Source organism: Paenibacillus sp. MER 99-2, from assembly GCF_023714095.1.
Classification (GTDB): Bacteria; Bacillota; Bacilli; order Paenibacillales; family Paenibacillaceae; genus Paenibacillus.
In genome coordinates this window covers 1,268,774-1,730,146 of sequence record NZ_JAMAUZ010000001.1, presented here as the reverse complement: position 1 = coordinate 1,730,146, position 461,373 = coordinate 1,268,774, and the positions used below count along the sequence as shown (strand labels likewise).

Annotated in this window: 404 protein-coding genes, 3 pseudogenes, 2 riboswitches and 1 other annotated feature (2 of these 410 only partly in view); of the genes and pseudogenes, 87 read left to right on the top strand and 320 right to left on the bottom strand. The window is 43.0% G+C overall.

What is annotated here, in order from left to right:
- The 4 genes from M3636_RS07805 to M3636_RS07790 form a co-directional block, all read right to left on the bottom strand.
- Positions 1–586: the 5' portion of an ATP-binding protein gene (locus M3636_RS07805; protein WP_251381952.1), read on the bottom strand. It extends 809 nt beyond the left edge of the window; only the first 586 of its 1,395 coding nucleotides appear in the window; it begins with the start codon at positions 584–586; its stop codon lies off the left edge, out of view.
- A gap of 221 nt (positions 587–807) precedes the next feature.
- Positions 808–2,865: a beta-galactosidase gene (locus tag M3636_RS07800; protein ID WP_251381950.1), complete on the bottom strand. Its 2,058-nt coding sequence runs from the start codon at positions 2,863–2,865 to the stop codon at positions 808–810.
- 141 nt (positions 2,866–3,006) lie between these two features.
- The gene (locus tag M3636_RS07795) at positions 3,007–4,527 is read right to left on the bottom strand and encodes a response regulator (protein WP_251381948.1); all 1,521 of its coding nucleotides are present in this window, start codon (positions 4,525–4,527) and stop codon (positions 3,007–3,009) included.
- 19 nt (positions 4,528–4,546) lie between these two features.
- Positions 4,547–6,316 (bottom strand): sensor histidine kinase, encoded by a 1,770-nt coding sequence (locus M3636_RS07790; protein ID WP_353056270.1) that lies wholly within the window; start codon positions 6,314–6,316, stop codon positions 4,547–4,549.
- A 200-nt stretch (positions 6,317–6,516) separates the two neighbouring features.
- Here M3636_RS07790 and M3636_RS07785 point away from each other — a divergent pair, with 200 nt between their 5' ends.
- From M3636_RS07785 to M3636_RS07775, 3 genes are all read left to right on the top strand, one after another.
- Positions 6,517–7,827: an ABC transporter substrate-binding protein gene (locus M3636_RS07785; RefSeq protein WP_251381946.1), complete on the top strand. Its 1,311-nt coding sequence runs from the start codon at positions 6,517–6,519 to the stop codon at positions 7,825–7,827.
- Positions 7,828–7,919: 92 nt separating this feature from the next.
- Positions 7,920–8,792: a carbohydrate ABC transporter permease gene (locus tag M3636_RS07780; protein ID WP_128102098.1), complete on the top strand. Its 873-nt coding sequence runs from the start codon at positions 7,920–7,922 to the stop codon at positions 8,790–8,792.
- Position 8,793: 1 nt separating this feature from the next.
- Positions 8,794–9,624 (top strand): carbohydrate ABC transporter permease, encoded by an 831-nt coding sequence (locus M3636_RS07775; protein WP_128102097.1) that lies wholly within the window; start codon positions 8,794–8,796, stop codon positions 9,622–9,624.
- An 86-nt stretch (positions 9,625–9,710) separates the two neighbouring features.
- Here M3636_RS07775 and M3636_RS07770 read toward each other — a convergent pair whose 3' ends face one another.
- The 4 genes from M3636_RS07770 to M3636_RS07755 form a co-directional block, all read right to left on the bottom strand.
- The gene (locus M3636_RS07770) at positions 9,711–10,346 is read right to left on the bottom strand and encodes a hypothetical protein (RefSeq protein ID WP_251381944.1); all 636 of its coding nucleotides are present in this window, start codon (positions 10,344–10,346) and stop codon (positions 9,711–9,713) included.
- Between the two features lie 124 nt (positions 10,347–10,470).
- Positions 10,471–11,106 carry a hypothetical protein gene (locus M3636_RS07765; protein WP_251381942.1) on the bottom strand — a complete coding sequence of 212 codons (636 nt, stop codon included), beginning with the start codon at positions 11,104–11,106 and terminating at the stop codon, positions 10,471–10,473.
- Between the two features lie 160 nt (positions 11,107–11,266).
- Complete coding sequence (locus M3636_RS07760; RefSeq protein WP_128102094.1) at positions 11,267–11,995, bottom strand: amino acid ABC transporter ATP-binding protein; 729 nt, start codon at positions 11,993–11,995, stop codon at positions 11,267–11,269.
- Positions 11,988–13,439, bottom strand: a complete 1,452-nt coding sequence (locus tag M3636_RS07755; RefSeq protein WP_251381940.1) for an amino acid ABC transporter substrate-binding protein/permease — start codon at positions 13,437–13,439, stop codon at positions 11,988–11,990. The genes M3636_RS07760 and M3636_RS07755 overlap by 8 nt, the downstream gene beginning before the upstream one ends.
- Before the next feature lie 344 nt (positions 13,440–13,783).
- On the opposite strand from M3636_RS07755, the gene M3636_RS29490 reads away from it, so the two are divergent.
- Positions 13,784–13,918 carry a hypothetical protein gene (locus tag M3636_RS29490; protein ID WP_260866194.1) on the top strand — a complete coding sequence of 45 codons (135 nt, stop codon included), beginning with the start codon at positions 13,784–13,786 and terminating at the stop codon, positions 13,916–13,918.
- Here the strand turns inward: M3636_RS29490 and M3636_RS07750 are convergent.
- The 10 genes from M3636_RS07750 to M3636_RS07705 form a co-directional block, all read right to left on the bottom strand.
- Positions 13,915–14,496 carry a hypothetical protein gene (locus M3636_RS07750; protein WP_251381938.1) on the bottom strand — a complete coding sequence of 194 codons (582 nt, stop codon included), beginning with the start codon at positions 14,494–14,496 and terminating at the stop codon, positions 13,915–13,917. The genes M3636_RS29490 and M3636_RS07750 overlap by 4 nt on opposite strands.
- 306 nt (positions 14,497–14,802) lie before the next feature.
- Positions 14,803–15,345 carry a TlpA family protein disulfide reductase gene (locus M3636_RS07745; protein WP_251381937.1) on the bottom strand — a complete coding sequence of 181 codons (543 nt, stop codon included), beginning with the start codon at positions 15,343–15,345 and terminating at the stop codon, positions 14,803–14,805.
- Between the two features lie 12 nt (positions 15,346–15,357).
- The gene (gene ccmA, locus M3636_RS07740; RefSeq protein ID WP_128102090.1) at positions 15,358–16,074 is read right to left on the bottom strand and encodes a heme ABC exporter ATP-binding protein CcmA; all 717 of its coding nucleotides are present in this window, start codon (positions 16,072–16,074) and stop codon (positions 15,358–15,360) included.
- Positions 16,067–16,888, bottom strand: coding sequence for an ABC transporter permease (locus M3636_RS07735; RefSeq protein ID WP_251381934.1), 822 nt, complete (start codon positions 16,886–16,888; stop codon positions 16,067–16,069). Before M3636_RS07735 ends, ccmA begins: the two co-directional genes overlap by 8 nt.
- A gap of 28 nt (positions 16,889–16,916) precedes the next feature.
- On the bottom strand, positions 16,917–17,489 hold the full coding sequence (locus tag M3636_RS07730) for a nitrous oxide reductase accessory protein NosL (RefSeq protein ID WP_128102088.1): 573 nt from the start codon (positions 17,487–17,489) through the stop codon (positions 16,917–16,919).
- Positions 17,486–18,907 carry a NosD domain-containing protein gene (locus M3636_RS07725; RefSeq protein ID WP_251381932.1) on the bottom strand — a complete coding sequence of 474 codons (1,422 nt, stop codon included), beginning with the start codon at positions 18,905–18,907 and terminating at the stop codon, positions 17,486–17,488. Before M3636_RS07725 ends, M3636_RS07730 begins: the two co-directional genes overlap by 4 nt.
- Before the next feature lie 298 nt (positions 18,908–19,205).
- A complete protein-coding gene (locus tag M3636_RS07720) occupies positions 19,206–19,862 on the bottom strand; it encodes a response regulator (protein ID WP_128102087.1) in 657 nt (218 codons plus the stop codon).
- Positions 19,859–20,704, bottom strand: coding sequence for a sensor histidine kinase (locus tag M3636_RS07715; RefSeq protein ID WP_251381930.1), 846 nt, complete (start codon positions 20,702–20,704; stop codon positions 19,859–19,861). Before M3636_RS07715 ends, M3636_RS07720 begins: the two co-directional genes overlap by 4 nt.
- Before the next feature lie 163 nt (positions 20,705–20,867).
- Complete coding sequence (locus tag M3636_RS07710) at positions 20,868–22,100, bottom strand: exo-alpha-sialidase (RefSeq protein ID WP_251381928.1); 1,233 nt, start codon at positions 22,098–22,100, stop codon at positions 20,868–20,870.
- Positions 22,101–22,120: 20 nt separating this feature from the next.
- Positions 22,121–22,489 (bottom strand): hypothetical protein, encoded by a 369-nt coding sequence (locus M3636_RS07705; protein WP_128102083.1) that lies wholly within the window; start codon positions 22,487–22,489, stop codon positions 22,121–22,123.
- A 159-nt stretch (positions 22,490–22,648) separates the two neighbouring features.
- Between M3636_RS07705 and M3636_RS07700 the strand changes: the two genes are divergently transcribed.
- Positions 22,649–23,428: a DUF817 domain-containing protein gene (locus M3636_RS07700; protein ID WP_251381926.1), complete on the top strand. Its 780-nt coding sequence runs from the start codon at positions 22,649–22,651 to the stop codon at positions 23,426–23,428.
- 224 nt (positions 23,429–23,652) lie between these two features.
- On the opposite strand, the gene M3636_RS07695 is transcribed toward M3636_RS07700, so the two are convergent.
- The 12 genes from M3636_RS07695 to M3636_RS07640 form a co-directional block, all read right to left on the bottom strand.
- Positions 23,653–24,132, bottom strand: a complete 480-nt coding sequence (locus tag M3636_RS07695) for a GNAT family N-acetyltransferase (protein ID WP_251381924.1) — start codon at positions 24,130–24,132, stop codon at positions 23,653–23,655.
- 264 nt (positions 24,133–24,396) lie between these two features.
- Positions 24,397–25,584 carry an aminotransferase-like domain-containing protein gene (locus tag M3636_RS07690; protein ID WP_251381922.1) on the bottom strand — a complete coding sequence of 396 codons (1,188 nt, stop codon included), beginning with the start codon at positions 25,582–25,584 and terminating at the stop codon, positions 24,397–24,399.
- Between the two features lie 184 nt (positions 25,585–25,768).
- Positions 25,769–26,104 (bottom strand): antibiotic biosynthesis monooxygenase, encoded by a 336-nt coding sequence (locus M3636_RS07685; protein ID WP_128104462.1) that lies wholly within the window; start codon positions 26,102–26,104, stop codon positions 25,769–25,771.
- Between the two features lie 156 nt (positions 26,105–26,260).
- Positions 26,261–26,701 (bottom strand): aminoglycoside 6'-N-acetyltransferase, encoded by a 441-nt coding sequence (gene aac(6'), locus M3636_RS07680; RefSeq protein WP_251381920.1) that lies wholly within the window; start codon positions 26,699–26,701, stop codon positions 26,261–26,263.
- A 36-nt stretch (positions 26,702–26,737) separates the two neighbouring features.
- Complete coding sequence (locus tag M3636_RS07675) at positions 26,738–27,061, bottom strand: hypothetical protein (RefSeq protein WP_128102078.1); 324 nt, start codon at positions 27,059–27,061, stop codon at positions 26,738–26,740.
- A 15-nt stretch (positions 27,062–27,076) separates the two neighbouring features.
- Positions 27,077–27,610, bottom strand: a complete 534-nt coding sequence (locus tag M3636_RS07670; protein ID WP_128102077.1) for a DNA topology modulation protein — start codon at positions 27,608–27,610, stop codon at positions 27,077–27,079.
- A gap of 65 nt (positions 27,611–27,675) precedes the next feature.
- On the bottom strand, positions 27,676–28,224 hold the full coding sequence (locus M3636_RS07665) for a GNAT family N-acetyltransferase (RefSeq protein WP_251381918.1): 549 nt from the start codon (positions 28,222–28,224) through the stop codon (positions 27,676–27,678).
- Positions 28,221–28,688 carry a VOC family protein gene (locus M3636_RS07660; RefSeq protein ID WP_251381916.1) on the bottom strand — a complete coding sequence of 156 codons (468 nt, stop codon included), beginning with the start codon at positions 28,686–28,688 and terminating at the stop codon, positions 28,221–28,223. Before M3636_RS07660 ends, M3636_RS07665 begins: the two co-directional genes overlap by 4 nt.
- Positions 28,689–28,708: 20 nt before the next feature.
- Positions 28,709–29,626, bottom strand: a complete 918-nt coding sequence (locus tag M3636_RS07655; protein ID WP_251381914.1) for a phosphotransferase enzyme family protein — start codon at positions 29,624–29,626, stop codon at positions 28,709–28,711.
- Positions 29,627–29,765: 139 nt separating this feature from the next.
- Entirely contained in the window at positions 29,766–30,662 is an 897-nt protein-coding gene (locus tag M3636_RS07650; protein WP_251381912.1) for a PhzF family phenazine biosynthesis isomerase, read from the bottom strand.
- Positions 30,663–30,919: 257 nt separating this feature from the next.
- Entirely contained in the window at positions 30,920–32,395 is a 1,476-nt protein-coding gene (locus tag M3636_RS07645) for a DUF4179 domain-containing protein (protein WP_251381910.1), read from the bottom strand.
- Complete coding sequence (locus M3636_RS07640; RefSeq protein ID WP_128102072.1) at positions 32,382–32,909, bottom strand: RNA polymerase sigma factor; 528 nt, start codon at positions 32,907–32,909, stop codon at positions 32,382–32,384. The genes M3636_RS07645 and M3636_RS07640 overlap by 14 nt, the downstream gene beginning before the upstream one ends.
- A gap of 165 nt (positions 32,910–33,074) precedes the next feature.
- Between M3636_RS07640 and M3636_RS07635 the strand changes: the two genes are divergently transcribed.
- Complete coding sequence (locus M3636_RS07635; protein WP_251381908.1) at positions 33,075–33,635, top strand: cysteine hydrolase family protein; 561 nt, start codon at positions 33,075–33,077, stop codon at positions 33,633–33,635.
- 166 nt (positions 33,636–33,801) lie between these two features.
- On the opposite strand, the gene bshB2 is transcribed toward M3636_RS07635, so the two are convergent.
- From bshB2 to M3636_RS07560, 15 genes are all read right to left on the bottom strand, one after another.
- Entirely contained in the window at positions 33,802–34,476 is a 675-nt protein-coding gene (gene bshB2, locus M3636_RS07630; protein WP_128102070.1) for a bacillithiol biosynthesis deacetylase BshB2, read from the bottom strand.
- A 19-nt stretch (positions 34,477–34,495) separates the two neighbouring features.
- Positions 34,496–34,840 (bottom strand): YojF family protein, encoded by a 345-nt coding sequence (locus M3636_RS07625; RefSeq protein WP_056691728.1) that lies wholly within the window; start codon positions 34,838–34,840, stop codon positions 34,496–34,498.
- A gap of 110 nt (positions 34,841–34,950) precedes the next feature.
- Positions 34,951–35,202, bottom strand: coding sequence for a type II toxin-antitoxin system HicB family antitoxin (locus M3636_RS07620; protein ID WP_251381906.1), 252 nt, complete (start codon positions 35,200–35,202; stop codon positions 34,951–34,953).
- Positions 35,199–36,131 (bottom strand): hypothetical protein, encoded by a 933-nt coding sequence (locus M3636_RS07615; protein ID WP_251381905.1) that lies wholly within the window; start codon positions 36,129–36,131, stop codon positions 35,199–35,201. Before M3636_RS07615 ends, M3636_RS07620 begins: the two co-directional genes overlap by 4 nt.
- Before the next feature lie 79 nt (positions 36,132–36,210).
- Positions 36,211–36,849, bottom strand: a complete 639-nt coding sequence (locus M3636_RS07610; protein ID WP_251381904.1) for an NAD(P)-dependent oxidoreductase — start codon at positions 36,847–36,849, stop codon at positions 36,211–36,213.
- A 99-nt stretch (positions 36,850–36,948) separates the two neighbouring features.
- Positions 36,949–37,257, bottom strand: coding sequence for a hypothetical protein (locus M3636_RS07605; protein ID WP_251381903.1), 309 nt, complete (start codon positions 37,255–37,257; stop codon positions 36,949–36,951).
- Positions 37,258–37,423: 166 nt separating this feature from the next.
- Complete coding sequence (locus M3636_RS07600; RefSeq protein ID WP_251381902.1) at positions 37,424–38,209, bottom strand: copper amine oxidase N-terminal domain-containing protein; 786 nt, start codon at positions 38,207–38,209, stop codon at positions 37,424–37,426.
- A gap of 190 nt (positions 38,210–38,399) precedes the next feature.
- Positions 38,400–38,816, bottom strand: coding sequence for a hypothetical protein (locus M3636_RS07595; protein WP_251381901.1), 417 nt, complete (start codon positions 38,814–38,816; stop codon positions 38,400–38,402).
- Between the two features lie 33 nt (positions 38,817–38,849).
- Positions 38,850–40,253: an outer membrane protein assembly factor BamB family protein gene (locus tag M3636_RS07590; RefSeq protein ID WP_251381899.1), complete on the bottom strand. Its 1,404-nt coding sequence runs from the start codon at positions 40,251–40,253 to the stop codon at positions 38,850–38,852.
- Positions 40,254–40,402: 149 nt separating this feature from the next.
- Positions 40,403–40,870: a hypothetical protein gene (locus M3636_RS07585; RefSeq protein ID WP_251381898.1), complete on the bottom strand. Its 468-nt coding sequence runs from the start codon at positions 40,868–40,870 to the stop codon at positions 40,403–40,405.
- Between the two features lie 45 nt (positions 40,871–40,915).
- The gene (locus M3636_RS07580; RefSeq protein ID WP_251381896.1) at positions 40,916–41,251 is read right to left on the bottom strand and encodes an HIT family protein; all 336 of its coding nucleotides are present in this window, start codon (positions 41,249–41,251) and stop codon (positions 40,916–40,918) included.
- 60 nt (positions 41,252–41,311) lie between these two features.
- Positions 41,312–41,923 (bottom strand): DUF1361 domain-containing protein, encoded by a 612-nt coding sequence (locus tag M3636_RS07575; RefSeq protein WP_251382502.1) that lies wholly within the window; start codon positions 41,921–41,923, stop codon positions 41,312–41,314.
- A gap of 604 nt (positions 41,924–42,527) precedes the next feature.
- The gene (locus tag M3636_RS07570; protein ID WP_128102059.1) at positions 42,528–42,857 is read right to left on the bottom strand and encodes a hypothetical protein; all 330 of its coding nucleotides are present in this window, start codon (positions 42,855–42,857) and stop codon (positions 42,528–42,530) included.
- A 205-nt stretch (positions 42,858–43,062) separates the two neighbouring features.
- Positions 43,063–44,061 carry a Gfo/Idh/MocA family protein gene (locus M3636_RS07565; protein WP_251381894.1) on the bottom strand — a complete coding sequence of 333 codons (999 nt, stop codon included), beginning with the start codon at positions 44,059–44,061 and terminating at the stop codon, positions 43,063–43,065.
- 1 nt (position 44,062) lies between these two features.
- Entirely contained in the window at positions 44,063–45,082 is a 1,020-nt protein-coding gene (locus tag M3636_RS07560; protein ID WP_251381892.1) for a Gfo/Idh/MocA family oxidoreductase, read from the bottom strand.
- A 179-nt stretch (positions 45,083–45,261) separates the two neighbouring features.
- On the opposite strand from M3636_RS07560, the gene M3636_RS07555 reads away from it, so the two are divergent.
- Positions 45,262–46,128, top strand: a complete 867-nt coding sequence (locus M3636_RS07555) for a MurR/RpiR family transcriptional regulator (protein ID WP_128102056.1) — start codon at positions 45,262–45,264, stop codon at positions 46,126–46,128.
- Positions 46,129–46,233: 105 nt separating this feature from the next.
- Here M3636_RS07555 and M3636_RS07550 read toward each other — a convergent pair whose 3' ends face one another.
- Both M3636_RS07550 and M3636_RS07545 read right to left on the bottom strand, forming a co-directional pair.
- Positions 46,234–46,833, bottom strand: coding sequence for a hypothetical protein (locus M3636_RS07550; protein ID WP_251381890.1), 600 nt, complete (start codon positions 46,831–46,833; stop codon positions 46,234–46,236).
- Positions 46,834–47,098: 265 nt separating this feature from the next.
- The gene (locus M3636_RS07545) at positions 47,099–48,040 is read right to left on the bottom strand and encodes a helix-turn-helix transcriptional regulator (RefSeq protein ID WP_251381888.1); all 942 of its coding nucleotides are present in this window, start codon (positions 48,038–48,040) and stop codon (positions 47,099–47,101) included.
- A 124-nt stretch (positions 48,041–48,164) separates the two neighbouring features.
- Between M3636_RS07545 and M3636_RS07540 the strand changes: the two genes are divergently transcribed.
- Positions 48,165–48,620 carry a VOC family protein gene (locus tag M3636_RS07540; protein WP_251381886.1) on the top strand — a complete coding sequence of 152 codons (456 nt, stop codon included), beginning with the start codon at positions 48,165–48,167 and terminating at the stop codon, positions 48,618–48,620.
- Positions 48,621–49,459: 839 nt separating this feature from the next.
- On the opposite strand, the gene M3636_RS07535 is transcribed toward M3636_RS07540, so the two are convergent.
- The 8 genes from M3636_RS07535 to M3636_RS07500 form a co-directional block, all read right to left on the bottom strand.
- Entirely contained in the window at positions 49,460–50,248 is a 789-nt protein-coding gene (locus M3636_RS07535) for a phosphotransferase enzyme family protein (RefSeq protein WP_251381884.1), read from the bottom strand.
- A gap of 316 nt (positions 50,249–50,564) precedes the next feature.
- Positions 50,565–51,935 carry a sensor histidine kinase gene (locus M3636_RS07530; RefSeq protein ID WP_251381882.1) on the bottom strand — a complete coding sequence of 457 codons (1,371 nt, stop codon included), beginning with the start codon at positions 51,933–51,935 and terminating at the stop codon, positions 50,565–50,567.
- A complete protein-coding gene (locus M3636_RS07525; protein WP_128102050.1) occupies positions 51,932–52,606 on the bottom strand; it encodes a response regulator transcription factor in 675 nt (224 codons plus the stop codon). The genes M3636_RS07530 and M3636_RS07525 overlap by 4 nt, the downstream gene beginning before the upstream one ends.
- A gap of 238 nt (positions 52,607–52,844) precedes the next feature.
- The gene (locus M3636_RS07520; RefSeq protein WP_251381880.1) at positions 52,845–53,705 is read right to left on the bottom strand and encodes an amidohydrolase family protein; all 861 of its coding nucleotides are present in this window, start codon (positions 53,703–53,705) and stop codon (positions 52,845–52,847) included.
- A complete protein-coding gene (locus M3636_RS07515) occupies positions 53,702–56,827 on the bottom strand; it encodes a GNAT family N-acetyltransferase (RefSeq protein WP_251381878.1) in 3,126 nt (1,041 codons plus the stop codon). Before M3636_RS07515 ends, M3636_RS07520 begins: the two co-directional genes overlap by 4 nt.
- Before the next feature lie 159 nt (positions 56,828–56,986).
- Positions 56,987–58,141 (bottom strand): NAD(P)/FAD-dependent oxidoreductase, encoded by a 1,155-nt coding sequence (locus M3636_RS07510; RefSeq protein WP_251381876.1) that lies wholly within the window; start codon positions 58,139–58,141, stop codon positions 56,987–56,989.
- Positions 58,142–58,299: 158 nt separating this feature from the next.
- Positions 58,300–59,031: a methyltransferase domain-containing protein gene (locus M3636_RS07505; RefSeq protein ID WP_251381874.1), complete on the bottom strand. Its 732-nt coding sequence runs from the start codon at positions 59,029–59,031 to the stop codon at positions 58,300–58,302.
- Positions 59,018–60,178, bottom strand: coding sequence for a type III polyketide synthase (locus M3636_RS07500; protein ID WP_251381872.1), 1,161 nt, complete (start codon positions 60,176–60,178; stop codon positions 59,018–59,020). Before M3636_RS07500 ends, M3636_RS07505 begins: the two co-directional genes overlap by 14 nt.
- Positions 60,179–60,464: 286 nt before the next feature.
- Here M3636_RS07500 and M3636_RS07495 point away from each other — a divergent pair, with 286 nt between their 5' ends.
- Positions 60,465–61,739 (top strand): stalk domain-containing protein, encoded by a 1,275-nt coding sequence (locus tag M3636_RS07495; RefSeq protein WP_251381870.1) that lies wholly within the window; start codon positions 60,465–60,467, stop codon positions 61,737–61,739.
- Between the two features lie 131 nt (positions 61,740–61,870).
- On the opposite strand, the gene M3636_RS07490 is transcribed toward M3636_RS07495, so the two are convergent.
- From M3636_RS07490 to M3636_RS07430, 14 genes and pseudogenes are all read right to left on the bottom strand, one after another.
- The gene (locus M3636_RS07490) at positions 61,871–62,242 is read right to left on the bottom strand and encodes a DUF7674 family protein (RefSeq protein ID WP_251381868.1); all 372 of its coding nucleotides are present in this window, start codon (positions 62,240–62,242) and stop codon (positions 61,871–61,873) included.
- 254 nt (positions 62,243–62,496) lie between these two features.
- Complete coding sequence (locus M3636_RS07485; RefSeq protein ID WP_251381866.1) at positions 62,497–63,012, bottom strand: hypothetical protein; 516 nt, start codon at positions 63,010–63,012, stop codon at positions 62,497–62,499.
- A 790-nt stretch (positions 63,013–63,802) separates the two neighbouring features.
- Positions 63,803–64,483 (bottom strand): Imm3 family immunity protein, encoded by a 681-nt coding sequence (locus M3636_RS07480; RefSeq protein ID WP_251381865.1) that lies wholly within the window; start codon positions 64,481–64,483, stop codon positions 63,803–63,805.
- Positions 64,480–64,635, bottom strand: a pseudogene (locus tag M3636_RS29720) (deaminase domain-containing protein); the annotation flags it as partial. The pseudogene M3636_RS29720 and the gene M3636_RS07480, both read right to left, overlap by 4 nt.
- A gap of 65 nt (positions 64,636–64,700) precedes the next feature.
- Positions 64,701–64,946 carry a hypothetical protein gene (locus M3636_RS07475; RefSeq protein ID WP_251381863.1) on the bottom strand — a complete coding sequence of 82 codons (246 nt, stop codon included), beginning with the start codon at positions 64,944–64,946 and terminating at the stop codon, positions 64,701–64,703.
- Positions 64,943–65,179, bottom strand: a complete 237-nt coding sequence (locus M3636_RS07470) for a hypothetical protein (RefSeq protein ID WP_251381862.1) — start codon at positions 65,177–65,179, stop codon at positions 64,943–64,945. Before M3636_RS07470 ends, M3636_RS07475 begins: the two co-directional genes overlap by 4 nt.
- A gap of 559 nt (positions 65,180–65,738) precedes the next feature.
- A complete protein-coding gene (locus tag M3636_RS07465) occupies positions 65,739–66,059 on the bottom strand; it encodes an Imm3 family immunity protein (protein ID WP_251381860.1) in 321 nt (106 codons plus the stop codon).
- Entirely contained in the window at positions 66,041–66,418 is a 378-nt protein-coding gene (locus M3636_RS07460) for an Imm3 family immunity protein (protein WP_251381858.1), read from the bottom strand. The genes M3636_RS07465 and M3636_RS07460 overlap by 19 nt, the downstream gene beginning before the upstream one ends.
- Before the next feature lie 82 nt (positions 66,419–66,500).
- Entirely contained in the window at positions 66,501–66,983 is a 483-nt protein-coding gene (locus M3636_RS07455) for a hypothetical protein (RefSeq protein ID WP_251381856.1), read from the bottom strand.
- Between the two features lie 15 nt (positions 66,984–66,998).
- Entirely contained in the window at positions 66,999–70,277 is a 3,279-nt protein-coding gene (locus tag M3636_RS07450) for a phage late control D family protein (RefSeq protein WP_251381854.1), read from the bottom strand.
- A gap of 22 nt (positions 70,278–70,299) precedes the next feature.
- Complete coding sequence (locus tag M3636_RS07445) at positions 70,300–71,001, bottom strand: PAAR-like protein (RefSeq protein ID WP_251381853.1); 702 nt, start codon at positions 70,999–71,001, stop codon at positions 70,300–70,302.
- Positions 70,973–71,515, bottom strand: a complete 543-nt coding sequence (locus M3636_RS07440) for a hypothetical protein (RefSeq protein WP_251381851.1) — start codon at positions 71,513–71,515, stop codon at positions 70,973–70,975. The genes M3636_RS07445 and M3636_RS07440 overlap by 29 nt, the downstream gene beginning before the upstream one ends.
- Positions 71,516–71,526: 11 nt before the next feature.
- The gene (locus tag M3636_RS07435) at positions 71,527–72,666 is read right to left on the bottom strand and encodes a pentapeptide repeat-containing protein (RefSeq protein WP_251381849.1); all 1,140 of its coding nucleotides are present in this window, start codon (positions 72,664–72,666) and stop codon (positions 71,527–71,529) included.
- Between the two features lie 19 nt (positions 72,667–72,685).
- Complete coding sequence (locus M3636_RS07430; RefSeq protein WP_251381848.1) at positions 72,686–74,263, bottom strand: contractile injection system protein, VgrG/Pvc8 family; 1,578 nt, start codon at positions 74,261–74,263, stop codon at positions 72,686–72,688.
- Between the two features lie 342 nt (positions 74,264–74,605).
- On the opposite strand from M3636_RS07430, the gene M3636_RS07425 reads away from it, so the two are divergent.
- A complete protein-coding gene (locus M3636_RS07425; protein ID WP_251381846.1) occupies positions 74,606–74,953 on the top strand; it encodes an MmcQ/YjbR family DNA-binding protein in 348 nt (115 codons plus the stop codon).
- An 82-nt stretch (positions 74,954–75,035) separates the two neighbouring features.
- Here the strand turns inward: M3636_RS07425 and M3636_RS07420 are convergent, their stop codons facing one another.
- The 8 genes from M3636_RS07420 to M3636_RS07385 form a co-directional block, all read right to left on the bottom strand.
- Positions 75,036–75,254: a hypothetical protein gene (locus tag M3636_RS07420; protein WP_145407682.1), complete on the bottom strand. Its 219-nt coding sequence runs from the start codon at positions 75,252–75,254 to the stop codon at positions 75,036–75,038.
- 51 nt (positions 75,255–75,305) lie between these two features.
- Positions 75,306–76,481 (bottom strand): Ger(x)C family spore germination protein, encoded by a 1,176-nt coding sequence (locus tag M3636_RS07415; protein ID WP_251381845.1) that lies wholly within the window; start codon positions 76,479–76,481, stop codon positions 75,306–75,308.
- On the bottom strand, positions 76,478–77,611 hold the full coding sequence (locus M3636_RS07410) for a GerAB/ArcD/ProY family transporter (protein WP_251381843.1): 1,134 nt from the start codon (positions 77,609–77,611) through the stop codon (positions 76,478–76,480). Before M3636_RS07410 ends, M3636_RS07415 begins: the two co-directional genes overlap by 4 nt.
- Positions 77,612–77,649: 38 nt before the next feature.
- Positions 77,650–79,053 (bottom strand): spore germination protein, encoded by a 1,404-nt coding sequence (locus tag M3636_RS07405; protein ID WP_251381841.1) that lies wholly within the window; start codon positions 79,051–79,053, stop codon positions 77,650–77,652.
- A gap of 230 nt (positions 79,054–79,283) precedes the next feature.
- Complete coding sequence (locus M3636_RS07400) at positions 79,284–80,177, bottom strand: alpha/beta fold hydrolase (protein WP_251381839.1); 894 nt, start codon at positions 80,175–80,177, stop codon at positions 79,284–79,286.
- Positions 80,178–80,283: 106 nt separating this feature from the next.
- Positions 80,284–80,895, bottom strand: a complete 612-nt coding sequence (locus M3636_RS07395; RefSeq protein WP_251381838.1) for a DUF2239 family protein — start codon at positions 80,893–80,895, stop codon at positions 80,284–80,286.
- Positions 80,896–81,361: 466 nt separating this feature from the next.
- Complete coding sequence (locus tag M3636_RS07390; protein WP_128102016.1) at positions 81,362–81,991, bottom strand: sugar O-acetyltransferase; 630 nt, start codon at positions 81,989–81,991, stop codon at positions 81,362–81,364.
- A gap of 69 nt (positions 81,992–82,060) precedes the next feature.
- Positions 82,061–83,437, bottom strand: coding sequence for an MATE family efflux transporter (locus tag M3636_RS07385; RefSeq protein WP_251381836.1), 1,377 nt, complete (start codon positions 83,435–83,437; stop codon positions 82,061–82,063).
- Positions 83,438–83,560: 123 nt separating this feature from the next.
- On the opposite strand from M3636_RS07385, the gene M3636_RS07380 reads away from it, so the two are divergent.
- Positions 83,561–84,451, top strand: a complete 891-nt coding sequence (locus tag M3636_RS07380; RefSeq protein ID WP_251381834.1) for an AraC family transcriptional regulator — start codon at positions 83,561–83,563, stop codon at positions 84,449–84,451.
- Positions 84,452–84,543: 92 nt separating this feature from the next.
- Here M3636_RS07380 and M3636_RS07375 read toward each other — a convergent pair whose 3' ends face one another.
- From M3636_RS07375 to M3636_RS07365, 3 genes are all read right to left on the bottom strand, one after another.
- Positions 84,544–85,344 carry an HAD family hydrolase gene (locus M3636_RS07375; protein ID WP_128102014.1) on the bottom strand — a complete coding sequence of 267 codons (801 nt, stop codon included), beginning with the start codon at positions 85,342–85,344 and terminating at the stop codon, positions 84,544–84,546.
- 338 nt (positions 85,345–85,682) lie between these two features.
- Positions 85,683–86,048 carry a DUF4180 domain-containing protein gene (locus tag M3636_RS07370; protein ID WP_251381832.1) on the bottom strand — a complete coding sequence of 122 codons (366 nt, stop codon included), beginning with the start codon at positions 86,046–86,048 and terminating at the stop codon, positions 85,683–85,685.
- Between the two features lie 63 nt (positions 86,049–86,111).
- A complete protein-coding gene (locus M3636_RS07365) occupies positions 86,112–86,684 on the bottom strand; it encodes a TetR/AcrR family transcriptional regulator (protein WP_145407668.1) in 573 nt (190 codons plus the stop codon).
- 228 nt (positions 86,685–86,912) lie between these two features.
- Between M3636_RS07365 and lpdA (M3636_RS07360) the strand changes: the two genes are divergently transcribed.
- Positions 86,913–88,298 carry a dihydrolipoyl dehydrogenase gene (lpdA, locus tag M3636_RS07360; protein WP_251381830.1) on the top strand — a complete coding sequence of 462 codons (1,386 nt, stop codon included), beginning with the start codon at positions 86,913–86,915 and terminating at the stop codon, positions 88,296–88,298.
- Between the two features lie 321 nt (positions 88,299–88,619).
- Here lpdA (M3636_RS07360) and M3636_RS07355 read toward each other — a convergent pair whose 3' ends face one another.
- A complete protein-coding gene (locus M3636_RS07355) occupies positions 88,620–89,762 on the bottom strand; it encodes an MFS transporter (RefSeq protein ID WP_251381828.1) in 1,143 nt (380 codons plus the stop codon).
- A 125-nt stretch (positions 89,763–89,887) separates the two neighbouring features.
- Here M3636_RS07355 and M3636_RS07350 point away from each other — a divergent pair, with 125 nt between their 5' ends.
- On the top strand, positions 89,888–90,784 hold the full coding sequence (locus M3636_RS07350) for a LysR family transcriptional regulator (protein ID WP_251381826.1): 897 nt from the start codon (positions 89,888–89,890) through the stop codon (positions 90,782–90,784).
- Between the two features lie 122 nt (positions 90,785–90,906).
- On the opposite strand, the gene M3636_RS07345 is transcribed toward M3636_RS07350, so the two are convergent.
- From M3636_RS07345 to M3636_RS07325, 5 genes are all read right to left on the bottom strand, one after another.
- On the bottom strand, positions 90,907–91,404 hold the full coding sequence (locus M3636_RS07345; protein WP_251381824.1) for an SMI1/KNR4 family protein: 498 nt from the start codon (positions 91,402–91,404) through the stop codon (positions 90,907–90,909).
- A 17-nt stretch (positions 91,405–91,421) separates the two neighbouring features.
- Positions 91,422–92,012, bottom strand: coding sequence for an SMI1/KNR4 family protein (locus M3636_RS07340; RefSeq protein WP_251381822.1), 591 nt, complete (start codon positions 92,010–92,012; stop codon positions 91,422–91,424).
- Between the two features lie 330 nt (positions 92,013–92,342).
- Complete coding sequence (locus M3636_RS07335; RefSeq protein WP_251381820.1) at positions 92,343–93,134, bottom strand: SDR family NAD(P)-dependent oxidoreductase; 792 nt, start codon at positions 93,132–93,134, stop codon at positions 92,343–92,345.
- Positions 93,135–93,185: 51 nt separating this feature from the next.
- The gene (locus M3636_RS07330) at positions 93,186–94,241 is read right to left on the bottom strand and encodes an AraC family transcriptional regulator (protein WP_251381818.1); all 1,056 of its coding nucleotides are present in this window, start codon (positions 94,239–94,241) and stop codon (positions 93,186–93,188) included.
- Positions 94,242–94,638: 397 nt separating this feature from the next.
- Positions 94,639–96,027 (bottom strand): serine hydrolase, encoded by a 1,389-nt coding sequence (locus M3636_RS07325; protein WP_251381816.1) that lies wholly within the window; start codon positions 96,025–96,027, stop codon positions 94,639–94,641.
- Between the two features lie 159 nt (positions 96,028–96,186).
- Between M3636_RS07325 and M3636_RS07320 the strand changes: the two genes are divergently transcribed.
- Complete coding sequence (locus M3636_RS07320) at positions 96,187–96,717, top strand: hypothetical protein (protein WP_251381814.1); 531 nt, start codon at positions 96,187–96,189, stop codon at positions 96,715–96,717.
- Between the two features lie 721 nt (positions 96,718–97,438).
- On the opposite strand, the gene M3636_RS07315 is transcribed toward M3636_RS07320, so the two are convergent.
- Positions 97,439–99,178, bottom strand: a complete 1,740-nt coding sequence (locus tag M3636_RS07315; RefSeq protein WP_251381812.1) for an ABC-F family ATP-binding cassette domain-containing protein — start codon at positions 99,176–99,178, stop codon at positions 97,439–97,441.
- A gap of 377 nt (positions 99,179–99,555) precedes the next feature.
- Positions 99,556–99,978, bottom strand: a complete 423-nt coding sequence (locus tag M3636_RS07310) for a MerR family transcriptional regulator (RefSeq protein WP_128102003.1) — start codon at positions 99,976–99,978, stop codon at positions 99,556–99,558.
- 170 nt (positions 99,979–100,148) lie between these two features.
- Between M3636_RS07310 and M3636_RS07305 the strand changes: the two genes are divergently transcribed.
- Positions 100,149–101,270, top strand: coding sequence for an NADH-dependent flavin oxidoreductase (locus M3636_RS07305; RefSeq protein WP_128102002.1), 1,122 nt, complete (start codon positions 100,149–100,151; stop codon positions 101,268–101,270).
- Positions 101,271–101,525: 255 nt separating this feature from the next.
- Here the strand turns inward: M3636_RS07305 and M3636_RS07300 are convergent, their stop codons facing one another.
- On the bottom strand, positions 101,526–102,098 hold the full coding sequence (locus tag M3636_RS07300; RefSeq protein ID WP_128102001.1) for a TetR/AcrR family transcriptional regulator: 573 nt from the start codon (positions 102,096–102,098) through the stop codon (positions 101,526–101,528).
- Positions 102,099–102,237: 139 nt separating this feature from the next.
- Here M3636_RS07300 and M3636_RS07295 point away from each other — a divergent pair, with 139 nt between their 5' ends.
- A complete protein-coding gene (locus M3636_RS07295) occupies positions 102,238–103,002 on the top strand; it encodes an SDR family NAD(P)-dependent oxidoreductase (protein WP_251381811.1) in 765 nt (254 codons plus the stop codon).
- A gap of 243 nt (positions 103,003–103,245) precedes the next feature.
- Here M3636_RS07295 and M3636_RS07290 read toward each other — a convergent pair whose 3' ends face one another.
- Complete coding sequence (locus M3636_RS07290; protein WP_251381810.1) at positions 103,246–104,088, bottom strand: AraC family transcriptional regulator; 843 nt, start codon at positions 104,086–104,088, stop codon at positions 103,246–103,248.
- 116 nt (positions 104,089–104,204) lie between these two features.
- Between M3636_RS07290 and M3636_RS07285 the strand changes: the two genes are divergently transcribed.
- Positions 104,205–106,190 carry a beta-galactosidase gene (locus M3636_RS07285; RefSeq protein ID WP_251381809.1) on the top strand — a complete coding sequence of 662 codons (1,986 nt, stop codon included), beginning with the start codon at positions 104,205–104,207 and terminating at the stop codon, positions 106,188–106,190.
- Positions 106,191–106,283: 93 nt separating this feature from the next.
- Here M3636_RS07285 and M3636_RS07280 read toward each other — a convergent pair whose 3' ends face one another.
- The 14 genes from M3636_RS07280 to M3636_RS07215 all read right to left on the bottom strand — a co-directional run bounded on the left by M3636_RS07280 (position 106,284) and on the right by M3636_RS07215 (position 128,686).
- Positions 106,284–108,932 (bottom strand): alpha-L-rhamnosidase, encoded by a 2,649-nt coding sequence (locus M3636_RS07280; protein ID WP_251381808.1) that lies wholly within the window; start codon positions 108,930–108,932, stop codon positions 106,284–106,286.
- Between the two features lie 19 nt (positions 108,933–108,951).
- Positions 108,952–112,119, bottom strand: coding sequence for a glycosyl hydrolase (locus M3636_RS07275; RefSeq protein ID WP_251381807.1), 3,168 nt, complete (start codon positions 112,117–112,119; stop codon positions 108,952–108,954).
- A gap of 31 nt (positions 112,120–112,150) precedes the next feature.
- A complete protein-coding gene (locus M3636_RS07270) occupies positions 112,151–113,035 on the bottom strand; it encodes a carbohydrate ABC transporter permease (protein WP_251381806.1) in 885 nt (294 codons plus the stop codon).
- A gap of 57 nt (positions 113,036–113,092) precedes the next feature.
- The gene (locus M3636_RS07265; protein WP_128101995.1) at positions 113,093–114,004 is read right to left on the bottom strand and encodes an ABC transporter permease; all 912 of its coding nucleotides are present in this window, start codon (positions 114,002–114,004) and stop codon (positions 113,093–113,095) included.
- A gap of 61 nt (positions 114,005–114,065) precedes the next feature.
- Positions 114,066–115,742 carry a type 2 periplasmic-binding domain-containing protein gene (locus M3636_RS07260; protein WP_164848699.1) on the bottom strand — a complete coding sequence of 559 codons (1,677 nt, stop codon included), beginning with the start codon at positions 115,740–115,742 and terminating at the stop codon, positions 114,066–114,068.
- Between the two features lie 120 nt (positions 115,743–115,862).
- Positions 115,863–117,494, bottom strand: coding sequence for a response regulator transcription factor (locus M3636_RS07255; RefSeq protein ID WP_251381804.1), 1,632 nt, complete (start codon positions 117,492–117,494; stop codon positions 115,863–115,865).
- Positions 117,469–119,226, bottom strand: a complete 1,758-nt coding sequence (locus M3636_RS07250; protein ID WP_251381802.1) for a sensor histidine kinase — start codon at positions 119,224–119,226, stop codon at positions 117,469–117,471. Before M3636_RS07250 ends, M3636_RS07255 begins: the two co-directional genes overlap by 26 nt.
- A 155-nt stretch (positions 119,227–119,381) precedes the next feature.
- The gene (gene glf, locus M3636_RS07245; protein WP_251381800.1) at positions 119,382–120,497 is read right to left on the bottom strand and encodes a UDP-galactopyranose mutase; all 1,116 of its coding nucleotides are present in this window, start codon (positions 120,495–120,497) and stop codon (positions 119,382–119,384) included.
- Positions 120,498–120,608: 111 nt separating this feature from the next.
- On the bottom strand, positions 120,609–121,625 hold the full coding sequence (locus M3636_RS07240; protein ID WP_128101990.1) for a glycosyltransferase family 2 protein: 1,017 nt from the start codon (positions 121,623–121,625) through the stop codon (positions 120,609–120,611).
- A gap of 27 nt (positions 121,626–121,652) precedes the next feature.
- Positions 121,653–122,252 carry a hypothetical protein gene (locus M3636_RS07235; protein WP_128101989.1) on the bottom strand — a complete coding sequence of 200 codons (600 nt, stop codon included), beginning with the start codon at positions 122,250–122,252 and terminating at the stop codon, positions 121,653–121,655.
- Positions 122,218–124,638: a glycoside hydrolase family 2 protein gene (locus M3636_RS07230; RefSeq protein ID WP_251381799.1), complete on the bottom strand. Its 2,421-nt coding sequence runs from the start codon at positions 124,636–124,638 to the stop codon at positions 122,218–122,220. The genes M3636_RS07235 and M3636_RS07230 overlap by 35 nt, the downstream gene beginning before the upstream one ends.
- A 16-nt stretch (positions 124,639–124,654) precedes the next feature.
- Entirely contained in the window at positions 124,655–125,077 is a 423-nt protein-coding gene (locus M3636_RS07225; RefSeq protein WP_251381797.1) for a hypothetical protein, read from the bottom strand.
- A gap of 5 nt (positions 125,078–125,082) precedes the next feature.
- Complete coding sequence (locus tag M3636_RS07220) at positions 125,083–128,022, bottom strand: glycoside hydrolase family 3 protein (protein WP_128101986.1); 2,940 nt, start codon at positions 128,020–128,022, stop codon at positions 125,083–125,085.
- Between the two features lie 34 nt (positions 128,023–128,056).
- Positions 128,057–128,686 carry a hypothetical protein gene (locus M3636_RS07215; RefSeq protein ID WP_251381796.1) on the bottom strand — a complete coding sequence of 210 codons (630 nt, stop codon included), beginning with the start codon at positions 128,684–128,686 and terminating at the stop codon, positions 128,057–128,059.
- Positions 128,687–128,930: 244 nt separating this feature from the next.
- Between M3636_RS07215 and M3636_RS07210 the strand changes: the two genes are divergently transcribed.
- On the top strand, positions 128,931–129,647 hold the full coding sequence (locus M3636_RS07210) for a LytR/AlgR family response regulator transcription factor (protein WP_128101984.1): 717 nt from the start codon (positions 128,931–128,933) through the stop codon (positions 129,645–129,647).
- Positions 129,640–130,968 carry an ATP-binding protein gene (locus tag M3636_RS07205; protein WP_251381794.1) on the top strand — a complete coding sequence of 443 codons (1,329 nt, stop codon included), beginning with the start codon at positions 129,640–129,642 and terminating at the stop codon, positions 130,966–130,968. Before M3636_RS07210 ends, M3636_RS07205 begins: the two co-directional genes overlap by 8 nt.
- Here the strand turns inward: M3636_RS07205 and M3636_RS29945 are convergent.
- From M3636_RS29945 to M3636_RS07155, 10 genes are all read right to left on the bottom strand, one after another.
- Positions 130,912–131,136, bottom strand: a complete 225-nt coding sequence (locus M3636_RS29945) for an SDR family NAD(P)-dependent oxidoreductase (protein ID WP_483311505.1) — start codon at positions 131,134–131,136, stop codon at positions 130,912–130,914. The genes M3636_RS07205 and M3636_RS29945 overlap by 57 nt on opposite strands.
- A gap of 117 nt (positions 131,137–131,253) precedes the next feature.
- Positions 131,254–132,276, bottom strand: a complete 1,023-nt coding sequence (locus M3636_RS07195; RefSeq protein WP_251381792.1) for an NADH:flavin oxidoreductase/NADH oxidase — start codon at positions 132,274–132,276, stop codon at positions 131,254–131,256.
- Between the two features lie 157 nt (positions 132,277–132,433).
- On the bottom strand, positions 132,434–132,799 hold the full coding sequence (locus tag M3636_RS07190) for a nuclear transport factor 2 family protein (RefSeq protein WP_251381791.1): 366 nt from the start codon (positions 132,797–132,799) through the stop codon (positions 132,434–132,436).
- Positions 132,800–132,874: 75 nt separating this feature from the next.
- Positions 132,875–133,210 carry a rhodanese-like domain-containing protein gene (locus M3636_RS07185; protein WP_128101980.1) on the bottom strand — a complete coding sequence of 112 codons (336 nt, stop codon included), beginning with the start codon at positions 133,208–133,210 and terminating at the stop codon, positions 132,875–132,877.
- A gap of 170 nt (positions 133,211–133,380) precedes the next feature.
- Positions 133,381–134,025 (bottom strand): SDR family oxidoreductase, encoded by a 645-nt coding sequence (locus tag M3636_RS07180; protein WP_128101979.1) that lies wholly within the window; start codon positions 134,023–134,025, stop codon positions 133,381–133,383.
- Positions 134,026–134,077: 52 nt separating this feature from the next.
- Positions 134,078–134,818 carry an SDR family oxidoreductase gene (locus tag M3636_RS07175; protein WP_251381789.1) on the bottom strand — a complete coding sequence of 247 codons (741 nt, stop codon included), beginning with the start codon at positions 134,816–134,818 and terminating at the stop codon, positions 134,078–134,080.
- 237 nt (positions 134,819–135,055) lie between these two features.
- Positions 135,056–135,475: a MarR family winged helix-turn-helix transcriptional regulator gene (locus M3636_RS07170; RefSeq protein WP_128101977.1), complete on the bottom strand. Its 420-nt coding sequence runs from the start codon at positions 135,473–135,475 to the stop codon at positions 135,056–135,058.
- A gap of 510 nt (positions 135,476–135,985) precedes the next feature.
- Positions 135,986–136,411, bottom strand: a complete 426-nt coding sequence (locus M3636_RS07165; RefSeq protein ID WP_251381786.1) for a MaoC family dehydratase — start codon at positions 136,409–136,411, stop codon at positions 135,986–135,988.
- 414 nt (positions 136,412–136,825) lie between these two features.
- Positions 136,826–140,044: an InlB B-repeat-containing protein gene (locus M3636_RS07160; RefSeq protein ID WP_251381785.1), complete on the bottom strand. Its 3,219-nt coding sequence runs from the start codon at positions 140,042–140,044 to the stop codon at positions 136,826–136,828.
- A gap of 159 nt (positions 140,045–140,203) precedes the next feature.
- Entirely contained in the window at positions 140,204–144,595 is a 4,392-nt protein-coding gene (locus M3636_RS07155; protein ID WP_251381783.1) for a helix-turn-helix transcriptional regulator, read from the bottom strand.
- 445 nt (positions 144,596–145,040) lie between these two features.
- Here M3636_RS07155 and M3636_RS07150 point away from each other — a divergent pair, with 445 nt between their 5' ends.
- A complete protein-coding gene (locus M3636_RS07150) occupies positions 145,041–145,292 on the top strand; it encodes a (4Fe-4S)-binding protein (protein ID WP_285858551.1) in 252 nt (83 codons plus the stop codon).
- Positions 145,285–145,566, top strand: a complete 282-nt coding sequence (locus M3636_RS07145) for a GNAT family N-acetyltransferase (RefSeq protein ID WP_251381782.1) — start codon at positions 145,285–145,287, stop codon at positions 145,564–145,566. The genes M3636_RS07150 and M3636_RS07145 overlap by 8 nt, the downstream gene beginning before the upstream one ends.
- Positions 145,567–145,793: 227 nt before the next feature.
- Here the strand turns inward: M3636_RS07145 and M3636_RS07140 are convergent, their stop codons facing one another.
- The gene (locus M3636_RS07140) at positions 145,794–152,174 is read right to left on the bottom strand and encodes a rhamnogalacturonan lyase family protein (RefSeq protein ID WP_285858550.1); all 6,381 of its coding nucleotides are present in this window, start codon (positions 152,172–152,174) and stop codon (positions 145,794–145,796) included.
- Positions 152,175–152,365: 191 nt separating this feature from the next.
- Here M3636_RS07140 and M3636_RS07135 point away from each other — a divergent pair, with 191 nt between their 5' ends.
- On the top strand, positions 152,366–153,238 hold the full coding sequence (locus M3636_RS07135) for a helix-turn-helix transcriptional regulator (RefSeq protein WP_251381780.1): 873 nt from the start codon (positions 152,366–152,368) through the stop codon (positions 153,236–153,238).
- 56 nt (positions 153,239–153,294) lie between these two features.
- Here the strand turns inward: M3636_RS07135 and M3636_RS07130 are convergent, their stop codons facing one another.
- Positions 153,295–153,582: a thioredoxin family protein gene (locus tag M3636_RS07130; protein WP_285858549.1), complete on the bottom strand. Its 288-nt coding sequence runs from the start codon at positions 153,580–153,582 to the stop codon at positions 153,295–153,297.
- A gap of 167 nt (positions 153,583–153,749) precedes the next feature.
- Positions 153,750–154,643: a LysR family transcriptional regulator gene (locus M3636_RS07125; protein WP_128101965.1), complete on the bottom strand. Its 894-nt coding sequence runs from the start codon at positions 154,641–154,643 to the stop codon at positions 153,750–153,752.
- A gap of 149 nt (positions 154,644–154,792) precedes the next feature.
- Here M3636_RS07125 and M3636_RS07120 point away from each other — a divergent pair, with 149 nt between their 5' ends.
- The gene (locus tag M3636_RS07120; RefSeq protein WP_145407636.1) at positions 154,793–155,575 is read left to right on the top strand and encodes an SDR family NAD(P)-dependent oxidoreductase; all 783 of its coding nucleotides are present in this window, start codon (positions 154,793–154,795) and stop codon (positions 155,573–155,575) included.
- Positions 155,576–155,708: 133 nt separating this feature from the next.
- Here M3636_RS07120 and M3636_RS07115 read toward each other — a convergent pair whose 3' ends face one another.
- Entirely contained in the window at positions 155,709–155,837 is a 129-nt protein-coding gene (locus M3636_RS07115) for a DUF6254 family protein (protein WP_222124443.1), read from the bottom strand.
- An 84-nt stretch (positions 155,838–155,921) separates the two neighbouring features.
- On the bottom strand, positions 155,922–156,659 hold the full coding sequence (locus tag M3636_RS07110) for an SDR family NAD(P)-dependent oxidoreductase (protein ID WP_251381779.1): 738 nt from the start codon (positions 156,657–156,659) through the stop codon (positions 155,922–155,924).
- Between the two features lie 182 nt (positions 156,660–156,841).
- Here M3636_RS07110 and M3636_RS07105 point away from each other — a divergent pair, with 182 nt between their 5' ends.
- On the top strand, positions 156,842–157,459 hold the full coding sequence (locus M3636_RS07105) for a TetR/AcrR family transcriptional regulator (RefSeq protein ID WP_128101962.1): 618 nt from the start codon (positions 156,842–156,844) through the stop codon (positions 157,457–157,459).
- Between the two features lie 7 nt (positions 157,460–157,466).
- Here the strand turns inward: M3636_RS07105 and M3636_RS07100 are convergent, their stop codons facing one another.
- A complete protein-coding gene (locus M3636_RS07100; protein ID WP_251381777.1) occupies positions 157,467–158,612 on the bottom strand; it encodes a DUF2264 domain-containing protein in 1,146 nt (381 codons plus the stop codon).
- 116 nt (positions 158,613–158,728) lie between these two features.
- Here M3636_RS07100 and M3636_RS07095 point away from each other — a divergent pair, with 116 nt between their 5' ends.
- Complete coding sequence (locus tag M3636_RS07095; RefSeq protein ID WP_145407633.1) at positions 158,729–159,520, top strand: helix-turn-helix domain-containing protein; 792 nt, start codon at positions 158,729–158,731, stop codon at positions 159,518–159,520.
- A 130-nt stretch (positions 159,521–159,650) separates the two neighbouring features.
- Here M3636_RS07095 and M3636_RS07090 read toward each other — a convergent pair whose 3' ends face one another.
- Positions 159,651–160,622: an aldo/keto reductase family protein gene (locus M3636_RS07090; protein WP_251381775.1), complete on the bottom strand. Its 972-nt coding sequence runs from the start codon at positions 160,620–160,622 to the stop codon at positions 159,651–159,653.
- Positions 160,623–160,756: 134 nt separating this feature from the next.
- On the opposite strand from M3636_RS07090, the gene M3636_RS07085 reads away from it, so the two are divergent.
- Together M3636_RS07085 and M3636_RS07080 are read left to right on the top strand one after the other, a co-directional pair.
- A complete protein-coding gene (locus M3636_RS07085; protein ID WP_145407631.1) occupies positions 160,757–161,134 on the top strand; it encodes a MerR family transcriptional regulator in 378 nt (125 codons plus the stop codon).
- A 107-nt stretch (positions 161,135–161,241) separates the two neighbouring features.
- Positions 161,242–161,868, top strand: coding sequence for a dimethylsulfonioproprionate lyase family protein (locus M3636_RS07080; protein ID WP_251381773.1), 627 nt, complete (start codon positions 161,242–161,244; stop codon positions 161,866–161,868).
- Positions 161,869–161,946: 78 nt separating this feature from the next.
- On the opposite strand, the gene M3636_RS07075 is transcribed toward M3636_RS07080, so the two are convergent.
- The 3 genes from M3636_RS07075 to M3636_RS07065 form a co-directional block, all read right to left on the bottom strand.
- Positions 161,947–162,942: an ROK family protein gene (locus tag M3636_RS07075; protein ID WP_251381772.1), complete on the bottom strand. Its 996-nt coding sequence runs from the start codon at positions 162,940–162,942 to the stop codon at positions 161,947–161,949.
- 259 nt (positions 162,943–163,201) lie between these two features.
- On the bottom strand, positions 163,202–164,884 hold the full coding sequence (locus M3636_RS07070) for a CotH kinase family protein (protein ID WP_251381770.1): 1,683 nt from the start codon (positions 164,882–164,884) through the stop codon (positions 163,202–163,204).
- A 110-nt stretch (positions 164,885–164,994) separates the two neighbouring features.
- Positions 164,995–166,146 carry a Gfo/Idh/MocA family protein gene (locus M3636_RS07065; protein WP_251382499.1) on the bottom strand — a complete coding sequence of 384 codons (1,152 nt, stop codon included), beginning with the start codon at positions 166,144–166,146 and terminating at the stop codon, positions 164,995–164,997.
- Between the two features lie 166 nt (positions 166,147–166,312).
- On the opposite strand from M3636_RS07065, the gene M3636_RS07060 reads away from it, so the two are divergent.
- A complete protein-coding gene (locus tag M3636_RS07060) occupies positions 166,313–167,203 on the top strand; it encodes an AraC family transcriptional regulator (RefSeq protein WP_145407626.1) in 891 nt (296 codons plus the stop codon).
- Between the two features lie 48 nt (positions 167,204–167,251).
- Here the strand turns inward: M3636_RS07060 and M3636_RS07055 are convergent, their stop codons facing one another.
- The 5 genes and pseudogenes from M3636_RS07055 to M3636_RS07035 form a co-directional block, all read right to left on the bottom strand.
- Positions 167,252–168,016, bottom strand: a complete 765-nt coding sequence (locus M3636_RS07055) for an ABC transporter permease (protein ID WP_251381768.1) — start codon at positions 168,014–168,016, stop codon at positions 167,252–167,254.
- Positions 168,013–168,762 carry an ABC transporter permease gene (locus tag M3636_RS07050; protein WP_251381766.1) on the bottom strand — a complete coding sequence of 250 codons (750 nt, stop codon included), beginning with the start codon at positions 168,760–168,762 and terminating at the stop codon, positions 168,013–168,015. The genes M3636_RS07055 and M3636_RS07050 overlap by 4 nt, the downstream gene beginning before the upstream one ends.
- Entirely contained in the window at positions 168,759–169,475 is a 717-nt protein-coding gene (locus M3636_RS07045; RefSeq protein ID WP_251381764.1) for an ABC transporter ATP-binding protein, read from the bottom strand. Before M3636_RS07045 ends, M3636_RS07050 begins: the two co-directional genes overlap by 4 nt.
- A gap of 206 nt (positions 169,476–169,681) precedes the next feature.
- Entirely contained in the window at positions 169,682–170,125 is a 444-nt protein-coding gene (locus M3636_RS07040; RefSeq protein ID WP_145407622.1) for an Hsp20/alpha crystallin family protein, read from the bottom strand.
- Between the two features lie 149 nt (positions 170,126–170,274).
- Positions 170,275–170,838 (bottom strand): annotated as a pseudogene (locus M3636_RS07035) (cytochrome P450); the annotation flags it as partial.
- 342 nt (positions 170,839–171,180) lie between these two features.
- On the opposite strand from M3636_RS07035, the gene M3636_RS07030 reads away from it, so the two are divergent.
- From M3636_RS07030 to M3636_RS07020, 3 genes are all read left to right on the top strand, one after another.
- Entirely contained in the window at positions 171,181–172,785 is a 1,605-nt protein-coding gene (locus M3636_RS07030) for a type 2 periplasmic-binding domain-containing protein (RefSeq protein ID WP_128101951.1), read from the top strand.
- 92 nt (positions 172,786–172,877) lie between these two features.
- The gene (locus tag M3636_RS07025; RefSeq protein WP_145407619.1) at positions 172,878–173,768 is read left to right on the top strand and encodes an ABC transporter permease; all 891 of its coding nucleotides are present in this window, start codon (positions 172,878–172,880) and stop codon (positions 173,766–173,768) included.
- 15 nt (positions 173,769–173,783) lie between these two features.
- Positions 173,784–174,674: a carbohydrate ABC transporter permease gene (locus tag M3636_RS07020; protein ID WP_128101950.1), complete on the top strand. Its 891-nt coding sequence runs from the start codon at positions 173,784–173,786 to the stop codon at positions 174,672–174,674.
- 96 nt (positions 174,675–174,770) lie between these two features.
- Here the strand turns inward: M3636_RS07020 and M3636_RS07015 are convergent, their stop codons facing one another.
- From M3636_RS07015 to M3636_RS29715, 10 genes are all read right to left on the bottom strand, one after another.
- Positions 174,771–176,522, bottom strand: coding sequence for a cache domain-containing sensor histidine kinase (locus M3636_RS07015; protein WP_251381763.1), 1,752 nt, complete (start codon positions 176,520–176,522; stop codon positions 174,771–174,773).
- 22 nt (positions 176,523–176,544) lie between these two features.
- Positions 176,545–178,167, bottom strand: coding sequence for a response regulator transcription factor (locus tag M3636_RS07010; protein ID WP_251381761.1), 1,623 nt, complete (start codon positions 178,165–178,167; stop codon positions 176,545–176,547).
- 189 nt (positions 178,168–178,356) lie between these two features.
- The gene (gene helD, locus M3636_RS07005) at positions 178,357–180,774 is read right to left on the bottom strand and encodes an RNA polymerase recycling motor HelD (RefSeq protein ID WP_251382498.1); all 2,418 of its coding nucleotides are present in this window, start codon (positions 180,772–180,774) and stop codon (positions 178,357–178,359) included.
- 274 nt (positions 180,775–181,048) lie between these two features.
- Complete coding sequence (locus tag M3636_RS07000) at positions 181,049–182,065, bottom strand: sensor histidine kinase (protein WP_251381759.1); 1,017 nt, start codon at positions 182,063–182,065, stop codon at positions 181,049–181,051.
- Entirely contained in the window at positions 182,062–182,742 is a 681-nt protein-coding gene (locus M3636_RS06995; RefSeq protein WP_251381756.1) for a response regulator transcription factor, read from the bottom strand. The genes M3636_RS07000 and M3636_RS06995 overlap by 4 nt, the downstream gene beginning before the upstream one ends.
- Positions 182,743–182,834: 92 nt before the next feature.
- Positions 182,835–183,227 (bottom strand): GNAT family N-acetyltransferase, encoded by a 393-nt coding sequence (locus M3636_RS06990; RefSeq protein WP_251381755.1) that lies wholly within the window; start codon positions 183,225–183,227, stop codon positions 182,835–182,837.
- Between the two features lie 41 nt (positions 183,228–183,268).
- Positions 183,269–183,568 carry an immunity 53 family protein gene (locus tag M3636_RS06985; RefSeq protein ID WP_251381753.1) on the bottom strand — a complete coding sequence of 100 codons (300 nt, stop codon included), beginning with the start codon at positions 183,566–183,568 and terminating at the stop codon, positions 183,269–183,271.
- A 281-nt stretch (positions 183,569–183,849) separates the two neighbouring features.
- Positions 183,850–185,115 (bottom strand): right-handed parallel beta-helix repeat-containing protein, encoded by a 1,266-nt coding sequence (locus tag M3636_RS06980; protein ID WP_222124442.1) that lies wholly within the window; start codon positions 185,113–185,115, stop codon positions 183,850–183,852.
- 460 nt (positions 185,116–185,575) lie between these two features.
- A complete protein-coding gene (locus M3636_RS06975; RefSeq protein WP_251381751.1) occupies positions 185,576–186,112 on the bottom strand; it encodes a hypothetical protein in 537 nt (178 codons plus the stop codon).
- A 68-nt stretch (positions 186,113–186,180) separates the two neighbouring features.
- Positions 186,181–187,602 (bottom strand): Gfo/Idh/MocA family oxidoreductase, encoded by a 1,422-nt coding sequence (locus M3636_RS29715; protein WP_353056286.1) that lies wholly within the window; start codon positions 187,600–187,602, stop codon positions 186,181–186,183.
- A gap of 280 nt (positions 187,603–187,882) precedes the next feature.
- On the opposite strand from M3636_RS29715, the gene M3636_RS06965 reads away from it, so the two are divergent.
- Positions 187,883–188,401 (top strand): hypothetical protein, encoded by a 519-nt coding sequence (locus tag M3636_RS06965; RefSeq protein ID WP_251381749.1) that lies wholly within the window; start codon positions 187,883–187,885, stop codon positions 188,399–188,401.
- A gap of 105 nt (positions 188,402–188,506) precedes the next feature.
- On the opposite strand, the gene M3636_RS06960 is transcribed toward M3636_RS06965, so the two are convergent.
- From M3636_RS06960 to M3636_RS06945, 4 genes are all read right to left on the bottom strand, one after another.
- Entirely contained in the window at positions 188,507–189,028 is a 522-nt protein-coding gene (locus M3636_RS06960) for a hypothetical protein (protein ID WP_145407611.1), read from the bottom strand.
- A 137-nt stretch (positions 189,029–189,165) separates the two neighbouring features.
- Positions 189,166–190,050, bottom strand: coding sequence for an AraC family transcriptional regulator (locus M3636_RS06955; protein ID WP_145407610.1), 885 nt, complete (start codon positions 190,048–190,050; stop codon positions 189,166–189,168).
- Between the two features lie 76 nt (positions 190,051–190,126).
- Positions 190,127–191,059: a poly(ethylene terephthalate) hydrolase family protein gene (locus M3636_RS06950; protein ID WP_251381747.1), complete on the bottom strand. Its 933-nt coding sequence runs from the start codon at positions 191,057–191,059 to the stop codon at positions 190,127–190,129.
- A 41-nt stretch (positions 191,060–191,100) separates the two neighbouring features.
- Complete coding sequence (locus M3636_RS06945; RefSeq protein WP_251381745.1) at positions 191,101–191,739, bottom strand: hypothetical protein; 639 nt, start codon at positions 191,737–191,739, stop codon at positions 191,101–191,103.
- 327 nt (positions 191,740–192,066) lie between these two features.
- On the opposite strand from M3636_RS06945, the gene M3636_RS06940 reads away from it, so the two are divergent.
- Together M3636_RS06940 and M3636_RS06935 are read left to right on the top strand one after the other, a co-directional pair.
- Complete coding sequence (locus tag M3636_RS06940; RefSeq protein WP_145407606.1) at positions 192,067–192,513, top strand: hypothetical protein; 447 nt, start codon at positions 192,067–192,069, stop codon at positions 192,511–192,513.
- A 36-nt stretch (positions 192,514–192,549) separates the two neighbouring features.
- The gene (locus tag M3636_RS06935) at positions 192,550–193,002 is read left to right on the top strand and encodes a hypothetical protein (RefSeq protein ID WP_251381743.1); all 453 of its coding nucleotides are present in this window, start codon (positions 192,550–192,552) and stop codon (positions 193,000–193,002) included.
- Between the two features lie 223 nt (positions 193,003–193,225).
- Here M3636_RS06935 and M3636_RS06930 read toward each other — a convergent pair whose 3' ends face one another.
- Entirely contained in the window at positions 193,226–193,648 is a 423-nt protein-coding gene (locus M3636_RS06930; RefSeq protein ID WP_251381741.1) for a VOC family protein, read from the bottom strand.
- Between the two features lie 308 nt (positions 193,649–193,956).
- On the opposite strand from M3636_RS06930, the gene M3636_RS06925 reads away from it, so the two are divergent.
- Positions 193,957–195,108, top strand: coding sequence for an MBL fold metallo-hydrolase (locus tag M3636_RS06925; protein WP_251381739.1), 1,152 nt, complete (start codon positions 193,957–193,959; stop codon positions 195,106–195,108).
- Between the two features lie 94 nt (positions 195,109–195,202).
- On the opposite strand, the gene M3636_RS06920 is transcribed toward M3636_RS06925, so the two are convergent.
- The 4 genes from M3636_RS06920 to M3636_RS06905 form a co-directional block, all read right to left on the bottom strand.
- A complete protein-coding gene (locus M3636_RS06920; RefSeq protein ID WP_251381737.1) occupies positions 195,203–196,372 on the bottom strand; it encodes an FAD-dependent oxidoreductase in 1,170 nt (389 codons plus the stop codon).
- Positions 196,373–196,769: 397 nt separating this feature from the next.
- Positions 196,770–197,972, bottom strand: a complete 1,203-nt coding sequence (locus M3636_RS06915; RefSeq protein ID WP_251381735.1) for a DUF418 domain-containing protein — start codon at positions 197,970–197,972, stop codon at positions 196,770–196,772.
- Between the two features lie 184 nt (positions 197,973–198,156).
- A complete protein-coding gene (gene murB / locus M3636_RS06910) occupies positions 198,157–199,047 on the bottom strand; it encodes a UDP-N-acetylmuramate dehydrogenase (protein ID WP_251381734.1) in 891 nt (296 codons plus the stop codon).
- Positions 199,048–199,448: 401 nt separating this feature from the next.
- On the bottom strand, positions 199,449–200,306 hold the full coding sequence (locus M3636_RS06905) for an aldo/keto reductase (protein WP_251381732.1): 858 nt from the start codon (positions 200,304–200,306) through the stop codon (positions 199,449–199,451).
- Positions 200,307–200,568: 262 nt separating this feature from the next.
- On the opposite strand from M3636_RS06905, the gene M3636_RS06900 reads away from it, so the two are divergent.
- Complete coding sequence (locus tag M3636_RS06900) at positions 200,569–201,465, top strand: LysR family transcriptional regulator (RefSeq protein WP_251381730.1); 897 nt, start codon at positions 200,569–200,571, stop codon at positions 201,463–201,465.
- Between the two features lie 62 nt (positions 201,466–201,527).
- On the opposite strand, the gene M3636_RS06895 is transcribed toward M3636_RS06900, so the two are convergent.
- On the bottom strand, positions 201,528–202,706 hold the full coding sequence (locus M3636_RS06895; protein WP_251381728.1) for an MFS transporter: 1,179 nt from the start codon (positions 202,704–202,706) through the stop codon (positions 201,528–201,530).
- Positions 202,707–203,223: 517 nt separating this feature from the next.
- Positions 203,224–204,108 (bottom strand): SDR family oxidoreductase, encoded by an 885-nt coding sequence (locus M3636_RS06890; protein WP_251381726.1) that lies wholly within the window; start codon positions 204,106–204,108, stop codon positions 203,224–203,226.
- A 145-nt stretch (positions 204,109–204,253) separates the two neighbouring features.
- On the opposite strand from M3636_RS06890, the gene M3636_RS06885 reads away from it, so the two are divergent.
- The gene (locus tag M3636_RS06885) at positions 204,254–204,601 is read left to right on the top strand and encodes a winged helix-turn-helix transcriptional regulator (protein WP_251381725.1); all 348 of its coding nucleotides are present in this window, start codon (positions 204,254–204,256) and stop codon (positions 204,599–204,601) included.
- A gap of 172 nt (positions 204,602–204,773) precedes the next feature.
- On the opposite strand, the gene M3636_RS06880 is transcribed toward M3636_RS06885, so the two are convergent.
- Complete coding sequence (locus M3636_RS06880; protein ID WP_251381723.1) at positions 204,774–205,550, bottom strand: IclR family transcriptional regulator; 777 nt, start codon at positions 205,548–205,550, stop codon at positions 204,774–204,776.
- Positions 205,551–205,752: 202 nt separating this feature from the next.
- Here M3636_RS06880 and M3636_RS06875 point away from each other — a divergent pair, with 202 nt between their 5' ends.
- From M3636_RS06875 to M3636_RS06865, 3 genes are read left to right on the top strand one after another with little or no spacing between them, the layout of a single operon-like run.
- Positions 205,753–206,988: an MFS transporter gene (locus M3636_RS06875; RefSeq protein ID WP_251381721.1), complete on the top strand. Its 1,236-nt coding sequence runs from the start codon at positions 205,753–205,755 to the stop codon at positions 206,986–206,988.
- A 29-nt stretch (positions 206,989–207,017) separates the two neighbouring features.
- Positions 207,018–208,724, top strand: a complete 1,707-nt coding sequence (locus tag M3636_RS06870) for a CocE/NonD family hydrolase (protein WP_251381719.1) — start codon at positions 207,018–207,020, stop codon at positions 208,722–208,724.
- Between the two features lie 32 nt (positions 208,725–208,756).
- Entirely contained in the window at positions 208,757–209,668 is a 912-nt protein-coding gene (locus tag M3636_RS06865) for an ROK family protein (protein WP_251381717.1), read from the top strand.
- A gap of 65 nt (positions 209,669–209,733) precedes the next feature.
- Here the strand turns inward: M3636_RS06865 and M3636_RS06860 are convergent, their stop codons facing one another.
- The 7 genes from M3636_RS06860 to M3636_RS06830 form a co-directional block, all read right to left on the bottom strand.
- Complete coding sequence (locus M3636_RS06860; RefSeq protein ID WP_251381716.1) at positions 209,734–210,375, bottom strand: YdcF family protein; 642 nt, start codon at positions 210,373–210,375, stop codon at positions 209,734–209,736.
- A 57-nt stretch (positions 210,376–210,432) separates the two neighbouring features.
- Positions 210,433–210,810 carry a hypothetical protein gene (locus tag M3636_RS06855; RefSeq protein WP_251381715.1) on the bottom strand — a complete coding sequence of 126 codons (378 nt, stop codon included), beginning with the start codon at positions 210,808–210,810 and terminating at the stop codon, positions 210,433–210,435.
- Positions 210,811–210,970: 160 nt separating this feature from the next.
- Complete coding sequence (locus M3636_RS06850; RefSeq protein ID WP_251381714.1) at positions 210,971–212,164, bottom strand: chromate transporter; 1,194 nt, start codon at positions 212,162–212,164, stop codon at positions 210,971–210,973.
- Positions 212,165–212,990: 826 nt separating this feature from the next.
- Positions 212,991–213,242: a hypothetical protein gene (locus M3636_RS06845; RefSeq protein ID WP_128101927.1), complete on the bottom strand. Its 252-nt coding sequence runs from the start codon at positions 213,240–213,242 to the stop codon at positions 212,991–212,993.
- 104 nt (positions 213,243–213,346) lie between these two features.
- On the bottom strand, positions 213,347–213,631 hold the full coding sequence (locus M3636_RS06840; RefSeq protein ID WP_128101926.1) for a DUF4258 domain-containing protein: 285 nt from the start codon (positions 213,629–213,631) through the stop codon (positions 213,347–213,349).
- A 976-nt stretch (positions 213,632–214,607) separates the two neighbouring features.
- A complete protein-coding gene (gene rarD / locus M3636_RS06835; protein ID WP_251381713.1) occupies positions 214,608–215,486 on the bottom strand; it encodes an EamA family transporter RarD in 879 nt (292 codons plus the stop codon).
- A 141-nt stretch (positions 215,487–215,627) separates the two neighbouring features.
- Positions 215,628–216,470, bottom strand: coding sequence for a LysR substrate-binding domain-containing protein (locus M3636_RS06830; protein ID WP_251381712.1), 843 nt, complete (start codon positions 216,468–216,470; stop codon positions 215,628–215,630).
- A 167-nt stretch (positions 216,471–216,637) separates the two neighbouring features.
- Between M3636_RS06830 and M3636_RS06825 the strand changes: the two genes are divergently transcribed.
- Positions 216,638–217,585, top strand: a complete 948-nt coding sequence (locus M3636_RS06825) for a DMT family transporter (RefSeq protein ID WP_251381711.1) — start codon at positions 216,638–216,640, stop codon at positions 217,583–217,585.
- 199 nt (positions 217,586–217,784) lie between these two features.
- Here M3636_RS06825 and M3636_RS06820 read toward each other — a convergent pair whose 3' ends face one another.
- From M3636_RS06820 to M3636_RS06800, 5 genes are all read right to left on the bottom strand, one after another.
- The gene (locus tag M3636_RS06820; protein ID WP_128101923.1) at positions 217,785–218,996 is read right to left on the bottom strand and encodes a multidrug effflux MFS transporter; all 1,212 of its coding nucleotides are present in this window, start codon (positions 218,994–218,996) and stop codon (positions 217,785–217,787) included.
- Between the two features lie 189 nt (positions 218,997–219,185).
- Positions 219,186–220,181 carry an alpha/beta fold hydrolase gene (locus tag M3636_RS06815; RefSeq protein ID WP_483311504.1) on the bottom strand — a complete coding sequence of 332 codons (996 nt, stop codon included), beginning with the start codon at positions 220,179–220,181 and terminating at the stop codon, positions 219,186–219,188.
- An 80-nt stretch (positions 220,182–220,261) separates the two neighbouring features.
- Complete coding sequence (locus tag M3636_RS06810; RefSeq protein ID WP_128101921.1) at positions 220,262–221,245, bottom strand: alpha/beta hydrolase; 984 nt, start codon at positions 221,243–221,245, stop codon at positions 220,262–220,264.
- 213 nt (positions 221,246–221,458) lie between these two features.
- Positions 221,459–222,757, bottom strand: coding sequence for an NCS2 family permease (locus tag M3636_RS06805; protein WP_128101920.1), 1,299 nt, complete (start codon positions 222,755–222,757; stop codon positions 221,459–221,461).
- A 294-nt stretch (positions 222,758–223,051) separates the two neighbouring features.
- A complete protein-coding gene (locus M3636_RS06800; protein WP_128101919.1) occupies positions 223,052–223,612 on the bottom strand; it encodes a TetR/AcrR family transcriptional regulator in 561 nt (186 codons plus the stop codon).
- Positions 223,613–223,747: 135 nt separating this feature from the next.
- On the opposite strand from M3636_RS06800, the gene M3636_RS06795 reads away from it, so the two are divergent.
- The 3 genes from M3636_RS06795 (at position 223,748) to M3636_RS06785 (ending at position 227,371) form a co-directional block, all read left to right on the top strand.
- A complete protein-coding gene (locus M3636_RS06795) occupies positions 223,748–224,377 on the top strand; it encodes a GNAT family N-acetyltransferase (RefSeq protein WP_186323370.1) in 630 nt (209 codons plus the stop codon).
- A gap of 135 nt (positions 224,378–224,512) precedes the next feature.
- Positions 224,513–225,460 (top strand): ABC transporter substrate-binding protein, encoded by a 948-nt coding sequence (locus tag M3636_RS06790; protein WP_251381708.1) that lies wholly within the window; start codon positions 224,513–224,515, stop codon positions 225,458–225,460.
- 201 nt (positions 225,461–225,661) lie between these two features.
- Positions 225,662–227,371 (top strand): AraC family transcriptional regulator, encoded by a 1,710-nt coding sequence (locus M3636_RS06785; protein WP_251381706.1) that lies wholly within the window; start codon positions 225,662–225,664, stop codon positions 227,369–227,371.
- Between the two features lie 60 nt (positions 227,372–227,431).
- Here M3636_RS06785 and trpS read toward each other — a convergent pair whose 3' ends face one another.
- Positions 227,432–228,418, bottom strand: a complete 987-nt coding sequence (trpS, locus tag M3636_RS06780) for a tryptophan--tRNA ligase (protein ID WP_251381704.1) — start codon at positions 228,416–228,418, stop codon at positions 227,432–227,434.
- Positions 228,419–228,487: 69 nt separating this feature from the next.
- Positions 228,488–228,740 (bottom strand) — a binding site (T-box leader).
- A gap of 154 nt (positions 228,741–228,894) precedes the next feature.
- Here trpS and M3636_RS06775 point away from each other — a divergent pair.
- Together M3636_RS06775 and M3636_RS06770 are read left to right on the top strand one after the other, a co-directional pair.
- On the top strand, positions 228,895–230,025 hold the full coding sequence (locus tag M3636_RS06775) for a GerAB/ArcD/ProY family transporter (RefSeq protein WP_251381702.1): 1,131 nt from the start codon (positions 228,895–228,897) through the stop codon (positions 230,023–230,025).
- A 101-nt stretch (positions 230,026–230,126) separates the two neighbouring features.
- A complete protein-coding gene (locus M3636_RS06770; protein ID WP_251381700.1) occupies positions 230,127–231,344 on the top strand; it encodes an NAD(P)/FAD-dependent oxidoreductase in 1,218 nt (405 codons plus the stop codon).
- Positions 231,345–231,413: 69 nt separating this feature from the next.
- On the opposite strand, the gene M3636_RS06765 is transcribed toward M3636_RS06770, so the two are convergent.
- Complete coding sequence (locus tag M3636_RS06765) at positions 231,414–232,178, bottom strand: alpha/beta hydrolase (protein ID WP_251381698.1); 765 nt, start codon at positions 232,176–232,178, stop codon at positions 231,414–231,416.
- Positions 232,179–232,308: 130 nt separating this feature from the next.
- Here M3636_RS06765 and M3636_RS06760 point away from each other — a divergent pair, with 130 nt between their 5' ends.
- The gene (locus M3636_RS06760; protein ID WP_251381696.1) at positions 232,309–232,926 is read left to right on the top strand and encodes a TetR/AcrR family transcriptional regulator; all 618 of its coding nucleotides are present in this window, start codon (positions 232,309–232,311) and stop codon (positions 232,924–232,926) included.
- Between the two features lie 290 nt (positions 232,927–233,216).
- On the opposite strand, the gene M3636_RS06755 is transcribed toward M3636_RS06760, so the two are convergent.
- The 9 genes from M3636_RS06755 to M3636_RS06715 form a co-directional block, all read right to left on the bottom strand.
- Positions 233,217–233,405, bottom strand: a complete 189-nt coding sequence (locus M3636_RS06755) for a hypothetical protein (RefSeq protein WP_251381694.1) — start codon at positions 233,403–233,405, stop codon at positions 233,217–233,219.
- A 236-nt stretch (positions 233,406–233,641) separates the two neighbouring features.
- Positions 233,642–234,592: a helix-turn-helix transcriptional regulator gene (locus M3636_RS06750; RefSeq protein ID WP_251381693.1), complete on the bottom strand. Its 951-nt coding sequence runs from the start codon at positions 234,590–234,592 to the stop codon at positions 233,642–233,644.
- 345 nt (positions 234,593–234,937) lie between these two features.
- On the bottom strand, positions 234,938–236,206 hold the full coding sequence (locus M3636_RS06745; protein WP_128101908.1) for a cytosine deaminase: 1,269 nt from the start codon (positions 236,204–236,206) through the stop codon (positions 234,938–234,940).
- Positions 236,175–237,452 (bottom strand): cytosine permease, encoded by a 1,278-nt coding sequence (gene codB, locus M3636_RS06740; RefSeq protein ID WP_145407570.1) that lies wholly within the window; start codon positions 237,450–237,452, stop codon positions 236,175–236,177. The genes M3636_RS06745 and codB overlap by 32 nt, the downstream gene beginning before the upstream one ends.
- A gap of 322 nt (positions 237,453–237,774) precedes the next feature.
- Positions 237,775–238,146: a hypothetical protein gene (locus tag M3636_RS06735; protein ID WP_251381692.1), complete on the bottom strand. Its 372-nt coding sequence runs from the start codon at positions 238,144–238,146 to the stop codon at positions 237,775–237,777.
- Entirely contained in the window at positions 238,143–239,021 is an 879-nt protein-coding gene (locus tag M3636_RS06730; RefSeq protein ID WP_251381691.1) for a phosphotransferase family protein, read from the bottom strand. The genes M3636_RS06735 and M3636_RS06730 overlap by 4 nt, the downstream gene beginning before the upstream one ends.
- Before the next feature lie 37 nt (positions 239,022–239,058).
- Entirely contained in the window at positions 239,059–239,709 is a 651-nt protein-coding gene (locus tag M3636_RS06725) for a hypothetical protein (protein WP_251381690.1), read from the bottom strand.
- Positions 239,710–240,044: 335 nt separating this feature from the next.
- The gene (locus M3636_RS06720; protein WP_251381689.1) at positions 240,045–241,091 is read right to left on the bottom strand and encodes a ketopantoate reductase family protein; all 1,047 of its coding nucleotides are present in this window, start codon (positions 241,089–241,091) and stop codon (positions 240,045–240,047) included.
- Positions 241,092–241,105: 14 nt separating this feature from the next.
- A complete protein-coding gene (locus tag M3636_RS06715) occupies positions 241,106–241,852 on the bottom strand; it encodes an acetoacetate decarboxylase (protein ID WP_251381688.1) in 747 nt (248 codons plus the stop codon).
- Between the two features lie 129 nt (positions 241,853–241,981).
- Between M3636_RS06715 and M3636_RS06710 the strand changes: the two genes are divergently transcribed.
- Positions 241,982–242,866: a LysR family transcriptional regulator gene (locus tag M3636_RS06710; protein WP_251381687.1), complete on the top strand. Its 885-nt coding sequence runs from the start codon at positions 241,982–241,984 to the stop codon at positions 242,864–242,866.
- 104 nt (positions 242,867–242,970) lie between these two features.
- Here M3636_RS06710 and M3636_RS06705 read toward each other — a convergent pair whose 3' ends face one another.
- Positions 242,971–244,368, bottom strand: a complete 1,398-nt coding sequence (locus M3636_RS06705; RefSeq protein ID WP_251381686.1) for a family 4 glycosyl hydrolase — start codon at positions 244,366–244,368, stop codon at positions 242,971–242,973.
- Positions 244,369–244,544: 176 nt separating this feature from the next.
- Between M3636_RS06705 and M3636_RS06700 the strand changes: the two genes are divergently transcribed.
- The gene (locus tag M3636_RS06700) at positions 244,545–245,396 is read left to right on the top strand and encodes an AraC family transcriptional regulator (RefSeq protein WP_251381684.1); all 852 of its coding nucleotides are present in this window, start codon (positions 244,545–244,547) and stop codon (positions 245,394–245,396) included.
- Positions 245,397–245,521: 125 nt separating this feature from the next.
- On the opposite strand, the gene M3636_RS06695 is transcribed toward M3636_RS06700, so the two are convergent.
- Both M3636_RS06695 and M3636_RS06690 read right to left on the bottom strand, forming a co-directional pair.
- Positions 245,522–246,550 (bottom strand): phosphotransferase enzyme family protein, encoded by a 1,029-nt coding sequence (locus M3636_RS06695; RefSeq protein WP_251381682.1) that lies wholly within the window; start codon positions 246,548–246,550, stop codon positions 245,522–245,524.
- Between the two features lie 270 nt (positions 246,551–246,820).
- Entirely contained in the window at positions 246,821–247,741 is a 921-nt protein-coding gene (locus M3636_RS06690) for an ArsR/SmtB family transcription factor (protein ID WP_128101899.1), read from the bottom strand.
- Positions 247,742–247,945: 204 nt separating this feature from the next.
- Between M3636_RS06690 and arfA the strand changes: the two genes are divergently transcribed.
- Positions 247,946–249,439, top strand: a complete 1,494-nt coding sequence (arfA, locus tag M3636_RS06685; protein ID WP_164848836.1) for an arabinosylfuranosidase ArfA — start codon at positions 247,946–247,948, stop codon at positions 249,437–249,439.
- 174 nt (positions 249,440–249,613) lie between these two features.
- On the opposite strand, the gene M3636_RS06680 is transcribed toward arfA, so the two are convergent.
- The 4 genes from M3636_RS06680 to M3636_RS06665 form a co-directional block, all read right to left on the bottom strand.
- Positions 249,614–250,069 carry an NUDIX domain-containing protein gene (locus M3636_RS06680; protein WP_251381680.1) on the bottom strand — a complete coding sequence of 152 codons (456 nt, stop codon included), beginning with the start codon at positions 250,067–250,069 and terminating at the stop codon, positions 249,614–249,616.
- 392 nt (positions 250,070–250,461) lie between these two features.
- Positions 250,462–251,385, bottom strand: coding sequence for a copper amine oxidase N-terminal domain-containing protein (locus M3636_RS06675; RefSeq protein ID WP_251381678.1), 924 nt, complete (start codon positions 251,383–251,385; stop codon positions 250,462–250,464).
- A gap of 299 nt (positions 251,386–251,684) precedes the next feature.
- On the bottom strand, positions 251,685–252,200 hold the full coding sequence (locus M3636_RS06670) for a ClbS/DfsB family four-helix bundle protein (RefSeq protein ID WP_251381676.1): 516 nt from the start codon (positions 252,198–252,200) through the stop codon (positions 251,685–251,687).
- 99 nt (positions 252,201–252,299) lie between these two features.
- Positions 252,300–253,115, bottom strand: a complete 816-nt coding sequence (locus M3636_RS06665; RefSeq protein WP_251381674.1) for a MerR family transcriptional regulator — start codon at positions 253,113–253,115, stop codon at positions 252,300–252,302.
- 129 nt (positions 253,116–253,244) lie between these two features.
- Here M3636_RS06665 and M3636_RS06660 point away from each other — a divergent pair, with 129 nt between their 5' ends.
- Positions 253,245–253,694 carry a GNAT family N-acetyltransferase gene (locus tag M3636_RS06660; RefSeq protein WP_128101893.1) on the top strand — a complete coding sequence of 150 codons (450 nt, stop codon included), beginning with the start codon at positions 253,245–253,247 and terminating at the stop codon, positions 253,692–253,694.
- Positions 253,695–253,791: 97 nt separating this feature from the next.
- Here the strand turns inward: M3636_RS06660 and M3636_RS06655 are convergent, their stop codons facing one another.
- The 13 genes from M3636_RS06655 to M3636_RS06595 form a co-directional block, all read right to left on the bottom strand.
- On the bottom strand, positions 253,792–254,790 hold the full coding sequence (locus tag M3636_RS06655) for a hypothetical protein (protein ID WP_251381672.1): 999 nt from the start codon (positions 254,788–254,790) through the stop codon (positions 253,792–253,794).
- A complete protein-coding gene (locus M3636_RS06650) occupies positions 254,787–255,281 on the bottom strand; it encodes an RNA polymerase sigma factor (protein WP_128101891.1) in 495 nt (164 codons plus the stop codon). The genes M3636_RS06655 and M3636_RS06650 overlap by 4 nt, the downstream gene beginning before the upstream one ends.
- 276 nt (positions 255,282–255,557) lie before the next feature.
- Positions 255,558–256,757, bottom strand: coding sequence for an MFS transporter (locus M3636_RS06645; protein WP_251381670.1), 1,200 nt, complete (start codon positions 256,755–256,757; stop codon positions 255,558–255,560).
- 79 nt (positions 256,758–256,836) lie between these two features.
- The gene (locus M3636_RS06640) at positions 256,837–258,060 is read right to left on the bottom strand and encodes a M24 family metallopeptidase (protein WP_251381668.1); all 1,224 of its coding nucleotides are present in this window, start codon (positions 258,058–258,060) and stop codon (positions 256,837–256,839) included.
- A 5-nt stretch (positions 258,061–258,065) separates the two neighbouring features.
- Positions 258,066–258,899: an ABC transporter permease gene (locus tag M3636_RS06635; RefSeq protein WP_251381666.1), complete on the bottom strand. Its 834-nt coding sequence runs from the start codon at positions 258,897–258,899 to the stop codon at positions 258,066–258,068.
- Positions 258,892–259,809, bottom strand: coding sequence for an ABC transporter permease (locus M3636_RS06630; protein ID WP_251381664.1), 918 nt, complete (start codon positions 259,807–259,809; stop codon positions 258,892–258,894). The genes M3636_RS06635 and M3636_RS06630 overlap by 8 nt, the downstream gene beginning before the upstream one ends.
- Positions 259,806–260,930, bottom strand: coding sequence for an ABC transporter ATP-binding protein (locus tag M3636_RS06625; protein WP_251381662.1), 1,125 nt, complete (start codon positions 260,928–260,930; stop codon positions 259,806–259,808). Before M3636_RS06625 ends, M3636_RS06630 begins: the two co-directional genes overlap by 4 nt.
- Positions 260,931–260,975: 45 nt before the next feature.
- Entirely contained in the window at positions 260,976–262,112 is a 1,137-nt protein-coding gene (locus M3636_RS06620) for an ABC transporter substrate-binding protein (protein WP_251381660.1), read from the bottom strand.
- Positions 262,113–262,219: 107 nt separating this feature from the next.
- On the bottom strand, positions 262,220–264,193 hold the full coding sequence (locus M3636_RS06615; protein WP_251381658.1) for a hydantoinase B/oxoprolinase family protein: 1,974 nt from the start codon (positions 264,191–264,193) through the stop codon (positions 262,220–262,222).
- Positions 264,190–266,244, bottom strand: coding sequence for a hydantoinase/oxoprolinase family protein (locus tag M3636_RS06610; RefSeq protein ID WP_251381656.1), 2,055 nt, complete (start codon positions 266,242–266,244; stop codon positions 264,190–264,192). The genes M3636_RS06615 and M3636_RS06610 overlap by 4 nt, the downstream gene beginning before the upstream one ends.
- 15 nt (positions 266,245–266,259) lie before the next feature.
- Positions 266,260–267,009: an FCD domain-containing protein gene (locus tag M3636_RS06605; RefSeq protein ID WP_251381654.1), complete on the bottom strand. Its 750-nt coding sequence runs from the start codon at positions 267,007–267,009 to the stop codon at positions 266,260–266,262.
- A 325-nt stretch (positions 267,010–267,334) separates the two neighbouring features.
- Positions 267,335–269,596, bottom strand: coding sequence for a glycoside hydrolase family 3 N-terminal domain-containing protein (locus M3636_RS06600; RefSeq protein ID WP_251381652.1), 2,262 nt, complete (start codon positions 269,594–269,596; stop codon positions 267,335–267,337).
- Between the two features lie 102 nt (positions 269,597–269,698).
- On the bottom strand, positions 269,699–270,589 hold the full coding sequence (locus M3636_RS06595; protein ID WP_145407734.1) for a LysR family transcriptional regulator: 891 nt from the start codon (positions 270,587–270,589) through the stop codon (positions 269,699–269,701).
- A 141-nt stretch (positions 270,590–270,730) separates the two neighbouring features.
- Between M3636_RS06595 and M3636_RS06590 the strand changes: the two genes are divergently transcribed.
- Both M3636_RS06590 and M3636_RS06585 read left to right on the top strand, forming a co-directional pair.
- A complete protein-coding gene (locus tag M3636_RS06590; RefSeq protein WP_251381650.1) occupies positions 270,731–272,206 on the top strand; it encodes a carboxylesterase/lipase family protein in 1,476 nt (491 codons plus the stop codon).
- The gene (locus M3636_RS06585) at positions 272,193–272,960 is read left to right on the top strand and encodes a sulfite exporter TauE/SafE family protein (protein ID WP_251381648.1); all 768 of its coding nucleotides are present in this window, start codon (positions 272,193–272,195) and stop codon (positions 272,958–272,960) included. The genes M3636_RS06590 and M3636_RS06585 overlap by 14 nt, the downstream gene beginning before the upstream one ends.
- A gap of 308 nt (positions 272,961–273,268) precedes the next feature.
- Here the strand turns inward: M3636_RS06585 and M3636_RS06580 are convergent, their stop codons facing one another.
- The 8 genes and pseudogenes from M3636_RS06580 to M3636_RS06545 all read right to left on the bottom strand — a co-directional run bounded on the left by M3636_RS06580 (position 273,269) and on the right by M3636_RS06545 (position 287,035).
- Positions 273,269–274,189 carry a carbohydrate ABC transporter permease gene (locus M3636_RS06580; protein ID WP_128101879.1) on the bottom strand — a complete coding sequence of 307 codons (921 nt, stop codon included), beginning with the start codon at positions 274,187–274,189 and terminating at the stop codon, positions 273,269–273,271.
- 15 nt (positions 274,190–274,204) lie between these two features.
- A complete protein-coding gene (locus tag M3636_RS06575) occupies positions 274,205–275,146 on the bottom strand; it encodes an ABC transporter permease (RefSeq protein WP_128104450.1) in 942 nt (313 codons plus the stop codon).
- Between the two features lie 137 nt (positions 275,147–275,283).
- Positions 275,284–276,959: pseudogene (locus tag M3636_RS06570) on the bottom strand (ABC transporter substrate-binding protein).
- A 40-nt stretch (positions 276,960–276,999) separates the two neighbouring features.
- Positions 277,000–278,661: an ABC transporter substrate-binding protein gene (locus M3636_RS06565; protein WP_251381647.1), complete on the bottom strand. Its 1,662-nt coding sequence runs from the start codon at positions 278,659–278,661 to the stop codon at positions 277,000–277,002.
- 120 nt (positions 278,662–278,781) lie between these two features.
- Positions 278,782–280,497, bottom strand: a complete 1,716-nt coding sequence (locus M3636_RS06560) for a sensor histidine kinase (protein WP_251381645.1) — start codon at positions 280,495–280,497, stop codon at positions 278,782–278,784.
- Positions 280,498–280,517: 20 nt separating this feature from the next.
- Positions 280,518–282,083, bottom strand: a complete 1,566-nt coding sequence (locus M3636_RS06555) for a response regulator (RefSeq protein ID WP_251381643.1) — start codon at positions 282,081–282,083, stop codon at positions 280,518–280,520.
- Between the two features lie 491 nt (positions 282,084–282,574).
- Positions 282,575–284,902: a glycosyl hydrolase family 95 catalytic domain-containing protein gene (locus tag M3636_RS06550; protein ID WP_251381641.1), complete on the bottom strand. Its 2,328-nt coding sequence runs from the start codon at positions 284,900–284,902 to the stop codon at positions 282,575–282,577.
- A 138-nt stretch (positions 284,903–285,040) separates the two neighbouring features.
- The gene (locus M3636_RS06545; RefSeq protein ID WP_251381639.1) at positions 285,041–287,035 is read right to left on the bottom strand and encodes a hypothetical protein; all 1,995 of its coding nucleotides are present in this window, start codon (positions 287,033–287,035) and stop codon (positions 285,041–285,043) included.
- A 157-nt stretch (positions 287,036–287,192) separates the two neighbouring features.
- On the opposite strand from M3636_RS06545, the gene M3636_RS06540 reads away from it, so the two are divergent.
- Positions 287,193–288,050 carry an AraC family transcriptional regulator gene (locus M3636_RS06540; protein WP_128101874.1) on the top strand — a complete coding sequence of 286 codons (858 nt, stop codon included), beginning with the start codon at positions 287,193–287,195 and terminating at the stop codon, positions 288,048–288,050.
- Positions 288,051–288,177: 127 nt separating this feature from the next.
- Here the strand turns inward: M3636_RS06540 and M3636_RS06535 are convergent, their stop codons facing one another.
- On the bottom strand, positions 288,178–289,761 hold the full coding sequence (locus M3636_RS06535) for a histidine-type phosphatase (protein ID WP_128101873.1): 1,584 nt from the start codon (positions 289,759–289,761) through the stop codon (positions 288,178–288,180).
- Between the two features lie 321 nt (positions 289,762–290,082).
- Between M3636_RS06535 and M3636_RS06530 the strand changes: the two genes are divergently transcribed.
- Positions 290,083–290,628, top strand: coding sequence for a TetR/AcrR family transcriptional regulator (locus tag M3636_RS06530; RefSeq protein WP_145407540.1), 546 nt, complete (start codon positions 290,083–290,085; stop codon positions 290,626–290,628).
- 139 nt (positions 290,629–290,767) lie between these two features.
- Here the strand turns inward: M3636_RS06530 and M3636_RS29710 are convergent, their stop codons facing one another.
- The 10 genes from M3636_RS29710 to M3636_RS06480 form a co-directional block, all read right to left on the bottom strand.
- A complete protein-coding gene (locus M3636_RS29710; protein ID WP_251381637.1) occupies positions 290,768–292,756 on the bottom strand; it encodes a glycoside hydrolase family 2 protein in 1,989 nt (662 codons plus the stop codon).
- A gap of 151 nt (positions 292,757–292,907) precedes the next feature.
- Positions 292,908–293,306 (bottom strand): cupin domain-containing protein, encoded by a 399-nt coding sequence (locus tag M3636_RS06520; protein ID WP_251381636.1) that lies wholly within the window; start codon positions 293,304–293,306, stop codon positions 292,908–292,910.
- A 22-nt stretch (positions 293,307–293,328) separates the two neighbouring features.
- Positions 293,329–294,084 (bottom strand): carboxymuconolactone decarboxylase family protein, encoded by a 756-nt coding sequence (locus M3636_RS06515; RefSeq protein ID WP_251381634.1) that lies wholly within the window; start codon positions 294,082–294,084, stop codon positions 293,329–293,331.
- Positions 294,085–294,535: 451 nt separating this feature from the next.
- On the bottom strand, positions 294,536–295,240 hold the full coding sequence (locus tag M3636_RS06510) for an SDR family oxidoreductase (protein ID WP_251381633.1): 705 nt from the start codon (positions 295,238–295,240) through the stop codon (positions 294,536–294,538).
- 197 nt (positions 295,241–295,437) lie between these two features.
- A complete protein-coding gene (locus tag M3636_RS06505) occupies positions 295,438–296,016 on the bottom strand; it encodes a TetR/AcrR family transcriptional regulator (RefSeq protein ID WP_145407535.1) in 579 nt (192 codons plus the stop codon).
- A 192-nt stretch (positions 296,017–296,208) separates the two neighbouring features.
- Positions 296,209–297,819: a DUF4179 domain-containing protein gene (locus M3636_RS06500; RefSeq protein WP_251381631.1), complete on the bottom strand. Its 1,611-nt coding sequence runs from the start codon at positions 297,817–297,819 to the stop codon at positions 296,209–296,211.
- Positions 297,803–298,321 carry an RNA polymerase sigma factor gene (locus M3636_RS06495; protein WP_251381629.1) on the bottom strand — a complete coding sequence of 173 codons (519 nt, stop codon included), beginning with the start codon at positions 298,319–298,321 and terminating at the stop codon, positions 297,803–297,805. Before M3636_RS06495 ends, M3636_RS06500 begins: the two co-directional genes overlap by 17 nt.
- 109 nt (positions 298,322–298,430) lie before the next feature.
- Positions 298,431–298,829 (bottom strand): GNAT family N-acetyltransferase, encoded by a 399-nt coding sequence (locus M3636_RS06490; RefSeq protein ID WP_251381627.1) that lies wholly within the window; start codon positions 298,827–298,829, stop codon positions 298,431–298,433.
- Positions 298,830–299,100: 271 nt separating this feature from the next.
- The gene (locus M3636_RS06485; protein WP_251381625.1) at positions 299,101–300,039 is read right to left on the bottom strand and encodes a glycoside hydrolase family 43 protein; all 939 of its coding nucleotides are present in this window, start codon (positions 300,037–300,039) and stop codon (positions 299,101–299,103) included.
- 206 nt (positions 300,040–300,245) lie between these two features.
- Positions 300,246–301,424: an adenosylhomocysteinase gene (locus tag M3636_RS06480; RefSeq protein WP_251381623.1), complete on the bottom strand. Its 1,179-nt coding sequence runs from the start codon at positions 301,422–301,424 to the stop codon at positions 300,246–300,248.
- 141 nt (positions 301,425–301,565) lie between these two features.
- Here M3636_RS06480 and M3636_RS06475 point away from each other — a divergent pair, with 141 nt between their 5' ends.
- Entirely contained in the window at positions 301,566–302,237 is a 672-nt protein-coding gene (locus tag M3636_RS06475) for a Crp/Fnr family transcriptional regulator (RefSeq protein WP_251381620.1), read from the top strand.
- Between the two features lie 12 nt (positions 302,238–302,249).
- On the opposite strand, the gene M3636_RS06470 is transcribed toward M3636_RS06475, so the two are convergent.
- From M3636_RS06470 to M3636_RS06390, 17 genes are all read right to left on the bottom strand, one after another.
- A complete protein-coding gene (locus M3636_RS06470; RefSeq protein WP_251381618.1) occupies positions 302,250–302,687 on the bottom strand; it encodes a DUF3237 family protein in 438 nt (145 codons plus the stop codon).
- A 101-nt stretch (positions 302,688–302,788) separates the two neighbouring features.
- Positions 302,789–303,547 carry an SDR family NAD(P)-dependent oxidoreductase gene (locus M3636_RS06465; protein WP_128101860.1) on the bottom strand — a complete coding sequence of 253 codons (759 nt, stop codon included), beginning with the start codon at positions 303,545–303,547 and terminating at the stop codon, positions 302,789–302,791.
- 74 nt (positions 303,548–303,621) lie between these two features.
- Positions 303,622–304,572, bottom strand: coding sequence for a transketolase family protein (locus M3636_RS06460; protein ID WP_251381616.1), 951 nt, complete (start codon positions 304,570–304,572; stop codon positions 303,622–303,624).
- Positions 304,569–305,402 carry a transketolase gene (locus M3636_RS06455; protein ID WP_251381615.1) on the bottom strand — a complete coding sequence of 278 codons (834 nt, stop codon included), beginning with the start codon at positions 305,400–305,402 and terminating at the stop codon, positions 304,569–304,571. Before M3636_RS06455 ends, M3636_RS06460 begins: the two co-directional genes overlap by 4 nt.
- Before the next feature lie 129 nt (positions 305,403–305,531).
- Positions 305,532–306,878, bottom strand: coding sequence for an MFS transporter (locus M3636_RS06450; RefSeq protein WP_251381613.1), 1,347 nt, complete (start codon positions 306,876–306,878; stop codon positions 305,532–305,534).
- Between the two features lie 297 nt (positions 306,879–307,175).
- Entirely contained in the window at positions 307,176–307,886 is a 711-nt protein-coding gene (locus tag M3636_RS06445; RefSeq protein WP_128101859.1) for a FadR/GntR family transcriptional regulator, read from the bottom strand.
- 259 nt (positions 307,887–308,145) lie between these two features.
- Entirely contained in the window at positions 308,146–308,694 is a 549-nt protein-coding gene (locus M3636_RS06440) for a carboxymuconolactone decarboxylase family protein (protein ID WP_128101858.1), read from the bottom strand.
- Positions 308,695–308,766: 72 nt separating this feature from the next.
- On the bottom strand, positions 308,767–309,549 hold the full coding sequence (locus tag M3636_RS06435) for an ABC transporter ATP-binding protein (RefSeq protein ID WP_251381611.1): 783 nt from the start codon (positions 309,547–309,549) through the stop codon (positions 308,767–308,769).
- A complete protein-coding gene (locus M3636_RS06430; RefSeq protein ID WP_251381610.1) occupies positions 309,546–310,367 on the bottom strand; it encodes an ABC transporter ATP-binding protein in 822 nt (273 codons plus the stop codon). Before M3636_RS06430 ends, M3636_RS06435 begins: the two co-directional genes overlap by 4 nt.
- Entirely contained in the window at positions 310,367–311,374 is a 1,008-nt protein-coding gene (locus M3636_RS06425; protein ID WP_251381608.1) for a hypothetical protein, read from the bottom strand. Before M3636_RS06425 ends, M3636_RS06430 begins: the two co-directional genes overlap by 1 nt.
- An 84-nt stretch (positions 311,375–311,458) precedes the next feature.
- Positions 311,459–312,298, bottom strand: coding sequence for an ABC transporter permease (locus M3636_RS06420; RefSeq protein WP_247897415.1), 840 nt, complete (start codon positions 312,296–312,298; stop codon positions 311,459–311,461).
- Positions 312,299–312,316: 18 nt separating this feature from the next.
- On the bottom strand, positions 312,317–313,234 hold the full coding sequence (locus M3636_RS06415; RefSeq protein WP_056690418.1) for an ABC transporter permease: 918 nt from the start codon (positions 313,232–313,234) through the stop codon (positions 312,317–312,319).
- A gap of 52 nt (positions 313,235–313,286) precedes the next feature.
- On the bottom strand, positions 313,287–314,837 hold the full coding sequence (locus M3636_RS06410) for an ABC transporter substrate-binding protein (RefSeq protein WP_251381606.1): 1,551 nt from the start codon (positions 314,835–314,837) through the stop codon (positions 313,287–313,289).
- Positions 314,838–314,861: 24 nt separating this feature from the next.
- A complete protein-coding gene (locus tag M3636_RS06405; RefSeq protein ID WP_251381604.1) occupies positions 314,862–315,887 on the bottom strand; it encodes a M14 family metallopeptidase in 1,026 nt (341 codons plus the stop codon).
- Between the two features lie 335 nt (positions 315,888–316,222).
- Positions 316,223–316,906 (bottom strand): metal-dependent hydrolase, encoded by a 684-nt coding sequence (locus M3636_RS06400; protein WP_128101850.1) that lies wholly within the window; start codon positions 316,904–316,906, stop codon positions 316,223–316,225.
- A gap of 196 nt (positions 316,907–317,102) precedes the next feature.
- Positions 317,103–317,738 (bottom strand): FMN-dependent NADH-azoreductase, encoded by a 636-nt coding sequence (locus M3636_RS06395; RefSeq protein ID WP_128101849.1) that lies wholly within the window; start codon positions 317,736–317,738, stop codon positions 317,103–317,105.
- A 59-nt stretch (positions 317,739–317,797) separates the two neighbouring features.
- Complete coding sequence (locus tag M3636_RS06390; RefSeq protein ID WP_128101848.1) at positions 317,798–318,181, bottom strand: tautomerase family protein; 384 nt, start codon at positions 318,179–318,181, stop codon at positions 317,798–317,800.
- Between the two features lie 130 nt (positions 318,182–318,311).
- Between M3636_RS06390 and M3636_RS06385 the strand changes: the two genes are divergently transcribed.
- On the top strand, positions 318,312–320,849 hold the full coding sequence (locus M3636_RS06385) for a tetratricopeptide repeat protein (protein WP_251381602.1): 2,538 nt from the start codon (positions 318,312–318,314) through the stop codon (positions 320,847–320,849).
- A 235-nt stretch (positions 320,850–321,084) separates the two neighbouring features.
- Here M3636_RS06385 and M3636_RS06380 read toward each other — a convergent pair whose 3' ends face one another.
- From M3636_RS06380 to M3636_RS06360, 5 genes are all read right to left on the bottom strand, one after another.
- Complete coding sequence (locus M3636_RS06380; protein WP_251381600.1) at positions 321,085–322,050, bottom strand: sensor domain-containing diguanylate cyclase; 966 nt, start codon at positions 322,048–322,050, stop codon at positions 321,085–321,087.
- Entirely contained in the window at positions 322,043–322,678 is a 636-nt protein-coding gene (locus M3636_RS06375) for a chemotaxis protein CheC (RefSeq protein WP_128101845.1), read from the bottom strand. The genes M3636_RS06380 and M3636_RS06375 overlap by 8 nt, the downstream gene beginning before the upstream one ends.
- Positions 322,668–323,042 carry a response regulator transcription factor gene (locus M3636_RS06370; protein ID WP_128101844.1) on the bottom strand — a complete coding sequence of 125 codons (375 nt, stop codon included), beginning with the start codon at positions 323,040–323,042 and terminating at the stop codon, positions 322,668–322,670. Before M3636_RS06370 ends, M3636_RS06375 begins: the two co-directional genes overlap by 11 nt.
- A 385-nt stretch (positions 323,043–323,427) precedes the next feature.
- Positions 323,428–324,195, bottom strand: coding sequence for an alpha/beta hydrolase (locus tag M3636_RS06365; RefSeq protein WP_251381598.1), 768 nt, complete (start codon positions 324,193–324,195; stop codon positions 323,428–323,430).
- Between the two features lie 66 nt (positions 324,196–324,261).
- Positions 324,262–325,545, bottom strand: a complete 1,284-nt coding sequence (locus M3636_RS06360; protein WP_251381596.1) for an SGNH/GDSL hydrolase family protein — start codon at positions 325,543–325,545, stop codon at positions 324,262–324,264.
- Between the two features lie 233 nt (positions 325,546–325,778).
- Between M3636_RS06360 and M3636_RS06355 the strand changes: the two genes are divergently transcribed.
- Positions 325,779–326,921, top strand: a complete 1,143-nt coding sequence (locus M3636_RS06355) for a family 8 glycosyl hydrolase (RefSeq protein ID WP_145407517.1) — start codon at positions 325,779–325,781, stop codon at positions 326,919–326,921.
- A 115-nt stretch (positions 326,922–327,036) separates the two neighbouring features.
- On the opposite strand, the gene M3636_RS06350 is transcribed toward M3636_RS06355, so the two are convergent.
- From M3636_RS06350 to M3636_RS06305, 10 genes are all read right to left on the bottom strand, one after another.
- A complete protein-coding gene (locus tag M3636_RS06350) occupies positions 327,037–327,438 on the bottom strand; it encodes a hypothetical protein (RefSeq protein ID WP_251381594.1) in 402 nt (133 codons plus the stop codon).
- A 34-nt stretch (positions 327,439–327,472) separates the two neighbouring features.
- Positions 327,473–328,417, bottom strand: coding sequence for a carbohydrate ABC transporter permease (locus tag M3636_RS06345; protein WP_251381592.1), 945 nt, complete (start codon positions 328,415–328,417; stop codon positions 327,473–327,475).
- Between the two features lie 17 nt (positions 328,418–328,434).
- Positions 328,435–329,280 (bottom strand): carbohydrate ABC transporter permease, encoded by an 846-nt coding sequence (locus tag M3636_RS06340; RefSeq protein ID WP_145407515.1) that lies wholly within the window; start codon positions 329,278–329,280, stop codon positions 328,435–328,437.
- 53 nt (positions 329,281–329,333) lie between these two features.
- Complete coding sequence (locus tag M3636_RS06335) at positions 329,334–331,904, bottom strand: DUF5696 domain-containing protein (RefSeq protein WP_251381591.1); 2,571 nt, start codon at positions 331,902–331,904, stop codon at positions 329,334–329,336.
- Between the two features lie 16 nt (positions 331,905–331,920).
- The gene (locus tag M3636_RS06330; RefSeq protein ID WP_128101837.1) at positions 331,921–332,556 is read right to left on the bottom strand and encodes a YIP1 family protein; all 636 of its coding nucleotides are present in this window, start codon (positions 332,554–332,556) and stop codon (positions 331,921–331,923) included.
- On the bottom strand, positions 332,540–334,003 hold the full coding sequence (locus M3636_RS06325; protein ID WP_251381590.1) for a hypothetical protein: 1,464 nt from the start codon (positions 334,001–334,003) through the stop codon (positions 332,540–332,542). Before M3636_RS06325 ends, M3636_RS06330 begins: the two co-directional genes overlap by 17 nt.
- A gap of 15 nt (positions 334,004–334,018) precedes the next feature.
- Positions 334,019–334,894, bottom strand: coding sequence for a carbohydrate ABC transporter permease (locus M3636_RS06320; protein ID WP_145407513.1), 876 nt, complete (start codon positions 334,892–334,894; stop codon positions 334,019–334,021).
- A gap of 2 nt (positions 334,895–334,896) precedes the next feature.
- Positions 334,897–335,814: a carbohydrate ABC transporter permease gene (locus M3636_RS06315; protein ID WP_440131349.1), complete on the bottom strand. Its 918-nt coding sequence runs from the start codon at positions 335,812–335,814 to the stop codon at positions 334,897–334,899.
- A 58-nt stretch (positions 335,815–335,872) separates the two neighbouring features.
- Positions 335,873–338,770 (bottom strand): extracellular solute-binding protein, encoded by a 2,898-nt coding sequence (locus M3636_RS06310; protein ID WP_145407512.1) that lies wholly within the window; start codon positions 338,768–338,770, stop codon positions 335,873–335,875.
- A 109-nt stretch (positions 338,771–338,879) separates the two neighbouring features.
- A complete protein-coding gene (locus M3636_RS06305; protein ID WP_128101834.1) occupies positions 338,880–340,241 on the bottom strand; it encodes an extracellular solute-binding protein in 1,362 nt (453 codons plus the stop codon).
- Positions 340,242–340,514: 273 nt separating this feature from the next.
- On the opposite strand from M3636_RS06305, the gene M3636_RS06300 reads away from it, so the two are divergent.
- Positions 340,515–341,279, top strand: a complete 765-nt coding sequence (locus M3636_RS06300) for a helix-turn-helix domain-containing protein (protein ID WP_251381589.1) — start codon at positions 340,515–340,517, stop codon at positions 341,277–341,279.
- 160 nt (positions 341,280–341,439) lie between these two features.
- Here M3636_RS06300 and M3636_RS06295 read toward each other — a convergent pair whose 3' ends face one another.
- The 5 genes from M3636_RS06295 to M3636_RS06275 form a co-directional block, all read right to left on the bottom strand.
- Positions 341,440–343,074 (bottom strand): helix-turn-helix domain-containing protein, encoded by a 1,635-nt coding sequence (locus tag M3636_RS06295; protein ID WP_251381588.1) that lies wholly within the window; start codon positions 343,072–343,074, stop codon positions 341,440–341,442.
- The gene (locus M3636_RS06290) at positions 343,059–344,825 is read right to left on the bottom strand and encodes a sensor histidine kinase (RefSeq protein ID WP_353056268.1); all 1,767 of its coding nucleotides are present in this window, start codon (positions 344,823–344,825) and stop codon (positions 343,059–343,061) included. The genes M3636_RS06295 and M3636_RS06290 overlap by 16 nt, the downstream gene beginning before the upstream one ends.
- Before the next feature lie 24 nt (positions 344,826–344,849).
- On the bottom strand, positions 344,850–346,514 hold the full coding sequence (locus M3636_RS06285) for an extracellular solute-binding protein (RefSeq protein WP_251381586.1): 1,665 nt from the start codon (positions 346,512–346,514) through the stop codon (positions 344,850–344,852).
- A 149-nt stretch (positions 346,515–346,663) separates the two neighbouring features.
- On the bottom strand, positions 346,664–348,196 hold the full coding sequence (locus tag M3636_RS06280) for a glycoside hydrolase family 43 protein (protein ID WP_251381585.1): 1,533 nt from the start codon (positions 348,194–348,196) through the stop codon (positions 346,664–346,666).
- A 61-nt stretch (positions 348,197–348,257) separates the two neighbouring features.
- Positions 348,258–349,775: a glycoside hydrolase family 43 protein gene (locus M3636_RS06275; RefSeq protein WP_251381583.1), complete on the bottom strand. Its 1,518-nt coding sequence runs from the start codon at positions 349,773–349,775 to the stop codon at positions 348,258–348,260.
- A 203-nt stretch (positions 349,776–349,978) separates the two neighbouring features.
- Here M3636_RS06275 and M3636_RS06270 point away from each other — a divergent pair, with 203 nt between their 5' ends.
- The gene (locus M3636_RS06270; protein ID WP_251381581.1) at positions 349,979–350,866 is read left to right on the top strand and encodes a helix-turn-helix domain-containing protein; all 888 of its coding nucleotides are present in this window, start codon (positions 349,979–349,981) and stop codon (positions 350,864–350,866) included.
- A 235-nt stretch (positions 350,867–351,101) separates the two neighbouring features.
- Here M3636_RS06270 and M3636_RS06265 read toward each other — a convergent pair whose 3' ends face one another.
- The 4 genes from M3636_RS06265 to M3636_RS06250 form a co-directional block, all read right to left on the bottom strand.
- Positions 351,102–352,793, bottom strand: a complete 1,692-nt coding sequence (locus tag M3636_RS06265; protein ID WP_251381579.1) for an ABC transporter substrate-binding protein — start codon at positions 352,791–352,793, stop codon at positions 351,102–351,104.
- A 270-nt stretch (positions 352,794–353,063) separates the two neighbouring features.
- Complete coding sequence (locus M3636_RS06260; RefSeq protein ID WP_145407506.1) at positions 353,064–353,336, bottom strand: barstar family protein; 273 nt, start codon at positions 353,334–353,336, stop codon at positions 353,064–353,066.
- A gap of 11 nt (positions 353,337–353,347) precedes the next feature.
- Entirely contained in the window at positions 353,348–353,782 is a 435-nt protein-coding gene (locus M3636_RS06255; protein ID WP_128104445.1) for a ribonuclease domain-containing protein, read from the bottom strand.
- Positions 353,783–353,992: 210 nt separating this feature from the next.
- On the bottom strand, positions 353,993–354,907 hold the full coding sequence (locus tag M3636_RS06250; protein ID WP_251381577.1) for a DsbA family protein: 915 nt from the start codon (positions 354,905–354,907) through the stop codon (positions 353,993–353,995).
- A gap of 145 nt (positions 354,908–355,052) precedes the next feature.
- Here M3636_RS06250 and M3636_RS06245 point away from each other — a divergent pair, with 145 nt between their 5' ends.
- The 5 genes from M3636_RS06245 to M3636_RS06225 all read left to right on the top strand — a co-directional run bounded on the left by M3636_RS06245 (position 355,053) and on the right by M3636_RS06225 (position 359,436).
- Positions 355,053–355,409: a winged helix-turn-helix transcriptional regulator gene (locus M3636_RS06245; protein ID WP_128101826.1), complete on the top strand. Its 357-nt coding sequence runs from the start codon at positions 355,053–355,055 to the stop codon at positions 355,407–355,409.
- Positions 355,410–355,526: 117 nt separating this feature from the next.
- Positions 355,527–356,201: a class I SAM-dependent methyltransferase gene (locus M3636_RS06240; protein ID WP_251381576.1), complete on the top strand. Its 675-nt coding sequence runs from the start codon at positions 355,527–355,529 to the stop codon at positions 356,199–356,201.
- A gap of 87 nt (positions 356,202–356,288) precedes the next feature.
- A complete protein-coding gene (locus tag M3636_RS06235; protein WP_128101824.1) occupies positions 356,289–357,170 on the top strand; it encodes an AraC family transcriptional regulator in 882 nt (293 codons plus the stop codon).
- A 109-nt stretch (positions 357,171–357,279) separates the two neighbouring features.
- Positions 357,280–358,557, top strand: a complete 1,278-nt coding sequence (locus tag M3636_RS06230) for a glycoside hydrolase family 27 protein (protein ID WP_128104444.1) — start codon at positions 357,280–357,282, stop codon at positions 358,555–358,557.
- Between the two features lie 381 nt (positions 358,558–358,938).
- A complete protein-coding gene (locus tag M3636_RS06225) occupies positions 358,939–359,436 on the top strand; it encodes a DUF5412 family protein (RefSeq protein WP_251381574.1) in 498 nt (165 codons plus the stop codon).
- Positions 359,437–359,458: 22 nt separating this feature from the next.
- Here the strand turns inward: M3636_RS06225 and M3636_RS06220 are convergent, their stop codons facing one another.
- From M3636_RS06220 to M3636_RS06205, 4 genes are all read right to left on the bottom strand, one after another.
- Positions 359,459–360,850: an MFS transporter gene (locus M3636_RS06220; RefSeq protein WP_251381573.1), complete on the bottom strand. Its 1,392-nt coding sequence runs from the start codon at positions 360,848–360,850 to the stop codon at positions 359,459–359,461.
- A 119-nt stretch (positions 360,851–360,969) separates the two neighbouring features.
- Complete coding sequence (locus M3636_RS06215; RefSeq protein ID WP_251381572.1) at positions 360,970–361,560, bottom strand: TetR/AcrR family transcriptional regulator; 591 nt, start codon at positions 361,558–361,560, stop codon at positions 360,970–360,972.
- A gap of 212 nt (positions 361,561–361,772) precedes the next feature.
- Positions 361,773–364,355 carry a glycosyl hydrolase gene (locus M3636_RS06210; protein WP_251381571.1) on the bottom strand — a complete coding sequence of 861 codons (2,583 nt, stop codon included), beginning with the start codon at positions 364,353–364,355 and terminating at the stop codon, positions 361,773–361,775.
- 244 nt (positions 364,356–364,599) lie between these two features.
- Positions 364,600–365,520, bottom strand: coding sequence for an ArsR/SmtB family transcription factor (locus tag M3636_RS06205; RefSeq protein ID WP_251381570.1), 921 nt, complete (start codon positions 365,518–365,520; stop codon positions 364,600–364,602).
- Between the two features lie 227 nt (positions 365,521–365,747).
- Between M3636_RS06205 and M3636_RS06200 the strand changes: the two genes are divergently transcribed.
- The gene (locus M3636_RS06200) at positions 365,748–367,241 is read left to right on the top strand and encodes a glycoside hydrolase family 43 protein (protein WP_128101819.1); all 1,494 of its coding nucleotides are present in this window, start codon (positions 365,748–365,750) and stop codon (positions 367,239–367,241) included.
- A gap of 93 nt (positions 367,242–367,334) precedes the next feature.
- On the opposite strand, the gene M3636_RS06195 is transcribed toward M3636_RS06200, so the two are convergent.
- The gene (locus M3636_RS06195; protein ID WP_128104443.1) at positions 367,335–367,709 is read right to left on the bottom strand and encodes a hypothetical protein; all 375 of its coding nucleotides are present in this window, start codon (positions 367,707–367,709) and stop codon (positions 367,335–367,337) included.
- Positions 367,710–367,877: 168 nt separating this feature from the next.
- On the bottom strand, positions 367,878–369,821 hold the full coding sequence (locus M3636_RS06190; protein ID WP_251381569.1) for a glycoside hydrolase family 127 protein: 1,944 nt from the start codon (positions 369,819–369,821) through the stop codon (positions 367,878–367,880).
- Between the two features lie 140 nt (positions 369,822–369,961).
- On the opposite strand from M3636_RS06190, the gene M3636_RS06185 reads away from it, so the two are divergent.
- A complete protein-coding gene (locus M3636_RS06185) occupies positions 369,962–370,807 on the top strand; it encodes a helix-turn-helix transcriptional regulator (protein ID WP_128101817.1) in 846 nt (281 codons plus the stop codon).
- Positions 370,808–370,942: 135 nt separating this feature from the next.
- On the opposite strand, the gene M3636_RS06180 is transcribed toward M3636_RS06185, so the two are convergent.
- The 9 genes from M3636_RS06180 to M3636_RS06140 all read right to left on the bottom strand — a co-directional run bounded on the left by M3636_RS06180 (position 370,943) and on the right by M3636_RS06140 (position 380,822).
- Positions 370,943–371,797, bottom strand: coding sequence for a cupredoxin domain-containing protein (locus tag M3636_RS06180; protein ID WP_251381568.1), 855 nt, complete (start codon positions 371,795–371,797; stop codon positions 370,943–370,945).
- A gap of 230 nt (positions 371,798–372,027) precedes the next feature.
- Positions 372,028–374,127, bottom strand: a complete 2,100-nt coding sequence (locus M3636_RS06175) for a serine hydrolase domain-containing protein (protein ID WP_251381567.1) — start codon at positions 374,125–374,127, stop codon at positions 372,028–372,030.
- Positions 374,128–374,457: 330 nt separating this feature from the next.
- Entirely contained in the window at positions 374,458–375,390 is a 933-nt protein-coding gene (gene rbsB, locus M3636_RS06170; RefSeq protein WP_128101815.1) for a ribose ABC transporter substrate-binding protein RbsB, read from the bottom strand.
- A gap of 14 nt (positions 375,391–375,404) precedes the next feature.
- Positions 375,405–376,373: a ribose ABC transporter permease RbsC gene (gene rbsC / locus M3636_RS06165; RefSeq protein WP_128101814.1), complete on the bottom strand. Its 969-nt coding sequence runs from the start codon at positions 376,371–376,373 to the stop codon at positions 375,405–375,407.
- Position 376,374: 1 nt separating this feature from the next.
- Positions 376,375–377,856 (bottom strand): sugar ABC transporter ATP-binding protein, encoded by a 1,482-nt coding sequence (locus tag M3636_RS06160; protein WP_128101813.1) that lies wholly within the window; start codon positions 377,854–377,856, stop codon positions 376,375–376,377.
- Positions 377,857–377,871: 15 nt separating this feature from the next.
- A complete protein-coding gene (rbsD, locus tag M3636_RS06155) occupies positions 377,872–378,273 on the bottom strand; it encodes a D-ribose pyranase (protein WP_128101812.1) in 402 nt (133 codons plus the stop codon).
- Entirely contained in the window at positions 378,273–379,151 is an 879-nt protein-coding gene (gene rbsK / locus M3636_RS06150) for a ribokinase (protein WP_128101811.1), read from the bottom strand. The genes rbsD and rbsK overlap by 1 nt, the downstream gene beginning before the upstream one ends.
- Complete coding sequence (locus M3636_RS06145) at positions 379,144–380,133, bottom strand: LacI family DNA-binding transcriptional regulator (RefSeq protein WP_251381566.1); 990 nt, start codon at positions 380,131–380,133, stop codon at positions 379,144–379,146. The genes rbsK and M3636_RS06145 overlap by 8 nt, the downstream gene beginning before the upstream one ends.
- A 248-nt stretch (positions 380,134–380,381) precedes the next feature.
- Positions 380,382–380,822, bottom strand: a complete 441-nt coding sequence (locus M3636_RS06140; protein ID WP_251381565.1) for a nuclear transport factor 2 family protein — start codon at positions 380,820–380,822, stop codon at positions 380,382–380,384.
- Positions 380,823–381,103: 281 nt separating this feature from the next.
- Between M3636_RS06140 and M3636_RS06135 the strand changes: the two genes are divergently transcribed.
- A complete protein-coding gene (locus M3636_RS06135) occupies positions 381,104–381,673 on the top strand; it encodes a TetR/AcrR family transcriptional regulator (RefSeq protein ID WP_251381564.1) in 570 nt (189 codons plus the stop codon).
- Between the two features lie 72 nt (positions 381,674–381,745).
- On the top strand, positions 381,746–382,270 hold the full coding sequence (locus M3636_RS06130; RefSeq protein WP_483311511.1) for a GNAT family N-acetyltransferase: 525 nt from the start codon (positions 381,746–381,748) through the stop codon (positions 382,268–382,270).
- A gap of 107 nt (positions 382,271–382,377) precedes the next feature.
- On the opposite strand, the gene M3636_RS06125 is transcribed toward M3636_RS06130, so the two are convergent.
- Entirely contained in the window at positions 382,378–385,557 is a 3,180-nt protein-coding gene (locus tag M3636_RS06125) for a discoidin domain-containing protein (protein ID WP_251381562.1), read from the bottom strand.
- A gap of 99 nt (positions 385,558–385,656) precedes the next feature.
- Here M3636_RS06125 and M3636_RS06120 point away from each other — a divergent pair, with 99 nt between their 5' ends.
- Positions 385,657–386,514 (top strand): helix-turn-helix domain-containing protein, encoded by an 858-nt coding sequence (locus M3636_RS06120; RefSeq protein ID WP_251381561.1) that lies wholly within the window; start codon positions 385,657–385,659, stop codon positions 386,512–386,514.
- On the opposite strand, the gene paiA is transcribed toward M3636_RS06120, so the two are convergent.
- Positions 386,468–387,016 (bottom strand): spermidine/spermine N(1)-acetyltransferase, encoded by a 549-nt coding sequence (paiA, locus tag M3636_RS06115; RefSeq protein ID WP_251381560.1) that lies wholly within the window; start codon positions 387,014–387,016, stop codon positions 386,468–386,470. The two genes, M3636_RS06120 and paiA, sit on opposite strands and share 47 nt — an antisense overlap.
- A 201-nt stretch (positions 387,017–387,217) precedes the next feature.
- Here paiA and M3636_RS06110 point away from each other — a divergent pair, with 201 nt between their 5' ends.
- Complete coding sequence (locus M3636_RS06110; RefSeq protein WP_251381559.1) at positions 387,218–387,850, top strand: class I SAM-dependent methyltransferase; 633 nt, start codon at positions 387,218–387,220, stop codon at positions 387,848–387,850.
- Between the two features lie 136 nt (positions 387,851–387,986).
- On the opposite strand, the gene ppsA is transcribed toward M3636_RS06110, so the two are convergent.
- The gene (gene ppsA, locus M3636_RS06105) at positions 387,987–390,584 is read right to left on the bottom strand and encodes a phosphoenolpyruvate synthase (protein ID WP_251381558.1); all 2,598 of its coding nucleotides are present in this window, start codon (positions 390,582–390,584) and stop codon (positions 387,987–387,989) included.
- A gap of 340 nt (positions 390,585–390,924) precedes the next feature.
- Complete coding sequence (locus M3636_RS06100) at positions 390,925–391,338, bottom strand: ASCH domain-containing protein (RefSeq protein ID WP_128104441.1); 414 nt, start codon at positions 391,336–391,338, stop codon at positions 390,925–390,927.
- Positions 391,339–391,624: 286 nt separating this feature from the next.
- Between M3636_RS06100 and M3636_RS06095 the strand changes: the two genes are divergently transcribed.
- A complete protein-coding gene (locus M3636_RS06095; RefSeq protein WP_251381556.1) occupies positions 391,625–392,602 on the top strand; it encodes a DMT family transporter in 978 nt (325 codons plus the stop codon).
- A 63-nt stretch (positions 392,603–392,665) separates the two neighbouring features.
- Here M3636_RS06095 and M3636_RS06090 read toward each other — a convergent pair whose 3' ends face one another.
- The 3 genes from M3636_RS06090 to M3636_RS06080 form a co-directional block, all read right to left on the bottom strand.
- Positions 392,666–393,802, bottom strand: coding sequence for a serine hydrolase domain-containing protein (locus M3636_RS06090; protein ID WP_251381555.1), 1,137 nt, complete (start codon positions 393,800–393,802; stop codon positions 392,666–392,668).
- 195 nt (positions 393,803–393,997) lie between these two features.
- Positions 393,998–395,236 carry an MFS transporter gene (locus M3636_RS06085; RefSeq protein ID WP_128101803.1) on the bottom strand — a complete coding sequence of 413 codons (1,239 nt, stop codon included), beginning with the start codon at positions 395,234–395,236 and terminating at the stop codon, positions 393,998–394,000.
- 20 nt (positions 395,237–395,256) lie between these two features.
- The gene (locus tag M3636_RS06080) at positions 395,257–396,924 is read right to left on the bottom strand and encodes a glycoside hydrolase family 43 protein (RefSeq protein ID WP_251381554.1); all 1,668 of its coding nucleotides are present in this window, start codon (positions 396,922–396,924) and stop codon (positions 395,257–395,259) included.
- A gap of 315 nt (positions 396,925–397,239) precedes the next feature.
- On the opposite strand from M3636_RS06080, the gene M3636_RS06075 reads away from it, so the two are divergent.
- A complete protein-coding gene (locus M3636_RS06075; protein ID WP_128101801.1) occupies positions 397,240–398,130 on the top strand; it encodes an AraC family transcriptional regulator in 891 nt (296 codons plus the stop codon).
- A 118-nt stretch (positions 398,131–398,248) separates the two neighbouring features.
- On the opposite strand, the gene M3636_RS06070 is transcribed toward M3636_RS06075, so the two are convergent.
- From M3636_RS06070 to M3636_RS06055, 4 genes are all read right to left on the bottom strand, one after another.
- Positions 398,249–398,836, bottom strand: a complete 588-nt coding sequence (locus M3636_RS06070) for a nitroreductase family protein (protein ID WP_251381553.1) — start codon at positions 398,834–398,836, stop codon at positions 398,249–398,251.
- Positions 398,837–398,861: 25 nt separating this feature from the next.
- Entirely contained in the window at positions 398,862–400,895 is a 2,034-nt protein-coding gene (locus M3636_RS06065) for an ABC transporter substrate-binding protein (protein WP_251381552.1), read from the bottom strand.
- Between the two features lie 118 nt (positions 400,896–401,013).
- On the bottom strand, positions 401,014–401,202 hold the full coding sequence (locus M3636_RS06060; protein WP_128101799.1) for a hypothetical protein: 189 nt from the start codon (positions 401,200–401,202) through the stop codon (positions 401,014–401,016).
- Between the two features lie 137 nt (positions 401,203–401,339).
- Positions 401,340–402,764, bottom strand: a complete 1,425-nt coding sequence (locus M3636_RS06055) for a glycoside hydrolase family 1 protein (protein ID WP_251381551.1) — start codon at positions 402,762–402,764, stop codon at positions 401,340–401,342.
- A 224-nt stretch (positions 402,765–402,988) separates the two neighbouring features.
- Between M3636_RS06055 and M3636_RS06050 the strand changes: the two genes are divergently transcribed.
- Entirely contained in the window at positions 402,989–403,720 is a 732-nt protein-coding gene (locus M3636_RS06050; protein WP_145410918.1) for a MurR/RpiR family transcriptional regulator, read from the top strand.
- Positions 403,721–403,759: 39 nt separating this feature from the next.
- Here M3636_RS06050 and M3636_RS06045 read toward each other — a convergent pair whose 3' ends face one another.
- From M3636_RS06045 to M3636_RS06035, 3 genes are read right to left on the bottom strand one after another with little or no spacing between them, the layout of a single operon-like run.
- Complete coding sequence (locus M3636_RS06045; RefSeq protein ID WP_251381550.1) at positions 403,760–404,428, bottom strand: hypothetical protein; 669 nt, start codon at positions 404,426–404,428, stop codon at positions 403,760–403,762.
- A 33-nt stretch (positions 404,429–404,461) separates the two neighbouring features.
- The gene (locus M3636_RS06040; RefSeq protein ID WP_251381549.1) at positions 404,462–404,884 is read right to left on the bottom strand and encodes a hypothetical protein; all 423 of its coding nucleotides are present in this window, start codon (positions 404,882–404,884) and stop codon (positions 404,462–404,464) included.
- A 1-nt stretch (position 404,885) separates the two neighbouring features.
- Positions 404,886–405,500 carry a YwqG family protein gene (locus M3636_RS06035; protein WP_145410916.1) on the bottom strand — a complete coding sequence of 205 codons (615 nt, stop codon included), beginning with the start codon at positions 405,498–405,500 and terminating at the stop codon, positions 404,886–404,888.
- 265 nt (positions 405,501–405,765) lie between these two features.
- Here M3636_RS06035 and M3636_RS06030 point away from each other — a divergent pair, with 265 nt between their 5' ends.
- The gene (locus M3636_RS06030; RefSeq protein WP_251381548.1) at positions 405,766–406,437 is read left to right on the top strand and encodes a cyclase family protein; all 672 of its coding nucleotides are present in this window, start codon (positions 405,766–405,768) and stop codon (positions 406,435–406,437) included.
- 57 nt (positions 406,438–406,494) lie between these two features.
- Here M3636_RS06030 and M3636_RS06025 read toward each other — a convergent pair whose 3' ends face one another.
- Both M3636_RS06025 and M3636_RS06020 read right to left on the bottom strand, forming a co-directional pair.
- Positions 406,495–407,367: a YitT family protein gene (locus tag M3636_RS06025; protein ID WP_056690207.1), complete on the bottom strand. Its 873-nt coding sequence runs from the start codon at positions 407,365–407,367 to the stop codon at positions 406,495–406,497.
- 142 nt (positions 407,368–407,509) lie between these two features.
- A complete protein-coding gene (locus tag M3636_RS06020; protein WP_128101792.1) occupies positions 407,510–407,866 on the bottom strand; it encodes a MerR family transcriptional regulator in 357 nt (118 codons plus the stop codon).
- Between the two features lie 113 nt (positions 407,867–407,979).
- Between M3636_RS06020 and M3636_RS06015 the strand changes: the two genes are divergently transcribed.
- Entirely contained in the window at positions 407,980–408,762 is a 783-nt protein-coding gene (locus M3636_RS06015; protein WP_251381547.1) for an SDR family NAD(P)-dependent oxidoreductase, read from the top strand.
- Between the two features lie 124 nt (positions 408,763–408,886).
- On the opposite strand, the gene nspC is transcribed toward M3636_RS06015, so the two are convergent.
- The 3 genes from nspC to M3636_RS06000 all read right to left on the bottom strand — a co-directional run bounded on the left by nspC (position 408,887) and on the right by M3636_RS06000 (position 412,297).
- Positions 408,887–410,014, bottom strand: coding sequence for a carboxynorspermidine decarboxylase (nspC, locus tag M3636_RS06010; protein WP_251381546.1), 1,128 nt, complete (start codon positions 410,012–410,014; stop codon positions 408,887–408,889).
- Between the two features lies 1 nt (position 410,015).
- The gene (locus M3636_RS06005; protein ID WP_145410912.1) at positions 410,016–411,254 is read right to left on the bottom strand and encodes a saccharopine dehydrogenase family protein; all 1,239 of its coding nucleotides are present in this window, start codon (positions 411,252–411,254) and stop codon (positions 410,016–410,018) included.
- A 584-nt stretch (positions 411,255–411,838) separates the two neighbouring features.
- On the bottom strand, positions 411,839–412,297 hold the full coding sequence (locus tag M3636_RS06000) for a nucleoside deaminase (RefSeq protein ID WP_251381545.1): 459 nt from the start codon (positions 412,295–412,297) through the stop codon (positions 411,839–411,841).
- A gap of 646 nt (positions 412,298–412,943) precedes the next feature.
- Here M3636_RS06000 and M3636_RS05995 point away from each other — a divergent pair.
- Together M3636_RS05995 and M3636_RS05990 are read left to right on the top strand one after the other, a co-directional pair.
- Positions 412,944–413,564, top strand: coding sequence for a TetR/AcrR family transcriptional regulator (locus tag M3636_RS05995; RefSeq protein WP_145410910.1), 621 nt, complete (start codon positions 412,944–412,946; stop codon positions 413,562–413,564).
- Between the two features lie 48 nt (positions 413,565–413,612).
- Positions 413,613–415,946, top strand: a complete 2,334-nt coding sequence (locus M3636_RS05990) for an MMPL family transporter (protein ID WP_251381544.1) — start codon at positions 413,613–413,615, stop codon at positions 415,944–415,946.
- A gap of 106 nt (positions 415,947–416,052) precedes the next feature.
- Here the strand turns inward: M3636_RS05990 and M3636_RS05985 are convergent, their stop codons facing one another.
- Together M3636_RS05985 and M3636_RS05980 are read right to left on the bottom strand one after the other, a co-directional pair.
- Positions 416,053–416,802 carry a gamma-glutamyl-gamma-aminobutyrate hydrolase family protein gene (locus M3636_RS05985; protein ID WP_251381543.1) on the bottom strand — a complete coding sequence of 250 codons (750 nt, stop codon included), beginning with the start codon at positions 416,800–416,802 and terminating at the stop codon, positions 416,053–416,055.
- A gap of 259 nt (positions 416,803–417,061) precedes the next feature.
- Positions 417,062–418,261, bottom strand: coding sequence for an MFS transporter (locus M3636_RS05980; protein ID WP_251381542.1), 1,200 nt, complete (start codon positions 418,259–418,261; stop codon positions 417,062–417,064).
- Between the two features lie 246 nt (positions 418,262–418,507).
- Here M3636_RS05980 and M3636_RS05975 point away from each other — a divergent pair, with 246 nt between their 5' ends.
- Positions 418,508–419,365, top strand: coding sequence for an AraC family transcriptional regulator (locus M3636_RS05975; RefSeq protein WP_251381541.1), 858 nt, complete (start codon positions 418,508–418,510; stop codon positions 419,363–419,365).
- A gap of 202 nt (positions 419,366–419,567) precedes the next feature.
- Here the strand turns inward: M3636_RS05975 and M3636_RS05970 are convergent, their stop codons facing one another.
- The 5 genes from M3636_RS05970 to M3636_RS05950 all read right to left on the bottom strand — a co-directional run bounded on the left by M3636_RS05970 (position 419,568) and on the right by M3636_RS05950 (position 423,614).
- Positions 419,568–420,425, bottom strand: coding sequence for a Cof-type HAD-IIB family hydrolase (locus M3636_RS05970; protein ID WP_251381540.1), 858 nt, complete (start codon positions 420,423–420,425; stop codon positions 419,568–419,570).
- A gap of 116 nt (positions 420,426–420,541) precedes the next feature.
- The gene (locus tag M3636_RS05965) at positions 420,542–420,856 is read right to left on the bottom strand and encodes a DMT family transporter (protein WP_251381539.1); all 315 of its coding nucleotides are present in this window, start codon (positions 420,854–420,856) and stop codon (positions 420,542–420,544) included.
- Positions 420,853–421,194 (bottom strand): DMT family transporter, encoded by a 342-nt coding sequence (locus M3636_RS05960; protein WP_251381538.1) that lies wholly within the window; start codon positions 421,192–421,194, stop codon positions 420,853–420,855. Before M3636_RS05960 ends, M3636_RS05965 begins: the two co-directional genes overlap by 4 nt.
- A 99-nt stretch (positions 421,195–421,293) precedes the next feature.
- Positions 421,294–421,394: riboswitch (guanidine-I (ykkC/yxkD leader) on the bottom strand.
- A 622-nt stretch (positions 421,395–422,016) separates the two neighbouring features.
- Positions 422,017–422,913 carry an aldo/keto reductase gene (locus M3636_RS05955; RefSeq protein WP_251381537.1) on the bottom strand — a complete coding sequence of 299 codons (897 nt, stop codon included), beginning with the start codon at positions 422,911–422,913 and terminating at the stop codon, positions 422,017–422,019.
- Positions 422,914–423,125: 212 nt separating this feature from the next.
- Positions 423,126–423,614 carry a GNAT family N-acetyltransferase gene (locus tag M3636_RS05950; protein ID WP_128101781.1) on the bottom strand — a complete coding sequence of 163 codons (489 nt, stop codon included), beginning with the start codon at positions 423,612–423,614 and terminating at the stop codon, positions 423,126–423,128.
- 183 nt (positions 423,615–423,797) lie between these two features.
- On the opposite strand from M3636_RS05950, the gene xerS reads away from it, so the two are divergent.
- Positions 423,798–424,892 carry a tyrosine recombinase XerS gene (xerS, locus tag M3636_RS05945; protein ID WP_260866115.1) on the top strand — a complete coding sequence of 365 codons (1,095 nt, stop codon included), beginning with the start codon at positions 423,798–423,800 and terminating at the stop codon, positions 424,890–424,892.
- Between the two features lie 134 nt (positions 424,893–425,026).
- Here xerS and mobB read toward each other — a convergent pair whose 3' ends face one another.
- Complete coding sequence (gene mobB, locus M3636_RS05940; protein ID WP_251381536.1) at positions 425,027–425,554, bottom strand: molybdopterin-guanine dinucleotide biosynthesis protein B; 528 nt, start codon at positions 425,552–425,554, stop codon at positions 425,027–425,029.
- Between the two features lie 3 nt (positions 425,555–425,557).
- On the bottom strand, positions 425,558–426,826 hold the full coding sequence (locus tag M3636_RS05935) for a molybdopterin molybdotransferase MoeA (RefSeq protein WP_251382495.1): 1,269 nt from the start codon (positions 426,824–426,826) through the stop codon (positions 425,558–425,560).
- 163 nt (positions 426,827–426,989) lie between these two features.
- On the opposite strand from M3636_RS05935, the gene M3636_RS05930 reads away from it, so the two are divergent.
- Complete coding sequence (locus M3636_RS05930; protein ID WP_483311503.1) at positions 426,990–427,295, top strand: HNH endonuclease; 306 nt, start codon at positions 426,990–426,992, stop codon at positions 427,293–427,295.
- Between the two features lie 118 nt (positions 427,296–427,413).
- Here M3636_RS05930 and M3636_RS05925 read toward each other — a convergent pair whose 3' ends face one another.
- From M3636_RS05925 to lpdD, 5 genes are all read right to left on the bottom strand, one after another.
- Complete coding sequence (locus M3636_RS05925; protein WP_251381535.1) at positions 427,414–428,148, bottom strand: DUF4247 domain-containing protein; 735 nt, start codon at positions 428,146–428,148, stop codon at positions 427,414–427,416.
- An 11-nt stretch (positions 428,149–428,159) separates the two neighbouring features.
- Entirely contained in the window at positions 428,160–428,666 is a 507-nt protein-coding gene (locus tag M3636_RS05920) for a DUF4178 domain-containing protein (protein WP_128101776.1), read from the bottom strand.
- A 49-nt stretch (positions 428,667–428,715) separates the two neighbouring features.
- Complete coding sequence (locus tag M3636_RS05915) at positions 428,716–429,117, bottom strand: DUF350 domain-containing protein (RefSeq protein WP_056690140.1); 402 nt, start codon at positions 429,115–429,117, stop codon at positions 428,716–428,718.
- Positions 429,118–429,212: 95 nt separating this feature from the next.
- On the bottom strand, positions 429,213–429,884 hold the full coding sequence (locus tag M3636_RS05910) for a PspA/IM30 family protein (RefSeq protein ID WP_128101775.1): 672 nt from the start codon (positions 429,882–429,884) through the stop codon (positions 429,213–429,215).
- A gap of 118 nt (positions 429,885–430,002) precedes the next feature.
- Positions 430,003–430,347, bottom strand: a complete 345-nt coding sequence (lpdD, locus tag M3636_RS05905) for a prenylated flavin chaperone LpdD (RefSeq protein ID WP_128101774.1) — start codon at positions 430,345–430,347, stop codon at positions 430,003–430,005.
- 155 nt (positions 430,348–430,502) lie between these two features.
- Here lpdD and M3636_RS05900 point away from each other — a divergent pair, with 155 nt between their 5' ends.
- Positions 430,503–431,282 carry a polysaccharide deacetylase family protein gene (locus tag M3636_RS05900; protein WP_128101773.1) on the top strand — a complete coding sequence of 260 codons (780 nt, stop codon included), beginning with the start codon at positions 430,503–430,505 and terminating at the stop codon, positions 431,280–431,282.
- 181 nt (positions 431,283–431,463) lie between these two features.
- Here the strand turns inward: M3636_RS05900 and M3636_RS05895 are convergent, their stop codons facing one another.
- The 3 genes from M3636_RS05895 to M3636_RS05885 all read right to left on the bottom strand — a co-directional run bounded on the left by M3636_RS05895 (position 431,464) and on the right by M3636_RS05885 (position 434,897).
- A complete protein-coding gene (locus M3636_RS05895; RefSeq protein WP_483311502.1) occupies positions 431,464–432,138 on the bottom strand; it encodes a 3D domain-containing protein in 675 nt (224 codons plus the stop codon).
- Positions 432,139–432,140: 2 nt separating this feature from the next.
- Positions 432,141–432,335, bottom strand: a riboswitch (cyclic di-AMP (ydaO/yuaA leader).
- Between the two features lie 395 nt (positions 432,336–432,730).
- Entirely contained in the window at positions 432,731–433,453 is a 723-nt protein-coding gene (locus M3636_RS05890; protein WP_251381534.1) for an amino acid ABC transporter ATP-binding protein, read from the bottom strand.
- The gene (locus M3636_RS05885) at positions 433,440–434,897 is read right to left on the bottom strand and encodes an ABC transporter substrate-binding protein/permease (RefSeq protein WP_251381533.1); all 1,458 of its coding nucleotides are present in this window, start codon (positions 434,895–434,897) and stop codon (positions 433,440–433,442) included. Before M3636_RS05885 ends, M3636_RS05890 begins: the two co-directional genes overlap by 14 nt.
- 253 nt (positions 434,898–435,150) lie before the next feature.
- Between M3636_RS05885 and M3636_RS05880 the strand changes: the two genes are divergently transcribed.
- Both M3636_RS05880 and M3636_RS05875 read left to right on the top strand, forming a co-directional pair.
- Positions 435,151–436,347, top strand: a complete 1,197-nt coding sequence (locus M3636_RS05880) for a M20 family metallopeptidase (RefSeq protein ID WP_251381532.1) — start codon at positions 435,151–435,153, stop codon at positions 436,345–436,347.
- A gap of 445 nt (positions 436,348–436,792) precedes the next feature.
- Complete coding sequence (locus tag M3636_RS05875) at positions 436,793–438,541, top strand: alpha-glycosidase (RefSeq protein WP_145410256.1); 1,749 nt, start codon at positions 436,793–436,795, stop codon at positions 438,539–438,541.
- Positions 438,542–438,675: 134 nt separating this feature from the next.
- On the opposite strand, the gene glgA is transcribed toward M3636_RS05875, so the two are convergent.
- Positions 438,676–440,118, bottom strand: a complete 1,443-nt coding sequence (glgA, locus tag M3636_RS05870; protein ID WP_145410258.1) for a glycogen synthase GlgA — start codon at positions 440,116–440,118, stop codon at positions 438,676–438,678.
- Positions 440,115–442,121: a 1,4-alpha-glucan branching protein GlgB gene (glgB, locus tag M3636_RS05865; protein ID WP_251381531.1), complete on the bottom strand. Its 2,007-nt coding sequence runs from the start codon at positions 442,119–442,121 to the stop codon at positions 440,115–440,117. Before glgB ends, glgA begins: the two co-directional genes overlap by 4 nt.
- A gap of 195 nt (positions 442,122–442,316) precedes the next feature.
- On the opposite strand from glgB, the gene M3636_RS05860 reads away from it, so the two are divergent.
- A complete protein-coding gene (locus M3636_RS05860; protein ID WP_128101766.1) occupies positions 442,317–443,543 on the top strand; it encodes a glucose-1-phosphate adenylyltransferase in 1,227 nt (408 codons plus the stop codon).
- 50 nt (positions 443,544–443,593) lie between these two features.
- Here the strand turns inward: M3636_RS05860 and M3636_RS05855 are convergent, their stop codons facing one another.
- The 5 genes from M3636_RS05855 to M3636_RS05835 all read right to left on the bottom strand — a co-directional run bounded on the left by M3636_RS05855 (position 443,594) and on the right by M3636_RS05835 (position 449,078).
- Positions 443,594–445,051 carry a sensor histidine kinase gene (locus tag M3636_RS05855; RefSeq protein ID WP_145410264.1) on the bottom strand — a complete coding sequence of 486 codons (1,458 nt, stop codon included), beginning with the start codon at positions 445,049–445,051 and terminating at the stop codon, positions 443,594–443,596.
- Positions 445,048–445,746 carry a response regulator transcription factor gene (locus M3636_RS05850; protein ID WP_056690105.1) on the bottom strand — a complete coding sequence of 233 codons (699 nt, stop codon included), beginning with the start codon at positions 445,744–445,746 and terminating at the stop codon, positions 445,048–445,050. The genes M3636_RS05855 and M3636_RS05850 overlap by 4 nt, the downstream gene beginning before the upstream one ends.
- Positions 445,739–447,055 carry a hypothetical protein gene (locus M3636_RS05845; protein ID WP_128101764.1) on the bottom strand — a complete coding sequence of 439 codons (1,317 nt, stop codon included), beginning with the start codon at positions 447,053–447,055 and terminating at the stop codon, positions 445,739–445,741. The genes M3636_RS05850 and M3636_RS05845 overlap by 8 nt, the downstream gene beginning before the upstream one ends.
- 22 nt (positions 447,056–447,077) lie before the next feature.
- Positions 447,078–447,803, bottom strand: a complete 726-nt coding sequence (locus tag M3636_RS05840; RefSeq protein WP_251381530.1) for a phosphonate ABC transporter ATP-binding protein — start codon at positions 447,801–447,803, stop codon at positions 447,078–447,080.
- An 84-nt stretch (positions 447,804–447,887) separates the two neighbouring features.
- Positions 447,888–449,078: an MFS transporter gene (locus M3636_RS05835; RefSeq protein WP_128101762.1), complete on the bottom strand. Its 1,191-nt coding sequence runs from the start codon at positions 449,076–449,078 to the stop codon at positions 447,888–447,890.
- A 209-nt stretch (positions 449,079–449,287) separates the two neighbouring features.
- On the opposite strand from M3636_RS05835, the gene M3636_RS05830 reads away from it, so the two are divergent.
- Together M3636_RS05830 and M3636_RS05825 are read left to right on the top strand one after the other, a co-directional pair.
- Complete coding sequence (locus tag M3636_RS05830; protein WP_251381529.1) at positions 449,288–450,208, top strand: ArsR/SmtB family transcription factor; 921 nt, start codon at positions 449,288–449,290, stop codon at positions 450,206–450,208.
- A gap of 42 nt (positions 450,209–450,250) precedes the next feature.
- On the top strand, positions 450,251–451,009 hold the full coding sequence (locus tag M3636_RS05825) for an HAD family hydrolase (RefSeq protein WP_251381528.1): 759 nt from the start codon (positions 450,251–450,253) through the stop codon (positions 451,007–451,009).
- Positions 451,010–451,115: 106 nt separating this feature from the next.
- Here M3636_RS05825 and M3636_RS05820 read toward each other — a convergent pair whose 3' ends face one another.
- From M3636_RS05820 to M3636_RS05785, 8 genes are all read right to left on the bottom strand, one after another.
- Positions 451,116–453,461 (bottom strand): type IA DNA topoisomerase, encoded by a 2,346-nt coding sequence (locus M3636_RS05820; protein WP_128101760.1) that lies wholly within the window; start codon positions 453,459–453,461, stop codon positions 451,116–451,118.
- Positions 453,462–453,587: 126 nt separating this feature from the next.
- Entirely contained in the window at positions 453,588–454,079 is a 492-nt protein-coding gene (gene fur / locus M3636_RS05815; RefSeq protein WP_285858534.1) for a ferric iron uptake transcriptional regulator, read from the bottom strand.
- A 206-nt stretch (positions 454,080–454,285) separates the two neighbouring features.
- A complete protein-coding gene (locus M3636_RS05810; RefSeq protein ID WP_145047159.1) occupies positions 454,286–455,773 on the bottom strand; it encodes a glutamate synthase subunit beta in 1,488 nt (495 codons plus the stop codon).
- A gap of 629 nt (positions 455,774–456,402) precedes the next feature.
- The gene (locus M3636_RS05805; protein WP_285858533.1) at positions 456,403–456,891 is read right to left on the bottom strand and encodes a dihydrofolate reductase; all 489 of its coding nucleotides are present in this window, start codon (positions 456,889–456,891) and stop codon (positions 456,403–456,405) included.
- A 52-nt stretch (positions 456,892–456,943) separates the two neighbouring features.
- Complete coding sequence (thyA, locus tag M3636_RS05800) at positions 456,944–457,738, bottom strand: thymidylate synthase (RefSeq protein ID WP_145410280.1); 795 nt, start codon at positions 457,736–457,738, stop codon at positions 456,944–456,946.
- A gap of 274 nt (positions 457,739–458,012) precedes the next feature.
- Positions 458,013–459,428, bottom strand: a complete 1,416-nt coding sequence (lpdA, locus tag M3636_RS05795) for a dihydrolipoyl dehydrogenase (protein ID WP_036613658.1) — start codon at positions 459,426–459,428, stop codon at positions 458,013–458,015.
- Positions 459,429–459,431: 3 nt separating this feature from the next.
- The gene (locus tag M3636_RS05790) at positions 459,432–460,754 is read right to left on the bottom strand and encodes a dihydrolipoamide acetyltransferase family protein (RefSeq protein ID WP_128101756.1); all 1,323 of its coding nucleotides are present in this window, start codon (positions 460,752–460,754) and stop codon (positions 459,432–459,434) included.
- 176 nt (positions 460,755–460,930) lie between these two features.
- On the bottom strand, positions 460,931–461,373 hold the end of the coding sequence (locus M3636_RS05785) for an alpha-ketoacid dehydrogenase subunit beta (RefSeq protein ID WP_251381527.1). It continues 535 nt past the right edge of the window; 443 of the gene's 978 nt are visible here — the last part of the coding sequence; its start codon lies beyond the right edge, outside the window; its stop codon occupies positions 460,931–460,933.

Sequence of the window (461,373 nt, the reverse complement as noted above, 5' to 3'; positions counted from 1 at the left end):
CGTCCGAAGCACGATAGTGATACAGAGGGGATTTTATAAACTCCATATCTGTCATCATGTATTCATGCTCTCTCATTAATTTAAGCTGTAATGAGGAAGAGATCATCTCCGTATTATAGGCGCAAACCGACAACATTCCATTATCCCGAACAACACAGGTGGTTTGCCGTTCATAAGTGACTAGATTTTCTAGAATCTGCTTTTCCGGGTGATCTCCCCATGTCATCACATTCGCCCAAGTGCGTATAGGCTTGTTTTGTTCCTGAATGAAGCCCATGATATCTTCAAAATGTGCAAGAATATGTTGGAACTCAAAGTTACCATGTTCTCCATAGTATTCTGTATTGTTAGCATAATGAAGATATTGAAGCTGATCATGAGATATACTGTCTTTAAGCTTTTGCAAAATCTTATCGTATGTGACAGCTTCCTCAATAAGTAATATATGATGACCTTGATCGATCCCCGTTACGATATAAGATACAGCATTATCAACATAACTATTGAAATCCTCGAAAAAATAAATAATATGTCCTCCGTTCGTGACCTCAGTCAACGAATTCAAAGGAATGGCTTGTTTGCTCATATAAGGACTCCTTAACGCTTGTCTGTACTATATACTACTATAGAGGATAAAACGACACGCGTCACTCCATTATATGTAATCTAAGTGAAATCATTTTATCTAAACCCGTTAGCCCGCTTGACTTGATGAACAATTTTCCTACCTATAAGCCAACGTGTGAAAACAAAAAAAGATAGTGCAATGAACAACTAATGCTCATCGTACTATCTTCTGCTCACGTTCTATTTCTTCAGTACCCATACCCCATAAGGTTCCATTGTAACTGTCCCCTGAAGCTGGCTGCCTTGAAGCAACTCTTCTGTAGGTACATGAAGTTTAATCTCGGCTGCTTCACTACTGTAGTTCAGTAAGAATACGAGTTCTTCATGATCATCAGCACGAATAGCGACCTCAACCGTTTCAGGCACCTCGCACCAGTCCTTAAGTGGAGATGTAATCTGAAGCTGGCTTAACAACTCAGCTGCTACGGACAGATCAAAGGCTGCTCCCCAATAATAAACCTTGCCTTCACCAACACGATTAACCGTTAATGCCGGTTTACCTTTATAATAACTGGATGCATATGTGCCGAGCACTTCAACCGTATCTGCATGTACCCGCAGAATATCATTGAAGCTTGGAGCATTAAACAGGTTCGTATGTTGGCTCAGTTGCACGCTTACTGGACTAGCTGTGCCATTAACCATTGTAAAATCCTCAACCTGAATGCCACTGAGTTCTGCAACTGGACCTGGCAGCGGCTGCATACGGCAGTGACCAGACTCATTTTTGTACCCTGTCCGGCAGCCGAATACAACTGACCCACCATTCTCTACATATTTCTGAAGCATCTCGGCTGTATCTTCTCGTAAAATGGCAGGATGAGGATAAATTAATACTTGGTATTTCGCAAGATCCTGCAGTTGTTTCGTTTCACCCCCAGGACGAATGGTCACTACGTCTGTTGGGATATGTGCATATTGAAGCGCTTTAAACCAGCTTAGCTCACTTGGTCTGTTTAGTGAGCCGTGCCATTGATCCAGCTCGCCATCCCATTCGTTATCGTAATCACGCAACATGGCTACTTGCGCAACATAACGTTTGCCAACAATACGTTCTCCCACCTTCTGCAATTCCTTACCCACAGTCGCCGCTTCTGCAACCCGACGATTCGGCTGATTATGATAGTCATTAATTCCATGCCAGTAGATTTCGGTACCCACGGTAGCTGTTCTCCAGCGGAAGTACAGTATCATATCAGCACCATGAGCAATGCTCTGATACGTCCACAAACGCATTTGCCCCGGATGTGGGGATGGCATCTGCATTCGATTCACCCAACCGCCAGGTCCCGACTGCTGCTCCAACACAGCAAAATTCGGCGATATATCTCTGACATTGCTCAAGGACAAGCTCCATTTCCGATCAAGCAACGGCTGTTCTCCCGAATCCGGATAAATAGTGCTAAATTGCGGATAGGAATCATAAGACATGAAGTCCAGAATCTCATCTGACATGCTGTGGTTATCAAGATGTCCGAATATGCCATTAGTAGTAACCCATTGATTAGGTGCTTCTGCTCTTAGAATGTCACCTTGGAGCTTCGCGAATGAAATCGTGTTATCCGAAATAAAGCGTTTCTCGTCCAATGCCTGATGTGGATTAGGTGAATCGGATACCGTTGGACGAGTGAGGTGCACTTGCTCCCATTGATCATACGTCTGATTCCAAAAGACAGTGCCCCACGCTTGATTCAGGCTATCCAACGTACCATATTTTTGTTGCAACCAGCGCCGAAATGCAAGGTGATCCGCTTCGGCATAAAATACGTTTGTCTCACAATTCAGTTCATTATCGATCTGCCATCCGATAATCGCAGGATGATCCTTGTAATGTTGAGCCATCTCTCTTGTAATGCGCGCGCAGAGCTCCATATATATTGGACTACTATAATTGTAGTGTCTACGCTGGCCGTGATGGTATGTAATGCCTTCCATTGAGACGTTCAACACTTCAGGATACTTATGTGTAAGCCATGCTGGTGGCGTGGCTGTTGGTGTTCCCATAATCACCTTCATGTCCCATGTAATCGCTTGCTCAAGGAAGCGGTCGAAGAATTCGAAATTGAATTGCCCTTCCTGTGGTTCAAAAATGGACCATGCAAACTCTCCGATGCGGATCAGATCAAAGTCCATTTCCTTCATTCTTTTTAAATCATCTGCCCATAATGATTCGTCCCAATGCTCAGGATAGTAACAAGCTCCCATATAAAAACGTTTTAGATCCAATGCATTTCGCATAATTCCAGTCTCCCTTAACCAGGTTGCTTTATTTGTTATCAAACTATATTCATTACCACACCTTATTTAATATTAAGGTATTCTATCCAGATTTCAAGGCATTTGCTCACGAAATACTCCTGTGTATTCATTAACCTATAGTTATTCGGGTTGCGTGGTTAGCAAGCGTTCCTTGTAATCCGTAGGGCTGACGCCTGTATATTCCTTAAATACTTTCGAGAAATAATGCTGATCACTGAACGATAACAGCTCCGATAATTCCTTGAATTTCATGTCGGGTTGGCTGGCCATCAATCTGCAAGCTTCTTGAATTCGAAGTTCGGTATAATACTGAACGAAAGTACGTTGTGTGACCTGTTTGATTACCCTGCTGATATATGAGGGACTGACGTGAAATTTCATTGAAAGATCGCTGATCGATAACGAGACATAACGATTTGTTTTGACATATTCATCAATCTGCTCAAATAGCAGCTCCCCACTCTTCCGACCTTGCGATTGCAGCATGTCGAAGCATTGGGCTGTCCATTCAAGTAGCTCATGTCCAAAGTCCGCATAAGTCTTCAACTCATATAATTGTTTGGCTCTAAGCTCCAATGCTAATCGCATGCCTGAACCTCGTTCCTCATAGAGATGTGCGAAGGTATCGACCACAAGTCCTACAAAACGCTCAACCTCCGTCCAATGTGCATTCTCTTCAGTCCATCGATTCATCAGCTCGGTCAGCTTGAGCGCAAATGCTTCCTTCCGACAACCTTGTATCATGTGCACAAAAGTAGATTCCAACGAAGAATCCAGACCATTTGTTTCTGATCTTGCTATCGAGACAGGATTTCCCGTATCCAGCACCAGTCCATGCTTTAATCGCTGCTGGGTCGTTAGAACTGAAGTGATCCGGTAATAGAGCTCAGATAACTGATCCGAATCAGCGGACATCAACTGACCTCCAATCATTCCATTCATCCCCGCTTCGAGCAGATGCCGCCGCAATGATTCGAGACATTCGTGCATGGAAGAATACCAATCCAACGCTCCTCTGTTTGCCATAATAATATATTGATGTGGGGTCTGCGTTAGCAATACGCGACATGGCTGAGCATGGAAAAACTCTGCTAGACTTTGCTTCAACGTCTCCAAACTCCAGCGATCCTTCCCCTGACTGAAAGGCTGCTTCCGTAGAATAATCATCATATGTGAGTATAGCGGGAATTCCTCACCAAACGTAAGTTCAGCATAACATTCAGGGTCAACGATCTCCTGCAATTCTTGCAAGCTTCTGGATATAACTCGATCAAGCTGCTCCACAATCCTTCCCATCACTTCCTCCAAAGCCTCTCGCTCCACAGGTTTCAATAAATAGTCAAACACCTGCAGGTTCAATGCTTTGCGTGTATATTCAAAATCACTATAACCGCTGATCAGCACTACCTTGAGATAGGGGTTCGTAAGCTTGGCTTGTTCAATTAACGTTAAGCCATCCATCTTAGGCATTCTGATATCCGTTAACAACAGATGAATTGGTTCCTGCCGAATGATTGCCAGTGCCTCCTCTCCGTTAGTTGCCGTAGCCGTTACTCGAAGCGGCAAATTCAATGTATCCAAATGTGATCTGATATTACGCAATATCGGTTTACTATCCTCGACAATCATGACATTATACATGGTTATCTGCCCTCCCCATTTAATAAAAATCCTCGGTTAACGAGCCGATGATTTGAATCGTTGCTCCTTTTGCTCCATGGCCTTGATTATTGAATATATTAAAAAATAGCCGGTTGCTATACATCAGTTTGAGCCGATTAACGCTGTTGACAATCCCCATATTGCCCAGTGCCGTCTCTTGATTGTTCATCATGTTTGCCCCTGAGCGGGAATGCTGAATATTCGCTAGAATCTCTTGAATCTTCTCAGCAGAAAAGCCCTCTCCATTGTCTCTAATCTCAAGCGCCCATAATCCGTTATATTGCTTCACGGTAATCTGGATATGCCACGGCGGAGATGTATTGCAAAATGCATGTTCAATGCAATTCTCTACAAAAGGCTGAATCACCAGGCGTGGTAAACGAACTTCCTTCGCTAATGGATCTGCATGGATATCCCATTCCAGATCGTCTTCATATTTTTGCTGCACAAGTGATAGATAATGTCTCGTATGCTCAAGCTCTTCAGATAAAGTCACATGCGCGTAAGGAGAAGAAACGATATAACGTAGGCTCTCCGAGAGATGCTTGCACATATCCGACACCACTTTGGTTTTGCCCTCTTGAGCAGCAATGCTGATCAAATAAAGAACATTATGGATAAAGTGAGGCGCTATCTGAGCCTGTAGTGCTGAATTTCTTGCTTTTACCTCTTCATGCAACGCCGTTTTCTCCCGATCGATAGATTGTTGCAGTCGTTCCATTAGATCCTGGAATGCTTCGTTCAGCAATAAGAGATCATTGTTTTTCGGCCGATCATCGACCTTCAGGTTGAGATTACTGTAATTAATACGCCAAATCTGACTGCGAAGTTTACGGATCGGAAGCAACAGATTACGAGTAGATAAGTAAATATAGACGAAAGAAATGAGCATGAGTGCTGTAATCAACAAAATGGAAATCGTCTGAACCTTCTGGATCGAGCCTAACACCGACTTGCTAGGCGTAACGATATACGTAACCCATCCGGTACTAGAAGATGTGGAGTAGGTAACGTAATTGTTATGTTCATCGACTTCCAGACCTTCCTCCAATGGAGGTATCGTCCATTGCTTCGCTTTTATGCCAAGATCAGTACCTGTCATCTGCTCTCCCTGTTGGTTCAAAATATAAACTTCGCCGGCTGTAATTCCTTCGGTCAGGTTCTGAATTACCATTTGATCCATCTGGATGGATAGATAACCGTACACTTTACCATTCTGATCATTCACCGTCCGAACAAAAGATATGATATCTCCTTGCCGGAGCAGAATAAAACCGTTTCCTGCCCATTCTCGCCCAACCTTACTATCTCCCAACAATGTGTGAATAGAAACGGGTGGTTGACCTGCTCCTAAATACGAAGTAAGAAGTATACCTTGCTTGTCATAAATGGACATATCCTTAATATTCATGCTTGGTCCAATCGCTTGGAAAATAATGTCCTTCAGCTTGCGAATTTGTTTTAACCGCTCGTAATCACTATGTGCAGAAGAACTCTTGTCCATCGTGGTAAAGATGTCTTTGCTCGACAAAAGCCGCTGGGAGAGCTGGTTCTGTTGATCCAAGTATAGATCTACTTGTTCTCTCACTTTTGTTGTAGTCACTAGTGTATCCTGCACTGTTTTTTGTTTGAGCGGACGAATAACGACGACATTGACGTACACGAGAAAACAACATAAAACAAACAAAAGTAATGCCAAAAAGGTCAAAAAAACCTTGGTTTGTAAACTGAATTGCGTGGATCTATGTATGAGTTTCGTCATTTTCATAGGGAGTCTCCTTTCGCATCAAGATGTCTATTCTATTAGTCATCCATAACTGTATCATGGGATTATATGAAATGATAGCGATTTCAAGTTCAGGATATTACACATCAACCTTCAAGCACAGACATGTACCTTGGATGAGGAAAAATTTATAATCGGGAATGTAAACGGATTCAATCACATGTTATAGAGGGGGATTCACATTGAAGATACTTAAACAAAAAAAGGTTGCTACGGTGGTGCTCGCTAGTCTACTAACCATCTCATTAACAGCTTGTGGTGCAGGTGATTCCAGCACTGGCAGTTCGACAGGCGGGGACAATAAATCCAAGGTCACATTGGAATTAGCCATTTCTAAGAGTTCTCAGGATTCAGCTTTTATTCAGCAAGATATCCTCGATGAGTTCGAGAAGCAGACTAATGTAAAGGTCAATCTGCAGTTAATTCCTGCCGAGCAGACAACTACTGTACTTCAGACGAAGCTTGCGGTAGACGAAACGCCTGATATCATCCAGTACAATCTTGCCAGTGCAGTTACGGATCTCAACCTTGAACGTAACTTTGAGATTCTGGATGACGAACCTTGGGCGAGTCGTATTGTGAATAAGGACGTACTTTCGGCTGGTGGTCACATTTACAGTTTCCATGTCAGCCAAGATACGGGGATGCAAGGCGTCGTTTATAACAAACAGATTTTTGAAGAACTCGGTTTAACGATCCCAACCAACTATGAGCAGTTTTTGGCGGTCTGCGAGAAGATCAAAGCTAGCGGCATAACGCCAGTATTCATGCCTTACAAAGATGCATGGGCAGCGAACATCTGGCCTGCTGCCGCGTTTGCGGATTTTGTAGCGAAGAATGAACCGACATTTTTTGATGACCTGAATAGTAACAAGAAGAAGTGGTCTGACGTTCCAGAATTCAAGACATTCTTGGAACAGCAGTACGAAGTGTACACCAAAGGGTACACCAACACCGATGTGCTCAGTGACAGCTATGATATGGCCGTGGGTAAATTCCTGAACAAAGAAGTGGCCATGATGTTTATGGGTGATTGGTTGATTGAAGGTGTTGCCGAGCAGGATCCAAGTATGGAGCTGGGTGTATTCCCTATTCCGTCGACTGAGGAGGCAAGTCTGGGGGCAAGTCCACTCGGTGGACAGTTGTTTATTCCGAAGAAATCCAAGCATCTGGAAGAGGCCAAACAGTTCCTCGACTTTATCGCTTCTAAGGATGTAGCCCAACGGATTGTAGATTCCAAAGGCTATGTATCGAACTTCAATGATGTGACAACGCCGGAGCTGCCGGCATACAAACAAGATATCGTAGACAACTATATTACGCCGAAGAAAACAGTCCTGACGACAGATGCATTCATGTTAGTGGATCGCAGCGAACTGTACCGTTTGTTACAGGATCAATTCGCAGGTGGTTTAACGCCGGAAGAAGTATTGAAATCCTGGGATGAGAAATTCAGCCAATTGATGCAGGATAAAGGTGTAGCTGGATTCTAAGGAAAACATCATTGTTGAAATACAGGGCAGTATGACTTGGTCGAATGAAATCGATTATAAGTTATACTGCCTGCTATAACGGAGCGTGAGATATGAAAAGAACCAAAAACCTATATTCGTACTACATGATATTTCCCGCACTGATCATCTACTCTGTCTTTTTCGTGGTGCCTGCCATTGCGGGATTCTATTATTCCTTCACGGACTGGCGACTGGATCGACTGGAGCTAACCTTCATCGGGTGGGATAACTTCAAGAAAATTTTCTCGGACAAAACGCTTATATTAGCTCTGCAAAATACGGCGATATTTGCCCTCGTTACAGTAGTCGGCAAAAACGTTATCGGATTACTGCTCGCTGTGGGACTTAATATGCGATTGCGAACCAAAAACCTGCTGCGCGCCATCTTCTACTCCCCTTCCATACTTAGCATACTTGTAATCAGCATACTGTTTACACCTATGCTTCGCACCGAAGGTACAATTAATCAGATGCTGGAAGCTGTCGGGCTACACTCATTAAGCCAAGCCTGGCTAACCAACCCCTCCATTGTGATCTGGACGATTGCCATCGTCTCAATCTGGCAGAGCGCCGGATTCCAGATGGCCATCTATCTGGCTGGTCTACAGTCTATTTCGCAGGAATATTACGAGGCTGCCAAGATCGATGGTGCAAGCTCATGGAGAAGTTTTTTCAAAATTACACTGCCACTTCTGCTACCAGCGATTAACATTAACCTGATGCTAACGTTGATTGGTGGACTGAAAGTGTTCTCCGAGGTATACGTCATGACAGGCGGCGGACCAGGTAATGCATCACAGGTTGTAGGTACGATCATTCTACGTTCCTTCGGTGAAGGTAACTGGGGTCTGGGTACCGCAGTGAACACGCTACTGTTCGTAGTTGTCACCATTATCGCTATACCGCTATTGATTTTCATGCGGCGTAAGGAGGTTACGGAATAAGATGGGCTATACACGCAAACTTGCTATCCGCAATTATATCGTGGAAGGGTTCCTCATTCTGGCCTCCCTGATCGTATTGTTGCCGCTTGTCATCCTGATTCTTGGATCATTCAAAACCAGTGCAGAGGTGCTCAGCTTCTCTCTACGGTTGCCTGACACATGGCAGTTCTCGAACTATGTTCGGGTTTTCCAAGAAGGTGGTCTATCCCGGGCATTTCTCAACAGCATCTGGATTACAGGTATATCGTCTATCATCAACATCGTTGCCTCTTCAGCAGCAGCGTTCATTCTAGCTCGTCGGGAAACGAAATTATCAGGCACGATCTATATGTATTTCTTCATGGGGCTGATTGCTCCAATGTCGATCATCACAACGATTCGCGTGGTGCAGGGCTTAGGCTTCTATGGCAGTATCACAAGCGTTATTCTGATCTATGCTGCGCTCAATACAGCCTTTAGTGTCTTCTTGTACAGTGGCTTCATCAAAACGATTCCAAGAGCGCTGGACGAGGTAGCATTTCTGGAAGGCGCAAGTGTGTTCGGTGTGTTCTTCCGCATTGTCACGCCGTTGATCTTACCTGTTAATGCAACGGTTGCCATTATGGTATTTATGTCGGTGTGGAATGATATCACCATTCCTGTATACTTCCTGACAGACAGTTCAACGTGGACGATGCCGCTATCCATTTATAACTTTTACGGCAAGTACAGCCGGGATTGGAATTTAATTTTTGCCAACCTTGTGCTTACTTCACTACCTGTATTTATATTGTATCTATTTGGTCAGAAGTATATTGTCAGCGGATTGACGGCTGGTGCAGTCAAAGGTTGAGTTGAACGTCATCAAGCATCAAGACCATTTGTTCCTTCTATCATGAAAACGCCATTGTGAGACCATGAATCATTTCATGGTCTCTATTAGTCTATATTCTCAATACCCCATTCACCATCTTGGTTCTTCGTAAAAAAGTAAGTGATTCCTGTGTTGTCGATACGTCCATCTTGGTTTTTCTGGGCAAATCGCACACCTACCCGAATCTGTTCGCGCTGATTGATGTTTATTTTCTCAATTATATCTAAATCGTAAAACATAAATTCTTGCCCTTCTTCGCTCTCGCTTGTGTAGTAGAAATGATACTTATTGGTTGCTGCGGAGTCCTTATTCAGGTTCTCCTTAAACTTCTCTGGATTATTCTCCACTACGGCTTCGATATTCCCCTTAAATTTGGATATGATCTCATCGTCGAAGAAGCTTTGTTTATACTGGTCAAAATCGATGTATACACCTTGCTTAAAGTCATCCGCGGTAATCTCTTTAATTTGCTTGTGCGCTGGATCAATCAATTGCTCCGAATCAGAGATGGCATCAGTGGATGCCGAGATTGAATTCGTCTGCTCCTCCTGAGTAGATGGTGCCTGATTAGTATTGGGACTCGATTCATCGGTTGCTTCACGGATTGTCGTACGATCAGGGTCATCTGTATGCCCACATGCTGACAGAAGTACGACTCCACTTACACAGATAGATAAAATACCACGAGAAAGTTTCTTCATGAAATGCGGTTCTCCTTGTACGTTAGGGATTCATAACTACAAGTATAAACGCAATGAACCACAGTATAGTTACACTTAACCACGCCAAACGACCATAGTCATTCATCCGGTACAAGTTTAATCATTACGACCTGGCATATTGTAAGATTGCCTCCGCGGCGCGAACACGTATGTTAATATCCTCACTGTCTAAAGCTTGTCTTAACACATGCAGAGCCGCTTCAATCGTTGCTTTATCCACCTTGTAAGACGGGGAATTCGACGCCTGCACTCCTTCCGGTGCTTCATTTATGTCTGCAAGATGACGGTCCAACTGTGCTTGTGATACCGGATGTTCAAATTGAGCCAACATAGCAGCCTGATGAATGAAGGCTTGTACTTTGTCGTTTAAATCCTCCAAGGGAATACGTCCTAGCCAGGTAACACCTCTTCGATGGCATATGAGGTCTTCTTCTGTCCCTAAAGAATCATCGTAATAATAATCGCCCAGATCTCCTACATACACCCACTCATCATCCTTCATAACGATGTAGTCTCCATCTTGCATGGTATGTACAAATGTATGAAAATCCTTGATTACATGTGCAAGCTCCGTCTCTTCCAACCTGTAATGTTCCCTCAATTGCTCTTTCCATTCTTCTGGTGACATTTCTCCCAAATCTCCTGTGCCAGGCCATGTCAACCCAATAAAGTTATCCTCTAGAAATGAAGTTACATAGCTCATTCCGCGTATGGTTGATTGGATATAAAATAAGTTCATCTGATTCTGAGCCTCCCATTCTTCATTATGTTATCTTCATATTAAAAAACCTTCAAGAGCAATGTCTTGAAGGTTTAGCATTATCATATTAGTGCGTGTTCAAAAAGATGCGGCTCGCGCATCTTACATAATCAAAAGCGGACTTTTTGAACAACCTCTATTAGAGTACTTTTTCCAAGAAGCTGATGGTACGTTCATTCTTAGGATTCCCAAATACTTCTTCAGGGCTTCCTTCTTCTACGATGTATCCACCATCCATGAAGATCACCCGATCGGCCACCTCACGTGCGAATCCCATCTCATGTGTGACAATCATCATCGTCATACCTTCACGAGCGAGATCCTTCATTACACCAAGCACCTCACCAACCATCTCAGGGTCAAGCGCAGAGGTTGGTTCATCGAACAACATCACGTCTGGCGTCATCGCAAGTGCACGAGCGATGGCCACCCGTTGCTTCTGACCTCCTGAGAGCTGGCTTGGAAAGCTGTTTGCTTTATCCGATAACCCTACACGGTCTAATAACTTCAGAGCAGTCTCGCGTGCCTGCGCTTCATTTAACAAACCAAGTTCTCTTGGTGCAAACGTAATATTTTTCAGTACATTAAAGTGAGGGAACAAGTTAAAGTGCTGAAACACCATGCCGATATTTTCACGCGCTTTATTAATGTTTGTTTTGGAATCATTCAGATCCTGATCATCCACAATCACTCGACCCTCAGTTATTTCTTCAAGTTGGTTAATGCAACGCAAAAACGTACTTTTGCCTGATCCAGAGGGTCCAATGACGCAGACAACTTCACCCTCATTGACGGACATATCAATTCCTTTCAGAACATGATTCGTTCCGAAGCTTTTCTTCAATCCTTCAACTTTAATTTTACCCACGGCGAACCCTCACCTCCAGATAGTCAGCAACTTTGGTCAATGTGATAATAACAATCAGATACATAACCGCAACCGTTAACCAAATGTCGAAAGAGGTAAACGTTCTGGCGATTACAATCTTACCTGATTGAGTCAGCTCTACAAGACCGATAACAGACAAGATCGACGTATCTTTCAATGTGATTACCATCTGATTGATAAATGAAGGAATCATCACTCGAATCGCTTGTGGAATAACAATCTTCATCATAGCCTTACGATAAGGTAAGCCTAATGAACGAGCTGCTTCCAGCTGTCCCGGATCAATGGATTGAATCCCGCCCCGAATAATTTCGGTTACGTAAGCTCCGGCATTCAAACTTAGTGTTAAAATCGCTGCCAAGAACAGTGGCATGGTGAAGCCCATTGCTTGTGGAATACCGAAATAAATAAAGAACGCAAGTACAATCAATGGAATACCACGGAACACATCAACAAAAACTGTTGCAATTCCACGAAGGATCTTATTCTGTCCTACCTTCATAAATCCAAAGATCAGACCAATAATAAAGGCAAAGAACAACGATACTACCGTGTACAATAATGTATTTCCTAACCCTTTAAACAGAGCTGGAAGTGAATTCTGAATGTTCTCCCACCGACTACTTTGTGCAGCAGTTGGGGCATTTTCACCAACATATTTTTCCAAAATTCGATCATACTCACCACTTGCCTTAATGTTTACGAGTCCTGCATCAAACTTCTGAAGCAACTCTTGATTCTTCCCCTTACTTACCGCAAATCCGTAAGAGTCTCCGTCTTCTTTCTCAGTTACAATTTTCAAACCATTGTTTTGTTTGACGCCATAAGCTAGAACGGGTTGATCTTCAAAACACGCAATAGAATTGCCTGTTATAACGTCAAGATACATTTGTGCGGAATCTTCAAAAGGCACAATGGTAAAGCCATACTCGGAGGCAATGGATTCAGCAAATGTGTACCCAGCCGTTCCTGTTTTGACAGCAACCTTTTGTCCTCGGAGATCTTCATAGCTCTTCACTGTATCGTTGTTGGCACTAATCCCCATAACAACACCGGATGGATAATAAGCTTCCGAGAAATCGAATACCTTCTTTCTCTCATCCGTGATGCTCATCCCTGCAATTACGCCATCGACTTGATTCGCCTCAAGCGCTTGAACGGCAGCGTTGAAACCGAGGGCTTTAATTTCATACTTGAAATTCTGATCTTTGGCAATGGCGTCCATTAGATCCATGTCAATACCTACAAAATTACCATTCGCATCCTCAAACTCAAATGGAGCAAATGTAATGTCCGTACCGATGACATACGTTTTGCCTGAATTCGCTTCTGTTGCAGATGCTCCCCCTGCCCATCCAGATAACCCCGTCACCAGGAGCAAAACCAGGGTAATTACAAAAAATGAGACCTTCGTTGTTTTCATATGTCCTCCTCTTCTCGGTCTCCTCCGAATCATCATGATTATTCTTTGGAGTTGGTGTCAGTGTTACACTTTTTTTGTCAGACGTATTGCCCATTATACATATTATTTTATATTGAGAAAATAAAATTTTAAGTATTTATTGTTTTCAAAAGCTTGTCGTATGTTAACAACTACACTCCTACACCTTCGCTGACCAAATGGTTCAAGTAAAGTTAATCTGACCTATATGAAGGGTTCGTATACGGGCAACAAAATACATTATGAAGTCAGTTAAGTTAACCTTTTACATTATTCCCTCGCGTGGTAAAATTTTGTTAAATTCGATCCTATAAAGGGGCTTAACCATGCGAAAATTTTTCACAAAATTGTATTCGGAGTATTTAGTCATTCCACGAGCAATTCGTTTATTAATCCTCTGGGGATGGATTATTTTGTTTATCGTAACAGGCGTACGATTGGAATGGTTCAGCGTAGGTTAAAGATTCATTTCGCTTTTGATCTCCACAATTTTATTGAAATGAAGCTTCACTTCATTTAGAATGATGGATTTAAGCTGCTCCATACTTCTCTCATCCCCCCATTGTAACTGACGATCTGCACTTGTCTTGTAAAATGAGAGTGTTTCATCCAATGCATGCAGTTCTTTAGCAATCGACGCAAGTACCGTTTTGGTTTCCTGAGGGATTAATTTCGGTTTGTCCTTCCAATAGTGATAACTGATTCCATACATTAGTCCATATAGATCACTACGGTAGGCGAGCTGATACACCTCCTTCTGTTTCTCTGATGTCATGACAGAGTAATCGTACTCGTACATATACCGAGGTTTAGATGTAGATATGTAATCATCACTGAACTCAATAAGAGTCGTTAGATACTGGGTCGCATCTTTCCCCTGTACCTTCGCTTGATCAAGCAACTTCTGAACTTTGGCTGGCTGCACCTCATTCGTCACCTGACTAAGTTCTTCAAGTGTAAGTGCCAGTGGCTTGAAAGAATGGCCTTCTTTGAGAAAAGTGATGTAACCACTATTATTCTTGGATTGGTATAACTCCATTAGGACATCTTCGTTTTTTTGGGCTACGTTTAATCGATGCTCGTAATAAAAGAACACTACTATTAGTATGGCGACAAACACCCAATACCTTTTAATCATTGCTTTGTTCATACTTCATCTGCCGTTTCTATTCGTATTCATATACCTTAATAATGGATAATAATTGGCATATCTGAGAATTGTAGCATATGAACAACGCAGCTAATACAGGTGATTATTACCATCCTTTTCTCCATATTAAACAATATGACCAAAAAAGAACCTCGTTTCCAAGGCTCTTTCTGAGTATTCCTGATTTATTTAAGTTTATTTTGCATCCTCCAGCCACTGCACAAGTGGTGTATCATTCGTGAGCTCACCGTGTAAAATGTGGCTAAACATTCCTTCACGATTTATAACCATCGTTGCTGGTAGACCAGTGATACGATACATACTTGATATTTTGCCAGTCACATCAACGATTACAGGAAAATTGAATTGCTGTTCATTCATAAATTCTTGAATAGTCCCCTTCGACTCGCCAACATTCACGAATAGTGTCTCCACATCTTCTTGATGCTTCTCTGCGGTCTCGTGCAGCAAAGGCATTTCCCTTACACAGGGTGTGCACCATGACGCCCAGAAGTTAATCATAACTACTTTGCCTCGATAATCGGACAGTGAAACCTGTTCACCCACTGAATTAGGTGCTGTGAAGTCCGGGGCGGTGGCACCTACCTCAATTGAACCTGATCGTTGTGTCTGCGACGGTGAGAGTCCCTGAAAGACAGCCCATGCCCCTGCCAACACTGCAACGGTTCCAATCAAGATGGTGATGGTGCGCCTGATATGACGTTTATGATTTTGCAACAGGGATCACCTTCACTTTATTCCTAGACTTTGATGAAATGCAGCATGAAGTGAACCAAACTCTGCTCGAAACTGATGTGTTGTACCACTTCCTACGTTGCGCCCATCGTTCATAAACACAATATGATCAGCAAGGTCATCTGCAATGTCTAGCTGATGGGTGGAGAATACAACCATATGACCCTGCTGTTTAATTCCTTTGATCAGCTGTGCAAATTCATGCATCCAGAATGGATCTAACCCATTCGTTGGTTCATCCATAATGAGCAGTGGTGGCTTGGCTAACAATGCCTGAGCGAATAATACACGTTGCCTCATTCCCTTAGAGAAGGTTGAGACACGTTTATTTTTTTTGTCCTCCAAACCTACCATCTTCAGCACTTCCTGAACTCTCTCCTTGGGTACTCTTCGCAATGCAGCCCAGAACAACAGCATCTCTTCTGCCGTCAAACTCTGATTAAACTGATAATCATCTGGCATGTACCCGATCTGTTCCGAATAGCGTTTGCGGTCACTCCATTGCCGGATCTGGTTCACAACGATATCTCCTGAAGTAGGTCGAAGGATACCTGCTAACATACGCAGAACGGTACTCTTGCCAGCGCCATTGCCTCCACATAAGGCGAGCACGTTACCTGAAGAGATGTGAAAGGAGATTCCCTCTACAATCGATTGTTTTTTCATCGTTTTACATAATTCGTTGATGCTAGCCTCTACTTTTTTATCCATGGGAACGTCCCCTTTCCCAGATCCCGTACACAACAAGTACAGAACATGTAATCCACAGCAGACAGATCATTAAGAAAATCCAACTGCCACTTGGTTGCTGTACCCATGTCACCCATTGGTAATATTCCGGTCCGAGCACCGAGCCTCCACCAAGCTTAATGACTACAAATAAACGTACCAGTTCGGCGGGATTGATAAAGGTGAGTACAACAAGTAACGGTTTGACCCATAGATAAGGCACAATGCCTAGGATCGCGAGTAAAAGTGTAGGCCACCCAATCACAGCAAAGAACCAAACGGATACGGAAATGGTTAACGCTTGCCACCGATTTTTGGATATGGAGCCGATGAACAGCGCAACCGTTAGAAATAATAGGACCAGACCGCAAGAGAATGCCAGAAATAATAGGTATGTTGTCACGTTTAACGAGCTACTAATTACCCCACCGATGATTCCCATCAAGCCATAGCCAAATGCAACAATCGTAATTAGCACCACCGTCAAGCCGAGATATTTCCCAACAATAAAGGACATCGTGCCGATTGGATAGGTAGACAACAGCTGCCAGCTTCCCTCTTCCTTTTCTGAAGTCAGTGAGAAGGAACCGAGAAACAGTGTCATTAGTGGCAAAAGATAGAGAATGAGATTTAACATCGAGCCTGTTGTGCCTGAGTATCCTTGAACAAAGTTCTGCGAATCAATGAGCAGTAAGCTTAAGCTAAATGTACAAAAAAGAATTAGGAACGAATACGCCCAGGGATTGCGAAATCCCATCTTCACTTCTCGCTTGGCTACCAGTAACATGTCTACCATATTGGATCACCCTGATCACTCATCATCACTAGTGACCCGATTCTTCCTTCTTCTCGCCTTCCCCATGCATTCCTTTCTCGTCCATTCCTTCTTCACCATGTCCGTGGTCATGCCCATGCTCCCCCATCATATCCATCATCTCCGTGTTTTGCTTCCAGTCATGGGATGCGAGCTCCTCAGCAGTCATGATCGTTCCAATTCCTTGCTCGGCAACAAACGCTTCAGCGGATGCTTTGTCCTTGAAATTAAGAATGCCATACGCCATCGGTGTGCGCAGAGAAGCATCATAGACATAGGTCGCTTTACTGTATTCAATCCATTCCTTGTCATTATAATCACGAACATAATCCATTCCGATGTTCTCAGTCCCATTTTCTTCTTTCCATTGGTTCATGCAGCCGATGTCGTCAAACTTATAGTTCTTGCCATCCTTTGTCGTAAGCTGTGTTGCATAGGCATCATCCTTCACCTGCATCTTGCAAATGGCGCAGATATCCACGTCTTCGTTAATCGGTAATGCCGCATATGTTTTTGCTCCGCAAGCTGCTAATAACAGCATCCCCATCATAAGCATTAGTGCCATTGTCCATCGTTTCTTCATTTACGTAATCCCCCCGAATATATCATTATACTAGCCGCAAAACTTAATAAAATGACTCCGATTACCCATACCGGTACAATATCCTTGGATTTGTCCGGTTGCAGTTGCGGTTCCATGGCCGTAGCCATCAGAGGTGATTGATCTGTTGACCAATTCTCTTTACCTTCTGTAAACAACTCACTCAAAAAGACCATTCCCGGCGATTGAAAGAAAAGCTGATAGGCTGAATTTCTGCTGATTAATTGCTCATAGAATGGATTAATTCCATAAGCCATTTCACTAATCCCATCACCGTTGAGATCAAGTCCCCGGAACGAGTCCCAGTAATTAGATGACATCTCGTTGTCACTGCTATCTACTGCCGAAGCATCTATCACATTCGAGATGAACTGGTTCTGATTGAGCCGATTACCTTCTGCAAGTACAAGCTGAAACCCGATAAAATTCCGTAGAACCTCATTACCACGAATATCGTTATCTGTGGACTCCGCAATGTTCATTCCAACTCGATTGCCTTCAACGATATTGTCAACTATAGAAGATTGATGAACGTCGTATAAAAGAATCCCTTGTGAATGTACATTTTCACTCTGCTTGCGAAATGAATTGCCCGTTACCGTAGTGTTTTTCACACCCATAATCATGGCACCGGTGATGTTATCCTCACCTGTATTGTCCAAGACATAAGAACCGTCCACATACATGCAGTGGATACCATATCTCGTATGTAGCAACGTATTGCCTTGTACAATAGCTTCGCGGCTATTCTCCATATAGATCCCATCGAGCATACCTTTAATTTCATTGCCTTCAATCTGGTTACGATGAGAGTTGTATAGATCAATCCCATTGCCCTTCTGGCTACTTGAAGTCGTCTCCGAACCCGTCCAGGTGATGACGTTATTTCCGAAGAAACCCTCATTAGCGTTACGAGCTAGAATGCCAAAGCCCTGTGTCTGAATATGTATATCCTTGATCTCTGCATGATTGGCTTCAACTTGAATGGCTGCAGTAGGGGTACCATGCTGATGTAAAACGGTAAATCCCTGCAACTTCACGCCGTCCGCACGAATGTTAATCGTGGATCCAGCAGAATCCGTAGACGTAGACTGAATTGAGCTTGAGTCTGTACTCACAACCATCACAGAAGCATCTCCCAGAATGGAAATGCTCTTGTCTATATTCACTGGTCCTAGGTACATACCTGGCTTAAGTGTAATCTCCTCTCCAGGATTCATCGCGTTAATGATCGGCTGCAGCGGTATGAAGCGCTGTTCTTTGGAAGCGGCAGACGCATTCCCTGAGAAGAATGGAAGCTGAGCTAACATGCCTATAAGGAGAAATAGACTGAGGACGCTCCAAGGGTTGATACTTGGGTTTATCTTGTTGTTGGAGTTGTTCGACAGGTGGATATGCATACGAGCATTACCCATGAATTTCCCAGTAGCTTGCTGAATTCTCTGAGATATCATGGATAGTGATGTGGCGTTCATTCCATTTGAAATGTAGTCGAGATTTACATTTGCTCTTCAAAGCCTCTCCTCCATCCTTGCTAGCCTTAAAACAATACTGCTCATAGTGTACATAAAAACCTAATGTTTCCATATAGCTCAACATGGCTATAACACCTGATTGTTTGTGGCTAAATTGTGAGATACATTACATTGGATTAGAATCCCCTCCAATTCCCAATCCTCTTGAGAGCAAGAAAAAAGCTTATTCCGAATAATAAGTATCCGTAATAAGCCCTTGCTCTAACGCATAACGAGTGAGTTGTACCCGGTTCTGCACCTGGAGCTTCTGTAGAATATTCTTCAAATGATTTTTAACCGTATATTCTGAAATGGTATATTTCAGCGCAATTTCTTTGTTTGTCCAGCCAGAAGCTACTCCATATAAAATGTCCTTTTCTCTGGTAGTCAAAGGGACATCCGGTTCTTTTTTCTCCGTTAAGGATACGTCCTTTAAGATCTGATATGCTACCTCACGGCTCAAGGTCGCCTCTTCCGTAACAATGGAATGGAGATATTCTAACCACATGGAAGGTTCAAGGTTCTTCAACAAATAACCTTGTGCCCCACATTTCAATGCTTCCAGCAAATGAAATACGTCATCGGACACGGTAATCATCACGATTTTCACATAAGGGAACATCAGCTTAATCCGCTTCGTCGCTTCCAATCCGTTCATAATCGGCATCTGAATGTCCATCAGAATGAGATCAGGAAGCCATTGCTCTGTAAATTCAATAGCCTGCTGACCATCAGTCACAACCCCTATCACTTCAAGAGACGAATCCATAGATAAAATATCACATATCGCTTCTCTTGCATGGGCATGATCGTCAACAACAAGCACCCGAATATGACTCATACATGTTCACCATCTTGGCTAAATTCTAGAATAGTGCTTTCCTGTTCTCGAACCAATCTCAAGTTCCAATTCATCGCTTTCAGCCTCTCTTTCATGATATGTAGTCCATATCGGTCTTTCAACGTAAACGGATCGACGGTAAATCCTCTGCCGTTATCTTTAATCGTTATTTTGCGATATCCGTTCTTGTCCTCACCTTTAATCCATCCTTGGGATGCCTTGGCATGTTTCTGAATATTTACAACGGCTTCACGCAGACATGCGAGAAGCTCAATCTTCTCTTTTGCGGTAAATACATCATCCTCAATGTGCCACTCCAACTCAATTGGAATTGGTGTGTCGCCGATGATTCGGCCAATTTGGTTATGTAGAGCAATTGAGTCCAGCGTTGGTTGTGCTGTATGACTCTGAGCGTCATATCTGAGATTAGCTATCGACTGGCGAACGTATCGATTGACCTCGTGAACGGTTTTCCGAATCGCATAGACTTCGTCCAATTGCTTCTCTTGTTTACGCTGTGATTCCAGTCGTTCTACTTGAACAGAAAGTAAAAAGAGTGATTGTGCAATTCCATCGTGCAGCTCCTTCGCTAATTTCTCCCGAGATTCCAGTACGGCCTTAGCTGCTCGTTCCTTCTCCAGTTCCTTTTGGATACGTTCCATGTTACGAAATAGCTTCGTGACTAGCGTAATACTTACGACATACACGATCACAGGCGTAAGCCAATTGCCCAGATCCATAGATATATAGGGTAGAAGAAATTGGTGACGCACATACTCCCATATGCCGACAGTTAAGGTTGGGATGAGCAAGATCATCCACTTGATCTGTTTATACGACATGCTTTCCCTCCTGGGGTTCCTTATCGATGAAGCCAATCATTGGATTACATAGCTATACTTCTAACAGCATACGTTGTAGAACTGCAAAAGGCATGACCCCTTAGAGCCATACCATAGGTGATTTAACTTTTAATTGTAAACATTGTTTGAACGATCACGGCGTTTACGTTCCAAAATAGACATCTAATTTACCTGTAGGAAGAGTTGTTGCCATCCATACCGCAGCAAGATTGTCGGGAGCAGTCGTTTGCGCCGTGATATAATCTCCGATCAGAACTGTCGGTACCGGCGAGATTCCGTTTGGATTGAAGGAAGTGGTGGTAAGTCGGCGATTGGTAAAGGTAGCTCCTCCATTAAACGACTCTGCGACATAAACATCGAGCAGGAATCCATCAATCTGGTTGGAATAATAAATAACTCTTATCGTACCCGTGTATGGTGAAACTGCGATGGAAGGGAAAAAGTTCTGTGTGCCGACGGGTGCACTTGTAATACTTACTGGATCTGACCAAAGTAAGCCGTCGGGAGACTCGGAGAGAAAAACATCAGTATATCCGTTACGTGCATCATTCCATACAGCATAGACCGTTCCGCTAAACGGCCCATTAGAAATATCTGCAGCGAGATTCAAATTGGTCTGTACTCGAAATTGATAATTAGGTACAGGTAAAGGAGAAGGTGAAGGAACAACCGAAGCGATAAATGTAGATTGTCTTTCAATAGAAGGCTGGTAGTTGATCCCTCCGTCGTACGAGATTCGCAGAAGCGCTGAAGGACTAGCAGGCCCAGTAATGATATACCCTGCATAGACCTCTCCATTGAATCCAACTGCCAATGCTGCACGGTCATGTGTACCTCTTGGGCTGGACTGACGATCAGGTGCTTCCCAATTCAACCCTTGTGTAAGAGATCTCTGAGAAAAGATGGCAGAGAAGGTCGTGGCTAATGGTGTATAGCCCACGTAAGCATTCCCCCTGTAAGGACTACCAGGAGAGCGATCAACCGCAATTAATGGCTCATCATTATGAATAACCGTACCATAGCCTGCCTGAACAATAACGGGCGGTTGCCAGGTTAATCCATCATCGAAAGAGGTATAACTCACGATTGTCCCGTCATTGAATCCGTTAAACACGTGCACGGTTACAATAAATGTACTTGGAAACGTATAGTCAATGGTAGGTGCCTCTGCGCCAGCATACCCGGGAGGATTGGGCAGAATCGAGGTTGACCAAGTCGTTCCACCATCAATAGAACGATAAAATCCTGTCAATGTCGGACCCGTACTGGTATCCACGGCCACAACACACAGAATATTAGGATTAAGCGTGTTAACAGCAATCGAAGGTTCAAATTGATTCCCTGCTAGTGCTCCAGTAATATTAACTACAACCATCAATTTCACCTCACTTCAGATTATGGGATATTGGTGAATCGGTCGATCAGTGACATCTCAGATTGCAGAACACGTTGTATGATCTGCCCTGTCGAATCGACACCATAAACATTGATCATGGTGCTCGTTGCACTGAAATAATCACTTTGCACCTCAAAAAAAGAAGCATTGATGAGAGGATACACATACGTCCTACCTGCTTGGGCTGTAAGCTCGAAGAGTTCATGACCTATCGGTATTCGAACCGTTTGTGTTGAATCCCATCGGAAAACCTCAAGCTCAACGTTTACTGGCGCGTTAAGTGAGTCATTAAGACAGGTTACAATGATCTGTGTAGACTGTGTTGCTCCTGAAACAGGATTATAGATAAGACCTGTGCTATACGGCAATTCTAGTCACTCCTTTCTCTTGCATAAGCGATATCTAGACGAATAATATAAACTATAGTATGTTGTCCTACTATTAATGGAAACGGCGTTCAACTAAAGATCAAAAAAAGCCACGGATCTCACTGAGATCAGCAGCCCTTATGAAGGAGTAAAGGTAAGATGAAATCTATCGTACAGTTATTACATTTTGGCTATCATCAGGCTATGAGTTGTATTTTCCCTGTTGTTATTTTTGGGACACTAGCACTTACGAGCGTCGTTCAAGTTCCTTTTTTTCATCGTTATGATGCCATTCTATTAATACTACTTATCGTGCAATACCTAATGTATCGAAGTGGTCTGGAAACCCTTGATGAAATCAAGGTCATCTGTGTATTTCACTTGATCGGCTTGACACTTGAGATATATAAAGTATGGATGGGCTCATGGTCGTATCCTGAACCTGGATATACTAAATTATTGGGCGTTCCGCTTTACAGTGGATTTATGTATGCAAGTGTAGCTAGCTTTATGTGCCAAGTATGGCGTAGACTTCGAATGGACATGACCGGTTGGCCAGGTGGCATATCCTCCGTATTGCTCGGAGCAGCAATCTATCTTAACTTTTTCACACATCACTTTATTCCCGACTTCCGCTGGTGGCTCACAGCACTTGTATTTGTTGTGTTCTGGAAGACATGGATTATCTACCGTGTACGTTCTACAATCTATCGAATGCCACTGTCACTCGCTTTTATCATTGTTGGCTTCTTCATCTGGACTGCTGAGAACATCGCTACATTCTTTAATGGTTGGAAATATCCTGACCAGCATGAAACGTGGCAGCTCGTGAGCTTCAGCAAGATCAGCTCCTGGTTCTTGCTTGTTATTATTAGTGTCATCATCGTTGCTCAGCTTAAATATGTGAAAGCCAATCGAACGAGGAACATTCATAGTTAAAATTAGGTATAGGTTATTAGGATCATTGTAAACAGACATAGCAAATGTATACACAAAACTCCCCATGCTATAGCAAGATTATGCCGAGTGGGGAGTTTTATTTAACTAAACTAAATTCAAAAGGCATTGTTTATCGTAATTTTGGTGCTGGGTATAGTACATCAATACTTTTGAAATTAAGCTACGTGTTGTCGACCTTTGTTCGCTTAATCTTAAATACCGTTTCAGAGGGTCGCTGGTTGATTAACTAAGTCTTTCTGATAGGCCAATACTTGATCCCAGTCTCCGTGAAAAATAGGAATCCGATAATATCCCATTCGCTCATATAATGCGGCAGCTTCGGGTTGCAGCGGACCTGTCTGTAGCTTCAAATTGCGATACTCAAATTGTATGGCAAGACGCTCAGCCTCAGCTAATATCGCTTGTGCAACGCCCTTACGTCTATAGTCAGAACGGGTATACATGCGCTTCACTTCCACGGAATGTTCATCAAGGGGTCTAATCGCACCACAACCAACAGGATAACCATCCAAACGAGCTACAATAAATGCTGATCGCGGAACTTCCACGTCTGAGAGTTGGAATCCTGCCGTACCGTCACCTCCGTATAACAATCCGAGCTCCTCGCTCAGCTCCTTCATTAATTGTACTGAATCCTCACTTCTTACATCTTCGGCGGCAGCGAGCACGATTGTCGACGACATGTCTAAACCCCCTTTATCTCATTGGCTTTGATGGTTTAATTTGTGATTAATCTAAATTATCATGAACAACTCTGATCGTCAATTACCTCATCTATAGAATCTTTTGATAAGCCATTTTTGCTCTAGGTTCCCCTAATCATTCAAAAAAAACGTAGCTGACTAGCTAACGAGAACAATAAATCGTTATACAAAAAACCGCCAGTTTGGCGGTTTTACTGCTCTTCCATGATATTAGTGTGCGTTATATCCATATCGATGCTGTCTTTACTTATAGGAGTCTAATACTTGACCCAAAATTTGAATCCCTTTTACAATTTGCTCATCCGAAGGTGTAGAGAAATTAAGCCTAATGGCATTGCACGGTTCGCTCTCGTTCACGAGGAACGCCGTACCAGGAACGACTGCAACACCCTGAGCAGCAGCAGTTTTGGCATATTCGAGCATCGGAACTTGATGCGGTAGATCACACCACAGGAACAGGCCACCTTCTGGTTGAGTAAAGGTAATTCTCTCACCCATATGCTGCTTCAACTGTTCGATCATCAATGCTGACTTTCTGTGATAGATTGTTCGAATGCTATCAATATGACTGTCGTAGTCATACTCTGCCATGAACTTGTACGCCAAAATCTGTGGAAGCATGGCCGTATGTACATCCTCACCTTGCTTAGCCACAACCATCTTCTGAACAACCTCATACGGTGCAAGAACGTAACCCACACGTAGACCCGCAGATAGAATTTTGGAGAAGGAACCTACATATATGACAAGACCTTCATCATCCATTGATTTAATGGTTGGTACATCTTGTCCCTTGAATCGAAGTTCACCATATGGATTATCTTCAAGAATCATGACACCATATTTTTTGGCCAATTCATAGATTGCCTTACGCTTCTCTTCACTTGTTGTAATGCCCGTCGGATTCTGGAAGCTTGGGATCACGTAAATCAGCTTCACGTTTTGCTCCGTTTGCAGAGCATGTTCAAGCTTCTCAATATCCATCCCATCCGTTTCCATAGGCACACCAACTAGCTTGGCTCCCGCAGCACGAAAAGTGTTCAATGATCCGATAAAGCTTGGACTCTCACAGATAATAGTGTCACCTTCGTTACAGAATACTTTACAAGCAAGTTCGATTCCCTGCTGAGCGCCAGAGACGATAAACAGTTCATCTGATTCTTTGCCTGTATCGAACCCTTTTTTCAAATGTGTCGTCAGTGCTTCTCGTAGCGGGGCATATCCTTCTGTAATTCCGTATTGAAGAGCCGTCACTGGATCATGCTCCAGTATGGCTTGTGTAAACGTACGAATCGCCTCAATAGGGAACGTTTCTGGTGCAGGGTTACCTGCTGAGAACGGAATAACGTTCTGTCCTGAAGTTGCTTTTAAAATTTCACGAATGATAGATGGCTGCAATGCAGCAATCCTGTTGGAAAATGCGTAATCCATCGTAATAATGCCTCCCTGTTTGTCAGTACATTCTATTGGTGTGGTGTTTATGCTTAACCTCTATTGTCTCGCATTCCTTGCACTTCTTACATTCGTTGATTGTATCACAAGTGAATTCATCCGTTCATCTATAAAAAAAAGAAACACGACTAACCAGCTAATGGTCAATCGTGTGCTTAGAGTATTATGAATTACTGAAAGAACCGCTGCCTGACTTAACTGTCTGTACCTCATACATATTTACGGTAGTACTGATCAGATATTCCGGCTTTTCTTGTGTTTTCTTTTCACGGTGACCCTTGATATGTACGTCGCTTTTCTCCCAATTTTTCCACGCTTCTTCTGATTCCCAGCGAATGATGACCAGAACTTCTTCTTGTTCTTTGTTTCGCTTGTTAACCATTACACTGAAATCAATAAGACCTGGCATTTCCACAACCGGGGAAGGACCGCTCCATCGTTCTACGACCTGATCGCTGTATCCCTTTTGTATAATCATACTTCGAGTTTGAATTAACATAATTACCTCCTACATCGTTTCATATTATTGAAATAACAAGGAGTAGCCATATTACCTAGCTCATCTAGCTTGGCTGTCCTCAACATCTAGTTTAATTCAATTGAAAATGATTATCAATGATAACAGATCAGGTGCTCAACTCGAATTTCAGGTTATTCATTTCAAGTCCTTAATAAAAGAAACGATACGATTCGCTTCTGTGAATCCAATCTTCGCATGAAATGCTTGGCTTGCATGGTTCGTAAGCTCCGTGTCTGAAGCCATCTGTGTACAGCCTATATACTTCGCCCACTTCTCTCCTGCTTCAACTAATCTTCTTGAGATGCCTTGATTCCTGTAGTCCTGCTCAACATAGATACCTTCAACATAACCAACAGGCGATGAATTAGAACCTTCAACGTAATCGGTTCTTATTGATAAGTGAATAAATCCAACGTAATTCTGTTGAGACTTTGCAAGATATAACATGTCTTTCTCTGATTGTAATAGTTCTTCAAAGTCTGCTCTTAGGTGTTCCCACGAATTCTCTGGCCATAACTTTAAGGCTAGCCGGGTCACTTCATTTACGTTAGCTTCATCCGCCTGAACAATCTCCATCAGCACACCTTCTTTTCTTGAAATTGTTACTCTTCATTAACCAATATACAAAATAACTGCTTCATCATTAAAGACCTCTGTCATCTTCTGAATAAGAAAATCCACCCTACCTATTAAAAATGTCGCGTCTTTCTCCTCCAAACTTTTATTCGCCCATTCTCTTAATAGACTTAATTCTCTAACTAATTCCGGGAAATGCTCCTTCGTCAGATCTATTCCTGGGTCAGCGAAATAAGATACCATCTCTAATTGTAGACTTTGTATTCCAGGTATCCAGCATCTTTTGAAGAAACTTTCTGTTGAAACGGGGACACAAAAGCCTTGATCTGTAGGGGCTATAATTATTGCTGCAATGGTCAAAAAATATCAACGTCCTCACATTGTTATCTGTATTCCTCTATCATTCTCTACTCTGCCTATAAATTCATCTACTTGTTTTCTAGTATTTAAAATAATGACTTGTTTATCTCCCTGCATATGTTCGAGCTTCTTCAGAACGTTCATTCCACTTCTTTTCTTATAATTCCAGACCCATTTCACGAATTCCCAATCCAACTTTTCATTACATCCTTCATTCATATCGGGTCTACTCTTGTTATGGTACATCAAGCGCCGCTTGATAATTCGATAACAGCATAAGAGCCTTGGCATATCCAAAAAGATAATGACATCGGCTCTCTCCATCCTAGTATTCATTGTCCTTGAATAGTTACCGTCCATGATCCATTGATCTTGGTTTGTAAACTCTTCAATCACCTGATCCCACTCATCATTAGGTTTAGGAACCCAGTTTGGATTCCAGAAGAAAGCATCTAAATGAATAACAGGCAGATTAAGAATGTTACCCAACTTTTTGGAAAGCGTTGATTTGCCAGATCCACCTGATCCAATCACCAATATTCGATTCATTTTGTTCTCCTTCGCAGCAAATTGATTGTTAAGCGACGGGTTTCTTCAGAAAAGTAGAAGCAATGTTACTTATTCCAATCACTCGATAGCATACTATAAGTCACAATGTTCTCATAATGATCGTACAGCCACTGAGCTTCTCTTGAAATGCCTTCCTCTACGAAACCAATACGTTCTGGAATAGATCGACTTCTTAGATTGGTTTCTGCACATTGAATGATTACGCGATTCAACTTAAACTCAGTAAAAAAATAACCCAACAATGCCTTGATCGATGTTGATATAATTCCACGACCTTCGACTGACTCCGATAAAAGATACCCAATGCTTGTTTCTTTGTTCTTCCAATCAATGTAGTGTAGCCCGATCATTCCAACCAACTTATGGTTGTACCATATTCCTGCATCAAATCCGTTTCTCTTTTCAACATTTTGTGCCCACATCGCTATAACAGAATCTAAGTCGGATGGAGACTTTCGTTTATCGACCCACAATAGCCATTTTCGAAGATGTGCTCTATTTTCATCAATTAATGAGTACAATTCATCTCGATCTTTAGGTTGAATTATATTAATTAAGATTGATTCATTAACTTGAAAAGGAAACATGGTCATTGTTCTTCCTCCCGGATCATAGCTTCCCATTGTTCAAATGATAGTTTATCTGTTATAGATTTGAACTTTTCAGGAACAGGCACAAAACACATCAACTCAAGACTATTCCCATCAGGATCGTTAAAGTATACGGAGGCATTCCCTTGATTTGCACGTACAAAAGGTTCAACTGAACTTCTTCGTCCAAAAGGAACGGGTTCAACACCAATCGTTTTGAGCCAAGTTATACTATGTTTCAGTTCCTCATAACTTACTCTGAATGCAATATGTCTGATCGAAGGATGATATGGAAGCCGATGTTCTTCCCCTTCCCACAGACCTAACCAGCTCTTCTCTTTCTCAATCCAGAAAAAGGCCGTATCTTCATCTTCCCAGGCAAGCTCCAGTCCTAGTTTTGAATAAAAATGGATCGATCTATTTTTATCACTTATCGGTAAATGAGCTTCATACAGTCCTAGAATCATTCAATTCAACTCCTTCAACGTCATAACTCTAAATCGCACCCATCAAATGTTTGATTCGACTGAATCCGCGCAACTGCGTCAGTAATTGCATTATTCTGAGACTCACTCAGTTTTCCTTCATCCCCATCCCAATCCTTCAGCCACCAGAAGAAAGAACTGATATTCCGATATTCCATGAATAAAGGAATCCTCTTAATCCATTGATCATCTAGATTATTCTGCTCCAGATAACCTTCTAGAAACGCAGTTAAGAAATGCTTGGAGAATTCGTTCTTGGAACGCCACTTTGAATGATCTGAACCCCACCATACAGCGTGTGTAGCTGCTACACCAATATCCATCGCGTACCAACCGTACAATGAATCATCAAAATCAAATACATTGATTTCTCCATGTTCAATTAGAAAATTATAAGGATGAAAGTCATAATGGATTAGCCCATATGCTTCAGGGTTTGTAGGTAACGACATCAATTCCTGCTCAATTGCTCTAAGCTTATTTACAAGCACAGCGTAGTTGCCTTTATGTAAATGCGGGTTATCAATGTCTAGCGTGCTCCACTTCACTCTCGTATGTTGTGAATCCATAGGCTCGTATAATGAGCTAGTTAACTTGTGCATATGTCCCATTGTCGCACCCCATCGTTTAAATAAGGGTGAGTCCCATGCTTGTGGATCTGAATCAAAAAACTTCCCCGAAACTCCTTCAAACACAGTAGCAATATAACATTTCTCATGATCTCTACATACGGTTGTCAAGCTTCCTTCTACTGTTAATAGAGGTAAAGAAACACGAATACCGTTCATAGCCAAGAAACGAACCCAGTGAACCTCAGCCTGAATGCTCATCTCGTATTCAATGGATTTTTCGGATAATCGTAGATAGTACATCTGATTATTGTTAATGTATTTATAGACTTCGTTCGTTGAATTACTCACAAACTCCAATGAAGTAGGGTTAATTCCAAAAGCTATTGCCGCTTGAGATAGTATGTCTTGATTGACCAAATGTATGTCACGCCCTTCTGAATAGGAGTCGCTTTCCAATCCGCTGCATTGCATTTTAGAGAATCATCAATTAACCATCAAATTCAACATGAAGCTCACGAACATAGACCCCTGTTCCCGAGATATACACGTCTATACCTTCCTGCCTACGACTTACATTAACCAACACTTGTCCATCTTTATGCACTTCTGTACCCTGTTCCACGATGAACTCTATGTTAGACGCTTCTTGATCAAGGTATGTCAAATAATAAGCTCCCATCACGCCAGATGCGGTTCCTGTTATCGCATCTTCGATCGTACCTGAATACGGTGAAGAAAAGTGCCTTGCATGCATCATTGCCTCTTTCTTAACTGTTTCTAATCCAAAAGGATGCACAGAAGACCTTGGTTTCTCCATCAAGATTTCTGGGAAAATCTCATTATTAGATTGCATTCTGTTAAAGCTCTCTAAGTTTCTAATAGGCACTAGTAACGTCCATGTTCCAGTACTTCCATACACGATGGGCATAGAGGGATCGATTTCTTCTTCCAATAAGCCTAGGCTCTCTGCTAGTTTCTTAACTGACCCTTGAAATGGAATAAATTGAGGATGATCCTGCTTCATCGTTACCATCAGTTCATTATTAATGTAATCAAACGTTATAGGTAGGATTCCAACATTCGTTTCAATCGTTAGAGCATTCTGGGATGCTTTAATATGTCCTCGTGTCTTTAAACAATACATCGAAGCCATCGTTGCATGTCCACATAAGTTAATCTCATGTCCTGGTGTAAAATATCTTAGTCTATAATCCGCCTGGCTTGATCTTACAACAAATACCGTTTCGTTGAATCCAACGGAACGTGCAATGGACTGCATTGCCCTTTCAGACAAATGATCCGCTTCCAAAACAACTCCCGCAGGGTTTCCCATATTAGGCTCTGAAGAGAAGGCATCGTAATGTAGAACTTGTATTATAGGCATGTCTATTCCCACTTTCCAAGTTTCTTAGATATAGGTATTACTGATCTGATAGAATCACTACATACATGATAACCCAGATAACACCAATTATGAACAATTTTATATGTGGTCTTATAACGAAGCTTAGAGACGATAATTACAACACTAGCGCTATAATAACAACAAAAAGCTACCATAATAGTAGCTTTACTGCTGCCTGTATGTTGCTCTTTTGTTTGTCTTTTAATGTAACTTATATTTCGGCTCCCTCCCTCTCTCTATTGATTAAGCAGCACTGACCAATCTGGGTCTTGATAGCGCTTGTCAACGACTTCTCTGATCAAAGTAAGCTGGTCGGGTATATGACTTAATCCTTTAATTTCGAATTTGTAGGGTTGCTTCATCCCACGATCTCCCATACTAATCAATCCTTCACGCCAATTGTCAGGCAAAGTATGAATAAGAAACGATACCCCACCGCGATCTACTTCGTACCGATTACCTAAGGCATCAACTGCCTTCCATACATTGTAGTCAAATTCATTTTCTAACTCTGCATAGAAAGAGATGACCATTTCATTCTGGCCTTGTTCCATATCAGACTCCTGAAGTGCTGTCCCGATCAACTCAAAGTGATCATTCAATACTTGATACCCTTTTGGCTCAACCAATTCAGCGGGTTTAAACGTAATCTGGCTTCCATCTAACTCTGCAACGGAATAGGCATCTAAGACAAATCGGTAAGGTTCTTCTTCAGGCAAGTACTTAAATGTGTAACTCCAGTGCATTTTTCCATTACCAATGACCTTGTGATCAGAAGTCATCAAACTATCCATAAAACCCTGTTTTCTCGGATTCACAGCATGAATCTCTTCCTTATCCATCGTCTCAAAATGGAAGCTCAGCATCTGTTTCTCCCATAAATCTCCCGGTGATCTAGCCATGGCTTCATCACTAAGCTCTGTCTCCAGTTCGAGACGAACGCCCTGTACCATCCTTGTCAGTCGCTTCAACGTCACCGTCATCCCGTGAGGTGTTGTATAGCTTCCGGACAACTCTTCGATGGTCGTCTTGCTATTAGCCTCTTTCATATCCATATCAAAACTAAAACTCCAATCGCCTTCAATGGGTGTTTCATTCCGCTGACCTAGTTTCTGAATATTTCCTTCAATGGTAATCCGGTCTGTCTGTAGAGGCTCACGGAAGAAGGCGACTAGGTAATAAAAATCATTCGTATATCCCATGTCGTACATGGTGTCTACCTTATTTCCTTCACTATCCTTAATCGTAATTTCGTTCTCATAGCCAATGACCAATTTGTCACGATTATGTTTCCCTTTGGGATCAAATAGCTGTAGAGCAATCGTCACCCGCGTCGGATCGGCCACAGCTTCATTGATTACGAGCGTATAACCTTTATCTTTTACTTTAATATGAGGATTGTGAACTAACCCTAACTCTTGTGCTCGCAATAGTCCGATATCCGGATTATCTTTAGCGAACAAAGATCGCAGCATTTCAGAAAATATGGGCACAGTGGAAACCGAAATCGCACCGAGGAGAAAAAAGAAGACTATTGCTGCAGCCATCCATCTCCACCGATTAATAGGTAATCTCTTCTTCCTCTTCTGATTAGGTAGAGAAGATAGCGTATTTTCGACAGCATTCTGAACTGGATCAGGAATAGCCACGTCTTCTGCTTTGGACTTCAACAATGACTTAAGTTCGCGATCAAGTGCATCAGGATGATTCATATTTGCCCTCTCCTTCCCCTACTAAAAGTTCAGATAGTTGCTGCCTGGCTCTAAATAAGCGTGATTTAACCGTGCCTTCAGAAACATGGAGTAGTTTTGCTATTTCCTTGATCGATATGTCCTCAATGTAAAATAACATCACGATAGTCTGGAGTTGTTCATCCAGCTGATCTATCACTTCAAACAATTCGATCTGGCCATAATCCCCCGTATACGATGTCTGTCTCGTATCGTATGGCACCGGGCTTACTCGTTGCTTTTTCTTAATAATCCGATTACATTCATTAATCAGAATACGAATGATCCACGTTTTGAAATAGGTAGGCTCCTTCAGTGTATGTACATTAGAATATGCCTTAGTAATCGTCTCCTGCATGGCATCTGCACAATCTTCGTTGTTCTTCACAATGGTTCTGGCTATGGCAAATAAGCTTTGCTGTACAGCTCGTATTACATATACAAAAGCTTCTTGATCTCCTTGCCTTGCAAGTGTTACTTTCTCAGTTAAATCCACACATGGCTCCCCTTTCTCTTAGGTTCATCTATTCATTAGATCACCCAAGACCTCATTAGGTTCACAAGAACCGATATTTATCATTGAATTCATTTGCGGAAAGCAGAATCAGAGATTAGAATAAAAATTGATGTAATCCCAAAATTAGGATCGGAGGAACTGTCATTGGAGAAACCAAATACAGCACTAATTATAGTCGATGTCCAAAAGGCTTTTGATGATCCCAAGTGGGGTGAAAGGAACAATCCATCAGCGGAAGCAAATATCAGTAGAATACTTGGGACATGGAGAGACAAAGGGTGGCACATCATACATATCCAGCATACGTCCGACAAGCTTCATTCTCTATTCCATCCTACAAATGAAGGATTCAGTATTAAAGAGGTCGTTAAACCGAGTGAAGGGGAAATCGTTTTAACGAAGAAGGTAAATAGTAGTTTTATCGGCACACCTCTAGAAGAACATCTAAGACAAAATCATATCACACATGTAGTAATAACGGGGTTAACCACTCCTCATTGCGTATCCACAACGACTCGAATGAGCAGTAACTTAGGATTTAATACAACTCTTATTTCAGATGCAGTAGCCGCATTTGGTTTATATGACCAACACGGCACCTATCATACTGCGGAGACGGTACATGAGATCTCACTTGCAACACTACATGACGAATTCGCCACCATTCTAACGACAGATGAGTTATTAGACAGCTTAGATCAATAGAACGAACATCATCGGAATTAATGCGTTTCGTTCAAAGTAAGGATTGTACTAATCTTCGTTATAAAACATAAAAGTCGCCTCGAAGGCGACTTTTACGATCACTTAGATCTGTTATGTGGGACAGATCTAATAATAAAATATAATTTTATCGCATGATCCACGGCGTTTATTCAAATCGATATGTCCAGAACACTTCGGTTCCGAAGCGTTTCTGAATTTCCTTATCATTCAGTTCGCTTTTGCCAACAAGCTCAGCCGCTTGGAACTGTGAACGGTGTGCGCGGATCGATGCCATTTTCTTCGCCAGTAACGCCTTTACATCCATGAGGACGTCTGGTTTTCCAATAGCCTGCTCATAGTTTTTGGAAAATGCGATACAATGTACAACCGGACGGTTCTGTGCTGGCATTCGGCTAATTGTGCGGATAACAGCAGCACCTGTCGCATCATGATCAGGATGCACACTATGACCTGGATAGAACGTAATGACGAGCGACGGATTCAACTCATCAATGAGCTCCATAAGCCGGGCATCCAACAGATCCGGGTCTTCAAATTCAATCATTTTATCATGAAAACCTAGCATTCTTAAGTCTTGGATACCAATCGCATGGGCGGATTCAATCAATTCCTGCTTACGAATGGCTGGCAACGTTACTCGATTGGCAAATGGCGGTATTCCCATATTTCGTCCCATTTCCCCAAGGGTTAGGCAAGCATATGTGACGTGAGCACCGTCTTCTATGTATTTAGCCAACGTTCCCGAAACTCCAAATGCCTCATCATCTGGATGAGGGAATACAACCAAAATGCGCTGATGTTTGTATTGTTCATTATTCATGCTTGCTCCTCCACTTCCATCAGAACATTTCTCTGCTGAGTTGTAATGCTACAACCAATTTTCCTTGAGTATCATGTCCAGCCAAAATTAAGCGATCCTTGTCCTGCTCATCGACATGTGTAAGTCCTTCAGCATAGATCCATCCCTGAGTTGTCTTTAAGCCAACTCGGTATGGACTCGTCGCGGAGATAGATCCCTGCGTATATCGAATGACCGCATTGGAAATAAATGCCGACGCCGGATGTCTTGTGCTGTCCAAGTGCTGAGCATACGCACCTGTCGTTAATTCAAGGTGTACGTATACATCTTGATCAGCAAGTTCGCTGATTCTATTTTGAATATCTTGAGGCTGTATCGGCTCCATATTGGCCTCCTTATTTAATATAAATGATAGTACAAATCCCATTTTAACATATGTTGCGCGAGAATATACATAAAATGACGTAGAACCCTGATGTGACTCTGTCTGACGCATCAATCTGTATGATTCGCTTCAATCAGATAAACCCTATTATTAGCGTCAGTTAACTCGGGCATCTCGCTAGCTAGTGCTGGGAGTTCCGCGATAGGCTCACCTTTGATATATAACTCAAGCGCTTCTTTTGCCATATACAAAGCTTCATCTAGTGTATAACCACACGTCACACATCCAGATAATTCAGGAAAGGTAACATTGATCCCATCAGCCGCAAAATTGAATATCGCATAGGCTCTGTATGTTTTCATTCAGAATAAACCAGCCTCTCTACCTCGACTGCATCATCTGTGCCGTCAACCCACATGTAGTACCGTGTTCGATCTTTATAGATCCTCACCTTAGCAGATAGCAAGTCAGATGGTATTGAATAAAATCTGGGTTCAACCTGTCTCCAATATTCCCCATTACTCAAAGCATAAATATTGCCTATTTTGTATCCATCAAAGTACTGCATCTCGGTTTCGATATAATCACTCACATGATTCCGTAGATAATTTAGATATTTAGGTACAGTTTGACTAATGCTCCGATCGCTTAATTGGTCATATGGCACGTTAACGTCAATGAATCCTTCTGCTGCTTCTGCCACAGTAGTGGGATGGAAACGGACGACAATCCCTTTATTGTAATAATAAAATTCTGACACATAGTACGACGGAATTTCATAAATTCGCTTCTCGATAATCTGAATACCTTTATCATATTTCAACTGAAGACTCTGAGATATGATCGACAGCAGATTAGCTTTTTTGAACTCCGTATCGACAACATCGCTTAGTGTAATACGCTTCCCTGTTGTAAGATCAAAGTTATACGTCGAAGATATGTAGGTTCCTACGTTATCATCCGTGTAATTTATCCCATCCGTATACACGATAGACAATAACTTTTGGTTATTGTACAAGGTTTTGACACTGGTTTTAGACCAGGCTACACGATTGTGTTGTTGCAGTGCTCGGTGATCATCAACGACCTTTACCGTATGTTCCTTTAAAATTTTATTAATGGACTGGGTCACGGCTGGGTTGCCACCGCTAATCTGAACATAAGGCTGGCCTTTGTACATATGTACCGCTGTTTTAATTGTTGTAGAAGCCTTAGCCGCTTCTGTTAGAGCAGGTGGAGTAAATCCATAGATCATACAGATGCATAATAGCAATACACTTATCCTTCTCACTTCACACCTCAACTTCGTTCTATATTCCCTTGAAGAATTCACACTGCCATTTAGAATCATGCGGTTCAATGGGGTGCAGTTACTCGGTTACAAATACCTCTTTATCATCATAAGTAGAATCATTCGCTAGCTTCAACATAAAGTCAGCCAAATTGGCTCGTGACATTTTCAACTTACGAGACTTGTCAGGATGAATGCGCTCCTCATGTACATACTTTCCGGAATATGGATCTACAGTTAGAATGGGAGGCTGTACCAGAACCCAGTTTAGACTGCTTTGCTTGATTAACGCATCCTTCTCTCGATGGTCATGAAGCAAGTTTTTCATCACATTAGGGACAATTAGCTTATACAACAAACCTAACTTACCAGCATCTGATCGCACAACGGCGAAGGAGATATGAATGAACTTGCCTACACCGTTCTGCTCAGATGCTTTGACCATATGATGCATGGCTTGAATGAGTAAGGGTTCGCGTTTAAACATCCCTTTAGAACCTATCGCTGAATAAACCACATCATAATGTTGGGCTTTGGTGACCCTATCAACGTCTTCCATATTCGTGATCTCTCCGGTATGGACATGAAGATTGGGATGAGTCATGTTAAGCTTAGAGGGATTGCGGACAAACGCGGTAACCTGATGCCCATTCTTCAGTGCTCCTGCTACGATATCGCGGCCGGTTTTGCCAGTGGCTCCAAAAACAATAATGTTCATAACCTTACTCCTGTCGCTGCAAAATAACTACCTTCTATCCTCTTCAATCTCATTGTAGTTTCGCTTCAAGCTGAACTTGTGTGCAGTTCAAGCACTGTCCTATCCTTCAACAATATCAGCGCGCAGATCCGTTGCGATCTCAATCATCTTCGGAACGACTGCTTCATTGGAGATTGCCACATACAGATCTCCCGAGAATAAACGAAATGGAATTTCGTTACCCCCATGTGACCACATGAAAAAATCTCCGTCAATCGACATGATACTCTCAGGCCCTTTTACATGTAAAACGCTGGAGTACGCAAAGTCATCTTTGTCCGCAAAATACTGCATGCATTCTTCCAGAGTGATCGCTTGTTCCGCGTTATTCTCCTGCATGGTTCTTGTAATACGATATCGTTGATTCATCCATAGACCTCCAATATATAGCTTTCTTATCAGGGGAGTTACCCCCTATCCTTTTCTCACAACACAACATTTTCTCATTCTCTGAATCTAATGTCAAAAAAAACGACTGCATAAGCCAGAGTTCTGACCCATGCAGCCGTGTTCGCTAAGCGAGCTTATCATTTTATTAGAAATACGTGTATTTAAAATCAATTCGGCTGATCTTCCAGCGATGATCTACATACTCCAACTCCATCGTCCGAGTGACCCAGGTGTGGAGCGCAAAGTATGAGAGCTGAGTCATCACAGCTTGGGAATGGTAGATATTCGGATAGGTGACCGCACTTTGATGTTTGGAATCAAATTGAATTCGAAATGGCAAACCTTTATTCCATAGGATCTTACCTAGCAATTTATCCGTGAAATAAGGTTTAAGATGCTCTTTGGCATATTTCACATCTGTAATCACAGCAGCCTCATTAGCTGCCTTGGACAGGCTATCAACCTGTTTATCAGTCACATCCGGAATCCGTTTAATTTCCGTGTATATTAACATCGTTTGATCTTCCCACAGCACTTGCGCCACCTTGAAGGTCGAATTCCAACGGATACTCGCTCCGAACACATCACTCAGAAATTTCAACGGAACATAAGTGACCCCGTTATATATCTGTGCTGGCACCTCAAGCGTAAGCTTCTGATCATTGAGACTCACTTCGTTAGAATATATCTTCATACGGATCGTAGTACCCCGACCAAGAATCGTAACCACCTTCGCTTCTTGTTCCCATCCTACCTGATAACCAAAATGAGTAGAAACCACCTTGATTGGAATTAGCGTTCTACCACTAATAATCTTGCCATTATCTACGATGATAGGCGATTCTTTCAGCTCAGATGCTGAAACGGCTGCCGAGAGTGCAATGGTATGAATGAATAAGAAGATGATAAATACTGAAACCAATTTGTTCATGATGTCCGCTCTCCCAAGGATGTATTATGTAGGTCTAAAATTATATATAGTCGCTGTTTTAAATACAATTTCTAAATATTGGTACAATCTTCGTTAAAAGTTTATCTACAATGAAAAAAGCCGCAGCACTGAATACTCCAGGGCTACGACTTAGTTCTTTACATCACATTTAGACGAGCAAGAACGTAGATTAAGTTTTAGTAATATACGTATGATACAAGACACTAAAGGTCAGTGTAGATACAAATGGTGATATGGCTAATACAAAGCTAGTTTCATAAAATGCACTATGCACAAGGTAAAATAACATACTTACGATCCCGGCAATTATTACATTGTACACGATGACATTCGAAGTGTGTCTTTTCTTTGGTAATCGTTCTCTGAACCAAACTAGGACTGTGGTGAGCAATACGAATACGATAAACACAGGTATGCTGATATAAGCCAGATAAAATAGGATGCTCGCTCGGTCACTCATATCCACGCTGGCTTGAGGGTCAGTGAACATGACTCCACCATATATGCCAACGGCGATTAGCGTGACGATTATATTAGAGATTAGAAAACGTGAACAAGACTGTATTCCATCACTGGTTCGATTCAATACATATACCCACCTTTATTGGGCTCGGAGAGTTTATTTCAGAGCTGCCGGTAATTTCACGCCTAGAATCTTGCCTTCCGTCTGAACGATGAGCATCCCATCCGTTTTTAACGTTGTATGATGCAGATCTCCCCCAGTCGCTACCCGGAAAAGAGGCTTCGCTGACAGCATATCCATGCCAAGCAAGGTACCGTTGCGCTGTGCCCGATACATACCTTTACCATAGACATCAATCTGAGAAATAGGTGCATCTCCTAACCATTTGACCTCCTGACCATTAGCCAGTTTAATGCCGGTCAGTTCTCCTGTCGTATAGTTCTTATAGATCAGCCGTTCTTGAACGATGCCAATCAACTCTAGGTTCTCCCCATGATGTCGCTGTAGTGTTCGCAGGGGAGCACTTCCTTTTTTGTAGACGTTTAGCGAATACTCTGCTATTTTATCCCCTTGTTCAATGTACAGTTTATCTTGGTTCGCTAATATACTGCCCCGACCATTGGCATACGGTGGTTCTCCAGCCATTTTCCATGAATACTCCTGACTGCCTTTCAACACACCCGTCTGCAGATTGTACACATTAACCTTCCAGGTTCGATCAGGGATTGAATCGTATTCTTCGAGCATTGACGAGTAATAGTCGATTGAATACACAAGACCACTTTTAATTTGCAGAGCTTCCCCTTGACCAAATTCACTCCATAGCTTCTTGCCTGTTTTCTTGTCATACGCATTGAGCTGTATGGAAGATAGTGCACCTTGTACATTGAAAGTTCGCAGTACAACCCCATCAGACTCCTCTAGATACGCAGTGCCGTTCCCTTCACCCAACGGTTCATTCGCCTTCCAGCGCAGCTTGCCTGACTTCATATCAAATGCAAAAGTTGTACTTCCATTAATCACATAGAATGTATCTGTCTTAGGAATTAAAGCTTCGGTACGCAGCATTGCATCTATACTCGTGGATGTGCCAGACTGCCATTTCACCTTACCTGTCTTTGCAGTCAGTGCATAAGGCTTATGATCAGCACTTAATCCATAGAGAGTCCCGTCCTTATAAGTGATGAATGGTGTTAGCTTTTGGCCATACGTCCATAACTGTTTTCCCGTTTTGGCATCGAGTGCAACCAACTTCGATCCCACAAATGTAAATACCTTACCCTCTTCGGCAATAGCACTGCATTCTAAATAAGCTTCGTTCATCTTAAGGTAATTATCTACATTGGCACTCCATGATGCTTTAACCTCAGGTACGGAGTAGCTATTATAAGAATGCCAGTTACGCACCGAAATATAAGAAGCCTCTGCATGGGCTTGAGTTGGTAGTACGCTGAGTACAGCATAAGCGGCAAACATAGCAGCCGTTACACCAGCAATGACTGGCTTAATTACTCGCATTTGCCGAGTTGAATTCATGTGCTGAGTCTGTTTATTGGACATGATAGAGATAACCTCCTAGTCTGAATACTTCCATATATGACCACATAAACATAACGCGATGATCAGGGATAAAGTTGCAAATTTTGTAATTAACAAATAAAACACTAAAAAAAGCCACCGTTAGGTGACTTTTTGAATCCATAAGTTATTTAGACGTTTTGCTTTGGATCATCCGTAGCTCTGCGCTTATAAAAAATGCCTTGCAATACCAATTGAACGACAAGAAAAATCATGGCACCAATAATTGAAAGGGTGCTGAAAAATAGAATTGAATCCACTCTACGAAAGAAAATGGAGATCATTATTCCACTAACCACACCAAGCAATAGATAAGCGGTTACGAACGTTAATAACCCTTTTACACCTTTAGAATCGAATTTATTAAATATCATTGTATCAATAAATGGAGACAAGATTACGCCTAATATGATAAATACAAAGAATATCGGAACGACTTGGATCGCTAATATTCCACCGAAGGAGTAATAACCTACGTCAGATACTCGATCAGATTCGGGTGTATAGGCTCTCCAGGATCCATACAAACTCAAGATCAGCGTTGAGACGAAAACCGCTATGATCTTCATCCCAATATATCGGTAATCCTTAGCATACATCTATCCCACACCTCCACAATACTGGATCATCCTCTTTTATCTGTATTAATCTCTTATTATTTCTCCGTACACAACATGCCAATGTAAATGTTTGGAATCCTGATACTTTCCTATATTCGTGACAATTTTACTCGCCCCGTATTCGGAGATTAATCTTGCAGAAATCTGTGAAACAACTTCCATCATCTCAATTAACAACATATGATCCTGCTCTTTCATAAGACTAATTAATGAATCAATATGTTTCTTGGGAATGACAACAATATGAACTTCATAGAACGGACGAGTGTGATAATACGCTAAGACATTTTCGGTTTCCATTACGGTCTTTACTTTTGTTTTACCGTTCAATACCTCGTCACAGTAAAAATCGTTCGTCATCTACTCACGCTCCTAATTCAAGTTTATCAGTTACTGCAATACTGTTTGCCAAATAATATCCTAGTGATTAATGATTCTCTCTTCTTGCTTACTCGATCTCGCAGTCAACAAACCTATAATCACGTATCCAAAAACTTGGATTGTAAACAAAATAGCAACAAATTCTACTAACAAACCTCGTCCTGAGCTTATATCCATCATGAGATCTCTTAGAATCTGCTTAGGTTGTGATAATAGATCCCAGCTATTCCACCGATTGAATCGCCCGATATATACGCCTAAACTACTCAGCAGAATAATAACACCAACAACCAGCATGCTGCTCAATCTGCTCATCATTCGATTTAACATTCGGTGAACTTGATGTATTGAACATATGGAGAGGAATAGACCTATGATAGCTACTCCAAAAGTTACCGTCAGACTATACCAAAAGTCCATTCGGAACCAAAATCTTGCCTCCCCTTGTGCATCCAAATATCGAAATGAATGTAGAATTTCCGTAAACAGATACGCAGAATTCGGAAGGAAGAAAAGCCAAACAACACTCAGCAGCCCTATCCCTACAAGGCTAGGCTTAGTTATCTTTTTACTGGATATATATCTGATGATTGTCGATAAAATGAAAGGAACCCATGCTAAGAAAACATCCCAGCTCAGGAAGTTGAACATGTTCTTGTCTGATTGGACACGTAAATACTGAGCCAGCCCAAGGCAAGATAAGGTTGCCAGCACCAACACACTAATTAATTTTATATCTTCAATAGGTGTCTTATTAATATTCATAAATACTCCTTAACCAAGGTTGCTTGAAACTTACGTTTCATTCAAATGATTTCTAATGTTCATTTCACTTATTTTCCATCCTTCGTTTGCTTTCGTTACCGTATGGATGCTTGTATGATCCCCTCTTCAACTAATCCGCGTTGGCTCCAGCCACCACGATATCCGTCTTCATCCGCGCCATGTCTTACAAGATGTATCTTCAAGATAATCCAGCCCTTTCTGCATATCATTCGTAAGTCTATTTCACCTTAGAAGATCTAGTTCCGCGCCATTACCTTGGTATAGATATATGTATTCCCCATATTCACTACTCTCGTAAAAATAGTTATCAATCAGGTGTAGCACTTGTCTCTTGAGCAACTCCGCTTCTTTCAACAATGAAGCACTTCGCGCTCCTGTACCTTCAGTGCGATCCGGGCCGGGCGATACCGAGGTGTCTGACCAATCTATTCTCTCAAGATCGGACGCTTGTTCAACAAACTTCTCATAGCTATTTTTGTATTTTGTTAATGCATATGTCGTCCGGGTGTTCATAGTGCTGCTTTAATTCAGCCAAAATATGATTCCATTCCGCCTCCCACGCCTCCAAATATGCATTCGCAACATAATTGATCTCGGTAGTCGCAGAAGCCGTTTCAAAATCCTCACCGAAGGCCTGATCGATAGGATTGTCATCTGTCTTCACTTGGAGCGCTTTTACAATTTGAGGAGGAGCGTTTTCTTCCTCGCTGTTTACAATAGCATTTGTCGCAGCGCAACCAGAAGCTACCAAGGTAAACAAAATCACGCCTATGAAACTGACGATCTTGGCATTGCTCATAAGATATTCTCACCTTTCCAATATTATACAACCTCTAATATAACCCAGAGATGAAGGTTTGCGAAGGGAAATATGGATCAGATATCATTTTCCATCATTGCTTGCTCTTTTATCTATTATCTATCTAAAAAAGAAAATGACCGCTCCCGGTAACATACCAGGATACGGTCAAGTTGTCTGAATCTATTGTCTGCTCTGTTGCTCTTTAATTATGGAGTAATCGATCCGGACCAAAAACAAGATTGGCTGATTGTTTGGCCTGTTCAACAACCTGCATTACCTTTTCACTATGCTCAAGCATGTGGGCAGCCTTATTCCAATCCAGCTCACTAATCATCCGATCAAACTCTACGAATTCATCATACATACGATGAGCATGATCTTTTTGATCCACACGGATCGGCTCTTGCTTATTAAGGACATAACTGTAGCTGTCAATGATATTCGCAGAACTTGCCATGTGAATATATCCTTTGTTTCCTTGAATGTTTACGGAATTGGGAGCTGTGCTATCTTTAGAACCTATGCAGACACACTTGAAATCACCGTAATCTAGAAACAAAATGCCTGATGTATCAATGTTTCGCTCCATGTTAGGCCAGTACTCTACTCGCTCAGGACTACCGAACATACCTACAACGAGATGAATGTTATATAAGTTGATATCCATTAATGCCCCGCCAGACATCTCTGGATTAAACGCTGGCAAAACCTCGCCTGCTTGGAAAGCAGCATAACGTGATGAGTATTGTGAGTAATTACATTCGACAATTTTGATATCTCCCAATTGAGAGATGTGATCCTTCATGGACAGGTAGTTTTTTAAATATTGATTGGTTATCGCTTCCACCAGAATTAACTGTTTCTGCTCAGCTAACTCCTTAAGTTCCAGGAACTCGGACAGATTGGAGGTAAATGGTTTCTCGCAAATGACATGTTTGCCGTGTGACAATGCTTCTTTGGCATAATCGTAATGAAGGTGATTGGGCAATCCGATATAAACCGTATCGACATCAGGATCGCTTAACATCTCACTATAATTGGAATACACCTGCTCAATGCCATATTGTTGTTGCAGCAAACGTAATTTTTCCTCATGACTTGGTCTAGAGCTTATTGCTTGCAAAGATATCGTAGGAATGTCCTTAATAAAACTCAATAGATCCTGAACAATCATACCTGCTCCAACGATTCCTAGTTTCATCTTAGCTACACCCTTTCATGCCATTCTCTAAGATTTCCATGGCTAATATGGTTTCTTCGTCACGGATTACTTTGTCTCGGCCATTTACGATGGCTTGATATATATCGTCATACACGCGTGCATAATCGCCTTTTTCAGAAATCACTTTTTCTTCATGGTATGTTCCATCATCATCCACATACGTGAGCACGCCGTAGTGCTGAGGCAGATCAATCCCAAAATCATCATGCCCTTTAGGCAGGTAAAATAATTTCAAATGCTCCTCTTGGCGATCCTCTGTTTGCTTCACAAAAACACCCTTCTTACCGTATACCACAAAACTTGGCCTTGGCTTCAGACGGAAAAAGCTTGATTTTACGGATACTTTGAGTGAATTGTAATAAAAGTCCAGATCAAAATAATCATTCATTCTGCCAGCGCCTAATAACTGCCGGACATCATAATGGATTCGGTCGGGCTTACCGAAATAAGAAAGGACCTGGTCAATGGTATGCACACCATGTCCATATAGATAACTGTTGTATTTGGAGAACTGGGAGACTGCGTTAGGTATTTCAGGTCGATAATAATCGTAATGCATTTCAACTTCCAGAAGATCCCCAAGCTTGCCGGATTCAATCACTTTCTTGGTTGTAAGGAAGTCTGAGTCATATCGTCTATTTTGATAACATTGAATGATCAGATTCTTTTCTTTTGCATATTCGAAAATAGACACAGCTTCTTCTTTTGTTAACATAAAAGGCTTCTCAACGAGTACATTTTTGCCATGATCCAGTGCCATTTTGGCATAACTGTAATGTGACTCTGTGTGAGTGCAGATGACAATTAATTGAATGTCTTGGTCGTTCATTAGAGATGAAATATCATCCGTATACTCAACACCTGGTACTCTTTCCCACTCCACTTTCTCCAAGCTGCGTGCATAGATTGTTTTGACGTTCAGCTCATCCCGGTTCAGTGAGAACGGAAGATGATATCGATTGGTGCTTTTTCCATTGCCGATATATCCGATGTTTAACATAAAGTTTCCTCCTCAGTGTCTTTTCATTTATTATAGAATAAGACGGTCTTGCGTAAAGGCTTTGACGCGATAACGGTACTTTCGATCATTATGTACAAGCTACACGGGTAGTTTTCTGAACAAAATGTTTATTTTCTATTCTTGATTCACGTTAATTTACAGAAGCTGGAGTGATCCTGTTGAACATCCTAATGCAGTTGTCCGAAATGCAGAACTTTACACCAAATGAAAAGAGCATCGCATCCTACATATTGAAACACAAAGAGCATGTTCTCCAACTAAGCATTCAAGAGCTTGCCAAAGCAACATATACATCTCACTCGGCCATTCATCGTCTAACGCAGAAGTTAGGTCTTACTGGATTCAAAGAGTTTACTATTACGCTTGCCCGTGAATTTCAGCAGAGTACACAGCCCATCTCCAACGTGAATCCTAACTATCCATTTAGCTCAGGTGAATCTTCACTCCAGGTGGCACAAGAGATTGCAGAACTGATGAAGGAAACGATTGAAAAGAACGTTGCATATATGGACGACGAGCTCCTATCACAGACAGCACATCTGCTGAATAATGCCAATCGGATCTTCATCTATGCGCAGGGGGATTCACAAATTCGAGCAAAAAGTTTTCAAAATAAATGTTTTAAAATTAATAAGTATGTGGTCATTGCGACTGAGTTATCTGAATGGATATATCACACCATTAATTTAACTTCTCAGGATTGTGCTATTTTCCTAACGTACCATGGGATCTCACCGAATTATGTTCAAGTGGCGCAGCACTTCAACCGTGAGAATATCCCATTCATCACCATTACAGCAAGTAACCAGAGTGAGTTAGCCAAACTCAGTACGTATTGCATTCGAGTACCTAATGATGAGGAAAAGCTCGCTAAGATTGGGACGTTCTCGTCACAGATTGCTTTTGAATACGTGTTGAACGTGCTCTACTCTTGCATCTACAAAATTGATTACTTGAAGAATATGCATACAACAACGGAGTCACTTAAGAAGTTCCAAATGAACAATGTAATTAAGGATATTTGATTCCCGAAATTTCGATGATCTGACTCGAATATGTGAGCACATATTGTATTAAATAGAAAAAGAGGCATCCCGTTGATCGAGATAGCCTCTTTTACATATGCTCCATTACATGCCTGCCGCGGATTTGATCCGTTGTCTTTGCGTAACAATTAGTTCATTTAACCGCTCTGTTCCAAAGGCTCCTGCCGAGAATGCATTCGCTTTTGGATAATACACCATACGCATAGAAGTACCATCTTGCAGATACACACGCAGGAAGATACCATAGTCATGTTTTGCTTTTTTATATACTTCGTCAAAGCCTACATATGGTAAAGGTAATAACTCGTTTACAAATTCTGATGTTGCTTCTTCGGTGAAATCACCGATTATACTACCGTCATTTCCACTTTCCAAGCTGATCTTCTCTACCTTTGAAGCGATGTCCATCAGATCGCCCATCGTCCCAGCCTTAGGATTGTCATTAACCTGGTACATTCTACCCTTAGCTACTACACGAAATTCTGCCCGATAACCCTTTAATTCATATACAGATGTGCCGACTGGAAGGAATGCAGCGTCTCCATTTTGCACAACATGATCTGAACAAGCTTGTTCACTCATTGTAAATTTAACTTCACCAACCTTGTCCCCCATGAGCTCAGGCTCAATTGGAGTTGCATCGGACCTACTATCATTCAGCGAGTACATAACATCATTAATCATTAGGAAATCCACCAAAGTAATGTTTCCTGTTACACACGGCGATGAAGTGCTTGAACTGTCTGAAGCGCCTAATGACGACATTTCCCCATCATTCTTGATGCTACAGCTTGTTAACATTATGGATATAAGAAATACAAAAACTAATTTCGCCCCATATTTATACGACCTCATTCTCTCACCTCAATCTATATGACGGAGGTTCCATTGCCAAAGTTACAAGAAATGAGAAAAATGTTATCTAGAAACATGTCATCTATCCGCTTATTTATTCGAGTTCCAGGTAGTGGCTCACAAGATTCTCCATATGTTGTACCATGATCTGTTTGAGCGAGATCGGCTTCACTGCCATGATCGAGGTGCCAAACCTCATAAAGTAATTTGTAATAAAGCTCTCTTCCCCGGGGTTATAATATCCTCTAATGAAGGTCTTCTCCCCGCGCTCTATGTTCATTGAAGGATAATTTTCTTTATAAAACAGATCTATGGCCTGCTCTGCGATCTCAACTTCGTACTCGATGCTATTCGCAGACTTATATGCGTCTAATGAACGATGAAGTAAATCATCAATAGAGTAGCGTGTATCACACATCTCTTCTTGGAATGAAGTGATTCGATCACAGCGAAAAACCTTCGTTTGATTGGATTGTATGTCGATGCCACTAGCGTACCATTGCCCAAATTTTGCTGATATTTTGAAAAATTGAACATGGTAGCTCGTTTCCTGCTGACCTTTCACATATTGAATGGTACAAGTGCTCTCATGAAGAATACTCTTCAGAATTCGATCCAAATAGTGACTTATATGGTGATGCTGGCTCACTTCGAATTGCAGGACTTTTTTCATTAAGTGGATCTGATGTAGTTGCTTCTGAGACAGACAGGCTTCGAACTTCTCGTTCAATTTCTTAACACTTAGATGAAATGGTGTGGATTGATACGAATCAAGCGTGAGCATCGCAAAATAAAGTGCATATACTTCATCCATTGTGAATAGGATCGGTGCTAACAATTGATGCTGCAGTATTCCATATCGCCCATACCTGCCATGCTCGGCATAGATCGGCACACCTAATTGCTCCAAGGAATCAATATCCCGTAGGGCTGTGCTCTTGGAAATATGATATTTCTCCATCAGATCGCTCAAATTGAAAAACTCACGATCGTTTAAGAATCTAAGCATGTCATTTAATCGTTCTGATTTTTTCATCGCTATCTCCCTATAAAGGTTTCATGTTTTGACACCTTTAACTAGCATAATGAGTTCAAGGAGATATTTCAAATTGATAAGATCGATATCTACCTGATTATACGGAAATAAGGAGATGTATACGATGAGTGCAACATTAGAGGTAGCCATTTTTCTATCTATGAACGGGAAAGCACAGGAGGCCATTCACTTTTACAAAACACATTTTGGCGCAGAGGAACGGTTCCGGGTAACGTATCAGCAGATGGCGGAACGCGATAATTCTATACAACTTACGGATGAAAATAAAAATTATATCTCTCATTCCGTCTTACAGCTTGGCAGCACCAAAATTATGATCGCGGAAGATCCCATGAATATCAATGAGCCATTCCACGTTGGAAATAACACTTCATTATGTATTCAAAGTGCAGATAGAGAAGAAATCGAACGTTTCTACCATAGCCTTGTATCCGATCAGCGCGTGCAAATCATTTCCCCGTTATCCAGTAATGTATTTAGCAAGGCATATGGCGTTGTGGAAGATCCCTTCGGCATTCAGATTCAACTGATGTATGATGCTCGATTGAAAGCCTTGTAAACCAGTAAGGTTGGCCGATGCCCTTTAGTGAGCGTAAAATTCGAAGTCCCATCACGATCCTAGATGATGCGCCGTTTCTAACGAACTCACTCTAATCTGTTCTAAGGGTCATCGTTAGTTTTGTAGCTAATGTAAGTGCTGTTACTCGTTGCTCATTCGTTATATTTCAGATTAATGGACATTAATCTATTCGTTTTAAGACAAATTGTAAAATTATTCAATCAGAAATTCATTTATTAACCCTCTATCTTCCATATCTTGTGTTATACTGGTAGACTCGTAGAGTTGGCTAAGTATCCATTGAATAAAAGACACAAGATAACAAAGAAAGGTAGTACTCGTTCGGCCTGAAGAGATCCGAATGGGCTATTAGGTATCGTTGATGAAGAAAAAATTAACTAATCTTATCCTTTGCATTATTGCGGTTACTACAACTAAAGTGTTGTATCACTTGTTCCGAGGTACACTTGACAACGTAAACTGGATTGAATTTTTAGTTTATATTTTGATCATAGTGGCTGTCTTCGCAGTAATGAGTATATTAGATCTAATAGATCGCAGAAGAAATCTCTAGATTAGACGAACCTCAATTAGACTACAGAAACCATAATAGCTAAAATGCTAGCAGCTGATTCATAGCGAATAAGAGAAAAATCGCCCATGCGGCGATTTTTTTCTTATTACACAACCTACTATAGACATGCAACTAACTAGTCTTACACTCCTCTATAATCACTGGTTCAACCCTTTCAAACAAAAACGAGGCACCCCTTAAGTACTCTCTAATATAAGCTTGAGCGTAGGGTTGCTCACCAATTAAGTTCACGATTTCAGATTCATTAGGCCGAAATTAGATTCATGATGAAGAAGCACTCTACAGCTTGTAAATCGCTCTTTTTCAACGGTCTCACATGCTCATAACCTTCAATAAATGAAATTCGCTGGGGTACATGAAGTCCTAGTAAAGTGCTTGCAACATCATAAAGATAATGCCCATATCCACATCTGCCAAAATCAATCGGCTGAGGCTGATCATTGTGAATGATAATATTCCCGATATGCAAATCACCGTGAATCATACCATAATTATCACTGGTTTGAGGCATTCGAACGAGGGTAGAGACGACCTTCTCCGCCGCATCTTGGTATCTCTTCCACGCCTCACTTGTAAGAAAACGAGGATAGTATGGCTCTAACGTGTCGAACTCCTCTTCAAACCGATCCGCACCCCAGCTCGGGCGGGTAAATTCAGCTGATGGCTTAAATTGAGCGATTGCTTGATGAAGTTTCCCCGTCATTACACCCATCTGATAAGCCATGTTCTCCGTAATGTCCTTATTTAGATGCTCACCTTCTACCCACCGCATGAATGTAACATAAGGATGCTGATACCCTTCCTCCGTTTGGATCTGTTCAATAAACGATGTATCAGAGCTTTTAACCCCTTCAGGGACATGTATATCCTGCGTTTGATTGAGGGCTTGAAGCAGCTCAAGTTCCGAAGCTAATTCTTCTCTACTCCAACGATCAGGATGTATACGAAGTAGAATCTTCTCTTGCGCTGAAGTCACAATCTGATACGTGATCGCATCAGACCATTGGATAAATCGAATTTCCTCCCAGTCCATCCCATACCTCTGTATTGCAGTTAAGGCAACATTTCTTGCTCGAACGAGGACAGAGTTTCTTGATTCTCCTATGTCATAACTGAAAAAACTCTTCAATCTATTCCCCCCCCACCCAATAGATTAGATAATTTGATTTATGTATTGGATTATACGGATCATACGATTCCAGATATATATAACAGTTCATTCCAAGCTGTTCTTTACCTACAAGTGCTACAACTCCCACACAAGCAAGCTTGTATAGGAGTCATAACATGTACAGATCTAACATCTATTGGCTAAACGATATGCAATTCACTTGTATACGAAAATAAATCTAATGATCCCTAGTGGTTGCCACAGGCAGTGTAACAATGAAAGTCGTTCCTTGATCAGGTACACTTTCAACTCGAATATCACCTTGATGCAGCGTTACAATCTGTTTGGTGATTGCAAGTCCCATGCCACTACCTTCATATTTGCGACTATGGGAGCGATCTGCTTTGAAGAACCGTTCAAATACACGCTTTTGGTCTTCAAGGGAAATTCCAATTCCCGCATCGGTTATCCGTACAGTCACTTTATCGCTATCTTGTTGCATATGAACATGAATTACGCCGCCATCTCTAGAGAATTTGATGCCATTACCAATGATATTAGTCCATACTTGATCTAATTGATCATGATCAGCCGTGACTTTGACAGGCTCAAGATCCAGTTCAAAATGAACATTACGAGCTGACCACTGAGGCTGAAGCGCCACGATTACTCTGCGGATTTGTTCATCAAGACCTAGCGTAGTAAGTTTCAGTTGCTGTGACTGTGATTCAAGCATACTCAGCTTAAGCAAGCTATCGCTCATTTTCGACATCCGCTTCGCTTCCGAAATAATAATATCCAGGTACCGCGTACGTTCCTGCTCTGCGAGGCTTACATTTTTAAGTGCTTGCGCGTAGCCTGAAATCGAAGTGAGCGGGGATTGAACCTCATGTGAAACGTTGGCGACAAAATCCCTACGCATCTGTTCCAGTTGCTGGAGGTCATGCGTCATTTCTTCAAAACTACGTGCCAATGTACCGAGTTCACCACTTTGTTTGATATTCAGCTTGAGATTGAAATCTCCTGCGGCAATTCGTTTTGTTGCTTTTGTCAGTTTTTTAATCGGTCTAACTAGAAATACTGAAGCAATCAGGATCAACAAGCTGCCTGTTATTAAAGAAGTGGTCGCAAAGATTAATCCCCACGAAATGACAAAAGAAGCCGAAGGCGGTGCAAGTGTTTCAAAGAACAACGCCTTGGTTCCCATGTCTGTTCTGACTGGCAAACCTATGAGAGCCGTACCAATTCCATTTCGTGTATCTTGCACAGCGCCTCCATTTAACACGGTCTGTAGTTGCTCAGGCGTAATCTTAGCCGATTTATGATTGTCAGACTGTCCATATGATGTAAACTCACCTGTGGCTTCATAAATCCGAATGTAATAGGATTCAAGCTGCTTCATATGACTGATAAACAATTCAGCTTCTGATGACGGAAGCCTCTCATAGATCTGCACAACATCTTGACCAAAGTTTCGCAAATTAATATTTGCATTCTCATTAAGTTGCTCCTGAAAGATCCATATCGATACAAAAAACGAGATGACCGTACCCGCAATAACAGAGATGAGGAAGGTAAGCACTACGCGGATGTATAAGGATCGAATCATTCGTTGACCTCAAGTCGATATCCTAGCCCACGTACCGTTTCAATACGAAAATCAGATGTCGTTGCGAATCGTTCACGCAATCGTTTTATATGTACATCTATCGTCCGATCATCTCCGACATAATCAATGCCCCAGATCTGATCAATTAACTGCTCACGTGTATAGACTTGTCCAGGTGTTCCCGCGAGCTTATATAACAATTCGAATTCCTTCAGCGGCAAGGTTAGTGACTCTGTACCTCTAGTGACTTTATATGTCTGCCGGTCTAATATAACATTGCCAAATTGAATCATCTGTGTTGAACCAATCTTATAACGTTTCAGCAATGCTCTCACACGTACAGTAAGCTCCAATGGATCAAATGGTTTGGTCAGGTAATCATCTGTCCCAAGTTCGAACCCCTTCACCTTCTCCCATGTCTCTCCTCTTGCGGTGAGCATTAATAAGGGAAGATCCGGATTGGCTCTTCGAAGCTCCTTGCACAATGTCCAGCCATCCATGATCGGCATCATAATATCAAGCACGACAAGATCCACTTGAGCTGAGCCGTACACCGTGAGGGCTTGTTGACCATCTTCTGCTTCAAGTGTCGTAAATCCATCATTCCGTAAAAATAAACAGACAAGTTCGCGGATATTCGGATCATCGTCCGCAACCAATATCGTAGGCATAGTTCTCTATCTCCTTATGTAGCATCTTATAATTCAATTAAATATCATTATACTATACCTAACATTGTTATCCTCGACAAACCTCGACATCACCGCACATCATCTCTTTCCAGTTCACATGCACATATGTATAGTAAAAAGCCGCCTTCAGGCGGCTCACTCTCTACTTCGTATTCCTTCTTCTTGGTGTTCCTCGTCATTTAGGATCCCTTTACCTCGTATGTCCTAATTGCTGCAGTTATTCCATCATCTGCGCTAGCTTTGGAAACACACGCAGTGCATTGTTATAAAATACATCCTCCCAATGAGCCTCAGGAATCAGATGCTTTACAAATTGTATATACGGCTCCAATTGAACCAGCGGCCAATCGGTTCCAAACACCAGCCGATCATATTTCTCAGCAAATACAATGGCACGGCGGAAATGATCTGTATAGGTCTGCTCCTGCAACAGCCGCTCAACCTTCGCCGCATCTCCGACGATCCATCCGGATAGATCAGTGTAGAGATTAGGGTTTTTCTCCAGCAATGCAGCTGTGTCCATCACCCAAGGATCACCCAAATGACACAACATAAAAGTCAGATCACGGTGCTTCAGAAACGTCTCTTCCATCGAGAGCGGGTGTGAATACTTCAAGAGTCCACGATCTGAATACGTCAGTCCCCCGTGAATGACAATGGGCATCTGGTACGTTGAAGCCAGCTTGTATATAAGATCATATATTTCGTCGCCAACATTAAAGTGATAATAGCCTGCATATAGTTTGATACCCACCACATGCTCTGAGCGCAGCGATTGTTCTATTGCATCAAGCTGCCCCTCCAAATGTAAGGTTAATGGATTAATACCAATACAGGTATAGAGATGATTAGGAAGCCCTTCACTCAGGTCAAGCAGCATTGGATTAAGCGCATTGGGATCAGGAAACGCGTCTGGGACAGTCTCAGTAACGCCCATCCCAACCCCAGCAATAACACCAGCTTTACTGAATTCTTCAAGCAAACCTTTTTCACTATAATCAATTGATGCTAAAGTTTCCGCAGTCTCTTTGAAAGCTGCAATATCAGAATAATGAACATGTGCATCTATAATCTTCATGGAATTATCCTTTCTACTTTCATAGGATCAAAACGAATATTGCGTAGGTCCTGATACGCTTCCTCAGGAGCTATCAGATCTGAGATGATATAGAACTGTGGTCTACTGAAATGCTGCTCACCATCTCGCAGCTCAAGTTCTTCCTCTACTACTGACGAAACAATATGATTATTAACTCGTAAGTTCACTCCGTCCATTTCCGGATGTGCCACGAAGGTGAGACGTTCTTTGCGTTCTTGTGAGCCATATTGAATCATTCCGCTCGATACATCGATTCCATATTGCACCCTTCCAGCCTTGTAGGTAATGGGCTCGCCAGCATCATTTTTCACATCTATTCTCGTATCCGTAAGTTCATTGCTTGCCCGGTAGAAGGATTGATTAATATAACTGAAAAGTTTCAGCGGCACACCCATATTCTGCTCTATTCGAGTGGTCGTAGCAAGCACGGGTACACCTGGCAGAGTTAAATAGTAATGATGAAGTACGAGGCCTCTTAATTTCGCATTTTTTTGAATCCTGACACTCATTCTAATTCCTGACCAAGCATTGCCTAGGTTATCCTCAAGCGCTATAAAATTTGCTTCACGTTCTTCTCCAAGGACACTTGTCGTTGATAACCCATGTATTTCGCTAGAGATGCCACCAAGCCAAGGATTCCACCATGATTTTGGCCCAGGTTTAGGATAAGAGGACTCTAGCCATTCTACACCATGATGCTTCAGAGAATATAAGGCTGGTGCAAAGGTATTGCTCGCTTGAAATTGGAGAACACCGTTGCTAACCGTAAGAACGTCACCTGTCTGATCCAACTGATGATTAATCGGTTGATTCGAACCGGGAAATACCAGCCGAGCTCGAGTTATCTCATACGTCTCCATATTCATCTGCAGTGACATTAAATCTGCTTCTTGCCCATACTGCCAGGTCATTGGTGTTACAATGCGATTCAACGCTTGGTCTATAGACACATGCTGTTTCTGCGTTGATGTACTAGCTTTTTCAGTAGAGAGTGTAATCTCACCTTCCAAAAATGCATTTTTTTGCTCTGAGATCTCAACCTCTAACGTCCCATGTAAAAAGGGATTCCCTTGATTCACCTTTGTCTGAAGTTGAGGAATGGACTCTAGTTCTTCCACAGCTTCATTACTTTGGGCGAAGGAACGGAAATCACGCCAATTTTTCCATGTCCCTAGAGCGATACGAATGGGTTTAGTCTCAATCCGGCCTCCTTGGGGGAAATGAAGCTCGTGCTCAATAGCAAAGGATCTGCCATCCACAATAAGCTGCTTATCTTGCGGCCAAGTGATGCCCCGCGTAGAATCTCCAACATCGGTGAAAATCCAATTTTCGGTCACGTTGTCCAGTTGCCAGTAATCCGCGTTTGAGGCGTCTGGTCCTTGTCTAACATCGACGTATTGATCCTCATAGGGAATAACACTAATCCCAGATCCAAGATGAAATCCTTCTTTCAGAAATATAGGTTCATTACGAGCGGTCTTGGACTTGTTCTCTACGATGTGATGACGGCTTATCGTTCCATTGCTATATAATTGGATGATCTGAACTAGTTTCACCGTACTAGATGCAAGATCATACTCAGCTTCGAGCACCATCCCATGCTCTTGACGGTAGGTTACTCGCGTTGCACGCGTCTTCTTAAATTCAGAGACATATGGTAGACCCAATTGAGGAAAATTCAAATAAAATGTACTTTCTTTCCCCTCATAGATCGATACATTATTGTTTATTTTGTTAAGTTGAACCGAGTATCTCCCATTGGAAATCACCCAGTCATGTTCTGTTTCCCCTCCAAAAGCGGATTGAATTCCAGGGAAGACAAGACTCGTCTCTTGTGAAAGGACTATAGAACGTTCCTCTCCAGATACATGATATACGTCAAAATGATGATGCCAGATTCCATAGCTCAACAATTGAGCAGTGAGGGAAACTGTAAGACGACTCTTCGCCGGAACCTGAATTTGAACATCGGGTTGGCTAAAAGACAGGACATCATCACTCGGTAAACGAAATGCAAATACCGTATCCTCGTCATACTCATTTTCCACCGTGAAATCTAGCTCGAACCCATCACCGATATATAAGGATCGTCCAGGGGCATAAGCTTTAACCTTTACAGGAAATTTCGGTTCAATCCCTAGCTTGAAGGTAGCTGCTTGTCCATTGATGCGCACTTCCGCTTCAACCACAGGGTGTGTCTGAAATACATCCTGTTCTCGTTGGATCGGATGAACCAGAAAACTACCCTCAATGTGTTCTTGTCGCTCTACAGATCGTGCTCCCTGTAAATCAAACTGAATATCGGTATTGCTTACGCCCTTCACTTCAATCGTAAGGGGCTTTCCGCTTTTATTTACAGCCTCATACCTAATATTATATGTTGAACCAAACGGAAGTTTATGTTCATGCAAAATCGTTGCTTGAATTAGATAGTCATTTGTTTCAATAAGTCTTAAGCCCCGTCCAGTGCGTTCATACTCCATTTTCAGACTCACATCTGCCTTACGCCATTCATATGTAAAATAATCAAAACCACGCTCTTGTCTTCCATCTGGCTCCACCAGAATTTCACGTACACTATCCACGTACCAATCGAGTTGTTCAAAATAAGGCTTAGCCGCATCTGTTTGTAACACCGATGGGATCAGGTTCATTAGATGTGTGGTGTCGTCTCTTTTCTCCCAGAAAAATCCACTCTTTTTATACGTAGGAACTGCTTTGATATTGCCCGGCCACGTATACAGATCCAGCCTTGGATATCCCAGCTTCAACGTCTGTTCAATAGCACGTAACACAAGTCTCTTTCCAATTTTGTATCCATGATAATCGGGTCTAACATTAAGTAGTGGAATATACAGCGCGCCTTTGTCCTCTTTATAATGAGAGAAGCTGCAATACCCAACGACCTCTTCACCAACAAGTGCCAGAAATACATGAAGATGCGTGCTGTGATGATGCTCTTGGAGGATAGTCTGTTCCGTCTGGAGGGAATTATCACCACCCCAACTCTCATGACTAGCATTCCACATATCCGCGATAGAACGTGCATATCGTGGCTCATATTCTACGATGGATATCGTCAATTCTTGCATTTTGCTCATCAGTATTCCCCTCCATGATCCACATGTCTGAAAAATTAGAATTATTTGCTATAACTTCAGTTGTATTCTATCATTTATGGTTTTCGTGTTCAATTTGCGAGATTCGCATAATGTCGTGAAAAAAGAGGCTGGCTCAGGCCATCCTCATGTTAATGACTATTATCTGTTCGTCGTATTCATATGGGGTAAACGTGTAGCTTGCACAATATAGGATGCCAAGCTAGGCATCATCTGAACAAGTTTAGGATAGTATACGTTAACTTTGGCAAAGGCCAGTTTTTGAATTGTTCTAGTCCGCTTAAGCAGTTGAGTGAATTCCTGATTCGCTGCCAAAATATACTCACTTGCCCACGCTTTATCATCCAGTTCACCTCGGAGATAACGGTCTGTGTACTGCGCGCACAACAATGAAGAACGAAGTGCGATGGACATGCCATCTCCACTTAGAGGTGGAATCATCATCATTGCATCACCAATATGAGGATATTGTGACCACGGCTCTGGTATGTTAGAGAGGTTCAGCGGTGCTATGGATACTTGCGTACCGGGAACAGCTTCTCCTTCAGCGAGTCGCTCTGCTAATCTTTGGTTGGTTCGGGATGCCGCATGTAATATATCAGGCACCGATGTTCCGCTTCCTTGTACCGTTTCCAGTGTCAACAATGCCGCCACATTGGTTTTCCCATTTTCAATCGGAGAGATGCCAACATATCCACCTTCACAGAAGTACAACTCAACTCTAGGTGGGATTGTAATACCACTAAAGTGAGATTTTATCCCTACATAGACCGTTTCATCTCGTAGATCCTCTGCAGAAGGAACGACTCCCCTTGGCTTCTTGGTTCCATGTGCTCCAATGACAGCTTTGGCGCGGTACTGCACTAGCTCTCCATTTTGCTTAAACTGCACTTCATAAAGACCAGCTTGCGGCTGTTCAATCTTAGTTACGGTTGATTTGGTTAGTATCGTCGTTCCAGCTTCCAATGCAGCATGATGCAAAATGCGATCCAGCTCATAGCGACTAATTCCATAAGCGTTGCCGGGTAAAGGAGCTTCGATCTCGCCTCCGTCAGGCATAATAATCTGCGCATGATCCATCATTGTTGGCTGAAGCTTCTGTTCTAGCAAATGGATATCCAAGTATTCCAGCATCTCCTTGGTCTCAGGAGACATGAACTCACCACATGTTTTGTGACGGGGAAATTCTTGACTATCCATCAAAATCACTTCATGCCCTTGCTTCGCAAGCTGCAATGCGCAGGTACTGCCAGCAATCCCCGCTCCAATGACAATAACGTCAACTTGTTTGGACACGATTACACCTGCCCTTCCTACTTCGAATTCCACTTCCTCTAATTTGATTAAAGACTGAAATGTAGAGAGTATTATCCATGTAGCATCCATTCAAAAGGTGTAAAGAGAACACTTTTCAGACAAATTTTTGTAGTGTACTTTGCATTTTTAATTTTTGCCTAGGATAACGTCTTGACCTCATCATTCGGAATAACAACAGAATAACGAAACAGCGGCTTCCAGGAATAACTCATCGTATGATGGTTGAGCTTCTCCTTCAGTTCCTGCCAATCCTTGCCTGTGAATCCTTTAGCAACAGATAGCGGTCCATCATGGCGAATGTAGCGATTGCGTGAAATTAAGCGTGTTGTAATCCACACGGCCGTATATGACACTGGATGGCGATGGATATCATTAATAACAACACCGTGTCTGGAGATGCGCAGCATCTGGGAGACGATATCTATCAATTGTTGACCATCGAAATGATGTACAAATTGAGACCCTGTTACGATGTCAGCGGAAGCATCAGGCAGATCCATGACATCTGCACGCTTCACACTGACCCTTGGTTCATTTTGAAATAGTCGTCTTGCCTCTACACACGCCTCTTCTGTCATATCGATGAGTGTGATGTTCAGTTTAACGCCTTTTTTGTCAGACCAACGAAGTAACTTCTCATTCACATCTCCTGAACCGGCGCCAACATCCATAATGTGAAGCTGATCAGGACAGCCGATCTCTTTCCACAGTTTCTCAACACCCGATAAGGTAGGACCAGGAGCAGCGAATATTTTGTTCAGCCGCCGCAAATGTTTGAGTGCTTCCCTTAAATCGTCACCACCCATTGAGAAATCATCCATTAGTTCATCCTCACGTGCTCTGATGGACAATTTTCTAAAGAAGGGCATGATCCTTCTCCTCCTTAACGGCTGAAGAGAACGCAGGTACATAGGTGAACTTCATAAGCTCAGCGGTTAGTCCTGGCCCAAATGCCATTGCAACCCCCTCGGTAGAAGGTTTCTGTCCGGCAGCCATCTCAGCGCGCATTGCCTTCAGCACAAACAGAATTGTGTTGGAAGACAGATTGCCGACCGTTCTAAGAATCTCCCGACTATACTTCGTTTGTTCATCTTCCAGATTCATCACATTCTGCACAGCGTCCACGATGCCTCTTCCTCCGGGGTGAATAGCCCAGAGCTCAGGTAACTCTTCGCTCTGAAGTAACTGTCTAAGCTCTTCCTCCAGATGAACACCTAACAGTTTAGGGATGCGAGGGGACAAATACAGATCGTAACCGTGGTTACCCACTTCCCAAGTCATATCCTCCGTGGAGTCTGGCAGAAGAACCGAATATCCCGTTCCCAGATCAAGATAGTGTGTCTCCTGGGACTGTGGTGCGCCTACGATACAGGCTGATGCCCCATCACCGAATAACGATGCCGAGAACAACGACTCTCTCTCTTTCACCGGCTGAAAATGTAATGTACACAATTCCACACAGACGATTAACACTTGTGATCCGGGTGCGCCTTGCACAATATCCCGAGCCATTTGAATTGCCTTCAAACCAGCTGCACATCCATGAAAAATAAGAGGCATCCGATTAACACGAGGCGATAATCCTAGTTGTGGAATCAGCAAAACGTCCAGACCAGGTGAATACTGTCCTGTACAACTGACCGTGATCAGATGTGTAATCTTATCCGGTGACATGCCCGCATCCTGCAATGCTTGCTGCGCAGCTTCAATGCCTAACGGCAGAGCTTCCTGTTTGTATGTATTCATTCGTTCTTGGGTCGTGGGAATATCCGTTTCATCAGTGGAAGGAAGGTAACGGCAATGTTCAAGTGTGCCGAGGTAACTGGGTTCAACGGTGTAACGAGTATCTACCCCGCAGGATTTAAATACCCGTTTCGCAAAACGAGCAAGATCTGGACGATCATGAAGAGAAGAAGAAATTAGATCTGCTATATCAGTCTGTGATACAGAATGAACGGGCAACGCCGTTCCCATTCCCAGAATTGCTGCACTGGGCAAATTCATGGATTGATTCATGAGGAACCCCCTTCTATTGGAAGAAATACATCCTTTTATGAATACCTATTACCCATTCCCAAGCTGCCGTAATCTTGAGCCTATACAAGCTACTTTATTCCTACTCCTCATGTTCCATTCCGTTTCTATCAGTAATCATCTGGAGTTATATGAATTACACCATATATCGACTCGTATGGAATTGGAACTCTATTGAATTTTTGCTATACTACGGTAAACTATATTTCTAGATTTTGTTAATGTATGTAGTTACGATTAATGCGAGAGTTGGAGGTAATAATCAATCATGCTTTATAAGAAAATAATGAAAACTACCGCGGCAACCGTGCTTGCCTTCTCGTTATTTGGCACTCTTCCGAATCTATCAACCATTTCGGCTGCACCAGCAATCACCGTCAAACTGGATAATATCGCTCTGAAGTTTGACGCAGCACCCCGTATAGAAAAAGGCGTCACCTACGTTCCGTTCCGGACAGTCGGGGAATCGCTAGGTGTTGGTATCGAGTGGAACAGTAAGACACAGACGGTCAAAGCTGTGGGCAAGGTAAAAGGACAGACAACCGAGGTATTGCTTCAGGTAGGAAGTTCCACGGCAACGGTTAATGGCAAAAAAGTCACACTCGCTGCTGCACCCGTCCAAAGAGAAGGTCGTGTACTCATCCCGTTAAGCTCATTCAGCAGCCAATTCGGAGTTGGTGTAAAATGGGACCAATCCACACGAACCGTATCTCTTGTTTCGCCGCAGCGCGAGATGCATTTGAGAGCGTTCTATGCCGTGAGAGCTTTCCATGAAATAGATCTTGTATCTACCATGAACTCCGTTGTGTTTGGCTGGAGTCGAATTGATCGCGAAGGACAATTCACCCTTCAGGGGGATGAGTACAATTTCCCTGCTGCAGCGGGTGACATTACGCCCCAATCCATTGTGGCAGATGCGGAAGATCAGGATATTAAACCTTATCTCATGGTTTATGCTCTAGATGGTAACGGTGAGTTAACGAAAGTATTAAGTGACAGCACTTTGCGCAAGAAGTCGATTGAAGGGATTAGCACGGCGGTTGCGGAGAATGGATTCGGCGGAGTTGTTCTTGACTTTGAAGGATTGGGCTTCAAATTAGATCCGGTGCAGCAGCAGAAGTTGCTGAATAATTATGTTAAAGAATTAAGAGCTTCCCTAGGAGCAGACACCTCCCTATCGTTAGCGGTACCTCCATTAAATAGTGCATACAAGGGTTATGATTACAAAACACTCGCTGCCACAGCCGATGATCTGATCATCATGGCTTATCAGTTCAATCCTGTGGGTACCACTGCCCAGGTACCTGAACCTAACAGCCTTGTGCAGCAAGCGATTGAGTTAGCACTGCAAGCAGGTGCCCCGAAGGAAAAACTGTTGCTAGGTATCAGCTTAAATAGTGAAACCCCTTCTTCTGTTGATGATAAGCTCGGACTCGCAAAACGTTATGATCTAAAAGGCGCAGCCTTCTGGCGTCTAGGTTTGTTCCGTCTCTACAACGATCAGATGGAAGATGCTGTGGGTGCTTCTGTAGTTAAAGAATAAATGTCCTGAGCGACCTTTAGACAGATAGTGATATTGAATATTGGTGGGCATCTCTTGTTTACGAGGGGATGCTCTCTTTTTGTATTATTCCCTACGTAGAGTCCGTGGATATCATAGAACATCTATCGACCTTAGACGCTCCTACCAATGGCTCTATCAGCTTCGATTTGAAGTTGTGTCGTTGCAGATCCCATGTATTGCTGTGCAGTTGCTAGAATCGATCTATCATTACCGAGTACCTCTAATGCCGTAATTGATAAAAGATTTATCAAATGAGCATCTCCACAAGTAGATACTTCTTCAAAATAGTCAAAAATACGTTCTAACAAACTGATGTTACTTTCTTCGCTTAGCAGTTTTATAATCTCGGGCATGAAGATATCCTCAATAATTATAGTTTCAAGTACTTCACCGTATGTAGCAATTGATTCTCTATATGCAGCATCTGTTGACGGTAAGAAATCTATCATTTTCCTAAAGAATTCTTCTGATTTCACATTCATAGTTACCAATTCCTTTACTAAAATAGTAGGATGACACTTAAGCTTTACTGGGCGTTGATACGAGAGTAAAAGAACGTTTATCTTCTGGGTCGAATTTTAGGTTAATTCGGCACAGGATGGTGTATTTTTGTTAATATAATTTTATTTTCAGCTTATTGTGATGTACAAAAAAGAAACAACAATACGGCGGATAGCTCGTATTGTGAATTTTATTGATTGTATTGAAAGATAATTATATGATTTTTTTACAATAATCACCTATTAAAAACATCTTTATCAATCACATCTAGATAACTCTCACTAATATCCTCTGGTTCAAACAAACTAGACTCCGAAGATACAAATCGCGAACAAGTTAATCCCCCAATAATCAACAGTCCCTTATCATATTGTATTCTGCCCCCTCTTTCAAATAGCTTTATTATGGGTAAGTATAGCTCCTTGAACTGAACAGCAATTGGTACACCCTCCCCTATTAAATAAGCCCATTCTAAATAATGTTTACACACTTCTCTGACAAAAATACCTTCTACATTTTGGAGTGATTCCATACATTTTTCTAATACTTTTTCAGGTAATTGCATATCGATTAATTCCATGGGATTAAATACTATTGTTCTCATCGAATCTTTGTGAAGATAATCATAAAATAATGAGCTCCTTCTCAGGTGCTCAGATAATAACACAATATATGATGGTCTTTTAAACTCAATATGGCTCCAATCAATATTTTGAATAATACCTTTAGCTTCTTCGAATACCTTATTCATCTTTTCCCTCCATACTATCTAAAACTTTCTCTTATCCCCCTCAAAAGTCACCTGGTTGAGGATATGTTAAATCATGGACACCAGAAGGTTCTCCATCTAATGGTTTACTATTCTTAATTGACTCAATTTTACGAAGAGGTATTCCTTCTTGCATTAGCATATTTTTTGTTAACTCATTATCGGCTAGTTTTCTAAAACTTTTAGTTTCTTAAAACGGTAGCAATTTCATAGAATGACACAGGTATTTAGTATATTACCTTTATGTCCAATATCTTAAGTTCATAGGGAGATTATACGGTTCGAAAGATATTGAGAAAAGATCGCGAAAAACAGATCAATTATGGTGGTATCTGACCATGATCGACCTAACCAGTGCAACGGAATAACCTTATTGAGGTTTTGATACTAAAGGATTGATGCGCATACAACCAAAATAATTAAATATCAGGTTCATTCGGCAGAGGGTGAGATATTTTAATAGCCGAAACTTGCGTTTTATAGTATTAGCGGTGGATAAAATGAAACCATACCTGTTGGTTAGCTTGAATTGTGACGTTAACTGTAAAGTTGTCTCAAACCAATCATTATCTAGTAATCCAAAGTAGCATCACTAATATCTTCTGACTCCACCGCACTCATTTCTGCAGTAAGCATAAATATCAATTGGTATTTTTATGCCATACATATCTGCAGCGCTAAAAATTGCCAAGCTTGTTCTGGGTTCTTGATTTAAAAAATCATAAAATTGAGAAGTTCTTCTTAAGAACCAAATTTTTGTTCTTAAACTCCTCTAAATTTTACTTAACACTTCCTTAATCCGGATAGAAAGATCAAACTTCTCGGATTCTGTTAATAGTTGACCTATTTCGTTCATATCAAACCGCTCTAATTCTATTTTCAAACTCAAAAATTCATTCTCTGGTTTATTGCTATGTCTAATGAGCAGTTCGGCGAGTGTTGTTTTAACAACAATATTCTCGCTCCACGTACTCCTACATTCACGCTCAAACCTTTCCTCTATTTTCTCAATTATCTCACTTGCATCGTTCGTGTTAACAAAAATTTCTATAAAGTAGTTCTTTACTTCCTTTTCCATTTCATTGTAATACCATCTTGCAAACGGACTATGATCAACAGGAATACTTTCTATCCCATCAAGCACCATATCTCTTCGTTCTAATATGTCTTGGTACTCATCAGAGGTTGTTTCAAGTTGTAACTTTTCTAAATCTAAGCCCTTCAGCAGATTAACTATCCTCTCTTTTGAATTTATAAAAATTTTAGAATGTGTTAAATAAATCCTTCCTTCTGCAATGACAACTACCGCTTTCTCCATTTCGCCTCTTTTTTGTACACCGAAGTATGCCTCAGATGTACAGACGAGTGCTTCAGCATTGCTTATTCCCTGACTCTTGAAATCAAAATATCTTTCATAAAATGCACCGAATAATGCCTCATAATTTCGTTTCATATTTTGGTCCCCTTTAAGGATTCTTTCTTTGGAATTACTAATTCATCGCCGTTATCAATTACTTCAATATCAATATTTGGATAATCTTTATGAAACCTCTCAATAACTCTACTACAGCTTGCACACGTATATAATTTTATTTTTCCACTAGCCTTTGAAGGGTCAGGTAATTAATCCAATCACCTTTCCCTGCCTCCGTCTCTTTCCAGAAGTTCTGCTATCGGCTATTTTGAGGTAAAGGCTTGGTAGGTTTACTGAACGATACATGAGGTGAGCCATCCATGGCGAGCTTTGAACCGGGAAGGCGATTCTTCGCACGATTCAGCGTATCAGAAGCATAATCCGTGATGTTACCCGCTGTTTTATTCAAGTTCGTCTTCGCTTGCTGTTTCCACGCCGTCCAGTTACTATCTAGTGCCGACATGTTCTTGCTATTGATCAGTTTATCCGCGGCTTTATTCAACCATGTTTGGCCAAGATTGCCAGATTGATGAACATCAGAGCGACACCGAGATCATCCAGCATCTTCTGATCCATTCCAAGAAACGTAGGATTGGTATACGCGTTTCCGTTCTTCAGGTCATTCAGTTTCTGGACATTCACGACAATCATCGTTGCACCTATAGCTGCATCTGCAGCAGCTAGGACATACAGAGAGAGCCCGCCTGATGGGATAATAGCTGTTATGAAGGCCAAAACATCAACAATAATATTAATTGGACAATCATCATCTGGGGATCTACAATCGATACTTGGAACGTATCATGGATAAGTATAAGTTCTTTTTCGTTTACTAGATGAAATAATCTAATTTTATGTTGATGAGGTACTTGAGTTCTATCTAGATTCAACAATGTATTCGCTCGTGATATCATGAAAACAGAACAAAAAAACAGGTCGAGCATGGTCATATCTGACCATACTCGACCTGTACAATACAATGAATAGAAGTTACAGAATATGAAATTAAAGAATTGATTTTAATAAAAATTCAGATTTGTCTATAAACCATTAAGGTTTTAATTGCTTTTTCAAAGCAACTCTAAAATTGAGAATAACTTTATTATTTTCGTCCAACATCTCAATCGCACATAAAAATAATTTAGGACTAGGAATGTCGCTAATAGACATCGGTATTAACTGCATGTTTTGAATATTTTAATCTTAAGGCAAGATAGCTTTAGAATAAAATTATTAAGTGACTTTCAATTACCTCTCGTGATTACTTACTTCAGCAATAATTAACTTTTATCTTCTATACTTTGTTTAATACTTCTTTAATTCTAGTAGATAAGTCTAATTTTTCATCTTCTGATAGCTGTTGACCAACATCATTAATATTGAATTTTTCCAACTCAGATCTGATTATTACTAACGATTCGTTTGTATTCATACCATGCTTGCTTAGTAGTTCTAAAAGCGTAGTTTTTACAACAATATCTTCACTTTTTGTATTTTTACATTCACGCTCAAAACGATCGAATACTTCTTCTATTAGTAAGTTTACATTTTCTGTGGAATTTCTCATTTGACCAAAGAAACTTTTGACTTCTTTCTCTATTTCATAGTAATACATCTTCTAATAGGCTCATAATCAATTTCTATATTAACTATTTCATCAAGTACTATATCTCTCCTCTCTAATATGTCTCTGTAGTCATCTGGAGGTGTTTCATTTTGAAGTTTTTCTAAGTCTAATGAATTTATTACTTCAATTATTCTCTCCTTTGCTTTATAAAATATTTTCGAATGTGATAATGAGATTCGTCCTTCGGCAATATGAACTACAGCCTTGTCCATCTCTCCCCTATTCTGTACACCTAAATATGCATAATATGTCCTCGCAAGAGCCTCAGCACCACTCATCTTTTGACATTTAAAATCAAAATATGTTTCATAAAAAGCACCAAATAAAGCCTCGGAATTTTGTTTCATACGTATCTACACCTCCTTGAGGCAAAGTTAAAAGAACCACAATACGGGCAAATATCTCATATTACGTTGTATCTTTCCAGTATTATAGATGGTTTATGTCGCGTGGTTCAGCATCAACAAATCTTTCAAACCAGTTGTTGAAGGGATAGTATCCTTCATTCTTGATCTCTAGCCCAGCATTATTCATGAAGAACTCGCCACCACATTCTAATAAATTTATTAAAGGTTCATACACGCTTAAATACTGACTCGCTTCAGGACACTTGTCTGAATATCTCGCAAGCTGTAAGTACCATAAGACTATATTTCTTATACTTTGATTATCCTCAAAAATCCTTAGTATATCCGCACTGAAATATGTGGAAATATCCATATCCCACTCAATATCTCCTAAAAAACGAGGTAAATTAGAAAAAGCCGGTGATTTAGCTTTTAGTTGTTTATTCTTATAAAACTGAGATAATCTTCTCAAATACTCAAAACCAAAGTAACTTTCCTGAGTGAAATTACCTATATTTCCCCAATTGATATTGTTTATTTTCGAGACAGCTGCTTCTAAACGCATTTCTTTCACCTCAAGTTAATAATTATGAATAGAATCATCTGAATAAGTATCCCAATCTTTATAAGAATCATAGTCTGGGAAACTTCGAGGATTAGGATCTGTTAAATTTGCTTTATCATGTGCATTTTTTTCAGGATCTTTATTGAAGGTGTTACCGTTCCAAGTAGATCGATCCATTAATGGAATTCCGCTATCCATTAACTCTTTTTCTTTCAATTCATGATATGCCAGCTGTTTAAACCATTCCTTTTCCTTAGCTGTAAGTTCTCTTTTTTGTGCTAATTGCCACGCATATGCAGCATCTTGATCCGCTTTAAAGTAAAGTTCCTTATACGGAGCACCATCTATCGATAACTGATGCCTGTCAAGGAATAAATGCTTTTTCATATTAATTATATCTTGTTCTGATAAACCAGTATTCTTTGCAACTACCGACACATCTTCTAAACCTATTTTCCTTATTTCAATATACTTCCTTTCCAAAAATGCATCAAATCCATCTATAGGAGGTATAATATATAGCTTCATCTCTACTGGATCAGTTAGATAATTTATTCCTTGAGAGTTTCCCGCTCCCCCATCCAGTTTCCTCGCTAAATCTCCTTTACCTGCCTCCGTCTCTTTCCAGAAGTTCTGCTGTCGGCTATTTTGAGGCAAAGGTTTGGTAGGCTTGCTGATTGATCCTGGAGATGGGCTATCCATCGCAAGTTTGGGATTGGATAGGCGATTCAGCGTATCGGAAGCATAATCCGTGATGTTACCCGCTGTTTTATTCAAGTTCGTCTTCGCTTGCTGTTTCCACGCCGTCCAGTTACTATCTAATGCCGACATGTTTTTACTATTAATCAGCTTATCCGCGGCTTTATTGAGCCCATGTTTGGCCAAGATCGCCAGATTGACGAACATCAGAGCGACACCGAGATCATCCAGCATCTTCTGATCCATTCCAAGAAACTTAGGATTGGTGTACGCGTTTCCGTTCTTCAGGTCATTCAGTTTCTGGACATTCACGACAATCATCGTTGCACCTATAGCTGCATCTGCAGCAGCCAGGACATACAGAGAGAGCCCGCCTGATGGGATCGCAGATATGATGGCCACAACGCCAAAAATAATATTGAATTGGGCAATCATCATCTGGGGATCTACTATCAACACTTGGAACGTATACCTGGATAAGTATACCGTTTTTTGTGTTTGTTTGCTCAAATAATCCGGTTTTTGCGGTATTACATGCTCCAGCTCCATCTGATCGAGCCATGGACGGATAGATTTAAAGGCATCTCCAAGACCGGTGGATTCCATGAACTGCTCTCCCAGACTCTTTTTCCCACTTGAAGATCCTTGCCCAGAAGAGCGCTGTCCACTTAGTACCGGAGGTGCGGGTAGCATCGCTTGGATTTGGGCTTCCGTTTTCCCTGCCCGTTCTCCTGTTGCCCGAATCTCCTTCGATTGCTGCTGCCAATTGTAAATCTTCGTACGGTTCTGATTCATCTCCTTGTATTCCTGTTGCTGCTGCGCCAGTTCCACTTGTTTTTGCTCTTTGCTTTTCTTTTCGGGTTCAGCGGCAGGTTGATTCACATACTTCTTCTGATAAACCGTTTTCTGTTCATCCGGCGTTTTACTGCTCATCCAGTCCTTCGCCTGATTCGCTAGTCCAGGATCACTCTGAGCTGTCTGTGCAACCTGACTGCGAATATCAGCGCGCTGTGCATCGGTTAACTGTACTGCCGTCTTCAAATTCATCGACAGATCTATTTCCTGCTTCATGATTTCGCCATCTGCCAACATATCCAGATACAGCTCTTCCAGTTCTTCATCGGTCAGCATTTCCGCAAAATCAACTTCGATCTTCTGGAAATCCACCTTTTTACTCTGAATGCCCACCCGGTTGCCACTAAGGACGACATATTGATCCACATTCGTCTGCAAAACAATCTGCTGCTCTGCTTGAATTTTGAATGATTCCAGCATACCCTTGTCGCTACCTGAACCCGCCTCAATCTGACTACTCGCCACCACGAACAGATCTTCCGTCGCGTTCAGGCTGATGTTTCCCGCATCCAGATGCAGACTGACGCTTCCTTTCTTGAACAATACGCCATCGTCGCCAAGCTGCATACGCGCTTCGCCTGGCATCTCGAACACTTTGGTTGCTGGCTTATGGAATACAGTCCGGCTTTTCATATCCTCGCTACCACCGCGAACAGAATTAATAGCCATAGACTGTTTCTCTGTCCCACTGGGGAAATATACCTTGATGCGCGCACCTTCATCTGGCAAGCAGTGAAAGATGTTGTTGCCTTCCCCTGAGTACGGAAACCACCAGTTGCCTTGCTCATCATGTTGGTCGTCGATGTCCAGATGCACTTTCACCATGTTATTCGCTCGTTTCACGACACGCCCTTCCAGTGATCTACCCTGAAGTTGCTCATTCCGTCGGGATTTGCGTCGTAGGCTTCGTCTTTGGACGAACAAGTATTCATATCTAACTCTGCCAGCGTTATAGCTAATGACGGATTCGGACACGACCCAGATCTGCTCTTTGAAAGAGACATCATCGCCTACTTGGCAGAATTGTTCACTTGTCACACGGTAACGGACAAAGTCAGACTCAGTTACCTTCTTCGCATCATCACCTTCCGCATGTGCCTTCAGTTGCTCATATTGTGCTCGATCTTTCATTGCCGTGTAACGAATAGCCTTGATCTCCTGCCCCCACGATAGGTCCGGGACTCCGAAGAATATACGAGGGGCATCCATCGTAACATCCGGCAAGATGACGGTACCCACACGGGCTGCGAGTCGCTTCATGAATTGCCAGTCCGTCTCCTCATATTGCACAAGCAAGGCTCCGATCGATGCCTGATCACTGGTCGCCATGTTCTGGGCATCTCCTCCATGGTACTTTCCAGCCAACTGGCGCACAGCATCAGTATACGTTAGACGTTTGTTCTGATATGAACGGCTCTGGGGTGTCATATCCATCACGTAGCTACGCGAGAGAGCATGCACCTCTACAAGCGGGATGCCATCCTCCATCTGGATGTCTACCTTGATAATCCCCCCAGCAAACCAGCTTTCCGGTCTTGCATCCTTAATCTTTTGTATAATTAAACTATCCTCAAAGCTGCTATGTATCAAGCATTGCTCTGCTTCCTCTTCGCTCATGCGAGCTATAAATACACATTTGGCATGCGTGTTAAAGGCTCTCTCAATTCGAAAACTACGCAGCTCCTTGATGTTATATGGCCATGTTAACTCATAGCCATCTCCTTGATAAGTTACCTCCATATCTCATCTCCCCCTTTAGAAACTATCTGGCTGAAAATTGAGGGGGAGCTGGATCCATGCCATTGGTAAGTAAGCTGATTTTCCCACCGCATTTGCAATACAAGCAAGATTTGCTCGTTAACGCGGGTACCCCTTGAATAGATACATTGGAACTCCCATTTGTCCACTTTGTCGTTGCTCCAGTCAATGCATCCAATAATGAATTAGACATGGGTAGTGAGACCAAAGCGCTAAGTTGGGCTGTAGCTTGAGCGGTAAACGGGGCTTGTGCTGGTGCAGATGCTGAAGCTGTAGGCATCAAACCTGGCGCACATGGAAATACAGCCTTACCGAATGTTGGTTCTAATGGATCTGGATCAATGATATGTGGAAGGGCAGCGTAATCTCCAATTAGCTTTTCCGCTGTCTTCATGGGATGCAGCTCACTTCTACAGTATCCGAACGAATACAGATTCCCATCAATGTTTTCTCCCATCTTGGTACAAGGCACGCCGTGCATAACTCTTGGCTCCGATGTGGACGTCACGCAGTCGTCCACTGTTAGCATTGGACTCCCATTGATATACACACCATTAGGCTCCAGCTTGTTAAGCACATCCTCATGTGTTCCTAAGGTACAATACATATAAGCACCTGCGGTTACATAGGTATCCTCACTTCTCCAAGGTGAGCTTAGCAACTCACCTAGCGTAACTTTATCTAGTACCGTATCTATAATCCCCATCTAGTTCTCCTCCTGTTATCTGAATCGGTCTCACGATTAACCCGTATATTCCTGCTTTTAATAACTTCTCGGCTACTTCAACTCCTACGATCGTCAGATATGAGCGGTAATACGGGACGCACCATATGGAGCTTTCGCTCAACCCTTGATGTCCAAGATCTATACCGTTCACTTGTCCGGCTTGAACCTGAACTGCCTCGGGTGCCATCCAGCTCACTTGAGGTAACTCGATCCATTCATAGAACGTCTGGTTCTGCTGCTCCAGATTCATGACAACAATGCGTTTGTGATGAAGATCTGATTCCATTTTGAGCATGATGCAAGATAGCTCTTCCACATACAGTTGTATAGGATAGTGGTTCACGATACATGGGGATGTAAACACTTCACCTTGTTTTACATACACCATTTCTTCATCTGCTGTCTGTTCATACCCCCGAAGCATCCGTTCCGGCCATTGAATAGCCCCTTGCTGCGGGAGACGGCGGTCATATTCGATGATATAGTAATCCATACGCTAGCCTCCTAAGCCTCAACCCATTCTACGGAAGCTCGTTGCTCAGAGGTCAGTTCAACCCGGAACCGATCCTGTGCAAGCATCCGGCTACCTGAGAGATCTGCTCCTGTAAAATTCACCTGCTCTAGTTCTGCGCCCGTAAAATCACCAGCAATCCTAGCGTACCTAAATGTGGCATGGCTTAGATTCGCTCCCTGAAACCGAAGTCCATGAATACCATAGATCAGTCCATGCGTCTCAATGAATGTATCCCGTTCACTCCATGCGCCATCGAAGTTGGCACCTGTGAGGTTACAATCTCGAAAGTCTGTATCAAGAAGTAGTGTTTGACCGTAGTTGGACTGTGTACATTGACAACGTTCAAATCGTGTGCCTAGTAGGCTTGCGCCTTCAAAGCTGCTTCCACTCAAATCCACTTCCTCGAATCTCGCATGATTGAAATCTAGTTCTGCATAATTTCCGTTACAGAGATTAACATCAGCGATATGTTCATAGATATATTCATTCGGTAGCCTGCTTTCCAGCCAACCTTTGCACGCAATAGAGCTTCTCTGTAATCCGTTGAAACGATAAACCGATTCCGTTACTTCGTGATCCTGATACTCTCCCACACGAACTTCGAAGTGTACCTCTTTTCTGATTGCTTCAAATGAATCCATCGTACGGATCGTATCCATCGCATGACGAACAGCAAGAACCATATAAATGTGAAAAGGATAGAGCTGACCTGCTTGCCATGACTCTAATGCGGCCTGATCAATCCGATTCATATACCGTCTGCGACCATCCTCGCATTCCTCAATCCATTGATCCATAAAGCTGTAGATCCAGCTCGCATCATATAAAAATCCACTGACAGGCACTTCACTTTCTTGACGTCTATCACTTGCGTGCAGCATGTAGGCAGGATCGCCTTGAATGAGCCTTGTCCGCATCAACGATACGTGTATGGTGCTGCACGACTGAAGCTCCCCGTGCTCTTGCTGCAGCAAAATTTGTTCACACAGCGTCCCAAATAACGGAACGAACCCTTGCACGATCTCTGATCTATTCGCAATATAAAATTCATGAAGCTTATGTACTTGGGCGTTTCGCAGCGGCAATGCCTCTTGTTCCAGAAACTGCTGCCATAGTTCCATCTGATGCATGGGTCCATCCTCCGCATTTTTACTGATTCATTAATATTTCGATCCCTTTGATCACGACCTGTCCTTGATCGATGGTTAAACCGCCATTACCGTCTTTGGTAGACATATCAATCTGATTCGCCTGAAGGGTGACCGTCTCTGCTACTAATTCCACTTGTTTACTGGCCTGTAGCGTGATCTTGTTCTCGCAATTAAGAATAATCGTTCCAGCACTGGTCAAGGTCAGCGTTGCCCCTCCGGTCGAGCCGGTAATCGTGATGCGATCCTCTTCAAAAGTAATCTTCTGACCCGTCGGTGTTAGAAGGAACTTCGTATTAGGATTGGCCATCAGATCTTCTTTCAGATCCTTATCAAAATTCACAACTGGCTGCAGCTGTTGCTGCTGTACAACCGTTGTCGTTCCTCCACCTGCCCCGCTACTCCCTCCACTTCCACCTGTTTGCGATGATGCTCCAGACCCTGATTGTGCCGCACTTGCCGGACTTTCTTCTGCAGGTAGTTTTTGACGAACAGAACTGAGCGCAATGCCCTCAGTTTCTCTAGCATTGGGAAAATAGAGCCTTATACTGTCACCTTTTTCAGGCATGCAATACCAGCCAGTCTGATCATCCGATGCATACATCGTGGAGTATGGGAACAGATAGGCTGTCGCCAGGCTCCACTCCTGATCGATATCTAGATGAACCTGGACCTCGTCTCTCACTACACCCATGATATTTCCGGAGATGGATGCACCCACCAAACGGGAGTTGTAACGCTTGCGGCGATATGCAGATGCTTTATGGCCAAGCACATAATGATGTAAAAGCAACCCCTTTTTCATCTCAGTCCGAATTTCGAACACATATAGTGAATGTCCTTTGAACTGCACTTGATCGCCAAGCTGGAGCACACGATCACGTACCTGTACTTCATAACGGATGTAATCCTTCTCATTGATATCACTCGTCCCCAGCTTAGCTTCTTTTTGATAAGCGAGCATGTCCTTATACATGCGGTAATGTGTCGCTTCCAGCTTGCCGGCATCCCGTTGTTCAGGCAGCCCAAGATAGATGCGAATCCGTTCCTCCGTTGATACAGGAACAAGAACCGTATGATAATGTGACGCAAGCCGCTTCAGGAACTCCCAATCGGTTTCTTGATATTGCAGTGTATACGCACCCAGCTTTTTTTTCTCAATAAATGTATTGAAGACCTGTCCATCCGGATAGAACCCACTAATCTTCTGCATAACGTCAGGAATCAACATACTTATATTTTGATAGGAACGTGTTTTGCGCCGAAGATCCATTGCATGCGAATGGGACACAGCTTCCGCTTCAAGCCAGTACACTTTGTTCTCCACCTTCACATGTAGCTTCAAAATAATTCCGTGAAATAAACGTTGCTTTTGACCCTGCTCGTCCGTATAGAACAATTCAACTGGTGTACTCTCGTCCGCCATTCGTACGTACTGTTCTTCCTTCTCTTCTGGAATTACTCCAGTGAAAGTAAGCTTGCCATGATCATGAACTTTCATGAGTAAAGTTACTTCATGGATTCGGATATCAAATGGCTGAATCTGCAATTGTTCATAACTAACTGTTACTAGAGACATATTCCTCACTCACCACCTATTTTCTTAGATGTATTAATTTTCTATTTATCGACTTTAAAAGTAAAATGTTTAATATATTTTGTTAATTTTCATTAAAAAGGATAAAAATAAGACTTTATATACATATGATGTATTCGTATCCGCGCACAAAAAAGAAGCAGTATCACTACTGCCCCTTCTTCTTGCCCATTTAAATATTTTCGTCTTTAACCAGCCTACTTAGCACTTTTATCCCAGTCTTTACACCATTAATTCATAGCAGATGAGCATCTGTTATACTATGGATAATCAGTTTTAGCTTGAACCTAATATACGATGCCTATAAAGGAGATCTACTTTTGCATGAACAATATCATTGAATACTGCCTGACGAAGAAGGGTGCGGTGAAGGACTTTCCTTTTGGGCCAGACATCCTTGTGATCAAGGTTGCCGGAAAAATGTTTGCACTCATTTTTGAAAGCAGACATACGATAAACCTCAAATGTGATCCGGTTATTGCGGAAAATTTGAGAGAACAAAATGAGAATATACAGCCTGGATATCATATGAACAAAAAACACTGGAACACCGTTCTGATCAATGAATCTATGGATGAATCCGATGTGTTTCCTATGATTGATCATTCTTATGATCTGGTCTTCGGTAAACTTCCCAAAAGCACCCGAGAAGCGATCATGATGAGGATCTAATTCTTTCTTCTGCATTCCGGTTAGCTCTCACATCGTCTACACCGTATAGCAATAAAATCATTATTACCACGAACTGCGAAGTTCATTTCATGAACTTGTCTATTTTCCCGAACAAAAGTTTAATCCACTGGGTCGGGCCAGGCAGACTGGGTAGAAACAACAAAATTAGAGCAAGCATCGCTGACAGTAGTGTTATACCTCCTGCGACGATTCTTGCTTTTTTCTGTGCACTACTGCGCCACTCGCCATACACCATAGCTGCTGTCATTAGAAGAATTCCCAGGACAGATACGAATTTCACTCGATCTATTCCTCCCTACACTTCTTATCTGTATTAACAGAAGTCCCTAGGTTAGTCTGCACCCTGCTCAGGTATACCTTGAGGGCCTATGGACTTTCCTGTACGTGTCACGAGCGCTTCTACCTTCACCTGAACGTCCATCGTAGAAAAAATCTCTTCCCAGTTCTTCTGCTCTCTATTCCATTGCTTGGGATAATGTCTGCGGAATTCGGTAGCGAATTGAAAAAAATCTGTTTTTAACTCTTTCTGTGCCATGGATAAAGCTTTTTCTGCTAGCTCTTTCAAATGCTCTGACCATGCTTTGTCCAATTCATTTAATATGAAAGGATCGGTTAAGTTACCATCGGTCGTGTTAAGCACCACTTCTCCTTTGGACTTCACTTGAACCTGCATACGCCATTTATTATTGATAATTTGAGGGGTTAAAGCGGTATGCATTTCAATTGGCCTTATGGAAAAGGAACCTTCCATATTCTTCACCTGTACCGGCATGATAATATTCTCCAGCTCGTTCGCAAGCAACAGAATGCCTACACTCAATGGTTCGGTAACTGTTTTAACATAATGATCATTTTTATATAAGCTTAACCCTTTGACATATGGATTGGATGCAAATCGATCTTTCCCGGGATCTGGTGGTAACATTAACATTCGTGACAATGTAGCAGAACGGCTTGGTCCTTCAATAGACTGGGCGAGTTCAAGTACCGTCACTCGTGTACCCAGCTTCATATTGGCCATCTCACGTAAGGATTCTGCTGAACTTCTTTCGAGGGGATCAAGCAATGCTAGGATATCCTTAGCAGAATCACTAGTAGAGAAGACATAGGCATGTTCGCGGAATTGAGGGTATCGAAGCAGAAAATCGATGTATTGGCGCAAACCCTTTTTGCCAGCATGCTCACTAATGACTACGACCTCACAGTGCCCCCAAAACATATTCCGTGGCACTTTCCTTTGCAAGCGATTTAGCGCTTCGGCTACTGTACTTCCTTCCGCTGTTCGAATCATCGTTACTCCGCTCGGACTCCCTTCACTACCTCCGGAGGATCCCCCGCCCGCCTTTCTTGGAATAAATATCTGGGAAGTTAGTTGATATCGTTCTTCTTCATAATCGATGGCGGTTGCGAGCACAATTGCCAAATCGTTAACCTCAATCCGATCCCAACATCCAGACAATATGATGCTGCTAAGAAGTATCATGATGATAGATAGCACTTTCCTCATTCTCTTCCCTCCGATCCTGCCTTAGCTCCATCTCCACGACTGCGTGTCCACATCGTTCTAAGCAAGGCTATACCATACAAGATTGCCGGAAAAACCAGCAACAGCACCAAGGTATATACATTCGCTGAAGAGCTGACAAGATTGGCAGCACTGGCGGTGTCGGATACAATCCAATAGGCAAAAACCATACATAAAAATGCGAGCGGTGCTACAACAGGTTTATAGTCATTCAAACCAAACCACTCTGCGGTAGATGTCGCAAAAATATAGAGAAATACAGAGATCTTGACAAAAATCCCAAAGATCCATATGGCAATAATAATGGACTCAATATGCTGGAGAAAGTCAGCAATGGTGATATAACGTGCAGCAACCATGACCGGATATGCAAAACTATCGGTTAAGTCTCCAATTAGAAATAAGCAGATGAGATTGGTAACCATCATGGAAACCGTTGTAAATAGAAGAGAGAACAGCATTGTTTTTGTTAAACCCTTTTTCCGATTAACGTAAGGTAACATAAACGCCAACACAATATATTCACTGAACCAAGCAGCAGGCGCGACTGCCCCTTTCAAGCTTGGCATGATACCTTTTTCCATCAAAGGCAGCATTTCTTCCGGCTTGAGCTCCTTGGTTAACAGGACAAAGATCAGGCATAGAAGCACAACAACCAATGTGACAAATACTTGAGAAGTACGCCCCACCACTTCGATACCCAATCTAACATTGATCACGCAGACGACCACCATCGTACCCATAATCACGAACAAGGGTGTCTTAGGCAAAGCGTTACTTGCAATAAACTCTCCATATCCACGAATAATTAAGCCTGTTAAGTGGGGCAGGAACCCAAGATACATGAGCCCAAATAACTTGCCTGGCAACCAGCCGACGATGAGCGTTGAAGATTGCATAATCGTTTTACCAGGATATAGTCGTTCAAGCCCAAGCGATATGCCTATAGTCGCTAAGCCAACGAGTGATGCCCAGATGGGAGAAATCCACATGTCATGTCCTGCATAATGCATTGTAATCCCAGGGACGGATAAGATGGATGTAGCGAGAATGGCGGGAAAAATCATAAAGGCCAATTGAGTTACAGATACTTTCCCCTTCTCGGTCAACATTGAACATCGCCTCCCCCTGTTGCGTAATCATTGCTAGTCTATCGGGTTTTGTTCTCTTGCGTCGGTCGCCACCATACATCCTTAAGCTTTTGGGCTGACGTTGGTGTTGCAGGAGATAGGTAGGGTGTACCAAAGGAGCGTAAACTGCTTAAGTGAATCACGATGAGGATCACCCCTAGCATTACACCGATTAAGCCTAGAGTGCCAGCCATCAGCATAATTGGGAAACGCAATAAACGTGCAGCAATGCTGGCAGCATATCTTGGAATCATAAACGATGCGATGCCTGTAATCGCTACGATGATAATCATTGGAGCCGAGACAATTCCCGCAGTTGTTGCAGCCTGGCCGATAATTAATGCGCCAACAATACTCACAGCCGCACCCACCTGTTTAGGTAGCCGAATGCCAGCCTCTCGTAATGCTTCAAAGGAAATTTCCATAATGAGCGCTTCGACAAGTGCTGGAAAAGGAATCTCCTCCCGTGCTTTTGCAATACTAAGCAGTAGAACCGTTGGAACCATTTCCTGATGGAATGTTGTTATTGCTACATACGCCGAGGGAAGCAGCAGAGACAATGCATAGAAGATATAGCGTAGCCAGCGAACAAATACACTCATGAACATATTCTGATAGTAATCCTCAGGTGATTGCAGCATGGAAAACAGAGTAACCGGAGCTATTAAACTAAATGGGGTGCCATCGATCAACAATGCGAACTTGCCTTCTAACAGATTGGAAGTGACTACGTCAGGTCTCTCCGTTGCGATCATCTGTGGGAAGGGTGAGAAACGCTGATCGATGATTCCCTCCTCTAGGTATTGACTTTCTAGCACATCTTGTATCTTTAACTGCGCCAAACGAGCTTCTACTTCTTGCAGTAATTTCGGTTCTATAATACCTTCTACATACGCGAGAGTTACTTGCGTGCCTGTAAACTCCCCCATGGTTCGCATCTGTAACTTAAGAGCCGGTGTCTTGATTCTCATCCGAAGCAAGGATAGATTCGTGCTTAATGATTCGGTAAAACCGTCCCGTGAACCTCGTACCGTAGATTCCGCTGCTGGCTCCTCCGGTGTTCGGCTTGGGACTTGGTACAATGGATAAATTGTGCCTGGTACTTCGCCATCAATAAGAATAAGTGCTTGTCCTTCCATGACAGCCTGCGCTGCTTGACTTATTGCAAGAATGGTCTTAGACGATGCCATCGGAACCTGTGATGACTCTGCATTTCTTTTCATTGCCATAAGCGGCTCTAACACTTGACGTTCTAACCGATCTGTATCGATTAGCCCCACACAGTACACACACAACGCAGAAGTATGGCAGGCTGTGCGGAACGAGTGAAATATCACATCGGAACAACCTGCAAATTCGGTGCGCAATGTAGCTTCATCTTCTATTAACTTGCCGGTCAGCAATGTTTGCTCTGATGTGCTCATGATGTGTCCTCCAGGTGCGTGACGTGATTCAAATATTCATAGTTAACGACAGCATGTCCTTCTGAAAACACATTTATACGCCTCAGGTGCTACGGATTGCTCTCTCTTTAGTCGCAAACATAAAAAACCTGAAATACGTATAACGTACTTCAGGTTAGATGAATTCTCTGTCGAATTATCTTTTTCCGATCAATATATTCTACTGAACATCTCGGATTCGATATAACGAGTTACTCCTTGCCACGGGCAACTCGTTCAATACCATCTACAATCGTTGCATACAGTGGCGTTGGCATATCATGACCCATGCCTTCAAGCAACATAAGCTCTGCATCTGAAATGGCTTGTGCCGTATCCTCACCACAGGCTGGGACAAACATCGGGTCGTCTAGACCATGAATAACTAGTGCAGGAACCTTCACTTTTGACAAAAGAGGACGACGATCACCTGATACGGCAATGGCGGCAATTTGACGCCCAATACTGCCTGGATCATACGCTCGCTGAATCTCCTCTTGAATGAGCGAACGATACTCGTCCTCATTAAAAGGATAGCCTGTTCCGGCGATACGTTTGGCAAAAGCAACGCTCTGAGCCAAATATCCAGCCTCATCCTTCATCGGATTCGGTGTAGGCCGAGTCATCAAAGCCATAACTTCGGGGGATGTTGGTGGAAGTGCAGGATTACCTGTCGTTGACATGATGGAAGTCAGGGACAGAACTCGATCAGGATATCTGCCAGCTACTAGCTGGGCAATCATGCCACCCATGGAGCGGCCAACGACATGTGCTTTTTTGATCCCGAGGACGTCAAGCAGCCCGATTGCATCGTCAGACATATCATCGAGTGTGTAAGGAATTTCGGGGCGTTGTCCTGACATCAGTGTTCTGGCAAGTGCTTCAAAATCCAGCGTAGCGTATTGGTTAAAGTGTGTGGAAAGCCCTGTATCACGATTGTCAAAGCGGATAACTCTGTAACCACGATGCGCCAACATTTCACAAAATGGAGCTGTCCAACGAATCATCTGCGTTCCCAGGCCAGCAATCAATAGAATCGTTTCGTCAGCTTCATTCCCATAGCTATCGTAGGCGAGATTGATACCATTTACGCTTATAACACTCATTACTGTGTTCTCCTTCGTTTAAATGAAATTATCAAAAGCTTCCCCCCACTTATTGGTTCATTAGGAGTTAGTTTAGGGTGAGAACTACAAATAGATTGACGGTGCTTTAGGTCTCTTCTTTAGCGAATGCATTCTCGACTAAACTTCTGACATGGTCTCTGATATCAGGTGACCAGTCTTCGATACATTGGTACAACAGCTCCTCATTGCCAGCATAGAGTGCTCTCAAAGCTTCTTCGTGGTGTGGGAAATCACCAGCCATTGCCGTCATAAAACGATAAGTGGCTTCTTGCGCAGCGCGAAGTCTGCTCTCTTTTTCCCCAGAGCGACGAGCTTCATCGATCATTTTGCGTAAAGTTACGGAGGCTCCTCCGGGTTGAGATTTTAGCCAATCCCAATGTCGAGGAAGCAACGTAACCTCACCGGATACTACCCCCAGCTTAGGACGTCCGACCCGCCGTGTGGGTTGTTCATTATCTTCCACATCCGGTACATTTCCAGCTTGATTGTTTAATCGTTGAAGTACCTCAGCTGCACTTCCACGGAAATCTACATCAATCGGCTTTCCGGTTGAGTCGTCAAAAATCAGCAACTGCGCAATCTCGCCATCCTCCAGCGTATCCTTAACGTTTGCAGCAACATGCTGTAATGTCCCTTTGGCAATGCGCTTATTTCCTAGAAAGGCAGTACAGTTTATTAGGGTCGATACAGTTTGCATGTGATACCTCCTACTATTCAGTTCTTGATTGTAATTATACCCGGGTAAAAATAAAAGTCAATATTACCCGGGTATAATTATGGGATTCAACCTTTAACACCGAGTGCAAAGAAAAATAATTCGATTTGACGATTTGTGCCCAGCCAGAACATAGGACATGCATACAGACACCTAATCACAAGCAAAACAAAAAGCAACCAACTCATTGAGTCGGTTGCTTTCTTCATTTTATTTAAAATTATAATCTTCTGTTTTTCTGAATTACATCCTGTCATTGTGCTGATCATTATGATAAGCAGTTTCATTAAAATTATGTTCAAACTTCTTTTTCATGTTACTAGCGATTATATGGGTTCGACGGGTATGAACAATGGCTCTAACGATAAAAAACAGAGCTAGCAATACAATAATTGAATAAAGGATATACATAGACAAACTCCTCTCCAGAAGGTAGATGTCACTTCTTTTACCACTCAACCTGATCAAAACGCATGTCTTTATAGTAGAATTCTCGATCATGCTCCGTAATCTCACGAAGGACTCTGCATGGATTCCCTACAGCAATTACGTTTGCAGGGACATCCTTCGTTACAACACTGCCCGCACCAATGACACTTCCTTTGCCAATGGTGACTCCTGGTAGAATAATTGCTCCGCTTCCAATCCAAGCCCCATCTTCAATCACAACGGGTAATGCAAACATCCCACCTTCTTTGCGCTTCTCAGGGTGTACAGGATGACTCGTCACCGCAATCGTTACATTAGGGCCAAACATCACATCGTCCCCAATCGTAACTTTATAATCATCAACCACGGTTAAATTGAAATTGATATATACATTATTTCCTACGGTCGTATTTGACCCGTATGACATACGAAGTGGTGGCTCCATCCACACATTTTCGCCTATGCTACCAAAAAGTTGTTTCATTAAGTTCTTGCGCATTTCAACATCATCTGGGTGCAAATTATTGATTTCATAGCATAGTGCTTTACCTCGCTGGCGTGCTTTGGCTAACTTTGCAGCTTCTTTTGGGTAATTGGAATCGTGATCTGTAAACAATTGTTTGCTTGCCATACGTTCTTGAATATTCATACCATCTTCTCCTTTATGAAAAGCTAATATTTATAAGAGTAAATTACATAATCCTTAGTGAATTTCAGGTTATGTAAAGTTTCTAGTTAAATTGTTAAGCCATTTAAATTGACGATATCGAGTCAGAGCAATAGGAAGTTTAATCAACTCATCTAGACTAATGACGACATATAAGAAAATGGGAGATACTTGCCACACAAACGCACATAGATAACTAAGGGGTAGAATAACAAGCCACATCACAACTGTGTCACACCATAATCCAAACTTGGAATCTCCACCAGCCGGGAATATCCCCGCTATGGTTGTCGAGTTAAACGATTTGGCAATACAGTAATACGCACTAATGTATAACATCCCGTCTAGATAACTTTGAGCAACCGGGCTCAAATTAACGATGGAATATACCAAAGGTTTGATCAGTAATATCGTGCAGCCTGCAATGATTCCAAAAATCAAAGCGTAATAACACATGTAGTTACCTGCATACCTTGCTTTCTCCATTTGACCCTGTCCCAGATACTTTCCTACAAGCACAGAGCCACCCGTAGCTATACCTCCACAGAGAACAATGGCCAAATTTTTAACTACAGATGCGATGGAGTTCGCTGCTACCATATCGGAGTTCACATGTCCTATAATGGCAGCCGTAGCGGTAAGCGCTCCTCCCCATACGATATAATTCCCCTGCACTGGCAGCGTATATTTCAAGAAATCCTTTAATAGATTACGCTGGACACGGTCGCGTACCGGTAAACGAAAACGAATGCTTCCTTTGGTTAAAGAATGAATCACACAACATGCCAGTTCAATCATACGCGCGAGCACCGTGGCAAGAGCTACAGCTCCAATCGCAAGTTCCGGATTCGATGGGAATAGTACAAAAATACAAATGGCATTAAATATAATGTTTAAGACCAAACATAAAGAACTAATCCACGCACTGAGTTTGGCATTTTCCATACTTCGAATCACACTCAGATACATCTGTGATAATCCCATCACAAGGTAAGAAAAGGAATTAAATTGTAAAAATCTTGACCCATATTGAATCAGTTCAGAATCATTGGTGAATAAGTGCATCAATGCGTTGGGAACCAACAAGGAAGACAAGAAAAATAGAATCGATATACCTAAGGAGAACACGCAGGCAATACTAAGAATGCGCTGTATGGTTGCTGTATCCTTCTTCCCCCAGTACTGAGCCGTGAGGATACTCGCCCCCGCTGCCAATCCCATGTAAAACAATGTTAAAGTAAACGTGATTTGACCTGCGAGTGATACGGCTGCCATTGCAGATTGACTAATCATACCCAACATAATTACATCTACAGATATCACCGTTGCTGATATTAGGTTTTGTAAGGCAATGGGGATCACAAGCGATATTAACTCTCGACTAAAGTCTCTTTTGCCGAAACCTTGAAGTTGCATGCGTTTTCTCACGTATATCTGTCCTCTCTGTTGTTTTCCACAATATAAGAATAGGACACAATGATTGTTGTTTCCATCAATATTGGCTATACTTTTATTAAAATCGTATACATTTGTGTAAAGAGGGGATTCTCGATGACAGATTTAGAGGTGTTCTCTGATTTATCAGAACGGTTGAATTACAATCTTCCTGATTTACCGCTTTATGTCCGCAAGGGAAACCTTCATCAATTTAACAATCATGCAGCAGTTGCACATTGGCATGTGGATCTGGAGTTTATCTATGTATTAAAAGGATGTATGGATTTCTCTGTGAATGGAAGTATCACTCGATTGCATCCAGGCGATGGACTTTTTGTAAACAGCCAACGTTTGCATTATGGTTACGCTGTAGAGGATCACGACGACTGTACCTTCCTTGTGGTCGTTATTCATCCCTCTATCCTTGGTGAGAAAGCTTCATATATACAAACGTACTGGGCGGAGAAGTTCAGTTCCAAGATGGCTGATTTTGTAGTGTTAACGGATCAGGTGGACTGGCAGCAAGACGTATTACTGTCCATTCAGGAACTCTATCGGGAAATGCACACGGAGCATACACATGCCAATCCACTGCGTTTGGTAGCCCAAGCGCTATCGTTATGCGCTACAATTGGCGATCAGTTAAAGCCTGTCTCTGGACAAACTGGTGTATTAACGCATGTTCAGGAAATGACTCATTTCATTCACCAGAATTATGATCAGAAGATAACGCTAGAGGAAATCGCATCTGCAGGAGCTGTCTGTAGAAGCCGTTGTTGCCAATTGTTTAACAAATATGTAGGTCAATCGCCGAACAACTATCTCACTCAATATCGCCTTCAGAAAAGCTGTGAAATGTTAAAAGAAACACGGAGGTCGATAAGTGAAATTGCACTTGCCTGTGGTTTCCAAAGCTCCAGTTATTATTCGTCCATTTTCCGTAAACAAATGGGCGTAGTTCCACAGCATTATCGCAAACAAGTGTCGAACAACGGTTCTACCTAACGTTTCATATCCAATCATATCCAATACAAATAGGGCAATCATATGATTGCCCTTGTCATTTTGAACATGCATTACCCGTTGACAGACAAGTATTACTGCAAATCCAGTATTTTTTGAACCGTTAGAAGAACGCCATTCTCTTCGTTGGATTTCGTAATGAAGTTTGCTGCTTTTTTCGTATTATCACAAGCGTTACTTACTGCAAAACTATATTTGGCGATAGCCATCAACTCCACATCATTCTCACCGTCACCGAATGACATTGTTTCCTCGTATGTGACACCCAACATTTCTTGCAGTTTCTTAACGGTCTCTCCTTTGTGGGTGTTCAATGCCGTAATATCCAGCCATTTAGCCTCTGAGTCAACAATGTAAATTTGTCCGCTCAACGTTTCCTCCACATGCGCTCTCAATGCTGTACTGCGTCCTTCTGTATCAAAGACCGTAATTTTAATAAAACGAGTTTCGATCTTTTCAAAGGAATCGGTTTTAATCACACGTTCATAAGATCCTTTAACCACTTTGTACATATCTTCTGAAATGGAAGAATGAACGTAAGCCGCATCGCTTGCACATACGATTAGAGTCATCGTTTTGTCGAAGTCCTGAATTCGATCAATCGCCTTCAAAGCGAGATCCTTATCAATGCTGAACTCTTTAACGACTTCACCATCTTTTTTAATTCGGGCTGCACTGTCACCCAAAATCCAAACACCTTTGCCATGCTCATCAAACAATTTCTCTACACGTTCACATTGTTTCCCGGTACATGCGACGAAGGTAACTCCTTTTTGCCGCATCTCTGCATACACTTGTTTGAAAAGCTCGACATCGTACGAACCTTGATTGTTTAGAAACGTTCCATCTAAATCAGTAACTACCAGTTTAATCATTGTGATGACCTCCATGTTTTAGTATGCCCACTTGGTGATTTTGGTTGAGAAATCCTCCTTTATTCAAACACTTTATAATGTCTATTTATTAAGTGTCCAAAAAAAGGTCATCATGCATTGATTAAACATGAATGATGATGTGATCCCTCCTTACAAAACAAGATTAAGTGATGTAACTGGTTCCACGTCAACATTTTTTTTCGGCGAGAATATGCGTTCCCTCCCTTCCATACAGTGATCATAAGTCCCTACCGATTCACCGCGTTAGGTTTGTCATATATTAGCGTAAACTAAAAAGCTGCTTGCCAGCAGCTCAATCGTGTCTTATTTACACCTACTCAAGCCTTTTTTAATTTCTCAACAGCTTGTTCCTCATCTGTCAAAAAGAAGATATCTGTTCCATTATTGCTCTCATAGATAAAGTCCTTCAGACTCTTGCTGGTATACGTTGAGAAATCACCGATGATAGCCAGCTTCGTTTGATAACTAACAAACTTTTGAAGCACTTCTCCAGCGAGACGTGTTTTCAAATCAAAAAATTCATCACTTACTTCCGATTTGTTTAAAATGATAAGGTTAGAATCAACTTGATACCTGACAGTTGCCATTAAATCAATCGCAGACTGAACATCGATTATTAATTTTTCACGACTAGTTACATAGGCAATCTGAAGCCCATTCACATCTATTGTTCTTATGTCCATGATCCTCTTCTCCTCTTTTCCCATTCTATTTTTATTTTCATTCGTACGATATTAATAAAGAATTCATTCGTACACTGCTATTATTTGTAATGCCTGCGTCTTACCTGCCAGTAGCAACTGATCACTGAACGTTGAATCATTGACGGCTCGAGCCAGAGCGAGTGTGCCTACCATAATGTTTACCAGCGCATAACCGGTAGAAGCATCAAACCCAGCCACCTCCGTAATAAAGTCCATAAATCGCTGCAATTCTTGGGTATAGGCTTGACGAACCTCCTCGGATAATTGGGCAATCTCTCCCGAGAGCGCAGGAAGAATACAGCCTATTTCCGTCTGATCCCGATGAAGTGGACTTAAATAAAATTCAATGATCGCTTGAATTGCCGGTTTATCTTTGTTTTTATCAGCTACTTTTTGCAGCATGTCAATCGTATCGCTAATGGCAAACTTACAAGCTTCAATCACAAGTTGCTCTTTGTTCTCAAAATGGGAATAAAAGCCGCCATGAGTCAGGCCCGCACCTTTCATAATGTATGGCAAACTGATGTTACGAACGCCATTGGTTCGGAATGCTTTGGCAGCACTTGAGATAATATGTTTTCTAACTTTTAACTTATGCCCCTCTGGATATGGCATCCTTTCTCTCCTCCTTTGCTTTTTTCATTTTCCTCAGTTGAGTAGGTACTTGTTTCGTTAGCTTATCTAAGCATTTTTTAAAATATTATAGACATCATATTTTTGTTTGTCAATTTGCTGGAATGTCCTATCCTCGTCGTGAATCAAAAGCATTTATGTATTGACTCCTATAAAATATGATGGATATAATATATTATGATCATCATATTTTATAGGAGGTACACAATAATGCATGATGTAAACACCGTAGATACCTTAGTTATTGGCTCAGGTCCGGGAGGTTATGTGGCAGCGTTACGTTCTTCACAGCTTGGCATGAAGACAGCTATTGTGGAGCGAGATCATTTAGGAGGCGTATGTACACATGTAGGTTGCATCCCTTCCAAGGCACTCATTGCCGAAGCGGAACGCTTGACTATACGCAGACAATGGAGCGATTTTCACGGCGAAACTTCATATACAGAGGCTCAGACCTTCAAGCAAGCGATCGTGAGCAAACAGGCTGGAGGTGTAGAATTTCTCTTGAAATCAGCAGGTGTTACTGTGTTAAAAGGTGAAGCAAGCTTGATTGATTCGCATACAGCTGTAATTCAGCATCCCGAATCTGGTGACCAACAAATCACTTTCAATCATCTTATATTGGCAACAGGCTCCCGCCCAATTGAAATTAAAACCCTTCCTTTTGGTGACCGTATCCTGTCCTCCACCGAAGCACTGGCTCTGCCTGAAGTCCCTAAACGTCTTGTTGTTGTGGGCGGTGGTTATATTGGTGTGGAGCTTGGACAGATGTTTGCCAGATTTGGAACAAAAGTGACGATACTAGAGGGCGGCGAACGAATATTACCCGGATTCGAAAGTGAGCTTGTAGCCCCAGTAGTTCGTCAGCTGAAAGAAGATGGCATAACCCTAATTACAGGAGCAAAAGTTACAAGCGCGAGTCAGCATACAAACGGTGTCGATCTCCACTATCTACTTCAAAACGAACAGTGCAATGTGCAGGCAGATTACGCGCTCATTACCATTGGAAGAAAACCCAATACCGATGGAAGATTAGGCTTGGATCGCATCGGCTTGCCGGTTACAGATCAAGGACTCATTGAAACCGATGCACAATGTAGAACAGTCATTCCTCATATTTATGCCATTGGTGATGTGATCAAAGGTCCCGCATTGGCTCACAAAGCGTCCTATGAGGCTAAAATTGCAGCAGAAGCCATCGCAGGTAAGTCCTCCATTATCGACTACAAGGCAATTCCACTTGTTGTGTTTTCCAGTCCGGAATTAGCCAGTGTTGGAACTAGTGAGACCATGTGTAAGCAAAGTTCAGTGCCTGTTGTTATCGGAAAAGCCGCTTTCTCCATTAATGGCCGGGCACTCGCACTGAAAGAAACCGCAGGCTTTGTTAAGATTGTAGCCCATGCGACAACTGGTCTTGTATTGGGTGCACAAATCGTAGGTGCTGAAGCATCTACCCTTATCTCCGAGCTTACCTTAGCCATAGAGATGGGTGCAACCGTAGAAGATTTGACAATGACCATTCATCCTCACCCAACGATGGGGGAAGTGATTATGGAGGCAGCAGATCATGCTAGCCGAAAAATGGAAAAGCAATAGGCTCGAGTAACACCTGGTTTACAACAACTTATAACAAATTAATAACAGCTGTATTTTTGGGTTTAATGTTTTCTCGGAAACAGCGAAAGGTATAATATGCCCCTCTCTCTGGTTCAACGATTGCTATATAATCCAACGTCAAGTTACATGGGTACGATGGTCATTGGATTTCTGAACATCATAATACTAATTATCATTACGGGGGCGGCAGGAGCTATAGCTCCCCGTCTTCGACGAGAAGGGCAACTACTGACGGGAGCATCACCCTTTCACCTATGGATTCGAGTTATGCCCTATGCAGGATTATTGATGAGATCCTCCTTACACCTTTTTTCCTAATGCCATGGACAGCTGAACACCAATCATTAGCATTACAATGACCAGCATGGCAATAATCGAAGCGTTAAATTGACCTGTTAGATCGAACATCCATCCAATAAAAAGTGGCCCAAAAGCACCCAGGATATAACCTCCCATCTGTGACATAGCCGACCAGATTCCCGCTTCCTCTGCGCTACGCGTTTCCATAATGGGCAGCATCAACGCTAGAGGAAATAATCCGCCAGCACCGATCCCTAGGAAAAGCACGGCTGCAAGCATCGGAGCCGATAATAGAAGTAAAATCAGACCGACGAGCTCTGATATACTGCACAAGACAAGTAGTAATTTAGGATTACCTGTACGATTCACGATACCTGGAACTAACAGAGCAACCGGGACTTGAATCAGGGTGAACAGGGTCAGCAGCATTGCAGCGTATTGCGAACTGTAGCCAAAACTAAGCGCAATGGGCGAAATCCAGGCCGTTAAGGCATAGAACACACTAGCCATGAAGCCAAAGAACAAGGTAAATTGAATTGCTTGTTTGTTGCCGAGCGGTAGTCTGAGATGCTGAGTCTTATTGCTGGAATGTTGTTTGTGCCGTAACAGCGCCATCCACATGATTAGAGCGATAATTCCTAAGATAGCCCAAGATGACATAGCGAATGGCAGGTTCTTCTCGCTTTGAGCATAGATCGGAATGGTCAAGCCTGAAGCAAGTGCTGCACCAATGGTCATAGATACTGAGTAAATGCTGACAACACCTGGACTCGTTGGAAAATACTTTTTGATAAAACTAGATAATAAGGGTCCGGCGAAGCTGATCCCGACCCCTCCTGCCAAAGCAGTCACTAGGAGTATTGTGATCGATTCGTTAATACCACGCATGATCGTAGCCACGGTGATGAGAAGTAACGCAATAAATAGTGTGCGCTCCAAACCAAAGCGTTGGCTTAGCCTTGTGGCAACTGGGGCAAACAGCCCCATACATAGGACAGGCAATGTGGTCAGAAGGCTAGCCGTCAAAGCGCTAATGCCTAGCTCGGATTGAATAACACCCATCATCGAGGCAACCGATGTAATCATGGGACGTAAATTCAAAGCCGCTATAAATAGAGCGAATAAATAGAATGTTTTTTTCATAAGACTCTTTCCTTTCCATTCGTGTTGAAGTCACTATGAGTATAAGTCGGCTTGAACCATTGATCAATCCAATAATTCGTATTATTATGATAGTTAAATACTATGATTAGTAGAAAGGAAACTCTATGGACACTCGAAACATTACGTATTTTTTGGCCGTCTTCGAGCATCTTCATTTCACGAGAGCCGCAGAGTTACTTGGAATTTCACAGCCTACACTGAGCCAACAGATTCGCCTGCTTGAAGCAGAAGTGGGTATGCCGCTTTTTGATCGGATTGGTAAAAAAGTAGTCGCAACCGAGGCTGGCAGGCTGCTTCATCAATATGGCACCAAAATGCTACAGGCTGAAATGGATGCAAAGAATGCGATTAAAGAATTGCGATCCGAGAATCGTGGAACCATTCGGCTGGGTGTGTTACCGTCCGATCTTGACTTCCAGCTCGTTCCGTTGTTCGTTGATTTCAAGAACCGTTATCCCGAAACTAGCCTGCAAGCATTCTCAACGATCTTCGTTCGGGAAGAAGTGCTTGCCCATAAAGTAGATCTGGGGATTGGACTGTGTGGCCCTTCGGACAAACGACTGGTTCAGCTTCCACTGGGAAGTGAGCCCTACGAATTGTTTGTTCATTCAGGTAGTGAGCTGGCGAAGCGGCGTGAGGTTACACTCAAAGAACTGACTGGGTATGCTCTGGTGATGTACCCGAAGGGGTATTTGGGGCGAGATTTGGTGGATAATGTTTGCCGAGAACAAGGTTTTGAATTAAATACGGTCATGGAGGTAGGTTCCGCTTCCTCGCTGTTACAGTTAGTGGAGGCTGGCATTGGTGCGACTATTCAACCTAAAGAACTGCTGAAGCAACATCGGGAATGGTCACATATCGTATCAATTCCTATTGCTGAACCTGCTCCGATCCGTCACTTGGAGTTAACTTATTATGCTGACCGATTCATCAGCAAGGCACAGCAGCAGTTATCGGAATCACTTATTGATTTTTTTAAATCCAGAACGGCTGGAGAATAGAATCATTAGAATCGAGAGGTTATACTCTGGACTATACACAAAAGAAAAAGCCGCTAAATAGCGACTTGGTAGGATATACTATTGATCCTTGGCATCTGGAATTATTGCATTGTCATATCTGCTTACCCTAGAACTAATGAATTCGACATAATAAGTTGTAAAAATTCATCAAGATGCTCTGCCACTTTGGTGACTTCTTCAAATTCAGGTTCTTCTCCACGCACGATTGTACCTATTTCGTTGATTAAATCAATGGCATAGAAGGAATAGCCCCCATGCACGGAGATGACGATTGGTAGATAATGATCCCACCATGTTTTAATCTCTGATGTCCATTGATCGTCTCCTGCTGCCGCTTCCAAGCTGAGCAGTTCAAATTCATTCCATCGAAACGCAGTATCTGTACTATGATTATATTCATTTTCACACAGGAACCATGTCTGCTCACTTGGTGAGACGCATTGCTTTACAACACGTAAAAACTCTAAATATTCATCAGGGATATTGTTGTATCTTGTTCTTACATCATTATCTAAATTTAAATCATGACTCGATTTGGTGAGAATAGCCCATCCGTTGGTTTCAGCCCAAAGGTTAAATTCATGAATTTTACTACTCACATTGCACCTTCTTCCTCCTAATCCTCGTCTTCACTTAGATAAATAAATTCACCATCAATAAGCATTTGTAAATACGCATCAAAACTGTTCGCAATTACCGCGTATTCATCAGGGTCATGTAAAAAGCGAATAATCTGACCCTTTACCCCTAGATCAGAAGGGTTAAAATCAATATAAAGTCTTGATGTGCCACCATTGTTCATACAATCCGAGAAATGAATATATTTGCCCGGAAGGAGCCCTTCTGGATTTATTTTAGGGTCAACGGCTTCCTCGTCCTCTTCGTATTCCAATAGATAGGACATATCTTCTTCTTGTTTCGAACTTTGGAGCATTTCCTTGGTCGAAAGTAAATAATATGGATATCGACCTTCTTCAACATCCGAACCTAGAATGCAGACAGTGATTTCTTTGTCTCCATACTTTCTCCAATATGTACCATCTATATTTTCAAGCAAACGGATTAACGATTCTGGACAATCTGGATATTGCGACTTCAGTGTATCAATATCTTCTTGTGTAGCACCATGTGCTATGTTTAACTCATCAAGTTCTTCTGCTGGTAATGCTGCTCTTAAGCCTTTTAAAAATTGATTTACCAAATTCATGATGTTGACCCTCCCAATCAAATAATAAAAGTTTAATAGAAAGTTCATTCAAATAGACAGATGGATAAAGCCCACGCAGTTGTTTTGGTAGAAATGAAATGAGTTCTCCTCATCCATATCTCCGTTATATCAAGTCCAGTTTACCATTTTCCGTTAGTAACTCGCCACTAAAGCTCATAGCCTGCCTGCAAACTGGCATACATTCCGACTTACAACGACAACACACTTTTATCCTTGGACTCGGTAACATCAAACGTAACATCAAAAAAAGCCGATCAATCCAATCGGCTGTCAGTTATAGTGATGAGGTTGTCATGTACTCCAGTACAATTAGTAAATTGTCGGAACCATTCCACCATCCATACGGATCGGTGAACCTTTAAATGGTGTTGCGAACGGGCTGCATACAAATGTCGCAAGTCTGCCAAGCTCGCTTGGTCTAATGAAACGTTGTAACTCCGATTGCGGAAGATTCGCGGCCATGAAGGTTTTCTCTTTCTCTTCAAAGGTCATATTCTCATCCTGTATGACGCTCTCAATGATCTGCTGTACATTCTCTGAGAGTGTCGGCCCAGGCATAATTGTATTGACCGTTACTTCCGTGCCTACTGTTAATTTGGACAGACTCTTGGATAAAGAGAGCAGCATGGATTTCGTTACGGCATATTGAGGCATATGTCCAGGCATTACTGCTTCTTCACTTGCAATAAAGATGATCCGGCCAAAGTTATTGTTCAACATGGTAGGCAGATAAAATCGAGTCAGCGCATCTGCGGATAACACGTTGGTCTGAATGTATTTTTCCCATATAGTATCATCTATATCATAATAAGACATCAGCTCATAAATTCCGGTGTTATTTATCAGAATATCAACCTGTGGGAACTTTGCAAATAATGCTTCACGCTCTGCAGAATTAACAATATCGGCTGCTGCATTTTGAGGAGACGTATCTGGATAGGTAGACTTGATTTCATTTACAACGCTCTCTACCTCATCGTAATTCCGTCCATTGATCAGTACATTTACACCTTCTTTGGCCAGTTCTATGGCAATGGCTTTACCGATTCCTTTTGTCGAACCTGTTACCAATGCTGTTTTATGATTCAATCCCATGTCCATAATAGTATTCTCCCTTGTTTGTTCTAGTTGTTGGTTCTAGATGATTGATGATTAATGAGTGTGTCCGCCTGAAAATGAAGGATGATCTCCTGAGTTTGCATATCCCTCCGCATGTTCAATGCGCCAATTGGCAGGTGTATCGCCTTCCCAAGTGCGGAATGCACGGTAAAATGAATTTTGATCCTCATATCCGATTAGAAATGCAACTTCCTTGATATCAAGTGATAAATCTGATAAGTATACCCGTGCCTGTTCATGCCTTGCTTCCGTCAGCAGATGGTTGAAATTCGTGCTCTCATCGGTTAATCGACGCTGCAAAGTCCGATTGCTCATACCAAGTTCCTTGGCAACCATGTGTACATCAGGACGTCCGGCGCTGAAGCTACGCTTCATAATCCATTTGACTGTCTCCGACAAGGAACGATTACCTTGATGTTCATGTAACGTGCGATCCAGTGCAGGGGTCAGAATTTCAAGTAACTCTGCATTATAAGAATGAAAAGGAATATCCAGATCCTTCCGATGTAAGCTCAATCGATTGTGATTAGCATCCGTTCGAACTCGGCATCCAAAGTAACCTTCAAGAACCTGTAAATCTCCCATCGGCTGTGCGAACTCTACAGCGCTAGCCGTCAGATGCCGACCTGTTCCCCGTCGTCCTAATTCGAGCAGGAATGCTAGTGTAATGCCCACTAGTAACGGCGGACAAGATTCATCAGTATCCAACCATTGCAGATCTAGGATGCAATCTTCCCCATCTTCAATGATCTTTAGACTTTCAGGAGGACATAACATTTTATATCGAGTCATCCTTTGCAATGCATCACGATAATCACGTGCGTGGAATGTAGCTAATATAGGTGGTGGGAATTTCGTCACCTCATATATGGTTGCAAGTTGAATCATCCCGTGAGCAATATCACCTGCGAGATCGGAATATGCCTGCCAAATTGCGTAATATTGAGTGATATTCACCGTTGAATCGGAAATAACCGTGAGCGGTAAACCAGCCTTCCGTGCTACATCATGTGAGTTAATGCCGATCTGACGTAGACCTTCCCAAAATCCCGATGGCATCTTAATGCGTTCAAAGGAATCACTTGTCATTCATGTGCACCTCCTTCTGCTGACTGACTAATCGGATGTAAAGCATCCTTCGCTGACTTACAAATATAATGATACTCTTAGCGTTCATATATGTAACTAGCATAACATGACAACCTACTAACACATTGCGCCACGATCAATCTAATTGTTAATTGGGGCTTATAATGAGCGAATACGGTTAATTGCAAAGAAGTACTTATTCTGAGTTTTGGGCAATTTGAGCTCATCTTGCGTTTATACAAACGTCAAGAGTTTCAAAAAAAGCTATCCACAAGGATAGCCTTTTTAAACTCAAATATAGATGCGGTTGGATAATCGCTCTTCAATAAACTATTTCAATCATTACCTAATTGCATCACTACGCTTCATAACATCGCCATAGCAACTGCAACGTAACTTAGTCGATTGTTTTATCCAAACGGAATGTTCTTCCTTCTTGATAAATATGAAGCGCCACAACTTGACCATCCCTATTCCGCTCAAAATCAACGCTTGTATTCAGCCCCTCTGTTGAAAATTTTGCCTCCGATTCGGGAAACAGTCGGATTGGGAACTGCTCTTGGATTTGCAAAGACAAGTCATTTCCGTCTAGGTGGATAGAAGCATGTGTACCGGATGTTGATTTATAATCACCCGCGTACTCCTTAAGTATTTTCGGCGATACATCCACATGTATTTTGTCAGGAAAATATCCGAGCCATCCGTACTCACGCGCAATAGCATGTTCCAGCTCTCCAAGCAATGCATTACCTTCATTGGAGTTAACCATAATGACGGCACCATAACCGTGATGTTTGGATAAAACAAACCGGGATACGAAACCTTCATTCCACCCATTATGACCGAAACGACTTGCTTCCCCTTCACCTTCGAGGAAAAAGCCGATACCCATATGATTCTCAACCTGAACAGTTAACATTTCGTTTAAAGTTTCCGCAGAAAGAAGCCCACTCAGATGATCTTTCAGTGTTAATTGCAATTCAATGCCTATACGAGCAAGATCAGAAGGCGTTGTCCAGAGACCTGCTGCCGCCATTTCGGGGTAGACATACCACTTGCCAGGCAGAGCTCTACCTTTCCAAGGGTGTCCCGCTGCAGTAGTTTCATATCTTTGAGAAGGCAATGGCTGTTCATATGTACTGTTCGTAAGTCCCAACGGGCTGAATATCAACTCGTTCATTATTTCAGCCAAAGGTTGATTCAGCATATCTTCAACAAGCTGTTGTGCGATCGTTGTTCCCCCTCCGGAGTATCTGAATTGCAATCCTGGAATAACATTAACCTCCACAGATGAGGTATTTGCTGGATGCTGTCCATTGAGAATCTGCACTAGCGTGGGAAGTTCATCGGTTCTTTCATAACCTGGAAATCCCTGAATCGTAACTCCCGCACTATGGCTCAATAATTGCCGCAACGTAACTTTGGGCTGCCAACCGGAAACAGAAGGTAGTTTCCAAGATGTCAGATAATTATTCACGTCCCGATCCAGATCTAACTTCCCTTCCTGAACTAATCGCATTACAGCTACAGCAAAAATCGGCTTGCTGACCGACGCCGCTTGGAAGAGGGTCGTTTCGGTGACAGCCTCAGGTTTCCCAGCCTCGCATATTCCGAATCCACGAGCCCATTCCAGTTTGAAGTCATGGATAACTGCAATGGATACCCCGGGTGTGTTGTAATATTCCATTCGACCTGCTAGCGTTTCTTCCTGACCATATTTATTCCGAAGATGAGTTTCTGGCTGTAAGCGCTTAATAATAGCATCGATTCGTTCTTCAATCGCCATGGACATCGACCTCTTCCCACTTTATTCGTTTTGGATATAATTCAACGAGCCGGCCAGATTCCCCTTTCGTCTCAACAATAAACCGAGCCAGTACAGGGTAACTATTTCATTACTGTAGACGTTTATAACTAAGCAGAGTATGTATAAGGAGGATTGGTCATGACAAAATTATGGATTGTATTTCTTCTAATGGCTTGTGTGTTGACTCGTTATTCCGTTTCTCCTGACTCTCCAGTTATATCTACTTCTACTAGTGAGCCTGTTCAACAAGAAGAAACCAATCTAGTCGGCTACACCAGTAAAGAAGAAATTGCAGCTGCTCTTGATGCAGCGAAGATCGTCAATTTTCACTACATAGATGAGAGTCACTATGAGGGGGATGAGCTGCAAATTGTGCAGACATTGAATCGAAATATGAAAGGTATACTGGCGTTTGATGCTGAGGCGGTACGTTCAGCCTATGTCCGAGAACACGCGGTTCACGAGGAAGAATTGAGTCAAGTGTATGCTGTAGCTATTTCGATGGATGAGCCGTGGTTTAACGTGCTTCAAGATGGAAACATCGAAGTGTTTGTCAAACAAAAAAATGTGTATTTCCATGAGTCCCCCCTACAAGCAGATGAAACTACTAAGTTATACCTCATGCAAAAAGAAGATTCAGCATGGCGTATTCTCTCCATTACGAATTAACACGCCATGCATATAAAAAGTCGTGAGTCTTAATAACCTCACGACTTACTTGTGATCTAATAATCCGATTACAACCACGGTGTGATATGAACTAAATAGCATCGTATGTACTTTTTTAAAAAGCTTATAACATGTGATCTTCTTTCTTTAATTTTCTAATCTGACTCAGTTCTTTCCTGATTTCTAGTACCCGTCTATGCGGCATACTTGGTTTTACTAATTCGGCTTCTACATTATGGTGTCGGATATCCAAATCATTTAATTGTTCCAGAGATGTTTTCCTGGTTGGAGCTGGGCTTACCTGACCTGTTCTAGTCTTGATCGATTTGGATCGCTTCGATTTCATAATCTGTTCAAATACGCTGTCTTCTTGAACCATTGTACATTCATCCCTTAGTCTGTAATGCTTCTATTGTAATCAATCCTTGACAGTTTGCACACTACTAATTTGGCATCCAGTTAATGGTTCCCGATGCTTATCAATGTTTTGTATCTTTATATGGAGTGTCAGATCAGATTTCTCTCCTTTACATACATATCGCTTACGAACCAAAAAATGTTGATCTATACTAGACCAACATTTTTTGGTTTGCTTTCAAATTAAGTTTTTACTATAGATATCAAACGAATTTGTTAACGTCTTCTAATTCCAATCTGTCACACCTGAATTCATTTTAGACCTGTTCGCGGTGACTGACTTTTTCAATCAGAGCCTTGTCCATTAAAGCAGCTTAATGACCTCTTCTAGCTCATCAACCAAACCTTTTGCAAGTTCAAAGTTAGTATCTTTCAAAGCCAATTCAATTTTCATTTCAACAGCTTTTTTCTTTTGTTCAGTTTCTAAATAGTCTTTATTGAAATGGCTGGCATAGATCATCTCTCTAAATTCTTCCATACTCATTTTTCTAATCTTCTTATCTTCAATGATGACAACATAATCCATACCGTTGACTACAGAATAAAAATCATGAGAAATCATGAGAATGGCGCCTTTGTAGTCCACAATAGCTTTCTCCAGTGCTATTTGTGTATAGGTGTCTAGATGGCTTGTCGGCTCATCCAGAAGCAGCACATTTGCTTTACTAGCAGCAACTTTAGCCAATTGAAGCATATTTTTTTCTCCACCAGATAAAGATTCTATCTTTTGATCCAGAATTTCTCCTTCAAAGCCATAGTTTGAAATATATGATCTAATCTCATCATACGTATCAAACCCAGCATCGATGAATTCCTCCAGTATGGTGTTAGAATCCTCAAGCATTTCACCTTGAACCTGAGATAAATAAGCCACTTTAACATCAGCATTGATTTCAATTGAAGCATGGTTGTTTTGATAAATTTCTCGGAGCATAGTCGTTTTCCCGGTACCGTTTGCACCGATAATGGCTACTTTATCTGTTGACTTCATCCCAAAGCTCACATTGTCTATAAGCAACTCGTCAAAGGCAACGCTATAATGATTGACGTTTATAACGGGGATATCTTCAGGATCATGCTCCATGCCAAAACGAATATTCGGTTGCTTAATATCAACAAATGGCGCTTTAATTCTACGTGCTTCCAATCTTTCTGTAAACTTAACTCTGGCCTTTAACGCTCTCCCTCTCGATGCTTCTGAATCAACGGTTGCAATCGCTCTAAGGTTAGTAACGATATTCTCGTTTCTCTCAATTTCCTCTTCTTCAGCGACTGCAATTTCTTGTAACTCTATTTTGGTCTGAAGCAATGAGAAGTTATAATCGATAAACCGCCCTTCAAACTCTTGGATCTCCGTATTTTCAAGGTGGATAATTTTGTTGAAACAATGATTCAACAGATATCGGTTGTGCGTAACAACCAGCAGCATTCCCTTGTGGGAATTAATAAGTTTCTTAAGTGCATTTAGATTTTCAAAATCCAAAAACACATCTGGTTCATCCATAATCATTAAGTCTGGACGATGGAGCATTTCCTTCATCACTTGAATCAGTTTGAATTCTCCACCACTTAAGGAGGAAATGTTAAGATCTTTTAGCTTCATGAGATTAGCCAGGTTTAGCTGCTTATTAATGTTATTTTCGTAATTATCCCCGTCCATCGACTCAAGCGCGTCTAACGCCAATTGAACCTTTTCCATCAGTGAATCCATGTCCGAAGCGGTTGCCATTTCATCATAAATCGATGTGATCTCATCTTGGAGCTTGATAAATTCTTCTGCGATAAATTCAAAGACAGTCATTTCTTTCGCTTCGTCTACTTGCGAGAACTGACTTACATATCCGATTCTGAACTCGGGGTCTATCTCTAACTTGCCATCATATAAATATCGTTCGGGGTCCATCAGAATATCAATCAGCGTACTCTTCCCACTGCCACTTGTCCCGATAAAAGCGCAATGCTGACCTTCTTCTAATGTAAATGAGACATTGTTATATAAATCTTTTTGCGGAAATGAAAAGGATAAGTTATCAACTGTTATCATCGTGTTACCTTTCTTTCTAACTATAATGGTGACTACTATTCATATCTTGTGAACACAGACTTTTAGAGTAACACTGATTACTCCCAAGTACAATTGCTTTTTATCCCTTACTTTCACCATATTAAGGTCTATAGCTACGTGACATATCCCTTCGCGATCCCTTCCCAAATGAGCTTATTCAGCCCTAATTCTGCCGAATCTACCCGTACTACTTACTCCATGTCATGTTGGACATGAAGCATGTGGGATGATTTCTGGAACATATTTCCGTCAATCTCATCCTTGATTATACAGTTGAGATAAACTACTTGTACCCTTCTGCCCTTCACGCAGTATGCCGCTTACAGCAGAACTTGTCTTCCTTTCTCGTTACTGCATTAATTCACTTTTTTACTCTCCATACCGTGACACTTAAAGTTATAGTCAGGATTACTCATAGCCTCTTCTCTCTGAAGCTCATACATGGCTAGTTTATAGTTAACTTCTTCCAAGTGCTTTAAATTTTTCTCAATATTCTTTTGGACTTCTAATTTATGATTTATCAAGATTTGTTCTCTTAGTCCATAGGTGGCGCTTCCCGATTTAAATAGTTCTTGGTATTCCTTTATTTTTGAAAGAGGCATACCTGTCTCTTTCAGGCAACGAATAAACGAAATCCATTCAATTTGTTGTTCGCTATAGACCCTTCGGCCTTTTTCGTCACGAGCTATATTTGGTAATATCCCTTGTTCTTCGTAAAATCGAAGTGTCTTTGCAGATACATTTAAATTCTCCACTACATATGTCATTGAATGCAACACTAATCTGTCCCCTCCTATAGTTACAGTAACTGTAACTAAATATATATCATAAAGAGAGTGGAATCACAAAAATTCTATGTATATTCACATATGAATATACGCTTGACTTGTCGTATCGGCAACTAGTTAAACTGAAATAGAAAACAGTATATGAGAGAGAGGTTTATGAAATGAAACAAAAATACAGTAAATTATTTGGATCCTTTACATTCAAAAGTGGCGTAACAATTAAAAATAGTATTGTTATGGCTCCTATGACAACCTGGTCAAGCAATGATGATCTTACCATTTCGGATAACGAAATAAAGTATTACACACAAAGAGTGAATGGTGTAGGACTCGTCATTACAGGGTGTACTCATGTTACACCTAATGGGCAAGGTTTTACGAATGAATTTGCTGGGTACAATGATGATTTCACTCCAAGTTTACGTAAATTAGCTAAAGCCGCGAAAAGTGGTGGCGCTCCTGCGATTCTTCAGATCTTTCATGCTGGTAACAAAGCTGTGCCAGGACTGGACGCAGTTAGTTCAAGTGCATTACTACCTGAAGCTACTCTTTTAGGTTCAACTTCACAAACAAGAGAACTATCACATGAGGAGGTCTTGTCGATTGTACAGGCATTTGGAGACACCACAAGACGAGCAATTGATGCTGGATTTGATGGCGTCGAAATTCATGGAGCTCACGGATTTTTAATTCAGAATTTTTGGTCGCCAGCGACAAATCGACGGACAGACCAATGGGGAGGATCACTTGAAAATCGCTTGCGTTTTCCATTTGCAATTATTGAAGAAATCAAAAATGTAAAAAAAAAACATGCTACAAAACCATTCATTATAGGATTCCGACTATCACCTGAAGAATCCTCTAAAGTGGATGGATTACGTATGAAAGACACCTATGATTTAATTGACTTTCTTGTCGGACAGGATTTAGATTATATACACGCTTCATTAGATAATGTGTCTTCAAAGCCCATGGATAGTCAAGATGAAAAAACACGACTTGAATTAATTCTTGAACGCGCAAACGGTAAGGTACCTGTAATGGCTGCTGGCTCCATAAGAACACCGGATGATGCTCTTAAAGCTAAGGAATTAGGTCTGCCGCTAGTCGCCATTGGGCAAGCATTAATTATGGATCCTAATTGGGTTGAGAAGATTGTAAATGAACGTGAATCCGAGGTGGTTTCTGTATTGAACGTTTCGAAACTAGATCAACTTGATATTCCAGCTAAACTTTGGGATGCAATTCAAGCAATGCCAGGATGGTTTAGTATAAGTAAATAAAGATTAGTCCCAGAGGCTACTCAACTCAATTGTCAATCATGACCACCCGTCCAACGGGTGGTTTGCTCTTGGGTCAGCCCCTTGTTTCCAAAATGTGCCTAAAGACGCTAGCCTGACAACAGGTATGTTCAGGCTCAGTGTTTTGTCAACTTGCTCACACGTTTCACGCATTCAACTGGCTAAAGCCATAAGAAAAATCCGCTTAAACAGCGACTTCATATGGAAAATTATCAAGAAATAATAAAAATTAACTAATTATACTATTTTTTCGGCATTTCCCTTCGGAATAGTGACCCCACAGAACTCATACAAAATATCAGCCATGTACGTATCACTTTCTTTCATGCCATTTAACGCCCATTCGATTAAAACGCAATAGAATCCACCTACATAAAACTTAGCAATATAGTTTTCTTTGTAAGAATCATCGTAGGTTTTAACTACAATTCTTGTGGCTAATTTGTGTAGGTATTCATTACACTTGGCTAGCAATAAGTAACTAACGTTGGACTTTACCAGATTTTCTACTAAGATTTTCTCATTCCTGAAACATCTGAAAAATAATAGTGTTGAATAATAATTATCAAAGTTCTCCCCTGCCAATGCCTGATCAAAAAAGTCAGTAAACACTTGATCAATACGTTCCACGATTACATCCTCAATGATGTTGTAATTTCTATAGAACCCCATGCGTGATACACCAGCTTTTGTACACACCTCGGTAATAGATATGTTATTTAGACTTTTGGTTTGCATTAATATCATGAGTGCATTGAAGATCCATTCTTTCGTCAGAGCACTTCTGACTTGATTAGATGGGTTTGACATTACAACATCTCCTTTTATGTCACACTTGCCTTGAAATGCATTGATATCTTTATGTTATACACATTATACTGAGCTCAACAAGACGTTACAACAGTAACATCTTAGCGTTTAGCGAATAAAATTTGAGGAGGAATATAACATGTTTAAGAAATTGCAAGATACGGTGGCGTTGGTAACTGGAGCAAGTAGTGGAATCGGTGAAGCAACTGCCAGAAGGCTCGCTGCTCAAGGAGCAACCGTTGTCCTTGTCGCACGTCGTAAAGATCGATTGGAGAATCTGGCTTCCGAGCTAAAAAACCTTGGAGGTGAGGTTCTTGTAATAGCAACAGATATAACAGATAAGAAGCAAGCGGAACATGCAGTTCAGCAGGTTATAGATAAATATGGACGTTTGGACACCGTTATAAATAATGCAGGACTCATGTTAATCGGGGGTGTGGCAGAGGCGACCTCAATCGAATGGGAACGAATGATATCCGTGAATATAAATGGGTTGTTATACATATCCCATGCTGCACTACCGTATCTAATCCAATCAGCTTTGACTTCCGACCGGAAAGTTACTGATTTAATAAATATTAGTTCAGTATCTGGACGCAAACCATCGGCAGGGCAAGCGGTATATAGTCTCACGAAATCTGGTGTAGCAGCGTTTACTGAAGCACTGCGGCAAGAGACGGCCGGGCTTAACGTTCGTGTGGCTGTTTTAGAGCCAGGTGCAGTGGGAACGGAACTAGGTAATCACTTACGTGAAGACGTGCGTGAGCAACTTTCCAATATTCTGAGCCATATTGAAGTTCTTGAAGCAGAAGATATTGCAGAAACGATTGAATTTATTGTAACTCGCCCACGTCGCGTGGCGGTCAACGAGATTTTAGTTCGTCCAACGGATCAAGCAATGTGATTCTGATTCGATTCTTATTAGATACGGTTGCGATGCATTACACATAAGCATGATTGACCTTCCATTTGCCTTCCAAGCAGAAAAAGTCGCTAAGATAGCGACTTTTTCTGGTCTAATATTTCAATCTAAGAGTTGTAGCTCAGAGCAGCTTAATCAGGTTTTAAAGCTATAGAATTAGGCCTGCCCTCTTTTTTAGTTAATAATCCAACTATTTAGCCGTCTGCACACCCAATTACTCTTAAGTTACGACTTCTGATAGATTCGGCGGAACGCGCCGGGTGTGTGTCGTTCCAGCTTCTTGAAGGTTGCTCCATAATAGCTGGTAGATTCGAAGCCGACTTGACGAGCAATATCCTCCATCCCACGCTGCACATTGTCGAGCAGAAGTTCCTTGCTTTTGTTGACCCTCACCTGATTAACATAGCTGATGGGACGAATGCCTGTCGTCTTCTTGAACAGATGGCAGAAGTATTCCGGTGTAACGCAAATGAGACCAGCCAGCGTTGGCAAAGTAATCTCTTCAGCATAATGCTGCTCAATATAATCCAAAACCGGTTTTATCCGCTCATATTGCTGCCCAACGGTATCATTTCCCTCGACAGAGACACGCTGAATAATCTCTGTCAATAAGGTATAGAGGATGCCGGAGCAGGCATAATTGCTTAACGTCTGCTCTTGTGGTGTAAGGGCGGCCTGCAACAACTCTCTCATTCGGGAGAAAAGATACTCGGGTGACGCAAGCGTATATACGGATGTATTGACAATGCCGACTGTTTCAAATAAACTCGCTGGTCCGCTGCCATCAAAAATGATCCAATCCACTTCCCAGCTCTCTGATAGCGCATAGTATTCGTGCTTCTGGCCGGGGAACAACAGCATGCCCATACCCGGCTTGACGATATGTTCCGTTCGGCTTAGCCTGAGCTTACCTTCGCCGCTGCGGCATTGAATCCACTGATAGTCCTGAATGCCTTGATCTCGGCGTATGTGCTCCTGTTCATGATGTAGGCCGATGCCAAGCAAATAAAAAGGGAGTAGCTTGTCTCTGGCAGATAATACCGGGAAATTGCGATTGGGATGAGGCATGCGAATAATTCTCCTATTATCTTAATATTGTTATATCATATTAATTATTTAAGATATTCACTCCAATTAATATAGCATATAATCGCAATATATTGATAAATAAAGGAGATTACAGGATGACAATTAAGATAGGAATTGATTATTATCCAGAGCAATGGACCCCGGAGTTATGGGAGCAAGATGCCGTCCTTATGCAAGAGACGGGGGTTTCTGTTGTGCGAATGGCGGAATTCGCCTGGAGCCGAATGGAACCGACCGAGGGTAATTATCAGTTCGAATGGCTGGATTCGGCTATAGAAGTATTCGCTTCGCGCGGTATGAAAATTGTGTTATGCACCCCCACCAATACCCCGCCGAACTGGATGACAACCCGTTATCCAGATGTACTGCCTATGGATGAGCAACGTCACATCATCCGGCCAGGTGTGCGTGGACATCGTTGCAACAACAGTCCTTCCTTGAGAATGCTGGGCTCCAAATTTGTGGAAGCGATGTCACAGCGCTATGGTAAGCATCCCGCCGTCATTGGCTGGCAAATCGATAACGAGATGCACTACCAGGAGTGTCATTGTGATACATGCAATCGTGCATTTGTCGCTTGGCTGCAGAAGCGTTATTCCAATCTGGAGGAGTTGAACCGGGAGTGGGGTACGGTCGTCTGGAGTGGTGAGTACAGCAGCTGGGCTGAGGTAACAACGCCGCTCGGTGCCAGCAAACCGATGAATCCTTCCTATCTTCTGGAGTATAAGCGGTTTTGTTCCGACAGCGTTGGCCATCTGCTGGGATGGCAGCTTGAGATTTTACGCCGTAACTGTCCAGATCAATTCGTGACGCATAACATGTGGCAATATCCAAATACCCTAGACTACTATGATATGCACAACGGATTGGACTTCGTCTCTGTCGATTATTATCCCAATGAGCTGTATCGCGATTATGGCGATCGGTTTCCGAGGAACGGAGCGCTTACGCTGGACTTGGTTCGCGGCATCAAACGCCGGAATTTCTGGGTAATGGAACAGCTCAGCGGAGCGCAGGGCGCATGGATGCCGATTCAGCGCACCCCCTATCCTGGACTGATTCGAGCTCGCTCCTGGCAGACAATTGCCCGTGGTGCGGATATGGTCGTTCATTTCCGCTGGCGGAGTGCTACCGTCGGAGCCGAACAATTCTGGCATGGGCTAATCGACCACAGTAATGTTCCTGGACGCAGGTTCCGGGAGTTCGCTGAGCTTACTCGCGAGGTGAACCAGTTAGGAGAACTGCTGGGCGGCTCAGCAATTGTTACCCAGGTTGCGATTCTACATTCCCACGATCAGCATACAGCCCTTTCCCTTCAGGCGCAGGCGGAAGGGGGAATGCACTATATAGACAACTTGTCCTCTATGCATAATGCATTTCTGAAAATGGGCGTCGGTACAGACGTTATCAACTGGACTGAAGAGCTCGACGGGTACAAGCTGGTCATTGTCCCTTCTCTCTTCCTGTTAAGTGAAGAAGTAGCACAGCGACTGGAGCGATTCGCAGCCAAAGGAGGTACGGTTGTCCTCACCAATCGGACTGGCGTGAAGAACATGAGGAATGTATGTGAGATGCTGCCTCTGCCGGGGCTACTGGCGGAAGCTGCGGGTGTTGTCGTAAGTGAATACGATGCAATCGGCAACAGCGAGCATCGGATACGGAACGCGGAGGGCAAGACATTCGCTGCGAAGCAATGGTGTGATCTACTGGAACTACGAGGTGCAGAGCCGATCGCCTGGTATGACAACGACTTTTACGAGGGTGTGCCGGCAGTTACTGTCAATAAGCTTGGTGAAGGTGAAGTGTATTATGTTGGCACTTGGCCGGAGCCATCGTATTTCTATCAGCTGTTTGAAGACATATTGAAGGAAAAGGAACTGGCGCCCAAAATCCAGCTGCCGGAAGGTGTCGAGCTGTCGATTCGAACGAAGGGTGAGCAAAGCTTCCTGTTCCTGATTAATTTGACGAATGAGCAACGGGAGATTACGCTGGACGTTCCTTATCGTAGCTTGTTGACCAGCGAGAGATTGGATCAGAAGTTGACTCTTCCAGCGCTAGGAGTAGATATTCTAACTGTATAAGAAGATCAGCAGATTTCAAAGTTAAAAAGGGATGTCTCACAAGGCTCAATACCTTGAGGGGCATCCCTTCTCTTATTTCACTTTAACATTGCATTACTGTCCATCCACTGTGAACCGATAACTTCCCGATTGAATTCCGATTATTGCATATGAATGACCACGCTCTCGCACATCCTTATAACCGATTGGAATTCCTCCCTCCATAATCACTGCTTGATCTGAAATAATAGGTAACTTAACCCTGCCATGGGTGTTCGGAGGAATGGTCACTGTTAACTGATATCCACGCCCCTCCACCGTAAATTCGCTCTGGATCTTACCTCTAATGGAGTAGTGACTACCGCTGGCATATTGAATTCGTTCCAAACAGCCAGGCGCAATGAGAATCTCTTTGTAGGCGTCACTTAATGATGATATTCCGAGTAATTCCTTATATAACCATTCCAGAATATGTCCCATCATATCATGGTTGCGAGAACGGGAATCGTCCGTCCAAAATTCGGGCAGCGCAGTTTCTCCACGCTCAACAAATCGAATATAACTTGGATGCTCTGGCTGCATCATCATATCGAAGACGATATCGTTTCTTTTTATACCTGCGAGAGCACCAAACAAAAAACGTAGCCCAATCTCGCCTGACTTCAGTTGTCTCCCGGATGTGGCATGTAATAGCGCAGCTTCCACATCAGATCGATACTCTTCCTCCACAAGCCTGAAGTATAGCGGGATGGCCTGCACGACTTGATTCAATGGATCAAACTCCCCATTTAACTTGCAATAAGCGTAGCGACCCTCTTCTGTGACCTGACGTAATAACTTGGAGTTATAACATCGCTTCACGCGTGCCGACTCCGATTCATAATAGGCAGATTCATCATCGAGTCCAAGCATATAAGCGAATTTGGATACTAACTTATAACACTCATAGTAAAAGGCTGTTTCAACATTTGCGATATAATCTCCGCCACTTTGCGGCACAATGCCCCAATCACCGAGACCGTGTTGTATGAGCCCACCGTCTACTTCTTTTAATTTCAAATATTTCAAGTATTTCTTCATAGCTGGATAAGCTTCTTCCAGTGCAGTTCGATTCCCATACGTCTCAAGCAGTAATTCTGGAACCAGAATGATTGCACTTCCCCAAGCAATCGAATCCCGGAACCCCTCTGTAAATTTGGAGTATTCAGGCGCTATATCAGGAATAAGGCCCTCTTCTGTCTGTGCTTCGATCATATCGCGTGTAATTTTCAGCCAGAGCTCTTCAACCGCTTTGACATACATGATGGATGGCCCCATCAGACTTGCCGTCTCGACCCAGCCCAGCTTTTCAATCGTAGGGCAATCGGAGTGTACACTTTGAAGATTACTTTCAATTGCTTTGATTATAATCTCACCTAGTTTGGTAATACGGAAATCATCCGTTTCCAAATGTCCCGCATCCGGTGATGCTGACGTGACGAAATGTCCTTTTACGTCGTGAATAAATGGTTTCGATGGATCATTACGGTCACGCGTACATCCTTCGATCTGTACCCATCTTGCTCCGGAACATGAGAAATCTGGCTTCCATGTTTCCAGTTCACCTGTACCGGATAGCGTATACTCTGAATACGTCACAATATCCCAAGGCGTGGCAACCGTTCCATCCTCGTTTCTTAGTTCCCCAGGTTTAATGGTTACTTTACTTCCGGCAGGGCCGCTGACATAGATCTCGAACAAGCCTGACATATTCTGCCCTAAATCAAAAACATAAATTTGATCTTTAGGCTCCTCAATGCTAATCGTATCGTAGACGGATTTCACAATAATGGGTGGCTGGTTCTGGCTTACCAACTTCCCCTTGGGTGAGGTTACCACCTTTGCTTTAGACCATGTAGAATCGTCAAATGCCGATTCGTACCAACCTTCCGGATACAACCGAGCATCGAAATTTTCTGAACCATATACATTAGCTAAAGTAGTCGCACTAGCACAAACTTTCCATTGTTCACTTCCGGTCAGTACATACTGTATGGAGCTGTCTTCATATTCAATATGCCACTCGCCAATAGCAAGCAACACATTTCCATATGATTCATACCCTTTTCCAATCGTGTAGAAATGTCGGTCGCCTGCATCGCCTACATAAAACCCGTTGCCAACCGAAAGTCCAATGACATTCGATCCTTCTCGTATATGGTTTGTCACGTCAAAGCATACGTATTGTACGGACTTTTCGTAATGGGTCCAGCCTGGGTCCATTTCGTTAAGACCCACTTTTTCTCCATTCATGAACATCTTGAAATGACCGAGTCCCGAAACGAGTGCATAGGCTCGCTTGATCTTCCCTGTTGCTGTAAACTCAGTTCGGGCGTAGAATGGCTTGGCATCCCCTTTTCCGATCCAATTCGCTCTCCAGGTCTCATCGTATAAATAGCCGGTAAATAACGATACAGGATCACTCCAACACATTTTCCCATGCTGATTCCAGACTGCCACGCTCCAGTAATACGTCGTTACACTTTGTAGTTGTTGCCCTTCATAACGAATGCCAAATTGCTCGGAAGAACTTACTTTCCCGCTATCCCACAATAAATTTTTATATTGTTCGATATCCGTTTCCTGTTCTGCAAATATAATTCGGTAATACGCCTGGTGTTGTCCACGCTCTTCACTTTCTAACTGCCAGCCCAATAGGGGAACATTGGTATCCATACCCAAAGGAGAATAATAATTATTGATCCTTAGATGCACCGGTTTCATCTGTAAAGCCTCCCTCCTCTCACTTATATCGAACTGCCTTGCTACTACGGAGAAATTTTACGGGTTCTAGTAAACCGTAGGGAGTGCCTTGGTATTCTAATGTATAATCTTCATCTTCGGGGTGAAATGACCACCAGTCAATCCAGCTTGAATTGGTCTCCTGATGATGAAGTGGGCCGAACAGATTCCTTGGACTTCCAACGACTTCAACCACGACTTTATTCTTCTGGCACGTCAGGACGCCAGGATCTATGTCAAACCATGCCTCGCTTTTCCACGGAATGGTCTTAGATATTGTTCCGTCCAACTTGATTTCAAGTAGAACAGCCGCATATTTACCAAACTCCAGTCTGTATCTGTTAACTGATTCAATACCCTTTTCGATCTCAAAATAATAGTTCATACTGCCACAATAGTAGGGATAGCCTTGTTTACGCCAGTCGCCGTAAGTTAGATTGTTAGGCTCAATCACTATTTTACGATAAGGGTCGACAGCAAAATCTCCAATTATATATGCATTCTCCAATTCCATATCGTTACAGTACGAGATCAGAACTTTTAGCGTATTTATACCTTCATGCAATCCTGACAGTTTAATTTTTTGCATACTCCGATCCAAATAATATCCTTCTGGCTTTTTATCTAAGCAGTTGCCATTAAGCTCGTAGTCGAAACGATGTGCATCTTCAAGTACCAGAAATGCATCATTCGCTGGGACATCGGCGACCACAAATGTAAACCTCAGTTCCAGCGGGGTTTCATTGCCCGGATGTTCCTGATGAATCCAAAAGTACCTCTGTAGGTTTCCGTTGTGGAATACCTGACGCATACCCAGTCGTTCACGAATCATACGTTGAGCCCTCCACACCTCCATAGGCTTAGACCACGGTTCATTCCCCATGCGAAACTGGCATTGATCAAGAACAAGCGCATTAGGTGCAGTTCTCTCAAACGAGACAGGCTGTAGCTCTGAAATGTACTCGTTGCTTATTTCAAACAGGGTATGATCTTGAGCGGAACCATGATTTTGATTCACGTAAGCCATCTGATCGTTGTTAACGGTTGCAATTTCCTCTTGATTACTTGAAGTGGATGAAACAATATATAGCTTGGACTGTGCTGGCCCGAATGTATCGCTGAAGCGTATCTTGCCATCTTTCTTAGCAACTGGGCGTGGAATCATTTCTCCCGACCAAGCATCCCATTCTTCCAGGTGTTGCCCTTCTGAAATACTGATCTCCACTTGATGGGTGTTATTCCGATCATTGTTTACAATAAAAACAGTCGAGCCATGTTGTACTTGCCGGTGCATGTGAAGAAAATGCTTCGCTTCATTGCCATCCTGATCCAGAATGCTTACGGCACGTGATGTTTTCTCGTCCAACAGCGTTATCAGTTCAGCAGAATCTTTGAATTGAATATATTGGAAATGATTTTTTAGGTCATCCAAACGTTGCAGACTCTCCGACCTGCCATCTACTAAGTACGGCACTTCCCCAAATGCAGCAACAATACCTCCACTATCCATAAATGAAAGCAACACCTCAAGTGTTGAGGACATGACATTGTGTAGAGAAGGTAGAACAATGAGTGAATATTGTGCTTCACCGACGTATAGCTGACCTTTCTCAGCTCTGGCGAACTCTTTCATTATAAGCTCATCACCCAGATCGTAGTCGACATGCCATTCAACCATCCGGTTGACGAATTCGTTGAAAGACTTATCATAGTCTGTCAACATGGATTCATTACCGGCTGTATTTTTCCATGAAGATATGTTCACATTTTGCCCGAGATGTGACCACACCGATGAAGCTGGATGAATCACGAGCACATTCCGAGTTAATTCCCCCTCACTTAAGACCGAGCCCAGTCTAGCATAATAATCCTCCATGCGCCGATTATAACTCCACCAGTTCGTATGATAATTGAAAGATGGTGGGTAATCCCGCTTACGACATCCTCTGAGTGAATACCAGGATAAATGATGAGTCAATAAATTAATGCCTAAAGCAAATTGCCAATCCCCGATCCATCTTCGACTCTCAAAAGTTAAGTCCCAGCCTGTCACACCGTAAGTTTCGGTGATTACTTGTTTCTTACCAAGCTGATTCGCAACACTGGAGACCTGTTTGATCGTTAAATGTTCTTTGGTTTGCTCACCCAGTGTGTCAATACCCGGAATGTGCAAATATCGATAATGCGACATAACTGAACCGCTATGACGAGTCTGTCCGACAATACTACCTTCGGAATGAAAATGTCCGGTGAATTGAATGCCCTGTTCTTGGCACCACTCCCCAATTTGTTTCGTATACGATTCGCTGAACGTTTCCGTCACGGTCAACCAGTAATCATAACGTATTTGTGAAGAAAGGGGGCCTTGAAAAAAGAAGTATGGAAGCAACGTCCATATGGAATATCCTCTTCTGACTTCAAACTCGTGTGCAAATACTTCACTCCATGCAATCCAAGTCAATTCTGGTTCATTCATACGTTCGGCAAAACCTTGGATCGTCGGCTCATCGGTAAATATCCCAGGAATCGTTTTTCCGAATTCTTCTCCAACTGCTTCCCTGTAAGGTTCATAGTTCGTCTCAATAAACAACTTTACCGTATCAGTATTCATAAGATCCGTGTAGGTGTCCCCATGACACCAGTCGTTTTTATCAGCAATTCTCACACGAAAGATGAGATAGATCTCATCTTTCGTCTGAAGAACCACTCCGAGTTCATTCTCTGCCAGTTGCCTCAGCTTCGTGATACTTCCCCCTATTATGATGGCGTGATATATGGCCACAATGGATGTATCTTCTCGATCAAAGGTGCGGCTCATATCTAAAGTCAGTGCCTTGGCACGCACCTTATCGCCGCCTTTACTCGCGACCATTCCACCACCCATCCCTGAGGAATATCGATCTTCATCGTACAACCAGGCAGAGATGCCTGACTCCTTCGCCTTAGCAACACTGTCCTTGATTCGATGCATAAACTCTTGGCTCAGATAAGGTGTTTCCAAGCCCTCACGCACATGCATCATAAAACCGCCCATGCCCTGTTCCTTGAAACCATCAATCTGGCGATTCAACTCCTCTTGCTCCAACTTGTCGTTCCAAGCCCAGAATGGAACTGAGCGAAACGAGTGACCCGGATTTAAAAAAGCACGCTTCAATATATCCTGATTCATGTGTCACCTCATAATGTATAGTTTGATTAAACTACCCTTTGACACTGCCAAGCACGATCCCTTTGACGAAATACTTTTGCAGGAAAGGATAGATACATAAGACGGGCAGCATGGATACGAACAATTGGGCTGCCATGACCGTACGATTCGAAATATTAGCAATGAGTGATAAATCGCTCGCGTTCATATTGGTTAAATCTCTGGATACAATAACGGTTCGTAAATAGGTCTGTAACGGATAGTTGGACGGTGAGTTCATATAGATCATGCCATCAAACCATGAATTCCAGTGAAAAATGATTGAAAATAGGGCGATTGTGGCTAAGGATGGTTTAGATATGGGCAAGTAAATGCTCCATAATGTTCGCCAGGAACCTGCGCCATCCATTTGGGCAGATTCTTCAAGCTCCGGCGGCTGAGTACGGAAAAAGTTAAGCATGAGCACAATATTAAATACATTAACCGCTGAAGGGATGACAAGAGCCCAGATGGTGTCCATCAGCCCCGTCTCTTTAACTACCATGAAGGTTGGTATTAATCCTCCATTAAAGATCATCGTTATAACGAAAAACCAGGAGTATATCGTTCTGGAACGAAACTTCAAATTGGATTTCGAGAGCGGATAAGCAGCAAGAACAGTGAGGGTTAAACTTAAGGAAACCCCAAGTATCACCCTTTGAAAGGAAACGAGTACCGTACTCATAAAGATGTTGTTACTGAAGATATATTTATAGGAATCCAGATTAAAATCTACAGGCCAAATCGTCACCCATCCAGCTGAAACGGCTGCATTACTACTGAAGGATAAAGCGGCCATATGAATAATAGGGAATAAACAAGTGATGGAAAATAAGGTTAAGAAAATATAGTTCGCATATAGGAATACTTTTCGAGAAAGCGTGCGTCGTTCGATCATGTATACAGCCTCCTTATTTTATTGAGAGAAATGGGGCTTATCGCTCGTAAATTCCAATTAAAAAATGCGATAATTCGCGAGCTTATAGGCAAGAAGATAGGAGGTACAGATGAAGATAAATGACACGAACGATTTGAAAAGTCCAACAGCTGTTGCTACACCATACTGCATCTGCTCCATGCCGATCCGAAACACATACGTATCCAGAATGTCTGCACTGGAATAGACTTGAGGACTGTACAGATTAAACACCTGATCGAAACCTGCGTTTAATATATTTCCAAGGCTTAGAACACTAAGTAATACGATGATTGGTTTCATACCAGGAAGTGTAATATGCCACATTTGTTTTATATGTCCAGCACCGTCCAACGCTGCTGCTTCGTATAAAGACTTATCGATGCTTAGAATTGCGGCCAAGTATACGATCGTATCAAAGCCAAGTTCTTTCCATATATGTGAAGCAACAATTACAAAGCGGAACCATGCACCATCGCCTAAAAAATAAATAGGTTCAAAACCAAAAAGTCCTAGAAAATTATTGATAATGCCGCCTGAAGGTGACAGTATGTCAATTAGTATGCCGGATAATATAATCCAGGAAATGAAATAAGGCATATAGACGACCGTCTGAACCGTTCGTTTGAATACAACGTTCTTAACTTCATTAAGCAAGATCGCCAAACCAAGAGGAAATATGATACCAACGATCATTTTCAACAATGAAATGAATAAGGTATTTCCAATAACCTGCATCGTATCTGGCATACCGAATACATACTTAAAGTTATCGAATCCAATCCATTCTGAGTTAAACCATCCATTTGAGGGAATAAAATCTTGAAATGCAATAACGATGCCAACAATCGGTCCATAGCTGTAGATGAGAACCAGAATGACCGCCGGCAACAGCATCATATGGTAAGCACCAGTAGAGAACCGACGTTTACGGGTTCCTTTTAGCTCCATGTGTGCACACTCCATCCGTTTTTATAAAAATAGAGGAACTGCGAAGTTCCCCTATTCATCATCATTTAGCTGCGTCCCAGTCATTGACCTCTTTCGTAACTTCTTCGAGGCCGAGTTTGTTCAATTGATCAACGAATTTATCGAAATTATCCAGTGAGTCGGATCCCATAATAACTTTTGTGTAATATTCAATAACTGCCTGTTCAATCGTTTTCAACCGGTTTTTCATGGCAGCCGTTGGTGCACCATAGAACTCATTCATTTTGAATAGATCTTGATTAACATATTCGTTCATATATTTAAACGAACCGGTTTCGCCGAACACCTTCTCGTATTGAGCGTTGGCGTTGTCTCCATCTTTGTATTTTTGAATATTATCATAGTATCCTTTTTCTTCAGCATTCAAATTAGAGGCATTCCCCGTTTTGAAAGCTTCTGTTATATTAAGATGACCTTGAAGGTTCTTTTTTGCTTTCCACGCCTTTGCAACGGCATAATGATGTCCCGGAGCTGGTTCAGGACCCAAGAATCGGTTGTATTCCTCGGAGGATGTATCCCCATAGTTCAACTCTGTCCAGAAATTAATCAGTTTCATAATGGCTTCCGGGTGCTCGTATCCACTACGCATCACATAGTAATTCTCAACATTTAACTGGATTTGAGGATTAGCAGGTTGTGCATCCTTGGATACGATCGGGTAAGCCATCCAGTTGGAATCCGGGAAATTATCCTTTGTCTGCTGTAACGGATACATCCCATTCCACATTTGACCAAAGTTGAAACCGACTCTTCCAGCAGCAGCCAACTCGGCTGCTTTACCTGAATCTTTTGCGCCAAAGTCTTTCTCAATCAAACCTTCACTATACAGTTTGTTAAGATATGCAAGAGCATCCTTGACTTCTGGCTGTGCGCTACCGTACACAAGCTTACCGTCTGTTCCACGAACCCACGTTTTCGGATAAGCATCGAAGGCATTAAATAATCCTATGGCTTCAGCCAACCCAGGAGTAAGAAAATCTTTGCTCAGCATGAGCCCAACAGTATCCTTCTTACCATTGCCGTCAGGATCCTGCTCCACAACTGCCTTGAGAGCCGAGTATAGTTCATCTGTCGTCTTTGGATTCGGTAGACCTAACTTTTCCAACCAATCTTGGCGTGCCCACAAAAAGGAAGCGCTATCAATAGATGAGCTAGTCGATGGAATAGCAATTAACTTCCCTCCAAAGGTTGCTGACTCTAGGGCTGTGTTGCCTTCCTCGGTAATGATCTCCTTCGTCAATGGTGTTCCATAATTTTTATAAACATCTGTTAAATCAGTGTATAGATTGGTCTTCGACAGCGTTGCGAGATTTTCCAGACTCGCGCCTACAAGATCCGGTATATCACCGGATGCGATAGCAACGCTCATTTTCTGCTTTCCTGCATCTGCACCTTTGGTGTACCATAACGGTTTAACAATAATACCAAGCTCATCCCGATAGGCTTTGATCCATTCGCTATTCTCCCACTTCTCCTCAGAAAAGCCATCGGCGATTGCGTCGGCAATCGATATAGCAACTGTTAGTTCGATGGGTGGATCATACTTAGCCATCGGATCAGACGGGGGATTTGTTGCTGTGCTGACGCCCTCATTATTGGACACCTTGTTTGCATTGTTCGAACTGCATCCGGCCAGAAGTGAGACACTTAGCATCATTACTACAGCAAAAGAGAATACTTTCCTTTTTTTGTTCGTCATGTATACCCCTCCAGTCATTCAATATTAAGTACAAGATAAGCTTACAGTCCAGAGGGAAAGAAAGCGATTTCAAAATTCCGATATTCCTTGTATTCTGCCGACAACGTGTACCTTGCGTCTTTAAGATGTCCGAAACTCCTGCGGGGTTTGTCCCGTTTCTTTTTTAAAGAATCGACTGAAATAACCAGCCGAAGTGAAGCCAAGGGCTTTGGCGATATCCTGCACGAGATTTCTTGGGTCCGTTAGTAGTTCTTTGGCTCTTTGAATTCTCAGAGCTGCGATATACTCCGTAAGGGTTATGCCTTTTGATTGTTTAAACATTCTGGATAGATAATCCGGATTCAAGTACACTTGCTCCGCCAGATTGGATACAGAAAGGTCACCACCTAAATGTGTTTCAATGTACTGATTAATTTTCCAGAGTATGTCTATCCGCATGCTAGAAGACTGAGAGGAGTGGTAATGTTCAAATTGGTTTAAGATGTGCTGTAATGTCTTGATCCCTTCTTTTCGTATAAGAATGGATGTGGGCTGTAAAAGCTTGGACATATGGGAAGCAACTGTAGTATCACGATCCAGCCCTAATTTGTTGGCAGATGTCAGTATACGAAGTGCTACCGCGCAATACATCTCCATGTATCGCATATCATCAATGGCCCCCCACTCCGCATAAGACGCCAGTTCTGACAATATAAATTGAACTTCATCTCTTCGTCCAGATTCAATGTACGTCTCTAGTGCATTTGCCTTCTTATGGAAAACCTCAATGAATCCACGTACCTCTTCTTCATCTTGATTCTCCGAACCTGTAAAGTTGTTATTCCTCACGATGATTTTTTGAGCATCATAGTATCGAGATAAGAAGGCTTTGAGAACTGTAAACTGCTTGACTACATCGCTCCAAACAATAGATCGTTCTGTAAGTGCAAATGAAAATGTATATCCTGTCGATTTTTCTAATGTTTGCTGAATCAATTCAATAGACCCGTTAATAAAAGTTATTAACTGCTCATCAGCTTTTGTGGAGTGATCACGAGATTGAATGAAGAAAACATAATACTCCCGGTTATATACAACGTCTGTGAATTCGGAATAGGCTGACAGAAATCGTACACAAACGGTATGCAGTGCCGTGAAAAGTAACTGTCTCTCTCTAGCTCGTAATGAAGAATTCACCAAATCTAATCTTGCCACACACATAATAAAGGGGCGGTCTATTGCAAGTTTGATCCCCATTGCCTCCAAATGTTGTTGTGTTAGATCCTCCTGCGATTGTAAGCCCTCCAGTAAGTCAGATAGGTAGATAAGGCGGTGATGCTCCGCATGTTTTTTCTGTATGTCACGTGCTTGTTTGATTAAAGTGTCCATCTTCTGTTCTTCATCCAAATCACGAATGGTTTTACGAACTGCCTCTACGATCGCATCGTCTCCCTCTGCTTTCAATATATAGTTCTGTGCACCTTGCTTAATGGCATGATGAACATAATCAAATTGATCGAAGCCTGTAAGGAATATGAGTTTGCATTCCGGCCATTGCTGTTTTACCTGATCACCAAGTTCTAATCCTGACATCTTAGGCATTTTAATATCGGACAACAGAATATCAACCCGCTTTTCAGACATGACTCTCAAAGCCTCCAATGCAGTAGATGCTTTGTAAACTTCAAGTCGATGTCCTTCGGCTTCCAGGAACAATTCGTATAATCCATTCAACAGCAGTTTCTCGTCATCCACAATTAACATCCGGTACATCGTCACTCGCCTCTTTCCGTGAAATCGTTAGTTCAATCTTTACTCCACCTAGCTCACTAGGACTGACCTTTATCCCACTCTCTGGTCCGTATTTGTACTGAAGCCTTCTATGCACATTCAAAATCCCCGAGATTTCTTGTTCATCTTGCGTATCCGATAGAAGCGCAGACAGTTTTTTTATAGCATCCTCACTGTCCTCACCGTTATCTTCGACAAGAACCACGATCTGTTCAGGTTTATCTAGGAACGAAACGCTAAGAATGCCTCCTTCTATCACATTTTCCAAGCCGTGCACGAATGCGTTTTCAACTATAGGCTGAATAATTAGGCGTGGAACCGAAAGAGCTTTGATACTGTTCGGTAATTCGCCAAAATTCACGGTCACCCGATCTGAAAATCTAGCTAATTGTAGCATGGCATAATTACGAGCATGTGCCACTTCATTCTCAAGGGTGACTGTATCTCTGGAGTTGCGCGTTATGAATTGAAAATACTTGGCAAGCTGATCCGTGAAATGCACGGCTTCTTTGTCTTTTTCCATTTTAATAAGACGAATGATACTGAACAGGCAATTATATAGGAAATGAGGATTAATCTGTGATTGAAGCTGTTTCAGCTCCGCATTTTGTCGATGAATCCGCTGATTATAGATCTCATCTATTGAAATATTCAAATTGATTACCATATCATTGAAACGTTCGTATAAATAACCGAATTCGTCTTCCTTATTATGATGAATATTGAGTTCCAAATTTCCCTCTTCAATTCGCTTGAACGCGCGAACAAGCTTCACCATAGGCTTATTAATGATTCTGTTGATGTAGAACAGATACAGGGCAACCATTAGAATGGTCAGTCCGAAGAATAACCAGAACCAGATAATAGATTTCGAGATTGGTTCAAACATCGTTGGTGTATACAAATAATGATCGATATACAAGTCATTTTCCGCCAGAGAAGATCTTACAAAAATATAATCTTTATTCGTTTGAATTGGTGAGGCTTCTTGAGTTGATTGTTTCATTTCCCCATACTGCCGTGTGATTGACTGTTCTAATTTGTCATCATTCACAACAATCATATTTTTGGCGTTTCGACCTAGTCCGAGTACAATCGCGCCAGAATAATCTTTTTCTAACGCAGCTTCGAAGCTGCGATGAAGTTCACTCGTTCTCATTTCGATCTCAACGATTATTTCAGGGGTGGTTCTATATTCGCTCTCAAGAGGGTATGCGACGCTAAGCAATCTGTCATGATAGGTAATAAGATGATAAGGATCTTTCAGCTTTTCAGGAGGGATATCTGTAACCTTCAACTGACCGTAACCGTCGTTTGCGGATATTTCAATATCAAGATTTGTTAAATAAAGACGTACATCCACGATGAACTCGCTGCTGTTTCGAATGGATACTAGTTTGGATCTCAAAAAATGAATAAGCTCAATCTTGTGATAGGACTCAAGTGTGTCATATGCATTCGCAAACTGGATTACATATTCATCGTTAAGCATATCGTACTGAAGTGAATTAAAGCGGCTAAGGGTACTATTAAGCTCACTTAAATACTTTTGAGACTGCGTTTCAGTCGAGGTCATAATATCTTTCCGTAGTAAATCCGAAGTCCAGTTGTACAATATGCCTGCAAGTAAATATATTGGAAATGTCGCTACGATAAACGCTATGATCAGACGTTTATTAATGGATAGCCGCCATTTCGTATTTGTATTTCTCAACACGTCAACTCCTCCGATTTCTAGCTAATCATTACTTTTCCCGACGAAAGAAAACGATTTCATTATTATGTAGACATAATATAGCATAAAGTTGTATTAGGAAGACTATTGTTATATTGATCTATAAATAAAAAAAAGTCGCTCAATAGCGACTTTCAATGGGACTGCCCGAATTCTATGCTAACTGTGTTCAAGGCAGCTGCAATAACTTGGTGCATATCATAATATTGATACATTCCTAGACGTCCACCCAATATAATATGTGGTGATTGCTCTGCAAGTTTGTGATATTTTCTATATTTTTCAGTATTACTTTCGTCATTTAGAGGGTAGTAGGGTTCGTCGCCTTTGCTCCAAGCTTGGGGATATTCTTTTGTTATGATTGTTTTGGACTGCTTGCCGAATTCAAAGTGTTTATGCTCAATAATTCGAGTGTATGGTGTTTCGGAATCGGTATAATTTACAACTGCATTGCCTTGATAGTTTTGCTGATCTATAGTCGAGGATTCGAATCGTAAACTTCGATATTCTAACTCACCAAATGTGTAATCAAACAATTGATCAATCATTCCTGTATACACAATTTTGGGGAAGCTTTTTAAGTAGGATTCTTTGTTTGAAAAAAAATCCTGATTTAGTTCTACCTCGATCAATTCACTCGATAACATTTTTTCGATGATTTGTGTATAGCCACCAACAGGAATCCCCTGATATCGGTCGTTAAAATAATTATTATCATACGTGAAGCGGACAGGGACACGTTTAATGATAAACGGAGGTAACTCGGTTGCTTTGCGCCCCCATTGTTTTTCTGTATAACCCTTCACCAATTTGTAATAAATATCCGTTCCGATTAATGAAATCGCTTGTTCTTCCAGGTTTTTGGGGTCTTTAATCTGTGTTGCCTGGATCTGTTCTGCAATCTTCAACTTAGCTTCATCAGGGGTAATCGTGCCCCATAGCTGATTAAATGTATTCATATTAAAGGGTAAATTGTATATTTCACCTTTATAATTGGCTACGGGGCTGTTCGTATATCGATTGAACTCCGCAAATTGATTGATGTAGTCCCAGATTTCCTTATTATTGGTGTGAAAAATATGCGCCCCATATTTATGAACATGTATGTCCTCGATCGGTTCCGTATAGATATTACCGCCAACGTGGTCTCTTTTTTCGATAACCTTTACTCGCTTCCCCCGTTTGGCTGCTTCATAAGCAAATGTACTACCGAATAATCCGGAACCTATGACTAAATAATCGTGTTGCATGTACACTCACCTGACCTTTCATTCGTTTATAAGAAAGCAATTGATATGAAATAACCTGTGGATTCTAAACGGATCCACAGGTTTAAAGATAATAAACGTTGTATTATGCTTTCAATTAAATCCCACAATCTTCTGTGATAATTTATAGGCAGCTACTGACATTGTGCGACCCAAATGACCCGGCATATTCATCAATCTTCCCATGGCTCCATATCGGATACTATTGTATAATTCAATATCTTTATCCTTAATGTACTTCCACAGTTCTTTTTTCGCTTTTAGATTTTCCTTCTTCCCTGAACGAATCAATAATATGGTAGAGATCACGGTTATTATTTCGAGATGGTTCAGCATATATTGACGAAGTTTCAGGCTTTTAATCTCTTCCATATTGATCTGGTCAATCATGAGTTTATTAACTTTCAGCTGTTGGTCAATTCGCTCAATCATCACTTTCTCGTTGACGGATTGATCCTCTCGCCCAATAAAATAGCGATAAAAATCAACATTCACATAATAAATTCGCTCCACTTTTTCCAGCGGTTTAAACACAAACAGATTATCCACATAAAACGTATGCTCTGGAAGTTTCAATTTGCATTCTTTTAATAGACTCGTGCGATAAATAATCGAATGCATCAAGATATACTGACCTTTGCGAAAGGGTTTAATATCGTCCCATGAGAAAATGCATCCTTCAGGAAAGTTTTTTCCGTACTCCATCACTTTTTTGTACTTTTTCCCTGTTTTCTCATAGACAAAATTACTTACAACCATGTCGACTGTCTTATCTTCCGCTACCAACGTTTTTAGTGTTGCCAGTATTTCTTTGAAGGCACTAGGATCAATCCAATCATCACTGTCAACAACCTTTAAGAATAATCCAGTAGCAAAACTAATACCTGTATTGACCGCTCCACCGTGGCCTAAATTTTCTTGGTGTACGACTCTTACAATGGATGGATACTTCGCCTCATACTGCTCTGCAATCCTTTGGGTACTATCGCTAGATCCATCGTTAACAATAATGACCTCAAGTTCTTCATCGTCAATTAGCAAGCTACTTATACACCGATCCATGTAATCCTGCGAGTTAAAACACGGTATTACGAAAGATAATAGTTTCATAACAAACCTCTTCTTAGTGTCGTGTATTTATCCTATTGATATCTTATTTTTCTTCTCTTTAAAGATGATTTTCAATATCGGGAAGTATACCCAGAATGAAATGGCGGCATTAATAATCATGGTGATCAGATCAGCCGTTGTCTCACCAGATCTTCCAAATCGATCGATAAAGAAGCTGTAGATCGGTTCCTTATACCAACCCTGAAGTGCTCCTGCACAAATGGTAATCAAGATATAAGCTACAACATACCAAAAAGCGGCTTTATAAATGTTCCCTTTGGATCTGAACGTGATATTTCGTTGCGCAAAGAAATTAATGACCTGAGCAATACCCAAGGTTAATTGGACAGCAATGAAGTAAGCAAGACCTCCACCTCCACCTGATGCAATTGAACCAGCCGGATAATTAAAAATATAATAAACTGATCCGTCAAAATTATGACCTAGAGGAAAAAGTTGAAAAGTATAGGCTTCCATACGGCTTCCGCTAAACATGGCTTTTAACACAGGCATAAGAACCATTTGAAAAACGGTGATGCCATTACTCAGGATCAGAAACATTAAAAATTCTGCCAACTTGGGATGCTTATCTCTATAATTGTTCCAGTACAATCTGATTGCTTGCATACCGATCACTTCCTTCTAATATCACGTTAAAGCTTAACTGGATAGGTTCAGTCTGGTTGGAGGTGATTGTCAATGTTCCCTCGCCAGCTGTCCCGTGTGTCTTGATATACGTACCACACATACCGCCCTCTGCGACGACACAGTCTGGTCCTACGATTTCTATCGCACCTTCTGCTTTTAGAAATAAAGGTAAATGAGAGTAGGTTGCATTATTGTTATTGGCATCTGCTACTCGAATACGAACTGACGCCATATCATATGTGTCAGCTTCGACTAATTCCGCAGCACTAACGGTGGTTTCCACATGAATACTCGCGTTAGATGATTTCACAACCTCTGCGACAACCTTTCCTTTTTTCACAGCTTCAAAACGATAGACGGGTGCTGAAGCTCCCCAATTCTCAATGTACTTGAAAAACAAACGATAGAAGGTGATCGGCGATACAAGGTGACGACACATGACCCATACTGCTTTAAAAATATACTTTACAGGTAATGCAGTTCCAAAGCGCTGGATAGCTAATAGGCTCTCTTTGATGGCATCTGCTTTCTTACGGGAATACTTCTCTCCTTCTTCTATTACGTTCCCTACGGTGTCATAGAATTCGATCGGTGGATGTGGTAAATAACGATACTTTTGGTTAACCGGTTCAAACTCCCGAATCATGATGTCATTCTTATACAGCCGGACTTGATCCGCATTAGTGAAGATGTAGTTTTCACCAACAGCACCACCAGGGTAATCTCCGATATGCATATCTGAACCCACTTCCAGAACGGGAGCATCTTCTGAGAAACTAGCGTAGACTCTGGCAGCAAGCTTCGGATTACGAAACATGTCCATCACACCGTGGTAGCAAATACGATCACCAGATCCAAAATCACCATGGGTTTGATAATCAAACATACACCAGCCAAAAGAGCCTGCAATGTCTTCTCTTTTATACACTTCATTCAAGACATTGGCGTAACGCATAGCGTGAGAAAGCCGGCGAGAAGGCTCATCTGTTGCTTTTGTTGGAAACATATGACCATTAAATTCGGAGATCAAATACGCTTTGCTTTTACTCGGTGAAATCAACCACCTTGGTAGTAGCGCAGCGTTCTTTCCAGTATGAGAAAAATCATTAAACCCATAGACATCTTCTAATAGATTACTTCTCCACAGAAAGCGAACTCCACTGGTCTGTCTGCTGTGATCCAAACGGCGAGCGATTTCATTCGTCTTTGTATATAGAACGTCATCATCTTGCGACTCATTCAATCGAACCCCCCACAGAATAATGGAAGGGTGATTACGATACTGCAGAATCATTTCTTCCACGTTTTCACAAACAATCTGTTTCCACTCTTCATCGTCTTTGATATGTTGCCAACCTGGTGTTTCGGTAAACACGAGCAATCCTAAACGATCACATGCATCTAGGAAATGCTTAGACTGAGGGTAGTGCGAGGTACGAACTGCGTTAACATGTAGTTCTTCCTTTAATATTCGTGCATCCTCCACCTGCATTGAAGCAGGCATAGCATAGCCTACATACGGATAACTCTGGTGGCGATTCAGCCCACGAATCTTATATTTTTTACCATTCAAATAAAATCCATCATAGCGAAAATCAATTTGGCGGAATCCGAAAAATACATTATACTCGTCTATTATTTCTCCATTATGCTTTTTAAGCGTTGCTACTAACGAGTAAAGATAAGGAGTCTCCGGGCTCCACGCGTTGCTATTAGGAACATTAATCTTGCATTCTTTGAGTTCTGCCCCTATTACATTCAGGGTGGTATGGGCAACTATCGTTTGCTGTTGATCTAACAAACTTAATTCCACAATGTGTGTTGAATCAGGTTGACTAATTGTAACGTCAATCAGTGCTTGGTCTTTCTCCGGTGTTCGGACAAAAACATCTTCTACATAGCTTTCATTAGCTACTAACAACCACGCTTCACGATAGAGTCCACCGTAAGTCATGTAATCAATAACATGACCAAATGGCGGTACATTTGCGTCTTCTCGTGTATTCAGACGAACGACAATTCTGTTCTCGGCTCCGTACACCAGTTTATCCGTTACTTCTACTCGAAAAGCAGTGTATCCTCCATTGTGAGTCGTTAGCTGCTCGCCATTGACAAATACTTCTGCTACGTGAGCGGCACCATCAAACTGAAGAAACAAACGCTGACCTTTCAGTGTGTCCGGAACCATCAGATGACGTCTATAACCACAGATCATCTGACAAGCACTCTCTTCCATGTAGTGTACAGGGACTTCTTTACAAGTATGGGGCAGCCTTACGGCTGTCCCCTCACCTGTAAAGTTGAAAAATTCATCAGTAATATTCTCTATAAAACTCCATCCATCACAGATACTAATTTTTTTCATTTATGTTTCTCCGCTTTCATTTTGAAGTATGAACAGTATGGTTTAACCCTTCGGACTTGGATTGTTTCATAAAACAAGAGATCAATGCTGCAATAGTTCCAATAGTAAAGGTAATACCAAAGACCAGCACAGCTTGAGGATTTCCTCCAATAAAGTTGACTCCGTTTACAACATCTGATAATGTCGGGAACCCTAGATAGAAATGCATAGATAATGCGACCCCAAAGGCAATGGCTGGTAGAATAGGGGCAAAGAAATAGTTTTTAAGCAAAACCAGCAATTCTCCTAATACGCCAGCAATAATTAAACCAAAGGTGATGAAGGAAAAGGTGCGATCACCATGATTAACAATGAGAAACACAATGTTAGCTACCAGCATTAAACTCGCAGCCATAAATCCGATCCAAAAGCCTAGTGTTCTGTCTTTAAATAAGACCATTTAGGTTAAACCTCCCTTATCCTTCTTGCATAGCCAGTTCTAATGAACAGGAATAAACTCAACAGCGTTAATGCACCAAGGGTATAATTCGTAACCTTCAAAAATGTTTGCCACCATGGTACAAAATCTTCTACTTCAGTTTCAGCCGATAGACCATTAATCAAAGTAGAATTAGCTAAGGAATAATAGAAGCCTTTATTGGCTCTTCTTAACTCTTGCAATACGTAACCATCCTTGTTACTTGCAAGATATTTGTGAATCTCACTCGCACGGGCAGTATCCGCGTTAAAGGTATCTGTTCCAGCAACAAGTGATTCCACCGTTGGGATATTCGGATTACCTTTAACTGAATCTGTAATCGTAACCCCTTTGAAGCCCCATTCATTTCGAAGCACTTGTGTCAGCGTTGCATGATCTGCATAGGCCAAACGAGCACCAATTCGAGAGAATGACATCATCGTACCAAGCGCTTCTCCTTTGGTGAAGGCACCCTCAAATGCTTTCAAAGGACCTTGACGATAGGATTGTTCAGTCGCAAATGTAGCTAACTCGCTTCTATTTGTCTCTTGGTCATTGGCAACAAAGTGTTTAATGGAAGCGGTTAATCCCTTCGCTTGCATTGCTTCTGTCTGAACTGCACCCATGATATAACTCAGAATGCTATCTTCAGAGTAATACTCAAAGTTACGTCCACTAAATGGAGTCCGATGTAGATTGGCTCCTGGTGACCAGAGCTGTGTCGTTCCAGTGAACAGAGCATCCTCTGCGATAAAATCACCACGTTCTGCGATTAACTGTTGGTTCCACGTTGATGCTGCTACAATTTGACTAACATGTGCCGTAGACGGTTGACCATTATTAAACAAATAATTGGATTGAGCGCCTGAAGGTCCGTCTGTATTTTTGTTGGCAGGTTTATTAATGGACTTCACAGCTGGTTGTCCAAAATTCTCCCCGATCGTCGCACTCAACTCAGCAATCGTTAATTGACTCAAGAACGTATTCCATTTCTCATCGTCATCAAACGGAACATCCTTCATATCAACCAGTTTCAGCCCTGCATCTACACCTTGAGCAAAGCTATCATACGCTGGCGCATCACTAGGCTTTTGATATTTTTCGTTATACAATACTTCTTTTAATTTATCAGTGGCCTCAACAGCGGTGTATGCTTTAGGATACGTATTCCAGTCATTACGTGTTAAATACGTAACCGCATTTTCAGCGAAGTAATTATAATCAATATCATCATATTGATTGGAAACCACTTCATCTGTATATTGAGATTTGGCATAGGTTACATTATCTAACGTTTCTAGCGGTACAGAGACTGCTTTATTGGCATCTCCATCTACCACTGAACCATTAGCCAGCAATAGCTTGCCTGCTACGGCTGCACCTTGCTTATTTGCCATCACATTATTGAGAGCGTCATGACTATCATTACCTATTGCAAAATAGTAGTCGCCTGGATCAAAGACATAACTACCCTTCTTGCTTGGATCAGCCCCATTTTCAGCATTCTCATCATAGGTTGCAAATAAATAGTCATCAATTGTAACCGTGACATCTTCAGATTCACCTGCACCCAGTTCACTCGTTTTTCCGAATCCAACTAACTGTATTGCAGATTTTTCTGCTTGCCCTTCTTCATATGGAAGTTGAGCATAGACCTGTACAACTGATTTAGACTTTCCTGTATAAGCTGATTCCTGAGGATAGCCCTCATTCGTCACCTTAACCTGAGCCGTTACTGTTTTGGCATTTCTGTCCCATTCCACCGAAGTTAACTGCTGAGTGAAATTAGCATAGCTATTACCATAGCCAAATGGATATACCATTTCGTCAGCGTAGCTCCAACGTTCTTGATTAACAAAAGCACCTGCGCTGCTATCCGCATTATTTAAACCCAGGACAGCATCGTGATATCTTGTTTCGTAGTACTTATAGCCTTGATAGATACCCTCTGCTTGGATGATATAATGACCATTATCATTCGAGTATTGAAAATCGCCTGCGTTTCTAACCGCTGGTGCAGATAAGGAGTCTGCTGCAAAGGTATCCACGAGTCTACCTGAAGGATCGGCCGCACCTACTAGTACATTTGCCACGCCTGTAAAGCCTTTAAGACCCGGATTTCCGATCCACAGGGCAGCATCAACCCCGTATTCCTGTTCTTCAAGCCAACCTAGTTCCATCGCATATGCACTATTAATCAGAACAACAATCTTCGAAAATTTCCCGCTATCCTTGATCATTTTTAATAGATCTTTTTCTGTGTTATGAAGTGCCAAGTAAGAAATGCCGTCTCTGTCGGTTGTCGCTAAGTCTTTACCTTCCCCACCATCACGAGACAACATGACAATAGCCACATCATTGAAATTATCTTGGTATGTTGCTTGTAGGTCATTGGTATAGAAATTTTTATCAACTTCTCCAATGAACCAATCGGGAGACGCTTTTGCCCTAGCCACATCACTATTCTTGTAAGCGTCGAACAACCTGTCATTAATGGTGAATCCAGCTTCCTTTAAAGCATTGTACAAATTAACCTGACGTTTCTCATCCATACCAGGCCCACCAGAATTCCCGCTATATACAGGATCTGCCGTCGCCCGACCAAACAAGGTAACACTACGTTCTTCAGCACGTAATGGCAGTGCGGATTGGTTATTTTTTAAGAGAACCGTTCCTTCTTCCATCGTCTGCACATCGTGTTTATCCGAATCGACTAACATCTCTGCTAAACCCTGATCAGATAACTCATAGTTGCTTGGATAATACGTCGAGCTCTCATCAGCTTGGATTACAGGTGGAGTGATTTTAAGAAAAACATTCACTTGACCACTCCAACTCATTAGCAGTTCAGTCATAAATAAACTAAAGGCTAAGAGAAATGCTGAAAGCGCCGTCAATCCGCGCCATAATTTTTTTTTGCTTTTCAATGCAGCTACCTCCTACAGAGTCCATTTATTTAACTTAATGTGTTGCTTCTTCGCTTTCTCTTAGCACCGTGTAATCGAAGCTTGCTCTTGCAGGGTCAACAATAATGGAAGTTGCCGGGAATGATACGGATTCAAGGTATTGCTCTGCAGTTAAGGCTGCACCTTCTCCACCAGCTGCTTGCCCCATTTCATCAGTCCATGCAAGCGTATTCAAATAACCAATAGGATTTGCACCTGCCGAATATGAACTATTCACCATCACTGATGTAGGTTGGGATAATTCAAGTGTACGTAGCCCATCTTCGTCTTTTACAGTTACTGTCCCATAATATTTAGTAATGTCTGCTCCTCTAGGTACAACATCGTATTTACCGCTATCTTCAAATAACAATGCTCCCGAAAAAGAAGTACCTGTGGATGTTAAGATATACGTATTATCTGCAAATGTCTCAATGGATTGGACGCCAAAAGTGGCCCTTTTAAAGGTATGTTCCGGGTAAGCACTTGTGAATGCCACATTAGTTGTAGACGCATAATACCCTGTAGGGTTATTAGATGCACCTGACTTCTCTCCGTCTGTACCACTTCCACATGCTGTTAAAGCAACCAACATCATGACCATACAAATTGCCGTGAAGGCTGTTTTCGCTGTTCTTTTTCCCATGTTGCTATCCCCTTTTAATCAATTATTGTATACGCTTTCCTTAGCGCACCTCTATTGTATGGCGTAACGCCAGTTGTTTGTGGCATTTGGCATAAACTCAAAGAATTAAAGAAAATTCACGACCGGGTTTTTAGTTTATGAGGTTTTTTTTTAGTTTACGCTGAGGTTTAGGTTGTATTATTGACAAAGAGAGGCTCACTTTCTATAGTGAACATAAATTAGAGATAAAACTAAGGGGTGAAAGATGATTATCAAAATCGCTATTGTAGAGGATGATATCAACCAGGCGCGTTTGTTAGAAAGTCATCTGACGAACTATAGTGCCGAAAAAGGACTTTCCTTCAATATCGTGCATTTCTCACAAGCTGTTGCACTGTTGGAGAATTACGACTCCAATTTTGATATCATATTCATGGATATTCAATTACCGTATATGAATGGAATGGACGCTGCGCGTAGTATCAGAGCACTCGATAAAACAGTGATCCTAATCTTCATTACCAATCTTACTCAGTACGCTATTCAAGGATATGAAGTGGAAGCGCTTGATTATATGTTAAAGCCGGTGGAGTACTATGATTTTGCCTTGAAAATGTCACGTGCCATGCAAAGACTTAACGAGAATCCCAAAGATGAAATACTTATCCCTTCGGACAAAGGAATCCTCAAAGTTTCTCCCAAAAGCATCCGCTATGTTGAAACAGAAGGGCATCATGTCATTTATCATTCGGTAGAAAATAGCTTCCGGCAGTATGCCACTATTTCATCTATCGAAAAAAAAATGCACGGATACGATTTCTTCAGATGCAATAATTGTTACTTGGTCAATCTGGCGTATGTTCAAAGCGTACAGGGATACACTGTTACATTAGATGGAGGCATTGAGCTACGGATCAGTCAGCCCAGAAAGAAAGCCTTTGTTAATAAACTAATGGAGTATGTGAGAGAAAAAGATGAATAGTATGATTTCTGATTTTTTGGATGTCTACTCCAAACAGATTATCATTCGATCGGCTAGTTTAATTGAATTTGTGTTTTGCATTTTCATTCTGACACTGCCTTATCAAAAATCAAAAGGGTTTTGGTTAAAGCTATGTATCATGGCTAACTTGGCGATTCCACTACTATTGTTAGTATCTTATATGAATTTTCATTATCCTTATCTATTTCCCGGAGTGGTAAGTACTGTTGTCTATATTTTCGTTTTGAGTGCTCTATGTTTGCTGTACAAGGAAAATTTTTCAGAACTATTGTTTTGTCTATGTGGCGGTATTGCGATCCAGATGATTGTAGGCCGGTTGTATGAAATATTTATTGTTGTATTCAAACAAAATCCGTATGAAACACTCTCCCCTTTTAAGGAAATGGTTCCGTTACGGGATTGGTTAGTGTATTCCTTGATACATTGCATTTTTAGTATTTCACTCGCTCTACTCTTTCGTCGTAACAAAGTCTATGAACACGACAAAAGTAACAAGGTCTTAATTGTTATTTTTTCATTGATTTTTATTTTTGTCACCGTAATCATTAACTCGTTAAGTCGTTCCTTCGAGGGCGATAACAGTATCTTGGATTTCATCATTCGGATTTTTGCAATTCTGTATGCTCTACTTACATTGTTATTACGTACAAGAATATTGGAAACGAGTAAACTAAAACAGGATTTATTAATTATGGATGAACTACTGCATGCGGAGAAAAAACAGTTTGAAAGTATGCGAAGTGAAATAGAACTGATTAATATGAAATGTCACGATCTTCGGCAACAATTGTCAAATGTCAGTTACAAACTGACTAATCAAGAACTCGAGTCATTGAATGCTGCTATTGAAGTGTATGACACCTCCGTGAAAACCGGTAGTGATATCCTGGACGTAATTCTCTATAAAAAGCAGCTTTACTGTGAGAAAAATCAGATTCGAATGAGTTGCATGGCTGATGGTCGATGTTTGTCTTTTATTTCACCCACTCATCTATACTCTCTATTAAGCAACGGAATAGAAAATGCTCTGGAGGCTGTACAATCCGTAACCAATGATAAGAAGCGAACGATTTCGATTACAACAGGCAATGAAAGCGGTATCATTTCTATTCACATCACAAACTATTTTAATAGTGACCTGATCATCAAAGATGATGTGATACAAACAAATAAGAAAAACAAAGATCGTCATGGCTTTGGCATTAAGAGCATGCGCCATATTACAGAACAATACAATGGAACTCTAACGTTTCACACAGACGAAGATATTTTTTATCTTCATATCTATTTCCCTAGATAATGAATGGCAAAAAACGATCAAGGTACCTAAAGTACCTTGATCGTTTGTCTTCATCCTTGCTGCAAGTACTACTGATGCTCCTTGTTTTTCAAGGTAAAGTGCAGTTGCTTCACCGATGCCACATGACGCAGTAGTGATAATAATAACTTTATCCTTAATATAAGACATTAATAAAACTTCTTTTCATGTGATATTTTGGTGATCGGATGATCAGCCAGAGAACACTATTGAAATCACTATCATCTCTGGAGCCGATTCTCCGGTGAAAACACTCAGTAATCTTTGTTAGAAGCCTGTGGTATATTGTTTAGGAACTTGTGTTTCTTTTCTTAATTTCGAAGCAGCTTCCAATGCCCAGTAAGGATTTCTGAGCAATCCTCTACCAACGGCAACCAGATCACCCTCTTCGTTTCCAATTACGGCATTTGCCAAAGTTGGATCATCTAGTCGTCCAACGGCGATTACTGGAACATTTAGAGCATTTTTGATTCCTTTAGCTAGTGGAACCTGGTAAGCAGCATGTGTACCTGGTCTGCCCCATGCAGCAATCGGTCCTTCTCCACCCGATGAAATATCAAACATATCTACACCTGCTTCTTGATATTCTTTAGCAAATTGAATGCTCTCCTGAAGGTCATAACCACCTTCTACATATTCTTTAGCAGAAATGCGCATCAGAAGCGGGATATGATCCGGCATTTCACCTTTCGCTGCTGTGATGATTTCCCGACCAAACAAGGTAAGATCTTTACCATACTCATCATCACGTTTGTTCGTCAGTGGTGAATGGAATTGATGAATTAGGTAACCATGTGCACCATGGATTTCAATCGTATCAAATCCTGCTTTCACTGCACGAGCTACCGCACTACGGAATTTTTCAACCAGCCCTTTTACCTCGTCCGTAGTTAGAGCACGCGGTGTTTTAGAGTTTTCATCAAAAGCAATCGCAGATGGAGCAACGGGTACTTCTGCATCCTCTGCTTTACGGCCAGCATGTGCAATTTGAATTCCTACCTTTGCACCGTAGCTATGACAAGCGTCTACAATTCTCTTCAATGCTGGAATTTGTTCATCGGACCACAAGCCCAGATCGAAATCTGAAATTCGACCATCTGGCTCAACATCCGTCATCTCAATCATAATAAACCCTGTACCGCCCACTGCCCGACTTACATAATGCATGTAATGCCAATCGGTGGCGATTCCATCTTTGTTGTCCACCGAATATTGACACATAGGAGACATTACAATACGGTTCTTCAATTCCATGCCTTTTATTGTATAGGGGCTAAATAAATCTTTCATTAGAAAGACTCCTCTCATTTTCACAGTATTTAAATGCATGCACAAGCATTTAAATACTATCAGAACTATTCTTTTTGTCAACCCGAACATCATTCATTTTGAAGTTCGCTAAAATAAATCTTCCCCTGACAAACAAAAGATATACTTTCCTAAACCATCAATATTGATGGAACACTTTAGAAATAACTTTCCATTGACCATCTATTTTAAGGAGCGTGTGATAATCTGCATACTCAATGCCAGGTGCCTCTAGAATAATTCGAACTACTGCAACAGTCACCGCTACATCTAGAACATCAATTCTGTATTTCAAATCTTTTGCAGGTTCTAGCGTGTCGATCAATTCATAAAGATTTCGAATCGAACCTGTACTGAGGTTACCATCATTTGTATAACCATACATAATTGCATCTTCATGAAAGGTAGATTTCATTACATCGCCTTTACCCTCGATATTCCCCTGAATGTATCCCTGCATTGCATTAACGATTTCTTCATAATCCTTCAACGTTGCTTTACTCATAATAATTATCTCCTTTATATTTAATTTGCTTGCGCATGCATATATAGTGATGCGAATTGAATTGTATTTCAATTACTACGATTTAATGACATATAGATTGCGGAATCCTCGCTTTAACAATATACGTGCAGCTTTTTTAGTTTTGAACTTTCCTTGTGAAAGTATAAAGATATGTTCCCCAGGAGTAATATGCTTTTGCCATACATAAGGAAGTCGACCCAAAGAAATATTAATAGTTCCGTTTGTAGGTTCTGAACTAAATTGAGATGAATCCCGTATATCCACCACTTTATAATCCAGAAACTCAATTTGTAGTTTCTTGAATTCTTGACCACTGACATATTGCAGATTTGATAATGGCCATAGTTGGCGTACAGCAACCAACAACCCAATAAGCACAGAAGTAAACATCAACCAAAACATCCTTAACTCCCTTTCATAACAAAAGAAACAAACGTGTTTCAATTCGTAATTTGTATCCATTATTAAGAATTTTTAATTGAATTCCACATGGGTACAACCTGTTATAACAAGTTCAACTTCAGTAATTCCTTATATTTCACTTTAGTCTCTCCCTACGATCAAATTTGTTGCAACGCATTGACAATTGATACTTCTCCTGTAATCAAATCAAAAGTCTTTCTAAATGTGTTTTCTTCTTTTAATGCAGCAATAATGGTGCTTGCCACATCTTCACGTGGAATACTACCATAAATGATATTTTCAGCAGCAGACACCTTTCCTGTTCCTGGTTCATTCAACAATATCCCTGGACGTATAATTGTGTATGTTAAGCTGCTACTCTCAAGTACTTTGTCTGCATAATGCTTTGCAGCATAATATGGAAGTATGTTAGCATGCCAATTGTCCCTATTGTTAGCCTGAATTGCACTGACCATGATAAATCTGTCAATGCCTGCTATTTCAGCAGCTTCAATAGTCTTACCTGCACCGTCCAAGTCAATGAGCAACGTTTTATCATCGCCCGTTTTACCACCGGAACCCGCAGCGAAGACAATAGCATCACAACCCTGAACAGCTTCAACAATGGAAGCAACCGAGCCTTCCAAATCAGCAAGAACAGTTTCAACACCCAATTTCTCATAAACTTCAGCCTGCTCTTTTTTTCGAACCATCGCACGAACGCTGTGATCCTTACTTTCTTTTAATAATGCGATAAGTTTTTGTCCAATTTGTCCATTTGACCCCACTACTAAGACTTTCATTTTATCACTCCTTAGGTTTGAGATTTCAATTGAGACTATTACAACATTCTTATCATTCTTGAGAAGTAGGAGATACGATTACATCATTGATTAAAACATTAGCAGGCTTATTCACCACAAACCCAATAGTCTCTGCTACATATTCGACATCAATAGCCACTTCATTTAGATTCTCTAATACTGACTTAACATCTTGGTCTGTAACTGTACTTTGCCAATTTGTTGCGATCACACCAGGAGACACTAAGGAAGCCTGAATATTGTGTTTCACGGACATTTCTTTACGTAAACTTTCCGTTATTGCTCTCATCGCATATTTTGTAGCGCTATAAACACCATGTCCTTCTCCAATTGCATGTCCAGCAATTGAGCCAACATTAATAATTTGCCCTTGACCTTGTTTTTTCATATGGGGTAGTACAGCAGCAATTCCATACAATGTTCCTTTGATATTTAGATCAATCATTTTCTCCCACTCTTCAACATGTGCATTGTCCCACATAGAGAACAGCATGTAACCTGCACAATTAATTAACGTGTCAACGCGCCCCACAGAATCCAAGGTAAAGTTGACCAGCGCTTGAACCTCTTCGTTAACGGTTACATCAGTTACTTTGTAGTATGCTTGGCCACCATCATTTTTGATACGATCAGTCAATGCTTTCAACTTCTCTTCATTTCGAGCTGCGAGTACAACAGTTGCCCCATGCTTAGCCAAATACAATGCTGTTGCTTCGCCTATGCCACTAGATGCGCCTGTCAAAATAATCACTTTGTGTTGAATATAATTCATTCTCAATCCCCTCTCTCCAACTTCTTTTTATTTCAGATACATATACTTGAATTTAAAAGCATGCGCATGCATTTAATTTAATGGATTACAAAATGATTGTCAAGCTGTGCTGCAGCATTTTTTTGAAATAGGTGACCTTCATCCGTTTCATCCTAGTATTATTATAATCAAAAAAACTCACCTAAACATCAGTGAGCCCTCTTATATACTTTTTATTAGGAAATTCATGATCTAGTATTACTTTTTATCAAATAAGCTTTGTACTTTTGTCAACTCACCCTGCTGAAGTTCCTTTTGCAAAATTTCATTAACGGTTACTAAAGCTCGATGGAATTTATTTTCTCCTAGCTCCGTAATTCTAGTGTAAATTCCTCTTTTATCATCTTCACACACATGTCGTTCTAATGCCCCACAATTTTTTGCTTCCATTCTTACAACAAGACGGGATGTGGCACTTTGACTTAAACCTATCAGTTCTTGTACTTGTTGCAATCTTAGCTCTTTATCTTCAGAATTTGATATAAAATATAAAACATAAAACTCCTTTAACGACAAATCATACTGCTCTTCTAGAGCATTTTCCAATCTATCATGGATACTGGTAAAACTATTTGTCAATGACATCCATATATTCAAGGCATCATTATTATTTTTCAATTTATACCCACCTAATTTAAGTATAGTTTTACTACATAGTTTATGCTATTGTATCAAGCATCAACAAAACGGTCAAAATAAATACACTCTAAAAGCGATTGTTTGCTGGTATGATCCCCTTGAGTCTTAGAGTCAACTATACTTTTTCATATTGTCTACTTGACAGGGTTATGGCCATGCGTTTGACTCTTATGTTTTTCTCCCTTTGATCAAATTTAATAAATTTTTATTACATTATTCTCCTTACGGATAAATTATTAGGACTTGCCCGTTTGGTTAAACAAAAGCAGCCGACCACAATTGACCGGCTGCTATGGCTAGTTCTCCATCAGCAATCTTTGCAAATAATTCTTTTCCATTCGAAACGTGCTTCTCGTTAGCTTAATGAATTAACTGATCAGATATATACTTCATTGTTTGCTCAACTCTATAAATCAAGTGTTTATTGATCGGTGTCTGTATGACATTATACATCAACATCCTCATATATCCGCTTCCCTATAAGGTTTATCACTTCTTGACCAGAACCGTTAAGTCTCCTTCAAAAACGAGTTCCTCTCTGCTATTGAAAGTAGAAAACTTCACCGTAACAAGCCCTGCTTCATTCTTCTTTTCTTTTACTTCAATAACTTCAACCATGTTATACAAGACATCATCAGGATAAACGGGTTTAATAAATTTGATATTATTGAACGAGGTTCCCGCGATAACATCATCACCATAACTGCCCGTTTCAATCCACAGTTTAAATGAAACCGCCAAAGTTTGGACTCCCGAAGCAATGATGCCATTAAATCTTCCCTCTTTGGCTTTCTCTTCATCTAAATGCATATACTGAGGATCGAACTCAGCTGCAAATCTCGTAATATCCTCTTTCGTGATCTCAAGAGATTTTGTTTTAAAAGTTTGGCCAACAAAAAATTCATTAAATTTCATATATTAAGCTCTCCTTTGTTGAGATGAAGATGAACCCGATTATCTCTATTTATTGCTTCAACTTAATCACAATTATAACACTTGATAATAGTACTTGATACTAATAAAAGATCAGGTTTCTCTCACAACTGAATATGATGAATCGGGTTATATAATTTTTCTTACTTACTACAATCCCGTTTAGATAATAATTTTATTGGCAACAACACAATGTCTTTGCCCTATGACATCACATAATTGCGGTACATTATCTTGCCACTTTCAGTTTCATATGCAGGTATTATTATTAAAGTGAAGCTAATCCCGGTAATATATGATACCTTGCTTAATCTCAACACCATAGATTTATAACAAAAAGAAAGCCGCTGTAATAGCGACTTCAATGAAAATATGTTTTTCTACCACGCCAAAGGTTTATTTTGACATATTCAATGCTCTATACATCATTACCGCGAACTGTGCACGTGTCACAGGTTCATCCGGCTTAAATTTGCCGTTGTTATCACCTAGTACAATCTCTAGTTCTGCTAGTGCAGCGACATAATCATAGCTCCAATGCGTTGTAGGTATATCTTGGAAAGTACGAGTTCCACCTGGTTCTATCTCAAGAGCCAGTGTCAAAATTTTAGCCATCTGTGCACGAGTCAGCGAATGATTGGGCTGAAAATCCCCATTTGATCCATCGACTATTCCTGCTTGCTGTAGTGACATAATGGCTTCATAGTAAGGATGACTTGGTGATACGTCAGAAAATGAAACTGCCTCACGTTTTGGCTCAAACTCGAAAGCACGTATGAATATTAGAGCCATGTGATGGCGCTTGATGCTTTCATTGGGATAAAAAGAACCGTCGGGATAGCCTGTAATTATCCCTTGACTGGCTAATTCCTCAATCATTTCTTTTGCCCAATGTCCTGAAAGGTCGTCAAAAGCAACAACAGGGCGTTCAGGTTTTGGTTCTTCTGGGGTTGATTGCGGATTGGCTGCAGGTACCGATACTGTGTTTGCGATCCATTTTGCATACAATGTAGCATCTTTGGTCACTCGATCCTTAGTGATGTCCCACTTGTTGGTCAGCGCCATATCATGATACCATCCCCCAAATGCATAACCTTCTTTAGTAGGAGTTGGTAGTTCGGCTAACCTCGTATCATACACGACAGAGAGATTATTTAACCCGTTCCCTCCGTTCGTTTCAAAAGATACTATGAATCGCTGGGGAGGCGTTGGAGAACTTCCTCCTCCATTATTTTCAGAAGAGTTATTTTGAATCCATTTCGCATACAACGTCATATTCGCTGTAATTACATCTCTCGTAAAATTCCACTGATTAATGAGGGCTGTCTCTTTAAACCAGCCACCAAATGTATAACCTGGTTTAGTTGGTGCGGTTGGTGCGGTCGGTGCTGTTGCTGTTACGTTGTATGATATATTCTGAGTCGGGACAACAGTGCCTCCATTTGATTGAAATGATAATGTATAAGAATTTACCTTCCACAGAGCATACAGTGTGACATCTGAGGCATTAATATTGAACGTGTGATTTGCCAGATAACTTACCCCACTGCCATCTGCTGATGTATTCCAACCATCAAACGTAAATCCAGTCCTCACTAAATTTCCACTATTATCAGATACTGTAACGGTATGTCCGTTCTCATAAGATTGACTATCGACTGGTTCTTGTCCTCCAGTAGCACCGTTTCCCTCGTATTTAACGCTATATCTAATTGGAGCTGGTTTATTGATAATAAATGTTATGGTAGTTGAGTTACCGGCGCTATCCGTAACCACGAGTACATAGGAACCATCAGTATCCACAGTCGTTCCACTCACAAAAGAACCACCATTTAGTGTTGCAGTACCTTCGTTGAATGTAATGGTTTGTGAGAAAATGTAACTTCCTCCTTCCGCTACACCGCTGACAACGGGGGGGATCGTATCCAGCGTTACCGTTGCGCTATATAGTGGAGATACGCGTCCTGCTTCATCAATTAACTCTACTGTAATAGCTTTTTCTCCATCCGTGCTTCCTACGTTAATAGTAAAGCTATTTGTATACGCTATAGTCGTTGGAGGTAATCCGTTAAGCGTGTAGCGAATGCTCACGATATCCGTCACGCCTGCTGTTGGTGTTATATCAACGTATACGTTTGAGTCATTTGTATAAGCACTACCATCATTTACAACAACCGTACCTGTTGGAGGTGTTGTATCCAATATAATACTGTCTTGAATGACGGTAATATTGCCTGCTCGATCAATTAAACGAACATATACCGTTTTATTTCCATCACCAGCAGGTAACGTATAGCTTTTTATGGAACTAAAGGCTTCAACTCCTGACCAAGAACTATTGTTATTAGAAAATTGTACCGCTACCACATCTGTTACACCGTTGCCTAATGATAGATTAAGCGTTATTTCACGATTAGTTGTATACACGTTGCCATTATTAATAACAATAGAGCCTGTTGGCACTTCGGTATCCCGTATTATGGTTTTTTGATATTCAGTTGATTGGTTCCCTGCACGATCAACTAGTTTAAATCTCAAAACTTTATCTCCATCAGTAAATCCTATTGATAGCATAAAGCTTGGTACATAAGGCATCTGTGTATAGGGGCTTCCGTTAAGCGAATATTGGATATGCGTAATATCAGTTACTCCAGGATCTGGATTTATTGAAATAAGTACAGCCGAACCATTCGTGTATTCGTTGCCTAGATTTACAATAATCGTCCCTGTTGGAGGGGTCTTATCTATTCGAAATTGAATCGTTTCTAATTGACTGCCTGCCGTAACCGTTAACGTGTACGAGCCTTCAGCAGTAAGCTGTGTTCCACTTGTAAATGGACTTCCATTCAAAGTTGCTGTACCAGTATTAAATGTTGGCGTTACATTTGTATTGTATAGACCTCCATCTGCGACTCCAGTTATTTCAATATTCGCAATTTCAGAATACGTAATAATTAAATATGGACCCAGACTGCCGCCATGTGCATGATTTTCGGTCATTTGTATAAAATGATCAGCATAGGTTATTCCTGCTTCAGCTGCTTCTTGAGAAGTCATTCCTGATAGAATGAAGGTTGCTCTAGGATCAGATTTCGCTGATTCCCCTGATATATAGCTGGTAAAATTAAAGGGAGCGAGTGTAGGCTTAAGTATAGGTACATTATTGGCTAAAAGTCTTGATTGTGTAGAACCTGACGTTAGAGCTGGTGGCGATGTTATTCTACTATCCTGTGCCCAGCTATGATCTATACTCGTAGAAACTTTTAACGAAAAATTAGTTGTTGCCTGTAAAGTACCACCTGTTACAGGAATATAAAGATTTGCAGTTTCAACTTCATACCCTGTAGGGATTGGGGGTAAAGCAAACTTTAGTAATACCTGAGCCTCTAAGGGAACACTAAGTGTTCCTTGATAGCCTACTTCCAGATACCCGAGATTTTCACCCTCATAGATCATACCAGACTCATAAATCATTGTTGTATCCTCTGCTGCATAAATAGTTGACGGAACTATGTTAGCGGATGCAACGCTTTGATTATTAAAAATTACGATGAATGTGATACAAACGACCATTAATAGCATACTTGCAATCGAGACAACTCTCTTTCTCACCATGTACACTTCCTTTCATACAATTCGTTATTACTCAAAATGACCTCTTTTCATTTGACTCCATCTAAACATCATAGTCTCATCTTAGGATATTTAAGTCCTACTAAAGTAGTACTCCAAAAAAACAAAGAAGCGGCCCTTTCAGGCTCGCTTCCTTGTTTGTCACTCTATCAATTGTAGCTCTCTGGCACGTAGGACAGCTTGCCCCCGCCGTTTTACAACCAACTTGCTGTATATTCTAGAAGTATGTGTCTTGACCGTCGTTTCTGCAATCCCAAAGAGATCGGCAATCTCTCTGTTCGACAAACCTTTTGCAATCGCTGTAATAATTTCCGTTTCTCGTTCGGTCAGTGGTTCAGTCAGCCCCGGTTGACTGAGACTAGGCACCACGGACGAAACGTTACTTTCGGAAGTACTTGGGATTGTTGTATTCGCAGCTTCGTCTCCCAGCAGCTTGAGATAAATGATCCGTGTCGCAATAAGCTCCATCATCTGAACATCCCTTTTTGTGAACACACCCGGCATCTGTCGATTTTCCAAGTAGAGTAGATAGGAAGCTTGTTCTCCCGGAACATCAATGGACATGCACAGAATCGACCTCTGTTTACTTGCTGCGATATAAGCATCCTTCACCCAAAAACTCTGAAACGCATCATGCAGAATTAGCGGTTTCGCCGTCATCGTTGTATGACGTAAGACGCTCTCCGCATACATGCCGACTCCTTTTTCCTGATCAGTCCAGTCAGAACGGTTAGCTTCAATATAGAATTCATTATTATGACGCTTCAACAACAGACCACGCTCAGCTCCGGCTTGTCTTAAAGCCGTTTCCAAGAGATTCACCTTCCAGTAGACCTTATTCGTCTGTGCCAACCCATCGATGAGTCGTTGCACATGTTCGAGTTCTTCTTCGCTCTTCGAGCCTTCACCCATCTTGGAGCCGTTCCGTTGAGGTAGCGATGTGCTGGTTTGAGTCATTTGGATTCGATCCTGTAATACAGGACCTTCATAATGCTTGTATATCGGGTCCAGCAATTTAGCATCTCTGCTTCTAATCTGAGTTACTTTGAAGGTGATTCCCCATTCAGCGTATGCCGCACATGCATCCATCATCGTAATTGCCGCTCCGGATCGGCTGGGCAGATCATCTTGATAACATACCGCAAGCCGTTCGCAAGCAATGGCTTCCAGCAATACGTATTTCTCAGTTCTTGCCAGCCTGATTGCAGCCGTATATTGTTGCATGGCGCTCACCGAATTCCCTGCGATCCGTTCAGCCTCTGCTTTGATTAGCAAGTATGCAGAGGAAGTACTGTCCAAGAATCCTCGCCAACTCTTCATCAATCGCAATTGCGCGCGTATGGCCTTCCGAATCCGCTTACGTTCCTCCCTATTCGTCTCGAAATACAATCCAGCCCGTGCCAAAGTCTCGTAAACACGTTGTTTACGAATTCGCATCCAATCCAAATGCAGTTCGTTTACTCTTCCTCGCTGCGACCAATACAGAGCTTCGCTATATCTACCCGATAGGTACGCTACCTCGAGCCGACAACCGCAGCTATAATTGTCCTCGTCCCGTTGCGCCAGCTCGCTGTCAGTCGGCACCTGTGGAATAGCAACAAAACTGTCGATCAGAGAATCGTCTTGCAGCACGGCTGCGTAACTGCTCGTCAGCCGCATCATTTCCAGTATCTTGTCGTCAGCAACCTGTTGCATGTTCTCCTCAAAGTATTGGAGCAAATCATTCAAGGCATATAGATTCCCATGATTACTCATAACACTGAAAATTAAGGCAGGATTAGCGAAGTCATGATCACCGGCTTCCATCGCTTGCCGCATCGCATTGAACAGGACAACAGAAGATTCCAAAGGACTGTCCATTTGCTTGATCATTCCGATCAAAAAAGTAAAAACATGTTTTTTCCTGAATGTAGAGGTGTTCGCGATTTGCAGAAACACCTGCTCAGCAATCGGAGTCTTTCGAACGAAGCTGGGAAATGACCTTTGCACAATCAGCTCGTATGCTCCGATCATAGCGGCTAGTGACTCATTCACCCCTTTATGCAACCCATAACGAATAAATCGGGCATACAATTCCAGAAGCGATCGCGCATCATGTGCAAGCAATGGAAGAAACAACAGCTCCATTACATGGCATAATTCTTCATAATCCTCGTCGAGTGGGTCGGACAGCAGAAGATGCTTCTCCCGCTTTCGATGTAAAAGGATCGCGGTTCGGGTCACTTCCTTGCCTATAGACAACAGTGTACTTTTCTTCCCAAGCTTCCAACCATAGGAGCCTAGCGCCTCCATTCCAAATTGAACCGCAGTCTCATTGTCCGCGAGTGCATGGAATCGGATTAAAGGTGCCCAGATTTTGAGCCGCTCTGATCGGCTCAGTCGATCGCTGTCTTGGTTCAAGTCCACCAGCAGTTTTTTCGCCCGTACACTATTGCCACCCATATACTCCGTCCATGCTAATACCAACTGCAACCCGACATCGAGTGTAACTGGTACATCCACTTTGTATATTGCAAGCAGATGAAGCCCGTTTTCGGCATAATGCTTGCCTTTCGCATAGCGCGCGGATGCCAACGCCTCTTGTCCCGCTTGAAGATTGTGCTCTATTAATTGCTTCGTTTCTTGCTCTGATAATACCGAAGCTGCCAAATTCAGATGATCAATCGCTGTTCTTGACAAGTCATCGCGTGAATCCGACGTGCGATCCAGTAGCAACCGTCCAATTGCTCGGTGTCGGTGGATAATACGTTCTGAATCAAAGGCATATGCCATTCGGTGAATGAATTCATGGGAGAACACATAGGTTGAATCCCGTCCATCTTCTGACCCTGCTTCGTCTTCCCGATAAATAAATCCTTCCGCTTCCGCCTCTTGAAGATTACGGAATACCCTATCTACTGATATGCCACACACTTCGGCCAAGAGTGTTAACTGGAATACCGGACCTATTGCAGCCGCCATAGCCAAAAACTCCTTACGATCTTCCTTGAGATTGGAGAAGCTCATCTCCAGCAGCCGTAGATGTTCTTCCGACCTGCTTAGTTGCCGGGTTATTTCTGAGTCCCATACCCACTGACGTCGTTTCTCGTCAAAGTTTAGTCTGTTCTCCTTTAACCATCCCTCCAGCAAGAGACGAACCGAGCCGGGATACCCACCTGTCTGATCGTAGACAGACCGTGCCAGAAGTTGAATGCGAGCGGATTTCTCATATAGAGCATCAGAGATCAGCTGCCTTACATCCTCGTAAGCCAGCGGCGATAGAGTCACTTGTTCATCTGGATTCGCACGGCATCTTTGGCTTAACCAAACCAGAAATCCCTCTTGATCAGCTTTCGTTTCATCCTCAGTGGAAGTGATCACTTCCTCCGTACGATAAGCCCCGATTAGGAATAATCCATACGCTTTTTGTGATAATGCAAGTTCACGAATGACGTCTTGTGTTCCATTGTCAACCCACTGCAGATTGTCCATAAACAGAACAAGCGGTGGCTTGCATTCACCCATACAACGGATCAAGTCGGGCAGAAGTTCTTCAAACCGTTCCCAGACCTTCGCAGCGTCCGAGATATGCGATACCTTTACATCGTTGTCGAACAACAGCTTGGTCTCGGGCAAGCAGGAGACGATCACCTGCATTTCGAGCCCAAACTCGGCTTGCAGTTTGGCTTTCAGACGTGTAATGAGTTCAACTGGCTCACTCCACAGTTGATAGATCCATTCCCGCATCACTTGAAGAATCGACCCACACCGCACGTTTTGTTGGAATGGTTCCGCTTCCATGGCAATCATCCGGCCTCCATGCTGAATGACGTTTTGTTGGAGTCTATGGACAAGCGTCGTTTTGCCCGTTCCCTCCTTGCCTATCACCCAACGAAAGGCATTCATTCCTTGAAAAGCCTGCTCCAGCCCGGCCTCCATTTGCAACACTTCGGCACTGCGTCCATACCACGAATCGGATAGGGAAAGCGTACGTATTTTATCCAATCGTCCCACTTCCAATGGCGTAAACGCTCCATCGTTATTCATCATATTCTGATACAACTTCAGATCTTCAAGCACCCCATATGCACTCTGATAACGCTCCATCGGTGATTTGGCAAGTAATTTCATCAGTATCAATTGAAGTGTATCGTCTACTCCCGGTCGGATATCAGATAAAGGCTGCGGCACCTTACGGGTATGCACGGTACCCCAGTCTTCATCATTTTCAGCATGAAAAGGCAATTGCCCGGTCAACAACTCGTAGAGAATAACACCTAATGCGTAAAGATCACTGCGTTCACTCGGCACAAGATTGAATCGCCCAGATTGCTCTGGAGAATGATAAGCTGCATGACTTTCCGTATGCCAGGATATATGCGCCGTTTTCCCCTGCCACTGCAAGCTGATATGGTCAGGGCTAAGGTATCCAATGATCCTATTCTGCTCGTGTTCACGCTGCAACATTTCTGCCAGTATAATAGACAGTTCAATGAACATAGTAAGCTCTATTAGGTGATCTGTGATGTAGTCTCTTAAAATCTTGATGTTCATGCACACCTATCTAAGTTATATTTCGTTTCGGGAACAGGATTTATATCAGAATTTAAATAATAAAAGTGTGGTTTGATGTATTGAGAAACTTATTAAATAAATTTTAATCTATGATGTATAAAGAGTCTAGCTTGCGTAATACAGAAAAAGGAAGCAAACATTTCACTATCCATAAGTATGAATTGTTAGAACCCTTGCTGCCGTAATGCTTCTCGCCCACGATGCAATCTCGGATTGATCATGGAATGGCTCAAGCACCTCCACATGCATGGAGTCAGATTCGTCACGTTGACTTATCTAGGATTCCTCATTATAATTCGGACATCGAGAGACTGACAGACACGGCTTGCCATGAATACCTATTGGAAAGAATTCTGACGGCTCTCAATTAAAGAATGAATCTAGATCTGTAAACAAACTTTAAAGTGAAAGATGTGAAGGAACTATGACTAAGGAGAAAGTATACTACGGTAAAGACATCGAGGTCATGTTTAATTCGGATGTCTGCATTCATTCCGGCATTTGCGTAAAAGGTCTCCCTGGAGTTTTTAATTTAAGTAAACGCCCTTGGGTTGATCCAGATGCCGACACTTCGGAGGCCATTGCCCGACATATTGACACTTGTCCAAGCGGAGCATTGACGTATAAACTTCTGGACGGTAAATTTTCAACTAGGAAAGAGGATGAACATGCATAACGTAGAACATGAACCTGCTAATAAAAGATTTCTTATTCAAGATAACAGCAACATTGCTGCAGTAATGACGTATGTGATCTCAAGTCCTGAGCTTTACATTATTGATCACACGTTAGTTGAAAATGCTTATCGCGGACAAGGGCTTGGCGATAAACTGCTCCAATCGATGGTGGAATACGCGCGTGAAAACTGGATTAAGATTTTACCATTATGCCCGTTTGCCAAGGGACGTTTTGATCGTATTTCCGAGTATGCGGATGTCCTCAATAAATAATAACTAATCATGTAATGATACCCATTTTTCCATAGGGCAATTTCCTTTCATACCATGCTCAAGATTGATATACAAATCAGTCAACGCTCTCTTACGGAGCGCATACAAAAAGGTGCTATTCCTCAAAATGATGAGAAATTGCACCTTTTTGTTTCTAAATAATATTGTACTCTAATTGTAGCTTTAATCACCACATATTAATGGAATGCTTCAAACGTTACAGTTTACTATCGTACCGTCACTTGTAATGGATATGATCTGGTTTCCCCTGAATTATTACGAAGTACAGCTTCATACTCGTAGCTTCCTGGTGATCTTCCAGAGATGGCGGTAAACGCAGACTGTGCGTTAGGTGTATTCGTTTGTAATGATTGTGTATCAATCAGAACTCCATTTTCATATAGCTCATATTCAGTAGCATTTGTTCCCCACCACAGGTTCATCGTGACGTTATAGTTACCATCACCATCCCAGTTGTCGTTCGACAGTACAGCTTGCCCTGGGGTTGCATCTGTAACGATGACGGTCAATGGAACACTCGTGGTCGTACCTAGTGCATTGATCAATTCGCCAGTATAAATATAGGTACCATTTTTCTTTCCAGTAATGTCAACTTTTACAGACTGAGCAGATGGAGATTGATCAACCAGAGAAACCTCTTTAATCAACTCACCATTCTCATACAGTTTGAACTGGTTGCCGTTATTGCCCCACCACAAATTCATCGTGACAGTATAATCTCCATCTTTCAGTCCAGTGTCGTATCCGTTATTGTCCGACAGCACCGGTGTCCCTGGAGCCCCGTTCGCTAGTGGTGTTGCTTGATGGAGCCATTCCTCCCATTTAAGCAGTACATTGGCCTGCTCATCCGTAAATACGGTTCCTCTAGCTGATTGGACGTCACTGCCATAGGATGCGAGCAATTGACGTGCTTTTGCTCCTTCACGATCATTCGCAGCCTGTTGCGCTTGTTGCAATGTGTTCACAAGCTGATCAGCAAGAACGCTTGCATTTGGATCGCTTGATTCGTCAGCAAAGGAGTTGGTCAGATTAATCAAGCTGTCGAATGTAGCTATCACCGCAAAGCTATATTCTACTGTCTGTTCCCAACCAGCTATGTCGGAGATTGTTGCTGTGATCTGATTCAGGCCGGGTTCCAATGTATAAGCTGGAGTGTCCAGAAGTATACCCTCTGGCTCTGCAACACCGGATACCGCATCCGAGGCTGTATAGCCAATTTCCACGTGCTGATCAATCGTGTACTCCGTTTGACCATGAATTTCGATGGTTGGTGGAACGAGATCGATGGATATGGTCAAAGTCTGCTCGCTTTCCTTGTTACCATCCACATCGACGCTCCAGTAAGTGATCGTGTGTGTACCTTCCTCAGTTAGAGTCAACTGTGTGCCACTCACCGTTTCGCCACCATTGATTTGATAATAAGTCCCTTCAACCTCGGAGTCTTCGTCACTTGCTGTAAAGGTTACTTGTACTGGAGAAGTGTACCACCCGTCATGTTCTTCCCCTTCCACGGTTACCGTGGTATGCGGAGCTTCCTTATCTGGATTCTCTCCTTCCAATTTAACGTGAGCTGACAGCTGAATATTCAATTCTTTCACAAGACCTGCCACAAGTTCAGATACTTTGATTGCTCCATTCATCTGCAAATGTGTATTGTCTTCCGTTGTGCCTACCCACATAAATATCGATTTTGTTCCTTCTGTGCCAAGCTCTTGGAAATACTCCCAGCTAGCTTGGTTCAGATCAATAATGAGCGTTTCCGTCTCCTGTGCCGTTTCCTTCATCGCCTGAACGTATTCCGGGAAGCTCTTGTTCAGCACCTCTCCAGTAAAATCACGACGGTTGACTGGCGTGACCAGAACCGGAATCGCCCCTCTTTGCAGAGCACCGTTGATGTATTCTTTCAAATACACTTTAAACTGCTCTGGCGTTAGATAACGCTCTGGACGGGACGGTGTGGAATCATTATGAGACCACTGCATGAATAGATAATCGCCTTCGTTGATGTCGAGCAAAATATCGTTAAGGTATCCACCGACCAGGAAGGTTTTGCTACTCAATCCCCCAACTGCACGGTTATCAATGCTGACTTCATTCTGATCAAAATATTGACCCAGCGTCTCGCCCCATCCTGCCTGCGGACGATAGTTCTCTGCGTAATTGGCTACAGTGGAATCACTAGCCAGATAGACAATAGGCTTATCGCTGGCATTGTTATCCGGTAGACGCTCCAGCGTCAACGCATTGATTTTCGGTGCATTTCCAGTGAAGTTGAAGTTAAAGATTCCATCGATGAGCGCAATATCATAGGTTACTTCTTTGAACTCGCCCTTAGCAATCGTTGTGAGCGGCAGTTTAGTCATCTGCTCTACAACGACATTCGCGCTGGTTGATTCTTCTGCATCTCCTATGGTCATCGTTACACGGTAATTAGCTGGCTCCATTTCCACTAGGAAAGAAGTGCCGTTTACTCGAGTAAAATCCTCCTTGAGCGCATCACCGGTCTCCCGGTTCTCATCTTTCGTCAATGCAGTATCGGCAAATCCGTACTTATTGCCCTCAATGTACGCTCTTTTGGCATCTACCTTGATGTATCCTTCGGCAGCACTGCCAGAACCAAAATCAAATTTGTACGTGTTGATCTCTTCGGCCGGTTCACTCGTCAAAGACTCCTTCGCGACCGTTAACATGTTAAACGTATGGTCAATTTCAGCCTGCGTTGCTTCTGTATTAAAGATAGCTTCCGCAGCTGCCAATGCCCGATTGACCACGGCTTGTGATTCTTCTGTATATGCTGACAGATCAAGCGCCTTAACTTCATCGTACAGATCAACCAAGGCTGTCTGATCGCCGCCCTCCGAATCAAGCTGAGTTCCTTCAATTCGCACATTATCAATTTGAGTAGTCCAGTTCAGCGTACCTCCACCGCCTTTTCTCGTACCCAGGAAACGAATCGCTCTGACGTTATCTGCGTATGCGATGGAACTCATAGGGATATCTTGGATCGTCTGTGTGATGGTCGGATCCGCCTGATTCGTTAATGTCAGATCCAATGTTTTCTCTGCAAAATTAACGGATGCATCCACGTTAACCCATTGGTTCTTGGAGATCTCTGTAGCCGTTCCCCCTTCAGGTATAGCTGAATCCCCTGTGCCGTAGTCCGGGTTGTATGCACCGACAAAATAATGAATTTTCGTGCTTCCGGTTTTCGTAAACAGTGTGAACAGGGCATTTTCATTCGAATCCTGAACCGTGAGGTGGCCTTCTGACGGATAGGCACTCACATTGCCAGACTGCCAGTCAAAGTTTACGTCCACTTTATCGCCGTTTACAGCATCGAACAAACGGAATACTTTCGCCCGATGACCCGATCCGGAACCCGTGACCGACAGTACCTTATTTCCTGACTGTTCAACTACTGTTCCCGCCATGGTTCCCGCAATACCAGTCGCATTCACCATCGCATACTGATAGTCCGCTGCTGCGCCTTCAAAGTCCTCTTCGTAGAGCTGGATTTCCGGCTCAGGCTCGGGTTCAGTTATATCCGGGTCAATAACCAGGGAGGAAATGCTGAGCCCCATGTCTTTGACCGCACCAGCAACCAATCCAGCAATTCGCTGTGCACCATAACTGCTGAAATGGGTGTTATCATTAATTCCATTCGGATACTTCGGATATTCACCTGGATTAGCATATAGGAATACTTTTTCCGTAGCTGTATTTCCAATTTTGTTGTAGTACGTAATGCTTAGCTTGCTGAGATTAATCAGCGGCACATTCAGTTCCTGCGCCACCTCTTTGGCTGCTTGCACATAGGCCGGGAAGCTGACGTTGAACTCCTGTGTTAACGTATTGAAATCTCTGCGTCCAACCGGAGTGAGCAGTACAGGCGTAGCTCCGCGCTGTTTAGCACCGTTCACATAACGGGATAAGTAGATTTTGTAGTCCTCTGGTGATGCATACCGATCTGGTATACCTGCACTAGCGTCATTATGACCAAAGGAAATGAAGAAGAAGTCCCCTGGTTTAATGCGCTGCAGAATTGTATCCAGACGCCCATCTACCATGAACGATTTACTGCTACGTCCACCGATTGCATCGTTTACAATCACTGCTCCATTAGAGAAGTAACGTCCAAACTGTTGACCCCATCCTTCTTGCGGAGCTTGCATTTCACTGTAAGATTGCATCGTTGAGTCACCGGCCATATAGATCGTCGTTGATGTACCGGCCTCTTTCTCCGGATATTTCTCAATAATGATGTCTTGGATGTCTATGGCTGTACCCGTGAAGAGAAAATCAAGCTGCCCATCTACTAAGGCAATATCATAAGAATACTCCAGGGGTTCTCCTGCTTTTACATTGGTTACAGCGAGCTTCTGGACAAATTCGGACTTGACCCCAACGTTCGAATCATTCGCATCGCTTCCCAATCGTAGTGTCACCTTATAGTTAGCGTTCGGCAGATCAACGGCAAATGTCGTACCTGCCGCAACAGAAACCTCGTTAACACCTACATTAACATTGCTTGTATCTGTGAACCCATATCCCGTCTCTTGTGTGTAAAGCGTATCTTGAACAACTGTGCTTCCAGATGCTGTATCTGTTCCGAAATCAAAACGGTATACAGACTCCAGCATTTCCGCTGCGCGAGTCAGTGTCAGATCAGCTTTAGGAAATGAAGTTGACTCTGCTCCAAGATAAAAACCAGTATGCGGCGGCTGGTTGTAGGCAACATTTTGCCAAGCTACGCCCAGTCGGTACACAGGATCCTGCATCAGTGTAGGGATGCGATAGTCTGTAGGAATGGTCGTTGTATAGAGACGATACTCTGAACTATCTTCACTCCGCAGCAGAATTTCCTCACGCCAATCCCCCAGAATATCCGCCTGAAGCGCCGGATTTCCTTTGGTATGGTTGTTTGTTAACGTACCGGTCGCCCGGAAGATTTCATCAAGCTTTTTGTTTTCATAATCCCATTTATAAATGAGCGGAATGCCTCTGGCAGTACTGTTATCCCATTCATGGTCAAACAGCTCCCGCTGAAGATCTCCATCCCACCAAATGGCGAAGTTTGCGGTTTTTGGTCCTTCTTCCGCAGTGTAGATAGCCTCTCCGGCAGCCGAGTAGGTACTCGTTACAGGCACACTTTGTCCGTTAGTAATCGTCGTTGCCCATGATTCGTATCCTGGATGGTTCGGATCAATGTCTGCAGACATCCCACGACCTGTGTCAAAACCTGTTTTTTCTCCCCAGAGAATTTCACCTGTAGCAGCATCGCGCATCTCAAGTCCGTATGCAGCATTGGAATGCTCATGCACACTTACGACCTGATGACCCTCACGGTTCGGATCGAGCTTGCCCGCGTGCATAGCGTCTCCATGACCGAGTCCGGTGCTATACATCAAGCTACCATCATCGTCGATCGCTAAAGCGCCAAACATGATCTCGTCCTTGCCATCATTGTCAGCATCCAGCACACTTAGATTGTGGTTACCTTGTGCCTGATATTGCGATCCTGCCTCATTGGTGTCAAACCGCCAGCGCTTGACGAGTTCTCCGCCAACATAATCATAAGCAACAAGCACGGTGCGCGTATAATACCCCCGGCTCATTACCACACTTGGCTTCGTACCGTCCAGATAAGCAATGGCGCCAAGGAAACGGTCTACACGGTTACCGTAGCCATCGCCCCAATCGCTGACATTACCTCTTGGAGGATCATAATCCACGGTGGATACGGCAGCTCCGGTCTCACCGTTGAACAGCGTGAGATATTCTGGACCTGTCAGTATGTATCCGCCTTCATTTCGGTAATCTTTCGTGCCGTCGCCAATGACCGTACCCTGTCCGTCTTTCGTGCCGTCTGCGGTCTTTACCACAACTTCGGCTTTACCGTCGCCATCCAGATCGTATACCATTAATTGCGTATAATGCGCTCCGGCGCGGATGTTGACACCAAGGTCAGTCCTCCACAGCTTCGTACCGTCTAGTTTGATCGCATCGATATACACATTACCAGTGTATCCTGCCTGCGAATTGTCCTTGGAATTGCTTGGACTCCACAGAAAGACGATCTCATACTCGCCATCACCATCCAAGTCCGCTACAGAAGCGTCACCCGCATAGTAGGAGTAAGTCCCACCGTCCTTGGTTCGGCCGTCAGCCGGTTTATCAAGCGGAATCGGTAGATAATCGTTATGCCAGACCGATACAACCTCTGGCTCCATCTGCTCCTTGCCCGCAATGATCGTGGAAATCTGATACTGGGAGCTGTCAAAGCCCGTAGTGTCCACATAGTTTGTCACGTCGCTTATAGGCGACGCGTTTACTTTGGTTCCATTTTTATATATATTGAAAGCGATCTCATCAGGATCATTGTTTAAATACCTCCAGCTTAAGAAAACACCGTTGTCCACGAGTACCGCAACCAGACCACGGTTCAGATATTCCCCCTGACGACCCGCCTTGATGTCTGATGTCTCTGCACGTGCCGGAGCGGGAGGTACAGCCAATGAAATTACCATAAGGAATGCTAGAAAAGATACAAACATCGATTTCTGGATGGAAACAGTTCTTCGGTTCATCGGATTAGCTCCTCCTTTATCCAAAAATTAAAATCTGCCTTACTTGTTGTCAAACGAATACTAAATTACAGTCACCATCCTTTCGTATGTTACCGCTTACATTTATCTTACAGGTCTAAAAAAAGACAGACAATCTAAAAAATGTGACGTATTATATAACATAATTGACTTTTTTAGGTAGGGGTGAAGGTATGAATCATACGGTCTCTTATGCTTTTCGTAATGACGATACATCAATCATGACACTTGACTCCATTGGATGGCAGATCGTCTCAAGTGAAGAATATCGTTGCCCAAGTGATGACAGACCGGATCCGGGGCATGTTGTTTTTCAATACACCCTTAATGGCCAAGGCTATTTGGATATTGACAATCAGACAATCCCTTTACCTAAGGGGCACGCACTACTTGTTAAAATCAGCGGAGAACATTGCTATTACTATCAACAAGAAAACAACGAACCTTGGGAATTTATATGGATTAACATTCGTGGAGATGAAGCCAATCGAATATGGGATATGATTCATGATAATGAGGGGTATGTCATTCTGCGAAACGCTGATTCTCCTTTAATTCAAGAGTTATGGCAGATCATTCAATTAATTCATCAAGAGAAAGTGACCGACAAATATCGCCTATCCATGCATGTCTATCAGTGGTTGCTTCTCTTGGTGCAGACAAGTCGGGATGCGGAGAGGGATATCGGTCTCCTTTCAATAACAACAATCGAGAAATGCAAAAAGTTTATTCGAGAAAATTATGCTACGCCATTAACGCTCGATTTACTGGCTAGCCATTGTGATATCAATAAACATTACTTATGTAGATTATTTCAAAAGTCGGAGAAAACATCACCGCTTGCTTATCTCAAGGATAGACGAATTGAGGTTGCCGTCCGACTACTCCGTACAACGGAACTTCCGATTGCTCAAATTGGTCAACAATGTGGATTTGAGAGTCCTAGCTATTTCGGCAAAGTTTTTCGGCAATATATGTCCATGTCACCCAAAGAATACCGGTTGAATAAGTTAGCATTTCCTTACGAGGCTATCTATTATGAGTAACTCCTCTCTGCTCTTGCATAAGACTCTCAGGTACTAAGACGTTTGGCACTCTAGTTTTATAATTCTATAGCATTGTAAATTTGATCTATACGTTTTTCAAGAGACTCGAACTGGACGAATCTACCTTCCCTGAACAGCTCTTTTTGGTCATAGAACATAATTAATGTTGGAACGGAGAAAATTAAAAATTGCCCCGCTACCTCCGGTACCTGCTGTGCATCCACTTGCACTAATTGTATGTGAGGATAGTCTGTCAGCAACGTCTTTAATTTGGGGAGAATGGCGTGACAGACCGTACAGTCTTCTTGTGAAACATATAGTAGAACTAAGGAATGATCTTGCAAGCATGGTTCGATTTCTTCGATTGAATTGAATAATTGATGATTAATCTTGATCTAATCCTTTCATAATTAGCTTATTGACGTATAAAAATTGTATACGCAAGCAGCAAATATTAAAAATCATTCCATTTTCATGATTCACCGGATTCATTTAACACCTCTGATAATCGTTATCTCTTGTATTGGAAGCGATCAAGGAAACGTCTAACGAGGCGATGGGTTAATTTATTCTCACGCATAACCCAGCCAATAGAAATGACACGTTGCATGCCTTCAATTTTGAGGATGGTAAAGTCATGATGCAGCACACTACGATCGTGCGTGAAGGAGTATTCATGACCGATCGTAACCGCATTCAACTGAGCAAGAGCCGCATTGACCACTTCTGAGTTTTTAGTACGAAACAAGACATCCACCTCTCCTACCAATTGCGAAAGCTGTGTTACAAATTGATCTACCAATTCATCATTAAACAGGACAAGGGTCTCATGTTTCAACTCATGCATCGTAATTGACTTTTTGCCGGCTAGGCGATTCGTGTGATTCACACATGCGTGCATCACACCTTCATCAATAGGGACAAAATGCAGTCCTAGCAAATGGTTTTCCATATCATCTTTGTATAAAGCGATCAAACCGAGATCAATCTCTTTGTTGCGGACATCTTTGATAATGCTACGAGCTGAACTTTCGGATAACTCAAATTTCAGATCGGGATAGCGCTTTTTCATACTTGCAATGGTAGGAATAATACCAGGAACACCTCCCGGTATCGCAGATAATCGCAATTCTCCATGAATCGATTCCCCAATATACTGTGCATCTTCCCTCATCATTTGCACCGTATCCACAACAGTTCTCATCTTATCCAAAATTGACTTGCCATGTTCTAACAGATAAGCTCCATTACGAGATCGATTAAATAGCTTCACGCCCAATTCATGCTCCATACGAGTAATGGCTTGACTGATCGTAGATTGCGTGACAGACAAGTTTTCGGCAGCGACGGTAATCGATTTTGTCTTCTCAACTTCGAGCACATATATCATTTGTTCTAAATTCATCGTTGACCTCTATTCTCATTACATTAATTATATTTAAGTTAAATAAATTTTTCTTAAATATACATGAACCTTGAAGTTAAGTATACTTTGAATTGAAGATATATGTAAGCGAAAACAATTAAATTATTACATCTGAAGGAGTGTAACATATGAACACATATGAGAATCGATTTGCAGGAAAAGTAGCGCTTGTAACAGGTGCAGCATCTGGTATCGGTTATGCAATTGCAAGAAGACTTGTCGAGGAAGGAGCTTCGGTTCTCGCCGCCGATCTGAATACAGAACGTCTGGAAACCATCCAGGGTGAGCTAGGAGAACGGTTTGTCGGAGTGAAAGCGAATGTAACCGTAGAAAGTGATGTAGAAGAAATGGTTCGTGCGGCTGTGAAGCAATTCGGTAAACTCGATCTAGCATTCAACGTGGCAGGTGCTTCCCGCGCAGGTGTAATTACAGAACTTTCAGAAAAAGACTGGGACTTCACCGTGGATTTGTGCATGAAGGGTGTCTTTCTAAGCATGAAACACGAGGCTCTTGAGATGGCTAAACATGGTGGCGGAGCTATTGTAAATGTAGCTTCCCTCAACTCTCATGTACCTATGTATGCCGGATCGGCATATGCTTCTGCCAAAGCTGGCGTTGAAATGCTGACCAAGAACGGTGCTCTCGAAATGGCACGTAATGGTATTCGGGTGAACGCCATCCTTCCAGGTTTAATTGATACGCCATTAACAGCCGACCTGCTCTCGAATGCAGATATTAACGAAGCTTATATGGAGCGAATCCCGATGAAACGTGCTGCACAGCCGGAAGAAATGACTGGACCTGCGCTGTTCCTGGCAAGTGAGGATGCGGGATATGTATCCGGTTCAAGCCTTATTGTAGATGGGGCATGGGCAACAACAGGTTATCCAGACCTTAGCCGCTGGTTCTAAACTAGCACCTCCCATATTGATAATAGTTATATGTAGCAAAAAGTCTACAGGACAGAGCTTAGCTCTATTCCGTAGACTTTTTCATTAATGAAGTTAAAATGACCGCCGGCAGAAGATGCCGACAGTCATCGTATTATTGCGTAGTATGCTTCTCATCATATTCGCTTGATATTTCTTTGAGCGATCTGATTTTACCATGAGGGTGCTGTTCTTGCTTTCGTGACTTCCAAGCAGCTTCCTGCCTTTTCTTCTGGCGAGCCATAAAAGATCTCCTCCTCAGGAAATGAGAAATGATACTACTCCTTTAGGATGTCGATGTTAAGCTACTTTCATTCATCCATAGCTCTTATTGAGCAGTGTATCCACCGTCTACGATCAGGCTGTTACCAGTCATATAGGAAGAATCGTCACTTGCCAAGAACAGAACAGCTTTTGCCATTTCATCTGCTTGACCCAGACGTTTCATTGGTGTAGCTGCAGAAAGAGCCTGTTTGCTCTCTTCAGGAATAATCGGTGTGTCGATAAAACCTGGGCATAGCGCGTTAACTCGAATGTTATTTTCTGCATATTCAAGTGCAAGCGAACGAGTCAAATTCACAACGCCGCCTTTGGCTGCATTGTAGGCTGCAGAACCAGGTGAACCAACCCATCCATACATGGATGCTGTGTTAACGATCGTACCTCCACCAATTTTCAGCATTTCGCGAATGGATTCACGCGCAACCAAGAACACGCCGTCCAAGTCTACGTTGACTGTATTACGCCATTCTGCATAGTCCAGTTCATGTGAAGGATGCACACGTCCAATCCCTGCGTTGTTGAAGACAATGTCCACTCGGCCATAAGCTTCAACGGTTTGTTTGAAAATTTCAGCTACCTCTTGTTCACTTGTGATGTTGGCTTTAATAAAGAGCGCATCAGCTTTAAGCGCTTTCAGCTCCTGCTCAAACGCCTTCCCTTTTTCTTCATTCAAGTCCACCAAGACCACTTTGGCTCCCTCTGACACGAATAGACGTGCTGTCGCTGCGCCAATTCCAGATGCTCCTCCTGTGATAACGGCTACTTTATCTTGAAGTTTGCCCATGAATAATTCCTCCAGTATAATATAAATATTTTGAATAGCAGCTATATAAATAGTGCTATATGATGTTTACAAAACTAATTGTATGCTTAAAATTGTAACAATCCAATCATTAAGATGAGACGAAGTGTCTACCTTATAGACAATTCTCCCTACAATGTCGATATTAATAGGAGATTTTTTGAATGAATGATGAACTTATTGTGACAACTCAGCATCGCAATCGCACCAAAGAACACCTCCAATCAGCCCTGATTCAACTTATCAAGAAAAAAGGCTTTCATGCGGTGTCCGTTAAGGACATTGTAGAGCAAGCGGGATACAATCGAAGCACATTTTATTTACACTATCAGGATAAATATATTCTTGGTGAAGAACTTTTAACTATGAAACTTAAAGGGTTGCGAGGTGCGGTAGGAAGACCTTATTGGCACGGTCAAAAGGTTCTGACTAGCAAGCTGACAGCTGAATCTTTTCAAATCGTAGAGTACATTTACGAGCATCGTGAATTCTTTGAATTGATTCAATATGACGATACCTTACCCGGTCTACATACAGGTTTTCCACAAACGATACTTAAAATCTATGAGGAGCAGTTTATCTTCGAGACAATCAACAACTCCCCAGTAAATATGGAGTATTTCAAGTACTATACCGCATATGGTTTTTTTGGATTATTAAACAATTGGATCTTAAGCGGATATCGTGAATCACGGGAGACATTTATCCAAAACGTGATTGAACTTACGCGAACTCATATTCACTCTTTTCAATATGTTGGTGAGATCGATGAGTTCTTTTAGAGACAAACTAAAAATCACCATACATCGCTACATCTAGCTCCATCGCCCCGCCAGACCATGCTTTTAGTGAAGTCCACTCTGCCTCTCCTTGCCAGAAATCAGCGTCTGGTGAGAGGCCTAAGGCTAGAAATACGGTTGTGCACAAGTATAAACTGCCTGTCGAAATATATCCCTCACCGATTGCGGGTTGACTTCCAGCAAATCCGATGCGGAGCCAACCATGCTCATCGAAGGTACCTGGCATCTCAATCTGTCTCTTAATTACGGCTGTGAGTGCGCAGCGAACCTGTGCTGGTAATAGCTTTTCAGGCAATTCTTCCCGCAGAGCCATCAGCGATAAATGCTGAAATGCCCCGAAACGATATGCCAGTGATCGCCCAAGGGGTGGGTAAGTCCCTTCTGGTGAGATCATTCGTTCCAACACAGCCGCATAACGCGTTGCTCTTTTCAACACGTTAACTTGAAGGACAGCCCAATCTTCAAACTGTTCGCCTACTGCATCTAGAATATCGACGAGCATGGGTTGAATGACAAAGCTATTGTAATAATCCCAATGAAACGCCGGACCGTCTCCGTACGCACCGTCGCCTTTATACCATTGCTCATGCTGCCTTAATGCATAATCGACACGCATACGATCCCATTGTTCTACACCCATTCGAAATAGTGCAGTTTCAATCATGGCACTAAACAGGAGCCAGTTGCTAAAGACCGGACGAATCTTTCGTGTAGCCATCAACGCCGAGATTAAATTCCTTTTCGCTTCTTCATCAAGCAGTGCATACAGTTCGTTTGGAGCACGTAGAACTGCATTGGCAAGAAAGGCTGCATCGACGACAGGCTGACCACCTGTGGTGAAATTCATATAGTCCGGCGAAGTCGGATCCGTTGCAGCCTCGATTGCTTGTCTTGCCATTACAGCCATTCGTGCTCGAACTTTACCTTCCTCACCCGAACGTGGTCCATGCTCAAGCCATGGTGCAATCCCTGCCAACGTCCGTCCCAACGCTTCCAAGTATGTATAATCAGATCGGTCACCCGCGCTTGCTTCAACAGGCATCTCTACAGCCAATTTTTGTTGCGATAAAGAATGTAAAACAGGTTGTGCAATCTGTATTAACTTGTCTACCCAATATTTTCTGTCGTCTCGCATGATGCATCGCTCCTTCGCCAGGCTCGTATTTTAGATCAAGTATAGATCGTTGTATCCCCTCCTTCAATAAACTATAATGATCAAAAACTGACCTATCGTGCTAGGAGTGTACACCGATGTTGAAGTTAATTTCATGCGGATTTCATACCATTCACCATGAGGGAATTATCCGAAATCGCCCGAATGGATCAGGTCATTACACGTTTGTATTCTTTAATAGCCGTGCAGAAGTGACGCTACATGAGCAAACGATGATTGTAGAAAAAAATACATTTATTCTTTTTCACCCCGAGACGCCTCATGCGTACCGTGAATTGGAGAACCCTTTTATCAATGACTGGTTTCATTGTTATGGCGCAGACCTGACTGATTTTCTGATGGAATTGAATTTCCCGCTGGATACTCCGATTGAAGCATCCGATCCACTGCTCATATCCAGATGTATTATGGAGCTACAAAAGTTCAACCGGCTCGATGGTTCACTACGTGATCGTATCATCGATTGTGATCTTCGATCTTTCTTTATGAAATTGAGTGATTTGCGTGAGCGAACGGCTCCTCATCAACTGAGTCGTTATTATATTCGATTCAATGAATTACGTAACGAACTATACCGCTCACCTCAACAGAGTAATTCCGTGACGGAGCTTGCCTCCCGACTAAATGTTAGTAAATCTTATTTTCAACATATTTATAAGCAGTTGTTTGGCTGCTCCGTGATGATGGATATGATTAACGGAAGGCTTGAACATGCCAAGTACCTTTTGGATCACAGTGAGATGTCGGTAACCGAAATAGCCAGCTCGTGTGGTTATGAAAATGACACCCATTTCATGCGTCAGTTCAAGAAATTTGTGGGTACCTCACCAAGGCAATATCGATTTAGACGTGAAACTAATTATTTATAGAAAATAGACCAAAAAGGCTAGCCTGTAAAAACGGCTAACCTATCAGGTAACAAATGTCCTGTGATCTATCACACATGTTAATCTGTTTCGGTCTGATATTGTCCATACCTATGAATTGTTATATCCTTTATTATCGCAGTGGCGCAAAATGGCTGATGGAAGACAGAATTCTCTCCGTTTCCGAGATGATATCGGATGTAAGCTCAAGCTCAACCGCTTTGAGATTCTCTTCAATCTGCGCCGGTCTGCTAGAGCCAATAATGGCAGAGCTTACCACGGGTTGACGTAGAATCCAAGCTAATGCGAATTGGGATAATGTTGCTCCTATTTCATTAGCAAGTTCAGATAGCTGGACAGTACATTGGAGCACATCCTCACGCAAATAACTGTTGATGACACCGTTCGTCTGATTATTCGCAGCCCGTGTACCCTCGGGAATCTGCTGTCCCGGTTTATATTTACCTGTAAGCACACCCTGAGCCAATGGAGAGAACACGATCAGTCCCAGTCCTTCCTGCTCGCATTGCTCAATCACACCTTCTCTCTCAATATAGCGCTCAAACATATTGTATATCGGCTGATTGGAAATTAACGGACGTAAGTTCAGACGTTTGCTGATTCCTGATGCTTCCGCGATCTGCGCCGCCGTCCATTCACTGACACCTGCATACAAAATTTTGCCTTGCGCTTGCAGATCATCCAATGCTCGAAGTGTTTCGTCAACAGGAGTTTCGGAATCAAAGCGATGACATTGATATAAGTCAATATAATCTGTTCCCAATCGTTTTAAGCTCGCTTCACACTGCTCGACGATGTGTTTACGGGACAGCCCCCGATCGTTCGGTCCCGATCCTTGTGGGAAAAACAACTTCGTAGCAAGTACGTAACTACTACGTGAATACTCCTTCAACGTACTCCCCATAACTTCTTCGGCACCTGGATACGAATTCGATGTATCAAAAAAATTAATGCCGAGTTCGTACGCTTTATGCATACATGCACGCGCCGCTTCCTCTGAAGTTGCCGATCCATAGGTCAGCCAGCTTCCCAATCCAATCTCGCTTACCTTCAATCCACTTCTACCCAGTCTTCTGTATTTCAACTGCATCACTCCTTATGAGAATGGTTGGATTAGAGCCTATTCATGTAAACGCTCTATTGTACAATCTTAGGATAGTGGTTAAACTTAGGTTTAAGTCAAGACATTCAACCATTTTTTTTGAAAGGAAGATTTGCTTGGAATTTTCGATTAAACAAGTCGCGGAACGCACCCAATTGCCTGCTTCCACTCTGCGTTTCTATGATCGGGCAGGTCTGATGCCCTTGTTGAAAAAGACAGAATACGGTACCCGTAAATATTCTGAGATGGATATATGTTGGCTTGAATTAGTACGTTGTCTGAGGGACAGTGGCATGCCGCTTGAGGATATCAAAGCATTTATGCTGTTATGTCTAGAAGGTTCCAGTACAAGCGAACTGCGTAAGGAGATGTTGGAGCAGCATCGGTATAACATTTTAAAACAAATGGAAACGTTGAACTGTAGCCTGGGTACCATTGATTACAAGCTGGAGCACTATAATGAAATTGGCATTTTTCATATTGATACTAAATAGTACATACGATGCTTATCATAAAAATAAAAAAACGCTCGTGTTAGGTACGGATTGCATCCCTTACCTTAACGAGCATTTGAACATTAGTTGGAGGTCGAACTAAAATTATGAAAGAGATGAACCCGATTATAGATACATTCTTAATCCGTTTACACGAACGTCTGGAACAATATGAGACAACAGATCCTGAGATCATAGCTGAGTTAAAGAACATTTTGAAATTATGGCCTGAGGTACCAAGCTCCGGAAAACTCCCGAGTCCACAAGGATCACCAGTCGCTAAATATCTCGATATCGCTTTGAGTCTTGGTGACACGGGGTCTGAGTCAAGTCTGGCTGCTGCGATCAGACCTTTGGCACCCTTCCTTCATTGGACTTTCGGTTATCCACCACATCCGCTGCACCCAAACCTAGAATCACAAGTATCCTTCACACAAATTATTGGACCGGATGATCTAGGAATGGCTGACCGCTTGTTGATTGGCCTTACCCTATTAGCTCCTGAAACGTTTTATCCTGCTCATATGCATCCTGCTGTTGAAATATATATCCCCATCGGAGGGATAGGAATATGGAGTAAAGGTAATGAGCAACCAACAGCAAAAGCACCAGGTACTATGATTCTTCATCAGAGCGGAATTGTACACACCACAGCATCAAAACTCGACCCAGTCTTGGCGCTTTATATTTGGCGAGGTGATCTTATAACATCATCCAAATTCATAACTGATTGAGAAAATTATCTGAATAATGAACTAGAACACTTGGAATGAAAAACCGATAATTTTCTTCCTCCTGTGTTCTAACATACACTATTCGTTTAAGATATTTTTGTTGCTGTTAGAATTCATTTGTTTGTTTGCGTACGCAGCCGCACCAATCATTCCTGCTTGTCTACCTAATTTAGCTTGTACGATTTCACAAGAACTGGAAGCAAGCGCTAAAGCATGTTTTCTAACGGTATCTCGCACTGTTTGCAGCAAACGTTCCCCCGCAGCAGACATTCCACCACCTACGATAACGACTTCAGGATTCAATAAATTGATCACATTTGCAAGACCAAATCCAAGAATGGTGCCTGTTTCATGCATCACCTCGATCGCAAGGGCATCTCCAAGATCATAGGCCTCTGATATCATATGGGCTGTAATTGTCGTCCAATCGTCTCCTACCCATTGCAAGATGATACTTGATCGACCTTTCTCAAGCTTGTCAGTAAACGTTCTAACCATGCCAACTGCAGATACATATCTGCCTAGACAGCCAGAGCTTCCACAACGACAAGGTCGCCCTTCCCGGAACATATTCATATGTCCAATTTCGCCAGCACTAGACGTGGTACCGTAGATTACTTTGCCATCATTCACGATACCCGATCCTAGACCCGTACCTAATGTGATTAATACCAGGTTGCGATAACCAACGCCTGCACCGAAGAGCCATTCTCCATACATATTTACCCGAACATCATTATCAATGAAGACTGGAAACTCAAAATGTTCCTTCATCACATTCACCACATGAATGTTCTCCCAACCCGGAAAGTTAGGCGAGAATATAGATAGCCCTTCCTCTGGATCAAGCAATCCTGGAATGCCCATACCCATACACTTAATTGAAGACTGATCGATGCCTTCAAGCAGCAGCATCTCTTGAACAATTCCCTGAATTCTGCTCAATACATGAGCTGGTCCCTTGCTTGCTTCTGTAGGGTCACTTCTTTCGTGAACGATGTGAAAATCCATGTTGAAGATGGCGGACTTAATATTGGTTCCACCAAGGTCAATGCCTATAACATAGTTACTCATGATCTTGATCTCCGTTCTTATAGGTTTAGAGTATTGTAAAATACTTCATGCCTAAAATGAATGGACATATGAGACTAATATTGGGTAACTGCTTCCATGAAAGTTAATATCAGAGGTTGCACCAAAAAAACACAAAACATCCTCATCGGACGTTTTGTGTTTTGACTTTTATGGTACGTACTATTCAGGTACATACTTCTCAGGTACGTATTTTTCAGGCATGATCTTGTGTGAATCGGGATTGTATGAATTGATTTTTTTATTGAGAAGATGTCTCTGAAGAGGATTGACTATTCTGTTCTGGACGACGATCTCTGCCGTTCATACCTCTTCCTCCTGCACTCTCACCTAATTTGGTCAAATCAATCGAGGATGCATCGATAAGAGTATCGGAACTCGCTTTTTGCTCATCCGTTGTAGCAGGAATAGATCCATCTAGTTGGCCTTGTATACTCTCTGCACGTAATGTACCTAACTTGATCAGTTCAGTAACAGCCTCTTCATATGCATCGTATGATACAAATGCAGTTGGATCATTTTTAACATAATCTGCAATCATCGTATTAAGATGCTCTACCGTTGCCTCGAATTTACCATCCGCGAAATAACCATCTACAATTTCCTGTAGGTATTCATGATACTTTTCCTTATATTCCGGCACTTCAAGCAATTGATTAAGAATCGGACGTTCCTCCATTGTTACACCAGAGATTGGTGTGTCAATTGCTAGATTAACCACATCAGAAGCCGTACCCACCTGGAATCCTCCAAAAGCCATATTGTAATCCCACGGTAGCATGCTAATCTGTCCATTATTTTCATACAAATAATAGTTGTGACCCATGTTAGAAGTATAGCTATCCATATTGACGACTACGGTATGAGCCGCAAAATATCGGAGAACAGCATCCACATCAACATATTTCTCCAGATCCGTACCCGCATTCAGGTTTTTGATTGCTTCGATGACCCGATTTTGATCTTCCTCAGTCGTTTTGGTTTTGGCATTGTCGAAGATCGCAGAGTAGCTTGAGGCTTCATCATCGGTATACACTAATGAAACACCATTGGTTCCTCCGTTCATTCCTCCTCCGCCTCCTCCACCGGGTCCCATGCCCCGTCCTCCACGAACATCATCGGATTGCGGATCTGTGTCTGTACCCGAAGTCATATCACTTGGTGGCTCAATGCCTTCTGGAGGTTGTCTGTCTCCCATCATTTCGCTATCGCCCTGTTCAGGTGCATTCCCCTCAAAGTTACCTGGGTTCATCATTCCACCTGCTCCACCGCCCATATTATCGTCATTGTTAGGTTTGTAGAGTTCTCCCTCATCATTCTTGGCTCGAGCGAGATAACCACTGTCGATGTCCTCAACAGCTAGGTATAATCCCCACGTTTCCCCGTTAACATGGATGTCGGCAAAAGCAAATAGTGGAGCATCAACGCCGATATAATCCATAATGTCATAGCTAAGATACTCTTTCATATAGCTACTATCTGAAATCATGTTGTTAACTACTATTTTGTCGAGTCCCATCCATGTCTGGTCTTTGACATACTCGTCAAATTTAATTTTGAAGCTATATCGGTCTGTCGTATCGTCCTGAGCAACTTGTCTCAGGCTGGAATTCCCTTTCGCTCGAATCCCTACGTTTTCAATGGTTGTTCCGTTGATCGTGACATTGGCTTTGATATAATTTTCTTCCGTTGCTGTATCAAGCATTTCTTGCCAAGCATCTGCATCTACATCTATTGAGAAGGACATGACCTCCGTTTTATCAATCTCCTGCGCATACCCTACAGTTTGCGTATTTTCATCCGTGACCTTACTCTCCGTAGTTGTATCTGTAGTGTTGCTTACAACTTCACTGCTGCAAGCAGATAGGATCATTCCAGAGATTAACGTTACTGCGGCTATACTTCTCCACTTATGTTTCATCATTCTTCTTCCACCTTCCAAACGTAATGAGTTATCATCTGCTTGGAAGTAAGTTTAATGGCATAAGCTGAAATGAATCTGAAATGATCATAGAACTGATTTATTTAATTAAGTCATTCCTTGGTTCTACCAATAGTGATCTGTTGTTCCGTGAAATTCTTAACATGACCGCTTTTCTCATAAAAGTGAATCGCATGCTGCTGAACACCTGCTCTTGTGTAGAAGGGATCACCAGCTACAAGTGGCAAGCTAACATTCTCACCTGTACTAGCTGATTTATAAATCGCTGTGATCATCTCCAAGGTGCTGCGACCACTTGTTCCATCAACTAGCGGCGGCTCCACTGATTCAATGGCAGTCAAGACATTGTCAATTTGAGCGGTATGTCCTTCGTAAGGTAGATTCGGTAGGCGATCATACGCCTCTTGAAGCTGTTCCTCCAGCTCCACATTTTTCTCAGGAAATCCGTTCGCTCGTGAAGAGGAGGCTGTGATTTTCCAAGGAGCTGAGATTCGAGCATGTTGCCCTTGAAAAATGAACTGTTGCTCTTCACCATGATGCACAACCGAACTCGTGATCTGTCCCAGTGCTCCATTCGGATAACGAAGCATCGCAATGGATATATCTTCGACTTCAGCATTATCATGCGCGACATTGCTCATAAACGCCTGCACCTGATCAGGACGTCCCATCATCCAGAGCAGGGCGTCAATATGATGAACAGCATGATTCAACGTGCAGCCGCCGCCCTCTTTCTCCCACGTACCACGCCACCAGAGATCATAGTAACAATGACCTCTCCACCAGAATGAATCTACCTGTGCATGCAGGATTGCTCCCGCAAGTCCAGTATCCAGCATATTTTTCAGTTTCATGATTGGATTTGTGAATCGATTTTGTGCCACAACCGACAGTACCTTGCCGCTCTTCTGTGCGGCTTCAATCATTAGATCGCATTCTTCAAGCGAAGACGCCATCGGTTTTTCAACCAATACATGACTTCCCGCATTCAGAAAATCAACAGCGATCGGCGCATGTTCATACGGAGGCAGACAGATCGAGATCAGATCAATCCCCGCGTGAAGCAGCTCTTTGTAATCGCTAACAATTTTGGCGTTCAGATTAAATTCACTCTTCTTTGCTTCCGCTTTGTCAGGATACAGATCACACAGCGCTACAATCTCGCATCGCTCTCCAAATTGCAAATAACTATGGATATGCGCGTTGGAAATAGCACCTGTACCTATAATCGCTACCTTTAACATCATAAATCCCCCTCTTCACTTTAGATGCTCTTAACATCATGGTATCTTAGGATAACGGTCTATTGTGATCCTGTAATGTGGATAAAATAACGCTATGTTGCGGTTTTGAAGGAGCTTCGTTATAGTAAACATGCTGGACAACAATACAGGGGAGAGATGTTGAGGTATGCGATATGATCTGTACAAGTTCAATGAAAATACCCTTCATTTCGGATATAGGCGCAAAAGTATAAATAACGAGCACATGGAGACATTTCATTCTCACTTAGGTATCGAATTGTTATTGATCCACCAAGGTAGTGGAACGATGATTGTTAATAATCGAAGCTATGATATTAAGCCAGGTATGTTCTGCATTTTTCAGCCGTATCAGCTCCATCACCTGAGATTGGATTATTCCAACAATCAATGTTTTGAACGATCTTTGGCTATTTTTGAGCCCGCTATGTTTGAAGCCTATTTTGAGAAATGGCCTGTTTTACATGCGTTTTTCAGACATATTTATGTAGGGAAACTGTCCTCGCCCTGCTTCTATGATCTGGATGATCAGCACATTTTGGTTCACTTATTCAAGAGCTTTCAAGAGCAAATGCCCCATTGGGACGAATCGAACCGATTAGAAGAAATTTCACTGTTTCTGGTGAACTTCCTACATCATCTCAAACCGTTATGGAATGACTTCGAGGTCAACTCAGCCGTCTCCCCAACCGAACGCAAAAATCATCAAGTAGAGCGAATCCTGGGCTGGATCGAAAAAAATTATCATGTTCCTTTTCGTTTAGATGAGCTGGCTCAATCGTTGCACCTATCTTCCTATCACCTTTCACATTTATTCAAAGACGCCACTGGGGTCAGCATTTCTCAGTATATTGCTGCTCGCAGAATTCATCAGTCTGTTCGCTTGTTAACTACAACAAATAAACCGATCTCGCTCATTGCGGAGGAAATCGGCTTGACTAACGTATCTTACTTCTGCAAATTATTCAAAGAACAGATGGATGTCACGCCCCACCAGTATCGCAAGAGATGGGTCAATCATCCTTTTCGTCTGGAATAAGTACATTTATTCGTTAAATTCAGTAGAATGAATTAGTGAGCTCTACACTTAAGCATCTCGCTTAAGATGCAGCAGAATCGCTAATGTAATGTAGGTTAGTGTCCATAACGTATAAATGCCAGCTCCTTGTAAGGGTGTAAAGTAATTGATTACATCAGAGGAAGGTGGTATGTACATATGCAATCCAGCCGTATCCGGAAAATAAGCTCTAATACGAGGTAGCAAGTCTCTCGACAATGGACTCAGTACAAAATAATATGAAAGCAGCGCCACTAAAGCAGGTGTCGTTCTTTTTACTATAGCACCTACCGCTGCACTGAGAAGTGTGGTTAATGTTAAATAGCCAGTCGCGCCTACTATTGATTTTATGATCATATCTAGTTCAATCCCTGCCACAGTGTCTCTCATTATGAATAACGGATATAGCACGCCAGATAAAACAATTATAAATGCCGCAGGAATGGTTATGATGGCCAATGCTACATGTTTCATGGACAATTGTAGACCACGCCAAGGTACAGTAATTAAAGTCGTTCGTATCTGTCCACCCGCATACTCCGAACAAGTAGCTAAAGTACCGAGAATCATGAATCCAGCCTGAAGATATATCATAGACGCAAGTCCTATATCTAATGTATTTTGTGTCCCTACTATCCCATGCAAACCAGCAGAAGCAGAAGTGAAAGCTGCTACGAAACATAAATTAGCTATGAATGTACTTATCAGTGTGATCCAAATCCATGGCAGTGTAACTAATTTATTTAGTTCACTAAACAAAATTCGTGGGATTTTTTTACTAGAAGAGATATTCATGATGCAACATCCCTCCTATGAAATACAACAGCTGCAACAATCATAAGAACAACTACCCATGTGAACATGACCAAGCCACCTGTGAGCGGAGTGTGATATCTGTCGCTCATCGACATAAACATATCAATGCCGGCGCGATCTGGTAAATACACCGCTAATGTTGTAACCTTGGCAAGCAAGATACTAAATGAAACAACAGATGAATTTATCATAAGTATAGTGAGTGGGATAATACTATTCTTGGTTAGAACAGTAAGCCCGAAAGCTATGAGCGCAGTGAACACCCAGTAGCAAACTGCACCGAAAAGCCTGAACCATTCAAATGTAGGAGCATATTCACCAAGAATTAGCTTAGTTGATAGCACAATTGTCACAATAGCCATTATACATAACAATAGGCTGATTGCTGTCACAGCCCCTGCCTTTGCCAACAGAAAATGAAGTCGGGATGGCACTGCAGATAAACTTGTTGTAATCTGTCGTCCTCCACCAGATTCACTGCTCTCTATGAAATACTCACTGCTTACAGCAAGCACACCAAGGATGATAACTCCTTGCACACCAAAACCTAATCCGACATATCCAACTTCCGCTAACCTTGTGCTAACTCCAGCGATAATATCCTCTTTTTCTGCGAGACTATCCAAGCCAGCAAAGATTGCTGGGGCAAACGCTCCAATGAAGCAGGCAAGCCAGATGCTCGGAAGGGAGAACAATTTAGACATTTCCGCGTTGAAAGCTCTCACCCAACATCACCTGCATTTTCCGTTGTTGTAAGCGCAAAAAAAGCTTCCTCTAACGTGGTATAGTTGCCCGTGACTTCTTCCAACGTTCCATCTGCAACGATTTTCCCCTTCTGAATGATCACTACATCATCAACCGTCTCTGCAAGTTCTCCCATGAGATGACTTGATAGTAGCACCGTATTTCCAGACTCTGCACGCTCACGTAAAAATCTTCTAATCCAACGAATACCCTCTGGATCGAGTCCGTTTACAGGTTCATCGAATACCAATATTTGCGGATCACCAAGTAATGCAGCCGCCATTCCAAGCCTTTTCCCCATACCAAGGGAGTAACTGCCTACTCTTTTACCAGCCGCGCCACTCAGACCTACTATTTCCAAAACTTCCTCAACACGTGTGAGCGACAATCCCGCTGCACGAGCAATCCAGCGCAAGTGTGCTCGTCCTGTTCGCATACGGTGAGCTCCTGATCCATCAAGTGCAGCACCTATTGTAGTTAGGGGATGCTGTAATTCTCTGAATGGAAACCCATTAATTAATGCGCTCCCTGAGGTGGCGCGATCTAATCCGAGCAGGATGCGGAGTGTAGAGCTTTTACCTGCCCCGTTCGGACCTAAAAAACCCGTTACTCTACCAGGTTCGGCTTTGAAGCTTATACCTGATAATATTTGTTGATTTCCACGACGTTTGACTACGTTATTGATAGTAAGCAAACACAACACTTCCTTTCTGTTATGGCTTTCATTATATAGAGGCTAAGTTACATCTCGGTGATCAACCTGTTTACTTCTGGGTTAACTTTGGCTCTTAAGCTCTCCAAAATAAAGAAATCCCCATGTTGCCATGGAGGATTGAATTCAATATTTAATACCTATACTGTGTAACTTGAGGAGTATCTTTCGTAAGTGTTATCGTCATATTAATCAATCTGAATGCGTTTCTGGTTGTTCTCATCCCCTGAGCGTTTCGGAACTTCAAGCTTTAACACGCCATCTTCCAATCTGGCTTTGATATTGTCTTCATCAATTCGTTCTACATAGAAACGTCGAAGGAATTCTCCTGATCGGCGCTCCTGCCGAATAATACGATTGGAATCATCCTTATGCTCTTGAAAATCATGACGTTTCGCTCGAATAATCAATTCATTGCCTTGAACCTGAATATCAATATCTTGTTTTGCGATTCCGGGAAGATCTGCCTCAATCCAATACTTGTCCTCGTCTTCACGAATATCGGTTCGGAATGGCTGGTTGCTGTTGCCCAGGGGAGATACCCATGGATTGTCAAACATATCATTGAAGGATTTCAGCATGTGTCCGAACAGGTCTTCATTTCGTTTGCGAAACGGAGTCATCTCAAACATTAACATCATCTCCTTAAATATGATTGGTATGTTGTTGCTTACATCTACGATTATAATCCGCTAATAAATGATCATCAAAATGCGAGAAAAACGAAAATAAACGATATTTTTGCAATATGGCCTGTTATACCGAAATAGATCTTTTTTTCTTAGTTTTTGACCTTTTTTGACCTTCTGACTTTCTCTGACATCTCTCTCCTATATAACTTGTAAGCGGTTAGTGCAATATTCAACTCTAATCTGGCGAGTGGCGCACCTAAACAGAAATGAGGACCAATACCAAACGTGAGATTTCTTTTATTATTTTTCCGATGAATGTCGAGTTCGAAAGGTCGCTCAAACATATGTTCATCCACATTCGCTGCACTCATCCATGCAATCACTAGATCTCCCTTTTTCAATTGAACACCTAATAGATTATTATCTTGCTTAACGGTACGATGTCTCTTCGAGATCTGGAAACGATAACGGAGCATTTCTTCAACGGTGTTAGGCACCAGGCCAGGGTCTTCTCTCAATTGCTTGTACAATGTTGCATCATCATACAATAAGGAGTAGAACATGCTCGATATCATATGGCTGGTTGATTCAATACCTGCTCCAAGTAACAACATCGTTGTTCGAACAACCTCTACCGCGAGTAGGTCAGATATAATGTCCTCTCCAGGATTCGCTCTCTTCTGAACCACGATTGGATAACTGAAAAAATAGTAGTATTCGACGTTGAGATGTGCTACTTTTGTTGTTTTTCAAGGTGCGTGTGCGGATGTGAGGTATACGCAATATGATCAGCGGAGATATGTTTTTTCTATTGTGAATTTTTCATATGTTGAAATGTTCATCTAAATATTGATTTTCCTTCGAAGTAAAAATAAGATCAGACATTAGTAAAATTAGTGCATGGTACCTTCGATTCACTTTTCCTCTGTGATTTGATAAAGTAAAAAAAACTTAGTGCTTTTCGTCAATAACGTTTATATCCCGATATTCCGTTCTCGATTACAATATTTTCAAGGCACCATTCACTCCATTATGGCTATTAAGGGGGAAAGTACATGAACAAGAAAACGAGATCTGTGGTTTTGTCTTTACTCATGTCAACCGTACTACTCGCAGCTTGCTCGAATGATAGCGGCGTAGGTCAAAATCCAACGAATCCGGACACAGATACCAGCGATTCAGGAACCATAACGATTCATACCGTAACATCTGAGCACACGGCTGCGAAATATCCGCAGGGTGACGATATTACAAACAATGTATGGATACGGCGCTACCAGGAAAAGTTCAATATTAATGTCAAAACGGACTGGGTTAGTGATGAGTACAATACCAAATTAAATCTCGCAATTGCATCCAATGACCTACCAGACGTATTCAGAGTTAACCCCTCTCAATTGAAGCAGCTGATCGAAGCGGATATGGTCATGGATCTAACCGAAGTGTTTGATCAACACGCTTCAGACCGAGTTAAAAGTTATATGGAAATGGACAAGGACAGTTACGAATCTGGTAAGAAGGACGGCAAATTGTACGGGATACCTCAGATGCACTGGGGATTAATTGAACAACCTGACTTTGTCTGGATTCGGAACGATTGGAAAGAAGAACTTGGTCTTAAAGACCCTACTTCAATGGGTGATGTCAAGGATATCGCATTGAAGTTTATGGAGAAGCACGGCGGTTATGGCATCGCGGTAGATCAAAGTCTAGATTACTTGAACCTGCTCGCAATTGGATGGGGCGCACATCCAGATATGTGGATTGAGGATTCCACCGGAAAACTGGCTTATGGCTCAATCCAGCCGGAAATGAAGAAGGCACTTGCTGACTGGGCAGATTGGTATAAACAAGGCATCATTGATCCAGAGTTCGCCATCAAAGACTTTAATGCTATGAATGCCGATATCGTTGCAGGCAAAGTGGGGATACAGCCTTTCTACCAATGGTGGGGTTACAATCCTGGGGTAGATACGGTATCCAATTTGGGCAAAGACGCCATCTTCTATCCTTATCTTATCCCTACGATTGATGGGCAAGAAGCGAAGCAATCCATCTTCTTCGCTAACAACAGTTATATTGTCATGAAAAAAGGATTCGCTAACCCACAAGAAGTGATCAAAATCCTGAACGACTACGCATACATCGTGGACGAAGGCAGTGGTAAAGAATCTGATGAAACCTTGTCCGACTTGTTGGACAACGATATTGCACATGTTGTAGGTGCGTTCCGCGTACTTAATCCTAACTCCGATTATGAGCAGTACGAGGCTGTATCCGCAGCTCTTCAATCCAAAGACACTAGCGGATTAACCACTTCGGGCATGTGGCAGAAATACAACAACAGTGTCGAGTTTATGGAGAATGCAACGCCAGGATCCGTCGGTGATTATTTGCAGCAAGGAGCGCCGAAGAATGCCTATAGTCTTGCCAAGAAGGTGTTGGACAGCGAGAACTATATCAAAACAGCGTTATGGGGAGTTTCTCCAGAAGTACTGTCAAATTACGGCTCCACACTGGATGATATTCTGACTGAAGGCTTCACGAAGATTATTATGGGTAGCGAGAATATTGATTACTTCGATGTTCTTGTCCAGAATTGGCGTGCTGCCGGAGGCGATGAAGCCACTCAAGCGGTCAATGACACCTACGGCAAATAAATCGGTCGGTTACAGTGAGGGGATGAGATTCGTCTCACCCCTCTTTTTGATAGCGGTTACAAATGTAACACATCTAGAACGGAGGAATTGGAATGCTGCGAAAATGGAAACAGCAGAGTCCCTACCATCTCATGTTGATCCCGAGTCTGGTCTTGGTGTTTATTTTCAGCTATATCCCCTTTTACGGGCTTGTTATTGCTTTTCAGAAATACAATCCTGGTCTAGGCTTCAACTCACCTTGGGTTGGATGGGACAACTTCGCACACATATTTAATCAGCCCAACTTCGTAAGAACGATCTGGAATACATTGTACATGTCTGTGTTCAAAATCATCGGTGGGATCGTCGTCCCTGTTATCTTCGCATTACTGCTTAACGAGGTGCTCCATAGTGGAATCAAACGTACATTTCAAACCCTCGTATATATCCCCAATTTCTTATCCTGGGTCATCATGGCCGGTATCATGCTAGATATCCTTAGTGCCAACGGCATCGTTAATACATTCCTTGGTGTGTTCGGGATTCAGCCTATTTCCTTTCTTGGCACACCGTCCCTGTTCCCTTGGACTATGATTGTAAGTGACATCTGGAAAGGATTCGGATTCGGAACAGTCGTTTACTTAGCAGCTCTTACGAGCATTGACCCCGGGCTATATGAAGCCGCAGTGATTGATGGAGCCAAACGATGGAAGCAAACGATCTACATTACGCTGCCCCTGCTCATGCCAACCATCGTTTTAATGACTGTGTTGTCTCTCGGTAATGTGCTCAATGCTGGATTTGACCAAATCTATAACCTGTATTCCCCTGTTGTCTATCAGACGGGAGATATTATTGATACCTATGTATACCGACTAGGGATTCAGCAAGCTCAATATTCGATTGGTACAGCTGTCGGATTATTCAAATCCATCATCTCCAGTATTCTGGTTGCGGTCTCCTACATTCTGGCATACAGGGTGGCCGGTTATCGCATCTTCTAAGGAGGAACTCTCATTATGGTCTATGATAAAAGTTTGAGCAGGCGTCTGTTTCATATTGTGAACTATACGATACTGCTGGTCATCTCTCTACTCTGTATCCTGCCGTTTATCAATTTGCTCGCTGTATCGTTCAGCAGTAGTTCGGCCGTATCTGCAGGTAGTGTTACATTCTGGCCAGTCGAATTCAATACGAAGGCATATGAGTTCGCCTTAACAGGCGGAGCGTTTTTCTCCTCTCTCTGGATCGCCGTTAAACGAACGATACTCGGAACGTTAGTAAATCTTGTATTGATTGTTCTCACTGCCTACCCACTATCCAAATCGAAGGACAAAGTGATGGGCCGTAATATCTATATGGGCTTTTTCATCGTCACCATGTTATTTAATGGAGGGTTAATTCCAACGTATCTGGTGGTCGTCAAAATGGGGCTGATCGATTCCATCTGGTCGCTGATTCTGCCCGGTGCTCTACCCGTGTTCAGTATGATTATTCTCATGAATTTCATTAGAGGCTTACCTGAAGAGATTGAGGAATCCGCCATCATTGACGGGGCTGGGCCTGTGCAAGTCTTGCTGCGTATTTTACTTCCACTCCTCAAACCAGCCCTTGCAACAGTCGGCTTGTTCAGCATCGTCGCCCACTGGAATTCTTGGTTTGATGGCATTATCTATATGAACAATCCAGCCAATTATCCATTACAAAGTTATTTACAGACCCTCCTGCAGAGCTTTGAACAAATCATGCTGAAATCTGGATCGGATTATACCCAGCTGTTATCCATGATGAACGCCAGAACGGGACGCGCTGCTCAAATGTTCTTAGGAGCCATACCGATTCTACTTGTATATCCATTTCTACAGAAGTACTTTACTAAAGGATTGGTGCTTGGTAGTGTCAAAGGATAAGCAAATGATTCATGTGTTTCATGCTCTGAACTGGCTAAAACGATATCCAAAGGACTTGCAGGCTGAACTGCAAGTCCTTTAATTTATTCACTCTCATTATATATAATCGTCATTAGATATAGCCGGCAGCAGAATGGTAAAAATCGTGCCCTCCACTACTGCACTTTCCACCTGGATCCCGTAAGACTTTCCAAAATGAAGCTGAATGCGACGCTGCACATTGTGGACACCAATCCCTTTTGTGCCATCACTCGCTCTTGGTTTCTCAGTCATAAAGCTCTGGATCATATGCTCTTCCATACCTACTCCGTTATCACAAACTTCGATTGTAATATCACTCCCCTTCATTTGAATCCGTATCGTTATGACACCATCATCTTCACGTTCGGCAAGACCGTGAAAAATCGCATTTTCAACAATGGGCTGTAGAATCATTTTGGGCATCCGGTAGTCCATTAGTCGATCTTCAATCTCATAGTTCATCTGAATACAACCGTAGTATCTCACATTCTGAATGGTTACATAATTCCTAATGTTATCTAACTCCTCACGAATGGTTACTAGACTATTATCTGATCTTGTGGCGTAACGGAGCATAGAGATTAGTGCATCTGTCATTTCCACAATTTTGTCAGCCTGCTGCATGGAGGCAATCCATTTGACTGATCCAAGTGTGTTATATAGAAAATGGGGGTTGATCTGATGATGGAGTGCACGCATTTCGGCTTGAGCCTTCTCCATCTCTTCTTGCTGCATACGCTCAACCATCCGTTTTAGCTCATGGGACATCTTGTTAAACCTTACTGACAAATGCCCTATCTCATCTCGTGAGCGAATATGCTCAACTTGTTCGAATTGCCCCTTTTCTACAAGGGATATATTACGTAACAGTCTCTTAATTGGCGTTGTAATGACATGGGATAGAAAGACGGATAACACGACTGCAAAAAGAAACATGACGACGGCAAGCGTTACCAAGTTACGACCTAAAATTTTACCGTCAGCTGTTAACTCATCCAAAGGCATATAAAGATAACTTGTCCACTTTTGCTGACTTAAAGGGCTGGTCACTACAACATTCGTTGCTTCAGGTGGACGCACGTTTCCCCGAAACAACGTACCAATCAAGCGCTCATCCACGTTATATACAATCTTATCGTCCTCATCTACGATCATAAATCTGGAGCGCAGCCCCTCCTGCAAGTTACGATTAACGATCTCAATAAATTTAATATCAATGCTAACGACGATTACACCAAGCAGTTTGCCCGTAGAGACATCATGAATTTTCCGCGCATGTGAGACTGCTAAGATTTTGTTCTGCAATTGCTCATCAATTCGGGTAGTCAAGGTGATAGTTCGATCATTCCTATGCAAGAACCTTTTGAACCACAATTCGTTCGCTACTTTGTAGTTTGGATCAATAGGCTGGTGAGGACTGACAAACAGATCTTGTCCTCCGTTCAGGTTATAGAGGTAGATGGAGAATACGCGATCCTTCATCATAATATAGTTCATCAGAATATTGTATGCTGCAATCTCTCGCTGCTCATCACTATTTCGAAGAAAGTCTTGAATTGGAAAACTGCCTTCAGGCGTCGCAGATAGATCATTACTAAGTCCATTGCTCGCGAGGAGTGTAATTTTTTCGATTTCTTTTAGAAACTCATCTATTCGAATATTGGTCTGCTTGGATAGATCGTTCAGCACGTTCGTATAATTCTGTGTCAATAATCGTTCAGAAGAATAATAGGAATTGATGGTCATCACAAGTACCGGAAGGATAATAACCGTTATGCAGATCACCATGATTTTGTGCTGGATTCGGACGAATCGGACATGCTTCATTGGATGCACCTCAATTCACGGTTTACATGGATTCCTGCTGTAGATCTCGATATTCTTCAGGGGTATGACCTACAGATCTTTTGAAAATTTTACTGAAATACGTGTAGTTATGGTAACCTACCTTTTCTGCGATTTCATACACTCTTAGCTCTTTGCTCAAAAGGTAATTCTTCGCATGCTCCATACGAACTCTCGTTAAATATGCGATAAAGTTCTCCCCCTTCTCCTGCTTGAACAATCGACTAAGATATGATGGATTGACATTAATCTGATTCGCTACGCCTTGGAGCGATATATCCTCAGCATAATACTTGTTGATAATCTCTATTGCGACGTCTGCATGAGTATGTTCCTGCATATCCTGGGAATTGTTACTGAAATAATAAGCGATGTGCTCCAGCATATCTTGGTGAATATCCCCCCAACACTCTCCCTTCAGCACAATTTCATAAGGTGATTTCTCTGTAAAATTACGCTTGCCTCTCTCTGTCCCACGAGACAGATGTGAATGTATCGTTTCCATCAGCAAAATATATTGTTTACGTACACTGCTCTCATTCGCTAGTTGAGCCTCCAGATCGGATCGGATTGCATCAAGAAATTTTTTCGCGCTGTTGTAGTCGTTGCTAACCCACAATTTGAGAAAATCTCGTTCCTGCTCCGGGCTTAACATCTCATGTACCTCTTGCCGAGCCGGAGCTTGAAGCACATCATTATAGTGCAGTACCTGGTTGCTTCCCGTGAAGAAACCGTGATGTAGCGCGAATTCAGCTTCTTCACATGCCCTTCTAATGTAACGGAAGTCAGGCCCGATTCTACTTACAGCCGCTGTGAGCGTCAGATTCATAAAATCCTTTACGGAGGATAAAAGTTTAGTACATAACTTGTTCAGATCAGCGTGTATCGAGCCAGTTTCAGGAAGTACATTGACAATAACCCAATATTCAGACGAGCTTTCCACAAAAATCTCTTTCTCCCACTTGGATGGAATAATCTCCTCCATAATATTCAGGAGCGAAAATCGAAGTAGCTTCTCCCCCTTCTCGATATACTTTTTCTTCGCTTTCTCGTAATAATTAACGAAGAACTTGATCACGACCAATTGATCCGATCTGATTCGAAATTGCAGTTCCTCCGCTTTGGCTACGATTTCCTTCTCATTCATGAATCCGCTTACAATATCTTGGAAGAAGCTATCCTTCAAGTGCCTCAAGCTCTTGGAGTAATCAAGTGACAGATTCGGTACGTTGGTTGGGTTGACCTGTTCACTCTGTAGTTTCTCCGCCATGGTGGTTAGTAACTCGATCAGAGCTGTCTCTGTAATCTCGCTCTTGATTAAGTAATCCGCTGCGCCAAGCTTCAATGCTTCTTTTACATAATGAAATTCGTCAAAGTTACTCAGGATGACATACTTACATGTTTTAAGTACGCAAGATGCCTCTTGGATCAGCTTTATCCCATCCATTACAGGCATCTTAATATCCGTAATAATTAGATCAGGCGAAACTTCCAAGGCAAGTTCTAGCGCTTCCTTTCCATTCCCCGCCTCACCAACCACATCAAATCCGAACTCCTCCCAGTTAAGCATGGAACGGATTCCAACTCGCATGAGTAACTCGTCGTCTACGATCATCAGTTTATACATGAGAATCCTCCAATCGGAATGTTACATGGATTACACCATACTACTCTGAAAACAACTGAAAGATGAGTGCCAATCTGTAGCTATTCTACCATTGCTGAGACAACGAGCCTACCTTCTCTTGAACTAAAAAACCTTGGTTGGAAACAACCAAGGCTCTCAAGGCTTTCTATTATCTGTTCATTGAGCTGTTTAGGATGATATCTCATACAAATCCGGAGGTAGCACCTGAACAAAAGGTGACCAATTGTCGAACGTATACAGATGAAGTTCGTGCATTGCCCGTGTACAAGCGGTGTAGAGTAACTTGCGTTCATTTTCCTCACCATACGTTTTTGATGAAGCATCATAGACTAGAACTGCGTCAAATTCGACTCCTTTGGCAAGATAAACGGGAATCACCATCAATCCTTTTTCAAAATGGTTGGTCTCTTTTGTGATAAGCTGCATCGTTTCGTTTCCTTGAGAATGTAACCGGACATAGACTTCACGGCTCTCGGCTGCCGTTTTGGTGATGATCGCGATAGATTCATACCCTTGATCTCGAAGTGTAGCAATGTCTACCAGCATCTTAGTGTCACGTTCCTCTCTACTAACTAACCTGGTCAAACGAGGTTTCGAGCCTTTGCGGTCAAATGGTATAATCTCCTCACCACCTGGTAGCATCGCTTTGGTGAATTCAACAATTTCTCTAGTTGAGCGATAGCTACGCAAAAGGCAAAACAGACTTGTGTCCGTTTCTCCAAAAAGGCGAATCAGCGGCGAATGATCCCCAACCAGGCTCGTAGATTGCATGAAGATGGCTTGCCCAAAATCACCGAGCACCGTCATGCGAGCACGAGGAAACAGTTTTTTCAAATATTCATATTGAAACGCCGAATAATCCTGACCCTCATCGACAAAAACATATCGAATGTCCGTGTTCGTCCGAACACCTTCAATCAACTCTTTGACATATAAATACGGTGTTACATCCTCATAAAACAACTTGCTTAGATCCAACATTTCCTTCGTTCCCGTACAGATTTCTGACCATAATGTAGGAACAGAGGCTCCATTCGTTCTATCTTTGTATGCTGTTTCGTCGACAAACAGTTGACCGTATATCGCTTGGAGATTGACAAAAGAGAAGTTTTTCACACTTTTCCTCAGCGGTTTAAAGTATGCTTTGACAATCTTCTGACGGAGCAGTTCTTCCTCTCGCTGCGTGAAATCAAAGTCTCCTTCATCCCCACGTCGCTTGCTTTTGCCATCTCTAAGAATGGCTGCATAACGCTCTGCAACGTCGAATATCTCTTTTTCCTTATGCAGCATCCCGAATGCTTCAACGTATTGCTCCGTATCCAGATAATTCAATTCTTCCTGCACCCAGTAAGCTTCCCGTTCCGCGCGTTCCAGCGAAGCCAGTTCATTTAGTAACCACTCCTGCAAGAGAGCAACCCGATTGATCAGAGGCAAGGTATGATCATATCCGTAAAATTGCTCCTTCATCTGTTCTGCTGTAATCAGATCACGTTCCTGTATCCGAATCCCATGGAACTGCATGCCTTCACGTCCCAACCATAATCCATAGTTCTGAAGAGCTTGAAGAAAAGATTCGGATGTTTTATATTCAATTCCCTGTAGACGTGCCTTGTAGCCTGGTGTACTTTGCTCCGTTAGAACATATTCAATCTGATCAAAGGCATCCTCTGATCGTAGTGTGGAATCCAGCCAATAGTCGAGATATTCTTGAAAGGTTGTCTGCTGCATATTCTCCTCACCAAGCTCAGGAAGAACCGTGGAAATATAACTGGCAAACATCGGATTAGGTGAAAAAAGCACGATCTGATCCGCCTTTATTGTCTGGCGGTGCTTGTATAGTAAGTACGCTACTCGCTGCAAAGCTGCTGAAGTTTTACCACTGCCGGCAGCCCCCTGCACAATTAACATTCGACTTGTATCATTTCGAATAATGGCGTTTTGTTCTTTCTGTATTGTTGCTACAATGCTCTTCATTTGCGAGTCTGCACCAGAGCCGAGCACATGCTGTAGCAAGTCGTCTCCAATGGTTTCATTGGCATCAAACATGTTATTTATTGTTCCATGTTGAATCTGAAACTGCCTTTTAAGTTCCATCGTACCGTCTATTGTTCCAGATGGTGTAATGTATGAAGCTACGCCGGGGGAAGCGTCATAATAGAGGCTAGCTATGGGCGTACGCCAGTCATAGATCAGAAAGCTCAAGCCGTCCTGATCGACAAAGGAAGATACACCGATGTAGATGTTCTCGCTGAAGCTAAGTCCCTTCTCCCGAAAGTCAATTCGTCCAAAATACGGAGATGGAAGCAGACGCTTTAAGTTTTTCCACTGCTGCATCAATCGCTGATGACCACGCTCTCGTTCAGCCAATACTGCGGACTGTTGGTTAATGGTGTAGAATGACTCTTCAAAATCTTCATTGGTACCTGTGTTCATCGTAACTTCTTCCCAGAACCGCTTGCGGATATCCGTCGCCTGATCATGTAATCCGGCAACTTCCGGCTCCAACTCAGAGATCCTATCCTGCAATTTGTTTCTGACTAACACCAGTCGTTCCTGTTCTTGTTGCCAATTATTATTCGTTTCCATCATTCCTTAACCACCCTTTTCCCATTTTTTAGTCCAAAAAAGAGCATTGACAAATCCAAATGCCAGAGGTATACTAAGATTATAGATAATAAATAATATGATTCGTTTATAAATTTATCAAACGCGCTTTTGATTATATCACAGCGTTTTTTTACGTTCAATTTATTTTTTTCTTGTGAAAATCTCACTTTAATAAAATACCATAACAAAGAAGAGGCTCCTTGAATGATCACAGGAGCCTCTTCTTTTATGTTCCATACGCAAATAGTTCGCCTTATTGCTCAGCTCTACCAATGATGACTCTTGTGCCATAACCCTCATTAGATACAAATTCCGCTTTTAGATTCATTTTGTTCAACATATAATTTGCAGTGGATACACCAATACCCGCTCCCCCCTCATGTGAAGAGTTAGCCATACCCGGGCCTCTGTCAGCTACAAAGATTTGTTCTTGATCTACATTAACCACAATGTGCGCATATTTTCCCTCTGCAGCATGGCGCAGAATATTCTGAAACAAATTATCCAGAACCCGTGACATCCACTTCGGATCTGCATCCCAATAAAAAGTTTGCTCCGTCGGTAAATCAACATTAAGCTGAATCTCATTTTCTTCAAATGCAGGATACCATGCAGCAACAGACGCTCTGACTAAACGTACAATATCTGTTGAAGCGGGCTCAAAAGGATATTTCTCTGAAGTTAGCAACGTGTAGGAAAGCAAATCATCCATAAGTACGCCAACTCTTGTAATCGTCTGATTCATCTCTGTTAACGACTGTTGCCCTTCTTTAGTTATGGATTCTTTATTTAATCTAGTGACATGTCCTCTCAAAATCGTCAGGGGTGTACGTAAATCGTGAGATAAATTGGCAATGAGTCTTTGACGTAATAACTGCTCTTCATATTCTCGCTTACGACTTTCTTCAAGCTGCTCAATCATCCAATTAAAAGAACTTCCTAGCTGGTCTATTTCATCCATACGATCTAGTTGAACAGATATCGGTTTAGGGAATGAATTATGATTCGCTGCATATGACATAAGTTCCTGTAAGCGGGTGAGACGTTTGCGAAGTCGCAAGAAGAACAGCCACGAAATGGCAACAAATGCGACAATAATGAAACCAAAAATAAAGAGCATTGCGAACATTGGATTTAGAGTATTAAACTCCTCACCATCGATAGATAAGTTAAAGAACATAGAGAAGAATAACAGCAGCATGGGAGGCAAAAAAATAAAGAGAAAATGTCCTCTTAGGTAATGGCGAAATAATGATCTATTCTGTTTCATTGTTTCACCCGGTAGCCTATCCCCTTCAGCGTTTCAATAATCTCTGGGGAATCTGGATTACGTTCCAACTTTTGACGTAGTCGACGGATATGTACCATTAGTGTTTTATCACCTGTTATGTATGCTTCTTGCCATACTGCTTCATAGATTTGTTCTTTTGGTAACACCTGATTGGGATGGCGTAAGAAATACATTAAAATTTGATGTTGCCTTCCTGTCAGTATAATTTCTTCCCCCGTGTCTTTATTAAATACCATTTGGCCTGCTGAATCGACTTCAATATGATGACCTAATTGAATCCGTTCGGAATGCGTTCTCCCGCCTCGACGGATTAACACTTCTAATCTTGCAACTAATTCATCCGTATGGAATGGCTTAGTCAAATAGTCATCCGCAAATTGCAAACCATCTACCTTATCATCGATCGATGTTCGAGCGGATAATAGCATAATAGGAACCGTAGGTGCTGCCTTTTTTAATCGTTTTCCCACAGTAAATCCATCTAAACCAGGTAACATGATATCTAAAAGAACAACTTCATGCTGACTCACTGCTTCTTCAGCTCCTTCACCAGAAAGAAGCCACTGAACCGCAAAATCTCGCTGTTCCAACTCTTCCTTTACCCAACTGCCTATTTTCTCATTATCTTCAATATATAATATGCTTCTATTCTTCAAGTAACATTCCTCTCTCTCTACTTGGTGTCTACTTAATACAGATTAACATATTCCCGACATTTATTAGAATTTGTTTCCACCCATTAGCAGCTTCATTCTTTTCTCCAAAGCCCTCCTGAACAAGGTACGAATCCGCAATCTGAATAAAATGAATGATGTTTAGCATCGTACGTTAACGTTACGATCTCAATTCCAATTCGTTCCGCTTCCTGGAGTAACCCTGTCACTAACGCTTGGCCGATACCCATTCGTTGATATTGCGGGTGAACAATGATATCTTCCATATAACCATGTTGCAGTCCCATGCCTGAAATATAACCAAAAGCGATTAACTCATCCTGTTCTCCTCGTAGACCTGCCCAAAAATTGCAACGCTCTAATAAAATGGGGTAATCAGAATGACGCCCCTCCCAACCTACTAATTCTCTTAGCGCTGGGACTTCGTTAGGCTTGATGGGTAAATTAACAACGATTTCTTTACGCAATACTTCCCCTCCTTAAACGTTGAATCTCAAGAGTTAAGTTGTTAACCTTCGTCTGAATGAGCTGCCCAATTCTTAAAACCATCTAGTATTTCTCTTAAATTCATTGCTCCTCCTGCACCGTGAAATATTCCATCTCTCACAATACAATAAAACCAATCTTCTTCATTTCTCTCTTCTTCAATTTCATCAAAAGGTACATCTTCTAAATAAGTATCCGTTAAATCTATTTCAACAGACCAGCCCGGATTATCCACTGTTTCGATTTTCACACCATATGAGTGTTCCCAGTCCCCGTTGCAGTGTTGAGCGTACCACTTTTGAATCCATGTAAGTGTATCCATTATCATTACCTCTTTTTCGGAATTCGTACTATCTCACCATTCTAACTTTTCGGATCATGATTTACCATTAAGCTCATATATTTTCACCGATGTTATATGATCATGCCAACATGTAGACAGAGAGTATATTCATTACAATTCATATGGATAAATATACTTTTTATAAAGTACCGATCTCGGGAATTATCTCATTTCGCATGGATAAATGTGTTAATAAGAAAGAATAAGAAAAACCGTTGATCTCCTGAGATAAGACCAACGGTTTTTTGACAGGTTTCATTTTACTTATCAGCAAGATACCCAAGTTGATAAGCATACAGCGGACTAGAAGATGCAATCTTCATAAATGTAACATCTGGTAAACTACCGTCCGGTTTCCTAGGTGCAGATAGCTGAGACGTATCCAGACTGACAAAATCATCTGCTGTGAGCTCAATCCCCCCGTTAATCGACCAAGAATTATGGGTTACATTCTCCGCGGCATGATTGTCGTTAACAATCGCCTGCCCCATAAACGCGATGTTATGATGCAGTACCTCTCTATATCCCGGAATATCCGCTGTATCTGTCGGACTAACACGTTCCAACATATCAAAATTGGCTCTACTGTTATTGTATGCTGTATTGTTCGTCCAAATAGCCGATTGACCAGGCTGATGGTTCGCGTAAAAACCATTTGCCCCATTATTAACAGCGAGAGAAAATTTCACAGTATGAACTGGCAACGGATCTGGCAAACCGCTGGTTTTTCTAGCGTAGCCACCAACTTTGAAACCGTTCTTGTCTCCGATCTTGTTCTGGTTGCCCCGGTGGTCAAATGACCAGCAGTGATCATAGGTAACACTTCCTTTTGAACTAATGCTGTCAAACCCATCATCACTATTGTTCCAAGCACGGGAATTAATGAAAGAAACATTTCCTCCGTGAGCACCAAACCCATCTATGTTTCCAGCCGATAGCGGAGTTGGCCCGATGTTGTTATATGCGTCTGAATTCAGTACCGTACCTGTCCCATACCCTGTATAATAAAAGCCAATCGCTTCATTATCATAGGCAGCCATGTTTATAAAATCAGCTTGTCCTCTAATCTGGAAGGCTTCCGATTGTGCTTGTTCTCCGACCTTGACGCCGATAACATCAAAGCCTTTGAATGTGATGCCCGTAGTGCTATTACCAACATAAAAAGCTGCTACGCGCAAATCCGTGGGTACATGTCTAAAATCAAATATAGGTCTCTCCCCAGGGTATGCCTCATAGGTTATCCCGCTTTTCGAGATGTCATGGACGTAATTATAATTGCTCCCTGTTCTCGCAATGTCAAACTCATCATATACCCCACCTCGGATGTACACTGTATCCCCAGATGAGACGACAGATTGTGCCCTCATAATACTCTTAAAAGGTTCACGTTCAGTTCCCGGATTGGCATCACTACCCGTAGGAGAGACATAATACGTACTCACCGCTCCATCAGCATAAACAGATAGAGTCATACATAGCGCTGCAAATATACAACTAATTAATAATAAACGAATACCTTTTTTCACTTTACATTCTCCTCACAATATTCAATTATGTATTTAGAGTTGTCTTCTCGCCCTTCCTATCCACGTTCAATAAAAAGGGTGACTCCCATACCTCCCTCATCCCGTTTGGCAACTCCAATATTATATCGTGATTAACAGGAAGCTTATTAATAGGTGTATTTTCCCTATTTAGTTTGTATTTAACATGATTATATTGTTATATATGGAGCATAGATAGCATTGTTACGTAAAAGGTACATACTATAGCAGGACTATTTTCATATCATCGACTGAGTCTTAGGGACTTCATTCACTCAATCATGTATATAACTTATAAATAGATCACACATGTTCTGCAAGTTAACCAAAAAGACCGTTCCATATTGGAACGCCCTTAACACTTGTTTTGTACGTCTACGTTTTCTAATCATGATCAGGTAAATTCAGTTTTGGATGTTCACTCTCTAATCTCACATTTCTACTAATCGTTATCTAAAAACTCGAAATACCCTGGTGCTCCAATCGAGACAGTCGTAAAATGGAAATACCTCTTCTCAAGCTCCTGATTATCTTCACTCATCTCCAGAAACTCCGGATCTCTCAAGATGTCATCATTCATAATTCCTTCTCGCCAGAAGCTCAGTTCCAATGCTCGAATTGCAAAGGAAAATCCTGTCTTTGGATCATGATCTCCGACCGTGGGATAATCTTCCCTAAGGGAATAAATCAACGCCTCAGCTTTCGCCTTGAATACATCCACACCCTGAAACAAGCAAGGAACGTGAAACTCTCCCGAATACTGTGGATTGATCAGTTGAATAAATTTCACTCGACCATCGGCATCATATTCGAAATGTTCACGGATAAATAACATCTCGATATAGCTTGGATTCATGGGAATGCCATCATCTGCTCTCCAATGATCCAATTCCTGAAATTTCTGCTCTACCTCTTCCCTACTCATTCCTAGTCGAAAAGGACCGATCCCAACAAGCGGCGTTATTGTGATTTCGTTCATTTGCAAACTCCTTGTTATGAACCTATTTGTATCTAGTCAAGGTCTAATGCTTCTCTACCGCTGCAAATTCAAATTGCTGCACTTGGAAAAACAGAGACTTCCTTCTCAAGCGCTTGACTCAAAGCCCGAACGACAATCTCATGGTCTCTACCTTCGTGCAGTCCACTTAGCGCAAGCGTTGCGACCCACTCATTGTGTACCCGGATTGGGAACGCTCCACCAGAAGGAATATAATGGGGAATATTCTCCATCTCTGTATTCCACTTATTGTTCAAGACATGGTCAACATGCATCCACAAACTTGAGTGCCCAACTAACTTAGCCGCTCTGCGTTTGCCTTCCATATAACTAATATTCTTCTGAGCTTTGCTATCCATCATATATTGGAACAATACAAGCTCATCACTCTCTCTGATGATGGATACAGCAATTTCACGATCATATTCCTTCGCAAGTTCTGCAATAATATTCCCTAGCTTTAATGCTTCCGCAGCTCCGAAGTGATTATATTGAAGAATTTCTTCTTGTTCTTTCAAAACGTCTAAGCATTCTGGAGTGTACGTTAGACCAGCACGGATCGTATCAAGAATCTCAGCACAACGCAGGGAAGCAGTCAGTGACATGATGTCGCTCTCCGTCTGTCCATTCTTAAGACATTCTACGAAATGATGAATCTCACTGTAGAAATCATCAAACTCATATGGGATTTCAACCTTTTCCAGTTCATATCCATCCCGAAGAACAAACATTCTCACAGGCCGATGGAGATCCTCGACAATAATACTGCCACGTTCTCCCTGTAACACTACTTTCCGTTCCTTTTGACGATCAAATGCACACTCTAATTGTGCTTTCACATGACCCACATGCAGCTTGGCATCAATATAATAATCAATGGAAGCTTTCTGAGATGCTGCCACAGTTTCAAGTTTAATGTTGCCGTTCGAGAAGTCCTCAATCCAACTCGCACAATACGTACCTACATCTAACAATGAACCTCCAGGCCCTGGTTGAACATGATACGTGTTCATTCCATCAGGCATTTGGTTGCATAAGCTCGCTTGTATAGAAGTGATCGCTCCTATTTCACCCGCTTCTACTCTACGCCGCAGATCTATGTATAGTGGCACGAAGCGTTGTTTCATAGCTTCCATAAAGAGAACGTTTTTGCTTCTAGCCACTTCTACGATATCTTGCATTTCTTTCAGATTCAACGATGCAGGCTTTTCACACAACACAGCCTTTCCTGCATGCAACGCCTTAATTGCCCATTCATGGTGCAAGTGATGAGGTAATGCGAGATAGATCGCATCCACATTAGGGTCTAACAACATCTCATCATGTGATACATACTGTCGATCTGTTGCGTACTTATCTGCAAAATCTTTTAACTTCGATTCACTGCGACCACTAATAGCATATAATTTACTGCTAGGTTCGTGTTGTAGTGCAGTGGCAAAACGAGTTGCGATATACCCTGCACCGAGAATTCCTCATCTTATCATCTGTAATCCCCCAATAATGTATATTTCATTCTTTGGTGTACGTTCAGTTTAATAAAGAATATAAGAATTGCACCTGCAAAAGCAAGCATAGAAGAACTTGATTCCACTAGAGTATCATTCGAAATAGTTTTCTCTAAACGAACTACTTAGATAAATCATTACTATATTCGCCGAGTTAAGTTGGTAAATTGTTCATATAGAAAAAATACCAATGGTCATGGTAATATCGCTACTTGTGCATACATAACAACTGGGGGTCAATTTTATGAAGAAAAGATATACTAAACTCATCATTTGGGTTGCCGCTATACTGTCAATTGCCACAATTGTAGTACTCATTAATAATTATAACAACAATAAAAACCTTGAGATCAATTCACGGTATTATCAAGGTCTGGTTTCGAGAGTACAGAAGTTGGATCAGACACTGGATAAGATTAAAGAGTCAGAGGCAAACGGTAATGCTGTGATAGAATTTGATGTGCTTCTTGATATTAATTTTGTAAACGACCACTTTACTCGCATAAAAGAACAAACAAATGGCTTTCCAAATCTAGATACGTTACGAAATGATTTTACAATATTCAGAGATGAATATGGCTATATTGTGAGAGACCAGTTAGAAAGTAATCAACAAGATGCTGAGACACAATTAAAAGTAGCCCATCAGATCAAGCTTTTTCTAGACGAATTACCTAAAGAATACGAGGATTCTACGCCATTTTCGGATCAATTCAATGCAGCAGCTCAGCATATCAAACCACTAACCCATCTTAACTTTTGATCATCATCCGTTCCCATCGTTTATAGGTTATATCGAATGACTGCTTTGTAGGATGAGGTTATCCATGATTTAAGCCGCGACTTGCGGCTTTTTTCTTATTTTTATTCACTTTACGAATCGTTTATAGTCCTGTTCATACGTTGCTTGGCTCTCTTCATATGTAGGAACATTGATGAACTCCACCTTTATTATTTCTTCTTGCAAAAAATCAGAAGTGAGTCTTCGAGTTATATCTTTAATACTTGTTACATCCCAGTAGGCAGAACGTTTGGACATGACATTTATGTATATGGGTTTGTGGCCTTTTTCATTAAAAGGTGCAAAATGATTTACTTGATCTGCCAGATCCTCCTCATCTCGCGGGTATATGTAGCTATAAACGACATCATGCTGATTTTCAAGAAACGCTTCAATTTCTTCGCAGAACTCTCGGTCTTCTACTCGATCAAGTTCATTGGTTAAAAGGTGCACCAGACATGGCTCTGTCAACAAATCAAAATGTCCTAGAAAATGATTCTTATCTTTATCCAAATAGAGTGTAATTTCATCGTTGCGGCTATGGTTACAGAATCCGTATACCCCATACCAAAAATTCCAATGTCGGACTTCCACATATATTGTTTCCAATGCTGTTCACTAGTCTCCTCTTGTTCAACTCGTACGATCATTGTATATAATAACACATGTTCCTTTTTCATCTGACGATCAGGTTCATGCCATTAGAAAAAGCCGCTCAATTCAGCGGCGTTCAATCCTAATGCGTACTAAGATACCTTTCTAACAGCAAACCACAGCTCTACAAAGTTCAAACCATCTCTTTCACCCGTAATTTCGAACTCCAATCCTTCCACTTGTTCATAGCCTGTAGTAGGAAGCCACTCCGAGTAGAATCGTTTGTATAAGGTTTCAATCGTTTCATTAAATTGATCCCATGTAAATAGATCGGATGAGAAAATCGCCCAGGTATGAGCTGGAATCATCACGCTGGTGTATCCATCCGTTTTACTTGTTTCATTTTTGAAGGCACATAACATGTATGGAAAGGTGTCTTCTCCAGTTTTTTTGTAGCTACAGACAGCATGTACTTTGTGGTATTGCTCATTCAAGAAATGAGGCTGATCACCGGCATTTGCTGCGAGTCGCTTAACCTCCCCATGTTCATGACTTTGCTTCCATAGGTTAGCTGGGGTGTCTACCCCGTTTACTTGAAATACCTTCTCCATTCCGAATATTAGAAAAGCCTCTTTGGTTTCGATACGATAGTTCATAGCCGTCTCCCCTTTAATTGAAATGAGGAAGGATAACCGCGGATAGGCCTTGAGGGCCGTTCCTTCTTCACGAGCCATTGCCGGATTAACACCATGCAGCGATTGGAACGCCCTCGCGAATGAAACCGGTGATTCGTATCCATATTTCAGGGCAATATCTACAACTTTTATTTTGCTATTTTGCAAATCAATTGCAGCAAGTGTAAGCCGTCTTCTTCTGATATATTCTGCTAGTGATACATTGGTAATGAATGAGAACATCCGCTGAAACTGATGCGAAGAACAACAAGCCTGCTTAGCGACTTCCTTCAGTTCAATCTCGCCGCTCAAATTAACTTCAATGTAGTCCAATGCCCGATTCATCCTCATAAGCCAATCCATCTGATCCCTCCTCTTATTCAAAGTATAGGTGTACCCACGTTTCGTATCGCAACCATCTGTGTACAAAAAAGTTTCATCACTTAAACGTATCCGCCATATTCGCTTGTTCAACATGTTTCCAATTGGTATTATGCATCATCTCGGCAGCCTCTCCTTGAAATGCCTTCATCGCTTCCTGATCATTGAGCAGACGATAGCTCATCCAAGCCGTCAGATAACCTCTGTGATTGCCACCATTCCTTTCAATCGCTGTATGCGCTGCGCCTTTGGCCATTCCCATCATTACAGCTGTGCTGCTGTCCGTATGTTGTAGAGCCAATTGATTCGTGGATACAGGTGAGATTAGAAAATCTCGTGTACCGCCCATGATGAAGAAAGGAACCGTAATCCGCGATGTGTCGTATACATCTTCTGGATCACAATGCTTCAAGTCTGGAAGAGCGATAGATACAATCGTCTTGATCAGTGAACCACTTGTATAGTTGGTATGCGCATTAATAACTCCCGTAGAACCTTGCGAATGTCCAGCCACACCTATTTGTTCTTTTTGTATTTTCTCGTAAAAGATACTGCCCGATCGTTCGTTCTCCTCTGTTAAATAATCAATCGCTTCCACGATCTCTTGGCCTGTTCCTGTCGTCATGCTATAGGAGTCGATAACTACAAATCCCCAGCTAGCAAGATGCTTCAAGAGCCCATCATAACGATCTGGATTAGCACCTGTTCCATTCCCCCAAGAGATTACAGGATAGGCTTCATCTCCTTGGAATTCGGGATAGTAGATTCGATATGCAGGCTCTCCCAGTGCATTTTTCACTTCTTCTATCTTTACAAGATGACCCCCCTGCTGCGCATAATGCTGCTCAATGCTGCCTTCTGCAAGCTCCGGTACATTGGAGTGGATAATGATCTGCAAGAAAATGGTTACTGGAACAGCAATAATTAGAACAATAGCTAACAACCAGGCCATCCATTTTCGCTTTCTCTGAACTAGGTACGATTGGATCATGAATACATGTACCTCCTCAAATTTTAGAGAATATAAAGGTTCTATTTAAGCGGATATCTGATCTGAATGTTATGTACGGATTGTAATCCCTCGTAAAGTGCATGGTTATGGTCAGCGCCGACAATACATAGAATACGTGCGTTGGCATTGTCTTTGATTGCATTTTTGATCCGTTGCAGCATGAGTTCATGCCTGCATTCCCACCTCACCGCATGTGATCTTGTATCTAATTGAGCGATCCACTGATACTTAAGCTTCGTGACATCATCAAACGCTTGATTATTAAATGGGATTGTCCCTTGACTTGAAGCTGCAAGCTGTTTCTGCCACCAGTTCTCGAATTCATGTTCTAACTCTTCTTTTTGTGAATCAGTATAATTCCGCAGCGGATCAAAATCATTCCAGACATCTAATTCTACCCAATCGATGGGAACAAATGTATAGTTTTGCTCCTCGCATAATGGAAATATAAGATCATAATATTCGCTCGGAGGCTCACCCCAGTACCCCTTTTCTGCTGGATTGATCGTATATTTCTCAAAACTAGTAGGTAACACCTCGCCACATATGACGTCTGGATCAAAATCTAAAATCAACTCTTTTATAATATCCAGTGTTAAATGATGCCGAATTCGCAATTCATCATCGTGCACAACGCCTAATATCCCTACAACTGTCATACTACACATCCCCTTCAACACTTAGTATTAATGCCTTTTTTTCGTTTTACAGTAACAACATCCATACTTTGTATATCGTATCACATATATTATGTTATCTCTTAGATTTGGAGGTGGAGCAACTCTATCAATCCAGGATTCTCGTAAATACAGAATAAAAGTTTGGCCAACTCTAGTTCTGTGCCGATTCAAGTTGATTAACGAGTCTCAACTGCTCCGCTAGTCCGGGCTATGGACTGTTGAGATTGGGACAAACTCTCGTGTCATCACGACCTGTATCCTCATTTGGATTATATCAATAAAATAGTATAGATTGGAGGAATTATCATGGTTCGTACGCTCGATGCTCGTACTTCTCTGGGATCAAACGGTACTACTCCACTCAACATTAATCTGCCTGCCAATACGCCTACTCTCGTTGGTATCCTCGGACTCAATATTATCAATCCAGGACTATTAATTCGCACACAGTTTAATGGAACCTACCGAATTTCCGTGGCTAACTTATCCTCGATCCCTTCTGCCGTTCGATTTGAAATCTATAGAGGCTCCACGAATACAGGATCACCGATCTATGTCGTTCAAAATCCGATATTTCCTACGGTAGGAAGCATTATAGCCAGCTTTGAAGGTTCGGATTACAATGTGCCTGCTCCCCCATCAGGACAATTGATCTATTCCTGTTATGTAACATATGTTCCGGCTTCGCCATCAGAGATAGCCACCCGTGTAGGGCCAGAATGTTTCAATGCAGTCACATACAGTGATGATTAGGTCCTGCGAATGATGAATGAGAAAGGAGGGTGAACTATGGTTAGAACGTTAGATGCACGAACCTCCCAGGGCTCTAATGGGCTATACAGTTTAACTCCCAGCTTCACGAATGGAGTTCCAATCTTATTTGCACAGGTCGCACTTCAGGTTAATAACCCAGGCCCATTCGTGCGGACACTTTTCGGCGGAATCGTTGAATTAACGGCCAATGTGCTGCCTGTGAATGGTAATCTGGTGATTGAAGTATACCGAGGATTGGGTGCTGCTCAGCAGCTCGTTTATCGTGCAGGCACCATCGTGGTAGCGAATCAATTTTTCAGCCCATGTGTATTCAGTTTTACAGGCTCTGAGTATGATGTACCGACTGCGGGTAGTAGTCAGATCATTTACTCCGTATATGCTACGTTCAGCTATAATCCTGTGTATAATGTGAACGGTATTCGACTAGGACCTGAAAGCTTTAATGCAACACTCTACTCTGATGATTAGAAGATTCGCATCGACTTGGAATTTCCGTTTGAGTTAAACACAAAAACAGCCAGACACCTGGCTATACCTTCATTGTTAGTAGTATTTAACGAATGGGGTTCAGTCATAGGTTGATCGGCTGTTTTTGTTGTTATCTTGTTCCCTTGGTAACCGTTTAAGCTAACGAGTCACATAACATTGATATGTTGCTTAACTACATAATAATTGCTTAACTACATAATAATTACTTAACTCTCTGGGAGATGGGGTGATCTTCGTTCATTTCTAGTAGATCCCATAGATTACCGTATAAATCTTTGAATACTGCAACGATCCCGTAAGGTTGTTCTTTCGGTTCTCTAACAAACTCTATTCCTCTAGATACCATTTCATTATAATCTCTCCAAAAGTCGTCGGTATTTAAAAATAAAAATACGCGCCCACCCGTTTGGTTGCCAACAAACTGCTCTTGCACAGTTGTTGAAGCTCTAGCTAGTAATATCGTAGTCCCAACAGAACCAGGAGGAGAAATCACGACCCATCGTTTATCTTGCTCTGGTTGATACGTATCTTCAATTAATGTGAAATTCAACTTTTGAGTATAAAATTCTATCGCTTCATCGTAGTCATTAACCACCAATGCGATATGTATGATAGACTGAATCATTGCGTAATCTCCTCCATTTTAGGCACATAGCATATAAAAACTGTATAATTCGCTTCATTCTTTCAATATCTCATCGTAACTGCTAAATTCATTTTCTTAACAATATATCATTAATTGAATATCGCTTACTACCTATTAATGAAGCAAACTTGTTTGCTTTTTGGATTGATTCTCTGCTGAGATTAACCAGCATCAAAAGGTTTCTATCTTTACTTTCACAAATGTCTATGCTAAGATCACTTCCGATTCCTGTCTAATTTTGCGGAATAACAAGGTTAGAAGTATGATCGTTACGTCAGGAGGCGAATATGAAAAGAAAAGGAAGATTTAAAAAAATGATTATCTACATATCAAGCTTTATACTCTTCGTCATCGTTGCAGCGCTATTATTTATGCTACTTTACCCGAGCTTTGGCGGGAATCCATCCAAAGAACAAAAGAAAAGCTATGAGCAGCTTGAAAATTACACGAACGGCAAATTTGTGAATGAAGTAACCGGCAAATCTGACTTGGATTCCTGGAAAACCTTGTTTGAAGCTACAACAGATGGTGCGGGACGGAAAGAGAAGAAACCTTCCAGCCCACAGCCAGTTGTAGAGATCGATTGGAATACAATTAACAATAACGAAGACAGTATCACTTGGTTGGGGCATTCGACATACCTGTTAAGTGTCGATAACCGCAAAATGCTGGTCGATCCTATGTTGGAATCGGTAGCGTCTCCTGTGTCATTTGTAGGTTCGAAGCGATATCCGTATTCATCTGACATTTACAGCAACATTGTTTCTGAATTGCCCGCCATCGATGCGGTGTTAATCACACATGATCACTACGACCATTTAGATTACGCAACAGTTGTAGAACTAAAAGACAAGGTATCCCGCTTCATTGTACCGCTTGGCGTTAGTGGTCATCTAATACGCTGGGGAGTCCCAGCAAGTCAAATCACAGAATTAAACTGGTGGGACGAACTAGATTTTGAAGGAATCCATCTTGCGTTAGCGCCAGCCAGACATTTTTCTGGTCGAAGCTTGTTCAATATGAACAGTACGTTATGGGGAGGCTGGGTAATTTCAGGTACGGAGAATCGCTTGTTTATTAGTGGTGACGGTGGATATGGAGCACATTTCGAGGAGATTGGCCGGAAATATGGCCCTTTCAACCTAGCTGTCATTGAGGGTGGACAGTATGACAAGAGATGGTCTGATATTCACATGGTTCCTGAACAGTCCATTCAAGCTAGCCTGGACGTTAACAGCACCAAAATGATGCTTAGTCATTGGGGCGCATTTACTTTAGCCAGTCATGACTGGAGAGATCCAGTGCAACGAGCTATTAAAGCAGCAAAAGAAAAAGACGTCGATATTGTCGTTCCGCAAATAGGCGAAACCCTCTCGATCTCAGAACCTAAGCCTGCGTTGCCTTCCTGGTGGAATGACAATTCGGAGATTGACGGTTAAACAAATGGCAACAGAATTAACGGTATAGCCTTATAGATTACACCCCATTGTTTAAAGCAATTTTAAACCAATGGGGTGTTTTTGGATTCGTTTATTAATGCTCTGTTTCCCAATGAATCGTATAATCGGCATCAATCTTAGATCCGCTAAATAGTCCAATATCAAAACCACTACTAAAATCAAACCCCTTACTTACGTCAAAAATATCTAAGCTGCTCTGAATAGCACGTATACGCTCTTTACGATCAGCCTCCAGGTAATATAGTGCGTCCGCATAATGATGTTTCTGTAACATTAAAACTAAGTACATGGCATCTTCTAACGCAACCGAGCATCCATAGCCCGTATTCGGGTTGATGGTATGTGCAGCATCTCCGATGACAACCGCTCGTCCTTTAGACCAACTCGGAATCGGCTCCACGCAATATATTTGCTTCGGGATAATCTGAACCGAATTTTGAATGATCTCTGATAACGCTCCATGTTCACCATATTGCTGGATTAGATCTGATTTAATTTCATCCAGATTTCTGAAATCGAATTCCTCTTTTGAACGTTTTCTCTCCTGGTGTCCAGATGCTTGCCATGAGAGATTCAGTTCATGCGTGGGATGACTTTTGGAAGCAAGAAAATTCGCATTTTGTGTAAAATAAAACAGTTCATCGCCCTCCATCAGCTGACGGATCGGATCACTATTCATATCCTTGAATGAGGCGATTCCATACAATGCCCAGGATTTTGCATAACTCAACACATGACTAGGAAATAGCTGGTTTCTTACCGTTGAATGTAACCCATCTGCACCGACCAATAACGTCCCCGTCTCCTGATGACCATTTTCAAAGTATGCGGTGATGTTCGAAGCATCCTGGGTGAAGTAGGTAAGCTTTTTATTATAGTGTATCTCAACGCCAACCAATTCAGCTTGTCTCATCAGTATTTCAACCAAGTCAGACCGTTGCATGTATATAGATCGTCTGCTAAAAACAGAATCCTGCATCAGATTAATTGAGGCAATCTCTATGTCGTCAGTCGTTAAGATCCTCATGCGATCTGCAGAGTGACTGTTCTCTTGAACTTGGTCTTCTATGCCTAGCTCCTTCATTACGTGCACACCGCTCTTGTTAATACGGAAGCTAGATCCAGCTACTCTTTTGTAAGGAAAATTCTCATAGACCGCGCATTCAATGCCTGTCTTCTTTAAGAAAATTGCTAATGCAAGACCACTTATTCCTGCTCCGATAATGATGACTTTATGATTCATAACCTTCCTCCTCTTATTTTCACTAATTTGTTAGTAGGGCTGACTACTATGAAAATATGCATTAAAGGATAGATTTGTATTTGCTCCATCTGGAGAAATGTCATCACGACTTCATTTCTTTTCTATAGATTACATACATACTAATCACCACCTCTATTAAAATATAGTTTATTATATCTTTTGATAGTATAATATATCATAAATACACTCAAATCAAATTTCTAATTTTATTATCAGAGCGTGCTTCACTTCTCTTATCTTGTTCGCATGGCTGTAGCAATGTCTAACCTTCTATCCTTACGCCCACACAACAAAAAAACCGCGATCATGATGATCAGCGGTTTTAAGGCTACTAAAGTTTACGACATTTAAGTTTATTTATAATATAAATTCTAGCTTAGCTTTTCTTCTTCCTCGGCTGCCCTTTCCATGACAGGTATGTCCATATCCGTAGAATGTGTTCCACAGGACCGCTACGAAACCTCTTGAGATAAAGTGGACTAATCCACAATTGTAAACCATAGACTGCAAGGGCAATTAGCACACCTACAAATACGCCAGCACGGCCAAAGAGGCCTAGACCATAACCATAAAAAATCATCGTGCAGATGATGCTCTGCATTAGGTAGTTCGTTAAAGATAAACGACCCACGGCTTCGAACCTATTCAGCAGATTCACGCGGCTATCTCTCGTATATAATAGTGCAAAAGCGTAAATATAACCAAGGGCTAACAAAGAGCCCCCAATTGCTTCTCCGATCCCGATCGCGAACCATTCCTCTTCCCCACGAATGAGTTGCACGATTACGCTGTAGGCTTTGAGCACCAATCCGACAGGTATGAGCAGCTTAGCACGACGTATATAAACTTGTCGCATAGCTTGTGGATCGTCAAAGGTGCCTATTTTTGCGGCGTGCATACCTAGAAGAAACATCGGGATGGTCATAAGTGGAGTAAACACCAGCAGCAGCAGAATCATAGCCGGATTCAATTCATCGCCAAACGGATCACCATGATTATTGAAATCCTTAATCTCTGCATAACTGCCACTTCCGAAGACTTCCTTACTCTGTAAGACATAGCTTTCCATCTGAGAGGTTGGGTTGGCTAAAGGATTCATGGGATTGGAAGCTGGCAGACCCGATAAACCAGCTACAACCAATAGCATAATTGCCCAGATCAGTAATGTCTTCGGCTTTCGATTCAGAAACATTAATAAGAAGAAGCCAAGTACACCGTAAAACGCAAGGATGTCTCCTTCCCAGACATAATTCATATGTAACAATCCGATAACGAACAAGAGCAAAAAACGACGAGACAGATGACACTTTGGTCGTAATTCTCGGTATTGCAGGCTTTCTGTCAGTTTAATCATACCGAAGCCAAACATAAATGCAAAAATCGGCATGAAGCTGCCCACCACAGCAATCTTTAACAATGAGTAGACGGCTCGATCTAAGCCTTCAACACCGAACAATTGAAGTTCATTCTGACCATATACCCCGTATTGGAACGCCAACATATTGGCCATTAATATGCCAGCCAAACTAAAACCACGCAATCCATCAATGAGCCTGATGCGCGTTGGAGATGTATTCAATTCGCTCCCCCTATCTTTTTCCATATTAGTAAAAAAGTAACTCTAGCACATCTTTTCTAATGAGTCATCTTAACTTTTCATGCTGGAAAAGCACAAAAAAGGATGCTCCTTAGCGTGATGCTAGGACACATCCTATTTATACGTTGAACATACTTTCATTTTTCACTTTTTTCAATAATGAAGTTTACTCCCCTAAAAAGATAACTTCCGTCTCCAACTGCACATTAAATTTAGCGTACACCGTCTCTTTGATCAGGTTGATTAAATCTAAATAATCCTGAGCAGTAGCGTGATCCGCATTAATAATAAAACCCGCATGCTTCAATGAGATTTCCGCCCCGCCTATGCGAGTTCCTTGTAGGTTGCAGTCTTGAATGAGCTTTCCAACAAAATGACCCTCTGGACGTTTAAATACGCTACCACACGAAGGATATTCAAGAGGCTGTTTGGCTTCTCTCAACATCGTTAATTCCTTCATCTTCGCAGCAATAGCTTCTTTATCGCCCTTTTGCAGTTTAAAGGTAACCTCAAGAATAATGTATTCATTATCCTTAAAGATACTGTTACGATAACTCAGCTTCATCTCTTCACGAGACATCGTCATCCGCTGTCCATCTCGAGTAATGACATCAGCACTTTCGACCACATCATCCACCTGGCCACCATAAGCACCTGCATTCATGTAAATGGCCCCTCCTGTACTACCAGGGATTCCACATGCAAACTCTAGACCCGTGAAACCGTGTTCCAACGCGGCTCGTGAGACATCGATAATATTGGCACCGCTTTGAGCAATAATGGTGTCATCTTGTACTTTAATTTGATCAAAATGACTCAAAGACATGGTTACGCCTCGTATGCCCTTATCTTTTATGATTACATTCGACCCTTTTCCAATAATCGTGAGTGGGATCTGATGTGATTTGGCAATTTGTACAACGTTTACGATCTCTTCTGTCGATGTTGGATGGATCAGTGTATCCGCATAACCACCTACTTTTACATAAGTGTGGTCTTTCAAGGGTTCATTTGATCTAAGCTTTTCTCTAGGTATTACATTTTCAAAAATGTCCATATAACGTTCTCCCTACTACTAACTGGTTTTTTAGATGAGACTTTAAGCATTCTGTGTACATGTATAACAGCAACTGTATTCCCTCATATTTCAGTATGAAATTTTATTGATAAATATACCGCGATCATCGCAATTCATCTGAAGAAGTTTATGATCAAACCCACAGTCGCTTCTGCTCCAGCTACCAAAATAACACGATAAGTGTAATTACGCTATAACTATAAACATCGTATACATTCTGTAGTGGCATATTCATTATACAAAAATGTTTATAATACATAAAATGAAAATCTGATGATTGATTATTTCAGATGACGGTACCCAACAAAAGCAAAAAAGCCGCATTGCAGCGGCTTGTAAATAATTACACTTTTCACGTATGAAATTCAACACAACGAGTCCTATTTCCCGCTGAATACAGGGAAGTAACTATGCTCTCCATAATCCTTAATGTGTGCTACATTTTTAAGATTTTCCATATGCTCATCACTGATTACAAAATCAAGCTCGGCGTTCATTCTCATATGATCCGGGTTGGCTGTCTTCGGGATTACAACTAAACCAAGCTGGATACAGTAACGTAGACAGAGCTGCGCAACAGATACGCCGTACTTCTCAGACATCACTTTGACCTCTGGATGATGAAGAACGGCTCCGTGGGCAATCGGAGAATAAGCTTCAACCAGAATGTCATGTTGCTGACAGAATTCAATGAGCCCCAGAGGCGTATTGCTTACATGCGCCAAGATCTGGTTGACCATGGGCTTGATCTTACTGCTGGCAAGAATATTCTCGATATCATCCTGAAGAAAGTTAGAGAGGCCAATCGCTTTTACTTTGCCTGCTTCATATGCGTCCTCTAATGCTCTCCATACGTCTCTATTCTCATCAAAATAACGCTTCTGCTCGCGGAATTCCTTCCACGGCTGAGGGCTATGAATGATCATGAGATCAATGTAATCCAGTCCCATTTTGGCTAAAGATTCATCAATTGATTGCGTAGCCTCATCATACGTTTTGGCTTCAGCTATAATCTTCGTTGTAATGAACAGCTCTTCTCTTGCGACACCAGCGGCTCGAATACCTTCCCCTACACCCGTCTCATTGTTATATGCCTGAGCTGTATCAATATGACGATACCCGATCGATATCGCGTCATGCACAGCCTGCTGAGCTTGTTCATCATTAAGTAGCCAGGTACCAAGTCCTAATTGAGGAATGGTTAAACCGTTGGATAGTTGGAACGTTTCTGTGTACATATCATATTCTCCTTTTCTAGATGATCCTTACTCGCTTGCATCAGCTATAATGAATTAATTCAAATCAGTTTGTTTAATCGACTCACGTCTATTATTATATAAGTTAGATTCTCACGTTCAATAGTTAAAGTATTGGGATCTGTCGATTTATTAACACATTCATGAAAGATGTTCATTATCTATATTACTATGAAGTATCAACTATAAATCTCGCTGAGATTATTCTGGGTACGCCCTATGGAATGACTAAAAGGAGAACAACATGGACATTCGAGTATTACGCTATTTTCTAGCCATCGCAAGAGAAGGCAATATGACGAAGGCAGCCACACTACTTCACCTGACACAGCCTACTCTCTCCAGACAGATCAAGGAACTTGAGATGCAACTGGGAAAGAAACTATTCGTCCGAAGCAGTCACAGTATCCTTCTTACAGAGGAGGGGCAGCTACTCCGCAAAAGAGCCGAAGAAATCGTGGATATGATGGAAAAGCTAGAGTCCGAATTTCAATCCATGGAAGAAACGATTCGTGGAGACGTCTACATTGGCGGCGGTGAGACTGATGCCATGAAGCAAATTGCACGGATCGTGCGGAAGATACAGGCTTCCTATCCCGAAATTCGATACCATCTCTATAGTGGGAACGAAGAAGATGTTACCGAGAGACTGGATAAAGGTTTAATCGACTTTGGAATCTTAATACAACCAGCTGATCTATCCAAATACAACTATGTCAATATTCCGGCCAAGGATGTCTGGGGTGTAGTCATGAGAAAAGACAGCCCTCTGGCTGAGAAATCGATCATCCAAGTGGAAGACCTACTGGATTTACCCCTCATCTGCTCACGTCAGGCGATGAAACAGACCTTTACTACCAATGAATTCCGCAACTGGTTTGGTGATCATTTCGATAAGCTTAACGTGGTCACTACGTTTAATCTTGCTTATAACGCAGCGATTATGGTCGAAGAAGGTGTCGGTTACGCCATAACACTACATAAGATTGTGAACACCTCTTCAGACAGTAATCTATGCTTTAGACCATTAGAGCCTAAGCTTGAATCTGGTTTAAATATCGTGTGGAAAAAACATCAACTATTCTCCGCTGCCGCTGAACAATTTCTTGAAGAAATACAGGCAAGCTTCTCAGAATCTTAATGTGAGACAACATAGAATAACCACCCCGTCCGTATTTGCGTTCAGCGAGGTGGTTCACTGTTTTATAATGAAGCCGATCTATGCGCGACTGAGCTCTTCAAGGTACTTCTGATCACAATCATCACCAATCCTAGTACAACGCTAAGGATACCGACCAGTATGATGTATTTTACACCCATCGTGGAGATCAATACGCCCCCAAGAGCTGACCCTACAGTAGTACCCACATTACATGAGGTTACAAATAAACCATTAGCAAAATCAGGTGCCTCAAGCGCCACGGATGAGATCAGGTATTGATTCACATTGGCCATAATTCCACCAGCCAGGATTCCCCATACAATGGTCAGCAACATCACAGGTACTTGATACTCACCAATGGTGAATAGTACGACATAAACTACGCCCAACAAAAGTGGGAACAACAAGATCGACTTTGCGGGATAATCTGTCAGTACTTTACCAGCGATAATGTTCCCAAGCATATTAGCCCCACCAAATAGTAAAAGCGTCGTGCTAGTCCATTGTGCCGTCATCTGCGTCACTGTGTATAAATATTCGGATACATAACTGTACACGCCAAATACAGATGCATTTAGCAACAACACTGCGAACATCGAAACCCATAATACAGGTCTTCTCAGCACCGAAAATTGAGCACCATACGACTGTTTTTCCTTCACAGGCATAGAAGGTACAAATATCAATGTAGCCACAAATACAATTATATTTACGATTGCAATAAACGTCATCGCCATTTCATATGAGAACGCCGTATCAATAAAACTTACGATCGGTACACCAGCTACCATGCCGGCTGAAACTCCGATAAATACTTTGGCTACCGCTTTTGGCGCTTCTTCTGGACTGACAGATGATCCTGCAACAGTAAATGCCAGTGACATATAAATCGGGTGGAACAAAGCCGGTATAATCCGGGCGATCAGCAACACTGTAAAGCTCGAAGTGAATATGGACACTATATTTCCTATCACGAAAATACCTAACACGAGCAACATCACGTTTCTACGGTTCATGCCGGAGAATACTAACGGTAGAATTGGGCCAGAGATAGCAATACCTAGTGCAAATAAACTTACAAGCAAGCCCGCTTGTGTAACACTCACACCAAAATTCTCAGCAATGGTAGGTAATATGCCTATAACCCCCATCTCCGTGTTCAGTATCCCAAAAACACCTACGGTAAGTATAAATATTAATAATTTATTATTTCTAAGCAAAAAAATCTCTCCTGTCGTTATTGTAAAATTGTTAAATCAGGCGATTAGCCACCCCTTCTATCCAATACAGTGAAATAGCATGAAAATTATTTGTAACATTTCACTTGTTTTCAAAAATGGCAGCTCAAAACCGAGCCGAGTTCCTCTCCCCCCAGCTAAAGTACTCATTATAAGCAGACATCAACCTTCAAAACTTAATAAAGTGATCAGCATGTATGATGGAAGTATCTTGTTATGCATTCGTTGCTGTACAGCCGAATAACGTACCTCCTGTATATCTATTTTATGTGTTATATCAAATATTTCAAATACCTATAACTGATTTCATGAAATACCTCATAAGCATTTCACACCTATTGAAATGGTTCATTAATTTGAAAGATTCGCAGAGTTCACTGACGAGGTAGATCCAGCTACAAAAAAAGACCTCCTTGTAGATCATCATTAGCCACGCTAATTCATGCGTAAACTTGTGATATGCAAGCAGATCATTTTTATAAACGTTCAATCACTATGATTAATTCTTCAAAAAGGAAACACGAATCCAGTCCGATATGCTGGAAAGGTTCAGATTATCTTTTAATGACTCATCAACTTCGTTAAATGTAGGAAGCTTGTCGATATTACTGCTTATCCATTGATAAAGTCCCTTAAGTCCTTCTGCATTTTGTGATCCTAACATTGGACTAATTGCTGCCTCAAAGTGTTCAAAAGGCAGGGAAACAAATTGAATCTCTTGACCCAGCACTTCGCTGAATTTCGCTGCGATTTCATTCCCCGTGTAGGCTTCGAGACCAGGAGCAGCGTAAATGCTTCCCGCTAATTCAGGATGAGTCAGTGCATACACATGATACTGCGCAGCATCATCTAAGCTAATCCAGCTTATTTTTTGATCTGCAGGCACTGGATAAGCCAATACTCCTTCGTTTAGCACGCCAGGGATCATGAAGTTCTCCAGATAAACGATAGGCTCAACAATGATGTAAGGCAGCCCACTTTTCTTAACATCTTCAATTAATTGCCGATTGAGCTCTACGGCTAGTGTATTTGTTGTATCATCTTGAGGGACAAATCCACCAGTGTTTACAACAAGCAATTCTACTTTTGCGTTAACCGCTGCTTCAATAGCATTATCAATATAGGTTTGAACTTTGGCTGAATCAAACTCAACGGGAATGTTTAAGAACACACGATCTACGTCTGCGTGAGCTTGAGCCAGAACTTTAGTATCTGACATGTCGCCTACTACAGCTTCAATCCCTCTACTCTGTAGACGATCTGCTGCTTCAGGGTTACGTGTAATGCTTCTTACCTTCTTGCCACTTGCAAGCAAACGATTCGCCACCGCTCCGCCTTGTGCTCCCGATGCGCCATATACTAAATAAAGATGGTTTTGTTTCATTATGGTGAGTCCCCTTCGTGGTCAAATTAGCATTGAACCATTAGACTTTCTAATGATACTATCAATATAGCAAATCCAATTAGACCGCATAAGTACGCACATTTGAGATATTAAGTATCCCATAAGATACTTAAGGAGGGACAAAATGAAACAGCACGTTAACGCTTCTGATGACCGATGTCCAGTCGAGGCTAGTATTAATTTGATCGGTGGTAAGTGGAAAATCTTGATCTTGTATCACTTGATCTCGGATACGTCGAAACGATTTAATGAACTTCAGAAAACACTTTCAACCATTACTCACAGAACACTAACACGACAATTGCGTGAGCTTGAGGAAGATCGTCTGATCCGCCGGATCATCCATCCTGAAGTTCCACCCAAAGTTGAATATATGTTAACAGATACGGGTAAAAGCTTGGTGCCAATCCTCATGCAATTGCAGAACTGGGGAACGAATTATTTACAAAACTCGGACGTAGATAAAGCGTAATTTTTAAAATTCTCCAAGATTTTCAACATATGTGCTTACTCTCTAGACATTACTAACATTTAAATGCAAAGTGAAAAGGAGCAGTCCGCTGGCTAGCAGATTGCTCCTTTTTTGTACCAGTTAGATTCTAGGTTAAATACTTGGTAAGATGCCAAACCCCGAAATTCACAAGTTATTTCTCCTGTTTAGCTGTGCCAGTAGGATCATTCAAACCAAGGTGGTAGGAGATTTCTCTTGCGGTCTCTAAGATTTTATCAATGGTTCCTTGTTTATTTTCCTCCTTATAGAGGCTTAGTGGAATTGCACAGATGATACTCCCCACAACCTGATTCGTTGCATCAAATATGGGTGCACCGAAACCGATGGATTCGTTCTTGCGTTCACTGAAGGTATATGAATATCCCACACTTCTTATTTTCTCCACATCAGACCAGATATGCTGTACATCCGTGGGTTGAACTTCTTCTTGTTCAAGAACCTCTCCAATCTTCTCATCGGACAAAAAGGCCAAAATCGCCTTACCACTCGCGCCAATGTGAATCGGCTGAAGAACGCCTAATTCTAGGCGGTATTGAAGTATATTTGAGCTATGAATGCCCAAAATAAAGGATAACTTCCGATATTGCTCCTGATACTGTGCCAAATATACCGACTGTCCGACGTCTTGAGACAACTTCTTCAGATAAGGTTCAGCCACGGATTTTAATCCGAAGTTAGCACTGATAAAGGAAGAAAGCCTAACCCACTCGTTCCCAATCGTATATTTATTGGTCTCCGGAATGAGTTGTAAAATGTTCTCTTCTCTTAATGTCTTCAAGATGCGATGAATGGAACTTGGTGGGCTATTCAAATAACGCGCTAGGTCGTTAACGCCCCAAACAGCCTGTTGATCAATAAAAGCTTTCATAATCGTTAGTGTTTTTAAAGTTACGTTTGATTTGTTTGTCATTAAATTGCACCCTTCTTCATTTACGATCCTATCTTGATTATAATGTAAGCGTGTGCTATGATTCCAATCATATAACACATCCGTTCCACATTCAAGAATAACATTCCACTATTCGGAATGATTTTTTTATTCCACAATAGTTGAATGGTATTCCGAATAGTGGAATGATCATCGACGGATGAATAACATCAGGGGGAAAAGTATGAAACTTCATTATGCTTGGATTATTTTTATCGGTTGCTGCATTATCTCGTTTGTTGGTTTTGGCTTAACGATCAATACCGCGGGTTTGTTTTGGGGTGGAATGAGCGAGGACTTAAATTTGACACGTGCTGAAATCGCTCTCAATGCTACTTTCAATGGTATTGCAGGTGCCGTATCATTATTATTTGCGGGTACGGTTTTTAAGAAGATCAACACTAAACTTTTACTCAGCCTCTCCTTTGGTCTAACCGGACTCTGCTTCATTGCTTGCTCTTTCATTCAGACCATTGGTCCGTTCTATGGTATCAAGGTGATCTTAGGTGTCGTTCAGAATATATCCATCGTGATATCCATTCCCATTTTGCTCGGAAACTGGTTCGAGAAGAAACTGGGCATGTTATTCGGTATCACAGGTGCGTTAACCGCGGTAGGCGGCTCGTTCTTTAACCCATTGATCAGCCACTTCATTCTGGAATATGGCTGGAGAACCACATACGTTATCGTTGGTGTGATCTGCCTTGTTGTGCTTTTACCAGTTGCACTTCTTATGAAATTCAAACCGGAAAATGGAATGCTTCCATATGGTGCAGAGAGCACTGTTGCAACCACTACATCGGGTCAAGCACCACAAGCCGCCGTCTTGAAAGGGTTTACGGTGAAAGATGCAATTCGTACGCCAATGTTCTACTGTTTTATCATAGCCATTATTTGTTTCCAATCCGCAGGATCGTTGGCACAGCATGTTCCGGCACTAATTCAAAGTCTTAACTTCAGCTTACAAGTGGGCGCAAGTGTAATGTCTGCCCTTCTCATTGGAGCTGCAGCAGGTAAATTGTTGATGGGATTCATGCTAGACCATGTTAAACCAACGGTTGTTCTACTTATCTTTACGATTGTTGGAGCTTCTGGATGGTATAGTACCGGCGTGTTCAACGACACAGTATTCCTAAATGGTTCTGGATTCTTTAGCGGTATGGGACAAGCAATCGTACTCACTGCGATTCCTTTGTTAATTCGAGGATCTTTTGGATCGAAAGATTACAGTCAGATTCTCTCCATTATTCTCATGTTCGGCGCATTCTCAAACGCGATTTCCGTATATGTACACGGTTCCATCTTTGATCACACAAGTTCCTACTCTGCTTCTCTGATCTTAAACGTCACGACTTATGTGATCGGATTCCTTTGTCTAATCTTTGCAATTAAAATGAGCAATAAAATGAAAACGATATAATGAATTACGTTATAGGAAGGTGCTAGACGATGAAAGCATTCCACATTCAACCCCAATTCGAAGGTATAGCTTCAACTATAGAACAGGAAAACGCTGCGGGCGAGTTCGACATCCATGGTGTAAGCGAACTAATGGTACCTATGCGAGATGGCGTTCATCTCCATACACGAGTATATCTGCCGAACCAAGGTGAGACGTGGCCATGCATTTTGGTTCGTAACCCTTATCCCAACAATCAAGCAATACTTGAAGCAAGCTACACTCATTTTGTAAAGCATGGCTATGTTCTAGTTATTCAATCCTGTAGAGGAACCGGTCTTTCTGAGGGTGAATGGTCTCCCTTTGTAAATGAACGTGAAGATGGCATTGATACATTAGATTGGCTTGTTAAACAAAGCTTCCAGGATGGAAACATAGCGCTATTTGGTCAATCCTACTGTTCGTTTACCACATGGATCATCGCTGATTCTTTTCCTAAAGAAGTCAAAACGGTCTTTCTGGATCTCTTTGGAGTGGATCGGTATGGACAAATGTATATGAACGGCATGTTCCGTCATGATATCTATACGTCTTGGGCTTTTGCCAATTCCGGAATCGAAACGTCCTCAGATCCAGGTAAGCTATATCAAGAGGCGTTGCACGTTATACCTCATGAACAAGCTGATGAGAAGCTCTTCGGAAGTAAGATGCCTTTTTATCAGAGCTATATTTCAGAGACTGACCGAAATTCAGCGTATTGGCAACAAGGGTTATGGTCCGATCTCCTTCACATGCCTTCCAAGATTGATATACCGGTCTTCATGGTAGAAGGTTGGTTTGACCATCATCTAGAAGGAGCGTTCAAGGGGTATGATCTGCTTCCCGATCCCGTCAAAAGTAAGAGTAGATTGGTTGTTGGTCCTTGGGATCATGTGGGGAATTCACCGGGTGAACGTGCTTATCCTGAATCCAATCTGTTAGGTTCGTTTCGAATTAAAGCTGCTCTTGAATGGTTTGATATGCATCTTAAAGGGCAGGAATATACATTTCCTTCTGTCTCCTATTACCGGATTGGTTCTTCTCGCTGGGAGGAAAGGGATACGACAGTGAACGGGTCACATCCATGGCGTTTGTATTTTGCGAATGACTTGGAGAAAAAACTAACGGAGACGCTATGCGTTTCTTCTCCTGTACAATACGTATATGATCCTAACTCACCTGTCCCCACCCATGGCGGGAGTGCTCTGCTTGCTTGGATTATGCCTTCATTCAACGGTGCGCCGCATGGCAGTCTATCCCAACCCGAGTATGCAGAACGTCAGGATATCATTCAATTCGACTCTCCCGTGCTGGATAAAGGGAAATCGATTACGGGTGGTATTAAGGTGAGCCTAGAGGTTAGCAGTGATGTTGAGGATACTGCGTTTAGCGTGAAAATTTGTGAAGTATTTCCTGATGGTCGCAGCTTTAATATCGTGGATGGTATTACCTCTTTAAGTTACCGGAATAACAGCGATACTCCGATAAGTTACACTCCGAATCAACCCGTTCAGATCATCATAGAGATGTGGCCAACGGCATGGGAGATTCAACCTGGTTCATTTATTCGGGCAGAAGTTTCATCTTCTAACTTTCCCGCCTATCATGTACATGCAAATGTCAAAGGTCCATGGGCATCTATGAAGGAATATCGCGTTGCGACCCAAACCATATATACGGGTTCTGATCGTCATAGTTATATTGATTTTCCCGAATAAATGGATGAATTTTATGTTTAGGAGAAGGTATTATGTATTTGGTTATTGATATTGGTGGTACATTTGTGAAATATGCTTTGATGGATTCAGGCGGAGATATTAGCTACAAAGATAAAACACCCGTAGGGAAGGCAAACCTGGAGGAGATGTTGACTGGTCTATACTCGATTATAGACAAGCAGGATCTCTCAGATATTAAAGGAATTGCTATAAGCTGTCCCGGAACAGTTGACGTTACTACTGGCATGATATATCACGGCGGGTCTTTCCCCTTCTTACATGAAGTCAATCTGGCTCAATTGATTCGGGATCGCTACGATAAAGAGGTTTCGATTGAGAATGATGGCAAATGTGCTGCACTCGCTGAGTTGTGGTTAGGTAGTGTGAAGCATGCGCAGAGCTCAATTGTCATGGTACTGGGAACTGCTGTAGGTGCTGGAATTATTGTGGATGGTAAGCTTATGCGCGGAGTCAACTTATCTGCTGGGGAAGTTAGCTATGTGATGAGTCATGTGAACTCTGCAACGGGTGAGGCGAATTTCTTCGGCCTGGATTGTTCAGCTGTAGCCATGGTTCAGAAGATAGGTGAAATGAAGCAACTGGAGGATCCATCAGACGGTGAAGCGGTCTTCAACATTATTAATTCAGGTGATCCGGAAGCCAACCAAGTGTTGGATGCGTACTGTCTCATGGTAGCTGCGCAAATTATGAACCTTCAGTACATTCTTGATCCAGAGTTGTTCGCCATAGGTGGCGGCATTAGTGCCCAACCCATACTCATTGAAAGGCTTCAGCAGGCTATTGAAAAGATTAAACAGATTAATCCACTTCATATGGCTAATCCCATCATTACACCATGTACTTTCCGAAGCGATGCTAACCTATACGGGGCGTTGTATAACTTCTTTGTTGAACAAGAAAAAAAACTGCGTGTTAGACATTAATAGTCGTTAATAATAAAGAGAAGGAAACCCCAATAAGGTTTACCTTCTCTTTTTACTTCACCTGTTCAAATCCTAAGTCGTTCTTCTAACGTTTCGATGTCACCTCGGTCGCCGTACTTACAGATTCGCAGATACTCCCCGTACACACGAGACCTTCCGATCTCTGTATTCGCCCAATTTTGCCTATTGATCTCGACGTTCTTGTATACCGTGTCAAAAAGTGCGGGCATATAGGCGATGTCAGGATGAAGGTGCTTTTTCAACGTACGAAATTGTCGTCCGGCAGCATGACTCTTACATACCATGAGTACCGAGCGAGTTTTGGAGAAATCAAAGACTTCCTTCGCGAATAATACGTTCTCTAGTGTATTAACCGACTTCGTTTCTACAAAAATAACTTCGGACGGGATGCCTGCCTCTATCAAATGCTGCCTAATTACATGTGACTCTGGAACCTGGTTCTCTATTCCTCGCTGAAGGCTAGCCCAACTGCACCTTCCTGTAACGACAATCTGTTTCCCTACCCCTTTCTTATATGCAGAGATCGTTCTCGTCCAGTGACCAGAATGTGTACCTCCAAAAACAAAAATAACATCACACGAGATATTCTCATCAACACTATGCATGAACACCGCTTCTGTAATTTTAGTGATCTGATCCTGGGTTAGATTTGGCACAGCCGGTTCCTTGGCAATTTCACTTTTCATGTTCACCCCACCCCCCTTTCTTCACAACACTCTATTGCTTCATATATATCAATCAAGTTATGGAATGTAAGCACCTACGACCTCAACATTTCGTCCATTTTCCCCTTCCACATATTTAACATCGATCTCTTTCCCCTCTTGAAACTGAGGAATATGTATCAAGGGAATGTACGTCTTAATTACCACTGGAAAGGTCTGTCCATCATGTTGCGAAACGGTTAGTTCAAGAGTAACTGCTGGGTTGTCGTCCATAGAAGATGATGTCGGATGCACAGCGCGGATCAAAGCCTTCGCTGGAATGCCCTCTAACAGAATTTGTTTACGTTTATGTATCGCATCACGCTGAGCTTTCAGTTGCGTTACAACGACACCTATAACAATACCACTCGTAACTATGGAAAATGCAACAATGATCAGTATGACACCCGTCGTCAATATAACCGCCTCCTTATATGAATACGGAAGATCATTTGAAATCATTTTCCACTAAGTATAGCATCTGACCTTAATCGAAACGTGAGACTTAACTCCCGTTTAGATTCAAGGTAGATTTGATGGTTGTCCCAGCACGCATTTGTAATGCCTGTATCCATACCTAGAACATAGAAGTCAGAGTTCCACCTACCGCACCTGCCAACACGATCACCCATGGTGGAAACTTCCAGTAGACTAACATGCTAAATAATATTGCTGCAAAAGCAAAATCAAGCGGGTCCACAATCGTACTTGTCCATATGGGCTGATAAAATGCAGCGATTAAGATGCCAACTACTGCTGCGTTTACGCCCATAAAAGCTGCTTTGGCTTTGGGATTACGACGCATTGCGTCCCAGAAAGGAAGGGTTCCTAAGATTAATAGAAATGCAGGTAGGAAGATAGCACCGGTTGCTAACAACCCTCCACCCCATCCATACATCACTGCACCTAGATAAGAGGCAAAGGTAAACAGCGGTCCGGGAACGGCTTGAGTCGCGCCATAACCTGCGAGAAAGGCCTCCTCGCTAATCCAACCTGTAGATACAAACTCACGTTCAAGTAGGGGTAGGACAACATGTCCCCCACCAAAGACGAGAGAGCCAGAACGGTAGAAGCTGTCCAACATTGCAATCCACTTTATCGAAGTCACTTCTCTTAGAATAGGAAGTAGAATTAATAAGCCCACAAATAACACTAAACAGACGACTGCAACGCTGCGTTTAATCGGAAAGCGAACCCGATCCTCTGAATCCATTTCATGTTGATGATGTTGCATGTATAGTAGGAAACCAATGACCGCCGCTCCAATAATAACTACGACTTGAGAATACGCGGTTTGCCACAATAATGTAATGACCATAGCGAGTAAGGCAATAGCTTTTCTTCTTAGATCCGGTGTTAAATTCTGGGCCATGCCTATAATTGCATGTGCAACGACGGCGACAGCAACGATTTTCAATCCATGAATCCAACCCGCACTACTTACATCCATGCCTTGAAGAATCAATGCAAATAGAATTAGCATGATGACTGAGGGTAAGGTGAAACCAACAAATGAAACAATGCCTCCCAATATCCCAGCCCGCATAACTCCCATCCCAATCCCTACCTGGCTACTTGCAGGACCGGGCAAAAATTGACACAAGGCAACGAGGTCAGCATAACTCTTTTCGTCCATCCATTTTCGTTTTCGAACATATTCTTGATGAAAGTAACCTAAATGGGCAACAGGTCCACCAAATGACGTCAAACCTAACTTCGTTGATACCCACAAGATCTCAAGTAACGATGTAAATAAACCTCGCTCGTTCATGGTTGGGTTAACCACTCTTTCTCTACTTATTTCATGTCTATATGGGATGCTAACATACACAAATAAGCTCTCACAACACGTCTGCAAAAAAATTACAATGCGATAACATTTCTTATACAAGGTGATGGATTTCAAGAAGATACATATAAAAAAAAACAGCCATTCCGATGTTGGAACGACTGTACGGTGTATCCGATGCAAGTATTGTTCATATAAGCTAAAAACAAAGCTTTATCGTCTTGGTTTATTTATTGGTTCCATTCAAGCTTCTCATCTGGAAAACGTATTTTCTGGCTTCGTCAAAAAGAACTTCAGTATATGACCACTTTCCTGATTGGAAGCTGGGGACGACTCTACCACATAACTCAAAATAATCATTTGTCGTATTGATATCCTCTATTAAGTCATTATTTAATGGTGAAATAATGATGTTATTTTCACGACTCAATATTACACAATTCCTTTCATGAGGTTTTGAAAATAGTTTATTTAAGGATGATGAAAAGCAACATCCGTTGCCAATTCATAATAAGTCTCACTATCAAGATTGTTCGTACTCATGGTTCATAGAACTTTTGAGCTTCACATAATTGATTAATATGTGTTGCTTCGTCTAGGTATGGAGTAAAATAAGATGTACTTGTTCTCAATTAATTTGATTGTAAGTTCATTAGCACACCTGTCTTACCACTACCTTAATTAAATCAACTACGCTAATTGTAACAATTTGAACACGTCCATTAATTTTATACATACGTTATTTTTTAATCTATTTAATAAGTCCATTACCGGAGTGAAAGATGCCTCTCAAAAAAATATGTAATATCTATTTTTTAATTATATTTAATAATCTTACAGTATGTTCTTCTAAGAAAATTTTGAGTTGATCTTCTATTTTTTGATCAGTGTCAAATATACCGCTTTTATCCTTTACTGCCTCTATTACTTCCATTAAGTCATCAATTGAATATTCCACTGCTTTATTATAATCATTCTGTTTTTCAGTTGAAATGAACTCACTAATTAAATTTTGCTTGAATAGCTTGTCATTATTATGAGCCTCTTTGAAATCTGACATGATTCCTACCTCCTGATATGTACCTTGATTAGAATCAAACCTAACAACCATCTTATATTATACCCTACAGTTATGTAATAATTAAGAAAATTGCAGTCACGGCTTTAAAACACCGTGACCACATTGATATATGTATTGCTGACAATAAGCGTTACTACAGCGTGGCGTCTTCTTCCTTTTACTTTATACTTGTATTCCCCCCTTTTCTCATCCCATTCAGTCGTAATTGTCTTGGGATTTTTAAGTATCAATAACAATTTTTCAAAAGTGAAATTTCTATCTGGCTGATTAAGCCTCTGTTCAGCATGGAAAGATAACTCGATGTTACCTTGTGATGCTAGATTCGGAATGAGTATCATGAGCTCATCCGTTGCAACTGGTTCATTCAAAGCGATTTCACCTCTTTCCCCTACGCCAATAAAAATATTATATCATAAATAATATAGTCAACTCGAATTCAAAAGGTACTAACGATAAACTGATCAATAATAAAAAAGTTTTCTAGCCAATATTCGCTAAGCTACTCTCACAAGTCTGCATCACTATCCTCCAATTTTTCAATGCCAACAAATGTGAGTTATAAGTCAGGACCGAGACTTAAAATGCTGAATGTAGATTGTAATTCATCTAAGAAATCTTGATGTGTTTCCCACTCGTTAACCACTTCTGAAAAAAACAGGTGATTTGAACTCCTGACCTAAGAATTGAATCTCAAGTCCTGTGAACAGATCATAGTTTCGTCAAGTCGTCGCAGTCGATCAATTCTAGTCTATTGTTCACCATAATTTTCAGGATTCCACCGATCTCCAATGGTAAAAGGGACTTATAATATAATTTAACGTCTCCACTATTTTTTACCTCTCCTACTTAAAGAGAACACCGCCGGTATTAAAGAAAGTAGACAAAGGTGTATGTAATATTTTCTCTACTAAATTCTTGCACTCCTGTTGACTTAACTTGAGTAGGAACTTTCCCGAGGAAATTTTACTTTTGTTTTTCATATTTTCAGAAACACATCATGTGCCCGTCGAATGAAACATCCTTGTCTCAAACTTGTATACGGGGTATTGAATGCGAACCGTTAATTACACAAAGTGTGTTAATTTTGGAAACTGTTATTTGTACTTTTTCTATATTATGAAGCATAGCTGTCCCACCTTTAGAACAATTTTATAAAGTAGATTATAATATAAAGTACACATCTCAATTTTTGTTGGATTGCCCATCTCAACAATTTCTTATAATGATAAAAAACGTACTTTACCTATTAGTCCTATTTAGACTAACAGGGGCTTACAACAAAAAATGACTCACTTCGCTGATTATGCGGAGTGAGTCATTGAGATTGTTATGATGCATCTTGTCTTAGTTTACCTTTGCGAGTTTAGTGGCACGAATCGATGCCGTAGCATAAACGATGAGTGCAATCCAAATGAATCCGAAGCCAACAAGTAGAACCGGTGATACGGCTTCTTTAAACACAAATACGCTGAGTACCAGCATGATCGTCGGTCCAATGTATTGCACGAATCCAAGTGTAGATAGTGACAACCGTGCAGCTGCCCGGGCAAAGAACAACAACGGCAACGCCGTTACGATTCCAGAAAGAAGTAATTCAAGGAACATCGGTGTCGGCAGCGTCCAAGCCGTTGTCTTCTCGACAATCCCCAAGTAAATCCAGTAACCCAGTGCAATGGGTAGAACGACAGCCGTCTCTGAAAGCAAACCAACTGAAGCATCTTGCTTGATTTTCTTCTTCGCTAGGCCATATAACCCAAAGGATACAGCTAAGGAGATTGCAACCCACGGGAAGCGCCCGTAGTCGATCGCAATGATGAGCACTGCTATTCCAGCAATAGCAATGGCGAGCCATTGACCCCGATTGGGCTTCTCACGAAGGAACAACACCGCTAACAGCACGTTCAATAGCGGGTTCAAGTAGTAACCTAGGCTTGTCTCCACCACATGCCCGTTGTTAACTGCCCAGATGAAGATCAGCCAGTTGGCAGCGATCAACAGTCCGCTGGCGGTGAGTGCTAACAGTTGCGAACGATTAGCCATAATCCGTTTCATTTCTCCCCAGCGGCGCTGAATCGCGACAAGAATACCCATGAATACAAATGACCAGACTACCCGATGCGACAGAATCTCACCTGCCGGCACATGATTAAACAACTTCCAATAAAGCGGGAGAACACCCCACATGATATACGCAATAATAGCGTTAACCAACCCGTTGTTCATAACGAATGAATTCCTCTTTTCTCTCTATGATGTCTGAACGGATTATACGCCTCATTCCATATGTAAGTAAAGACAATAATCTGAGAGCAGAAAGTTCCTCTGGTTCGAGTGTATGGCACAATGAACCACCGATCTTGCTCATTACGGCAATGTCTGAACAAACGATTGGAGTGTATTCGTAAAATAAATATCGTTTCTTCGGATGAATACGGTAGAGATCTTATTAAATTCTTCAGGGATATCGTACCCATACAACTTTCCAGCATCAATCCATGTACGAGTTGACGATTTGGGGGCGATAGTGATGCCAATGCCGGCAGCAACACTTCCCATGATCGTTTCGAAGGTGCCAAATGACATCACTTTCCGAGGCATAATGCCCTCTGATCTTAACCAGCTTTCCAGCCTTTCCCGATAACCACAGCCTTGATTGAATAACAACAACGGTATGGTTGAAGCATGTTCGATATCAAATTGATCACTTTTGCTAACGATAATTAATTCTTCATCAAAAACATGATGTGTTTCGATCAACGGATGATTGACTGGCCCCGTCATAAATGCACCATCCAGCCTGGAATTCAACACATCTTGAAACAGATTTTCGCTAACACCTGCATGTAAGGAGAGTTCAACACGAGGATATCTATCAATGTATGGCGACAATATGCCAGGTAAATTCGTCAACGTATCCACAATCCCGATGTTAAGAATCCCCCGAGGGTCTTCCGTAGTTTGAAAAGCATTTTGTATTTCGTCGAACTTCGTCAGAATCTCTTCCGTATATTCCATCAATCGCTTGCCTTCTGAGTTTAAGATCATTCCGCGTTTGTGTCTAACAAATAATGCTGTCTGTAATTCAGCCTCAAGCTGTTTGATTCTGGCGGTCACATTAGACTGAACATAGTTCAAGTCCAAGGCGGCCTGACTTACACTCCCTCGCGTTGCGACCGTTTTGAAGATTCGTAGGTCATTGATGTCCATTGCTCTTCCCCCATCTCAGTCTCATCCATCTTCTATACATCGATCATATCAAGCCCATATAAGTATCATTTTAAATGATGATAAATAGCATTTACAATCATTTTACTCCTTCTCGCCTGTCACGTAACATAAATCACGTTGAATTGATAGCATTAGGGAGGATACAAATGAGTAAGAAGGTTGGAATAGGGACGTTGTTATGTCTGATTGCCAGTATGTCATGGGGAGCTATGTTTCCAGTGGCACACAGTGCATTACAACGAATGGACCCACTATATTTTTCGTTTTACCGCTATTTATTTGTCACCATTATTCTTGTCGTGTTGCTGTATTTTAAGGAAGGAAAGCAGGCATTTCGGTTTGAGGGTCTTAGCCGCAAGCTGTTGTTTTATGGAACGATGGGATTCACATTATATAATTTCATGATTTTCTCTGGTCAAGATCTGATGGGAGAGTCAGGTACAATTGTAGCCTCAATTATGGAAGCGCTAATGCCAATGATTACGATTGTGATCCTCTGGTATCGAACCAAAAGCACACCAGCTAAAGCCACACTGACCAGCATGACCATTGCTCTGATCGGAGCTTTACTTGTGATCACCAATGGCAATCTTTCATTTTTCATGATGGCACGAGATCATCTTCTTCCTGTATTACTGATCTTTATGGGAGCGATAGGCTGGGTTGTTTATTCACTCGGAGGGGGTTCCTTTCCCCAGTGGTCTGTACTGAGATATTCTACACTGACTTGCCTGCTGGGAACGGTCGTTTCGTTCGTCATCGTAACATCGGCCACGCTGTTGCAATGGCTTCCCGCGCCCCACTGGAATGAATTGTTGTCCATTAAATACGAGATGTTATTTATGATTTTTTTCCCTGGAACGATCGCTTTATTAAGCTGGAATGCAGGAATGAAAATGCTCTCACCTGTTAACGGCATCTTGTTTATCAGCTTGGTTCCTGTGACCACTTTTGTCGTGATGTCGTTTCAAGGCTATTCTGTCAGTCTTAACGAATTTTATGGTGCGTTGCTGGTCATTTTTGCATTAATTCAAAATAACCTTTTCCAGCGTAAATCTGTAAGTCAGACGAGTGTTCGTGGAGAATCAGTTTAAATGAAGTTGTTAATTAACATATGTATGGGAGAGTTTTAGGGGGATAACGAGTTTATTTATCAGTCTATACTTGAACTTTAATGAAAATGTGTGCGGATAAAAAATCAGCAGATCACTTATGCTTGACTCATTTATCCGCACAATTACACTATCAAAGATGAATTATATGATTAAAAGTTAGTACATGCACAAACAAGGCTTAATGAGTTTGAGCGGAGTCCTGACCTTTTTTCGCTACTAGCACAAAGTAAGTAACAACCGCGACAATACTCGTTCCTAACAACGTAAGCCCCAGCGGAACAGCCGTGTCCTCTCCCGCAATACCTACGATTGGAGCAACCAAAGCTCCTAATACAAAAGGTACGACACCTAGAAGCGCTGCTGCACTACCAGCCATTTTGGATTGGCTTTCCATAGCGAGTGGGAATGCTGCAGTTGACGTAATACCGATTGAACATACGAAGAAGAACAATGGAATAACTAGAGCAAACAGTGGCCCCTGAGCAATCGTTACCGCAACAACGACAACACTTGATATGAGCGCAAGCCACAGTCCGGATAATAGAAGCGTCTGCTCAGGAATACGGTGTGACATGCGTCCCACAATCTGCGAGCCAATGATTAAGCTAATTCCATTCGATGCGAACAATATGGAGAATACGGTCGGGCTTACGCCGTATATGTTCTGGTAAATAAACGGTGTACCTGCCACATAAGCGAATACCCCAGCGGTCATAATACCTTGTGCCAGCATGTAACCAACAAACTTGCGATCACGCAGCATTGTACCATAACCACGAAGTTGAAGTTTAAAATTAGGCGCGACGCGCTTTTCAGGTGGATTCGTCTCTTTAAGACGCCATTGCGTCATGATGTACAAGAAAACGCCGAGGATCGCGAGGGAAATAAACACACCCGGCCACGATGTGAACGTGAGCACCCCACTACCTGCAATTGGAGCTGCCAAAGGGCCGAGATTTCCTACGAGCAATAATAGAGAGAAAAATTTAGTCAGTTCATGACCACTATACAAGTCACGAGCAATAGCGCGAGAAATAACGATCCCTGCGGAAGCAGCAAATCCTTGTGTGAAACGGAACAAAATTAACATGCCAATGCTAGGAGAGTACGCACATGCTAACGAGCAGATAATATAAGCTGCCATTGAGATCAATAAAGGTTTACGTCTACCATGAGCATCACTGATCGGCCCCACAACGAGCTGTCCTACACCTAACCCCAACAAACAAGCCGTAAGACTGAATTGAACCAGCGATGCATTGGTGTTGAACATGGCTGCAATTTCGGGAAACGCCGGTAAATACATATCGATTGTAAATGGTCCTAACGTTGAAAATACGCCCAATAATAGAGCTAGACCAATCACATTCCATTGCTTTCTTTTTGTCATGATTCCTAGAGTCTCCACTTCATCTATATTTTTAAATAAATTGATACACATCGTTATATTTTAAAGTTGAACCTATGAAAATTACAATCATTAATTTTAAATATAAAAAACGAACGAGCCGCAAGTGAAGACATGCGAGCCGTCCGTTCCTGTTTTGTTGCCTATTCATCTGGGATCACATGCTCAAAATCATTGTACCGTTAATGCTCCTGTAAACTCTCTTACTTTTGCAGCAATCTCTTTGGCATGGGTTCGATATAAATAATGCCCTGCCTCCAATAACACCATCTCTGCATGAACAGAATTCGCTAACTGCTTCTCATGTTCAGGTACCCACTCCGGCACTACCGGATGATTGGCTTGAACGAAGAGCTGGACAGGTAGATTGGGTGGAAAAGATAATTGTGCTGCTGATTGAAAGTTCGAATACATACTCACAGCTTCATTTAATTGCGTCGTGTTATACATATTTTTTTGTCTCAATATTTGCAATTGTTCTTTCGTTTCTTCATCATAAGGCAGATCTTCATATGGGTCATTGCTCAGCATCAATTGGATGCGGGGAAAGCCCAAATTACGGAACCATTTAATCTGCTGAGTCACGGATGAATCAATTTTCTGTTCGCTCAGTGTTGGAACACTGCTATCCAGGCCGATGTACGCACTTACTTCCTCAGGATATTGGTTCACATAATCCAGACTGTATAGCCCAGAAATGGAGTGAGCCATTAGAATATAACGATTAATCTGAAGGCTTTGTAAAGCTTGATGAATTTCACTTACGATCTGTTCCGTGGAACGTTCCTTATCCGTCTGATCGCTCAGTCCATAGCCAAAGGGCTCAAGAACAACAACTTTATAATAAGGTGTTAACTCTGATAACAGTGGCTCAAAATCAAGTCCAGGTGCCGCATTGCCATAACCAGGGAGGATGACTACGGTCTCCTCACCTTCTCCTTGAATGAGTACATTCATCTGTTTTCCGTCCACAGACACTTGTTGTCCATAGGGTTCAATCCTCTTCTGTTCTGAATGACTAGCGATTTGATTATACGTGTACACGCCAGCGATAAACAGTACTATGGCTATAAGGATTGCAGCGAATATTTTAAGTAAAATATATAACACTCTCTTGGTTTTACTGCGTTGTCTTCCTTCCTTCACTACGGATGGTTTCAAACTCATCAACTCCTCTAAAGAAACCGCTAATCGCATATATACGATTAACGGTCAGGATTCCTATAATTTATGCTTCCACTTATTAATTATAGTGAGATTTCTTTCATATACGCTTTGAATTCTGTAGCAATCTCTTTGAATTTCGTATGATGCAGGTAATGAGAACCCTCCATTGGAATCATTTTGCCCTGTACAGAATGTTTGGCCTGCTCCTCGTGTAGCGGAATCCACTGTGGATTATGCTCGTTATTGGATTGCACGAAGAGTAGCACTGGCAGATCACTCGGATAGGTGAGTTTTTCGCTATTTTTGAAATTGGAACCCAGATGCTTGAGCTCATCGATCATCGTATCATTACTTGAGACTTGATTAGAGATTAGGTTCATCTGCTCTTTGGTATGCTCATCATATGCAAGCGATTTATATGAATCCCCGCTCACTTTTTTGATTAATCTCATCAGACCTGATGTTTGAAGAAACTGCATCGATTTCAGGGGCAATTTCACATCCATACCGGGTTGATTGGGTACACTGCTATCGATACCAATAAAAGCAAGCACCTCATCCGGATAATTGTTCACATAAGTAACTCCATATAATCCCGTGATGGAATGCCCCATCAACACATAACGGTCAATGCCGAGCTGTTGCACTGCCTCGTGAATTTCACTGACGATATTCGCTGTCGTCCGCTCCTTCTCGGTTTTATCACTCAATCCATAACCAAAAGGCTCGATTGCCACCACTTTGTAGCTCGGTGTTAATTCATCAATCAACAATTTGAAATCAAGCACAGGTGACGGTGTTCCTTGCCCTGGCAGGAGTACGATGGTTTGTTCGCCGCTGCCTTGAATAGACACATTCATTTTCTTTCCGTCCACTTCAACATACTGACCATATGATTCAATTTTATCTTTCTCCATACTGGTACTGATCATATTTACGATAAACGTAATGCCCAAGAACAGTACGAACGCTCCGACAATACCTCCAATGATTTTCAACCATAATTTCCGTTTCTTACGACCTTTTGTTCCTGCTTTGTTTTCTACTGTTTCTGCCACGTTCATCTTCTCCTGTCCTTATATCTGTCATGTTACCATGGCAACATTATGTAAAGAATTGGTTCAAAAAGAGTATTTTGAATCCACACTTCGAAGTATAATTACGCAAGATGTCCCCTTCGTGACGGGAATATGAACTGAATATGAACAAGCCAAAAAATGCATACAAAAAAGGAGAACTGCCTGTGTACAAGCAATTCTCCTTAAGCATGACATCGTTTAGTGATCGAGGAACACGAGCTGGATGAAGAACAATACTGCAAAAATGTAGAATATCGGGTGTACGTCTTTGCCTTTGCCACGAAGCAGCTTGAGCACTGGATAGAAGATAAAACCAATACCGATACCTGTCGCAATACTATGCGTTAGCGGAGTCAAAATGATAATGAGGAAGGCCGGGAATGCTTCTTCGAGATCCTTCCAATCAATTTTACTGATAACATTAATCATAAAGTATCCGACAATAATAAGTGCTGGCGAAGTAATCGCCGGAATGCCGGAGATCACACTTACGATTGGTGCGAAGAACAACGTCACGGCAAGCAACACACTCACTGTAATTGCGGTTAATCCCGTTCTTCCTCCTGCCGCTACCCCTGTGCTGGACTCGATATATGCGGATGTTGGACTCGTTCCCAACAATGAGCCCGTTGTTGTACCAACTGCATCTGCCAGTAACGCTCCACGAGAACGTGGGAATTTGCCATCCTTGAGCAGACCTGCTTGTTCAGCCACACCAAGCATCGTACCCGTTGTATCAAACAACGTGATCAATAGGAATGTGAATATAATCGTGTACAAGCCATTCGAGAAGACCCCTGCCAGATCGAGTTGAAACGCTGTCGTCCCAAGCCCTTGCGGCATGGATACGATCGTTTCTGGCATTTGGAATAGTCCTAAGATCCAGGCAAGTATCGCGGTAACCACCATACCGATGAATAAATAGCCTTTAACATTGTAAGCCATCAGAACAACCGTGATAATTAATCCGATAATCGTCAGATACGTCATTGGCTCTGCTAAGTTTCCGATTGTAATCAGATTCGATTCAGAATCGGTAATGATGCCCGAATTTTGCAAACCCACCGTTGTAATAAACAAACCAATCCCTGCTGTGATTGCATGTTTTAAGCTCGCTGGAATAGCATCCAGCAACATGTAACGGAACGAAGTGATTGATAAAATAATGAACAAAATCCCCGCAATGAATACCGCTCCAAGTGCAACCTGCCAAGAAACGCCATATCCAGAAACGACACTGTAGGCAAAGAATGCATTAAGACCCATTCCTGGTGCCAAGACAATCGGGTAGTTAGACCAGATTCCCATAATTAGAGTTGCAACAATACTTGCCAGAATAGTCGCAATAAATACACCATTAAAGTCCATACCCGTGCTGCTTAGAATTCCTGGGTTTACAATCACTATGTATACCATCGTGAAGAATGTCGTAATCCCTGCAATAATTTCTGTTGAAACAGTCGTGCCTCTTTCTTTCAGTTTGAACCAGTTGTCCATGGTAAAGCCAGCCTCCAACCTTCATAGTATTAACCTAAGCCACACATCAAAAAATCCTAATCTTCGTATAGGATTGTTAACTATTCGCTCCTATATTCGTCATTAGGATTTAAACGCTGAGCTTTTAACCAAAAATAATCTTACCCATCTCTGTGTTAACCTGATGTCCATTTCGAATATTAATAAATTTAACAGTCATTGTCAATGAATTAATCGATTTGTTCACAGTATTTACGAACTATTTAGATTAATTTTGTAATATTATTCGTTTTTTAGGTTCCACTACAAACAGATTCACTCTTCTAATTTGAGCAACAACTTCTGGATAGCAATTGACATATCTGTGGGGTTCTCCTTCATCCCGCGTATGATCCAATCCTCTATAACTCCTTGAACACCAGATGCAATAAACAAACTTTCCGTTTCCCCAAACAACGTCCTATTACTTTTAGCTCTGTCGCGTTCGAGCATTTCTTGCAGAATTTTATCTTTGAAAAAATACTTGAATTTTGCAGAGGTCATAAGTCTATCTTCTGAATTAGTCAGAACAAGAAATAAGGTTTTGTTCTGATAAATGTACGCTGTTAATTTGTTAATAAAATGTAGAACATCTTGATGATCTTGATATGGGAACGAATCGTTGTAAAACTGATCAAGCTGAGTAAACATCTCACCTTCAATTTCGCTAAATAGGGCGTAAATGTCTTCATAATGCAAATAAAATGTACCTCTACCAATGTCGGCAAGCTCCGAGATTTCAGATATGGTTATTTTGGTAAACATCTTATGGTTCAAAAGTGTTAGAAAAGCTTGTTTAATGGCTGCTTTCGTTTTCTTTGATCGTCGATCTCCCATATAGATAACCTCATTTTCTGAACATTTAGAATCCTTCTGTTCATTATTGAACAGAAAACTTAAAATTCACTATATTTTATGGTGTGTTAGCTCATTACAATAACAATAACATCACTCAATAAAAAGGAGATGCCCATGAAATTATATCGCTTAGCTACTAAAAATGAATTACACGAAGTCGCTTCATTGTTTACCGAATCATTTCTGGATTATCCATTATTTCCACTTATGTTGAGGTCTGATAAGGACTATAAGAAGCTATTGTATCAACTGAATTATATAAATACCAAATCATACTATCAACAGAACAGTTGCTTTGTCTGTGTATTAGAAGGAAAAATCGTTGCTGCTGTTTTGCTAAAAAAAAGAGGTGAACATGGACCAAACTTTTTCCAATATTTCTTTAATGGTGGAATAGAACTGACCGCCCAGGTTGGGGTAAGAAAACTGATTTATATTCTGAGGACATTAAATAAAATGAAAGAAGCCTGTCAGCGTTACGGCAAAGATACCTGGTACATTGATTCGCTAGCTGTTGCTAATGGTTTTCAGGGGCAGAGGCTAGGAAGCTCATTGTTCCATTCCTTTATTTTCCCTCATATCAGCAAGCAAGGAGGAGGTCGCATCACACTCGTCACTCATACTGAACTAAACAAACGGTTCTATGAGAAGAACGGCTTTAGCGTTTTTAGTGAATACAATATTGGAGTGAGTAATCATCCAATTACAAATTTTAGTTTTCAGCAGATTATCCACTCCTCTTAAGATAAAATGTTGACATTTGTCCAAATAAAATCGTAGCTATTTGTTCATTGTAACGCTTCTTACTGCTGTCTATAATAAAAAATGTAATTGATAATCATTATCAATATCAAAAAAAAGAAAGCAGGGGCAGCAGATATGAATAACGCATTTAAAAAAAATATAATGTTATGGGTGGGATTGCTTCTTTTGTTAACGACATTGGCTGCGTGCAGCCAGTCAGAGAATACTGATCCGCAACCAGCGGAGCAAGCCACTCCAGCAATTAAAAGCTATACAACCCAAACAGATGAACAGATCGAAATTCCCACTCATCCACAACGGGTTATCTACCTAGGCTCTACACTTGAAGATCTGTTAGCGATGAAAATACCGGTAGTGGGAGCTAATCTTGTCAATGTGAATAACATTTTTTCTGAAGGTCTATTGACAGATATTCAAGATGTCGGGAATCCTGGCGATCTTGAAAAAATTGCTTCTTTACAACCTGACTTAATTTTGAATGGATACTCGCAGGATGCTGAACGAAACACGGCACTCTCCAAGATTGCGCCTACCATTCCCTTTAACTCAGCTTTACCATACAAAGAACGGGTACAAGAACTCGGTACCATTTTCAGTAAACAGGATGAAGCGGAGCAATGGATAAGCAAATTTGATTCAGAAACTCAAGCGATGTGGGATCAAATTAAATTAACAGAGGCCGAAACAGCAACCGTGTTCTTACAGCTCGGCAAACAGCTCTATGTGATGGGTAATCGTTCTCTCGGTGCAGTCCTATATCAGGAACATGGATTTGCTGTTCCGCGTGCTGTAGAAGAAAATATAATTTCTCAAAACTATACTTTCATCGAGTTGTCAGAAGAACTGTTACCTGAATATGCAGGTGACCATCTGTTTGTCCTCACTCAGGACAATAACGAAAGCAAAACAGAGTCAGATGATTTACAGAAGAGTCCGCTTTGGAAAAACTTGCCGGCCGTTCAAGCAGGACATGTCTACACCGCCTCTGCGGATTGGAATACAGATAACCTTTTAGCACTGGAGCAGCTACTTAAAGAATTGCCGAAATGGATGAATCGTTAATCTGAATCAAAATTATGAATAAATCCCCCGCTCTTTGGCTATGGGGATTTTTTCAGTAAAATCATTGATATTTCAAGATCCGAAAAAGTAGCTACAGGTCACTTCAAGATCGAATAAAACATTGTATAGATAGTCGTTATAGGATTAATTATGATAAGATGCTTTTATTGAGAATAATTATCACTAGCAGGAGGCATCTGAATGCACAATATTTCCACCTACATACAATTACAGCAGTATGCTCTACTTTGTCCTACCCCATTATCGTCAGAGAGTACCCTTCAGAATATACGTATTGAGAATAATCATGCGGATTGCTGTACCTTACTCATCATCATGGATCATGGCGTTCGCCTGCATATCGATAACGTTACCCAAAATTTGCGCCAAGGTAGCTGCATTATCCTTTCGTATCAGCATATCTACCGACTTGAAACAGACAATTCTCAAGCAAGAGTAGCGTGGTTTACCTTTAAAAATTTTGAAGTAGACGGTCTGATCCTGCGTCGAGTTCCATATGCTACGCTTATTTCTGGTTATCCGTACAAATTGCCTATGTCCATCTTAAAAACAACACTGGTAGCTGAGGATTGGGAATGCTCCTGGCCACGTAATGCCCATGTGCAAAAACACGGGGAAGTTCGCACACAAGAGCAGCACCTTCCCACCTTTGCCCCGGAATATCTTATTCTTCAGGCAAAACTACAACTAATCCTTGGTATGATGGCTCAAATGGAGCAAGCTAACCCTTCAGTAGATCAGGAAAAAGCAGTACACCAATCCTTGCTGCACATGGAGCAGCATTATAACAAAGAATTGACAGTAGAATACCTAGCCGAGATGACAGGAATGATTCGATGGCAGTACAGCAAAAAATTCAAGACAATTACTGGTAAACAACCGATTGAATATTTGACAGAACTGCGCGTAAAGCATGCCAAAAACCTGTTGCTTCGTTCGTCTGAAACATTACGAGAAATCGCGAAGCAAGTCGGATTTAAGGATGAATACTACTTTAGCCGGCGCTTTCATCAATTCACAGGCTATGCACCACGTGAGTTTGCCAATATTTTTTCGCGTACTCACCTAAGAATTGTTACTGATTCTCTTGGTCGGAAGGTACAGCTTCCCGAAACGACTAATCGCATCGTTGCAACTGGAACCAATACAATCGGTGAGTTGCTTGCCATTGGCATTATGCCAATTGGAGCAGGTATTGCTACGATGAAGTCGCAAGTTATATACAAAAACAAGCTGCACAGCATTTTAGATATCGGATTACAAGCATCCCCGGAGCAGGTTTCACCGTTAAAACCGGATCTTATGCTGTTAGGCAATTATTGTGAACGTCAACTGTCACAATTAGATGCCATAGCGCCAACTATTGTATATTCTGGTAGAAACACCACCTACGAACGGTTACTTTACATCGCCGATCTTTTTAATCGAAATAAAGTAGCAGAACAGTGGATTAACCGATATGAGGCAAATATACGGCGTCTACGGCGTCAATTATCCGATCAATATCATGTGGGAGAACACGCTACGGTATATCTTGTATTGGGCAAAAAAGTCTATGTCATGGGGCAAAACGGGTTTGCGGCTACGTTATATGAATCCCTTGGCTTTCGTCCCCCTGCACCTGTTAACCACTTCATTCAAGAGGGTATGCTGTGGGTGCAAATTGAACTTAATCAAATTAGCCGGTACCTAAGCGACCGCAACTTTGTACTGTCCAATCCATCAGACCTGCAATTTATCACTCCGTTATTTTCAGAAAAATCGTCACCTTACAACGTTCACTGGTTAGATTCTATTTGGAACTATGACGATCCAATCACCCGTGAAAGGTTATTGTCTGTTCTACCATCGATCTTCACAAATCCGAAAATACAAAGGAGAATACTTTAGGATATATGGAAAGAACCTCGTGTTTGTTCAATTGATATAGCAATAGAAATAATGTGTTATCTAAAATGTGATTAACCCCATCGCCTGTTTCGCTTTGGTAAGTGTAATGTTCGCCTGAATGGCTGCTTGTTCAGCACCATCCTTAAGAATCGCATCCAACTGTGCCGAGTTCACGATTTCCTTGAATCGATTCTGAAGCGGGACTAATTTCTCAACGACCAGTTCAGCTAATTCTTTTTTGAATGTACCATAACCCTGTCCGTCGAATTTTTTCACAACGTTCTCTATTGATTCGTCTGAGAATACAGAGTAGATTTCAATTAAGTTGCTAATGGCAGGTTTCGTCTCCCAATTGTAATATAGGCTTCCTTCAGAATCCGTGACTGCACGAGCAAATTTCTTCTTGATTATCTCAGGTGAGTCTAAGAGCAGCACATAACTGCTAAGATTCGGGTTGCTTTTACTCATTTTCTTCGACGGGTTATCCAGTCCCATGATCCGGCATCCAATCTCTTGAATAATGGGCTCAGGTAGGGTGAATGTTTCACCAAAGCGATGATTGAACCGTTCGGCTAAATCACGCGTTAGTTCCAAATGCTGCTTCTGGTCTTCCCCTACGGGTACATGTGTCGCCTGGTAGAGTAGAATGTCCGCGGCCATTAGGACGGGATAGGTAAACAGCGCAGAGCTGACAACATCTTTGCCCTCTGATTTATCCTTGAATTGTGTCATCCGACTCAACTCTCCAAAGCTAGCCTGCGTTTCCAGCAACCATGAAAGCTCAGGATGCGCTGCAACCTGGGATTGAAGAAATATGCATGCTTTAGCAGAATCTACACCTGCCGCAATATAAAATGCTGCAATTTCTCGTGACCGCCGCCGTAATTCTTCTGGATCTTGATACACCGTGATCGCATGTAGATCAGGTATAAAGAAAAAGCACTCAAACTCATGTTGATACTTAATAAATTGACTTAAAGCACCACCATACCCTCCAATGTTCAAGTCACCGCTCGGCTTAATACCCGATAAAATTCTCTGTTTCATTGTCATTCCTCCTAGTTCACTGAAATTCTCATTACCTAACAGATGAAAAACAAAAAACACTCCATCCCTAAAAGGGACGAAGTGTTAGACTCCGCGATACCACCCGAATTCAGCCTCTCGGCTGCACTCACACCTGTCAAAACGACTAACAGGGTGCCCATGGATAACGGAGGGATACCGTCAACGCCTACTGATCGCCATGCGAAGTTCGGATTGAAGCGAATGGACCCATTCATTACACATTCTCGTACCGGACCTCTCACCATTCGCCGGCTCGCTTGGACGATTCAATGCAATTACTCTTTCCATTCATTGCTAACTATTACTAAATTAAAATACATATTATCCGAATGTAAAGCAAAAATCAAGCTTCAATTTACAAGGTAAATCACGATGTACATCACCAAACCCCATTTTACATAAAAAAGCTACACTGGGGAATGCTACTAAAAAATTTTCCAGCTTGGGGTGAGATCATGAAGCAGTCCGGATCGAAGATCAGCACATCTGGGGTAGTCATTGTCGTTATTAATTCGATCCTTGGAGCCGGAATTTTAACACTACCTCGCACAATTAGTAAAGCAGTAAAAACACCAGATGTGTGGATTTCCATCATCTTGTCAGGTGTATTAGTAGCATTAGTAAGTGTTTTACTCGTTACACTTTGTCGCCGATTTCCTGGCAAATCCGTTTTTGAGTTTACACCTGAAATTACAGGTAAATGGGTTTCCTATCTTATTGGACTGTTGATTATTATGTATTTTGTTATTCTGTGTTCATTCGAAGTTCGAGTGATGGCTGAAATTACAAGCATGTACATTCTTGAACGTACACCAAGCTGGGTTACCATTATGGTCAGCTTATGGATCGGTATTTACATGATTAGCGGTGGTCTTAAAGTAATCATCCGTGTTTTTGAAATTGTATTACCCGTCACCCTCTTATTGTTAGCAGTCGTTTTTGTTCTAAGCAGCAGAATGTTTGAGCTTAGTAATCTCAGACCGCTTCTAGGTGAAGGGATTCTGCCTGTACTAAAAGGAATTAAGCCTTCCTTTCTGTCTTATTCCGGTTATGAAGTGTTATTGATCATTACAGCACTCATGGCAGACGTCAAAGCCAGCAATAAAGCTGCTATATATAGCATTCTTATCTGTACCATCATTTATCTGGTTACCATTGTCATGGTCGTAGGAAATTTGTCTTTGCCAGGCATTGAGACTCGTACTTGGCCAACATTTGACATGGTACGTAGCTTCGAAATTGAAGGCGTATTTTTTGAGCGGTACGAATCGCTTTTTATCGTCTTCTGGCTCATGCAAATTTTTGCAACGTATGCGTTTAAGCACTATTTTGCCGCCGTGGGTATTCGAGATTTGTTTCGTCTCAAAAATATCACAGGTCTGGAATATGCGTTGCTGCCTGTGCTATATATCATCGCCTATTTACCGAAAAATCTGGAAGAAACGTTCGCATTAGGTGATTTTCTTGGAAATATGACCCTCTTTTTATTTGGTCTGATGCCATTACTGCTGCTGATCATCAGCATCATTCGTAAAAAAGGAGGTAAGCAATCGTCTAATGAAGGCTCTGGTTTAAATTCAGGCTAAAGCCAATCCATTCATAGGTGTTAATGGTTATTACATCGTTGCATCGGGCTGCATCATAATGCTAATACTACATACCGAATTATATATAAGGGAGACTTGGTATGGATCTGCAAAGTGGAAAATTGTACTGGCCAACAACGGTTGTTAACCCACCCTCTTATCCTAAGCTAGAAGAAGACCTATCCTGTGATGTACTCATTATTGGTGCTGGCAGTTCAGGTGCCCAGTGCGCGAACATCCTTAGTGAACAAGGTTTAAAAGTAGTGATCGTGGACAAAAGAAAAGCTGGAGAAGGTAGCACCAGCACCAATACAGCTCTGATTCAATATGCCGGTGAGAAGAGCTTTGTATCGCTATGTAATTCCTTTGGTGAAGAAATGGCTGCTCGTCATCTTAAACTATGTGAAAAATCGATCAATGACATTGAGCGACTCAGTAGCCAGCTGCCTATTGATCCGGACTTTATCAGACGTGACAGCTTGTACTATGCAAGCGACAAGGAAGATGTCTCTTCTCTAAACGAAGAATATGCTTTGCTTCAGAAATACGGATTCAAGGTTGATCTGTGGGATGAAGATCGTATCAAGCAGTCGTACCCTTTTCAAAAAGCAGGCGCTCTGTACTATTATGATGATGCTGAGATGAATCCGCTAAAGTTCGTATATGGGCTGCTTGAGAAAGTAACATCTAATGGCGGTTTAATGTACGAAAATACGGAAATAACAGGTAAACGCTTTGAACAGGACTATGCCGTTTTCTACACCAAGGAGCGTCATGAAATTCGGGCAACACATGTTATCATCGCCGCCGGTTATGAAGATCGTGAGTTTAAAGTGGAGAAAAATGCCTCGCTCGCGAGCTCTTATGCTGTCATTACCAAGCCCATTGAAGATTGGTCGAGCTGGTATAAACGAACATTAATATGGGAAACCGCCCGCCCCTATGTCTACATGCGCACAACGCCAGATAATCGAATAATTATCGGAGGTATGGACAAGGATACTGCCTATGCCACAACAAGGGATTCTAAGCTTATAGCAAGTAAAGACAAACTCATTCATGAGTTTAATCAATTGTTTCCGGACATTCCGGCAGAACCGGAATATTATTTGGGAGCTTTCTACGGGGGAACACACGACGGGTTACCTATAATCGGTCAATATGAATCATACCCACATTGTTATGTCATTATGGCATACGGAGATAATGGCACGGTGTATAACGGTGTGTTAGCCAAAATCGTTGCCGATAAAATCGTAACAGGATCAAGTCCCGATTGGGATATCTATCTGCAAAGTAGACCACTTATCGCTCACTAACCAGCTTCTATAATAAAAAAAGGCTCAAATGGTAACCACGCAGGTTCACTCATTCGGGCCTTTTTCGCTTTACTTGTTAAACGAGTTGAACCAGTTATCCAGCGCTTGAACGACTTGTTTGAGCTGCTCATCCTCAGTGATTTCAGGTGTAGGATCTCCCTTTTGCATGCCATACGATCCGAATTGTCCGTGGTTTCCTCCATCTATGCTGACAAATGTCGTATCCTTCGGAAGATTGGTTTTTGTTTTCTCCCATTCTTCCCAGTTCAATACGCCATCATCGGTTCCTGTAATTTGCAATGCAGATAAATGGGTATCATTCAAGCTGCCACCGTCGTCAGCGTAGGAAGCCAAGTAGAAAATTCCCTCAAGCTGATCCGCATGCTCCGCAGCATAGCGTGAAGCAAATGCGCCACCAAGTGAATGACCACCAATTACATATGCTTCATCTGGATGTTCAGCAATGAATGTATCTGCTTTGTTTAGTCCAAATATGGCCAGGTTCAGAGGCATCTTGGCAATATATACCCTGTGACCGTGTTCAGCCATTGCTCTTGCTAGCGGGGAATAGCTGGTTGGTTCCACCAGACCTCCGGGATAAAAAACGATATTGGGCTCCACAGCTTCCGTTCCCTGAGGTTCAAAGCGATAGCCTTGTTGTACTTCGGTGACCAATACCTGTCCGTCACTTTGCATAGCTGCTTCAGCTTGTTTGGATGGGCTGTATGTCACCGATGATAGGTACACAAACAATCCAACCACAAGGGCAACGACGATCACGCTTGTCCATATCAGTATTTTTTTCCATCTGCTCATGCGTTGCGCCGTTTTCAAAATATAACCACCTTTACTTGTTACGAATTTCATTACATTTAAATTATATTTACCGGTAAGTAAAATTACAAGAGGATTTTGCTAATGATAGAAATTTGTCATAAAATATTCATGTGAAGGAGCGAATGCAATGCCAGAGAAACCAGTAAAACGCTTACGGGGAAGGCCTAAACAGGATTACAATGATATATCCATACAGCAGACGATCATTTATACAGCTTCCGCACTGTTTAAGGAATCCGGCTATGAAGCGATCTCACTTCAACAGATCGGGAAACAATGCGGTGTATCCAAACCTACTATTTATTATCATTTCGCGAGTAAACCCGAACTATTCAAGGTCGCCATGACAACGATGCTTAACAATGTTCGAAAGGTCACTTCACATTTGCTGAACGAAGCCGACCATCTTGAGCATGGTTTGGTGCGATTGGCTGAGGCCAGATTAGCGAACCCCCATGCGGAGATTGAAACGATGATGCGAGAAGCTGAGTCTTTTCTTGATGAAAAGCAAGTTCGGGAAATCCGTGAAGCTGAGCAGCAGATCCACGAATTGCTGGCTGAACATTTCAGGCTCGCTATGGATCAGCAGATCCTTCGTGAAGAAGATCCCATGTTCTTGGCGGAGACCTTCTCGACCTTAATGTTAATGGGAAATCGTGAAAACAACCCGCAAAAGTATGAATCCCACCTCGCTCTCGCCCAAAAGATCGTATCCCTTTTCTGGCAGGGCGCAAAGGTATCTTGAATGAAGGAATAGATGAATGACTGTTCTATGCTGGAATACATTGGTAGCTCGATCGGATAGGATTTAACTTATGCATGATCTTAAGCACACTTGCTAGCTTGTGGATCGACGGGAGCTTTCGTTCTTAGAACGGAATTTCTCGTCGTTCCGCTTTTCATAGAAGCTATAGTGTGTGGTTCTTATGTAAATTGTAAATGTGCAGCAAAAAAGCCGCTCCGTGAGCGACTTCGGATAAATCTATGATTTCAATCTGAATATAACTGCCTGTGGTTAGGCGAGTAAATGTAATCTTATTTTTTCAACTTTTCCGGGTCCTTCACTTTAATGGATACAACCTCACCGCAATCAAGACAGATGGTGTACACTCGTTCAGAACCAAGCGACATCTTTTGATTCACTGGGCGCAGATTAATAAAATCCATCGCTTCAACGAACGAAGTTCCACCACAATCATTACATGTTCTCTCCGATGCTTGCATTGAATTATTCCCCTTTCCGTCATCACTCATGCTGAAAAATAAAACCTGATCTGCGAGCCCTGTTGTATCATGAAATGCTATCGGTATAACGTTCAACATAACTGTTTAAACGCAGGCTCTCCTTGGTACAAATTGTAACTCCAGATTTATATAAACTATAAATTAGCACCGAATATACTGTCAAGTTACCCTTCATTTTCAAATTATTAGGATGACTCCAGCCTCGATCAAATGGGTCAATAGCGTTTAAGAATCCGAGTGGCCTCTTCTTGTATGCGATTACTTAAAGATTGAGGTTCAATCACCTCGACGTCGCCTCCCCAGCCTAAGATATAGGGTACCAACTCTTCTGGATCATGCACACGATAAGTTACCAGAAGACTATCGTCCTTTTTCTCAATAGCCTCGATATAAAAATGACCCGTCTCCGCAATTTTGTCAGCTATTTCAACATTCGCTCTAACCGTTATTCGTTGATTTCTCTTATCCTGTGGACGATAGTTACTAAGGTGAAATTCCAGCGGCATAACATAATGTGATTCCAAGACAAACAACTCTGTCATTCGTGACAAACGAAAGTGTCGAATATCCTTACGGGTATCACAACGTCCGATCAACGTCCAATTCCCTTGAACAAGTGTCAAACCATATGGGTCGACCTCTCGTATGCTCATACGAGTTCCATCAGTCTCAGCTATTTTTTTCAGATAGGTCATCCGTATTTTTCGTCTCTCCAAAATGGCTTGGCGTACCTGGCTTAGATAGCTCTTCACCTTTTCATCAATCTGCGGTTCACCCGCATGAATCACTTTCATCGTTTCGCGTATACGAGTCGACTCCTCACGTACTCCTTCAGGTAAAACCGCTTCAATCTTTCGCTGTACTTGTTCAACCACATCACTGTATTTATTATCAAGCCTCTGTGAGATAAAATCTGTACCCAACAGTAGCGTTACAGCCTCTTCTGCGGTGAATGTAACTGGCGGGAGAAAATATCCGTCCATCAAGGCATAACCTTGTCCGGGAGCTCCAAAAACAGGCACTCCTACCTCGCTCAATGCCTGCATATCCCGATATATCGTTCTCACGCTAGTCTCAAATTGAGCAGCCAAGTCTTCCGCCCTCAACATCTTATTATTGCGTTGAAGTTCGAGCGTTATTGCGAGCTGCCGTTCCGTTTTGTTCACTGTTCTTCCCCCACTAACCATGTAAGAAATGATACTTTTATTCATTTAATTACATTGCTCTTTGACATTAACCTTGTTGTTCGTGACAATGACAAAAGCTTCTTGTTTGTCATTTAATCACCTCAATCGACTATTGTTCCAATATAACCCATTCTAATTCCTAAGTATAGCAGCTCGGTTTTGGGCACAATCCATGGTTCAATTCATAAAAAAATCCCCTTATCGTAGCAAGATTAAGTCCGTCTTAACATTGACTTTTCTCTTGTCTACTAAAGGGGAAAATATTAGAATCTGATCATCTAAACTATTGGTGACTCTTGGTCAACCACAATTAGACCATATCTTTTATTTGTTGAACGTAACCTTTTCCGAACCACCGTCAAATAGAATGGATGTTTCCCGCGGCTTCGTCTCTGCGATTTTACGACCATTTCTGAAGGAATACAGCACACCGGCTTGTTTGCGAATGGCTTCATATTCATTCTCTGCTTCGAGCACGATGAAGTTGGCTGGTTTACCTTCTTCAATACCGTATACATCCTCAATGTGCAATGTTCTTGCACTATTGCTCGTAATAAGATCAATTGAATTCACGATCTGATCATATCCGAGCAATTGTGAAGCATGGATGCCCATATGCAGCACCTGAAGCATGTTGCCTGTACCAAGTGGGTACCACGGGTCGAAGATATCATCATGACCGAAACATACATTCAAGCCCGCCTCCTGAAGCTCCTTCACCCGAGTCAGTCCTCTTCTCTTCGGATACGTGTCAAAGCGTCCTTGCAAGTGAATGTTAACGAGTGGGTTAGACACAAAGTTCAGATCAGCCATCTTCAATAGACGGAACAATTTATACGTATAAGCATCATTATATGACCCCATCGCGGTTGTGTGGCTAGCCGTAGTTCGGGAACCTAGTCCTCGTTCGTAAGCTTCCTTCGCCACAACCTCTATGAATCGAGATTGCTCATCATCGATCTCATCACAGTGTATATCGATCAGTCGGTCATATTTCTCAGCAAGATCAAACGCAACTTTCATGGAATCAACGCCATATTCACGTGTGAATTCAAAGTGCGGGATACCGCCAACCACATCAACGCCCATTTTAAGTGACTCTTCCAGCAATTCCGCGCCGTTTGGATACGAGTGAATACCTTCCTGCGGGAAAGCAACAAGCTGGATGTCCATATATGGAGCCATTTCTTCTTTGACTTCGAGCATCGCTTTTACTGCGATTAAGCTTGGATCAGTCACATCGACATGCGTCCGTACATGCTGGATGCCTTGAGCCAGTTGCCATTTCAATGCCGTTTTTGAACGGGTTTTGACATCCTCATGAGTTAAGAACGCCTTGCGTTCAGACCAACGTTGAATCCCCTCGAACAGCGTACCGCTTAGATTCCACTCTGGCTCTCCTGCCGTAAGTGTCGTATCCAGATGAATATGTGGCTCAATGAATGGTGGCAGAACAAGTGAGCCGTTGACGTTAATAACTTCGTCATTAGCTGTTGTCTCCAGCGTTTCTGTGATCTGCACAAACTTTCCGTCTTTTACTACAATATTCCAAAGACCTTCTTTACCCCGCAATTTTGCGTTCTGTATAATCATTCAAATTCCCCTTTTCTTTGTTTTCTTTTGCTGGAACAATCAGCATGAGCAAGACATAAGCTACCGCTGTTCCGAGCAATGCGTTAAGTGGCGTTACCCCTGGTGCAAGCTGTGCAAATGCAACGCCGATTGCCCAAGCAATCATGGCTATCCAGTTTACATTTTTGAAATTCATTTCAGCAAAAGGTTTATACGATCTGCGTTTCACAATAAAGTAGTCTGCAATAATAATAGCTCCGATCGATGGAACAGCTGCGCCCAGTACATTCAGGAAACCAACGAAGTTGTTATACATCCACATCGCAAACACTGTACCTACGATACCATTAACGATTACGAAGAATTTCTTCGATATTTTGGTGATGTTCGCAAACCCAAGCCCAGAAGCATACAGCGCATTATCATTCGTTGTCCAGATATTCAGACCTAGAACGATAATTGCCGGGATGATCAGTCCTTGCAGGAACATGACCTCTGAGATATCTGCCAAGTTATAAGCCATCGCTCCTACGGCACCAAATAGAAACATGAGTGAATTCCCCAAGAAGAAAGCAATAACCGTCGCCGTAACCGCTTGTTTGGAAGTACGGGAGAATCGCGCAAAATCGGGCGTTAACGTGCCGCCGCTAATAAATGATCCAATGCAGATCGTCAATGCCGCTGCCGCAGTAAGCGTCTGTGTTGGTGTGTAGTCTAGTAATCCTTGTAAACCACCTAGCGTGCTAGCCCCTTCAAACATGGAGTAGCTACCTAGAATAGCAATCGCGGGCACTGCTATATAACCAAGAATGATCAGTGACTTCATGCCGTAAATAGCGGATGCTGTCATCGCAAGACCAAACACAATGATCAACAGATATACGTTCCAGTCCATCGCTTTCGCAACCGGGATGGCGAACATCGCTACGCCGACACCGAACCAACCAACCTGTGTAAAGCCAAGCAGGAAGGATGGAAGGTAGGAACCCTTCGCACCAAACGCATATTTTGCAAGCAAGTGTGTGGACAATCCTGTCTTGGCAGCGATATGAGCCAACGCTCCTGTGTAAATGCCGAGCACCAGGTTCCCCGCCAGTACGATGCCGATGAATTCCATAAACGTCAGACTGACGCCAAGTGTTCCCCCTGCCAACATACTCGCTGAGAAAAATGTGAACCCCAGCATAACGGATAACGTCTTCCAAAAATGATTGCGTTGCGTCTTAGGCACCTCTTGCCATGAAAACTCTTGATCTTGTTTGCTCATCAGAATACCTCCAAAGTAAAGTGTTCTGATACCATAAAAAAAGCAGAAAAAAGAGGCTACTTGTCAAGTTATACACCGACAAGTAGCCTCTTCTTGCATTACAATCCGCGCGAAGACGCAGAGCATCCCTGATGGATATGCCCCGATTCCTGCGTGATTATAAAATCCGCTGCCCTTGCCAGCCTCTCTGGACTGAATTAAAGGTACCAGTATTCAATTAAACTCTATTATTTTGGAAAATGCTGAAGATGTCAATGTAATTTTTAACCATTTAATATTAATGATTAATTTATTATCAATACTTCCGGGATATAGACCCTCTTCACAAGGAGTTTTCCAAAATACCGTAAATCGTTATATTGACCTTGCCAAAACGTACTTCACAGAGTTCAGCAGGAGCAAAATTCAGACTCACGGCACACTCTTTCAATCGACCCAGATTATATTCTAAAACTTCATCTTCCAATTCAAAAATCAGGCTGGATACAGCATAACTGAGTTGATCCCGCTCATTGTTACAGGAGAAGGTCAGCTTATTAATTCCCTTATTTCCAACGATGGCTGGTTCGTCCAGTTCAATGTTGCCCTGAGCGCCATTTAATGCATTTTGAAACGCTTCAATAAGTAGATTAACGCCATGCAGGTCGAACTTCATGGACATGGCGTATTTCCCATCTCTAGTTAACTTGATCATGACTCCAATCCTCCCTTATTCCTGCACTGAAGTACGATCTCCCTCCAATACTGCCAAGATACCAGATACGAATCCAGATCGCTTGGATGATGCTTAATCGCAGTTCCGATTCTCAGGTATAAGCCGATGAGAACTTTCTCGTAGATCGTCGTTACGGATGTCTCCCTTTTAAAACGAATCTGATCCAAGATTGAATGGAACGTTTCTATCGTTAGCTCATCTGGTGATGAACAAAATGCATAAATCACATCATACAAGGGATCTCCAATGACAGGCGTAGGGTCGATCACACCCTGTAGTCGCCCACCCTCAAATATAAAGTTATGTACACCACAATCCCCATGCAATAAAAATGCTTCCCGCTCTTCCTCCATGCTTTGTACCAAATGATATATCAGTTTATGATCTTCATCACCTAGGTGTATGCCGATCATTTTAGATTTCTCAGAACGTTCCTCTTCAAGAAAATCACGCCATGATTTACTCGGCTGATCCGCCCATCCCCAACCTTGTTTAGTGCTTACCTGCTTATAATCATTAATAAGCCCATGAATGAGCGTTTGCAGTATTTCTCTTTTATTCCCATCAGGATAATCCGTTGAACCGGTGATAAAAGAGTACACGAGATACGTATTGGAGGATTCCAAAAATATAAGCTTCGGGAGTAAGTTTGATGATTGATAATGTTTAAGAAAGACCGATTCAGACTTAACCACTCTAGGCTCATTCATTTTCACGACATATGGATTCCCATCTGTACGCTCTAGAAGATATAGCTTACTTACTGTGCCTCCACTTAATGCTTTGGCTGGAATAGCGATAGAGTTTAACACTTTACGATCTACTAACTCTTGCATAATCTGCTCTATGTTCATAAGTTACCACGCTACTTTCAGAAATTAAATGTCGTGTTTAGGATACGGTCTTAACAACTTCTGGATATAACCTTTCGTATTCCTTATAGAGCACATAATGGTGGACACCCTTAGAGACATCAAGGGCTTCCTTCGCAAGCTGTATGGCAAGATCTCTTCGACCCGCTTTGAGTTCTATTGCTCCTAGTAGCGCAGATCTCATCCAATGTTTCTTAATAGACTTCAGTCGTTCTCGTGCTTGTTCGCTGTTACCCTCCTCTAACAGAAGATACGTTTCATAATATGTCCGGTAATCGGACCAGCGAATATGAGGAATTGCTTCCCGAATTGCATTCATGTCCTGGTTATAAAATCCATAAGCTGCCTTGAACGGGGCTTGTGCCACTTCCCGTTTGTATTTGAGCCGTACCTGCTCCATAACAACCTCTGCTTCGTCATCTAATTTATTTGCCATGACATAATTGATATACATCCCGGGTGTGTTTTTCTGATTCCTCAAATAGGACTCAACCCGCTCAATGTTCTTATCAAACGCCAATGGATACCAATGAATCCGAATAAACGCGATAAATATACCCGTCAAGACAACACTGAACGTTAGAACTTTGGAATATTCATTCCAAGTCATGAACAAAACAAACCAAAAACCGATAATAGCCATTACAAATTCCCAACGTAGCTTCCGCATAAGCAATCTCCCCCGAATGATGTAAATAAGAAAAAAGTAACAACAAGTGAATCAATTTCATAATACCTTTAGCTGCTTCAATCAAGGCTAGATATAGATCAAAACGGTTTAATTGTATATATCTAGTTACATAAAACACGTATTAATGAGTTATGAAATTGATTCAAGTAACTATTATATCAAATTAACAATCTCTTTTTGTAAAATGTTAGGGGATTTATAGTTCAACAAATTTCATCTTCGTTTTGATATAGCAAAAAGACCTCACCAGATGCTGCCTAGTAAGGTCTTTCATAGTAATCAATAAACATGATGTGTTCATTCAAAATTATTATTTATATCGTGTTGGCATGTTGCTCATTTAATAATGCTTCAAAAGCTTCGATATTCGTATTAAACTGCGGAACCGTGTGGGTCTCTTCGGCCTGTTTAACCAATTCAACGACCAGGTCATTGTACGGTGTGGCCACCCCGGTGCCTGACGCTCTACTGGATACGACTCCATTAATATAATCAATCTCGGTTTTACGTTTCTTCTCCAGATCCTGTAGCATACTTGCTTTCAGCAGTCTTGAAGGTTCCATTACCGTACGTAATGTTTGAACTCGTTCAGGAATATCTGCCTCGCTGTTCAGTTCAAGAGAAGCAATGTCGAAGCCATTCATTTTCACAAATTGAACTCCAGTTGCATGTCCAACTTTAATCGTCTCATCCGCAATGTGAACCGCGCTCACAATACCAGCTTCGTGGTCGATAATATCTCCATATTGTCCATTCAATGCTGCTGATAATCCGCTAAATGCGTTGTTAATCAACAATTTCGACCACTTTGTTCCAACGAGATTATCCGATATATGTGTACCTCCGACCAGGTCTAGAACGGATTTAACTCGCTCAATTCTCTCGGTAACTTCACCATTTAGCTCGCCAATCTGAAAAGCATACTGTTTGAACTGAGTATATTCCGTCGTCAAGCTAGACACGCCAGGTTCTATGAATGTAGCACCGAACTCTACGGAGCCTGCAATGACACGATGTTCACCAACAATCGCAGCGACTTTATCTTCAGGAATCCCATTCTGCAGGGAGCACACGATACTGTCTTCTTTTAAAAATGGAAGTAATTCCTGTAAAATCGCTTCGTTATATAGCTGTTTTGTGAGAAGTAGCACGAGATCGTATTGTCCTGACTTCTGCTCAGGGGTTATCGCTTTTACGTTAGCCTGAAACGCTGTGGTACCGGTCACTTTGGCACCTGTCTGATTTAAAGCTTCGACATGCTCCTGATATGCATCAATTAACTCGACATCCATTCCACCGTCCGCTAGATAAGCTCCAACGATGGTTCCCAAAGATCCTGCTCCTACAATTGCAATTCTCATGTTGTGTTTCCTCCTTATTTCTCTTCTAGGTAGTTATATACAGGCTGTGCTGCATTTAAAGTTAAGTTGGTAAGAATGTGGGATGCAGATACCACTTCCAATACAGGCAGATCTGCAAGAGGTGCTAGTGCATGCTCGAAGAGCTGAAGCCGGGCAGGCCCTGTCCAGGCTTCCTTCACCTCAATATCTGTAATTTGAGTGCGGATCAGATCACAGATTCTCAAATTACCGTTATAGTCCGTTGCAATCTTGATCATAAAATTCGGACGACATATTTCACGTTTAGCAGCATCTTTGTCCATTTCTACATGCTTATAACCCATGGTCGCCGTAGCGACACGAAGTGTTCCATAATCAAGCGTGCCCACAAGCGTATCGGAATCCGTGTATAGTTTGGGTGCACCCAGCTTTTTCGGATATGCCGTCAGCTCTCGACCACTGGCAATCGCCGGGAAGTTGTCTACATACATCGAGTGCACATAATCGCCATGCTCACCATTGAATTGAACGGGGATGACTTGCCCTGCTTCCGTATAAGCTCCGAGTCCAGATACATCCGGCATCCACATTACTTCGAATTTAACCAGAGGGTCTGTGATCTGCAAAGGCTCTGGTACTACTGCCCGCAAAGCTTGCTCATCTGTCCGGTATATAATATTTAGATATTCGCGATTCACAAATTTGTACGGTGGCATCGGATAAGCCGGAGCCGTTAAGGGGGTATTCAGATTGTTAGCTATGTTATTTACATCGATTTTCATCAAAGGACACCTGCCTTATCCAAAATTTATCTCTATCTCATAAATAAATTCTACATCAATGTTTAAATTTAATATAATACATAATAAGAACTATATATATTTATCACAATAAATAAGGAGTGCAGATAAATGGAGCTGCTTCAACTCAAATATTTTCAGACAGTAGCCTATACGGAACATATCTCTAAAGCTGCTGCTCAATTAAACATAGCCCAACCTTCACTGAGCCTAACCATTAAACGGTTGGAAGATGAACTAGGAACACCTCTGTTTCACCGCAAAGGAAGAACAATCGAATTGAATGCATCGGGGAGAATTCTGTTGAAGCATGTGAACCGAATTTTTTTAGAAATTGAGAATGCTGAGATGGAGATCAGAGCAGAAGAACATCAGATCGCTAGCACCATCCGAATCTCCATTACGAATCCTCGATTTCTGACGGGTCTTATTGGAGACTACATTAACGCTTCTCCTGAATCCAAGCTTCAGCAAGGCATTGGGAGCCGGAATGAGATTATTACAAGTTTGAAAAAAGGTGATATGAATCTGGGGATAACGGGGCATCCGATTGAGGACGAGGAGATTGAAAGTGTTGTTCTTGTTGAAGAAGACATTGTACTGGTTGTACCTAAGAACCATACTTATCGTGGTGAGACTACCATATCATTAGACGTTGTTGCCAAGGAGCCGTTTATCTCACTGGCTGACAACAAGGAGTATAGTCGATTTACAACGATGCTCTGCGAAAAAGCTGGCTTCCTCCCCAATCTTGCATTTGAGGTTGATTCGCATACGCTGTTGGAAATTATCCGACTTGATCAAGGTGTAGCCTTGCTCCCCGTGTCAGTATGTAGAAATCTGGGCTTGAATTATATCCAAATTGCAGATGAAGCTTCCGTATATCCGATCAGCTTGTCTTGGGTTAAGCAGAAATGGCTCTCTCCAGCGGTTAAAGGGTTTCGTGAATTTATTATCTCATACTACAAGGTGAATGCTGGCATGTTTAAAATTTGAGGTGACTTAAAACTGGACTAGGTATATCTACGACTACGTAAATATAACGATTCATAACCAAAGACCACGTAATTCCCTTTCCAGGGACTCACGTGGTCTGTTCATTAATTTTTATTGTACCAACCGTGTGGAATCATCTCACGCTCAAGTTCTAACAATTCGTGTATGATCTTATCCGCATCACTGATGGAGTTCACCAGCGGATCGGTCAGCATGGCTCGTCTCAGCTTCTCATAGCTCTGATTCAGCACGGCTTCGACTGTAAGCTCATGCGTATCCAGAACAAGTTCCTGCATACCTCTGATTCCGCGTGGCATCTCGCCTACATGGACAGGCTTAACGCCATCCATACTCACGTCACATAACAGCTCCAAGAATGAATCGTTATTCATATTGGTTACCGCGCCCTGATTCAGAGTATTAATGAAGAACTTCTTGCCCAGATTGCCCACCATATTTTCGATGATATCTGTCGCATGATCTGGACCGAATGTGCTCATATAATCAGCAATCGGGATGTTTCCCGCCAGAAAATCATCCACCTGTTGCCACATTTCGTCATGCCGCTGATATCGATCCTCTGTCTCCCAGATCGATAAAGGCGGGATTGTGTCCGCACTCTTGCCGTGACCTTGCCAGTATCGAACATATTCCTTCGTGTGTGCTGTACATGTAGGAATAATACCGAAAATATCATACAACTCGTACGTAATCGCATCATTAAAAAGAGCCTTAGCACCACGATCGCCGCCGTTATTCTCATCCCCTGCCAGCTTGCGCATAGCTTCGGCAATGTTGGGCATCACATTTGCCCCTTCAAACTCGGCTTTGAGCAGCCAAGTAAAGTGGTTCACACCAGCGATGCGGAAATCGAATTTCTGGTCAATCTGTTGGTTAAACTCGCTATGGTCTCCGATAATTCCAGCTCGCACAGCATAGTAGGCCTTCTTGTGTGGCATATGGTGGCTATCGCAGAGCGCAAAGGATTTAAGTTGTGGTGCATAACGATGCAGCGCAATCCCATGAACCGTCGATGGATTGATATAGTTAATGACCCATGCATCAGGGCATAGGGCTTCAATGTCTTTTGCACACTCCATAATAACCGGTAGCTCACGCATAGCTCGAAAGATTCCACCTGGTCCAATCGTATCACCGGAGCACATCCGAATACCGTATTTCAGAGAAACCTCACAATCAATACCACGATACTTCACCGATTGTTCCGCAAAACTGAGTACAACGAAGTCTGCTCCTGGCAGCACTTGTCTCCGATCCACCGAACCCTCTACCTTAAGAGATACGTTGTTCTCACGCGCTACCTTTTCAGCTAATGTTACCATTTTCGAGAGTCTCTCTTCATCCGTATCTACAAGCGCAAGTGTACCCTGATTCAAGTATGGGGAGTGAACCATCTGCCAGATGGACTGACGACCAAAAAACAGGCTACCCGCGCCAATCACGACCACTTTAGGATGTTGCATCGTTGTGTCATTATTCATTCATTAACCCTCCTCGTAACGATATAAGTTCATTATAGAGAAGTGGCACAGAATCGGAATGTGTGATAGTTTTCTAAACATGTCATATGGTACGATTACAAAAAGACTCTAAATCCTTTTATAGACTAGAACAAATCAAAGGATGTCATAAAGTAAAACAAAGCGAGGTTGATCAGATGCCTACAAATCATGTAAATATGAGTATAATTGACGAGCTCTCTGACCATATCACACTCCGTATGAGCTCTTATCTTGAACAGACTCACGACCGAAAGTGGATTGAGCATAAGTCGCATTCCGACTATGATCTATGGCTTGTTACCGCAGGCTCCGTTCAAATAACCGTCGACGGAATTGAACATACAGCAAGCACGGGCGATGTCATATTCTTTTATCCGGATATGCCTTATATGGCAACTACAACTGAAGAACTGTGCCGATTTGTTTACATGCACTTTGATTTCAGCATCGCTGAGCAAAAACGAATTCTGGGTGAATTTCAACTTCCAGGTATCGTACCTGGTAACCTGATACAAGAAGAGACTACGCTATTTGCCTCTTCCTATCGACGGTTTAAGCAGAACAAGGGTACTTCTGGCAATCCACTTTATCTAAAAGCGACGTTGCTTCTTGTCATCGCCAAAATTTTGGAGCTTCATGGGCAAGGCATATATACAGGTGCATTCCTCCAGAATCGGAAAACTCGAAAAAGCGAAGGGAGTCTGGATGTTCTGCAGAATGTATTCCAGTATGTTGAGGCGAATCTGCATCGAGCCATCCGGGTTAATGAGCTTGCGGCTGTTGCGGGAATCTCCGAGAAGTATTTTATCTCTCTGTTCAAGAAAATTTTAGGCATTACCCCAGGACAGTACATCAATCAGATTAAAATGAATCGCGCCAGGGACTATCTGTATGAGAAAAAATATACCATCCAGCAAATCGCTGAATTTCTGGGATATCCCGATCCCTTCACCTTCTCGAAAGCGTTCAAAAAAATGTATAACGTACCACCCTCCAAATTCGAATAACGCGTTTTGAATATAATAAGTCTCGGCTACATAAAAGCAAGCTACAAAAAGAAGAGGCAACCGGTCTATACCGGATGCCTCTTCCTGTTAGCTTAACTCATTTATTCATTGTAGATTGCCAGTTATCAATCAGAATCCAGTTTTATCTCATATTCAAAAGGAGCTTCCGGGGAGTACAACTCATGGAAAAATCCTTTGTACGATATGTCCTCTTCCATACATTTAATGAGATATGCCAGATGCTCATCATCCTCTTCCGCTTCCGCTTCCTGCTCGTTATACTGCATCACCTCAAACATATCCAGAATGTTCTCCAGCAAGTTGAGTTGAATGAATAACGGTAGGTTCTCCAGCATCGCTTCCGAAACTTGCGTTTCCGAAGTATATCCAGCAAGTACGGTTTGGAAATAATCGTCCATGAACTGTCTACGTTTGTCTGCATCTGGTTCGAATTGAATCCAGCCAACGCCGTTTGTCCATATAGATGCAAGGTCTAACATGTACCAGCCAAAACAAGAATTATCAAAATCAAACACCGTGATCTGACCCGTATCATAATCAATGGAGTAGTTCCCGTCATTAAAATCGAAATGAATCATTCCAAATGTCTCTTGACTCAAATCCAACTGCTTCGCGGTCTGCAGCAATTCAGTCATCTTCTCTTTGAGCAAAGGGAATGCTTCAGGAATTAAGCTCGCGATTTTTTCTGTGTTGTATCTTTCCAGAAATTGATATCGGCTATTAACGGGCGTATAGCTTTTCGATTCCTGATGCATCTTGCCCAGAACTTTGCCGCAATTATAGTAGTACTCGCTAATGGGAACCCCTTCCCGGTACTGATAATGGTTTTCTACAAGCAGCTTGCCTTTGGCTTTTACAAACAAGCTGATATAGAATGTATGCTCATCATGAACGATTTCTTCCAGTAAACGACCTTTATTGGATTTTACAACATTGGGTACACTTGCGTCATGATCGTACAGATAGCGGACATATTCGAGTTCTGCCATATAATCCTTCCTGCTTCGATCAGGCATAAAAGAGATTCGGAGAATGAGTGACTCATGCCCCTCTTTTTCACAAGAGTAAACGATATTCCGCCCTCCCTCATGAGGTGGGACAAGCTGAATCGTGTAACCTTCCAGGTCGAACACCTTGGACGCGAGTGACAGTACATGCGTGTTGCTAATGTGAACAGCTTCGTTAAAATGAATAATAATCTCCTCCAGTAAACATTGATGGGGCGGTTTCCCGCATTACAATGTCCACAAAAGGACTCTGTTGTAAACGATAATCCTTTTGTAGACCTAAAGCACAATCACCTTGTTAGACATTAAAATTCGCTCCTTTTTTGTTTAGATGTAACCAATATAGCCTATAATTCCATATTATTCTAGTTGATTTTAGAAATATTCTAGCAGAATTTATTCAGAACCTACTGCTTCATAGTAGTACCGAATCAAGATGTCCTGATTATAGTTGCCAAAGCCCTTTCCAAATAACGTAAGTCCACCCCGACCAGGTACGCCTTCTTCTGGGCTTAAACGAATTGTCCAATATGTAGCAGAATTAAGACTCAAGTCATTTATTTTGATATCCGAGATGCGCTGACCGTCAATAAACGTGCCTTCAGCATTGATTCGCAGCACTTTGAGTACACCATACTGGTTGACATCCGAATGCCACCATTGGGGAGTAAGCTTGCCCTTGCGATCCCCAAAGTCACCAGGACTTGTCCACGTTCCAAGAGAGTGACCATTCAGCGTAAAACGTATATCCGACGGCCAGTTCTCATTCACTTGAGGGGCTTCCGAGCCAAGCTCCAGTGAAACTTCAATCTCCTTGATTGTCTGATCTTTATATAGGTAATTAGGAATCTTATATTCGAGAAAGCCACGTGCCAACCAGAGTATGCCTGCATTTACCCGATCCGGATCCATGAAGCAGGCTGGTGTATCGTATTGCCCAATGATTTGGGTCGTCGTCGCAATCCCGCATGTTGGCCACGCCTCATAATCCGTATATTGTCCGACCGGAATAGAAACTTCGTGGTACGGTGCTGCCATTGGCTCTGGTGACAAATTAATCGTCATAAACTCTTGCTGAATGTAGCAAAATTTATAGGTTCCACCGTTTTCCCGTCTCATTCGACTGCCAACAATACCGGCTTTCTGCAGCTTGCTCACATGGGTACTGACAATGGCTTTACTCAAATATAGCTCTTCGGCGAGTGCATTGATGTGCATCTCTCGCTTTTGTAGTAATAAACGAACAATATTTAACCGAGCTTCGCTTGCAAGCGCCTCGTAGACCATTAACGAGTTAGCATCCGTACCGAGCATCATGAACTCCACTTCCCTCTCGTTTTGAGTTCGTTATTTTGCGAACCCTGTAAAATAATCTTGCTCCTAAAAAAGCATTATGATACATATTAGATAACAAATCAATATTTTGATTTTGCTTTTTGGCGAATCCAATATATTTCACTTATGAATGAAACAAAATAACAAATCGATCCTATGGAGGTTTTCACATTGCTTACATCCAAGATGCTTATTGATAAAGATTTTCAGATTGCTGAAGTTGATCCACGAGTTTATGGCTCCTTTGTTGAACATTTGGGACGTGCTGTCTATGGCGGTATTTACGATCCGGGTCACCCAACTGCCGACGCACAAGGTTTCCGTCAGGATGCCATTGAAGCCATCAAAGCATTGAATGTGCCGATTGTTCGTTATCCGGGCGGAAATTTTGTATCAGGCTACAATTGGGAAGATGGTGTGGGACCCGTAGCGGAGCGTAAACGCAGACTTGAACTTGCTTGGTGGACTATTGAAACGAACGCAATTGGAACTAATGAATTCGCTGATTGGGCGAAGCTTGTTGGAACCGAAGTAATGATGGCTGTTAATCTGGGTACTCGCGGTATTGATGCAGCAAGAAACCTGGTGGAATACTGTAACCATCCTTCAGGCACATATTGGAGCGATCTACGTATTTCCCATGGTTACAAAGATCCTCACCAATTCAAAACCTGGTGTCTAGGTAACGAAATGGATGGCCCTTGGCAGATCGGAGCAATGACTGCACATGAATACGGCCGAATTGCGAACGAAACTGCAAAAGCGATGAAATGGGTTGATCCAAATATCGAGCTTGTCGCATGTGGAAGTTCGAGCCGTGGCATGAGTACATTCGCTGATTGGGAAGCGACAGTTCTTGATCTTTCCTATGAGAATGTAGATTATCTGTCCCTGCACGCTTACTATAACAATAATAAAGACAACACATATGACTTCCTGGCTAGTTCCCTGGATCTGGATCAATTCATCGATAGTGTCGCTTCGATCTGTGATTTCGTGCAAGCGAAGAAACGTAGTAAGAAAAAATTGATGCTGTCCCTGGACGAATGGAATGTCTGGAACTCTATTGGTACAAGCCGTATGGAAGAACGCTGGCAGATTGCACCGCCGGAGTTCGAGGATGTGTACACGCATGAAGATGCACTCGCGGTAGGCTGTTACCTGATTACCATCCTGAAACATGCTGACCGAGTGAAGATGGCATGTCTTGCACAACTGATCAATGTTATCGCACCGATCATGACTGAGAATAACGGAGCGATCTGGTTCCAGACAACCTACTTCCCGTTCATGCATGCATCCAACTTCGGACGTGGCACCGTGCTTCAATCTGTCGTATCTTCACCGAAGTACGATTCCAAAGACTTCACTGATGTGCCTTACTTGGAAGCAATCAGCGTGCATGATGAAGAGAATGGAATGATCACCATCTTTGCGGTGAACAGACATCTCGACGAACAGATGGAACTGAATGTAGATCTTCGCTCTTTCGGCGAAACTACATTTGTAGAGCACATTGTACTGGAAAATGACGATCTGAAAGCTACCAACACCAAAACAAACCCGCATAACGTTATGCCTCACAACGGCGGCCACACGAAGGTAGATCAGGGTAAAGTGCAAGCTGTCCTGAACAAAGCATCATGGAACGTAATCCGTCTTAAAACTAAACAAGCGTAATTCACTGGTAGAGTTCGCTCGAACGAACCTGCAGCGTCTTCGACAGCAATGCTGCCTATAACGATTTTTCTAACGATATGACAAAGACCTCTAGTCTTCTAACGAAGCTGGAGGTCTTTTATTGAACTCAAATATACAAATGAACCCTGATATTCAGCCCACTCTTCATAGGAATCATTCTGGATCTTCATGCTCCTCATTTCCTAGATACATAACCGTTTTCTCTCCAGCAACCAATCGAAGAATTTGTTTTCTTAATTTAGACGGGTTGAGGGGCTGTCCCATAATATCTTGGATCTCTAACCATTCATACCCCTCTTGAGCCTCTTCATTGTGCAGATTCGAGTGTTCCACCATGCCTTTATACTCGCATAAAAAAAAGAAATCTACCCGATGTAGCGCTTCGCCATATACACCTTCATTAATAAATTCCAAGGATAACGGCTCGACATGAACTCCTATTTCTTCTGCGACTTCACGTTTAACAGCATCAGTCAGTGCCTCACCTGCATTTTGGGTTCCGCCAGGCAGCGTATAATATACATCTTGCTCATTTTTGTGCTTCAAGGCAAGCATTCTTCCATCCTGGATAATCAATGCTTTCGCAGAATTCCTAATCTTTTTTTCCACATTCAATCCCTCTTTTATCATTGTACTGAATCGAGTTGTTGAGGGTTTAGTCTGCTGACTTAAGCGTAGTCCCGTTCTCAATAAACGTGATTATTGATGATGCCTGACTACTGTTGTCAATTGCAATACAGAGCTTCAGATTCATTCCGCTTAACTTCACGATTTTATGAAGAAGATTTTAACACATAATACTCAACAAATTCTGAACAATTGCAATTAAACTTGAAACTTGGCCTGAACTTTTCTTTGCTGAAAAACTCAAGCATGTGCTTCGTTCATCTGACCCTAACAAATGAAAAGACTCCCTACAGTAACAGATCTAATCTTTGACCTGTCTACTATATAAGGAGCCTATCCACGCAATACTACTTCTTTGTTTCCCTACTCTAGTTCTAATATGTAGTGGAATACATCGGAATTAGTTCTTCATCATCGATTAAGAAACCTTCAAACTCTTTCGTTTTAGCTAGAAAGTTTAAATAAAAGACGGACTTAAGGACGTGATAATTCCCGTTATTTAATGCTTCAATGTTATCCACGCCAAAATTAGTTGTATAAATCGGAGATTCAAAATCTAGATACATAACCATGTTCACGTCGTATGGACCGTATTTTGCTTGTAGGTCTTGTGCGACTGGCTTCATTAGCTTGAAAATATGACTGTGATCAAAGGCGTTATTAATTAGTGTTCCGTAATTCTCATAGTCAAAGCTTACGCCAATGACGATTCGATCTTCTACAAAACCAACATAGGATACCTCGTACAAACTGCCATCTGCAACCAAAATGGAGTGATTTTGATCTAAATAGTTCTCAAGTTGCTGAGATGAAGGCTTAATTTTAGTTGTCGATGGTTTCGAACTTGGAGTCACCGTCTGGTTTGAAGAAGTCGTACTGTTACCACTATACACCTCAATGTTATTCCCATTGTTCGTCACATTTAAGGAAGCACCTGTTGCTTCACTGATGAACCTTAACGGAACGAATACTTTGCCTCCAACAACCGTTGGTGCAACTTGAAGCTCCACAGGTGAGCCATTGACATATGCCGTTTTGTTACCGACATTAAGGATGATCTTAGTACCACCTTTTGTAGCTACCACCTGCTTCTTCTGTTGATCCCAAGTCGAAGTTATCCCTAGCTTTTTGAATACAGGTGTGAATTGGACTAACGTTGTTCCGTTAACAACAATAGGATTCTGATCGAACAGAACCGTTTGTCCGTCGACAATAACGTTCTTTCTTGCATCTGCACTTACACTTGAGACGATCAATGTGAGTAGCAAAGCCATGATGATGACAACCTTCTTTTTCATTACAAAACTTCCCTTCCGTGTGCTATGCAGGCATTATCATTTATTTCTTGTATAAAAATAAGACTTAATACCCAGTTAAATAATACTATTTTATAACATTCATTAACAGGTCTTTTTTTACCAATTGTTTTGATTAACTTTTCATCAAAAAGCTTGGCTTATCTTATCGAAAGAAACACAAAAAGCACTGGCCTTTGTTAATACCAATGCTTTCTCGTATATTCACTATTTCTCTTACTTTAACGAATTACACGCTGTTCAGCTTCCTATGTACTCCATTTACCTAAGGAGCGTTTATACTACAAATTATGTCCTAACGCCTTGGCGATCCGTTCACATTTCTGTATTGCCCACACGTAATGATTGGACGTGTTAGCTGCAAAGTAACTGTACAAATTGCTTGTTTTTACCCATTTATAATGTTTCTTGGTCATGATTTCTTCGTTGGTATGTTTCCGGATAAGCACCATCACTCGTTCATGGCTCAACTTTAATTTTTTGATCGCATGGTTCAAAGTTACATCTTGATAGTTTTCCCAAATTTGCATATTGAGCTGATCAATCGTACGCCACTTAAAACCAGGTGCAGGCATCGAAGGGACATCACCATCCATGCCTTCTCGGTACCATCTCTCCAACATGGCATGCCATTCATATAAATGCATCAGCACATCGCGAAAATTTTTGTCTCTCTCTTCTGTTTCAATTGAAAGGCCTCTTTTACCTCTGGGCACAGATTCAACAAGTTCTAGCAAGGTTCTGAAATGGTGATCACTATTGAATAATAACTCTTCTTTTTCACTCGTTTCGATCATGAGCCATAACTCCTTTTTAACTTCATCTTAGCATGGGTAGGCTCGTTCTGATAGATATCCTAGTTCTAGATTTTTGACCATTTATAAACAATTTTTATACTAGTTAGAAGATACCCTCACCGTAATTTGAGTGATATAATCTTCCTCCTTCTGAACAGCCACCTCATCTACAAGATATTCTTCGTACGCGAACGCCTCTAGGCTTAGTCCCTGTTGCTGTAGATATGTCAATAATTCTGCATATGCATTTCCGATATTTTCGTAGCTTCCGTGATGAAAAGTTACCGCGTATGTTTCTTTTGGTTTAATCATCGTCGCAAGCTCAGGAACTTGAGTTTTGGCAAACAAGTAGCTCTTATCATTCCATTTCCCTGCTTGAATATGATCTTTACTAACCATCGCTCCAACAAACGACGTGTTGGCAGACTGCGTCCGTCTCTCGAATTGCCTAAAGAATGTTAACCACCGGAGATCCGTCAGGACATCCGATTCTTGAATTAATGGGCTAAGCATCAGATATTCCTCCTCTTGATCGATCAGACGAACCTCATTCTTCCAAGCTTGTAATCCCCGATGAGTGTACTCTATCGTTTCTTGCAAAATATTTCTGATATTTTTTAGCTTGTCCATTTCCTTGTCCACCTTATGGATCATGTCATTCGACATCTGCAAAATATGATCCGGTGTTCTTTCTTCCAGATAGGTCTTGATCTCCTTCAACGAGATACCAAGATCTTTCAGCGCAGTGATCATTAAAAAGGTATCTAGCTGGTTCAACGAATAATATCGATATCCCTTGTCATCCACATAAGTCGGCTTGAAAAGTCCAATCTCATCGTAATGAAAGAGCGTTTTTTTGTTCACATGACATATCTCTGCAAACTGACCTGTTGAAACATATGTTAGCCCCTCCATGTTTTCTCTCCCTTTTGCGCTTGACTATCCTGTTACCGGATACCTTATTTTAAATTTAGTAATAAACAAAAATCAAACCCCAAGGGAAAAAAGTACGATGTCCTTAGAGGGTTACAGAAGGTGTCTCCTATGCAAATAGAAATTAAAAACGTAGATCAAAACAATTTAAGTGATATCATATCTTTGCGTGTACATCACACTCAACAAGACTACATTGAAACTCCTGCTAAATGCTTACAAGATGCTAAAGATTGTCCCTTTTATCAGCCCGTTGGATTGTATGTGGACGGAGTACTTGTTGGCTTCGCTATGTACGGTTTGTTTCCGAACGAAAGCGAAGATGGTAGAGTCTGGTTGGATCGTTATCTGATTGATATGCAATATCAGGGTCGTGGACTAGGTAAAATACTGCTGCAATCATTAATTGATCATATGGTCTGTCTATACTCATGCACGAAAATTTATCTCAGTCTGTATGAAAATAATAAAGCAGCGATGAAGTTATATACACAATTCGGTTTCAGGTTGAATGGTGAAAAAGACATTAATGGAGAACATGTGATGGTTAAATTGATCTAAGCCAAAGATTCTTTAAGCATACAAAAAAACGAGCAAGGCAATGATATGCCTTGCTCGCTCTTCGTCGCGCTTCCACTCGCGCTGCTCAACTATTATTTTATTCGCTCAGGCTATCCCAGAACGCTTGAAATGCACCTGGCTCCACTTCAAGGAATACGGGTACATTGCCGTAACGCACTAGACCTTCACCGAACAATACTAAGGACACTTTGGTTTTATCTTGTAGCGTAAGATAAATCATTTTGCGATCTTCCTGTCCGTACAGTTTCTCTTCCAGCTCTGGGCTGGTTGCAATCGGCTTAGCAGCATTCAATGCCGAGACAAATTCATTCAATGACGCATCCGCTGGTAGCTGTTGCAGCTCCTGTAATCCATTGTTCCAGCTTGCAAAGGTTTCCCACTGCGCGGCCGTAATATTACCTTCAATGTGCAACTTACCGATGAGATCGGCACCAGTATTAATCGTGATATCATTGTTCTTGTCAAATAATTGTGCGTACACCTGTCCATCAATCTCAGTATAGGACATGATTCGGAAGTCTTGATCGTACCCGTTTACCGCATAAATGTCTGCCTCACCAATGTTGGAAGCAAGCTCCGTATACTGATCTTGGCCGCTTAACTCATTGATGCCACCTGTTGTCGTGCCAAGCTTCTCACCACGCAAGGCAAGCGCATCAGCACCATCAAGCGATGTCGCTGATTGGGTATAGACATTGCCCTGATAGACGACTAATTGCATCATATCTGCCATAGCACCTTTACCATCCGTACTTGGTAATTCCGTTTTTGGAATAACAACTGGATCATTGGATGTATTCGGTGTATTGGTTTCATTTGAGTCGTTGGTTTCATTGATAGCCACACTAGTCACCGGTACATTCGGTGCGTTCCATTGCTGCCATACACTAGGCGCGGCTATTCCAATACTCGCAACAATAGCAACGCTGGCTGCTATGTATAGAGGTTTACGTTGACGCTTTTGTTGCCGGCGATCTGCATTCACACTTTGCTCCATCCGTTTTTTCATTTGCTCATCTGCTTTCATCGAATCCACCGCTTTCTTATAATTTCGTCTGAATTGTTCCTCGTTCATAGCTGTTCTTCCCCTTCCAGCTCCAGTTTTAACAACTGTCTTCCCCGCTGTAATCGCATCTTCACTGCTGACTCGCTAATCTGTAGAATAGCGCCGATTTCTCGGATCGGATAATCTTCGTAATAATATAAGTGAACCACCGATCTATACTTCACAGGCAGGGACAGCACAAGTTCAATCAACGCCTGGTCTTCAGGGTCTTCCGTTGTGAGAGGATCTGCGCCCTCCAGCTTGACCTCCCGTTTGCGCCAACCTCTGCCTAATAAGGACTTGCAGTGATTGGTGATGACCCGAATTAACCATGCCTTCTGATGCTCTGCGTCGTTGAAGGTGGGGGCTTTTTCTATATATTTGATGAAGGTATCATGCGTAGCTTCCTCTGCGTCCTCTCGTCTGCCGAGGTGTACCATGGCAATCCGGAACAGTGTATCCGCATATGCCTCGTAGATGTTCATCACATGATCGCCCGGCTCGGGCACTGATCGCTGCATGTTGTCTTGCCCTCCTTTATTTGTTAAACACTCTTAAGGACGACATTTGGTCACATTTTGTTTTTAGAATTTGTAAGATGTTCTTATTTAGAAGCAAAATCCTTAATCAAAACCGGACTTTAGCGAGCTTTCACTAAAATAAAAAAAGCTACTTCGGAGGAGATCAATCCCGAAATAGCCTAATGCTCACATATTTTTCTTGATCAAATGTTTGTTTAAATCATAAGTTGGGTTTCCACTTGTTCGCAACAAACGAGAATCAATAACTGTTCTACCTTATTTCATGTTTATGACCGATGGTCGTTCATCCAGATGTGCAAGGATACGGCACAGGACAATCGCTATCATAACATAGACAACGATCATACCTGCGATACCTTGCCAGCCTTGTACGCTGTACAGCACCCCTCCACCTGTTCCACTGACACTTGAACCGACATAGTAGAAAAATAGATACAGAGCATTCGCCTGGGATACATGCTGCTTCGCCACAAGGCCTACCCAACTGCTTGCGATGGAATGTCCACCGAAGAAACCAAAGGCAAACAGCGCAAGTCCTACAATTTTCACCCACAAGTCAGCATGTAGTGTGCATAGTGACCCAGCAAGAATGATGACAAGCGTCAAAATAAGCACATGTGATCTGCCGTATCGATCTGCCATTCTCCCCATCCAAGTACTACTCAAGGTGCCCATAATATATACAACAAACAGACTTCCAACGACAGATTGACTCAGGCTATACGGCTCTCCAGTTAATTCAAAGCCAATATAGTTAAATAGCGTTACGAAACCACCCATCAACAGAAAACCGAGTCCGTACAGGCAGAGCAAACGTGGGTTACGACATTGGGACCATAAGAGCGGGATGATTCGTGAGAAGCTTACAGCACTTTTCACGTAATTACGTGACGGTGGAATGACAAGCCAGAATATCAGAGCAGCACATAAGCCAAGTACTCCTATGAAACCAATAGCTGTGCGCCAACCGAACCAATCTGTAATCACACCGCTGATAAAACGACCTGCCATGCCTCCGATGGAATTGCCACTGATGTATAGACCCATAGCATACCCCAGACTGGAGGTGTCGATCTCCTCAGCCAAGTACGTCATAGCTGTAGCTGGAAGCCCTGCAAGTGCGACACCTTGAAGGATGCGAAGTAGTAAAAGCTCCGTAAATCCTGAGCTGAACGCGCTCAGTATGGCAATTAGCGATGAGATCACTAGAGCTGCGGTCATAATGTAACGGCGCCCGACCAAGTCAGATAGAGAGCCCACAAACAGCATCGTAAGTGCCATCGCAACGGTCGTTACAGAGAGAGTTAAGCTAGACTGCGCGGGCGTAATTGCATAAGCTGTACTGATCTCAGGCATCAAAGGCTGCAAGCTATATAATAATGCAAACGTGATAAATCCTCCGGCAAACAATGCAAGACTGATGTTTCGAAATGTTGTCGTTCCCTGCTGAATCATTGCATTTTCCAACTTTCTGGCAGGAATGCTCCCTGATCGGCTCTTGCCAGATCGCTTGCGTGAAGCCTCCCAACAATCGTTATTTCGTGAACAGTTTACGCTCCATATGGGTCAGAAACTCAAAACCATCTGGAGTAACGATCACCGTATCCTCGATTTGGAAGCCGCCAGCACCAAGCTCATAGTAAGGCACCTCAACACAAAGTACCATACCGGGCTCCAAGATGTGCTGGTCACCCGGGGAGAGGGTCAAGTCATCATACAGCTCCAGGCCAATCGCATGTCCCACATGCTGACGTCGATAATGAGGGATACCTTCGCGTTGCACGCGTGATACCGCTGCATGAAATACGTCCGACGCTTTGACCCCCGGGCGCACATGTTCAAGTGCCGTCTCCCATCCAATCTTTACTGCATCAAAATGCTTTTTCATCCAAGGTGTAGGCTCACCTGCAACCACTGTGCGACCGGTATCTGCCCAATAACCTTCCAATTGCAAACAAAGATCGAAGCGAACCTGATCACCTGATTCAATCGTGTGAAAATAATTCTCGATCAGAGGCAGCGCGCTTCGGGGCCCTGCGCCGACTGCGGTCATTGCAGGAATCCCGCCACCTCTCATCACGGCCAGTCGATAGTGGTCTGCGATCTGCTTCTCATGAACACCTGCTTCAATCAGTTCAATGAGTTCCTTCTCAATCTGTTCATTCAGAACGGCTGCTTCTTGTAGCCGCTTCACTTCATAGGATGTTTTGATCAAGCGAATATGTCGAAATAGTGCATAGGCAGGTATAACGGCTTCATTAGGGATCGTTTTCTTAATTCCTTCCAAAATCTGTGGCGCTATCCGCATTTCATCAATTCCGATAGGCTGATGTTCAATATCTAACTGTTTAATTGCCGCTTGAAGCGCATCTAACGGACTTGTGTGAATAACCGTGGATTGTAGCAATGAATAAAACAAGTCAATATCCGGGGTTGAAGGTTTGCCTTCAACCGTGCCTTCCACGAAGAAATCGCTGTATGCAAAAATATCAACGTTCGTTATACCAAATTGTGCGACTACTCCCAGACGATTGGTCGGTATGATGATACAAGGTCTTGCCGTTCGATCCGCAGGAAGTATCGCATAAATTTGCATCGTCCAGTTACTCGCACGTAGCTGCGAACCAATGACATATTGAATATTCTCCGGTGTAGTTGCAATTAGAGCCGCAATCCCTTTTGCCTTCATCACTTCTTCTGCCCGCTCCCAGTTCAAGCCAGCACTACGAGAACGCTGTTGTGAGCTTACATCTCCCATGTAAATCAAGACCTCCTTTGTTTTTTTCTTCCGCCCAGCATGCCTTCCATTCCTGTAAGAGAACGCAGAACCAGCCTGATTAGAAGAAACAGCACAAGCGCAAATACGATTAAAACAACAGATACCACCGCAATGGTAGGGTCTTGCCATTTTTCCATATACAGAAATAACTGAATAGGCAACGTGTAGCTATCCTGCCGCAAGAGCAACAAAGCAGCTTCCACTTGATCAAATGTGAATACAAAAGCAATAGAGCCTGAGAGGAGCAAGGACAATTTAAGCTGTGGCAGCGTTATGGTGAAAAAAATCCGTATTGGACTTGCGCCCATATCCGCAGCAGCCTCCCGATATACAGGCTGTAGATTAGCGAGCGCACTACCTACGATTGTCAGAACAAAGGGGAGAACAATGACTGCTTCACCTAAAATCAAGGCAAATAAGCCGCCTGCTATATGCATTTTGGAAAAGAGAATCAGATACGCGATGCCCAGCGTGATTTTGGGCATAACCATTGGGGAGACGAAGAAAGCCCGCAATAACCCTGATCCACGAAACGGATATTGTACGATGGCAAGCGAAGCTAGCGTTCCAGTTACAAGAGCCAGTAGTACGGCACCTGTAGAAGCAATAAGGCTGTTCTTGAATGCATGCAAAAACTGGGTCTGCTCCGCTAGATTAGCGTACCACTTCATCGTGAACCCCTCTGGTGGGAATTTGCTTGCCGATCCAGAGCCTAACGATGTTATCACGATCATCAGTAATGGTAACAGCAGATAGATCGCTACCATGCCTGTAAAAACATAGAGCAGCAGCTTCGTAAATTTGTTAGAACTAACCATGTGCCTGACCTCCTTTGCTAGAACGCCTGAACATCAACATGTCCGCGCCTTTGTTGACGATGAGCGAGACAACGATGGAGGATACCAGCAAGAACAAGCTAGCAACGGCTGCCATAGGCCAATTCGTATCCAGTGTTCGTTGATATATAAAAACAGGAAGTGTCATCACCCGACCTCCCCCGATAAGCTGAGGTGTGGTGAATGCCGTTAGGCACAGTGTAAACACAATTTGGATTCCGCTTGCAATGCCTCTTGCTGATAATGGTAGGGTTATGTTCAAAAAGGTACGCCAACTGCCTGCACCTAGATCCTGCGCTGCTGCTTTGAGCGATGCATCACTTTGGGATAACACATTCAGGATAGGAAAAACCATAAATGGCAGAAAAATATGAACTAGTGCAACGACAACACCCGTCTCGTTATACATCATATTGAAGCCTTCTTCTGTAATCCCCAGATGGGTGAACAACCAGTTCATCATGCCCTGCCTAGATAAGAGCAACTGCCATCCATAGGATCTCACAACCGCACTAACCAGTAAGGGTAGAAACGTTAACAGGAGTAACCACTGCTTCAAAACTGGTTTCTTCAAGCCCACGATGGTATAAGCCAGCGGATACGCGAGTAGCACACTCCACAATGTAACCTTGAATGCAATTCGAAACGTCGTCCCAATCAGTTTCCAGTAATACGGGTCAGATAGAAACGCACGGTATGAAGCCCAGTCCCATCCTCGAATTAACTTACCGTTCTCATAAATGTCGAAGCTGTATCTGCCGAAGATCAGCAAGCTGCCAAGGTAGACCACTCCCATCAACGCTAAAGCAGGCACGAGCAGTAAAAATTGGGTTACCCAGTGACGATGCTGAGATGAATACAGATTGACAACGCGTTCAGTTACCCGTTTCATGATCCATTCTCCTGATTCGATTTAGGCTCAGATAACAACAGTGCATCATCCGGGTCAAATCCAATCCATACGATATCACCTGTTGCATACCGAGATGCACCTCTCTGATGAAGAACGGTCGCCTGAATATGTAATTCGGATGTTATTTCCAAGGTGTAGCGTATACTGGCACCCCCATACACACTCTCAATCACCTTGCCTTCAAACGCATTCACACTGTCCTCGGCTTCAGCGCCAAGGCGGATATATTCATAACGTAACGACAATACAGATGGTGTACCCGTTGGTTGAGCGTTGCCTCGCCTGTTTTCTTTTACAACAAATGTATGACCGAAACAATCAACACGAACAACCTCTCGATCTGATCCTAATATGGTTACATTAATCAGATTGGTATCTCCAATGAATTTAGCTACAAAGTGATCCGCAGGGTTCTCATAAATTTCATCAGGCGTCCCATATTGCAGCAGCTTTCCACTTCGCATGACGCCAATCCGATCAGACATGTTCATTGCTTCACTCTGATCATGCGTGACAAAAATGAATGTGCCCCCGAACTCTCGCTGTATTCGTTTCAGCTCGTGCTGCATATCCAGGCGCAACTGCATATCAAGTGCAGAGAGCGGTTCATCAAGCAATAATACCTCTGGTCGGTTAACTAGCGCACGGGCTATAGCCACACGCTGAGCCTGTCCTCCCGACAGCTGCGAGATGGCTCGGTTACTGTAATCTCCAAGCTGTACTAATTCAAGCATGTCATAGACTTGCCGTTTAATCTCCGCTTTCGGTGTTTTTTTTACTTTGAGACCGTATGCAATATTGTGGAATACATCCATATGAGGAAACAGCGCAAGCTGCTGGAATATCATATTACTGTTGCGAGCATAAGCAGGAACTCCCGTGACATCACGTCCTCCCAGCAAAATGACCCCTTCATCTGGCTGTTCAAGTCCACCTAACATGCGCAGCAGGGTTGTTTTGCCGCAGCCGCTTGGCCCTAGAAGGGAGACGAACTCTCCCTTATGAACCTGAAGAGTGACCTGATCAACGGCGGCTCGCCCCCCATATCTCTTCGTGACACCTTTCGTTTCAATGGAAACGGTATCTCGTCCGCTGTTCATTATATTCCTCCAATCTATCCCGTTCGTATTACGAATAGATTTGTTTTACTGCAGCTTCGTTTTCACCAGACGATCCCATAGTTCTTTCCAAGCGGAGCTGTTCTGTGCAAGCTTGTCCCAATCCGGATTAATGCCGTTACTTTGTGTTTCTACGGAGAAAGAAGGGTCATCCTTATACTTATCAGGTACCGTTGCCGTCGTGCTAGTTACAGGCGTTCCGGTAGCATCTGCATAACTCGTCAGTGACTCAGCATTCAGCAGTTCGTTAATGATCTCGTTAGCCACCCGAGTCTGCTCAGGAGTCGATCCTTTGACCACTTGTAGTGAATAGGGGAAGGAAATTGCGCCTTCTTCAGGATAAGCAACAGCTAGAGGTGAACCTGCATCAATCCATGTCTGAGCAACTTGTGCACTGAATGGTGCAATTAGAGCATCGCCCGATTCAAGAAGTGCTTTTAACTGATCATTGGAAGTGACGAGTGTACCAATCTGATCGCTATGATCAGACACGTACTGGAATGCAGGTTCTGGATGTTCATATGAAGCACCAATCTCTTGGCCTTTAACCGCAATTAACGGAGAGATGTATGAATAAAACATATAGTCCCACAGAGCGGTTTTCCCTTTGAATTGCTCATTCTCCCACAGGTCATTCCAGCTGGTTGGTGGCGTTTGAACAAGATCTTTGTTGTACACTAGTGCAAAGCTGGATACACCCCAGACGATCCCTTTATTATCTGGCTGATGGAATTGTTCAGGAATATCCTTCATATTGGTCACGATGCTTGTATCGAGTGGTTCCCACATATCATCGTTCAGACCTTTCGCCGTAGCATCGGCATTGAAGTAACCAAAGTTAACGATTGGATCGTCCGGACTCGCTTGTTTGCCAGCAACCATCTTCGGATACATCACGGAGTTACTTGATTCTTCGAACGTCACTTCAACGTTTGGATGGTTTTTCACGTATTCAGCAACAACTTCTTTTGGTACAACATCCTGATTGGAACCAGCCCAAATGAACATCGTGAGCTTTACCTTTTCCCCACCAGATCCTGAAGCATCCTTTCCTTCGGAAGAATTGCTGGTATTACTCGCTCCCCCGCAAGCCGAGAGTACAAGTGAAGCAGCCAGTGTGAGAGAAGCTAAACTGAGAAAACGATTCTTCTTAGACTTGAACATATTGAATTTCCCCCATCGAATAAGTGATATAAGCAACAAAGTTATCAATTGAACCTATTTAGTTAATGTGTTTCAATAGAGCGTTAACTTTTTCTTCGTTTTCTTTCTCATTGAAGTCCAATCTGCTGTCGCAACTCTTTCATCATTACAGGTATATCGAGAGGTGTTAGGGAAGCATTGCCTACGAATCTGTGTTCAGCAGCATTCATCGTCCGACGTTTCAAATAATCACGGAGCGCAAGAGGATAGTTACTCAGGGAATTAACCAACGCCAACTGCATCTCATCAGTCCACAACGTTTCATACTTCTCTCTCGTATGACCATAGTTGAAGTCCTGTTTCTCCTGCTCACGTTTAGCACGTTCAATCCTTGTCTGCTCCTCATCCAACGCTAAATTTCGGATTACAACGCCGTATCGTTCAAGTGCCTGATGAGTCGATACTAACCCACTTCTAACATCCTTCAACACGAGTTGAACATCACGCTCTAGAGGATCGCCATATCCGCCGCCACCTTGGGATAGGAAGGTAACCGTATCTCCCGGCTGAAGAAGCAATTCATCAATTCTACCTAACTGCTCTTCGGTATCGAGACCAACATTCAGAATAGCCTCACCGTGTGTACCCACACCGCCTCCAAGCCTACCCCATGGCTGGAACTCCATTCGCTCCATATTTCTTGCCGTCATCACCGTATCCGGTGTGCGAATCCGTACACGGAGCTCAATCCCGCTTCCACCGCGGAAGGTTCCTGCTCCTGCCGAATCTGGACGTAGACCGTAGTGTTCAATCATGACAGGCATCTCAGCCTCTACCGTCTCGGCCGGGATATTACGTAGATGTCCTACCGCAAAATCCATACCATCAATACCATCCTTCATCGGTCTTGCACCTGATCCACCACAGATCGGCTGTATAACGCCAACCTTTTTCTTCCCGTCGTTTGCATCGGTCATCGCCATCATGACAATACAGGCTTGTCCTGCTCCTGCCGCAGGTACTTTGCTCGCCTGTGCTTTACTCAAAGCACCAGTGATGACATCCATCAGACGAATAAAGGTTGCCGCCCGAGCGCCGACCGCTGCCATAGGCTCTGGATTAAGAATGGAGGCTGGAGGCGCATAATTGCGCACCAGACGAATCATACCGGAATTCCACGGAATCGTTGGATCAAGTGTACGAAAATAACGGATTAGAGCAGGCACCAGCATGTAGTGTCCTTGTTGATTATGGGTTGGAATGTTGAACGATGCCCTGACCTGTGGATCGGAACCATTAAAATCAAGGTAGATATCGCTCTTGTTGATTGTCATGCTGCATCGCAGACGAATCGGATACCCGCCTGGTCCCTTTTCAAGGTAATCCCAGAATTCATATGTTCCATCTTGAATGTCACTGACAATGGCTCGTGCTTTCAGCTCCGCGTATTCCAGCAACTCTTCAATGCCCTGTTCTATTCGTTCTGCACCATATCGCGCAATCAATTCGCCCATTCGCTGTTCTCCACGATTCAATGCCGCCATAAGAGCTCGAAGATCACCCAAATTCTGTTCAGGAATGCGGCTGTTGTCTAGAAATAAGCGCTGGACAGTTTCATTAAGAACGCCTGCCTCATACAGTTTAATAGGCGCTATTCGAATGCCTTCCATATGAATATCATAAGCGCTGGGGGACACACTTCCTGGCACCTTGCCACCAACGTCTGATGAATGTACAAAACACATCCCAAATGCAATAATGCGTCCTTCATGGAAGAAGGGTTTGATAAGATGCATATCGGGAAGATGGGTTACCATGCCTTGCGTGGCATATGGATCATTGCAGATGACGATATCACCCTCTTGCCAATCATTGATGCTCTGTATCGTTGCAGCAGCAGGAATACCAAGTGACAGATTGTATCCCGTTTCAAGCGGAGAGCCGAATGTCTCTCCTGATGGAGACAGTAGATATGTTCCAAAGTCACCGGTTTCTTTGACAAAAGCAGTAAACCCCGTGCGTAATACCACATTCGCCATCTCTTCTACTGTCGCTTGAATCCGATTATTGAAGATCTCCAGAAATACCTTATCCGCGATCATGCCTGCATCTCTCCAATCAGATTCCCGTGAATATCTCTGAACACCGTAAAGCCTGCGGGAATGAAAATGGTCGTATCATATTCTTCAATAATGACGGGCCCCTGCATCACAGCATGGAGAGGAATCTGCGTTCGGGTACACACCTTCGCTATTCTGGGAATGTTGCCAAAGACAATCATACGTTCTTCTGGTTCGTTCTCATCTAACGATTGGTGTGCTTGCACTTCATGATCTATGCTGTTGCTTGATGGCACAACGCCTACTACCGTCACGCGAAGACTAATAAACATGACTTCTGCTTCAGCCTGACGAATACCAAAGACCTGTTCATAATGCGAATGAAATTTGACTTTGGCGAGCTCAGGCGTGTTAATCTCTTCAGATGTAAGCGAAATTTCCAGATCGAATGCCTGTCCCTCATAACGCATATCGGCACTGAATAAGCAGTATACGGACTCCAGTTTCAAGCTCCCTTGGGCTTCCTCTTGAACCCAGTTGCGACCTTTATGCTCTAATGCCTCGAAATGGCTACTCAATTCTCCCGGAGCCAGAGCCTGACTATTCTGATGTAACGAAAAAACAAAATCATTGCGCAAGTTGGCTACCGTACATCCCATGGCGCAAAGTGTTCCCGGTGAAGGCGGGATGAGCACTCTGCGGATTCCCACCTCACAAGCCATCAAAAAGGCATGCATTGGTCCAGCACCGCCGTAAGCAAGCAGTGTAAAATCACGTGGATCAACACCCTTTCGTGCCATTAACGGTGAGAATTGGGCGTACATATTAGCTGTCGCCACATCTAGAATAGCTTGAGCCGTTTGTGTCGCATCCAGTCCCAGGGCGTTACCTAATCGATCAAGAGCACTTGTTGCAAGCTCTGGATGAAGTTGCATTTGTCCACCCAGGAAGCGATCTGCTTGCAAGATGCCTAGCTGAAGATATGCGTCTGTTGTGGTTGGATCAAGTCCTCCCCTCCCGTAACAAGCTGGGCCTGGACTTGCTCCTGCGCTGCGAGGTCCTACCTTAAGCACACCTACAGAATCAAGCCAGGCAATAGAGCCTCCACCTGCGCCGATGGCTGTCACATCAATTGCAGGGATAATCACTGGAAAATCACCAACTTTATTGTCGGTTGAATAAGAAGGGTGTACATCAATCAGAGCCACATCGACACTTGTACCGCCCATATCAAATGTAATAACCTGTTCAATGCCTGCGACATGTGCGATATGTGTTGCTGCGATTACACCTGAAGCTGGACCAGACAATAGCGTACGGACAGGTTCACTTGCTGCACTTGAGGCTGTCATCATGCCACCATTGGACATCGTTGATAGCAGATTGGCTTTTAATCCATATACTTGTATACCTTCTTGTAGCCTTAGGAAGTACGATCCCATTCGTTCTCCCACATAAGCGTTCATAGTTGTAGCAAGCGTACGTTCAAACTCTCGCTGCTGTGGCCATATCGTGCTGCTACTGCATACAAAAAGATGAGGATGTCGCTGCTTAATCTGTTCCTCTGCTTGCTTCTCATGAGCGGGATTCACATAGGCATGCAGGAAGCTGATCGCTAGAGCGGTAATCCCTTGCTCAACTAGCTCATCTGCAGCCTGAAGGAGCTGTTCTAGAGCCAACGGGTGCAGCACTCGACCACTTGCCAGGACACGTTCATCAATTTCTTTAACGAGATGCCTTGGGACAAGCGCCTCCGTCTTATCACCGTACAGATTGGTGGTGTCTTCCAATCGCAACCGACGAATTTCAAGAATGTCACGGAAGCCTTTCGTTACCAGAAGTCCCGTTTCTGCACCATTTCGCTCAATTAGTGTGTTAACCCCAAGCGTTGTTCCATGTACAAACAGATCGATGTCTTGAATATCCACACCACGATCCTTAAGCTGATCAAGCGCATTAAAAATGGCCTGTTCAGGCGCTGAAGCAATGGACGGTGTCTTGAGTGCGGTAACGATTCTCCCCTGATCGTCAGTGACCAACGCATCGGTAAATGTGCCTCCGATATCAACGCCTAAACGGTAGATGGTGTCCAAAAGCTCAGCTCCTTTTTAAACCGTGTCCTTCGGTTGTATTTTGTTTCTCATCGCAAAGTATCGCTTGACGTCTTCGATCATCTGGTTAATATGGTTGACCATGGCTGCCTCAGCTCGCTCAGGTGAACGGGAAGCCACAGCCTCCAATATTTCCTGGTGGTCTACAACGAGTTCGCTTCCAACGGTTCGCCGAATATACGCTGTTTCTAAGAAATCACGACTGGTCTCCCATACCAACTCGACGGCATGCAGCAAAATCTGGTTCTGAGCTGCATAAGCCAGAAGTCTATGAAACTCTCTATCTTCTTCATAAGGAATCATATTATCTGCGAGCATGCGATTCTGTACCGCGATCGACTCTTTCATCAGTTCAATATATTCCTTCGTCGCACGCTCAGCTGCCAATGAAGCAATCTCCCTCTCAAGCGCTCTTCTTGCCACAAGAACGTCTAGCAGTGCTTTTTCACCTGAGTGATTTAACATCTGGATAAAACGCATGTTTACACTTTTTTGCTGCAGTTCACGTTCTAGTGTCTTCATCCGTTCTTGACCTGCTTCTGTCAACACTCTTCCTTTACGCCCTTGTAGTAGGGTATATCCGTCAACATCCAACTCCATGAGTCTTCTACCAATCGTAGCCTGACTCAGGTTATGGCTCTTGCCAAGTGTATGTACGAGCGTGCTTGCACCAATTGGCGTACTGGCCTCATGAAGCTGCTTCAGCAATTCATACTCTAGCTCTAACTCTAATAATTCAAGAGACATCTGATCCCCTCCCTTAAACTCTCTTCCAATTACTGTTACTCACTGATGATTAGCAAGATTATAATGCCATCTCCTAAATTTTTCAATAATTATAATTTAATTAGTAATCATTATTTGTAGTAATGGATGTTATCACTACCTTGGTTGAGAATAACTTCTCTTTTGAAAGCAAAAATAAACCGCGCTGAGCGCGGTTTATGATTTCAGCCTGAAGCTGATTTGCAGCGTAATCACTAGGCTTATTTTTATTTTATTTAACTTGCTTAAATCTCAGATTATTATTTATTATCTTGGATTACTGTTCAATGAAGCGAACGAGACTATTTTATTTAATTTCCACTGGTAGCTTACCACCAGCCTCAAGTTGACCAAGCAACACCTTGATTCCTGCTAACGTATTAGGCTCCTGTTTCCCGTATACTGCCAAGGCTGAGCGTACGTTCTTCAGATGGATCGTCTCGTAGGGGTTACCAAGGGACAACAATGTATATCGCTGATTACGCCTGTTCATGTCATCGGTCAAGACTTGATAGTCACTCCAGCCAAACTCACTTGCCACATTACGGAATTGATAGGAAGCAAGAATCACGTAATCGGCTTTAGCGAGGGCTTGAAGAATTGCCTGTGAATTCCCTTGACGTATTACGGATATGCCTGTTTTGATTGACAGGTTATTTGCCGATTGTTGGAGCTGTCTCTCAAGCTGCTGTGCCTGCTGTTCATCCGCTGCGACAATCACAACCTGATCACCTTTAGTTATCGAATCAACATGCTTCCCTTCTCGACTTGCCAAGACGGTAACTGCTTTCTCTGCAATGTCCCGTTCCACGACGCGATGCTGATCAGATCCGATAACCCGGTTCAATTGTGCAAGTTTGACCGAAAGTGACTGACTGCGTTCAAATAGTCCGTATTGGGATTTGGCTTCCAAAATTCGCGTGACAGACGCTTCAATGGTTTCTTTCGGAATCGTGCCCTTCATCACTGCGTTTAATAGTGTCTGATGGGCTGCTGCAGAATCTTGGGGCATAAGAATAATGTCAACTCCAGCGGAAACTGCTCGCTCTACCGCCTTATTCTCTCCAAAATGCTCAGCGATTCCCTTCATCGTAAAAGCATCCGAGATGATCAATCCATCATATCCGAGTTCATCCCGAAGCAGACCCGTGAGTACCTTCTTGGATAATGTAGCGGGTACCGGTACTTTTTGGCCGTCCTTCAGAGAAGTCATTTGCTCATTATCGATCGCAGGGAACGCAATGTGTGCGGTCATGATCATATCGACCCCATTGTTAATAGCTTCTCTGAACGGCTTCAGTTCAACGGCATCAAGTCGTTCACGCTGATGTGTCAACACAGGCATGCCCAGATGAGAATCCACTGCTGTGTCCCCATGACCTGGAAAATGCTTCACTGCAGCGATGACACCTGATTCCTTCAAACCTTTAATCATGGCAAGACCAAGTCTTGTCACCAAATCAGCATTCGAGCCAAATGAACGTATCCCGATAATGGGATTGTCCGGATTGCTGTTAATATCGAGAACAGGTGCAAAATTAACCTGGATGCCTAGCGCCTTCAGCTCTTCTCCTGTCAATTGAGCCGCAGATTCAGCTAGCGCTGTATTTCCGGTTGCACCAAGCGCCATCTGTCCCGGCAGATTCGTACCGCCTGGAATTCTTTTAATGACGCCGCCTTCTTGATCAATACCAAGAAATAGCGGAATGTCACCTGCTTCTGCCTGCAGATCATGTGTAAACGTAGCAACCTGCCGGGCATCCACTATATTTTTGTCAAAAAGAATTAGTCCACCCAGATCCTGATCATGGATATTCCGCTTCAGACCTTCATGAACCGTCGTCGTGACTTTACCATTCCATTGCCTAATGTCTGGCATGAGCATCTGACCAACCTGTTCGCTTAACGTCATATACGAAATCAACTTATCCCAGTCCTGAGCCTGTATAGCTTGTTCACGCTCAAAGCGGATAACACGCGACATAAATACGGCATACTCAGCGCGTGTAACTGATCGATTCGGCCGATAGGTTCCATCTGCGTATCCGCCGACCAGGCCATTGGAACTCAACATAAGAATCGGTGCAGCTGCCCAATGAGACCCCGTGTCAGTCCAATTTGCGGATTGCTTCCCTTCTTCCAAAGGATAGGCTCGCGTAAGAAATGCTGCCGTTTCAGCACGGCTAATCGGTGCATTAGGACGGAAGTTACCATCTGGGAACCCGCTTGCCAACCCATTCTTGGCAGCTATCGTAATCTCGCGATAAAAAGGATGTGTCGTTGGAACATCCGAATAAGTGCCACCTTGTACAGGCCGCTGAAGCTCGTCTGCATATAACTCTCGTACCATAAAGGTAACAGCTTGCGCCCTCGTTACAGACTTCTCCGGCTGAAATATTCCGTTACCGTAGCCCGCTACTGTCCCGCGTTCAGCCATATATTGAATGCCGTCCTCTGCCCATTTGGAATACTGTAAATCGGTAAATCGTGATTCTGCACCCGCGTTTCCTGCCCATATGAGCATAGAACCAAGAATCGTACTAAGTAGTGTCATACATTTTACAAACATCTGGTTTTCACTCCTGTTGCTGTTCTATTCATCATATTTAGACGCTATGTGTACATATTTTGTTGCTCTTACATTTGATTATTAGTTCAACAAACGTGCAGATTACTGGACACGATGCAGGTCTTCCAATCTGGCAAAGTAGTTTATAATAAATTCGCGAAACTGTTTGACTGTATGAGTCAAATAACGATTTTGCGGCCATGACAGCGAGATTGAACGGTAGCTCCAGCTTTCTTCAAGCCGTAATAATGTCACCTCTGAACCGCTTGAACCACCCCATGTAATAGCTGGGAAAAAAGCAACCCCTTGTCCTGCACGTATAAGTCCACGAACCGTTGCCGGATCATCACTCACAAACCGAACCTTGGGCGTAAATCCTGCAAGCCGGCAGAAGGCATCGGTTGTCTCCCGTAACGACTTACCAGGTGGAAGCATGATGAAGCTTTCATCACGCAGTTCTTTAATGGCAATCTGTCCACGAGCTGCGAAAGCATGCGAAGCCGGAACAGCAACATATATCTCTTCTCGCAGGATTGTAACGGAATGTGTATCATCGGAAAGTGAAACTCCATCAGACAGACAAAGATCATAATCCGCTACACCTATGTGCGACGAAGCATGTTGAAGCAACTTGAACTCAGCATTGGGGCATTGCGCACAAAAATCGGACAATATATCTGGCAGTAGGTGTGAAGCGACTCGCACATCGAAGGCCACGAAAGATGAAGCTGAACCTTTGAGATCCTGCAATTGCAATTTGCCATCTTCCAAAGCCCTAAGAGCAATATCTACCTGTTGCAAAAATAATTCGCCGTGCTCATTTAATCGTATGCCCTTGTGTTTACGATCAAAGAGCTTGGTACCCAGTTCAGCTTCCAGCAAAGCAATCATCTTGCTAAGTGCCGGTTGAGAAATATGCAGATGATGGGCTGCTTGGGTCATATGCTGTATGCGTGCTACCGTCTGAAAATATTGGAGCTGAAGCAAGTCCATGTTGTCCACGTCCCTTCAATCACATTATTCGATCCATTTCCATAACGTATTGGTTATGTATATTATAGATTAATATATATTACAGATTATGATTGAAACAAGATATAATGATTCACAGCAACTGGAAAGGAGCTGTTACCCTTGATTGTACATACAGAATCAGGCAAAGTGCGCGGAATGGACTGCAAAGGGATATATGCATTTCGTGGTATACCTTATGCCGCCTCAACCGGTGGAAAAGGTAGATTCAAGCCTCCAGAACCGGCAATCCCGTGGTCAGATATTAGAGAATGCAGTCATCCTGGCTTCATCGCTCCTCAGCGTAAGGACGAACACCTTCAAGCTCAGGGGCTTGTGCAATCCGAGGATTGCTTGAATCTGAACGTGTGGACTTCAGGTGCTGTAGATCAGTTGAAGCCTGTTCTTCTGTCCATCCATGGTGGCGGATTTACAACAGGCACTGGAGCAGACAGTGACGGCTCACGATATGTGGTTGAAGATGGATTGGTGTATGTATCCATTAATTATCGACTTGGTTTGTTAGGATTTATGCACCTAGGAGATATTCTCGGCGAGGGCTACAACACTTCAGGCAACAACGGCATGCTTGATATTGTATTTGCATTACAATGGGTTCAGCGGAATATCTCCGCTTTTGGCGGTGATCCGTCACAGGTTACGATTATGGGAGCGTCTGCCGGAGCCAAATGTATCGCTACATTATATACGATGGAGCGAGCGCATGGATTATTCAATAGAGCTATAGCCCAAAGTGGTGCAACTCAGGCCATCCGGGATACAGTCACGGCGCATGTAACCACCCGTCGGATTATGGAGCAATTGGATATTTTGAACGATCCAACTCAATTGCTTGAGCTGCCCTTTGAACAATTAATTGAAGCACAGTGCGCAGTTGGTTCTGACACCTCCCGCAGTCTTCATATGTTTGGCCCTGTCGCAGATGGATCTGTTATTCCCTTACAACCAATGACGTATTTAACTGCTCATGACAAGAAACCACCTCTCCTGATAGGAACCAATGAAGATGAATCAGCGATATTTATCCACAATGACCGGGCGTTACAGTCTCCAGATCCGGCAGTTTTAGAGCATTTTTTTGGACTAAATGCCGCTGTCGTCTCGGAAACGTATCAATCTTATAGCAGTAAGATGCCGGCAGAAAAAGCCTGGTCTACCGTACTAACGGAGCATTTATATACCATTGGAGCAATCCAATTCGCCGAGGCTTTAAGTGCTGCTGGAAATCCTGTATGGATGTATCAATTACGCAGTGGCGGAGTCTTGGGAGCAACACACGGCTATGAAGGCAGCCTTATTCAATTAAGCGATCCACCACCTGTGTTCCGTGCTTCCGATGATCCCCATTCGGTACCACCAGAACAATATAAACTTGCACGTAATATGCGAAAATCTTGGTTATCCTTTATCCAGGAGGGAGATCCCAATGGAAATGCCCTTCCTGAATGGCCCATGTATATGCATTATCGCAGTACGATGTTGCTCGATGAGGTTAGTTACGTGCAGGTCAATCCACCACTACCTATAGGTATGGGTATTCATCATCAAGTCTGGAGAATGTCACATGTTACTGATTAATATTACACTCGTTATGATTGTGCTTGGTCTTCTTTTGGGTTTTGTCGGTGCTGGAGGTTCTGGATTCATTATCTCCATTCTCACCGTCGTTTTTGGATATCCGATTCATGTCGCATTGGGAACTGCATTGGCAGCGATGTTTTTCTCTTCTCTGTCTGGCTCTATTAGCCATTATCGGGAGGGAAATGCCGTTTTAAAAACAGGCGCCATCGTAGGGCTGTCAGGAGCAGCAGGTGCATGGGTTAGTTCTGGCTGGTCTTCCTTCATTCCTGAAGATCGGCTGGGTATGTTGACCTCCATTATGCTCTTTGCATCAGGGCTTGCCTTATGGTTAAGGTTAGTTCTCGTCTCCCGACGTAAAGCGATAACTACAGAACAGCCTTCCACACAGACCAGCGGATTGCGGTACTGGTTCTATGCCATTCTGATCGGTCTAGTCACTGGCATGTTATCCGGATTATTCGGTATTGGCTCCACGCCATTTATCCAATTGGGTCTCATGCTGCTGCTGGGGATGTCGATGCGATATGCCGCAGGTACAACGATGCTGGTAATCATTCCGATTGCACTAGCGGGTGGTGCGGGTTATATGAAAATTGGCTACCTCGATCTGCAATTGCTGCTGGCTGTTGTGATTGGAACCATGTCCGGTTCATATGTAGGAGCCAAATTTACGAAACGCGTACCTGCACTGTGGTTAAAAACAAGTATGGTGATCACCCCCATGATTGGAGCTACGATACTGTGGCTGTAATCCAAACGAAAGATCCATTGACACAAGTCAATGGATCTTAATAAGTGGGGGCATAACAATCTCTATAACATTACATATAACCTAAAATAATGACTTGGTATTATGCATTACCATTGACTAGGGAATTTCTAAAAATTAACATCTTATTCCAAATCAATTGTATCAATGTATCCGCTTATTGAAAACAAGTCAAAATGCGCTAGATGAGCGATTGTCCTTGCACAGTATAGATACAATCAATATCTTTGAACAGCGAAAAAGCCTGCTGTGTTCTCTACCAAACTTAGAAGAGTACAGCAGGCTTTTATTTATCCTTTTACACCACCAATGGTCATACCTTGTACAAAATACTTTTGCAGGAACGGATAGACCATGAGTATAGGAACACTCGCAATGATCGTCATCGTCGCTCGAATGGATGTAGGCGTAACCGCTGTCCCACTGCTCTCGGCAGACTGATACGCATCACTTGCCGTTGCAGTAGCTGCAGTTGTTGACGTTTGCAAAATTTTCATTAATTCGTACTGCAAGGTGCTAAGTTCTTTATTCGATGAGTTGTACAGGAATACATCAAACCAAGAGTTCCATTGTCCCACCGCCACAAAGAGCGACACAGTTGCCATCGCCGGAATTGTCAATGGAAGGACCACCCGGATAAAGGTCGTAAACTCCCCTGCTCCGTCAATTCGCGCGGACTCTAGAATACCTTCAGGAAGTCCCTCAATAAAGGATCGAATGACGATCATATTGAATACACCGATCACACCCGGAATGATATACACCCAGAACGAACCAATGAGCCCAAGATCACGGATTAACAGATATCCCGGGATCAATCCCCCACTAAAGTACATCGTGAATACAAAGAACATCGTAACAAACTTGCGAAGCACAAACTCTTGGCGACTGACCGTGTAAGCCAACATCGCTGTACAGAACACGGATACCACCGTTCCAATCACTGTCCGCAGTGCCGAAATTAGCGTCGCGTGATAGATATCGGATTCACCGAAAATATACTTATAATTGTCCAATGTCCACACCCGTGGCCACAGATAGATTCCACCACGGATCGCATCATTGGCATCGTTAAAGGATACGGCAATCATATTAATAAATGGATAGATGGTAACGATCATCAGGCACACCATGAAGGTAATGTTTATGGTGTCAAACGCCCGATCCCCTGTGCTGCTATTGCGCAAACGGGACGCTTTTCCTTTTCGCATGGCATAGGCCTCCTTTTAGAATAATCTGCTTTCTCCCATTTTTTTCGCTATAAAGTTCGCGGAGAAGAGGAAGATGAAGCTGACTACGGTTTTGAAGATGCCTGCGGCTGTACCCAAGGAAAAGTTCCCCATTCCCAAACCATATTTCAGTACAAAGATATCCAGGTTCTCCGAATAGTCCATGTTCATTCCGTTACCCAGCAAATATTGTGGTTCGAATCCAGACTCGAGAATGCTTCCCATGTTCATAATCAACAAGATGACAATAACGGGTTTCAAGCCGGGCAATGTGATATATAACATCCGTTTGAATCGACTAGCTCCATCAATCTCGGCAGCTTCATATTGAGCAGGGTCAATGGCTGTGATTGCCGCCAAATAAATGATTGTATTCCAGCCAACGTCCTTCCACACTTCTGTTGCCCCTAGAATACCCCAGAAGTACTCGCCTTTCCCCATCCACAAGATTGGGCTATCAATGAGATGCAGCTTCGTAAGAAGCAGATTGATAATACCATCTGGTGACAGGACGGTGAGTACAATGCTGGAAGCGACTACCCAAGAAATAAAGTGTGGCAAATAACTGACCGTTTGCACAAAACGCTTAAAAATTACGTTTTTCAGCTCATTTAACAAAAGAGCCAGCGTAATCGCTGTCACGAATCCAAGTACAAGTTTGATTGAACTCATCACCAGCGTATTGCGCAGCACTCGGTAGAACGTATTGTCCTCGAACAATATACTGAAATGATGCCATCCTACCCATTGCTGATCCGAGAAGGATCTGGCTGGTTTGAAATTCTGAAAAGCCATGGTCCATCCCCATAATGGCAGATACTTGAAAATAAAAGCCCATATGACAAATGGTATGCACATTAAGGCGAGTGTTCGTTGTTGTATAAGCCGTTTAAAGAACGAATTTGCTTTTATTCCCTTCGGTTCTGAAGCCGGAGGCATTGACTGAAGGGGGACATTAGGTTTCTCCACGTTGAACCTGCTCCTTTCCTATGCTGTTATTCATGCGCGAGACAAGACTGATATTCGATTCTCTCTTCTTCTCCCGCGCATGTAACAGTTTGTTTACAGCGTACCTTTTACCATTTGCCAGCTACTCGATCCTGTACAATTCTCGTAATCGTTGCTTCATAGCCAGCTTTGTCCAGTTTGCTCAGCTCTGCCATGTAGGTATCCCACAGTTTGCTGAAGTTCGCTGGTGATCCCAGAATCATTTCCGGTAAATATTTGCGCTGGAGATCATCTGATTTGGTCGTGAAGATCTGTTCAGGTGAGCCTTGCTCCAGTGCAATGGACCACGCAGGGAACCAAGGCCGTTCTTCAGGCTTGTTAAACAATTCACTAAACGTTTGGATGCCGTAGGCATCGAGGAATTTCTTATCCCCTTCTGTGTATGAAGCTGCGGCTACCTCAGGCTGGTTACCTGGGCTGTATGCGTTTCCATCTGAAAGTGTAGATTCACCACCATAACGCGGCCAGTCTGTGCCAAAATAGGTGAATCCGAATTGGCGGCTCAGCTCTAGATCATCATGAGCTTTGCGCTGATCGTCATTGGCATAATAGAATCGTCCATTCTCATCGACACTATACGTCTCGTCTTTGATCCCCCACTGTACCAGGATCTGATTCTCTTCTTTGAGCAAGTTATCGAAATACTGGATAATACGAACCGGATCTTTCGCATTGACCGTGATGCCAGTTGCATAATTGTTTACGAACCCAGGCGGGTCGATATATTGATCTTTGATCCCTTCATCAAACACAATCGGGAGCGGTGCATAACGTTTCTCATCAATGCCTGCCGAGAGCAGGTTTTTACTTGCGTCTCCGATCTGCCAACCGTAATTAAAGTAACCAAGAACACGGCCTGAAGTCAGCTTCGCTAAGTATTGGTCTTTGTTCATTGTGAATGATTCTGGATCAAGCATGCCTTTGGCATTAATTTCGTTCAGCTTCTCAACCCATTTTTTCTGTTCATCGGTTCCAGCAACCACTTTTGCTTCATGCGTATCCATATTGACCATAACGCTACCATCGTTCGGATATCCGGCTAGATGCATGGCTGGATTTTGCAAGGTGAAGAAGTTATTGGCTACGCCGGCGAGTGATACAAATCCAATGGTCTCCGCGCCATCAACCGTTGGATGCTTCTCTTTGTAATCCTCGATTAGATCAAAGTATTCATCCAACGTAGTGATCTTGGGATAGTTGAACTCCTTGAGCACTGAACGCTGAATCCAGAACGCCCCGCCGCCTACGTTCGGATTACCAGAGTATTCGCCTTGATTGGCTGTATACGGTAGCGCATAGATTTTTCCATCCTCTGCATTTCTCATTTTGTCAAAATACGGTCCATATACTCTCTTAATATTCGGTCCATATTGTTCAATGAGATCATCCAAAGGAATGTAGGCTCCTGCATCCAATAACTTGGACATTTCCCCACTGGAGCTGATGACATCTGGGTAATCTCCACTGGCGATCATCACCCCTGCTTTTGTAGCACTGTCACCGACAAGGTATTCCATCTTGAAGTCCACGCCCGTCTGCTCTTGCAACTCTTTACCAATCCTTGTTTCACTTGCCAATGTATCCTTCTTGCCTGGAGAGAACATGTAATATGAGAATGTGACTGGACTGTTATCATCCTCAGTGGCGTTGAAGGTGAGGAAGACGAATTGTTCTGGCTGCATCCAGCCAGCAAAGCCATGAGTACAACGGCTAAACCTGCCGTTTTCAATTTTGGTTTCACCATATGTGAATTTCCCCCGTTCGTGTGGTCTAAATGGCTTCGATTACCATTTGCCTGCTACACGATCCTTCACTGCTTGCGTTATCGTGTCTTCGTATGTTTTTTTGTCCAATTGATTCAATTGCCCTATATATTCATTCCACGTGTTATCAAAGCTTGAAGGCGATTCCATAATCATTTTAGGTAAATATTTCTTCTGTAGATCATCTGCCTTAGTAATAAAGATCTGTTCAGGTGAGCCCTGCTCCAGAGCAATGGACCATGCAGGCGACCAAGGTCGTTCATCCGGTGTACTGAACAACTCAGCAAATGTTTCTACGCCGTACTTCTCTAGCAGCAGTTTGTCACCATCGGTATAACTGAACGTAGCTACTTCGGGCTGATTCCCCGGACCATAGGCATTTCCATCCTCTAACAAAGAGTTATTACCATACCGTGGCCAGCTGTAATTGAAATAGTCAAAGCCAAATTTCTGGCTCATTTCAGGATCCTCGTGGTATTTGCGCTGCTCCTCATTCTCAAAGTAGAAACGTCCTTCATCATTCACGCTATACGTCTCATCTTGAACACCCCACTGTACGAGGATCTGATTCTCTTCCTTAAGCAGGTTGTCAAAATACTTGATAATCCGTACCGGATCTTTCGCATTCACAGTGATCCCGATACCGTAATTGTTCACAAAGCCCGGGGGATCAATATACTGATCCTTAACGTTGTTATCGAATACGATTGGAAGTGCCACGTACCGTTTGTCATCCATGCCAGCCTTCTTGAGATTGCTCGTGGCATCGCCAACCTGCCAGGAATAACTGAAGTACCCAAGTACCCGACCTGACGTCAATTTAGCAAGGTATTGATCTCGGTTCATTGTGAATGATTCTGGATCGAACATCCCCTGGGCGTTAACTTCGCTGAGCTTCTGAATCCATTGTTTCTGATAATCAGAACCTGCGACGAGCTTCGCTTCGTGACTGTTAATATCCACCATCACGCTGCCATCATTCGGATAACCAGCCAGGTGCATCGCCGGGTTTTGCAAGGTGAAGAAGCTGCTAGGTTCACCGGCAAGAGTAGCGAAGCCAATGGTGTCCTTGCCGTCAATCTGAGGATACTTCTGCTTGTATTGTTCAATTAAGTCAAAATATTCGTCCAATGTCTTGATTTTGGGATAGTTGAATTCTTTGAGCACGGCACGCTGGATGTAGAAACCCGTTTGGAAATTAGGCTCAGATACATACCCAATGTTAGCGGTATATGGGAAGAAGTAGATTTGACCATCCTCTTGTCTGAATTTGTCCATATCAGGGCCATAGACTCGTTTGATATTAGGTCCGTACTGTTCAATTAGGTCATCCAGAGGAATGAATGCCCCTGCATCCATCAATTTCGCCATTTCACCACTAGAGTCGATAATGTCTGGATAATCACCACTTGCAATCATGACGCCGGCCTTCGTCGCACTGTCGCCCACCAGATATTCCATTTTCCAATCTACGCCTGTTTGTTCCTGAAGCTTCTTACCAATCGTTGTACTACTAGCCAGGATGTCCTTCTTGCCCCCGCCAAACGTGAAATATTTGAACGTAACTGGTGAGTTGTCATTGCTGTCTGGGGATGTAGCTTCCGGACTGGCTTTGTTACAGCCCGCAATTGTGACCGCAAGCAGGATAGCCAAGCCTGTGATCAGTGTTTTTTTTCTAAACATGCAGCAGATGCCCCCTTTGAATAGTCTTAGTGTCTGTGGCACTCTCAATATATCAAGATAGCGCTTTCAAAGTTACCCATGAAAATGTACCTTCTGCTTAGAAAAGTATATTCAGCTTCTTCACTCGTCCCAAATGCTGTCTGGATCAAGTGGCAGCGTAATTTCAATATGTGTGCCTTCTCCTTCCCATGTCTGAATATGGAATGAAAAATCGTCCTTGTAGCATAGTTTCAACCGGCTATACGCATTCTTCATGCCAACATGTTCACCCATATCTGTGTTCTGATCCAGATAACTCAGCAGTTCCTCCAACCTAGCAGGAGACATGCCTATCCCGTTATCCTGCAGTGAGATATGAAGCCGATCATGCTTAGCAGTAACAAGCAGTTCAATAAAACCTTCGTCCGGGCTTGATTCAATCCCGTGAATACTTGCATTTTCAACAAATGGAAGAATGACCATCTTGGGAATGCGATACATGAGTGTGGACGGATCTGCTTCAATACGATAGTGAAGCTTTTCGCCAAAGCGGTACTTCTGAATTTGCAGGAAACTCTCGATCAGCTCCAATTCTTCCTTCACCGTCACATCATGCTGGTTCCAACTGATGGATTTTCGGAACATTTTTGCCATGTGGTGCACCATTTTGGCTGTTTCCTTCTCGCCCTTGATCAGACTTCGCATTCGAACGGATTCAAGTGTATTGAACAGGAAGTGGGGATTAATCTGGCTATGGAGCGCGTGAAGCTGCGCTTGCTGTTGCTTCAGCTCCAGATCTTTCTTCTGTATATCCGCTAGGTAAACTTCATCAATGAGATTACGGATTGTCTCGGTCATCCGATTGAATTCCATCGTAAGTTGACCTATTTCATCCCTGGCGTTTTCAGGCGGAATCATCTGGAATTTCTGCGTTTTCACTTTTTTCATATGTTTAAGAATTCGTACGAGTCTGACATGAATGGATCTGGACATCGCTGCGATGATAATTGTAGGCAACACAAAATTGATGCAAGCCAGCCAAACGACGAATGCACGGGATTTACGCACCTCACGTAGTACAATTTCTTCATCCATGACACCTTGCAGGGACCAGCCCTCCAAATAGTTAATGCCTGTGAATGTACGTTCAAATTGAATTGTTTTGTTCGGAAACTGGATTTTGCTGTACAGCTCCCCTAATTGGGGATCTATTGTTTGAGCATCGTTCGAGAAACGGATGCGCCCTCCCGGATCAAGCAGATATACGTCCCCGTCAAAACCACTATTGCGAAAATGATCTTTGATGAGATCCATATTCATGTCAATTTTGAGAAGCTGTTCTATCCCGCCGGTATCCAGATTGTCCAGCCGCTGCACCAGACTTAACATTTGATCCGTTGCAATCAATGCTGGATAAGGAGCGGAATGGTTCTGAAACTGCTGGTACCAATTCGTGCTGCGGACGCTGTCGGTCAAGCGGTCAATATATCCTGAAGATAGTACGGTAGGGTTATCCGTATATACTTGATACCAGCGAATTCCTTCAATCAATTTACCGGAAAATTCTCCTTGTAGATATGAATTGTAAGCATCAATATATTCAAAATGACTACGGAATGTACGGGAAAGTGTGTCATTGAACACAGGGTCAGCATACAACGAATAAGACAAGCCTACGCCTTGATCTATCGTTACACGCAGATCATTTTTCAGATTGTTCAAGGCGACTCCTGCATCACGCGTTTTCTGGCTGCGTATATTGGCGGTAGTCACATTGTAGAAGACAACGTTTGTAACAACGATGGGAATGAACACAGACAGTACATACATGAGCAGCAGCTTGTCCCGAAGTTTCATGTAATTCAGGTTCCACCTGATCATTGTGCACCTCGCTGACTGGTTTCTTTGATAAAATTCCGATATGAGGTAGGTGACATGGCGACAATCTTCTCGAATTGTGTTACGAAATAATCTGCATTCTGAAATCCTACGCGCGCAGCTACCTCATACATTCTTAGATCTGTCTGACGTAGGAGCTTCTTCGCTTCCTGAATACGTAGTTCAAGCAGATACTCATTGAAATAAAGATCGTAACTTTTGCGAAATAGACGTCCAAGGTAGACCGGGTTCACATAGAACAGCGCAGCGATACTTTTAAGGCTAATATTCTCCGTATAATGCGAGTCAATATAACGCTTGATTTTGCTAATATCTCCTTTGGACTGCTCTTTCCGTAATTGTGCAATGTATTCCTCTGCCTCCTCTAGCGCGACCAAGAAAGCGTCTTGAAGCAGGCGTAAATTCCATCCCTCATGACTTTGCTGTGCCAATTCCTTTAACCGCTGCAGTCCTTGGTCATCCCCGCCCATCTCATGGACTACAGCAAGAATCGCTGTGGTACATCGCAGTATTGAACCTGCAACGGCTTGAGGGGAAAACCGGCGCACATGGAATTGCGTGAACATGTCATTCACTATTTGAAGACAGGCAGCCTGACTTCTCTCTTCCAAACTTAGGATCAGAGGTTCAATTTCATCTTGATTCACGTTGAACACATATAACGGTTTTTCCTTAATATCCATATATCTTACAACTCCGCTATGTTCAGCATACTTGTGACGAATTGCTTCTTCCGCCTCACCATACGACCTTGGAACATCATTTAATTCGTTCACGAGTGTGCCTGCATACAGTCCGATATCTACTTTTAAACTTTCACTTAGCTTTTTGTGAATACAGTTCAGCTTATCTTCCACAATGCTCTTGCGGTTATTCTCCTTCCATATAAGCATGAGGACAAGCCTGTTTCTCTGCTCCATAACGAACACTCTGAAGAACTCATCCTCCAGCACCTGTAACACCTCACGCACTCGCTGGACATTAACTTTTCTTTCTTGTAGACCCGACTGCGGTTCCATCAAAATCATCATCAGATCATCCTGCGGCTGAATCCCTAATACCTCGGTGTACCGATGCTCCTGCTGCTTCTGCACCTTACCTTTGATGATGTCCTCAAGCATAATTGTGCTGGCTTGTTCCTCTGCTAAGAATGCATGCTTTCTTTTGCTCTGGATCATATCCGCTGATTTCTGTAATGTTGCTGTCATTTCTTCATCATCAATCGGCTTAAGAATGTAATCATGGACCCCATACTTGATGGCCTGCTGTGCATACTTGAAGTCATGATATCCACTTATGATGATGAATACCGGCTCCAGATTGGGCAGTTGTTCGATAGCACGGATCAGCTCCAGCCCATCTAGAACAGGCATTCGAATATCCGTAATGATGACGTCAGGCCGCAAACATTCCGCCATTTGTAATGCTTCCAAACCGTTCTCAGCTTCCCCGGTAATCTCCATGCCGAGGGCATGCCAGTCAATCAGTTCATGCATCCCCTTCCGAACAAACATTTCATCGTCCACTAGCAGAACCTTTAACATGTATTTCGTCCCCTTTCTCTTCAACGAAAATAAACCGCCAGCGCATGTTCTCTCTCGGCGGGTGGAAGCCAGTAAGGTTCCTTCTGCACACTATGATGAATAAGGACACAGCCCATTTTCCGCGATTGAGCTTTATATCCTCGGTACATTGCAAAATTCTAGCTAGATGTGCCAGATTGCTTACATTTTATAGCTTAATGTAAGCAATTTCATTGCACGGATTAATAAGTTTATTGCGCGAAACGACAACGGAACATTTGAACTGGCACATTGCAATCATTGAAATGAGGTGCAGAAAGCTTCTGAGCATGAAAAAAAGTCGCTGACCCAAATGAGCCAACGACGTATAACTATTCTCGTAATAATGCTGAATGAAACCAGACAGAGCTTTCACCATTAGATCAGGATGGCTAGCACATTTTTGTCATGAAAGTACAACGTTCTCGAAACTGGGTACAATGTGATACAGCAGCTCATCGATGCAGCCATTTTCATTTCGGTGTAGCTATGTTCCAATCTAGACCTTGCAGTAAGATGGTATACCCTGATTCAGGAACATTAAATTCCACTTGCTGTTCCCGGTAAGAAACAACAACTTGACATGGCTGGTCTGCTTGTATTCTGGCATGTACCAGTTTTCCATGTTCCCATTCCAGATCAACTTCGAATCCGCCCCTCGCTCGCAGGCCGCGAATCGAACCTTTTGACCAAGCGTCAGGGAGAGCAGGCAATAATCGCAGGCCTCCGCCATGACTCTGGAGAAGCATCTCTGCTATACCAGCGGTGCCTCCAAAATTCCCGTCAATTTGAAACGGAGGATGATTACAGAACAGATTGGGTAACGTCGATGAACGGAGCAGTTCCAGCACATTATCATGAGCCAGTTCTGCCTGCTCTAGTCTTGCCCACATATTCAGAATCCAGGCTCTGCTCCAGCCCGTATGCCCACCGCCATGCTCCAGCCTGCGATCTAACGTTATCCGAGCAGCTTTGGCTAATTCCGGTGTAGCTCCAGGCGTAATCTGTGACCCAGGATGGAGGGCGAACAAATGAGATATGTGCCTGTGACCCGGCTCCACTTCGTCATAATCCAAGCTCCACTCCTGGATCTGCCCATGTTTACCGATTGCGATCTCTGGAATTCGAGTTAACGCTACTTGCAGCGTTTCACCAAATTCATGATCTTCCTGCAAAATCCGTGTACTTGTAATGCAATGTGTAAACAGCTCTCGAATGATCTGATTGTCCATGGAGGCACCGTAGCATAACGCTCCCGATTCTCCACTTGCTAACACATAGCGATTCTCGGGTGAAGATGATGGGCAGATTACCAACTGTCCACTTGGATCTTCCACGAGGTAATCCAGAATGAACTGTGCCGCATCCTTCATTACTGGGTACACCTGTTGCAGAAATTTCTTGTCGCCTGTGTAATCGTAGTGATCCCATAGATGTAATGATAACCAAGCTCCCCCCATCGTCCAGAACGTAGAAGTCACGCATACATCCTGGGGTGCGGTGTCTGCCCAGATATCCGAATTGTGATGAGCCACGAACCCTTCGCATCCATACATCATTTTAGCGGTTTCCTTGCCCCGAACATGCAACCTTTCAATAAAGTCGAACAACGGGGTATGGCACTCAGAGAGATTGCAGCTCTCCGCAGGCCAGTAGTTCATTTGTGTATTAATATTTATCGTATATTTACTATCCCAGATCGGCAGCATGTCTTGGTTCCATATCCCCTGTAGATTGGTTGGTAACGAACCCGGCCGACTGCTGGAGATAAGCAGGTATCGACCGAATTGAAAATATAGACTCACCAGCTCAGGGTCGTCTCCCCCTGTTCTAAGTTGTTCCAACCGCTGATTCATTGGAAGTGTGGCAGAGGTCGAGTTATCTCCCTCACCTGCAAGGTTGATATCCATCCGTTTGAATAACAATTGATAATCCTTAACATGGTCTAAGCGCAACTGGTCATATGATTTGGCCGTGGCTGCATCTAGTCTGCGAATACACTCGTCTGCCAGTTCTTCCTTCGTAAAGCGAAAGTCTGTGCAGGCTGCGATTAGAACGGTTGCCGCGGTTGCATTGGTGAGAGAAAGCTGGCCGCTCGCATATTGAACCTGTCCACCCACCGGCACGATCCGAATGGCACAGCAGAATCGCACACCGTCTTCCCCGCCACTTCTACCGCGGATGACTACATCTTGACTACCAAACTGTTCAATTCGATCCAGATACGCCTGAAAACCAACGGGATGTCTCAACGTATCCGACCATTGGTTTGGCTTCAGCACTGTTCCTCTACCGAACAAGGTGGAGAAAGCTAGTTCACCCGGGACACTTGAGGTTAGTCGGATAGCCATGACCTGATCAGGAAAACTTGCAAAGTATTCACGCCGATGTTTCACCTCACCAGCCGAGTATTCAACGCATACCGTACCTTGGTCAAGATCAAGATGCCTTTCATAATGAGACGCCTCAGCCTCGCCATGGTTCATTGCGATGTATAGATCGCCTAATGGCTCATAATGCCGCTGTCCATCAGGTACACCTACCAAAGCAACCGCTGCGAGTTCCTCTGCTTTACGCATCTCCCCAGCAAAAACGAGACTTCGTATCTTTTCCAGTGATTCAAGGGTTAGCGGATTGTTCCGCTCCATGGGTCCACCATACCATAGGCTATCTTCGTTTAACTGAACCCGTTCCATATGTGTCTTCCCAAAAACCATTCCACCCAAGGTACCGTTTCCTATAGGGAAAGCCTCTTCCCATATATCAGCAGGTTGATCAAACCAGACTTTGTTCGAATTCATCTCATACCTCCAAAGGAACTCAAGAATATATACGTTTCTTTCATTACTGTTTCAGTGTATTCCTACCAGTAGTTGAACGAAATGAAGAAAACGAACATAAAGATGTACGATCCTAACCCGTTTAGCTGAAAAACAACATTACCTCTTAATCTGCATTGCGTAATCCCAGTAATCGCCAACCAGTCCCTCAATGACAGATCCGCTCGCCCATGGCATCAGGCAAAACCAAGTGCTGGCAGGCGAGCCGTCCGCGTATTTCTCCGTAACCAGTCCTTGCGAGTGACAGAAGCGCTCGGACATCCAGCCTTTTTTGCCATATCCGTATTCTCCATCATGCCGATTATAAGTCTGACATCCCCAACCAACCGTATCCATCATCCGTTGGTGCACATAGCCATCTTCACGCTGCTGAACATAATACAAAAGCTCATCCACCAGATTGCTGGACATCGGATGAATGTGAGGATTGGCTACCGAAGTCACACTTCCACCCGAACTAGACCATCCCAATGTACTAAGTGGTGGAATCTGGACAGGTGAGTTATAACTAAACTTGAAGCTGAACTCATAGCTGATTGCATCTCTCATATGATCAAGGAATTGTGGGTCTCCAGTTAATGCATGCAGGTAACGAACAGCCTTGATATAAGCCAGAATACCTTCTGAATCAACTGACTTATCTGCATCCAGTGGAGCACCGTAACATTCCATATGTTTCACATAGGTATCGTAATAATGGGCTTCGCTCCGTTTAAGTTCTTCCAAGTAAGATACATCTTCAGTTATCCAGCTATAATACGACATAGCAGCGAGACACCAGGCACCACTAAACGCATCATATTCCAGCCCTGCTCCTGTCCGTTCTGACAAAATTGTAGGATACTCACCATCCGTATTCTTCGTACGCTCTAGACGATCTAGTACCTGTTTCACATAAACAAGCCAATCCTCATGTCTATGGTTACGAAGGCGCTTTTCGTAATCGTAACATTTGAGAATGTAGAACATTGCCTGTGCTACGAGATATGAAGAATGTCCTGGAGTTCGCATCCCATCGAACCACCATCCCTTTATGCTCCATACGCCGTCCTGATAGGCATCGTAAGGAAAGCCTGATTCGGGGTTCATGGCGTTATCCATAATATTCGTAATGCAGGACAACGCCTGTTGACGCATCAGCTCATCATCCTGCCGAAGTGCAGCCAGCAACATCGGTGTAGCGATTGTCATCCCATTAGTCCAACTAATCGAGATGATTTTGTTGTATCGGTAACCTCCAGTTTCAGCGTCTTCATATACGAAGGTGGAGTACTGACGATCCTCTGGAAGATAGGCGCATTCATAGATCGCATGGGATAAATCCGACACGGTTGTCTGCATGTCACTTCCTTCTCTCGGAGCTTCATGATAACGGTTGTAGATCGATTCCATCGCAACATTAATCCCTAGCTCAGATGACGCCTCGTAATGATATAACTCAAGAACACATTCCACCGACTCTCCTGCCAACAATTCAAAGCAATTCTCCTCCAAAGGAGCACGCTCATGAACAAGCCTTGATTTGATAAAGTGTAATGGGGCATTTTCATATCCTAACGTATATCCAATCCTGCCTTTGTCAATGGAGCATGTGAATCCACCGTACTGTACAAACATCCCTTTCTGCCCAGGGTACCACTGTTGCCTTTGACCACTTGAAGGATTTTTTATCCAATAAGGGCTTGCGCTGAGGCCAAATATCTGACCCTCATCATAGACAAGTGCAGCGGGATGGGATAGACGATCACTTCGAACCATCCACCATGAGGATGAAGGACGAGACGGATTACCTTCTCGAAGCCTCGGAAATTCATTTGGGACATTTTGCGGGGCTTCCCCACGATTACGACCATACATAAATGCAGGTAAAAAGAACCACGGTTGATGCTTTTTGAATGGCAACTCAACATGAATCACTCCTGACCAAGCCTTGCTTCCTTCATTGCTTATAAGGATATGCGCTTGCCAGGGATCTTCAGCCGTTCCCTTTCCACTAACTACGTCGATATCAGCTCTAAGCATATGCTTGTCCAGGGTTCTATACTCCGTATTTTCCTGTCTTCTGCTTCTTGCACTAATGATTAGTTCCATCATGTCCTCCAATCATGTCATTAGGTCTGAATTTTAGAAAACGCTTGCATATTTGAATTTTCAGTGCTAGGATGGTTACATTTTATAGGTTCAGGTTTGCATTTTCATTGCATACATCGCAATATTTATTGCGCCAAACGACAAGGAGGTTGTGTCATAGATGTCTGAATCCACGGAATACCTATACGATCCCATTCAGACGAATCTGTTATATTTACACCGCGTCACCACACATAATATGGGTACATTCTATCACCGACATAATGCATATGAGCTGTATGTGTTCCTTCGTGGCAACGTGAATTTCTACATTGAGAATCGCTGTTATCATCTTCAGCCCGGCGATCTGATTGTGCTAAACCTAGAGGAGATGCATCGCTCCTTCGCGCTCGACAAGAACGAATATGAACGAATTACTATTAATCTGAAGAAGCCCTATTTAAGCCGATTGTCCACAGCAACAACGAATCTATCTGCTTGCTTTGATTATCGTCCCAAGGGTAAAGGAAACATTGTACATTTGAAAAACGATGAGTTACAGCAGTTGCTGCAATTAACGAACAAGCTAGAACAGGCATTAGCTTCGGATGACTATGGTGCAGATATTATGGAAAATGTTTTGATTTCCCAACTGCTTCTAATGACTAATCGTGCCTTTCAACATACAGATTTTGTTCCAACGGACATCATGCCCGAATTGGTTCGAAGAACGATGGACTATATTGAGAGCAACCTGGCGGGAAAGCTTACACTCACACATTTGTCCGAGGCTCTATACACCAATAGCAGTTATATCAGTCGGCAGTTTAACAAGCATACGGGACTCACCATTCGAGCTTACATTCTCAGTCGGCGTATTGAGTTATCGAAATACTACTTAGGTGAAGGCATGAGTATCACAGAAGCATGTTATCAGTCCGGGTTTGGTGACTATGCCAATTTCATTCGCAGTTTCACTAAGCTGGTTGGGATCTCACCAGGTAGATATATCCGTAACGGGTGTAATACTGAACATTAAGGCTGGAGGTTCAACTGGTGAAATCAAAAAAACATCCCCTTGAGTAGGCAAGAGCAAGCTCATCCAAAAATCAGATGCTCACTTCTTCCTGTCTACTATAAGGGGATGCTACGTGTATCTTTTCTAATTAGAACTTCTTCTGTAAAAGCTCAATATTATCTTCTAAGCTACTGTTCATGTCTACCCCAACCTTCTGGAGCTTTGTCTGATAATAAGTCTTCACATCTTCCCATTTATAATACGGGTAGGTCTTCGTTTCGATCGGGAAGGCAATTTCCTCTTCATTTCTCAGCATCTTCACCATGTAATCCTGGCCATTGGAATAGAGAATCCATTGAATATTGGCTCCCATCGGAGAAATCTCAGCCCCATTCCAGCTCTCTGCCACTTTCTCCGGGTTGTCTACACTTACATTCGCCCCTTTAATGTCCAAGAATGAAGATAAAGGAATGATGGTTTCAGCGTGTGCAAAACGAAAAATTCCCGCCGTATCCTTTTGTTTAATGGACTGTTCAGTAGAGGCAAGCAGCTCTTTCACGAGTGGTGCAGCAATATCCTGCGGTAGATCCGTTGAAGTTAGAGACGGTCCTTTCTCATAAAAGTCTTGAATGCTATCCAAGCTTTCATACCATTTCAATTGGTTGGTTGTGAAGTACCTTCCGAATTCCAGGTTTCCTTCTTCCTTCAGGTTCGATGAGATAATATACAATTCATATAGATTGGAAGCTGCTTCGGTTGGATTGCTCAGCTTCACTTTTCCTTTCTCGTCCTTCAATTGGAACTCTCCCGCATCTAACCTCTGATAGAAACGATCAGAGAACAAGGGTGACAGTAGTTCCTTAGCATACGTTGTTCCTTTTTCCTGTGTAGCATAATTTTCGTACAGCTCAACCCATGCTCCATCTTCGGCATATTCAGTGTACTTCGTCGCCAGATCGTATGGACGCAGATATGGGTCACTTCCTTCTTCAAAAGCTGAAGAAACAATATCTACCTTCTTGTTGCCTAGGCTCTCTTCCAGACCTTCAATAAATTGATCTCTGCTCTGCGGAGTTCGATCCTTGAAGGTTGCTTGTGCGATGACCTTTTTATCATCTGTGAATATATCTTTGAAATTTTGACCGAGTCTTGATCCGATGCCTTTCAATTCTTCCCCGCCAGAGATCGACAGTAAACCATAGTTATCCTTCTCGATATCCATAAGCTTGGCGATTTCTTTTTTGAGTTCTTTGCCCAGATTCGTGATCTGCCCATCCTTCTCAGCGATGCTAAGCAGTTCATACAGCGTCTTATCATACTTGGAACTGGAAAGATGTCTCGAACCATGTCTTCCTACAAAATTAATAAAGACCGGCTCATATCCGGCTGGCGCCGCGGTATAACTTGTTGTATTTTCAAAAGGATACGGTGTTTTCGTACCGCGATAACCTTGTTTATCATTGATTTTCTGTCCGACGAATACGGATTGTGTGCTATCGTCCCAGTCTACCTCCTGACCTAGCGCTTCCCCAATCACACGTGCGGGCACATAAGTGATTCCATTGTAGACAAATGGCTCACCCTCCATCTTCTGACCATTCACAACTACATTTACGGGTTGCTGTGATACTTCGATCGTGCGCTTGGAACCTGCGCCATACACGTCAAACACACCTATAGAGGTTAGCATGGTAAGCGAAACTACTGAAATTCCGATTTTTTTAATGTTCATTTTCGTTGATTTTCTCCTTCATCTACAGATGGTAGTCGTATTTTTTGCTCATCATACTATAGGTGAATAGTATTTATTCTATATCTTTCCTTTGTTAATCTTATGTAAAATTATTAATAACGAACGTGTGTGTCTCCAATTAAGGGATACAATCCGTAAGAAGTTAACAAAATAAGTTGTTTAATCAACTCATGTTTATTATTATAATAAAGAGCAATCCACACAAACCGTGGTTACAAGGACTTGGATTTTGTTGATATTGGGATTATGCAGATGGAAATGCACCTTTATTTATATAATGAAAGATTGGTGGAGTACCCGATGGCAAAGTTAGATCGAAGAATTGCAAAAACGCAAGAAGCACTGCGAAGAGCTGTCGTTGAATTAATGAACCAAAAGAGTTTTGATGAGATTACCATTCAAGACATTGCGGATCAGGCAGATCTGAATCGCGGTACAATTTATCTACATTACAAAGACAAATATGACCTATTAGACAAAATGATTGAGTCCCACATGGAGGAATTGGGGGAATTGGACGAATGGGCTTGCAAATTGGATTGGAACAATGGCCTTGTCCCGTTTTTCGAATATTTCGAGAAGAATCATCTGTTCTTTGCAACTATGTTAGCTAGTAAAGGGGCTCCGTCTTTCCGCGCTCGGCTACTGGAGTATGTGATGGCAGGGTTCAGCGGAGAAATTGACAGAGATAGCGGGAAAAATAAAGACCTTAATGAAGATGTCATGTTGCAATATGCCGGAACAGCTTATGTAGGAATCGTTGAATGGTGGATTAGTAACGGGATGCCGTATCCACCTGAGATCATGGCTAAGCAAGTTGGCGTGTTATTGGAACGAAGCCTGTAATTGAGCTACGGGAAGCAGGGCACTTCCCCCTACAACGGTCTATAGATTTTTTTCGTACAATACAAATGAAGAAAGCCCCGGAAATAACTCGCCTCGTGACGGATTATATCTGGGGCTTTCTCTCATTGTATTAGTAATCTTATCCAATAAAGTTATTATTCAGATCGTTTAATGAGCCACGAATAACAGAAAATCCAGTAGGTCTAATAATTTCTAGGCTGATCTCACTCCAACGTTCCTGAGGAATTTCGGTAAAGGAGAATACATGCCTCTGACCTGGTGCTAACTCAGGAATTACTTTGACAATCCGTTCACCGTGCGCGTCATTCAACTCCAACGTATATCCAGACACCCGATGACAGGGAATATCATTACGTACCTCGACGGTTATGACTAAACTGCCCAGCTCTGAATTAACGCTTACAGTGACTGGTGATGCGAATTGACGCAATACTTCGTAAGAGGGTTTAGGCATGCCGTTAAGATTCATCGATCCATGTACACGTTGGCGAAGCCTACCCTCACCTTCCTCGCCCATTTGAGTCCGATAATCGTTCAGACTGAAATAAATGAGTGCGGCGATCTCTGGATGCTTACGATATTCCATCGTGTTCTCCACTAAAATCTGTGTACGCCTCTCGTCTCCACCTTCAAAAGCAGGTTCACATAGTCCATATTCAGCTACAACTAAAGGTTTATTAGGTATGCCTTTTGTTATACTTCTAATGACTTCTGGGCGATTCAGATCACCATGCCATGTACCGATATAATCATTCCACATGATCAAATCTCCTGCACCCGTTGTATCCTGAGCGGGATCTTCATGGACAGTATTCGATACATAGTTGATAAATCTCGTGTTATCAAGCTCATGTACTTGAGACTTCAGCTTCTCAAAATATAGATTTGTCATTTCAGACTGACCGTTCAGCTCATTGCCAAGTCCCCATGCGTAAATGCAAGCATGATTGTAATGACGATGAAGCATCTCTTCCGCATGCTGCAACGAAATGTTCAACCATTCATCTCCCGGTTCATTTGGTGTCTGCCAGTGCGGAATCTCCTCTTGTACGAGTAAGCCATGTTGATCACACCAGTCCAGCAGCTTGCTATCTTGTTGCCAGTGAAAACGGGTGATGACACAGTTCGCATGTTTAATATGGTGAAGCATCTCAGCGAGCTGCTCAGATGTCTCGGCCATCCCATGCTCCGGATTCGACCCAGGCATCCACTCAACACCGAAGAGTCGCACAGGCTCGCGGTTAAGCAATAATGTCCTATCATCAGAGCGAATTTCTCTAAAGCCTACTGTTGTGGATACCTCATCCGAGAGAACGCCATCCACGTATATGGCAAGATGAACCGTATATAAGTGAGGATGGTCAAAGTGCCACAGCTTCAGCTGGTCTACCCTGAAATCACGAAAGCGTAAAGCTCCCTCCGTTTCAGCTAGCTTCCATTCCTGTGATGCTACGGCTCCTTCTTCATTGGATAGGGTTACTTTCAACTGCAAAGTCTTGATATCTGCCTCAGAGCCGAGCTCCCACAACCGAATTTCACCAGATAACAAACCATATGTAGCAGTCGTTCCAGACAGATCATCTTCAAAGAAAGGAACCGCCTGGAGCTTGGAATAGTCAATCGCCACTCGCCCACTAACGATCAGTGATACACCCCGAATAATGCCGCCATCGTCTGCCCAATCGAAGCTGTTTCCTAGTGGCAGTGCTGTCTGACTGTTCTCATTGTTGACAGAGACGACAATACGATTGTCTGCATCACAATTCATTAAATCGGAGATCTCGACAATAAAGGTAGTATATCCCGAATGTGCATGCTCTCCTGCTCGTTTTCCGTTTACCCACACTACTGCATCACGATAAACAGCATCAAACTGGAGACGAAGCAGTTTACCTTCCCAATCTGCGGGCACAAACAAGTTATAGCTATACCAGCCCGTGCCACGAAACTCCTCTAAGCCCTGCTGCACATTCCATGTATGGGGAATCTTAACGCTCTCGCCTGAAGTGAGGCCGTGTTCATACCATTTTAGTGACAGCCCTTCATTCCTGTGATCTGCCTGAAACAACCATGACTCTTCTAATGGAACTATTGTTCTCGCGCTCACTTGATCCCTCTCCCTACCATGTTGTTTAGTTCATGATATAAGAGTCATCGATGGATGACCATTCAATATCCTCTGAATGTCATGGACAATATTGTGAGTGAAAAACATTACGATTTTTCGATAGTTTATGTTGTGACCATAACAGCTTAATCTATTTCAAATTTTTATACGCCTCATCGGATACTGGCTCTAACCAATCGGTCTGACCTGGTGTTAGTGCCAGGTGCACAAACCAGCTATCACTTGTAGCACCATGCCAATGTTTAACGTTAGCTGGAATGTTAATAACGTCGCCAGCTTTGAGTAATTGTGCTTCCTTACCTTCTTCCTGATACCAGCCCTCTCCATCCGTTACAATCAACACTTGTCCTTCGTGATGTGCGTGCCAGTTGTTACGGGCTCCTGGAGCAAATGTTACATTTCCTATAGCTGTATTCAGCGGAATGGGGTCTGTAAACACCATTTGCAAAAATGCGTCACCGACAAAATTCTGCTCTACTTTTTGGCCACGGGGAAAAATGGCTCCGTTGCTTAAGTGTTCATTTTTCATCGTAAATCCCTGCTTTCATTTATTATTTCTCTGGTATGATTTCGTTAACACAGTTCAACGCATTGAGTGTTCTAGGGAAACCCATGTAAGGCAAACAATGAGTAATCGCGGTGATCATCGTTTCTTTATCATTGCCAACATTTAAATTACCTTGAACATGTGCTTTGACTTGGCTGTCAGCACCACCAAGTGCGCTTAATATACAAAGGGTAAGTAGTTCTCGGGTTTTCAGATCAAGGCCTCCACGGGTATAGAAGTCACCGAAACAAAATGCAGAAAGATAATCCTGTATATGCTTCTGATTAGCGGGTGCATTTTCCCGATTTTTCTCAATAACATCACCAAAAATTTCTTTTTGCACACGCAGTCCTTTGTCCAGACGCTCTTCTTCCTGAACACGTTTTTGACTTTCAAGAGGTAGCTCAATATTTCTTTCCTGGAAAACGGCATTAATTTCTGATATCGCATTTAAGGTTTTGGGGAATCCCAAGTATGGTGCACATTGGTATACCGCCTCTTTGATCTCTATAGGAGTCAGTCCTACGTTGAGCGCAGCATGAGCATGTCCCCTGAGTTGAGGGAAGGTTTGATTCGTTGTAAGTACAACCAAAGTAAGAAGCTCACGCAGCTTATTATCAATCTCCCCTTCATCAAATATTTCACCAAAAATAAAGCGGCTGAGTATGTCTTGAAAATCAGGATCAGTAGCATAGGCCGCAGGAATTCCATCACCAAACAACTTTTTAACCATTTCTTGACTCACGCCGATTCGGCTCATATTCAGTAAACCTCCTGTTTCAGTTTGCTCCATAAAATGAACATTAATTGATTAAACAACTATGGTCTATAATTATAGACTTAAATAAGCAAGGTACAATAATCATTTCATCGTGATGTGTGGATTACTCAACAATCATTTAGAATTTGCTTATTATTTCAGCGTTTTCTCTGAAAGGTATAGATTGAAATATATATTTTCACACTGACCACTTATCCAACACACTGGAATGTAATTCATTCTACATTGCTTCGAAAATAAAACGTTAACCTATTCTTCTCATATCATTGCCTAATCGTATTGGAACTATATTGAGAACTATGGAATGGTGGTTCGAAACGACATGCAACTAAAAAGAACAAGCCTTATAATACGGCTTGTTCTCTAGTTCAGATTTCTATGGATTTTCACTTCATTTATAAGTTACGAGCAGGAGAAAAATGAACTCCTGTTATTGTTGAATCAACTGTGGATAGAGGGCAGAAACACCACCCGCCAGACCTTGCTGCACATTTCGACTTACCTCATCAGCGATAATCTCATAAAGCCCAGATTGTATTCCGTCAATTGCAATCTTGGCAATATCGGTTGGATTGGATTTCGGCGCTTCAATACCTGCTGTCATGTCCGTGTCCATGTACGCGACGTGTAATCCCGCAACCCTTACGTTTTTGGCAGCTAACTCTAATCGTAACGCGTTCGTTAATCCCCATTGCGCAGATTTTGCAGTCGAATATGCACCTGAATTACCCGTATTGATCCAAGACAAGGCAGACAAGATATTTAGGATTGAACCTCCCCCATTGTTTTCAATTACCGGTGCAAAAGCGCGAATCATCGATAGCGTTCCGAATACATGCGTGTTAAATTCCAAATGAATATCGTGAAGCTCACCTGTAAGCAAAGAAGCTCCTGTAGAAGAACCAGCATTGTTAACAAGCAACGTTGCATCCACTGCGATTTCAGCCGCAGCCTTCACGGATTCTGGATCGGTGATATCAAGTTGCAGTGGAATTGCTCCCGGTAAATGAATGGATTCAGGATTTCTTGCTCCAGCGTACACTTTGGCTCCTCTAGCAAGAAGTTCAAGTGCTAATTCCTTGCCTAACCCCCGATTCGCACCACTTACTACAGCAACTTGTTTAGTCATATCCATCTGGCATTACTCCCTTATTGTTATGTTTTTTAATTGAGAACGATCGTTCTAATTATGATAAAAAAAACAGTTAGATGTGATCTAACTTGAATGTAGTATATCAATTGTAGAACGATCAGTAAAGTATTATTTTCACTCCTCTTCATTTACATCGCGATTTCGTTAATACGTTATGGACTGCACCAATAATCAATGCATCAATCTAGAAAAAGATTAATTGACACATTGACTATGCGGTTTAATTTTTCTTTGTCTGTTGAGGTTCTTGCCATAGCTCTTATGCCAACGGAGATGTTGTGAAGATACTCTGCTGTTTCCTTAGGGTCTAACTTAGAAGAAAATTCTCCCTCTTGCTGTCCCCATTCAATAATCCGTTGAAACATCTGCTCTACCGAATTAAAGGACTCAAGTGATCTGTTATCCACTTCGTTATCATGCGATGCCAGCTCTACTGCCGCATTTACGATTAAACAACCTGTAGGCATGGCTTCCGTTTCAGCGATCATATAATCAAAAATACTATGCAATGCTTCCACTGCAGTCTTGGACGCTTTGACTTCCGCAAGTAGTGCTGCATTGACCTTATCAGCATAGCGATCCATAGCTCGTAGAAAGAGTGAATGCTTATCTTCAAATGTATCGTAAATACTTCTACGATGAATTCCCATATGTTCAACCAAGTCACTCATAGAAGTTTTCTCGTATCCTTGCTTCCAGAAGATATCCATCGCTTTATCTAATACTTCGTTAACTTCGAATTCTTTACTTCTAGCCATTGCTGCTTCCCTCCCCAACATAATATAACACAATGGGAACGATCAGTAAAATTAACCGACTTTGATATGCTTATACTATGTTTCTGCAATCTGTATGTATCACCAAGAGTGCCAACGTTTATAACAACATTGGCACTCCGGCTACAATTAAACTAGTCGTTAAAGCTGCTTCACTTGTCCGCTCTGTGCAAACTATAACTTTATTTCTACATTTCGACTTGGATCAGTGTATTTATATATACCAGGATTTAATTCTAGTGTAGCATCCGTTGGTATATCACGATAGGTATCTATATTTACTCCCGTAGATTCCATACCTTTGGGAGTAATCTCGGGAACAATTTCTTTACCGTTAATACGTATCGTAGTTTGGTTAACTCCCCTGAAATCAGGCGATGTTGAAGAAGACTCCACCATCAAGCTTTGCCCGTCCATGTAATACGCAAACTGAATTTCTAACCCATCCACCTGAAGTTTTGTATGCTGCTTTTCTGTTGTTGGCCTATGAAGTGTAACCCAGTTCCTCGTCGTATCCCGTTTCTCCACTACAGCATCTTGCAATATCATTTTCATAGGCACACCAGACCAGTCTTTATACCACACCGGAGATTCAAACTGAAAATAATGCTGATAGCCTTCAACCTGGTCTCCTTTCAAATATCGCCCACCCGTAATCTTCTGATCTGCAATGAGTAACTCTGTTGTATTGTAGTGAACGATACCTTTCGTCAGCGAATCTTCCTTGTTGATCCGAACTTGAATATCTAATGGAGTAATGGCTAGTTGATCGATGCTAACACCTGTTCTTTCTTGAAATTCCGTACTCGTGATCAATGATTTAGAATACATGGCTTCACTCGCTTTTTTTCCATCTGCTTTAAAATCAAACGTCCATGTACCCTCGATTTTCTTCGCCTCTTCAATATAATTCAAATGAAGATTCGCATTCTTCCATTCAGTCTCGGACATGTTGAATACCTGTTCAATTAACAAGTCTGACCCTTCGTTGGGTAGAACCGTGGGAATGGCATTCCATTCTGCATCTTGATAATGCATTATGATATGAGGATTTCCACGTCCTGAATCTGTCGGTGATGCCGCCACTTTGTAACGAACAATCGTTTGATCTCCAACATGTCGAACCGATTGCATATGAATTGTGGGATACTGTGCAACTCCGGTAACGATCATCTCATCAGTTTCATGTTTGGATGCCAAAGGAATATCTATATCACGGTACAAAATTAGATTTTGCGCTTCAAAGGTATACTTTTTGGCGTCATCCTTCAGCGTATCAGGTGTTTCATAGACTCCCAGGAGCTTCTGGCTATCAGAATCATAGCCCAAATAACCTTTCACTTTTGCTGTTCCAGCAGGCCCAAACAAGGTATTGGTCTCTGTAGCAAACCCAGTGTATTGCGTTAGATCTGTTGCAGTACTTAGAGAGATTAGCATTTTCATCTTTTCTCCGTCGGTCACCACACCATTTAAATTCATCGTCACCCCTGCATTGGAGGATTGCAGATTATACTGTTGCCCAATACCATTTTGCAATGCATTCGCGATGTTCTGACCTCCAATCCGATCCCAATCAATCGTGACACTGGCAAATACAGGGATGGCAACGAGTAAGAAACAAGAGAATGCGATCCCAACGGGGATAGCCTTAATTCGATATAACATCCCGCTTCGTGAAGATTGCGTTTTGGCTTTACGCTGATGCACTTCCTTTTCTATGGCTGACCACATGACATCATAATCTGGCTGAGGAGTATTTTTATCTTTTTTAATATGCTGATTCACTACTTCTCATCTCCTTTAGTTGGGGTTCCACCATTTTATTAAGAAGTTTTAGCCCTTTGTTTAATCTCGACTTTGCCGTTCCTTCAGGGATATTCATCACTTTAGAAATCTCCGGTATGGTCAGCTCGTTGATGAACCGCAGCACAATGACCATTCTGATTTTGTCTGGAAGCTCGCTATAGAACCCTTCTAGTTCTTCTTTTGTTTCCCGGTGGGTTAGACGTTTTTCTACAGGATTATCATCCTGAGATTTGGATAACAAATAGTGGCGCACTTCTTTCATCCAGCCTGTTTTGCGCCTTCTAATGACACTGTTGCACTCATTCGAAGCAATTCTTAATATCCAAGACTTCATGTTCCTTACCTTCGTTCTGTCAGCCATGATCACTTTCACAAATACTTCTTGGCATAGATCCTCCGCGTCTGCCTTATTTTTCATCATATAGTAGCAAAAATAATATACATCCTCTCGATACAGCTCAAAAATTTGTCGGTCAGTCATTCTGCACCCCCTTTGTGGTTGTCAGTAATAAGACTAATAAGGCTATGTAATCGTTCATTTTGTGGAAATCACAAGAAAAAAAGCCGCTAAATTAGCGACTTTGAGATGATCAAATGCTTCTTGGTATTAAAAATGCCTTCCCTGTTTGTTCAAAACCAAGTCGTGGATAATATTCCATCGCCGTTGGTGCAGAGAGCAACAGTAATGCTACCTCTTCACCTAGATGGCTGCGTACACGTTCGATAAGCTGTCTTCCAATGCCGTTTCTCTGATACTCCTTACTCACCGCGAGATCTGATAGATAACAACAATACGCAAAATCCGTAATCGCTCTCGCAAGTCCAATTAATTGGTCATCATGCCAAGCAGAGACTGTAAGCGATGCGTTCTCAATCATTCGTTGAATTCGATCCCGATCATCTACAGGACGTTTAATTCCTGAGCTTCTAAATACATTTTGGACATCTTCAGTCTTAAGATCTGCATTCATTTTATACACAATCTCCATTGGATGCACCCCACATTTTTAATATACATCGAACATATTAGAAAAGTGGTATCGTGTGAAGATCCAATTTGCATGAAATGAACTAGTCCAATATTAGGTCGTATCTGAAAACTCGCTGAAGTGCATCTTTTACCCCTTTTCGCCCCCTGCTGCGTCACTTTCCCTTGACGTGCCCCGGCACGCGTGCGGAAAACTTCCTGGCTTGGAACGAAAAATCGGCAAAATTTGCGTCCTTCGGAGTTTTCAGACACTCCCAGTCGTCTTAACAAAATTATGCTCCAAAAGCCTCTAACAAACGAGTAACCTCCACGGCAGTAATCGGGATCACTCCACCATGGCGTTTATGCGTCTTCCCTAGGTCATAAGCATCCTTATCCACCACCCGGAATTCTCCACTGTCCAAATCAGAAGTTAATAGAGGTAGGTATCCGTCACCCTTTGCGAATTGATCCACGATCAAACACCATTCATTGCGGTCATTCATCTTATAGATCTGAGGCCCTTCTACGCCAGGAATCGCTTCCAAAATAGGAGCAGATAGCGGAATGAAAGCATCCTTATCCAAAGAAGTACCTTTCTCTACCCGAATATTTTTTGTCGTTTCATCTTTGGTATAGCGGTAGTAGCTCCCATTATGCGCGATAATGGTTGTATCAATAATGTGGTTCTCTCGCTCAATATATAACTCCGCAGGAGTAAAGCTACGGAAGTCCTTGGTTCGTGAACTATAAATTTTCTGTTTACGTTCTGTTTCAGAAGTATCAGAAGACCCTCTCGTTGCTGAAGCCCAAAATACTAGAAATTCATCTGTCGCCTCATCATAGATGGCTTCTGGTGCCCATACACAGCCCGCATCGGATACGCCAACGGTAACTGCCCGAGGTGATGACCAATGCACTAAATCCTCAGATTCCCATACAATAATGTCTTTGCTTCCTTCATTTACTGCTGCATCCCAGCCTTTACCGCTTGCAATCCGGAGATCGGTAGCAATCAGATAAAAGCGGTTATCCTTAGGAGAACGAATGACAAATGGGTCCCGAACTCCTTTTTCCCCAATCGCTGATCGCAAAACCGGTAAACCTTGATTCAAATCTTGCCAATGCAGCCCATCCTCACTGTAGGAGAAGTAGACCTGTTCACCATCCGCACTTTCCCCAATAAAATGAACTAGAAGATAACCCGTATAAGGTACATGTTGTACTGTCACAATGTAACACTCCTTCTAATATCTAATAGAGGTACTTAATCCCGTTAAGCTTAAGCGTCCTGTCAGTTGCAACCTTCAGCGTATAAAGCGTGCTTTGGAACAACCTATGGTAAGGACTATATACATCTTAAATGATTAGTACGGGTTAAATAAATAGTTTTAATCCATTATCAGCTTGTTTAGAGCGAATGATTATCACAACACCTTTATTGAAGCAGGTTTACGAACCTCTTACTAATCGTATGATTGATATCTTTGGGAACGGGTTGTAATCCAGGCTGTAGGGATTCAACATCTGTCAGGATACGATATGCTGCATGCGAGATCAGCCCAAAGCCCATATCCATAATTTCAATTGGGTTACCATCAGCCCCTGCCAAGTTCAGCGGGTTAGCCTGGTGCAGGAGATAGATGCTTTTATCAGCATACGTGATTCGTTCAATACCTTCTTTGACGACTTCAACAGACTGCGAAGCTTTCTTCAATTCTTCAACATTGATTTCGAATCCGTAATGCCCCGAGTTAGCAAGAATAACCTTTTCTTTGAACAAAGGAATATGCTGCTCCGTAATGACATTAAAGGTTCCCGTTACCGTGACGATTACATCAGCTTCAGGGATCAATTCGTGCAATTCGCCGACCAGATGCCCGTCTGTTTTGGCATTCAACAATTGAATCGGGTTAACGTCATACACGAGTGTCGTAGCCCCCAAACCACGGAACTTCTTCGCTACACCGCTTCCACAATAACCATACCCAACCACGAGAACCTTTTTGCCACCTACGAGAAGACTTGTTGTTCGCATGAAGCCATCCACAACAGACTGTCCAACCCCAAGCGCATTTTCAAAAACCTGCTTCAAGGGTGAATCATCAATTACAATGACAGGGTATTCAGGTTGGACACCCTTTTTCTCGATTAACAGCTTGCCTGTGCGCGTCTCTTCATTGGCACCAATCGGGTTCCATCCCGGCTGTAATTCATGGTGAGCAAGAATCAAGCTTGCCCCATTATCCAAGAAGAGATCAATCTGGTTAGCCATCACCATCTTAAGATAACGTTTGTGATCGTCATATTGATCCGCTTCCTTGGCTAGAACCGTCACATTAGGAAGTGAGGCCAAATATGCTGCAGTATCCTTTTTCGTTGTACCTAGACATCCGACCAAGTAAATGTGTGCGGCTCCACCAGCTAGAAGTCCCTCGATCCAGAATCCCGTTTTGGGCTCTATATGCATACTGATTGCAATGGTTTTACCTTGGAGCACCTGCTCCTCTTGGAACCAATCATTAAGCTCCGCCACAATCGGCATCCTCTCTCTAAACCAATGCATCCGAGATGCCCCAGCGCTAGCCAAACTTGGATCATCAATAATACTATTCAATAACGGCCCCCCTCGTTAATTACATGTTGTGTTGTAATTCGAGGTAAGTATAATATGATACAAGGTCAAGCAATAAGGACAAAAGTCCGCTTTTTTGGGGGCTCTTTTTTTAAATCGTTGTGCAAAAGGAGACTTAACTGTATGCCCACTAAGGTTAACCCGGATATCTCGGCCGCCGTTATGAAAGCAAATCTACACCAGATCATTACAGATGAAGCTATAGCTAATTTGCAAGTGAGAACATACGCAAAAAACGAGACGGTTGTCGTCTCGGGGGATGAGCTAGCATTTTTCTATATTATTATTGAAGGCAGAGTGGCAATTCATAACTATTCCGAGCAGGGGAATGTAGCTGTTGTGGATTATGTAGAGCAAAACGGAGTATTAGGTGATATGGAATTTTTCAATCATTGCAATTACCTTCACACGGCTGTGGCTGTTGTACCAACAACCATATTACTCATTCCACTAGAAGTGGTACACTCTCATCTAACAACATCCGTCCCTTTTCTCATGCGCATGTGTTCGATACTCACGGAGAAATTGATGAAATCTTCAGTAAAGAATGCACGATCACTGCTGTATCCAGCCAAAAATAAACTGTGCAAAACGATTGTACAAACCTCAGAGAAATTCGAATCCGCAACGATTCCTTTTGTGATGAAAGATATGTCCAGCATGATGGGCATCTCCGACCGCCATATTAGAAGATTGCTCAGTGAACTAGTGGAGGAGAAAATTATCCTACGACAGAACAAAACAATCCAGATTATGGATATGAAACAATTACAGCGATATTCGACTGATTTTTAAAAGGTTCCCCGATCAACATTCTTCTTCCGAGGTAGACACTCTGTAGATGATAATATCCAATCCAGTGTCGGTCGCTTTCCCCTCACCAACGAGAATATCGCTATTCAGAAAGGATAGTGCTGTACTGTTCGTAATGATTGTAGGCGAAGTGCGAAACAATGAAGATTTCAACTTTTTATTGATATTTCCGTTATTCTCGATATAAATCTCACAGCTTTGTCCAGTAAAATCCTCACCTTGGAGCATGTATCTTGCCGACAGACTGTGTCGATCTCCGCCCTTCCCAATGACCTGTGTATCCACGCCACCATTAAGCACGATGCCTTCAAAATATTTGCCCGTTACATCTCCTGTGAACGTAATCATAACAACAGAATCATCCTCGGTATTGCGTAATTCGACCGTTTCTAAGATCTTCACATGAACCGTAAACACTTCTTCTAATTCCATAGTTTCACCCCTCTACTGCATCCTATCATACCCTCTGCGGCAAAATAAAGGAAAGAGCCGCTATCTAGTAGCGGCTTCTTACACTCTATAGTGATTGGCTATTAATCCATATGAGATCCGCCGTTGATATCAATTTCCTCGCCAGTAATGTAGGAAGCTTCACTAGAAGCTAAGAAAGCAATGGCTGAAGCAATCTCTTCCGTTTCACCCGGGCGTCCCATAGGAATGCCTGCAATTACGCCATCCGCAGTTTGCTGATCTAGAGATTTCCAGATGTCCGTGTTCACTAGGCCTGGTGCGATACAGTTAACCGTAATACCATCTGTCGCAACTTCTCGTGCGAGGTTTTTGGAGAAACCAAGAACAGCTGCCTTCGATGCAGAATAGTGCGCTCCACCAAAGACACCGCCGCCCCGTTTAGCAGATACAGACGATAGGCTAATGATTCGACCATAATTTTGTTTCTTCATTGGTTCAAGCACGGCTTGAGTGCAGAGAAAGAGTCCGAACATGTTTACGTTGAATACACGAGTTACATCTTCTAATGTCATTTCTGCTACAGTTGCCTTCTGGGATATGCCTGCATTATTCACCAAAATATCGATTCTTCCGTACGCTTGCAGTACCTTCTCCACCATGGCCTGGTTTGATTCTTGACTGGTAACGTTAAGCTCAACCCCGATGGCTTCCCCGCCTTCTGCACGAATAGCATCAACGGTTTCTTGAATTCCTTCTTGGTTGATATCAGCAATAACGAGCTTTGCCCCCTGCTTGGCTAATGTTAGTGCAATCGTTCGTCCAATTCCTCGTTTAGATCCACTTCCTGTGACAATGGCTACTCTGTTGTTTAATTCAAACATGTTATACACTCCTTCAGATGGGTTGATTGCGATCATTAAGCAAAATTCTTTCTCAATGCTTATGGATTAAGCAGTTATTTTAATAGGGAATGTGCAGTCGCTACGATGTTATCTATCGTAATTCCGTTCATTTCTAGCAATTTTTCGTAGGGAGCAGATTCTCCGAATTTGTCTTGAACACCAATTCTGCGGACGATAGCTCCGCCTTCCTCGGCTACAACTTCACTCACTGCACTACCAAGACCATTCAGAATGTTATGATCCTCTACAGTGATGATCCGGCCTGTACTTAAGCAATCCACAACAGCCTCACGGTCAAGAGGTTTAATCGTATGGAAATCAAGTAATTTAACGGATATACCCTCGTTCTCCAACAATTCCGATGCTTTTAAGGCAAGGTGTAAAGTGTCCCCATTGGCGATGATGGCAATATCTTTGCCGTACTTCAGCTTTTTGGCTTTGCCGATCTCGAACTCCTCATCTTCTCCATATATGACCGGAACTGTATCACGGGTGAACCGAAGATATACTGGGCCATAATGTTCAGCAGCCTTAGCAACAAGCTTGCGCGTGGAATGATAGTCAGCAGCCATAATAACCGTCATATTGGGAACTGTGCGCAGTACACCCATATCTTCAATGGCCTGATGGCTTCCGCCGTCATTAGCCGGGGTAAGTCCACCATGGGAGCAAGCAATTTTTACATTTAAGTGAGGATAGCAAACTTCCTGACGAATCTGTTCGAGCATGCGAAGCGAACCAAAAACAGCATAGGTGCTGATAAAAGGTATTTTTCCCGTTGTTGCAAGTCCTGCGGCAAGCCCTGCTGCGTTCTGTTCGGCAATACCCACGTTGATATGCTGGTTCGGAAGCTGATTCGCAAACTCTGTTGTTTTACATGATTTACCGATATCAATATCAACGACATAAATGTCCTTATTCTTCTTGCCAAGCTCTACAATTTCGTGTCCAAAACCTTCGCGCGTCGCAATTTTTTTCTCCGTTACGTTATATGTGCTCATCATTTCAGACCTCCCGCAATTTCTTCCAAAGCCTGTAGATATTCCGCTTCCTTCGGAGCAACCCCGTGCCAGTTACATACATCCTCCATAAATGAAACCCCTCTGCCCTTAACGGTATTGCATACGATGCAGATTGGCTTCCCGTGTTGAATATTACGGATTTCATCCAATGTATCTACGATCTGTTGCATGTCATGACCGTCTATTCTTCGGGTATCGAAGCCAAAAGCTTTAAATTTCAGCTCCAAATCCAAGTTTGGCATGATCTCATCACAGGTACCGTCAATTTGCAGGTTGTTATCATCCACAAACACAATTAGATTATCGAGTTGATATTTGTTTGCCGTTTGAGCAGCTTCCCAGATCTGACCTTCCTGACATTCACCATCCCCCAACATCGCGAATACTCGGTATGACTTGTCGTCCCTTTTACCTGCAATCGCCATGCCTACGGCACAAGAGAGCCCTTGACCGAGTGAACCTGTTGAGATGTCGATTCCCGGACATTTTTTCATATCAGGATGTCCTTGAAATGGAGAACCGTACTGTCTTAGCGTGTGTACCTTCTCCATTGGAACAAATCCCCGGTGAAGCAGTGCAGCGTACTGAATCGGGCATACATGTCCTTTGGATAATACGAAGCGATCGCGGTCTTCCCATTTCGGATTAGCTGGGTCAATGTTCATTTCCTTGAAATACAAAGCTGTAACGATATCTGCTGCAGATAGTGAACCACCTGGATGACCGGACTGTGCTTCATAGATCATCGTGATCGCTGTTTGTCTCAATTCGATTGCCTTTTGCTTGAGTTCTTCAACGCTGGACTTGGTCATTATGCTCACCTCATATGAATTTGGTAGTTATTTTCTTTTGTCATCTTGTAAACTTGTTAACTTGTATCCTAAGTTGTTGTAAAAAAAACGAGCACTTTGCTCAGATTCTCATACTCGTTTCACCTGCGGTTACCCTGTTTTACTTGAATTGGGATGATCCAATGGTCTACCCGGACTTACTTTATAACTTTTACCGGATTGTTTGACAAGGAACACGATGATAGTCGCACTTATTATCATGCTGATTCCAAGAACTGTCAACCCGAGATTATGGCTGCCTGTCATGTCATTGATAAATCCTACAAAATACGGGCCGAAGAATCCACCAAGATTACCAATACTATTAATCAATGCAATCGCACCACCTGCTGCTGCTCCCGTCAGGAATGATGGCGGGATCGCCCAGAATGGAGAGTAAGCTCCAAACGCCCCACACAAACTAATCGTTAGGAGTGCAAACGCTCCCATCAAACTGAAATCTGCAACATATACACTTGCAATCATAGCAATCGCACTAACCGTCAAACAACTAGCCACATGGAATTTACGTTCGTTATGTTTATCTGAACTTTTGCCGACAAGATACATCACAATCATTGCACAGAGATACATGAATCCAAGCAACCAGCCAATACTCTGTAAGGACCAACCTGTCGATTCAGTCAAACCTCTTGATATGGTTGGCAGGAACATATTGATTCCGTAATAACCAAACATCCAGAAGAAGTATCCCAGTGCCAAAATAAGTACATCCTTATCTCGCAAAACTTCAAGGAAAGTAGGCTTTTTAACTTTTTGTTTCTCCAGTGCCTCTTTGCGAGTTACATCCAGTAGCCAAGTCTTCTCTGCGCCCGTTAACCACTTGGCATCTTCGATCCGATCCGTTAAGTAGAAGTAACAGATAATGCCAAGAAGTACTGCTGGAATCGCTTCCAAAATAAAGAGCCATTGCCAACCTGCCAAGCCGAGCCAATCAATTTGTAACAGGAACGTGGATAACGGTGACCCAATAGCATTAGCTGCTGGAATTGCAATCATAAATCCAGCAATCGCTTTGGCGTGATGCTTGGATTGGTAGAATCCACTTAGATAATGCACCATGCAAGGGTAGAAACTAGCTTCAGCCACACCGAGTAAGAAGCGAACGATGTAGAACTGGATTGGGGTTTGGATAAATGCCATAATGATCGCAATGATTCCCCAGGAAACCATGATGCGGCTAATCCACCGTCTTGCACCAATCTTGGACATCATTGCACTGCCGGGTACCTCAAGCAGGAAGTAACCTAAGAAGAAAATCCCTGCCCCAAACCCATACACGGCCTCGGAGAATCCGAGGTCTTCATTCATTCGTAATGCCGCAAATCCGATATTTACGCGATCCAGTATTGAAATGGCAAAACACAAAAACAAAAATGGGATCAAACGTAATGTGACTTTGCGGACTGTTGATTTCTCCAATTGCTGCAGATCCATATGAAATCCTCCCATGAAATAATTCAATCCGTTGTTATATTAAACGCTTACAATTTCAGTTATAAAAAAATGATGTGCTGCATTTTCAAAATCATTCACTGAAATGAAGCGTTTCCAAATACTTGTGATGATATGCACCTCCTGTTGATTTGTAATCTTGTTAACTTGTATCCTAAGTTTTGCTGATCTGAATATATCAATTAACTTTTTAATTGTCAATAAGTTATTTTTTCAATTTTGGATGGATTAAAAACAACAAATAATCCCTATGCTAATTGCGATGCATAGGGATTATAATTAATCTTTCCAATAACGATTAAAGAGATTTTGCATATGCTGTGTCATGAGATTGGCTGCCGTATCTTCCTGCTTATTCTCAATCGCATCTATGATTTCTTTATGCTCGCTAAAGTTCGTATCACGGTAGTCAGGGCGGGTTACCGTGCGATCACGGATAAATCTCCACATTTCCTGCTGCTTCATCGCTTGGGTTATTACCGTCATGAACTGAATGAATAAGTCATTATGTGAAGCTCTGGCAATCTCCATATGCAAGCGTTCATCCGTTTCCGGTACATAATGTCCACCTGCTGTCTCTGATTCCATCTGTTTAATGGTTTCACGGAGAAGCTGAATCTCGTCTGCGGTAGCCCGTTGTGCTGCCATACTGGCGATTAGTGGTTCAATACTCATTCGTGCTTCAACGATATCCTCCGGCGATACAGAATTGATGAAAGAATCGTCCGTCACTGCCTCATCCTGAGCCATCGTGCTTTTGACATAAACGCCTTCACCCTGTCTAGAATAGATGTACCCTTTCATTTCCAGAGCGCTCAGTGCCTGTCTGATCGGAGCCCGGCTTACCCCGAATTGCGCACATAGTTCTCGTTCTGTTGGCAGTTTGTCCCCAATCTGGAACGTACCTGATTGTATTTCAGAGAGAATCTGATCGTAAATTTGAATATACAGTTTATTGCTGGATACGCGATTAAATTGTATTGAAATCACTTCCCTCGATTAGTTTCATTACATCTAATTACCAAAACGATATATCAATAAACATTATATAAATTAGAACCTTGTTAGACAACATGATAATTAACAAATCATTAGAATTCAACAAAAGTACATCGATTGGACAACCTTTTCCAGTACTTTTACAACGGAGGCCATTAAGACAACAACTCAGTCTTAAAATCAATAAAAAAACATGACCGCCATAGCGCGATCATGTTTTCTTCAAATCCCACTTCTCAATGCATAACCATTAAGATTTCGCAGGCAATATATTTTTGTCAAACTCAACTTCGAACAGATATTCGTCCAAATCAACCTTCATCGCTTCATTGAAGATGTTCGAGGCAATCATCTTGCATCCAACAGTTGTAATCAGCACAATCTCTTCTGAGGTGAATTCGCTTCTTAATTTATCATAAATGGACTCATCGATGGTGTTTGGATTGTTAACCAATCCACGCCCATAATCAATCAATACTTTTTCGATTTCAGTGAATTCGAATTCATTGAAGCTGATGTTCAGATCACGGAGAAGCTTGGCATGATAGGTGGAGCAGACCAGACACTCATTTTCAGTCGAGATCGCATAACAGTAAAAATAAATCGCGCGACTGCCAATGATTTTTTGCAACTCATTACGTACCGGATAAAATTCCATCGCATCAAAAGACGGCATAGAATACAACAACGTTTTAACCATATTCGTTACTCGATTGCCATTCTTGATTCGCTCATCCACAAAGTTCTTGGCTTCTTGAGACATGTCTTCGTATTGTAATGCGGGTACTACACTGCTCATGTAAAATTCCTCCTCTTAAGTAAAGTTAATGTGACGTCTTTAAGTAATAAGTAACCATCATGTTTGGACAGCTTATTGAAATTGTGGAATATTAATTCTCGGAATAGCATCAATCAACGACCGGGTGTACTCATGCTGCGGATCGTGGAAAATTTGCTTGGTCTCCCCCGCCTCCACAACTTCGCCGGCTTTCATGACCATCACACGATGCGAAATGCTGTAGATTACCTCAAGGCCATGCGCGATAAATAGATAAGATACACCCTTCTGCTGTTGAAGCTTCTTCAGCAATTCCAGAATCTGTGCCTGAATAGTCATATCAAGTGCAGAGGTTGGTTCGTCACAGACAATAACGGCAGGTTCTGCCGCAAGTGCTCTGGCGATTCCCACACGCTGACATTGTCCACCGGACAGCTCTCCTGGATATCGCGATTTAAACTCTCGGGGTAAACCAACATCATCCAACAACTCATCGACCCGTTTATCAATCGCTTTGGCGTTCATCTGAAAGTACAGCTTCAACGGTTCAGCCACGATATCTCTGATCTTCCATCTTGGATTGAGGGACGAGACCGGATCTTGAAATACATATTGGATGCTGCGCTTGTCGGAGCGAATACGCTTCGTGCCACTTAAGGCTTTATCGCCCAAGACGATCGAGCCTGATGTAAGTGGAATCATGCCAGCGACCATTTTGGCAACCGTCGTTTTGCCACTCCCCGATTCTCCGACAATGCCTAATGTCTCCCCTTGCCCTAGATAAAACGAAACATCTCGAACCGCGGCAAAGTCGGTACCATTCCTCGTCCGATACACCTTATGAAGTCCTTCAGCCTCCAACAGATGTTTGCTCATATATCCACCCCCTCAAAATAAATTCGGGGCATGCTGTTTAACAGCTGCTTAGTGTAAGGATGTTCCGGTCGCCCGAATATCGCTTCCTTCGTACCTTCTTCAACCAGATTGCCATGTCTCATCACGATCACACGGTCAGCAATCTCGTGAACCACACCAAGATCATGCGTAATGAACAGCACCGTCATGCCATATTGCTCTTTCAGCTTCAGGATTAACCGCAAAATCTGAGCTTGAACGGTCACATCCAATGCTGTTGTGGGTTCATCCGCAAGCAGCAGCTCAGGTCGTGAAGACAAGGCCATCGCAATCATGACACGCTGCCTCATTCCGCCAGACAATTGGAATGGATACTGCTTCACAACGTCATCCACATTGCGGATCTCCACTTGGGTTAACCAGGATTTTGCTTCTTCAAGCGCGGCTTTTTTGCTGATTCTTTTTGGCGCATGCAGACGAATCACATCCACCATTTGTGTTCCAATCGTGTAAACCGGGTTTAATGCACTCAGTGCATCTTGGAAGACCATAGCGATCCGTTTGCCACGAATACGCTCCATCTGTTTCTCATTTAATGTCAGCAAATCCTGACCGGCGAACCAGATCTGCCCATGGGTATATTCTGCAGCAGGTCGCGGCAGCAATTGCATAATCGATTTAGCGGCAACGCTTTTGCCGCTTCCCGACTCACCAACCAGGCACAAGATCTCACCTTCACGGATATCCAAGGATATATGATGAAGCACGTCCGTATGTTGGTCACGCTTGGTGAAGCGAACGCCTAATTCATTGATGCGCAGGAGTGATGTATCTGTCATTAGCTTCTCTCCTTGCTAAGGTCGAATTGCACCACATTCGAATCCGGCTGTTTCAGAAGCCGCTGTAAGGCTTCATGAGCAAGCACAAGATCAAATATGGACAGACCGAACGCATTAAACATTAATTTACGCTCAGGATGGTGCTGGATTGCCTGATCAGGCTCAGCCAGAAGCTTTTCTAACAGGGTTACCTTACCACCAATTTCCGGTGTCTTGCGCGCAAGACCGAATAGCGACTGACTGCTAGATGGAACGCCAGCTTCATAATCATCACATACAATATGATCAAATGATTCAATAGCTTCTGCATCAATATCACGCATGCCGATATGAAGATACAGATGGCCGGGAACGAAATGATCTGCATGTAAGTAAGGAGTTGAAGCGGATGTCGCCCCGACCACAACCTCAGCACAATCAAGTCGTTCTGGAAGAGATACATGGACACGGCTCTGAATACCCCGTTCTCTAAGAAGATCTGCGTGATTTTCAAGCAACTGCTCTGCATGCTGCATCGTACGACTCCACACATGAACTTCTTTCAGTTCAGGCATGAATGGCACAATACTGCGAAGCTGGTGACTCGCCTGAAATCCAGATCCGCAGAGGAACAATGATGATGCCTTAGATCCTGCTAACGCTTTGATCGCAGTCGCAGATACTGCACCTGTACGGAGCCCGCTGATTAACTCGCCTTCCAAGAGTGCACATGGTCTGCCTGTTGCTAATTCATTGAGCACAACGACCGGATGTGTATACGGTATGGAAGGATCGGAGTGTGGCACATGGGAAGTCCATTTCAGTCCAGCCACGCCTTCCTCAGCAAGATACGCAGGTAAGGAATAGAATGCTCCCGCTTCTCTAGCTCCAGCAGCCATCGCTACCTCCTGTGCACCTACTGCTGTCCCCTGTGCCTTTTGACTAAAGGTTCGTTCAATCAGACGTTGTGCAACTAAGGGGTCAGCTATCCCACTTTGCTTGATGCTATCTCGTGATACGAAGTACATTCGCTCCATCCTCCTTCCTGCTGTGACATGACATGAGTTGTTGCCCTGTTGCTTCGAATCGCTTTCCTTCGAGCCGCTTCATATTCATCGGAACTCCGCTCGGTCTCTAAGCCAATCGCCAAACAGATTAATTGTCATAATAACCAGAGCAATAGCGAGTCCAGGTATGGTAGATAACCACCATGCCGAACTGATATAACTCTTGCCGTCATTCACCATACCGCCCCAAGAGGGTGTAGACACATCAATACCGAGCCCAAGGAAGCTTAATGCTGCTGCGAGCAAAATCATGTGTGACATCTGTAAAGCAGCTTGTGTGGCGATCGTGTACAGGGTATTCGGTAAAATATGCTTCGCCATGATACTAATGCTTGGTACACCCATCGCTTTAGCTGCTTCGACGTATTCCAATTCTTTCAGTGAGAGTACTTGGCTACGAACAACACGTGCAAAGGTTACCCAGCCTGTCACTGCCAGCACGATAACGATATTCGTAAGACCTGATCCAAGCACCGCAACCATAACAATGGCGAGCAGCATGCTTGGAATGGACATCTGGATATCCGCAAGACGCATTAATACTGCATCCGTTTTACCACCGAAGTATCCGGCTACGATGCCAATGATACTGCCCAGCACACCTGAGATGGCAACAGCGATAATACTGATCCAGAGCGAGAGCCTGCCCCCATAGAGCAATCTGCTGAGTACATCCCTGCCCAACTGATCTGTGCCAAGCAAGCTCATACCGCCGTCTCCGCTATACGTGCTCCCTGGCGGAATAAGAATATCTTGCAGTGACTGCCTATACGGATCGAATGGCGCGAATAGCGGGGCAAAGACCGTCAGCACGAAGATGACGGTCAACGAACCTATGCTGGCAATGCCCTTGGCATTCGCACGAAGCAAAGATCGTTTTTTCATGATTATCCCTCTCTTCGTTTAGTGCACTTTGATTCTTGGATCAAGGCGATGATAGATCAGATCCGTCACAAGTGTAATGGCGATATAGATGATGCTGATCACAAGGATACTTGCCTGCACCAGCGGGAAGTCGCGGTTGCTGACACCTTGTATAATCAACTGTCCCACACCTGGCCATGAGAAAATCGTTTCGGTCACCACTGCGCCAGCAATCATGACTCCGAATTCCAGGCTAATGACGGTAATAACCGGCAGAAACGCGTTTTTGAGTCCGCGTTTCAAAATCCGGCTAGGTTTGGAGAATCCTTGAGCTTGACTTGTAATCATGTACCCCTTGTCCATGACTTCAATAAGAGAGGCTCGCATGGTGCGGGCAATCGGAGCAATCGGGTATGCTGCTAGAGTCAGCGCTGGTAATATAATCGACTCTAACCCCCGATTGCCCGACGTTGGCAACCAGTGGAGATTCACTGCAAAAATCATGATTAACACAATCCCAATCCAGAATACCGGCAGTGACTGGGTTAAGAAAATCCAACCGTTGACCACATAGTCGATCCAGCTATTCTTTTTGTACGCCGACACGATCCCAGCCAGCAAACCAACAGTGACTGCGATAATGATCGCAAACATGGCCAGGTCTATCGTTGCAGGCATTCGTTCAAGTACCAGCTTCAGTGCGGATTCTTTGTAATACAGCGAATTTCCCAAATCGCCGGTAAATAGGTTTTTTAGATAATCGATGTACTGCATCCAGAGAGGTTGATTGAACCCTAAGCTCTCTCGAAGCGCGGTCACCTGTTCTTCGCTCGCTTCAGGTGGAAGCATTAGGCGCGCCGGATCACCTGACAAGCGAATAATGAAAAATACAAGCGTTGCTGCACCGAGGACTGCAAGTACCGATTGTCCCAAACGTTTAAGCACGTAATGCTTCAATGGTTAACACTCCCATCCGGGCTTGGCCAAGTCACATAAGACGCCTGCCGATTTACTCGTTACCTGCTGAAATCGTGGATACCGGGATGGAGCCATCCACACGACCGTCCCATTTCAATCGATCAGATACGCCATAGTACTGGTTCTCCTGATATAGGAAAATGCGCGGTGCATCTTTCAACACTTCGTCCTGAATTTCTTGATATAGCTGTTTACGTTTAGCCTCATCTGTGACCGATCTCGCTTCATCCAGCTTAGCATCTACGTCCTTGTTCGCATAAGTGGAGTAAGACTCTCCTGAACGAAGGATGGCATAGATCGCTGCATCTGCATCAAGCGTGTTCGTGCTGCTCCAACCGAGTACATACATATCCGATTGTTTGCCCGCAGGTACGAGTGTCCGATACACTGAACTTTCTACGTTATTGACTTTGATATTTACGCCAACGGCTTTCAGTTGCTCTGCAATGACTTGCGCAACATCCGTGTTTTTGATGTACCAGCTTACCGTATCAAGTGTTGCAGAGAATCCGTTCGGGTAGCCTGCTTCTGCTAACAATTGCTTCGCTTTTTCAGGATCATAGCTATACCCTTCTGGTTCGCCAGCATATCCAAAGTCTTTTGGACCGATCAAGCTATTGGTCTGAACAGCTGCGCCTTGAAGCACTTTATCTACGATGGATTTAACATCGATTGCATAGTTCAGTGCTTGTCTTACTTTTGGATCATCAAAAGGTTTTACATCGGTTTTGAAGCCAACATATACTGTGTTGCCCGCGCGTTCAACAGTGGAGAGACGTGCAGTAGAAGATGACTCAATCTTCTCACGATCTTCTGGAGATACAGCTGTGATCAGATCAACTTCACCGTTCAGCAGCGCACTTACACGTGTCGAAGCTTCAGGAATAGAACGGAAAGTAACCTTCTTCACATCTGGTTCGCCGCCCCAGTAATTTGGGTTAGCTTCTAATACTACATTGCTGCCTTTGTCCCAGCTTACGAACTGGTACGGGCCTGTGCCGATCGGTTTTTGAGCAAATTGCTCTTGCCCTACTTCTTCAGCATATTTGGGAGGTACAATTTCGGTTGGATAACGATTAAACCGTGTTGGTACAAGTGGATCAGGTTTCTTCGTTACAACATTAACTGTGTACTCATCAACTACGTTAACTTCTTGGATTGTAGATACATAACTAGCTGTCGGTGCATTGTTCGCTGGATCAAGCACACGATCAAGGGAGTACTTCACTGCATCGGCATTGAACGCCTCACCATTCGTGAAGGTTACGCCCTCACGCAGTTTGAATTGCCATGTTGTATCGTCAATCTGGCTCCAGCTTGTCGCTAGACCAGGTACGAGCTTTTCTTCTGCGTCGCGTTTAACCAATGTATCGAAGATATTGTCCACGACCTGTGCATTTTCGGTCAGAAAACCCGGATCCAATCCGTTTACGTCAAATGCGCGGGCAATCGTAATTTCTAATTTTTGATCTTGCCCTTCACCTGTTGCTTCTTCCCCTGCTCCTGATTTGCTCGTTGTAGAGCAGCCTGCGGCGAATACGGCCAGCAGTGTCAGGATTAGCAAAAACTTACTCTTTTTCATGATGTACAACCCCCGTTAATTAAATTATGCTAATTTGCCCAACATGACCGCGTAACCGTTCTTGTGAACTGTCGATGCTGCATGAATGGATAAAATGACACCATGTTCGATGGGACAGCTTATGGAATGCTCTTCAAGTCCCGGATATGACAGTACACGCATCAGCTCTTCTCCCAGCCGAGCGTTCTCTCCAGCCTGCCTACTAAACGTTAACAAACCGCTCGTTTCAAATCTCATTTCAACGATGTCTGAGATCCGTGCAGGTTTTGGGTTCATGCCAAGTGTTTCTTCTGCCTGGGAATATTGTTCAGATGGAAATACGCCAAGTTGATCAAGGATCATCTGCACGGCGTGTAGATGTGTATCAACGGCTGCGGAAGTCCAGTAGTTGCCTCCGCCACTCTCAAGTAAGACAGCCGGGATTCCCTGCTCACACACTTCATTAATCAACATCCCCTTGGTTCCAGACTGGCAGACATATGTTGCTGTAAGTGGAATCTTATTTAGCGCCGCCATACTTCTTTGGAAAGCTGCCTCGTGGTCGCTTGCGACCATTGCAAACGGACAGACATCCAGCCAGCGACCACCTCCATGCAGATCAATCAGAAAATCAGCATATGCAATGATATGGTTAGCCAACCAGCGACCATAACGACCAGAGTATGAATCATCTGTTGCATTTTGGCCAAAAACCCGATTCAGGTTGATGCCATCCAGTGGGCTGCCATTTGTTCCCGCAAGCATCGCGGTTGGGTTCGTAACAGGGCACAATATCAAATTTCCATACAAATGCTCAGGCACAATATCGTTCAATAATTTAGCGCAAGCGATAATACCATCATGCTCGTCTCCATGTAGTGCAGCCTGCACCCATACCGTCGGCCCCTCTTGAATTCCCTTGACCAAAAACAAAACGATCGTTTGCTCCTCATGAATCTCATCAATTCGGGATACACTTGCCGATGACTGTTGACTGAAAGCTTGTTCCAGACTTACATATACGGGATAAGGTTTCGCAAAAATGGAGGTTACCAATAGGGACTGCTGCATGATGAAATGAACCGCCTTTCTATAACCGAGTATTCTTGTATGAATTATAAAATTTAGTTGATACTATCAAACGACGCGTCATTCTGTCAATGTCATAAATTGTATACGCATAGCGATATATGTCGAAAAAACACTGATGATATACAGTTGATATCGATTACAAAAAAAGAGGATTTTTAATTATATAATGAAGAAATTACTCAAACATACGAAAAAAGCCGCTCTAAAGCGACTTCGTATAACGTTATCATGATGCACGGAGATGTAATATATTCTTCAGCTACTGCTCTCGTTCTACTCCCTGAATTTACACGCCAAGTAGACGCGGCAGCAGACTACAGTTCAATCCCTTCTCCAAGTTCAAGCACCTTGCCTACCCCACTCGGTAAGAGCGAAACAAAAGCATGTGGATCTTGCTGAATATTAGGAAATGTATTAAAGTGTATCGGCACTACCTGTTTAGCTTGAAGCCATTCTGCTGCAACTGCAGCGTCTTCAGAACCCATCGTATGATTGTCCCCAATCGGTAGAAAAGCCAAATCGATTTCATTACGTTCTCCAATGACTTTCATATCATAAAACAGTCCTGTATCCCCTGCATGAAACACGGTTTTGCCCTCAGCAGTAAACAGTATTCCTGTAGGCATGCCCGTGTAAATAATCGTTTTGGTCTCAGGATTCACATAACTTGAACTATGAAATGCCTGTGTTACCTTTACTTTTCCAAACTCAAATGTATACGCCCCACCTATGCTCATTGCATGCGTATTTACACCTTCCCAGCTGAGTAAATCAGCCAGTTCAGCCGTCGCAATAACCAGGGCATTATTCCGCTTAGCGATTTCTACGGTATCCCCCACATGATCCCCGTGTCCATGCGTTAACAGAATTACATCCGCTTGAACGTTAGACGCATCTAGATCAGTATTTGCATTGCCTGTAATAAACGGATCAATCAAAATGACTTTTCCGTTCGTTTCTATTCTGACAACAGAATGTCCATGGTAAGTTACTTTCATCTTTATTTCCTCCTTATTCAGACAAATAACATTGAATTGCATAATGCAGTGTCAGGCTTCCATTGGTATAACCGATTGGGCAATCTTACATGCACCCGACCGTTCATAAGGAAACCCATCAAACGCAGGCTGATGATCCGGCATAGTTTGATGGGCAAATTGTAAGCAGGGATACACCGCTTATGAGATCTAATTCTTAGAAGTTTTGCGCTGCGTTACGAGCTTTTTCAATAGCTTCTGCTTTGATCTGTGGAGCACGTTCACCGGCTGTAGATACACCTTCAATAAATAGGTGGTCAACATCTGTAATACCAACAAAGTTCAATACCGTTTGCAGGTGACGATTGCCATTCTCACGATCAGCGACAGGACCTGCAGAGTATACGCCGCCACTAGCTTGAATGTGGAATGCTTTTTTGTTTTCGAGCAGCCCAACTGGACCATTCTCCGTGTATTTAAACGTTTTGGCTCTAACGCAGAAGGAATCAATGTATGCTTTCATCACTGGCGGGTATGAGAAGTTCCACATCGGTGTAACGAACACATACTTATCTGCTGCCACGAACTCGTCGAGCAGTTCGTTTAACTGGGATACTTTTTGTTGTTGTGATGCGCTCAATTGATCAAATGTACCACCTGTTTGCAGCTTGCCCCACGCGTCCAATACATCCGCATCGATATGAGGAATGTTACGTTGATATAGATCAACATGCACAACCTCGTCTGTAGGGTGACTCTCTTTATAGGCTTGTACGAATTGTTCGCCAGCTGAAAGGCTGTACGATGCTTCTGGGTTACCTGGATGAGCTGTGATGTATAATAGTGTTGACATAGTTATAACTTCCTCTCTTTAGTACGAATATGAGAAATTGATGTTTAAATTTATTGAGGTCAAACGATGAATGGAGCTTCACCATTGCCATATGACCAGTTTTCTTTGGTGACTTCAATCAGGTTGATGAACACATCTTCTTTACGAATGTCACGCTGTTGATGCAGTTGCTCAGCTAATTCCGCATAAAATTCTTTCTTCACATCCCCGGAACGGCCAGCATTCAACGTGATTTGCACAATGAGGAATCCATCCGTTCTCTCAATATCCAGGCAAGTCGGATCAAAACTAAAATGTTCACGATCCAGTTCTTCAATAATCAGAAAACGATCATTCGCAGGTACATGCAGTTTATCTACAATCGTTTGCAGGACAATCTCACCAATTTGTGCTTTCTCTTCACTGGAGCGACCCCTCAAAGTTACGATGCGAGTTAAAGGCATTTGTGTTACCTCCTTGTTTTGTTTTTGTTGATATGGTTTATTTTATCTGCTAGAATCCAGAACACGAATGTACTTAAGTTCGTGTTTGTTCGTGTTGAACTTGCTTAGTCTACGGAATTCAGGTGATGATATGGAAGAAGGCAAATTATCGAAAGATTGGCCACATGAGTGGATCAAAAAAATACGTTCCAGACCGACCAGAAGAGGCTCATCCAAACGAATGCGTCAGATTGATTTGGCAAAGAGAGTCGGTGTTGACCCTAGAACGGTTCAGCAATGGGAGAATGGAGATCGCCTTCCCAGTGTTGGTAACCTCAAGCTCATCATCCAGGCATTCTGGGAAGAAGGCCTTTTTCTAGAAATAGATCCCGCTCAAGAGGCAGAGCAGCTATGGCTAGCTGTCAAACGATTTTCCGAAGCACGTTCGGCCACTGGCCGTGAGTTTCCTGATTTTGACGCTACGTGGTTTGCAACATTAGCTGTCACGGAGAGCCTGGAATCTAATCAGACTAGAGATGTGAAGGCGGCCTCCTTCCCCTCCGTTACGGCGACAATTCATTTACCAAGGCTCGCCTCCAACTTTGTTGGAAGGCATCAATCCAAAGTCGATCTGGTGGAACAGCTACGTATTCACTCCCTAGTCTCCATCGTAGGTTCAGGAGGTATTGGTAAAACCACTCTTGCCGTTGAAGTCGCTTCATCGCTGATAGACATGTACCCGGATGGGGTCTGGATGTTTGAATTCGGCGTTGTTAATGAATCACACGACCTGGATCAATTGCTCCTAGCTACGTTGGGTTTACAAAATCAGGCGAACCAAACAGATCTTCAGGCTGTAATGGACAGGATCGCTAACCGTAAGTTGCTATTCATTTTTGATAATTGTGAACAACTGATTGATGCCATTGCAGCTACCGCCGAATCGCTGTTATCCGCTGCACCTGGGTTAACCATTCTAGCCACCAGTCGAGAACCGTTCAACATTGCAGGAGAATCCGTCTACCGTATTCCTCCCTTGTCCTATCCTGCTGATGATTGTTCACTGCAAGGACTCCATGAACAAGAACTATTGCAGTTTGAAGCGGTACAATTATTTTTGGAGCGGGCACGTATTGCAGTTCCGCAGTTTCAGCCTACGTTAACTGCCCTCAAACGGATTGCCGCCATTTGCAAAAAGGTCGAGGGCATTCCGCTGGCTATCGAGCTAGCCGTTGCCAGGATGAATATGCTGACCCTTGAACAAATCGAGGGACGGTTAGCTAACTTGTTAACCTTGTTGACTGCTGGGAAACGAACAGCTGCACCCCGGCACCAAACACTCCGGTCAACGATTGATTGGAGTTATAACTTGTTAACAGGCAAGGAACGCCTTCTGCTAAGACGACTAAGTGTATTTGCAGGTGGCTTCACGCTGGAAGCAGCCGAAGAAGTCTGTATCTGTGAACCTGGGATGCCTGACCATGAAGATCGAATTACGCGAGAGGATATGCTGGATTTACTGTCTGGACTCGTGAACAAATCTCTCGTAACCACTGAGGTCGGTGAAAATTATGGGATGATCCGGTATTTCATGCTCGGAGCCATTAAGGAATATGCAGGCGGGAAATTGCAGGAAGATTCCAACGAACACAAGCAATACGCTCTCGCTGAACGCCATGCCCAATTTTACATACAATGCTTGGAACGTGAAGAACCGAAGTTCAGGACTCGTGAGCGCGAGGCATGCATAGAAGCAGTAAGACGAGACTACGCCAATTTGCGCTCTGCCCTTCAATGGTCATATGCCAACCCACATGCTCATTCGTTCGGGCTACATATCGTGTCCAAGCTCTACTGGTTCTGGCTCCACGAAGGCAGGCTGAAGGAAGGGTTGTATTGGCTGGATCGCTTCCTGGACAGTTATAGCGATATAAATCTCGCTGTAGTGGATGGAGCTAAGGCGTTGCATGGACAAGGTGTCATTCGATTTGTTCAGGGCAATATTCAAGGTGCCATGGAAGCGACAGCCCGAAGCGTAGAGATCGCACGTCATTTACAGGAAAAGTCTCTGCTGGCTTCCTGCCTCCGGTTGTCTGCATTTCTGCACATCAAGATGCAACGTATGGAAGAAGCCGAAACGCTGGCGCAGCAAAGTGTAGACATCGCCAGATCAACAGGTGATTCATGGAATTTGGCCTCTTCTTTACATGCGTATGGGAGACTTCGTTTGGAGCAAAAGAAATACGACGAGGCAACGATAATCCTGAGGGAGAGTGTTCAGCTCTTCGAGTCCGTCCATGATCAGTGGGAAGTTTCAGGACCATACGAGTGCCTTGGTTATGCTGCCTTGAAGCTAATGGATGTTGAACAGTCGATTGCGTATTTCAAAAAATGCATCGTCGCCAGCCAGATTTACAATGGCTCCTGGATTCTTTCACGTGGATTGGAAGGTTTGGGTCTTGCTCTATATGGAAAAAACACCCTCTTGGAGGCTATTGTTCTACTTGGAGCTGCGGAGAAAGGACGGCAGAACTTGGACGCGGAAAATACGCCGAATTTCCCCTTAGAATATGAAGAGGCTATACTTACTCTTCAGCACACAGTGTCTGATCAGGAGTTCCGGGAATGGTGGACGAAAGGTAGAGGCATGTCTCAGGCGCAAGCTCTTGCCTATGCTTTGGAGATATAACTTGTATCGAATTTTGACCGTTACGATTCTACATATATTTTTACGACAATGATCTTGAGCGAATGAAATAAGCGGTGGATTTCTTCACAATTGAAGAGATCCACCGCTTATTTTATAGGGCTGTAAGCGAAGCAAGCTTTTTAACGCCAAAAAAAGTCGCTATAGAAGCAACTTCATGATGGGGTTCGGGTTCTGGTGACAGGATAAATCGGACTATACTGCACCATTACCACTATTAATCTCTTTCGGAATCATACATGGCGTAACCGCTCTTACCATTTTTCTTAATTCGGTACATAGCTTGATCTGCATACCTTAGCAGCTCAGCTGGTTCATCTGCATGACGTGGATAGATGCTAATCCCAATACTGAGTGATAGATTAATGGAATATCCGGGGACTTCGATCGGCACGGAAAAGGCTGCTCCCAGCTTCTCGCATACGACCTCTGCATCGTGGTCATCGTTCAATTGGTTTAAGATGATACTGAATTCATCTCCACTTAGCCGAGCCACACTATCGGTACTCCGAATGTTTTCCTTCAATCGTTTCGCAGTTTCCACAAGCACCTGATCTCCCACTTCATGTCCATAGGTGTCATTAATCTGCTTGAATCCATCGGTATCCACAAAAAGAACAGCGAATCTCCCCTCACTTGGCTCGGCATGGTTAATGGCCCAGATTAGACGTTCGTTGAAGGCGCGGCGATTAGGCAATCCCGTAAGAGAGTCATGCATCGACAGATGTTTGCTGATCTTCTCGGAGATTTTAACTTTGTTATATTCAACATCCAATTCCTTGATCAGATTCTTCAGTTTATATACCCGTGTGCTCGTATTTGTCATATCACTGATCTGAATCATCGCATAACTACGACCATTTTCGTATAAGGGTTCAACATGCATGTTTTGTTTGAAGAAGTGTTCATCTTCGTTTTCTTTAGGCAGGAGAAATGCCTTATGTAGAGCGCTTGAACAGAACCTGCTTTGCCCTTGGTACAACGCATTTTGCAGTATGTTCTGATACATGTTTAATTTGAATCTTGGGCATACTTCAAGCAAATTCTGCCCAATCACCTCTTCTTTACTTTTACCAGTGAATCGTTCCAACCAGCCATTCCAGAGAATCACTTTTAGTTGCCTATCAATGATGAGGATGCCCATGTTGATTTTGCCCAAAGCCTGTATGACGAGATTATCCATGGTGCTCCTCCAATAATGCATTCATTTTTTCCAATAGGCTTGAGATAGAGTTCATGCTTAGCGCAATAAGAATGATCCCTTTCACATTGGTATCAGCAAGTAAGAATGAAGTATGGAGAACCAGCACATATACATCGTTCTGAAGCAGGATTTGTGGATCAGAGTGTGTCACATGCAACAGTTCAATATCCGGCAACACATATTCTAACTTCATCTCCAGAAAATTACCGAATTCTCCAATGATAGCATTAAGCAAAATATTGCTAACTTCCTTGAGCACATCCAGATCCGTGTCCAGTAAGCGACATTCCTCCGGGTCAATCGTCTCTGTGAGTTCTCCAAGACACATATTCGCTAACACTTTAGCCTGCTCAGCAGGGAACATAAGGAACGCTTTCCCCTGAAAATCGTATCCGAACTGCAAAGACGATCTGAACAGATGACCTTCACTAAAAAAGAGTTTATATCGTCGATCTCCTGGATCAACGTCAGATATCGAGATGAGCTCTACTTCCGGTATGCTCAGTACAATATGCTTGTCGACAATCTCGGATAGCATATTGGCCGCTTGACCAACGTAAACGTTCACAAGTTCAGTCAGCATATCCTTCTGCAATTCATTCAGCATGATGCGCCACCTGAATCATTTGAATCAAAGTGTTTGCTTTTTCTACAGTTAATGGCTTATTCAAAAATCCAGAGATCCCCAGGCTCTCAACTTCTTCACGAGTCACCTTCTGAATATCTGCGGATAAAATAATAATTCTGACTTCACGGTCGTTCTCACGAATCATACGAAGCATCTCTTGACCACTAAGGTTAGGCATGAGCAGATCCGTCGTTATAAAATCCGGCTTGAACTCCAGGTACTGTTGGTATCCGTCTTCTCCATTGTTTGCTGTCTGAATTTCTGATTCTGGAAAATGATCTGCAATCAGCTTACTTAGCATTTTCTGTACAAAGATAGAGTCTTCCACAATTAACACTTTCATTATTTACTCAGTCTCCTCGATAAAATTTGAAGGGCGCAGGATGAGCAAGCGCTATGGACAGTTCTGAGAAGGAGCTTTGCGCATAGTGGCACCCCTTACAAGTGACTGACTGGTTATTCAAGCAAAACAATATAAATTATAGTAACTTTAATTCAATTGTCAACGATATTATAGAATAAAATCGATCTATTTACGCATTAATTCGCACAAAATGAGTCGTACCGTCCTATAACACAATGGTATTTTGCTTGTAGTTTATTGCATTTTACATGGTATTTATTGAATACGCACGTCGATGCAGTGCATTAATAAAAAGCACCACCCTATCCTCTCTACACAAGGTTCAGCTTGCGCATGGAGGACTACGGTGGCACTCTAGGTTAGGTTATTTAAATAAACGTTGGGAAAATAAATAAAGGTCATTTCTCCACACCGGCCAGTCATGTCCTCCGCTCTCTTCATACCAGATATGAGCCACTCCATGCTGCTGCAAGTAGTCATGAACTCCTACGCTAATATGAAGCAGATTGTCCTGATCACCACAAGAGAGCCATAACAACCTGAGGAGTGCCGACACCTCTTCCGAGTCGGGCACAAGCTGTTCTGGCGTTTTGGTGTTCGGTGCAGCGGAAAAAGCTCCGACCCAGGCGAAGGAATTCATATTATGAAGTCCGATGTTTAACGACTGACCTCCACCCATGGATAAGCCTGCGATAGCCCGATTATCTCTGTTGCTGTATGTGGGATAATTAGAGTCGATGTATGGGATGAGATCATCAATAAGATCCGATTCGAAGCGTTCAAAGGCTGTTATTTTCTCCGGATCAAACAGATCTCCCTCGGCTCGATCATTCGGCATTGCACGACCATTAGGTAATACAACGATCATCGGTTCAAGCAGATTGTCAGCATATAGATTGTCGAGAATAATCTGCGGTGCGCCATGATTGTACCATTCCATCTCGTCTCCACCAATCCCGTGCAAGAGATAAAGAACAGGATAACTCTCTTCCGATGAGTACTCCGGTGGTGTGTATACCAATGCTTTACGCAAATTGCCTACCGTTGTAGAGTTGTATTCCACCGTCTTAATTACACCGCGCGGGATGTTCTCCCGATATTGATCAAATCCTGCTGGTGCTACAAAGTTCATTTTCCATGACTCCCTTCAGCTCAACGTATACTTTCACCTTTAGAGCTACATCTAGGCCGCCTTTTGTTAATCGACATATCCGAAACCTAGAATGGTAAACCGCTTGTCTTCATAACCTTCTGCCATTTCAATCTCAATCTTGTGTTCACTGACTTCAGTTTCATTAATTAGAAGCGTCGCATGACAATGTGTCCAATTCACTTGGTGTGGATCGGCTTGTATGATGTGTTCATCATCTACTCTAATGTTGGCGGTACCAAATTCATCACTACTGGAATCCTTGAAAATCAATATAAGACGCTTGCACCGCAAATATAACGTAAAACGATTCCGCTCTTGCGTGCCCGTTTTGTTGTACATCCAATTATTAGGAAATAAAGGCGTGCCATAGTCATGATCATGCATCTCCGCCATCTGTAGATCTGTATCCGTATGTTGGAAAGCGCCTATTTCAATTCGTGCAATCTGATCAACGTTCTTTCTATCTAGCAGTTTAACATTTACAAAATCATTTCCAATTAACGGTTCCTTCTCATGCGTCTGTTCTTCCTCATCGGGGACAGAATGATCCGTAACCTCAAACAGATGAACAAGCGTATCGGCCATGATCCGGTGTCCCAAGTTTGTCGGATGATATATATCATGGAAATACTGTTCTTTGGTAATCACGTTGCCTTCGGTTGGGTTCTTCTGGAATTGCTCTACCAGAGCGTCCTTCATGCTTACCATGGGCAGATCGTAATGCCATCCGATTGGGGCCAGTCGATCCTGTAGATTCCAATCATTCTCGAACACGCTAAAAAGCAAGATCACCGCTGGCTTGTTATCAGCAGCAAGCGCTTTGACCACCAAGCTTTCATAACAATTCCCCTTGGTCTCGTCATCCGCGTCATTAACGGCAAACTCGATGATCAGAATGTCCGGCTGAACCTGACCATCTCGAAGCACATCCCGGTCATAACGAATGATTCCAAGCTCAGAAGGTGTCCCGCCTACACCGGCTTTGATCAGGTTAATCGAACCTCCGTCTGAGGGAGCATACCTATTTTTAAAATGTTCATATGAAAGATAAGCATAGCTTCGTAGATGGATGGGGATAGCACCTGCACCATGGGTAATTGAACCCCCAATGTAAGCAATATTAACCATGTCACCTGTTCTAGCTTTCTCAATAGCTCGCTTCAACCTAACATTGTTACCTCTGTTCAGAAGAGATCGTTCGATCAACTCACGATATGTCTGAGATTCAAAGTCTACCTGCGTCTCATTCGCTGATTGTACAACGCCTACAGGATCACGTGTTGCTGAATATTCTCGTTTATCATCTACATTTCTTTCATCGTCTAACATGTTGTATCATCACGTCCTTTCTGTTCCCATCTAGCTCTTTCCCTCCGAGTGTAGCGCTCACATTCTGTAACAACAACCTGACAAAATATAGAACTTGCCTCAATATATCATTTGGATTGGGTGTCTAACAGACGTGATAAAGAAAACCTATAATTTCTCATGTAAACGCTTTAATTTATAGAGTCGAACCGATGTTACAATAGGATAAACGGATTCATTAGAGGAGGTAAATCATGCAAATTACAGGGCAGAGTGCATATGATTCAGGTACGTATACCAATAAGTTTCAACAATTAGGATATAGCGAACAAGAGATTAACACACGACTGGAGTTGACATGGGACGAACTGTTTTATGGAGATGAGCAGACACGAATCTATTACCCCATGGGTGAGGACAAAGGCTTTTTGCTTGACACAGGTAACCACGATGTACGCTCTGAGGGTATGTCTTACGGGATGATGATGGCTGTACAGATGAACAAAAAAGAAGAATTTGATCGTCTATGGAACTATGCCTACACATACATGCAGCACACCGAAGGACGATATAAAGATTATTTTGCATGGCACTGTAAGCCTGACGGAACCCGGATCTCACAAGGACCTGCACCTGATGGTGAAGAGTTCTTTGCCATGGCTTTGTTGTTCGCCTCTAACCGCTGGGGAGATGGCGATGCTCCTTACAATTACCTAGAACAAGCTCGAAAAATTCTCCGTGCTTGCATTCATCAAGGTGAGAACGGTGAGGGTGATCCCATGTGGGATCCAGAGACTCGGCTCATTAAATTCGTTCCCGAAGCGCCATTCAGTGATCCATCTTATCATCTTCCCCACTTCTATGAACTGTTCGCCATCTACGCAGATGAGAGCGATCAGGCATTCTGGCAAGAGGCCGCGGCAGCAAGTCGGGCATATCTGCATACCGCCTGCCACCCTGTTACAGGACTTTCGCCAGAGTACGCCAATTATGATGGCTCACCTGCTCCCATTCAGCCTCACGGTGACTATAGGCACTTTTACAGTGATGCTTATCGGGTCGCAGCAAATGTTGCGCTGGACTGGGAATGGTTCCGCAAGGATCACTGGCAAGTCGAACAATCCAATCGGATTCAGTCTTTCTTCAGCGACATTGACGTATCCGATTATCGTCGTTATACCATTGAAGGCGAAGCCTTTGACGAACCTTCCTTGCACCCCATAGGTTTGCTTGCTACCAACGCTATGGCTTCACTGGCAGCAGACGGCCCGCATGCAGAGTCATTTGTCCATCAATTCTGGAACACACCTCTGCGCAAGGGAGAACGCCGCTACTACGACAATTGTTTGTACTTCTTCAGTCTGCTTGCCTTAAGCGGCAGATATCGGATTTATTAATTTACATCGTAAACAGAAGACGCATAAAACCCTCTGGTTTCTTTAGGAGCCAATGGGTTTTATGCGTCTTCTGAATTTTTACTCATCCTAATTCTTGAATGTCATCTAAACTGTGTCATTCGAATATAAGAATCTCCTCTTCACCACCCCAAGTTACAATTACACTTTCGATATCTCTCCAGTCTTCCACACTACTTCTTGTTGGCAACTGAATGACTTCATTCGGCTTAATAGAAACATGAAGTGTGTTACTAGTAGAACTGTTATTAGGGTGTAGAATATTAATCTCTACCTGTTCATCAACTGGATCTTCTCCAATGTATTGAACGGAAGGAACCTCTTCGTACTCACCCTTGGTATAAACAAGATCAATTGTAACAATCCAATGTTCTGACTTGGCTACTAATCGCTCATTATTAACTGATGTGGTGCAGCCGCATAAACCCAATAAAGAAGCAAAAAGAATCAAAATCGCTAGTCGGCTAGAGATAAGGACATCTCCTCTTTTTTTGCCCATATTATAGCATAATCCCCGCAACCATACAGTTGGTTTAGCCGACAATTCCTGTACGTTCCACACTCTCTACGAAGTATCTTTGAACAAACAGGTAGATTACAATCAACGGCAGGATCGCCAGCAAAACGCCTGTATCTTGAATCATACTTAGGTAGAAAGGGTCTGCCTTCGAAGCACCGTCGCTGACTTGCTGAGCCAGATTGTATGGAAGAGACGACAACTGGGTTGACATCACCTTGCTGGATGTCAGATATGTGGTCGTGTAGAAGCTATCGTTCCACTGCCAAACAAAGGAGAACAGCATCACAGTTACCATCGAAGGGATGGCATTAGGTAGCATAATTCTGGTGAATGTTCGGCCAATCCCTGCACCATCCACATATGCTGCCTCTTCCACCTCTTTCGGGATTCCCCTGAAGAACTGGCGAAAGATGAAAATATACAACCCCGCTTTGAGTGAATTCGCCGTAATGGCAGTAAGAATGAACGGCCAGTACGTGTTCAGCAGGTTAATGGGTTTGCCTGTGATAAGCGTTATAAGACCCATCAGATCAAAGCTTTTTAGATTAAGATAGACCGGAATCAGAATCGTTGTTGGTGGAACAAGAATCGTCAGAATTACGCCAGCAAACAACCAGTTACTGCCTTTGAATTTCAATCGGGCGAACCCGTAACCAGCAAGTGCGCATGAAGCTGTCGTTAGTAGCGTCGTTGTAGCAGATAACGCAAATGTATTAAACAGCGTTACCCAGTAATCCATGACGCGAATTGCTTCCTTGAAATTGTCCACGGAGAAGTTCTGGGGAATCCACACAACGACTGCTGAATACAGATCTCCCTTATCCTTAATGGACGTTGAAACTTTCTGAAATATAGGAAAGAGGATGACAAAAGAGAGTCCGGTAATTAGAACAAAACGGATGATAGACCACAGCCAGCCCTTCCAATGTTCTAATGATAATAATCGTGAAGTCGTCACACTGAACCTCCTCCTTTCTAATCTTGATAGAAGACACGTTTCGAGAAAATAATAGATACGATGACCAGAATAATCGCAATCGCTAAGAAGTAGACCCATGCCATAGCAGAGCTTAGACCAAAATCAAATTTAACGAAGCCAGTATCCCGGATTAGTTTTGTCATGGCGTTATTGGCAAACGAATCAATGATCGTATAGATTGCATTAACGAAAATAAGCGGACTCACCATCGGAAACGTGATCTTCCAGAACGCCTCGTATCCGGTCGCACCTTCCATCTTAGACGCCTCATAGAGTTGAGGAGAGATCGTCTGAATACCAGCAAGAAAGATCAAAATCTGTACACCAGATTGACTAACAATCTGATAGATTCGATCTACGGCGCTGCTTAAATAGGTGACAACCCATTCACTCACTCCAGCATCAAGCATAAGGTTCTCCAATTCGAAAGTCCCCAGCGAGCTTCCACCTGTACTACTTTGATTAACCGCATCAATCAGACTTGTGCTCTCCAGTGTCATGATTACGCCTGATGCAAGAATAACGGGCAAAAAGAAAATCGAACGTGCTACTGCTCTACCTCTGAATTTCTGGTTCAGGATAACCGCAAGGAACAAACTAAAGATGACAATAAGCGGCACGTTCACAAGTACATCTGTTACCGATTCGATGAGTGCCCGGTTGAAGCTCGTATTCACGGTCAATGCCTGAATATAGTTGGCGAACCCAGTGAATTGAATTGCGATCCCTTCTGCATTCGCCTGAATTGTACTCAGGCTGTACCTTAGGGAAGCCAGCAACGGAACGAAGAAAAACAATACAAATCCAACAAGCCAGGGAAGCACGTAAATCATGCCCCACATGGCTTTCTGCTGAGCATACGTACGACTTCCCCATTTCCACTTCAGGAGCGTCTTCAGAGCTGCTCACCACCAGTCACATAACTTTGAGCTTCCACAATATGATTCTCAACTTCCACAGGAAAGTCGTTATAATTCACGATGACGAATCCGCCGCCCTCATACGTTGTCTGAAATACACCTTCTGAGACGGGGTGATGCGCGATCATCGAACGACCTATAAACGGCAGGTTTGCCTGATTAACCTCTCTGTACATTTCTGCTGCCAGGTCGATCCATTGCTCATAATTCGCCGCATAGAGATGATCAAAATCAGTCTCTTTCACCACATGATTGGGCGCATTGAACCAAGCAAAATATGGACTCGCTCCATATTCAATCAACTTCAGCACATACTGTCTAGCGTTCGTATATGTCGATAGATTATAAGGCGAACCGGTATAGCTGATACTTCCGTGCATGACAAGCTGAAAGAACGGAATCTCTTCATCCTCCAGCTTGAATCGACTACTGGTCATGGGAGCATCTGTCAGACCTGTGACATAAGGAAGTGCATAAGCATTCCCTCCCTGAGCAACCACGGAACCAGCCTGCTGCTTGATCTGTTCAAGTGCTGTAGTTACCTTGCCCAGCACCTCAGTTCGATCCATCAGCTTCTTCGGATTCATGTCACTATTCAATTGTTCTGCCAGATCTGACAGGGAAAGCCCCTCCGTTTCAAGCGGTTTAAGCGAACCGAGCATTTTATCCGTCACATTGCCCAGTAGATTCGGAGAGAGAATGTATGAAGGCGATCGATCCCGGTTGGGACGTTGGATTGCACGATTCATCGGATAGTGCACCGCCGGTTGCTGGGTTAGCGTGCGGGACGCCTCTCTGGATGGCTTGAATCCACCTTTGGAATGCACGTTTAATACCGCCACATCTGGATAAAATCCAATGCCGGCATCGCGAGCAAACGTACTGAATTCACGCATTGCTTTTTGCCCGCCGATGGCTCCGTCGACTTGAATTGAATCCGGTATTCGGTGATGAATTCCACCGTTAAGCCATCCTGCATAACGAACTTGAATATTAGCAACATCCTTCTCCATTAATGTAGAGAGTATCTTCTCTGCTTCGTCGAAAGTGGTTAACGCCTGTGTAGAATCGTAAGGAATGCCCAGCATATGCTGTCTTGTTGTTATACCTCCGAATAGTTTGAGATAAAAAGGGATGCTGTCCTGTTCCTTGCTAGCTTGTTGCTCGGGCAACCCGCCAGTTCGTTGCAAGTAACTTCGATACACGGAGGCAAGACCCGAATAACTAGCCTCTTCTGCACCTACAAAAGCATAACGAACGACAAAGTCAGATACCGTCGGCTTCTCCTGGAATTTCGGAAGTGTTCGTACCATATCACTCGCCTGTAGTGTAATATCGCTCTTGTTTACCACGTAGAAACTTGGATATACGTTGTTGTAGCTATTCAGCTTGCCACTGATATCCGCGTTGACAACAGCAACGGCATCCCCTTCCTCAATAATGCCTAGAAATGCCCCCTCTGTCCGAATTAATCCAAAGACCGGCAATCTTGCTTTGGCTTCATTAGAACTCGCTTCCCGCAGTTTCATCGTGAGATCCGGCCCATATATATCCTGCTGATAGGCAGGGTATAGCGTCTTCCCATTGTTAAAATGAATCAACGCTCCTGAGCCGTCGGGAACCAACATAGAGCCCTCTTCACTTGTACTGCCTGCACCGAAATACTCCAGCACAGATAGGCTGTTAATTGGATATTCCTCTGGAAAATGAATGCCCGAGGAAGGTACCCGTACCAACAGATCCTGTCCGTCCAGCTCATATTCCATCGTAAGCATGAAGAGTCGTGGCCCACTTCGTTCCTGCTCGATGCCATGTTCCGCATGGTCTTGCACCAGATCCTCTTCCGTGTATCCGGCTTCATCAAAAGCTTTCAAGGCTCGGGATAACTGCAACCCTTGCAGCGCTTTATCATTTCGAACATAGACGCCCTCGTCCTTGTCTTCTGCATAACCAATCTTCAGGGCTCGTTCCCCAACCTTGTCGAGCTGAGCGAGTAAGTCTTGCTCGAAACGTTCTTTGCTAATCTTGACTGGCAAGTCTTCGATCGAACGCTCGGTACTCCCAAACTGATAGTGAACCCGTACACCATTTGGCAATGCTTCATAGCTGATCTGCTTATGTCTGACACTATCGGTATAAGAGTTCACAGTACTGCTCTGACCAAGACTGTTAAAGAAGCTGAGCCTGGTTTGCGACGATAAAAGATCTTTGTTAATCCCTGCTGCAATCGCATCCTGCTCTCGATCTGTCGGATTGCTGCGCCAGATTTGCCCACTTTCCCTATGAATAACTGCTATTTCGGCAGTCTCCTCATGAATGAACAGTTGTAACGCTTCATTTTGGGCAATCCCGAGCATGCCTTGTAGACGATCATCACGAAAGGAGGATTTTAGTTTTTCTCCGGGAGGCAGGGAAGGTAGATCAGCCTGATCAACGGCATTCGCACTCACTTGGGTTAATGGTGAGGGAGAGAACTGACAACCGCTGAGAAGTAGGCTGCTTATGAGCAGCATTCCAGTTATTTTTTTGACTACGGCGTATTTCATTGCATGTTCCCCTCCCTTAGCCCCGAAGTACTAATTCCTGATAGATAGTCACTGCAAAAGATACGATCTGCTGTACGAGACTGAAGAATAACAGGCACAAAAATGCCATGAATGCCATAGCTACAAGTGTTAGGAACATGGTGAGTATCGTTTTGGCTGGCGTATACTGGTGAACCGTCATATTGCCAACGAATAACAGGTACACCGTCCAGACAATAGCAATCGCATTAGAGAAATAATAAAAGGCGGTTTCCTGTACAGAGATGACAAGACTCAGCCAGATCCATGGAAAGTGAATCAACAATAATGGTACCAAGGCGAAGCATGTAGACATAAAAATTTCGGAGAACTTGCCTTCCCCATCCATCAGTGTCGTTAAGGACCAGTTCGCAACGCACCAGAACAGCACTGGAACGATGACATATACCATTTCAAGCAGACTGTTTAGACGTTTCGGATTGTTAAAATTGATTAGAAAACCACTGTACTGTGCATGCAAAATCTTAGTCATAATCAAAAGCAGCATGATCACACCTGCAATCAGCAGTGTCATTTTCTGATTCCGCTCATATTTCAGTTCCCAATACCCGTCAAACGGATGAAAAATGAGATGCAGCGGATATTGGTATAATTGCTTACTTGACGCCAGCATTCGTTGTCCTCCTTTTCTGCCTACGAACGATCATGACGGTGACAAGCGAACCTACCGCTAACAATAGTCCGGACATCATCCATGAGAAATGCTCACGCATCAGCTCTTTGCGGAACAACAGAAACGCTTTGGAATAACCAAGACGCTCCATGCTACGCTTGAAGTATTGTGCAGAATCTGCATATTCCTTCTGGCGGAGCAGAGCTTTACCGATGCCGGCATAGGCGTATTCCAGATTGGCGTTCATCTCGGCAGCTTTGGCAAACAGCAACGACGAATGATCTTCGTCACCGTTATAATAACTGCGTACCGCATCGTGTAATGTACGCCCATACTCGGTCGTTTGAAAGACAGTGATTTCACCGAGTGCTTTGTCCAGTACAAGGATCCTCTCCCCAGCACGCTCAAGTGCAACAGGTGTATTAAATTGTCCTTGACGATTACCAATGCCACCAAAAATATGGAGCAGATAACCGTCACCATTGTAGGTGAAGACTCTCCCTGTATTCGCATCTAGCACGGAGTACATGTCACTGTCTCCCACATCAACATCAATCAGTCGCGATGGCCCTGTCTCAGTGGTGTACATCATATCTCCTTGTGGTGGCTGGTAGCCTTCTCTGCGCAAGATATCCGTTCCTTGGGCATTCAGCTTCTTAATTGGATCCTTGCCACGATCTCCACTTGTAGCATAGATGAATCCCTCTTCATCCATATCCAGATTCGTGAACTCGGTTGGCGTGAACATGACCATCTGACTCCGCTGCTCACGAGTTGCAAATCGTTTCCACAGATACTCTACCGGGTCAACCTGAACCCGATTAGCTCCGATAAATGAGGAGAACGTGCCATCTGCGTTAAACTCCATGAATCCGTCAAAGACACCTTCAGCCATGACGTAAATGCGTTCCCCTTTGTCCATGACAACCCGTATAGGCTTAAATTGAAAGTCTGCTCGTAACAGATCTGATTGCGGTTCAGCTACAATTTTGACCAGTTGCCCCTGTTCATCTAGATGTATCACACGTTGATTATCTGAATCCGCCACTAGCAAATGCCCTTTATCCGTGACGTATAGCCCTTGAGGGTTATTAAAATGGTCTGTCTGCCCTTCCCGTTCAAATGAATCGATCACCCTAACGAGCTTGAAGTTACGATCCATCTCAATGATCCGTCCGTTGCCCGAATCCAGCAGGAAGACCCGCTGATCGGCTGTAACATGCAGGTCGCTCGGTTCTTTGAACGCATCCGTGTTCAGCTTCCTGCCCGTAATGATTGCCGTTGCTTCATATGCGGCTGGAGCAGGAACCGCTTCGCCCCAATAGGAATAATGATATGCGTCTGACGTTCCGTCTGCGTTGACTAGAGGTGCCCCATGCCCGAACAGCAGGAGGCAGACCATGCCTATGATGATCCATTTTCGTTTCTTCCTTGTGCTTGCTTGCACCTAGCTGCCTCCTTTCTAGTCCTTCATGCCAGAAGTGGCCATCGTCTGCATAACACTGCTCTGGGAGATGATGAACAAGGTGATCGGTACAATCATGAGCAGCAGGGCGACAGCAGCACCGACCCCTGCCCTCGCAATCCCCCCTTGAACAATCTGACTGAGTGCATAATGAAGCGTTTTGAGATTCTCACTATAAATGAAGCTTCCGCCATCGGTTCCCCATAGTGCAGGAAACTGCAAAATCATAAGTGTAAGCCAAGCAGGCTTCACATTGGGCATTACGATGCTCCAGAAAATTCGATATTCATTGGCTCCGTCGATTTTGGCTGCCTCGAGCAACGCATCGGGAATCTGCTCCATGAACTGTTTCATCAGGAACAATCCCAGTGAGAATGCAAGTGAAGGCACAATAATGGACGTGTGTGTGTTAATCCAGCCAAGCCATGACATCACCATGTAGTTGGGAATTGCAGTGACATGTGGTGAGAACATCAGTGACAAGATGACGATGGTGAACAACACTTTGGAGCCAGGAAAACGATATTTGGCTAGCGGATAAGCTGCTGCAGAAGCCAGGAGGATATGCCCTGCAGTTCCGACCAGCGTAATAAGCAGTGTATTAGCAATGTACCTGGATAACGGTACCCATGAGTTGCCCATAAGATTAATTAGATCTGCAAAGTTCTCCGTTGTCGGATTATTCACCCAGAAGCGAGGTGGGAAAATAAATAACTCATCCAGTGGCTTGAAGGCATTGTTCACGGCATAGATGAGCGGAAGTACCATAAATGACCCGAACAGAGCAAGCAGTGCGAATAACATCAAGCTGACGGTAAATGACCGATTGAGTTTCTTTGGCATACCAAAGGCAGCCCGTACCTTGCTGGTCATTGTCATTCACCTATCTTTCTCAGCATTTTTTGCGTTAGAACGTTCGTCCCCAGCATCAGTGCAAACAAGACGGTAGCGATTGCCGAGGCGTATCCCATCTCGAAGCGAATCGTACCAAAGTCCATCAAATGAGTGACAACGGTATGCGCAGCATAGTTCACACTTGGGAAACCTGCTAATGCAATGGAGATCTCTGCTACTGCGAACGAAGCGGTAATCTGCATGACTGCCCCAAACATTAACTGTGGTCTCATCGAAGGCAATGTAATAAACCAGAGTTCCTGCCACCGGTTCTTAATACCGTCCACAGTGCCAGCTTCTACTAGAGAACGATCGATGGTCTGAAGCCCTGCAATAAAGGCTAGAAAGCTAGTACCTAGACTAAGCCACAGCTGTACAATGATGACGATGGCTAACACGTATTTCTCATTAGACAGCCATTGAACCGGCTCCAGTATGATGCCAAGCCGCATCAAAAATCCGTTCATATACCCATAACTGTCACCAGAGAAGATAATCAGCCAGATGAAGAAGACATTGCCCGATATCGAAGGTGCATAGAATACCAGCGTCATCACTGCCCGAATTTTGGGTGACAGCTCATTAATGATCCAGGCAAATAAAAAGCATGCAATATAACTAACTGGACCCGTGATAACAGCAAAAAGCAGCGTGTTTTTGAGTGCGATCAGAAATACGTCGTCATTTAAGAAAAGGCGTGAGTAATTCTGCCAACCGATAAATCGCGGCAACTCCAACATATTGAAGTGAAAAAAGCTTAAGCCGAGCGAAATACCGACCGGAATGACCGTAAACATAAAAAAGATCAACATGAACGGTGCCATCAAAATATAATAGTGCCTGCTGAGATATAGATCCCGTTTAAGCAGGGTCCACCAGCCGACGTGGCGCGCTTGGATGGCAGGAGCGGCGGCTGTCTTGGTTGTTTTGGCTTGCAACCGTTACCCTCCCTTTCCTCTATTTCAGATTAAATTCCTTACGTTTCAATTCAATCTCATCATCGATATACAATACATAATCGGACAAGGCTTCACGTGGATTCTCATTGGCGTTAACAACCTTACGGAAGGCATTATCTAGATGTCGACCGGTAAAATATCCTCCCGGAACTTGCGGAATGCCCTGTACCCACTCCCATTGCTTCTCCAGGTTTTGATAATCCTTCACAGGCCAAGGTAATTGCTCCAGAGCCTCCATATTGGCTGTTGGATAACGAGCAGCCGCGCCCATCAGACCTTCCATTTCTCTGCCGTATTCAATCTGTGTCTGCTCATCCGTCCACCATTTCATAAACTTCCATGCGGCTTCTTTGTTGTTGGCATTTTCAAGCATCATCACGGCACTGGTCGAGCTAGCTACTTCATGTCGAATCGAACCATCCGGAAGCTCTGTACCCGGAACAATTGTGAAGTCCCAAAGGTTACGTATCTCCGGCGCCATGACCGTCAACATGTTATACGTGGTGTAATCAGCAATACCAATTGGCATCTCTCCAGTACGGAAGCGGTTCGGAAAATCAGCTTTCAGCGGGAATTTGTAATTGGTATAAAATTGCGTCCAACGCTTGAACGCATCCATCGAAATTTCCGAATCCAGCGCACTCTTCTTCTGATCCTCGGCATAGAAGGTGCCATCATTCTGATACAGGAGCATAGCAAAGGTTGCATTCGGCACCAGATTGGCGTTATTCAGCGTATCCTCAATAGGCAGATAAAACTCCATGTTATGCTTCTGTAATACAGCGATCGCGTTGTACACGTCCTGCCACGTTTTGGGCGGTTCTAACTCCAGCTCACTGAGAACATCTTTTCGGTAAAATAACATTGGAAATTGCTGCTGCTCCGGAAGTGCATAGACGCCATCGTTGTATCGGTAAGGCGTTAATCCACTTGCACGGAACCGATCAGCAATTTCTTCAAAGTCGGAGAACGTGCTCAGATCGGCTGCCGCATTCCGCATCGCATAGTTTACGGGAATATCTTCACCCATCTGCATAGCCACATCAGGTCCTTCGCCAGCAAGTGTCGCAGGTAGCAAGATGTTAGGCGGCACAAGACGCAATTGTACGGAGACATCGGTATCTGGTGTAAATGAATCGTCAATCAATCCTTTTAACACTTGAGCCTGATCTCGTCCGGTCGTAATCCATACGGTAATGGAGTCCTTCTTCTGTTCCACATTACCGATACTGTCGTAATCCTCCGTGTAGGATGCGACGTAAGCACCCATCTCGTGCTTCACTTGCTGAAATACGGTCGCTTCTGCTTCTGGCAATGTCTCATCTGGCGAAGACACAACCAAGTAATCCAATGTAATTGGTTGTTCTCGGACTGACAAAATCCACGTGCCGAGTCCACCTACATTAATTTTGAACGTATCCAGACGTTTGGGTATCGTCTCCGGTCTAGCCGCCATATCCTCTAGCTGAACGACCATCGCATGCAAGATAGCAACTTTGTCGCTCTGCTCTCCTGTTGCCTGTTCCAGATAATCTGCTACAGAACGAAGTGTATTCGCCTGCCGCTCAAAGACCTCTGTCATCTCTGGGATGCGGCGTTCCAATTGATAATCCCTTAGCGGATCAGGTGTTTTGGAGGTAATCATCAATATTTTGCGGTACATCTCATTCAGTTCAAGCACACTGGATTCCACAGTACGAAGGAGCGGCGCAATATCCCCAAGTGTTACCGTCATTCGCAGTCGATGCGTGCCTTTTTCGAGATGGAACAGATAGGGCTTCTCATCACTACTTCCCAATACCTGAGTTTGCCAGGCTGGACTGTAGTTAAATCGAAGACGCTTCATCTCCTTAAATGGAACTTGGCCGTTAATGGTCAGACTACGGGTGGCATAGACACCGCGCAGTTGATCCTGCTTCACCTTTAACGCGATCTGGTATAGCCCATCTTCAGGCACCTCGACCTCCCACTCGATCCATTCGCCAGGCAACTTCCAATTGATGCCGCCAATGGCATTGACTCGAATTTTGGATACGTCGTAGGGCTCCAGCGAAGGGCTCGAACGATCCGATATTGGTGCAAGCGTAGGGGATGACTTACTCACGGCCTGTTCTCCTTGGACCTTCAGCATCAATGAGCTTGCTTCTGTCAGACCGCGCGAGGCATAGACCTTCTCTACGTCTGCATAGGAAGGAATGTCCTCTTCCTGGTACAACTCAATGTAATCAATCGCCATACTCTCTCTCAGCGAGGTGAGCGATAACTGTTGGTTTCCTTTTTCCAAATAAAACTGAAATGGTTCCTCGAAGTAGCCTGCACTATCTTTGAACGCAGCAAGCTGCCATTCAGGCTGTTCGACTTGTCTTGGTCTGAGGTCATTGCCGCGATCGTCCCTGCGAATGCTATCTTCACGATTGCCCCATACTCTGTCGAATAAAAGGACGTCTGCTCCCCGGAACGGAACCTCCCCGTTCAGCTCCAGTCTCCGTTCTATGCCTGAACTTTTGCCTGTAACGGGATAATAGTGAATACGAAGGTGGTACAGCCCACTCACCTGCACAGGAACATCCCACCGAATACTTCCCGTTTCCGGCGTAATTACAGCACTCCCATCCAATCCGGCATAACCCTGCACGACCTCAAACCCGTCACCATCGGTCTGGGCATAAGCTTCGCCTTCAATTCGCACGGTTTGTAAAGGTTTGGCTGCATTCGAATGGGTAGTCAGGTAATATTCATAGCTGCCTGAATCCTCGGTACCCGATATCGCCTCATAATCCTCAAGCGCATGCACTATTCCCGGACTCCGATCCCGCGATGGATATAAGGTCCATATGGAGAACACCAGAGCCACAACGAGCACAAGGATCAGTGCCTTTTTCTTTCGTGACCGCATGTTCGAATGTATCCCCCTTTCCTGTATGCGTAAGCAACAACGACATGATGAGCTAATCCAGGCAGACCGCGTCCTAGAGGCGATCTACCTGGGATTTTAATAGTGTAGTTTATTGGTATACCTCATCAATTGCAGCTTGAAATGGTGCTTTGTATTTCTCGATCAGGGTCGATACCGATACGCCTTCCTTCAGCTCAGCGTCGAAATCCCAGAAAGGCAGGGAAGGGAACGTATTATGATCAAGCACTAACATGCCCTCTGCTACCGTTCTGGCATTGTTGATGTCGGCTTCATCTGCCAGATTAGTTTCTAACGAAGATTGTTCTGGATAATCATAGACCGAATCAATTTCATTGATTTTTTCCCAGATATACATTAGTTGCTCGGGATTCTCCACCGCTTTAGGAATCGTTAGTGCTTGGTAACGTGATTCACCGGAATGATATGCTGAAGCGCTCGGCCCTTTCGGAAATGGCACAAAGCCGATGTCGTAATCCTGCATGTCTGTCATAATGCCACTAACCTCGTACATCGCACCGGAATACATCAACGTATTGCCTTGACGGAAAAACGTAGCTGGCTCCGTCCAATCGCCGCCTTCCGTCGCTCTGCCAACCTTCTCTGTCGCAAGCTTAGACAGGAAGTTCAATGCTTCTTTGGTTTTCGGATCTTCCAGGTTCTGTTTATCCTCTTTTGTCAAAGACGCTTCGTTCGAGTAGAGGATCGGTTCAAGCAGACCCGTCTGTGCTAACCCCCACGTATCCAGCTTACCGTCGTTATTGCGGTCTTGATTCGCCTGCTTCGCAACACTAATGAACGTATCCCAGTTCCACTCGTCAGCATCGACATATTCCTGTAGCGGCTTCAAGCCGAGCTCCTGCATTAATGTACGGTTATAGAATATTCCATTGATGAACGAAGACTTATCTTCCGTAAATCCATAACCCTTTCCTTCGTATTGCATATATTCCTTGGTCGTTTTCTGATTGAATACCTTGTCGTTTTTGATGTAATCATCCACCGGCCACAACAGATCTTGTTTGGTCAACGCTGGAATCGCATAGTTTTTGCCTAACCTCACCAGATCACCCAGCGGTTCACCCGCCATCAGAGAAGCGACCACTTTCTCCTGGTATTCTCCAAAATCAATCGAGACGTATTCGATCTCAAAGTTATGCTTTTTCTTCAATGCTTCCAGATTCTCCATTCGCTGAATATTGTCCGGGTTGCTATCTGTAATTTCCATATCCCACCAGGCAACCACTTTGATCGTTCTTCCTCCCATATCAAAATCCATCTCTGGTGTGGACAATTCATTTTTTGCCTCTGTTTCGGTCGTTGCTTGCTCCTCTTGCTCTTGCGGTGCTGGTGTTTCCGGCTCGGGCTGAGCTGTAGGTGCGGAACTACATGCTGCAATCAATAACATCAGTGCACATACCAAACTCAATAACATAAACTTGTTTTTTCTCATCCTCTTCCCCCCTAATGTCGTTTGCTCTCAAAGTGTATCGCTCATATGAAAGCGCAAACAACCTGCCAAAATGCAGGTATTTACCCCGATGAACTATAGAACACCTGACTTTCTAGCCAATAACGAAGCGTTACACCTTCAAATGGTAAAGAAATGCACCATCTGCAAAAATATGGACATTGTATGCGCTTTCTTTTGTTCTCATAATGAAAGTACGCCTTATTTCAGTGGAACTATCGGTTGAAAATTCAGGAGAAGGTGAGGTCTTGCTTTATGTACAACATATTACTTGTGGATTATAGTCGTCGTTTGTGCAGAGAGCTTCAACACCTGTTACAACACAACAAATCAGACTATAAGATTGCGGATTACGTCTTTGACTCAGCAGCTGCTTTGACCGCTATATCTAAACAGGACTTTACTGTCGTTGTCATACATACAGAGCAGTGTGATACCGCTGGGCTGTGGCTATGTCATCACATTCGCAAAATAAGCGAAATCCCTATCCTGCTAATAGGTGGAAGGGATCACTTCAAGCTTGTACGCAAGGCGTTAACATATCAGGTGAATGATTACTTGCCTTCTCCTGTCAGTCCCTCCGCTCTGCTTAGTAGTCTGCATGAACTACGCACGAAGCTGGAACCATCATCTACGAAGAAAACAGCAGCCCTCACACCACCTATTCAAATTAATGGTAAGGCGATGGACTCTAGTCATGTGATTCGAATTGTCAAAGCGTATGTAAGAGATCATCTGGGTGATGAGATCACACTAAAAAAAATATCCGATATGCTGCATTTTAACTGTGCGTATCTCGGACAGAAATTTAAGCTTGAAGAGAAGATGTCCTTCAATGACTACATGCTGCAGCAGCGGATGGAAAAAGCGAAACAGCTTCTCCTATCCACGAATCTGCGAATATACGAGATTGCTGTTGGTGTAGGTTATAAGGATATCGACTGGTTTTACAAAAAGTTCAAGGCTTGTACGGGATCAAGCCCCAATGCGTATCGACGACAAAAAATCCACACCGCTTAGGCATGGATTATCAGGATCTATATGCACATAATTGAAGTAAATATATTGGCATTCCTCTACCTACGAGACACCGGTTCTCTTCTCAGCCAGCGACTCGTAGGTATTCTATATCCCGCTTATCATGATTAATCATTGGTATAGCTGTTACTCATTATCACATTTAGCGCACCAACAGTGATTCGCGGTATTCCTGGGGTGTCATGCCCGTCAGCTTCTTGAAGAGGCGGGTAAAGGAATGCGCTGATTCATAACCAACCTGTAGCGCCACCTCACGTACCATAAGATCCGTGTTATGCAATAACTGCTTCGCTTTACGGATACGGCACTCGTCGATGTACTCTGACAAGTTGATCCCCATCTCCTGTTTGAAAAGTCTGGACAGATAGGATGGGTTAAAATGATTCAGTTCTGCCAATCTCACGAGAGAGAGGTCCTTCTCTAAGTTGTCCTTGATATAACGGCCTAACGTCTGGATTACCAGGTTTGTGCGTTCTTCCTCAGTTGATCTCTTGAAATGAACCAATTCGTCCGCAGTGCGATATAGCGATTGCACAGCATCTTTTATGCAAGCATAATCGCCGAGTTGCAGCAAGCTTCGCTGATCAGTAGTACCCTGTTGAAGCCCCCACCGATTGCACGTTGAGTATAACATCAGCGCTAGATGATAGTAGGTCTCCATCGCTCGTTCCATCGTCATTTCTTGCAGCATTAGTTCACCCACAAGCTCTTCAAATATGTCATAAAAGGATTGATATCGTCCAGTTTCCAAATATCCTGACATGACGTCTATACGGCTTGAGATTCGAACCGGGTCTTTCACAGCCCCAGCAGCAAAACCTTCGTAATTATCGGTCAACACCATCGATACCCCATCGCCAATCTTCATCCACTGCAGCAATCTTAGCCGTTCATATTGTCTTGGAATCTGTGACCAAGCGCATGCTCGCCCACTTAATGTAAACGCGATAGACATGTCAAGAGAAGCAAGGCAAGCTGCCTGTACAAGCTCCAAAGTACCCTCAATATAGCTAGTAAACTGGTTGTGTTCGTAACTCTTCTCTCTTTTTGGCTGGAGTAGCCAGATGACATCACCGTGATGATCCGCAGCGGTCACTAGCGTTGATTGTTCACTCAATAATGAAGAGCCAATAATACGGATGGAATCCTGAACATGTCTAAGATCTATTCCAGCATCTAGCGGTGTGTTGAATCGACCAAGCACCAGATGTACAGGGGCATCCGCCTGCAATTCGATGTTTCTCTTAGTCAGTTCAGTTTGCATCTCAGACATTTCAGATCGAGAGATTGGAGCAGAGTTACAGTCTTGGAGCAATTGGCGTACATACTGTTCCTGTTGGAACGCGTCCAGCCGAAATTGGATTTCACGCGACTGTTCCAGCACTTCGAGCATGTGGTGACTCTGACTGATCTCTTCCATCACCTGTTCAACCATAGTTAACACCTTGTCGTAGCCTTCCGTTTTGAGTAAATAACGCACATTCGGCATTTGTAGCGCTCTGTACGCATAATCAAAATCGCTGTGTCCTGTAAGAAAAATAATGCGACATTGCGGCCACTGAGTCTGAATTTCTTCTGTGAGTTCCAGCCCGCTCATGCCTGGCATACGGATGTCCGTCAGTACCATATCCATTCTAGTCCGCCGCATCCAGTTCAATGCTTCCATGGCCGAGTAGGCTTTGCACACGTCAAGTTGATCTGGCATATGTCTAGAAAATGTTTCATACAGACTGTCTGTAATGATCTCCTCATCATCCACAATCAGAAGTCGATACATTCCTTCTTCCCCTCTTCCCATTGGATTCGAATTGTAACTTTCAAGCCCTGCAACTCGCTGCGGGATAGAAAAAGACCGCTTCCTTCCCCATACGTCAGAACCAGACGTCTGTGAATATTCGTTAATCCGGTCACTTCATCCACACCGGCCTTGTTGCGAATTCGTGCTTGAAGCAGCATGATATCTTTATGTTGCAACTCACTGCCATTGTCCTCCATGATGATCTCGGCATACGTAGCTTCCATATGAAACTGAACGCGTAAGAGCCCTATACTTGTATTTTTCTCAAGACTATGCTCGTAAGCGTTCTCAATAATTGGTTGGATAATCAGTCTGGGTACCTGGATATGTTCCATGATAGAAGGCACCTGCCCGAATTCCACCTTAATTCGTCTAGAGAATCGTAATTGCTGAATATCGGTATATATTCGGGAATGCTCCACCTCTTCTTTTAATGGTACATAATCAGTTCCGTTCCGGGTGATGAAGCGAAAGTATTCACCAAGCATATTCGTAAACTGCTCAATTCGCTCTGTTTCTCCTGTTCTGGCAAGTGAGTTCAGAATGAAGAAGCTATTGTATAGAAAGTGAGGATTAATCTGGGACTGGAGCTGCTTCAATTCAGCACGCTGCATCATCATTGTTTTTTTGAAATCACGGTCAATCAGCTGTTGTAGATTTTCAATCATGTGGTTGAAGCGGCCGTACAAAAATCCGAATTCATCTGTGCGATGGTGAATGATCGGAATATTGAGCACACCTCCCTCCATTTTCTTGAACCTCTTGACCAATAACAGCAAGGGGATGTGTATCAACCTATAGCTGGAGTACAGAAAAGCTGCAATGGCAATAAAGGATGTAATTGCAAAAATCCAGGCCCACTGATTGAATCTGCTAAGAGGTTTGGTTACGATTTTCTCAGGCAGATACGTAGCCACGGACAACCCCAACTTATCGATGTGAAGCTGATTCACATGGTACATAATGCCGTCCACTTTCATGCGAAAGTGACCCTGCAGATTCTTCTGACTGTACTCACGGTAACTGGCAAGAATGACGTTTCGCTGATGCTGATCCATGATGGCGTGCCCTGTTCTATTCTCCATTAACAGCGTGGCACTCTCTGGGTAGAGATTAAGCTCTGATAATTCTTGCTGCAATTGCGACGTATCCAACTCGACCTGGATTACGAATAGAGGTAGCTCATCTCGTTTTCCAGTTAACCGCACGGCACTTAGGTTCAAGGTATCATCTTTTACAGTGAATCGAGAGTCCTCCCCTTGTAATGTCGAACGAAAAAAATCAAATGAGTCCTGATCCAATTCATCAATGCCTTGTGTAGCTGAAATGCTCATGTTGACTATTGGGATATGTACATGAACGTTCTTAATAAACGAACTGCTGTTTTTGAAAGCAGCCAGACGTTCAGTCAAGTAACCTAATATTTCACGTCTGTCGACTTGCTCCATCATCTCCCACAGAATCGCAAGACGATTCAGTTTACGATCCTCTGCGATATCAAACTGTTGCAATTCCATCCACTCAATCTCCCTGTTCAACTCTGTTGCATATTGACTCAATCGCCTATCCGTAGACAGGGAGATTTCCTCGCTTGCTGTATCGTAGCTCCAGTGGTACAAATACACGCCTAGAAAAATCAGCGGCAGTACAAAGATCAGATACGTCATAATTAATCGTGCAAAAATACTGTTATGCCACGACTTGGCAGGTATCTTCAACAACGCGTTCACCTCCTGACTTGCAGGTTGAAGGAATTACCTCTTTTCGAACCACGCATTCACCTCCGATGTAATTTCATCCCCACCCAGCCTGCGCCAATTCTGAACGAATTGATCAAACTCTTCTATGGGGGAGCCAAGAATAATATTCATATATGCCTCGAGTTGCAAATCTCGAAGAATGGTTTGCCGATCAATCATCGTGTCGGTTATACCGCCGGTGAATTCGTCATATAGCAGCTGTCCATTCTGATCATAGGTATCTGCAATACTAAAGGCACCTGTCGGACCATACGTTTGTTTCCATCCCCATCCACTCTTCAAACCTTCTGATTCATAGGCAACAATTCGTTTATGGATCGCAAGCGCTTCGTTCTCCAGGTTTGAGAAATCTCCGGTCTCTCTGGCGTCACGGATCTGGCGATAAGCGTCCAGATTTTTGGTTCCGGGAAAAGGTGTTACCGGGGATAACATCCATACAGCGTGCGAATCGTCATTGTAGTACGTTTCATATTCGGCTTCTTCTCCCCAATTTTTATCCAGATGCAGGTTCATAAGTTTTACGACAACCTCTGGGTAAGCAAAGCCTTTCTTTACTGCAAAGTACTGACCTGTGTTGGAACGAAGCGGAACCAAAAGGTCACGATTAGCCTCAGCCACAATAGGGTAAGCCTGCCACTGTACATTGGGGTCTGTATCACGAGTAGTCTGTAGCATAAATGGAGTCCATTGTTCACCATAAAGCATGCCGATCTTCCCATCCTGAATTAATCGGAACTCCTTGCTGCCGTTTTTGTAAGAAAAGTCCGGATCAAGCTGACCTTCAAGATACAACTTCTGCAATACCTCCAGCGCTGTTCTCACTTCAGGTTGTATGCCGCCATACGTAAGGTCGCCATTCTCATCTCTGATCCATATACTTGGGTAAGCTCCGTACCCCGCCATGAATCCGGTAGCGCCCATCACGGGATCCCACAGATAGCTAGTCAACGCTAGCCCATACGTATCCTTCATACCATTTCCGTTAGGATCTCGCTCTGTAAACGCTTTCGATATTTGAAGTACATCTTCCATCGTTTCAGGTGGCTGTAGACCTAACCTCTTCAACCAATCCGTTCTGATCCATAGATATTGTGCTGTTTCAATCGAAGAAGAAGATTCTGGAATAGCCATGAGATTGCCATCAATTGTAGCAGCATTGAATGCTCCCTTTCCTTCCGCTTCCAATATTTTTTTCGTTAATGGAGAAGCGTGTGTACGGTATACTTCGGTCAGATCTTCAATCATTCCAGCGTTGCTTAGTTGCCTGAGCTGATATGGATTCACTTTGACTACATCGGGGAAACGACCTGCCGCAAGAGATACTCCCATTTTTTGATGATATACATCACCAGTAGCAATCCAATCATAGTGGATCTGGATGCCAAGTTCTTGTTCATATAAGCGGGTCCAGCGATTGTTCGTAAGGGTTTCATCAGGCAACTGATCAATCATCCGCTGCAGGTCTTCCCCGGTTTCTCTTACAAAAGAGACTTTAATGGGTGGATCATACTTCCCTAGCACCGTTGAAGGTTGTTGCTGCTGTCCATCAGACGAGGAATGCAATTGCCCAGAATTCCCTTGTGTATGGTTAGCGGGAATACACACAGCAAGAACGATGATAAAGGTCCACCTTGATCTGTACAGCCATCTTTTATTCACGACGACATGCCCCCAGTTCGATTGGAATGAACATATTCATTTTTCTATTATTTGGAATCTCCATCATTGTACAACAACGAGTAGAGTCTGAGTAACGAAAAAGCCGCCATTTGGCGACTTTTATGCGTTGGCGTCCTACATGATATAGATCACTTGATATGATAATTGAAATTTGAAAAGTCAGCTATGCCTCCAATCCGTTCCGTGGAGTACAGAAACAGCCCGATACGACACCCCATGAAATGATCCAGCTTATAGAACATTCGGTGAGTGATACCGAGACTCTTCCACGCTGTACCATCCCAGTAACCAAAAGAACATTCATCCTGGTTATCTACAAAATTCCCTGTTGCCTGGAGAGTAATCACCGGTCCATCGATAGGAATGCGTGCATGCTCTGTTGCTGGCTGCTCATCAACCAGATTACCAAATATGCTCGAATCCTCGCTCTCTCTCGCCTGCATAACAAGGTAATACTGACCTTCATTCTTCGTCAGTGCAATTAGACCATACGTGCCAATCAAGAAACATAAACCTGCATAATCTCCATCGTTTAAACCACTGCCATCCAGCGTAACCGTTGCTTCACAAGCCGGCCCAACCGAACGCTGCGTTAGTGTATTTACGGCAAAGGTCAGATTCGGACTAAGCTGACCCGTTCGGATTCGATACACGCCCGGCGCTTCTGTGACTGACCAGAGCTCGTCGTGCGGTGTATGATTCCACTGCCAAAAATCCTGAAGGAGCACCTTGCCATCTTCCTGAGCAGTGTACTCAAAGCCGTCACTCCCAACAAGAGGTCTATAGGTATATCCCGGCCTGGTGCTCGCAATATCGATGGATTTGGGGGCTTCAGACGCAAATACTGGGATACCTTGCTTGAATTGTAGAGGAACCAGTACAGGGATTCTTCCAACTGCTCCATGATCCTGAAATAACATGGCATACCAGTCTCCATTCGGAGTATCCACAATGCCTCCTTGAGCTACACCTGAATTGAAATATCCCATGTCATCGTTAAACACTTCCCCGCCAACAAACTCACCATCCAAGGTGTCAGCCATATAAAATGCCTGTGTCCTCCGACCTGCTGCCTTGGTCATATGAATGAGGAAAACGTAATACTTCCCCTGAATTTTGTAGAAATGGGCACCTTCATAACCAAGGTAGTACGGTTGTTTGTCTTTCACAATGATCCGCTGTACACCGCCGGGCTTTGGCCCGGACAGGTCTGCACTTAACTCGGTCAACTGAATCTCAGCATTGCCATGCACCAGATAGACTCGTTCATCTTCATCAAAAAATAGGGAGCAATCATGATAGAATCCTTCTATAATTTGCTTCTTCCACGGGCCAGATATCGTTTGTGATGTGTACAAATACGTCTTACGTGTATCATTAGCAACAAAGATAACATAGAACATGCCTTGATGATGCCGCAGAGACGCTGCCCACATGCCCTTACCATAAATCTGTTGCCCATTCTCTAGTCGTTGGGCAGGGGTGTTATCCAGCTTGTCGTACACATACGTCGCTACTTCCCATTGAATCAGATCATACGAACGCAGAATAACGCAACCCGGCATCATATGCATGGTTGTGCTGACCATATAATACGTATCTTCTACCCGGATAACATCAACATCCGGGTAATCAGCCCAAATAATTGGATTTGAATACATGCTTCCCATTCACCTCATCTTGGTTCCTGCCTATATGAACGCAGGTTACATTCTATTCCTGTTATAGTCTCTCGAACTTCCATTCTTGCAACAAAACAGCACTCGAATGCTCTGAAGATGCTCGAAGGACGATATATAGATCATGAATACCTTGCGCACCGGTAATCGTGGTTGACTGCTCTTTCCATTGAAAAGCTTCACTCGCTGCCGGAATGGCAATCTCTCCAACCCTTGTCCCGTCTTCACGACCAAGTCGTAGTTCAAGCGTAACTGCATCTCCTTGGTTAGAGATCAATGCTGCAAACCCAGACGCACCCTCTTCCCCAAAATTCACATTCGAGATCGCAATCCAGCTCCCCTCATGCAGCCTACTTACAACCACATCAGATGCTGAAGCTAGCCCATGTTCGGCACTAGTTAATTGCAGCGTGCTCACTCCTGCGCTCCAGCCAATTGTTGCTCCACTAACGGCTTGATATGGATCAAAAGAGTGAAGCTGACTTACACCTTGATAATCCGCCTGAATTTCCTTTATTCTACCTGTTGTTTCTTCGTATTCGATTCGATTGATATGTGTGGAGCGGTAACCCTCTGGAATATCCATCGCCTGACAGAGAGTCTGGGCATGGTAAGCAATGAACCACTGATCGGCTAATTGAAAAATAGCATGATGATTGTTGCCACCAATACCGAAGAAATGACCTGGATTTTGAAGAATTGTGCCTTGATACGTCCATGGCCCCATGGGCTGAGCACTCGTCATATAGGCAATTTCACCAGGTGGTGGATCACCCTCGGCACGAGTAACCTCATGGAAATTAGAGCAGTACGTATAGTAATAGAGATGTTGATGCTTATGTATCCCTGAATCCTCGAACATAAAAGGTGCAGGAATGACTTTAGCTTTGCCAGTTACGGTGATCATGTCATCTCCCAATCGCATAACACGGGCGGTGTCAGGTCTTTCAGATTTCCCTTCATGCACTCCGCCTCCAAAATAAAGATATGCCTGATGATCTTCATCAACCAGCACAGCGGGATCGAATAACCAAGTGACATCTTCTACGCCCGGGGTTTCTCTTGTCACCAGTGCTTTCCCTATAGGGTCTATCCAAGGTCCTACAGGTGTTGGAGCAGACAAAACGCCTATGCCACTGGCATTGTTGGCAAAATAAAGGAAGAAACAATCTTGCCCATCTAGCTTCCGATGAGCAGCCGCCGGAGCCCAAGACTGCGAAGCCCATGTTGCTGCGCCTTCGGGGCCAGCAACCCTGATCTCACCATGATCAGTCCAGTTGATCAAGTCATCCGAAGAGATAACCGTAATTCGGTTAATTGAACTATAACTGTTCTTCTGAGGTATCCCCTCCGAGTCATATTCGAGCTTGTCGCTGGTCATATATAGATACACTCGATTATTGAACACCAGTGCATATGGATCAGCTCCAAATTTATGTGCCATCAACGGATTAGCATTCGGACGAAGCTTGCCGATTTCCTTTGGTTGCAATTGAGGTTGAGCCCGTTCATCCGTGCCTTCATTCTGATTGCCAGCATGTGGAGTAACATGATGATTCATTTCATTCATTCCCCCTCGGATCGTTTGATCATGGTTGGTTGCTCTAGGTCATGCGATATACATCAGGTTTTGAATCATTTTATTAGAAAGCGTTTGCAATAAAAACAGCTTCGTGATAGGATGATTACATTTTAAGGTAAGCTGAGTACAATTTCATTGCTTAATCTGCTCTATTTATTGCGCGAGATGACGGGAGGTACGCTATGAACGGATCATCCTCTGAATATTTTTACGATCCCATTCAGCCTGAGCTTCTGTATCAGCACCGGGTGACAACTTATAAACTGGAAACGATCTATCATCGGCATAATGCCTATGAGATCTATCTCTTCCTTCGTGGCAATGTTCATTTCTATATAGAAAATCGCTGTTACCATATGGAGCGGGGTGATCTGCTCGTTATGTCACCTCAAGAGATGCATCGTGCTTTTATATTGGATGAGACAGAGTATGATCGTATTACGATTAACCTTAAGAAAACCTATCTGCACCAGCTATCTACAGCTTCAACTAATTTGTCATCCTGCTTCGATTATCGACCCAAGGGAAAAGGAAACATGATTCATCTGGACGAAGATCGTCTGCAGCAGTTGTTACAATGGACAGAACAAATTGAAGAATTACGTGCTTCCGATGCTTATGGTACGGATATCAAACTGAATGCAGCCATCGCCCAATTACTAATTATGCTGAATGTATGGTTTCACAACAATTCTTTTGTACCTCACGACATCATGCCAGAGCTGGTACGTAACACCATGGAGTATATTGAAGAGCATATCACGCAAGACATTACGCTAGGTAAACTTGCCGAAGAGTTTTATATGAACAGCACTTCGATCAGTCGCCAATTTAAAAAGCATACCGGACTAACCCTCCGTTCCTACATCCTAGGTCGGCGTATTGAGCTTGCCAAATTCCACCTCTCTGAAGGGATGAGCATTACGGATGCTTGCTTTCAATCGGGCTTTAGTGATTACGCCAATTTTATTCGGAGTTTCACCAAATTGGTTGGCATCTCACCAGGCAAATATATTAGGAAACGACGGGATACGTTCAAGTCTGCTGTAAGTTCTTCACCCAATTCGTAAATGGCTATGGAGACAAGCATTTGTTAAGACTACGCTAGCTAGCGAGAACCCGTTCATAGCAGAGGCTTCACCAATGCCTTGTGCAAACGAAGTTAAGGTAAGCGAGGTTCGCCATGCGGTCTGTGGAATAGCCAAAAAACATCGAGTCAAAGATCTGAGCTCGATGTTTTTGAGGGGATTTAACCCGTTCATACCATTCATCAATCATCATTAGATGGTTACTATGCTATTTTTACTAATCCATTTCCTTTCCCGTCCACAAGCGTACGCGGTCTTTAATCCACTCGGTATACTGCTGCTCCATCGCTACTGCTCCCGCATTGTCAATCTCGGTAAGCATATCATCGTATATGCGGCTAAAAGCATCCGGTGAAGCGGTTATTGCTTCTGCAATTCGCTTCTGGACAATATCCTGCGTTTTTTGGTACGCAACTGTATAATCGGCACTGTCCGTAGGAATTGGCATGTTATAAGCTGCGCCCCACTCTTTAACCGGGAACTCTTCTTCAGAAGGGAACAGATCCTTCCAGGTGGTTATGCCGTATCCTTTCAAAGCCTCTTTCTCCACATCCGAATAACCTTGTTGAATCTGTTCAGGATAATTGGTTGTGTAGTAGTTATCGGTTGAATCTTTCACACCATCGCCGTAATGTGCACCGAAAATATAGTACAATCCAACACCCGATTCTTTGGAGAACGTATTGTTGTCCTTATTCTTCTGCAATTGTACCTCTGCTGGAATGTTGCGAACACCATCTTCTACGACATAATGCTCCCCTTCAACGCCCCAATTTCTGAGGATCTGCCCTTCTTCGGAGGACATCCAGTCCAGAAACTTGATCGCTCGAACCGGATCTTCGCAATCCACTGTGATGCCGATGCCATAACCGTCAAACCCGATATCTTGGAAATCTTTGCGCTGGAAGCTCTCGTCAAGGGTAACTGGATAGTATCCATATGTCATATCGTCTTTGCCAGCACTTTTCAATGCATTCTCCGCATCACTGAAGCCCCAGTTCGGATCAAGCAATGACAAGACGCGTCCACTGGCGATTTTGGATTTATACTGGTCATCCTTTTGAACAAAACTGTCTTTATCCAGCAATCCTTCATTATACATCTTGTTCAGCCACTCAAAATATCTTTTCTCCTCAGGTCGTTTATAGTGCAGGATCGCCTCATACGTATCCGGATTAATATAATACTCCCCATCTCCAGGAATCCCCGTAGCCATCGCCGCAGGATCGGTTACCGTAATCATCCGTCTCCAGCCATCTGCACTAAGTGTCAACGGAATCGTTGGCTGACCATCTTCAGTGGTAGGATGCATCTCATAATATTGTCTTAGCACATTTTCATAATCTTCTAACGTTTTGATCTCCGGATAGCCAAGTTCTTTTACTACGCGGTGCTGTATAGCCGCCCCGTTCGTTGCATCAAAATAGATCTGGTCCACCGCACCATTGGTTGGAATCCAATAAATTGAAGGGTCATCATTGCTGTATTTCAGTCGATTGAAATGCTCGCCGTATACTTTTTTCAAATTAGGTGCGTGTTCCTCAATCAGATCCGTCAGATCAATCATTGCACCCGCATCAACCAATCTAGACAAGTTGCCTTTAGGAAAAATAAGGTCTGGGTAATCGCCACTAGCAGCCATCAAGGAGATACGGTCATTCCCGCCTCCACTTGAAATATCAAAATCAGCCTCAATAGTTACACCGGTCTCTTCATTAATCTTTTTGCCTACTGCATCCTGCATATTGTTCCAGTTGGGACTTGCATCAGCTCCAAAGAAGCTAAACGTAATTGGGCTATCCAGATCACTACTTGAATCGGATTGATCTTTAGAATCCCCACATCCCGTGGCGATCACAATACAACTTGCGACAAGACATGCTCCCAATGTTTTTGAAACGGCTCTCATTTTTTTATGCCCCCTCCATAGAATAATGAAACAATGGTCAGTCCATAATTGAGAATGCGCTTTCAATTTGCGCACTTAAATTTATACTAAACGGCTATAATGTTCCAAACCTTGATTTTCAAGCCATAAGTCTAGCATGATATAGACATTTCACTCGAACTTCACTCATATCAACAGGCTGCCCACTCACGCATTAAATAAATATAAAAAAAGACGATGGTCGCCCATCGCCTCGTACTAAATACATCACTATCGCTGTGAATGAACCCACTACTTTAATTCTAGTGAGAATCCTTCGATCTCCTCTTCTACCTCACGCATCAAATCAATGACTTGGTCAGCATATCCTCCTAGCACCTGTCTACTCTTCTCAAAATGAAACCATTGGATGGTGAGTGGCATGCTCACCTCTCCTGTTAAACAGTCCCAGAGCGCATCCAAGTTACGTCCATAATGTTCTCCCAGGTCAAGCTGCGCTTGAAGCATGTCATGTAACTCATCTCTTGCAGATAATTGCTCTCCATCAATCTGAATGATATTCATAACACCCTCCGTTATTTTAACTGCTCAAATGATTCATAATGATCTGTTGTCTTATAGATTAATCCATCGCTAGAGTATAATATCCGATCACTTCCGCGTCTTCCACCTGAATAATGGATGTCCGCTTCATACCACGTTCGGCCTTTTTTATTCGGTAACAAGCCTTCCCGATTTCTAAACACATCCCCACCGATGCTTTTGCCTGGAGCAACTTCGTGCAAATTGCCTTCGCTTGGTTCCCAGCCCAACGCTCTGGCCTCTTTCTTCGTAATATAGTTTGGCGGAAGCTCATTGTGCTCCGATATATACTTGGCGACCTCATCAAATCCCATATCCTGCGAAACCGAGGTAGAGCTATCATCTAGGATCGACTGCGGCGTACAGCCTGAGAATACCAGTGCAGCGAGGATGATTAACAACGTATAACCGATTTTTCTAAAAAACATCATCATTTCTCCTTTGGATAATCTTGCATTCTGTCTGTAATGACAATGAGTTTAATGTTACCGAGTTGTGTACGATAAATCAAATCCTTTCATTCCATTCATAGAATCAAAGTTATTGTGAAGATGTATTCATGGATAAAAAAATAAACCGACAACTGGATGCCGATTTATTTGAATCATTTTCATATGCAGAAGTGGATTTCTTCTATGTTACCGTTGCACCACGTAGAGTTCACCCAGAATCTGTTGCGTTTCATAGGTGTCCGGAGCCAATTCAGATGTAATAAATGCTTCTACCGCATGTTGCTCCAGATCGTACATCGCTTCAATCTCTTTGGAGAAGAGCATATGTGCCTCTTTTAACTTATTTGATAAGCTCGGAATGGCTCTAGGTTGAAGTTCTCGCTCTGTGACTTGTTGCAGCGCTTGTACATAGGTGTCCAGAGAGCGTGCACCAACCACTTTGATACCTTTGTTCTCTTCATTCACCATCACAATCGATGGAAAACCTCTGACACCAAGGCGCGCTACCATCTCAAAATCTTCTTCCAACAGATCCTGTGCGGACTGCTGACTGGCTTCTTCCACAATTTGTTTACCATCTAAGCCGAGTTGGTTGACTATATCCATAAGCACTTGCTCATCGCCAATATTCCGATTGAATACAAATACCGCTTCACGCGCTCGTCTTAGAAATTCATGTTCCTTGCCCTTATGTGTATGTTGTATGACCTTAAATACACGTGATGGGGGATACGATGACAGGATCGGATCGGTGTGCCACACAGAGCCATCAATCGGCATCCGCGAATGTTCACCCACTTCTCTCCAATGACCTGCAACATCAGAAGGCTTCTGAATTCCGTTCGCTCCATCTGAGAAACCTTGCCAACTCGCCAGCAGCCCTCCCATCATGATCCGCACATCAACGTACTGGCCATACGCCTCTACAAAACGATTCAATACAGGTTCAAGTGCCCAACAGTGCGAACAGATTGGATCTGTCGCGTAATATAAAGTAATTTTCTTCTCCGATGAGTTAAGATCTATCTCTTGCATCATATCTTCGTCTCCAGGCCCACATACACCTGTTGCTAAGTCACACATCATAGGTCCATCTGCCATTCGTAATCACACCTTTCATTTACTCGGAGACTCAAAATGAATTGATCTCTTCTTACTCGTATGATTATAATAGTTGCAATCGGAACAACAAGTACTATTATTTTTCTGACTAAGTATAAAAAAGTATACTAATGGAGGTTTTCAAGTGAAATATGACTTCAATCTGGAACAATTATGTCCAGCAACATATGCATTTCAGGTGATTGGAGGCAAATGGAATTTGCCTATACTAGCAATTCTTAGTGAGAGTGAAACGATCCGTTACAATGAATTAAAGAGAAGACTTCACGGCATAACGGGTACGATGCTTACGAATTGTTTGAAAGACCTCATCGATTACGGCATTGTTCATAGAGAGCAATATAATGAAGTTCCACCTAGAGTGGAGTATTCACTTACCACCTCTGGGCAACATTTAGTACCTTTGATTGAATCGATTGTGAAATGGGGCGAGCAGCATATTCCTTCCAGCAGTAATAGTGCATGTTCAACAACGGAATAAAATGTTAGATAAATAGTCCCCCCATAGGTCTAACCTATGAACTTATCCATATTCGCTATTTCCCCTTATTCACTCTCTCTTGTAAAATATTGAAAAACTCGAAGGAGCGATTCACTCATGAAAGCTTCAGTTAAATATTTGTTTGATAAAGTAGCTCAGGATTACGATCAGCAGCGCAGGACGCTCATTCCTTGTTTTGATGAATTTTATGGCATGGCTCTGGATCTGATCGACAGTTCGCTGGAAGCTCCTCGAATTCTTGATTTGGGAGCTGGAACAGGTCTGCTCTCTGGAATGGTTCTGCATAAGTATCCCCATGCGCGGCTAACCTTGATCGACATCAGTGAACAAATGTTAGAAGGCGCCCGCCAAAGATTGGCTGCATCCAATCAGGTGCAATACGAAGTTGGGGATTACGCTAAGCATCGTTTCAGCGGTTCCTACGATATTATTATTTCCTCACTCTCCATTCACCATCTGGAGCACGCTGACAAAAAAAGTTTGTTCAGCACCATACATAAGCTTCTGGAACCGGGTGGAATCTTCGTTAATGCGGATCAAGTTCAAGGTAGAACCGCTGAAACTGACAGCTATTATCGCCGTCGCTGGTTGGATGCTATCCAGGAAAGTTCCTTAAGCAAGGAATCCATCTCAGCTGCGATTGAACGCCGTAAATTAGATATTAACGCCACACAAGATGAACAATTGCAATGGTTGGAGGAAGCAGGCTTTCAACAGGTTGATTGCATGTATAAATATCTGGATTTTGCCGTCTTCTACGCCAAAAAATAAAAAAATTAGGATGCATGCCTTGCTAAGATCAATGAACGGTTACTCACTAAACTCTATCACTACGAAAAAATTAGGAGGAAGTACGTTATGAACATTCCCAGAGGTACCTACGGCTTTCGGTTCGCTGAGGACACCGATCTACAGCTATGCGTTCTATATGCAGTAGGGTCTGATGCGATAACTGATGCTTCTTATCACTGGGATGGATTGGAACGCACGGATGGGCCTTTGCTGTTGTTCCAGTATACAATCTCCGGCGAAGGTGTATTTGAGTCACAAGGTCAAGTTCACCGCGTCACCGCAGGGCAAGCATTCTTGGCTGAAATCCCTAGTTCACATCGCTATTATTATCCTTCGGAATCGCAAGAACCGTGGGAATTCATGTTTTTGCTGTTCAGACCTAATCTGGTACTGCCTCACTGGCGCAAATTCCTTCGTGAATCAGGAGAGATTCCTTATCTCCCTTACGAATGTGCCCCGATTCAATTGTTGCGAATGATCGTGACCGATGCAGCGGCGGGCAGAATTACAGATCCGCTAATGGCGTCCTCGTGCGTCTATCAATTCATGACGGAGTTGGTGAGATTACAGAAAACAACCCTACAGAACAGAGAAACCTGGTCTGAACCTATTCAACGAGCCGTTGATTTTATCGAAAATAACTATTCCAGAATGATCAGTATGGATCAATTGTCCGAGTATGTGTCTCTCTCCAAATATCATTTCATTCGCCGCTTTTCCTCCAGCACAGGCTTAACCCCTGGAGCTTATCTGACCCGCGTCCGTACCGAGAAAGCAATGGAATTGCTTCGTGGCACGAACTTCAGTGTCGAAACGATTGCAGAACATGTTGGTTATTCCAGTGGAAGCTACTTTATCAAAGCATTCCGCAGCTTAACCGGCATTACACCAGGTGATTTTCGCAGTGGAGGAGAAAGTCTGATTTATCGTAAATTGTTCTTCGACTGACCGCAATATATTGCTATTGGTTCATCTAGATTACTGTAGATAATTGATATTATCCTATACTATGATGAATGTATTGAGAGCAATAAAGAATCAGTAAAGGAGCATGATGATGAATCATAAACTTGTAGCCCCTACCCCACCTCTCGGCTGGAATAGCTGGGATTGCTATGGCGCAGCCGTAACGGAAGCTGAAATTCGCGGCAACGCCGAATACATGGCAGAGCATCTCAAAGACTTTGGCTGGAGCTATATTACCGTCGATATTCAGTGGTACGAACCTCTCGCTAACTCTTCACAATACCGCCCATTCGTTCCATTAATCATGGATGAATACTCCCGCCTGATGCCTGCGGAGAATCGATTCCCATCTGCTGCAGGTGGGCAAGGATTCAAGCCATTAGCCGATTATGTGCATAGCCTAGGGCTACAATTTGGTATCCATATTATGCGTGGCATTCCAAGACAAGCTGCACATGCCGCTACACCTATTCTTGGCACAACTGCGACTGCGCGTGATATTGCACATACGAACTCCATTTGTCCGTGGAATACAGATATGTACGGTGTGGATTCTTCCAAAGAAGGTGCACAGGCGTATTACGACTCGCTCTTTGAATTGTATGCGCAATGGGGTGTTGATCTCGTAAAAGTAGACGATATTGCTGCTTCCAGACTTTACGATACGCATCAACCGGAGATTGAGATGATCGCCAAAGCTATTGAGCGTTCCGGACGCCCCATGGTTCTGAGCCTGTCTCCTGGGCCTGCTCCAGTAGAATACGCTGAACATTTCACTGAACATGCAAATATGTGGCGAGTCACGGATGACTTCTGGGATCTATGGCCGCTGTTACTAGATATGTTTGACCGCTGCCGAACCTGGCAGGGAATTCCTAAGGAAGGCTGCTGGCCTGACTGTGATATGTTACCGCTGGGTCACATCGGCATCCGTTCTGTTGACGGTGGTGGAGCCAACCGCTGGACTCGCTTCACGCCGGATGAACAGTTGACGATGATGTCGCTATGGAGCATTTTCCGCTCCCCACTCATCTTCGGCGGTGAACTACGAGACAACGATGAATGGACGCTCTCGCTACTAACCAACCGTGAAGTTCTACGTATGCATCGCGACAGCTATGGTGCGAGAGAAGCGCTGCGCCGTGATGATCTGATCGTCTGGACTGCACAGAACGCTGAAGGCTCATCTTATGCTGCTATTTTCAATGTTGGCGATAAGCCTCTGCCACTTGAACTCAGCCTCGAAGAGATTAACCTCTCTGGCATTACAAAGGGCACTGAACTGTGGAGTGGCGATCAAGCCGAGTTAAGCGAGAACCGTTTAAGTACAACCATTCCTCCGCATGGTGTACGCCTTTATCAGTTTTGATTACTAATTAGTCTCTTCACTTCTAGAGAACGATCGAATGAATAATCTAAGATGATCCCTGTACTCAATGTATTCACAGGGATCATCTTTTTGTTTTTTTGCAGTTTGAAGCGTGAGGGATTCCTGCTGGGATATGAACACATCTTTGATGATGTAAATAGTTCTGTACTGCTCCAGCCAGGAATGATGAAGTTAGTAGAAGTTGATATCGTGGACATTTTTCCCAATCAAGCCTTATAATACTAAGTATATTAGAAAGATATGTTTACATATTTTGAGTAAGATGGCTCTTTAAGATCCCGTGATCTGAATCTAGCATATGCGAAAGGAGACTTCATCATCGTCAAAAAAATAAGCTGGATTGCATTAGTGCTTATCCTTATGTTGTACTCTATTTCGTTGTATACCTTATATTCAAGTATCCATCATATGTGGATGATCGCTCCACCTGGTTATGTACTGGCTATTCTCGCTATTGTAGCGTTCATCCTCTCCATCATAAGCTTTATGGACACATCAAGTTTATTTGCCAAGATACGAAGCTGGATCTCGACGATCCTCTCATTCATATTAGTCTCCATCTTACTTTTTGTTGTCACATTTACATCTATCTTCTCAGGAGCAAAAGTACTACTCACTACCACGCACTCACCTGACCAGCACTATACGATTAACTTTTATAAAACGGATGCTGGGGCCATGGGCAGCTTCGGAATTTTAGGAGAGTTACAAGGACCACTATGGTTCAGAAAAGCATTGTATTGGGAGAGTAAGAATGATCAAGTAGAGCTTCAGTGGCACAACAGTCATACGGTTATCGTGAATGGACATACCATCGACATCGCAAAAGGTGAAACTTGGGGGTTTCAGTCCGAATAATTCGCGACTGTCCCTCAACCTGTTAACGGTTCTGTTTGAGCCGCATGTCTAAGACGGGTTTACGTCCATATTGCAGCACATATAGCAACGTCATCACAAAGACACACAAGGCGAGCACAACAAAAATGTTACTATACACGAAGGCACTCTTCACTTCTACCCAAGGGTTCAAATGAACAGAGGTTACACCTCGATCAAGTACCTTGCCAAGAGCTGCGGTTGATACAGATGCCGCGATGAAATTGAACATGGATAACAATCCCATGCCGATGCCGATGTGCTCCTTGGGAAGTGTCTGTGCAATCGTATTGGACATGGCGATCTGCATGTAGGATTGACCTAACACAGCCGAGATCAGAAATATCGCAACCCAAATCGGTGACGCACTTACAACAAAGGATAAACAAATGAAACCAATGATGAGCAATATCGATGCCGTATATAACAGAAAAGGATTGCCTTTCTCATCGGCGAGCTTCCCGCCTTTACGTCCTAGAAGAGCAGCAACGAGCGCAGATGGGAGCATGATCATTCCGGTTAGAGCTGGTGAGAAGCCATGTACTTGTGCCAGCAATTGTGGCGTTATAAATGGAATGCCAAAACCAATCGCGACCAGCACGAATGCAATGCCCATCCCAGTGGCATATGATTTGTTGCGGAATACGGCTGGCTTAACGAATGGTGCTTCAGCATAACGAATTCGTAAGATGAACAATATCAGGAACACGATGCCTATCATTAAAAACCATAGGTTGGATTGAGTCAACGCAAGCAACAATGCAGCAACTGTCCCTGCTAATGTTAAGCCCCCGATATAATCCATCTTTTCACTGGCTCCTCTGTCGTCATCCAGATACTTTCGATAAAAGGGTAGTGTCGCAAGCGAAAGCAACGGAATAGCAAATAAAAACTGCCAGCTTAAGGCACTAGATACGAATCCGGCTACAATAGGACCTAGCGCAGATCCAAGAGCAATACCAATGGCAGAAGTGCCCAACGCTTGACCACGCTTCTCAGGTGAGAAATAACGAACCGGAATAATCATAGCAAGTGCAGGAATGACAGCAGCTCCAGCCGCTTGCACAATACGTGCAACAATAATCATCCAATATTGAGTCGCTACGATTCCGATTACAGAACCTGCGGCGAGCAATAATAGACCAAACGTAATTAAGTGCTTCATGCTGTACCTATCGGTGAGCTTGCCATAAGTGACCGTTCCGATGGCATATACAATCAAATAACCTGTTACTATCCAGCTTGATTGAGAAGCCGTAAGTTGAAATTGCTTGCTAATTACCGGCAAAACCACATTAAACATCATGCCATTCATGACTGAAATGATCAGGGTGAAGACAAGTACTCGGAGTAATAACGTCTCTTTGCTCTGTGAAGCAGAAGGATCGGTAAGCATATATGTTCCTCATTTCTATGATCTAGATGTGTTACTCATCTGAGCTGATTCTAAATAAAGTTGTAACTTTTAATGCGAAATGACTGTCAGTGCTTACTGACATCTTAGCCCCAAAAAAACTAGGGCGTTAAAGCCCTAGTAAACGTCCACACACTCTCTGTAACAATGCTATCCAAAGTGAGCGATGGGAAACGAGCATCTTCATCCAGATTGTTAATGAATACACCGTAATTTAAAGCCATGAATGAAAAAGCTTGATGCTCAAAATTCGTTTGAACCAGCTTGCCTTTATCATACATGATGCTAAAATACTCGGTTATTATCTCCAAGAGCTGCCTTGGGTGTTTAATCGTGCGATCTCGAAGCCCTGGCAGATGTTCCTCTTCCTTAAAACCGATCAAAAACAACTTCCGGTTGCGGTTCATGATCTCGTGATACGTCCTGCTGATCAAAAGCAAATCAGTGTGCAAATCCCAGACTAGCTTTTCATTGAAAACTCTAGTCATCTCTTCGGAGTAATAATACTGATCAAATGCTGATTCCAAAAGATTCTGCTTGGTTCCGAATTGACGAAACAGTGTTTTCTCACTTAAGCCAGCAGTCGTCGCGATTTCCATCGTCGTTACGCTTTTGTATCCTTTTTTTGACATCAAATCAATTGCCGCCATCATTAATCGTTCTTTGCTACTATAGTCTTTACGACTAGACATTTCTCTGTCCTCTCTTCTAAAGGATGTCAGTGCTTACTGTCATATTTGAAATAGTAACGGATCATCTTATCTATGTCAAGAAGCTCTCTGATCTGTGATTATGATTGCGGTCTGTTTATTTTAAATGCCATTTCTACAGCTTGTATTTCTCTTCAATTCAAAAAAAGAGCAGAGAAGGACTAACTCCTTCTCCACCCATTCGTTTCACCTCGTTACGGTTCAATTCCCCATACAAGCTCATCGCCTACATAACCGGTAACCTGTTCATGGTTGGCAAACTGCGTGCCAGATGCCTTGAACGAGTAGTCATTAGACTGATTGTAGTTAGACCAGTTATTTTTGGAAAAACGTGCTTGAATCTCGGCACTCTGACCTGCGTTCAACGTTCCGGCTGCACTTGTGAAGCCAACTTCCAGATAATGATCGGCTCCGGCAACCGGAGTTGCCAGTTTGACAAATTGGCTTGTTACATTGGCGCTGCCAACACTTGCCCAATCGGACCAGAAGGTCTGCGCCTCTTCCCCATCAATTGTATAGTAATACCGAAGTTTCACATCACTTAACTGTATCGCTGAATTACCCGAGTTGATTAATTTGAACTTGGGCGAAATTCCGTTGGTCGACGAACTGGTATTGCCGTTAAATGCTTGGATGGTCAAGTCCCCAGTAGGTGGTACAGTAACCGTACTGTCTACAACGTTCAAGGTCAACAGAGCATTATTGCCACCATTGAAGTGGAAGGTCAAGGTATTTTGACCGAGCGGTAGCGTTGTGAGATAAGATTGCTTCAACACCACCGTCGAACCAGAAGCTGAATAATGCTGACCCGATACGAGTGTAGCATTCCCTTTTGTTATGCTTGTAAGCTGACGGCCATTCAGGTTAAGCGTAACGGAAACATCTTGCGCTGCGCTCGTTGCTTTGTCAAATGTAGCATTCACAGGTGTGATGGTCGCATTGGAACTCGGCGTTGAATCCACAATTTTAACCTTTAACACTGGATCTTGCCCTTGATTAAAATCCAATACAATGGAGTGCTCACCTACGGGTAGTGTCGCAAGGTAAGCCTTTTTTAGTAGTAGGGTAGTTCCGTTAAATGAATAATCCGTTGTTGCGCTAAGCGCAGTATTGCCTGCCCGAAGAGCAGTAAGCGTATTCCCATTAGCAGTCACTGTTACCGATTTGTCGTTTTGGTTAGGCGTGTATTTGTCAAACTCGACGGTTCCCGGAGAGATCGATGCGCTCGGATTAGGATTATTGACCTTTAGATCCGGCAGTTCATCCAATGTGATAACATAATCGCTCTGATAAAGTGTGGTTAAGGTCGCTGGGTAATTAAATGCCGTGCTCATGAGGTGCTCGCCATACCAAGGACAGAAGTACAACCATCCTGCTCTCTCCTCTTTCAGATTTTGCACACTTGGAATCGTGTCGTTCTCTGTCATAGCAACCATTTTGGTACCATTCGTCAGATCCACAAGCTGATAGAAAATCGAAGTAATGGCGTCCTCATTCGGGACTCCAGACAAGCCGTCATACCGATTATAGATGGTATTGTATTTATCGTATCCAACCAGATCTACTTGATGATCGCCAGGATACCAAGCTGGAGATGTGCTATACACATAGCTGTTATACGTCCAAATCAGGTTGTGCAAGTCGTACGTCTCCGTAAGCTCTATATAAATTAGATCCCACAGGTCTTTGTAAACCTCTGCTCCTGCTGAAGCCCACCAGAACCATGCACCTTCGCCATTCAGACCACCATTACCTTCGGCCTCGTGATAAGGTCGGAATATAACAGGCACATTGTTATCCTGGAGGATTAGCAATTGTTCTGCCAGATCTTCGATCGTCATCATCACATATTGATATTCTTTCGTACCAGGAATAACGGCATTGGCTGTATTAAAATTAGTTTCTGTCGGCTTGTAGGTCGCTTCCTTCCAATCCACAAAATCCCCAAGCTGATACGTGTTGAAATTACGCGGTACGTTGATATGCCAAGAAGCTGTTGCAATGCCGCCCCGGTTATTGACCCAGTCGATCATGCGATCCGTTGTACCATCTTCCCAACCATAGAGCGGGTTATAATTCATCAGATCGAAGCCACGAATCGCTGGATATTTGCCAGTAAGATCATAAATCCATTCAAACTCAAGCTCTGTATCTCCGTCATTCCCTCCTCCATAAATCTCCTGTTGGCCTGAAATAATCTTATTTCCGTATACCTCCGTTAAATAATTCATTAAAATTTGTGTCTCTGGTGTTGCCTCAGGATCAGTAAGAATCGGTTGTACATTCAGGGGATCAAGATCCGCATGATCCACAGTGAAGCTGTCAAAATAAGCAAAGCCCCAGCCAGCCTTAATCTGGATCGTGTTGCTTCCTTTATTCAGTTTGTGAAAACCAAAATCAAAATCCGACCATGTTGTCGTGTACGGCAGCATATACGAACCCTTGGTCACACCGTTCACGGTTAAATATTGAACTCTACCATCTGCACTAAGCTCCTGCATGTATCTAGTAGAGATCGCGTACATGCCCGTTTCAGGAGCATTCACTGTAAAAGTCAATGTACCTGAATTCTGCATCCAGACGAATCCGCTACCTGAGTATCCAGGCTTGGGTTGTCCGTAAATCTCGGTGACTACTTGAAGATCCGAAGTGAGCTGAGCATCTTCGGCCTCGATGGTGAAAAGTGCATTGTTTGCATGAACGGGCGCTGTCATCAATCCTAGTAGTAGAGCAAATGCCAGCATCATTGCGGTTGCCTTTCTAAGCCAATTTTCCATTTTCATCTTCCCTTCCGTTTGAGATATGATAATGAAATTTGTCAATGAACCCATTCATGATGGCGCTTTCAAAGTAAACATAGCATGCGTATCAAATTTTGTAAATATATGGTCATTTTATTTTTTTCTTACGTTTTTTTGAGAAGCAAAAAAGCCGCTAACATAGCGACTACGAGTATTATTTTCTATGTTACCGTAACCCCCAACGCCATTAATAAGAATAGCGGGGTTTCAGAAGGGTATATCAACCCATATCCGCTTTTGACTGTATGGTACGAATGATGATGTCCTGATTGTGGTTACCAAAGCCGGCTCCATACAGCGTCAAACCACCAACATGTGTAGCATGCTCCTCTACGGAAAATCGAAGCGTCCAGAATAACTCCTCCAGCTTGATATCCTTAATACATACATCTGACAACCGCTCTCCATCTATTGAGGTACCTTGAGCATCTACTCGGATCGTCTTCAGTAGGCCATATTGGTTAACATTCCTATGCCACCATGACGGGGTGTATTTTCCACGAGCAGCTCTCCCAAAGTCAGCAGGACTGGTCCATGTGCCAAGCCGCACACTGTTAAATGAAAATGTGATATCAGAGGGCCAATCATCCCTTAAGCCAGGCGCCTCCGAAGCAATTTCCATTGAGATTTCAATCGCACTGGGTGCATCCTCTGGAAGAAGGTAATTAGGTGTTTTATATTCGATATACCCCCGACCAAACCATAGGATTGCTGCGTGAACACGTTCAGGATCAAGGAAATAGCGGGGATCATCCCATACGCCAATTTCTTTCTCAGGAGTACCCAGCCCACAGGTCGGATGTACTTCGAACGCTGTATAGTGACCCACAGAGATGCTTTGTTCTTTGATGTTTGCAAATGAACCCACCGAAGGCAATTCAATTTCAATTGCATTTTGTTTGAGAAAACACATTTTGTGTGTTCCTCCGTTCAGTCTTACTCTGCGACTGCCGATCAATTCCGCATGCTCCAATTTACGAACATGCATCGTAACGATGGAGGGACTAAGCTCCAACACATCAGCCAGATCCTTCACATTCATCTCCCCATCAGAGAGCAGACTCATTATTCTCCAGCGTACTTCACTAGCCAGCGCTTCATACAGTGGCATGTATTTGGAATCTCCATTAGCTCTAATCATTCAACATTTCTCCTAGCTCCAGTTATTGAAATGCTATATATGTTAATTTAACGGATTTTTATGGTTCCATCAAGACTAAAATCATTGTAAACATGGCCGCTATATTGTTTAATTTTGAAGTGGAGTTTGTTAGAAATATAGTGCTGATTGCAAAACATACCTTAATAGCATTACCCACCAGAGTTAAATTCTTATAAATATGAATTTAGAATGAGGTGCACTGAAAAATGAAATATACTAATCCAGTAATTAAAGGATTCTATCCTGATCCTAGCGTTTGCAAAGTTGCAGACACGTATTATCTCGTATGTAGCTCTTTTCAGTATTTCCCTGGCGTTCCCCTTTTCGAGAGTAAAGACTTGATCAATTGGACGCAGATCGGACATTGCTTAACTCGGCCAAGCCAAATTCAATTAGAGACGGTTAACAGTTCCGGTGGCGTATTCGCGCCAACCATCCGTCATAACAATGGCCGATTTTATATGACAACAACCAATGACACCACCCGTCAGAATTTCTACGTTTGGACGGACGATATTTACGGTGAATGGTCTGATCCAATCTATGTCGATCAAGGCGGCATAGATCCAGATCTATACTTTGAGGATGGCAAAGCATTGTTTATGAGTAATGGCACCGACGATCATGGCGTTGGAGGCATCATTCAAAGTGAGATTGATATCGAAACTGGACGTAAACTAACTCCAGGACGCATGATCTGGAACGGTACGGGCGGTCGCTATTTGGAGAGTCCACATCTGTATAAAATAAATGGAACGTATTATCTCATGGCTTCAGAAGGTGGAACCGAGTATGGTCATATGGTTACCTATGCAAGAGGCGATTCACCATCAGGTCCGTTTGAGGCTTACCCACATAACCCTGTTCTGACCAACCGCAACTTGGGCGGTTATGAGCTTCAGGGCGCTGGACATGGAGACCTTGTTCAGGACGAGAATGGCAATTGGTGGATGCTTCATCTTGGTTTCCGCCAAATTGGAAGATGGCAGACGTATCACCACCTGGGACGCGAAGTCTTTCTTACACCGGTTACGTTTGACGAAGATGGTTGGTTTACCGCGGGGTATAAAGGTACAGTGCTTACGAGCTTTGAAACGGATCGAATCTCAGAAGAAACCATTCAAAAGGAGCGCAACGTCTATACGTTTGAGAATACCGATTGGAATCTGGACTGGTGTTATTTACGTCATCCTGCTAGGCAGCAGTATGAACTAGCTCCAGACAAGGTGATTCTTCGAGGAACAGATGTCACACTGGATACTCCGTTATCCCCTACTTTTATCGGCATACGTCAGAGAGATTTCAATGCAGTTATTTCTTGTGATGTCACATTAACTGGAGGAGAAGCGGGTATTACGCTTTATATGGATGAGAATCATCATTATGACCTGGCTATTCGCCAAGTTGATAACGGATATAGCGTTGTTAAACGTCTGAATATTGGGGATATCAAGTCGATTGAACAGGAAGAGTATGTGGGGGTAAGCAATCAAGCTACGCTCACTATTCAATCCACTCCTGATCGTTATACTTTCATTTTGAACTATGATGGTAAGGATATTTCGCTCGGAACGGCACAGACCAGATATCTATCGTCCGAGGTGGCTGGAGGATTCACAGGCGTGCTTATCGGTCTCTACGCTTTTAAGACAGGTTCTGTCGCTGAATTCACTAACTTTACATGCAAGTATAACGAATAACTAGGTAGGAATGAAGTAGTCTACTGGGAAAAGAAAAACATAGTAAGCGTTGATTACAACGCTTATCGCTTGAAGATTCAAGGGTGGCAGATGTTAGACGTCTGCTGCCTTTTTATTTGACATCATTTGAACAGCTAGCTCGAAGGCTCTTATTCTTCTCTCTAATAATGTTTTTTGAGCACTGCCTGCTTTGGCTTTGGCGTACTGAATCTCAAGGGTTGGGAATAAACCCGTTATTGTATGGTGAGCTTCTCTGATTTCCTCTTCGGTGTATAAAAGTGGTGTACCATGCCATGTATGATCCAGCATAGCTAATCCGATGTGTACCGCTGTCAGCCGTTTCTGTACCAAGGTTGTATTCGTCGTGCCCTTCTGAGTCATATTCACTAAGGCATTTTCTAATTTGTGAATGGTGGATTCAAAGGCTCTAATCGCTTCCATTCGCTCTTCACTAGATATGTTCTCTATACGCATCCTGCACACACCTCCCTTGTCTACTAGTATGTTAATGATCTTATCATATGAACAACAACAAACAGAGACCCTTAGTCACCAAAACTAAGGATCTCTATGTGTTATTTATTCATGGGGTCATTTATTCTATGCATAATCATTAACTCCTATATCATCCATCTATCAAATACGCAACCAAACACTCATTTCCCCAGCCTCGCGGTTACCCCACAAATAATAAGGAATCGCTGTAAAGCGAACCTGCGTTGGCTCAGCTGCCAGAGGTTTGTACAATTCATTCGCCGACCATCCAGAGGTGTTCTCCCTCCTTGCGTCCCCTTCAACGACGATACAGCCACCTAATAGATCAGAAGCTTCACGCTCGATTAATGGAGTCCCATTTGCAAGCGAAAGTGAGGATAACAATACACCGTTGTCTGCCTCCTCCACACAATAGACAAGAGGTCCACGCTGAATAGCTACCTTGCCTGCGTTGGCTCTAATCTGTGGGTTAGCGGCAATTAGCTTCGTTTCTAATGGTATTGACCACTGCACCACATCACCATCGTTCCAGATTCGGTTGATTTGCGCATAGCCGTCCTTCACATCATATACTTGAACCTCTCCGTTGACACTGAGAACAGGCTGCCCGCTCTGATGCCAGTTAGGAATTCGTAAGGCTAGTGCAAAAGTAGTTTTACCTACATGCTTATCATCCAGTGACACGTTAAATTCCACCTTGCCTTGCCAAGGCAGCTCCGATGTCTGGCGAAGGGATACATCACAACCGTCTGCTGATGTGAATTGCAGATGACTACCAATGTATAAATGCACATGAATCTCATTCTTTTCTGAAGATACATCGTAAATATAATCGTTCAGCGAGCTGAGCAAGCGTGCTACATTTGGTGGACAGCAAGAGCAGCCAAACCATGCCTGCCGAACAGGCTTAACATGCTGTTTATCCGGATTTCGTTTATTTGCCTCAGGCCATACTTCAAGTGGATTAACATAGAAAAAGTGCTTGCCATCCCGAGACATACTACCTAGTACGTTGTTGTACAACGCCCGCTCCATAATGTCCGCATACTCACTCTTTGCTTCAAGCTGAAGCATCCGCCGTGCCCAGAATATAAGTCCGATGGAAGCACAGGTCTCTGCATACACCGTATCGTTCGGCAAGTCATAGTCGAAGGTGAAAGCTTCTCCTCGATGGGTTGAACCAACCCCACCCGTGATGTACATCTGCTTCCGCGTTGTATTCTCCCATAGCCGCTCACATGCTTCTTTCAAGGTAGTATCTTGAGTCAATCGAGCGAGATCAGCCATCGCAGTGTACATATAAACTGCACGCACGGAGTGCCCAACTGCGGCTGTCTGCTCACGTACAGGCAGATGGGACTGGTACATCTCCAGATTAGGTTTACTATCTGACCAGTGACCTTTTCTACCGCGTCGCTCCCATTCTTCCTCAAAATAACTTGGAAGACTGCCACGTTGATCAATGAAATAACGACTGAGCTTCAGATAACGTTGCTCTCCCGTTGCATAGTACAACTTGACCAACGCAAGCTCAATTTCCTGGTGCCCGCAATACCCCTGCTTCTGACCAGCATCCACCCCAAACAAATGATCGATCAGATCAGCGAAGCGGCATGCAATATCTAACAATCGACGTTTGCCCGTTGCTTCGGCATAGGCTACAGCGGCTTCAATCAGGTGTCCTGCGCAATAGAGTTCGTGAGCTTCATATAAATTCGTCCATTCTCTACCTGGTTCCTTAATCGTGAAATACGTATTCACATATCCGTCTTCTCGTTGAGCTTGGCCGATTAGTTCAATCGCTTCATCTGCGATGTTCTCTAATTCCGGGTCAGGCTGAGAGCGAAGTGTGTAAGCAACCGCTTCCAACCATTTATATAGATCACTATCCTGGAACACCCATCCTCCGAATTCTCCCTCTTCAAGTCCAGCGGCGATGCGGAAATTCCGAATAGCATAACTAGGCTCCGCTCCTTCTACACGGTCGTTTAATGCTTGCCATTGATACGGGATGACCGTATCTCTTACTAATGCAGAATAGTCTTCCCAGAATTTGTCCTCGATGCGTACATTTGTTGTATTCACTTCGTCATGCCTCCTATAGTAATTGACTCTCCATGTCCTCCATTATATGCTTGATAGAATGAGCTTAATAGGAACGGAATGAACCTTTTTCTATAAAAAATAACACAACATAAGGAGTGTTTCATCTGAGCGATAACACCATGATTGAACTTGAACTGCCACCAATCCCTTATTTCCTAGGCGCAGGTCGTACAGAATACAGCACTGGAGATCATCATCCTCATCGAAGCAAGCTTGGCATCTACGATCTACTCATCGTTGCTGAAGGTGGTTTATTCATGGGTGAGAACGGTTCAGAGTGGCGCTTGTTGAGTGGGGATATGCTGCTGCTCTTGCCAGATGGCGAACATTATTCGTTTCAACCCTGCACCGAAGATACGTTATTTTACTGGATTCATTTTGAGCACGAAGCAAGGCAGTGCACCCTGGCAACAGATGACACAAGTCTTAGTCCTGCGCTGTATTCGTCACGCCCTTTCGATAATTCCTACATGCTTCGACTGCCTAAGTACCTACGTCTCCCAGATCCTCAGGCTGTGTACGACATAGTTGAGCAACTGCTGACTTTACCAACGAACGCTACATTTTGGAGAGAGCAGCAACTGCTAGGCAACCTACTAAGCATACTTGAAGAGAGTGGCTCAAGAGAAACCGAATCGGTTGCAACCCGTTTAGCAGAACGCGCGGCTACCTACATTCAGGCTCATTATCAGAACAAAGTTACCAATGAGCTGCTTGCAGAAGCCTTACATTTTCACCCCAATTATATTGTACGATGCATGAAAGCCAGGTACGGTTGCACCCCCTCGGACTATTTGCAGGAGATACGGCTCGATCGTGCTAGACGTTTGCTGGTGACCACCGATTGGTCTATTGAACGTGTTGCCGAAGAAGTTGGTTTTCGCTACTCCCCTTACTTCTCCGCGTGTTTCAAACGTAAGATGGGAATCTCCCCACTGCAATTCCGTAAGCAATATCTGAGATGATGGCAGCCATGCAGCAAAAAAAGCCGCGTTTCCGCGACTTTCTGTAGGAATCATATTGGTTGATCACCATACCTGAGATCAGGTGTTTCAGTTTACTTTTGAGGCTGAGTTTTGCAGATGCAATGATTGGTCGCTTTATACAACGGTGATGGTTCCATAGTACATATACATGCCACAATTAAAATGATACGTGCCAGGTTTCAAATCCTTTAACGTAATATAATTGTCACCCTTCTCAAGATACACATCAAACCCTAGATCCGCGGATTCAATACTCTTAATACAAGTGTAGCCGGAGTGTTTAATAAAGTTAATCTGGGTTGGCACACCTGCTTGTACAACGATGTTATTTTGACTAAAACCGTTGGATTGTATATCAATTGGAATAACGTCATAGCTCACATTTTGTTGAACAGAAGTTTGTTCTTTTGTCGGTGCATGAACAGTAGGGTTCCGGCTATCTTGATATTGATTTAATAGGAGTACGCCAACCGAGACGATGCCGAACGCAACAGTGACTACACCTGCAATAAACGCTACACTTATTCCGTCCTTTTTGGGTGCTTTCGTCTCAGCTGCACCTGAACCTATAATTTGAAGAACAGCGCAGAAGATAAGGATAAACAAGATATCAACGAACAATACCATGATATAACTGAAACCAAGCATAGAGCCGAGCATGGCTCCCATCATTCCACCCATAATCCCGGCTAACATGCCATCCAAGGAAGCGAGCACACTGATGGGCTTTCCTGCAAAATACCCCGTCCCCAATCCAAATAAAATAGCGATCATGGAAGGCACCGCCAGATCGTGATTGAACACTACGCCTAACTGAAACCCTAGAGCAAGACTAGCCATCATGCCTATACTCATGGCAATCATCATGCCAGGCATACCATTGAGGTTCTCTTTGCGTTTATACGTGTTCAATATAATATATCCGGATAGAAAAACAATGATGAGAATGCTTAGTATGGAAATTAACATATATGAACCTCCTGATATATAACATTTTGAATAGTTCCATACTACACATTGTAGTGCACTGAATGGAGCAAATACAATTCAAATTTTAAACATTCTTAAATATTTCATAATCTTTCGATCAACATCTTCTAACCTGGGATGCTTTAGCAAAACAAGAACACAAAAAAGCCGCGTTTCCGCGACTTTCTGTAGGAATCATATTGGTTGATCACCATACCTGGTACCCAATGTTACTTTCTCAGTGAGATTTCAAACGTCGAACCCGGCTCACCGGCAAATACAATGCTACCGTTCTCTGGCAACACAACTTCATTCTGACCGCTAACCACCGTGTGATTCACCCCTATACCTGCCTGGTTGTATACAGCAAATGCACCATTTGAAGGCATTTGGATCTTCATCGTTTTACCTGCAGCTGAGGATGGTACCGTAAACCAAGTGGCGTGTCCATTAGCTTGAATGGTTGTCTTCGATTGATTACCCGAATAGATCGGTCTCACAACCTCTTGACTGGCATAGACGTTTCCTCCTGCCGTAACGTATTCAATCCCATCTTCCTGATAGAATTCAAAATTCATCGTGTCACGACCGGCTAAGCCAGGAATTTGGAGTTGGTTCATTGCTTCGTTTGCTCCGACAATTTTGTTCGTATAGATATATCCTGGCCATTCGTTAAAGGTGTGAATGGGGATAACCGGAAGAGCAATGTTATATAGTGTTGACGTATGCTTCTCATTTACCAAGTAATATGTGTTGCCTTCTCGCTTCTGCCAAGCAGCTGCCACATCATTAGGTAATTCATTAGTATCTAACTTTTCAGCCTTGTATTCGGAAGAAGCAATCTGACCCAGACCAGGTACGGACTTATATGAGCGTGACCATAGATAAACTTTTCCATTGTCCTCATTAACGAACTGCAATTTCTCCGTTCCCTCGTCATTAACAAAAGAACCATCAGCAGTGTACGTATATCTCTGATCTGAATTGGTTGGAGTAGATGGCGTAGACACTGTTAATTGTCCGTTATCCTTCACATCCAACTTCATTACCAAATTGGCTCCGCCGCCATATATACCTGTATGACTCAACAACTCCTTTGGCATCGCTGCTGTTACAGGTGTGGAGAACGATTTCTCGGGCTTTCGCTCTGGAATGATATTTTTCTCTTCCAGCGCGCCCAGTAACAGTTCAGTTGCAAGGAGTTGATCTGTTGTGCTTGTGCCCCCCGAGGACGTTACAGCTGCTGCCATATTGAATTCGGGAAGCACAATTAACGATGAATGGTACGTTATGGTATTACCGCCTTTGGTAACTGCCTTAATATCATAATCGTTGAACGGAAACAGATTAACACTGTCCCAACCTAGTCCATAGGCAATGGACGAATCGCTTTCTTCTGGCCATATACCGCTCTTGTATTCTTCTTGTTCCATCGCATCTACAGATTCACGTGAGAGAATACCTTCGACTTGTCCTGTGAAAATTCTCGAAAATTTCACTAGATCCTCCGCAGTCGAGTAGATCCCTCCTGAAGCGATCATGTTCGTGGTCTCTAATGGAAGTTGTTGTTTCGCATTCGTGGCAGAATAGGTTGCTGCCATTTGCCTCAGATCCACCTGGTCTTGAGGCGTCTGGGTATTATTCATATCCAGTGGCTCGGTGATGTAACGATGAAGAAAAGTAGTGAAGCTCATGCCGCTGACCCTCTCGACTAGAATTTCAGCTAATGTAAAACCATCGTTACTATACACGGAATAGGCGCCAGGATCTGCCTTCAGGTTCTGGTTAGCTAGTTGTTCCAGTAAAGTGTCATGTGCATACGTATCGTTGTCTCCAAATAAGATGGCACTATTGCTCGACGTCCCAAGAAGCCCGGAAGAATGATTCAATAACATACGTGGTGTAATTTGCTGATAACGCTTGTCCTTCATTTTGAAATCCGGGATATAGTTCACGATAGGTGTATCTAGATTTACCTTGCCTTCATCGACGAGCTTCATTACAGCAGTCGTAAGCATCATTTTACTCGTTGACCCAATACCATACATCGTATCTGCCGTAAGAGGAATCTCTCCCTTGAGGTCGTTTACCCCTACTTGTCCAGAGAGTACGATCTTTCCCTCATCCATAAGTGCATACTGCACACTTGTTGTGCCATATGACTGGGTTAAAAGGTTAGCTTTCTCAATGACAGCTCTCTCCGTCGATCTGTAAGTAAGATTAGCGCTATTCCCCGTATCCGAACTAGCCAAGGCATACGTGGGAGACAACATGGCAAGTACTAAGGTAATTGCCGTTATCGAAGTTCGTTTCTTTCGTGACAATCTCATCATCTCCTGTTTTTCTGTGTCTGAGAATCATTATGTTGGTACTGAATAAAGTGTAATGGGAGAAGATGTACTGGTCGTGACGACGATATGAACTGAACATGAATAAATCTGCACACACGCCCCTGTTGCAACGATTTTATGGTGCTCACTAAGGGGATTGTAAAATATTGCTTGTTGGAGAGTATGTTGGGTCGGTTCAACTTGAAGTACGAGGAAGTAATCTAAATAAAGAAAAAAAGTCGCAATGATGCGACTTTTAATCGATGGGCGAGTCTATCTATATCTCCATACTAATTATTATTTCAATTTCAATATGGAGAATAGAACGATTTATTCATTTACGTTTTCCTTCGTGACCAGCTTCAGTTCAGCCGGAATGGATTGCTCTACCTGTTTGCCGTCCAGTACATCCAGCGCTGCTTGTACCGCCAAGCTACCAATTAACACAGGCTGCTGCGCGACCGTTGCTGTCAACTTACCATCTTGGATCGATTTGATTGCATCATCATTACCGTCGAATCCAATAACCGGGATGTCTTTACCGGAACTTTGGATTGCTTCAATTGCACCAAGTGCCATCTCATCGTTATGGGCAAATACCGCTTGCACATCTGGATTACCTTGCAACAGATTCTCCATGACATTCAACCCTTTGGAACGGTCAAAGTCAGCTGATTGTTTAGCCACCACGTCGAGTTTCTCGTCAGCAACTTCATGGAAACCTTTGCCCCGCTCCCGTGTTGCGGAAGCTCCTGGTACACCCTCAAGCTCGATAACTTTTGCGCCCTCACCAAGCTGTTCCACAAAGTATTCAGCTGCCATGCGTCCACCTTTGACATTATCCGAAGCCACCAAGGCGGCCACTTCACCTTTATCCGCGGAACGGTCGAGTGTAATCACTGGAATTCCCACACTGTTCGCAGACTGAACCGCTGTAGAGATTGCCGCAGAATCCGCAGGGTTAATGAGCAATGCATCTACACCTTGTTGAAGCAGATCGTCCACATCGTTCGTTTGTTTCGCCGAATCATTCTGTGCATCAACGACAATGACCTGGATGCCTTGTTTTTGCGCTTCAGCCACGACCCCATCCTTCAGTGAAACAAAGAATGGATTATTTAACGTTGAAATCGATAGCCCGATTTTCTTCTGTCCTTTACTTCCGGCAGCGTCTGGCTTAGCCCAACCCGGAGGTTCCAAGGAGCAACCTGCCAGTACAATAATCATTAGCATGCTTATGAGTGTCAAAGTTATTTTTTTCATAGTTGCATCTCTCCTTATGCTGTTTTCTTGCGGTCCAGCAGGACTGCAATGGCAATAACAACGCCCTTCACGACCATTTGGTAGAAGGAGTTCACCCCGAGTAAGTTCAATCCATTATTCAATACACCAATAATCAGAACACCGATTAACGTACCAACAATGCGTCCTCTTCCTCCAGAAAGGCTCGTACCACCGAGTACAACTGCAGCAATCGCATCCAACTCGTAGGAAGTACCCGCTGTCGGTTGTGCAGAGTTCAAGCGTGATGTAAGAATCGCTCCTGCCAGCGCTGCAAGCATACCCGCCAAAGAATAGATCATCACTTTAACACGTGTAACCTTGATGCCTGAGATAATGGAAGCTTTCTCATTACCACCAATAGCATATGTTTTGCGACCAAAGGCTGTTTTGTGCAGAATAATCCACAGAATCATAAACGTAATCAGCATGGTAATGGCTGGTACGGGAATTCCTAACAAGTAACCACGTCCAAACAATTGGAACAGTAGGCTATCACCAAGACCTGTAATTGGATTACCGTTCGTGTAAACCAACGTTAATCCTCTGAATATCGTCATCGTTGCCAATGTTGCGATAAAAGGTGCCATCTTACCTTTGGTTATCATAAGACCGTTGACCATCCCCATAACACCACCTAGTGCTACCCCGATAATGATCGACAAGATCGGATCTAAACCAGATAACATCATATTGGCAACAAAAGCACTGGATAACGCGAGGATCGAGCCAACCGATAGATCAATTCCGCCGGTGAGAATAACAAATGTCATCCCAAACGCAATGAGCGCATTAATCGATACCTGACGCAGTAGATTCAAGATATTAAGCGGTTCCAAGAAGCTAGGATTCAAGATTGAAACGATGAGAATGAGAATGATTAAGCCCAGTAACGGTCCTAATTTTTGTGTTACGGTTGAGAAACGGAAGCCGCTTTTGGCAGTTTTGTTGTCCATTGTTGTCATATCACTGTCCCCCTGTGGCCAATGTCATAATATTTTCCTGAGTGGCTTCTTCTTTAGACAGCACGCCACTAATGTGCCCTTCATGCACAACCGCGATTCGATCACTCATCCCGAGCACTTCGGGTAGCTCTGACGACACCATAATGATGGCGACGCCCCGGTCTGTCAGTTCATTCATGAGCTGATAGATTTCACGCTTCGCTCCAACATCAACGCCTCGTGTAGGTTCATCCAGGATGAGCACACTTGGACCGATGCCGACCCATTTTGCGATAACCACCTTCTGCTGATTACCACCCGATAGATTGCGAGCAGCCGTTTCGGAAGATTGTGTTTTGATCTGTAATCGTTTGATCAGTGTATCCACGAATTCCTGTTCTTTTGCAGTCGAGATGAAACCTTTGCTGGAGAAACTGAACAGATTTGGCAGTGCCATATTCTCACGAATGGAGAAGTCGAGCACAAGACCCTCGTCCTTGCGATCTTCGGTAATGAAGCCAATACCATGTCTGACCGCATCAACGGGTTTACGAATGTTCACCTTTTTACCGCGAATCACTACTTCCCCTTGATCCAGCTTGTCCAGACCAAAGATCGTTCTCATCATTTCTGTTCGTCCAGAGCCCATAAGTCCTGAGAAGCCTAGAATTTCACCCGCCCTAACATGAAAGCTCACATCGTGAAATGAATCTTTGCTGCTCGCGTTTCTGACCTCCAGAACAACCTCGCCATAAGAAGGATTTCGAGCGGGATAACGTTCCGTTAATTCTCGACCAACCATTTTTCGAACGACTTCGTCAAAACTCGTCTGCGGAATTGATTTGGTATCTACGGTTATGCCATCACGCATAATCGTAATCCGTTCGCAGATTGTAAATATTTCCTCCATGCGGTGAGAGATATAGACGATGGATACACCATTTTTCTTCAGTGACGTGATTACTCCGAACAGCTTTTGAATCTCTCGCTCTGTAAGTGCTGCTGTTGGTTCATCCATTATAATTACCTTTGCATCTGTCATTAGTGCCTTTGCAATTTCGATCATCTGTTGTTGACCAACGGAGCATTCTCCCGCAGGTCGATCAAGTGGAATGTCCACAGATAATTTGCTGAACTGTTCTTTGGCAAGCGCTTTCATTTGTCTTGTATTGAGCAACCCAAACGAGGAAGTGACCTCTTTCCCGATAAAAAGGTTATCCAGCACCGTCATTTCAGGCCAGACGTTCAGCTCCTGATGAATAAATGTGATGCCTAATTTCTCTGCTTCCTTCGGACTGGTGAAATACGTTTCCTTTCCGTCGATCTTAATTGTGCCTTGATCCCGCTGATGAAGACCAATCAGAATATTCATCAGTGTGGATTTGCCTGCTCCGTTCTCCCCCATTAGGGCGTGAACCTCACCTTCTTGCAGTTCAAAATCCACTCCGCTTAGCACCTGATTGGTGCCAAACGCTTTGTGAATGTTGTGCATCTGAATATGCATAACGCAACCTCCTTGTTAACCAAAATGGACTCCTGCTTGTAAAATGCAATTGGCATAAGGCGTAGCCTCACCTGTGCGGATAACCGCCTTTACCTGCCTTGTTAACACCTTGAATTGCTCATGACTGACAGAAAAAGATACGTTGTCCTCTCCGAATCTGTCTATCATAAATTGCAGCGCTTCGGGGTTTGCCTCTCGGATTTCTTCTGCCACAATAACCTTTTCAATGACCATATCATCCGCAATCGTTTCTACGACTTCACGAAAACTCGGTGTTCCCAGCTTCAGAGCCAGATCAATCTTGCGTACTCCTTCCGGTACAGGAAGTCCGGCATCCGCAATCGCAATCAGATCCGTGTGACCGAGATCCGAGAGTATTTTGGAAATGTGACTATTGAGTATGCCATGTCTTTTCATTACAGACTCTCCTCCACTTCAGCTCGCGTTGGCATTCCACCTTGCGCTCCGAACTTGGTCACAGACAATGATGCAGCTCGATTAGCAAAGCGAATGCTATCTTGTAGCGGCTTGCCTTCAGCCAGAGCGACTGCAAATGCGGCATTGAATGTGTCTCCCGCGCCAGTTGTATCAACGGCCTTCACTTGGTACGTTGGCACAAGAACTTCCTTTTCTCCGTCATAATAACGTACGCCCTTGCTGCCTTCTGTAATAAACAATTTGTTCGGATACTGTCTCAGCGCCTCTGCTGGACTTACACCTTGGAACAATATTTCTGCCTCATGCTCATTCGGCGTAATGTAGGAAGCATGTTCAATGACCTCTTGTGATATCGCTCTTGCGGGTGCTGGATTCAATAACAGCGGTGTTCCAAACTTCGCGCACAGTCTACTAACGTGAACCACCGTTTCCTCTGGGATCTCCTGTTGGATCAATACGATATCTGCATTACGTATCACATCAACCGCCTCATCGACATAAGCGGGAGTCACTTCACGGTTCGCCGCCTCAACAACAACAATACTATTATCACCTTCCGCGAGAATGATATGAGCCGTTCCACTTTCTAAATGTGTAACCGGTTTCACATTTTGCGTATTTACACCATTTGCTTCAAAGTTGTTCAAAATGTCCGTACCGAAGGTGTCTTCCCCTACCCGTCCGATCATATGAACCTCAGCTCCCAGTCTGGCAGCAGCAACAGCTTGATTCGCTCCTTTGCCGCCAGGGACTGTTTTGAAGCTCTCGCCAAGAACGGTTTCACCCGCTCCTGGTCTTCTTGAAGAAGTAACGACTAAATCCATAGAACTGCTACCAATCACGCAAATTTTAGCCATCTGTACTCACCTTTCTCGTTGTTCCCCGCTCAATGAATCCAACAGGCAACTGTATGTTTTTATCCTCAATTGCAGTTTGTTCCACAAGCTTGATAAGTAATCCCGCCGCTTCTCTTCCCATCTCATATGCCGGTTGGCGAATCGTGGACAATGCTGGCGATAAGAGACCACTCATCGGAATGTCGTCGAACCCAATGACTTGAACATCCTCAGGGACTTTCCTTCCAATTCGTGCTGCCTCATGCAGAACGGCCATCGCGGCGATGTCATTGCTGGCAATAACTCCATCCGTGTCGGCATAATTCTTGAATAACTCTTCAGCCCACACACCTGCCTCGTTAAACGAGAATGAGGTTGTCTGAATAACCCGGTAATCAAGTCCAGCTGCACGAATAGTTTCGATAGCTCCTTCAAAGCGATCCTGAGCTGGGCGAATATGTGTCGGTCCCTGCATAACCGTGATCCGGCGGCTGCCCCGTCTGATAATCTCCTTGGCTGCTAGCCTTCCCCCTTCTCTACCATCCGCATACACAGAAGGTCGATCTAAAGAGGTTCTATCGAGAAACACTACAGGAATCTTCAGGTTCTCATATATTGAAGAATGAGGGTAGTTCGTTGAAGAGATCACACCAACCACGTTATTCTGAATGAACGTCTGGATGTAATCCTGCTCCTTTCGCTCATCCTCATCACTGTTTCCGAATATCAGTCTATAATCCTGCTCCTGCATCCGATCCTCAACTCCGCGAGCAAGCTGTGGAAAGTAAGGGTTTGCAATATCGGGCAGCAACAAGCCAATCAGTTTGGATTTGCGTTTATATAATGAGCGAGCCACTTCATTTGGGGAGAAGTTGAGCGCCTTCACGGCATCTTCTACTTTCTTGCGAGTATCCGCATGAACGTAACCCCTGTCATTAATGACTCTTGATACGGTGGCTACAGATACGCCAGCCAGATTTGCTACGTCTTTTATCGTTTTCATCATTTTTTCTCCTTATGTGTAACCGGTTACAGACATAAATTATCACATTCTATTTCATTTGACAAGCATTTCGTTACTGGAAATTTATCCTAGCAAGCCGGATGAGTGCTTCAATCTATGCTCATAATAGCTCTTCAGATCGTATCTGTTGACTCAGAACTAAGCCACATACGGATGTGAATCTGAAAGCCAAAATGACAAGCTCGTGGTTAACACGACCCTGCCATTCTGAAATTCCAGCACATCCTTTATCCTTGTAATACTCTTGCTTCCACAATGATATAATGCGATGTCCGTTCCTGAATGAACCACTTCTCGTCTTGGCGAACATATACATCGTGGTATTGCACACTATAATCCGTTAACACGTCTTGCCCCTCTTCATCCCTCACCATCTTCATTTGCGAAAATACAACACCCGTTGCTGAGTCCCCATCTACTTGCACAACATGCTGTGCATTGGCCGTGAAGTAACGTTTCACCAGTGCAACATGACCATTGAACTCTTCCTCTAACTGTTTAGTCCCCGTAACATCAGACACCAGTTGATCTCCGAAATACACTTTAAATCGTGTATCTGGCGTAAATAATAACATCTGTTCCGAGACCTTTTTGGCGTCGGTTAATGTTGCGTACGAATCAATGAGGTCTCTTAGTTCGGACTTTGCTTGTAAAATTTCTAATGACATGAAGTTATCCTCCTTGGGTAAAATATTAGTTTGATAATACGTTGTTATCCGACTCAGACATCTGAATCATTTCATTCCTTTATAGGAATATTTCAACGGATCATCCTTTCTATGCTCGACGTTATTCGCTTATTAATTAATCCAACATTTGTTGAATAAATAACGCTTATTGACTATTATATGAGATATACGAATCAATTCAATCGTTAATCTAGCCCATTGTGTTGGATATCCAACGCAATGGAGTGAGGTGTTAGATATCTTATCTGGAGGTTAGTTCGATGGAGGTCAGAATCGATAGAAGAATTGCAAAAACAAAGGCAGCAATCTTTCAATCCTTCGTTTCTTTAATTGCAGAAAAAAATTTCGAGCACATTACGATCAATGAAATTGCCGATCGAGCAAATATTAATCGAGGAACAGTATACTTTCACTACAGTGATAAGTACGACTTGTTGAACAAATGCATTGAAGAAAACTTGAATCAGATGATTGCAGTAACAACAACAACGGATCGCAATGGAGAAACCATCGATCTCATCGAATCTTCATTTCTTCCTGTAATGCGCTATTTTGAAGAGAACCACCATTTTTACTTCTCCATGCTCTCCAATAAAGGCGTTCCCGCATTCCGCGACCGTATGTTAGAGCTTACGACAACTCACATTAACATTCATATCCATATGGATGGGGTTAATCTAAACTATAATAAAGAGTTGATTACTCAATTCATGGCCTCCGCTTTTGTCGGAATTGTGGAGTGGTGGATTCTGAACCATATGCCGCTATCAGCAGATGATGTTGCACAGCAATTATGGGGTTTATTGAAGCGAAACCAAGTTATTAACTAAAGCTATTCTCTTCGTTATTTTGCTAAATATCATAAAAGGAAGTGTATACTATTGAACAGTGAAAATAATATTATGATTACTCCATTAACTAATGACTTAATTGAGCATATCAATATGACCAATGATTATTTTACGTTGTATGGTAAAGTTGTCCCCAGTTTGCAATCAGGAAAATGGTCGTATACCGAAATTCTGTTTGATGAAACGAGAGAAATACGTTATCCAGATGATAAACTTGAGTGGAGCCAATATATAAACCAAGAGGATAAAGCTTTATTTTTAGCTTATATAAATAATGTTTGCATCGGTCAGATCAGAATCATTAAGGATTGGAATCGCTTCTGTTATATTGAAAATATTGCTACCAAACAAGATTATAGAGGCAGTGGAGTCGGAAAGTTACTCTTAAACAAAGCAGAAGAGTGGGCAAAACAAAGGAACCTTATCGGAATGTCCTTGGAAGCCCAAGATGATAATCTGGGCGCATGCAGATTTTATGTAAAACAAGGATTCATACTCGGTGGAGTTGACACACTAAAGCAGTCATATAATTCTGATATCGATACCACTTTGTACTGGTATAAATTATTCAAGTAACAGGGCTTTAGCGGAATAAGAAATTCAGTCATTGCAACATAGGAAGAAGTGAGAAAAGAACGGCACCCTAGAGTGACGTTCTTTCTTGGAACTCACATTGTCGCTTATTAACTTCCATATACCTCAAATGCCCGGTGTCCTGCTCGAACCCTACTGGGCAACCCGTTATATACGATTCTCACATACCTTCCCTTCGCTTCAAACCGATCTACACGCGTCAATTCAGTCGATGTCTGACCCGTCTGATTCGAAACAACGCTCCATTGTTGCCCATCACCTGAAACCTGAATCACATACAAGAAGTTACCTTCCTGATGAAACTCCACCTTCGTTCCTGTAATAGAGTGTTCATGTAGCAGATCGACCTGCCACCAGTGACCTGGCGCATCATCTTCTGCCAGCCAGTAGGTGTGACTGTTTCTGTCGTTTCCATACATCGCTTCATGGCCTTCACGTACACTATCGCTGGATGCAGCCTTCATGTGTGCAAGGTCTTTAGCTGCAACTGTATAATCGGATGCTGCCTCGGCAGGTTGCTCACTTTCGGCAAGTAATTGACGAAGCTGATTTAGTTCAATCTCTACTGTGGGTTCAAACGAATCGGATGAAACATAGTCGATTAGACTTGTACGAAGCTGATCTGCAACAGGGCGATGCTGCAGATCGTCTTCAATGTTGATTCCGCAAATCAACACCTTGCCCTGACCGACGCTATATTCGGCAAGGTTCGTCAGCTTGCGATTGTGATAGAAGTTAGGAATGACCTGAACAATTGGGTTGAATGGAATGCCTTCGTTCACTACAAATGATACGGATTGATCCAGCAAGTCTTGCCATGGATGCTCTGCATATTCTCTGGTTGGTAATCCGTTCAATGCCATGTGGTTAGTATAAGCGAGAATACCACATGGTGCTTCTGTTGCAAAATGAGCCGGACTCCAGAACACAGGATAAAATTTTCCCGGGCTCGTATGTTGCAGCTTACCCTTTTGCGCCAGAAAGAGGATATGTCCTCCTGCTGTAAGATGCTGTTCCATCTCATCATCCAGACTTCGCTTCACCATGATTGACTGCGGGAATTCACTATGCTTCTCTGGGGATTCGTACACCCAAAATGGCCATTCATTTCGCACTTCGCTACCCAAAATTTCTAGGGAGATCGTTAATCTGTCACTCTTCTTGATGTACTGTGGTGCCAACGATACGATATTTCCCAGTGATTGCCCTGACCCATTTGGGATGATATCCGTTGGTAATGAGCCTTGGTCAAGAACCTGCCCCTCACTATTTTTGATAACCCAGTGGATAGAAGATGGCGGGATATCTGTTGCAGTAAAATGAGAAATATTGATCTCCGCAGCGAATTGTTCCGTATTGGTATAGATGCGCTTTGGCATACGGAGCAGCAGCACTGTTGATGCGCAGAATTCGCGAAATTGATGAGGCTCAGTCAAGCCTTTCGATTCCCAAAATGCATTGAGGATGCCGACCGTAGCTGTACTCTGTCCTGGGAAATCATGCAGATCTAACAACTGGAACCCTCCTAGACTCGGTGTGCGCAATGCAGCCTCAATCTCATCACGATACAATTGCAGTGCAAACATCCCCGTACCATGGACAAAGGAGCGAATATCCTCTGCTAATCCTCGTGTCTCCATATCTGCACGGATGGCCTCTAGATTTACCGGACGAAGCGCACCAGTGTATTTCTCTATCTCTTGCACGTCTGGATATACCGCATACTGTCCCACTTCATGGGAGATGACCGGAACAGACCGCGCTGCTACGGCTTCTCGAAAATCGAGCTCTGTTGACAGGGCTAGCTTGTCTGGAAAATATTGTCCTCGAACACCAATACCATCAACCGATTGGGCAATAAAAAGGTCGTCTGCCGGATCAAGCGGTCGATCCCAGTTGGTGGTGAGTGTGTACAAACGTCGATCATCGTTCACTTTCAGCTCTGCAACCATCTGATGCAACAGCTCAAAGTCACCATTCAGTTCATTGCCGTTACTGTATATGCAGAACGAGGGGTGATTCCCGTACACTTCCACAATTCTGCGAGCTTCTTGCGGTAAGTAGGTGTAATGCTCTGGATGTGTACCAACAGCCATGTTCCACGTATCCATCCACATCGGAGATTCAACCTGCAAGTATATCCCCAATTGATCCGCTGCTTCAAACGCCACCTCTGGCGGGCACCAAGAATGAAAACGAATATGATTTAACCCATACTCCTTAGCTGTTTGAAAGATCTTCTGCCATGATGCAATGTCCATTGGAGGATGACCGGTATGTGGGAAAATGCAGCATTCCAAGGTTCCTCGCAAAAAGACTGCCCGACCATTCATTTTTAATATTTTGCCTTCACGATTGAAGTAGCGTAAACCAAAGGTTTGATGTGTTACGACGCGAACCGGGTTATGTTCATCTAACACTATGGTTCCTTCTACCTTCATCTCATACAGGTTAGGCGTGAACTCATCCCATAACAAAGGATCTTGCCCCATAGGATATTCCAATTCAAAGTTCTGAGCTGATGAAGCAGGCACGTTCACTTCTTCTGTTATCTCATCGCCTACATGTGGAGCCGTCCCCTGCTTCATTGAGGCTCTTACCTTTAATTGAAAATGAGCCCTCGCATCTGTTGTGTTATGACATGTCCCCTTTACGATAACAGAACGCAGGTCAGGCCGAGGATAGATATGCACATTGTTGATCCAATAAGGCTCTAACGCATGTAACTCGATACGTCCAATGACTCCATTCCATATCGTTTGCGTTTCTTCCGTGTATGCACTCGAATGAGTACCCAGATTCTGTACATCCCGATTATCGATCCGAAGCGTAAACCGGTTTACCTTTCCAGGTTCAATGAGTGTACTCACATCGTATTCATGAGGTGCTGACAGACTGTCCTGCTGCCCAGCCAATTTACCATTCACCCATAGGGTAGATTGAAACATTACGCGTTCAAGAAATATAAAGAAGCGTCGATCTATGCAATCCGCAGGAATGTCGATTTCCGCTTCGTACCATGCTGCTCCGATATAACGATAGCGCTGACGTAGAGATCGGATCGACTCCCGATCCATTGTATCTCCCCACTGCTCTGCTTCAGCTATTCCGTTAACGGTGAGTGTGCCCGGTAGCGATACAGTCTCGCCTGAACCTGGTACAAACGAGTCATACCACTGTTCTGATTCTCCGATATCCTCGGGGTCGAGCGCATATTTCCACGCCCCTGCAAGTTGAAGTATTCTCCTGTCCTTCTGCTGCTCTGACATGCAGTTCACTCCTTATCCCACATCTTAGTAAACGCTTTAATTTTGAGTAACTCTCGTATATTATTTTAGAATAAGGATTACTCAGAAAGGAATGAGGATATGGCTAATAACCCTAACGATCCTGCTATGATAATGACGAAACAGCAATATACACATCCTCCCGGAATTCTCGTGTCCGATCATTATATCCAGCCTTATGGTTACTCTTGTTATCGTGAACAAGGAACCAAAGACTGGTTAATCATTTATACCCTATCAGGACAAGGATGGATTAATAATGGAGGAAAAGGATACTTAAGCTGCACACCAGGGACGTTAACCATGGTATCTCCTGGCACAATTCAAGATTACTTTACGGAGGAAGGAGGCGTGTGGGAGAAACTCTGGGCTCACTTTATCCCTCGCCTAAGCTGGGCCGATTGGATGCCTACCAGCAATACAAACGGCCCTTTAATTCAACTCGATCTACTTAACGAGCATTTGCGACAAGCGATTGAATCAGCCTTGTGGAGAGTGCTCTCCTATCGATTACACGGAGACGATGCGTTGAGAGATGAGCTGACCTTAAACGCACTTGAAGAAGTCATTTTGTTAGTCGCCAGCCAGAAGCAGTCGCAGAAGATGTTAGACGCACGCGTACAGGAAGTGCTCAACATCATATCTCAGGAATACACAGCACAACTTCTTATTGAGGATCTAGGTAAGCGCGTATGTCTGTCTCCTTCGCGTTTATCTCATTTGTTCAAGGAACAAGTCGGCGATACCATTATGGGCACACTGATGAAGCATCGTCTGAAACAAGCCGAGAAGCTGTTGAAGTACACGCTTCGCCCCATAACCGAGATTGCTCTAACCGTTGGTTTTCATTCACCCGATTATTTCTCGAGGCAATTCTCCACTCATTTTGGGGTCACTCCATCAAACTATCGGAAGACTTATAGGGATGGTGTGTTTTGACCATAATGAAGTCCGTCTGCTGCTCATCCCCCATATAAAATGAATGGGATCCCTGTTGCACAAATCCCATTCTCTTGTAAAATGCAATCGCATTATCATTTTTCTCCCAGACGCCAAGCCAGATTTTGTGTTTGTTCTGTTCGGTAGCAATTTCAATGGCTTTGTTGAGCAAATGTTTACCTAGACCATGCTTCTGATATGCTTTTTTTACATAAATTCGTTCAATCTCCATCGCTTCTTCGCCCATGCTTTCGGACTGAGCATCATTCATATTCATCTTCAAGTATCCGGCAAGCTCGTCGTGGAAATAGATAAAATAGATCTGTGAAGAGCGGTTAGCCAGCTCCTTTTCTAATTGTGCCGCATTAAACGCTCGCTCCAAATAGTCCTTCATATTCTCAGGTGAATTCTGATTTTTAAATGTGTCGTGGAACGTTTCAATACTGATATCTTGAAGTTGAAGCACTTCGTTAAGAGTGCATTTTGTTATTTTCACGTTCATGGATGAATCGCCCCTTACAAAATTAATAAAATTTAAATAAAGTCTATGCAATTTGTATCATCACTTTAATGTAATTTTGTTGTAAATGCAACATAATATATTTAGTGATTTGCTATTTACAACGAACTAAATATATATTAGAGTAATTAAGGACTTCAAATGTCTTTTATATATGTGTAATAAAAAGGAGATGGCTGTGCCATGGAATTCTGGGAATCCAGTTTCATAGATAAACAAACGATGTGGGGATTCGAACCGACAGAATCGAGTATTCTAACCAAGGCATTTTTCCTCGAAAAGAACGTTAAAGATATTCTCATCCCAGGTGTGGGCTATGGTCGAAATGCCAAAACCTTCATTGATGCCGGAATCCAGGTCACCGGAATTGAGATTTCCGAAACCGCAATCCATTTAGCGAGGCAGCACGGGCTTGATTTCCCAATTGCTCATGGCTCTGTAACCGACATGCCATTTGATGAGCATTTGTATGACGGTATATTTTGTTATGCACTGATTCATCTATTGAACAGACAGGAACGAGAACAGTTTATTCAGCATTGTTACAAACAATTAAAGCCTAATGGTTATATGGTTTTTACAACCGTTTCCCCAAAAGCACCGATGTTTGGACAAGGACAACAACTCGATCATCATTATTATGAGATCATGGAAGGACTTAAGATGTTTTTCTATGATGATGAGTCCATTCAAGAAGAATTCGGAGCATATGGACAGATTGAAATTTCTGAAATTGAAGAGCCCAACAAAATGATGAAAAACAAACCTTCGATCCCATTTTTGCATATTAAATGCAAGAAAGATGAATTAGCCTAATCATAATAGAAAAGTGATAGATAAAAAGGGCGAACAACGCTTGAAGCATACGTATCCGCCCTCTGCTCAGAATCCAAACAACTGTTAAAAGCTTACCTACATCAAGTCTCTCTCCGTTAATTAATCATGCTCGTGGTTAAGAGAGTATTTCGATATACCCTTCTGTTCCGTTCACACGAATTCGTTGCCCGTCTTTGATTAATTGGGTTGCATTCTCCACCCCAACAACTGCGGGTAACCCATATTCGCGGGCAATCACTGCACCATGCGTCATCAGTCCGCCAACTTCCGTCACTAGACCTTGTATAGATACAAATAAAGGTGTCCAGCCAGGATCAGTAAACGAAGTGACTAAGATATCCCCTGCTTCCAGATCGATATGTTTCATGTCTAAAATAACTCGTGCCCTTCCTTCAATGACACCAGAAGAGACAGGCAGACCTGCAATCGAACCTGCTGGCAGATGTTCCCGATTGTACTCTCCTATAATGATTTCACCTTCGGATGTCATCACACGTGGAGGCGTAAGCTTTTCAAATAATCGGTAATCCTCTTTCCGTTGATCGATCAACTGCTGATCCAGTTGGTTCGTGCGGACAACTTCGTGAAGCTCTTCATAAGCAAGGTAATATATATCCTCTACATTCTGAATCAGTCCAGCTTGAACAAGTCGTTCAGCATCTCTCAATAGAGCCTGCTTATAAACAAAATAACGACTGACGATGCCATACTTCGGATATTCTCGGTAACCAATGAACTTGCGGACAAGCTCGATCTTCTGCTTCGTTTCATGAGCTTTTTGCTCACCGTCAGGTAATTGCTTCAAGCGATCTATTAACTCTTGTTCCTTCTCCAAAGCTTCCTTGAGCCCTTGCTGGAATTTGTGCTTACCCGCCTGCGGCTCAAAATTTTTGATGTTACCAAGAATCATGGGAACCAGTGTTAATGGCTTTTCACTCCAACGAGTTCTTGTAATATCAATCTCCCCGGCACATCGCATGCCGTACTTGCTCAGAAAATCAAGAATTGCATCCCGACTTTCCTGTCCTCCATCCAGCTTCACGAGCTCATCTAGGAAGTTATCATCATCCGTTTGCTGCAAATAATCAATTACATCTGAATAGGGACGAATGACATCCGCGACATCCATTAACGCCAGACCCATCTCCGAAGTAATATTGCCCTCTACCGATTGTGTGAGCGTATCCGCTACGTTCTTTTCACCTAACCATTCATTCATATTTTCGTTTATCCATGCGGACGCTTGAATAGCAGACATAAATACAGCGGTACTTTGTGGGTCAAATAAATGCTTCTTCAGATCCTGCACATCTTCCAATATAAATTCAAACAATTCCGCTCCCGATTTATCTTGAATGTTATGCTTAAGATTATTAATTGAAGTCTGACTTCGCTCAATCAATTCAGCAACGATATTAGAATCAGGCTCAAGTGGTGGCAGGGTATCCGTGTTACGTCTAGCAGGAGGTGCAGATGCCTGGTCGCTTGGTAGCACAGTTATAAAATCTCGCTCGATGATCGTCTTGAGCGCACCTACAATAAGTGGATCGGAGCTTAAATTATTCAACAACGCTTGCCGGCCAGCAGCTGACGCCAGCATCGGTGCAATATCCACAAATAATCGACCTCCGGCTCTGCGCATCAGTGCTGGCGTAATCAGCAGGTAAAAGGATAAACCCAACGGTTTGATGGCATCTGTCATCATCTGCTGATGACCCACAGATAGATAGACGTGATTGTCAGCATCATCCACCTTAGGGACTGGAAATAAAGTCGTAATGGGGCGACTCTGAACGATATAGAAAGTATCCTCGGCCAGACACCATTCAATATCTTGTGGAAATCCAAAATAATCCTCAATTTGTCTGCCGATGTGTGCGAGCTGTACCATTTGCTGATCCGTAAGGGTTTGAAGACTCTGCTGATCAGGTTCGATCTGCCGTGTTTCCGTTCCCCCATCTTGCAGGCCATAGATTGCCAGCTTTTTGGTGCTGATAATTTTATTGATAATGTTGTCTGCCTGGATCTTGTAATTGTCAGCGGAGACTATGCCAGAGACTAGCGCTTCTCCGAGTCCAAAACTAGCATCGATGGATACCACGTTGCGATTGGATGTGACCGGATCAGCTGTGAACATAATTCCAGAAGCTTGTGGAAATATCATTTTCTGCACGATAACGGAGCAATACACGTGCTGGTGATCATACCCATTTTGTATTCGATAAATGACTGCACGATCGGTAAACAGTGACGCCCAACATTTGCGTATATGATGAAGGATTGCGTCTTGTCCAATGATGTTTAAGTACGTGTCTTGTTGCCCAGCAAACGAGGCATGAGGTAAATCCTCAGCAGTAGCACTCGAACGTACCGCATAAGCATGATCCACACCTAGCTTAGATAGATGGCTTGTAATTTCCTGAATTACTTCTAGAGGAATCAATGTTTCCATAATCGTTTGACGAATCTTCAGACTCATTTCACCGATCTCTGTTTGATCCTGTACAGTTAGTATCGTTAGCTGCTTGAGCAAAGCATGATAACTTTCATTTTGTTCAAGCGCTAGTTGAAATGCTCGTGTAGTCGCACAAAATCCATTAGGAACATGAATCCCCCCAACTGTGGATAGCTTCCCTAAATTAAGCCCTTTGCCACCAACAAGCATCAATTGTGTTGCGTGCATCTCCTGAAAATCGAGAACGAATGAACTCATTCAGCCTCACTCCAATCCGCCTATTTTGAAAAAAAACATTTGACAAGAATTTATCGGCATGATAAATTAATAATAGAAGATAGGTTCATTATGCCGATTAACTTATTATAGGAATTTGTATTCCGATTATATCACCGTACTTATTTACATACAATAACCAAAAAGAACCTGATGAATTTTCATCAGGTTCTTTTTATCGTTTATCATAGACTAGCCCTATTATTGCAAACACATGTTAGAACTCTATTATTACACTATTGCACGCCTCGCCACTTGATATGTATACAAGTACCAATCTATTCATCTAGCAACGCTGTCATTCGCAGAACTCACTTCGTACCTATACCGCTGCTCTGTACACGTCCACAACTTTAAATGTCTGGCAAACCAGCAGTATTTCTGGAGTAAACGTAAGTCCATACTGGCTCAATTGCCATGTGAAAAATTCAACATGCTCCTGATACCAATACGCATAGCTCAGATCACCCTCGCCTTCCGATCGAGCAAACTCATGACTAACTTCATTCATTTTCACGACTTCAATCTGAGTCATTTGGATAATCGCCAACGGATTGTTATCTCCGTCTAATACAATATCGTACCGACCTACCTTTGGAAGTTCCTCGTTCTCTAGCTCATATGTACAATGAGCAGAACACGTTCCGGTTTTCATGCCACTAACAACTAATCCGCCTAACTCATCTCCCATTGCTTTTGATCCGTCTCCAAACATCCAAGCACTTGGCGTGTCCATATTTAACTCGTTCTGTTTGGCAAACTTATGCCAGTATTCCTGTACTATACTTGCTGACACTATACGTTCCCCCTATAACTATATACTCCGTTGGATTTCATCTTATCTTAACATATTAATCTGGTATTGATCATTGCAGGCTCCATCGAATCTTGATCACATCTTATTGAAAATACACCTTTACTTACATTTAGCGATACAAGTTGTACGAATTATGATATGGTCATTGATGGAGATGAGATTAATACAACCATATGTGTACGAAACTGCGAGGAGAAGATGGAACGTGATCGAGAGAGAGATAACAGAGAAACGAAGTAAATTTCAAGACCCATTGTTTGTCATGCTCATAGCAAGCCTATGCTGCTTGTTATGGGGTAGTGCTTACCCATCCATTAAACTTGGATATGTCGCTTTTAACATCTTGCCGGAGGACATCGCCTCCAAATACGTATTTGCTGGATATCGCTTTACATTAGCCGGTTTATTGCTTCTAGTCCTGTTTCGAACGGTGAGAAAACAGAGATTGAAGCTGACCGGGCGTGAGTGGGCTAGCCTTGGCGCACTCGGAGTCTTTCAAACCGGTCTACAATATATGTTTTTCTACGTTGGGGTAGCCAATACAACCGGTGTAAAAGGCTCCATTATGAACGCAACAACAACGTTCTTCAGTGTTGTTCTGGCTCATTTTATCTATAAAAATGATAAGTTAAGTCAAAATAAAATTGTCGGCTGCGTGCTCGGGTTCGTAGGCGTTATCATTGTAAATTTCCATGCAGATCTGCTCACGTTCTCCTTCTCACTTACAGGCGAAGGATTCGTGATTATAGCTGCATTAGTTTTCTCGGTGACTGCGATCTACGCCAAACGTTTGACAGCCACTATTGATGTCATGATTATTACAGGAATCAGCTTGTTTGTTGGCGGTGTCGTGCTGACTTTGCTGGGTCTATCACTCGGCGGAAGTGTTACCCACTTTACTCTAGCATCTACAGCAAACCTAATTTATCTGGCCTTATTATCTTCCGTGGCATTCTGCCTGTGGAATCTGCTTCTTAAATACAACAAAGTCGGAAAAGTATCTGTGTACAACTTCCTCATTCCTGTATTCGGTGCATTTCTATCCGCAATGTTCTTGGGGGAATCGGTTCTGGAACTGAAAAATCTGGTTGCATTGCTGTTCGTATCACTCGGTATATACATGGTTAATCGGGTAGTCTCTGCCAAGGGCGATAAAGGGTTGGTCACCAACTACAAACCTTAATACGTGAACTGAATAATTACTACAAAGAGCCGCGAAATTAAATATTCGCGGCTCTTACATTTTTTATGACAAACAAGAATACACGACATTACGCAGCCGCCGCTGAACATAAGGCTCCTGACTGTTCAATAGATGCTGTGCATACATCACGGTCAGCTCGGAATCCGGATCAATGATCGCCATACAGCCCGCAGCACCACTCCATCCGAATTCACCTAATGGACTAAGTGATCCACTGCCTGCTTTGGAGATATGCGTACGTACACCTAATCCATAACCATACCCATCCATATGATCCCAGGAGTAGTCCCCTCGGGTCATTTCATTCAGGTGATCTGTTCGCATAAGCTCTACCGAAGCCTGGGAGAGAATTCGCACACCGTCTGGACTTGTGCCTCGACCTGTCAATGCATTCAGAAAACGAGCATAGTCGCTAACCGTGGACATCAGCCCTGCTCCACCACTCTCCAGCTCTGTACTTACACGGAATCCATTGCCATCCATCCGTACCGCTTGCCCAAGCTCATCATTGTAAGCATATTGCGGAATCAAACGACGCTGCTGCTCTTCATTCAGATCGAACGCCGTATCCTTCATGCCTAGTGGTTCAATAATTGCATCACGTAAATACGTACCAAACCGTTTACCACTAACAACCTCTACCAGAGCTCCCAGTACATCGTGACACATACTGTAATTCCAATGTGTGCCAGGCTCAAATAACAACGGTTCTTTGGCAAGCGCTTTCGCAAAATCCCGTGTACTTGCGGTTCCGTTACTACTCTGTACGATCTCCTGTATACTTGGACAACCCACATCATATGAGAATCCAGCCGTCATCGTAAACAAGTCACGTACCGTTATCGCTCTGGTCGCTTGTTCCAGCCGCACTTCCCCATTCGCCATCGTTTTCTTCACTTTCATGTCCGCATACTCTGGCAAATATTCGGATAACGGATCACTTAACAGCATATCGCCTCTCTCCACCAGCTGCAGCCCCGCAACACAGGTCATGATTTTGGTCATGGAATACAGATTGAAGATCGCTCCATCCCCGATTGGCGTTTGCTCCTCTAGATTGGCATACCCCTTCCGATAATGGAAAACGGGTTCATTTTGATGCATGACAAGCACCTCTGCCCACGGTACTCGCCAGGATGTGATGCGATCAATAAATGAAGCAAGCGGTTTAAAGTCCATGTTTTCCCCGTCCTTGTATGTAGAATCTATGATCATTATAGATGATCAATTGCCGATGTGGTCTACACTCACCCACATTCCGCGCACTCTATTAATATACGTCTCCAGTAAAAGCAAAACAACCATTCTCGGTATAATACCGAGAATGGTTAGGATAGAATCATGAAAACTGGCGCTACTACCGTTTCAGATCACTTATCTAGATACAGATTTAATAGCAAGAATGGAGATGCCCCCGATTGTAGATAACACAAAGGACATGATGAAAATGGACGAGAACCCGATCTGTGAGATCAAAATCGCAGCTATAACAGGTGCAATCGCTTGGGTTACCGTATTTCCGAGATTATAAATTCCGAGAAATAACCCCACTCGGTTCTTATCAGGAATAACTCGTAAATTAAGAAGGTTATCTAACGAGTTCCAGATCCCCATTCCCAGACCAGCCATAAACGCATAAATAATGATACCGGTATCATTTTGTAAGAAGAAAATGCTTAACGCTCCAATGCCCAGAAAAATAGTAGACAAACCTACGGGTAATTTAAGTAGATTAAATTTGTCTGAAATGGGGCCTGCAATGAATCCCATAACAATACCGAAGATTAACATAACGATATTTACTAATTGAATAGACTGCTGTGTAGCAGATGTATCTTTGTGTAGAAAGTCTGTCATGATGAATAATAAATAACCTGTAATCGCAAAGTTTCCAATCCCCTGAGCCAATTTGCCGAATAAAGCCAAATAATAATCTCGTCCAACAGACCACTTCGGAATCACAGCTATTAATTCTTTAGCCGTTATTTTCTCCCTTCTTACCGCTGCTGCTGGATCTAATTTTTCATGTAGATTGGATGGTTCACGAACAATATAAGCTGCGATCAACGTACCTACAAACGTAATAATCCCAAATAAGATAAAGCCTAATCGAAACTGCCCTAGAAACATAGCTGCAATAATCGTAAAACCATTATTACCAAGGGCCATCCCTAACCCGCCATAAGCAGATGAAGCTGTGCCTTTCCCTTGTTCAGGTGCCAAATCTAACCAAGCGACCATAGGAGCTACAATAAAATTCAATGCAACCTGTCCCAACATCCAACTGACTAACAAAAATGGAATCGAAGTGGACATGGATGCCAAGATCATCGCTAACATAAATACGAATGCGCCGGATACTAACCAAGGAGTGCGTTGGCCAAAACGAGATTTCGTACGGTCTGATAAATAACCAGCTACCATATTGGATAGTGCGGCAACGACCATGCCGAGTGCTGAAAATAGAGCTACAATTTCAATTTTATTATCTGCATCTAAATGCTGAATCATGGCAGGCAAAAACAAACTTGCCGCTGCTATATATGGCCCCAGCCAGGAAGCAGGTCCGATAATTAATCCTGGCACTAGACGTTTAAGTGGTATCGTATTCATATTGAACTTCCTCTCTAAGACTACAAATTCATAACAGAATAGTATTCAAAATCTGCAAACGAGTCGTGCTGGTGCGCATCCACAGAGCCAACAAAGTTAAACAATCCTGTAAATCCACCAATTTCACCAGGTTCTCCATTCACACCTTCATCAGACAAATATGCAACATCGACTTGATCCAGAGCAACCTCCCACTCCCTATCTTCACTCAAACGATAGAAGAAATGAGCTGTACCGGCATTGTAGACAAGCTTCAACTCAACCATACCATCAGGTATAGCAAACCTGTTATGCACGTGCTCGATGCGTTCGCCTAGTTTAGCCTGTAATACAGTTAAAATGGTACCCCCCGTCGATTCCGAATGAGTCATGTGTACATAAATCCAATTGTTGGAATCATAATAAAGTCCCATACCCGCTGTTTCCGAGTAATGATCCGGATTGAATTCAACTTTTGTCTGGAACTCATAATGAAACGAGGTTGCTCGTGTAGCCATAATCGCCGGATTCATTTGCGAGAAAAATGAGTTTTCACCATGAATGCGTAAATATCCAGGACGCTCAGTCGTGTTCACCCAATTCGCTGATTGATTGCGATACGGAGTCATAAACGCGTTATTATATGAATTATTATTAAAATGATCCACGACGTCATGAGATATCATCTCAGATAATCCAATACCTTTCATAGCTTCGACTTGCATCTTAGCGAGATTTGAGCCATCGCTCATTTCTAACCATCCATCCTGCGTCCATTTCATTTTTTGGATCGAGGTTTCACGCCCCAATGGATTCAGGAGTGTTCCTTCCAGTGGACGTGACATCAGATGGGCCATGTACCATTCGCCATTCTGAGTCTGAACTAATGATCCGTGACCTGCTTTTTGCATAAAGGAATGTGGATTGTACATCTCGACATGTCCTGCATCCGGATCACCAAGTGAGAATAGATGTCGAGGTGATGAGGTAATAATCGGTTCCCCTGATGGATGTGGCTCATATGGACCAAAAATATTTTTTGCTCGCCCAATCTCAACGCCATGTGCATAACCGGTTCCACCCGAAGCCAAAATGAGATAATAATAATCTTGATATTTATAAATTTGAGGTGCTTCTGCACAGCCACGAGTCGTGAATCCCTGGGTTACACGGTGCCATTGGCCAATGACCTTGCCCTGCTCCAGATCCAATTCAGCAATGACAATATGTCCTGGGGCTTGGTACCCTTGACGTGTTTCCCACTCAAGAATGGTAACATAATGTTTGCCATCATCATCATGGAAAATAGCCGGATCGAAGCCAATGGATGTGATATAGATGGGATCTGACCATGGTCCGTTGATATCTTCTGCCCACATTGCATAAGAATCCGAGTTGAATTCACGTCCTGCCATATTGACCATATGAGAAAAGGCTAACCAGTATTTGTGGGTCGAGGCATCATAGGATAAGTGCGGAGCCCAGATCCCAGCCGGTGTATTCGTTCCGCGAAGATTAACCTCACCGTTATTTAGTACAAACCCAATCGGCTCCCAGTTGGCTAAATCTGTTGATTTGAAAATTTGTATGCCCGGATTCCAATGAAACGTAGAAGTTGCAATGTAAAATACTTCACCGACCCGAATAATTGATGGATCTGGTGCCATTCCTGGAATAACAGGATTTTGGATCGTTTCCGTTTCTCTCATGTTCCTTCCTCCATCCTATTCGTTTAATCTAATAGATTATGGTGCCATTAAGCCTTCATAGAAGCGCTTTCTTTTTGATACCTATTTGTTTGCCCTTTTTTACATGAAAATTCTTCTGCAAAACAAACATTTGATACCGTTTTCTCAATTGACTATAATAAACGTACGATTCGCCACATTATCGATAACATAGGGATAATCACACCAGCCACGAAAGCGATTTCCTATTGCATAGATTTATTATAATCATATTTAATTGGAGAAGGCGATTGTACAATTACGGCTAAATTTACCCAAATCAAAGGGGCATTCACCATGGATAAAAGCTTGATTGGAACTAAAACAAACATCCTGCCACGTATTGATTGGAACATCCGTTTCTTCGGTGCACACCAACAAACGGTGCATTCGAATTGGTCAATGCATAAGGAGTCTCACCATGCTTTTGAAATATTAATTGTATTAGAAGGTGCACAGGAAACGGTCGTTGAAGGTGAACCATTGATCATTAAGAAGGATGATATTCTTCTTATTCCTCCTGGCTTTGAGCACACGAATAAATGTATCTCCACGGAGCCCATGACATATTTCTGTGCTCACTTTGACATTGATGAACCGTCCTTACGAATGGAAATTATGAAAAATTGTGATTGGATCTATGAGCCTTCTAATCCGTACCACGGCCAGCTCAAAGCCTGCCTGCAGCAATGGCTTGATATATTCGCCGAACCTGATTTGTTGTTCGCCAAAGCCAAAATAAGAGCACAAATTTACCTTTTTGAATTGTTAGACGTTCTGGTTGATATACAGCCTTTACATAAGGACAACCGCACCAACCAATCCATGACTACAGCCAAGCATGCCAAAGAAATTGCTGAAGCGATTAAGCGCAGCTTTAAGAAACAATGTATTACCTCAAACGATACGGAAGATCGAACCATCCATATTCAGCCGATCATTGCATCTCTTGGCATAAGCCCGAATTATGGACTGGAAGTGTTCCAGAAAATATATCAGATGTCACCTCGCAAATATTTGTCCGATCTGAAATTGCAGGAAGCCAAAATCCTGTTACAACAACCGGAAATATCCTTATTTGAGATTGCACATCGTTTAGGCTACAAAAACCTTTCTCACTTCAGCAGACAGTTTAAACGGTGGACTGGAATTACCCCAACGGAGTTTCGCAACAAAACGAATTTTTAGCTTAGAAGAGGATTTCCCCCTTCCTCTTCTAAGAGGTAAAACTTAGATCATCACAACAAAAAAAGCCGCTATTATAGCGACTTGAAGTGGATTCATATGAACTTTTAACCAGCTATGTTCACTGTTGTTGGCTCTGTTCTACGCTGGAGATATAAGTGAGCAATTGATGCACAGGTGTACGTGGACGTGGTTTGGGAACCTTGTTCGAATCAAAGTAACCGAGATGCAATGTGCCGATGATCCGTTCACCCGTTCTTACACCCGTACGAGCGTAAAAGTCTGGATCGAAGTTATACTCATTCGTCTTCCACACAACTCCAATTTCCTGCTCCCAAGCCAGGAGCTGTATGTTCTGAATCAATGCTGAAGCTGCACCTACGGCATCTTCCCACACCCGTTGTCTTGGATCAGCATCAATCACAACGAGCAAATGCGCCTGCATCGAATCACAATAGTCTTTCTCTAATTTCTCTGCCCAACGCTCCCGCTCTTCCTTCGAGAATGTATATAGCACTGCATCAGAAAATTGTTTCCTACCCTCTTCCATAAACAATATGAAGCGCCATGGTTCTTTACGTGAGTGCACCGGTGCCCATACAGCTGCGTCCAGCAACTGAAGGATTGTTTCTTTTGTTAGTCGTTTTCCATTGAATTGACGAATGGTTCTTCGTTTACGAATTAACGTCTCCATCGCAGATGTTCCCATCGTATATTGTCCTCCCTTCCACTCCTTATTGAGTTAGAAACTGCACCGTTTCCTCTATAATTTTGGTCTGTCCGATCGGCCCTCCTGGCCCTTGGAACCACAAGCCGTAATCCACATTGTATACATGGTTGTTCTTCACAGCGTTCAGTCCTTTCCAGACGGCCGTTTTCTCAAGCTCGCTCGTTTCATTCGGATCGGAAGACAACAGGAAAATATGATCTGGATTGATCGTTGGCAGCATTTCCATCGAGATCACTTTCATTGATTCAGACGGATCAGGTATGGATGGCGGAGGCGTAAGTCCAAGATCGTCGTACAGAACCTCATAGTTTCTCTTACTATAATACCTGACTTCTTTGTCCGATAAGCTTAGGAACATAACAGTCTCATCCCCAATGGCTTGCTTGATCTTCGCCTGAGCGTCTTTAGCCTTCGCCTCGTAATCTTCAATAACTTGCTTAGCTTGCTCTGTCTTCCCTAACATATCTCCCATATGAAGAAGACTCGTTTTCATACGAATAATGCCCTGGTCGTCTTTTAACTTCTCAGCTAGTAAAGTGGGTGCAATTTTGCTGAGGCTACTATAGGCATCACTCATGAAATCCTGACCAATAATGAGATCCGGCTCTGCTGCCAATATACTTTCAAAGTTCGGGTCAACCTGCCAACCTATATTTTTACTTCCTTGCAACTGGTCAGACAGATAAGTAGGAAACTGATCACTACCCTCCTCATTACTTGATGCTGCTTCAGGTACGATACCGAGTGCTAACAAATAGTCCGTTGCCGCTGGAAACAGAGAAATAATGTGCTGAGGCTCACCTTTAATAACGGTTTCCCCCCATGGATGCGTTACAACTCGCTCTTGTTGTGTTGCTTCGGCTGTCTGAGCAACTTCGGTGGCTGGTTGATTCGTACTGCTTGTCCCATTACTATTCACTGTTGAATTCCCTGAAGTGGGTGAACAAGCAGAGATTAATAAGGTAAGGCTGAGCATTAGAAGCAATGCAATGGGTTTTCTCGATCTCATAGATGTATATGACTCTCCTTCGGGTTTGTATTGATAATAATTATCATCATCAATAGGATCATAACCTCGATACTTAGGGCTGACAATGGACAATTCTGATTCTCGCATAGCATAATTCTGATCGGATCGCAGTGGGATACATTTCTGTTTGAAGCGACCTGGAGAAAGCCCTACATGCTTTTTGAACAAGCGATTAAAATATACAACATCTGGAATGCCTATACTGTCAGCAACCTGCTGCAGAGACGCATCGGTATGCAGCAGCAGCTCCGTCGCTTTATCCATTCGAATCCGGGTTAAATACGTAATCAGGCTGCTGCCGGTCTCTTTTTTGAAGATTCGCGACAAATGACCCGCACTGCAATCCAGAAGTTCTGCGAGCGGCTCCACCATAATTGGTAATGTATAGTTTTCATGTAGATAACGAACAGCTTGAACTACGAGATTAGGCTTCACTGCTTCAATGCTCTGCGCACTTAACTGTCGCAACAATTCATTTATAAATTGATAGAACAACGTCTTCACCTGAAATTTTGCGAACGCATTGTTCCGATTCCAATCGTTATTTATGTTTTTAACCTTATTGTATAAGTCAATAGGATACTCGGGGACAAACGCATATTGAACATGAAAAGGAATATGCTGCTTCAATAACGCTTGATTCTCGCGGCTCATGGGTAACGTCAACTGAGCACGATAGAATATGAGGTAGTATTCAAACTGTTTTTCAATGGAGTCAATATTCAAGCATACTCCCTTACCTCCATGTAATATTTGCATTCGATCAATTGTGTATATTGTGTCATCTAGTGCCACCATCGCATTGCCTCGTACTGTGTAGATAAAACCACTGATTGGAAATCGATAGGCACTAATCGACTCGCCAGCACGCATAATAACGTGACGCACATCCCATATTTTAATAGAGGCCAAATTCCAAAGTTTAACATGTTCTTCTACGTGCATGTCTTCCACCTTCCACAACAGTTCACTTGAGCTTATCATCGGCGTAATAAACCATACTTTCACTTTCCTCCATTCTATCGAGAATAATTCTCAACGACAATAGATATCTTTGGACTTAACTCAATAACACAACAAATAAGCCAATCCCGAAGGATCAGCTTATTTGTTAACTTTCTACTGCTTATGTGCGTCTGTTCTCAACAGATTTCATGCGGTTCTGGTCGTCAGACACATGGTCTTGACTGAATTCTTGACCTGCTTCCATCTCGCCATGTCCTGAAATGTTACGGGAGAATCGGGTGAACTGTCGTTTATGTTCATCCTGTTCATGCTTTTGCTTCAGAAGCTGTTGTGGATCCTGATTAGTCATGAGGTTACCTCCCCTAAATAAAATCATGTTTATTTCAACGCACTACATAAGTTTTCCATAAGGACGCAAAGCTTATGCATGAAGAATTGCAATTAACGATTGCATTTAACAACTCTATTCAGCACATCGTTTAACGCTTATTCGAATAAACTACCGCCATTGCTCTGGATCACATCTTTATACCAGTAAAATGACTTTTTACGATAACGTTCCAGTGTGCCTGAGCCGTCATCATGACGATCTACATAGATGAATCCATATCGTTTCTTCAACTGAGCCGTTGTTGCGCTGACTAGATCTATACATCCCCATGTCGCATAACCCATTAGTTCAACACCGTCCTGCATTGCCTCTGCGACTTGAATCAAATGCTGCTTCAGATAATCAATTCGGTAGTCATCCTCTACCGTTTTCTCACCGTTGGCATATGTGATCAAGTCATCCAAGGCACCTAATCCATTCTCCACGATAAACAACGGTTTCTGATAACGGTCATAGAACGCATTCATAATATATCGCAAACCTTGAGGGTCAATCTGCCATCCCCAATCGCTCGCTTTCAAGTATGGATTAGGCACACCACCAATTAAGTTACCTTCACCTTTAATTTGTTTGGCTGGATCAGCAGTTTCACAGCTACTTTGGTAATAACTAAACGAAATAAAGTCAACAGTGTGTGTCAGAATTTCTTCGTCTCCAGGTTCAAAATGAATCGTAATGCCACTCTCTTTCAAATACCTTTTCATATAACCCGGGTAATGCCCACGGACATGAACATCGGCAAAAAATGTATTTTGGTGGTCAGCCTCCATCATACGAATGACATCATCAGGATCTGGAGTCAGTGGGTATATCGGCATTGCGATAACCATACAACCAATTTTGAAATTCGGATTCATTTCATGGCCAATCTTCACTGCCAGTGCACTTGCAACAAATTCGTGATGAACCGCTTGATATAACTCCTGTTTCGTCAGTTGTTCCTTAGGTGTACTGATCCCTCCACTAATAAACGGATGCTCCAAAATAGAATTAATCTCATTGAATGTTAGCCAGTATTTCACCTTGTCTTTATATCTTGCAAATATAGTTCGCACATATCGTTCATAGAAACCGACCATTTTACGATTAATCCAACCATCATATTCTCTAGAAAGGTGAAGAGGAGTTTCATAATGAGAAATGGTAACTAAAGGCTCAATGTCGTATTTGCGACACTCGTCAAAGAGATCATCATAAAATTGAAGCCCTTTTTCATTGGGTTCTAGTTCATCACCCTTCGGGAAAATTCTAGACCAGGCGATCGACGTTCGGAACACTTTAAAGCCCATCTCGGCGAGCAGTTTAATATCGTCTTTGTATCGGTGATAGAAGTCAATGCCAATCAGCTTCATATTATCATCTGTCGGTTCTGCTGTGGGAGGCGTCATAATCCCATTGGGCATAACATCCTGAATGGATAACCCTTTTCCATCTTCTAAATAAGCACCTTCTAATTGGTTAGCCGATACAGATCCTCCCCACAGAAAATCAGCGGGAAATGTAAATGCTGCTTGCTTCATGCTGTTCCACCCTTTCAAGTTTAACCTAGTCGTATATATGTTGCTTAACTAATGTTACTTATAATACGGATCAAAATATATACTTTGTGGCGTTTAGTCCGAGTTAACAAAGATTCACATTTGTTACATCGATGTAACAGGTTGTTTTTCACGATTAGTTATAATACATTAGAAAGGTTACTTGCATTCTGTATGTTCTAAAGAATTAAAGGAGGATATATTACATGTTTTCTAACGAGCAGATTTCTTCATATAACGACTTGGAACTATCGATCTATAACTACATTTCACAGAACATGGAGAAGGTTGCTTACATGCGTATAAGAGAGTTGGCAGATGAGACGCATGTCTCTACTGCAACGATTCTTCGATTTTGTCGAAAGAACCAATGTGAGGGGTTTTCGGAGTTTAAAGTGAAGCTGAAAATGCTACTGGCTCAGCACAAAAGAAAATCAACAAAAGCCTTGAAAAGTCCTCATCATGCTGTGTATGAATTTTTCGAGCGTTCCCAGAATCCTGAATTGGAAGAGAAGATTAGAACAGCAGCACAATTGGTGTCCACAGCCAGCAGTGTCATTTTTATCGGCACAGGGAGTTCAGGAATTATGGCGGAGTATGGCGCAAGATATTTCTCAAGCCTTGGAACGTTCTCGATGTATATTAATGATCCTCAGTTCCCTGTCCATGCCAAGATACGTGAGAACAGCGTTACGATTGCATTATCCACCTCAGGTGAAAATCCATTCATCCTCCCTCATCTGACACAGATCAAGCAGGAGAAAAATAAAATTGTGAGTATTACGAATAATCGTCAATCTACAATAGCCAAAATCTCCGATATCAACATTCCTTATTATGTAAATGAGGAGTACTATGAATCAGCAAATATAACCACCCAATTCCCTGTTCTCTTTCTATTGGAATGGATGGCTCGAGAAGTTTCCAAATATGAATGAGTTTTAACTTCGCTCAAGATACACTTGGTTTAACCTAATTTAATTTGCCCAGAGTTCTTCAATGTGCTCCACCATGTTAATTAGTGTTTTTCCATCTGTTTGTTTGGTGAAATTTCTCATCTCTTCCGTGTTCCCTTGGAACGCAGATAGTACATAGTTATCATCTACAACGTAATACGTAGCATACCTAGTAAAAGAGTAACTCCCCTTTTGTTCAGGGGCAGTTCCTTCTTTGATGGAAGTCACTATTTTCATACCGGGTTTCAGATTGGGTTCAACTCCAACGAAGTCAGCATTATAAAATAAATTAATGTTCTCGTTAACCTCTTCTCCGACGATTACCCGGTGTACCTTAACCTTATAGGAAACAAACGTTGGTTTATATGGCTCCATGCCTTGAGCCTTATCCTTCTCGGCAAAATCCCCCTCTGGTGTTCCTGGTTCTGTAGATAAAGTAGCTTGGAAATTCTCATTTTGTTTCAACACTTCAGCTATAATTACTGCATCGGATATCTCTAGAATTTGATCAAAGGAGACATCTATCGTCTGTACATACGCAGGACTACCTGCTGAAAGTGGATATTCTTCACGTAGTTCTTCTATTCTGTCATCGGTAAGACTTGCAACAAGTTGTTGATCCGTTGAGCAGCCCAATACAACAATTGTTAAGCTGCACAACAATGCCGCCATTAATGTGTTCGTTCTCATTATCCTTTTTCTCCATTTCAGTTTAGAAAATGTTCATGATCTGTTTCGCAGTATCCGCTCCATTATCCAGCCTATGAATATAGAGAACGACAATCCGAAAAGCAGGATTGGAAAGTTATAATACAGTGTATTGGTATACTGGTTCAGCCAGCCAAAGCGGTAGACTGCCGAATCGGGATCATTCGTGTAACCGTTCAGCTGTTCGCCTAAATTGTGAATGAATTGAACTTCCATGAAGATAAAGAGACCACACAACAAAATAGCTACAATAGGTATCAGAGCATACATCGGACCCGAGCGATCACGATGATCATTAAGCCACCTTCTGGTTAACGTCATCGTCCATATACACAGGATAATAAATGTCAGTATGGATGGAAATAGAACGAGAAGACCGACCATCAGCACATTCCAGAGCAGAAAAAAAAGATACGGTTTATGAATTCGTTTCATCATCTTAGGTATCCTCCACCATAATATAGCCTTCATTTTTAGCTTCTTTCAGGAAAACAAACATGGTTGGCGCTCCGCCAGCATTGATATAGAAAGGTAACCAATTCGTATGCAGTTGCAGTAATAAACAATCATTATCTTGTATTGGAGATCCTTGAATACATGCGGGGATACCTCCAATTTTGTCGATGTCTATTTCTTCAAAGTTTGATGCATGCTCCTCGGTTACCTGCTTCACCTGGGGTATCCAAACACAATCTTCATCTGTGGTTGGACCGGTAACATGCTCTCGAATCGATATGCAGCTTGGTATATTACCCTCGGCCTGAATAATAACCGCATTCTCACCTTCGTATGGATATATAATATCCGGATCAAAAAAAGAATCTTGTTGGTCTTCAGGCTGTGTCACAAAAATGTATGCCATTCTGATGGAAGACACATCATCATACCATTCGTCTAACCGAACCTGCCCTATAAATTTCATAGGCCGATCATTCCATGCAGCACTGACAGGCCACTCTGGAGAAGTTAGCCAATCTGGCTGACCCCCAAATCTCGTCTGAAACGATTCGTATTCGGACACTGAAACAAAATGAGTTATTTTATATGCATTCATAAAATAGAATCAACTCCACCTCAACATAGTCAGATCTTACTATTTTACAGTAGTTTAAATAAGAGAATAAGCATAAATGATAACGATGAAACATGTAATGAAGCAACTTTATTGTCTAATATCATGTAATATCATTCATGAAAGAAGCACACACTGCATAAAACGATAGATGGTGTTGTATTTCAGACAGGTTTCAGTTGTATAGCGCTCTTCAGTCATTACAATCTAGATAATAATAGGTAGTACATAAAGGAGCGATTGGAAGATGACACGAATGCTCTTGTCCTATCCTCTTAGCACACATACTCCCATATATAACGGAAATCCTCCGGTGGAGATCCAGCAGCAGTCGAGTATAGATCAAGGTAATCTGTATAATCAGTTCATTACCACTTCCCTTAACCACAACGGTACACACATTGACGGACCATGGCATTTTAATCCTCAGGGCAAAAAGTTAACAGAGATTCCGTTAGATAACTTCATCTTTAACAATCCAGTCGTTATTGATATCCCTAAACAAGATGATGAGCTGATTACCAAAGCAGATCTTGAACCGTATGAACATCAAATTGCCGGCTCGGATCTAGTGTTGATTCGCACTGGTTTTGGCAATATTCGGTCAACAGAACCTGCCCGATACAGCAATCATAACCCGGGTCTTGCAGCATCTGCCGCCCGTTACCTGATGGTCTTTGACTCGTTGCGGGCTGTTGGATTGGATGCGATCTCAGCTGGTGCGGCTAATCATCCAGATGAGGCCGTTGCCTTTCACCAAACGATTTTAGGGAAAGACCGGGTAGACGGCAAGTATATTCTCGTCATTGAAGACATGAATCTTAATCATGATCTGTCTAATATTAGTAAGGTATATGCTATCCCATTATATATTGAAGGGGTAGACAGCAGTTTTGCAACGGTGTTTACCGAAACTTAATTGTATTAAAAAAACGCGCCGAGAGAATACTTCTCTCTAGCGCGTTTTTGATTCATTCTAGTGAATATCCTTCTTCTTGAAATTCCCGCCTTTAACTTCGGCTACATCGTATACGACTACAAAAGCCGTAGGATCAATTTCATGAATGATATCTTTAATTTTACTTTCTTCCATCCGGTTTATGACACACGTAATTTCTTTGAATTGCTCGTTAGAGTATCCACCATACGCATCGGTATATGTTGCCCCACGTCCTAGACGATCACGAATGGTTTCGACCATAATCTCTGGTTGATTCGTAATAATTTTGAATGTCTTGGAACCGCTCAAGCCTTCTTCAACGATATGTATAACTTTAGAAGCAATAAAATACGCAAGCCCTGACAGAATCGCGCCTTGCAGACCGAATACGGTAGACACGACGATAAACACAAACATGTTGAGGAACAGGATCAGGTCACTCGTTCCAAATGGGACTTTACGGGATAACAACACAGCCAACATGTCTATTCCATCTAATGCTCCGCCATTACGTAGTGCTAGACCCATACCAAAACCGATAATAATACCTCCAACAACGGTAACCAGCAAGGTATCACCTTGAATAATCGTTGGCACATGGTGCATCATACTCGTGCTAACTGCAAGTGAAGCAATACCGATGACCGAATATAAGGCAAAGCTCTTACCGATCTGCTTATAACCAAGCCATACAAAAGGAATGTTAATAAGCCCGATTAACATACCGAGTGGTAGTCCGAACAATTGTGATCCTACGATGCTAAGGCCGGTTACGCCGCCGTCCGAGACATTGTTAGGAATCAATATGGCTTCCAGACCATATGCCGTGATAAATCCCCCGATAATGATTAACAATACTTTGGAGAGGATCTTCAGCTTGTTCGATTTTTGTATTCTGTTTTGATTCATTCCATTTCCCCCTTGATGAACGATGAACAACATGAATTTTAGCAAACATAAAAAATAGTCTATAACAAAAATCACACTTTTGGCAATAGAAGGTCATTTAATCAAAGCAGGTTATACTCCTATTGAATCCAACCTCATTACATTATTTCCCGATAAATGATCGATATGCCATAATTTTGAGTTCAAGCATTTCGTTCGCGGCATGAAGGTTGTTCATCTGATCTTCAACGGCTCGCTTATGATTCTCCAGCAGCTTCAAACGTTCTGGAGCCGTATGCTCGCCTTCTTGAAATAACGAAGCATACTTTTTAATGACAGCGATCGGCATTTGTGTTTCTTTTAACTTGATGACAAACTGCAGCCATTTGAGATGAGACTCATTGTATCGCCTATCTCCACCGGCATCACGAAGTGGAATGATGATCTGCTCTTTCTCGTAATATCTCAACGTGTGGGCACTGATCCCGAGCAATTCAGCGACTTCACCAATGGTATGCATGGTTGTACTCCTTTCCATTTTCTTGCTTGACTTAGAGTAAGCTCTAATCAGTATAATCAACTCGTAGCCACATCACAATATTAAATACTGAAATTAGATTCGGAGGAATTCTCATGAAATACACCGTAATTACTGGAGCAAGTTCAGGTATTGGATATGAAGCAGCTTTGGCCTTTGCCGCACGTGGCAAACATCTGATCTTAGCTGCACGCAGAACCGCTGAGTTGGAACAGTTAAAATCCAAAGTTGCCGAGATCGATAACACGTTAGACGTTGTCATTCGCACCGTAGATCTATCCATTGCCGCGAATGTACATGCTTTCTATGAAAGCTTGAACGGTTATTCCATCGAAACATGGATCAACAATGCGGGCTTTGGCAATTTTGCCTCAGTTGGTGAACAACATTTGCCTAAAATTGAACAAATGCTTCATCTCAACATTGAAGCACTTACGATTCTCTCCACTCTATATGTTCGGGATTATGCCGAAACTACGGGCACACAGATTATCAACATCTCTTCAGGAGGCGGCTATACAATTGTACCGGATGCGGTAACGTATTGTGCAACCAAGTTTTATGTCAGCGCCTTTACCGAAGGTCTGGCTCAAGAGCTTAAAAGTAAACATGTTCCCATGCAAGCCAAAGTACTCGCACCTGCTGCTACAGAAACCGAGTTTGCCGAACGTGCCTTTGATCTAGATCAGTTCCAGTATGAAGGGCGTGTGCCTAAGTTCCATACAGCCGAGCAGATGGCCGGATTTTTACTAGACCTGTATGACAGCGAATATGTCGTAGGGATCGTTAATGGACTAACGTATGAATTCGAACTGAAAGATCCCATCTTTCCTTATGCCGCCAGAGCAGCAAGTAAACCCGTTGATTCAAACGAGTAAACCAAAAAAAGAGCAGTTCCAGGTCACACGAGTGTGATTTGGGAACTGCTCTTTTTACTTATATAATTACAATATACATCGCTAGAGTGCTATCGCTGATAAACTTAGGATATATAATAACGTATTAAGCCAATCTTGTTTTGAAATCCTGGTATCCGAACTCACGTACGATTTCGCAATCGCCATCTTTTCGTTTGACTGCAATAGCTGGCAGCGGCATGCCGTTGAACGTATTGGTTTTCACCATGGAGTAGATCGCCATGTCCTCGAATACGAGGCGGTCACCTTCTTGCAAAGGTTGATCGAATGAATAGTCTCCAATAACGTCACCAGATAGGCAGGTTTGTCCACCCAGACGATACAGATGCGCTTTCTCGCCTACTTCTCCCGAACCGATCAACGGCGGGCGATATGGCATTTCAAGTACATCTGGCATATGACAGGTAGCTGAAGTATCCAGGATGGCGATATCCATGCCGTTTTTGTGGAAGTCCAGCACAGAAGTAACCAGATAACCTGCATTTAGAGCAACGGCTTCCCCCGGCTCCAGGTATACTTCTAGATCATAATCGTTCTGCATACGCTTAATGCAAGCTTCCAATCTTGGAATGTCGTAGTCTCCACGCGTGATATGGTGTCCACCGCCGAAGTTAATCCATTCCATCTGTGGCAGCCATTGACCGAACTTTTCTACCACTGCGTTCAGTGTTGTCTCCAGATCATCGGAGTTTTGCTGACACAAAGTGTGGAAATGCAGTCCCGATACTCCTTCGAGCAGTTCTGCTCGGAAATCCTCTTGTTTAGCTCCAAAACGTGAACCCGGAGAACACGGATCATAGATCTCGTGTCCTTCTTGGGTTGAACATTCAGGGTTAATGCGCAAACCAACCTTGCGGCCAGCCTGAAGCGCCTTATCCTTAAATTTCGCAAGCTGCGAAAATGAGTTGAAAATGATGTGGTCACAGATCGAAATAATCTCGTCGATCTCTTCTGCACGGTAAGCTGGCGCGAAGACATGGTTTTCCTTACCCATTTCTTCGTGACCCAAACGTGCTTCATACAGTCCACTTGCTGTCGCACCACTCAGGTATTCTCCAATGAGAGGATACATCGCAGTCATGGAAAATGCCTTTTGTGCAAGCACAATTTTGGCACCTGTACGCTGCATAACCCCGTTCAGGATTTTCAGGTTTTTCTCAATTAGGCTCTCGTCAACAACAAAGCACGGCGTCGGTAATTGCTCAAACCGCATTTTAACGAACAAGCTCCGATTCTTTTGCTTCTTCTGGCAGCTCATCAACCAATACCGGGTTGAAGTCTTCTACCCATGGGAGACCCCATTTGTTCAGTTCTTCCATGAACGGATCTGGGTTGAACTCTTCTACGTTGAATACGCCTGGTTTATTCCATTTACCTGTCATAACCATTGCTGCACCGATCATTGCTGGAACGCCTGTTGTGTAAGAAATCGCTTGGGAACCAACTTCTTTGAAGCACTCTTGGTGGTCACAGATGTTGTACACATAGTACGTTTTGTCTTGACCATCTTTTTTACCTTTGAAAATACAACCGATGTTCGTTTTGCCCACTGTACGTGGTCCAAGAGATGCTGGATCTGGCAATACTGCTTTCAAGAATTGCAAAGGAATGATTTGTTTGCCTTCATATTCAATCGGTTCGATTGAAGTCATGCCTACATTTTCCAATGCTTTCAAGTGAGTCAGATAGCTTTGACCAAATGTCATGAAGAAACGGATACGTTTCAGACCAGGCATGTTTTTCGCCAAGGACTCCAACTCTTCATGGTACAACAGGTACATGTCTTTTTCGCCAACTTCTTTGAAGTCGTAGACACGCTTGATTTCCATTGGCTTCGTTTCGATCCATTCACCATTTTCCCAGTATCTTCCGTTAGCTGAAACTTCACGGATGTTGATCTCAGGGTTGAAGTTTGTTGCGAACGGGTAACCATGGTCACCGCCATTGCAGTCAAGAATGTCGATGTATTCGATCTCGTCGAAATAGTGTTTCAGGGCATATGCAGAGAATACGCCAGTTACGCCAGGGTCAAATCCGCTTCCAAGCAGTGCAGTGATGCCTGCTTTTTCAAAGCGCTCTTTGTAATCCCATTGCCAGCTATATTCGAATTTTGCTGTATCTTCTGGCTCATAGTTCGCTGTATCCATGTAGTTTGTTTTCGTTGCAAGACAAGCATCCATGATCGTCAGATCCTGATATGGCAAAGCCAAATTCATGACGATATCCGGTTTAACTTCGTTGATCAGCGCGATCAACTCGTCAACATTGTCCGCATCGACTTGTGCTGTTGTAATTTTTGTTTTGCCGCCGTCCAGCTTCGCTTTAAGTTCGTCACATTTGGATTTTGTACGACTCGCGATACAGATCTCCTCAAAAACTTCGCTATTTTGAACGCATTTGTGTACTGCCACAGAAGCAACGCCGCCGGCGCCGATGATTAGTGCTTTTCCCATTTTTCATTCTCCTATCCCCATATGTAGGTTTGTTTTTTTTGTACGATTCCATGCCATCACAGATTGTATTGTTTCATTATGCAACGTTCACCCGCTACTGATACAATAAAAAAAGCAAGGTGAAAAATGCCGCATATTTGCGCATCATCACACTTGCTTGTTGATATACATCATAAATAAGACGTGAAGTCTCCTTGACCAAAAAAATTCACAAGAACTCCTTTGGCGGAAAGCTCCTTCATGTATATCAATATTGGATCAGAGTCTATATAGCAAATAATTCGCCTTTACCACTCTTATTGACCGTTTCACAAGTTGATGTGCAATTGCACTGGTTGTAAAGTAACCAACTTATAAAATTTGAGCTTTGAACTCAATCAATAAGGCAACATAAGTTGCCAATCGGCGTTTGACCCGGCTGTCCGTATGGCCTTAACTTCCTGGTGGAAGTGGTCAAATTTATCTGCTGGAAAGCTCTAATTCATATTGATAAATCAACTTTCCAAAATCACAGGTATTACACTATCAGACGTTTCCGAAAAAATCAAGGCATAATTTAAAATTAATTTGGAGAGGCCATTAAACTATACATGGAATTGGTAACCCTCGAATACTTTCAGCCCTTCACGATTGAGTAATTCCTTTACAACCTCAGGTTGTTGCGGACTTTTCTCGAACACTTCTTCACAAGAGATCATAATGTTACTGCCAGCAATTTCTGCCAATTGATCATGGGATACACTGTACACAAGTCTACCCAGATTAGACCATACCATCGCTCCGGAACACATTACGCATGGTTCGCAACTCGTATACAAAGTGTATTCGCTTAAGTCAAATACGTGATGCTCTGAACAAAATTTTCGTATAAGTCCAATTTCGGCGTGATGGGTCGGATCACAAAACGTATTAATTTTATTTTCACCAATCATGACGATTTCTTCTTCCTTAACCAGAATTGCGCCAAAAGGTTCGTTTCCCTCTTGACGGGCTTGTTGTGCAATCTCAATAGCTTTATGCATAAAATATTCATCTTTTCTCATCTAACTAACCTCCAGAACATTAATAATCCAACATTTAAAGTAAGCTTACGCAGCATCCATTTTTACAACATCTGCCGAATACTCCTATTCTAACATGAAAACCGATATACGCATGACCGACATCCTTTAAAATTCAGGTGAGAGCCGTTCATACAAAGGATTCACTTGTAAATCGTCTCTGTTTCGACTCTATTCGATGATTCCAATCCACAGAATGATATCTGCCCTGTATCCACTCCTGTTAAGCCAAATCTACCTTCCGCATCTTAATCATGTGAACCCGAACAAGTCATATATGGTACGAATATTAATAAGGTAAGGTTGGATATTCATTCATTGCTTTATAAACCTTCCCCTTTAATATAATCGTTCACTGACATGACTGAAATCCCCATATAAATTACAAACATTATAGAAAATGGATTTTAAATCCGCCATTTGAATCACCTTTAAATTTGCTCATTGAGTAAATTTGCACATTGTGCAAGTTGTTGTTATGATAATTTCACATCATTACTTCTCTGCCCTATATTCTCGTGAGACTAAATTTTATTAGACATAAGGGGGAATTCTATTTACACGTTAAACAAAATAACTAATTCCACCAGCATCGCTGGAGATGGAGATGAACGCATAGCGACTGCTCATGATTAAACGAAATTTAAGACATCTAAAAAAAGAAGCGACCGAAAAGGCGCTTGCCAGCATTGCATTTGAACTTACACTGGAGCATGGGCTTGATGGTTTTACTGTCGAAGATATTGTGCAAAAAGCGGGGTATTCTCGCAGAACATTTGCCAATTATTTCACTTGTAAGGAAGAAGCTGTTGCCAGAGGAGCTACATCGGTTCAGAATACGGCTGAACTAGAGCATTTGCTCACCGAACTGCCCGAGCACGCTTCTCTGCTCGATGTCCTCTACCAATTAATTAAAATGCAGCTCACTACAGAGCTAATAGGAAGATTGCATCAACTCTTAGTATTGTCGAAGACCTATCCCGTGCTGGAGCCACATTACCTCGGGGCAATGCACCAGATGCAGACACAAGCTCAAGAAACGCTGCTGGATCTGTCTGATGGAAAGTACGATGAAATCTATACTTATCTTCTACTTAACTCGATCTATGGGACAATACTTCCATTAATTGATGGAAGGCTCAACGTGTTATTGCCAGGTCAAGTTGCTACACATGATACCAGAGAAGGTGCAATCACGTTCGACCAGTTTTTAGAAACTGTTTTTGATCATTTGCGAAAAGGATTCTAGCCTCCCATCATTCATATGCATCTATTCAAAGGAGTGTAAAAGAGAGAAATGTCTACGTTATTATACAAATTGGGAAAAACCGCTTTTCGCAAACCGGGATACTTCATTATTGGCTGGGTACTGATTCTGGGCATTGTCATTTCGATGATCAGCATCAATGGTGTACATATCAGCTCTGAAATGAAAATCGAAGGTACAGAGTCACAGAAAGTGTTGGATCAATTAGCAGAAGAACTGCCAGCCGCATCTGGTGGTCAAGGTAGTGTCGTTTTCAAGGCACCTGATAACGAACGTTTGGATACACCTGAACGTCTTGGTGCGATTATGAAAGGTGTCAGCGAGGTGTACGGGTTAGAGCAAGTCATTAATCCCGCCGATTATGCAGCAGAAGCAAGCAGTGCCGGTGCGTCTGCAGACATGTCTCAAATGTCTCAGGCTGCTGGTGCAGCAGCACAATCCGGAAATACAACACCACCTCCATACGGACCATTGATGGTAGAAGGTGTTCCTGTTCCCGGTGTATTAATCTCTTCGGACGGCAGCATCGCTCTATTCCAGTTCCAATTCACGATTGAGCAATCTGCTATCACACAGGATGTATTCGACTCAGTAATTCAATCCGTTATGAAGGTTGAGCAAGGAACCAATATCACCGTACTGCCGGGTGAAACACTCAAAACGGTATCAATCGGCGTCGGCTCTGCTGAGATTGTCGGATTGGTTATCGCTGTTATTGTTCTGTTAATCACGCTGGGTTCCGTTGTTGCCGCGGGGTTACCTCTGATTACAGCTCTTCTTGGGGTTGCGATCGGGGTCGGCGGAGCATTCTCAATCTCCAAATTTATCGAAATGCCTAGTGTCACTTCCGTTCTGGCGCTTATGGTTGGCCTGGCGGTCGGCATCGATTACGCTCTGTTCATTGTCAATCGCCAGCGCCGAATGATTATTGATCAGCGCTTGAGCGCACAAGAAGCAACGGCAAGAGCAATTGGTACATCAGGCAGCGCCGTATTCTTTGCTGGCTTAACGGTTATCATTGCACTCTGCGGTATGCTCGTTATCGGGCTTGCCTTCTTATCCACGATGGCTCTTGTTGCGGCTGCGACCGTGCTTATTAACGTATTTGTTGCGTTGACCCTATTGCCGGCTCTACTGGGGCTTGTCGGAGAACGCATCTGTTCGACTAAAGCTCGTGAGAAGGGTACGCAATCATCCAAAACGTCTAATCACGGAATTGCTGACAGATGGGTTAAATTTGTTATTAAGAATCGTTGGGCTGCTATTATTGCCATCGTTGTTATTCTGGGCTTTGCCGCTACACCAATCACCAAAATGGAAATGGGCATCCCGGGAGCATCCTCGGCAAATCTGGACACAACAGCAAGACAGAGTTATGATGCCATCTCTGAAGGGTTCGGAGAAGGATTCAACGGCCCGCTTATTTTGGTCGCAGAACCTAACAACTCTTCAGCTCAGGTCACCCCTGAACTAGTAGGCGGCCTGATGATGGGTCTGCAAAGTCAGGATAATGTTGCACAGGTCACGCCGCTTGGCATGACAGAAGATCTGGCGATATTTAGTCTCATTCCGAAGACAGGTCCGAACGATGTGACCACCAAAGACCTAGTCAATGATCTACGCTCTGCCGATGCCAGTTTTGCACAGCAGAATGACGTTAAAATTGGAGTTACAGGTCTGACAGCGGTCAACATTGATATGTCGGCCAAACTGGCACAGGTATTCCCTATTTATGTAGGTATTATTATTCTACTCTCACTCATTATTCTATTGCTTGTATTCCGTTCCATTATCGTTCCGATCAAAGCAACAATTGGCTTCCTGCTTAGTATCCTGGCTACTTTCGGGATTACAACCGCGGTGTTCCAATGGGGCTGGCTGCATTCGCTCTTTGGCTTCGATACGGGCGGTCCGTTGCTAAGCTTCATGCCGATTATCGTAACCGGTATTTTGTATGGTCTAGCGATGGACTATCAAGTGTTCCTTGTCAGCTCGATGCGCGAATCGTATGTACATGGTCACAGAGGACGCGAATCAGTTGTTCATGGATACAATCAGGTCAGTCGCGTTGTTGTAGCGGCAGCGGTGATCATGGTTTCAGTGTTCGCAGGGTTCATCTTCACTGATGATGTCATGATCAAGCAGATTGGTTTTACGTTGGCCGTAGGTATCCTTATTGATGCCTTCATCATTCGTATGGGACTTGTTCCTGCCACTATGGCGATCTTCGGCGACAAAGCCTGGACACTTCCTAAATGGCTGGACCGCATCCTGCCGAATCTGGATGTTGAGGGTGAGAAGCTGATTGCATCACTGAATGGGAGCGATCAAGCACCTTCTAATTCTGGATCAAAAAATAAATAAATGATTAGTAGACTTAGCTAATCATCATATGCCTAATACGAAGACCTCCTCTGATGAATTCATTGGAGGTCTTTTTTTTATTTTACATACTCGCCAATCCATTGATCTAAGCAATGATGTCTTGGATATTCTGATCATAGCCCAGAGACTGGCACGAAGACACAAAGCTTGAAAATAATTTTTGACTATACCCATCTACACTGAAACTGTATTCTGGATGCCACTGAACAGCCATAACAAATGTACGATCTGGCATCACTACGGCTTCCACTAGACCATCCTCGGCAACAGCGACTGCCGTTAATTGATCAGCTAAAACTTTGATTCCTTGATGATGATAACTATTCACTTTAATCGTGTTGGTCTGAACAATATCGTGAAGTAAATTGTTATTAACAATATGTACATCATGGACAAGATTCGTATACGGCGGATTTTGCTTGTGCTGAACTGGTGTGGCTACCTGAAATCCGGTAGGAATGTCCTGAATCAAAGACCCACCCAACATGACGTTAAATAGCTGCAATCCACGGCAAATCCCGAAGGCTGGTTTATCCAGTTCAACGACCTTTTGAAAAAGAAGTGCCTCCATTCGATCCCGTTCATAACATAGCTCCCCGCACGTATCCTCCACCTTTTCATGATAGAGCTCTGGATTGAGATCATGTCCGCCGGTAAACAAAAATCCGTCAAACTCATGAGCCAACCGCATCATAATTTCGGGGTTAGTCGTCAGAGGTAACATAATTGGAATTCCGCCCGCACTCTCTATGGCATACATATAATCTGGTAACATCCAATAACTTTTTTTATTTGAATCATATAACGGCAGAACACCGATGATTGGCTTTTTCATTGACTTTACCTCCTCATGTCATAGAACTTCCGATTGGAATCAGGAGATCTTTTTATCATTCTATCAAATCTGCTTACATACAAGCTCACCAAAAGATTGTATTTTTTTACTATATCTCAGCTACATGGGAATGCACTAGTTAATATAGAACAACAGAAAACCATACACCTTCGCTAACAGCAGCAAAATTGTATGGTATCTCTTAAATCCTATTCCGTTATTCATTTAGTAAAATCATTCAATCTAATTAGGCAGTCCATTAGGCTGCATTCGTCGCCATTTCTCCATCTGGCTTCAATTGAATCGAACGCTGGCATACCTTCGTAATTACAAAAGCCGATAATGCCAACACCACGGCAACCGGGGGAACCCAGTTTACACCACCCATATTAACCGCAAGCCCACCGATCCCGGAGCCGAGCGCAATACCTAGGTTTGCCGATACAGGCAGTAAGGTGGATGCAAAGGCTTTGGATTTTGGCGCAACTACGCCAGATACATCAAACAGGTACAATTGGGAAGCCGCACTTAAGGAGGATGACAGACATCCGATCAGGAATAAAAAGGTCAGCCCAAGCCATAGATTCGATACCGCTAAACTCAACCCCACGAAGATGACGGCTTGAATAACAAAAAGCCACTTGAGCTTGGATAAGAAATCGCCTTTGGCAATTTTCGCTCCGATCCAGTTACTCAAAATACTACAAGCTCCATAGATCAGGAGCACACCGCTGATCCAACGTGCAGGTACGCCCATAGACTGACCCAATAATGGAGTAATGTACGTAAATGTCACGAAGATACAGCTATTACCTAGTACTGGAATCAAGCAGGCCAGCAGGATACGAGGTTTCATAAACAACACCATTTGATCACTGAATGAACTGGTAATCGTTGTCGTTTGCCGCGGAAGAATACGGAACATCAGTATGAACGGTATCACACCAATCCCAGCGGTTACTACAAAGGTCATCCACCAGTTCAGATGCTGTCCGATGAATGTCCCCAGTGGCACGCCAAGCACGTTAGCAATAGAAAATCCACCCAGGATCCAAGCAATCGCCTCGCCCCTTCTTTCCTGCTGAACTGCATCGCTAGCAATGGAGATCGACAGCGAAACGGTGAGCCCACAAGCGACCGCTGATACAATACGAATTGCCATCAATGAATAGAATGTTGTAGAGAACACCGTCAACAGGTTCAACACAAGCACAATACCAAAACCAATCAGAATGGAGCTTCTGCGTGACAGTTTGGACAAGGATGCAACCGCAAATGGTGTTCCGATAGCGTAGGCAATCGCGAAGCCAGACACAAGCGCACCCGCTGCGGCCAACGATACCTTCATCGCATGCTCTATTTCTTTTAATACTCCTACGATGACATATTCCGTCGTGCCTAATACAAAGCTCACTAGCGTAAGCGTTAATATAAGTAAAGTTTCTCTATTTCTAGTCATGAATAAGCCCTCACTATTCCTCTCTATTGTTGCGATTGTTGCGAACCTTTCTATGTCTCTAATATTTATTTGATGTCATGCAATATGCTTTCCCTTCCCCTCAGTTCGATATATAGTACATATGAATAGTCAAATTGTACTGTCAGATGAGGTTAAGCGACAATCAAGGTTGTTGTGGTCTTATTCATAAACATGATATATGTTGTCATTTGATTCACAGATGCACTGAAGGGAAGACATTGCTAAATGAATACACACTTCGAATCCGCCCAACGATATGATGATCAAGAATGTACTATTATTTACGTAGGTAAGCTTGCGGGTAATCCCCATTGGAGCTTTCCAACCCATAAGCATGACGATCTACATGAAATTATTTATGTCATTGATGGCAAAGGCTCGTTTACAATCAACGGCACGAAGCATTCGGCTCAACAAGGCGATCTGCTTGTCTATAACAAAGGAACGTTACACGAGGAGAAATCTGATCCTGAGTTCCCGTTATCCACCTATTATTGCGGCTTTCGTTTCCACGAAGGGATGCATCCTGACAGAGATTGGGTTGTTCCACCAGGCAGCGAGCCTGTCATTCGATCGAACCGCTATTCAGAGGAACTTTGTTCGTTAATGCAGACGATGTTTAATGAGTTTTCAATCCGTGAAGACGGGTATGAATATATTTCTCATCATGTTCTAAAAGCCATACTCGTCATTATTCATCGGATGTCCCACCATCAACGCACGGCGAGCGAAATTGTGCTAAGCAATAATCTTGCGGAGAGAATCAAAGACTATTTGGATACCAACTACAGGCAACCCATTAAGCTAAAAGAGCTTGCAGATCATTTTCACATTGACTTCTATTATCTGATTCATATGTATTCCAAACACTATGGTACGTCTCCTTATCATTACTTGATCCAGCGTAGGATGGGAGAAGCTACCCGGTTATTAGTCTCTACCAAGAAAAAGGTATGGGAAATTGCCAAGCTCGTTGGCTACGATAACCCGAACTACTTCACGATTCTTTTCACCAAAACAGTTGGTGAGTCTCCCCGTAGCTTCCGAAAACAAAATCAAAAGGATATGTTCGTCGAGAATTAATCCACATAACGTAAAAACAAAAATAACAGGTAGCCATTCTGAGCTGGCTATCTGTTATAGACAGGCTTTCGTAGGCATGAGCGACGTTTCAATTCCTATCAAAGAAGCTAAAAAAGCCGCCAATCGGCGACTTTTCGAACTATTCACTTGGTATGATGTTACATGTTACACCAGATATGATATCCGTATTTCCATAAAGCGTTTAAACGGAAATGAGACCATGCTTCACAAAACTTTTGTACAGCCCATCATTCTCTAGATCGTCTGTAATATCGTCAGCGACCTCTTTCAAGCCAGGCTTGACATTGCCCATCGCGATTCCCAATTTGCAAAATTCCAGCATCTCGACATCATTCATCCCGTCTCCGATCCCAATCGTATGCTCCACGGGCAAATCAAGATGCTTTAGTACGTCTGCAATCGCAACTGCCTTGTGAATGCCAGGGAGCATTAATTCCCCACTATCTTCCCCGAAGATCGGCACCGTGCACTGGATAGCTTGAAATTTCCCTTCAAACCGTTGCTTAATCGTTGCAAATGGAAGCTTGCTCTCTAGGAAGCATACTTTGTTGACATCCTCTTTGGTCCATTCCGTTTCCCCATAAGTGAGTTGAGTGATAAACGGATGTGGTGATGCTTCCATTTGTTGCCGTGCTGCAGGATCATTCTCTATGTCTCCATACATCAATCTCTCCAGATGAGGCTTCAGATTAGGACTTGCATACAACGCCGAGTTAGATTCAAGATAGAAGTTAATGTCATGCTCATTGAAGAATTGAACCATGTCGAGTACATCTTCAGGAAGCACTTTTTTATGATAGAGAGTCTCTCCATTCACTTCCACATAACCGCCACCTGCACCGATTAGCCCATCGAATCCCAGATTCCAGATCTCATCATATATTTCCGCCTTCGAACGGCCTGTACATAGGAACAATAAATGACCATTCTCTCGCGCCAAACGACAAGCAGTTTGAGCAGACTCCGGTACACTGCCATCATCCCTCACAAGTGTTCCGTCGATATCGATAAAAATAATTCTACGTTGATCCTGACTCATGTTCTTACTTCCCCCTCATGAAAAGCTATATGTGTTGGAGCGCACTCCTACGTTAAATCTATTTCATGAGTTGAGTGTATCGGCTGTAACGGGTTACAAGTCAAGCTTTAGTTCGTCTAGCTCACTAACTTCAATCCTACTGCGGAGCCGAGCACCATCGTAATAAATACAATTCTTAGTGCATTTCGGGGTTCTCCATAAAAAATCATGCCTAAAATTGCTCCGCCAGAGGCGCCAATTCCCGTCCACACAGCATAAGCCGTTCCCATAGGAAGAGTCTCCATCGCTAGAGATAAGAACCAGAAACTCAGGCCAAACCCTGCGATTAGCAAAATCAATGAAACCAAATTCCGGTCTTGGTGCAGCTTATTGATCATAAACACGCCGACCATCTCAAATATCCCGGCCATAATTAGAAAAATCCAGCTCATTCATGATGCACCTCCTTTGTTTTCTCTTTACTTAACATTTTAAGACCAACCACACCAAGCAAAAGCAGTCCAATGAGCAACATTTTTCCCGTCTGCACGGTCGCACCAAATAGAATAATCTCTGCAAGCACAGTACCTGCTGTACCAAGACCAACAAATACGGCGTATACCGTGCCGACGTCTAGTGAACGCGAAGCTGCAATCATCAACGTAAAACTCACAATAATTGCAATCAGGGTTATCCCCCATTCCAACACTCCACAGGCATGCTTCAAGCCAATCACCCAGCCCACCTCAAAAATTGCCGCTACGATCATCGATAACCAGGTTTTGTTCATTCTTTCCACACTCCTTCTTGAAAAAGTTGCTTATTACCATAGAATTACATGCAATCAAAACAAAAAAAGCCCAGGAAACAAACTGCAATTACGCAGTTTATCTCCCAGGCTTTTATCCTTCCGTGACACAACCGAATGGCCGTGAGTTTTCTCTCGGACCAGACCGACACTTCTGTCGCGGAACCCTAGAAAACATTCATGTAATTCTATTGTCCAACCAATTATACACATTATTTACTTAATTGCAATCAAGACTTATTCAGTAATCCATTCTAAAAATTCAAGCCGATTATCAAACGGATCTTATTCTTAAAATGTAAGGTTGACTATAGGGTTGAGGATTGGTTTCTTTTTCTCTAGTGCAGGAGCGGAAATATTAACAGCAACGGTGAGCAGAAGCTAAGTACGATTGTGTTTACTATTATGAATTTTTCATATATTGAAACATTACTATAATAATTTTTCGTTAGCTAAAGATTCTAGTGTTGTTGTTGTTGAGTTACTGTTGTTGTTGTTGTTGTAACTGAGTTGCTGTTCAGTGTGCTAACTGATGGTTGCTGTTAATTCGCTTCTCTATGCTTCCTGAACTTCTAATGGATGCACTTTGTTGTGAATTTTTCATATGTTGAAACTATGAAATGTCGTCCACCAGCTGAATTCCATCAAATTTCTCTATCATCGGATAGAGATCAAGAAACGCAAAAAAAGGCCGCCATCGGCGGCCTTTTCAACTTATATTAAGAGCATGCTGGCTCAACAACATTTTCACACAATATATTACACATTGGAAGATTCTTTATTTTTCAAAAAAATTATTGCCTCTTATATTTGCCCTGTCCAATCAGGTCTTGCAATCTTCTTCCAATGCGCTCTAATCTCTTCATATATGTCTTGTGGCAATACGCCTTTGGATACCAGATCCGCATTTTGCTGCCAACGATTTGGCTTAGAGGTGCCAACAATTGCTGTATCCACACCTTCTGTGCTCAATGTGAAGCGTAAAGCCGTTTCAACAGCTTTCTGCACGTCAGTATCTCTGAGAAATGCATAGTCTAGTTCCTTCAAGCGCTTCCAATATACATAAGAGTAATCCTTTTCCGGAAGCGTCTCATGTGTCCATGCTGCGTTCGCGATCGGTCTTTTGGCGATGATCCCCATGTTTCTTTTACGTGCCTCGGGTAATGTCAACTCAATCGCTTCTTGATCAGCAATATTTAGAGATGTCTCCAAGCTGTCAAATGCCCCAGTTTCTATGGCGTACCGCGCATCCTTCGTATCCCCGCTATATCCAATAAATCTGGTTTTCCCTGCTTCTTTCGCACGTTGAAGAACTTCTATAACTGCCCCTTGCCGAAGTACTTCTTCCGAACAGCTATGTAGATGAATGACATCCACATAGTCAGTTTTCAGGCGTTTCAGACTCCGATCAATGGTTTGCTCCAGCACTTTGGCATCCCAATTCGGTCCTTCTATACCAGCAGCATGTCCACATTTGGTAAACAGATAATAGTCATCGCGCCGGTGCGACAGCACCTCACCAATTAATGCCTCACTATCCCCATAACATTCAGCCGTATCAATGATGTTAAGTCCTGCATCTAACGCACTGTTCAACAATGTCGCTACATCTTCCTTGGAAACGTTCTGTCCAATCTCAGCTCCACCAAATCCAAGTGTACTTACTTGCATACCTGTATTCCCATATTCACGTCGTTCCATGGATGATTTCTCCTTCCAAACTTCGTAATATCGTTAATGAAGACAAGCCTAACCAGAACTATTACCCATTCCAGCTGATTCTAAAACCCATAAATAGACATTCCACCGTCAATTAAGAGCTTTTCGGTCAGTGTCCAGATGAAATTCCGGCTTGTTTATTTTATACACTCCTTATCTACCTCGCAATATGTAGTATCTACTTCAATTATCCATTAAGTCACGAAATATTGACTGGGGTTACCAAGCTCCGGATGGAACTTTTCTCGGAAACGCCCACCGGTATAGGCTCCAATAACTTTACGCCAGAAAGCCTGAGCGACTACGTTATTCCGTACCTGAGTAACCTTCCAACGACCAGGAAACCGTTCGAACAACTCATGCGCCGCTTGTGTTCCCACCCCGCTTCGCCGATATTTTTGCATCACAAAAAATTCAGTTAAGTAATAATCATTGTCAATACTCCCAGGTTCCAAGCGCTCTACCAAAGCGAATCCAGCTGGGGCTCCATCACTCGTTATCAAGAATGGGAATTTGCGCCCTTCTTCTGTCCAGAATGCATCCAGTCCAGGGTATTCTGGAAATACACCATTATGATCTACATCAATATTAAGATATTTGGTGAAATCATATAGATAGAATTGCATTAAATGCCGAATCACCTGACGACGTTCCCAGGGAACCAGCTCCAGTTTCATATTCATCCGGTTCATCTCCCCTGCTCTACGTTCTATTGCTCTACTTATTACTTTAAAGGTTTGATCGCCGAAGGGCAAGAATGAGGAACCAGCCTACACTACGTTCGTGAACAGGCTGTGACCATGTAAATTATGGTACACTTAAGCATAGACTATCTTGAGAAATGCTTTATCTTGGAGGTGCCAACATTGACTAATGTTCAAAAAGAAATTGACCGACGCAAACTGGATGAGAAGCTACCTACCATGCCCTGGTTTGTTCAGCAATTCATTGACTATAAACTACCAGATCTCTCTCCCTCCACCTTGCTGGAGTATCTGCGAGACTATGATACGTTCTTTAGCTGGCTCCGTGCGGAAGGCTTGTCTGCAGCTAGCACCAACACAGAGGTTACTTTGTTAGAGCTAGAAGTGCTCCGAATGGATTCCGTAACCGCTTATCGGTTGTTCCTTACAACCAAGCGTGAGGGAGCTAATTCCAGAATTACGGTATCCCGAAAATTATCATCCCTACGTTCACTCTTTCACTACTTAAGCCAAATTGCCGAAGATGAAGATTTCTACCCCCTGCTCAAACGCAACATTATGGCCAAAATTGAAATTAAACGCACACATAAACCAAAGGATACTGCCGCCAAGCTAAAAGGTAAAATTCTCGAAGATGAAGAATTGCTGGAATTCATCGGATACATTTTGGAAGGTTATGCGGTGGATGTGGAGAAGAATAAACAAGCGCTATACTCACATGAGCTGAACAAAGAACGAGATGCCTGTATTGCCAGCCTCATCTTGAACTCAGGCTTGCGGGTATCCGAAATAGTTAATCTGAACTTGGATGATCTTGATCTAAATAACAAGCTGTTATATGTTTACCGCAAAGGTAACAATGACGAAACGTACAAGACTCCTGTCTACTTCAGAGAACAGGCCAAAGATGAGCTTGCCATCTATACCAACCTTAGACAGACAAGGTACCGTACACCGAAACGGGAAAAGGCTTTGTTCATTGCTCTACGCAATGGGGAATCTGAGGGAAGTCGAATGACGAAGCGCGCGATACAAGCGATGATTATGAAATACGCTAAGCGGTTTGGCAAACCTTATTTGACCGTACATAAGCTACGCCATTCCTTTGCCACCGATTATTATTTGCAGAATGATATATACAAAACAAAAGAACAACTTGGGCATGCTTCTACTGAGACCACTGAAATTTATGCCCATCTCACCGACAAAACGATGTCCGAAGCGATTGAACGTCGTAGTGAAGGCACCGGGTCTTAAACTAGCATGATCTATGGCAAAATAATAATAGAGCGATTGATCCCAAGATCTCAATTCTTAGGATCGATTGCTCTATTATTTTTGCATATTAGAGCCTATACAACACTTCCAAATCTAACTCAACACGGTCGAACTTAGATCCCCTCTATACGTTGCACAAGCCAGTTCCCGATATGCTCTGTCTCCTGTATATCGTGCCAAACTAACTGCTCACAGGTAACATCTTCACGTCCCATTAGGGGTACCCTTGTCACCACAGCTAAGATTCCCTGTAATTGTTCGTACAATGAGAGATCTTCTGTTTCTCGGATCATCAGAAGCTTGGGATATGCAGCTTGTTTGTGGCCTTCAATCAGAATCCAGTCATATTCGGATAGATATTCAATCATGTCACGAAGCTCTGTAGCTCGTTGTTCAATGATCGCCGTCCGCGTGGCAGACATGACAACGATAGCCGAAGCTCCGTTCGAAGTGAAGTTAAATGAATCCGTTCCCTCATGATCCATCTGAAAGTGATCATGTCCATCATGTTTAATGACAGCGACACGCCGTCCAAGAAGAGTCAGTTGTTTAGTCAACGCCGCCGTTAGCGTACTTTTACCTGAGTTTTTATATCCCACGATCTGTACAATATGAGGCTTGTTTGTTTGGATATCTGACATATCCTATCTCACAAGACCTGTAGGGAGCTTAAGAATCCGCACAAGCTCACCCGCAGGAACGCCCTTCTTATCTGGCGGAATAATAATTAAACATTCACTATCCTTGATTGTGATCATCACACTAGATTCATCAACCCGTGCTGCTGCCGGCAATGCGTGAACTTCACCATTCCGAACTTCTATTCGTCCCCGCACAAAACGGGTATAGTTATTTACCTTCGTATACCCTTCATCCAAGATCGCTGTCCATTCTTGCAAATAAGGATGAGGATCATTCTGCATCATACGAAGTGTAGGCCGCACAAATAAGTTAAATCCGACAAAACATGCTCCGGGATTGCCTGATAATGCAAATAGGTTTTTCTGATCCACGATGGCTGCGGTTGTAACACTGCCTGGTCTCATGGTTACTTTGTTAAATAGCATTTCCATGTCGTCTTCACGAACCAGATCTCCCATAATATCATAGTCACCTACAGACACGCCGCCTGTTGTAACCACTATATCGTTGTGCTTAACTGCTTCTGCGAGTGTCTTACGTGCGGTTTCAATATCATCTGCAATGGAGCCATACATGATGGGCTCACCACCTGCCTCAACAACGAGTGAACGCAGTAAATAACTATTACTGTTACGGATTCGTCCAGGCTGCAATGGCTCGTCCAATGCTAGTAATTCTGTCCCTGTTGCGAAGATTGCCACCTTCGGACGTCGAAATACAGGCACTTCAGCTACACCAAATGTAGCCAATACGGATTGTTCACCTGCTTGGATCAGCGTACCTGTATCCAACAGCAACTGGCCTTCTTCTACTTCTAGACCAATTGGCGTAATATTAGCCTTTGCCTGCACATGACGTTTCAAGCCAATCCATTGCTCGCCATTCTCTGTTTTGCTCTCGGTCATCTCAAGCATAACAACAGCGTCTGCGCCTTCTGGTACCTGTGCACCGGTCATAATTCGTGCCGTTGTACCTGATGTTATCGTCTGATCCGATGTATACCCACAAGGAATTTCATCTACAACACGAAGCCAGATTTGCTGTTCACTGCTAGCATGCAGCGTGTCGCTGCTTACAATAGCATAGCCGTCCATTCCTGATCTGCGGAAGAATGGATACGGATGTGGTGCAACGATCTTCTCTGCAAGCGTGCGTCCATGTGCCGATTCTAATGACACTTTCTCTACGGTGCCTGGTCTTACATGGGCAGCAATTCTAGCTTGAGCATCGGGAACCTGTACAGCCGTTCGATTGAATTTAGCATTTGTCATATCATCAGTATGCGGGTTTAATTTCAATGCAGTCGAGCCTCCTAATGAGCAATCTCTATGACTAAAAGTGTAGCTTGAAAGTCATAAGGTGACAAGCGTTATCCCTATTCTGTAACGGATATAACATGATTTGTTCATGGATTGACCATAATATGCTGAAGAAATGGAGGAATTCCATGTGAATGATCGATGTGAATTATGTGGTAGAGAGCCTGTGGAGACAACCGTACATCATCTTACGCCCAAGCAGATGGGTGGCAGTTTGATGCCTACCGCGAACCTGTGTATTGCTTGCCACAAACAAATTCATTCCCTCTACACGAACCGCGATATTATGACACTGGGATTAACTACGCTTCAGGCCCTTCGAGAGCATGAACGTATGGCTCCTTTTATTCGCTGGATTCGCAAACAACCCGCAACAACGATCCCACGAATTCGCAAATCAAATCATGTTCGTAAATCCTGAAACAATAAAAAAAGAACAGCGTCCGAGGTTAATTGTTATAGTGGATTATATTTCTACTCCACTTACCTCTTCGCTGTTCTTTTTATGAACTACAATGTAATAATTAGAAAAGTCATTGCTATCTTCGCCTCATGATTCGGCCTCCGCCCACCCTCGTTTTTGGCTTTTTGTAAGAGCTTTTGGGTGAGTCGAATAATCCGCCACTTTTACCGCGATCAATCTTACCTGAACTTGGTTCCTTCTTACGACTAAACAAACCTCCACCAGAACCTACACTGGTATCCGTATCGCCTCCACGCCTAGTAATTGAACCTTTGCGATCCACGGTAATCGGTGGAGCAAGCTTTTTGTCATTACTTGTAGGAGCGCGATATGTACCTCCGCTTGGTTTGTACGTATCTTTGTTTGTATATCCACGATATTTCCCGTTTCCGCCACCACCAAAGGAATCAAACAAATTTCCGATTAACGTAGCGGTTAAATATCCCTGTAAAAAGGAAGAATCGTAGTTCTGACGAACGTATTCTTTGGAATCGACTTCAATTAACGTGTCTTCCGCTTTATCGGGATCCTGCTGTAAATGGTAATATTGATCCTGATACACCAGGAACATCCGCTCGGTACTCTCAGCCGAAATCTGATCTGGCTGACGCTGCTCAGACAATTCCTGGGCAACCTCTGGAACGGTACGCTCAGCAGCCCGGTATACATAGGATGTGGTGTTACCGCTACCACTCACAGATTCAAGTGGATAGGTGTCCTGTACGGTTGGTGCACCGCATGCGGACAACAGTGACATCACAAGGCTAAGAACAAACATTAATTTTAAACCATGTGCCATGCGTTTTTTCATGGGAACCTCTCCTAGCTCGAACGAATCACTTTGATATCCGCAGGAAGGATAACCTCACCCTCATAAAGTGTAAAACGTCTGTCTTGCCACTCCACACGAAGTAGCTTGTGATCATCAGACTGATACTGCCACACGAGCTGCTCTCCTGCCTGACCATACGGTGTTCTGCCTGCAGTCGTCACCATACCTCCATATTCTTCCTCCAGGTGGTATGCGCGTCCATCTAGATCTAATAAGGTTGGCACCTCATCAGGCGTATCTAAACGACCATCAATAGGTGTGTAGAGAGCATAACGCGTCAATTCACGTTCTTCAATGTGCAAATGTCTGAAAGCTGTACCATCCTGCAATGTTAATACGACAGCATTTCTTGAACGATGATGTACCCGCCCAACAACCTCATATGTTACAAGAGAGACTTCACAGATATCACCAGGTGCAAGCTGTAACATCGTCTTCTCTGCCCGAGGCGGTTCGGGTTTAGCTAGTATTCCTTTAATCCGTTTCCATACACTCATGCCCATTAACTCCCGTTCTATATCTTCTAGAGGTTGGTTAACTCTCCATTTATAAGCAAGCTGCAATGATTAATGCGCCTACAATATGCAATGCACCTGAGAAGAGACCGTATCCCGTCTTCCCTTGCTGAATCCCTGTATCCAGATCTAGATTGGCTCTTGTACGGATAACATAATGCACGCCGTTCTCCAGAATGAGCAAAATAATAAAGGAAACAACAGATACGAGCAAAGCCTCACCAAGATGTCCTGCGGTCGAGATTGAGGTCGCAAGTACATAACCTTGGGCAAAAAGCTTCATAACCATCCGGGTGGTTACAGCCATATTACCTGCTTTTACTTCAGCAAAATCCTTGTATTTCGTAAACAATGAATCCACATACATCAAGACAAACAGCAAAACCGAACCCGATAACGTCCAGACCAGCATTGCCAAAATGTTCAAATCCATTTCAACAGCCCCCAAATTTCAACATGAACCGCATTTAAAAGCGAAGAAGAAACACATGTCTCTTCTCCGCTAGTTTTCTTACTTCATCACAACCGTTAGTTCTTGTTCTCGTACTGCTTCATCAATGCAGCTAGTTCATCTTCAACCGCCTGATCTTTACCAAGCTTCTCGAATTCATCATCCAGGGATTTTCCTTTGGAGGACATTTCGTTGCTTGCTTCAGCTTGTGCTTCCATTTGCATCATTTTTTCTTCCATACGCTTCATTCCAGCGCTTGCTGTGTCGGAACTGAATCCATTTAGAGCTTTGTTGATTTCAGTTTGAGCCTTCGCTGCGTTATAACGAGCAACCAACGTCTCACGTTTGTTTTTCATCTCAGTTAACTGCTTGCGCATCTCGTCTAACTTACCACGCAGATTGTCAGCGGAAGCTTTGTTCTGATCATAGCTTGTTTTGTATTCAGCCATTTTTTCTTCAGCTGTTTTCTTCTCTTCAAGCGCTCGGCGAGCCAAGTCCATATTTTGTGCACGTGCTGCAGTATGCGCTTGCTCTTCGCGTTTCTTCACTAAAGCTTCTTGCTCTTCATATAGCTGCTTGAACTTCTTCTCAATGGCAATCTGTGCTGCTACAGCCTTCTCTGCATCTTGCAAATCCTCTTGCATATCACGGATATACTGATCTGTCATTTTAATTGGATCTTCTGCCTTATCAATGATGGAGTTAATATTGGACATCGTTAGATCTCGTAAACGTTTGAAAATGGACATTATGTTATTCCTCCTAGTCGATATTACATCCTTGTATATAATCATACATACGTGATAATCCTCAACCCGTTTCAATTTTAGCAAAAAAAATCATAACAAACTTCTTCACCATGTAAAATTATTCATTCACTTCATCTTTTATTTGCAGATGTTCATCAATGAGTCTCTCTGCAGTCTGCACGATTTCATCAATCTGCATGCGTGTAATCGCATCAAAATGAATGCCCATTATGACCGTCACCGTAACCTTCAACTGATGTGCCGCCTTGCGTGCAAGCCTCTCACATAGCTCCTGCTCCTTATGTCCTGGAACATGAACCGTAGCCCCACTAAGCCGCTCGTGATCTACATAATACGTTGCTACAGCGCCTATATGTGCGTCGCCACCTGTTACCAAGAATACTTTGTCGTGTCCCACTTCTAGAACTTGTAATCGAATGGTACTCAAATCATATTTACTCATGCTAATCCACCTATCCTTTTCTCTATCTCATGTTATGGTCCGAATTATGAACAAGATTAGAGTCACTGACAATGAAACATCTCACATGTCGAATAAATCAAGATTATATCGGGCATACCATAGAGAACGCATTTTGGGAAAAGGGGGCTGCTATTATGCGTATTCGCCTCATCGCATTATCATTTATCACGCTACTACTGAGCGGAATTTTCGCACCTGCTCATTTGTCAGCTCAACCGAACCAAGCTAGTACACCTGTCGACGCACAGGGCGATGAGCAACTCACACTAGGTCAACTTAGACAGAAATATTCAGATACGTTCAAGACAAATGGACCTTCCACGAAACAGGTTGCGCTGACTTTTGATGATGTTCCTGATCCAAGATTCACACCACAAGTACTGGATATTCTGAAGAAATATAAGGTCAAGGCGACTTTTTTTATTGTAGGCAAGCGAGCGGAAAAACATCCGGCTCTGGTTAAACGCATGGTTCGTGAAGGTCATATCATTGGTAACCACAGCTATAGTCACCCTGAATTCAGTAAGCTGACGATGAATGATTTTCGCAAACAAATTTTACATACCGGGGATATCATTCGCAATCTGACCGGGTACACGCCAAAAATGATTCGTCCGCCTTACGGGGACATTAATGAAAAACAACTCCAGTGGGCTCAAAAGCAGCAGTATAGCATTGTGAACTGGAACGTGGATTCACTCGATTGGAAAGGTCTTTCCAAAGACAAAGTGAAGCAGAACATCTTATCCGCGGTTAAACCCGGGTCAATCATTCTTCAACATGCAGGTGGTGGAGTAGGCTCTAATCTGCAAGGTACAATTGATGCGTTACCAGAAATCATTGAGGAACTGCGAAGTCGAGGGTATAGTCTTGTAACATTGGACGAAATGTTAAACATCTCGAAGAGTAAGTGAATTAAGTATTAACGTTTTGCAAGATCACTTCGATAATGAACTTTCGGTAAACACAAATGATGAATAACTGCATCTGCATCGTCTGATCCAAGGTTTAACTAAAAAAGGGCGTCCTCTACTCACATCAGACTGTGAATGGAAGACACCCTTTTTGATTACGCCTAGATTACTGGTACATATGTTATTTTAAAATGTAAAGCTCTACATCCTGAAAACCAAATGTGCTCACGGATTGTTTACTACCAGGAATGAAAATATCAACGCGTTTGCCTTTGATCGCACCACCTGTATCTCGCGCCGTAGCTACAAACGCTTGTTTCGGCAGTCCTGGGTGTGTGTGACCTGTCACAAGAACTTTCGTTCCCAGCGGGATCACACTTGGATCTACAGCGATTGTACCCAGCTCAAGCGGATTACCGAAGTAGTCCACTGCACCCCATTTGCCATTCTCCGATGGATCTGCTGAATAGGCAGTTGCCTTCATTTCAATCGTTTTACTGTAATCAAAAGTTTTGCCCCATGCTTCGACCACTTTGCTGTCTGCATTGACGTCCAGACTCGCTGTGGTGATCGTTTTAGCCTCTGCTTTGGCTGCTGGAGCGGCTGCCGCTGAGACGGTGTTGGCTTGTCCAGGTACAGTAATTTTTAGCCCACCATAGATGTTATAAGGTGAAATATTCGCATTTGCTTTAATGAGTGCTTCCATACCTACACCATACTGTTTGGATAAGGTATAGAAAGTATCCCCCTCTTTGGCCACATGAACAGAGTCAGCGTAAGCTGGAACGGCCTGAATGAGCATAGCTGCTGTCAGCAATGCTGTTGCTGCTTTTGCAATACGTTTCTTGTTAAACATGGTCTTCCTCCCTCATTATGCCTGCGAGGTTAGTTGTCGGATTCGGATGGAGGAAACCACCCTATAGGTTCAATCACATGCACTTTATCGTTATGTACGCCCTAATTCACCCCAAGCAGTACGTGATCATCAATCGTCGTATCTGCATCGTTACATCCCCCGCACTTCCTCCTCAGAAGTTTCGGCAGGAACAATATATCACAATATTGTAACCTAAAGTTGTAGTAAATCTTACCAGTACGTTTGCATTATCGAGATTTTGGTTAATAAAAGGAGCTTTTTCCGTACCTTTATTAGCTTATTTCTAACGAATAAATGACAAAAAAGTTACCTTTCATTTCATAAATCTTCTCGCTTATGACTCCCAAAAGAACAAATAAAACAGCCCTGTCAACGATGATGTCGACAAGGCCATTTTGTACTTTTAGTTTAAAAGGTGGTTCAAAAAGTCCGCTTTTGATTACGAAGGATGCCCTGAGGCATCTCAACGTCGAATATGGAATTCAGCCGAAATGTCCGTTGCTCACGTAGTTTTTCCTACGTTCCGCAACTCCATTTCTACCTTTATACCTTCGCAGCTTAGAACATGGTCTTATAACACTTTGGCAAGAAAATCACGTGTACGTGCATTTTTAGGTGCACCAAACACTTCATCAGGTGTTCCTTGCTCGATAATCACGCCGCCATCCATAAACAAAATCCGGTCTCCTACTTCACGAGCGAAGCCCATCTCATGTGTTACAATGACCATCGTCATCCCATTCTCTGCTAAACGTTTCATGACATCAAGCACCTCTCCAACCATCTCTGGATCGAGTGCTGAAGTTGGCTCGTCAAATAACATTACGTGTGGCTGCATCGCGAGTGCTCTCGCAATCGCAATACGTTGTTTTTGTCCACCGGACAACTGGTTAGGGTAAGCATCTTTTTTGTCAGACAACCCAACCGTTTTAAGCAAACCTGCGGCAATCTGATCTGCTTCCTGCACAGATTGTTTCTTTACTTTGATTGGAGCAATCGTGATGTTTTGCTGGATCGTTTTGTGAGGAAATAAGTTGAAATGCTGAAACACCATCCCCATCTTCTCACGCGTAGCATTGATGTTATGCTTCGGTTCTGTAATTGAGACACCTTCGAATAGGATCTCGCCTGACGTCGGCTGCTCAAGCAGGTTCAGACAACGCAAAAACGTACTTTTACCCGAACCTGACGGTCCGATGACAACGACAACCTCGCCTTTGCCAATGGTTACATCTATGCCCTTTAACACTTCATTTTTTCCATAGGATTTATATAATTGACTAACGTCGATCACTTGCATTCAACTTCCTTTCCAGTCGTCCCAGCAGCTTGGACAATATGAAGGTCATTACAAAATAAATGGCTGCTGCAATAAGGAATGGATTCATTCCTTGGTACGTAATATTTTTGACCACACTTGCCTGATACATAATGTCGACCATACCAATCACTGAGATAATGGAGGACTCTTTAATAATCGTTACGAACTCATTACCAATTGCAGGCAAGACAGCCTTGAACGCTTGTGGCAATATAATGTAGCGCATCGCTGCACCTCTACCCATTCCAAGTGAACGAGCAGCTTCTAATTGACCACGATCCACACCTTGAACACCTGCACGGAATATCTCCGCAAGGTAAGCACCACTATTAATGGAAAGTGTAATTACACCGGCTTGTAGCGCTGAGAAGTTAATTCCAAAGGTTAAAGACAATCCATAGTAGATGATCATCAATTGCACCAGCATTGGCGTACCGCGAATAAGTTCAACATACGCTGTACCGATCCAACGCAGAATAGCCATATCATGCATCCGGAACATACAGATAATCAAACCGATGATTACCCCGAATAATACACCGAGTGCAGATAACAAGAGGGTGTAACCTATACCTGTAGCGTAGAAGCTTTTGTATTCCCAGAATACTTGGAAAATATTTTTGGTATCTTTACCCGCCATCAATTGGCTTGCTTCCGTTACCATTTCTTCAATTCTATTTTCGCTCTTAAGACGTTCCAACGTGCTATTTACCGCATTCAGCAATTCTGTATTGCCTTTGCGAATCCCGATCGCAGCCTCGACCTGCTCTTCGTCCACCACAATCGGAGCAAGCCCAATGACATCATCCAGATAACCAGCAGCTACGGTATCTTCTACAATCGCTGCATTTACACGCTTGGTCTGCAACTGCAGAACGATATCGGAGATTTTATCCAATGCCGTTAATTTGGCACCTGAGATCCCCTGTCCAATGGTTTCCTGAATGGACCCCTTTTGAACCCCGATTTTCTCATTTTGCAGATCCGCCATCGTTTGATATTTATTTGTATCCTCGGTGCGAATCATAATAACTTGTTTCGATTTATAATACGTATCAGAGAAATCGATGCTTTTCTTACGCTCATCCGTTGGTGTCATGCCTGAGATAACTAAGTCCACACGACCACTTTGGAGTGCCGGAAGAAGTCCGTCGAATCCCATATCCTCAATGACAAGCTCTGCTCCTAGATCAGCAGCGATTTCTTTTGCGATTTCAATATCAAATCCAACAATTTCATCTTTTCCATTAATCACTTTATGGAATTCATATGGCGCGAAGTCGGCGCTTGTGCCGAGCACCAATTTTTTACCGCCTGAACTGTCCGTAGTGCCGCTTGCGAGTGCCGCTGGTACAGCAACCGTCAACATCAGCACAAAAGTCAGCAGCATCATGGTATAACGACTAATCAATTTCAACCCTGTTCTCCCCTTACAATACTTTGTATACGACTTTGTCCATGTTTTTACTTCACTCGATATAATGTGCTTCTAAATAGCTACCCATAAAAATGATGCCTAAGCCTCATATCGATGCCTGAGTCATTATAAAGTACAATGCATGATTATGCAATGCATTTTGTTTTTACAAATCTTGACTTGTTTCTGAAAAATATGAACAAACATGATATAATCATTTCACATTTTTATTTTTTTGCAGAAGGAGTCCACTATGACACATACTAAATCACACATTTTAACGGTTATTGACCAATATGCTTCCCGTTTTAAAGAAATTTCATCATACATTGGTGCAAATCCCGAACTTGGCAACGAAGAGTATCTTGCCTCCGCTCGCTTAAAAGAAGAATTAACGTATCATGGCTTCGAAGTAGAAGCACCGATCCTCGGCCTTGATACAGCTTTTATCGGAACTTACACCGCAGCTAAACCTGGGCCAACCATTGCTTTATTGTGCGAATATGATGCCTTACCTGAAATTGGTCATGCCTGTGGTCATCACCTCATCTGTATGATGAGTCTCGGTGCAGCTGTAGGTCTGAAGGCAATCCTCGATGAAGTTGGAGGAACCATTAAAGTGTTCGGTACACCTGCCGAAGAGACGCGTGGTGCCAAAGTTCCTATGGCCGAGGCGGGCATGTTCGATGACTGTGATATTGCCATTATGGCTCACCCTTACTATGCCTTTGAGAGATCAGGAAGCTCGCTCGCGATTGATGCTGTGCAGTTTGAATTCCATGGCAAATCGTCTCATGCTGCTGCTAGTCCGCACGAAGGAATCAATGCACTCGATGCCGTCATCCAGACCTTTAATGGCATTAATGCTTTCCGTCAACAAGTCAAAAGCACAGTTAGAATTCATGGTGTAATCAATCATGGTGGGCAAGCCGCGAATATTATCCCGGATTATGCTTCTGCTCAATTCTATGTACGGGCTGCAACTCGTAAAGAATTGAATGTCCTTACTGAGCGGGTGATTCAAATTGCTGAAGGATCGGCATTGCAGACTGGATGTAAGCTGGTCACGTCCAACTATGAAACTTCTTATGATGAGATGGTTACCAACGAGCGGTTATCAATCACATTCAGCGAAAATTTAGTTCAGCTCGGGATTCCACAAGAAGAGATTGTAAGTGGCAATGATCATGGCTCGATGGACATTGGTAATGTATCCCTTCGTTGTCCAGCGATTCACCCTTACATTCGTGTTGTGGATGAAGTTCATACCTTGCATTCCATTGAATTCCGCGACTTAGCTCTACAGGAACGTGCGCTGGACGGCATGATTCTGGGTGCCAAAGCGCTTGCAACAACAGCTTATGATGTATTAACTCAGCCGGAATTGCTAGAAGAGATCCAGTCCGAGTTTAAGCAACTTGAAGAGGTTGTTCAAAAAGTCCAATTTTGATTACGAAGGATGCGCGAGCGGCATCTCAGCTTCGAATATGGGATTCAGCCGAAATAAGTGGATGCTTACGAAGCTTGTTTCCTTCGGAAACAATGTAGTTGCTCACGTAGTTTTGCCTACGCTCCGCTACTCCATTTCTAGCTTCATCCCATCTTCTCGGTACTGAAAACCGCTCTTTTTGAACACGCAATTAAATATTAATCAGATGAACTAAATCGTACTGCTTAGAGTCTACTCACTCCCTTAGTTAGGAAGTTTAAGAGTAGACTTTTTTCTTTATGTAGCGTATGTATAGAGACCACCAACCTGGAGATGCTGTGAAAAGGATATTGTAAATGTTGAAAATAATGCATGATTTCCACAAATTATGCAAGAAAAACGATTCAACGCTCGCTAACTTGGTTATATACACATACCCTATCTTAAAATTTCAGGAGGTGCTGTCATGCTACTCGAAGCGTTGTACCACGTTCCTCGAGACAAATGGGCTTATGCCTACGATCCGTCTACGATTCATCTGCGTGTGCGCACCAAGAGAGATGATGTACAGTATGTAACTGCACTGACTGGTGACAAATATAATTGGTCAGGAACCTTTAAAGAAATTCAACTTGAGAAGGCTGCCGCGGACAGTATGTTCGATTATTGGGAGATCGCGGTTAAACCAAAGTTCAAGCGAGTATCCTACATATTTCGAATTACATCAGGCTCGGAAAATATTTATTTGGCTGACGATGGCATCCATCATACCCCGCCCTACCCAACTGGAGGATATTACGAGTTCTCTTACATTCATGAAATTGATGTATTCAAGGTACCAGAATGGGCAAAGGAAGCTGTCTTTTATCAAATCATGACCGAGAGGTTCGCGAATGGTAATCCAGATTTGAATCCCGAAGAAACACAACCTTGGGGTGGCACACCTGAACTGGATAATTATTTTGGTGGTGACCTGCAAGGTGTATTGGATCATCTACACGATTTAACCGAGCTAGGCGTTAACGCCATCTACTTCACCCCCCTCTTTCAAGCCAACTCCTACCACAAATACGACACCATTGATTATAAAAAAGTAGATCCGCATTTTGGAGATAATGAATTGCTCAGCCAAGTAGCCGAAGCCTGCCATCGCCGTGGCATTCGCGTTATGCTTGATGCGGTATTCAACCATTGCAGTGAAGACTTCCCCCCTTTTCAGGATGTGCTAAAGCACGGACAAGCTTCCAAGTATGCAGACTGGTTCCACATCAATGAATTCCCCGTACAGATCAAGGATGGTATCCCCTCCTACGACACATTCGGATTTTATGGCAACATGCCCAAATTCAATACAGCTAATCCTGAAGTTAAAGCTTATCTCCTCGACGTCGCTGAATATTGGATCAAAGAAATTAAACTGGATGGATGGCGACTGGATGTCGCAAATGAAGTGGATAATCATTTCTGGCGTGACTTTCGTAAAGTGGTGAAAGCGGCTAATCCTGACGCATATATCGTAGGTGAAGTGTGGAGTGATTCCTTGACCTGGCTCATGGGAGATCAATTCGATTCGGTGATGAATTACCCTTTTGCGGATAAAGTGCTGGAATTCTTCTGTGGGTCGATGGATGGTTACAATTTTGCAAACGAGATGGGGACACTTATTATGCGTTATCCCCAGCAAACGAATGAAGTTATTTTCAATATGTTATGTAGCCACGATACCCCACGTTTGCTATCCAGAAGTGGACAAGATAAACGAAGACTGAAACTTGCGGTTGTTTTCCTTTTCACTTACATTGGAACCCCATGTATTTTTTATGGAGATGAGGTCGGCATAAGTGGTGAAGGTGATCCAGATTGCCGCAAGTGTATGGAGTGGGATCCCGCCAAGCAAGATCGGGAGCTATACGATTTTTACCGACTCATGATCGATTTGCGCAAAAGTAATGAAGCACTTCGCAAAGGTCGGTTTCGCTTCTTAAAGGCAGATCAGCATGACCCCTGTATTGTTTACGAGCGTATGGATGAACGTCTTCATTTTACCGTTTGGATGAACAACACGCCAGAGAATCGTACCCTTTCACATCCTATGGAGACCCGTGATTGGAAAGATGCTTTAACCGAGGAAGAGGTCGTTCCGATCGATGGTATTATGCATATCAAGCTTGATCCCTACGGATACCGTATTTTATATCGACTGCTTGATTTTTAAGAGCGTTAATTCAAGTCCCATCTGTGCAGTAATAAACGAAATGATCCAATGTGCGTAGACTATCTACACATATTGGATCATTTTTTGGTCGCCTTATGAAATGGACAAAGTTTAAATGTTATTCTTCAGTTATTTTATTTTTCAGTTGCAATACTAATACCCCTGTAGATATCCATATATTCTTCGGCAGAGACATCCCAGCTATAGTCACCGCTCATCGCATTTTTTACAATCGTCTTCCAATGCTCCTTATCCCTGTAGAACTCCTCAGCACGGCGAATCGTGTTCATCATATCATGGGCGTTAAAGTTCGTGAACGAGAATCCGTTCCCTTCCCCCGTAAATTCGTTATAAGACTGAACCGTATCATTTAATCCACCTGTTTCGCGCACGAGGGGAATGCTGCCATATCGAAGGGCTAGAAGCTGACTGATGCCACATGGCTCGAATCGTGAAGGCATCAAGAAGAGATCACTTCCTGCATAGAACCGCCTGGACAATCCATCATTGAATGTAATCTGAGCAGACATTTTGAGCGGGAAACGATTGGCTGCCTCTCGGAACCAATGCTCATAATCGGAGTCTCCTGTGCCGAGCACTGCAAACTGAATATCATCGTAATACAGCAGTTCATCAAGCACACGGCAGACGAGATCCAGTCCTTTAGAATCGACAAGACGGGTTACCATAACCATCAGAGGAACGTCTGGACGAACAGGTAGTCCGAGCTCCTTTTGCAGTTCTACTTTGTTCTCCATTTTCTTGGACAGACTTGTTCGATATTTCACTGCAATTTTGTTGTCGGTTGCCGGATTATAGCTGTTGGTATCAATTCCATTTACGATTCCACTGAAGCGATCTCCCAGAGAACTAAGCAACCCATCCAGCCCGTAACCATAATAAGAAGTTTGTACTTCCTGAGCATAGGTTGGGCTTACGGTAGTGACATGATCTGCATAGACAATGCCTGCTTTTAGAAAATTCACATTACCGTAATATTCCACGCCATCCATCGTGAAGTAACGATCATCCAGTTCAAGCAAATCACTGAACAATGAATGTGGAAATACGCCTTGATACAGCAAATTATGTATAGTAAAGACCGTTCGTATCTCACTATAAAACGCATCATGGGCATAATGAGCCTTCAGCAACAGAGGAATCATACCCGCATGCCAATCATGAGTATGTAGTACATCGGGCTTAAACTCCAGAAGAGGCAATACTTCGAGCACAGCTCGGTTGAAGAATGCAAACCGTTCTCCATCATCCATATAACCATACACGCCATCCCGACCAAAATAATATTCGTTGTCGACAAAGTACACCGGGATGCCTTCATATTCCATCATTTCAATTCCGCAATATTGCCTGCGCCAGCCAAGTGGTACATCAGTCACAATAACAGGTTTCATAGCCTCTTTGTATTCATCAGGAATGCCTTTATATTTGGGTAAAATGACCCGAACATCTGCCCCAGCCTTTTGCAAGGCTTGAGGCAAAGCTCCAATCACATCAGCAAGTCCTCCTGTTTTGATAAATGGATGTGCCTCTGCGGCAGCAAATAAAATGTTCACGCCTTTTTCCTCCTTCTTGTTTTGACCGGGGTGTTTACAGTAGGTTCAATCGTTTTCTGACTGACAGAAGTGACTTGGTTCGCTGTCTCATCCGTTTTCCGGCGCGTCGTCTTTTTTAGAATAACCACGCTGAGCGGAGGTAAGACAATTTCGAGACTATGTGGATGCCCGTGAAAAGGAATCTTTTCCGTAGGCAACTGCATATCATTTAGTATACCTGATCCTCCGTAATCGGAATGATCACTGTTCAGAACTTCGGTATACATACCGGGACGCATGACGCCAATCCGGTAACGCTCCCGCTTGACCGGTTGAAAGTTGATGAGCACAAGGAGTGTATCCGCCGGTTTTTTTCCTTTACGAACGTATGAAATGACGCTCTGTGCATGATCATCCGGAGCAATCCATTCATAACCGTCTAAGGAATGATCAAGCTCCCACAACGCTTTCTCGTTGCAGTAAAGCGCAGACAGATCCCGCTCAAATTGGTGAAGGTTGCGGTGACTGTCATAGTCTAGTAAGAACCAGTCCAGTTGATCTTCATCTTTCCATTCGATGAACTGGCCAAACTCTCCTCCCATGAACAACAGTTTTTTACCAGGAAACGTCATAAAGTATCCTAAGAAAGCACGCATCCCATCAAACTTTTGCTCGTACGTTCCTGGCATCTTGTCCAGCAATGACTTTTTGCCATGCACGACCTCATCATGGGACAGAGGAAGCACATAATTTTCAGAGAAGGAGTAGACGACAGGAAATGTGAGCAAATGATGTTTGGATGGACGTTCATGGAAATCAGATTCGATATAATCCAGCGTGTCATTCATCCAGCCCATATTCCATTTGTAGTTAAAGCCTAACCCTCCCACGTCGACCGGAGAGGTCACGAGTGGCCACGCACTTGATTCTTCAGCCATCATTAGTGCATAAGGGTAGTATTGAAACACCGTTTGATTCAATTGCTGGAGAAAGGCTACAGCTTCCTGATTCTCCAATCCCCCATCCCTATTCGGACGGAATTGACCTGGCCCTTTTTCAAAATCAAGTTTCAGCATGCTTGTTACGGCATCTACGCGTAGCCCATCAAAATGATACATTTCCATCCAATACAGAGCATTGGATATTAGGAACGAACAAACTTCAGGTTTAGAGTAATCAAAACTGAGTGTTCCCCAACCCGGCTTCTCTGCTAACAATGGGTCTGAATACTCATATAGTGGTGTTCCATCGAACATTCGCAGACCATGAGCATCTTTGGCAAAATGAGCCGGAACCCAATCAAGCAATACACCAATCCCTGCCTGATGTAGAGTATCTACGAGATACATCAGATCCTTCGGATGTCCATAACGGCTGGTCGGGGCGTAAAAACCCGTATTTTGGTATCCCCAGGAAAGGTCATACGGATGCTCACTTAGGGGCATCATTTCCACATGGGTATATTTCATTTCTAATAAGTAAGGAACTAAAAGATCAGCCATCTCTCGATAGGTATAAAGCGAGCCATCGTCTTTACGCTTCCAAGTTCCAATGTGCATTTCATAAATATGTAAAGGCTTATTGTAGACGCCTCTTTGCTTGCGTCTCCACGCGCCATCATTCCACTTATAACCTTGAATGGAACTCGTTACAGAAGCGGTCTGCGGTCTAACCTCAGCTTCAAAGGCGTATGGATCTGCTTTAAGCAGTTCCGTCCCATCTTCCGTTAATATACGAAATTTGTATAAAGTTCCTTCATGGATTTCAGGAAAAAAACGAGTCCAAAATCCAGAATCGGGTATCTTATATAGAGGATCCTGTTGACCGTTCCATCCATTACGATCTAGAGCCAGCCCTACTTCTTTGGCATTCGGAGCCCATACGGTAAATTGGTACCCCTGACGGCGATCCACGGTCGCAGGCTGTGCACCTAAAATACGATAACTGTGATGAAGGCTTCCTTCATGAAACAAATAAATATCCTCCGGTGAAATAACCGGACTTGTCAATGGTTGAATAGCCAAGAGATCACCTTCTTCCTAAGAAAATAGTCATAACAGCAACCATTACCCCATTCTAGCCAACTTGAAAAGAAAAATGACGCGTTTAAAAAAATGTTGTATATTTTCAGAATTTTTACAGTATATATCGTTTCAATGGCTCCACCTTGCGTTTATGTATCTACTACACTAGAAAAATATCTTGGGAGGGAAACGATCATGTTTAATAAAGATTGCATCGCTATGCTGTTGGCGGGAGGAGAGGGTAAAAGATTAGCCCCCTTAACTTCAAGTATCGCAAAACCCGCTGTACCGTTTGGCGGGCACTACCGTATTATCGATTTTCCTCTCAGCAACTGCGTTAATTCAGGCATCGACACTGTAGGTGTGCTTACGCAGTACCAAGCTGACTCTTTGCACGATCATATTGGTGAAGGAGAACCTTGGAGAATGGGTAATACGGTTGATGCAGGAATATCCCTGCTTCCATCTTATCATACAGGAAATGACGAATACTTGGGAACGGCGGATGCCATTTATAAAAATTTTGACTATATTGACAAACAAAACCCCGAAAATGTGCTGATTTTGTCGGGTGATCATATTTACCATATGAATTATCGCGAAATGTTGGATGCTCACATTGCAAATGGTGCAGCGGCAACCATTTCTGTCATGGAAGTCCCATGGGAGGAAGCACATCGATTCGGTATTATGGCTGCCGATGAGAATTTACGTGTCACTGAATTTGCAGAAAAGCCTGCTGAACCAAAAAGCAACCTGGCTTCTATGGGTATCTATGTGTTTAAGTGGGAGTATCTGAAACGTCATCTGCTAATTGACGCGGCAAACGAACAATCTAGCCATGATTTTGGTAAAGACGTTATTCCACAGATGTTGAATGAGAATAATCCGCTTTACGTGTATAACTTTGATGGCTACTGGAAAGATGTTGGCACGGTGAAAAGCTTGTGGGATGCTCACATGGATCTGCTCCATAACGAAGAGAATTGGAGTCTGCAAAAAGATCACTGGCCAATGTTCACACGCGAGTGGAGAACAAAACCAACTGTGTACAAAGCTCGTAATAGCCGGATCGAGCATCTCTCCTCCTTAATTCATGATTCTTGCGCCATTGAAGGTCACGCAGATCGTTCCGTCATTTTCTGCGGAGCTGAGGTTGGCAAAGGATCTGAAGTTCTTGACAGCGTGGTGATGCCGAATGCTCGCATCGGACGTGGAGTTCACATTGAACGTGCAATTATCGGGGAAGGTGCCATTATTAAAGATGGTGCGATCGTTAAAGGCACTGCGGATGAGATTATGGTTGTTGGACCTTATGAAGTTGTAGCCGCTAAACCGGCTGTACGTACTCAACCTACTCGTATATTTAAAGAAGTTTACGAAAAAACAGGCCGCTTACGTGCCGGAGAGTTGTCCTCATAAGACAGATATAAAAAGGTGGATTCCTCAGGAATCCACCTTTTTTTGTGTTTTTAATTCAGCATTGATCCATCATTAGACTGGATATTCTCTTCATTTTCCTGTTTATCTTCAATGAGCGCTGGTAATGTAATCGTAACGGTTGTACCTGATCCGAGTTCACTTTGCATCGTAATCGTACCTTCATGTAGTTCCACGAGCTCTTGTGTAATGGCAAGTCCAAGCCCTGTTCCCCCGTTCTGATGATTCACCTGGAAGAAACGGTCTCGTACTTTGATTAAGTGCTCCTCACTGATGCCGATCCCAGTATCTTGAATGGCTGCAATGATCTGACCGTTCTCTTCTTTGACGGACAAGTAGATCCATGAGTTCTCATGTGAAAATTTAATCGCATTATCTACAATGTTAAGGAATACCTGCTTCAGTCGGTTGCCATCACCAAATACGTTATATGGATACGTTTCGTCGGCATCCAGCTTCAGATGAATTTGCTTTTGCTCTGCTTTGGCCCAGACATTCAGCATCGTTTCTTGCACAATTTCACGAATGCTGACTGTTCCCTTCACCAGCTTCATCTGATTTTGTTGCAATTTGGAGAAATCAAGCATCTCTTCAACAAGTCCAATTAGACGCTCGGTCTCTTTGGAAATGATACTCATACCGATGCGTGTCTCATCTGGGTCATAACCTCCGGAGTCCAATGTTTCGCTCCAGCCCTTGATACTTGTCAAAGGTGTACGCAGCTCATGTGAGATGGAGGATATGAAGTCATCCTTAATCTGATTACTTCGTACAATTTCATGTGCCATGAAATTCAGTGTAGAAGCCAACTCTCCAAGTTCATGCTTGTAATTACCTTTAACCCTAACATCCAGTCGCCCACGTGCCATCTGAGCAGACACAGCAGTTATATTATTAATCGGACGTACAATGGAATTCGCCATACCGATACTAATAATTAATACGATGGCAAGTACAGCTACACCTACCGCACTAGCTAGTAAACCCATAACCAGCAATTTCGAGTTGACCATAGTGAGTGCCGTCATATATCGGATGACATATGTATGATCTCCACCAAGGTCGAATTTGTGCGAAACAGCCATAATCTGTTCCCCTGTCGAAGGTTCCCTGCCCACCCATCGCCCCATCGCACCATTAAGCGCTACTGAAACATCACTCGTTTGCAGCACAGCACGATCGGATTCAAAAGCTGTGGAGCTTGCCAATACACGTCCATTCAGATCAAGAATCTGCAATTCTGTATTGGATAATTTCAGATTTTCAAGCAATCTAGACAGATTGTTACCATCCTCAGCATTATTTGCGCGCGAGATTGGCTCGAAAAAATCCTTGGAATTCGAGATATGAGTACTTATGGTGTTATAGATGCTATCGTAGTAATATCGCTGCACCGCCAGCATAAATACAAATTCCACCAGCAGCAGAGCAAGAAAAACTACGAAAAAGTAGTGTAATACAATCTGCCGCGTAATACCTTTTTTTATCATTGCTCCCTGCCCTTCCATTTGTACCCGTGACCCCATACAGTTTGCAGGTATTCAGGTTCGGAAGGGTTGTTCTCAATTTTCTGGCGTAAGCGACGTATATTTACATCCACAATTTTGGGGTCACCCATGTACTCTTTGCCCCAGACATGATCCAGCAGCAAATCCCGACTTAGCGGTGTATTTTCCTTCTCTAAGAAAAATTGAATCAATGAGAATTCCGTTGGCGTAAGCTCGATCAGTTCATTTTGTTTCTTAAATTGCTTCGAGATCAGGTCAAGTGAGAATGGACCCGATTGGAAAGTAACCTTAGCCGCTGTCTCCCGGTGCACATTCACACGACGTAGCAAGGACTGAATCCGAGCAATCAGCTCAGTTGGACTGAAAGGCTTGCTCACATGGTCATCTGCTCCGACCGATAAAGCATATACTTTATCCTGTTCCTGTACCTTAGCTGTTAAGAAAATAATACCTAAGCGTTCATTGGTCTCACGAATGCGTCGACAGACTTCGAATCCGTCAATGCCCGGTACCATAACATCCAAAAGCGCCAAGTCAATATCCGGCACGGATTGCAAAATTCGCAGTGCTTCGTGACCATCTCCTGCCTCAAGCACCTCAAATCCATTTCTTTTTAAATTAATGACGATAAAACTGCGGATGGATTCTTCATCTTCTAAAATAAGCACTTTACTCATTTAGTTCGTCCTTTCTGTTCAGTTGCGACATGTTATCTAGTAATCCATCAGTATTCGGTTGGGCTACACGCGAAGCAATAACTCGATCGTTCGTGCGCGTAATTTCTTTCCACCGTTTCCCTTTTTCCTGTTCCCACTGGGACAGTGTAAAGTACTTGATTTCAGCTACCGTTTCATCGGTATCAATCATTTTGAAGCGAATGTATTTTTCCTTTTCGGATCGGGTATCAATGGTGATTTTACCGTACCACTCAGACTTAAGATTCAAATGGAATAAGTCGGCGTCATCCCGATATTGGAATGAAACAAACTCCTTACCGTCCTTGCCATCCCATTGATAGAAGGTATAGAACCACATACGCGAGTCAAAAACGTAATGCTCCCAACCTTTCGGAGTTTCTTTAAGCCCAAATTCAATAATACCATCATTGTTGAAATCACCGCTTAAAATTTTGTCATCTCTATACGTTTGATCCGGAGATTTGAACGCATTCACCAGTTTGTTATCCTTCACATAGATGAGTTGAGAAAATGAACTCTTATCATCCAGCTCGGCATCCAGAACAATCCCCGTCTGATCCTTGGCAATCTGGCCTCCAAGTGCATTATAGATCTCTTTTACTGTATAGTCCGTCTGCAAACGATCCACTTCCTTGAAGCTACCCTCATCGTATTGATACAATGCAATCGTTGCGAATCCACTGCTACTCAGGGATACAATCGTAAAATCACTTTTACCGTCGCCATTCAGGTCAAGTGTGTTGCCTTGTGCATCATCAATAATAAATTGATTGTAGGGTACGCCGCCTAATACCTGTTCCAGCGCACCATTTTTGTAGGAATAAGCCGTTAAGGCCTTTTGATCCTGCAAGCTTACACCCAATATAATATCGGGGTTGCCATCATTCGTAATATCCAGCAGCTTGAAGGATTGTAGCTCACTGCCTGGAACATCAAACGTTAGTTTTTTGACCCATGCGCCGCCCTGTTCCTCCAAAAGCAATCCATGAATCCGAACATTCTCATTCGGCGTTTCATAAAAAGCAATGGCTTCCCTCGTCCCATCTCCATTAAGATCTTCTACACGGATCATGCTGGTATTGCTCAGATCTTTCGGACGAATGAGTTCACTTTCGGGTGGCTGCTCCAGTTGCACAACGTTATATAGTTTTTCTTTATCCGTTGACATCATCGGTTTACGCATCAAAATCTTGGGGTCACTAATTACCGTACATCCGCTTAGTACAGAGCCGAGCAACATTGCTATCGCTCCACCTGCTATCAAGCGTCCCCAACGTGAGTTAAGCAAGTTCATCACTCTTTTCAATAGTTTAAATCATATTTTTTTCTTGCTGCGTCAGCCGCCGTCCACGTATATCAAAAGCAATCTTGCCCTCAGCCAACCCCCAGATCCGCGTCGCGTGTTTCTCTGCGAGTTCAATCGGCAATACCGCAATCACGGTTGCACGTTCTTCTTCACATAATTTACGCAATGTTTCCAGAACAGCGTCGGCTGTATGCGGGTCGAGTCCAATAACAGGTTCATCGGCCAAGATTACTTTAGCACCATGAGCCAATGCTCTCGCAATGGCTACACGTTGCTTCTCTCCACCACTAAGCTTTTCTGCGAGCTGATGCGCTTTATCCAGAAGACCAAGGCTCTCCAAATAATCCATAGCCCCCATATAATCATCTGAACGAACCATACCCGTGACCATTCTCCATACGGGTGTTTGACCTGAACGACCAATCAACACATTTTTGAGTGCTGATCTTCTTGGAAATAATTCAGGATTTTGTTCTAAGTATGCCCATTCACGCTTTATTTTCCGTTTACCGGACATGCCTTCTTTTAATATTTCGGCTCCGTCCACGGTAAACTTACCGCTATCCCATTTTTCCATCATCGCCAGGCATTTAAGCAGCATGCTCTTCCCACTGCCACTCGATCCTACAATAGCGATCATTTCTCCTTGTTGCATATCAAATCGTATATCCCGCAAAACCGGAATTCGGTCCGATCCTACGGATTTACTCAAATTCTCAACTCTGATCATCGCGATGTCTCCCCTTGTCCAAGGTTTTCCCTACTTCATAGTGTACTCGGAAACGGACATCAATTTCCATGCGAACACCAGCTTCTATTCTACCACAGATTGAAGCCCAGGTTTACGTCTAAAGAGCACACCTGCAACTCCAAACAGAAGATACATGCAGCCCATCCAAATAAACATACTTCCTGGTGAGAACCAGTTAATAACCTGACCACCGAGGTTAGGCCCAATAATGCTACCAATCGTGAAATAGAAGGATGCTACGACATTAGCCGCTGGCAGCAGCGATTTTGGCAATATATCTGCTGCATAAGCGAGTCCCAGAGAGAAAAACGATCCAACTAGCCCTCCGGCAATCGTTAGTAATACCAACGTCCACCAGAAATGCGTTCCGGCTGCCGGAATGAGCATAAATGTAATTCCTCCTGCAATACCAGCTGACATGAGCACCTTTTTTCTACCCAATCGATCACTTAATATGCCCAGCGGGAACTGCAGGAACAGTCCACCTATTCCGACAAATGGAAGCAATGATGAAATCTGATTTGCATCCATGCCAATGCGTAGACCGTACACTGGGAAATTACTGTTCATTCCCGCTTCCATATAACCATACAAAAGTGCTGGTATTAACGCATACCATGCCCAGGTCAAACTGCGCCGGAATCGACGTTCTGGCATTTGTCCCTGTTCTACCTTCTCAGGTCTTGAATTCGGAAGCTTCATTAATACAAGCACCAGCACAGCGGCCATACAGATGAAAAGCACCCAGAAAGGAACTGCTTGACCGAATCCCAGCAGCTTGATGCCGAGCGGACCAATACTGAATCCTAATCCATAGGACATGCCGTATAGGGATATGTAACGCCCTCTTTTCTCTGGAGCCGTCACAAGCAGAACCCAGAGCTGGGCGGCATAATGCAGAGCACTATCTCCAACGCCAACGATGAGGCGTAGAATGAACCATATTTTGATATCCGGAAAATAAGGAAATAAGATTAAGGGAATCATAACAAAGATGAGCCCGCCAATGATTAATTTTTTGAAACCAATTGCTCCTAATAAACGCTCTGCCACTAGGGTCATAGCAAACGATCCAACATACAATGCGGCAGCATTAAGTCCATTGAGACCTGGCGATACCCCTTTTTGTTCCAAGAAGATAGACAATACAGGTAGTAGAAGCCCTTGGCTAATGCCTGCCACAACAATAACCGTAATCAAAATCAGGTAGTTGGAGATGGAATGTGACGGTTTAGCTGTATGAATAGATGACACGAAATAATTTCCCTCCTGCAAGCATACAAAGAAAAATCGCCATCGCTGACGACTTTTCGTATGATCCTCATATTCTTTTGCTCAAGCACGGATATCCCGGGACATTGGCCGGGACTTGAACATTATAGTGGACAACGCCGTGCAAAACAAGCCATAATAGTACATAAGTCGCTGTGTATATTAGATGTGACGGGAGGATTCTACATCATATGCCTTATCAAGTTAAAATTGATGTTTCACCGATATATGAGATGCTTAATAGTTTTCTGGTTTATGTCACCAAAAAGTGGATCCAGCATTTGGACGTTGGTCCAGAATGGATCCTTGAGGTCGAAGGCAAACTAAGCTCTAACGTGAGAGCTGCGCTGGCTCCAGCCGCTACGTGGCCTTTTGATGATTTTGACGTATTGTTTGCATGGGCTGCATACCGAAACTGTGATTCAAAGAATCAGGATTTCCTGAACATGCTTTCGGATCTGTCAGAAGAGCAATTATTTGCACAAATTTCCCCTTTACTGCCTTCCATTACAATGGAAGAGTCCACACGGATTCGGGACAGTTATGTTCCGCTTTTGCGCTTGTGGGACGAGCATTATTGCCAGAATATCAGTGAAGATTATCGTACATGGCTCGAAGAGGATGCGGAGGAAAAGCAGATTCTGTTAGACAAAATGGGACCAGAACTGTTAATTGAGTACGCGACAGCAGGTGTCATTGTTGAACCTATGCCTGGACTGAATGAAGTGATTCTGTTTCCAACCATTCATAACCGGCCTATTAATATGTACTGTTTCTATGAAGGCATGATGATTATGCAATATCCGATTGATGCGCCTGAGGAAGATGAGGATCAACCGCCAACCTGCTTGCTGCGATTCACTCATGCTCTGGCTGATCCCGAGAGACTTCGCTTGTTACGTTACGTTTCGGGCGAACCGAAATCACTAGCTGAAATGTGTGAGGAGCTCGATAAGGACGAAGACATGGTCAAAGACCAGGTAATGGCGCTGCGCATCGCGGGCTTGCTGAGAACACATCTTCTTGGAAGCAACCGTAAAGAGAAATATAGTATTCGGCCGGATGGCGTGTCTGAACTGAACATGTTCCTGGAATCCTACATTCGCATATAAATGCATTAAACTGAGGTACCGGCTACAAGGAGTGATTTTGATATGAGCAACACGAAACAACATATTTTGTTTGACCTAGATGATACGCTTGTATATTGTAACAAATACTTCAATCTCATTCTGGGTGAATTCTTCGAAAACATGCAGGAGTGGTTTGACGGTGATGCTCTAACCATTCAACAGATTCGTGAGAAGCAATTAGAGATCGACGTAACCGGGGTTAATAAGGTTGGATTCGCAAGTCACCACTTCCCCCAATCTCTGATTGATACGTATCGCTACTTCTCGCAAAATTTCGCAAGGTCTACCTCCCCCAAAGAGGAGAACTACTTAAGCAAACTTGGCATGAGCGTGTATGATCAAGAGGTGGAACCTTATCCTCATATGGTTGAAACGTTGGAGAACTTACAGTCTGCTGGACATGCCCTCTATCTCTATACAGGTGGGGAAACTGTAATCCAACAACGTAAAATTGATCAGATGAAACTATCTGCATATTTCGGTGATCGCATCTATATACGCCAGCACAAAAACGTTGAAGCTCTGGAAGGCATTCTGTCTTCGGGTACATTTGACCGTACGGCTACGTGGATGATTGGTAACTCCTTACGAACAGATATTATGCCTGCTGTAACGGCTGGAATTCACAGCATATATATTAAGCAGCCTAATGAGTGGCAATACAATATCGTAGAGCTTAAACCTAATCCTGAACGGGCTTTATATACGATTACGGCACTTGAAGAGGTACCCAAAGTTATACAAGAGAATATCGAGCAGCAACAGCAAAAGACCCTTTAATCTTAAAGGGTCTTTTGTGTACTGGTTTTCATAGCACTCATTTATTGTAATGCACTCATTACCTATGTTTCTTTAATCGGCACCAGAGAGTCCAAAAGCAGATCTGTTACGTGTCTACCTTCTCGGCTGTCAGTTTACCTGTGAGCACGTCCTGCAACACAATACGAGCTTTGACCGTACTACCGTCTTTTCGTTTGAAGGCCAGCACTTGTGTGCTTCCTTTGTCGATCAACGCTTTCAGCATTGTGCTTGTTATTTTTTTGCCGATGTATTCTTTCCAGATGACAAAGCCACAGCCTTCCTTAAATCGTGTGCATCCATAACCTTTCTTACCTTCAATGATCTGACCCGTACAACCAGGTGCAGGACACGAAGCCAACAGCTCACGAGCGCCAGACGGACTAGAAGCTGAAACGGTTGTCTTAGACTTTGCTGCTACTGTGCCAGTTGCGCTACGGCCGTTGCCGGAAGCTCCAGAAGATGCACGTGAAGTTGATGCAGAAGAACCCGCCGCTGCTGTAGTTGAAGATTTAGCACCGCTCCCTTTGCTTCTAGCACCCTTTCCTTTTCCTCGACCGCCACGAGTGTCTTCACCGAATGCATCTGCTGGTGCAGGAGCCTGCACCTTAACCTTATCAATAATCGACATGGTAAATTTCTTCACGTTCTCCATAAACTTGTCTTGACCTGCTTCTCCTTTGGAGATTTGGTACAATCTTCGTTCCCATTGCCCTGTCATTTCTGGAGACGTTAAGAGGTCTACACCTGCTCGCCGGATTAATTCGATGGCCGTTCGCCCTTTGAGCGTAAGTTGCATCTTTTTGCCCTGCATGGTGATATAACCGACATTTTTGAGCCGCTCAATCGTAGCAGCCCGCGTTGCAGGTGTTCCTAACCCACTGTCTTTCATGGCATCACGTAGCTCTTCATTCTCAATCTGCTTGCCGGCACTTTCCATCGCCTTGAGCAATGTACCTTCGGTATAACTCTTGGGAGGCTGGGTAGCCTTCTCCTTAAACTCACTCTTCGTGCATTGAACTGGTAATTCAGGTTGAACGGAGAAGGACTTGTCCGTCCACTCCTCTGCTTCCTCTTCTTCATTATTATTCTTCTTGGTTTTCTTCTTCCCAGTGCCACCCTGTTCCTGATCTGATGAAGAAAGCACCACTTTCCACCCCAATGATAATAACTCCTTCACAGACGTTTTGAACTGATGTTGTTCAACCTCTGTCAGTACAGTGTGCTGTTTATACTCGGCTGGTGGGTAGAAATGAGATAAGAAACGTCTAACGATCAGATCATAGATGTTCTGTTCATCCTTGGATAACGTACCCGGTCGCTTCAACGTTGGCAAAATTGCATGGTGATCCTCAACCCGTGACGGGTTACAGACCCCTTTATTGTTTTTGTGCACCAATTCTGGCTTAGCTCCTTGAGCTAGCTCGCTATACGTTCCATTTTTCAATAGATTCAGTGTTTTGTGCATACCTTCGATATTCTGTTCCGTTACATAGTTAGAGTTCGTCCGTGGATAAGAGATCACCTTATGCTTTTCATATAAGGCTTGCGCAATATCCAACGTTTTCTTCGCACCGTAACCAAACTTCGCATTAGCCTCACGCTGTAAAAGTGTAAGATCATACAAGCGATAGGGATATTCCTTCGTTTGTTTCGCTTCATATTTGGTGATACGTCCTGTTTTGCCCTTCACACTGGCTGCAATAGCCTCCGCTGCCTCTGGATCAGTGAGCTTGTCTCCTTGCCGCAAACCACGATATTCAACACCTTCCTGACGAAACCAAGCCGCCACTTCATAAAAGGTCTGCGACTGAAAAGCCTCAATCTCGATTTCCCGGTCATAGATCAGTGCGAGTACTGGTGTCTGAACACGTCCAACAGACAACAAGGCATTGTGACGCGTCGTGAAAGCACGCGAAGCGTTCATTCCGATCAGCCAATCCGCCTCGCTTCGTGCACGAGCAGCATGTGTTAGATTATCAAATTCCGATGCATCCTTCAGTCCATCAAAACCTTTTTGAATACTTGCGGCAGTCAGATCTGATATCCATAACCGTTTAACCGGTTGACGAAGTTTCAATTGCTGCTGAATCAGTGCGAAGATATATTGACCCTCACGCCCTGCGTCACATGCATTTACAATAGCTGAGGCGCGTTTGGAAAGTTCTCCGATGATCTTCAATTGATCCTTCGTTTTTGGGTTAGGAACGATTTTGAACTGATCCGGAATGATCGGAAGATCAGCAATGTTCCATCGCTTGTACTTCGTATCATATGCATCTGGTTCAGCCAGCCCGAGCAAATGACCAATCGCCCAAGTAATAATATAATGCTCCCCTTCAAGGTAGCTGCGATTGTTCTTGGCCTTTGGTTCTATGACGGCAGCAATGGTTCGACCCATATCAGGTTTCTCCGCTATAACCAGTGTCTTCATCCGTCCATCTCTCCTCCTTCACCGTCCGCATGACGGCAAAAAGGGGCCTTCCGCCCACGGAAGCCCCTTGCTTCTGAAACATATTATATCAGATTTTGAGTCCGGGAGCATCCCTCCACGGTTGAATTAACCTGCAGCCGGCTCATTTAAAGCTCGTTTTTGTCTACACTCCTTGCATACGCCTTGAAAATCAAGTCGATGATCCGTAACAGCAAATCCATATTGCCGCTCAATTTGCTGTTCTAAACGAAGCAGACCATCCTCCATAATCTCCTCTACACTGCCACAGTCTGTACAAATGAGATGGTGATGATGATGAGAGCCGTCCGTGCTGCGTAGATCAAACCGCGCAGCTCCATCTCCAAAATTAATTTTCTCGACCACTTGCAGATCACTCAGCAATTCAAGTGTGCGATATACGGTGGCAAGGCCAATCTCAGGGAATTGTTCCTTCACAAGCAAGAAGACTTCTTCGGCGCTAAAATGATCCTTTTCATGTTCAAGTAAAACACGAACGGTCACTTCACGCTGCTGAGTCAACTTGTACCCTTTCTCAACCAATTGTTTCTTAATATCAGAAATCTGGTCTGAAATGCATTTGTCCCGGTTCGTTGCCATAGTTGGTTGCACCTCCAAATGTTATATGTTCACGTCATTGATATTCATATTTAAAAAAACTCTTATTTATAATTATTATAATATAATAATAAATCTTTAGGGGATAAAAAGCAATGCTCTACCTCACACTTACACTAAAAAAACGTAGATAAAAAACAAATAAATAACCCCCGCCATAATGGCGAGGGTTGAAATTACGCTATCAATTATACGAGAACTGTAGCTCCCATCAAATACTTATCAACTTCACGAGCCGCTTCGCGACCTTCATTGATTGCCCATACAACAAGACTTTGTCCACGACGCATGTCGCCTGCTGCAAATACTTTGTCAACGTTCGTGTTGTATTTGCCATAGCGAGCTTTAACATTAGTACGACGATCTGTTGCAAGTCCCAATTGTTCTACCAGAGTCTGTTCTGGTCCATCAAAACCGATCGCAATCATCGCCATTTGAGCAGGGAAAACGCGCTCTGTTCCAGGGATTGGTTGATAGATTTTGCGGCCTGTCTCATCTACGATACGCTCAATCTGAACGGTATGCAGCTCTTTCAAGTTGCCTTCTTCATCACCAACAAATTTCGTTGTCATGATGGAGAATTCACGCGGATCTTGACCAAACAACGCTTTGGCTTCTTCTTGAGCGTAATCTAATGTGTACACATTAGGGAACTGTGGCCAAGGGTTATTGATGCGGTCACGCTCCATAGGTGCTTGAGTGTGAGTACCAAATTGTGTAATGGTACGACAACCATGACGAAGCGATGTAGCTACGCAGTCAGAGCCTGTGTCTCCGCCACCAATAACGATAACATCTTTGTCTTGTGCAGACAGATAGTTGCCATCTTCCAAATTAGAATCCAAATAGCTCTTAATGCTGCTATTGAGGAAGTCCATAGCGTAGTGTACGCCTTTCAGGTCACTACCTTCAATGTTGAATTCACGTGGTTTGGTTGCGCCACCACACAATACAACAGCATCATAATCGTCTACTAACTGCTGTGCAGGAATGTCTTTACCGATCTCTGTATTTGTAATGAATTGAACGCCTTCAGCTTCAAGCAAGTCCACACGACGTTGAACTACTTTTTTGTCCAATTTCATTGTTGGAATACCGTACATCAACAAACCACCAACACGATCAGAACGCTCGTATACTGTTACTGTGTGACCTGCTTTGTTCAATTGAGCTGCAGTAGCAAGTCCTGCTGGACCCGAACCAACAACAGCTACACGTTTACCCGTGCGTTTCTCTGGAGGTTGGGGAACTACCCATCCTTCTTCAAAACCTTTTTCAATAATCGCTTCTTCTATCGTTTTAATCGTTACAGGCTGACCAATCAATCCAACGGTACAAGATCCTTCACAAGGAGCTGGACATACACGACCTGTAAATTCAGGGAAATTGTTCGTTTTGTGAAGACGCTCAAGTGCTTCTCTCCACAATCCACGGTAGACAAGGTTGTTCCATTCCGGAATCAGGTTGTGCACGGGGCATCCTGATGTGCCACCAATCATATCTATACCTGTATGGCAATACGGGGTACCACAATCCATGCATCGTGCACCTTGTGTTCTGAGCTCTTCTTCCGCCATATGTTTATGAAACTCTTCCCAATCCTTAATCCGCTCGGCTGGCTCGCGATCCGCTGGCAATTGCCGTTTGTATTCCATAAATCCAGTAGGTGTAGACATCTTACGTTTTCCCCCATCCGTTCTTGTCTTAATCCCTTCATCTGCACGATTCTATATGAAATGGATTACTCTTGATCTGCGTTTTTTGTCTATTGTATCACAAAATCTTCTCGAAGATATTTCAATTATAGTAGCATTTCGACATCTGAATATTAAATGGATTATCCGCATAATTATTTGTATTTTATACATCATATCGTCTGAATCTATTCATGGTCAATCCCCTAATTTTGGTGCAAAATGAGTTTTTTCAATGTACAAACAGGCGTGTGTTAGCCATTTCAAAGTTCAGAACGTCACGTAAATGTCAGATAATTTACCATAAAAATCAACTTATTTGCTCATAACTGATGCTTATTTCCGAATATTACACTTGTTTTAGGGCTTTACAACGTTGAATCCCTACAACTTTTACACTTTTTGTCTTATGAATGCAGATCTATATGTATATTATACATAATCCCCCATGCAATATGTTACATAAATGTTATATACCATTTTCTGCAGATTAAAAATGTTCTGTAAAAATGAAAAAAAACGCTGTTCACGAATATTTCGGAATCAGCGCCTCAACTTTTTTCATAAATTCACTTCAAAACGTATTACAACGAATGAAACAACGTTCAATGTTATTGTTTACGTTCGTAAAACTCAAAGGTAAAAGCATGGACATTTTTTTCATCCTGCTCACCTTCAATTTGTTTAATAAGCTCCCATTCAGACCAATTCACTTCAGGGAAGAACGTATCTCCCTCAAAGTGTTCGTGAATCTTGGTTACGACGAGACGATCGGCGAACGGTAAAAATTCACGATATACCTGTGAACCACCAATAACGCACAGTTCTTCCCCTTTAGTAACACTTAGACCCTCTTCGATGGTGTGTACCACTTCAGCTTGCTCTGCTTTGTAGTCTAAGTCTCTAGTTACAACTATATTACGACGTTTAGGAAGTGGTTTGCCGCCAAAAGATTCCCACGTATTTCGTCCCATAATAATGGTTTTGTTCAGCGTTTGTTGTTTAAAAAAGGCCATATCCTTGGGTAGATGCCATGGCAACGAATTATCTAGGCCAATCACGCCGTTCTCTCCCATTGCCCATATAAGATCAATGCTCAAAGGTTATACACTCCTTCAATCCAAAATCAAAATTGATTCCGCTACTGCATGTTTATACTGCAATTGGAGCTTTAATGCCTGGATGGTGCTGATAGTTCTCGAATTCGAAATCTTCAAACTCATAGTCAAAAATGGATTCTGGCTTGCGTTTAATCACCAATTTAGGCAATGCAAAAGGTTCACGCGTCAGTTGAGTTTTGACCTGCTCTACATGGTTTGAATAGATGTGCACATCTCCACCTGACCAGATGAATTCACCCACTTCAAGGTCACATTGCTGCGCAATCATATGGGTCAGGAGCGCATAACTGGCAATGTTAAACGGCAACCCGAGGAACGTATCCACTGAACGCATCGTAAGCATACATGATAATTTACCCTCTGCAACATAAAACTGAAACGCGAAATGACATGGAGGAAGCTTCATGTGGTTAATCTCGGCCACATTCCACGCACTTACAAGGTGACGTCTGGAATCCGGGTTGTTTTTGATCGAATCAATAACAGCCGCAATCTGGTCAATCTTCTCCCCGTTTGGCGCTTCCCACGTACGCCACTGTGAGCCATAGACAGGTCCTAGATCACCATTTTCATCTGCCCAATCATCCCAGATCTTCACACCGTTTTCTTTCAAATAAGCGATGTTTGTATCGCCACTCAAAAACCACAAAAGCTCATGGATTACCGATTTGAGATGAATTCGTTTCGTTGTTACAAGTGGAAATCCTTCTGATAGATCATAACGGAGCTGTCTGCCAAATACAGATTGTGTTCCCGTTCCCGTACGATCTCCTTTGTGTACGCCATTGTCTAATATATCTTGTAATAAATCGAGATAGTTTTTCAAATTGATTTCCCCTCGCATCTCTATATATGTTGCCACTCAATTCCAGTTTGACTTGAATTACATCATGTCTGAACATCTTAACAGTTTATCACACTGTGCACGATGGAAAAAGAGTTGAGACACATTCAATTTTGCCCACGTTTTACAGCACTAAGTGCAAGATATTCCCTTAAGAAGTCTCGTATACTCAGAAAAAAAAGGTGAGTAGCGCTAATGCACTACTCACCTCTTGGATCTACGTATAATGCCGGACGAATCCGAAGCTTAGAGAATCTTAACGGGAGATGATGTGGATCGGGTGACCCATAACCAATTCCGCTGCTTCCATCACGATTTCGCCCAAAGTTGGGTGAGCGTGGATCGTAAGCGCCAGATCTTCCAATGTTGCACCCATCTCGATTGCAAGACCAAGCTCAGCAATCAGATTAGAAGCTTCCAGACCAACGATTTGGCAACCCAATACAAGGCCGCTCTCTTCGTCAGCTACGATTTTCACGAAGCCTTCAGCATGGTTCAAAGATACTGCACGGCCGTTACCCGCATAAGGGAATTTACCTGCTTTAACTTTGTAACCTTTTTCTTTAGCTTCTTTTTCAGTGTAACCTACGCTGGAGCACTCTGGATCTGTGAAGACAACAGCTGGCATACATTTGTAGTCAACTACAGATGGTTGTCCTGCGATTGCTTCTGCAGCCACTTTACCTTCATAAGAAGCTTTGTGTGCCAGAGCAAGACCAGATACGATATCACCAATTGCGAAGATGTGCGGGATGCTAGTACGACCTTGGTGGTCAACTTTAACGAATCCACGCTCGTCAACGTCAACACCGATCATATCAAGACCAAGCTCACCATCTGTGTTTGGACGACGTCCAACAGTAACAAGCAGGTAATCTGCAGTTACTTCTTTGGACTCACCATTTACAGAATATTTAACAGTTACATCTTTATCCGTTTGCTCAGCACTTTCAGCTTTTGCACCCGTTACGATTTCGATGCCTGTTTTCTTCATGTTTTTAGCTACAAGGCTAGTCATGTCTTTATCGAATCCTGGCAATACAGTATCCAAACCTTCGATGATTGTTACTTTAGCACCGAATTTGGAGTACATTTGACCAAGCTCAGCACCGATATAACCGCCACCGATTACGATCATGCTTTTTGGTACTTCAGGCAAGTTCAATGCTTCTGTTGAGGACAAAATGCGTCCGCCAAACGGGAAAGGTTTCAGTTCGATTGGACGGGAACCTGTAGCAATGATTGCATTTTTGAATTTGTAACGTGGTGACTCGTGATCGTTAAATACACGAGCTTCGTTTTCGTTGATGAACATGCACTCACCGTTGAAAACTTCAACTTTGTTGCCTTTGAGCAGACCAGCTACGCCGCCAGTCATTTTCTTAACAACGCCGTTTTTGAATTCTTGAGTTTTGCTGAAGTCCACTTTAACGTTCTCAGCAGAGATACCAAATGCTTCACCGTGAAGTGCAGACTCATATTGGTGTGCAGCAGAGATCAGAGCTTTGGATGGAATACATCCGCGGTTCAAACATACGCCGCCCAGCTCGGATTTATCTACGATCAATACGCTTTGGCCCAGTTGTGCAGCACGGATGGCAGCTACATAGCCGCCAGGTCCTGCACCAATTACTAATGTGTCGATATTAAGAGAAGCGTCGCCTACTACCATATCTTACACCTCCATAACAAGCAACTCAGGGTTAGCGAGCAGCTGTTTAATGTAATTCATAAAGTTTTGTGCAGTTGCGCCATCAATGATACGGTGGTCGAAGCTCAAGGAAAGAGCCATTACTGGTGCTGCAACAACTTCGCCGTTTTTGATAACCGCTTTTTCGCTGATGCGTCCAGTTCCGAGGATAGCAACTTCAGGGAAGTTGATGATCGGAGTGAAGAACATACCGCCAGCAGAACCAATGTTACTGATGGAGATTGTGCTTCCTCTCATTTCGTTCGCGCTCAGTTTACCATCACGGCCACGAGCTGCCAGATCACGGATAGAATCAGCGATCATCCAGATGGATTTACGATCAGCATCTTTGATAACAGGAACGATCAAGCCGTTGTCTGTATCTGTAGCGATACCGATGTTGTAGTATTTTTTGTAAACAATTTCGTTAGCTTCTTCATCGATCATTGCGTTCAGAGCAGGGAATTGGCGGGAAGCAGCAACCAATGCTTTAACGATGAATGGCAAGTAAGTAACTTTTGTTCCTTTTTTCTCAGCGATTGGTTTCATGCGAGTACGGAAAGCAACCAACTCAGTTACGTCAACTTCGTCCATGATTGTAACGTGAGGTGCTGTGTAAGCTGATTTAACCATTGCGTTAGAGATCGCTTTACGGATACCTTTGAATGGTACGCGCTCTTCTTCAAGGCGTTGATCAGCTGCTGCAGCTGCTGGTGCTGCGGATTTTTTCTCTTCTTGAGCTGGAGCTTCGGAAGATGCCGCTGCGGAAGAACCGCCACCATTTTTGAAGGATTCAACATCTTCTTTGGTTACTTTACCGTTGTTGCCAGTACCGTTAACCTGAGCGATGTCTACACCTTGTTCGCGAGCGAATTTACGCACGCTTGGAGTTGCCAGAACGTCTTTAGCAGGAACTGCTGGAACGCTGTTATTGCCGCCTTCTTGAGCTGCATTCGAGCTGGAAGCTGCTGCAGAAGAACCGCTAGTGTCAGCTCCGCCTTGGGCTGCGTCTTTCTCTTGCTCGCCTTGATCGCCAGCAGGAGCGTCGTCTTGCTCAGGAAGTTCGCCTTCTGCGTCGATGATCGCTACAACTTCACCAACGTGGCAGATTTGACCGTCTTTTGCGAAAACTTCAGTAACTGTTCCGTTAACCGGACAAGGTACTTCAACTACCGCTTTATCGTTCTGTACTTCCATGATGATATCGTCGTCAGTTACCTTGTCCCCGACTTTGATGTGCATCTTGATGATTTCGCCTTCGTGAAGGCCTTCGCCTAGTTCAGGGAATTTATATTCAAATTTAGCCAACTGAAAAACCTCCTTGATTATGTGCTCAATCCTGAAAACAACCCTTAACTCCAAGAAACAACTGTTACTGCTAATGCAAATAACTGTTACTCAAGGGGCTAATGGCTGTTTACAGTGCAGCCTGCGCTGCGGTGTGAATCACCATACTGCGCCTTGCGGCATGTCAGATGATTAAATTAGAAATTTACGACTTTGTTAACCGCAGCAACAATACGTGCTGGGTTAGGCAGCCATGTATCTTCGATTTGTGCAAAAGGATATACAGTATCCGGACCTGCTACACGCAGTACCGGTGCTTCCAAGTGCAGGATTGCTTTTTCATTGATTTGTGCAATGACTTCAGCTGCAACACCTGCGCTCTTTTGAGCTTCTTGTACAACAATTGCACGATTTGTTTTCTTAACGGAAGCAATAACTGTATCGATATCGATCGGGCTGATCGTACGAAGGTCGATTACTTCTGCTTTGATTCCTTGTTTTTCAAGCTCTTCTGCAGCTTTTACAGAAGTATGAACCATCATACCGTAAGTGATGATCGTAACGTCGGAACCTTCACGAACAACGTTCGCTTTACCCAATTCAACAACATAGTCTTCTTCAGGCACTTCTGCACGGAAAG

Bases quoted from the DNA above. Each gene is read 5' to 3' on its own strand.
- M3636_RS07800 (WP_251381950.1), bottom strand. From the start codon at position 2,865: ATGCGAAATGCATTGGATCTAAAACGTTTTTATATGGGAGCTTGTTAC.
- M3636_RS07795 (WP_251381948.1), bottom strand. From the start codon at position 4,527: ATGTATAATGTCATGATTGTCGAGGATAGTAAACCGATATTGCGTAAT.
- M3636_RS07790 (WP_353056270.1), bottom strand. From the start codon at position 6,316: ATGAAAATGACGAAACTCATACATAGATCCACGCAATTCAGTTTACAA.
- M3636_RS07780 (WP_128102098.1), top strand. From the start codon at position 7,920: ATGAAAAGAACCAAAAACCTATATTCGTACTACATGATATTTCCCGCA.
- M3636_RS07775 (WP_128102097.1), top strand. From the start codon at position 8,794: ATGGGCTATACACGCAAACTTGCTATCCGCAATTATATCGTGGAAGGG.
- M3636_RS07770 (WP_251381944.1), bottom strand. From the start codon at position 10,346: ATGAAGAAACTTTCTCGTGGTATTTTATCTATCTGTGTAAGTGGAGTC.
- M3636_RS07765 (WP_251381942.1), bottom strand. From the start codon at position 11,106: ATGAACTTATTTTATATCCAATCAACCATACGCGGAATGAGCTATGTA.
- M3636_RS07755 (WP_251381940.1), bottom strand. From the start codon at position 13,439: ATGAAAACAACGAAGGTCTCATTTTTTGTAATTACCCTGGTTTTGCTC.
- M3636_RS29490 (WP_260866194.1), top strand. From the start codon at position 13,784: ATGCGAAAATTTTTCACAAAATTGTATTCGGAGTATTTAGTCATTCCA.
- M3636_RS07750 (WP_251381938.1), bottom strand. From the start codon at position 14,496: ATGGAGTTATACCAATCCAAGAATAATAGTGGTTACATCACTTTTCTC.
- ccmA (WP_128102090.1), bottom strand. From the start codon at position 16,074: ATGGATAAAAAAGTAGAGGCTAGCATCAACGAATTATGTAAAACGATG.
- M3636_RS07735 (WP_251381934.1), bottom strand. From the start codon at position 16,888: ATGGTAGACATGTTACTGGTAGCCAAGCGAGAAGTGAAGATGGGATTT.
- M3636_RS07730 (WP_128102088.1), bottom strand. From the start codon at position 17,489: ATGAAGAAACGATGGACAATGGCACTAATGCTTATGATGGGGATGCTG.
- M3636_RS07725 (WP_251381932.1), bottom strand. From the start codon at position 18,907: ATGCATATCCACCTGTCGAACAACTCCAACAACAAGATAAACCCAAGT.
- M3636_RS07720 (WP_128102087.1), bottom strand. From the start codon at position 19,862: ATGAGTCATATTCGGGTGCTTGTTGTTGACGATCATGCCCATGCAAGA.
- M3636_RS07715 (WP_251381930.1), bottom strand. From the start codon at position 20,704: ATGTCGTATAAACAGATCAAGTGGATGATCTTGCTCATCCCAACCTTA.
- M3636_RS07710 (WP_251381928.1), bottom strand. From the start codon at position 22,100: ATGGTTGTAGTTAATATTACTGGAGCACTAGCAGGGAATCAATTTGAA.
- M3636_RS07700 (WP_251381926.1), top strand. From the start codon at position 22,649: ATGAAATCTATCGTACAGTTATTACATTTTGGCTATCATCAGGCTATG.
- M3636_RS07695 (WP_251381924.1), bottom strand. From the start codon at position 24,132: ATGTCGTCGACAATCGTGCTCGCTGCCGCCGAAGATGTAAGAAGTGAG.
- M3636_RS07690 (WP_251381922.1), bottom strand. From the start codon at position 25,584: ATGGATTACGCATTTTCCAACAGGATTGCTGCATTGCAGCCATCTATC.
- M3636_RS07685 (WP_128104462.1), bottom strand. From the start codon at position 26,104: ATGTTAATTCAAACTCGAAGTATGATTATACAAAAGGGATACAGCGAT.
- M3636_RS07670 (WP_128102077.1), bottom strand. From the start codon at position 27,610: ATGAATCGAATATTGGTGATTGGATCAGGTGGATCTGGCAAATCAACG.
- M3636_RS07665 (WP_251381918.1), bottom strand. From the start codon at position 28,224: ATGACCATGTTTCCTTTTCAAGTTAATGAATCAATCTTAATTAATATA.
- M3636_RS07660 (WP_251381916.1), bottom strand. From the start codon at position 28,688: ATGATTCTAGGACTGTATGAAGCTCATTTACCGATAAGTGATAAAAAT.
- M3636_RS07650 (WP_251381912.1), bottom strand. From the start codon at position 30,662: ATGCCTATAATACAAGTTCTACATTACGATGCCTTCTCTTCAGAGCCT.
- M3636_RS07645 (WP_251381910.1), bottom strand. From the start codon at position 32,395: ATGAATCATCCTGATGCACTTGATCGCGAACTTAAGTCATTGTTGAAG.
- bshB2 (WP_128102070.1), bottom strand. From the start codon at position 34,476: ATGAATAATGAACAATACAAACATCAGCGCATTTTGGTTGTATTCCCT.
- M3636_RS07625 (WP_056691728.1), bottom strand. From the start codon at position 34,840: ATGGAGCCGATACAGCCTCAAGATATTCAAAATAGAATCAGCGAACTT.
- M3636_RS07620 (WP_251381906.1), bottom strand. From the start codon at position 35,202: ATGAAAACATACAGAGCCTATGCGATATTCAATTTTGCGGCTGATGGG.
- M3636_RS07610 (WP_251381904.1), bottom strand. From the start codon at position 36,849: ATGAACATTATTGTTTTTGGAGCCACTGGCAAAACCGGCCGCGATATC.
- M3636_RS07605 (WP_251381903.1), bottom strand. From the start codon at position 37,257: ATGAATCAACGATATCGTATTACAAGAACCATGCAGGAGAATAACGCG.
- M3636_RS07600 (WP_251381902.1), bottom strand. From the start codon at position 38,209: ATGAACAAATTGGTTTCAGTATTTATCATCTTCTTATTCATTCATACC.
- M3636_RS07590 (WP_251381899.1), bottom strand. From the start codon at position 40,253: ATGTCCAATAAACAGACTCAGCACATGAATTCAACTCGGCAAATGCGA.
- M3636_RS07585 (WP_251381898.1), bottom strand. From the start codon at position 40,870: ATGTATGCTAAGGATTACCGATATATTGGGATGAAGATCATAGCGGTT.
- M3636_RS07580 (WP_251381896.1), bottom strand. From the start codon at position 41,251: ATGACGAACGATTTTTACTGTGACGAGGTATTGAACGGTAAAACAAAA.
- M3636_RS07575 (WP_251382502.1), bottom strand. From the start codon at position 41,923: ATGTTCAACTTCCTGAGCTGGGATGTTTTCTTAGCATGGGTTCCTTTC.
- M3636_RS07570 (WP_128102059.1), bottom strand. From the start codon at position 42,857: ATGAGCAATGCCAAGATCGTCAGTTTCATAGGCGTGATTTTGTTTACC.
- M3636_RS07565 (WP_251381894.1), bottom strand. From the start codon at position 44,061: ATGAAACTAGGAATCGTTGGAGCAGGTATGATTGTTCAGGATCTATTG.
- M3636_RS07560 (WP_251381892.1), bottom strand. From the start codon at position 45,082: ATGTTAAACATCGGATATATCGGCAATGGAAAAAGCACCAATCGATAT.
- M3636_RS07550 (WP_251381890.1), bottom strand. From the start codon at position 46,833: ATGATTAATGATGTTATGTACTCGCTGAATGATAGTAGGTCCGATGCA.
- M3636_RS07545 (WP_251381888.1), bottom strand. From the start codon at position 48,040: ATGAAAAAATCAGAACGATTAAATGACATGCTTAGATTCTTAAACGAT.
- M3636_RS07540 (WP_251381886.1), top strand. From the start codon at position 48,165: ATGAGTGCAACATTAGAGGTAGCCATTTTTCTATCTATGAACGGGAAA.
- M3636_RS07535 (WP_251381884.1), bottom strand. From the start codon at position 50,248: ATGGACTGGGAGGAAATTCGATTTATCCAATGGTCTGATGCGATCACG.
- M3636_RS07530 (WP_251381882.1), bottom strand. From the start codon at position 51,935: ATGATTCGATCCTTATACATCCGCGTAGTGCTTACCTTCCTCATCTCT.
- M3636_RS07525 (WP_128102050.1), bottom strand. From the start codon at position 52,606: ATGCCTACGATATTGGTTGCGGACGATGATCCGAATATCCGCGAACTT.
- M3636_RS07520 (WP_251381880.1), bottom strand. From the start codon at position 53,705: ATGAAGATTATAGATGCACATGTTCATTATTCTGATATTGCAGCTTTC.
- M3636_RS07515 (WP_251381878.1), bottom strand. From the start codon at position 56,827: ATGAGCAAAATGCAAGAATTGACGATATCCATCGTAGAATATGAGCCA.
- M3636_RS07505 (WP_251381874.1), bottom strand. From the start codon at position 59,031: ATGCCCTTCTTTAGAAAATTGTCCATCAGAGCACGTGAGGATGAACTA.
- M3636_RS07500 (WP_251381872.1), bottom strand. From the start codon at position 60,178: ATGAATCAATCCATGAATTTGCCCAGTGCAGCAATTCTGGGAATGGGA.
- M3636_RS07495 (WP_251381870.1), top strand. From the start codon at position 60,465: ATGCTTTATAAGAAAATAATGAAAACTACCGCGGCAACCGTGCTTGCC.
- M3636_RS07490 (WP_251381868.1), bottom strand. From the start codon at position 62,242: ATGAATGTGAAATCAGAAGAATTCTTTAGGAAAATGATAGATTTCTTA.
- M3636_RS07485 (WP_251381866.1), bottom strand. From the start codon at position 63,012: ATGAATAAGGTATTCGAAGAAGCTAAAGGTATTATTCAAAATATTGAT.
- M3636_RS07480 (WP_251381865.1), bottom strand. From the start codon at position 64,483: ATGAAACGAAATTATGAGGCATTATTCGGTGCATTTTATGAAAGATAT.
- M3636_RS07465 (WP_251381860.1), bottom strand. From the start codon at position 66,059: ATGTATTACTATGAAATAGAGAAAGAAGTCAAAAGTTTCTTTGGTCAA.
- M3636_RS07460 (WP_251381858.1), bottom strand. From the start codon at position 66,418: ATGAAACAAAATTCCGAGGCTTTATTTGGTGCTTTTTATGAAACATAT.
- M3636_RS07455 (WP_251381856.1), bottom strand. From the start codon at position 66,983: ATGCGTTTAGAAGCAGCTGTCTCGAAAATAAACAATATCAATTGGGGA.
- M3636_RS07450 (WP_251381854.1), bottom strand. From the start codon at position 70,277: ATGGAGGTAACTTATCAAGGAGATGGCTATGAGTTAACATGGCCATAT.
- M3636_RS07445 (WP_251381853.1), bottom strand. From the start codon at position 71,001: ATGGGGATTATAGATACGGTACTAGATAAAGTTACGCTAGGTGAGTTG.
- M3636_RS07440 (WP_251381851.1), bottom strand. From the start codon at position 71,515: ATGGATTACTATATCATCGAATATGACCGCCGTCTCCCGCAGCAAGGG.
- M3636_RS07435 (WP_251381849.1), bottom strand. From the start codon at position 72,666: ATGCATCAGATGGAACTATGGCAGCAGTTTCTGGAACAAGAGGCATTG.
- M3636_RS07430 (WP_251381848.1), bottom strand. From the start codon at position 74,263: ATGTCTCTAGTAACAGTTAGTTATGAACAATTGCAGATTCAGCCATTT.
- M3636_RS07425 (WP_251381846.1), top strand. From the start codon at position 74,606: ATGAACAATATCATTGAATACTGCCTGACGAAGAAGGGTGCGGTGAAG.
- M3636_RS07415 (WP_251381845.1), bottom strand. From the start codon at position 76,481: ATGAGGAAAGTGCTATCTATCATCATGATACTTCTTAGCAGCATCATA.
- M3636_RS07410 (WP_251381843.1), bottom strand. From the start codon at position 77,611: ATGTTGACCGAGAAGGGGAAAGTATCTGTAACTCAATTGGCCTTTATG.
- M3636_RS07405 (WP_251381841.1), bottom strand. From the start codon at position 79,053: ATGAGCACATCAGAGCAAACATTGCTGACCGGCAAGTTAATAGAAGAT.
- M3636_RS07400 (WP_251381839.1), bottom strand. From the start codon at position 80,177: ATGAGTGTTATAAGCGTAAATGGTATCAATCTCGCCTACGATAGCTAT.
- M3636_RS07395 (WP_251381838.1), bottom strand. From the start codon at position 80,895: ATGCAAACTGTATCGACCCTAATAAACTGTACTGCCTTTCTAGGAAAT.
- M3636_RS07390 (WP_128102016.1), bottom strand. From the start codon at position 81,991: ATGAATATTCAAGAACGTATGGCAAGCAAACAATTGTTTACAGATCAC.
- M3636_RS07380 (WP_251381834.1), top strand. From the start codon at position 83,561: ATGACAGATTTAGAGGTGTTCTCTGATTTATCAGAACGGTTGAATTAC.
- M3636_RS07375 (WP_128102014.1), bottom strand. From the start codon at position 85,344: ATGATTAAACTGGTAGTTACTGATTTAGATGGAACGTTTCTAAACAAT.
- M3636_RS07370 (WP_251381832.1), bottom strand. From the start codon at position 86,048: ATGGACATAAGAACAATAGATGTGAATGGGCTTCAGATTGCCTATGTA.
- M3636_RS07365 (WP_145407668.1), bottom strand. From the start codon at position 86,684: ATGCCATATCCAGAGGGGCATAAGTTAAAAGTTAGAAAACATATTATC.
- lpdA (WP_251381830.1), top strand. From the start codon at position 86,913: ATGCATGATGTAAACACCGTAGATACCTTAGTTATTGGCTCAGGTCCG.
- M3636_RS07355 (WP_251381828.1), bottom strand. From the start codon at position 89,762: ATGAAAAAAACATTCTATTTATTCGCTCTATTTATAGCGGCTTTGAAT.
- M3636_RS07350 (WP_251381826.1), top strand. From the start codon at position 89,888: ATGGACACTCGAAACATTACGTATTTTTTGGCCGTCTTCGAGCATCTT.
- M3636_RS07340 (WP_251381822.1), bottom strand. From the start codon at position 92,012: ATGAATTTGGTAAATCAATTTTTAAAAGGCTTAAGAGCAGCATTACCA.
- M3636_RS07335 (WP_251381820.1), bottom strand. From the start codon at position 93,134: ATGGACATGGGATTGAATCATAAAACAGCATTGGTAACAGGTTCGACA.
- M3636_RS07330 (WP_251381818.1), bottom strand. From the start codon at position 94,241: ATGACAAGTGATTCCTTTGAACGCATTAAGATGCCATCGGGATTTTGG.
- M3636_RS07325 (WP_251381816.1), bottom strand. From the start codon at position 96,027: ATGGCGATTGAAGAACGAATCGATGCTATTATTAAGCGCTTACAGCCA.
- M3636_RS07320 (WP_251381814.1), top strand. From the start codon at position 96,187: ATGACAAAATTATGGATTGTATTTCTTCTAATGGCTTGTGTGTTGACT.
- M3636_RS07315 (WP_251381812.1), bottom strand. From the start codon at position 99,178: ATGATAACAGTTGATAACTTATCCTTTTCATTTCCGCAAAAAGATTTA.
- M3636_RS07305 (WP_128102002.1), top strand. From the start codon at position 100,149: ATGAAACAAAAATACAGTAAATTATTTGGATCCTTTACATTCAAAAGT.
- M3636_RS07300 (WP_128102001.1), bottom strand. From the start codon at position 102,098: ATGTCAAACCCATCTAATCAAGTCAGAAGTGCTCTGACGAAAGAATGG.
- M3636_RS07295 (WP_251381811.1), top strand. From the start codon at position 102,238: ATGTTTAAGAAATTGCAAGATACGGTGGCGTTGGTAACTGGAGCAAGT.
- M3636_RS07290 (WP_251381810.1), bottom strand. From the start codon at position 104,088: ATGCCTCATCCCAATCGCAATTTCCCGGTATTATCTGCCAGAGACAAG.
- M3636_RS07285 (WP_251381809.1), top strand. From the start codon at position 104,205: ATGACAATTAAGATAGGAATTGATTATTATCCAGAGCAATGGACCCCG.
- M3636_RS07280 (WP_251381808.1), bottom strand. From the start codon at position 108,932: ATGAAACCGGTGCATCTAAGGATCAATAATTATTATTCTCCTTTGGGT.
- M3636_RS07275 (WP_251381807.1), bottom strand. From the start codon at position 112,119: ATGAATCAGGATATATTGAAGCGTGCTTTTTTAAATCCGGGTCACTCG.
- M3636_RS07270 (WP_251381806.1), bottom strand. From the start codon at position 113,035: ATGATCGAACGACGCACGCTTTCTCGAAAAGTATTCCTATATGCGAAC.
- M3636_RS07265 (WP_128101995.1), bottom strand. From the start codon at position 114,004: ATGGAGCTAAAAGGAACCCGTAAACGTCGGTTCTCTACTGGTGCTTAC.
- M3636_RS07260 (WP_164848699.1), bottom strand. From the start codon at position 115,742: ATGACGAACAAAAAAAGGAAAGTATTCTCTTTTGCTGTAGTAATGATG.
- M3636_RS07255 (WP_251381804.1), bottom strand. From the start codon at position 117,494: ATGTACCGGATGTTAATTGTGGATGACGAGAAACTGCTGTTGAATGGA.
- glf (WP_251381800.1), bottom strand. From the start codon at position 120,497: ATGCAACACGATTATTTAGTCATAGGTTCCGGATTATTCGGTAGTACA.
- M3636_RS07240 (WP_128101990.1), bottom strand. From the start codon at position 121,625: ATGAAACTATTATCTTTCGTAATACCGTGTTTTAACTCGCAGGATTAC.
- M3636_RS07235 (WP_128101989.1), bottom strand. From the start codon at position 122,252: ATGCAAGCAATCAGATTGTACTGGAACAATTATAGAGATAAGCATCCC.
- M3636_RS07230 (WP_251381799.1), bottom strand. From the start codon at position 124,638: ATGAAAAAAATTAGTATCTGTGATGGATGGAGTTTTATAGAGAATATT.
- M3636_RS07225 (WP_251381797.1), bottom strand. From the start codon at position 125,077: ATGGTCTTATTTAAAGACAGAACACTAGGCTTTTGGATCGGATTTATG.
- M3636_RS07215 (WP_251381796.1), bottom strand. From the start codon at position 128,686: ATGGGAAAAAGAACAGCGAAAACAGCCTTCACGGCAATTTGTATGGTC.
- M3636_RS07210 (WP_128101984.1), top strand. From the start codon at position 128,931: ATGATTATCAAAATCGCTATTGTAGAGGATGATATCAACCAGGCGCGT.
- M3636_RS07205 (WP_251381794.1), top strand. From the start codon at position 129,640: ATGAATAGTATGATTTCTGATTTTTTGGATGTCTACTCCAAACAGATT.
- M3636_RS29945 (WP_483311505.1), bottom strand. From the start codon at position 131,136: ATGTCTTATATTAAGGATAAAGTTATTATTATCACTACTGCGTCATGT.
- M3636_RS07195 (WP_251381792.1), bottom strand. From the start codon at position 132,276: ATGAAAGATTTATTTAGCCCCTATACAATAAAAGGCATGGAATTGAAG.
- M3636_RS07190 (WP_251381791.1), bottom strand. From the start codon at position 132,799: ATGAGTAAAGCAACGTTGAAGGATTATGAAGAAATCGTTAATGCAATG.
- M3636_RS07185 (WP_128101980.1), bottom strand. From the start codon at position 133,210: ATGTTTACTTCTGTGCTTATTGGGTTGTTGGTTGCTGTACGCCAACTA.
- M3636_RS07180 (WP_128101979.1), bottom strand. From the start codon at position 134,025: ATGAAAGTCTTAGTAGTGGGGTCAAATGGACAAATTGGACAAAAACTT.
- M3636_RS07175 (WP_251381789.1), bottom strand. From the start codon at position 134,818: ATGAATTATATTCAACACAAAGTGATTATTTTGACAGGCGCATCTAGT.
- M3636_RS07165 (WP_251381786.1), bottom strand. From the start codon at position 136,411: ATGAAATTTAATGAATTTTTTGTTGGCCAAACTTTTAAAACAAAATCT.
- M3636_RS07160 (WP_251381785.1), bottom strand. From the start codon at position 140,044: ATGGTGAGAAAGAGAGTTGTCTCGATTGCAAGTATGCTATTAATGGTC.
- M3636_RS07155 (WP_251381783.1), bottom strand. From the start codon at position 144,595: ATGAACATCAAGATTTTAAGAGACTACATCACAGATCACCTAATAGAG.
- M3636_RS07150 (WP_285858551.1), top strand. From the start codon at position 145,041: ATGACTAAGGAGAAAGTATACTACGGTAAAGACATCGAGGTCATGTTT.
- M3636_RS07145 (WP_251381782.1), top strand. From the start codon at position 145,285: ATGCATAACGTAGAACATGAACCTGCTAATAAAAGATTTCTTATTCAA.
- M3636_RS07140 (WP_285858550.1), bottom strand. From the start codon at position 152,174: ATGAACCGAAGAACTGTTTCCATCCAGAAATCGATGTTTGTATCTTTT.
- M3636_RS07135 (WP_251381780.1), top strand. From the start codon at position 152,366: ATGAATCATACGGTCTCTTATGCTTTTCGTAATGACGATACATCAATC.
- M3636_RS07125 (WP_128101965.1), bottom strand. From the start codon at position 154,643: ATGAATTTAGAACAAATGATATATGTGCTCGAAGTTGAGAAGACAAAA.
- M3636_RS07120 (WP_145407636.1), top strand. From the start codon at position 154,793: ATGAACACATATGAGAATCGATTTGCAGGAAAAGTAGCGCTTGTAACA.
- M3636_RS07115 (WP_222124443.1), bottom strand. From the start codon at position 155,837: ATGGCTCGCCAGAAGAAAAGGCAGGAAGCTGCTTGGAAGTCACGAAAG.
- M3636_RS07110 (WP_251381779.1), bottom strand. From the start codon at position 156,659: ATGGGCAAACTTCAAGATAAAGTAGCCGTTATCACAGGAGGAGCATCT.
- M3636_RS07105 (WP_128101962.1), top strand. From the start codon at position 156,842: ATGAATGATGAACTTATTGTGACAACTCAGCATCGCAATCGCACCAAA.
- M3636_RS07100 (WP_251381777.1), bottom strand. From the start codon at position 158,612: ATGCGAGACGACAGAAAATATTGGGTAGACAAGTTAATACAGATTGCA.
- M3636_RS07095 (WP_145407633.1), top strand. From the start codon at position 158,729: ATGTTGAAGTTAATTTCATGCGGATTTCATACCATTCACCATGAGGGA.
- M3636_RS07080 (WP_251381773.1), top strand. From the start codon at position 161,242: ATGAAAGAGATGAACCCGATTATAGATACATTCTTAATCCGTTTACAC.
- M3636_RS07075 (WP_251381772.1), bottom strand. From the start codon at position 162,942: ATGAGTAACTATGTTATAGGCATTGACCTTGGTGGAACCAATATTAAG.
- M3636_RS07070 (WP_251381770.1), bottom strand. From the start codon at position 164,884: ATGATGAAACATAAGTGGAGAAGTATAGCCGCAGTAACGTTAATCTCT.
- M3636_RS07065 (WP_251382499.1), bottom strand. From the start codon at position 166,146: ATGTTAAAGGTAGCGATTATAGGTACAGGTGCTATTTCCAACGCGCAT.
- M3636_RS07060 (WP_145407626.1), top strand. From the start codon at position 166,313: ATGCGATATGATCTGTACAAGTTCAATGAAAATACCCTTCATTTCGGA.
- M3636_RS07055 (WP_251381768.1), bottom strand. From the start codon at position 168,016: ATGAATATCTCTTCTAGTAAAAAAATCCCACGAATTTTGTTTAGTGAA.
- M3636_RS07040 (WP_145407622.1), bottom strand. From the start codon at position 170,125: ATGTTTGAGATGACTCCGTTTCGCAAACGAAATGAAGACCTGTTCGGA.
- M3636_RS07030 (WP_128101951.1), top strand. From the start codon at position 171,181: ATGAACAAGAAAACGAGATCTGTGGTTTTGTCTTTACTCATGTCAACC.
- M3636_RS07025 (WP_145407619.1), top strand. From the start codon at position 172,878: ATGCTGCGAAAATGGAAACAGCAGAGTCCCTACCATCTCATGTTGATC.
- M3636_RS07020 (WP_128101950.1), top strand. From the start codon at position 173,784: ATGGTCTATGATAAAAGTTTGAGCAGGCGTCTGTTTCATATTGTGAAC.
- M3636_RS07015 (WP_251381763.1), bottom strand. From the start codon at position 176,522: ATGAAGCATGTCCGATTCGTCCGAATCCAGCACAAAATCATGGTGATC.
- M3636_RS07010 (WP_251381761.1), bottom strand. From the start codon at position 178,167: ATGTATAAACTGATGATCGTAGACGACGAGTTACTCATGCGAGTTGGA.
- helD (WP_251382498.1), bottom strand. From the start codon at position 180,774: ATGGAAACGAATAATAATTGGCAACAAGAACAGGAACGACTGGTGTTA.
- M3636_RS07000 (WP_251381759.1), bottom strand. From the start codon at position 182,065: ATGAAACAGAATAGATCATTATTTCGCCATTACCTAAGAGGACATTTT.
- M3636_RS06985 (WP_251381753.1), bottom strand. From the start codon at position 183,568: ATGGATACACTTACATGGATTCAAAAGTGGTACGCTCAACACTGCAAC.
- M3636_RS06975 (WP_251381751.1), bottom strand. From the start codon at position 186,112: ATGAACGAAATCACAATAACGCCGCTTGTTGGGATCGGTCCTTTTCGA.
- M3636_RS06965 (WP_251381749.1), top strand. From the start codon at position 187,883: ATGAAGAAAAGATATACTAAACTCATCATTTGGGTTGCCGCTATACTG.
- M3636_RS06955 (WP_145407610.1), bottom strand. From the start codon at position 190,050: ATGGATTGGCTTATGAGGATGAATCGGGCATTGGACTACATTGAAGTT.
- M3636_RS06950 (WP_251381747.1), bottom strand. From the start codon at position 191,059: ATGATCCAATCGTACCTAGTTCAGAGAAAGCGAAAATGGATGGCCTGG.
- M3636_RS06945 (WP_251381745.1), bottom strand. From the start codon at position 191,739: ATGACAGTTGTAGGGATATTAGGCGTTGTGCACGATGATGAATTGCGA.
- M3636_RS06940 (WP_145407606.1), top strand. From the start codon at position 192,067: ATGGTTCGTACGCTCGATGCTCGTACTTCTCTGGGATCAAACGGTACT.
- M3636_RS06935 (WP_251381743.1), top strand. From the start codon at position 192,550: ATGGTTAGAACGTTAGATGCACGAACCTCCCAGGGCTCTAATGGGCTA.
- M3636_RS06930 (WP_251381741.1), bottom strand. From the start codon at position 193,648: ATGATTCAGTCTATCATACATATCGCATTGGTGGTTAATGACTACGAT.
- M3636_RS06925 (WP_251381739.1), top strand. From the start codon at position 193,957: ATGAAAAGAAAAGGAAGATTTAAAAAAATGATTATCTACATATCAAGC.
- M3636_RS06920 (WP_251381737.1), bottom strand. From the start codon at position 196,372: ATGAATCATAAAGTCATCATTATCGGAGCAGGAATAAGTGGTCTTGCA.
- murB (WP_251381734.1), bottom strand. From the start codon at position 199,047: ATGGACATTTTTGAAAATGTAATACCTAGAGAAAAGCTTAGATCAAAT.
- M3636_RS06905 (WP_251381732.1), bottom strand. From the start codon at position 200,306: ATGTACACAGAAACGTTCCAACTATCCAACGGTTTAACCATTCCTCAA.
- M3636_RS06900 (WP_251381730.1), top strand. From the start codon at position 200,569: ATGGACATTCGAGTATTACGCTATTTTCTAGCCATCGCAAGAGAAGGC.
- M3636_RS06890 (WP_251381726.1), bottom strand. From the start codon at position 204,108: ATGAAACAAAACCATCTTTATTTAGTATATGGCGCATCGGGAGCACAA.
- M3636_RS06885 (WP_251381725.1), top strand. From the start codon at position 204,254: ATGAAACAGCACGTTAACGCTTCTGATGACCGATGTCCAGTCGAGGCT.
- M3636_RS06880 (WP_251381723.1), bottom strand. From the start codon at position 205,550: ATGACAAACAAATCAAACGTAACTTTAAAAACACTAACGATTATGAAA.
- M3636_RS06875 (WP_251381721.1), top strand. From the start codon at position 205,753: ATGAAACTTCATTATGCTTGGATTATTTTTATCGGTTGCTGCATTATC.
- M3636_RS06870 (WP_251381719.1), top strand. From the start codon at position 207,018: ATGAAAGCATTCCACATTCAACCCCAATTCGAAGGTATAGCTTCAACT.
- M3636_RS06865 (WP_251381717.1), top strand. From the start codon at position 208,757: ATGTATTTGGTTATTGATATTGGTGGTACATTTGTGAAATATGCTTTG.
- M3636_RS06860 (WP_251381716.1), bottom strand. From the start codon at position 210,375: ATGAAAAGTGAAATTGCCAAGGAACCGGCTGTGCCAAATCTAACCCAG.
- M3636_RS06850 (WP_251381714.1), bottom strand. From the start codon at position 212,164: ATGAACGAGCGAGGTTTATTTACATCGTTACTTGAGATCTTGTGGGTA.
- M3636_RS06845 (WP_128101927.1), bottom strand. From the start codon at position 213,242: ATGTCAGATTTCAAAGAGGCTCATAATAATGACAAGCTATTCAAGCAA.
- rarD (WP_251381713.1), bottom strand. From the start codon at position 215,486: ATGAACAACGGGTTGGTTAACGCTATTATTGCGTATATCATGTGGGGT.
- M3636_RS06830 (WP_251381712.1), bottom strand. From the start codon at position 216,470: ATGGACATCAATGACCTACGAATCTTCAAAACGGTCGCAACGCGAGGG.
- M3636_RS06825 (WP_251381711.1), top strand. From the start codon at position 216,638: ATGAGTAAGAAGGTTGGAATAGGGACGTTGTTATGTCTGATTGCCAGT.
- M3636_RS06820 (WP_128101923.1), bottom strand. From the start codon at position 218,996: ATGACAAAAAGAAAGCAATGGAATGTGATTGGTCTAGCTCTATTATTG.
- M3636_RS06815 (WP_483311504.1), bottom strand. From the start codon at position 220,181: ATGAGTTTGAAACCATCCGTAGTGAAGGAAGGAAGACAACGCAGTAAA.
- M3636_RS06810 (WP_128101921.1), bottom strand. From the start codon at position 221,245: ATGAACGTGGCAGAAACAGTAGAAAACAAAGCAGGAACAAAAGGTCGT.
- M3636_RS06805 (WP_128101920.1), bottom strand. From the start codon at position 222,757: ATGGACAACTGGTTCAAACTGAAAGAAAGAGGCACGACTGTTTCAACA.
- M3636_RS06800 (WP_128101919.1), bottom strand. From the start codon at position 223,612: ATGGGAGATCGACGATCAAAGAAAACGAAAGCAGCCATTAAACAAGCT.
- M3636_RS06795 (WP_186323370.1), top strand. From the start codon at position 223,748: ATGAAATTATATCGCTTAGCTACTAAAAATGAATTACACGAAGTCGCT.
- M3636_RS06790 (WP_251381708.1), top strand. From the start codon at position 224,513: ATGAATAACGCATTTAAAAAAAATATAATGTTATGGGTGGGATTGCTT.
- M3636_RS06785 (WP_251381706.1), top strand. From the start codon at position 225,662: ATGCACAATATTTCCACCTACATACAATTACAGCAGTATGCTCTACTT.
- trpS (WP_251381704.1), bottom strand. From the start codon at position 228,418: ATGAAACAGAGAATTTTATCGGGTATTAAGCCGAGCGGTGACTTGAAC.
- M3636_RS06775 (WP_251381702.1), top strand. From the start codon at position 228,895: ATGAAGCAGTCCGGATCGAAGATCAGCACATCTGGGGTAGTCATTGTC.
- M3636_RS06770 (WP_251381700.1), top strand. From the start codon at position 230,127: ATGGATCTGCAAAGTGGAAAATTGTACTGGCCAACAACGGTTGTTAAC.
- M3636_RS06760 (WP_251381696.1), top strand. From the start codon at position 232,309: ATGCCAGAGAAACCAGTAAAACGCTTACGGGGAAGGCCTAAACAGGAT.
- M3636_RS06755 (WP_251381694.1), bottom strand. From the start codon at position 233,405: ATGCAAGCATCGGAGAGAACATGTAATGATTGTGGTGGAACTTCGTTC.
- M3636_RS06745 (WP_128101908.1), bottom strand. From the start codon at position 236,206: ATGATTATACAGAACGCAAAATTGCGGGGTAAAGAAGGTCTTTGGAAT.
- codB (WP_145407570.1), bottom strand. From the start codon at position 237,452: ATGAGCAAACAAGATCAAGAGTTTTCATGGCAAGAGGTGCCTAAGACG.
- M3636_RS06735 (WP_251381692.1), bottom strand. From the start codon at position 238,146: ATGATCAAGTTAACTAGAGATGGGAAATACGCCATGTCCATGAAGTTC.
- M3636_RS06730 (WP_251381691.1), bottom strand. From the start codon at position 239,021: ATGAACATAGAGCAGATTATGCAAGAGTTAGTAGATCGTAAAGTGTTA.
- M3636_RS06725 (WP_251381690.1), bottom strand. From the start codon at position 239,709: ATGCGGAAGCTACGTTGGGAATTTGTAATGGCTATTATCGGTTTTTGG.
- M3636_RS06720 (WP_251381689.1), bottom strand. From the start codon at position 241,091: ATGAGAATTGCAATTGTAGGAGCAGGATCTTTGGGAACCATCGTTGGA.
- M3636_RS06715 (WP_251381688.1), bottom strand. From the start codon at position 241,852: ATGAAAATCGATGTAAATAACATAGCTAACAATCTGAATACCCCCTTA.
- M3636_RS06710 (WP_251381687.1), top strand. From the start codon at position 241,982: ATGGAGCTGCTTCAACTCAAATATTTTCAGACAGTAGCCTATACGGAA.
- M3636_RS06705 (WP_251381686.1), bottom strand. From the start codon at position 244,368: ATGAATAATGACACAACGATGCAACATCCTAAAGTGGTCGTGATTGGC.
- M3636_RS06700 (WP_251381684.1), top strand. From the start codon at position 244,545: ATGCCTACAAATCATGTAAATATGAGTATAATTGACGAGCTCTCTGAC.
- M3636_RS06690 (WP_128101899.1), bottom strand. From the start codon at position 247,741: ATGATGCTCGGTACGGATGCTAACTCGTTAATGGTCTACGAGGCGCTT.
- arfA (WP_164848836.1), top strand. From the start codon at position 247,946: ATGCTTATTGATAAAGATTTTCAGATTGCTGAAGTTGATCCACGAGTT.
- M3636_RS06675 (WP_251381678.1), bottom strand. From the start codon at position 251,385: ATGAAAAAGAAGGTTGTCATCATCATGGCTTTGCTACTCACATTGATC.
- M3636_RS06670 (WP_251381676.1), bottom strand. From the start codon at position 252,200: ATGATCGAAACGAGTGAAAAAGAAGAGTTATTATTCAATAGTGATCAC.
- M3636_RS06665 (WP_251381674.1), bottom strand. From the start codon at position 253,115: ATGGAGGGGCTAACATATGTTTCAACAGGTCAGTTTGCAGAGATATGT.
- M3636_RS06660 (WP_128101893.1), top strand. From the start codon at position 253,245: ATGCAAATAGAAATTAAAAACGTAGATCAAAACAATTTAAGTGATATC.
- M3636_RS06655 (WP_251381672.1), bottom strand. From the start codon at position 254,790: ATGAACGAGGAACAATTCAGACGAAATTATAAGAAAGCGGTGGATTCG.
- M3636_RS06650 (WP_128101891.1), bottom strand. From the start codon at position 255,281: ATGCAGCGATCAGTGCCCGAGCCGGGCGATCATGTGATGAACATCTAC.
- M3636_RS06645 (WP_251381670.1), bottom strand. From the start codon at position 256,757: ATGATTCAGCAGGGAACGACAACATTTCGAAACATCAGTCTTGCATTG.
- M3636_RS06640 (WP_251381668.1), bottom strand. From the start codon at position 258,060: ATGGGAGATGTAAGCTCACAACAGCGTTCTCGTAGTGCTGGCTTGAAC.
- M3636_RS06635 (WP_251381666.1), bottom strand. From the start codon at position 258,899: ATGGTTAGTTCTAACAAATTTACGAAGCTGCTGCTCTATGTTTTTACA.
- M3636_RS06630 (WP_251381664.1), bottom strand. From the start codon at position 259,809: ATGAAACGGGTAACTGAACGCGTTGTCAATCTGTATTCATCTCAGCAT.
- M3636_RS06625 (WP_251381662.1), bottom strand. From the start codon at position 260,930: ATGAACAGCGGACGAGATACCGTTTCCATTGAAACGAAAGGTGTCACG.
- M3636_RS06620 (WP_251381660.1), bottom strand. From the start codon at position 262,112: ATGTTCAAGTCTAAGAAGAATCGTTTTCTCAGTTTAGCTTCTCTCACA.
- M3636_RS06615 (WP_251381658.1), bottom strand. From the start codon at position 264,193: ATGATCGCGGATAAGGTATTTCTGGAGATCTTCAATAATCGGATTCAA.
- M3636_RS06605 (WP_251381654.1), bottom strand. From the start codon at position 267,009: ATGTCTCTTGAATTATTAGAGTTAGAGCTAGAGTATGAATTGCTGAAG.
- M3636_RS06600 (WP_251381652.1), bottom strand. From the start codon at position 269,596: ATGTTTGTAAAATGTATGACACTACTTAGTACGATTCTTGGTTCTATG.
- M3636_RS06595 (WP_145407734.1), bottom strand. From the start codon at position 270,589: ATGGACTTGCTTCAGCTCCAATATTTTCAGACGGTAGCACGCATACAG.
- M3636_RS06585 (WP_251381648.1), top strand. From the start codon at position 272,193: ATGTTACTGATTAATATTACACTCGTTATGATTGTGCTTGGTCTTCTT.
- M3636_RS06580 (WP_128101879.1), bottom strand. From the start codon at position 274,189: ATGCGAAAAGGAAAAGCGTCCCGTTTGCGCAATAGCAGCACAGGGGAT.
- M3636_RS06575 (WP_128104450.1), bottom strand. From the start codon at position 275,146: ATGCCTCCGGCTTCAGAACCGAAGGGAATAAAAGCAAATTCGTTCTTT.
- M3636_RS06565 (WP_251381647.1), bottom strand. From the start codon at position 278,661: ATGTTTAGAAAAAAAACACTGATCACAGGCTTGGCTATCCTGCTTGCG.
- M3636_RS06560 (WP_251381645.1), bottom strand. From the start codon at position 280,497: ATGAAACTTCGGGACAAGCTGCTGCTCATGTATGTACTGTCTGTGTTC.
- M3636_RS06555 (WP_251381643.1), bottom strand. From the start codon at position 282,083: ATGTTAAAGGTTCTGCTAGTGGACGATGAAATGTTTGTTCGGAAGGGG.
- M3636_RS06550 (WP_251381641.1), bottom strand. From the start codon at position 284,902: ATGAATTCGAACAAAGTCTGGTTTGATCAACCTGCTGATATATGGGAA.
- M3636_RS06545 (WP_251381639.1), bottom strand. From the start codon at position 287,035: ATGATGGAACTAATCATTAGTGCAAGAAGCAGAAGACAGGAAAATACG.
- M3636_RS06540 (WP_128101874.1), top strand. From the start codon at position 287,193: ATGTCTGAATCCACGGAATACCTATACGATCCCATTCAGACGAATCTG.
- M3636_RS06535 (WP_128101873.1), bottom strand. From the start codon at position 289,761: ATGAACATTAAAAAAATCGGAATTTCAGTAGTTTCGCTTACCATGCTA.
- M3636_RS06530 (WP_145407540.1), top strand. From the start codon at position 290,083: ATGGCAAAGTTAGATCGAAGAATTGCAAAAACGCAAGAAGCACTGCGA.
- M3636_RS06520 (WP_251381636.1), bottom strand. From the start codon at position 293,306: ATGAAAAATGAACACTTAAGCAACGGAGCCATTTTTCCCCGTGGCCAA.
- M3636_RS06515 (WP_251381634.1), bottom strand. From the start codon at position 294,084: ATGAGCCGAATCGGCGTGAGTCAAGAAATGGTTAAAAAGTTGTTTGGT.
- M3636_RS06510 (WP_251381633.1), bottom strand. From the start codon at position 295,240: ATGGATATGACTAAACAAGTTGCTGTAGTAAGTGGTGCGAATCGGGGG.
- M3636_RS06505 (WP_145407535.1), bottom strand. From the start codon at position 296,016: ATGGCTAGAAGTAAAGAATTCGAAGTTAACGAAGTATTAGATAAAGCG.
- M3636_RS06495 (WP_251381629.1), bottom strand. From the start codon at position 298,321: ATGACTGACCGACAAATTTTTGAGCTGTATCGAGAGGATGTATATTAT.
- M3636_RS06490 (WP_251381627.1), bottom strand. From the start codon at position 298,829: ATGGAGATTGTGTATAAAATGAATGCAGATCTTAAGACTGAAGATGTC.
- M3636_RS06475 (WP_251381620.1), top strand. From the start codon at position 301,566: ATGCCCACTAAGGTTAACCCGGATATCTCGGCCGCCGTTATGAAAGCA.
- M3636_RS06470 (WP_251381618.1), bottom strand. From the start codon at position 302,687: ATGGAATTAGAAGAAGTGTTTACGGTTCATGTGAAGATCTTAGAAACG.
- M3636_RS06465 (WP_128101860.1), bottom strand. From the start codon at position 303,547: ATGTTTGAATTAAACAACAGAGTAGCCATTGTCACAGGAAGTGGATCT.
- M3636_RS06460 (WP_251381616.1), bottom strand. From the start codon at position 304,572: ATGATGAGCACATATAACGTAACGGAGAAAAAAATTGCGACGCGCGAA.
- M3636_RS06455 (WP_251381615.1), bottom strand. From the start codon at position 305,402: ATGACCAAGTCCAGCGTTGAAGAACTCAAGCAAAAGGCAATCGAATTG.
- M3636_RS06450 (WP_251381613.1), bottom strand. From the start codon at position 306,878: ATGGATCTGCAGCAATTGGAGAAATCAACAGTCCGCAAAGTCACATTA.
- M3636_RS06440 (WP_128101858.1), bottom strand. From the start codon at position 308,694: ATGAGCAGTGTAGTACCCGCATTACAATACGAAGACATGTCTCAAGAA.
- M3636_RS06435 (WP_251381611.1), bottom strand. From the start codon at position 309,549: ATGAGCAAACATCTGTTGGAGGCTGAAGGACTTCATAAGGTGTATCGG.
- M3636_RS06430 (WP_251381610.1), bottom strand. From the start codon at position 310,367: ATGACAGATACATCACTCCTGCGCATCAATGAATTAGGCGTTCGCTTC.
- M3636_RS06425 (WP_251381608.1), bottom strand. From the start codon at position 311,374: ATGTACTTCGTATCACGAGATAGCATCAAGCAAAGTGGGATAGCTGAC.
- M3636_RS06420 (WP_247897415.1), bottom strand. From the start codon at position 312,298: ATGAAAAAACGATCTTTGCTTCGTGCGAATGCCAAGGGCATTGCCAGC.
- M3636_RS06410 (WP_251381606.1), bottom strand. From the start codon at position 314,837: ATGAAAAAGAGTAAGTTTTTGCTAATCCTGACACTGCTGGCCGTATTC.
- M3636_RS06405 (WP_251381604.1), bottom strand. From the start codon at position 315,887: ATGCAGCAGTCCCTATTGGTAACCTCCATTTTTGCGAAACCTTATCCC.
- M3636_RS06400 (WP_128101850.1), bottom strand. From the start codon at position 316,906: ATGAAAGTAACTTACCATGGACATTCTGTTGTCAGAATAGAAACGAAC.
- M3636_RS06395 (WP_128101849.1), bottom strand. From the start codon at position 317,738: ATGTCAACACTATTATACATCACAGCTCATCCAGGTAACCCAGAAGCA.
- M3636_RS06390 (WP_128101848.1), bottom strand. From the start codon at position 318,181: ATGCCTTTAACTCGCATCGTAACTTTGAGGGGTCGCTCCAGTGAAGAG.
- M3636_RS06385 (WP_251381602.1), top strand. From the start codon at position 318,312: ATGGAAGAAGGCAAATTATCGAAAGATTGGCCACATGAGTGGATCAAA.
- M3636_RS06380 (WP_251381600.1), bottom strand. From the start codon at position 322,050: ATGGATAATCTCGTCATACAGGCTTTGGGCAAAATCAACATGGGCATC.
- M3636_RS06375 (WP_128101845.1), bottom strand. From the start codon at position 322,678: ATGCTGAATGAATTGCAGAAGGATATGCTGACTGAACTTGTGAACGTT.
- M3636_RS06370 (WP_128101844.1), bottom strand. From the start codon at position 323,042: ATGAAAGTGTTAATTGTGGAAGACTCTATCTTTGTACAGAAAATGCTA.
- M3636_RS06365 (WP_251381598.1), bottom strand. From the start codon at position 324,195: ATGAACTTTGTAGCACCAGCAGGATTTGATCAATATCGGGAGAACATC.
- M3636_RS06360 (WP_251381596.1), bottom strand. From the start codon at position 325,545: ATGTTAGACGATGAAAGAAATGTAGATGATAAACGAGAATATTCAGCA.
- M3636_RS06355 (WP_145407517.1), top strand. From the start codon at position 325,779: ATGCAAATTACAGGGCAGAGTGCATATGATTCAGGTACGTATACCAAT.
- M3636_RS06350 (WP_251381594.1), bottom strand. From the start codon at position 327,438: ATGGGCAAAAAAAGAGGAGATGTCCTTATCTCTAGCCGACTAGCGATT.
- M3636_RS06340 (WP_145407515.1), bottom strand. From the start codon at position 329,280: ATGTGGGGCATGATTTACGTGCTTCCCTGGCTTGTTGGATTTGTATTG.
- M3636_RS06335 (WP_251381591.1), bottom strand. From the start codon at position 331,904: ATGAAATACGCCGTAGTCAAAAAAATAACTGGAATGCTGCTCATAAGC.
- M3636_RS06330 (WP_128101837.1), bottom strand. From the start codon at position 332,556: ATGCTGGCGTCAAGTAAGCAATTATACCAATATCCGCTGCATCTCATT.
- M3636_RS06320 (WP_145407513.1), bottom strand. From the start codon at position 334,894: ATGACCAGCAAGGTACGGGCTGCCTTTGGTATGCCAAAGAAACTCAAT.
- M3636_RS06310 (WP_145407512.1), bottom strand. From the start codon at position 338,770: ATGCGGTCACGAAAGAAAAAGGCACTGATCCTTGTGCTCGTTGTGGCT.
- M3636_RS06305 (WP_128101834.1), bottom strand. From the start codon at position 340,241: ATGAGAAAAAACAAGTTTATGTTATTGAGTTTGGTATGTGCACTGATG.
- M3636_RS06300 (WP_251381589.1), top strand. From the start codon at position 340,515: ATGTACAACATATTACTTGTGGATTATAGTCGTCGTTTGTGCAGAGAG.
- M3636_RS06295 (WP_251381588.1), bottom strand. From the start codon at position 343,074: ATGTATCGACTTCTGATTGTGGATGATGAGGAGATCATTACAGACAGT.
- M3636_RS06280 (WP_251381585.1), bottom strand. From the start codon at position 348,196: ATGTATTCAAATCCAATTATTTGGGCTGATTACCCGGATGTTGATGTT.
- M3636_RS06275 (WP_251381583.1), bottom strand. From the start codon at position 349,775: ATGAATCATCATGTTACTCCACATGCTGGCAATCAGAATGAAGGCACG.
- M3636_RS06270 (WP_251381581.1), top strand. From the start codon at position 349,979: ATGAACGGATCATCCTCTGAATATTTTTACGATCCCATTCAGCCTGAG.
- M3636_RS06265 (WP_251381579.1), bottom strand. From the start codon at position 352,793: ATGAGAGCCGTTTCAAAAACATTGGGAGCATGTCTTGTCGCAAGTTGT.
- M3636_RS06260 (WP_145407506.1), bottom strand. From the start codon at position 353,336: ATGAATATCATTCAGATTGATGGAGAGCAATTATCTGCAAGAGATGAG.
- M3636_RS06255 (WP_128104445.1), bottom strand. From the start codon at position 353,782: ATGTTTTTTAGAAAAATCGGTTATACGTTGTTAATCATCCTCGCTGCA.
- M3636_RS06250 (WP_251381577.1), bottom strand. From the start codon at position 354,907: ATGGCAGATGGACCTATGATGTGTGACTTAGCAACAGGTGTATGTGGG.
- M3636_RS06240 (WP_251381576.1), top strand. From the start codon at position 355,527: ATGAAAGCTTCAGTTAAATATTTGTTTGATAAAGTAGCTCAGGATTAC.
- M3636_RS06235 (WP_128101824.1), top strand. From the start codon at position 356,289: ATGAACATTCCCAGAGGTACCTACGGCTTTCGGTTCGCTGAGGACACC.
- M3636_RS06230 (WP_128104444.1), top strand. From the start codon at position 357,280: ATGAATCATAAACTTGTAGCCCCTACCCCACCTCTCGGCTGGAATAGC.
- M3636_RS06225 (WP_251381574.1), top strand. From the start codon at position 358,939: ATGTTGTACTCTATTTCGTTGTATACCTTATATTCAAGTATCCATCAT.
- M3636_RS06220 (WP_251381573.1), bottom strand. From the start codon at position 360,850: ATGCTTACCGATCCTTCTGCTTCACAGAGCAAAGAGACGTTATTACTC.
- M3636_RS06215 (WP_251381572.1), bottom strand. From the start codon at position 361,560: ATGTCTAGTCGTAAAGACTATAGTAGCAAAGAACGATTAATGATGGCG.
- M3636_RS06210 (WP_251381571.1), bottom strand. From the start codon at position 364,355: ATGGAAAATTGGCTTAGAAAGGCAACCGCAATGATGCTGGCATTTGCT.
- M3636_RS06205 (WP_251381570.1), bottom strand. From the start codon at position 365,520: ATGATTAGAGCTAATGGAGATTCCAAATACATGCCACTGTATGAAGCG.
- M3636_RS06200 (WP_128101819.1), top strand. From the start codon at position 365,748: ATGAAATATACTAATCCAGTAATTAAAGGATTCTATCCTGATCCTAGC.
- M3636_RS06185 (WP_128101817.1), top strand. From the start codon at position 369,962: ATGATTGAACTTGAACTGCCACCAATCCCTTATTTCCTAGGCGCAGGT.
- M3636_RS06180 (WP_251381568.1), bottom strand. From the start codon at position 371,797: ATGTTAATTTCCATACTAAGCATTCTCATCATTGTTTTTCTATCCGGA.
- M3636_RS06175 (WP_251381567.1), bottom strand. From the start codon at position 374,127: ATGAGATTGTCACGAAAGAAACGAACTTCGATAACGGCAATTACCTTA.
- rbsB (WP_128101815.1), bottom strand. From the start codon at position 375,390: ATGAAAAAAATAACTTTGACACTCATAAGCATGCTAATGATTATTGTA.
- rbsC (WP_128101814.1), bottom strand. From the start codon at position 376,373: ATGACAACAATGGACAACAAAACTGCCAAAAGCGGCTTCCGTTTCTCA.
- M3636_RS06160 (WP_128101813.1), bottom strand. From the start codon at position 377,856: ATGCATATTCAGATGCACAACATTCACAAAGCGTTTGGCACCAATCAG.
- rbsD (WP_128101812.1), bottom strand. From the start codon at position 378,273: ATGAAAAGACATGGCATACTCAATAGTCACATTTCCAAAATACTCTCG.
- rbsK (WP_128101811.1), bottom strand. From the start codon at position 379,151: ATGGCTAAAATTTGCGTGATTGGTAGCAGTTCTATGGATTTAGTCGTT.
- M3636_RS06145 (WP_251381566.1), bottom strand. From the start codon at position 380,133: ATGAAAACGATAAAAGACGTAGCAAATCTGGCTGGCGTATCTGTAGCC.
- M3636_RS06140 (WP_251381565.1), bottom strand. From the start codon at position 380,822: ATGTCATTAGAAATTTTACAAGCAAAGTCCGAACTAAGAGACCTCATT.
- M3636_RS06135 (WP_251381564.1), top strand. From the start codon at position 381,104: ATGGAGGTCAGAATCGATAGAAGAATTGCAAAAACAAAGGCAGCAATC.
- M3636_RS06130 (WP_483311511.1), top strand. From the start codon at position 381,746: ATGATTACTCCATTAACTAATGACTTAATTGAGCATATCAATATGACC.
- M3636_RS06125 (WP_251381562.1), bottom strand. From the start codon at position 385,557: ATGTCAGAGCAGCAGAAGGACAGGAGAATACTTCAACTTGCAGGGGCG.
- M3636_RS06120 (WP_251381561.1), top strand. From the start codon at position 385,657: ATGGCTAATAACCCTAACGATCCTGCTATGATAATGACGAAACAGCAA.
- paiA (WP_251381560.1), bottom strand. From the start codon at position 387,016: ATGAACGTGAAAATAACAAAATGCACTCTTAACGAAGTGCTTCAACTT.
- M3636_RS06110 (WP_251381559.1), top strand. From the start codon at position 387,218: ATGGAATTCTGGGAATCCAGTTTCATAGATAAACAAACGATGTGGGGA.
- ppsA (WP_251381558.1), bottom strand. From the start codon at position 390,584: ATGAGTTCATTCGTTCTCGATTTTCAGGAGATGCACGCAACACAATTG.
- M3636_RS06100 (WP_128104441.1), bottom strand. From the start codon at position 391,338: ATGGACACGCCAAGTGCTTGGATGTTTGGAGACGGATCAAAAGCAATG.
- M3636_RS06090 (WP_251381555.1), bottom strand. From the start codon at position 393,802: ATGGACTTTAAACCGCTTGCTTCATTTATTGATCGCATCACATCCTGG.
- M3636_RS06085 (WP_128101803.1), bottom strand. From the start codon at position 395,236: ATGAATACGATACCACTTAAACGTCTAGTGCCAGGATTAATTATCGGA.
- M3636_RS06080 (WP_251381554.1), bottom strand. From the start codon at position 396,924: ATGAGAGAAACGGAAACGATCCAAAATCCTGTTATTCCAGGAATGGCA.
- M3636_RS06075 (WP_128101801.1), top strand. From the start codon at position 397,240: ATGGATAAAAGCTTGATTGGAACTAAAACAAACATCCTGCCACGTATT.
- M3636_RS06070 (WP_251381553.1), bottom strand. From the start codon at position 398,836: ATGGGAACATCTGCGATGGAGACGTTAATTCGTAAACGAAGAACCATT.
- M3636_RS06060 (WP_128101799.1), bottom strand. From the start codon at position 401,202: ATGACTAATCAGGATCCACAACAGCTTCTGAAGCAAAAGCATGAACAG.
- M3636_RS06055 (WP_251381551.1), bottom strand. From the start codon at position 402,764: ATGAAGCAAGCAGCATTTACATTTCCCGCTGATTTTCTGTGGGGAGGA.
- M3636_RS06050 (WP_145410918.1), top strand. From the start codon at position 402,989: ATGTTTTCTAACGAGCAGATTTCTTCATATAACGACTTGGAACTATCG.
- M3636_RS06045 (WP_251381550.1), bottom strand. From the start codon at position 404,428: ATGAGAACGAACACATTAATGGCGGCATTGTTGTGCAGCTTAACAATT.
- M3636_RS06040 (WP_251381549.1), bottom strand. From the start codon at position 404,884: ATGATGAAACGAATTCATAAACCGTATCTTTTTTTTCTGCTCTGGAAT.
- M3636_RS06035 (WP_145410916.1), bottom strand. From the start codon at position 405,500: ATGAATGCATATAAAATAACTCATTTTGTTTCAGTGTCCGAATACGAA.
- M3636_RS06030 (WP_251381548.1), top strand. From the start codon at position 405,766: ATGACACGAATGCTCTTGTCCTATCCTCTTAGCACACATACTCCCATA.
- M3636_RS06025 (WP_056690207.1), bottom strand. From the start codon at position 407,367: ATGAATCAAAACAGAATACAAAAATCGAACAAGCTGAAGATCCTCTCC.
- M3636_RS06020 (WP_128101792.1), bottom strand. From the start codon at position 407,866: ATGCATACCATTGGTGAAGTCGCTGAATTGCTCGGGATCAGTGCCCAC.
- M3636_RS06015 (WP_251381547.1), top strand. From the start codon at position 407,980: ATGAAATACACCGTAATTACTGGAGCAAGTTCAGGTATTGGATATGAA.
- nspC (WP_251381546.1), bottom strand. From the start codon at position 410,014: ATGCGGTTTGAGCAATTACCGACGCCGTGCTTTGTTGTTGACGAGAGC.
- M3636_RS06005 (WP_145410912.1), bottom strand. From the start codon at position 411,254: ATGGGAAAAGCACTAATCATCGGCGCCGGCGGCGTTGCTTCTGTGGCA.
- M3636_RS06000 (WP_251381545.1), bottom strand. From the start codon at position 412,297: ATGAGAAAAGATGAATATTTTATGCATAAAGCTATTGAGATTGCACAA.
- M3636_RS05995 (WP_145410910.1), top strand. From the start codon at position 412,944: ATGATTAAACGAAATTTAAGACATCTAAAAAAAGAAGCGACCGAAAAG.
- M3636_RS05990 (WP_251381544.1), top strand. From the start codon at position 413,613: ATGTCTACGTTATTATACAAATTGGGAAAAACCGCTTTTCGCAAACCG.
- M3636_RS05985 (WP_251381543.1), bottom strand. From the start codon at position 416,802: ATGAAAAAGCCAATCATCGGTGTTCTGCCGTTATATGATTCAAATAAA.
- M3636_RS05980 (WP_251381542.1), bottom strand. From the start codon at position 418,261: ATGACTAGAAATAGAGAAACTTTACTTATATTAACGCTTACGCTAGTG.
- M3636_RS05975 (WP_251381541.1), top strand. From the start codon at position 418,508: ATGAATACACACTTCGAATCCGCCCAACGATATGATGATCAAGAATGT.
- M3636_RS05970 (WP_251381540.1), bottom strand. From the start codon at position 420,425: ATGAGTCAGGATCAACGTAGAATTATTTTTATCGATATCGACGGAACA.
- M3636_RS05965 (WP_251381539.1), bottom strand. From the start codon at position 420,856: ATGAGCTGGATTTTTCTAATTATGGCCGGGATATTTGAGATGGTCGGC.
- M3636_RS05960 (WP_251381538.1), bottom strand. From the start codon at position 421,194: ATGAACAAAACCTGGTTATCGATGATCGTAGCGGCAATTTTTGAGGTG.
- M3636_RS05955 (WP_251381537.1), bottom strand. From the start codon at position 422,913: ATGGAACGACGTGAATATGGGAATACAGGTATGCAAGTAAGTACACTT.
- M3636_RS05950 (WP_128101781.1), bottom strand. From the start codon at position 423,614: ATGAATATGAAACTGGAGCTGGTTCCCTGGGAACGTCGTCAGGTGATT.
- mobB (WP_251381536.1), bottom strand. From the start codon at position 425,554: ATGTCAGATATCCAAACAAACAAGCCTCATATTGTACAGATCGTGGGA.
- M3636_RS05935 (WP_251382495.1), bottom strand. From the start codon at position 426,826: ATGACAAATGCTAAATTCAATCGAACGGCTGTACAGGTTCCCGATGCT.
- M3636_RS05930 (WP_483311503.1), top strand. From the start codon at position 426,990: ATGGAGGAATTCCATGTGAATGATCGATGTGAATTATGTGGTAGAGAG.
- M3636_RS05925 (WP_251381535.1), bottom strand. From the start codon at position 428,148: ATGAAAAAACGCATGGCACATGGTTTAAAATTAATGTTTGTTCTTAGC.
- M3636_RS05920 (WP_128101776.1), bottom strand. From the start codon at position 428,666: ATGAGTGTATGGAAACGGATTAAAGGAATACTAGCTAAACCCGAACCG.
- M3636_RS05915 (WP_056690140.1), bottom strand. From the start codon at position 429,117: ATGGATTTGAACATTTTGGCAATGCTGGTCTGGACGTTATCGGGTTCG.
- M3636_RS05910 (WP_128101775.1), bottom strand. From the start codon at position 429,884: ATGTCCATTTTCAAACGTTTACGAGATCTAACGATGTCCAATATTAAC.
- lpdD (WP_128101774.1), bottom strand. From the start codon at position 430,347: ATGAGTAAATATGATTTGAGTACCATTCGATTACAAGTTCTAGAAGTG.
- M3636_RS05900 (WP_128101773.1), top strand. From the start codon at position 430,503: ATGCGTATTCGCCTCATCGCATTATCATTTATCACGCTACTACTGAGC.
- M3636_RS05895 (WP_483311502.1), bottom strand. From the start codon at position 432,138: ATGTTTAACAAGAAACGTATTGCAAAAGCAGCAACAGCATTGCTGACA.
- M3636_RS05880 (WP_251381532.1), top strand. From the start codon at position 435,151: ATGACACATACTAAATCACACATTTTAACGGTTATTGACCAATATGCT.
- M3636_RS05875 (WP_145410256.1), top strand. From the start codon at position 436,793: ATGCTACTCGAAGCGTTGTACCACGTTCCTCGAGACAAATGGGCTTAT.
- M3636_RS05860 (WP_128101766.1), top strand. From the start codon at position 442,317: ATGTTTAATAAAGATTGCATCGCTATGCTGTTGGCGGGAGGAGAGGGT.
- M3636_RS05855 (WP_145410264.1), bottom strand. From the start codon at position 445,051: ATGATAAAAAAAGGTATTACGCGGCAGATTGTATTACACTACTTTTTC.
- M3636_RS05850 (WP_056690105.1), bottom strand. From the start codon at position 445,746: ATGAGTAAAGTGCTTATTTTAGAAGATGAAGAATCCATCCGCAGTTTT.
- M3636_RS05840 (WP_251381530.1), bottom strand. From the start codon at position 447,803: ATGATCAGAGTTGAGAATTTGAGTAAATCCGTAGGATCGGACCGAATT.
- M3636_RS05830 (WP_251381529.1), top strand. From the start codon at position 449,288: ATGCCTTATCAAGTTAAAATTGATGTTTCACCGATATATGAGATGCTT.
- M3636_RS05825 (WP_251381528.1), top strand. From the start codon at position 450,251: ATGAGCAACACGAAACAACATATTTTGTTTGACCTAGATGATACGCTT.
- M3636_RS05820 (WP_128101760.1), bottom strand. From the start codon at position 453,461: ATGAAGACACTGGTTATAGCGGAGAAACCTGATATGGGTCGAACCATT.
- fur (WP_285858534.1), bottom strand. From the start codon at position 454,079: ATGGCAACGAACCGGGACAAATGCATTTCAGACCAGATTTCTGATATT.
- M3636_RS05810 (WP_145047159.1), bottom strand. From the start codon at position 455,773: ATGTCTACACCTACTGGATTTATGGAATACAAACGGCAATTGCCAGCG.
- lpdA (WP_036613658.1), bottom strand. From the start codon at position 459,428: ATGGTAGTAGGCGACGCTTCTCTTAATATCGACACATTAGTAATTGGT.